Annotated in this window: 357 protein-coding genes and 3 pseudogenes; 181 read left to right on the top strand and 179 right to left on the bottom strand. The window is 45.0% G+C overall.

The window, feature by feature from the left end; genetic code table 11:
* Nucleotides 1-13 precede the first annotated feature (13 nt).
* Both MTBPR1_RS08630 and MTBPR1_RS08625 read right to left on the bottom strand, forming a co-directional pair.
* A complete protein-coding gene (locus MTBPR1_RS08630; protein WP_069188601.1) occupies nucleotides 14-454 on the bottom strand; it encodes a YcgN family cysteine cluster protein in 441 nt (146 codons plus the stop codon).
* Nucleotides 455-533: 79 nt separating this feature from the next.
* Entirely contained in the window at nucleotides 534-1,766 is a 1,233-nt protein-coding gene (locus MTBPR1_RS08625; protein ID WP_069188600.1) for a polyhydroxyalkanoate depolymerase, read from the bottom strand.
* 391 nt (nucleotides 1,767-2,157) lie between these two features.
* Here MTBPR1_RS08625 and rpmH point away from each other — a divergent pair, with 391 nt between their 5' ends.
* The 6 genes from rpmH (at nucleotide 2,158) to argB (ending at nucleotide 6,519) form a co-directional block, all read left to right on the top strand.
* The gene (gene rpmH, locus MTBPR1_RS08620; RefSeq protein WP_069188599.1) at nucleotides 2,158-2,292 is read left to right on the top strand and encodes a 50S ribosomal protein L34; all 135 of its coding nucleotides are present in this window, start codon (nucleotides 2,158-2,160) and stop codon (nucleotides 2,290-2,292) included.
* A gap of 39 nt (nucleotides 2,293-2,331) precedes the next feature.
* Nucleotides 2,332-2,772, top strand: coding sequence for a ribonuclease P protein component (gene rnpA, locus MTBPR1_RS08615; RefSeq protein ID WP_069188598.1), 441 nt, complete (start codon nucleotides 2,332-2,334; stop codon nucleotides 2,770-2,772).
* A complete protein-coding gene (yidD, locus tag MTBPR1_RS17830; RefSeq protein ID WP_083222987.1) occupies nucleotides 2,769-3,038 on the top strand; it encodes a membrane protein insertion efficiency factor YidD in 270 nt (89 codons plus the stop codon). The genes rnpA and yidD overlap by 4 nt, the downstream gene beginning before the upstream one ends.
* 87 nt (nucleotides 3,039-3,125) lie before the next feature.
* A complete protein-coding gene (gene yidC, locus MTBPR1_RS08610; protein WP_069188597.1) occupies nucleotides 3,126-4,862 on the top strand; it encodes a membrane protein insertase YidC in 1,737 nt (578 codons plus the stop codon).
* Nucleotides 4,863-4,915: 53 nt separating this feature from the next.
* The gene (gene yihA / locus MTBPR1_RS08605; RefSeq protein WP_069188596.1) at nucleotides 4,916-5,569 is read left to right on the top strand and encodes a ribosome biogenesis GTP-binding protein YihA/YsxC; all 654 of its coding nucleotides are present in this window, start codon (nucleotides 4,916-4,918) and stop codon (nucleotides 5,567-5,569) included.
* Nucleotides 5,570-5,583: 14 nt separating this feature from the next.
* Nucleotides 5,584-6,519 carry an acetylglutamate kinase gene (argB, locus tag MTBPR1_RS08600; protein WP_069188595.1) on the top strand — a complete coding sequence of 312 codons (936 nt, stop codon included), beginning with the start codon at nucleotides 5,584-5,586 and terminating at the stop codon, nucleotides 6,517-6,519.
* Between the two features lie 41 nt (nucleotides 6,520-6,560).
* On the opposite strand, the gene MTBPR1_RS08595 is transcribed toward argB, so the two are convergent.
* The 6 genes from MTBPR1_RS08595 to MTBPR1_RS08575 form a co-directional block, all read right to left on the bottom strand.
* The gene (locus tag MTBPR1_RS08595; RefSeq protein ID WP_069188594.1) at nucleotides 6,561-8,333 is read right to left on the bottom strand and encodes an aminopeptidase P family protein; all 1,773 of its coding nucleotides are present in this window, start codon (nucleotides 8,331-8,333) and stop codon (nucleotides 6,561-6,563) included.
* 21 nt (nucleotides 8,334-8,354) lie between these two features.
* Nucleotides 8,355-10,766 (bottom strand): DUF4175 domain-containing protein, encoded by a 2,412-nt coding sequence (locus tag MTBPR1_RS08590; protein ID WP_069188593.1) that lies wholly within the window; start codon nucleotides 10,764-10,766, stop codon nucleotides 8,355-8,357.
* 83 nt (nucleotides 10,767-10,849) lie between these two features.
* Nucleotides 10,850-12,112 carry a diaminopimelate decarboxylase gene (lysA, locus tag MTBPR1_RS08585; RefSeq protein ID WP_069188592.1) on the bottom strand — a complete coding sequence of 421 codons (1,263 nt, stop codon included), beginning with the start codon at nucleotides 12,110-12,112 and terminating at the stop codon, nucleotides 10,850-10,852.
* A gap of 11 nt (nucleotides 12,113-12,123) precedes the next feature.
* Nucleotides 12,124-12,282, bottom strand: a complete 159-nt coding sequence (locus MTBPR1_RS18125) for a lipoprotein (RefSeq protein WP_165602645.1) — start codon at nucleotides 12,280-12,282, stop codon at nucleotides 12,124-12,126.
* 12 nt (nucleotides 12,283-12,294) lie between these two features.
* A complete protein-coding gene (argH, locus tag MTBPR1_RS08580; RefSeq protein WP_069188591.1) occupies nucleotides 12,295-13,689 on the bottom strand; it encodes an argininosuccinate lyase in 1,395 nt (464 codons plus the stop codon).
* A 144-nt stretch (nucleotides 13,690-13,833) separates the two neighbouring features.
* Nucleotides 13,834-14,634, bottom strand: coding sequence for a hypothetical protein (locus MTBPR1_RS08575; protein WP_069188590.1), 801 nt, complete (start codon nucleotides 14,632-14,634; stop codon nucleotides 13,834-13,836).
* A 322-nt stretch (nucleotides 14,635-14,956) separates the two neighbouring features.
* Here MTBPR1_RS08575 and arsC point away from each other — a divergent pair, with 322 nt between their 5' ends.
* The gene (gene arsC / locus MTBPR1_RS08570; RefSeq protein WP_069188589.1) at nucleotides 14,957-15,298 is read left to right on the top strand and encodes an arsenate reductase (glutaredoxin); all 342 of its coding nucleotides are present in this window, start codon (nucleotides 14,957-14,959) and stop codon (nucleotides 15,296-15,298) included.
* 55 nt (nucleotides 15,299-15,353) lie between these two features.
* Here arsC and MTBPR1_RS08565 read toward each other — a convergent pair whose 3' ends face one another.
* The 5 genes from MTBPR1_RS08565 to hflK form a co-directional block, all read right to left on the bottom strand.
* On the bottom strand, nucleotides 15,354-16,718 hold the full coding sequence (locus MTBPR1_RS08565) for a TrpB-like pyridoxal phosphate-dependent enzyme (protein ID WP_069188588.1): 1,365 nt from the start codon (nucleotides 16,716-16,718) through the stop codon (nucleotides 15,354-15,356).
* Nucleotides 16,719-16,847: 129 nt separating this feature from the next.
* Complete coding sequence (locus tag MTBPR1_RS08560) at nucleotides 16,848-18,326, bottom strand: DegQ family serine endoprotease (RefSeq protein WP_126465109.1); 1,479 nt, start codon at nucleotides 18,324-18,326, stop codon at nucleotides 16,848-16,850.
* 154 nt (nucleotides 18,327-18,480) lie between these two features.
* Complete coding sequence (locus tag MTBPR1_RS08555; RefSeq protein WP_069188586.1) at nucleotides 18,481-18,672, bottom strand: DUF2065 domain-containing protein; 192 nt, start codon at nucleotides 18,670-18,672, stop codon at nucleotides 18,481-18,483.
* Between the two features lie 103 nt (nucleotides 18,673-18,775).
* Nucleotides 18,776-19,636, bottom strand: a complete 861-nt coding sequence (gene hflC / locus MTBPR1_RS08550; protein WP_069188585.1) for a protease modulator HflC — start codon at nucleotides 19,634-19,636, stop codon at nucleotides 18,776-18,778.
* Nucleotides 19,636-20,751 carry an FtsH protease activity modulator HflK gene (gene hflK, locus MTBPR1_RS08545; RefSeq protein ID WP_069188584.1) on the bottom strand — a complete coding sequence of 372 codons (1,116 nt, stop codon included), beginning with the start codon at nucleotides 20,749-20,751 and terminating at the stop codon, nucleotides 19,636-19,638. The genes hflC and hflK overlap by 1 nt, the downstream gene beginning before the upstream one ends.
* Before the next feature lie 153 nt (nucleotides 20,752-20,904).
* Here hflK and apbC point away from each other — a divergent pair, with 153 nt between their 5' ends.
* Nucleotides 20,905-22,017, top strand: a complete 1,113-nt coding sequence (apbC, locus tag MTBPR1_RS08540; protein ID WP_069188583.1) for an iron-sulfur cluster carrier protein ApbC — start codon at nucleotides 20,905-20,907, stop codon at nucleotides 22,015-22,017.
* Between the two features lie 124 nt (nucleotides 22,018-22,141).
* Nucleotides 22,142-24,769, top strand: a complete 2,628-nt coding sequence (locus MTBPR1_RS08535; protein ID WP_069188582.1) for a cation-translocating P-type ATPase — start codon at nucleotides 22,142-22,144, stop codon at nucleotides 24,767-24,769.
* 61 nt (nucleotides 24,770-24,830) lie between these two features.
* Here MTBPR1_RS08535 and MTBPR1_RS08530 read toward each other — a convergent pair whose 3' ends face one another.
* The 7 genes from MTBPR1_RS08530 to ccrA form a co-directional block, all read right to left on the bottom strand.
* Nucleotides 24,831-25,712 carry a 3-hydroxybutyryl-CoA dehydrogenase gene (locus MTBPR1_RS08530; RefSeq protein WP_069188581.1) on the bottom strand — a complete coding sequence of 294 codons (882 nt, stop codon included), beginning with the start codon at nucleotides 25,710-25,712 and terminating at the stop codon, nucleotides 24,831-24,833.
* 57 nt (nucleotides 25,713-25,769) lie between these two features.
* Complete coding sequence (locus tag MTBPR1_RS08525; protein WP_069188580.1) at nucleotides 25,770-26,699, bottom strand: electron transfer flavoprotein subunit alpha/FixB family protein; 930 nt, start codon at nucleotides 26,697-26,699, stop codon at nucleotides 25,770-25,772.
* A 1-nt stretch (nucleotide 26,700) separates the two neighbouring features.
* Complete coding sequence (locus MTBPR1_RS08520) at nucleotides 26,701-27,450, bottom strand: electron transfer flavoprotein subunit beta/FixA family protein (RefSeq protein ID WP_069188579.1); 750 nt, start codon at nucleotides 27,448-27,450, stop codon at nucleotides 26,701-26,703.
* A gap of 179 nt (nucleotides 27,451-27,629) precedes the next feature.
* Nucleotides 27,630-28,193: a cob(I)yrinic acid a,c-diamide adenosyltransferase gene (locus tag MTBPR1_RS08515; RefSeq protein WP_069188578.1), complete on the bottom strand. Its 564-nt coding sequence runs from the start codon at nucleotides 28,191-28,193 to the stop codon at nucleotides 27,630-27,632.
* Between the two features lie 130 nt (nucleotides 28,194-28,323).
* Entirely contained in the window at nucleotides 28,324-30,471 is a 2,148-nt protein-coding gene (locus MTBPR1_RS08510; RefSeq protein ID WP_069188577.1) for a sensor domain-containing diguanylate cyclase, read from the bottom strand.
* 346 nt (nucleotides 30,472-30,817) lie between these two features.
* Nucleotides 30,818-32,479 carry an acyl-CoA dehydrogenase family protein gene (locus MTBPR1_RS08505; RefSeq protein ID WP_069188576.1) on the bottom strand — a complete coding sequence of 554 codons (1,662 nt, stop codon included), beginning with the start codon at nucleotides 32,477-32,479 and terminating at the stop codon, nucleotides 30,818-30,820.
* A gap of 95 nt (nucleotides 32,480-32,574) precedes the next feature.
* Nucleotides 32,575-33,843: a crotonyl-CoA carboxylase/reductase gene (gene ccrA / locus MTBPR1_RS08500; protein ID WP_069188575.1), complete on the bottom strand. Its 1,269-nt coding sequence runs from the start codon at nucleotides 33,841-33,843 to the stop codon at nucleotides 32,575-32,577.
* A gap of 303 nt (nucleotides 33,844-34,146) precedes the next feature.
* On the opposite strand from ccrA, the gene MTBPR1_RS08495 reads away from it, so the two are divergent.
* Entirely contained in the window at nucleotides 34,147-36,120 is a 1,974-nt protein-coding gene (locus tag MTBPR1_RS08495) for a protein meaA (RefSeq protein ID WP_083222986.1), read from the top strand.
* Nucleotides 36,121-36,191: 71 nt separating this feature from the next.
* Here the strand turns inward: MTBPR1_RS08495 and MTBPR1_RS08490 are convergent, their stop codons facing one another.
* From MTBPR1_RS08490 to MTBPR1_RS08470, 5 genes are all read right to left on the bottom strand, one after another.
* A complete protein-coding gene (locus MTBPR1_RS08490; RefSeq protein ID WP_069188574.1) occupies nucleotides 36,192-36,704 on the bottom strand; it encodes an aminoacyl-tRNA deacylase in 513 nt (170 codons plus the stop codon).
* Between the two features lie 62 nt (nucleotides 36,705-36,766).
* Entirely contained in the window at nucleotides 36,767-37,630 is an 864-nt protein-coding gene (locus MTBPR1_RS08485; RefSeq protein WP_069188573.1) for a TIGR02285 family protein, read from the bottom strand.
* Nucleotides 37,631-37,673: 43 nt separating this feature from the next.
* Nucleotides 37,674-38,306, bottom strand: coding sequence for an endonuclease III (gene nth / locus MTBPR1_RS08480; protein WP_069188572.1), 633 nt, complete (start codon nucleotides 38,304-38,306; stop codon nucleotides 37,674-37,676).
* 46 nt (nucleotides 38,307-38,352) lie between these two features.
* A complete protein-coding gene (gene dapB, locus MTBPR1_RS08475) occupies nucleotides 38,353-39,156 on the bottom strand; it encodes a 4-hydroxy-tetrahydrodipicolinate reductase (RefSeq protein WP_069188571.1) in 804 nt (267 codons plus the stop codon).
* A gap of 163 nt (nucleotides 39,157-39,319) precedes the next feature.
* Nucleotides 39,320-41,407 carry an EAL domain-containing protein gene (locus MTBPR1_RS08470; RefSeq protein WP_069188570.1) on the bottom strand — a complete coding sequence of 696 codons (2,088 nt, stop codon included), beginning with the start codon at nucleotides 41,405-41,407 and terminating at the stop codon, nucleotides 39,320-39,322.
* Nucleotides 41,408-41,569: 162 nt separating this feature from the next.
* On the opposite strand from MTBPR1_RS08470, the gene MTBPR1_RS08465 reads away from it, so the two are divergent.
* The 4 genes from MTBPR1_RS08465 to xth all read left to right on the top strand — a co-directional run bounded on the left by MTBPR1_RS08465 (nucleotide 41,570) and on the right by xth (nucleotide 45,427).
* Nucleotides 41,570-42,790 (top strand): argininosuccinate synthase, encoded by a 1,221-nt coding sequence (locus MTBPR1_RS08465; protein WP_069188569.1) that lies wholly within the window; start codon nucleotides 41,570-41,572, stop codon nucleotides 42,788-42,790.
* A gap of 103 nt (nucleotides 42,791-42,893) precedes the next feature.
* On the top strand, nucleotides 42,894-43,688 hold the full coding sequence (locus MTBPR1_RS08460; RefSeq protein WP_240492873.1) for a formylglycine-generating enzyme family protein: 795 nt from the start codon (nucleotides 42,894-42,896) through the stop codon (nucleotides 43,686-43,688).
* Nucleotides 43,689-43,752: 64 nt separating this feature from the next.
* Nucleotides 43,753-44,370, top strand: a complete 618-nt coding sequence (locus tag MTBPR1_RS08455) for a LolA family protein (RefSeq protein WP_069188568.1) — start codon at nucleotides 43,753-43,755, stop codon at nucleotides 44,368-44,370.
* Nucleotides 44,371-44,635: 265 nt separating this feature from the next.
* Nucleotides 44,636-45,427, top strand: a complete 792-nt coding sequence (xth, locus tag MTBPR1_RS08450; RefSeq protein ID WP_069188567.1) for an exodeoxyribonuclease III — start codon at nucleotides 44,636-44,638, stop codon at nucleotides 45,425-45,427.
* Here xth and MTBPR1_RS08445 read toward each other — a convergent pair.
* From MTBPR1_RS08445 to ccoN, 22 genes are all read right to left on the bottom strand, one after another.
* Entirely contained in the window at nucleotides 45,424-46,296 is an 873-nt protein-coding gene (locus MTBPR1_RS08445; RefSeq protein WP_069188566.1) for a family 1 glycosylhydrolase, read from the bottom strand. The two genes, xth and MTBPR1_RS08445, sit on opposite strands and share 4 nt — an antisense overlap.
* Nucleotides 46,297-46,300: 4 nt before the next feature.
* Complete coding sequence (locus MTBPR1_RS08440) at nucleotides 46,301-47,308, bottom strand: ParA family protein (RefSeq protein WP_069188565.1); 1,008 nt, start codon at nucleotides 47,306-47,308, stop codon at nucleotides 46,301-46,303.
* Nucleotides 47,309-47,550: 242 nt separating this feature from the next.
* Entirely contained in the window at nucleotides 47,551-48,606 is a 1,056-nt protein-coding gene (locus MTBPR1_RS08435) for a MaoC family dehydratase (protein WP_069188564.1), read from the bottom strand.
* A 125-nt stretch (nucleotides 48,607-48,731) separates the two neighbouring features.
* Complete coding sequence (locus MTBPR1_RS08430) at nucleotides 48,732-49,097, bottom strand: response regulator (RefSeq protein ID WP_069188563.1); 366 nt, start codon at nucleotides 49,095-49,097, stop codon at nucleotides 48,732-48,734.
* 151 nt (nucleotides 49,098-49,248) lie between these two features.
* The gene (locus MTBPR1_RS08425) at nucleotides 49,249-50,130 is read right to left on the bottom strand and encodes a DUF1848 domain-containing protein (RefSeq protein ID WP_069188562.1); all 882 of its coding nucleotides are present in this window, start codon (nucleotides 50,128-50,130) and stop codon (nucleotides 49,249-49,251) included.
* Nucleotides 50,131-51,330: an aminotransferase class I/II-fold pyridoxal phosphate-dependent enzyme gene (locus MTBPR1_RS08420; RefSeq protein WP_069188561.1), complete on the bottom strand. Its 1,200-nt coding sequence runs from the start codon at nucleotides 51,328-51,330 to the stop codon at nucleotides 50,131-50,133.
* A gap of 12 nt (nucleotides 51,331-51,342) precedes the next feature.
* A complete protein-coding gene (locus MTBPR1_RS08415) occupies nucleotides 51,343-52,611 on the bottom strand; it encodes an MFS transporter (protein ID WP_069188560.1) in 1,269 nt (422 codons plus the stop codon).
* A 42-nt stretch (nucleotides 52,612-52,653) separates the two neighbouring features.
* Entirely contained in the window at nucleotides 52,654-53,592 is a 939-nt protein-coding gene (ftsY, locus tag MTBPR1_RS08410) for a signal recognition particle-docking protein FtsY (protein ID WP_069188559.1), read from the bottom strand.
* Nucleotides 53,585-54,838: a tRNA (N(6)-L-threonylcarbamoyladenosine(37)-C(2))-methylthiotransferase MtaB gene (gene mtaB, locus MTBPR1_RS08405; RefSeq protein WP_069188558.1), complete on the bottom strand. Its 1,254-nt coding sequence runs from the start codon at nucleotides 54,836-54,838 to the stop codon at nucleotides 53,585-53,587. Before mtaB ends, ftsY begins: the two co-directional genes overlap by 8 nt.
* 7 nt (nucleotides 54,839-54,845) lie before the next feature.
* Entirely contained in the window at nucleotides 54,846-55,682 is an 837-nt protein-coding gene (gene dapF / locus MTBPR1_RS08400) for a diaminopimelate epimerase (protein WP_069188557.1), read from the bottom strand.
* Between the two features lie 40 nt (nucleotides 55,683-55,722).
* Nucleotides 55,723-56,370 carry a hypothetical protein gene (locus MTBPR1_RS08395; RefSeq protein WP_069188556.1) on the bottom strand — a complete coding sequence of 216 codons (648 nt, stop codon included), beginning with the start codon at nucleotides 56,368-56,370 and terminating at the stop codon, nucleotides 55,723-55,725.
* A gap of 22 nt (nucleotides 56,371-56,392) precedes the next feature.
* Nucleotides 56,393-56,683, bottom strand: a complete 291-nt coding sequence (locus MTBPR1_RS08390) for a hypothetical protein (protein ID WP_069188555.1) — start codon at nucleotides 56,681-56,683, stop codon at nucleotides 56,393-56,395.
* Nucleotides 56,684-56,940: 257 nt separating this feature from the next.
* Nucleotides 56,941-57,783: a pantoate--beta-alanine ligase gene (panC, locus tag MTBPR1_RS08385; protein WP_069188554.1), complete on the bottom strand. Its 843-nt coding sequence runs from the start codon at nucleotides 57,781-57,783 to the stop codon at nucleotides 56,941-56,943.
* 1 nt (nucleotide 57,784) lies between these two features.
* Complete coding sequence (gene panB / locus MTBPR1_RS08380) at nucleotides 57,785-58,612, bottom strand: 3-methyl-2-oxobutanoate hydroxymethyltransferase (RefSeq protein ID WP_069188553.1); 828 nt, start codon at nucleotides 58,610-58,612, stop codon at nucleotides 57,785-57,787.
* Entirely contained in the window at nucleotides 58,609-58,782 is a 174-nt protein-coding gene (gene ccoS / locus MTBPR1_RS08375; protein ID WP_069188552.1) for a cbb3-type cytochrome oxidase assembly protein CcoS, read from the bottom strand. Before ccoS ends, panB begins: the two co-directional genes overlap by 4 nt.
* Nucleotides 58,779-61,106: a heavy metal translocating P-type ATPase metal-binding domain-containing protein gene (locus MTBPR1_RS08370; protein ID WP_069188551.1), complete on the bottom strand. Its 2,328-nt coding sequence runs from the start codon at nucleotides 61,104-61,106 to the stop codon at nucleotides 58,779-58,781. The genes ccoS and MTBPR1_RS08370 overlap by 4 nt, the downstream gene beginning before the upstream one ends.
* A 123-nt stretch (nucleotides 61,107-61,229) precedes the next feature.
* Nucleotides 61,230-61,724, bottom strand: a complete 495-nt coding sequence (locus tag MTBPR1_RS08365; protein ID WP_069188550.1) for a FixH family protein — start codon at nucleotides 61,722-61,724, stop codon at nucleotides 61,230-61,232.
* Nucleotides 61,724-63,178: a cytochrome c oxidase accessory protein CcoG gene (gene ccoG / locus MTBPR1_RS08360; RefSeq protein WP_069188549.1), complete on the bottom strand. Its 1,455-nt coding sequence runs from the start codon at nucleotides 63,176-63,178 to the stop codon at nucleotides 61,724-61,726. The genes MTBPR1_RS08365 and ccoG overlap by 1 nt, the downstream gene beginning before the upstream one ends.
* Before the next feature lie 264 nt (nucleotides 63,179-63,442).
* A complete protein-coding gene (gene ccoP, locus MTBPR1_RS08355) occupies nucleotides 63,443-64,297 on the bottom strand; it encodes a cytochrome-c oxidase, cbb3-type subunit III (protein WP_069188548.1) in 855 nt (284 codons plus the stop codon).
* A gap of 10 nt (nucleotides 64,298-64,307) precedes the next feature.
* Nucleotides 64,308-64,460: a cbb3-type cytochrome oxidase subunit 3 gene (locus MTBPR1_RS18370; protein WP_276204535.1), complete on the bottom strand. Its 153-nt coding sequence runs from the start codon at nucleotides 64,458-64,460 to the stop codon at nucleotides 64,308-64,310.
* An 8-nt stretch (nucleotides 64,461-64,468) separates the two neighbouring features.
* A complete protein-coding gene (gene ccoO / locus MTBPR1_RS08350) occupies nucleotides 64,469-65,200 on the bottom strand; it encodes a cytochrome-c oxidase, cbb3-type subunit II (RefSeq protein ID WP_069188547.1) in 732 nt (243 codons plus the stop codon).
* Between the two features lie 11 nt (nucleotides 65,201-65,211).
* Nucleotides 65,212-66,687, bottom strand: coding sequence for a cytochrome-c oxidase, cbb3-type subunit I (ccoN, locus tag MTBPR1_RS08345; protein WP_069188546.1), 1,476 nt, complete (start codon nucleotides 66,685-66,687; stop codon nucleotides 65,212-65,214).
* Between the two features lie 574 nt (nucleotides 66,688-67,261).
* Between ccoN and ggt the strand changes: the two genes are divergently transcribed.
* Nucleotides 67,262-69,040: a gamma-glutamyltransferase gene (gene ggt / locus MTBPR1_RS08340; protein ID WP_069188545.1), complete on the top strand. Its 1,779-nt coding sequence runs from the start codon at nucleotides 67,262-67,264 to the stop codon at nucleotides 69,038-69,040.
* Here ggt and elbB read toward each other — a convergent pair.
* Both elbB and MTBPR1_RS08330 read right to left on the bottom strand, forming a co-directional pair.
* Nucleotides 69,037-69,690 carry an isoprenoid biosynthesis glyoxalase ElbB gene (gene elbB / locus MTBPR1_RS08335; protein WP_069188544.1) on the bottom strand — a complete coding sequence of 218 codons (654 nt, stop codon included), beginning with the start codon at nucleotides 69,688-69,690 and terminating at the stop codon, nucleotides 69,037-69,039. The two genes, ggt and elbB, sit on opposite strands and share 4 nt — an antisense overlap.
* Nucleotides 69,691-69,779: 89 nt before the next feature.
* A complete protein-coding gene (locus MTBPR1_RS08330) occupies nucleotides 69,780-71,687 on the bottom strand; it encodes a transglycosylase domain-containing protein (protein WP_069188543.1) in 1,908 nt (635 codons plus the stop codon).
* Nucleotides 71,688-71,837: 150 nt separating this feature from the next.
* On the opposite strand from MTBPR1_RS08330, the gene MTBPR1_RS08325 reads away from it, so the two are divergent.
* Nucleotides 71,838-73,046: a hypothetical protein gene (locus tag MTBPR1_RS08325; RefSeq protein WP_069188542.1), complete on the top strand. Its 1,209-nt coding sequence runs from the start codon at nucleotides 71,838-71,840 to the stop codon at nucleotides 73,044-73,046.
* A gap of 2 nt (nucleotides 73,047-73,048) precedes the next feature.
* Here MTBPR1_RS08325 and MTBPR1_RS08320 read toward each other — a convergent pair whose 3' ends face one another.
* From MTBPR1_RS08320 to MTBPR1_RS08305, 4 genes are all read right to left on the bottom strand, one after another.
* Entirely contained in the window at nucleotides 73,049-73,801 is a 753-nt protein-coding gene (locus MTBPR1_RS08320) for a methyltransferase domain-containing protein (protein ID WP_069188541.1), read from the bottom strand.
* Nucleotides 73,801-75,192, bottom strand: a complete 1,392-nt coding sequence (locus MTBPR1_RS08315; protein WP_069188540.1) for a sensor histidine kinase — start codon at nucleotides 75,190-75,192, stop codon at nucleotides 73,801-73,803. Before MTBPR1_RS08315 ends, MTBPR1_RS08320 begins: the two co-directional genes overlap by 1 nt.
* 66 nt (nucleotides 75,193-75,258) lie before the next feature.
* Entirely contained in the window at nucleotides 75,259-76,671 is a 1,413-nt protein-coding gene (locus tag MTBPR1_RS08310; protein WP_069188539.1) for a dihydrolipoyl dehydrogenase family protein, read from the bottom strand.
* Nucleotides 76,668-77,411: a TVP38/TMEM64 family protein gene (locus MTBPR1_RS08305; protein WP_205631228.1), complete on the bottom strand. Its 744-nt coding sequence runs from the start codon at nucleotides 77,409-77,411 to the stop codon at nucleotides 76,668-76,670. Before MTBPR1_RS08305 ends, MTBPR1_RS08310 begins: the two co-directional genes overlap by 4 nt.
* Nucleotides 77,412-77,553: 142 nt before the next feature.
* Here MTBPR1_RS08305 and addB point away from each other — a divergent pair, with 142 nt between their 5' ends.
* The 3 genes from addB to trxA all read left to right on the top strand — a co-directional run bounded on the left by addB (nucleotide 77,554) and on the right by trxA (nucleotide 84,396).
* Nucleotides 77,554-80,556 (top strand): double-strand break repair protein AddB, encoded by a 3,003-nt coding sequence (gene addB / locus MTBPR1_RS08300; protein ID WP_069188538.1) that lies wholly within the window; start codon nucleotides 77,554-77,556, stop codon nucleotides 80,554-80,556.
* Nucleotides 80,556-83,987: a double-strand break repair helicase AddA gene (gene addA / locus MTBPR1_RS08295; RefSeq protein ID WP_069188537.1), complete on the top strand. Its 3,432-nt coding sequence runs from the start codon at nucleotides 80,556-80,558 to the stop codon at nucleotides 83,985-83,987. Before addB ends, addA begins: the two co-directional genes overlap by 1 nt.
* Before the next feature lie 91 nt (nucleotides 83,988-84,078).
* Entirely contained in the window at nucleotides 84,079-84,396 is a 318-nt protein-coding gene (trxA, locus tag MTBPR1_RS08290) for a thioredoxin TrxA (RefSeq protein ID WP_069188536.1), read from the top strand.
* A 76-nt stretch (nucleotides 84,397-84,472) separates the two neighbouring features.
* Here the strand turns inward: trxA and MTBPR1_RS08285 are convergent, their stop codons facing one another.
* Entirely contained in the window at nucleotides 84,473-85,264 is a 792-nt protein-coding gene (locus MTBPR1_RS08285; RefSeq protein ID WP_069188535.1) for an ABC transporter permease, read from the bottom strand.
* A 76-nt stretch (nucleotides 85,265-85,340) separates the two neighbouring features.
* On the opposite strand from MTBPR1_RS08285, the gene MTBPR1_RS08280 reads away from it, so the two are divergent.
* Nucleotides 85,341-85,895: a regulatory protein RecX gene (locus tag MTBPR1_RS08280; RefSeq protein ID WP_069188534.1), complete on the top strand. Its 555-nt coding sequence runs from the start codon at nucleotides 85,341-85,343 to the stop codon at nucleotides 85,893-85,895.
* Nucleotides 85,896-85,915: 20 nt separating this feature from the next.
* Here the strand turns inward: MTBPR1_RS08280 and MTBPR1_RS08275 are convergent, their stop codons facing one another.
* Nucleotides 85,916-86,140, bottom strand: a complete 225-nt coding sequence (locus MTBPR1_RS08275) for a hypothetical protein (protein WP_069188533.1) — start codon at nucleotides 86,138-86,140, stop codon at nucleotides 85,916-85,918.
* Between the two features lie 44 nt (nucleotides 86,141-86,184).
* Complete coding sequence (locus MTBPR1_RS08270; RefSeq protein WP_069188621.1) at nucleotides 86,185-86,724, bottom strand: NUDIX hydrolase; 540 nt, start codon at nucleotides 86,722-86,724, stop codon at nucleotides 86,185-86,187.
* 129 nt (nucleotides 86,725-86,853) lie between these two features.
* Here MTBPR1_RS08270 and MTBPR1_RS08265 point away from each other — a divergent pair, with 129 nt between their 5' ends.
* From MTBPR1_RS08265 to MTBPR1_RS08250, 4 genes are all read left to right on the top strand, one after another.
* The gene (locus tag MTBPR1_RS08265) at nucleotides 86,854-87,474 is read left to right on the top strand and encodes a flavin reductase family protein (protein WP_069188532.1); all 621 of its coding nucleotides are present in this window, start codon (nucleotides 86,854-86,856) and stop codon (nucleotides 87,472-87,474) included.
* An 82-nt stretch (nucleotides 87,475-87,556) separates the two neighbouring features.
* A complete protein-coding gene (locus MTBPR1_RS08260) occupies nucleotides 87,557-87,925 on the top strand; it encodes a histidine triad nucleotide-binding protein (RefSeq protein WP_069188531.1) in 369 nt (122 codons plus the stop codon).
* 88 nt (nucleotides 87,926-88,013) lie between these two features.
* On the top strand, nucleotides 88,014-88,895 hold the full coding sequence (locus tag MTBPR1_RS08255; RefSeq protein WP_069188530.1) for a DMT family transporter: 882 nt from the start codon (nucleotides 88,014-88,016) through the stop codon (nucleotides 88,893-88,895).
* Nucleotides 88,892-89,338 carry a GNAT family N-acetyltransferase gene (locus MTBPR1_RS08250; RefSeq protein ID WP_069188529.1) on the top strand — a complete coding sequence of 149 codons (447 nt, stop codon included), beginning with the start codon at nucleotides 88,892-88,894 and terminating at the stop codon, nucleotides 89,336-89,338. Before MTBPR1_RS08255 ends, MTBPR1_RS08250 begins: the two co-directional genes overlap by 4 nt.
* A 22-nt stretch (nucleotides 89,339-89,360) precedes the next feature.
* On the opposite strand, the gene MTBPR1_RS08245 is transcribed toward MTBPR1_RS08250, so the two are convergent.
* Nucleotides 89,361-90,242 carry a prephenate dehydratase gene (locus MTBPR1_RS08245; protein WP_069188528.1) on the bottom strand — a complete coding sequence of 294 codons (882 nt, stop codon included), beginning with the start codon at nucleotides 90,240-90,242 and terminating at the stop codon, nucleotides 89,361-89,363.
* 22 nt (nucleotides 90,243-90,264) lie between these two features.
* The gene (locus MTBPR1_RS08240; RefSeq protein WP_069188527.1) at nucleotides 90,265-91,005 is read right to left on the bottom strand and encodes a 3-deoxy-manno-octulosonate cytidylyltransferase; all 741 of its coding nucleotides are present in this window, start codon (nucleotides 91,003-91,005) and stop codon (nucleotides 90,265-90,267) included.
* 146 nt (nucleotides 91,006-91,151) lie between these two features.
* On the opposite strand from MTBPR1_RS08240, the gene MTBPR1_RS08235 reads away from it, so the two are divergent.
* The 3 genes from MTBPR1_RS08235 to hemW all read left to right on the top strand — a co-directional run bounded on the left by MTBPR1_RS08235 (nucleotide 91,152) and on the right by hemW (nucleotide 93,534).
* Entirely contained in the window at nucleotides 91,152-91,733 is a 582-nt protein-coding gene (locus MTBPR1_RS08235; RefSeq protein WP_069188526.1) for a TetR/AcrR family transcriptional regulator, read from the top strand.
* Nucleotides 91,734-91,785: 52 nt separating this feature from the next.
* Nucleotides 91,786-92,310, top strand: coding sequence for a peroxiredoxin-like family protein (locus MTBPR1_RS08230; RefSeq protein ID WP_069188525.1), 525 nt, complete (start codon nucleotides 91,786-91,788; stop codon nucleotides 92,308-92,310).
* 81 nt (nucleotides 92,311-92,391) lie between these two features.
* On the top strand, nucleotides 92,392-93,534 hold the full coding sequence (hemW, locus tag MTBPR1_RS08225; protein WP_083222982.1) for a radical SAM family heme chaperone HemW: 1,143 nt from the start codon (nucleotides 92,392-92,394) through the stop codon (nucleotides 93,532-93,534).
* A 5-nt stretch (nucleotides 93,535-93,539) separates the two neighbouring features.
* Here the strand turns inward: hemW and MTBPR1_RS08220 are convergent, their stop codons facing one another.
* Nucleotides 93,540-94,856 carry a cyclic nucleotide-binding domain-containing protein gene (locus MTBPR1_RS08220; protein ID WP_069188523.1) on the bottom strand — a complete coding sequence of 439 codons (1,317 nt, stop codon included), beginning with the start codon at nucleotides 94,854-94,856 and terminating at the stop codon, nucleotides 93,540-93,542.
* Between the two features lie 14 nt (nucleotides 94,857-94,870).
* Nucleotides 94,871-96,286 carry a penicillin-binding protein activator gene (locus MTBPR1_RS08215; protein WP_083222981.1) on the bottom strand — a complete coding sequence of 472 codons (1,416 nt, stop codon included), beginning with the start codon at nucleotides 96,284-96,286 and terminating at the stop codon, nucleotides 94,871-94,873.
* On the opposite strand from MTBPR1_RS08215, the gene rsmI reads away from it, so the two are divergent.
* Nucleotides 96,253-97,194: a 16S rRNA (cytidine(1402)-2'-O)-methyltransferase gene (rsmI, locus tag MTBPR1_RS08210; RefSeq protein WP_083222989.1), complete on the top strand. Its 942-nt coding sequence runs from the start codon at nucleotides 96,253-96,255 to the stop codon at nucleotides 97,192-97,194. The two genes, MTBPR1_RS08215 and rsmI, sit on opposite strands and share 34 nt — an antisense overlap.
* On the opposite strand, the gene MTBPR1_RS08205 is transcribed toward rsmI, so the two are convergent.
* Nucleotides 97,191-97,451, bottom strand: coding sequence for a CCDC90 family protein (locus MTBPR1_RS08205; protein WP_069188521.1), 261 nt, complete (start codon nucleotides 97,449-97,451; stop codon nucleotides 97,191-97,193). The two genes, rsmI and MTBPR1_RS08205, sit on opposite strands and share 4 nt — an antisense overlap.
* A 379-nt stretch (nucleotides 97,452-97,830) precedes the next feature.
* Between MTBPR1_RS08205 and MTBPR1_RS08200 the strand changes: the two genes are divergently transcribed.
* The 5 genes from MTBPR1_RS08200 to gshB all read left to right on the top strand — a co-directional run bounded on the left by MTBPR1_RS08200 (nucleotide 97,831) and on the right by gshB (nucleotide 101,073).
* Nucleotides 97,831-98,190: a YraN family protein gene (locus MTBPR1_RS08200; RefSeq protein ID WP_069188619.1), complete on the top strand. Its 360-nt coding sequence runs from the start codon at nucleotides 97,831-97,833 to the stop codon at nucleotides 98,188-98,190.
* 3 nt (nucleotides 98,191-98,193) lie between these two features.
* The gene (locus tag MTBPR1_RS08195) at nucleotides 98,194-98,826 is read left to right on the top strand and encodes a BON domain-containing protein (RefSeq protein WP_069188520.1); all 633 of its coding nucleotides are present in this window, start codon (nucleotides 98,194-98,196) and stop codon (nucleotides 98,824-98,826) included.
* Nucleotides 98,813-99,658: a transglutaminase family protein gene (locus tag MTBPR1_RS08190; RefSeq protein WP_069188519.1), complete on the top strand. Its 846-nt coding sequence runs from the start codon at nucleotides 98,813-98,815 to the stop codon at nucleotides 99,656-99,658. The genes MTBPR1_RS08195 and MTBPR1_RS08190 overlap by 14 nt, the downstream gene beginning before the upstream one ends.
* A gap of 194 nt (nucleotides 99,659-99,852) precedes the next feature.
* Nucleotides 99,853-100,020, top strand: coding sequence for a hypothetical protein (locus tag MTBPR1_RS18120; RefSeq protein ID WP_165602644.1), 168 nt, complete (start codon nucleotides 99,853-99,855; stop codon nucleotides 100,018-100,020).
* 99 nt (nucleotides 100,021-100,119) lie between these two features.
* Nucleotides 100,120-101,073 (top strand): glutathione synthase, encoded by a 954-nt coding sequence (gshB, locus tag MTBPR1_RS08185; RefSeq protein ID WP_069188518.1) that lies wholly within the window; start codon nucleotides 100,120-100,122, stop codon nucleotides 101,071-101,073.
* Nucleotides 101,074-101,078: 5 nt separating this feature from the next.
* On the opposite strand, the gene MTBPR1_RS08180 is transcribed toward gshB, so the two are convergent.
* Nucleotides 101,079-101,843 (bottom strand): enoyl-CoA hydratase, encoded by a 765-nt coding sequence (locus MTBPR1_RS08180; protein ID WP_069188618.1) that lies wholly within the window; start codon nucleotides 101,841-101,843, stop codon nucleotides 101,079-101,081.
* 96 nt (nucleotides 101,844-101,939) lie between these two features.
* On the opposite strand from MTBPR1_RS08180, the gene MTBPR1_RS08175 reads away from it, so the two are divergent.
* The 6 genes from MTBPR1_RS08175 (at nucleotide 101,940) to ppa (ending at nucleotide 106,723) form a co-directional block, all read left to right on the top strand.
* Nucleotides 101,940-102,869, top strand: coding sequence for an alpha/beta hydrolase family protein (locus MTBPR1_RS08175; protein ID WP_069188517.1), 930 nt, complete (start codon nucleotides 101,940-101,942; stop codon nucleotides 102,867-102,869).
* 100 nt (nucleotides 102,870-102,969) lie between these two features.
* Nucleotides 102,970-103,659 carry an EI24 domain-containing protein gene (locus MTBPR1_RS08170; protein ID WP_069188516.1) on the top strand — a complete coding sequence of 230 codons (690 nt, stop codon included), beginning with the start codon at nucleotides 102,970-102,972 and terminating at the stop codon, nucleotides 103,657-103,659.
* A 15-nt stretch (nucleotides 103,660-103,674) separates the two neighbouring features.
* Nucleotides 103,675-104,313, top strand: a complete 639-nt coding sequence (locus MTBPR1_RS08165; RefSeq protein ID WP_069188515.1) for a bactofilin family protein — start codon at nucleotides 103,675-103,677, stop codon at nucleotides 104,311-104,313.
* A gap of 9 nt (nucleotides 104,314-104,322) precedes the next feature.
* Nucleotides 104,323-104,778: a hypothetical protein gene (locus tag MTBPR1_RS08160; RefSeq protein ID WP_069188514.1), complete on the top strand. Its 456-nt coding sequence runs from the start codon at nucleotides 104,323-104,325 to the stop codon at nucleotides 104,776-104,778.
* Nucleotides 104,778-106,109, top strand: a complete 1,332-nt coding sequence (locus tag MTBPR1_RS08155) for an AmpG family muropeptide MFS transporter (protein WP_069188513.1) — start codon at nucleotides 104,778-104,780, stop codon at nucleotides 106,107-106,109. The genes MTBPR1_RS08160 and MTBPR1_RS08155 overlap by 1 nt, the downstream gene beginning before the upstream one ends.
* Nucleotides 106,110-106,195: 86 nt before the next feature.
* Nucleotides 106,196-106,723, top strand: a complete 528-nt coding sequence (ppa, locus tag MTBPR1_RS08150; protein WP_069188512.1) for an inorganic diphosphatase — start codon at nucleotides 106,196-106,198, stop codon at nucleotides 106,721-106,723.
* A gap of 84 nt (nucleotides 106,724-106,807) precedes the next feature.
* On the opposite strand, the gene MTBPR1_RS08145 is transcribed toward ppa, so the two are convergent.
* Nucleotides 106,808-107,791: a flagellar motor protein MotB gene (locus MTBPR1_RS08145; protein WP_069188511.1), complete on the bottom strand. Its 984-nt coding sequence runs from the start codon at nucleotides 107,789-107,791 to the stop codon at nucleotides 106,808-106,810.
* On the bottom strand, nucleotides 107,792-108,601 hold the full coding sequence (locus MTBPR1_RS08140; RefSeq protein WP_069188510.1) for a MotA/TolQ/ExbB proton channel family protein: 810 nt from the start codon (nucleotides 108,599-108,601) through the stop codon (nucleotides 107,792-107,794).
* 150 nt (nucleotides 108,602-108,751) lie between these two features.
* Here MTBPR1_RS08140 and MTBPR1_RS08135 point away from each other — a divergent pair, with 150 nt between their 5' ends.
* The gene (locus MTBPR1_RS08135) at nucleotides 108,752-109,519 is read left to right on the top strand and encodes a substrate-binding periplasmic protein (RefSeq protein WP_165602643.1); all 768 of its coding nucleotides are present in this window, start codon (nucleotides 108,752-108,754) and stop codon (nucleotides 109,517-109,519) included.
* 10 nt (nucleotides 109,520-109,529) lie between these two features.
* On the opposite strand, the gene rlmN is transcribed toward MTBPR1_RS08135, so the two are convergent.
* The 6 genes from rlmN to petA all read right to left on the bottom strand — a co-directional run bounded on the left by rlmN (nucleotide 109,530) and on the right by petA (nucleotide 115,214).
* Nucleotides 109,530-110,669 (bottom strand): dual-specificity RNA methyltransferase RlmN, encoded by a 1,140-nt coding sequence (gene rlmN, locus MTBPR1_RS08130; RefSeq protein WP_069188617.1) that lies wholly within the window; start codon nucleotides 110,667-110,669, stop codon nucleotides 109,530-109,532.
* Nucleotides 110,670-110,765: 96 nt separating this feature from the next.
* Nucleotides 110,766-111,560: a hypothetical protein gene (locus MTBPR1_RS08125; RefSeq protein ID WP_126465107.1), complete on the bottom strand. Its 795-nt coding sequence runs from the start codon at nucleotides 111,558-111,560 to the stop codon at nucleotides 110,766-110,768.
* A 407-nt stretch (nucleotides 111,561-111,967) separates the two neighbouring features.
* Complete coding sequence (locus tag MTBPR1_RS08120; RefSeq protein ID WP_069188507.1) at nucleotides 111,968-112,405, bottom strand: BLUF domain-containing protein; 438 nt, start codon at nucleotides 112,403-112,405, stop codon at nucleotides 111,968-111,970.
* A 193-nt stretch (nucleotides 112,406-112,598) separates the two neighbouring features.
* A complete protein-coding gene (locus MTBPR1_RS08115) occupies nucleotides 112,599-113,405 on the bottom strand; it encodes a cytochrome c1 (protein WP_069188506.1) in 807 nt (268 codons plus the stop codon).
* Between the two features lies 1 nt (nucleotide 113,406).
* Nucleotides 113,407-114,645, bottom strand: coding sequence for a cytochrome b (locus MTBPR1_RS08110; RefSeq protein WP_069188505.1), 1,239 nt, complete (start codon nucleotides 114,643-114,645; stop codon nucleotides 113,407-113,409).
* A gap of 14 nt (nucleotides 114,646-114,659) precedes the next feature.
* Complete coding sequence (gene petA, locus MTBPR1_RS08105; protein ID WP_069188504.1) at nucleotides 114,660-115,214, bottom strand: ubiquinol-cytochrome c reductase iron-sulfur subunit; 555 nt, start codon at nucleotides 115,212-115,214, stop codon at nucleotides 114,660-114,662.
* Nucleotides 115,215-115,501: 287 nt separating this feature from the next.
* Here petA and MTBPR1_RS08100 point away from each other — a divergent pair, with 287 nt between their 5' ends.
* The gene (locus tag MTBPR1_RS08100) at nucleotides 115,502-115,960 is read left to right on the top strand and encodes a tRNA (cytidine(34)-2'-O)-methyltransferase (protein ID WP_083222978.1); all 459 of its coding nucleotides are present in this window, start codon (nucleotides 115,502-115,504) and stop codon (nucleotides 115,958-115,960) included.
* Here the strand turns inward: MTBPR1_RS08100 and MTBPR1_RS08095 are convergent.
* From MTBPR1_RS08095 to MTBPR1_RS08080, 4 genes are all read right to left on the bottom strand, one after another.
* Nucleotides 115,957-116,802: a hypothetical protein gene (locus tag MTBPR1_RS08095; protein WP_069188502.1), complete on the bottom strand. Its 846-nt coding sequence runs from the start codon at nucleotides 116,800-116,802 to the stop codon at nucleotides 115,957-115,959. The two genes, MTBPR1_RS08100 and MTBPR1_RS08095, sit on opposite strands and share 4 nt — an antisense overlap.
* A gap of 112 nt (nucleotides 116,803-116,914) precedes the next feature.
* Nucleotides 116,915-119,059: a globin-coupled sensor protein gene (locus MTBPR1_RS08090; RefSeq protein WP_069188501.1), complete on the bottom strand. Its 2,145-nt coding sequence runs from the start codon at nucleotides 119,057-119,059 to the stop codon at nucleotides 116,915-116,917.
* Between the two features lie 140 nt (nucleotides 119,060-119,199).
* The gene (locus MTBPR1_RS08085; RefSeq protein ID WP_069188500.1) at nucleotides 119,200-119,658 is read right to left on the bottom strand and encodes a hypothetical protein; all 459 of its coding nucleotides are present in this window, start codon (nucleotides 119,656-119,658) and stop codon (nucleotides 119,200-119,202) included.
* Nucleotides 119,659-119,738: 80 nt separating this feature from the next.
* Nucleotides 119,739-120,365: a bacteriohemerythrin gene (locus MTBPR1_RS08080; RefSeq protein WP_069188499.1), complete on the bottom strand. Its 627-nt coding sequence runs from the start codon at nucleotides 120,363-120,365 to the stop codon at nucleotides 119,739-119,741.
* A 330-nt stretch (nucleotides 120,366-120,695) separates the two neighbouring features.
* On the opposite strand from MTBPR1_RS08080, the gene MTBPR1_RS17820 reads away from it, so the two are divergent.
* The 3 genes from MTBPR1_RS17820 (at nucleotide 120,696) to dnaJ (ending at nucleotide 126,072) form a co-directional block, all read left to right on the top strand.
* Nucleotides 120,696-122,699 carry a sensor domain-containing diguanylate cyclase gene (locus tag MTBPR1_RS17820; protein ID WP_083222977.1) on the top strand — a complete coding sequence of 668 codons (2,004 nt, stop codon included), beginning with the start codon at nucleotides 120,696-120,698 and terminating at the stop codon, nucleotides 122,697-122,699.
* A gap of 189 nt (nucleotides 122,700-122,888) precedes the next feature.
* A complete protein-coding gene (dnaK, locus tag MTBPR1_RS08070; RefSeq protein WP_069188498.1) occupies nucleotides 122,889-124,817 on the top strand; it encodes a molecular chaperone DnaK in 1,929 nt (642 codons plus the stop codon).
* Nucleotides 124,818-124,932: 115 nt separating this feature from the next.
* Nucleotides 124,933-126,072 carry a molecular chaperone DnaJ gene (gene dnaJ, locus MTBPR1_RS08065; RefSeq protein WP_069188497.1) on the top strand — a complete coding sequence of 380 codons (1,140 nt, stop codon included), beginning with the start codon at nucleotides 124,933-124,935 and terminating at the stop codon, nucleotides 126,070-126,072.
* A gap of 86 nt (nucleotides 126,073-126,158) precedes the next feature.
* Here the strand turns inward: dnaJ and MTBPR1_RS08060 are convergent, their stop codons facing one another.
* From MTBPR1_RS08060 to MTBPR1_RS08050, 3 genes are read right to left on the bottom strand one after another with little or no spacing between them, the layout of a single operon-like run.
* Complete coding sequence (locus MTBPR1_RS08060) at nucleotides 126,159-126,383, bottom strand: hypothetical protein (RefSeq protein WP_069188496.1); 225 nt, start codon at nucleotides 126,381-126,383, stop codon at nucleotides 126,159-126,161.
* 27 nt (nucleotides 126,384-126,410) lie between these two features.
* Nucleotides 126,411-127,115, bottom strand: coding sequence for a class I SAM-dependent methyltransferase (locus MTBPR1_RS08055; protein WP_069188495.1), 705 nt, complete (start codon nucleotides 127,113-127,115; stop codon nucleotides 126,411-126,413).
* The gene (locus MTBPR1_RS08050; RefSeq protein ID WP_083222976.1) at nucleotides 127,112-127,753 is read right to left on the bottom strand and encodes a methyltransferase family protein; all 642 of its coding nucleotides are present in this window, start codon (nucleotides 127,751-127,753) and stop codon (nucleotides 127,112-127,114) included. Before MTBPR1_RS08050 ends, MTBPR1_RS08055 begins: the two co-directional genes overlap by 4 nt.
* Nucleotides 127,754-127,858: 105 nt before the next feature.
* Between MTBPR1_RS08050 and MTBPR1_RS08045 the strand changes: the two genes are divergently transcribed.
* Nucleotides 127,859-128,605 carry a DUF2336 domain-containing protein gene (locus MTBPR1_RS08045; RefSeq protein WP_069188494.1) on the top strand — a complete coding sequence of 249 codons (747 nt, stop codon included), beginning with the start codon at nucleotides 127,859-127,861 and terminating at the stop codon, nucleotides 128,603-128,605.
* Nucleotides 128,606-128,618: 13 nt separating this feature from the next.
* Here MTBPR1_RS08045 and MTBPR1_RS08040 read toward each other — a convergent pair whose 3' ends face one another.
* The 3 genes from MTBPR1_RS08040 to cobO form a co-directional block, all read right to left on the bottom strand.
* Nucleotides 128,619-130,088: a cobyric acid synthase gene (locus MTBPR1_RS08040; RefSeq protein ID WP_069188493.1), complete on the bottom strand. Its 1,470-nt coding sequence runs from the start codon at nucleotides 130,086-130,088 to the stop codon at nucleotides 128,619-128,621.
* 3 nt (nucleotides 130,089-130,091) lie between these two features.
* Nucleotides 130,092-130,772 (bottom strand): lipid-binding SYLF domain-containing protein, encoded by a 681-nt coding sequence (locus tag MTBPR1_RS08035; protein ID WP_083222974.1) that lies wholly within the window; start codon nucleotides 130,770-130,772, stop codon nucleotides 130,092-130,094.
* Between the two features lie 69 nt (nucleotides 130,773-130,841).
* Nucleotides 130,842-131,447 carry a cob(I)yrinic acid a,c-diamide adenosyltransferase gene (gene cobO / locus MTBPR1_RS08030; protein ID WP_069188492.1) on the bottom strand — a complete coding sequence of 202 codons (606 nt, stop codon included), beginning with the start codon at nucleotides 131,445-131,447 and terminating at the stop codon, nucleotides 130,842-130,844.
* A gap of 131 nt (nucleotides 131,448-131,578) precedes the next feature.
* On the opposite strand from cobO, the gene MTBPR1_RS08025 reads away from it, so the two are divergent.
* Complete coding sequence (locus MTBPR1_RS08025) at nucleotides 131,579-132,484, top strand: MBL fold metallo-hydrolase (protein WP_069188491.1); 906 nt, start codon at nucleotides 131,579-131,581, stop codon at nucleotides 132,482-132,484.
* 10 nt (nucleotides 132,485-132,494) lie between these two features.
* On the opposite strand, the gene cbiB is transcribed toward MTBPR1_RS08025, so the two are convergent.
* Genes cbiB through MTBPR1_RS08005 form a run of 4 tightly spaced genes read right to left on the bottom strand, consistent with a single transcriptional unit; the run spans nucleotide 132,495 to nucleotide 136,520 of the window.
* Nucleotides 132,495-133,487 carry an adenosylcobinamide-phosphate synthase CbiB gene (cbiB, locus tag MTBPR1_RS08020; RefSeq protein WP_069188490.1) on the bottom strand — a complete coding sequence of 331 codons (993 nt, stop codon included), beginning with the start codon at nucleotides 133,485-133,487 and terminating at the stop codon, nucleotides 132,495-132,497.
* On the bottom strand, nucleotides 133,487-133,954 hold the full coding sequence (locus MTBPR1_RS08015; protein ID WP_069188489.1) for a 2-thiouracil desulfurase family protein: 468 nt from the start codon (nucleotides 133,952-133,954) through the stop codon (nucleotides 133,487-133,489). Before MTBPR1_RS08015 ends, cbiB begins: the two co-directional genes overlap by 1 nt.
* A 9-nt stretch (nucleotides 133,955-133,963) precedes the next feature.
* A complete protein-coding gene (locus MTBPR1_RS08010; RefSeq protein WP_069188488.1) occupies nucleotides 133,964-135,262 on the bottom strand; it encodes an EAL domain-containing protein in 1,299 nt (432 codons plus the stop codon).
* Between the two features lie 4 nt (nucleotides 135,263-135,266).
* Nucleotides 135,267-136,520 carry an EAL domain-containing protein gene (locus MTBPR1_RS08005; RefSeq protein ID WP_069187052.1) on the bottom strand — a complete coding sequence of 418 codons (1,254 nt, stop codon included), beginning with the start codon at nucleotides 136,518-136,520 and terminating at the stop codon, nucleotides 135,267-135,269.
* Nucleotides 136,521-136,677: 157 nt separating this feature from the next.
* Between MTBPR1_RS08005 and MTBPR1_RS08000 the strand changes: the two genes are divergently transcribed.
* Complete coding sequence (locus MTBPR1_RS08000) at nucleotides 136,678-137,613, top strand: UDP-glucuronic acid decarboxylase family protein (protein ID WP_069187051.1); 936 nt, start codon at nucleotides 136,678-136,680, stop codon at nucleotides 137,611-137,613.
* Between the two features lie 26 nt (nucleotides 137,614-137,639).
* Here the strand turns inward: MTBPR1_RS08000 and MTBPR1_RS07995 are convergent, their stop codons facing one another.
* Together MTBPR1_RS07995 and MTBPR1_RS07990 are read right to left on the bottom strand one after the other, a co-directional pair.
* Nucleotides 137,640-137,837: a hypothetical protein gene (locus MTBPR1_RS07995; RefSeq protein WP_069187050.1), complete on the bottom strand. Its 198-nt coding sequence runs from the start codon at nucleotides 137,835-137,837 to the stop codon at nucleotides 137,640-137,642.
* Nucleotides 137,838-138,018: 181 nt separating this feature from the next.
* On the bottom strand, nucleotides 138,019-138,207 hold the full coding sequence (locus MTBPR1_RS07990; protein ID WP_069187049.1) for a hypothetical protein: 189 nt from the start codon (nucleotides 138,205-138,207) through the stop codon (nucleotides 138,019-138,021).
* Between the two features lie 192 nt (nucleotides 138,208-138,399).
* On the opposite strand from MTBPR1_RS07990, the gene MTBPR1_RS07985 reads away from it, so the two are divergent.
* Together MTBPR1_RS07985 and hldE are read left to right on the top strand one after the other, a co-directional pair.
* On the top strand, nucleotides 138,400-138,978 hold the full coding sequence (locus tag MTBPR1_RS07985; protein ID WP_069187048.1) for a D-sedoheptulose 7-phosphate isomerase: 579 nt from the start codon (nucleotides 138,400-138,402) through the stop codon (nucleotides 138,976-138,978).
* Nucleotides 138,979-138,981: 3 nt separating this feature from the next.
* Nucleotides 138,982-140,448: a bifunctional D-glycero-beta-D-manno-heptose-7-phosphate kinase/D-glycero-beta-D-manno-heptose 1-phosphate adenylyltransferase HldE gene (hldE, locus tag MTBPR1_RS07980; RefSeq protein ID WP_069187047.1), complete on the top strand. Its 1,467-nt coding sequence runs from the start codon at nucleotides 138,982-138,984 to the stop codon at nucleotides 140,446-140,448.
* A 3-nt stretch (nucleotides 140,449-140,451) separates the two neighbouring features.
* Here hldE and MTBPR1_RS07975 read toward each other — a convergent pair whose 3' ends face one another.
* A complete protein-coding gene (locus tag MTBPR1_RS07975; RefSeq protein ID WP_069187046.1) occupies nucleotides 140,452-141,243 on the bottom strand; it encodes a DUF2189 domain-containing protein in 792 nt (263 codons plus the stop codon).
* Complete coding sequence (locus MTBPR1_RS07970) at nucleotides 141,236-142,036, bottom strand: DUF2189 domain-containing protein (RefSeq protein ID WP_069187045.1); 801 nt, start codon at nucleotides 142,034-142,036, stop codon at nucleotides 141,236-141,238. The genes MTBPR1_RS07975 and MTBPR1_RS07970 overlap by 8 nt, the downstream gene beginning before the upstream one ends.
* A gap of 344 nt (nucleotides 142,037-142,380) precedes the next feature.
* Between MTBPR1_RS07970 and MTBPR1_RS07965 the strand changes: the two genes are divergently transcribed.
* The gene (locus MTBPR1_RS07965) at nucleotides 142,381-142,890 is read left to right on the top strand and encodes an O-acetyl-ADP-ribose deacetylase (protein WP_069187044.1); all 510 of its coding nucleotides are present in this window, start codon (nucleotides 142,381-142,383) and stop codon (nucleotides 142,888-142,890) included.
* 2 nt (nucleotides 142,891-142,892) lie between these two features.
* Here MTBPR1_RS07965 and MTBPR1_RS07960 read toward each other — a convergent pair whose 3' ends face one another.
* Nucleotides 142,893-144,215, bottom strand: a complete 1,323-nt coding sequence (locus MTBPR1_RS07960; RefSeq protein WP_069187043.1) for an adenylate/guanylate cyclase domain-containing protein — start codon at nucleotides 144,213-144,215, stop codon at nucleotides 142,893-142,895.
* Nucleotides 144,216-144,219: 4 nt separating this feature from the next.
* The gene (locus tag MTBPR1_RS07955; RefSeq protein WP_069188613.1) at nucleotides 144,220-144,909 is read right to left on the bottom strand and encodes a response regulator transcription factor; all 690 of its coding nucleotides are present in this window, start codon (nucleotides 144,907-144,909) and stop codon (nucleotides 144,220-144,222) included.
* Nucleotides 144,910-145,068: 159 nt separating this feature from the next.
* Between MTBPR1_RS07955 and ribA the strand changes: the two genes are divergently transcribed.
* From ribA to MTBPR1_RS07940, 3 genes are all read left to right on the top strand, one after another.
* The gene (gene ribA / locus MTBPR1_RS07950; RefSeq protein WP_069187042.1) at nucleotides 145,069-146,214 is read left to right on the top strand and encodes a GTP cyclohydrolase II; all 1,146 of its coding nucleotides are present in this window, start codon (nucleotides 145,069-145,071) and stop codon (nucleotides 146,212-146,214) included.
* 177 nt (nucleotides 146,215-146,391) lie between these two features.
* Nucleotides 146,392-147,423 carry a hypothetical protein gene (locus tag MTBPR1_RS07945; protein WP_069187041.1) on the top strand — a complete coding sequence of 344 codons (1,032 nt, stop codon included), beginning with the start codon at nucleotides 146,392-146,394 and terminating at the stop codon, nucleotides 147,421-147,423.
* A 3-nt stretch (nucleotides 147,424-147,426) separates the two neighbouring features.
* A complete protein-coding gene (locus MTBPR1_RS07940) occupies nucleotides 147,427-147,924 on the top strand; it encodes a L,D-transpeptidase family protein (RefSeq protein WP_069187040.1) in 498 nt (165 codons plus the stop codon).
* 1 nt (nucleotide 147,925) lies between these two features.
* On the opposite strand, the gene MTBPR1_RS07935 is transcribed toward MTBPR1_RS07940, so the two are convergent.
* Nucleotides 147,926-148,594: a YggS family pyridoxal phosphate-dependent enzyme gene (locus MTBPR1_RS07935; RefSeq protein ID WP_069187039.1), complete on the bottom strand. Its 669-nt coding sequence runs from the start codon at nucleotides 148,592-148,594 to the stop codon at nucleotides 147,926-147,928.
* Between the two features lie 32 nt (nucleotides 148,595-148,626).
* Here MTBPR1_RS07935 and MTBPR1_RS07930 point away from each other — a divergent pair, with 32 nt between their 5' ends.
* Nucleotides 148,627-149,241, top strand: a complete 615-nt coding sequence (locus tag MTBPR1_RS07930; protein WP_083222972.1) for a thiamine phosphate synthase — start codon at nucleotides 148,627-148,629, stop codon at nucleotides 149,239-149,241.
* Between the two features lie 17 nt (nucleotides 149,242-149,258).
* Here the strand turns inward: MTBPR1_RS07930 and MTBPR1_RS07925 are convergent, their stop codons facing one another.
* From MTBPR1_RS07925 to MTBPR1_RS07915, 3 genes are all read right to left on the bottom strand, one after another.
* A complete protein-coding gene (locus MTBPR1_RS07925) occupies nucleotides 149,259-150,389 on the bottom strand; it encodes a porin (protein ID WP_126465105.1) in 1,131 nt (376 codons plus the stop codon).
* 148 nt (nucleotides 150,390-150,537) lie between these two features.
* Entirely contained in the window at nucleotides 150,538-151,668 is a 1,131-nt protein-coding gene (locus tag MTBPR1_RS07920; RefSeq protein WP_069187036.1) for a porin, read from the bottom strand.
* Between the two features lie 235 nt (nucleotides 151,669-151,903).
* Nucleotides 151,904-153,043: a porin gene (locus tag MTBPR1_RS07915; protein ID WP_069187035.1), complete on the bottom strand. Its 1,140-nt coding sequence runs from the start codon at nucleotides 153,041-153,043 to the stop codon at nucleotides 151,904-151,906.
* 298 nt (nucleotides 153,044-153,341) lie between these two features.
* On the opposite strand from MTBPR1_RS07915, the gene MTBPR1_RS07910 reads away from it, so the two are divergent.
* From MTBPR1_RS07910 to holA, 4 genes are all read left to right on the top strand, one after another.
* A complete protein-coding gene (locus MTBPR1_RS07910) occupies nucleotides 153,342-153,884 on the top strand; it encodes a DUF3576 domain-containing protein (protein WP_069187034.1) in 543 nt (180 codons plus the stop codon).
* Nucleotides 153,885-154,009: 125 nt separating this feature from the next.
* Complete coding sequence (gene leuS / locus MTBPR1_RS07905; protein WP_069187033.1) at nucleotides 154,010-156,577, top strand: leucine--tRNA ligase; 2,568 nt, start codon at nucleotides 154,010-154,012, stop codon at nucleotides 156,575-156,577.
* Nucleotides 156,564-157,091 carry an LPS assembly lipoprotein LptE gene (gene lptE, locus MTBPR1_RS07900; protein ID WP_069187032.1) on the top strand — a complete coding sequence of 176 codons (528 nt, stop codon included), beginning with the start codon at nucleotides 156,564-156,566 and terminating at the stop codon, nucleotides 157,089-157,091. Before leuS ends, lptE begins: the two co-directional genes overlap by 14 nt.
* A 15-nt stretch (nucleotides 157,092-157,106) precedes the next feature.
* Nucleotides 157,107-158,135, top strand: a complete 1,029-nt coding sequence (gene holA / locus MTBPR1_RS07895) for a DNA polymerase III subunit delta (protein ID WP_069187031.1) — start codon at nucleotides 157,107-157,109, stop codon at nucleotides 158,133-158,135.
* A 32-nt stretch (nucleotides 158,136-158,167) separates the two neighbouring features.
* Here holA and MTBPR1_RS07890 read toward each other — a convergent pair whose 3' ends face one another.
* Nucleotides 158,168-159,058, bottom strand: coding sequence for a LysR family transcriptional regulator (locus tag MTBPR1_RS07890; RefSeq protein ID WP_069187030.1), 891 nt, complete (start codon nucleotides 159,056-159,058; stop codon nucleotides 158,168-158,170).
* 98 nt (nucleotides 159,059-159,156) lie between these two features.
* Here MTBPR1_RS07890 and MTBPR1_RS07885 point away from each other — a divergent pair, with 98 nt between their 5' ends.
* Nucleotides 159,157-159,663: a GNAT family N-acetyltransferase gene (locus tag MTBPR1_RS07885; RefSeq protein ID WP_083222971.1), complete on the top strand. Its 507-nt coding sequence runs from the start codon at nucleotides 159,157-159,159 to the stop codon at nucleotides 159,661-159,663.
* A gap of 62 nt (nucleotides 159,664-159,725) precedes the next feature.
* Here MTBPR1_RS07885 and MTBPR1_RS07880 read toward each other — a convergent pair whose 3' ends face one another.
* The 6 genes from MTBPR1_RS07880 to MTBPR1_RS07855 form a co-directional block, all read right to left on the bottom strand.
* Entirely contained in the window at nucleotides 159,726-160,733 is a 1,008-nt protein-coding gene (locus tag MTBPR1_RS07880) for a ParB/RepB/Spo0J family partition protein (protein WP_069187028.1), read from the bottom strand.
* Between the two features lie 3 nt (nucleotides 160,734-160,736).
* The gene (locus MTBPR1_RS07875; protein WP_069187027.1) at nucleotides 160,737-161,537 is read right to left on the bottom strand and encodes a ParA family protein; all 801 of its coding nucleotides are present in this window, start codon (nucleotides 161,535-161,537) and stop codon (nucleotides 160,737-160,739) included.
* Nucleotides 161,534-162,151: a 16S rRNA (guanine(527)-N(7))-methyltransferase RsmG gene (rsmG, locus tag MTBPR1_RS07870; RefSeq protein ID WP_069188612.1), complete on the bottom strand. Its 618-nt coding sequence runs from the start codon at nucleotides 162,149-162,151 to the stop codon at nucleotides 161,534-161,536. The genes MTBPR1_RS07875 and rsmG overlap by 4 nt, the downstream gene beginning before the upstream one ends.
* A 94-nt stretch (nucleotides 162,152-162,245) precedes the next feature.
* On the bottom strand, nucleotides 162,246-164,117 hold the full coding sequence (gene mnmG / locus MTBPR1_RS07865) for a tRNA uridine-5-carboxymethylaminomethyl(34) synthesis enzyme MnmG (protein ID WP_069187026.1): 1,872 nt from the start codon (nucleotides 164,115-164,117) through the stop codon (nucleotides 162,246-162,248).
* 173 nt (nucleotides 164,118-164,290) lie between these two features.
* Nucleotides 164,291-165,625 (bottom strand): tRNA uridine-5-carboxymethylaminomethyl(34) synthesis GTPase MnmE, encoded by a 1,335-nt coding sequence (mnmE, locus tag MTBPR1_RS07860; RefSeq protein WP_338031278.1) that lies wholly within the window; start codon nucleotides 165,623-165,625, stop codon nucleotides 164,291-164,293.
* 6 nt (nucleotides 165,626-165,631) lie between these two features.
* Complete coding sequence (locus tag MTBPR1_RS07855) at nucleotides 165,632-165,886, bottom strand: DUF6489 family protein (RefSeq protein ID WP_069187025.1); 255 nt, start codon at nucleotides 165,884-165,886, stop codon at nucleotides 165,632-165,634.
* A gap of 156 nt (nucleotides 165,887-166,042) precedes the next feature.
* Between MTBPR1_RS07855 and MTBPR1_RS07850 the strand changes: the two genes are divergently transcribed.
* From MTBPR1_RS07850 to MTBPR1_RS07840, 3 genes are all read left to right on the top strand, one after another.
* Nucleotides 166,043-168,073: a thioredoxin domain-containing protein gene (locus tag MTBPR1_RS07850; protein ID WP_069187024.1), complete on the top strand. Its 2,031-nt coding sequence runs from the start codon at nucleotides 166,043-166,045 to the stop codon at nucleotides 168,071-168,073.
* Nucleotides 168,074-168,206: 133 nt separating this feature from the next.
* Complete coding sequence (locus tag MTBPR1_RS07845) at nucleotides 168,207-168,686, top strand: methylated-DNA--[protein]-cysteine S-methyltransferase (protein WP_069187023.1); 480 nt, start codon at nucleotides 168,207-168,209, stop codon at nucleotides 168,684-168,686.
* A gap of 44 nt (nucleotides 168,687-168,730) precedes the next feature.
* On the top strand, nucleotides 168,731-169,705 hold the full coding sequence (locus MTBPR1_RS07840) for a quinone oxidoreductase family protein (protein ID WP_069187022.1): 975 nt from the start codon (nucleotides 168,731-168,733) through the stop codon (nucleotides 169,703-169,705).
* 46 nt (nucleotides 169,706-169,751) lie between these two features.
* Here MTBPR1_RS07840 and MTBPR1_RS07835 read toward each other — a convergent pair whose 3' ends face one another.
* Nucleotides 169,752-170,582 (bottom strand): pirin family protein, encoded by an 831-nt coding sequence (locus MTBPR1_RS07835; protein ID WP_069187021.1) that lies wholly within the window; start codon nucleotides 170,580-170,582, stop codon nucleotides 169,752-169,754.
* Nucleotides 170,583-170,711: 129 nt separating this feature from the next.
* On the opposite strand from MTBPR1_RS07835, the gene MTBPR1_RS07830 reads away from it, so the two are divergent.
* Nucleotides 170,712-171,458: a DUF4197 domain-containing protein gene (locus MTBPR1_RS07830; RefSeq protein WP_165602642.1), complete on the top strand. Its 747-nt coding sequence runs from the start codon at nucleotides 170,712-170,714 to the stop codon at nucleotides 171,456-171,458.
* On the top strand, nucleotides 171,455-172,012 hold the full coding sequence (locus MTBPR1_RS07825; protein ID WP_069187019.1) for a potassium channel family protein: 558 nt from the start codon (nucleotides 171,455-171,457) through the stop codon (nucleotides 172,010-172,012). Before MTBPR1_RS07830 ends, MTBPR1_RS07825 begins: the two co-directional genes overlap by 4 nt.
* Before the next feature lie 3 nt (nucleotides 172,013-172,015).
* Here the strand turns inward: MTBPR1_RS07825 and MTBPR1_RS07820 are convergent, their stop codons facing one another.
* Entirely contained in the window at nucleotides 172,016-172,987 is a 972-nt protein-coding gene (locus tag MTBPR1_RS07820; RefSeq protein WP_069187018.1) for a glycosyltransferase family 2 protein, read from the bottom strand.
* An 86-nt stretch (nucleotides 172,988-173,073) separates the two neighbouring features.
* On the bottom strand, nucleotides 173,074-174,333 hold the full coding sequence (gene rho / locus MTBPR1_RS07815; protein WP_069187017.1) for a transcription termination factor Rho: 1,260 nt from the start codon (nucleotides 174,331-174,333) through the stop codon (nucleotides 173,074-173,076).
* Nucleotides 174,334-174,658: 325 nt separating this feature from the next.
* Here rho and MTBPR1_RS07810 point away from each other — a divergent pair, with 325 nt between their 5' ends.
* The gene (locus MTBPR1_RS07810; RefSeq protein WP_069187016.1) at nucleotides 174,659-175,276 is read left to right on the top strand and encodes a hypothetical protein; all 618 of its coding nucleotides are present in this window, start codon (nucleotides 174,659-174,661) and stop codon (nucleotides 175,274-175,276) included.
* A 48-nt stretch (nucleotides 175,277-175,324) separates the two neighbouring features.
* On the opposite strand, the gene hemJ is transcribed toward MTBPR1_RS07810, so the two are convergent.
* The 3 genes from hemJ to hemE are packed head-to-tail and all read right to left on the bottom strand — an operon-like array spanning nucleotide 175,325 to nucleotide 177,887.
* Nucleotides 175,325-175,759 carry a protoporphyrinogen oxidase HemJ gene (gene hemJ / locus MTBPR1_RS07805; protein WP_069187015.1) on the bottom strand — a complete coding sequence of 145 codons (435 nt, stop codon included), beginning with the start codon at nucleotides 175,757-175,759 and terminating at the stop codon, nucleotides 175,325-175,327.
* Nucleotides 175,760-175,770: 11 nt separating this feature from the next.
* Nucleotides 175,771-176,811, bottom strand: coding sequence for a ferrochelatase (hemH, locus tag MTBPR1_RS07800; protein WP_069187014.1), 1,041 nt, complete (start codon nucleotides 176,809-176,811; stop codon nucleotides 175,771-175,773).
* 26 nt (nucleotides 176,812-176,837) lie between these two features.
* Nucleotides 176,838-177,887, bottom strand: a complete 1,050-nt coding sequence (gene hemE, locus MTBPR1_RS07795; protein ID WP_069187013.1) for a uroporphyrinogen decarboxylase — start codon at nucleotides 177,885-177,887, stop codon at nucleotides 176,838-176,840.
* Between the two features lie 435 nt (nucleotides 177,888-178,322).
* On the opposite strand from hemE, the gene MTBPR1_RS07790 reads away from it, so the two are divergent.
* The 6 genes from MTBPR1_RS07790 to MTBPR1_RS07765 all read left to right on the top strand — a co-directional run bounded on the left by MTBPR1_RS07790 (nucleotide 178,323) and on the right by MTBPR1_RS07765 (nucleotide 182,870).
* A complete protein-coding gene (locus MTBPR1_RS07790; RefSeq protein ID WP_069187012.1) occupies nucleotides 178,323-179,168 on the top strand; it encodes a pyruvate, water dikinase regulatory protein in 846 nt (281 codons plus the stop codon).
* Nucleotides 179,169-179,215: 47 nt separating this feature from the next.
* Nucleotides 179,216-179,800, top strand: coding sequence for a Maf family protein (locus MTBPR1_RS07785; protein WP_069188610.1), 585 nt, complete (start codon nucleotides 179,216-179,218; stop codon nucleotides 179,798-179,800).
* Between the two features lie 35 nt (nucleotides 179,801-179,835).
* Complete coding sequence (locus MTBPR1_RS07780; RefSeq protein ID WP_069187011.1) at nucleotides 179,836-180,681, top strand: shikimate dehydrogenase; 846 nt, start codon at nucleotides 179,836-179,838, stop codon at nucleotides 180,679-180,681.
* A gap of 24 nt (nucleotides 180,682-180,705) precedes the next feature.
* Nucleotides 180,706-181,296: a dephospho-CoA kinase gene (coaE, locus tag MTBPR1_RS07775; RefSeq protein ID WP_069187010.1), complete on the top strand. Its 591-nt coding sequence runs from the start codon at nucleotides 180,706-180,708 to the stop codon at nucleotides 181,294-181,296.
* Between the two features lie 2 nt (nucleotides 181,297-181,298).
* Nucleotides 181,299-181,979 carry a DNA polymerase III subunit epsilon gene (gene dnaQ, locus MTBPR1_RS07770; RefSeq protein WP_069187009.1) on the top strand — a complete coding sequence of 227 codons (681 nt, stop codon included), beginning with the start codon at nucleotides 181,299-181,301 and terminating at the stop codon, nucleotides 181,977-181,979.
* Between the two features lie 252 nt (nucleotides 181,980-182,231).
* On the top strand, nucleotides 182,232-182,870 hold the full coding sequence (locus tag MTBPR1_RS07765; protein WP_083222970.1) for a FecR family protein: 639 nt from the start codon (nucleotides 182,232-182,234) through the stop codon (nucleotides 182,868-182,870).
* 70 nt (nucleotides 182,871-182,940) lie between these two features.
* Here the strand turns inward: MTBPR1_RS07765 and secB are convergent, their stop codons facing one another.
* Nucleotides 182,941-183,438, bottom strand: coding sequence for a protein-export chaperone SecB (secB, locus tag MTBPR1_RS07760; RefSeq protein ID WP_069187007.1), 498 nt, complete (start codon nucleotides 183,436-183,438; stop codon nucleotides 182,941-182,943).
* A gap of 67 nt (nucleotides 183,439-183,505) precedes the next feature.
* On the bottom strand, nucleotides 183,506-184,024 hold the full coding sequence (locus MTBPR1_RS07755; protein ID WP_069187006.1) for an FxsA family protein: 519 nt from the start codon (nucleotides 184,022-184,024) through the stop codon (nucleotides 183,506-183,508).
* A gap of 118 nt (nucleotides 184,025-184,142) precedes the next feature.
* Between MTBPR1_RS07755 and MTBPR1_RS07750 the strand changes: the two genes are divergently transcribed.
* Entirely contained in the window at nucleotides 184,143-184,844 is a 702-nt protein-coding gene (locus MTBPR1_RS07750; protein WP_069187005.1) for a Tim44/TimA family putative adaptor protein, read from the top strand.
* Between the two features lie 3 nt (nucleotides 184,845-184,847).
* Nucleotides 184,848-186,122: a murein transglycosylase A gene (mltA, locus tag MTBPR1_RS07745; protein ID WP_069187004.1), complete on the top strand. Its 1,275-nt coding sequence runs from the start codon at nucleotides 184,848-184,850 to the stop codon at nucleotides 186,120-186,122.
* Nucleotides 186,123-186,133: 11 nt separating this feature from the next.
* On the opposite strand, the gene MTBPR1_RS07740 is transcribed toward mltA, so the two are convergent.
* On the bottom strand, nucleotides 186,134-186,670 hold the full coding sequence (locus MTBPR1_RS07740; protein WP_205631226.1) for a hypothetical protein: 537 nt from the start codon (nucleotides 186,668-186,670) through the stop codon (nucleotides 186,134-186,136).
* A gap of 163 nt (nucleotides 186,671-186,833) precedes the next feature.
* Between MTBPR1_RS07740 and MTBPR1_RS07735 the strand changes: the two genes are divergently transcribed.
* The 3 genes from MTBPR1_RS07735 to MTBPR1_RS07725 all read left to right on the top strand — a co-directional run bounded on the left by MTBPR1_RS07735 (nucleotide 186,834) and on the right by MTBPR1_RS07725 (nucleotide 192,008).
* Nucleotides 186,834-188,090 (top strand): diguanylate cyclase, encoded by a 1,257-nt coding sequence (locus tag MTBPR1_RS07735; protein WP_069187002.1) that lies wholly within the window; start codon nucleotides 186,834-186,836, stop codon nucleotides 188,088-188,090.
* Nucleotides 188,091-188,159: 69 nt separating this feature from the next.
* Nucleotides 188,160-189,209 carry a polysaccharide deacetylase family protein gene (locus MTBPR1_RS07730; RefSeq protein WP_069187001.1) on the top strand — a complete coding sequence of 350 codons (1,050 nt, stop codon included), beginning with the start codon at nucleotides 188,160-188,162 and terminating at the stop codon, nucleotides 189,207-189,209.
* Nucleotides 189,210-189,227: 18 nt separating this feature from the next.
* Nucleotides 189,228-192,008, top strand: coding sequence for a [protein-PII] uridylyltransferase (locus tag MTBPR1_RS07725; protein WP_069187000.1), 2,781 nt, complete (start codon nucleotides 189,228-189,230; stop codon nucleotides 192,006-192,008).
* Between the two features lie 7 nt (nucleotides 192,009-192,015).
* Here the strand turns inward: MTBPR1_RS07725 and MTBPR1_RS07720 are convergent, their stop codons facing one another.
* Entirely contained in the window at nucleotides 192,016-192,588 is a 573-nt protein-coding gene (locus tag MTBPR1_RS07720) for a uracil-DNA glycosylase family protein (RefSeq protein ID WP_069186999.1), read from the bottom strand.
* Nucleotides 192,588-193,313 carry a Sir2 family NAD+-dependent deacetylase gene (gene cobB, locus MTBPR1_RS07715; RefSeq protein WP_069186998.1) on the bottom strand — a complete coding sequence of 242 codons (726 nt, stop codon included), beginning with the start codon at nucleotides 193,311-193,313 and terminating at the stop codon, nucleotides 192,588-192,590. Before cobB ends, MTBPR1_RS07720 begins: the two co-directional genes overlap by 1 nt.
* A gap of 63 nt (nucleotides 193,314-193,376) precedes the next feature.
* Here cobB and MTBPR1_RS07710 point away from each other — a divergent pair, with 63 nt between their 5' ends.
* A complete protein-coding gene (locus tag MTBPR1_RS07710) occupies nucleotides 193,377-193,850 on the top strand; it encodes a low molecular weight protein-tyrosine-phosphatase (RefSeq protein ID WP_069186997.1) in 474 nt (157 codons plus the stop codon).
* A 6-nt stretch (nucleotides 193,851-193,856) separates the two neighbouring features.
* Here MTBPR1_RS07710 and MTBPR1_RS07705 read toward each other — a convergent pair whose 3' ends face one another.
* Nucleotides 193,857-196,046: a PAS-domain containing protein gene (locus tag MTBPR1_RS07705; protein ID WP_069186996.1), complete on the bottom strand. Its 2,190-nt coding sequence runs from the start codon at nucleotides 196,044-196,046 to the stop codon at nucleotides 193,857-193,859.
* Nucleotides 196,047-196,251: 205 nt separating this feature from the next.
* Here MTBPR1_RS07705 and MTBPR1_RS07700 point away from each other — a divergent pair, with 205 nt between their 5' ends.
* The 3 genes from MTBPR1_RS07700 (at nucleotide 196,252) to typA (ending at nucleotide 199,859) form a co-directional block, all read left to right on the top strand.
* Nucleotides 196,252-197,247, top strand: coding sequence for an adenosine kinase (locus tag MTBPR1_RS07700; RefSeq protein WP_069186995.1), 996 nt, complete (start codon nucleotides 196,252-196,254; stop codon nucleotides 197,245-197,247).
* 114 nt (nucleotides 197,248-197,361) lie between these two features.
* A complete protein-coding gene (locus MTBPR1_RS07695) occupies nucleotides 197,362-197,916 on the top strand; it encodes a hypothetical protein (RefSeq protein WP_069186994.1) in 555 nt (184 codons plus the stop codon).
* A 119-nt stretch (nucleotides 197,917-198,035) separates the two neighbouring features.
* A complete protein-coding gene (gene typA / locus MTBPR1_RS07690; RefSeq protein WP_069186993.1) occupies nucleotides 198,036-199,859 on the top strand; it encodes a translational GTPase TypA in 1,824 nt (607 codons plus the stop codon).
* 57 nt (nucleotides 199,860-199,916) lie between these two features.
* On the opposite strand, the gene MTBPR1_RS07685 is transcribed toward typA, so the two are convergent.
* On the bottom strand, nucleotides 199,917-201,611 hold the full coding sequence (locus tag MTBPR1_RS07685) for a hybrid sensor histidine kinase/response regulator (RefSeq protein WP_069186992.1): 1,695 nt from the start codon (nucleotides 201,609-201,611) through the stop codon (nucleotides 199,917-199,919).
* Between the two features lie 153 nt (nucleotides 201,612-201,764).
* Between MTBPR1_RS07685 and MTBPR1_RS07680 the strand changes: the two genes are divergently transcribed.
* A complete protein-coding gene (locus MTBPR1_RS07680) occupies nucleotides 201,765-202,652 on the top strand; it encodes a DMT family transporter (protein WP_069186991.1) in 888 nt (295 codons plus the stop codon).
* On the opposite strand, the gene MTBPR1_RS07675 is transcribed toward MTBPR1_RS07680, so the two are convergent.
* Nucleotides 202,629-204,320 carry a glycosyltransferase gene (locus tag MTBPR1_RS07675; RefSeq protein WP_069186990.1) on the bottom strand — a complete coding sequence of 564 codons (1,692 nt, stop codon included), beginning with the start codon at nucleotides 204,318-204,320 and terminating at the stop codon, nucleotides 202,629-202,631. The genes MTBPR1_RS07680 and MTBPR1_RS07675 overlap by 24 nt on opposite strands.
* 62 nt (nucleotides 204,321-204,382) lie before the next feature.
* Between MTBPR1_RS07675 and MTBPR1_RS07670 the strand changes: the two genes are divergently transcribed.
* The 8 genes from MTBPR1_RS07670 to MTBPR1_RS07635 all read left to right on the top strand — a co-directional run bounded on the left by MTBPR1_RS07670 (nucleotide 204,383) and on the right by MTBPR1_RS07635 (nucleotide 209,862).
* Entirely contained in the window at nucleotides 204,383-205,153 is a 771-nt protein-coding gene (locus MTBPR1_RS07670) for a (Fe-S)-binding protein (RefSeq protein ID WP_069186989.1), read from the top strand.
* 68 nt (nucleotides 205,154-205,221) lie between these two features.
* Nucleotides 205,222-205,452: a type II toxin-antitoxin system VapB family antitoxin gene (gene vapB, locus MTBPR1_RS07665; protein ID WP_069186988.1), complete on the top strand. Its 231-nt coding sequence runs from the start codon at nucleotides 205,222-205,224 to the stop codon at nucleotides 205,450-205,452.
* The gene (gene vapC, locus MTBPR1_RS07660; protein ID WP_069186987.1) at nucleotides 205,453-205,854 is read left to right on the top strand and encodes a type II toxin-antitoxin system tRNA(fMet)-specific endonuclease VapC; all 402 of its coding nucleotides are present in this window, start codon (nucleotides 205,453-205,455) and stop codon (nucleotides 205,852-205,854) included.
* Complete coding sequence (locus MTBPR1_RS07655; protein ID WP_069186986.1) at nucleotides 205,855-207,276, top strand: LutB/LldF family L-lactate oxidation iron-sulfur protein; 1,422 nt, start codon at nucleotides 205,855-205,857, stop codon at nucleotides 207,274-207,276.
* Nucleotides 207,276-207,962, top strand: coding sequence for a LutC/YkgG family protein (locus tag MTBPR1_RS07650; RefSeq protein WP_069186985.1), 687 nt, complete (start codon nucleotides 207,276-207,278; stop codon nucleotides 207,960-207,962). Before MTBPR1_RS07655 ends, MTBPR1_RS07650 begins: the two co-directional genes overlap by 1 nt.
* Nucleotides 207,946-208,530, top strand: a complete 585-nt coding sequence (locus tag MTBPR1_RS07645; protein ID WP_069186984.1) for a Smr/MutS family protein — start codon at nucleotides 207,946-207,948, stop codon at nucleotides 208,528-208,530. The genes MTBPR1_RS07650 and MTBPR1_RS07645 overlap by 17 nt, the downstream gene beginning before the upstream one ends.
* Before the next feature lie 25 nt (nucleotides 208,531-208,555).
* Nucleotides 208,556-208,918 carry a helix-turn-helix domain-containing protein gene (locus MTBPR1_RS07640; RefSeq protein ID WP_069186983.1) on the top strand — a complete coding sequence of 121 codons (363 nt, stop codon included), beginning with the start codon at nucleotides 208,556-208,558 and terminating at the stop codon, nucleotides 208,916-208,918.
* Nucleotides 208,919-208,923: 5 nt separating this feature from the next.
* Nucleotides 208,924-209,862, top strand: a complete 939-nt coding sequence (locus MTBPR1_RS07635; RefSeq protein ID WP_069186982.1) for a hypothetical protein — start codon at nucleotides 208,924-208,926, stop codon at nucleotides 209,860-209,862.
* Nucleotides 209,863-209,865: 3 nt separating this feature from the next.
* Here the strand turns inward: MTBPR1_RS07635 and MTBPR1_RS07630 are convergent, their stop codons facing one another.
* The gene (locus tag MTBPR1_RS07630; protein WP_069186981.1) at nucleotides 209,866-210,285 is read right to left on the bottom strand and encodes a group III truncated hemoglobin; all 420 of its coding nucleotides are present in this window, start codon (nucleotides 210,283-210,285) and stop codon (nucleotides 209,866-209,868) included.
* A 73-nt stretch (nucleotides 210,286-210,358) separates the two neighbouring features.
* On the opposite strand from MTBPR1_RS07630, the gene MTBPR1_RS07625 reads away from it, so the two are divergent.
* On the top strand, nucleotides 210,359-210,955 hold the full coding sequence (locus MTBPR1_RS07625; RefSeq protein ID WP_069186980.1) for an exonuclease domain-containing protein: 597 nt from the start codon (nucleotides 210,359-210,361) through the stop codon (nucleotides 210,953-210,955).
* A 31-nt stretch (nucleotides 210,956-210,986) separates the two neighbouring features.
* Here the strand turns inward: MTBPR1_RS07625 and hslU are convergent, their stop codons facing one another.
* Both hslU and hslV read right to left on the bottom strand, forming a co-directional pair.
* Nucleotides 210,987-212,297, bottom strand: coding sequence for an ATP-dependent protease ATPase subunit HslU (gene hslU / locus MTBPR1_RS07620; RefSeq protein WP_069186979.1), 1,311 nt, complete (start codon nucleotides 212,295-212,297; stop codon nucleotides 210,987-210,989).
* 4 nt (nucleotides 212,298-212,301) lie between these two features.
* Nucleotides 212,302-212,853: an ATP-dependent protease subunit HslV gene (gene hslV, locus MTBPR1_RS07615; RefSeq protein ID WP_069186978.1), complete on the bottom strand. Its 552-nt coding sequence runs from the start codon at nucleotides 212,851-212,853 to the stop codon at nucleotides 212,302-212,304.
* A gap of 234 nt (nucleotides 212,854-213,087) precedes the next feature.
* Between hslV and MTBPR1_RS07610 the strand changes: the two genes are divergently transcribed.
* Both MTBPR1_RS07610 and MTBPR1_RS07605 read left to right on the top strand, forming a co-directional pair.
* Complete coding sequence (locus tag MTBPR1_RS07610) at nucleotides 213,088-213,834, top strand: hypothetical protein (protein ID WP_069186977.1); 747 nt, start codon at nucleotides 213,088-213,090, stop codon at nucleotides 213,832-213,834.
* Between the two features lie 405 nt (nucleotides 213,835-214,239).
* Entirely contained in the window at nucleotides 214,240-214,428 is a 189-nt protein-coding gene (locus MTBPR1_RS07605) for a hypothetical protein (RefSeq protein ID WP_069186976.1), read from the top strand.
* Here the strand turns inward: MTBPR1_RS07605 and MTBPR1_RS18450 are convergent.
* Nucleotides 214,416-214,969, bottom strand: a pseudogene (locus tag MTBPR1_RS18450) (IS630 family transposase). The gene MTBPR1_RS07605 and the pseudogene MTBPR1_RS18450 sit on opposite strands and share 13 nt — an antisense overlap.
* A complete protein-coding gene (locus MTBPR1_RS18445; RefSeq protein WP_069186975.1) occupies nucleotides 214,927-215,475 on the bottom strand; it encodes a helix-turn-helix domain-containing protein in 549 nt (182 codons plus the stop codon). Before MTBPR1_RS18445 ends, MTBPR1_RS18450 begins: the two are co-directional and overlap by 43 nt.
* A 29-nt stretch (nucleotides 215,476-215,504) precedes the next feature.
* Between MTBPR1_RS18445 and MTBPR1_RS07590 the strand changes: the two genes are divergently transcribed.
* Nucleotides 215,505-215,903 carry an IS30 family transposase gene (locus MTBPR1_RS07590; protein ID WP_338031279.1) on the top strand — a complete coding sequence of 133 codons (399 nt, stop codon included), beginning with the start codon at nucleotides 215,505-215,507 and terminating at the stop codon, nucleotides 215,901-215,903.
* 298 nt (nucleotides 215,904-216,201) lie between these two features.
* Here the strand turns inward: MTBPR1_RS07590 and MTBPR1_RS07585 are convergent, their stop codons facing one another.
* The 21 genes from MTBPR1_RS07585 to MTBPR1_RS07490 form a co-directional block, all read right to left on the bottom strand.
* On the bottom strand, nucleotides 216,202-217,368 hold the full coding sequence (locus tag MTBPR1_RS07585) for an SGNH/GDSL hydrolase family protein (protein ID WP_069186973.1): 1,167 nt from the start codon (nucleotides 217,366-217,368) through the stop codon (nucleotides 216,202-216,204).
* Between the two features lie 16 nt (nucleotides 217,369-217,384).
* A complete protein-coding gene (locus MTBPR1_RS07580) occupies nucleotides 217,385-218,149 on the bottom strand; it encodes a class I SAM-dependent methyltransferase (protein ID WP_083222967.1) in 765 nt (254 codons plus the stop codon).
* Nucleotides 218,150-218,170: 21 nt separating this feature from the next.
* Nucleotides 218,171-219,211 carry a glycoside hydrolase family protein gene (locus tag MTBPR1_RS07575; RefSeq protein ID WP_069186971.1) on the bottom strand — a complete coding sequence of 347 codons (1,041 nt, stop codon included), beginning with the start codon at nucleotides 219,209-219,211 and terminating at the stop codon, nucleotides 218,171-218,173.
* A gap of 15 nt (nucleotides 219,212-219,226) precedes the next feature.
* Complete coding sequence (locus tag MTBPR1_RS07570) at nucleotides 219,227-220,354, bottom strand: hypothetical protein (protein ID WP_069186970.1); 1,128 nt, start codon at nucleotides 220,352-220,354, stop codon at nucleotides 219,227-219,229.
* Between the two features lie 12 nt (nucleotides 220,355-220,366).
* A complete protein-coding gene (locus tag MTBPR1_RS07565) occupies nucleotides 220,367-221,773 on the bottom strand; it encodes a class I SAM-dependent methyltransferase (protein WP_069186969.1) in 1,407 nt (468 codons plus the stop codon).
* A gap of 77 nt (nucleotides 221,774-221,850) precedes the next feature.
* Nucleotides 221,851-222,978 (bottom strand): glycosyltransferase, encoded by a 1,128-nt coding sequence (locus tag MTBPR1_RS07560; protein WP_126465103.1) that lies wholly within the window; start codon nucleotides 222,976-222,978, stop codon nucleotides 221,851-221,853.
* 71 nt (nucleotides 222,979-223,049) lie between these two features.
* A complete protein-coding gene (locus tag MTBPR1_RS07555; RefSeq protein ID WP_069186967.1) occupies nucleotides 223,050-223,964 on the bottom strand; it encodes an SDR family NAD(P)-dependent oxidoreductase in 915 nt (304 codons plus the stop codon).
* The gene (locus MTBPR1_RS07550; protein ID WP_069186966.1) at nucleotides 223,951-224,940 is read right to left on the bottom strand and encodes an NAD(P)-binding domain-containing protein; all 990 of its coding nucleotides are present in this window, start codon (nucleotides 224,938-224,940) and stop codon (nucleotides 223,951-223,953) included. The genes MTBPR1_RS07555 and MTBPR1_RS07550 overlap by 14 nt, the downstream gene beginning before the upstream one ends.
* 2 nt (nucleotides 224,941-224,942) lie before the next feature.
* Nucleotides 224,943-225,620: a WbqC family protein gene (locus MTBPR1_RS07545; protein WP_069186965.1), complete on the bottom strand. Its 678-nt coding sequence runs from the start codon at nucleotides 225,618-225,620 to the stop codon at nucleotides 224,943-224,945.
* A gap of 2 nt (nucleotides 225,621-225,622) precedes the next feature.
* Nucleotides 225,623-226,303: a PIG-L deacetylase family protein gene (locus MTBPR1_RS07540; protein ID WP_069186964.1), complete on the bottom strand. Its 681-nt coding sequence runs from the start codon at nucleotides 226,301-226,303 to the stop codon at nucleotides 225,623-225,625.
* Between the two features lie 67 nt (nucleotides 226,304-226,370).
* On the bottom strand, nucleotides 226,371-228,170 hold the full coding sequence (locus tag MTBPR1_RS07535) for an ABC transporter ATP-binding protein (RefSeq protein WP_069186963.1): 1,800 nt from the start codon (nucleotides 228,168-228,170) through the stop codon (nucleotides 226,371-226,373).
* 14 nt (nucleotides 228,171-228,184) lie between these two features.
* Nucleotides 228,185-229,180, bottom strand: coding sequence for a glycosyltransferase (locus MTBPR1_RS07530; RefSeq protein WP_126465101.1), 996 nt, complete (start codon nucleotides 229,178-229,180; stop codon nucleotides 228,185-228,187).
* A 32-nt stretch (nucleotides 229,181-229,212) separates the two neighbouring features.
* Entirely contained in the window at nucleotides 229,213-230,658 is a 1,446-nt protein-coding gene (locus MTBPR1_RS07525) for a mannose-1-phosphate guanylyltransferase/mannose-6-phosphate isomerase (protein ID WP_083222966.1), read from the bottom strand.
* A gap of 4 nt (nucleotides 230,659-230,662) precedes the next feature.
* Nucleotides 230,663-231,730, bottom strand: coding sequence for a GDP-mannose 4,6-dehydratase (gmd, locus tag MTBPR1_RS07520; RefSeq protein ID WP_069186961.1), 1,068 nt, complete (start codon nucleotides 231,728-231,730; stop codon nucleotides 230,663-230,665).
* A gap of 24 nt (nucleotides 231,731-231,754) precedes the next feature.
* Entirely contained in the window at nucleotides 231,755-232,702 is a 948-nt protein-coding gene (gene fcl, locus MTBPR1_RS07515) for a GDP-L-fucose synthase (protein ID WP_069186960.1), read from the bottom strand.
* A 13-nt stretch (nucleotides 232,703-232,715) separates the two neighbouring features.
* Nucleotides 232,716-233,930 (bottom strand): hypothetical protein, encoded by a 1,215-nt coding sequence (locus MTBPR1_RS07510; protein WP_069186959.1) that lies wholly within the window; start codon nucleotides 233,928-233,930, stop codon nucleotides 232,716-232,718.
* Between the two features lie 6 nt (nucleotides 233,931-233,936).
* A complete protein-coding gene (locus MTBPR1_RS07505) occupies nucleotides 233,937-235,775 on the bottom strand; it encodes a carbamoyltransferase family protein (protein ID WP_069186958.1) in 1,839 nt (612 codons plus the stop codon).
* 12 nt (nucleotides 235,776-235,787) lie between these two features.
* A complete protein-coding gene (locus tag MTBPR1_RS18115; RefSeq protein WP_165602641.1) occupies nucleotides 235,788-235,937 on the bottom strand; it encodes a DUF5989 family protein in 150 nt (49 codons plus the stop codon).
* Nucleotides 235,938-235,951: 14 nt separating this feature from the next.
* Complete coding sequence (locus MTBPR1_RS07500; RefSeq protein ID WP_069186957.1) at nucleotides 235,952-236,377, bottom strand: SxtJ family membrane protein; 426 nt, start codon at nucleotides 236,375-236,377, stop codon at nucleotides 235,952-235,954.
* Between the two features lie 159 nt (nucleotides 236,378-236,536).
* Entirely contained in the window at nucleotides 236,537-236,776 is a 240-nt protein-coding gene (locus MTBPR1_RS07495; protein WP_069186956.1) for an acyl carrier protein, read from the bottom strand.
* 30 nt (nucleotides 236,777-236,806) lie between these two features.
* On the bottom strand, nucleotides 236,807-237,733 hold the full coding sequence (locus tag MTBPR1_RS07490; protein ID WP_069186955.1) for a class I SAM-dependent methyltransferase: 927 nt from the start codon (nucleotides 237,731-237,733) through the stop codon (nucleotides 236,807-236,809).
* A 241-nt stretch (nucleotides 237,734-237,974) separates the two neighbouring features.
* On the opposite strand from MTBPR1_RS07490, the gene MTBPR1_RS07485 reads away from it, so the two are divergent.
* Nucleotides 237,975-239,393, top strand: a complete 1,419-nt coding sequence (locus MTBPR1_RS07485) for an SDR family NAD(P)-dependent oxidoreductase (protein WP_069186954.1) — start codon at nucleotides 237,975-237,977, stop codon at nucleotides 239,391-239,393.
* Between the two features lie 5 nt (nucleotides 239,394-239,398).
* Here the strand turns inward: MTBPR1_RS07485 and MTBPR1_RS07480 are convergent, their stop codons facing one another.
* Together MTBPR1_RS07480 and MTBPR1_RS07475 are read right to left on the bottom strand one after the other, a co-directional pair.
* Nucleotides 239,399-240,355: a hypothetical protein gene (locus MTBPR1_RS07480; RefSeq protein WP_069186953.1), complete on the bottom strand. Its 957-nt coding sequence runs from the start codon at nucleotides 240,353-240,355 to the stop codon at nucleotides 239,399-239,401.
* 8 nt (nucleotides 240,356-240,363) lie between these two features.
* Nucleotides 240,364-241,650 (bottom strand): MBOAT family O-acyltransferase, encoded by a 1,287-nt coding sequence (locus MTBPR1_RS07475; RefSeq protein ID WP_165602640.1) that lies wholly within the window; start codon nucleotides 241,648-241,650, stop codon nucleotides 240,364-240,366.
* A 530-nt stretch (nucleotides 241,651-242,180) separates the two neighbouring features.
* Between MTBPR1_RS07475 and MTBPR1_RS07470 the strand changes: the two genes are divergently transcribed.
* The 18 genes from MTBPR1_RS07470 (at nucleotide 242,181) to MTBPR1_RS07385 (ending at nucleotide 260,588) form a co-directional block, all read left to right on the top strand.
* Nucleotides 242,181-244,079: an HAD-IIIC family phosphatase gene (locus MTBPR1_RS07470; protein WP_083222965.1), complete on the top strand. Its 1,899-nt coding sequence runs from the start codon at nucleotides 242,181-242,183 to the stop codon at nucleotides 244,077-244,079.
* A 60-nt stretch (nucleotides 244,080-244,139) separates the two neighbouring features.
* Nucleotides 244,140-245,414, top strand: coding sequence for an O-antigen ligase family protein (locus MTBPR1_RS07465; RefSeq protein WP_069186951.1), 1,275 nt, complete (start codon nucleotides 244,140-244,142; stop codon nucleotides 245,412-245,414).
* A 623-nt stretch (nucleotides 245,415-246,037) separates the two neighbouring features.
* Complete coding sequence (locus tag MTBPR1_RS18110) at nucleotides 246,038-246,847, top strand: CDP-glycerol glycerophosphotransferase family protein (protein ID WP_165602639.1); 810 nt, start codon at nucleotides 246,038-246,040, stop codon at nucleotides 246,845-246,847.
* Entirely contained in the window at nucleotides 246,840-249,407 is a 2,568-nt protein-coding gene (locus MTBPR1_RS07455; RefSeq protein WP_069186949.1) for a YidC/Oxa1 family membrane protein insertase, read from the top strand. The genes MTBPR1_RS18110 and MTBPR1_RS07455 overlap by 8 nt, the downstream gene beginning before the upstream one ends.
* Nucleotides 249,408-249,515: 108 nt before the next feature.
* Nucleotides 249,516-250,817, top strand: coding sequence for a phosphoenolpyruvate mutase (gene aepX / locus MTBPR1_RS07450; protein WP_069186948.1), 1,302 nt, complete (start codon nucleotides 249,516-249,518; stop codon nucleotides 250,815-250,817).
* Nucleotides 250,817-251,947: a phosphonopyruvate decarboxylase gene (gene aepY / locus MTBPR1_RS07445; RefSeq protein WP_069186947.1), complete on the top strand. Its 1,131-nt coding sequence runs from the start codon at nucleotides 250,817-250,819 to the stop codon at nucleotides 251,945-251,947. The genes aepX and aepY overlap by 1 nt, the downstream gene beginning before the upstream one ends.
* Before the next feature lie 2 nt (nucleotides 251,948-251,949).
* Nucleotides 251,950-253,050, top strand: a complete 1,101-nt coding sequence (locus MTBPR1_RS07440) for a phosphonoacetaldehyde reductase (protein ID WP_069186946.1) — start codon at nucleotides 251,950-251,952, stop codon at nucleotides 253,048-253,050.
* Nucleotides 253,051-253,098: 48 nt separating this feature from the next.
* Nucleotides 253,099-253,908, top strand: coding sequence for a transglutaminase-like domain-containing protein (locus MTBPR1_RS07435; RefSeq protein WP_069186945.1), 810 nt, complete (start codon nucleotides 253,099-253,101; stop codon nucleotides 253,906-253,908).
* Nucleotides 253,909-253,946: 38 nt separating this feature from the next.
* Nucleotides 253,947-255,062: a glycosyltransferase family 4 protein gene (locus tag MTBPR1_RS07430; RefSeq protein WP_069186944.1), complete on the top strand. Its 1,116-nt coding sequence runs from the start codon at nucleotides 253,947-253,949 to the stop codon at nucleotides 255,060-255,062.
* Between the two features lie 30 nt (nucleotides 255,063-255,092).
* Nucleotides 255,093-256,097, top strand: a complete 1,005-nt coding sequence (locus MTBPR1_RS07425) for a glycosyltransferase family 2 protein (RefSeq protein WP_165602638.1) — start codon at nucleotides 255,093-255,095, stop codon at nucleotides 256,095-256,097.
* A gap of 78 nt (nucleotides 256,098-256,175) precedes the next feature.
* Nucleotides 256,176-256,763, top strand: coding sequence for an imidazoleglycerol-phosphate dehydratase HisB (hisB, locus tag MTBPR1_RS07420; protein ID WP_069188607.1), 588 nt, complete (start codon nucleotides 256,176-256,178; stop codon nucleotides 256,761-256,763).
* A gap of 15 nt (nucleotides 256,764-256,778) precedes the next feature.
* Complete coding sequence (locus tag MTBPR1_RS07415; RefSeq protein WP_069186942.1) at nucleotides 256,779-257,384, top strand: glutathione S-transferase family protein; 606 nt, start codon at nucleotides 256,779-256,781, stop codon at nucleotides 257,382-257,384.
* Nucleotides 257,384-257,758, top strand: coding sequence for a DUF2628 domain-containing protein (locus MTBPR1_RS07410; protein ID WP_069186941.1), 375 nt, complete (start codon nucleotides 257,384-257,386; stop codon nucleotides 257,756-257,758). The genes MTBPR1_RS07415 and MTBPR1_RS07410 overlap by 1 nt, the downstream gene beginning before the upstream one ends.
* 19 nt (nucleotides 257,759-257,777) lie before the next feature.
* Complete coding sequence (hisH, locus tag MTBPR1_RS07405; protein WP_069186940.1) at nucleotides 257,778-258,419, top strand: imidazole glycerol phosphate synthase subunit HisH; 642 nt, start codon at nucleotides 257,778-257,780, stop codon at nucleotides 258,417-258,419.
* 2 nt (nucleotides 258,420-258,421) lie between these two features.
* Nucleotides 258,422-259,153, top strand: a complete 732-nt coding sequence (gene hisA / locus MTBPR1_RS07400; protein WP_069186939.1) for a 1-(5-phosphoribosyl)-5-[(5-phosphoribosylamino)methylideneamino]imidazole-4-carboxamide isomerase — start codon at nucleotides 258,422-258,424, stop codon at nucleotides 259,151-259,153.
* Between the two features lie 6 nt (nucleotides 259,154-259,159).
* Entirely contained in the window at nucleotides 259,160-259,921 is a 762-nt protein-coding gene (hisF, locus tag MTBPR1_RS07395; RefSeq protein ID WP_069186938.1) for an imidazole glycerol phosphate synthase subunit HisF, read from the top strand.
* Nucleotides 259,922-259,923: 2 nt separating this feature from the next.
* Nucleotides 259,924-260,247, top strand: coding sequence for a phosphoribosyl-ATP diphosphatase (locus MTBPR1_RS07390; protein ID WP_069186937.1), 324 nt, complete (start codon nucleotides 259,924-259,926; stop codon nucleotides 260,245-260,247).
* Between the two features lie 5 nt (nucleotides 260,248-260,252).
* Complete coding sequence (locus tag MTBPR1_RS07385; protein WP_069186936.1) at nucleotides 260,253-260,588, top strand: 5-carboxymethyl-2-hydroxymuconate Delta-isomerase; 336 nt, start codon at nucleotides 260,253-260,255, stop codon at nucleotides 260,586-260,588.
* 4 nt (nucleotides 260,589-260,592) lie between these two features.
* On the opposite strand, the gene MTBPR1_RS07380 is transcribed toward MTBPR1_RS07385, so the two are convergent.
* The 6 genes from MTBPR1_RS07380 to MTBPR1_RS07355 form a co-directional block, all read right to left on the bottom strand.
* Nucleotides 260,593-261,324, bottom strand: coding sequence for a class I SAM-dependent methyltransferase (locus MTBPR1_RS07380; RefSeq protein ID WP_069186935.1), 732 nt, complete (start codon nucleotides 261,322-261,324; stop codon nucleotides 260,593-260,595).
* A gap of 6 nt (nucleotides 261,325-261,330) precedes the next feature.
* Nucleotides 261,331-263,265, bottom strand: a complete 1,935-nt coding sequence (asnB, locus tag MTBPR1_RS07375) for an asparagine synthase (glutamine-hydrolyzing) (protein WP_069186934.1) — start codon at nucleotides 263,263-263,265, stop codon at nucleotides 261,331-261,333.
* Nucleotide 263,266: 1 nt separating this feature from the next.
* Entirely contained in the window at nucleotides 263,267-264,487 is a 1,221-nt protein-coding gene (locus MTBPR1_RS07370; RefSeq protein ID WP_069186933.1) for a UbiH/UbiF/VisC/COQ6 family ubiquinone biosynthesis hydroxylase, read from the bottom strand.
* An 8-nt stretch (nucleotides 264,488-264,495) separates the two neighbouring features.
* Nucleotides 264,496-265,647, bottom strand: a complete 1,152-nt coding sequence (locus MTBPR1_RS07365; protein WP_069186932.1) for an alginate O-acetyltransferase AlgX-related protein — start codon at nucleotides 265,645-265,647, stop codon at nucleotides 264,496-264,498.
* 84 nt (nucleotides 265,648-265,731) lie between these two features.
* The gene (locus MTBPR1_RS07360; protein WP_069186931.1) at nucleotides 265,732-266,337 is read right to left on the bottom strand and encodes a hypothetical protein; all 606 of its coding nucleotides are present in this window, start codon (nucleotides 266,335-266,337) and stop codon (nucleotides 265,732-265,734) included.
* Between the two features lie 112 nt (nucleotides 266,338-266,449).
* Entirely contained in the window at nucleotides 266,450-267,721 is a 1,272-nt protein-coding gene (locus tag MTBPR1_RS07355; RefSeq protein WP_165602637.1) for a 50S ribosomal protein L11 methyltransferase, read from the bottom strand.
* Between the two features lie 178 nt (nucleotides 267,722-267,899).
* Between MTBPR1_RS07355 and MTBPR1_RS07350 the strand changes: the two genes are divergently transcribed.
* The 43 genes from MTBPR1_RS07350 (at nucleotide 267,900) to MTBPR1_RS07140 (ending at nucleotide 318,171) form a co-directional block, all read left to right on the top strand.
* The gene (locus MTBPR1_RS07350) at nucleotides 267,900-269,405 is read left to right on the top strand and encodes a methyltransferase regulatory domain-containing protein (RefSeq protein ID WP_069186929.1); all 1,506 of its coding nucleotides are present in this window, start codon (nucleotides 267,900-267,902) and stop codon (nucleotides 269,403-269,405) included.
* 219 nt (nucleotides 269,406-269,624) lie between these two features.
* Nucleotides 269,625-269,963, top strand: a complete 339-nt coding sequence (locus MTBPR1_RS07345; RefSeq protein ID WP_069186928.1) for a P-II family nitrogen regulator — start codon at nucleotides 269,625-269,627, stop codon at nucleotides 269,961-269,963.
* 14 nt (nucleotides 269,964-269,977) lie between these two features.
* Complete coding sequence (locus MTBPR1_RS07340) at nucleotides 269,978-271,303, top strand: ammonium transporter family protein (RefSeq protein ID WP_069186927.1); 1,326 nt, start codon at nucleotides 269,978-269,980, stop codon at nucleotides 271,301-271,303.
* A gap of 340 nt (nucleotides 271,304-271,643) precedes the next feature.
* Nucleotides 271,644-272,873, top strand: coding sequence for an ammonium transporter (locus MTBPR1_RS07335; RefSeq protein ID WP_069186926.1), 1,230 nt, complete (start codon nucleotides 271,644-271,646; stop codon nucleotides 272,871-272,873).
* Nucleotides 272,874-273,027: 154 nt separating this feature from the next.
* Entirely contained in the window at nucleotides 273,028-274,026 is a 999-nt protein-coding gene (locus MTBPR1_RS07330) for an NAD-dependent epimerase/dehydratase family protein (RefSeq protein WP_069186925.1), read from the top strand.
* Nucleotide 274,027: 1 nt separating this feature from the next.
* Entirely contained in the window at nucleotides 274,028-275,176 is a 1,149-nt protein-coding gene (locus tag MTBPR1_RS07325) for a DegT/DnrJ/EryC1/StrS family aminotransferase (protein ID WP_069186924.1), read from the top strand.
* A 61-nt stretch (nucleotides 275,177-275,237) separates the two neighbouring features.
* Nucleotides 275,238-276,323, top strand: coding sequence for a class I SAM-dependent methyltransferase (locus MTBPR1_RS07320; protein WP_205631225.1), 1,086 nt, complete (start codon nucleotides 275,238-275,240; stop codon nucleotides 276,321-276,323).
* A 122-nt stretch (nucleotides 276,324-276,445) separates the two neighbouring features.
* Complete coding sequence (gene asnB, locus MTBPR1_RS07315) at nucleotides 276,446-278,332, top strand: asparagine synthase (glutamine-hydrolyzing) (protein ID WP_069186922.1); 1,887 nt, start codon at nucleotides 276,446-276,448, stop codon at nucleotides 278,330-278,332.
* Nucleotides 278,325-279,386, top strand: coding sequence for a GNAT family N-acetyltransferase (locus tag MTBPR1_RS07310; RefSeq protein WP_069186921.1), 1,062 nt, complete (start codon nucleotides 278,325-278,327; stop codon nucleotides 279,384-279,386). The genes asnB (MTBPR1_RS07315) and MTBPR1_RS07310 overlap by 8 nt, the downstream gene beginning before the upstream one ends.
* 19 nt (nucleotides 279,387-279,405) lie before the next feature.
* On the top strand, nucleotides 279,406-281,121 hold the full coding sequence (locus tag MTBPR1_RS07305) for a carbamoyltransferase family protein (RefSeq protein WP_069186920.1): 1,716 nt from the start codon (nucleotides 279,406-279,408) through the stop codon (nucleotides 281,119-281,121).
* A 27-nt stretch (nucleotides 281,122-281,148) separates the two neighbouring features.
* On the top strand, nucleotides 281,149-282,426 hold the full coding sequence (locus MTBPR1_RS07300; protein ID WP_069186919.1) for a B12-binding domain-containing radical SAM protein: 1,278 nt from the start codon (nucleotides 281,149-281,151) through the stop codon (nucleotides 282,424-282,426).
* A 33-nt stretch (nucleotides 282,427-282,459) separates the two neighbouring features.
* The gene (locus tag MTBPR1_RS07295) at nucleotides 282,460-283,380 is read left to right on the top strand and encodes a polysaccharide deacetylase family protein (protein ID WP_126465097.1); all 921 of its coding nucleotides are present in this window, start codon (nucleotides 282,460-282,462) and stop codon (nucleotides 283,378-283,380) included.
* Nucleotides 283,381-283,397: 17 nt separating this feature from the next.
* Nucleotides 283,398-284,333, top strand: coding sequence for a methionyl-tRNA formyltransferase (locus tag MTBPR1_RS07290; RefSeq protein WP_069186917.1), 936 nt, complete (start codon nucleotides 283,398-283,400; stop codon nucleotides 284,331-284,333).
* 27 nt (nucleotides 284,334-284,360) lie between these two features.
* Nucleotides 284,361-285,071: a polysaccharide deacetylase WbmS family protein gene (locus MTBPR1_RS07285; RefSeq protein WP_069186916.1), complete on the top strand. Its 711-nt coding sequence runs from the start codon at nucleotides 284,361-284,363 to the stop codon at nucleotides 285,069-285,071.
* 50 nt (nucleotides 285,072-285,121) lie between these two features.
* Nucleotides 285,122-285,856, top strand: coding sequence for an ABC transporter permease (locus MTBPR1_RS07280; protein WP_069186915.1), 735 nt, complete (start codon nucleotides 285,122-285,124; stop codon nucleotides 285,854-285,856).
* Nucleotides 285,856-287,136, top strand: a complete 1,281-nt coding sequence (locus tag MTBPR1_RS07275; protein WP_069186914.1) for an ABC transporter ATP-binding protein — start codon at nucleotides 285,856-285,858, stop codon at nucleotides 287,134-287,136. The genes MTBPR1_RS07280 and MTBPR1_RS07275 overlap by 1 nt, the downstream gene beginning before the upstream one ends.
* A gap of 30 nt (nucleotides 287,137-287,166) precedes the next feature.
* Nucleotides 287,167-288,015, top strand: a complete 849-nt coding sequence (locus MTBPR1_RS07270; protein ID WP_165602636.1) for a class I SAM-dependent methyltransferase — start codon at nucleotides 287,167-287,169, stop codon at nucleotides 288,013-288,015.
* A gap of 224 nt (nucleotides 288,016-288,239) precedes the next feature.
* Nucleotides 288,240-288,920: a DUF4956 domain-containing protein gene (locus MTBPR1_RS07265; RefSeq protein ID WP_083222961.1), complete on the top strand. Its 681-nt coding sequence runs from the start codon at nucleotides 288,240-288,242 to the stop codon at nucleotides 288,918-288,920.
* An 8-nt stretch (nucleotides 288,921-288,928) separates the two neighbouring features.
* Nucleotides 288,929-291,841, top strand: coding sequence for a CotH kinase family protein (locus MTBPR1_RS07260; protein WP_069186911.1), 2,913 nt, complete (start codon nucleotides 288,929-288,931; stop codon nucleotides 291,839-291,841).
* A gap of 7 nt (nucleotides 291,842-291,848) precedes the next feature.
* Nucleotides 291,849-292,556 (top strand): polyphosphate polymerase domain-containing protein, encoded by a 708-nt coding sequence (locus MTBPR1_RS07255; protein WP_083222960.1) that lies wholly within the window; start codon nucleotides 291,849-291,851, stop codon nucleotides 292,554-292,556.
* A gap of 11 nt (nucleotides 292,557-292,567) precedes the next feature.
* Nucleotides 292,568-294,175, top strand: a complete 1,608-nt coding sequence (locus MTBPR1_RS07250) for a hypothetical protein (protein WP_126465094.1) — start codon at nucleotides 292,568-292,570, stop codon at nucleotides 294,173-294,175.
* A complete protein-coding gene (locus tag MTBPR1_RS07245) occupies nucleotides 294,175-295,359 on the top strand; it encodes a glycosyltransferase family protein (RefSeq protein ID WP_069186908.1) in 1,185 nt (394 codons plus the stop codon). The genes MTBPR1_RS07250 and MTBPR1_RS07245 overlap by 1 nt, the downstream gene beginning before the upstream one ends.
* Entirely contained in the window at nucleotides 295,340-296,518 is a 1,179-nt protein-coding gene (locus MTBPR1_RS07240; protein WP_126465092.1) for a glycosyltransferase family protein, read from the top strand. Before MTBPR1_RS07245 ends, MTBPR1_RS07240 begins: the two co-directional genes overlap by 20 nt.
* A 51-nt stretch (nucleotides 296,519-296,569) precedes the next feature.
* On the top strand, nucleotides 296,570-297,439 hold the full coding sequence (locus tag MTBPR1_RS07235) for an NAD-dependent epimerase/dehydratase family protein (protein ID WP_165602635.1): 870 nt from the start codon (nucleotides 296,570-296,572) through the stop codon (nucleotides 297,437-297,439).
* A gap of 2 nt (nucleotides 297,440-297,441) precedes the next feature.
* Nucleotides 297,442-298,143 (top strand): polysaccharide deacetylase WbmS family protein, encoded by a 702-nt coding sequence (locus MTBPR1_RS07230; RefSeq protein WP_069186905.1) that lies wholly within the window; start codon nucleotides 297,442-297,444, stop codon nucleotides 298,141-298,143.
* Between the two features lie 4 nt (nucleotides 298,144-298,147).
* Nucleotides 298,148-299,020: a class I SAM-dependent methyltransferase gene (locus MTBPR1_RS07225; RefSeq protein ID WP_069186904.1), complete on the top strand. Its 873-nt coding sequence runs from the start codon at nucleotides 298,148-298,150 to the stop codon at nucleotides 299,018-299,020.
* Between the two features lie 24 nt (nucleotides 299,021-299,044).
* Nucleotides 299,045-300,163, top strand: a complete 1,119-nt coding sequence (locus MTBPR1_RS07220; RefSeq protein ID WP_069186903.1) for a glycosyltransferase — start codon at nucleotides 299,045-299,047, stop codon at nucleotides 300,161-300,163.
* Nucleotides 300,164-300,204: 41 nt separating this feature from the next.
* Complete coding sequence (asnB, locus tag MTBPR1_RS07215; RefSeq protein WP_083222959.1) at nucleotides 300,205-302,034, top strand: asparagine synthase (glutamine-hydrolyzing); 1,830 nt, start codon at nucleotides 300,205-300,207, stop codon at nucleotides 302,032-302,034.
* Complete coding sequence (locus tag MTBPR1_RS07210) at nucleotides 302,031-303,194, top strand: N-acetyl sugar amidotransferase (RefSeq protein ID WP_083222958.1); 1,164 nt, start codon at nucleotides 302,031-302,033, stop codon at nucleotides 303,192-303,194. The genes asnB (MTBPR1_RS07215) and MTBPR1_RS07210 overlap by 4 nt, the downstream gene beginning before the upstream one ends.
* Nucleotides 303,181-303,816 (top strand): imidazole glycerol phosphate synthase subunit HisH, encoded by a 636-nt coding sequence (gene hisH / locus MTBPR1_RS07205; protein ID WP_083222957.1) that lies wholly within the window; start codon nucleotides 303,181-303,183, stop codon nucleotides 303,814-303,816. Before MTBPR1_RS07210 ends, hisH (MTBPR1_RS07205) begins: the two co-directional genes overlap by 14 nt.
* Nucleotides 303,809-304,555: a HisA/HisF-related TIM barrel protein gene (locus MTBPR1_RS07200; protein ID WP_069186901.1), complete on the top strand. Its 747-nt coding sequence runs from the start codon at nucleotides 303,809-303,811 to the stop codon at nucleotides 304,553-304,555. Before hisH (MTBPR1_RS07205) ends, MTBPR1_RS07200 begins: the two co-directional genes overlap by 8 nt.
* Nucleotides 304,552-305,199: a PIG-L deacetylase family protein gene (locus MTBPR1_RS07195; protein WP_069186900.1), complete on the top strand. Its 648-nt coding sequence runs from the start codon at nucleotides 304,552-304,554 to the stop codon at nucleotides 305,197-305,199. Before MTBPR1_RS07200 ends, MTBPR1_RS07195 begins: the two co-directional genes overlap by 4 nt.
* An 8-nt stretch (nucleotides 305,200-305,207) precedes the next feature.
* The gene (locus MTBPR1_RS07190; protein WP_165602634.1) at nucleotides 305,208-306,197 is read left to right on the top strand and encodes a sulfotransferase family protein; all 990 of its coding nucleotides are present in this window, start codon (nucleotides 305,208-305,210) and stop codon (nucleotides 306,195-306,197) included.
* Nucleotides 306,198-306,205: 8 nt separating this feature from the next.
* Nucleotides 306,206-307,381 (top strand): glycosyltransferase family 4 protein, encoded by a 1,176-nt coding sequence (locus MTBPR1_RS07185; RefSeq protein WP_069186898.1) that lies wholly within the window; start codon nucleotides 306,206-306,208, stop codon nucleotides 307,379-307,381.
* Between the two features lie 63 nt (nucleotides 307,382-307,444).
* Nucleotides 307,445-308,821, top strand: a complete 1,377-nt coding sequence (locus MTBPR1_RS07180; RefSeq protein WP_126465089.1) for a class I SAM-dependent methyltransferase — start codon at nucleotides 307,445-307,447, stop codon at nucleotides 308,819-308,821.
* Nucleotides 308,822-308,827: 6 nt separating this feature from the next.
* A complete protein-coding gene (locus MTBPR1_RS07175) occupies nucleotides 308,828-309,655 on the top strand; it encodes a hypothetical protein (RefSeq protein ID WP_069186896.1) in 828 nt (275 codons plus the stop codon).
* A gap of 26 nt (nucleotides 309,656-309,681) precedes the next feature.
* The gene (locus MTBPR1_RS07170; protein WP_083222956.1) at nucleotides 309,682-310,791 is read left to right on the top strand and encodes a glycosyltransferase family 4 protein; all 1,110 of its coding nucleotides are present in this window, start codon (nucleotides 309,682-309,684) and stop codon (nucleotides 310,789-310,791) included.
* Nucleotides 310,788-311,741 (top strand): Gfo/Idh/MocA family protein, encoded by a 954-nt coding sequence (locus tag MTBPR1_RS07165; protein WP_069186894.1) that lies wholly within the window; start codon nucleotides 310,788-310,790, stop codon nucleotides 311,739-311,741. The genes MTBPR1_RS07170 and MTBPR1_RS07165 overlap by 4 nt, the downstream gene beginning before the upstream one ends.
* Nucleotides 311,742-311,752: 11 nt before the next feature.
* Nucleotides 311,753-312,304, top strand: coding sequence for an acyltransferase (locus MTBPR1_RS07160; RefSeq protein ID WP_069186893.1), 552 nt, complete (start codon nucleotides 311,753-311,755; stop codon nucleotides 312,302-312,304).
* A 1-nt stretch (nucleotide 312,305) separates the two neighbouring features.
* Nucleotides 312,306-313,424: a DegT/DnrJ/EryC1/StrS family aminotransferase gene (locus tag MTBPR1_RS07155; protein WP_069186892.1), complete on the top strand. Its 1,119-nt coding sequence runs from the start codon at nucleotides 312,306-312,308 to the stop codon at nucleotides 313,422-313,424.
* Nucleotides 313,425-313,544: 120 nt separating this feature from the next.
* Complete coding sequence (gene cysD, locus MTBPR1_RS07150) at nucleotides 313,545-314,453, top strand: sulfate adenylyltransferase subunit CysD (protein WP_069186891.1); 909 nt, start codon at nucleotides 313,545-313,547, stop codon at nucleotides 314,451-314,453.
* Entirely contained in the window at nucleotides 314,453-316,372 is a 1,920-nt protein-coding gene (gene cysN / locus MTBPR1_RS07145; protein ID WP_069186890.1) for a sulfate adenylyltransferase subunit CysN, read from the top strand. The genes cysD and cysN overlap by 1 nt, the downstream gene beginning before the upstream one ends.
* A gap of 146 nt (nucleotides 316,373-316,518) precedes the next feature.
* The gene (locus MTBPR1_RS07140) at nucleotides 316,519-318,171 is read left to right on the top strand and encodes a heparinase II/III family protein (protein WP_069186889.1); all 1,653 of its coding nucleotides are present in this window, start codon (nucleotides 316,519-316,521) and stop codon (nucleotides 318,169-318,171) included.
* Nucleotides 318,172-318,187: 16 nt separating this feature from the next.
* On the opposite strand, the gene MTBPR1_RS07135 is transcribed toward MTBPR1_RS07140, so the two are convergent.
* The 10 genes from MTBPR1_RS07135 to MTBPR1_RS07085 form a co-directional block, all read right to left on the bottom strand.
* A complete protein-coding gene (locus MTBPR1_RS07135) occupies nucleotides 318,188-320,080 on the bottom strand; it encodes a polysaccharide biosynthesis protein (RefSeq protein ID WP_069186888.1) in 1,893 nt (630 codons plus the stop codon).
* A gap of 59 nt (nucleotides 320,081-320,139) precedes the next feature.
* Complete coding sequence (locus MTBPR1_RS07130) at nucleotides 320,140-321,096, bottom strand: UDP-glucose 4-epimerase family protein (protein WP_069186887.1); 957 nt, start codon at nucleotides 321,094-321,096, stop codon at nucleotides 320,140-320,142.
* A complete protein-coding gene (locus MTBPR1_RS07125; protein ID WP_165602633.1) occupies nucleotides 321,093-322,100 on the bottom strand; it encodes an MraY family glycosyltransferase in 1,008 nt (335 codons plus the stop codon). Before MTBPR1_RS07125 ends, MTBPR1_RS07130 begins: the two co-directional genes overlap by 4 nt.
* Nucleotides 322,101-322,156: 56 nt before the next feature.
* Complete coding sequence (locus tag MTBPR1_RS07120) at nucleotides 322,157-323,287, bottom strand: glycosyltransferase family 4 protein (RefSeq protein ID WP_069186885.1); 1,131 nt, start codon at nucleotides 323,285-323,287, stop codon at nucleotides 322,157-322,159.
* A complete protein-coding gene (locus MTBPR1_RS17810; RefSeq protein WP_083222955.1) occupies nucleotides 323,284-324,573 on the bottom strand; it encodes an O-antigen ligase family protein in 1,290 nt (429 codons plus the stop codon). The genes MTBPR1_RS07120 and MTBPR1_RS17810 overlap by 4 nt, the downstream gene beginning before the upstream one ends.
* 9 nt (nucleotides 324,574-324,582) lie before the next feature.
* Nucleotides 324,583-325,863: a nucleotide sugar dehydrogenase gene (locus tag MTBPR1_RS07105; protein WP_069186882.1), complete on the bottom strand. Its 1,281-nt coding sequence runs from the start codon at nucleotides 325,861-325,863 to the stop codon at nucleotides 324,583-324,585.
* A gap of 2 nt (nucleotides 325,864-325,865) precedes the next feature.
* On the bottom strand, nucleotides 325,866-326,882 hold the full coding sequence (locus MTBPR1_RS07100) for an NAD-dependent epimerase (RefSeq protein ID WP_069186881.1): 1,017 nt from the start codon (nucleotides 326,880-326,882) through the stop codon (nucleotides 325,866-325,868).
* An 84-nt stretch (nucleotides 326,883-326,966) separates the two neighbouring features.
* Nucleotides 326,967-328,385 (bottom strand): hypothetical protein, encoded by a 1,419-nt coding sequence (locus tag MTBPR1_RS07095; RefSeq protein ID WP_069186880.1) that lies wholly within the window; start codon nucleotides 328,383-328,385, stop codon nucleotides 326,967-326,969.
* A 72-nt stretch (nucleotides 328,386-328,457) separates the two neighbouring features.
* Nucleotides 328,458-328,853 (bottom strand): thermonuclease family protein, encoded by a 396-nt coding sequence (locus MTBPR1_RS07090; protein WP_069186879.1) that lies wholly within the window; start codon nucleotides 328,851-328,853, stop codon nucleotides 328,458-328,460.
* 137 nt (nucleotides 328,854-328,990) lie between these two features.
* Nucleotides 328,991-329,206 carry a DUF1674 domain-containing protein gene (locus MTBPR1_RS07085; RefSeq protein WP_069186878.1) on the bottom strand — a complete coding sequence of 72 codons (216 nt, stop codon included), beginning with the start codon at nucleotides 329,204-329,206 and terminating at the stop codon, nucleotides 328,991-328,993.
* 84 nt (nucleotides 329,207-329,290) lie between these two features.
* Here MTBPR1_RS07085 and htpX point away from each other — a divergent pair, with 84 nt between their 5' ends.
* Nucleotides 329,291-330,208, top strand: a complete 918-nt coding sequence (gene htpX / locus MTBPR1_RS07080) for a zinc metalloprotease HtpX (RefSeq protein WP_069186877.1) — start codon at nucleotides 329,291-329,293, stop codon at nucleotides 330,206-330,208.
* A gap of 64 nt (nucleotides 330,209-330,272) precedes the next feature.
* On the top strand, nucleotides 330,273-331,490 hold the full coding sequence (locus MTBPR1_RS07075) for an RsmB/NOP family class I SAM-dependent RNA methyltransferase (RefSeq protein ID WP_069186876.1): 1,218 nt from the start codon (nucleotides 330,273-330,275) through the stop codon (nucleotides 331,488-331,490).
* Here the strand turns inward: MTBPR1_RS07075 and MTBPR1_RS07070 are convergent.
* Both MTBPR1_RS07070 and MTBPR1_RS07065 read right to left on the bottom strand, forming a co-directional pair.
* A complete protein-coding gene (locus MTBPR1_RS07070) occupies nucleotides 331,474-332,673 on the bottom strand; it encodes a glycosyltransferase (RefSeq protein ID WP_069186875.1) in 1,200 nt (399 codons plus the stop codon). The two genes, MTBPR1_RS07075 and MTBPR1_RS07070, sit on opposite strands and share 17 nt — an antisense overlap.
* Nucleotides 332,674-332,687: 14 nt before the next feature.
* Nucleotides 332,688-333,008 (bottom strand): heavy metal-binding domain-containing protein, encoded by a 321-nt coding sequence (locus tag MTBPR1_RS07065; protein ID WP_069186874.1) that lies wholly within the window; start codon nucleotides 333,006-333,008, stop codon nucleotides 332,688-332,690.
* Between the two features lie 185 nt (nucleotides 333,009-333,193).
* Here MTBPR1_RS07065 and MTBPR1_RS07060 point away from each other — a divergent pair, with 185 nt between their 5' ends.
* The 4 genes and pseudogenes from MTBPR1_RS07060 to MTBPR1_RS17805 form a co-directional block, all read left to right on the top strand.
* Nucleotides 333,194-334,918 carry a carbamoyltransferase family protein gene (locus MTBPR1_RS07060; protein ID WP_069186873.1) on the top strand — a complete coding sequence of 575 codons (1,725 nt, stop codon included), beginning with the start codon at nucleotides 333,194-333,196 and terminating at the stop codon, nucleotides 334,916-334,918.
* Entirely contained in the window at nucleotides 334,918-335,829 is a 912-nt protein-coding gene (locus tag MTBPR1_RS07055; protein WP_126465083.1) for a glucosamine inositolphosphorylceramide transferase family protein, read from the top strand. Before MTBPR1_RS07060 ends, MTBPR1_RS07055 begins: the two co-directional genes overlap by 1 nt.
* 81 nt (nucleotides 335,830-335,910) lie before the next feature.
* A pseudogene (locus MTBPR1_RS18440) lies at nucleotides 335,911-336,095 on the top strand (IS3 family transposase); the annotation flags it as partial.
* Nucleotides 336,092-336,678, top strand: a pseudogene (locus MTBPR1_RS17805) (IS3 family transposase); the annotation flags it as partial. The pseudogenes MTBPR1_RS18440 and MTBPR1_RS17805, both read left to right, overlap by 4 nt.
* 45 nt (nucleotides 336,679-336,723) lie before the next feature.
* On the opposite strand, the gene purH reads toward MTBPR1_RS17805, so the two are convergent.
* From purH to MTBPR1_RS07015, 7 genes are all read right to left on the bottom strand, one after another.
* Complete coding sequence (purH, locus tag MTBPR1_RS07045; RefSeq protein ID WP_069186870.1) at nucleotides 336,724-338,295, bottom strand: bifunctional phosphoribosylaminoimidazolecarboxamide formyltransferase/IMP cyclohydrolase; 1,572 nt, start codon at nucleotides 338,293-338,295, stop codon at nucleotides 336,724-336,726.
* A 111-nt stretch (nucleotides 338,296-338,406) separates the two neighbouring features.
* Nucleotides 338,407-339,204, bottom strand: a complete 798-nt coding sequence (locus MTBPR1_RS07040) for a M23 family metallopeptidase (RefSeq protein ID WP_069186869.1) — start codon at nucleotides 339,202-339,204, stop codon at nucleotides 338,407-338,409.
* Between the two features lie 131 nt (nucleotides 339,205-339,335).
* Complete coding sequence (gene acs / locus MTBPR1_RS07035; protein WP_069186868.1) at nucleotides 339,336-341,270, bottom strand: acetate--CoA ligase; 1,935 nt, start codon at nucleotides 341,268-341,270, stop codon at nucleotides 339,336-339,338.
* Nucleotides 341,271-341,494: 224 nt separating this feature from the next.
* Nucleotides 341,495-341,836 carry a Rieske (2Fe-2S) protein gene (locus MTBPR1_RS07030; protein WP_205631224.1) on the bottom strand — a complete coding sequence of 114 codons (342 nt, stop codon included), beginning with the start codon at nucleotides 341,834-341,836 and terminating at the stop codon, nucleotides 341,495-341,497.
* A gap of 2 nt (nucleotides 341,837-341,838) precedes the next feature.
* Nucleotides 341,839-342,246 (bottom strand): EVE domain-containing protein, encoded by a 408-nt coding sequence (locus MTBPR1_RS07025; RefSeq protein ID WP_069188604.1) that lies wholly within the window; start codon nucleotides 342,244-342,246, stop codon nucleotides 341,839-341,841.
* Nucleotides 342,247-342,251: 5 nt separating this feature from the next.
* Nucleotides 342,252-342,533, bottom strand: a complete 282-nt coding sequence (locus tag MTBPR1_RS07020) for a YciI family protein (protein WP_069186866.1) — start codon at nucleotides 342,531-342,533, stop codon at nucleotides 342,252-342,254.
* 1 nt (nucleotide 342,534) lies between these two features.
* On the bottom strand, nucleotides 342,535-343,524 hold the full coding sequence (locus tag MTBPR1_RS07015; protein ID WP_069186865.1) for an NAD(P)H-dependent glycerol-3-phosphate dehydrogenase: 990 nt from the start codon (nucleotides 343,522-343,524) through the stop codon (nucleotides 342,535-342,537).
* A gap of 318 nt (nucleotides 343,525-343,842) precedes the next feature.
* Between MTBPR1_RS07015 and MTBPR1_RS07010 the strand changes: the two genes are divergently transcribed.
* Nucleotides 343,843-344,838, top strand: a complete 996-nt coding sequence (locus MTBPR1_RS07010) for an SGNH/GDSL hydrolase family protein (protein ID WP_126465081.1) — start codon at nucleotides 343,843-343,845, stop codon at nucleotides 344,836-344,838.
* Here MTBPR1_RS07010 and tsaD read toward each other — a convergent pair.
* The gene (gene tsaD, locus MTBPR1_RS07005) at nucleotides 344,835-345,914 is read right to left on the bottom strand and encodes a tRNA (adenosine(37)-N6)-threonylcarbamoyltransferase complex transferase subunit TsaD (protein WP_069186863.1); all 1,080 of its coding nucleotides are present in this window, start codon (nucleotides 345,912-345,914) and stop codon (nucleotides 344,835-344,837) included. The genes MTBPR1_RS07010 and tsaD overlap by 4 nt on opposite strands.
* An 81-nt stretch (nucleotides 345,915-345,995) precedes the next feature.
* On the opposite strand from tsaD, the gene hemC reads away from it, so the two are divergent.
* From hemC to MTBPR1_RS06960, 9 genes are all read left to right on the top strand, one after another.
* Nucleotides 345,996-346,940, top strand: coding sequence for a hydroxymethylbilane synthase (gene hemC / locus MTBPR1_RS07000; RefSeq protein ID WP_069186862.1), 945 nt, complete (start codon nucleotides 345,996-345,998; stop codon nucleotides 346,938-346,940).
* A 97-nt stretch (nucleotides 346,941-347,037) separates the two neighbouring features.
* A complete protein-coding gene (locus MTBPR1_RS06995; protein WP_069186861.1) occupies nucleotides 347,038-349,104 on the top strand; it encodes a uroporphyrinogen-III synthase in 2,067 nt (688 codons plus the stop codon).
* Nucleotides 349,104-350,492 (top strand): heme biosynthesis protein HemY, encoded by a 1,389-nt coding sequence (locus MTBPR1_RS06990; RefSeq protein WP_069186860.1) that lies wholly within the window; start codon nucleotides 349,104-349,106, stop codon nucleotides 350,490-350,492. Before MTBPR1_RS06995 ends, MTBPR1_RS06990 begins: the two co-directional genes overlap by 1 nt.
* A gap of 88 nt (nucleotides 350,493-350,580) precedes the next feature.
* Nucleotides 350,581-351,534 (top strand): tRNA dihydrouridine synthase, encoded by a 954-nt coding sequence (locus MTBPR1_RS06985; RefSeq protein WP_069186859.1) that lies wholly within the window; start codon nucleotides 350,581-350,583, stop codon nucleotides 351,532-351,534.
* Entirely contained in the window at nucleotides 351,524-353,074 is a 1,551-nt protein-coding gene (locus tag MTBPR1_RS06980; protein ID WP_069186858.1) for an ABC transporter ATP-binding protein, read from the top strand. Before MTBPR1_RS06985 ends, MTBPR1_RS06980 begins: the two co-directional genes overlap by 11 nt.
* Nucleotides 353,071-354,141, top strand: a complete 1,071-nt coding sequence (locus tag MTBPR1_RS06975) for an ABC transporter permease (RefSeq protein WP_126465079.1) — start codon at nucleotides 353,071-353,073, stop codon at nucleotides 354,139-354,141. Before MTBPR1_RS06980 ends, MTBPR1_RS06975 begins: the two co-directional genes overlap by 4 nt.
* On the top strand, nucleotides 354,138-355,073 hold the full coding sequence (locus tag MTBPR1_RS06970; RefSeq protein ID WP_069186856.1) for an ABC transporter permease: 936 nt from the start codon (nucleotides 354,138-354,140) through the stop codon (nucleotides 355,071-355,073). The genes MTBPR1_RS06975 and MTBPR1_RS06970 overlap by 4 nt, the downstream gene beginning before the upstream one ends.
* A 65-nt stretch (nucleotides 355,074-355,138) precedes the next feature.
* Nucleotides 355,139-356,215 (top strand): BMP family ABC transporter substrate-binding protein, encoded by a 1,077-nt coding sequence (locus tag MTBPR1_RS06965; RefSeq protein ID WP_069186855.1) that lies wholly within the window; start codon nucleotides 355,139-355,141, stop codon nucleotides 356,213-356,215.
* Nucleotides 356,216-356,357: 142 nt separating this feature from the next.
* Nucleotides 356,358-356,543: a hypothetical protein gene (locus MTBPR1_RS06960; protein WP_069186854.1), complete on the top strand. Its 186-nt coding sequence runs from the start codon at nucleotides 356,358-356,360 to the stop codon at nucleotides 356,541-356,543.
* Between the two features lie 9 nt (nucleotides 356,544-356,552).
* Here MTBPR1_RS06960 and MTBPR1_RS06955 read toward each other — a convergent pair whose 3' ends face one another.
* On the bottom strand, nucleotides 356,553-357,206 hold the full coding sequence (locus tag MTBPR1_RS06955) for a DUF2202 domain-containing protein (RefSeq protein ID WP_165602632.1): 654 nt from the start codon (nucleotides 357,204-357,206) through the stop codon (nucleotides 356,553-356,555).
* 477 nt (nucleotides 357,207-357,683) lie between these two features.
* Here MTBPR1_RS06955 and MTBPR1_RS18365 point away from each other — a divergent pair, with 477 nt between their 5' ends.
* The 3 genes from MTBPR1_RS18365 (at nucleotide 357,684) to MTBPR1_RS06940 (ending at nucleotide 359,883) form a co-directional block, all read left to right on the top strand.
* The gene (locus tag MTBPR1_RS18365; protein WP_126465077.1) at nucleotides 357,684-359,111 is read left to right on the top strand and encodes a bacteriohemerythrin; all 1,428 of its coding nucleotides are present in this window, start codon (nucleotides 357,684-357,686) and stop codon (nucleotides 359,109-359,111) included.
* Nucleotides 359,108-359,599, top strand: a complete 492-nt coding sequence (locus tag MTBPR1_RS06945; protein WP_069186851.1) for a response regulator — start codon at nucleotides 359,108-359,110, stop codon at nucleotides 359,597-359,599. Before MTBPR1_RS18365 ends, MTBPR1_RS06945 begins: the two co-directional genes overlap by 4 nt.
* An 80-nt stretch (nucleotides 359,600-359,679) precedes the next feature.
* Entirely contained in the window at nucleotides 359,680-359,883 is a 204-nt protein-coding gene (locus tag MTBPR1_RS06940) for a hypothetical protein (RefSeq protein WP_069186850.1), read from the top strand.
* A gap of 14 nt (nucleotides 359,884-359,897) precedes the next feature.
* On the opposite strand, the gene MTBPR1_RS06935 is transcribed toward MTBPR1_RS06940, so the two are convergent.
* Complete coding sequence (locus MTBPR1_RS06935; protein WP_069186849.1) at nucleotides 359,898-360,692, bottom strand: response regulator; 795 nt, start codon at nucleotides 360,690-360,692, stop codon at nucleotides 359,898-359,900.
* Nucleotides 360,693-360,876: 184 nt separating this feature from the next.
* Between MTBPR1_RS06935 and MTBPR1_RS18105 the strand changes: the two genes are divergently transcribed.
* From MTBPR1_RS18105 to MTBPR1_RS06925, 3 genes are all read left to right on the top strand, one after another.
* Complete coding sequence (locus MTBPR1_RS18105) at nucleotides 360,877-361,047, top strand: hypothetical protein (protein ID WP_165602631.1); 171 nt, start codon at nucleotides 360,877-360,879, stop codon at nucleotides 361,045-361,047.
* A 613-nt stretch (nucleotides 361,048-361,660) separates the two neighbouring features.
* Complete coding sequence (locus MTBPR1_RS06930; protein WP_069188603.1) at nucleotides 361,661-362,383, top strand: J domain-containing protein; 723 nt, start codon at nucleotides 361,661-361,663, stop codon at nucleotides 362,381-362,383.
* Between the two features lie 105 nt (nucleotides 362,384-362,488).
* The gene (locus MTBPR1_RS06925) at nucleotides 362,489-363,442 is read left to right on the top strand and encodes a 2-hydroxyacid dehydrogenase (protein ID WP_069186848.1); all 954 of its coding nucleotides are present in this window, start codon (nucleotides 362,489-362,491) and stop codon (nucleotides 363,440-363,442) included.
* Between the two features lie 62 nt (nucleotides 363,443-363,504).
* On the opposite strand, the gene MTBPR1_RS06920 is transcribed toward MTBPR1_RS06925, so the two are convergent.
* From MTBPR1_RS06920 to MTBPR1_RS06910, 3 genes are all read right to left on the bottom strand, one after another.
* A complete protein-coding gene (locus MTBPR1_RS06920) occupies nucleotides 363,505-364,221 on the bottom strand; it encodes a Bax inhibitor-1/YccA family protein (protein ID WP_069186847.1) in 717 nt (238 codons plus the stop codon).
* A gap of 107 nt (nucleotides 364,222-364,328) precedes the next feature.
* Nucleotides 364,329-366,833: an ABC transporter permease gene (locus tag MTBPR1_RS06915; RefSeq protein WP_069186846.1), complete on the bottom strand. Its 2,505-nt coding sequence runs from the start codon at nucleotides 366,831-366,833 to the stop codon at nucleotides 364,329-364,331.
* A complete protein-coding gene (locus MTBPR1_RS06910) occupies nucleotides 366,830-367,531 on the bottom strand; it encodes an ABC transporter ATP-binding protein (protein WP_069186845.1) in 702 nt (233 codons plus the stop codon). Before MTBPR1_RS06910 ends, MTBPR1_RS06915 begins: the two co-directional genes overlap by 4 nt.
* Here MTBPR1_RS06910 and MTBPR1_RS06905 point away from each other — a divergent pair.
* Genes MTBPR1_RS06905 through thpR form a run of 3 tightly spaced genes read left to right on the top strand, consistent with a single transcriptional unit; the run spans nucleotide 367,530 to nucleotide 369,769 of the window.
* A complete protein-coding gene (locus tag MTBPR1_RS06905; protein WP_069186844.1) occupies nucleotides 367,530-368,171 on the top strand; it encodes an arylesterase in 642 nt (213 codons plus the stop codon). The two genes, MTBPR1_RS06910 and MTBPR1_RS06905, sit on opposite strands and share 2 nt — an antisense overlap.
* Entirely contained in the window at nucleotides 368,171-369,217 is a 1,047-nt protein-coding gene (locus tag MTBPR1_RS06900) for an NADP(H)-dependent aldo-keto reductase (protein WP_069186843.1), read from the top strand. The genes MTBPR1_RS06905 and MTBPR1_RS06900 overlap by 1 nt, the downstream gene beginning before the upstream one ends.
* Nucleotides 369,218-369,226: 9 nt before the next feature.
* The gene (gene thpR, locus MTBPR1_RS06895; protein WP_069186842.1) at nucleotides 369,227-369,769 is read left to right on the top strand and encodes an RNA 2',3'-cyclic phosphodiesterase; all 543 of its coding nucleotides are present in this window, start codon (nucleotides 369,227-369,229) and stop codon (nucleotides 369,767-369,769) included.
* Here the strand turns inward: thpR and MTBPR1_RS06890 are convergent.
* The 5 genes from MTBPR1_RS06890 to MTBPR1_RS06870 all read right to left on the bottom strand — a co-directional run bounded on the left by MTBPR1_RS06890 (nucleotide 369,751) and on the right by MTBPR1_RS06870 (nucleotide 374,267).
* Nucleotides 369,751-370,872 (bottom strand): tetratricopeptide repeat protein, encoded by a 1,122-nt coding sequence (locus tag MTBPR1_RS06890; protein WP_069186841.1) that lies wholly within the window; start codon nucleotides 370,870-370,872, stop codon nucleotides 369,751-369,753. The genes thpR and MTBPR1_RS06890 overlap by 19 nt on opposite strands.
* Complete coding sequence (locus MTBPR1_RS06885) at nucleotides 370,869-371,543, bottom strand: HAD family hydrolase (protein WP_069186840.1); 675 nt, start codon at nucleotides 371,541-371,543, stop codon at nucleotides 370,869-370,871. The genes MTBPR1_RS06890 and MTBPR1_RS06885 overlap by 4 nt, the downstream gene beginning before the upstream one ends.
* A gap of 2 nt (nucleotides 371,544-371,545) precedes the next feature.
* Complete coding sequence (locus MTBPR1_RS06880) at nucleotides 371,546-372,649, bottom strand: ion transporter (protein WP_205631223.1); 1,104 nt, start codon at nucleotides 372,647-372,649, stop codon at nucleotides 371,546-371,548.
* A gap of 69 nt (nucleotides 372,650-372,718) precedes the next feature.
* On the bottom strand, nucleotides 372,719-373,909 hold the full coding sequence (locus tag MTBPR1_RS06875; RefSeq protein ID WP_069186839.1) for a YbfB/YjiJ family MFS transporter: 1,191 nt from the start codon (nucleotides 373,907-373,909) through the stop codon (nucleotides 372,719-372,721).
* Between the two features lie 13 nt (nucleotides 373,910-373,922).
* The gene (locus MTBPR1_RS06870) at nucleotides 373,923-374,267 is read right to left on the bottom strand and encodes an antibiotic biosynthesis monooxygenase family protein (RefSeq protein WP_069186838.1); all 345 of its coding nucleotides are present in this window, start codon (nucleotides 374,265-374,267) and stop codon (nucleotides 373,923-373,925) included.
* A gap of 126 nt (nucleotides 374,268-374,393) precedes the next feature.
* Between MTBPR1_RS06870 and MTBPR1_RS06865 the strand changes: the two genes are divergently transcribed.
* Complete coding sequence (locus MTBPR1_RS06865; RefSeq protein ID WP_069186837.1) at nucleotides 374,394-375,245, top strand: LysR family transcriptional regulator; 852 nt, start codon at nucleotides 374,394-374,396, stop codon at nucleotides 375,243-375,245.
* Nucleotides 375,246-375,254: the final 9 nt, after the last annotated feature.

Below are 375,254 nucleotides of genomic sequence, written 5' to 3'. Positions count from 1 at the left end.
AATCCAAACGGGCCTACTCAGGCCAATGAACGATGTAGTCTTCCAGATCGCCATCCACATTGTCTTCAGAGATAAATTTCCCCACAACGGACTTTCCGGCCTTGACCGCACTTTGTGGGTCACCGCTTAGCAAAGGGTGCCACTCAGGCAGGTCTTTACCATCGCGCAACAGGCGATAGGCACAAGTTGAGGGTAACCAATGGAGATTCTCTAAATTGCGGGGTAAAAGTTCCACACAATCAGGCACCAAGAAGGTGCGCATTTGATATTGCGTGCAGCGACATGTCTCCACATCCATTAAGCGACACGCCACATTGGTGTAGCAAACTTCGCCTGTGTCTTCATCTTCAAGCTTATGCAGGCAGCATTTACCACAGCTGTCACAAAGCGATTCCCATTCTTCAAGGGACATGTCAGACAGTTTTTTACTTTTCCAGAAAGGTTGCTCGCTCATTCTTCTTACTCTTTAACAATGAAAAGGGGCGAAACCGCAAATCGCGGACGCCCCTGTCTCACATTATATCGAAACAAGATTACTTGTTCAATTTTTCGTCATGCTCACGGATAAATTCCGCAATCATCGGCTTGATCTCGGTGCGCCAGCGGCGACCGTTGAAAATACCGTAGTGACCCACATTGGGGTGCAAAACATGCTTTTGTTTATCTTTAGCCAAGTTTGAACAGATATCATGGGCTGCCTGCGTCTGGCCTCTGCCTGTGATATCGTCTTTCTCGCCTTCAATGGTAAAGAGCGCCGTTTTCTTAATGGCAGACGGATGTACTTTGCGATCACGCCATGTCATTTCGTCGCGCGGCAACGCATGTTCCATAAAGACGGTTTCAAGTGTTTGCAGGTAAAACTCTGCAGGTAGATCCATCACTGAGAGATATTCGTCATAAAAATCATGATGTTCTTCAGCCGAATCGCCATCACCTTCAACAAGGTGGTTATAAAGATTCAAGTGAGCCCCAACGTGACGATCCAAGTTCATGGACATAAAGCCCGTGAGCTGCATAAAGCCCGGATATACATGACGCATAAAGCCCGGATAGTTTACAGGGACTTGCGCAATAACGCTTTGGCGGAACCAATCGATATCTTTTTCTTCAGCCAGTTGGTTTACTTCGGTTGGGCTCACACGTGTATCAATGGGGCCACCCATCAAAGTCATGGTCGTTGGTGCGCAATAATCTTCATCTTCAGACATCAAAGACACAGCGGCCAAAACAGGCACGGATGGCTGACATACCGCAATCACGTGGGTGTTTGGACCTAAGTGATGCAGGAAGTACATGATATATTCGATGAAATCATCCAGATTGAAATCACCATGTGACGTACAGACATCACGCGCGTTGATCCAATCGGTAATATAAACGTCATGGTCTGGCAAAAGGGCTTCAACCGTGCCGCGCAACAAAGTGGCATAGTGACCAGACATGGGTGAAACCACCAAGACCTTAGGGTCGTCATGTTTAGTATGGCGTTTAAAGTGGAGCAATTCACAGAACGGTTTGTGCAAAACGACTTCTTCATCAATAGCAACTTCATTGCCGTCAATTTCAGTATAATGCAGACCGAATTCCGGTTTGATATAGCGGCGGGTTACGCGCTCAAACAAATGACAGCTTGCCGCGATGGCGCGGCCCATCGGTGTATAAGACACCGGCATAAACGGAGAACGAAAGACTTCTTCCATTTTTTCCGCAGCATGGCGAAGTGGAGACCACACAGAATGTTGGAATTCATAGAATTGATAAAGCATACGACCTCTGTTCCCTCTCAAGTAGGGGGTTTGTTCAATATAACGGCTGGTTTAGAATTTTACTAAAATCCAACCTTTGTTACAGCGAACATAGGATTAAAATATTTCAAACGTCAACCAATTTACGCACAAATAATACAAAAGTTGGCTGCATATGAAACTGCATACAGTGTCTATTTATAAGATAAAGAGAACATTGCGATGCACAAATTGTTTGTGCACTGCACAATAACATAACCGCGCGGCTAAAATCTAGATTTTTTTACAGGGAAGCTTATTAAATGTACTTTTATTAGGATCAAGCTAATGAGTCCGTTGACTTAAGGTCCCCAAACCCTTATACAGCGGGCTCGTTTACTTATGTTTTCAACTAATTTAACGGAGTTGACCCGTGAAACGCACGTATCAGCCCAGCAAGCTCGTTCGCAAACGCCGCCATGGTTTCCGTAGCCGTATGGCTACTGTTGCAGGCCGCCGCGTTCTTTCTGCTCGCCGCGCCAAAGGCCGCAAGCGCCTGTCTGCGTAAGTCTCTTACGCTTGACTTGCCCGTAAAGGATGGTTGGGTATGTCCCGTATTCCACGTCTCAAAAAACGACGTGAATTTCTTTCAGTCGCTTCGACTCGTAAGAAGTGGGTAACACCCGGCCTGATTTTACAAGTCCGCAAAAGGTCAAAGCCTCTTGTATCTATATATAAGAGTCTAAAACCTAATGCGATTTCGGAAGGGCAACCGGATATTCGGATCGGATTTACGGTCAGCAAAAAAGTCGGAAATGCCCCTGAGCGCAATCGCGCCAGACGGCGACTTCGGGCTGTTGCTGACCTTGTCTTGTTTAAAAAGGCCCGATCTGGTTTTGATCTGGTTTTAATCGGTCGCAAAGAAACGCTTACCCGTCCCTTTGCCCAATTGGAAAAAGATTTAAAAACCGCGCTCTGGAAAACGGGGGTTCATAATGAGGCCCCGCCACCAAAGCAAAAAACAAAGCACGAAAAGAGTCTGAAATGACCTTTTTGGCTTATATAGCAAAGGCAATTGTGCGTATTTACCAATATGGTATTTCGCCGATTCTGCCCGGGGCCTGTCGGTATAGCCCGACCTGTTCGCAATATGCTATCCAAGCCATTGAACGATTCGGTCCCTTTAAAGGGAGTTGGATGGGGGTCAAAAGAATCTTTCGCTGCAATCCGTGGGGGGGATCGGGTTTTGATCCTGTTCCACAAAAAAACGAATCGTCATCCTGTGGATGCGGCTCACATCATAGTTCTAAATAAGAAGCGACTTTTTGCCTAAAGACTAGTCATATATAAAAGGTCGTTTTTTTAATAATCAGGGGTTCCTTCGCGGAAATAAAGGCTGAAATGAACGACCAGAAAAATATGTTTTTAGCGATTGCTCTTTCAATCGTAATTCTTTTTGGCTCCCAACTGTTGTTCCCACCGGCTGAACAGCCGGTTCAACAAGAACAACAAACCGCGCAGGGTGGCTCAACACCACAAGCACCTGCAGCCAACCAAGACGCAGCTGATCAATCCTATGCACCGCAAATTCCAGGTGGCGCAGCCGAGGCAATGAAAAAAGCCATGGCGACGCGCTCACAAAAACTGGATGCTTCTGCGCGCATCAAGATCGAATCGCCACGCCTTGAGGGTTCCATCTCTATTCAAGGCGGTCGCATTGATGACCTGATCTTGAGCGATTACCGTGAAGAGTTAAGCGAAGACAGTGATAAAATCACACTGCTTAATCCAAAAGGTCTGCAATCTGCCTATTATGCAGAATTTGGCTGGTCTGCCCCAAATGTAAAAGTCCCAACGGCTGAGACAGTTTGGTCCACAGACAACACCGTGCTTAAAGCAGGTGGTTCTGTCAGCCTGAACTGGGATAACGGCGAAGGCTTGCTCTTTACCCGTAACATCGCCCTTGATGAAAATTACGCCTTTACCATTAACGATTCTGTTGCCAACGTAAGCAGCGCAGGCGTTGACCTTTACCCATATGGTCTGATCTCGCGCTCTGGTACACCACAAACAAGTGGCTTCTTCATTTTGCATGAAGGTCTGCTGGGTGTGTTTGACCATGTTCTTGAAGAAGTCGATTATGATGACCTTCAGGAAAAAGGCACACAGAAGGTTGACCCGGTTAAAGGTGGCTGGATCGGCATTACCGATAAATACTGGCTGACCGCACTGGTTCCTGACCAAAATGTCATGGTGAACCACCGTTTCAGCCATTACCGCAGCGATAATCTGGATAAATATCAAACAGATTACCTCGGCCCGAAACTCTCAGCGAGCCAAGGCCAGACAATCAATTTCAAAAGCACCTTTTTTGCCGGTGCCAAAGAACTTGATATGCTGACACATTATGAAGAAACAACAGGCGTTCAGGAATTTGATCTGGCGATCGATTTCGGCTGGTTCTTCTTCATCACCAAGCCGTTCTTCATCGCCATGTCTTGGCTCTACGGCATTTTGGGTAACTTTGGTCTGGCTATTTTGGCACTGACTGTTGGGGTGAAGATTTTGTTCTTCCCACTGGCCAACACGTCTTATCGCTCTATGGCGAAAATGAAAACGCTCGGTCCAAAGATCAAGCAACTGCAAAAACAGTTTGCCGATGACAAGCAGCGTATGAACCAGGAAATGATGGCGCTTTATAAACGCGAGAAAGCCAACCCGGCTTCTGGTTGTTTGCCAATTTTGCTGCAAATTCCTGTGTTCTTTGCCCTTTATAAAGTGTTGTTCGTTTCCATTGAAATGCGCCATGCGCCATTTTATGGCTGGATTCAGGATTTGTCCGCACCGGACCCGACCACTATCTTCAACCTGTTTGGTTTGATCCCATGGGACCCACCACAATTGTTGATGATCGGTGTATGGCCGTTGCTTATGGGTCTGTCCATGTTCATCCAGCAGAAACTGAACCCACAACCGACTGATCCGGTTCAGGCCAAGATGATGATGTTCTTACCTGTCGTCTTCACCTTCATGCTGGCAGCCTTCCCAGCCGGTCTTGTGATCTACTGGGTCTGGAACAACCTTCTTTCCATTGCTCAGCAATATGTGATTACAAAACGCATGGAAGCACAGAAGTAAATCAATATCATCCCCGCACTACTCGCGGGGATGATGCTTTTTAGGTTCCTCTCATGACTGATACCCAAGATTTTAGTGACGACGAAATTGAATTTGGTCGTTGGCTTTTCACACAAGAGACAGATTTCATGCTGGGTGCGGCCCATCTTGAACAGTTGCCTGATACAAAAGCCGTCGAGATTTGTTTTGCCGGACGTTCCAACGTGGGTAAATCCAGCCTAATCAATGCGCTTTGTGGGCGTCGTGATCTGGCACGCACCTCCTCCACACCCGGGCGCACGCAACAGCTCAACTTCTTTAACATCATCAATCGTCTGGTCTTTTGTGATCAGCCTGGCTATGGCTATGCCAAAGCCCCTGTGGGTGAAGTTAAAAAATGGCAGGATGTGGTCTTTTCTTATCTTCGTGGTCGCCCCCAGTTGCGCCGCGCCTTTGTTTTGATCGATGGTCGCCACGGTATTAAAAATACCGACCGCCCCGTCATGGAAATGATGGACACGGCGGCGATGTCTTATCAGATCATCGTGACCAAGGCTGATAAAGCCAAAAAGAAAGAGCTCGATAAACATATAAGCGATATTGAGAAAGAATTAGCTAAACATCCGGCTGCACATCCTGATATCCTTGTCACCAGTTCTGAAAAAGGAGCTGGCATTGCCGAAGTCCGTGCCACCATCGGGCGTTTGGTTAAAGAATTTGAAGTGTAGGAAGTAGACTGAACATGACGACCCTTGATAAGTCACCCATGACTGAAGAAGATTATCTTTCCCAAGCTGTTACCTTATCAGAAGCGCTTCCTTATATGCAGCGCTACGCCGGTGAAACCGTCGTGATCAAATATGGCGGGCATGCCATGGGTGACCCTGAGCTTGCGAAACTCTTTGCCAAGGATATCGTCCTGCTTAAACAAGTGGGCATCAATCCGGTTGTTGTCCACGGTGGTGGCCCGCAAATCGGCAATATGCTGAAACGTTTAGAAGTTGAAACCAACTTTATCGATGGTCTGCGCGTCACCGACCAAGCCACCATTGATGTGGCGGAAATGGTGCTTTCCGGTTCCATCAACAAATCCATCGTTGCCAATATCAATGCAGCTGGTGGGTTCGCTGTGGGCTTGAGCGGAAAAGACGGTAGCCTCATTCGCGCTAAAAAACTCCATCGCACCAAAAAAGACCCCGAATCGAATATCGAGAAAGTGCTCGATCTTGGTTTTGTCGGAGAGCCTGAGTTTGTCACACCTCATATTCTCGATACTTTCCTTGAATCCGATATCATTCCGGTTGTTGCCCCCATCGGTATGGGTGCCAATGGCGAGACCTTTAACATCAATGCTGATACAGCCGCAGGCGCAATTGCAGCGGCCATTGATGCCAAGCGTCTCTTGATGCTCACCGATATTGCAGGTGTTATGGATGGCGATAAAAACCTCATTCAGGAAATGAATGCGGTTGAAGCGCGCGCCATGATCGCAGATGGCACCATTTCTGGCGGTATGATCCCCAAGATTGAAACTTGCCTTGGCGCGGTTGAACAAACAGAAGAAACCCCCGGTGTTAATGCCGCTGTCATCATGGACGGGCGCGTGCCCCATGCGGTTTTGCTGGAGATCTTCACGGAACATGGTGCAGGCACCATGATCCGAGGCCTTAACGCATAAAGAATGTTGTCCTCGCTAATGCGGGGACTTCATCTATCTCTTTATATCGCCTGTGTTGCTTCAGCCAACCATGCAGCCTCATCCTCACCTAACATGGGGCTGAGTTCTTCGCGCACACGTGCGTGATACGCATTTAGCCAGTTGACCTCAGCCGAGCTTAACAAGCTGGCCTCAACCCCTTTTAAATCAAACGGGCAGAGGGTCAGGGGCTCAAATTCCAGCATTTCGCGCTCGCCCTTTTGTGAAGGCTGCACACAAATCAGGTTTTCCAAGCGAATGCCATATTCACCCGCCTTGTAATAACCCGGCTCATTTGAAATCACCATGCCCCCAAGCAAGGCTGTTTTGCTTGGCATTTTAGAAATACGCTGCGGGCCTTCATGGACATTTAAAAAACTGCCCACCCCATGGCCTGTGCCATGATCGTAATCCAACCCAGCTTGCCAAAGGGCATGACGGGCCAATACATCAAGTTGTGAGCCCGTGGTGCCTTTGGGAAAACGCGTGGCAGAAACCCCGATATGACCTTTAAGCACACGGGTATAACGGTCTTTCATCTCATCCGTTGGCGTGCCGCGCACAATGGTGCGGGTAATATCGGTGGTGCCATCGCGATATTGCGCCCCGCTATCCACCAGATAGAGGCCGTTTTCAGGCAAAGGGATTGAGCTTTCCTCACTCACGCGATAATGCACAATCGCGCCATTTTCGCCTGCACCGGAAATGGTGTTAAAGCTTAAATCATAAAAAAGCTCATCCTCACTGCGAATCGAATCGACCTTTTGGGAAACCGCCATTTCATGAACACCTTTGGAAAAAGGTTGCTTGGAAAGCCAGTATAAAAACCGAACCATAGCTGCGCCATCACGGCGGTGGGCATTGCGCATACCGTCAACTTCAACCGCGTTTTTGCACGCCTTTGGCAAGACGGTCAGGTCGTCACCTAAAACCACCTCGGCCTTAGCCTTTTTAAGGTGCTCATGTATCCATTTTGGTGCACTGGTACCATCAAGGCGCACCTTATGGCCTTTCAGACGATCAAGATGCTCCGCTAAATCCTGTGGATCATAGGTTTTTATATTATCGCCTAAATGGGTGCGGACCTCTTCCCCCACTTTGCGATGATCCATAAACAGGCACGCCGTTCCTTGTGAATGAACAAGGGCAAAACCAAGCCCGACGGGTGTACAGGGGATGTCACTGCCGCGAATATTAAACAGCCATGCAATGGAATCGGGCAAGCTTAACACCATGGCGTCTTGGCCCTCGCTGCGCAGTTTATCAGCAATGTCAGACAGCTTTTCCCCATGGCTTTGGCCTGCATAATCAAGGGAGTGGGGATAAATGGGATTAAGCGGTGGCTCGGGGCGATCCGCCCAAATGGCATCGATGAAATTATGCGGGGCTGCAACCAGTTTTGCCCCAACCTTTTCACATGCTTTTTTTAAGCGATGCAGGCTCGGGCCTGTATGTAGCCATGGGTCATAAGCAAGCTTCATACCCGCACCAAGCTCGCCTGCCAGCCATTCACTTGCAGGTTCATCTGCAACATGGCGATAGTCAAATGCGGCTTCATCAACTTCTTGGCTGACTTGCAAAGTGTAGCGCCCATCAATGAAAATGGCGGCCTTTTTTGCCAGCACAATGGCAAACCCTGCCGAGCCTGTAAAACCTGTAAGCCAAGCCAGACGCTCAGAACAAGGCGCAACATATTCGCCTTGGTGTTCATCACTGCGCGGTACGATAAAACCATCCATGCCAAAAATATTCATCTCACGGCGTAATGCAGACAGGCGCGCGGCACGTTCTTTCATTCTTATTCTTCCTTAACTCACTTAAAAACGATCCAGCAGACGATCAATATATTGTAATTCTTGCTCAGGGCGACTTTTTTGTCCGGCTCTGCGATATAATTCCTGCAAAATTTCACGAGATTGATGCATTTCACGCTCTGAAGGCACGACATTCTTGCCCCGTGTCTGGATCGGCCCGCTACGCCCGCGCCCAAGCGGGTCATGACCGGGCAGGGTTTGGGGCATGGGTTGCATGCCCATTTTACGCGCTAAGGATTGGGCAGAGTTTTTAAGCCCGTCTTCCAGTTTACTCAGCACCCGCATCTGGGCTTGGATGGATTCTTCATCAAGGCCGCGCTCTAGCGCTTTTTGAGACTGCAGCATATTTTTATCAGCCTCCATTAAGCCTTTGGGCATTTTAACCTCCATCTCGCGCATTTTTTTCATCTGGTCGCGCAAGATTTCAAGCAATCGTTCTTGTTCTAAAGCTTCTTCAATAGCCTGTTTGGTAGATTTTACCGATGGGCTTGCCAGATTACGGCTGCGTTGAAAGGTTTTATCGAGCAATTGCTGCTGGTCTTCTTTAAGTTGACGCAAATCTTCCAGAATTTTACGTGCTTTGGCGGCTTGCTTGGGATCGACCTTTTGCTGCATGGCAAGGCGCGACAGGACAGATTGAAACTGGTCCATCACCGCCTTTGCAGCTTTTACATTGCCTTGGCGCATCAACTCGCGCGCTTTATTAAGCATATCCATTAATTGGTCACGCCCGACCATATCGACTTGTTCATTATGTAGCGCTTCTTCAAAGCCTTTTAATTCCCCCGCTGAGTTCATCATTTGCTGTAAATAATGATCAAGGCTTTGGCGCATCTGTTCAAACAAGGCCTCCATTGCCGCTTTATCTTCTGATGATTGCAACAATTCCTGCATCTGGCGCGACATAAATTCAAGCTGGTTGCGCGCACTGCCGCTTGCCCCTTCTTCCAGATGAACCGCTGTTTCCCATAAAATAGCCTGAACCCGCACAATTTCCTCTGGGGGTGTTTCCTCATGTAAACGGTCTGAGGCAACCTTTAAGGCGATATAAACTGCCACCGAATCGCTAAATTCTTCTGGAGCTTCTAACAAGCGGCCTAACCACAAGCGGCTAAACAGGCGATCTTCTGGGCTTGCCTTATAAAGCTGCTTGCGAATCGAAACCAAACGTATGGCCACCGGATGGGTGAATTTGCGCTCAGGCAAGATCGCTTCAAGGGCTTGTCCGCGTGCAGACTGACCTAAATTATCGCGCACCATGGGGGTCATAATAACAGGCATTCCCGCCCAAGGGTGGCTGGCAAGATTTTCACTAAACAGCCCTTTGGCCTTGGTGCTATCAAGCTGGTTTGTGATCTTAATTTCTTCAGCGTTTTGAGCATTTTTCTGGCGCAAGATTAAACTGGCTTCAGTCAGGCCATAATCATCTCTGGCTTGAAAACCAATTTGCATATGACCGCGAAACCCTGTTTGTGGCTGACCTGTCAGCGCAATTTTTGGGGCTTGATCACCAATTAATTCAAGGGGCCAGTGATGAAGCGCATGGTCATTTCGAAGAACACTTATAACACTACCTTGGCTTAAGGTGGTTTCAAGGCTGAACACCCCTTTGCCAAGATTTTCAAACTCCTGCTCATAAGGGCCAAATTTCAGGCTGATGTTATCGCGCGTGGCCCCTGTTTCAAGGCGCAAGAGAATCTCACTATTTTGCGCAATTTTAATGGGAGAGGTCGTTTTTTTACTATCGCTTTTTGCTTCTAAATAAACAGAACCCAAATTTGTATGGGCAGGTTGGCTCACCCATGCCTGTAACTGCCAGTTTTCACTATCTTGCGCACCAAAGGCCGGAGCAAAGGCGCGTATAAACCGATCAGATGTATCAAAGCGGGCTTCAACCCCACCTAAAAAAAGAAGCAAAATCAAGCCTGCGCGCAAGGAATACGGATCACGCTTATAAAGATAAGACCGTGGCCAAGGCCGTTTGATCTCTTTTAAGGCCGCTGCCATACGGTCTTGGTGATATATCCATACCTGCATGGCAAACTTTGACTGATTGAGCGCTACGGGTTGGTCCAGCAAAGCCATAAGAGGCTGATTTTCAAGAGCATTATCACGCTCAAGGCGCACAAGGGCTTCTTTCTCGCTGGGCCAAACAAGGTCCTTCACGCCCAAAAAGGCCAAGCCCCCACAGCCCAACAGGGCCACGCCCAGAACAAGTACATGAAGTGAGGCATTTAAAAGGGGGAGAAGATCAAACAGGATGACAATCAACAAGCAGCTGATTGCGATCAAAAAAGGCCAGAGACGCGGCCAGAGCGCCTCCCATAACAAGACACAACGGGTCCAGAACACCAAATGCTGAAGTTGTCTCAGCATGGAGGGTTCAAATTCGACCTGTTGTTCCTGTTTGCTCATCAAGGGCCTATCACTGTTTTCTTATGATAAAGAGTAAACCGTGACGCCCTTGATGGCTATACAAGTCTTTGTGAAAAAAGGCCCTACGATTGCCAATCAGGCAGGCTTTCCATATCCATCTGTTCTTCAATCTCAATGCGGCGGCGAATAACGGCGAATTTATCGCCTTTCACCATCACTTCAGGAATAAGTGCGCGTGAGTTATAGGTATTTGACATGGTCGCGCCATAAGCACCCGATGTTCTAAAAGCGATGAGATCACCACTTTCAAGACGGGTGAGCTGACGGTCTTTGGCAAAAGTATCGCCTGTTTCACAAATCGGCCCAACAATATCGTAAGACTGCATATCATCCACATGTTCAGCCTCAACAAGCGGCACGATGGCGTGATAGGCATCATAAAGTGAAGGGCGCATTAGATCGTTCATGGCAGAATCGATAATGGCAAAGGTCTTGCTCGGTGCTTTTTTAACATAGATCACTTCACTGACCAAAAGCCCGGCATTCCCCGCAATCATACGGCCCGGCTCAAACTCGAACTCCACATTCAGATCACCAAGTTCTTCAACAACCAGTTTACCATATTCAATCGGCAGCGGGGTTTCGCGCTCATCATAAGGGATACCCAGACCACCGCCCAGATCAACACGGCTAACATCCAAGCCAAGGCCGCGTAGTTCGCCAACCATTTCTTTCATGCGGCGAAAAGCAGCGCGAAATGGCTCAAGGTCGGTTAATTGTGACCCGATGTGGCACGCCAGACCTTTTGGTGCCACGCCTGCCATATTGCTGGCACGTTGGTAAACTTCAACCGCGCGCGTCCAATCAATGCCGAATTTATTATCGCTTTTGCCTGTAGAAATTTTGGCATGAGTTTTGGCATCCACATCCGGGTTGACCCGCAACACAATGGGCATACGCACATCATGGGCCGCAGCAACCTCGCTTAACAGTTCAAGCTCTTCTTCTGATTCCACATTAATCTGGCGAATACCTGTTTGAACGGCAAATTCCAGCTCGCTTCGGCTTTTACCCACACCGGAATAAACGATCCGATCAGCAGGAACGCCTGCTTTCAGTGCACGTTTTAATTCACCAACAGAAACCACATCTGCACCTGCACCCAAATCCGCCAAGGTCTTGATAACTGCAATGTTGGAGTTGGCTTTCACGGCAAAACAGATGGTCGCATCAATGTCTTTAACCGCCTCGGCAAACACTTCATAGTGACGCTCAAGCGTGGCTTGGGAATAAACATAAAACGGTGTGCCGACTTCTTTGGCAATTTCGCTCAGCGCAACGTCTTCTGCAAAGAGGGCGCCGTTTTTATACTGAAAATGATCCATAATTTTCTTCTTTATTTACTGTTTGGAACAGGCAGAGGAGCTGGATAGCTACGCGGATATTGCGGATCAGCCCCTTCTGGTGCAACGGGCTGGTTTTTACGCCCACATGCACTAAGCGAGGAGGTAAAGGCAATAAACAAAACAAGCAGGAGAAGTTTACGCAGCATCATCTTGAGCCTCTCTTATAAAAAACGTTTGCGCGCATCTGCGGCTTGTTCGCGCACATTTACAGGGGCCGTGCCGCCATATGATGTGCGTGAGCCCACAGAAGCTTCAAGCGTTAGGACATCATAAACCGCATTGGTGATGCCCCCGTCCACGCTTTGCATTTCTGCCAAAGACAGGTCCGCCAGATCACAGCCCTTATCTTCAGCCAGTTTTACAATCGCACCTGTCACATGGTGGGCATTGCGAAACGGCATGCCCAGTTCACGCACCAGCCAGTCTGCCAGATCGGTTGCGGTGGTAAAGCCCCAACCCGCACTTTCGCGCATTGTCTCTTTATTCACCGTCATTTCAGCAATCATACCGGTCATCACCGCAACGCTCAGCTCAATAGTATCTGCTGCATCAAAGACAGGTTCTTTATCTTCTTGCATGTCTTTGGAATAAGCCAGTGGCAGCCCCTTCATAGAGATCATGAGGCTATTAAGATCCCCCACAACGCGCCCGATTTTAGAGCGGATCAGCTCTGCCGCATCGGGGTTTTTCTTTTGTGGCATGATGGAAGAGCCCGTTGAGAAACTATCAGACATACGCACAAAACCAAATTGCGCCGAAGACCAGATCACCAATTCTTCAGACAAGCGCGAAAGATGCACCGCACAGATGGATGCCGCAGACAGATATTCAAGGGCGAAATCACGATCAGACACCCCATCAAGGGAGTTTCGCATTGGCCCATCAAAACCCAATAATTCAGCCGTATGGTGGCGATCAATCGGATAAGGTGTGCCTGCAAGGGCAGCTGAGCCCAATGGCGATTCGTTTAAGCGCGCACGGGCATCGCGCACACGCGAGCGATCCCGCCCAACCATTTCAACATAGGCCAGCAGGTGGTGACCAAGAGAGACAGGCTGGGCTGCTTGGAGATGGGTAAAACCGGGCAGGATGGTATCAACTTGTTCTTCAGCGCGTTCAATCAAGGCTTGTTGTAAAACCTTTAAACCTTCATCAAGGCGGTCCATGGCATCGCGCACCCAAAGGCGAAAATCCGTTGCCACCTGATCATTGCGTGAACGCGCAGTATGAAGACGCCCAGCAGCATCGCCGATAAGTTCACGCAAACGGTTTTCCACATTCATATGGATATCTTCAAGGGCGGCGGAAAATTTAAATTCACCAGCTTCAATTTCGCTTAAGACCTTCTCAAGGCCCTCGGTTATGGCTTTGCCATCTTCTGCATTTAAGATGCCTTGTTTAACCAGCATGGCACAATGGGCTTTTGAGCCCGCAATATCTTGAGCATAAAAGCGTTTGTCAAAATCAATCGAAGCGTTGATTTTTTCCATAATTGCGCTCGGGCCACCGGAGAAGCGACCGCCCCACATTGTGTTTGTGTCTGAAGATTTAGTCATAACTAGCCATCAAAATTCGAAAAGAAAGAGTTGCCCCAATCTATGCGCTTTCGCCAATGGCTGCAAAGAAAAAGGCGAAATCAGAAATAAAAAAACCACTGGCATTTTCGACAGTGGTTTTCTTGGAGTTCTGTTCTGTAAAAATTAGTCAAACAGCGCGTCAATATCGGCCTGTGAAATACCACCGCCATGATCAGCTGGGCCATGGAGTTCTTCACCATGGGGCGAACGATTACCTTCTGCATCAAGAACCGCATCAGGATGATCAACCGTATCAAAGTTATCTTCACCCCAAATTTCCATCATACGCTCAACACGATCTTCAATGAACTTAAGGGTATTGACGACTTTGGTTGTACGCTGACCACATAAATCCTGGAAGTTACAGGCTTCAAACATACCAATGGTATTTTCCAAAATTTCGTCTGTGAGCTGGGTCACAAACTGGTCTGGTGAATGTTGGCGCAATTGTTGGGCCAAATCGTCGATTTTCTCAGCAGAGTTCAAAATTGTTTCTGTCGCACGCTCAGTTGCGCCAACAATTTGGTCCAGCTCATTGGTAACGACAGAGAATTTATCTTCCTCATTCATCCCCAAGGCTTTGATTTCGCGTTTTGTATCGTGAATACTGCGAGACAGGGCGCGCACCTCTGTGCGCAACAGGTTTACTTCATCAAGCTTGCCGTCTAATTCTTCTTGGGCTTCATCAAGCTCTTCACGACGTTCTTTGATTTTATCTCCACTGTGATGAGCTTCATCCAAGGCTTGCGCCGTGCGCATCATCATTTCGGATTTCAAAGCCTTGATTTCAAGCATCAAGTCTTCATTTGAAATACCGGATGGATCAACCGCGGTCGTGGCCACAGCCGCACCCGTTTTCGCTGCGACACGTTGTTTTAATTTACGTTCAGCGCTAAAAAGGCGTTTTGGAGCTCCCGACGTCATACTAATTCTCTCCTGTCTAAACCTTTATAATAGGTTTTTCATTCCCTGCGACCATATCTTGAAAGATACTATAGCGGATTTCTACCTAGCTTGGAAATTTATAAAATATCTGACCAATTGTCCCTATTTATTTGTCATATTTGTAAAAAAAACGTTATTTCGCCTGATATTTAACGCAAAGGGCGATCAAAAGTATAAAAACAGCATATGCAATTCTATTTTAACCCCTTTAAGTTTTGATTGGTTCCAAAACAGAAAAAACGGTGATAAGGTCGCGAGATATGCCAAAGGCATCATTTCATTTACAAAAAATAGGCTGATCATGTCCGTTGTTATCTATCACAACCCACGTTGCAGTAAATCGCGCCAGACCCTTCAACTGATTGAAGAAAAAGGTGTTGAGCCACAAATCGTCCAATATTTAGACACCCCACCAACTGTTGCAGAGCTTAAAGACATTATTTCTAAGCTTGGCATTACACCACGTGAACTTCTGCGCAAGAAAGAAGCCAAGGAATATGGCTTAAGTGACGATTCTCTCGATGATGATGCGGTGGTTGCCGGTATGGTTGCTAATCCACGCGCTATTGAGCGCCCCATTGTTGTCAAAGGCGATCAGGCCGTTTTGGGTCGCCCACCGGAAAATGTTCTGGACCTGCTCTAAGCAAGACAGAAATAGTTTAAGAAAAAAGGGAGCCATGAGAACTCCCTTTTTTTGTTTAGCCAACGTTCGGCAATTTAGATAAAGCTTCTTGTAATAAGGCTTCATCATAAGTCTTGTCTTCAAGCTTACCCTCAAAGAAATCCGTATAGGCCTGCATATCAAAATGACCATGCCCAGACAGGCAGAAGAGAATCGTGCGTTCTTCACCTTTTTCCTTGGCATCCAAGGCTTCCGCAATAGCCGCTTTTACCGCATGGCTGGATTCGGGTGCAGGAACGATGCCTTCAGCTTGTGCAAATTGAACAGCTGCTGAGAAACATTCCACCTGATTGTAAGAAACCGCATCCATAAGGCCGAGCTCTTTACAATGGCTGACCAATGGGGACATGCCGTGATAGCGCAAACCACCCGCATGAAAGCCCGGTGGCATGAAAGAAGCACCCAATGTGTGCATTTTTGTGAGAGGTGTAAGCTGGGCCGTATCACCAAAATCATAGGCAAAGGTGCCGCGTGTTAAGGTTGGACAGGCTGCGGGCTCAACCGCCACAATGCGGGTGTTTTTCCCTTCGCGCAAGTTGCGCCCAATATAAGGAAACGCAATCCCGCCAAAGTTGGAGCCACCACCAGCACAACCAATGACCACATCAGCATCCGCATCAGCCATTTCCATCTGTTCCATGGCTTCAATCCCAATGACGGTTTGATGAAGCAGAACGTGGTTCAGGACTGAGCCCAAAGCATATTTGGTGTCATCACGCTGCGCTGCCAGCTCAACCGCTTCTGAAATGGCAATCCCCAGAGAGCCTCGGTTCTCAGGGTCTTCTTCGAGGATTTTGCGACCCGCATTTGTTTCTGTGGAAGGTGACGCCACACAACGCGCACCATATGTTTCCATCAAGGCGCGACGATATGGTTTTTGTCCGTAAGACACTTTCACCATATAAACATCAACTTCAAGACCAAACAAGGAAGCCGCAAAGGCGAGTGAGCAGCCCCACTGGCCCGCACCTGTCTCGGTTGTCAGCTTCTTAATGCCCGCTTCTTTGTTATAAAACGCTTGGGCAACTGAGGTATTGGGCTTGTGAGAACCAGACGGGCTCACCCCTTCATATTTATAGAAAATCTTGGCTGTGGTGCCTAAGGCCTTTTCAAGGCGACGCGCCCGATAAAGCGGGGCGGGACGCCATTGTTTATATACATCACGCACAGGCTCGGGAATTTCAATGTCGCGCTCTGTGGCGACTTCCTGTTCAATAATCGCCATGGGGAAAAGCGGCTCTAGGTCCGCAGGGCCCACAGGCTGTTTTGTTCCCGGGTGCAATACAGGTTCTGGCATTTGCGGCAGGTCTGCCACGATATTATACCAAGACTTGGGAATACGGTTTTCCGGTAGAAGATATTTTACGGTTTCATCAGACATAAAGGCTTCCTTCTTCACTATTTGCAAAGAACTTAGCAATTGTTCGCCAACCGATCAATAAGGTTTCTTTAGAAACTATCTCGGGAAAGAAAAAGGCCTCTGCCATTCATCAGAGACCTCTCTTTTATTTTATTTTGCCAGTTTTACCGCGACAAAGCGTAAACCTTCTTCCCCATCAATGAGCAAGAGAAGGGATTTTTGTTTTTCCTTCTTGGCTTTTTTAACCGCCTTTTTAACTTCATCGGGCGAGGTGATTTCTTTTTGGCTGACTTCCACAATCAACTCACCTGCGCGAATGCCTTTTTGGGCTGCGGGGCCATCGGCAACCACATTCAAGATCACCACACCGCTGGCTTCTTCAGGCAGTTTAAAACGCTCACGCAATTGATCGTTCAAACTACCGAGCGAGAGGCCAAGCTCTTTTAGGGTCGCAGAGGTTTTCGTCACTTTGGGTTTACCAACAGAGCCGTTCTTTTCAGCCACTTCAAGCTCACCGACTTTTACCGACAGTTTCTTGATCTTGCCTTTGCGCCAAACTTTTACAGGTACGGACTTGCCGACTTCTGTTTCTGCCACAATGCGCGGCAGTTTGCGCATTTCAGAAACACCCTTACCGTTAAAGGTCAGGATTACATCGCCTTTTTGTATCTTGGCTTTTTCAGCAGGGCCACCTTCTGCCACACTTGTAACCAAGGCGCCACGGGCATCTTCAAGGCCAAGGTTCTCTGCAATTTCATCAGAGACTGTCTGGATACGCACACCCAACCAGCCACGACGGGTGCGACCATATTCTTGCAAATCAGCAATGACTGTTTTGGCAATATTGGAGGGTACAGAAAAACCAATACCAACAGAGCCCCCACTTGGCGAATAAATCGCTGTATTAATGCCAATCACATCGCCATTTAGATTAAACAACGGCCCACCGGAGTTACCCTTGTTAATAGAGGCATCGGTCTGGATAAAATCATCATAAGGACCCGCTTGAATGTTGCGCCCACGCGCAGAAACAATCCCGGCTGTAACCGAGCCGCCCAAACCAAACGGGTTACCAATAGCCACAACCCAATCCCCAACGCGGGTTTTATCTGAATTGCCCAGCGAAACTTCAATCAGCTTAACGCCTTTTTTCTTTTCAACTTTTAAAAGGGCGATATCTGTTTTGGGGTCTTTACCCAACAATTCAGCATCAAGAGAGGTGTTATCTTGCAAGATGACCTTAATTTCTTCAGCATCCTGAATAACATGGTTATTGGTGACAATCAGACCCGCTTGGGCATCAATCACAAAGCCGGAGCCCAATGAGGTGGCTTGGCGTTGACGCTGTTGGGGCATTTGACCGCCACGACGTTCAAAAAATTCACGAAAAAAGTCCGGCACACCTTGGGGCAACTGACCATGGGCCGCATCCACCTTCTGGGTTGTGGAGATATTCACCACTGCAGGCAGGAGTTTTTCAGCCAGATCAGCAAAACTTTCTGGGGCTGAACGGGCATGGCTTTGCGCTATAAAGGCAATCATCAAACCAAAAGCCGTTAAGACGGTGATAATCCACAAGGTGGGATTAAGTGTTTTAGCTTGTGCTTGGGCGTGCTGTCTTCTCGTCATCTTATTCATTCTTTTCAACGCTCTTTTTAAAAGTCCTGTTCAAATTAATGTAGCTTGCTGCCTTAATTTCGCAAGCATTGCCTTATCTATCCCTATCATGGATAAAGAATATGAAATGGTTAAGGCAAAATTGTAACTAACTGTTACAAGCGCGCTACATAGCCCCGCGCACCAGCCAAACCAGCGCAACCCCGATCATAGCCGCTGTAATGCCCGCGGTGCGCACCGATGCTGAGGGCATGGCGAGCACCTGCATCATCATTTTCTTCATGCCTTCTGGAAACAGGGCATAGAGCATGCCTTCAATCGCGATAGCTAAACCAACAGCAACAAAAAAATCTGACATGTATTATTGATCCTTTTCGTCATTCTCAAGCGGGTTGAGAGGATGACAAGTCAAAAAAAATCACCCCGCAACATAAATGCGGGGTGATTTTTATAACTTACTTTTACTTACGCATACCGAAATAGCTGAAGAATTCGCTATCTGGGGAAAGGACCATTGAAGTCCCCTCGCCCAAGGCTTCACGATAAGCCTCCATAGAGCGGTAGAAGCGGAAAAACTCAGGGTCTTTCCCGTAAGCTTCACCCAAAACGACGTTTCGCTGGGCATCACCCTGACCGCGCAAGATGTTGGATGTACGACGCGCTTCCGCCAAAATAACGGTTTTTTCACGTTCTGCTTCGGCTTCAATACGTTGCTTGATCTCATCACCTTCTGCGCGCAGCTTATTGGCTTCTTGCACACGGTCTGTGCGCATACGATCAAATACGTTTTCAGAAATCTGTGCAGGTAGATCAGCACGACCGATACGTACGTCCACAATTGTCACACCATAATCCGGTGCTTCTTTGCTCACGCTGTTCACAATCTCGCTCATCACTTCAACGCGTTTTTGTGACAACAGATCAACCATTCCCACTTTTGCAATCGCATCACGAACCGAACGGTTCAAAATACGACCAAACGCATCGTTAAAGGCACGCTCAGAACCCTGAACCGTCTGGAAGAATTTCAACGGGTCCGTGATTTTATAACGGGCATAAGAATCTACGATGATACGCTTTTGGTCAGCCAATGGCAGTTCTGCCGGCTGTGGATCAAGGTTTAAGATTCGTTTATCAAAATATTGAATATCCTGAATGAATGGAATTTTCCAGTTCAGACCGGGTTCCTGAATAACGCGACGTGGGTCACCAAACTGGAAGACCACGGCTTGTACAGGTTCAGCAACTTTAAACAAAGTGCCGGACATAAGGCCCGCAAAACCGACGAGCAAAATGATTAATGCAACTAACTTCTTCGGCATCAGTTTGCTCCTTTGCGTTTTTGCAGTTCAGGTAAAGGCAGGTAAGGGACAACGCCGCTGCCGCCTTTCTCACTATCAATAATCACTTTTTCAGACCCTTTAAGGACTTCCTGCATGGTCTCTAGATAGAGACGCTCACGCGTGACATCTTTATTGGCTGCATAAGATTCGTAAACCGAGATAAAGCGTTTGGCTTCACCTTCTGCATCCTTGATCACACGCTCTTTATAAGCTTCAGCATCTTGCATAAGCTTTTGCGCTTCACCACGTGCGGTTGGCACGATCTTGTTGCGATAAGCTTCGGCTTCGTTTTGTTTACGCTCTTTATCCTGACGCGCTGACTGCACATCGTTAAAGGCTTCGATCACCGCTTGTGGCGGATCGGCTTTCGCCAATTCCACACCAGCGACATTAATGCCGGATTTATAATCATCCAAAATCTGCTGGATCAACTCCTGTGCATCTTGGGCGATTTGACCACGACCTTGTGTGTTGACACGCTCAAGGTTCATCTGACCAATCACTTCACGCATGGCACTTTGGGCTGCTGCGCGAACCGTTGTTTCAGGGTCGCGAATGTTAAACAGGAAGCTTGCCGCATCCTTCACATTCCATAAAACCGCAAATTCAACATCGGCGATATTTTGATCACCTGTGAGCATCAGGCTTTCACCTGTGCCAGAATTGCGCGAACGTGTTGTTGATGTATTTGCCCCAATTTCGATTTTACGAACATTTGTGACACGTGGTGTCAAAACGTCACCGATTGGTGCAGGGAAGTTCCAATGCAGGCCCGGGTTGGTAGAAGACACATATTTACCAAACATGAGCTGTACGCCTTGTTGGTCTGTTTTTACTTTGTAAAAGCCTGAACCGATCCACACCGCAAGAATGACAATCAAGGCAAGGGCAAATAATTTGCCGCCGCCAACGCCGCCGGGAACGAATTTTTTCATATTTTCCTGGCTTTTGCGCAGCATTTCTTCGAGGTCTGGCGGGTTCGGTCCACCGCCGCCATTGCCGCCACCGTTTGGTTTTTTCGGTCCTTGTCCCCATGGGCCTTGGTTATTTCCACCATTGCCCCACGGGCCACCGCCCTGATTGTTCCATGACATATTGGGTATTTCCCTTTAAGAGTCGATAAGTCAAAGGTCTAAGATACTTGCACTTGGCAAACGTCGTGTAACAGTCTTATATGACGCTAACGGCTTTTGCAATGCGCGAGCTATTAAAGATTACATTTATCCTATGTGAAGGAGATTTCAAGGATGTCCGCCCAATTAGAACAAAAAGTTCTCGAGACGCTTAAAACCATTAAAGATCCGGCTAAAGATGTGGACATCGTGACGGGCGAAATGGTCCTTGGCTTACAAAGCCGTGACGGTCATGTAGCCTTCACCATTGATATTGGCGACCCCTCCCGTGCTGCTGATTTTGAACCTGTACGCAAGGCTGCAGAAGAGGCTGTACATGCCTTAGAGGGTGTTTTAAGTGTCACTGCTGTCTTAACGGCAGAGCGCCCCGCCCAACCTCAACAAGCAGCCCCGCAACAACAAGGCGTTGCTGAGGAGGCCGCCCCGCTTATGCCCGGTGTGAAATCCATTGTGGCGGTCTCTTCTGGTAAGGGTGGCGTGGGTAAATCCACCACCTCGGTAAATCTTGCACTGGCACTTGCGGCTAAAGGTTTGCAGGTCGGTCTGCTTGATGCTGACATTTATGGCCCGTCGATTCCCCGCATGTTAGGCATTACAGGCCAGCCCGTTAGCTATGATGGCAAAGTGCTTGAACCTATGGAAAATCACGGCATTAAATGTATGTCTATCGGCTTTTTGGTTGAAGAAGACACCGCCATGATCTGGCGCGGCCCCATGGTCATGGGCGCACTTGAACAATTAATGCGCGATGTAAACTGGGGTGAGCTTGATGTTTTGGTTGTGGATATGCCACCGGGCACAGGCGATGTGCAGTTGACCATGGCGCAAAAAGTGCCGCTCACGGGCTCGGTGATTGTCTCCACCCCACAAGATATCGCCCTGCTTGATACCCGAAAAGGCCTCAATATGTTTCGCAAAGTAGAAATTCCGGTCTTTGGTATTGTGGAAAATATGAGCTATTTCTCTTGCCCACATTGTGGCGAGCGCACGGATATCTTTAGCCATGGCGGCGCACGTGCAACAGCAGAAGCCCAAGGGGCAGATTTCCTTGGTGAAATTCCATTAGATATCAAAATTCGTGAAACCTCAGATGGCGGTCACCCGATTGTCACCTCTGATCCTGACAGCACACATGCCAAGGCCTATGCCGAAATTGCTGATAAAGTCTGGTTTAAGACCATGGAACAGCTGAACGCCAGCCAAGGTCCAAAGATCGTTTTTGATTAAAAGCTGACTGTTGTTGGAGGCTGAGAATCTTATCTCAGCCTCCAACAACAAATATTTGACCTAAGTCTCATCATTTATTGATCTTTTGCGCTATACTAACCCCTCTCAATAACAGGAGGCGGTTATGGAGTTTGATCGTCTTTCACATATCCTATGGCACGGCGTTACCCGCCAAGAGGTCTGGAGTTTACTCAACACCTCCCAACAAGGTTTAAGTGGTGAAGAAGCCCTTAAACGCCAAGACCTCTTTGGCCCAAATGAACTGCCAAAGGCCCAGCGCAAATCCGTTTTAACGGTCTATTTCCATCAATTTATCAGCCCGTTGATCTATCTGCTTTGTGCCGCCGCACTGGTGTCTATCCTCATTGGGGAAGTCACTGATGCGCTGTTTATTTTTGCCGTGCTGCAAATCAACGCCATCATTGGCACCATTCAGGAATGGAAAGCACAAAAAAGCGCAGAAAGCCTGAACGCCATGGTGAAAAACCGCGTGGTGGTATTGCGCGATGGCAAACGCATAGAAATAGACAGCGCCCAGCTTGTACCTGGTGATTATGCTTTTTTAGAAAGTGGCGCCTTGATCCCGGCTGATATCCGCCTCATCCAGTCTTTAGAAGCGCGCGCCGATGAATCTTTACTAACCGGCGAATCGGTAACTGTGAATAAAGGGGCCCTAGAAGCCATTGGCGAAGAAAGTGCCATTGGGGATCGCCATAATATGCTCCATGCCGGAACCACCCTATCGCAAGGGCGTTGTGAAGGTATTGTCACCCAAATTGGATTACATACCGAGCTTGGTCGCATTGCCCAAGCCTTACAAACCACAGAAAATGCTGCCCCGCCTTTGGTACAGCGCCTTGATAAATTCACCCGATCCATTGGTTTTTTGGTGGTTCTAGCTGTGGTGATCTTGGGAGCCACCATGGTCTGGCAGGGCGTGAGTGTGAAAGAAGTCTTCTTCCTTGCCGTGGCCTTGTCTGTTTCAGCCATTCCTGAAGGTTTGCCTGTGGCCATTACCGTGGCTTTATCCATCAGCTCGTTTCATATGTCTAAACGCAATGTGATTGTGCGCGCGCTTCCTGCCGTGGAAGGCTTAGGCGCCTGCACAGTAATTGCCAGTGATAAGACCGGAACGCTAACGGTAAATGAGCTGACCGTGCGCCGCCTATGGCTCGCTGAAGGTCCTGAGCTGGAAGTCAGCGGTGAAGGCTATAGCCCCAAGGGTGAGGTTGATTTTAAAGCCGCCCGTCTGGCTGTGGCGGCAAGCCTGTGTAATGAAGCAACTTTTCGCCTTGAAAAGGAAGGCTATCATCATTTTGGCGATGCGGTAGATGTGGCCTTTTTGGTCATGGCAGCAAAAGCCGGGCTGGACCGCGAATCGTTGCTGGAGCGCCACCCTGAGCATGGCTTCCTACCTTTTGAATCAGAGCGTAAATTTTCCGCCAGTATCAATCACTTTGATGATGAGGCTTTGGTCAGTTTAAAAGGGGCGGCAGAAGTTATTGCGCCGCTTTGTTCAAATATAAAAAGCGAGGATATCTTAAAACGCGCTGAAGAGATGGCCTCACAGGGTTATCGCGTGCTCGCTTTGGCCCAAGGTTCTTGGAGCGAAGATCATGAACTGGATGCGCTTTCAGGGCGAAAAGACCTGACTTTCTTAGGCTTAGCCGGATTAATTGACCCGTTGCGCCCTGAAGCTTTTGACGCCATTAAAAAATGTGCTTGCGCAGGTGTCGGGGTGCGCATGGTCACGGGGGACCACCCCGCAACCGCACTGGCCTTGGCAAAAGAGCTTGGCATCGCCCATGAAAAAAGCGATGTGGTCACAGGGGCTGAGCTTAAAGATTTACAAGATGATCCGATCAATCTGGCAGAAACCATCCATAGTGCGCGGGTTTTTGCCCGTGTGGAGCCTGTGCAAAAGCTCAATATCGTTCAGTCTTTACAAGAAAATAATCATTTCGTCGCCGTCACGGGTGATGGGGTTAATGATGCCCCGGCCTTGCGCTCTGCCAATATTGGGGTGGCTATGGGCAAGGAAGGCACCGATGTGGCCCGTGGGGCCGCTGATTTAATCATTACTGATGATAATTTTGCTTCGATTGTGAACGGCGTGGAAGAAGGCCGCATTGCGTATGCCAATGTGCGCAAGGTGATTTATCTGCTGGTCAGTACTGGTGCATCAGAAATCGTCTTATTCTTCCTCTGCCTGATCAGCGGCATGCCCTTGCCGCTTTTTGCCGTGCAACTTTTATGGCTTAATCTGGTGACCAATGGGGTGCAACATGTGGGGCTGTCTTTAGAAAAAGGCGAAGGTGATGAGTTACACGATCCCCCGCGTAACCCAAAAATGCCGATCTTTAATCGCCGTATGATTGAAGAAGTGGTGATTTCTGGCCTGTTTATTGGGATTGTGGCCTATCTATTTTTCCAATATGCCTTGGCAAACGGCTTTGATGAGGCCAGTGCGCGCAGCAGCCTCTTGCTCTTGATGGTGCTGTTTGAAAATACCCATGTATTTAACTGCCGCTCTGAGCGCAAGTCACTCTTTAAAATGCCCCTGTTGCGCAACCCCATCCTTGTGATGATGGTGATCCTCACCCAAGCCATCCATATTGGGGCAGCGTACGTGCCCGGGCTCAACACCACCTTAAACATTCAGCCGGTCTCCCTTGATCAATGGCTGACCTTATTACCATTGGCTTTGGGGCTGATTGTGGTGATGGAAATTTATAAATGGCTGCGTCGCTAAACAACAAAAAACCCCGCTAGAACATATCTAACGGGGTTTTTCTTAAAGTAATCTGTGAACCTTAGCGCGTCGGCACGGGCTCATCACCACTGTAGTCGTAGAAACCACGGCCCGTCTTGCGACCCAGCCAGCCAGCTTCAACATATTTAACCAGCAATGGACATGGGCGATATTTAGTATCGGCCAGACCTTCATGAAGAACGTTCATGATAGCAAGGCAGGTATCCAGACCAATAAAGTCAGCCAGTTGTAGCGGACCCATTGGGTGGTTAGCACCCAAACGCATGGCTGTATCGATAGAATTAACCGAACCCACACCTTCATAAAGAGTGTATACGGCTTCGTTAATCATCGGCAGCAAGATACGGTTTACGATAAAGGCCGGGAAATCTTCTGCAGAAACAGAGGTTTTGCCCAGACGTGCCGTCATTGTCTTAATCGTTTCATAAGTGCTTTCATCTGTGGCAATACCACGGATCAGCTCAACCAGCTTCATGACCGGAACCGGGTTCATGAAGTGCATACCAATGAAACGCTCTGGGCGGTCTGTAGAGGCCGCCAGACGTGTGATGGAAATAGAAGAGGTGTTTGAAGCGAGCAAGCATTCATCGCTTACTTCAGCGCAAACCTGTTGGAAGATAGCTTTTTTAACTTCTTCATTCTCGGTTGCAGCTTCAATAACCAGATCGGCAGAAGACAGAGCAGACATTTCAGTCGATGTTTCGATATGACCCAAGGCCTTATCTTGATCGGCTTGTGTGATCTTCTCTTTCTTAACTTGGCGAACCAAGTTTTTGGTGATGGTTGCCACTGCGGCGTCTAGTGCATCTGCACTCACGTCGATCAGTTTAACATCATAACCTGCAACAGCAGCGACATGTGCGATACCGTTACCCATTTGACCGGCACCAATAACACCGATTGTTTTAATTTCTGCAGACATGGTCCCTCTTTTTTTCCGTCTGTTAAGGTTTAAGCGGTTTGGCTAAAGAGCCGGGACTTAACCCAGCTCTTTTTCCAATTCCGGAACCGCATCGAAGAGATCCGCAACCAAGCCATAATCAGCAACTTGGAAGATAGGAGCTTCTTCATCTTTGTTGATCGCCACAATCACTTTGGAGTCTTTCATACCCGCCAAGTGTTGAATAGCACCAGAGATCCCTACAGCGATATAGAGGTCAGGCGCAACGATCTTACCTGTTTGACCCACTTGCATGTCGTTTGGAACGAAGCCGGCATCAACAGCCGCGCGTGACGCACCAATCGCCGCACCAAGTTTGTCAGCAACTTTTTCAAGCAAAGCGAAGTTTTCGCCATTTGCCATACCACGACCACCAGAGATGATGACCTTGGCAGACGTCAGTTCTGGACGCTCAGAAACAGAGAGTTCTTCACCGACGAAGCTGGACTTGCCGCTATCGCCTTGTGCACCAACTGTTTCAACAGAAGCAGAACCACCTTCAGCAGGGGCTGCATCAAAAGCCGTACCACGAACAGTAATGACTTTTTTCTCATCACTAGACTGGACTGTTGCCATAGCGTTACCCGCATAGATCGGGCGAACGAATGTATCAGCAGACTCAACCTTTGTGATGTCAGAAATTTGCGCAACATCCAAAAGGGCCGCAACACGTGGCATAAAGTTTTTGCCCGTTGTTGTTGCAGGTGCCAGAATATGTGCGTAATCACCTGCCAAAGACACAACCAATTTGGTCATATTTTCAGCCATCTGGTGGTCATAAGCAGCGTCATCAGCAACCAAAACCTTGGCAACACCATCGATTTTAGCAGCCGCTTCACCCGCAGCGCCACAACCTGTGCCAGCAACCAAAACAGTTACGTCACCAAGTTCTTTAGCAGCGCTAACCGTGTTCAACGTTGCGTCTTTGATGGACGCATTGTCGTGTTCAGCAATAACAAGAACGCTCATCTTATATCACCTTCGCTTCGTTTTTCAGTTTGTCCACCAGCTCAGTAACGGTTTCAACCTTGATCCCGGCTGAACGGGCAGCAGGTTCTTCAACTTTCAAGGTTTTCAAACGTGGCGTCACATCAACACCAAAATCAGCCGGAGAGACAGTCTCCAATGGCTTTTTCTTGGCTTTCATGATGTTTGGCAGGGCGGCATAACGTGGCTCGTTCAAGCGCAAGTCAGTTGTAACGATTGCAGGCAAAGCCAGCTTAACCGTTTGCAGACCGCCGTCTACTTCACGTGTCACGTTGACAGAACCTTCAGCAACTTCCACTTTAGAAGCGAATGTGCCTTGTGGCCAATCAAGCAATGCACCCAACATCTGGCCTGTTTGACCATTGTCGTCGTCAATCGCTTGCTTACCCAGAACAATCATGTCCGGGCTTTCTTTTTCAACGATACCTTTGAGGAGCTTGGCAACGGCCAGTGGCTGCAACTCATCAGTTGTTTCGACCAAAATGCCGCGGTCTGCACCCATCGCCAAGGCGGTACGGATGGTTTCCTGACATTTTTTCTCACCCATAGAAACAACAACAACTTCCGTTGCTGTACCTGCTTCTTTAAGGCGGATAGCTTCTTCAACTGCAATTTCGTCAAATGGATTCATAGACATTTTGACGTTTGCGGTTTCAACACCCGTGTTGTCCGACTTAACGCGGATCTTCACGTTGTAATCAATTACGCGCTTTACTGCGACGAGAACCTTCATGGAATTCCTTTCTCAGAAGTCGTTTAGTTAACGCCTGAGGCTTTGTTTATGAGCATCGGGGAAAACCCCTTTGCCGATCAATTATTTCGCATTGCACAATAAGCCTTGAAAGGTCGAATGTCAACCAATGCAAGCCCATGTGAAATGGATGGTTTTACAGGCGAAAAACCTCCCTAGAACTAGCGATGCGCACCCGGTTTCCACAAAACGTCCGATTTCCCTTTATCGTTGAGGAAACGAGCCATGACAAAAGCATGATCAGACAAGCGGTTGAGGTATTGCACACAGAGCGGATTAATACTGTCTCGCAGAGCCAATTCACTACAGAGCCTTTCTGCGCGCCGACAAACCGTGCGACACAAATGAAGATAGGCCGCAGCAGAACTGCCGCCGGGTAAAACAAAAGAAGTTAAGGGCTCAAGCTGTTCATTCATCACATCAATCTCCGATTCGAGGCGATCAATTTGTTCTTGAACAATGCGCAAGGCGCCTTCACTTTTTCGTCCCTCTTCAGGTGTGCACAAGTCGGCACCTAAATCAAAAAGGTCGTTTTGGATACGTTCCAGCATCTCATCCATATCACCTTCAGTATGAAGGCGGGCAAGCCCGATTGCGGCGTTTGTCTCGTCTACACAGCCATAAGCATCAACCCGAAGGTCATGTTTGGCAATGCGGGTTCCGTCCCCCAAAGAGGTCTCGCCCTTATCACCACCGCGTGTGTAGATTTTGGTTAAAGTAACCATGGTTCAATCAAGCCTTTTTCCATATGCAAAAGTGCGAGGGACGAATCATGAGGTTTTTCACGAAAGCGTCAAGGCTAAAGAGGTAAAAAATTGTGAAGGAAATGTCTTTTTGACCCCATGGACCCGCTTTTTAAGACAGGGCCTTTTGGACATCACAGCTTGGCATGTTGATTAAACGATAACTGCCTTTACCCGCCTGTTTGGCTTTATACATGGCACTATCGGCCAACATAACGATTTTGCGCGTATCGTCTTCTGTGCCAAAGAAACGCACAACCCCGATGGAAAGCCCGATATGGGCAACCTTGTCCTCTTGGACATAAGGTTGGGAAATCGCCTCCTGCATCTTATGAACGACCGCTTCAATAGCGCGAATATCATCCATGCCATGGGCAATCACGCCAAATTCATCCCCACCAAGACGCGCACCAATATCGGTATCGCGCAAAACTGTGCGCAGGCGCAGGCCCACTTGATGAAGCACCCAATCCCCAAATGTATGCCCATGCTGGTCATTCACGGGCTTGAACCCATCCAAATCAAAATAAAACAGAACACCGGGTGCTTCGTTACGCTTTGCAAGGGCAATGGCATTGCGCAAATGTTCATCAAACAAGCGACGATTGGCAAGCCCGGTAAGAGAATCGTGATGGGCCAAATGGGCAAGGGCTTCGCGGGATTTTTTATGATCGGTTATATCAAAGGCCCACCATAAAATGGCTTCGCGTCCGCCATATTCAATTTGACGGGTGGTAATCTGTGCCCAAAAAGGAGTGCCATCTGAGCGCAGACATTCTATTTCCACATTATCAAGGGTTTTGCCGCGTCGTGTCTCCACCCAATGTTGGCGGTGGTATTTTGCATTGCTGTAAAATTTACGTGTATCAAAACCGATAACGTCGTTACGCGTTAGGTGAAACATCTCTGCCAGACGTTTATTGGCAAAGAGAATCTTAAAGGTTTTCACATCGCTAATGCCGATAGAAATCGGACTTGTTCCCAAAATGCGGCGCAGGCGTTCTTCTGAAACACGCATGGTTTCTTCTGCATGATGATGGTCTGAAATATCCAACAACAGACCATTCCAGACCGTATCTCCGTTTGAGCCGCGATGGGTACGCCCGCTTGATCGCACCCATTTGATGGTTGTCCCATCACGGTGTTGAAGGCGCACATCACTGGACCAGCTGGCAAAATCCAAGCCCGCCTTATCTATGGCCTCGCGAAAACGTCCACGGTCTTGACGCAAAACCATCTCTTCAAGCAATTCAGGTTTTGACAACATGCTGGCAGGCCCCCAACCGGTGAGCTCACGCACACCTTGGCTGATATAACTAAGATAATTTTGGCCATCCTTATTGCGGCGCATTTGATAGACCACACCGGGAATATTTGCACTGACATCACTAAAACGACGTTCGCTTTCTTTTAAGGACCAGGCGATCTCATTCTGGGTAAAAGCATTGCCTAAAAGATCACCGACTACCTTAAACGTATCCACATCTTCTTTGTTCCAGTGGCGTGTGGTGCTCATACAATGAATGCCAATAAACCAGATGGTTTTTTTTGACAATAACACAGGCACCATAATGCAGGCCTTTGTGCCGCTTTCACTCAAGGTGGTGCAAAGGTGTAGATCCTCTTTGGGTAAACTCGCCAAATCATTGATCTGGACAACTTCATTTTTCTGGAGCTGTTTAAGAACCCAGTCACAAATGGTTTGTTTTTGTGGGACCTGTTGCGTTTGGGAAGCGGGCTCCATTTTTGTCCAGTGATAGCGAAAATCCATCACTTTGCTGGTCAGGTCCAAACGCGCAGCATAAGCTGCTTCAACATCAAAATATAAACCTGCTGCACGCACCGCTGCACTGGCAGCCTCATCAGCAGGACGTTCAATAAACTTTCGCGCAATATCACTATAAAGCTGTTCACGCCCTTCTGACAGACTTGCCCCACTGGGACGCCCAACCAGCATATAGCAATTGGTTTGACCCGTTTCTTCTTCAGGTAAAGCAGTCAGGCTGACACGAAAAGTCGTGCAGACCTGACAGCCATCACTCACACTTAATAAGGCATGATTGCTAAAATCAGGTTGGCTGAGTTTAATATGACAACCACATTGGGCAACATTTTGCGCACTACAACCAATCTCGCGCCAAAAAGCCGGATTCCCATAGAGTATATTAAGAGCCTCGCATTCCTCGGATTTCTTATCAGCAATAAGAATGATATCCGAACTATACTGTGCGGCCCGCCCGACAAGGGCTTCGAAATCCATAAGCTGCGCCTAACTTACTAAGATAAGTGTTTTTAATTTTAAGGCGAGGTTAACACTGAATAATTGCGCACGATAGTAACATTTTTGTGTGTAATACTTTGTGATGAACACCTTAAAGTACGTGAGATACTATTATTTCAACACATAAAAAATCCCCTCTCCCAATAAAGGGAAAGGGGATCAAGTCGGCTTCGCTGTCTGCCTTTTCCTTTGAGGAAACCCCCATTGGAGGGCGCAAAACTAGATAAGCAGATGGCAGAATCCTAAAATCGCTTATCTTGCGCCAGTTCACGGCCAGCCTTACCCCAAAAAAGGAGAGGGAAGGATAAGGCTTATCGTGAAAACCTTAACGACGTGTCAAAAGACCACGTGCAATCACGCCTGCTTGGATCTCAGCGGCACCTTCAAAGACATTGAGGATACGTGAGTCACACAAAACGCGAGAGATCGGATATTCCGTCGCATAACCGTTACCGCCGTGGATTTGCAATGCGTTATCCGCATTTGACCAAGCCACACGTGCTGCCAACAATTTCGCCATACCGGCTTCGATGTCACAACGTACATCGTGATCTTTTTCCCAACCAGAGAAGTAGGTCAACTGACGCGCGATCATGGTTTCAACCGTCATCCAAGCGATTTTGGCGTGAACACGTGGGAATTCGAAAATCGGCTTACCAAATTGAACACGCTCTGTTGCGTAACGAATGCCCAGTTCCATCGCCGATGTCGCCACACCAGAGGCGCGCGCAGCAGTTTGGATACGTGCAGATTCAAAGGTTTCCATCAGCTGTTTAAAGCCTTGGCCTTCTTCACCGCCGAGCAATTGACCTTCTGGTACTTCAAAACCGTCAAATGCCAATTCATATTCTTTCATGCCACGATAACCGAGAACCTCGATTTCGCCGCCGTCCATACCTTCAGCCGGGAAAGCATCTTCTTCTGTGCCACGTGGTTTTTCAGCCAACAACATAGACAGACCTTTATAGCCTTTTTCATCCGGGTTGGTACGCACGAGCAAGGTCATCAAATCAGAACGCGATGCATGGGTGATCCAGGTTTTATTGCCTGTCACTTTCCATGTACCATTTTCTAAAACCGCACGTGTTTTAAGCGAACCAAGGTCAGAACCTGTGTTTGGCTCTGTGAAAACAGCTGTTGGCAGAATTTCACCAGAAGAGATCATCGGGAGATATTTCTCTTTTTGCTCTTCTGTACCGCCCAAGCGGATCAACTCACCGGCGATTTCGTTACGTGTGCCAAGGGAACCCACACCGATATAGCCGCGTGACAATTCTTCTGTCACAACACACATGGCTGTTTTGCCCATGCCAAGCCCGCCATATTCCTCAGGAATAGTCAGACCAAAGACACCCATTTCAGCAACCGCTTCAACGATCTCAAGGGGAATGAGTTCGTCTTTTTCATGCCATTTATGGGCTTCTTCAATAACTTGCTCGTCAACAAAGCGACGGAACTGATCACGGATCATTTCCAGTTCTTCGTCCAGACCTGTTGTCCCAAAGGACCCTGTTTCCAGACCGTCTTTGGCATATTCAGCAATTTTGCGGCGAACAGCTGGTGTGTTGCCTTCATATTTAAAGCGTTTTACATCGTCTTTCATGTAGGCGTGACAATCCGCAGATGTCAGGCCCATATCATGGGGACGGATAATTTCTACTTGTGAAATGGCAATGCCGTGAGTCAACTGTGTGCAATATTCACCAAAGGCGCATTGCAGGATCAATTGTTCAAACTCACCAAAGCTACCTTCTTCAGTTAGCTTCTCACCCCATTTGTGCATTTGACGCAGGGATTCAACATAGGTTGCCATCCAGGACAAACCGTGAGCGGCTGTTTGCTCTGCTTCAAGTTTGGCAGAATTGACACGGCCATCAACCATGACTTTTTCAGAAACAGCATCTTTGGCTTTTTCCAACAAGACGTCAGCAGCTTCAACAGCGCGACCAGCAGAAGGCAAAAGATCAGAGAGGATAAGATCGCTCATGGATCGGTCCTTTTATTAATTTCAATGACAGGGTGCCCAAAACGTCATCCCGCACTTTACAGAATGCGGGATGACAATTCTTGGGTAAGAACCTCTTAATCGAGGTTTTCTTCCAGTGTTTTAAGGCCAGTTGTTTTAGCATTAACCAAAACAGCCATGTTGCCTGGAAGGTGTTTGTTTGCAAGCATCTTCATGTGTGCTTCTGGAATGTCAGCCCATGGGAAGACTTCAGACATACATGGGTCAATGCGACGCTCAACAACAAGTTTGTTGGCTTGTGAAGCTTGCTTCAAGTTGGCAAAGTGAGAACCCTGAATACGTTTTTGGCGCATCCAGACAAAACGGGCATCCATTGTCAGGTTGAAACCAGATGTACCCGCACAGAAGACAACCATACCGCCACGTTTTACAACGTTACAAGATACAGGGAATGTCATTTCACCCGGGTGTTCAAATACAAAGTCAACATCGTTGCCTTTACCTGTGATTTCCCAGATGGCTTTACCAAATTTACGAGTTTCTTTCATGTAATCGTTGAAACCGTCGCCGTTTACTTCTGGCAATTGGCCCCAGCAATTGAAGTCTTTACGGTTAAGAACGCCCTTAGCGCCCAAGCCCATAACGAAATCACGCTTTGTTTCATCAGAGATCACACCAATTGCATTGGCACCTGCAACAGCACAAAGCTGAACCGCAAAGGAACCAAGACCACCAGATGCACCCCAAACCAATACGTTATGGCCTGGACGCAAGATGTGTGGACGGTGACCAAATAGCATACGATAAGCGGTTGCCAATGTCAGCGTGTAACAAGCTGATTCTTCCCAAGACAAATGCTTAGGACGTTCCATCAATTGTTGTGCTTGAACGCGACAGAATTGTGCAAAAGAACCGTCAGGTGTTTCGTAACCCCAGATACGGTTGGATTTAGAGAACATAGGGTCGCCACCGTTACATTCTTCATCATCGCCATCATCCTGGTTACAGTGAACAACAACTTCGTCACCCACTTTCCACAAGTTCACTTTGTCACCAACAGCCCAGATGATGCCAGACGCATCAGAACCCGCAATGTGGTAATCTTCGTTGTGAACGTCAAATACAGAAATCGGCTTACCCAAAGAAGCCCAAACACCGTTGTAGTTCACACCAGCAGCCATAACGTAAACAAGCGCTTCGTGGCTATCTAGTTTTGGCGTTTCAACGACTTCGCACTGCATCGCTGTATCTGGGTTGCCGTGGCGTTCACGACGGATGGCCCAAGCGTACATTTTTGCAGGTACGTGACCCAGAGGTGGCACTTCACCAATCTCATAAAGGTCTTTCTTTTCTTGATTCGCTGTAACTTCGGCGAGGTAACTCATAATTGGGATACTCCCTTGGCTTTCAAAAAATGTTTCCAACTGTCGATGACCTAATCGACGATTTCTTTGATATCTGGTCTACACCATTTTGACGATGAGACAAGCTTTTTTTGCATCTGCGCACAAAATAAAGGTTACATATGCAACTTGTTGAAAAAAAATCTTAGTTTGAGCGCGATTTCGGGCTTTTTTTGCGATGCACATAGTGGTAGATTATCGCCAATTGATGATTCATTTCTGAAATAATCATACCTTTTGAGAATCATTACATGTAATTTTATTACCGCTTTAGGAGCGTTTGAGATGACTGTACAAAAAGATCGCCCATGGCTGTTTCGGACTTATTCAGGTCACAGTTCAGCAGTTGAAACAAACAAACTGTTTCGTACCAACCTAGGCCGTGGTCAAACGGGTCTGTCTGTTGCTTTTGATTTGCCAACACAGACGGGTTATGACTCTGATCATGTACTCTCGCGCGGTGAAGTTGGTAAAGTAGGCGTTCCTATTTCGCATCTTGGGGATATGGAAACACTGTTTAACGAAATTCCGTTAAACAAGATGAACACCTCCATGACCATTAATGCCCCGGCAGCTTGGCAGCTTGCGCTTTATATTGCGACCGCTGAGCGCCAAGGTGCAGCACGTAACGAGCTTGCCGGGACAACTCAGAACGACATCATTAAAGAATATCTATCGCGCGGGACTTATATCTTCCCGCCTGAGCCGAGCCTGAAGCTGATTACAGACATTGCGGCCTTCACCTATCGTGAAATCCCAAAATGGAACCCGATGAATGTTTGTTCTTATCACTTACAAGAAGCAGGCGCGACGCCAGAACAAGAACTGGCCTATGCCTTGGCAACAGGTATTGCCGTTCTCGATTCCCTAAAAGCCTCTGGTCAAGTCCCTGATGAAGATTTCCCAAGAGTAGTGGGTCGTATTTCCTTCTTCGTGAACGCGGGCATCCGATTCGTAACCGAGATTTGTAAGATGCGTGCCTTCACCGAGCTGTGGGACGAAATTTGCCGTGAGCGCTACGGTGTTGAGGAAGAAAAATACCGTCGTTTCCGCTACGGCGTACAGGTCAACTCTTTGGGCCTGACCGAACAACAGCCAGAAAACAACGTTTATCGTATCTTGCTTGAAATGTTGGCTGTGACCCTGTCTAAAAATGCCCGCGCGCGCGCGGTTCAACTGCCGGCTTGGAACGAAGCCCTTGGCCTGCCGCGCCCATGGGATCAGCAATGGTCACTGCGCCTACAGCAGATCATGGCTTATGAGACAGACCTTTTAGAATATGGCGATCTGTTTGATGGCTCTGCTGAAGTCACGCGCAAAGTTGAAGAACTTAAAGAAGGCGCACGTGATGAGCTTGCACGCATTGATGAAATGGGTGGCTCTATCCCAGCTGTTGAAACAGGCTATATGAAACAGAAGCTTGTAGAATCCAACGCCACACGCTTGGCTGCCATTGAAGCAGGTGAGCAGACCGTTGTGGGTGTAAATAAATTTGCAGAAGGTGAAGACAGCCCACTAACAGCAGGCGATGGTGCCATCCTAACGGTTGATCCAGCCGCTGAAGCTGAGCAAATCGAACGTTTAAAAGCATGGCGAGATCAACGCGATAGTGCCAAGGCCGATGCCGCCCTTGAAGAGCTGAAATCTGCTGCTAAAGAAGGCCGCAATATTATGGAACCTTCCATTGCGGCTGCGCACGCAGGTGTCACAACGGGTGAGTGGGGTACAGCGCTTCGTGAAGTGTTTGGTGAATACCGCGCCCCAACAGGTGTTGGCGGGGCCTCAAGTGCCAAACATGGCGACCAACTCGCAGACGTGCGCACCAAGGTTGATGCCCTGTCTGATAAAATGGGCCGCCGCGTTAAAATGCTTGTGGGTAAACCCGGTCTTGATGGTCACTCAAACGGTGCTGAACAGATTGCCGTTCGTGCCCGTGATGCCGGTATGGAAGTGGTATATGAAGGCATCCGCCTAACCCCTGCACAAATCGTAAATGCAGCCCTAGAAGAAGGTGTGCATGTGATCGGTCTCTCCATCCTGTCGGGTTCTCACATTCCACTGGTGACGGAAGTGCTTGATCGCATGAAAGAAGCCGAGATCAATGATATTCCATTGGTTGTGGGCGGCATCATTCCACCTGAGGACGAAGAAGTTCTGGTCAAGGCTGGTGTGTCGCGTATCTATACGCCAAAAGATTACGAAATCAACGCCATCATGGCTGATATTGCTAATCTGGTTGAAGAGACAGAAGCAGCTTAAAAGCGCTGAACTTCAGACAAGAAAAAACGCCCTACCTGATTTCAAGGTAGGGCGTTTTTTTGTCTCTGATCCTAGCTGTGGGAAAAGCGAAAACCACCGCGTTTTTCAGGATGTTTATCATAGCGTGAGAAATATCCATGGGTGGCCGTGTGAACAAGGCTTTCAAAATCTTCAGCCTGCATGCGCACAAGGGTCTCATGATCGCCTGCTTCAAACATGACATCACCAACATCTGCAATGGTGCTGTCAACGACAACATCCATATCATAGGCCATACCCAGCGCGGGAACGGCCCCTGTTTCGCAGTCTTTAAAGAAGTCTGTAAATTCTTCTTCTTTTGCCAGTGTGACAGGTTCAAGCAAAGTGTCTTTCAACATATCAAGATTGAGATGATGAGACGCAGGCAGCAGCGCCAAGATGAAACGTTCATCAGCTTTCACAACAACAGCTTTAATGAGACGCGCGCCCGGAATATGGGCGGCTTCTGCTGTTTGTGAGGCAGTTGCAGTCAGCTCGTGTGTCAGCGTATCGTAGGAAACGCTGTTGGTATCAAGGAATTGCTCCAATGTGATTGAAATGCCCATAATACACCTCCTGTATATGTAAGTGAGTGTATCTTTACAGGGCTATTATAGCACAGAATGGCTTATTTTTGGAGGACTTCGCGATAATAGAATTCACGAAAACGCATGAGGTTTTCCGTCGCCATCCAGCTTTCTAAAATATCACGAAATTCTTGGCTGTCGCCTTCCCGCTTGAGGATCTCATTAATACGCGCGATAAGCTTTTTGCCTGCGGGTGTTTTTGAACATACCGCATAACCAAACCGATCAAGACGATCTTCTTTTAGCGGGATACGATAGAGCTTTTTCTCACCATGATGTTCGGTGTTGTAAAAAGTCACACTATTTTCGATATCAACAAAATGGTGAATGCGGTTTTTTTCCAACATAACAAACAGCTGTTTGGTTGGATAACTCTCAGTTCGAATACGCCCCTGTTGCACACCTTCTTTAATCACCCGATCCAGAACCGGCCCATAGGAACGCTTAGTCTGCACGATCATGGGATGAGGATCGTTTTTAAGAAATTCTTCTAAAGAGATGCCCTCTTTGGGATAGTCAATCGGATGGCTGCTGACCATGATATGGGCATAAGCAGGCTTGAACGCCTGTGAATAACTCAGAATTTCTTCACGCTCAGCCGTTTTAAGCAGCAAAGGATTACATACCAGTTCGCCCCGTTTAGCCAACGCAAAAAAACGCGGGAAATTCATATGTTCCTGTTTATGGGTATAGTCAGGCAGATGTTTAGAGAAAAACATCGTTAATTTATCTGAAATCCCCTGCCCCTTATGAGGCCCATCCTTGATATAAAATGGAATGAAATCATTCTGCGTCCAAATAATGGTTTCTTTGGCAAAAACCTGAACGCTCACACAAAAAAGCAGTGCAAAGGCTAACGCCCCCACAGCCATGCTTTTCAGTCTATGTAAAATCATATCGGTCATACCAATATCTTACATAAAATTAATGTGTCTGGAAAATAATTATTTAAACGGTTTTCGCTTTATAGGAGCATAAATCATAAATGATACATTTGGCACACTCTGGCTTTCTCGCCTTACAAATATATCTACCATGCAAAATCAACCAATGATGGGCATGCAGCATATATTGTATCGGCACGGCCTTCATGAGTTTTTTCTCGACCTCTAAAACCGTTTTGCCTTTTGCCAATCCGGTGCGATTACCCAGACGGAAAATATGAGTATCCACCGCCATGGTATGTTCCCCCCAGGCAAGGTTGCGCACCACATTGGCTGTTTTGCGCCCCACACCGGGTAAAGCCTCAAGTGCTTTTTGATCATTGGGCACAACACCGTCATGAAGATCAACCAGCATTTGCGCAGCTTTCATCACATTCTTGGCTTTAGAATTATAAAGCCCGATGGTCTTGATATGGTCCTTCAGCTGAGGCTCGCCCAAATCCAGCATATCTTGCGGGGTTGAGACAATCTGAAAAAGCTTTTTCGTCGCTTTATTCACCCCAACATCTGTTGCCTGAGCAGAAAGCGCGACCGCCACCAGCAACGTATAGACATTGGTGTAATCAAGCTCGCCCTCTGGCTCAGGGTTATCTTCTTCAAAGCGGCGAAATAGCTCTTCACGATCAGCTTTTTTCATGTTCACACTCCTGTGTTTTGCCAGACCAAAGCATAGCAAACATGAGTTACTCTTTCAGGCCCAACACATCTTGCATATCAAACAGACCTGCATCGGCTTTCCCTGTCCACAAGGCACCTGTGACCGCACCGCGTGCAAAGATCACTCGGCTGGATGCTTTATGGGTAATTTCAAAACGCTCGCCCTCAATGGCAAAAATGACCGTATGATCACCCACAACGTCACCACCGCGCAAGGTAGCAAAACCGATATCACCTTTTTTGCGCTCCCCGGTATGACCATCGCGCACTTTATCAGCGACCTCATCCAAGTTCACTTTGCGCCCAGCAGCTGCTGCGCGGCCCAAACCAAGGGCTGTACCTGAAGGGGCATCGACTTTATGTTTGTGGTGCATTTCCACAACCTCGATATCCCACTCATCATTAAGCATAGAAGCAACTTTTTCAGTCACCGCAAAAGCAAGGTTCACCCCAAGGCTCATGTTGGGTGCCTGAATGATGGTAACCGACTTTGCCGCCTCAGCAATGATCGCCTGATCATCCGCACTTAAGCCCGTGGTCCCGATGACAAGGTTGGTGTTGTGTTTAGCCGCCAGCTTGGCATGCTCAACCGTGGCTGCGGGAATGGTAAAATCAATCACCGCATCACAATCGGCAAAAAGCTTATCCGCATCAGAGGTAATAGAAGCACCACATGGTACTTCACCAGCCACAACAGCCGGGTCATGCCCAATAAAAGGCGAGCTTTCCATCTCAGTGCCGCCAGCAAGCTCTGCCCCGTCCTGATTAACAACAGCCTGCACCAACATACGACCCATACGACCCGCACAACCAACAATACCGATTTTCATTTTTTGCTCCCAACATAATAGGGTGATTACTTTTGTGGGGAACCTATCATAGCTTTTTAGAAAAGTGGAAAAAAATCAAACCCTGTCCTTCTGAGGAAAGGCAGAATCTAATATGAGTTTGTGTGGATACTGGATCAAGTCCAGTATGACAATTGTGCTCAATTTACGGAATGCGGCGCTCGAAGTTGGATTTATTGAGATAGCGCAGGATATGGGTGTCTTCACTGATCAAATGACGCAAGAGCCAGTATTTGAGATATTGCAGCACTTCATCAAAGTTGGTGCTGTCAGGATTTTTGAGAATCTCGGCTTTGCGTTTGGAAAGGTCAGCGATGAGCCATTTATGCTTATCTTTATGCATTTCATAACGTGGATAGCCCATGTTGCGCATGACATTTTCTTCATGATCAAAATGTTTCAGGGTTTCAGCCCCAATCAAATCAAACGTCTCGCATAAATCCAGTGACTCGGGGTCTTCCTGATAGGTTTGCGCCGCTTTATTGAGCAAATCAATCAAATCGCGGTGTTCATTATCAATAGAAACCACATCCGTTGAGAAACTCTTCTTCCAAGTCACCTTGCGATGTTTGGAATTAACCTTGGTATCTTCGATATATTCATCAGACCAGCTATGTTCATCCAAGTTTTTCTCGTTTTGGCGATAAAAACTGATGAAATCATCCACACTCATGGGTTTACCGGTGAGATAACCTTGGAAATACTCACAGCCGATATTCTTTAAGAAGGAACCTTGAGTATTGGTTTCCACCCCTTCGGCCACAATTTCCAGACCCAACACATGGGCAAGCGAGGCAATGGCGACTGCAATAAGGCGATCTTCTTCATTTTCTGCCAAATTGGTCACAAAAACGCGATCAATCTTGAGACGATCTAACGGGAATTTGCGCAAATATGACAAGCTGGAATAGCCCGTCCCAAAATCATCAATGGCAGCGGGGAAGCCTTTTTCGCGCAGATGGCTCAGGGTTCTCATCACCTCTTTAGGGTTTTCTGCCAACACCCGTTCGGTAATCTCAATTTCCAGATTTTCAAACGGAATATCGTAATTGCTCATGCATTTCACAAGCGGCTGGACAAGCAATTCTTCTGAGAAATAGCTAGAGGCTACATTTAAGGAAATCGGCACAAAATCACCGAGTTCTTCTTTCAGGCGCACGAGAATTTCAGCAGAGCGATTAATCGACCAATTCAGGAAGGTTTTACCAAACTCGCCATGCTCCAAATAATCAACAAACTGGGAAGGCTGGATCATCTCGCCTTTGGGTGGAATCCAGCGAATGAGAAGTTCCCCACCCGCCACATGACGATTTTCCGAACTGATTTGTGGTTGAATGAAGAAATCAAGTTCTCCATCTTCAAGGGCTTTTTCAAGGCTCTGCAAATAAGAATGACGTTTGCCCGGTTCGGTTTTCTTGCCAAAATCATTCACCAGTTTCGGGTCATCTAATTTGCGTAAATGACGATGAAGCGAACTGATAATAGAATCGACACCTTCTTTTGCGCCTGACCATTGCTTATAGGCAATGGAGATATCAATATCAGGTGTCAAATACGGGTCATTGGAAATGCCCCCAATGATTGACTTAAACACCTCTTGGCTGGGTAGATCATCGCTCGTAAAGGTGAAAACCAGTTCATCTGTTGAATAACGATAGACCAAGGCCTGTGCGGCAATCGGCTTAAAATGGGTCGAGACTTGTTTGAGAATCTCGCCATATTTTTGCTCTTCGTTCTCAATGCTTTGTGACAGACCCGTCTTAATAAAGAAACACCCACCAGAAAGATTACTCGTCTGAAGCTTGTCAAATTCAAGGGTACCTTTATGACGGTTCAACAGGCCAGAACCCACATCATAGCTATCAATATAATCCAGATGATCAATAATGCGCCGGATGGTTTCCGGGTCTTGGATTAAGATGGTTTTAAAACTGTTTGTGTGCAGGCCAATGGGAATAACCTTCATCAATACAAGTGAGCTTGTCCCATTGAGCTTGGTCAGCTTCGTTGGAATAAAGGTATCGATGGCATCAGCTTCAAATGTCGTAAAATCAAACTCTTGAAAGAGATCATTGATGTTACATTTAAGCTCATGCTCTTCTTTAAGCCCAAGCAAAAAGAGGAACTGATTATTACAGCCTTTAATATTGCCGTCATAATCAATTGTAATAATCGCTTCGCTGCTGGCTTCCAGAATTGCTGGTGCCGCATCTTGCAGTAGTTTCTCGTCCATTTTCCCGTTTCCCGGCTTTTTATGAGCACGGCGACACTGTAACCTATAGTTCTTCACAAAGCGATACGCAAAACACCGTATCAATAAACCTTGCTCTTATCGGGCATTTGCCCTATTTTCTCGCGCAAATTTAACGGACGCATTTTTCAAGGCGGGTTTGATATGAGTGACATTAAAAAAGTAGTGCTAGCCTATTCTGGCGGTTTAGACACATCCATTATTCTTAAATGGCTACAAGACACATATAACTGCGAAGTTGTGACCTTCACAGCGGACATCGGTCAGGGTGAAGAAGTAGAACCTGCACGCAAAAAAGCCGAACTGCTCGGCATCAAGGAAATCTTCATTGATGACCTGCGCGAAGAATTCGTTCGTGATTATGTCTTCCCAATGTTTCGTGCCAATGCGGTTTATGAAGGTGTTTACCTTCTGGGTACCTCCATTGCCCGCCCATTGATTGCCAAACGTCAAATTGAAATTGCACGTGAAGTTGGCGCTGATGCGGTTTCTCACGGGGCCACTGGTAAAGGTAACGATCAGGTTCGTTTCGAGCTTGGCTATTACGGTCTTCAGCCAGATATCAAGGTGATTGCACCTTGGCGTGAGTGGGATTTGAATTCTCGCACAAAATTAATCGAATATGCCCAGCATCACCAAATTCCGGTTCCAAAAGACAAATTTGGTGAAGCGCCTTATTCCATGGATGCTAACCTGCTTCACATTTCTTATGAAGGTAAGGCACTGGAAGACCCATGGTCTGAGTATGAAGAAAGCATGTTCTTGCGCACCATTGCCCCAGAAGCCGCACCAGACACACCAACATATATCGAGATCGAATATGAAAAAGGTGATCCGGTTAAGCTTGATGGTAAAAAACTTTCACCTGCTGACATGTTGACAGCGCTGAACGATCTGGCTGGCAAGAACGGCATTGGTCGCCTTGATCTGGTTGAGAACCGTTTTGTCGGTATGAAATCACGCGGTGTTTATGAAACACCGGGCGGCACCATTATGTTAACAGCCCACCGCGCAATGGAATCCATCACGCTTGACCGTAACGCAGGCCACCTTAAAGATGAGCTGATGCCACGTTATGCTGAGCTAATCTATAACGGTTTCTGGTGGTCGCCAGAGCGCGCTGCCCTTCAGGCCTTGATCGATTCCACACAGGAAAATGTATCCGGTGTGGTTCGCCTTAAGCTTTATAAAGGCAATGTCATTGTTGTGGGCCGTAAATCAGACGTCTCTTTATATTCTGAAGAACATGTCACCTTTGAAGAAGATGAAGTATACGATCAACGCGATGCTGAAGGCTTCATCAAGCTCAACGCCCTGCGCTTGCGTATGGCTGCGGTTAAGCCAGACATGGGTCATGTCGGCTAAAACAAAGCTTTAAAAAATGGTTTTTGAGGAAAAGGGGTGCTATTGAGCTCCCCTTTTTCTTTACAATCTAGTAGAGTATTTCTTAAGAACTGGAGGGAATGGTTTGCGATTTATCCTTTTTCTGGGAATAGTCCTACTCAATATATCGTCTGCACAGGCAGAACCTGCCTTTGCAACAGGGCAGGAATTTAAAGACTGTGAAGCTTGCCCGCGCATGATCACGCTGGCTCCGGGCAGCTTTATCATGGGGGATGATACCGCTTATAAATATGAGCGCCCTGCCCATGAAGTGCGCATTGATTACCCTTTTGCCCTTGGGAAGTATGAAATTACCTTTGATGAATGGGAAGCTTGCGCCCAAGAGCTAGGCTGTAAGGCCGCACCTGATGATCATGGCTGGGGTAAAGGACGCTATCCTATTATCAATGTGACCTACAAAGATATTGGGGATTACCTTTCGTGGATTTCCAAAAAAACAGGCAAAACCTATCGCCTGCCCAGTGAGGCAGAATGGGAATATGGCGCACGCGCGGGTACAACAACCGCCTATTGGTGGGGCGACAAACCCGGAAAAAACAATGCCAATTGCCGAAAATGTGGGTCCAAATGGTCCGGCCTTGGTTCTGCCCCTGTTGGGTCGTTTAAGCCAAACCCATGGGGCTTTCATGATATGAACGGCAATGCATGGGAATGGGTGGCTGATTGCTGGTCCCCCCACCATGCCATGGCCCCAACCGATGGAAGCCCGCGCATGGATGGCAATTGCCAAACCCCAGTAATGCGCGGCGGGTCATGGTATTATTTCCCTAAACTCTCCCGTTCTGCCTATCGGTATAAAAACCATGAGCAAGTTTTTAGCTATAACATCACCTTTCGGGTGTTGCGCGAGCTGCGTTAAAGGTTGCGTTACAGCTCTAACAGGTTAAATTGAGTCCAGATCATACTTTCAAGAGAGCCTGTCCATGTTGCGCCTAGTTAGCTTTACTTTATTTGCTTTTCTCCTTTTTGCCCCACAAGGACAGGCAGGTACGCTTTCAGCTGAAAAGCAGGCCTTGGCTGAAAAGCTGCGCACCTATTTAAACGAGATGAAGACGCTGACAGGTAATTTTGCCCAGATCAGCTCAAACGGGGCTTATGCGGATGGTAAAGTCTATCTTGCGCGCCCGGGCCAAATGCGCCTGATCTATAATCCACCAAGCCAAACCGAACTGATCGTGCGCAGTGGAACCATTATCTATCATGATAAAGAGTTCAAGCAAGTTACCTATTACCCGCTTAATGCCACGCCCTTAGCTGTGTTGTTACAAGAAGAACTGTCTTTTGATAAAGATGTTGAGATTGTTGATCTCTCCCAAGCTAGTGGTGTGATTGAACTGACCTTGGTGGACCGTGAGGACCCGGGCATGGGTTCTGTCACCTTGATCTTTAGTGATGCCCCCTTAGAGCTGCGCAAATGGTCCGTGATTGATGCCCAAGGGATTATGACGCAAGTCTCTTTACTGAATTCGATTATGGGCCGTAAAATCGATTCGAAATATTTTGATTTTGTTGACCCACAATATGACCAACGAAATAACTAAATAGATTCAACTTATTATAAACTATGCAATAAACACATGCCTGCATTGCATTTATTGCATTAATAATTTGAGGAATCAATCCCCATTTAATAGCTGAACGGCAGTCCTACCCTAGATTATCAGCCGTTCACAAGGTGGTTCCCCTGCCACCGATGATACTCTCAACCATGAGAGACAGCCTTTTGCGCCCGACACCCCCTAGTCGGGCGCATTTCTTTTCTGCTACAAGACGGCATAAGAAATTCACCACCCAAAGGAAAAACCAATGAAAATTGTGACGTGGAACATCAATTCCGTTCGTATTCGTATGGATCATGTGAAAGAACTGGTCGAAAAATATGCACCCGACGTCATTTGTTTTCAGGAAACAAAGGTCCGTGATGAGCAATTTCCTTTAATTGATCTCCAAGCCTTTGGTTTCCCCCATGTGCATTTTTCCGGTGAGAAAAGCTACAATGGTGTTGCTATCCTCTCAAAAATCCCCTTTAGCAACCCACAAGCCCTGTCGTGGTGTGGCCGTGAAGATAAACGCCATACCAGCATTGAGCTTGAAGGCGGTATTGAGATTAATAATTTCTATATTCCCGCAGGTGGGGATGAGCCCAATGCCGAAACCAACCCAAAATTTGCCCATAAACTCCAGTTCCTTGATGAAATGACCGCTTGGTCAGCAGGACGCGTTGATGATGGCAAAAAGCGCATCATGGTGGGTGATTTCAACATTGCCCCGCTGGAAACAGATGTGTGGGACCATAAGAAGCTAAAAAACATCATCACCCATACCCAAACAGAAATTGACCGTCTTGATAAGTTACAGGCCTCTGGCAATTGGGTCGATGCCATGCGCATGCATATCCTGCCTGAGGAAAAATGTTTCACATGGTGGAGCTATCGCGCACGTGATTGGCGTGCCTCAAACAAAGGGCGTCGTTTAGACCATGTCTGGGTGACACCGCCCCTAAAAGACAGTGTGAAATCCTGTGAAGTTTTGCTTGATTTACGCGGGCTTGAAAAACCCAGTGACCATGCCCCAGTGTTAGTGGAGTTTGACCTTTAGTCAATCACGCGCAGCAACTCTTTATCGTTGATAAAATAATCCGTATAGGTCTGGCGAAAATAAGGGTCGTTATCGTTCCATTCCTCATGATAACCAAGGAAAGTGCGCAAAGTTTCCTTGGTCAGGATTTTATTGACCTTCGCAATGACCTCTTTGCCAAAGTCACTATTGTTACAAGCCACATAGACCTTTTTAAACAGGTAATGTTCGCGAATGTTGTAGCTGACATACTCATTTTCGATGCCAAAAACCCGTTGTTGGGTGGTGATGGTGGTGGGATAACCGATCGTGTAATCGGCCCGCCCGCTTTTAAGCAGGCGTAAATCCACATCATTGCGCCCACCGGAAAGTTCAATGAGGTTTTTCTGCCCCATATAGGGTTTTAACCATGGGAAAAGCACGGGATAGCGGGTTTGCTTGGCATCTTCATTAAAATTGATTTTCTGAATGATCAGTTTTAAATCCGACTGCTTTAAAAGCTCTCCGATGGAGACTGTACTTCCCGGACTTCCAATACGCTTTGCATGGCGTTTATGAAAAATAAGCACATGGGGCGGAGTAAAAGAATAAGGCTTAGACTCAACCAATTGCCCCGGAAAGAAACCGCCCCATAAATGGGCTGAACAGCGCTGTGGCTTTAAGACTTCACTGCTCCAACGCGGGATATTGACCCGTTGGATTTTATGATCATAGTCCGGTAAATGCGTCATAAAATATTTCAGGAATTTATCGCCATAACCCTGATTTTTCCATTTACCTGCCTTCACAAACTCAGGGGGTAAATCCCAGATAAACCAAGTAATGCTCTCTTTGGCCTGCGCAGTTGATAAACAACTGAAAAACAAAAAAACAAGCAGGACAAAACGCATCGCATTACATCCCCAAAAAGGCCAAGGCCATACCTGCGGTAAGGGCCAGCGCAAGGATCACCCCATTGCGAATACCGATTCTAAAGGAATTGGGCTCACTCTCCACATGGATGGGATGAGCAGGCGAATGGGAGGGCGCTATGGGTTGATCGTCTAAATGCACAGGTTCATTAGCAGCGGTAATACTATCATCATTGAGCCACTGTTTAAGACCATTTACGATTGCCTGTTGATGGCTTAAACGCTCCCCACCTTCAATCCATTGCATACATTCTGCACACGCACGCACATAAGACTGTGCCCCGCGCACATTTGGGGAATGCACCACAACAGGGCGCCCTAAAAAGGCACTTTCTGCGATTTTAGGCTCAACAGGAATGGAGGTTTCAAAAACCTGTTCTTTAAAATGGGCGCGCACTTCCTGATTAACCAGTTTATGGAGCTTCTGGTTCTGGTCACTCAAGGTCATGAGAATGCGAAAATCAAGATCATGCTCGGCCTCAAGGCGGATATCATTGATGGATTTTTCCATCTGTTGCAATCCGGCAATGGCGAAACTCTCACTTTGCACCGGCACAATCACCTTTTGGGCCGCTACAAGCGCATTCAGACTGAGAATGCCAAAAGACGGCGGGCAATCAATCAGGATATAATCATATTCTGTGGCATCTTCCTGCAAGCTTTCGCGCAACCAAAATTCTGGGTCTTCCTCATCCGGTGACACACTGCTTAAGGCCGCTAATTGGAAAGTCGCGGGGATAAGCGAGACATTGGGAAGATCGGTCTCTAAGGCCACATCTGGAATTTTGGCATCACCCAAAACAAGCTCATAGCTGCCTTTGGAAATGGATTTGGCATCAAGGCCCAAGCCTGTGGCCGCATTGCTTTGCGGGTCCATATCAATAATGAGTACAGACTTCGCCCCAGCGGCAAATGCACTGGCCATATTCAAGGTCGTTGTGGTTTTCCCCACCCCGCCCTTATGGTTCATCACGGCGATTATAGCGCTCATTGATCTACTCTTTTTATCCCTGTTTCTATTTAGAGTAAGGTCTATGGCGCTGAAGTCAAAGTAAGAAATGCGAATTTTTCTTAATTGATTATAATTCGTTTCATAATTACTTGTTTTATTAGGGTAATTTTATATTAGATAAAACTCTACTTTGCGATATTTTAGGGGACACAAAGCCCAATAAAAAACGCCTTTCCCGCGATAACGAGAAAGGCGCTTTAAATCAAATTCTTTGGATATAATTAGCCGCGACGTGGCATCAAAACCCAGTAATCTAGATCAAGAACAACATCTGGGCTGTATTTGCCGTCTTCACCTTTATAAGGGAAGCCCTCAGTTGGCTGATCTTTTGTCGCAACCAGACGCAGACGAAGCGCGCCCATGTCAGAGCGGCCTTTGATTTCCTGCTTATCCAACACTTCAGACCATGCAAAGATTGTATTGCCAGAGAAAGTCGGGTTGGCATGTGCGCCAGCATTGATCGCAGCCACTTTAAAGGCATTGCCCAAACCGTTGAAAGACAGGCCGCGTGCCAATGAGATAATGTGACCGCCATAAATCAGGCGTTTGCCAAAGCGGTTATCTTTTGCGGCAAACTGATCAAAGTGAACTTTTGCTGTGTTTTGATACAAGCGCGTTGCCATCTGGTGTTCAGCTTCCTCAATGGTCATGCCATCAATATGGTCGATTTTCTCGCCCACTTCATAGTCTTCCCACAGGTGAGGAGAGCCAGCCAGTTCACAATCATATTTAGAGAAATCCAGACCTTCAGCAATAACCAGATCATCCACATCCACCACTTTTGGCAGCTCAGGAATAACGGCTTCTGGTGTTGGGGCATCAAGATTTTTCTTCTTCACCATCACCCAGCGTACATAATCCAGAACGACTTCATCTTTCTGGTTCACACCCACTGAATTGACATACACAACGCCTGTTTTGCCGTTGGAGTTTTCTTTCAAACCGATCACGGTTGAGGTGGTGCGCACCGTATCACCGGGATAAACAGGTGCGCCAAAACGACCCGCTGCATAGCCAAGGTTAGCCACTGCGTTTAAGGAGACGTCCGGTACTGTTTTACCAAAAACCATATGGAAGGCGAGCATGTCATCAAGTGGCATGGCTTCAAAGCCCAGTTCCATGGCATAAGGTTCAGCCGAATGCGGCATATGGCGAAAACCATAAAGCGCTGTATATAAAGATACATCGCCTTCGGTTACCGTGCGCGGTGTGGCGTGAACAAGCTCTTGACCAAGGGAGAAATCTTCAAAGAAGTTACCCGGATTTGTTTTTGTCATAACTGGACGTCCTTAAATCTTAAAGAATCAGAATTTGGACGTTTTCTAACACCTTTTGCAGCGCAATAAAAGGTGTTTTCTATAGAGGTATGTTGAAATTTTATTTCCTTAAAGCCAAGCAAAAATCAATTGATCATTTTGCGCACGGCTTGCAGTAAATCCTGCGCATTCACAGGCTTTACCATAGAGACATCAAACAAAAACTCACCCATTTTCAAGGCTTCATAAGGAGAGATCCGATCCCCACCTCCGGTAATGACCAAGAGCTTGGGACGATTTTCCAATTTATGGGCAAAACTCGCCACTGAAAGACCGTCTCCCTCAGGCATCAGCAGATCAGTTAAAACCAAGTCAAAATCTGATTGATTTAAAAAATCCGAGGCCTCTTTGCCATTAGTTGCTGTGGTGACCTCATGCCCCTCCGCACTGAGTATGGTTTCATAAGCAAACCTGATTTCTGCAACATCTTCTGCGACTAATATCTTTGCCATTACACCCTCCCTTATTTTAATAAAATTTTATCTTTTTTAAAGGGTGCCTACGTCACCCAAATAGGGGGGATTGAGAGAAATAAATACTTTAAATAACACTTTATGGTTTAGTGGATGCAAATAACCACCCCGTAAAAAGATTATAGTCTACTTATTCAATCAAAAATGGACTTTCAGGGTCATGCTTTTTTGCATTTGTCAGGGCGCGATTCTGATTATAGGTGGCATAGCAATATTCACAGCCATGAAGGCAGCTATTATAGGCCCCGATATCAACAGATTTCACACAGCCACAATTTTTACGTTGCCCAGAATCTTTTTTAAATCTGACCTTTAGCTCAGTAAATCTACTTATAAGCCCTTCATCAATACATTGACCTGCACTGATCCCAAAACACTCTAAATCGCTTTCTTCCGCGCAGGAATACAGGGTCAATCCATTCCTATCAGCCTCATTTTTAAATTGATTAATAAATTCTTCCAATAGGTTATTATGCAATCTTAAATTATCATAATTTAAGCCCTCAATTTTATCCAGATTACGCTCTGTTTTGGTATAAAAGTCTGCCATGCTGATAACCGCACGTTGACTATGGCCTTTAAGCTTTCCTGCAATTGTACCAAAGACCTTCATATGGTCTTGGGGTTGTACCAAGTTTGACAACAAAATAGGATCATAACGCCAAATAACGCGCTCTGGGCCAATGCGCTCAGATAAGGCCTGAAAGGTCTCAATGGCTTGATCTAGCTTGGGGGTTTTCCTCTCCAGCGCGCGGGGGTATCCGGTAATGGTGTAATGGAAATAATAGGGTATTTTCAGATCATCCAGCTCACCTAAATGATCCATCAAAGGCGCGGGATTGCGGGTCCAAAAAACGATGCAATCCACGTCTTGTGGTAAAAGCGAGACCTTCTTTACCTGATGATAATTAAACGGATTGCGCGTTTGCACAAAGCCTGCACGCAGACGATTGATAAACCATTTGCTATAAAAGGCGGGAATATCGGTGCGTCTGGACGCGCTGATGATCATTTATAAGATCGCAGCAATGCGCCCCATGGCTTCTTCGATGATGGCTTGTTCATGAACAAGGGCAAGCCGGATATAGCGCGTCCCCGGGTTTTCCCCCGTTTCATCTGTCTTGGCAAGATATTCCCCTGGAATGACACGCACTGCGCATTTTTGCCAAATCTCAAGGGCGGCGGCTTCCCCATTTTCCCAACGCTCAGACACATCCAGCCACAAGAAGAACCCCCCTGCTGGGCGATAAAAACCAAGACGCGAGCCCAAATGGCGCTCTGCTGCATCAATCTTCATTTTATAAAGGCGGCGGTTCTCAGCCACATGCTCATCATCGTTCCAAAGCGCAACACTGGCAGCTTGTAACGGCAAAGGCATGGAGGCCCCACCATAATTGCGCAACCCGATGAAAGATTTAATCAGATCAAGATCACCCGCCACAAAGCCAGAGCGCAAGCCCGCTGCGTTTGAGCGTTTAGAAAGAGAATGAAACACCAATAAATTCTTTAAAGACCCGGTTTCTTGGGCAATTCCCAAGGCCCCATGGGGTTTATCTCTATCATAAAGCTCTGCATAACATTCATCCATCAACAAGATAAAATCATGGTGGCGCGCAAGCTCCAGCGCTTTTCGCAAATAATCCAGATCAGCCACCATGCCTTGCGGATTACCCGGTGAGCATAAAAAGAGCAAACTGGTTTTCGCCCAGATTTCCTCACTGACGGCTTCAAGGTCCGGCATAAAGCCATTTTCAGGACCTGCAGGTAAGTAAACAGGTGTGGCTTCATTCATCACAGCCGCGCCCACATAAACCTGGTAAAACGGATTTGGTACCAACACCAGTGGCTTTTCTTCCCCCTTTGCCACGCGTTCAATCAACAGATTGCCCACTAAAAACAAAGCTTCGCGTGTACCACATACGGGCAGGACGTTTTCTGTGCTTAAAAAATCCTCTTTCAAGGCAAAGCGACGATCCAGAAAATCTTTAATGGCTGTGCGCAACTCAGGCGTGCCGGCAATCGGGGGATATTTATTCCACAAGGTCGCATGGTCATTCATGGCCTCTTGCAACAATTTAGGCGGTTGGTGTTGCGGCTCTCCAATCGACATGGCAAGTGGTTGCAAGCCTTCAGGTGTGGCGTGATGATCTAAAAGATCGCGCAAACGCTGGAAAGGGTAATCACTAAGCAGGGAAAGAGAGGAATTCACCATAATCAACAGGCCTTAAATAGAGTCTCGTTGCCCTCTTATATCGGGCAAGTTTCGCATGCACGCAAGCCCGATCACAAAAAAGATCAAAATTGTCGCCATGCCTGCGCGTTGTGAGGCAAAAATCTCAGTCATCACGCCAACCAGCAGCGGGCCGATAAATGCTGTCGCTTTACCTGATAGGGCATAAAGGCCAAACAGCTCTGTTCTGATTTCTTTAGGCGAGATATGGGCCATATAGGTCCGGCTTGCAGCTTGTGCAGGCCCCATAAACAGCCCCAAGCTTAACCCTAAAATTAAAAAATGGGTTTTATCACTGACCAAAAGTGTCCCGCTTGCAATGAGGGAAATAGAGATCAATGCAATGATAATCACCCGCTTTGGCCCTAAACGATCATCTAACCAGCCAAAACCTGCCGCACCAAGGCCTGCGGTAACATTAATGCCAATACCAAAAATAATCAGCTCGCTAAAAGCCATATCAAAGGTGCCGGCTGCATAAATCCCACCAAAGGCAAACAACGTATTAAGCCCATCCGTATAAATCATACGGGTGAGCAAATAGAAAAAGATATCGGGATGATCCCGCCAGCCTTTAAGGGTTGATTTTAACGTTGCCAGCCCTTTGGAAACGGCTTTTGTAACAGGCGTGCGGTTTTGGCGATCCGGTACAAACAAAAATAAGGCACAGGCAAATAAACTGTACCATAGCGCCACAAACGGGCCGGAAATGCGCAAATGTTCTGCCAGCGTCTTATCAAGGCCAAATAAAGGCGTCTCATTTTGTACAAACAGCACCAAAACAAGAGCCAGCGCGAGTAAGCCCCCCAAATAGCCCAGCCCCCACGAAAGGCCTGAAAGCAGCCCCTCCCTGCCCGGTGTGGCAAGGCCGGGCAACATGGCATTGTAAAACACCATGGCCATTTCAAAGCCAAATGTCGCAAGCCCCACACAGGTTAGGGCAAAAACAATGGAGCTTTCCTCAGGTGTGGCAAACCATAAAAGGGCCGACCCACTCACACACAAAAAGGAAAAGAGAAAAATCCACGGCTTGCGCGCCCCGCTTTGATCCGCAATCGCGCCAAACACAGGGGCACATAGAGCAATAAAAAAGGCCGCAATACTGGTGGCATAGCCCCAAAGCGCCGTGCCTGTGACCTCATCAGGGGCAATGCCTTTTGAGAAATAAGCCGCAAACACAAAGGTGGTAATGACCGTGGGAAAAGCAGAATTGGCAAAATCAAACAAGGCCCATGAGGTTTGTTGAAGGCGACTTCCAGCCATTTAAAACTCCATGTCCTTATTTTTTTAACGCCCCACTGGTACTTACTCGCCAGCCTCTTCATTCAATCCCACTAAAGCGCGGGTATAGTCTTTGGCATCAAAGGGTTGTAAGTCTTCAGCCCCCTCGCCCACACCAATGGCAAAGATCGGTTTATTGAATTTCTCAGCCAAGGAGACCGCAATCCCGCCTTTGGCTGTGCCATCCAGTTTGGTCAGGATAATACCTGTCACATTGGTGACTTTATCAAATAGTTCAACTTGGGAATGGGCGTTTTGACCCACGCCTGCATCTAACACCAAAATAGTATCATGCGGCGCGCTTTCATCGACTTTCTTGATGACGCGAACAATTTTTTCAAGCTCGTCCATCAAGTGGGATTTATTTTGTAAACGCCCTGCGGTATCAATCAACAACACATCGATTTCTTGTTTTTGGGCTTCTTTCACCGCATCAAAGGCCAAGGCTGGGGCATCAGCACCTGTTTCTTTGGCAACCACGGGTACGCCTGCGCGCTCCCCCCAGACTTTGAGCTGTTCAACAGCGGCGGCGCGAAACGTATCGCCCGCAGCCAGCATGACTTTTAAGTCTTGTTGTTTAAACAGACCTGCGATTTTACCAATGGAGGTGGTTTTACCAGACCCATTAACTCCACAGACCAACACCACATGGGGTTTATGATGAACGTTGATTTCCCATTCCGTATTTACCGGTTCCAAGATCGGTTCAATCTCTTCGGCAATGGCGGCTTTAAGTTCTTGATCGCTCAAGTCTTTACCAAAACGGGTCTTGGCAATGCCTTTAACGATCTTGGCTGCACTTTCCAGACCCATATCAGACATGATCAATGTATCTTCAAGGTCTTCTAAGGCCTCTTCATCCAGCTTTTTCTTGGTGAAGACACCGCCTGTCAATTTATCAGAAGATTTGCTTAAACCTTCTTTGAGGCGCGACATCCAACCTTTTTGATCTGTTTCAGTCATTTAAAACCCGTTCCCCAATAAGACTACCATCTTGAATTTTCACAATTTTTGCAGCAACGATTTGGCCTGCATCCACATCATCTGTCAATTGAACCGGACAATAATGTTCACAATGGCCTGCGTTGTTTTTTTCTACCAGTACAGAGACAGTTTTACCAACACGTTCTGCCATAAATTCATCTAAAGCCGCCTCGCCCAACGCGCGGATTTTTGCAGCACGCGCTTTTCGCACATCACCCGGGACTTGCGGCATGCGCGCAGCGGGCGTGCCTTCGCGCGATGAATAAGGAAAAACATGGGCAAAGGTGATGTTACAGCGCGCCAAGGTTTCCATGGTTGTGGCAAACATGGCCTCATCTTCAGTGGGAAAACCTGCAATGATATCTGCACCAAATACCGCATCAGGGCGACGTTTTTTGATCTCATCACACAGTGAGATCGCATCTAACACCGTATGGCGGCGTTTCATGCGTTTTAAAATCATATCCTCACCAGATTGCAGGCTGAGATGAAAATGCGGCATCAAACGCGGCTCATTTGAAATAACCTCAAGCAAATCCTCATCAATGGCTGCGGGGTCAAGCGAGCTTAGGCGCAAGCGCGGTAATTGCGGCACATTACTCAGCACACGGCGCACCATCTGACCAAAGCTGGGTTTACCGGGCAGGTCCGGCCCATATGAAGTCACATCCACACCCGTAAGCACCACCTCACGATAGCCACGCTCCACCAGATTTTTAACCCGATCGACAATTTCGCCAATAGGGACAGAGCGATTAGGACCGCGCCCAAAAGGAATAATGCAAAAAGTACAGCGGTGATCACAGCCTTGCTGCACCTCAATAAAGGCGCGCGTATGCCCATCAAACCCATCAATGAGGTGATGAGCCGTTTCGCGCACTTCCATAATATCGGTGACTTCAATCAGCTCTGTGCGCTCTGGCAAAAAGCTTTCAACTTCGAGCTTTTCCTTATTGCCAATGACACGATCAACCTCATCCATTTCAGCAAAGGCTTCTGGATCGATTTGAGCGGCACAACCTGTCACAATGATTTTGGCATTGGGGTCTTTTTTGCGCATTTTACGAATGGTCTGGCGCGCTTGGCGCACGGCTTCACCCGTAACCGCGCAAGTGTTGATGATCACCGCATTATCAAGGCCGGCCTCCTCGGCGTTTTTGCGCATAACCTCAGACTCATAGGTATTGAGCCGGCATCCCAATGTGACAACTTTGGCTTCAGACACCTTGTTTCTATGCCCCCGGATAGACCGATGAATGAAACGTCCCGCTAAAGGCACGGCTTGCCGGACCCGTCATGAGAATCTCACCATTTTCCAGCCATTCAATATTAAGTGTGCCGCCATCCAGCACCACATCAGCGCAGCGTCCTTCAATCACACCACGGCGAACCGCTGCAACCACAGTGGCACATGCCCCTGTGCCACAAGCTTGGGTAATCCCTACACCGCGTTCCCATACCCGCATGCGCAAGGCACCCTCTTTTGTTTTAGAGACCACTTCCACATTAATGCGATCGGGAAAAAACGGATGGGTTTCCACATGCGGGCCTGCAGCTACCAGATCAATACTTTCTGCATCTTCAACAAAATAAACCGCATGGGGGTTTCCCACATTCACCCCAACAGGGGATTCAAGCGGGCCTACCGTCACAGGCATGTTTAAGGTATCGCATTGCGCTGCGGTTGGGATTTCCTCCCAGCCTAGGCGGGCCGGACCCATATTAACCGTCACGCTACCCTCATGGGCTTGTGTGGCATGAAGAAGGCCAACAACGGTTTCCACCACCACATCGGACTTGCCTGTTTCATCCATCATAATGCGCGCAATGCAGCGTGTGGCATTGCCACAGGCCTCAACCTCATTGCCATCGGCGTTGCGAATACGCATGAACACATCGGCCTTTTTATCTTTCGCCGGTTCCATCACGATAAATTGGTCACATCCTGCACCTGTGCGTCGGTCGGCCATCGCCTGCACCTGTGTTACGCTCAGTTCAATCGGAGTCTCGCGGGCATCCAGCACAACAAAATCATTGCCAAGCCCATGCATTTTAATAAACGGTAACATAAAATCTTATATGGGCTTTTTTTACCCTTAAGTCCATAGGTTACTTAGGCGCTAAACGTCTGAAACGTTCCAGATGGAAAAAGGCATGTTCGCGCTCATAGGCATATTGCTTACCCACCGGACAGGCTTGGCGGGCCAGACAGCCATATTTCATGCAGGAACCTTCAAGGTTTTTATTGAGAAAATCGATACATTTTTGAAACTTAAACGGCTTATCTTGTGAAAAAGCCTCAACCGGACAGCTTGAAAGACAGGGCTTTGTAAAACAGCGCTCGCATGGTGAGGCCTCATCAGGAATGTCCGGTACATCCTCAACCGCCTGATCAAACAAAAACACCGCACGATACGCATGCCATAAGCCATATTTAGGATGGATCAACGGACCAATGGGAGAAGGAAACACACAGTCGGCTTTTTCTGCCCAAAACTGAAAAGGTGCATAATTCGGCCCATCAAAGGGATAAATGACCGTGGCGCCAATTTTCTGGGCCAACGCATCCATGGATTTGCGGGTCCAGTTATCCATGGGATTTGGCTCAATCCAGTCTTCATGTTCACGACCGAACTGTTTCCACATTTTTGAGCCGACATTGCCGACCAGCAGATAGGTACTATTCTCAACAAAGCCGCCGCGCAAGCATAGCCCATAGGGTTCCAACTCTTTATCAATGTCGAGATAGGAAACCATCTGCTGTCCTTATTATTATTTTTTAAGAACGCGCCCAACCTTGATGTTGAAAGAACACAACCACCAAAACAGGCACCACTAAAAAGGCAAAGTCACTCACTGCCCGAATAGGGGCCTGAGCCAAAAACATCACATCTGCAATTTCAATAGCCACAGCCAGCAAAACAATCGGGGCCACACAAACCAGACGGGTCATGGGCAAGCGGAAGATTAATCCGCATATTAACCAGACCAATAAACCAATGATAATCAGCTTGGCATCATAGCTAAATGGAAACAGGCTCAGTATTTGTAATTTGATATCGCCATACATGGTTTTCCACCTTTAACAAAAAATAATTTCTCTATCTTTCATTATAAGGTGAAAAACTTAAGAAAATATTTCTGAAACAAAAGGCGAAATAAAACGAAACATTATCAACCTTGAAGAACTACGTAGATATACGTTATCTTCTTAATATTAAGTTATTCTAAATCAAAGGTGTTGCCATGACGTGGGCAGTAGTTGGTTTAATGGGGATGTTTATGGTCGGTATGGCCTGCCTTTACACCCAGTTCAAATAAACCGTTTTATCCAACGTTATCAATCAGGCGTGCTTTTCCAAGAAAAGCCGCAGCAAGGACCCTAATGGGCTCCCCCTTGACCGCTTCTTGCGCGATATCATCTGCCTTGCGGATCAAGATGTAATCCACCTTATGAAAACCTGCATCAATTAATTGCTGGCTTGCCCATTTTGACAAGGCCTCAGCCTTGCCGCCTACTTTAAAACGCTCAGACACTTCTGAGATCGTTCGATAAAGCACAGGCGCAATTTCACGTTCTTCACGGATCAAATAGGCATTGCGCGATGACATGGCCAGACCATCGCTTTCGCGCACGGTTGGCACCCCTTTAATATCAACCGGAATATTTAAATCCGCACTAAAACGCTTAATAACATTGAGCTGCTGATAGTCTTTTTCGCCAAAAAAAGCCTCATCGGGCAGGGCTTGCAACAACAGCTTGGTTACAACGGTTGCCACCCCATCAAAAAAACCGGGGCGAAACTCACCTTCAATAATATCACCAAGGCCAGCCACACTGACTTTGGTGACCCCACCATCTGCGCCATACATTTCTTCAACATTTGGCGCAAACAGCAAATGCCCGCCAACTGAGGCCAGCTTGGCTGCATCTTCAGCTTCTGTGCGTGGATAAGTCTCTAAATCTTCATTGGGGCCAAATTGCTTTGGATTGACAAAAATCGTCGCGATGACACGATCACAAGTCTCAAGCGCTGTTTTCACCAAGGCTAAATGACCTTCATGCAGCGCGCCCATGGTTGGCACCAAACCAACCTTAAGACCATTTTTGCGCCACTCACTGACTTGTGCGCGTAACTCTGCAACCGTGCGGACTGTCGCCAATGCCATGTTATTTATCCCCTTTATAACCAAAGCAATGTTCTGGCGCGGGGAAAGTACGCGCACGCACTTCCTCTTTATATCCTTCAACCGCCGTTGTGATCATTTCATCCATCTGGGCATAACGTTTCACAAATTTCGGCTTAAATTCAGCAAACAGGCCGATCAAATCTTCGGTTACCAAAATTTGCCCATCACATTGTGGCGAAGCCCCAATACCAATGGTTGGCACATCAATTTCCTTAGTGATGCGCACACCTAACGGTTCAACAACCCCTTCAACCACAACAGCTGATGCGCCCGCCTCTGCAACGGCTTTTGCATCTTCCACAATACGCTCAGCCGCATCTTCCGTGCGCCCTTGAGATTTAAAACCGCCAAAGGCATGAACCGATTGCGGGGTCAGCCCCACATGGGCCACAACGGGAATGCCGCGTTTTACAAGGAAGTTAATGGTCTCAGCCATTTCAACGCCGCCTTCAAGCTTTACACCAGAACAGCGCGTTTCTGCCATGACGCGCGAACAGTTGCGAAAGGCCATTTCAGGGGATTCTTCGTAGGAGCCGAAGGGCATATCCACAATCACACAGGCCTTGTCTGAGCCACGCATCACACCTTTACCATGGGCAATCATCATATCAACGGTGACACCAAGGGTGCTGTCCATACCGTAAAGCACCATGCCCAAGCTATCGCCCACCAAGATCAAATCCACATGATCATCAATCAGGCGTGAAATCGAGGTTGTGTAAGCTGTCAGACAGACGATGGGTTCAGCACCTTTGCGTGCGACCAAATCTGTTAAAGAGATACGCTTGGTATTGCTTGCTTTACTCATTTTTCTTTTTCCTCTGGCGGCAAAGGTTTATCGTCATCATCAAACAAAATGCGCGATGCATTGCCTTCCATGTCGTCATATTGTCCTGATTTCAAGGCCCACAAAAAGCCAGCCAGCCCAAGACCACCTAAAAATAACATGGCCGGAATGAGATATAACAAGCTTTTCAAGATACTTTTCCTCTGCTTAAGCGTAACGCATTCGCTATCACTACCAAAGAAGAGGTAGACATGGCAACTGCTGCAATCAAGGGGGTGACATATCCCGCAACCGCTAGGGGTACGGTAATGCTGTTATATAAAAACGCCAAGCCAATATTCTGCTTCACCAGTTTATCTGCTTTTCGCGCCACACCAAGCACTTCTAACACAGGCCGGAGCTTTTCGCCCTGAAAGACCGCATCAGCCGTATTTTGCGACACATCAATAGCAGAAGACGGCGAAAGCGAGACAGAGGCCGCAGCCAAGGCTGGCGCATCATTTAACCCATCACCCACCATGAAAGGTGCCTCCATTTTTTCAAGCGCCTCACATTTATCAGATGGGCTGCACTGGGCTTGCCAATTTTCAATCTTAAGCTCATCTGCTACTTTTTGGGCGGGCTCAAGACGATCACCTGAAAGCAGATGCACGTCATAAGAAAGGCCTTTAAGGCGCTCGATCACCTCTTTGGCATCACCGCGCAAATGATCAGAGAATTTCAAACATTTTGCAGCCTGCCCTTCTATAGCCAACCACAGCTCCGGCCCATCACAAAGCGCAGCTTCTTGATTGCCACACCATTGGCGGCTGCCCAAACGCACGCCCTGTGCCTCAAGCCCACAACCGGGAACCTCTTTTACCCCAGAGCGCACGGCAATATGCGGCACAGCACGGCATAAAGCGCGCGATAAAGGATGTTTGCTCGCCCCTGCAAGGGAGGCGGCAAGCTCCAGCTCTTCTTGGCTGAAACTGTCGGCATTTACAAATTGCGCCCGCCCTAAAGTCAATGTCCCTGTTTTATCAAACACGACATTTTTCACACGGGCCAAACGCTCAAGCGCGGTGCCTGTTTTGACCAAAATACCTTGGCGCATCAAGCGACCTGAGGCAATGACCTGCACCACAGGGACCGCCAAGGCCAAAGCGCACGGACATGTGATGATCAAAACCGCAATGGCATTAAGTAATGCCTCGTTCCAGACAACCCCGCCAAGGAAGAACCAGTAAACAAAGGTCACCAAAGATAAGATATGCACAACCGGGGCGTAATAGCGCGCGACACGATCAGCCAAGGCTACATAGTTTGCCCGCCCGGCTTCAGCCTCTTCCATCAGGCGCACGATCTCTGCCAATAGGGTGCCTTCCCCTGTGGCATTGACGCGGATTTTAAGTGGGGCTGATAAATTAGTCGTGCCTGCAAAAACCTGATCTTCAGTTTTTACCATAACAGGTACCGACTCGCCTGAAATCAAGCTGGTATCAATATCTGACTGACCATCAATCACTTCGCCATCAACTGCGACACGCTCACCCGCAGCACATAGGACAATCATTTTGTCTTTGACCTGATCAGGCGGCAAAAGCGATTTTGTTCCATCCTCATTTAAGACCGTGACGGCCACAGCATTTAAGCCAAGGAGATGTTCTGCCGCGCCGCGCGCACGTCCGCGTGCCCGACGATCAAGATATCGCCCAACGAGGAGGAAGAATAATAAACTGATAGCAGAATCAAAATAGGCATGTTCCGCCCCATTGATCACCTGAAACAGGCTCATACCCGCTGCTAATAAGACCGCAAGTGAGATTGGCACATCCATATTGAGCCGCCCAATGCGCAAGGCCGTGAGGGCAGAGCGAAAAAATGGTCTCCCCGCATAGGCCACAGCCGGCAGGGCCACAAGGGCAGACAGCCAATGCATGAGATCGCGCGTGCTTTCCATCATCCCTTGGGAATAGCCCGCCCAGATCGACACGCTAAAGAGCATCACATTTGCTGCGGCAAACCCGGCAACTGCCATGGCGCGCAAAAGCTCTTTTTCGCCTTTTTCATTTTCTGAATTTAAAAGACAGGGGTCATAAGGCACCAGACGATAGCCCAGCCCCGTGATCATGGCGACAAGCGCGTTGGGATCAATCTCCTCACCTTGCCATTTAAGAACAAGGCGGCGTGTGGACATATTAACCCGGGCTTGGCGCACGCCTTCTTGGCGACCAAGGGCGGTTTCGATCAACCAAACACACGCGGCGCAATGGATTCCTTCCACCATGAGGTAAAGGGTTTTTACATCACCCTCATCTTCAATAATATGGGCGTGATAATCAATGACGACGCCTTCATCTTCAGGGCGCAATGCCTTGGCTTCAGGGTCGATAACCCGGCGCTCGTAGTAGGTTTTGAGCCCCAGACCATTGATGAGTTCATAAGCCCCGTGACAGCCTTTACAGCAGAATCCTTCACCCCCGTCTGAATGGGCTGGAATGGGATCACCACAATGTAAGCAACTGGCTGTCATTTTTCGTCCTTCATCCTTATCACACGATAATGCGCGATCAACACTGGATGTCAGGGTTTTACATCAAAATGCCACCGCACAACAAGTGTAACGGTGACATTGAAACAAGACTCTTTAAGGCTGTTATCGAACGACAACACGCTCAACGAGCTGATATTGACGGCCCAAGCTTTCAGCATGAACGCGCGTATCCCATTGACCGGGTACAGGCAAGACGATCTCGCCTGAGACAACGCCATCACCTGTCATATCGACAGGCTCATCCACATCTAGCCCTTCTGAAGTTGGGCGAATGAAGAAGATATGGGCCTTTAGGCCTTTAACGGGCTTTTTATTGTGATCAAGGAAAGTCACCTGATAGGCTACCTTTCTTTGCAGATCAACCGACTCAAGCGGGGAGACATCGATCTTCACATCCCATCCAAGGGCTGCTTGTGCTTTCGCGCCCGCCACATTGTTGTCATAGGCTAAGCCCTTGAGGTAATGGTCCTTGGTTTCCAATCCTGTCCAGCTATCATATGCAAAAAACATCATGATGCCGTTTACAGTGATGATCACGGCAAAAAAGCCGACGAAAATCCAAGGGTACCACCAGCCCGGTGCGCGTTGTTTACTCATTAATTAGGTCCACGAAATACGGTTGTCTGACTGAGAATGTCGCCAGTTTCCTTGTCCTTGAGGATAAAGTCAATGTCTGTCGACTTCCCATCAAGTACAGCACGCGGTGCTTTGAGGAAAATTTTAAATGCGCCGATGCGATCTGCACCAACAGTGAGGTCCAATTTAGGCTGCTCTTTTGCCTCTTGGCCGATCATGGTCATATTCACCTTATCAAGGCCTTCAATGGAAAGTTCATAGTTTTTCAACTCCGATTCCATATTGAGGATTTTATAGGTATAGCCGTTGCGAATGGTGCCATCAGACAAAGTCACAAACAGTGGGGCACGATCACGAATGATATTGACTTCAAGACGCTCGCGCATACCAAGACTGGTTAACAAAACAGCCAAAACAGCTGTTAAAATAACCGCATAATAGATCGTGCGCGGACGAATCAGGTGAACCTGTTTGCCCAAGCCTTTTTCACGCGCAATCATATTTGTATAGCTATCGTATGAAATCAGGTTTTTCGGCAGGTCGAATTTTTCCATCATGGTGTTACAAGCATCAATACACAGCCCACAGCCGATACATTCCATCTGCTGGCCTTCACGGATATCAATCCCGGTTGGACAAGCCTGCACACACAGTGAACAATCCACACAATGACCACGCTCGGAGAAATCACGGTTCTTACCCGGTTTTGCCCGCGGTTCCCCACGCCAATCTTCATAGGTGACCAGCAATGAGTCTTCATCGGTCATCACCCCTTGGAAACGACCATAAGGGCACATGTAGAAACACACCTGCTCACGGGCAAAACCCGCCATGAGATATGTCATAGAGCTTAAGATACCCAGCGTAATCAACGCCCAGCCGCCAAGCTCACCTGAAAGAATTTCTTTGGTGATAGTTGGGGCATCATTGAAATACCACAGGAAGGAAAGCCCCATAAATAAGGAGATCAAAATCCAAATGACATGTTTGGCAATGCGCTTGGTGATTTTATCAAGTGAGAGAGGCGCTTTATCAAGGCGGATACGCTTGTTGCGATCACCTTCAATAAATTTCTCAACCATCATGAACAGATCAGTCCAGACCGTTTGGAAACAGGCAAAGCCACACCACACACGCCCGGCAATGGCAGAAGCCGCAAACAGACTTACCGCAGCCAAGATTAAAAGCCCGGTCAGGTAATAAACTTCCTGAGGCCAAATCTCAATCCAGAAAATATAGGCACGTCGCCCCGGTAGATCAAACAGGATGGCCTGATCCGGCACACCTTCACCGCGGTCCCAACGTACCCACGCAAAACAATGATATAATGCAAGGAAAACCCACAACAGGCGCGTCTTCCATTGACGAAATGCGCCTTTAAAAATACGTGGATGAACTTTGACACGATCCGCATATAACGGGCCGTCACCACCTTCATTTGGTTTTGGTATTGCGACTGCTTCAGGTTTCGCCATGGTTTTCACTCGATCTCTGGGTCAACAAATGTTGTGGTTTTTTTATACTTGTTCTAGCCATTGTGCAATTGATAACCGTCAATTTCACACAATGAATCCGCAAATATTTTTGAATAATAATGTTTCTTGGTTTTTCATGAACGCCTTGGTTTATATAGGAAAGCAGAATATTAAGATATTCTAACCTATATAAACACCCAACAAAAAACGGTTGCCGAAAGTTTCGACAACCGTTTTTTTGTTCGATAAATCGAAACAGGCTTCTTACTGACCGCCACCCAAAGAGTGAACGTAGATAGAAACTTGTTTGATTTCTGTATCGGACAGACGACCAACCCAAGCTGGCATTACACCATGCTGTGGTTTGTTGATCTGAGCCACAACGCCGTCTTTACCAGCTTTGTACAACCAGATGCCATCGTTCAAACGAGGAGCACCAAGGTCTGCCATGCCAGCGCCGTCTTCAGCGTGACAAGAAGCACAGTTGTCGTTGTACAACATCTGACCAGCATCAGAACCGCCTTGACCACTAAGCTTCATAACATAATCAGCAATTTGGTCAGCTTCAGCTGCTGTGATTGTTTCATCAGAAACAAGCGCAGGCATATCTGAAAGACGTTCTTCATCATGACCTGAACGAATACCGTATTGAACAGTCGTCTGGATCTCTTCCAGAGTCCCGCCCCACAGCCAATCGTCATCAGCCAATACAGGGAAGTTCTTCGCACCAGAACCGCTTGCACCGTGACAAGGTTGACAGTTATCCGCGAAAATTACGCGTCCGCCAGCCATTGCGTAGTTCAACAATTCTGAATCTTTAGCAACTTCACCAATTTCTTTACCATCGAACTTGCTTGTCCATGCTTCGCGTGCTTTCGCAACAGCTTTCATTTCCGCAGCATGTTCGAGGCGGTTTGTAGTTTCGAATACACCTTTGGCGTAACCGTTTAGTGATGGCCATGATGGGTAAACTACCCAATAGCCAATCGCCCAAATGATACAAGCGTAAAAAGTTGTCAACCACCACTTAGGAAGTGGCGTATCCAGCTCTTTAATGCCGTCCCATTCATGGCCGGTGGTATTTGTGCCCGTTACCGGGTCCTTTTCCACGTTTGCCATACTAATCTCCTTAATCATCGTCCTGGAGGGGGATCTGGGAAGCTTCATCAAACTTCTTTTTATTCTTTGGCCGAAGCGCAAAGTATATGATCCCCACGAACAGGAACATCATCCACACGACCCATAACTGGCGTGCGATTGAGACTATGTCGTCCAAGCTCACGCTTGCACCTATCGAGCCATCTCGCCTTCAGGCTTATACGTAGTGAAATCCACCAACGTACCAAGCATCTGAAGATATGCGATCATTGCATCAAGCTCAGTGATTTTAGATGGATCACCATCGAAATCACCCAAAACAGCTTTCGGATAACGAGCCATTAGCTCATCCGTGTCGCCTTCGCCTTCGTCACCCATAGCTTGCGTGATGAAGTCGTTTGCAGCTTGTGCGATTTGCTCATCGGTATACGGATCACCCGCTGCACGCAGTGCAGAAAGGTGAGCCCCAGCATCTTTGAACGAAAGTTCTTTTTCAGCTAGGAAGCCGTACATTGGCATTACAGACTCAGGCACAACATCTTGCGGACGGATAAGGTGCGCAGCATGCCATGCGTTAGAGTATTTGCCACCAACACGTGCCAGGTCAGGACCTGTACGCTTAGAGCCCCACTGGAACGGGTGATCATACATAGATTCCGCAGCCAAGCTGTAGTGACCGTAACGCTCAACCTCGTCACGGAACGGACGAATTTGTTGAGAGTGACAGAGGTAACAACCTTCACGGACGTAAATGTTACGACCAGCCAACTCCAAAGGAGAGTAAGGACGCATACCGTCTACTTTCTCGATTGTAGAATCGATCGTGTAGAGCGGTACGATTTGTACCAGACCACCAACAGAAATGGTGATCACGATTGCGATCGCCAAGAGGATCGTATTTTTCTCGAATATTTCGTGTTTCATAACCGATCCCTTTACTCAGCTGCCGCGCCTTGTGGAGCAACAAATTCGTCTTCTTCACGGATGTCACCACCGATGGTTTTGATAAAGTTCCAAACCATGATCAATGCACCAAGAACGAAGAGAACACCACCACAAGCACGAATTACGTAGTACGGATGCATCGCTTCAACAGACTCGATGAACGAGTACTGAAGGAAACCGAGGTCATCGTACGCACGCCACATCAGGCCTTGCATGATACCGGAAATCCACATCGCAGTGATGTAAAGAACGATACCGATTGTCGCAATCCAGAAGTGATACGTAACCAAACGCAATGAGTACAGACGTGTACGACCCCAAAGCTTAGGAACGAGGTAGTACATTGCACCAAATGATACGAATGCAACCCAACCCAAAGCACCTGAGTGTACGTGGCCAACTGTCCAATCTGTATAGTGAGAAAGACCGTTAACAGCCTTGATAGACATAGCCGGACCTTCGAAAGTCGACATGCCGTAGAAGGCGATAGAAGCGATCAAGAAACGTAGTACAGGATCTGTACGCAGTTTTTCCCATGCACCTGACAAAGTCATCAGACCGTTGATCATACCACCCCAAGATGGCATCCACAGCATGATGGAGAATGTCATACCGAGCGTCTGAGTCCAATCTGGCAAAGACGTGTAGTGCAAGTGGTGAGGACCAGCCCAGATATACAAGAATACCAGTGCCCAAAAGTGGATGATCGACAGACGGTAAGAATATACCGGACGCTCAGCCTGCTTTGGCACGAAGTAGTACATCAGGCCCAAGAAACCCGCAGTAAGGAAGAAACCTACCGCGTTGTGACCATACCACCACTGAGTCATCGCATCTTGAACACCGCTTGCCCAAATGTAGGACTTAACGAAGCTCTCACCACCGAATAGAATAACCGGCAATGTGATGTTGTTACCCAGGTGCAAAACTGCAACGGTAATAATAAATGCAAAGTAGAACCAGTTTGCCACATAAATGTGAGAAACACGGCGTGTCATCAATGTGCCCGCAAAGGCGACAAGATACGCTACCCATACAACAGTTAAAAGAAGGTCAGCATACCATTCTGGTTCTGCGTACTCTTTGCCCTGGGTAACACCCAAAACATAGCCAAGAGCTGCAATAACGATAAATAGTTGATAACCCCAAAAAATAAAGTTTGCCAGTGCTTTACCGCCAAATAGCGGTGCACGACAAGTGCGCTGTACAACATAAAAAGATGTTGCAAACATAATAGAACCACCGAAGGCAAAAATTACTGCCGACGTATGGACCGGACGTACACGACCGAAAGTCGTCCATTCCAGACCGAGGTTCAGCGCCGGAAACGCTAATTGAAAAGCGATGAAAGTCCCGACGATAAAGCCGATGACACCCCAAAAAGTGGCTGCAAGTACAAACTTACGGACTACGTCCTCGTTGTACACCACATCGGAGGCACCAGTAGCTGTGGTCGCTTGGTTCATGCCGAACTCCTGTTCTTCCCGAAATTCGAACGCATTAAAGTCACAGCAAAAGATAAATGAAACACCCCCCAGCGCTCATCACCTTTGTGCATATGACTTTTGCATCCCGCTTCCAAACCCCATGCTTTCAACAAAAAAACATAAGTTGGAAGACTTGAAATATAGCGGCGAATATATGGAGCGCTTTGATATAAGTCAAATAGTGATTCCAAGTAACAGAAAGTTTATATTGATTATAAACTAGAGGTATATGTAAATATTAAATACTTACAATTCCCATAATTATTATGTTGAAATATATAGCGGCTTTTATATCAAACTTAAGTACTATTTTTAGTTCTATAGGCGGTTTTTAGCATTGCTTAAAAAATTGGTAGTTCCATTTTTTACTTTGCAATTACTTATAAATACTTATATCTCTAATAATTTAAGGGTTATTCCTTAGAGTAAATCAAGCATTGCCCAACATAGAATCATCTTTATATCTATTTACTACCCTATTCCCCTTGTTTTTATCTTTCTTTCGTCCCATTCTTAAGCAAGCCTTAACAACATTACTTTGGTTACGCCCTTTATGCTTTTTATCTCTCCAACTCGCTTTAAAGTCGGGTTCATGGCCTCTATGGCTTCTGCCTTTTTACTCATGGCTTGTGCCCCTGCACATCAAAAAGACCATCGCGCCACACCTGAAAGCGCCCATGGCAGGACTCTCAAACCCCTCGTAAAGTCCCAAAAAGCTATGATTTCCGTGGCTAACCCACTGGCGGCACAAGCAGGTTATAAAATCCTGCGCGCAGGCGGTACTGCCATTGATGCTGCAATTACAGCACAAATGGTGTTGAACCTTGTTGAACCGCAATCTTCCGGCATTGGCGGGGGCGGTTTCTTGTTGGTCTATGACCCACACACAAAGAAAATTATTTCCTATGACGGGCGCGAAACCGCACCAAAAAAAGTCACCCCTTCCCTATTTTTAAAAGAAAATGGTGAAAAAATGGCCTTTTTTGAAGCCACAGTAGGCGGCCGCGCAGTGGGAATCCCCGGTCTTTTAAAAATGTTACAGCTTGCCCATCAAGATTATGGCCGTCTTGATTGGTCTTTACTCTTTGAAGATGGCGCCCAACTGGCTGAAAAAGGTTTCCCTGTTTCACCACGCCTGCACCATCTGCTTAAAAAAGACCGTTTCCTCAAAAAAGACCCTATTGCCAAAGCCTACTTCTATAATAAGAGTGCGCAGCCACATCCTGTGGGGCACCTGTTAAAGAATCCGGCCTTTGCCCAATCTTTGCGTCAAATCCAGTCCGGCGGGGTCGATTCGTTTTATTTTGGGCAACTGGCAGATAAAATTGTTGATAAAGTCACAAGCCACCCCACCAACCCCGGGCTCCTCTCCCATGGGGATTTGATGAGTTATAAAGCGATCAAGCGCGCACCTGTCTGCCTTGATTACCGCAGCTACCATATATGCGGTATGGCCCCACCCAGTTCTGGTGGCCTAAGCGTGCTGCAAACCCTCGGTCTTATGGAAAAATATGATCTAAATAACGATCCAAAACCGCTTATTGATCGCACCCATCTTTTCTTGGAAGCTTCAAAACTGGCTTTTTCTGATCGCAATCACTTCATCGCTGATCCTGATTTTGTCAAAGTCCCCACAGATGAACTTCTCGCCAGTAATTATCTTATTGGGCGTCAAACCCTGATCCAACATAACCAAACCCTTAAAACCCCTGTGCCTGCGGGTGGCCCCTTATTATATCGTCAGGCCTTTGCCCCTGATAATACGGAACATGGGCTTTCTACAACACACATGAGCATTGTCGATTCCCAAGGTATGGTCGTGTCCATGACCACCAGTATTGAAAATGCCTTTGGCGCACGCCAGATGGTGGGGGGGTTCTTACTCAATAACCAACTGACCGACTTTTCCTTCCTGCCAGAAAAAAACGGGGTAAAGATCGCCAATCGGGTTGAGCCGTTAAAACGCCCGCGCAGCTCCATGGCCCCCACAATCGTGTTGGATCAAGAGACAAAACGCCCCGTTCTTACCATAGGCTCACCCGGTGGGTCGCGCATTATCGGCTATGTCGCCCAAAGCCTAATCGCGGTTTTAGATGAGAAAAAGCCATTGGATCAAGCCATTGCCCAAGGCCATATGACAAATCGCAATGGCGCGACTGAGTTGGAAAAAGGCACTGAGGCCGCACACAATCGCGCACAACTGGAAGCTTTGGGCCATCAGGTCAAACTTAAAGACATGACCAGTGGCCTCCATGCTATTCAGATTTTACAAGATGGTCGCTTAGCAGGGGCCGCTGACCCAAGGCGCGAAGGTGTGGTGCTGGGTTATTAGGCCTTAGTCAGTTTAATGACCTCATCCACACAAGCCTGCGCACCCTCAGCGATTTGTGCGATATTGGCATCCAGCATATAACAAGGTGTGGTCACAACTTTCGCTGCCTGATCAACTGTGATTTCACCATGATTTGTCGGGGCGTGGGTGCAGCCCAGTTTTTCAATGGCTTGGGCTGTGCCTTCATCCTGACCGATGGTTAGCGTCACATCACCAAAGACTTTTGCTAAAACCGCAGGGGAAATACATAAAGCCCCAATGGGTTTTGCTGCTGTGCGCGTTGCTTTTAAGGCCGTTTCCACATCTCCATTTACTGTGCAATCAGCTCCCTCAAAAGCAAAGCTTGAAAGGTTCTTGGCCGCGCCAAAACCACCGGGCAGCACCAAGGCATCAAATTCATCTGCCTTATACTCTGCAAGGGGCTTGATATCACCGCGCGCAATGCGTGAAGATTCCACCAAAACATTGCGTTTTTCATCCATCTCATCACCCGTCATATGGTTGATAACATGGTGTTGTTCCATATCTGGGGCAAAACACTGATAGCTCGCGCCCGCACGCTCTATCGCCAATAACGTTAAGACCGACTCGTGAATTTCAGCGCCATCAAACACACCACAACCCGAAAGAACAACCGCAACTTTTGTCATTATGAAACCTCCTTAATCTTGATTGATTTTGACAGAAGTATAAGCAGAAATAAGAGGACCTGTCAGGAACAAATTAATAGGTCCTGACCCTAGTTCCCAAACAACTTTTCGAAAAAGCCTTTCACATCCTGCACAGCTTTTGGTGCTTTATCACCGGGCAGTGCTTTTGGCGGGGCATGAACATGGGCCCCTTTCATCACATCGCCCCACAATTGGGCGGGCAAACCTGCGCCGCTGACCTTTTTCATGGGCTTTTCATTATCATTACCCATCCAGACCCCAAGCACCAGATCCGCGCTATAGCCCACAAACCACGCATCACGAAAAGCCTGTGAAGTGCCGCTTTTGCCACCAAGGCTGCGGTTGAAGTTGGCTTTTTTACCCGTGCCGCTGATCATGACTTCTTTCATCATTTTATTGATCTCAGCCACATGGTTTGGCGCCACAATACGCCCGGTGCCCCCGCCTGTGCGTTGATATAAAATACGCCCGCTTGCATCCTTAATTCTCTCAATCCCAAACGGAAACACACCATATCCGCCATTGGCAAAGGGGCCATACGCCGCTGTTAATTCAAGCAAATTAACTTCGCTTGACCCCAAAGCAATAGAAGGGTGAGCCTTTAGGTCTGAGGTAATGCCCAAACGATGCGCGGTTTCCACCACCCGCGTAAAACCAACTTTTTGCGCCACTTTCACCGAGACCGTATTAACCGATTCGGCCAAGGCCTTAGCCAGCGTAATATCACCCAGATATTTGCCCGAATAATTGCGCGGCTTCCATGAACCAATGGCAAAAGGCTCATCCTTCATTTTTGTATCAGCCTTAAGCCCGCGTTCCACACCTGCTAAAAAGACAAAAGGTTTAAAGCTGGAACCGGGTTGGCGACGTGCTTGTGTGGCGCGGTTAAACTGGCTTTTACCATAATTGCGCCCCCCCACCATGGCGCGCACCGCCCCATCCGGGGCAAGGGCGACGATGGCAGCTTGGCTTACCTGTTTTTTCTTGGCATTTTTTGCCAAGATAGCGCGCATTTCTTTTTCTGCTAATTGCTGCAAGCCCATGTCCAAGGTGGTCACAACTGTCAGGTCTTTATTTACAGGGCCTACATAATCGCGCACCTGATCCATCACCCAATCGGCAAAATAACGCCCCGCTTTGTGGGGTTTAGCTGATTTAATCACCCGATTTTTATGACGTTTGGCTTGCTGAGCTTGTGCTTTGGTTAAATAGCCCGCATTCACCATATTCATCAAAACAACAGCTGTGCGCTCTTCTGCCAGTTTGGGGTTCGCACGTGGATTATAACGGCTCGGAGCTTTTAACAGCCCTGCGATTAAAGCAGATTCATATAAAGAGAGATGGCGTGCTGGTTTGGAGAAATATTTACGCGCGGCTGCCTCCACCCCATAGGTGCCTGCACCAAAATAAACCCGATTAAGATACAGCGTAAAAATCTGGTCTTTGGTGAATTTCTTTTCCAGCCACAGGGCCAAGAGCAGTTCTTGAACTTTTCGTTTAATGGAACGCTCTGGCGATAAAAACAGGTTTTTTGCCACTTGCTGGGTCAGGGTTGAGCCGCCTTGTTTCACCCGACCGGACATAACATTGGTCACCAATGCACGCGCAAGCCCAATAATATCCACCCCGAAATGGCTGTAAAAACGCCGATCTTCCGTCGCCATCACCGCTTGGGGGAGGTAATCAGGCAAATTATGAATTTGTACCGCCTCCCCATAAAGGTCTCCACTGGTGGCAATGACTTTACCATCAACAGAAAGCAGGCTTAAACCCGGGCGACGATCAACCGAGGTGGCCTTATCCACATCAGGCAGGTCATAGGCATAATAAGATAAAACCAACGCAAGGGCGATTCCCCCCCAAACCACCAGAGTCGAAAGCCACATGACTATTCGCTTCAGGTTAAGAGGCGTTTTTTCTGCTTTTGGTGCTTTTTTGGCAACTTTCTTGCGCGTATTTTTCTTTTTGGTGCTCATGGCAGAAGCTATGCACTCATTTGAGTTAGAAATCAGTTAATTTGACTCAAATATTAATGATTTTTTATTTCTCTTCTGGGACTATTTCAGTGCATAATGTTAAAAATACTGTGATTGCAACAGGTTCCCACTTATTAAGCGCGACGGCCCATGTCTGACGATGATACAAAACTCGAATTAAAGAAACCGCTGATTGAGGCCATCTCCATTCAGTTGCCACCGACTGTTGCCGTGGATAAATCCATCAAAGCGCAAATCATTCAAGGCACCAAAGACGCAATCGCCACACTGCATGGCAATGAGGCGCTCGATAAAGAAATGGATTTTGATACCATTTTAAACGAGCCCGCCAATCTCAAACATTTCTTTGAGGTCTTTAAAGACAATATCGATTTATTTGCTGAAACCGTTGTTGATAAATCCGGTGACCCCATCACCGATGAAACCACAGAAACCGCCTGTGGCGTTACCCTTCAGCAAGTTAAAAAGCTGCTGATCTCCACAGCCACACGGCGCTTTTTTGTGCGCAATGACGGTAAAGTCATCACCAAAAAGCAGAAGAAAAAAGTCAAAACCATGATGTTCTTCACCAAGGAAGTTACGGTGAAGAAAAAGGTGAAGTTAAAAGAGGGCGCGGCAAAATTTGATGTGATGAAACGCATTATCGGTTTTGACTGGCAATTAGACCTTTTAGAATTTTACCGCGATGAATTACCCGATGCCCATATGCTGGTTTTAGGGGATGACCTGCTTGTGATCCAAGATATAAAAAGAGGCCAAGAAGTCGTCAGCATTCACCATGAAGACTTTAAAAAAGTAAAAGAATCGGTCGGTGTTTATTTTCGCAATGTGGTTGCCCATGGGGCAGCGGCTATTCCCGGCATCCTTTATTGGCGCAAAGACCTTGTCATGGCTTTCATTAAAGCCATGGGCGAAGGCGCTTGGGATTTCTTCAAGCGGGAAAAAGAATTCTTTGATCACTGTACTGAACTCGATAACGCCCGCATTGGCATTTATGGCGATACACTGGCCTATATCGCCCATGAAAACCTGACCGAGCTTAACCGTTTAAATCTAGACAGACTAGAAGCCACATTGGGCGCTTGGAAAGATACCTTTAGCGATAATATCTCAGAAATTCTGTCTGAACCTCTCTTATCTACAGATATCTTACGCCCCATGGTCGATAGCTTCATTCACCTTGAAGCCAAGGATAATGGGCAGTTTAAAGTCGGCTGTCGCACCGCTGTCAGCTCTTTAAAAGAAGAAGTCCTCGCCTTTATTAAAGAGGCAAAAGCCAGACATGCTGAAGAAGCGGCGAATACCGCTGATCTGGATGCGGAAGAAGAAAACTCTTAAATCTACTTCTGTGCTACCAAGAAGAAACGCTGAAAAGCCAATAGGGTTTTACCATCACGGGCCTTTGGATAGGCCTCTAATATTTTGGCACGATAAGCGGTTTCAAACGCTTCTTTCTCTGCCTGAGTGTTCAACCCCTCCAGCACAGGGCGCAAGGCTGCCCCCTTTGTCCAATCTGCTACTGGATTTTCACCTTCTAAAATATGGCGATAGCGCGTCTCCCAGATTTCAAGGCGGCTTGTGCGATCACTTAACCAGTTATAATAGTCTTCAGGTTCCTGCACGGGAAAACCCGGACATAAAACATGATCATGGCCTAACACATCGCCAATCACTTGATGGGTCGGGGCGGCGAAATTATTGGGCATCTGCACGGCTAAAACCCCGCCATCGCACAAATTTTCCAACAAACGGGGAAATAGGCTTTCATGGTCCCCCAGCCAATGAAGACAAGCATTTGAAAAGATCAAATCCACAGGCTCGCTACTTTCCCACTGCGCAATATCACCTTGCTGCCATGTAATCTCTGGATGATTTTCCTTGGCTTGGGCCAACATCTCATTTGAGCTATCTATGCCAAGGACCTCAGCCTTAGGCCAGCGTTGTTGCAACAAGGCGGTGACATTGCCCGGACCACACCCTAAATCCACAATCCGCTTTGGGGTCTCTAATGGGACTTGCGCCATTAAATCAAGGGCCGGGCGCAAACGCTCAGAACCAAATTCCAGATATACAGAGGGATTCCACAGCGTCATTATGCAATCTCCACTCTCGGTAATCTCAGGCGGAAACTGGTGCCCGTCACCCCTGTTTCAAGCAAGATCAAATCCCCGCCATGGCTGCGCATAATATCGCGCGCAATTACCAAACCAAGGCCCGTTCCGCCCCGTCTGGCAGAACCTTCAAACGGTTTAAAGAGGTTGTCTTGCGCTTTTTGCGGCAGGCCGGGGCCGTTATCCGATACATCAATCAAACATCCCCCCTGCTCCTCCGTTGAACAAGCATATTCAAGGCGGCTTGCCCCCATTTGTAAGGCGTTGCGTGACAAATTCACCAACACACGGCGCAACTGGGTCAGATCGCCTTCAGCTTCTGCCATGGCATCAACCTGATTAATCGTCTCGCTTTCTTCATCACACAGGTCTTGAATATGGCTGATCACTTCTTCAATAAGGTCCCCCACATAAAACAGCTCTTTTTCCAAGCGCGGGCTGGAGTTTGAAACGTAATCCATGGTTTGCGAACATAGATCAATGGCCTGATCCACAGTTTGAGACAGTTGCGGAGCAAGTTGACTGACTTTTTTATCTTCACTGCCCGCTAACTGGTCAGACATCAACATGGCTTTTGACAAGCTGTTTCGAAGATCGTGATTGATCTTGGCAACCGCTGTACCAATAGAGGCCAAACGGTCTTTTTGACGCAAAAGTTTGCGCAGCTCACCCTGCATGGATTGCAGCTCACCTTCTGCCTGACCTAACTCATCACGCCGACCTGAAGGCACAATGGTGGAGCTTTCTTCTTCTGGGTTTTCCCGAAATTCCGCCATATTTTTTGCCAAACGGCGAATGGGGCGCACCAACAGCCAATGCAGGCTGACATAAATCAACACCCCGGTGAAAAGCGAAATCATTAAAGAGAGATTGAGGATGCGGCGCGAATAATCCGCCATTTCCATGCGCAAGGGCGCTTCATCAATAATCACTTCAATGCGCACATTCTCATCGCGCGGGCTTGGCCCCACCACCCTGAGCACCCGATTTTCCTGCTGAAACAGGGTCTCAAAAGCCCCCATCACCATGGGCATCCAATCTTCAGTGCTCAGATCAATGGTTAGATTTGTCTTAGGCGGCATGTCTTTGGAAAGAACCAACATGCGCTTCTCACCTTCCACCAACACCACGCCATAGGCCTCGGCATGTTTTAACAGGCGGTTTTCCAACTCCTCATCCACCATCTGGTCCGGTGCGGCCTCAAGGGCAAGGGCGGCGAGATGGGCGGTTTCCATATGTTCTTTAAGGTAAACTTTGCGATAGCGCGCAATGGATGGCACATAGATAAAAGCTTCCGCCAGCAAAATAAAAATCGCTGTGAGAAGAAGCAAACGTGCAGACAGGCTCAGGCCAATATGTGGTTTCTCATCCATATGATCTCATTATCCCATTCGTCATTCTGGGTGTGATCCAGAATCCATGGCTGGATAAGTAACAGCTTACCCGAAACGCAGCAAAAAGCGCACGATCTTCTTGGTCTTCTCACTAAACAGGGACGGGGTATAAAAACTGCCCGCTGCGCGTTTGGACACTTCAGATAAAGTCGGATAAGGCGCAATCATAGAGGCCATGGCCCCAATCTTCATTTTCTGTGAAATGGCGAGAACCCAAACCTGGATCAATTCCCCAGCTGAAGGCCCAACGATGGAGGCACCAAGGATCAGACCTTTTTTATTGGTTACCACCTTGATCAACCCTTCGGTTTTACGCTCAGCACGCGCACGATCATTTTCACTAAAAGGCCAGCGCATGATGCGTATTTCCCCATGGGCTTTGCGCGCCGCCTCTTCATCAAGTCCAACTGTTGCCAGCTCAGGTGCGGTATAGGTCACCCACGGCAAGGCTTTATAATCTGCCTTTGCCGGCATTCTAAACAGCGCATTGCGAATAACGATACCCGCATCATAGCCCGCCTTATGGGTAAACTGAAAACCACCAGCCACATCCCCAATGGCAAAAATCTTTTTATTGGACGTGCGCAAACGGGCATCTACACGAATGCCTTTATCATCATAAGCCACATTAGCCGCTTCTAAATTCAACCCATCCACATTGACTTGACGTCCCGCAGCGACCAAAAGATGCGTGCCTGTCACCTCACCCTGATCGGTTGTCAGGATGATGTTGTCGCCTTCTTTTCTCACCTTCTCAACAGAGATATTTTCTTTAATATCAACGCCTTCTTGGACCAAGTTACGGCGCACGATATCTACAAGCTCAGCATCATCTTTGGGCATAATAGAAGAGCGATCCAATAGCGTAACGTCACAGCCTAACTGACGATGAGCTTGGGCCATTTCCATCCCGATGGGGCCACCGCCCAGCACCAAAAGATGATCAGGCTTTTCCTGCATATCAAACAGGTTTGCATTGGTGAAATAATCAACCTCATCCAAACCATCAACTGCCGGAATGCGCGCGCGCGATCCAGTGGAAATGACAAACCGCTTGGCACAAATACGCTGATCACCCACTTCAATTTCTTGCGGGCCAACAAAACGGGCTGCCTCTTGAATGACTTTTACGCCTAGTCCTTCAAAACGTTCAACCGAATCGTGAGGTTCAATGCCTGCAATAATATCATGCACATGATCATGCACCGCCTTGTGATCAATGCCTTTTAAATCTGCATCAATGCCAAATTTTGCCGCCTCGCGCACATGCTGGGCGGCATGGCCTGCACCAAGTAAAGCTTTGGAAGGCACGCATCCGTAATTGAGACAGTCACCACCCATCTTGCCTTTTTCCACCAAGACAACATCGGCCCCCATCTGTGAAGCGCCAGCAGCCACGGATAACCCGCCTGAACCACCACCAATGACACAGATGTCACAACTGATCACATTACTCATGCTTTCCCCCGGTTTTTAATTTTTTTATAGAGTACAGGAACCATGGCCAAGGCCGCTAGCCCAATAATAGGTGTCAGGATATCCGGGCTGAAAATAATGCCTAAATCCGGTGTTTTACCTTCGTCAAACACAGCGCCAAGGCCACTGCCGACAGAAGCATAGACAAATGCACCCGGAATAATGCCAAAAAAGGTGCCAATTACATAAGTGCGCAAGCTCACCCCTAACAGGGCAGGCACCAGATTAACCAGCCAAAATGGAAATAACGGTACAAGACGCAGCACCAGCATGTAGCTCATGGCATCTTCTTTAAAACCTTTTTCCATGCGGTTGAGGCTTTTGCCCACCTTGGCATGGAAAAAATCATAAAGGGCATAGCGCGCCAGCAGGAAAATCCCCACCGCACCTGCTGTGGCCCCCACCACAATATACGCTGTGGCCTCAACGGTGCCAAAAAGAAATCCGCCTGTAAGCGACAGCCAGACCGCACCGGGCAGGGAAAACATCACCGCCACATGATAGGCAAGAATAAACGCGATAATAGCAATCACGTAATTATTCTGCGTCCAGTCCAAAATGGCCTGACGGTTATCGCGCAAAGTTTCAAAAGACAGATAATCCACCCCGCCCATGGCAAAAAAAGCCGCAATACCACCTGCCACGATGAATAAGGGCAGAAGGTGAGCTTTTTTCTTTTTAGGTTCCACAGGTGTTTGGGTCATTTCGCTTAGGGCCGCCATTTTTATTTTCCTGATCGGTTATCATTTGTCCCCTATTCTATCGTTCTTTGCAAGCTTCACCAGTAACGCTTACGTGAGGTCAATGTGATCTTGCCTATAAAACGCTCTAGACCGTTGTTTCCTTTCCCTTTACAAACAAAGCATGAATACGAAAACGCCACATGTCCTAAGCATTTCACCCAACGTGTCTTTTGCCGATGCGTTGGCCCATGGCGTTATGGAAAAATTTGGCTCAAAGCCGGAAAATCTCTCTCAAGTCACCTTATTGTTACCGACAAGGCGGGCCTGTCGCACCGTGCGCGATGCCTTTTTGCGCTTATCTCAGGGCAAGCCCTTATTACTGCCACGCATGCAGCCCCTTGGGGACTTGGATGAAGATGAGCTCAGCCTGACAGGGTGGAAAGATATCGGCGGGCTTAATGCGGTCAAACCCGCCATTGCGCCTTTGCGCCGTCAAATGCTGCTCACCCGTCTCATCCTCACCTTTGAAGGCGGCAATACCACCGCAGACCAAGCCGCCCAGCTTGCAGGCGAGCTGGCAAACCTGCTTGATCAAGTCCATACCGAGGGACTGTCTTTTCATGAGCTGCAATCCCTCGTGCCAGAAGATTACGCGGATCATTGGAATATCACCCTTGATTTCCTTAAAATCCTCACCGACAGCTGGCCAACAATTTTAGAGGCAGAAGGCACGCTTGACCCAGCAGATCGACGCAATCGTCTGCTTGATGCCCAGCGCACGGTTTGGGAAAACACCCCGCCTCAAGGCCCGATTATTGCAGCTGGTTCAACCGCCTCCATTCCCGCCGTTGCCAAACTGCTGGCTTGTATTGCACGTCTGCCCCAAGGCATGGTCGTGCTGCCCGGCCTGGATCGCCATATGGAAGAGGAAGATTGGGAAAATCTTGATGCCAATCATCCTCAATATGGTCTCAAACAACTGCTGTCTCGCCTACGCATGGCCCCAGAGGAAGTTGAAGACTGGCAGGCAAGTGGGCTGGCTGGTTCCCACCCTTTGCGCGCAAAACTCTTAAGTGAGGCTATGCTACCTGCAGCAAGCACCGATAAATGGCGCACCATGGACCATCCCGCAGGTGGTCTTTTAGATGGGGTTGAGCGCATTGATTGCCCCACCCCGTTTGAAGAAGCCAAAGCCATTGCCCTGTTATTGCGCCGTGAATTAAGTATGGACGGCAACACAGCCGCCCTTGTCACCCCAGATCGTAATCTCGCGCGCCGTGTGGCTTCTGAGCTGCGCCGCTGGAATATTGAAATTGACGATTCGGCTGGTACCCCTTTGCAACATTGCGCCACAGGGACCTACCTGCGCCTGCTGGCCCAATGTGTGGCAGAAGATTTCGCCCCTGTACCTTTTTTGGCGCTATGTAAGCACCCCTTAAGCAGTGCCTCCATGGAAGCCAAAATCTTTCGCCACTTAATCCGCCAGCTTGAACTGCAAGTCTTGCGCGGTCCCCGCCCGGGTTCTGGCATTGAAGGGTTGCATCATGCGCTAGATCGTTGTGAAACAAATTGGCGCAAACGCACCAATCGCCTGAGCGCCCCCCAAAAAAAGCTGCTTGAAAGCTTACGCGGCTTACTCGGCGCGATTGAAAGTGCACTTCACCCTTTTATCAAGGTGATGAAACGCAAAAAGACCGATTTTATCAAACTGGTGGAAAGCCATGTTAAGGCGGCTGAAGCCCTCGCTGAAACACTGGAAGATAAAGGTGTTGAGCGCATCTGGTCGGGTGAGGCGGGGGAAACCAGTGCTGATTTCATCTCTGAACTTTTAGAAGCCACTGCCGATTTTGGTGAGCTCGACCCACAAACCTACCCCGCCCTTTTAGATGCGTTAATGTTGGGCAAGGCCGTGCGCCCACGTTTTGGCGCCCATCCCCGCCTTGCTATCCTCGGTCTTTTTGAAGCGCGCTTGCAAAAGGCTGACTTGATTGTGCTGGCGGGACTGAATGAAGGCACATGGCCGCCGGATGTGACCGCCAGCCCATGGATGAGCCGCCCCATGATGCGCGATTTCGGTCTGCCCCAACCAGAATTTCACATCGGGCAAACCGCCCATGATTTCACCCAAAGTTTTTGCGCAGAACGCGTCATCATTACAAGATCAGAGCGCGTTGATGGCACCCCAACAGTGCGCTCACGCTGGTTGCGCCGTTTGGAAAACCGTCTAAGCGGCACAGAATTAGCTGGTGATTTCAGCGGTCAAAGCGGTTGGCTTTCCATGCAGGCCGCCCTTGATTATGTGGCGAAAATTCAGGCCGTTGCCCCGCCTGCCCCGCGCCCACCGCTTTCTGCACGCCCCAGAAAAATGTATGTCACACGTGTTGAAACTTGGATGCGCGATCCATACGCCATTTATGCCAGAAACATCTTAAATATCAAAGCACTTGACCCTATTGATGCGGACCCCAGTGCGGCAGATTATGGTAATATCATACATGAAATATTAGAAAAATTCATGATTAAACATCCAAAACCACTGCCTGAGAACGCCGCAGACAAGTTGCGCATCATGGGCCAAGAGGTCTTTGGGTCAGAGCTTGATAACCCCGGCATCTGGGCCTTTTGGTGGCCGCGTTTTGAACGCATCGCCAACTGGTTTGTTGAACAAGAAGAAACGCGCCGCGCTCTTATTGCCAAAAGCTATTCAGAGATCGAAGGCTCCCTGACATTTGAAACCTTGGGCGGACCTTTTACCATTTCAGCAAAAGCCGATCGCATGGACCTTTATAAAGATGGGGAACTTGCCATCATCGATTATAAAACAGGCGTTCCACCCAGCCAGCGCGAAGTCGAAGCCGGTTTTGCCCCCCAATTGCCTTTAGAAGGGGCCATTGCCATGGCGGGTGGTTTTGAGGAATTTGGCCCGCGCGATATTAAAGCGCTTGAATTTTGGCGTCTGCGCGGGGCCAATCCGGCAGGTGAAATTAAAGCTGCCAGTGATAACCCTGAACAAACAGCCGCAGAAGCCCTTCATGGCCTGCAACATCTGGTCTCTGCCTTTGACCGGGTCGAATCGGCTTATGGCTCGCGCCCCAATCCAGAGAACGCTCCGAAATTTTCTGATTATGAACATCTCGCACGGGTCAAAGAATGGTCGGTTTCTGGTGGGGAGGCTGAAGAATAATGACCGGTTTCATTGATCCAAACATCGCCCAGCGCCAAGCCTCAGACCCCAAAGCCTCTGTGTGGGTGGCGGCAAATGCGGGTACGGGGAAAACCAAAGTCCTGACGGACCGCGTGCTTTCGCTCATGGTCACAGGCACCAAGCCCCATCATATTTTATGCCTGACCTTCACCAAGGCAGCCGCAGCAGAAATGGCAAACCGTATTGCCGACCAGCTGGGCAAATGGTCGATCATGGGCAATGACGAGCTCACTGCCTCCCTTCAAGACCTGCTCACACGCAGCCCTGAAGAAGATGAATTTACGCTGGCACGCCAACTTTTTGCCCATGTGCTTGATGCACCGGGTGGCTTGCAAATCCAGACCATTCACGCCTTTTGCCAATCGCTCTTGCGCCGCTTTCCCCTTGAAGCAGGCCTTGCGCCACATTTTCAGGTCATGGATGAACGTAATGCGGCTGAGCTGTTAAAAAAAGCCCAAGATGATATCTTGATGGATGCTCGATTAGGCCGCACGCCAGAGCTTTATGAGGCTTTGCGCGCCGTCACCAACCATATCCATGAAACGGCCTTTCCTGAACTCATGGGTGCCTTAGCAGGTGAGCGCGGGCGCTTGCGCCGTGTGCTGGACCATCACGGGGGTGTGCGCAAACTGATCACGCGCCTTGCGGAACTTATGGAGCTTTCCCCCACCGATACACCAGAGCGCATTATTGAGCGTGCCTGTGAGCAAGATAGTTTTGATGCCTTGGGCCTGCGCGTTGCCATGGATGCGCTTTTGGCAGGATCAAAAACCGATCAAGCCCGTGGTGATGTCTTGGCCCAATGGATGGGCGCAACCCAAGCAGAACGGCTTTCCCTGTTTGATGACTATAAAAACGCCTATCTCACCGCAGGTGGCGATATTCGAAAAACCCTGATCACCAAAACCGCTGCCAGCCAAAGCCCCGGCGCGGTTGATGTGCTCAGTGTTGAAGCTGAGCGCATGTTGCGCACCACAACTAAAATCCGCGCTTCTGTGACCTTGCAAACCACAAATGGGCTGTTGCGCATCGGTAAATGTCTACTTGATGCCTATGATAAATATAAACAAGGCACCGCCACCCTTGATTATGATGATCTGATTTTAAAAACCCGTGATTTGCTCACCAAAGAAACCGTGCCATGGGTGCTTTATAAGCTTGATGGCGGGATTGAGCATGTGCTGGTTGATGAAGCCCAAGATACCAACCCGGACCAATGGCGCGTGATTGAAGCCCTCACCCAAGAATTCTTCGTTGGGGAAGGTACCCATGAGGAAGAAAACCCACGCACCATCTTTGCGGTGGGTGATGTCAAACAATCGATCTATTCCTTCCAAGGGGCAGACCCGGCAGAATTTGAGCGCATGAAACATCATTTTGGAGATCATGTGCCCCAATCTCATCAAGACTGGCGCGAAATCCCCATGACCATGTCGTTTCGCTCCACCCGTGCAGTCTTGCAATGTGTTGATGCGATTTTTTCTGATCCCGCCATTGCCCAAGGCGTCGAAATTGATGATGAAATCCATCACGATGCTTGGCGGGCAAAGGATGGCGGCTTAGTTGAGCTTTGGCCGCCCATTATCCCCACCGCCGCAGCCCCTGTCACCCCATGGAAGCCCCCGATTGAGCGCATTCAGGCCGATAGCCCGCGCGCACGTCTTGCCCAGATGATTGCGCGGCGCATCCAGCATATGGTGCTTAGCCAAGAAAAACTCGAAGCTAAAGGCCGCCCCATTGAGCCCGGTGATATTATGGTGCTGGTGCGTCGTCGCAGTGGTTTTGTTGAAGAATTGGTGCGCTCCTTAAAAGAGCTTAATATCGCGGTTGCTGGTGTGGACCGGATGATTTTAAGTGAGCAAATGGCGGTCATGGACCTTGTTGCCTTGGGCCGTTTCTTATTGCAACCCGATGATGACCTGCAATTGGCCTGCGTGTTAAAAGGCCCGCTCCTTGGGCTTAATGATGATGATCTCTTTAACCTGTCTTATCAGCGCAAAGGCAGTCTATGGTCGGCCCTGCGCGATAAGGCCAATGATGATTTACATTACCTAAGTGCCTGTAATTTCTTAAAAGACCTCATGGCACGCACCGATTATGTGCGCCCGTTTGAGCTTTTCACCTATGTGCTTTCAGCCCGCGAAGGGCGCAAAAAAATCATCTCGCGCTTGGGGCTGGAAGCCGATGATCCGATTAATGAATTTCTGGACCTCGCCTTACAATATGAGCGCAGCCACACCCCATCCTTAGAGGGTTTTCTTGCCTGGCTTGATACGGGTGAGACCGAGGTTAAACGGGATTTGGAACAAGCCAGCCAAAATGCCGTGCGCGTGATGACCGTTCATGGCGCAAAAGGCCTGCAAGCGCCCATCGTCTTTATGCCCGATACCTTACAGGCCCCGGCCAAAGGGGAAAAACTGCTCTGGCCCCATGACCCTGAAACAGGCGATGAGCTGTTCATCTGGCCGCCCAAATCTGAATTTTATGAAAATATCTCAAAGGCAGAAAAAGACCGCCTGTCCAGAAAACGCGATGAAGAATATCGCCGCCTGCTGTATGTGGCGCTGACACGCGCTGAAGACCGCCTCTATGTATGTGGCTGGGAGACCAAACGCGCAGCACCTGCGCATTGTTGGTATAATCTGATTAAAAATGGGCTGGCTAAAGTCGGGGAAGAAGTCGATGATATTTTCATCAATCAATCTGATGAAACCGATGAAGTCTCTGTCTTGCGCTTAAAATGCGACCAAGAAATCGAGGCCAAGATTGAGCCCGGTTTTGAAACCCAAGCTTATGAGACCATCCCCCTTCCCGATTGGGCCAAAACCAATCCCGGGCGCGAACCCTCACCACCGCGCCCCTTGGCCCCTTCACGCCCAACTGAGCCCGAGCCTGCCACACGATCGCCCTTGGGCACGGATCATGGCTATCGCTATAAACGCGGGAATATCATTCACGCCTTGTTGCAAACCTTACCCGAGCTTGCAGCAGAGGAGCGCGAGGATGCCGCCATTAGCTATCTTGCACGGCCCAATCATGGGCTAGATGAAAACCAGCAAAGTGATATCTGTGCAGAGACTTTGCGCATCCTAAGTGATGAAGAGTTCAGCGATGTGTTTGGCGAAGGCTCCCAAGCTGAGGTGCCAATTGTTGGGGAAGTCCATGGGCGGGTAATCTCGGCCCAAGTGGACCGCTTGCTTGTACGAAGCGATGAAATCATTGTGGTTGATTATAAAACCAATCGCCCACCACCCAGATCGGTCAAAAAAGTCCCCACCATTTATATCAACCAAATGAAAGCCTATCGTGCTGCCTTGCAACTGATATACCCCGATAAGCCCGTGCGTTGCGTGTTGCTCTGGACTGACACACCCAAACTCATGGAAATCCCGACAAAAATGCTGGAATAGTTTTTTATCTGGGGACGCACCTTGACGCACAGGCTGCATCACCTTAAATTCAACCCACGTAATTTTTCGCCTTCTCCCATAGGACAAGACAATGAGCAAAAAGATCACTGACGACAGCTTTGACGCTGACGTTGTAAATTCCGACAAACCCGTTCTGGTAGATTTCTGGGCAGAATGGTGTGGTCCATGTAAACAAATCGCACCGGCTCTTGATGAGCTGGCTGAAGAGCTTGGTGGTAAACTGACTATCGCAAAACTCAACATCGACGAAAACCCCGGTACGCCTTCCAAGTTTGGTGTACGTGGTATTCCAACATTGATGTTGTTCAAAGACGGTCAGGTTGCAGCGACTAAGATCGGCGCACTGCCAAAGAACAAACTTCAGGAATGGATCGAATCTGTCCTTTAAGGTTTAGGATCGATACTTCAAAAGAAAAACCCCGCCTTGGACTATTCCAGGCGGGGTTTTTCTTTGTTCAATGGGTTTAGGCCTTCAGCTTATAGCCGGTCTTAAACATGCGATAGCTGAGAATCCACAAACCTGTATTCACACCTGCCATCACCAGCATACCTGTCACAATATCGCTATCGGCCTGACCGATAAAGCCAGCGCGAAACCCATCAATCATGTAGAAAAACGGATTGATACTGGCGAGAAACTTGCCCAGTTCAGGTAAACGCTCAATCGAATAAAATGTGCCTGATAAAAACGACAAAGGCGTGACCACAAAGTTTGTCACCGCCGCCATATGGTCAAACTTCTCAGACCAGATGCCCCCCACAACACCAAAAAGTGAAAGCATCAACGCGCCCATAAAGCCGTGATAAAGCACAAGCCCGATATTATCCACACCAAGGGGTACAAACAGGCTCATAACCAAAATAATAATGGTGCCGATCAACAGCCCACGCGTTGTGCCGCCCATGGCAAAAGCAAAGGTCAGCTCATGGGCATTAAGCGGGGGCATGAGGGTATCAACAATATTGCCCTGCACTTTTGAAATCACAAGCGAGCTTGAGGTATTGGCAAAGGCATTTTGCGTAATTGCCATCATCACTAGACCGGGGGCGAGAAATTCAAGAAATGGCACAGAGCCGATCTGTTCCACCGCGCGCCCCAAGGCAAGAGAGAACACCGCAAAGAACAAGAGCGTGGTCACAAGCGGGGCCAACAGGGTCTGGGTATAGACTTTTAAGAAGCGGCGCACTTCGCGTGAATAAAGCGTCCACAGGCCCAACCAGTTGCGCGCATGGGGATTGACTTCAATCGGAGTCATAAGGGTTTCTCTTTTTTGAATTTCAACGTTATGGTTACACCCTATAACAGGCAAAGGCGTATGAGTTAAGTGAGATATGTCACAAGATAAGAAAATTCCAAGACCCGTGACAAAGGAATCTTTGCGCAATGCGGCGCTCAATTACATCGACCGCTTTGCCACATCGCGCCATAACCTGCGCCATGTGCTCGTGCGGCGCGTGCAAAAATCCAATTATTATCATGATACCTCTATCCAAGACGGGATCGACTGGATTGAAGAGCTGTTGGATAAACTGGAACAAGCTAAATTCATTGATGATGCGCGTTATGCAGAAGGACGCGCCGGCGCACTTCATCGAAAAGGTACCTCCCAACGCGTGATCCGCATGAAGCTTATGGAAAAGGGCCTCAGTGAAGATCACATTAATAAAGCTCTTGAGGCCTTGCGCGAAGAAAGCCAAAGCGAGAATTTAGAACGCGACGCTGCCATTGCCTTGGCGCGCAGACGTCGCTTAGGCCCATGGCGCTTGCCTGAAAAACGCGAAGACTTAAAAGAAAAAGACCTTGCCGCCATGGCACGGGCAGGCTTTTCCTATGACCTTGCACGCGAGATCATTGAAGCCGAAACGATTGAAGATTTAGAAGACTAGGGCGTAAACGTTCTAAAGGATCAAACCAGAATATTGAGATAATAGCCACGCGGCACATCATCGCGCAACGGCTGACCAGAGGCCAACAGGCGGCGCAGACGTTCTAAAGCCCCACGGATATCGGGGCCATCACGGCGACCGACTTTGGCAATACGCACGCGTTCTTCACGATCAGCACCATAAGAGCCCCGATCACTAACAACTGGTTGGGTTGTTGAACCCGATATGCGAACATTTGACGACATGGGTGCGATTCTATCACCCAGAGCCCTAATGCACCAGTTCTTTATCAGCTAACCTGGTAATAATCCGATGTTTTGGTCACAGCTGGGATATCACTTTTGCCACGCACTTCCTGAAAGCGGTTCAACGTCCAATGAACCGATGGAAAAGCAAGATCATCCCACGGGATTTCATCCCAGCCAAACAACTCAACTTCAAGGCTTTCTACACCCGCTTTAAAATCAGGCGTGCGCATGGGCGCGCGATGCATAATCATGACATGACCGACTGTTGGGACTTCATAGATACCCAAAATATCCTGAATATCCACATCTACCCCGGCTTCTTCATAGGCTTCGCGCTTGGCCCCTTCAGCAACTGTTTCATCCAGTTCCATAAAGCCTGCGGGAAAGGTCCATTTACCATAAGATGGCGCTATGGCCCTGCGACATAAGAGAAATTTGTCTTCCCATGTGCAGACAGCCCCGACCACAATTTTCGGGTTTTGATAATCAATAAAGCCGCAATCAGGGCAGACAAGACGTTCCTTATCATCGCCTTCAGGGACTTTTTTGATGCTGGGGCCGTTTAATTTCTGTTCAGTCATGCTCATAGTGTGCCTTGAGCCAAAAATATAAGCAAGAGACTTCACATAAACCCTTGCAAATACATATGAAGTTAGGAAAGACTACATTCGAAGTTAGTTTTTAGATTTATACAAAGTGAAATATTTTTTATGTTTTTCAAAACAGATGAATCCAACCCGCTGCCCCATCATCCCTTTAAGGCCTGCATCATCCCGCGCCCCATCGGGTGGGTCAGCACGCTGAGTGAGGGGGGAATCGGTAATGTTGCACCCTTTAGCTTTTTTAATGGTGTTGCGCAAAACCCACCACAGCTAATGATAGCGATCAATGGCCCCACCCCTCATTCAGACACCAAAGATACCCTTCAAAACATTGAAAAAAATAAAGAATTTGCCATTAATATTGCTAATTTTGATTTAAAAGACGAAATGTTCAGAACCGCCGCACCGGAACACCCAGACACGGATGAAGCCGATGTTGCAGGTTTGGAGATGGTACCCTCTACCTTAATAAAACCAAAAAGGATTAAAAAGTCACCGATCCATTTAGAGTGTGTTCTCACCCAAATCGTGCCTCTTTTATGTGACTCTGAGTCAGAGAAGAACACCGCCATCTTTGGAAAGGTGGTTGGCATCCATATTGATGATGACTGTTTGGTCGATGGAAAGGTTGATCCACGCAAGGTGAACCCCATATCAAGGCTTGGATATAAGGACTATGCCACTATTGGCGACCTCTTCCAAATGAACGCAAAGTGGCGCAAAAGCTGAAGTTTTTGCTTGTCAAACACCCCCTTAATCGTCCAGTTTAGTCAAAACAACGATTGCAGTATCACTTAAAAGGCCTCTGTCCATGTCCTATGACTCCAATAATATCTTTGCCAAAATCATTCGTGGTGAAATCCCCTGCGACAAGGTCTATGAAAGTGACCATGCCTTGGCCTTTAAAGATATTGCACCCCAAGCCCCCGTGCATATTTTAGTCATCCCAAAAGGGAGCTATGTGGATTATGACGATTTCAGCCAAAATGCCCCTGAAGGCGAGATTGTGGATTATATCCGCGCCATCGGCGTGGTCGCGCGTGAAGCTGGCGTGAAAGAAAGCGGCTATCGCATTCTTTCCAACCTGGGTGATGAAGGTGGGCAGGAAGTCCCTCACCTTCATGTTCATATCTTTGGCGGTAAACCACTGGGCCGCATGATTAAACCCATCGATAAATAAGACTCTCTTTTTAGTCGGGGGTCTTTCCCCTGAGCTAAGAACTTATAGGTCGTGGGGGACGTCCCGTTTTTTTGAAAGCCCGTTTCCCATGTCCACACTTTCCCCCATATCGCGCGGCCTTTTGATCATGGCCCTTGGCATTGCCTTAATGAGTGTGATGGATGCCATGATCAAACATCTCACCGACCATCTCAGTGCCGCGCAAATTCTTTTCTTTCGCTCCCTGTTTGGTTTTATCCCCTTGCTTTACATCATCGCTAAACAAGGCGGGATTAAATCCGTTCACACCAAGCGCCCCGTCTTACATCTCTTTCGCGCAGTTTTAGGGGCCATTATGTTTGTGGGCTTCACCATAGGTTTGCGCGAAATGTCCTTGGCCAATGCCTTGGCCATTTGTTTTTCAGCACCCTTTTTCATGGTGGGACTATCGGCCCTGCTTATTGGCGAGAAAATCGGATTTCACCGTATATGCGCTGTCATTGCAGGCTTTATCGGTGTCATGATCGTCTTACAGCCCGATGATGGCATCTTTGGGGGTGGGGCAGGCTATATGATGGTTGTGGCTGTGTCTTATGCACTCACTCAGGTACTTGCACGCAAATATAAGGAAAGTGAAACTGCGCTTAGTTACACCTTCTGGACCACCTTGGGGATGAGCTTAATCGGCTTTACTTTTAGCCTGTTTTTCTGGCAAGAGCTGACCTTTTTCAACCTTTTATGGTGCGTCGCCATGGGATTATTTGGCACCGTTGCGCATTATTTTATGACCGAAGCTGCGCGCATTACCTCGCCCATTATCGTTAGCCCCATGGAATATACAGCGCTTATCTGGGCAGCTGTCTTTGATTGGACCTTCTGGCACGTGATACCCGAACAGGCCACTGTTGCAGGTAGCCTTGTGATTGTTGCCAGTGGCATTTATATTTTATGGCGTGAGCGCACCCAATCCCATGAAAGTCTCTCCTTATGAACATTCGCCCCATTGAAATTAATGATTACAGTCGATGGTTTGATCTTTGGCAGGCCTATCTGGCTTTTTATACGGTTGAGCTTAGTGATGAGGTCACCCAAAAAGTCTGGGAACGGCTCATGAATGAAGATGATAAAGATCTTTACGGGCTAGTCTGTGAAGATGAAGACCATGTTATTGGCTTTACCCATTATTTCTTTCATGGCACCACATGGTTTGACAGCTCTTATTGCTATCTTGAAGACTTATTTGTCGAACAATCTGTTCGGGCGCGCGGTGCGGGGCGCGCGCTAATCAATGGGGTAAAAGAACAGGCCCAAACCCATGGTGCTGCAAAACTTTACTGGCATACCGATAAGCAGAATGAAACCGCGCAAGGTCTTTACAATAAAGTCGCTGATCTCACAGACTTCATCCGTTATGACATTGCTTTAAAACCTTAAGCCTCTATCAGGCTTCACTTACTCATTCATCATCAAGTTTTTGCTGTAAGCGATAAGGATGGGGTGGATAAACACCAAGGATTTTCATATTGCTGGTGAAGAAATCAAGCTCTTCCAAGGCAAGGCGCAAATCGCGGTTTTCCGGATGGCCTTCACAATCAACATAAAACTGCGCGGCAATGAAAGAACCATCTACAATATAGCTTTCCAGCTTGGTGATGTTAATCCCGTTGGTGGCAAACCCGCCCATGGCCTTGAATAATGCCGCTGGAACGTTGCGCACACGAAAAATAAATGAAGTGACCGCCATGCCCGCTTTTGCGTGTGGCACAATAGCCTCTTTTGCCATCACGACAAACCGCGTGGTGTTATGTTCTGCATCTTCAATATCAGCCGCCAATGAGGTCAGACCATAAATCTCACCCGCAAGTTCTGAGGCAATTACCGCCTTTGTCGTATCACCGGATTTGGCAATTTCCTTGGCTGAACCTGCCGTATCAACCGCGACCACTGGCTTGATACCATGTTCCTTTAAATAATCACGACATTGGTTAAGCGCATGGACGTGGCTGTAAACTTCCGTAACATCTTCAAGCTTTGTGCCGGGCACCGCCAAAAGGTGATGGTTGATGCGTTGATAATGCTCTCCAATAATATGAAGGCCGGATTCCGGTAAAAGATGATGGATATCTGCCACACGACCCGCCACAGAATTTTCAATGGGGATCATGGCTAAGGCCGCATCACCATCACGCACAGCTGCAAACGCATCTTCAAAGGTATGGCACGGCAATGTATTCATCTCTGGGCGTGACATACGACACGCAAGATCAGAATAAGCCCCCAATTCCCCTTGGAAAGCGATCAATTTTGCCGGATCAACCGGACGCGACAGGTCAGACATTGAATATACTCTTTTTCTTATTTTATTTCAGTGCGGCGCGCGCACGTTCCAAATCAGCAGGAGTATCAACCCCTAAAGGCACCGTGTCAACGAGGGCCACATCAATGCGCATGCCATTTTCAAGCGCGCGCAGTTGCTCTAGTTTTTCACGACGCTCCAACACACTTGGGGCAAGATTGACAAAACGTTTCAACGCCTCACGTCTAAAGCCATAAAGACCGATATGATGATAAAGCGGGCCGTCCCCATAAGGCGCAGTTGCGCGGGTAAAATACAGCCCATGGCCCACATTGGCACCTTCTTCAAAACCAACAATAGCCTTTACCACATTGGGGTTTGTGCGCTCAGACTCTTCGCTGATTTCCACTGCTAATGTGGAAATATCCACAACCTCTTTACCCAAGGGGGCAAAAACCGTCTTCACCACATCAGGGTCAAGGGTTGGTAAATCACCCTGCACATTCACCACCGCATCATAAGCACCCTTGGGATCAAAATTTTCCACCGCTTCAAAAACACGATCTGAGCCAGAAGGGTGATCTGGTCGGGTCAAAACCGCATGACCGCCCGCTTTTGTAACCGCATCTGCAATTTCTTTTTCTGCGCAGGCGACAATCACCGGGCCAATCTCTGCTTCCATGGCGCGGCGCCAAACATGAACGATCATGGGCTCGCCACAAATATCAGCCAGCGGCTTACCCGGTAAACGCTCAGAAGCCATACGGGCAGGGATTACAACAACAGGATTTTTTGGCAAAGACATGGGTTTCACTCAATCTTGATTAACTTGCTCACAGTTTTAGACCATTTCATTCATATGTCAAAGCCCAGAAAAAACCATCAAAAACCCCTTGACGATTTAAAATTATCTCCTATTTTTGAATGAACGTTCATTAATTGGAAATTACCATGGCACGTCCGCGTTCTTTTGATAAAAACACTGTTCTTGATCAGGTCATGATCCTGTTTTGGGAAAAAGGCTATGGCGCGACTTCCATGATAGATATCCAAAAGGCCACGGGCCTTAAACCCGGCTCGCTTTATGATAGTTTTGGCGATAAACATGCCTTGTTTCAAGATGCCCTTAGCCATTATCGCCAAACGATTGTGCGCAAACGCCTTGATAAATTGATGATGCCCGGCCCAGCCAAAGGACGTCTTGAAGAGTTTTTTAATGACCTGATTGAATTCTCCCTTGGCGAAGGTAAAAAACTTGGCTGCCTCATGTCTAATAGCGCCATAGAACTCGCGCCTCATGATGCGGTGATTAAAGCACAGGTCCAAGATAACCTTGTAGAAATTGCTGAGACTTTTTGTGGTGTCATTGAAGAAGGCATTGCCAATGGGGAATTTAAAACAACTGAACCTGCTGAAAACATTGCGCGTTTTCTCACCAGTACCGTTCAGGGCCTGCGCGTTATGGCGAAAAGTTCCACCACAAAAGAAACCCTGACGACCACGGCCCGTTTGGCCTTAAAAATCCTCGACTAAAATTTTTTTCACACTTTTTGAATGAACATTCAAATACTAGGAGTAAACTTACATGATCACGCCTCGCACACAAGTTCCCGATTTCTCTGTCACCTTAATGGACGGTACAAAATGGTCCCTTGGCGATCAAAAGCCTGACAGTTTCACCATGATTGCCTTTTATCGTGGCTATCATTGCCCACTTTGCAAAATGTATCTGGGCAAACTCAACTCGCTGGTTGAGGGATTAAAAGAACGCGGCATTAACCTGCTTGTCGCCAGTTCTGATAGCAAAGAGCGCGCAGAGCTTGCCCAAAAAGATTGGGACATTGAAAATCTGCCACTAGCTTATGGGCTATCCATTGAGGAAGCGCGCGCGCTTGGCCTGTTTGTCTCCCATGGCATTGGCACTACCTCCATCGGTGTTGAAGAGCCGGAAATTTTCTCAGAACCGGGCCTTTTCATGATCCGCCCCGACCAAACGCTCTATTTTGCCGATATCCAAACCATGCCGTTTTTGCGCCCTGACCTTTCTGGCCTGCTGGCAAATCTGGATTTCATTATGGCGAAAGACTATCCCGCCCGTGGTGAAGCTTAAATCTTCTATGAACACAACCGTCATCCCCAACAAGGCGGGGATGACGGCTGAGTTTTTTCGGTATATATAAGGCTGATGATCATGTCATCTCAGCCCAAAACGCCCTTTGGCCTTTATATTCACTGGCCTTATTGTGTCTCAAAATGCCCTTATTGCGATTTCAACTCCCATGTGGCAAAGAGCGTGGATCATGATCAATGGGCGCAAGCCTTTATCAATGAGTTAACCCGCATTCATCAAGAAAGTGCTGAGCAGACCATTTCCAGTATTTTCTTTGGCGGTGGCACCCCCTCTTTAATGGCGCCCCAAACGGTTGAGAGTATTTTACAAACAGCCCAAAAGCTCTGGGGCTTTAGCCCTGATATCGAGATTACGCTTGAAGCCAATCCGACCACGGTTGAAACAGATACATTTGCTAATTTTAAATCCGCTGGCATTAACCGCCTTTCTATTGGCATTCAGTCTTTGCGCGCCAAGGCCTTAACATTTTTAGGGCGCGCCCATTCTTTAGAAGAGGGCTTTCGCGCCCTTGAGCTCGCCCAAAAAACCTTTGATCGCTATAGCTTTGATCTGATTTATGCCCGCCCTGATCAAACCTTACAGGATTGGCAGGATGAGCTCACAGAAGCGTTAAATCTAAGCGCAGGCCATCTCTCGCTTTATCAATTAACCATTGAGCCCGGCACCGCCTTTTATAAAGAAGGCGTACCCAGTGTGGATGAAGATTTAGGCGCGGACCTGTTTGATCTCACCCAAGAGATGATGGAAAAAGCCCACATGCCCGCTTATGAAATTTCCAACCATGCCAAAAGCGCTCAAGAAAGCCGCCATAATCTGATCTATTGGCAAGGTGATGATTATATCGGGATCGGACCGGGTGCCCATAGTCGGCTTAGTAACCAAGCCATTCACCAAATTTACCAACCAGACCTTTGGCTTAACGCTATTGCTGAGAAAAAATCCGGTGAGCAAAAACGCAAATCTATCCCCACAGAAGAACGTATTATCGAGCTCATCATGATGGGCTTGCGTTTAAAAGAGGGGATTGACTGTGCCCATTTTAAAAGCCTGACCCATCAAGGGCTTAAAGACTGTCTTGAGCCTGAAGGTTTAGAAATCCTGATCGAAAATGGTCTTGTTTGCTGGACTGAGACCCATTTACGCGCCAGCCCTGAAGGGCGTAAATGCCTTAATGGGGTGATTGAAAAACTCATCCTTGTTTAAGGAGACTACTTCGGCCCCAACTCATCCTTAAGCTGGGCAACAATGCTGGTAAATTCTTTCCAATCTTGGCCTGCCATATCCGCAGTGCCCGCCTGAAAGTCCGAAACCATAGACAAGATCAACTCACACATGGACACACGCGCACTGTCTTCACGCTTTTCCAACTTGCCCGCCAGTTTATTGGTCACAGAAACCAGCTTTTCCAGAAAATAGGATGGATTTTTATTTTCATCCACCTGACTTGAAACCTTACCGCACAGCCAGAAAACCTGCACCGCATGGCGCTCAATTTTCAAAGATTCCACACGGATTAAGGCTTTTCTCTGATCGGTGAGATATTGCTTTTCATCCTGCTTAGGCAAAGCTTTAAAGGCCACGGGGTTAGGCACCTCAACAAGCGGGATTTCTTCTGTGCCGGGACGGGCATTACTACGGCGGTCCGGCCCGACATATTCCATCGTCACTACAAAGGGTTTGCGCTTTCGAATGCGGCGTTCCACCCGATCAATGATATTGCCCAAGGCAACGGGCTTGACCAACACATCATCTAAGCCAGCTTCAGATAATATTTCCAAAGTCGCAGGGTCTGGCGAATCGATAATGGCAAAAATAACACAAAATGGATTAATCGCTGTTCTGCCATGGCGGATATTATTAATCACTTCGGCAACATGGGCCGTGCCCAAATTATTATCCACAAGGATTAAATCCAGCTCATTGCCTTTCATGCGGTTTCTAAAATCAATAAAGCTGCTCACTTCATCAATTTCGCGAAAGCCCTGCATATGAAGGCCACCCTTGATGCTTTGGCGCGATTGAGAATTTGCATCGGCCAAAATAAAACGAATCGCCCCAAAATCCAGTTTATCACGGTAATCTTCTTTAAAAAGAACACTGGTGTGGTTTGTATTTTCCGTATCAATCTGGCCTTTTTTCGCTGCCTTCATCAAGGAAGCCGGATCAGATAAATCTACCAGAATTTGGTTTTGTTCACGCAAGCGCGTAATCAGCGTGCGCACCAGGTTTTTCGTAAAAATATCTAATGATTCTTGTTTTTGATTAAAGGTCGGCGCATCAACCACGATCAAACTTAGGTCCTCAAGGGCGCGCACACTGGCAGAGCGTGGTTGAAAGTCCACCATCGACATTTCACCAAAAATCTCACCCGGTTTTAAAGTCTGTAAAACCATCTCACCACCATCAGTGCGCCGTTTTACAACCTCTACAGACCCTTTTTGCAAAATATAAGCACAATCAGGTGCATCCCCTTCTTTGAGGATATATTCACCTTTTTTATATTCTTTATTCTTATATTCTGGCATCGTTATTACTTATACTAATTTGTAACTGGCGCAAAACTTTTTGGTGCGGGAGAAATCTCGCGAAAATTCTTTTGTTTGACTTGCATCACCGCCAAGCCCCGCTCAGCCAAACCCCATTGGTGCAAACGGAAAATCCCATTCCTCCCTAAATAGCCCGCCGGGTCAGTCAAGGTCTGGCGACTATAATCAGCCTCACCTTTATCATTTGCCAAAACCGCGCTTAAAGCCACCGCATCATAAGCCAAGGTCGCCAATCGATGGGGATTGGCATCATAAACCGAGCGATATTGACGTACAAATTCCCCGCGATTTTTCGCACTTGGCGCAGCAAACCATCCTCCTAAAAGGGCTGGTTCTGCACGAACCCATTTGGCTTCCCACAGGCTTGTACCTAACATGCGAACTTTTTTTGGGTCCACATCATAATAAGGCAGGTTCGCGGCAATAGATTGCAATGTCTTGCCCCCAGCGGCCACCAACAGTGCATCAAAATCTACATCACCAACTGTTTGTAACAGCTCAAGGCGTTCCAGCGCTTTTTGAGATAAGGCATCTTCCTTGCCTTCAAGTTCTGCTTTTTGCTCCAACAGCTCTTTGCGACGCTCATCATAATCCGCCATATCACGGATCATGGCAGGGAGATCGTCACTGCCTGAAAGGAACTGGACCACTTTTGACAATTCTGCCCCATTGGCAAGAACAGCTGCTTCAAAAGCCGTGCGCACACGAATGCCATATTCATCCGCAGGTGCGAGCAATGCAAAACGTGTTGAGCCTTGCAAGGCTGCGAAATTAATGATGCGCTCAACTTCTTCTTCAGGACGCACGCCTAAAACAAAGACATTTTGGCTCGCCGCTGTCGAATCGTTGGTAAAGGCAAGCGCATTCACGTTGGAGGCTTGCAAATAAGGCGCAATGGCTTGGGCAGATTTAGATAAAAGCGGCCCAACAACAATGGAAACCCCATCGGCAATGGCATATTGCACCGCCTGAACCGCCCCTTCAGGCGTACTTTGCGTATCATATGGCAGCAGCTCATAATTTGGTCCGGCAAAATCAAACAAGGCCAGCTGGGCAGCATTCATAATTTCTTTGCCCACGTTCGCTGCGCGCCCTGATAATGGCACAAGCAAACCAACGCGTGCAGCCCGCACACCGCCGCGCACATCATATTGCGTCATCCATTCTTGAGACTGGGCTTGCGCATCCGCATGGGCGACTGTTGGCTGGCTTGGGTCCCACGGCACAATTTCTTTTCCTTGTCGTGGTGCGGCTGTTGGGTCATAACTGCCCGGTGCAGGACCACGTGCTTGGGGTGTTGTCCCCGGAACTTCCCACCATTTAGGTGCGGTGATAGTCTGACAAGCGCTTAACACCAGAGTGATGAAGAACAGCAATGGCAAAACATAAAAACGCGGATTTAGAAACATCGGGTCCCCAAGACAACCAAGAAAATAATCAATTCGTCCCAGAGAGTACCCCTAGCACGCTTGCGAGTAAAGTGGCGGCTGGACTCTATATTGTCGCCACCCCTATCGGCAATGCCCAAGATATCACCTTGCGCGCCCTAAGTCTGTTAAAACAGGCCGATACGATTTTATGTGAAGACACCCGTGTGACGGCTAAATTATTAATGATACACGGCATCTCAAAGAAAAAATGCCATGCTTATCATGAACATAACGCTGAAAAAATGCGCCCAAAAGTTCTGGATAAACTCAACAGTGGCGAAGTGGTCGTGCTGGTCAGTGATGCCGGCACGCCTTTGATCAATGATCCGGGCTATAAATTGGTGCGTGAATGTAATGAATTGGGCCTGCCTTATACAACGGCACCCGGTGCCAGCTCGGTCATTACCGCCATGGTGCTTTCCGGCCTGCCTAGTGATCGTTTTCTTTATCTTGGTTTTTTACCCAACAAGACCGTTGCGCGCAAAAAAGCCCTTGAAGAAGTAAAATCCGTGCGCGCTACCTTAATTACATTAGAATCACCGCGCCGGGTCGCGGCCTGCCTTAAAGATATGGCAGACGTGCTTGGCAACCGCGAAGCCGCAGTTACGCGCGAGCTCACCAAACGATATGAAGAAGTCCGCCGCGCGCCCTTGCCAGAACTGGCTGAGCTTTATCAAAACGAAGTAGTCCGCGGCGAAGTGGTGCTGGTCGTCGGCCCACCTGATGAAAGCGTGAATGAAACCAGCGCGGAAGACTTAGACAGCTTACTAGAAAACGCCCTTGCCCGCCTGTCTGTTCGTGATGCGGTGGCAGAAGTGGTCGATGCCACAGGGCTTAAAAAACGCGCGGTTTATAATCGTGCGCTTGAGCTGACAAAAGAATCTTAAGCGAAAAATTTAATCGCTGCCATAAAGCCGCCAAGGGCAAATATCATCGCACCTGTGCGGATGGTCATGGATTGCTCAAGCTGCTTGAGGTCGTGCCTCATTGCCATTTCCAATTGCTTAAGGTCATGCTTTGTCGCCAGATTTTCATCAATCAGGCGCGTTTGCTCATTGGCAATGACTTCAGCTTGCGCTTCAGGCATGCCCGCAACGACCAGTTTTTTCACAAATGCATGGGTGTCAAAAATCAACGCACTCATCCTTAAATACTTTGAGCCTGCCCCATAAGTCTTTGTTATATTTCATAGCCTTACATTTGTTCGTCAGTAGGAAGGGTTTGTGCAGTGATGCTGGAAGCATCATCAGCAAACCCTAACGCCCTGACGGGCGAATGTAAGGCTACCCTTCGGGTCAAGATATAAAGGGCAACTATCGCGTTAATTCATTTAACCGATGCGCCGCATCGCTTTGCATGAGTTTCCTAATTTTTGCCCTTTATATCTTGATGAAAAACAACAAAGACTTATGGGGCAGGCTCTTAATAAATATGTGGTAAGCAGACCCAATTGTCCAGCCTTCTGATAAGAGCTATGAATGGATTACGCCGTTTTTTCCTCTAAGCCTTGCATAAAGTTTTGCATGATGGATAAAAAACTCAATGCCGTGCGTTTTGGACAATGGGGAGAAGGGCTCGCCTGTCTCTCTTTGCGCCTTAAAGGCTATAAAATATTAAAACGTAATTTTCGCAGTGCTGTTGGTGAAATTGATATTATCGCCAAGAAAGGCAAAACCCTTTGTTTTATTGAAGTAAAATCCCGCCCGACTGAACGTCTTGCACTTGAATGCCTGTCTGCTCGACAACAAAAACGGATTATTTTGGCAACCCAAGCTTTTCTTTCCTTTCATCCGCGCTATTCTCACCATACAATCCGATTCGATTTCTTCGCCATTACCCCTTATGGCTGGCCCTTACATATTAAAAATGCATGGTGTGAATAAATAATGACTGTCCGCTTAAGCGCCCTCATTCTCAGCTGTTTTATGATGATTTCCTGCACCCCCATTGGCATGTTGACCTCCATTGGCACCACGGCAGGCACCTTTGCGATGGAAGAGCGTGGCCTTCAAGGGGTAACAGACGATCTGGGCCTTAAAGCCGATGTGATTGCCAAATGGGCCAATGAAGACCTGTCTTTTACAACGGACCTCACCGTCATTGTTTATAACGCCAAAGCCTTAATCATTGGCTCGGTTGATAATCAAGACCAGCGCGCCCAAGCGGTCGCAAAAACATGGGAAGTTGCAGGCATCAAGGATGTATTTAACGAAATTATCCTCAAAAAACACTCAAGCTTGCAAGATTTTGCCCATGATACATGGATTGATACGAGCTTGCTTGCCTCTGTGACTTTTGATGCCCAGATCATGGATATTAACTATCGCTTTGAAACAGAGGGCGGCACGGTTTACCTGATCGGTATGGCCCAGAGCCCGGCTGAGCTTAACCGCTTCATTGCCCATGCGAAATCTACGTCATATGTGCGCAAAGTGATCTCTCATGTGGAAATAAAACCACGCAAATCCATGTTCCGCCCCAGCGCGAATAAGCCAAGTTCAACCAATGACCCTGCCTGAGCGACTGAAATCAGCCTTAAAAGAACAGGGACAAGGTGAGGATGAGACTCTTGATCTCATGGAAACGGCCTTTCTCGTTTCAAAGATTCTCAAACCCTCTGGCAATATTGAAAGCTATCGGGCCAAGATTGATGGCTTAACAGCAGATTTACAGCTTCGCTTTGATGAGTTAACAGATCAGCATCCTCCTTTACAAGCCAAGGTGAAAAGCCTGCAAAAGCTCTTGCATGAGGACATGGGGTTTCACGGCGATGAAGATGCCTTTGATGATCTTGACCACCTTAATATGTTCTCAATGCTTGATGAGCGCTGCGGCACGGCCTTGGCCTTAAGCATTCTCTATATCCATTGTGCGCAGGCCTGTGGCTGGTCCGTCCATGGGCTTAATTTCCCCGGCTACAGCCTGATCTGCCTAGATGAAGGCAACCAACGCACCATTTTGGACCCGTTTAATGGCTGTGTTGAAATTGATGCCTATACTTTGCGCCAAATGATTAAGCTCATCGCAGGGGGTGATGCGGAATTACTGCCGGAATTTTACGAAAATCTGTCTGCAAAAACACTGACCTTGCGCCACATCACAAGTATTAAAGCCCATTTCCTGCGCTGCGAGCAAATGCCCCAAGCCCTTGAAATACTGGAAGCCACTTTGTGTCTAGAGCCTCACTCAGCTGCCTTTTGGCGCGAGACAGGCCTGTTACAAGCGCGCATTGGTCAACTTGATGAAGCCATGGTCTCTTTAAAAGAATCGCTTAAATATACCAATGATCCAGATACGGTCCGCCATACCCAGCATATTCTTGATGACTTAGAATCCAAAACGCGCGAATAGGGCTCACAACACAACTCATAATACCTTTGAAATGAAATAACTATACGAAAGTGGTATTTTTTATGGTTTCCCACTCATATGGGTGATGTGTATTTGACCAGTTGGTTTATGTTTGTTGCATGGCAATAAGAAAATAAGGCCAGTAAAACTTGAGAGATTGCATTTAATTTACACAATTTTTGGCGGATTAAATCATGCAGACGCAAATCAATACCCACGCAGCAACGAAGCAAAAAGATATTCCATATTCTGATTTCGAAGTTGCCCTAATTGATAACCCTCGCTCAAAAGAGCGCAAGGAAATCTCTAAAGGACGTTTTATGATCTGGGGTGAAGTCAAAAGCAACGACTGCCCGGCTTAAAAACCACTTCACAACTTTTTTACCATCAGCATCTGGCACGCTCGGCGTTCTTGGTCTATATCTGTGCGCATATCGTTTTCGTGAAATGAAGGAATTTTCATGTCTTTGCGCGTTGCCATTCAAATGGACCCGATCGACTCTATTGATATCAATGGAGACTCCACCTTTGTTCTTGGCCTTGAAGCCCAGATGCGCGGTCATTCGCTCTATCACTATCTGCCCCAAGACCTGACCATGGTTGATGGACGGGTTGTGGCCTATGCCCATCCCATGACTTTACAACGCGAAAACGGCAATCATTTTGACTTTGGCGAGCCTCGCTGGATTGACCTGTTAGATGATGTGGATGTGGTGCTCATGCGCCAAGACCCGCCATTTGACATGGCCTATATTACCGCAACTCACCTGCTTGAGCATATCCATCCACAAACCTTGGTGGTCAATAACCCTGCAGAAGTGCGCAACGCCCCTGAAAAGCTGTTTGTCACAAAATTCCCCGACTTGATGCCGCCTACATTGATCACCTGCAATAAAGAGCAGATCGATAATTTTCGCGAAAAACACCAAGACATTATCGTCAAACCGCTGTTTGGCAATGGTGGGGCGGGTGTCTTCCATATCAAACCCGGTGATGAAAACCTCAATTCCTTAATCGAGATGTTTTCAGAACTCTACCGCGAACCGATCATGGTGCAAGCCTACCTGCCAGATGTGCGCAAAGGCGATAAACGCATCATCCTTGTCGATGGTAAACCCGCCGGTGCAGTGAACCGCATTCCCGCAGAAGGCGAAGCGCGTTCTAACCTGCATGTGGGGGGACAAGCCGCTAAATCTATTCTTACTGAGCGTGAGCTTGAGATTTGTCGCCGCATCGGGCCAGAATTAAAAGCCCGCGGTATGATCTTTGTCGGTATTGATGTGATCGGGGATTATCTCACCGAAATTAACGTCACCTCCCCAACAGGCTTGCAGGAAATCAACCGTTTTGACGGCTCCTGCCTTGAAGGTGAGATTTGGGATGCGATTGAACTACATATTTCCCAAAAAGACTAAGTGAATTAAAAATCTGAATAATCAGGCGCGCGTTTCTCCATAAAGGCCTGGATGGCTTCTTGCAATTCTGGGCTTTTTAAACAGCTGGCAAAAGCGATAAACTCTTCTGCCATGCGCCCCTCTAAATCGCGCGTTTTACTTTTCATCAAGGCCTTGGTGGCAAGCAAAGCTGTGGGTGGTTTTTGAGCGAGTTTCTGTGCGGTTTCAAGTGCGTGCGCTAAAGCTTTGTCTTTTGAAACCAGCTCATTTATCAGACCCAATTCTAAAGCCAAACGGGCTTCAAAACTTTCCCCTAACATTAGTAATTCAGATGCCTTTTGGTGACCTATAAGTCTTTCCAATAATAGTGTTGAGCCTGCTTCTGGCACTAAGGCAATGTTAACAAAGGGAAAAGAAAGGCTTGCCTGCTCACTGGCATAGATAAAATCGCAGTGAAGTAACAGGGTCGCCCCTACCCCCACACACAGGCCTTCTACGGCTGCAATCAATGGCTTTTTCATCTGTGAAATCTGTGTGATGAACCGAGCCGGACCTGCCTTTTCATCTAATTCAGGATGGGCAAGAAAATCCTGCAAATCATTGCCCGTGGTAAAATTCTCATTTGCTGTGGCCAAAATACAAGCGCGAATATCTGCGGCCTGATCGGCTTCAACTAACGCATCAGAAAGTGCCTCATACATGGCAAGGGTGATGGCATTTTTCTTTTCAGCGCGATTAAATTTAATCACCCGCACAGGCCCATGGGTTTCAATTAAAATATCTTGTGTCATCACCATCCTCACCCCAAACCAATAAATACGTCATCACAATCTTTGCAGAGCAAAATTCACTTGTCGAGCTTTGTTGAGAGGATTACATAGGATTGCATGACATATTCAGCTGGTTTTTCCTCTTTTCGCACATCTGATCCTGATGGCACATTAAGTTGCGCACTGTGGTATCCAACCACCGAACCTGCACAAAACTTTCGCCAAGGGGTCTATGATTTCTTTGCTGCCAAAAATGCAGAGATTGCCACGGGGTCTTTTCCTCTTATCATGATGTCCCATGGCTCGGGCGGGACGCGCTTTGGTCATTGCAAAACTGCTGAATTTCTCGCCCAAAACGGCTATATGGTGCTAGCGCCTGAACATCCCAATAATAATTTCTTTGATGATAGCGGGGTAGGCTCTGCCCATACCTATCAATATCGCTCCCACCATCTAAAATCCGCCCTTGATGGCCTTTTATCTGCCCAAAAATGGTATAGCTCTATTAATGCGCAAAAAATTGCTGTTTTTGGTTTTTCACTGGGGGGCTATACGGCGCTGACTTGTGTGGGGGCCAAGCCAAATGTCAAAGGCCTTGCCCAACATATCCGCGCAAATCGTGAGTTTGATCCCATCTTCAGCGGCTATGAAGTCATTGTGCGCGATGGCTTTGAGGAAGAGTTTCTGCCCACAACGCCGGACCCGCGCTATAAAGCCTGCATTGCCCTTGCCCCTGTGAGTGGCGGGCTGTTTCCAGCCTCCTCGCTTAGCAAAGTCACATGCCCAGTGCAGATTTTCAGGGCAGAGCGCGACATGATCTTGCGTCATCCCTTTCACGCAGATGAAATTCGCCAAGGTCTCACCACATCATGTGAGTATCATGTCACTGAAAAAGCAGGACATTTCTCGTATCTTTCACCTGTGCGAGAAGAGGCAAAAGCCGCACTTGGGGAGCTTGCCAATGATGATCATGGTTTTGAGCGTGAGGCCGAACATGAAAAAATTCATCATTTAATCCTAGATTTTCTGCATAAAGCCCTTTCCTAAGTGCCCCCTTCGAGATACATAACCTGTGTTTTCCTGCGTTGCGCAAGGAAACTTTAAAAATAGGTCCCTACCTTTATGTTATGGGAAACACGAGAATAAGATGATTTCAGCTTTTACAAAATCTTTTGCCCAACTGCCTGATCCGACATTTCGAAAAGTCATTCTTTTAGGAATTCTCGGCTCATTCATCACTTTTATCCTGCTCTTTAGTGTCGTCACAGGTTTTCTTTTTGATGCGGTTTTAGTGAATATTCCATGGATTGATGTGGCAATTGATTGGCTGGGTTCCATTGCCACCCTTGCGGTGGTCTGGCTTTTGTTCCCCGCTGTTGCCTCAGTCATCATCGGTTTTTTGCTGGAAGATATCGCACAAGCTGTTGAAAATAAGCACTATTCCAACCTGCCACCCGCCAACCCCATTCCCTGGGGGGAAACATTGGTTGAGGCAATTAAATTTGCCGGTGTGATGATCTTGCTCAATATTTTAGCCTTGCCGATTTATTTACTCTTTCCAGCGGTGAACCTACTGGTGTTTTACCTGCTTAACGGCTATTTAATAAGTCGCGAGTATTTTGAATTGGTAGGTCAACGTCGTGTGGGTGTAAAAAAAGCCAAAGCATTGCGTAAAGTCTATCAGGGGAGATTACTGATCGCAGGGGCATTGACTGCTTTCCTGTTGACGATTCCTCTGGTAAACCTATTAGCACCAGTGGTCGGCACAGCCGTCATGGTACATCTGTTTCATAACTGGCGACAGGAGCCGAAATTCCTGATGCTGGAAAATTCTTAAGGAGTATGTGTGAGTATGTTTGGGCGTAATAAAAACGGCGACAAACCGACCACCGAGGAAAAGAAAGATCAACCTGCTAGCACAACAGATGCAAATGCAGATAAAGTTGAACAACTTCCCCCGTTGAAACCTTTTTCTGCAAAAGGTTCACATACTGCCAGCCCACCGAGCAAACCTGCGGTACCTAATGCGGCCTCTACGGGTTCAGCGCCGGGTTATCGCCCCGATATTGCGGCGCGTCGCCTCATGGATATTCCTGGTGCAACGCCGCGCCGTGGGGATCAACGCAATTTCCAAGACCCACGCACGCTTACAGTGGGCCGTGAAATTTCCCTTCGTGGTGAAATCACCTCCTGTGAAACCTTGATCGTTGAAGGTCAGGTTGATGCAAAAATCACTGATGCGCGTGTTCTTGATGTGCCAAATGGTGGTGTCTACACAGGCACAGCCCATGTGGAAGAAGCTTTCATTTCAGGTGTGTTTGATGGTGAGCTTTATGCCTATAAAACACTGACCGTTAAAAGCGGTGGCCGCGTTAAAGGTGATGTGCGTTATGGTCGCATCGTCATTGAAGAAGGCGGTGAGATTGCGGGTTCTATGTCCACACTCAGCCCGGACGAAATCGCAAAAGCCCGTAACGAAGACGGCAAATAAGCTATTATTATGTCTTTTTATTCTCGCGCCGTTCAAGCCACTGCTTTGTGCGGCGTGTTAGTGCTGGCTGCCTGTTCTAGCCCCAATTCCGATGATATGTATCGCGGCGGGCGAAAAATACCACAAGGCCAAGAACAACAAGCATCACAGGCTCAACCCGTTCTCAGCGCTCAACGCCTTGCCGCCATTAAAGCCTTTGGTCTGGACCATCAGGTCAGACCGGAAAAGCTGGTCGGTATGTCTGCCTTTGATGTAAAACAAACCCTTGGTTTACCAAGCTTTGTGCGCAAAGATAATGGTGTTGAGATTTGGCAATATCGCACGCAGAATTGTATTCTTGATCTGTTTTTATATGAAGACCGCCAAAATGGGCTTTCAGTCGATCATAGCGAGCTGCGCGGCCCAGAGTTAGACAGTCGCGGTCAACTCAGCTGCCTTGAAACCATTATTATGGGACAAAGCTGATGCGCGGATGGATTGAAGCGTCACGTATTTATTTTGATCGACGCATCCTTGCCATCCTGTTTCTCGGTTTTTCAAGCGGCCTGCCCCTGCTTTTAGTCTATGGCACCCTATCTTATTGGTTGGGTGTTGAAGGGGTATCGCTTGCCACTATCGGCTTTTTCTCCCTTGCCCGCCTGCCCTATACCTTTAAATTTCTCTGGGCGCCGCTTATTGACCAAGTGCGCCTGCCCATTGTTCATCGCCTGATCGGTCATCGCAGAAGCTGGGCTTTACTATCCCAAGCCTGCCTAATCGCCTCCATCATCGGACTTGGCTATTCAAACCCGTCTGAGACCCCTGAACTCACTGCCCTTTTTGCTGTTTTGGTCGCCTTCTTTTCTGCCACACAAGATATTTTGATCGATGCCTATCGCATTGAGCTTTTAAAAGATGACGAACAAGGCGCAGGTGCCGCCATGTATGTAAACGGCTATCGCTTAGGCATGCTCATTGCCGGTGCGGTTGCCATTGGCCTCTCAGACTGGGTGTCCTGGCCCGTTGTTTATACCATCATGGGTGGGCTTATTGGGGTCGGCATGATCACCATCTTGCTTAATCGCGAGCCTGAAAATCTAGCTGCGCGCGCCCAATTGGTTGAACGCGATGGGCAATATGACGAGCTGGTCGCCCAAGGTAAAGCGCCTTGGCTTGCCGCCCTTATTGCTAATTTTAACATTGCTGTTATTCAGCCCTTTAAAGATTTCATGACCCGTGCAGGCTGGATTTGGGTATTGGTCTTTATTATCCTTTATAAAATGGGTGAAGCCATGCTTGGGGCTATGGCGAACCCGTTTTATCACCAGATCGGCTTTAGCGGAGCTGAGATTGCCTCAGTGACCAAAGTCTTTGGCCTTGCTGCCACAATCATTGGCGGGATGATCGGTGGCATTGTGGTTTATCGCTACGGCGTCATGCGTGCCCTGCTTTATTGCGGTATCGTACAGATGTTATCCACCCTGCTTTTTGCCATTCAGGCCGAGGTCGGGCATCATATTCCCATGCTTATGGTGGCTATTTCTGGTGAGAATGTCACAGCAGGCATGGCGACCACGGCCTTTGTCGCCTATCTCTCCAGCCAATGTAATACGGCCTATACCGCGACCCAATATGCCTTGCTCAGCTCGTTCATGGCGATCCCGCGCGATATGTTTGCAGCATTTTCCGGTGTCTTAGCAGAACAGGTCGGTTGGGTCGGGTTTTTTGTTGCCTGTTCAGCCATTGCAGCACCTGCATTAGTGCTCTTAATGTGGATGATGAAACGCTTTGATCATCAAGCGAAGAATCCTGCTTGAAAAAAGCGCCCCTTTTCGCTATTGTGCGGCTGCTAAATTCGCGGGTTACACTTTTGTAACCCACAAAATGAGTGTGAGGAAAATCCATGGATATCAAAAAGATTCCTGTTGGCGACGCACCTGAAGCCGTCAACGTAATCATCGAAGTTTCTGCTGGTTCAACACCAGTTAAATACGAATTCGACAAAGACAGCGGCGCGATCTTCGTAGACCGCTTCGTGCATACACCAATGCACTACCCTGCAAACTACGGTTTTGTTCCGCACACTCTGTCTGATGATGGTGACCCAATTGACGTTTTAGTCTTGGCTCCAGAAGCAATCATCCCAGGTGCTGTTATTCCTGCACGTCCAATCGGCGTTTTGATGATGGAAGATGACGGCGGCATGGACGAGAAAGTTCTCGCTGTACCAACGGACAAAATGCACCTGATGTATAAAGACGTTAAAACGGCATCTGACCTGCCAGAAATCGTCCTTCAAGAGATCGCTCACTTCTTTGAGCACTATAAAGATCTTGAAAAAGGCAAATGGGTTAAGATTGCCGGTTGGGAAGGCGTTGAAAAAGCCAAACAACTTATTATGGAAGCTGTGGATCGCGCTAATAAAGCATAAGCGTTCACACGACCCAGATATAAAAAAGCCCGATGGTGAAATTTCCATCGGGCTTTTTTTATTCGTCATGAGAACGAAAGGCCTTTACTGACGACCGATTGACTGTAAGTCCTGTTTAATCACCCTATTGCTTTTTTTATTCAGCTCTTCAGCTAAATCTGCCTCAGACTTTGCTTTGGCACGCGCATCACTGCGGCGTTTTTCCAGATCAATTTGCTCAGCGCCCGGTAAAAGCTGTTTTTCACCTTCCTGCACGGTCCAGACCCGGCGTTTGGGCTGCATTTTTTCAAGGATTTTCTGGGCATCCTTGGTGTCTTCTGGCACCTCGATAGAAATTTCAACCCGGCGGTTTTTTGCGCGCGCAGCTGGTGTTTCAGCCTCAATAAGCGGGCGAGAATCGGCATAGCCTTGTGAGGTCATGCGTTTTTTAGGGATTTGCCCACTGCGCAGGAAATAATGCACCACCGATGTGGCCCGGGCCGATGATAAATCCCAATTAGAGCGATATTGCAAAGTTGATATGGGGATGTCATCTGTATGGCCCCCCACCTTAATTTCACCCGGTGTGCGCGCTAAAATCGGGATAATTTTATCAAGTGAACTATAAGACGCTCCAGACAGCTCTGAGCCACCAGATTCAAAGGCTGTTTCGGAGGGAAAACGAAGGACAACACCCAGTTTTGTCTCTTCCAGCTCCACCAAATGATTGGCAATATCTACTGCGAGTGAGCGGCGCAACTGTGCCACCATCACATCGCGCAAGGCATCTGTTTCAGGCAGGTCCATAGGAACGGACTTCACCCCAGATAAAATACCCCGCCCACCTGAAAGATGAGATTGCTCATCGGTCTTAAAATCCGAGTTTTGATTAAAGGCCTCGCGCATGGGGCCTGCATTTTTCTGGAAACTATTGTCATTCACTGTAGAAAAAGACAGTAACAAGACAAACAATGCAAAAAGAAGGGACATGAGGTCGGCATAAGTCACCATCCAAGCAGGTGCATCATGCCCATGCTTGATAATTTTACCACCATCTATCGTATCAACTTCTTCATCCAACGTATTCATCTAGCCACGCTTTCTTTTGGCATCACGCCCGGCGGTATAGGCTTCATTTGCACCAAGCTGGCGTTGTTTTTCCGGTAAGTGCGGCTCTAGAATTTCCAACATGGCGGTTGGGTTTTGCATTTGCTGAATTTGAAACACACATTCAATAATAAGCGAGCGCAACGCCTTATCTTCCCCTGATTTTGACTCCAGCTTATCGGCAATGGGCAAGGCAATCAAATTGGCAATTAACACCCCATAAAGCGTGGTCAAAAGCGCCACAGCCATGGCGGGGCCAATGGTTGAAGGGTCACTCATATTAGATAACATCTGGATCAGGCCCACAATTGTGCCAAACATACCAAACGCGGGCGCACTATCGCCAATGGCCCTAAAGATTTTACCACCAACTTCTTCTCGTTGGATCGCCATAGCCATTTCTTGGGTGAGAATTTTGCGGATATAGTCCAATTCACGCCCATCTGCGCAAAGCTGTACGCCTTTTTTAAAGAACGGATTCTTTAAATTATTACGCTCTAAGGTTTGAATGCCGTTTTTGCGTGCCTTTTTCACCAGCATGATGGCTTGGCGAATATAATCGCGTGGTTTTTCTTTTTGCACTGTGAAGGCTGCGCGAATCCCGATGGGAATAGAGATGAAAATACCTGCCAGTGGAAATTTAATGAGGCTGGCTGCAAACGTACCGCCCACAACAATCAACAAGCCGGGGAGATTGAAAAAGATCATGATATCTGAACCCGACAGGATCGCGAGTGTCACGACTGTTAGGCCAATAATCAGACCGGCAATTGTTGCAAAATCAAACTGCATGAACTGTATTTCCGTTATTTTATTCTTATTCGTTTCTCTAACGACAAGTGTGCAACCTTCAGCCCGCGATGACAAGGGGCAATCTGTAGGCTTGTTGTTAAACTAAAAAGATGTAAAATGCTGATAAACTAATGTGATTTGGGGTTGGGTTTGTTAAAACTCTTTAAAATTGTTTGTTTGTCTTTTGCTCTCTTGATTGGCTTTTATCAGAAATCACAAGCGCGCGATCTGCGCATTTGTACCCATATAGGGTTTGAGCCTTACGTTATTAAAGACGGCACATCCCTTAAAGGTATTGATATCGATATCGTTCTTGCGATTCTAAAGAAGATGAAACAATCGGCTGAGATTAACGCCTATCCGTGGAAACGCCTGTTAGCTTCCATAAAAAGCGGGCAATGCGATGTGGGTTTTTCGCTGTTTGATACCGAACAACGCCGTGAATATGCAGACTATATCTTTACCGTACCGCTACATTATTCCACTTTCAGTGTATTTGTGCGCAATGATAAAGCCTTTAATTTCAACCGCATTACAGACTTTTTTGGCAAGAAAATCGCCCATAACCGCGGCTTTGCCCTTTCAGTCGGGTTTGAACAAGCCATTGCCGATAAAAAACTTGAGCGCATTACCTTTGACAATGCCAGTAATGCGGTCTTGATGTTAGAGCGCGGGCGCATTGATGCGATCATCGATAACGAAGCGCGTTTTCGCTATTACTTGAAAAAACATAACAAGCTCAAACACATCAAGTCCCTGACCATTCCTTTTATGCCCCATCATCCTGCCTTTCTCGTGGTATCAAGAAATTCTGATATGGACGACATAGAGGCTATCAAACAAAGACTCGAGACCGAGCTTAAAAACCTTCATCTTGATGGCACAATCATGCGCATTACGACGCAATATTTAAATTAGGGCGTAAATTCTATTCAGCTGAAGCTGGTAGAACGTGGCTCTCATCTTCAATACCCGCTTCAATGCGTGCTTTCATGCGCGAACAACGCACACGTTCGCTTTCAGACTTCAGCTGCCCACAGGCTGCTAAAATATCCTGACCACGGGTCACACGGGTTGTGGCGGTATAACCTGCACGATTAAGGATTTCCACAAAACGCTTGATGGTTTTGCGCCCTGAACATTCATAATCACTACCCGGCCATGGGTTAAATGGAATGAGATTAAACTTACAGGGAATATCTTTGACCAAGCGGGTCAAGGCACGCGCGTCAGCCTCACTATCATTAATGCCTTTTAACATGACATATTCAAAAGTGATGCGACGTGCATTAATCGCCGCTGGATAATCACGCACAGCAGCCATCAAGTCTTTCAACGGATATTTTTTATTGATCGGCATAATCTCGTTGCGCACCTCATCAGTGGGTGCGTGAAGAGAGATGGCGAGCTCAACATCAGCAACTTCGCCCAAACGTCTGATCTCTGGCACCACGCCACTGGTTGACAGGGTGATGCGGCGTTTTGAGACGGAAATGCCTTCTTGATCCATTAAAATTTTTAATGCTTTAACTGTATTATCAAAATTATAGAGAGGCTCCCCCATACCCATCAACACGATATTGGTCAGCATACGCTTATCACCGGGGGGGGAGGGCCATTCATCATAACTGTCACGCGCTGCCATAAACTGACCGACAATCTCCCCAGCAGATAGGTTGCGCACCAACAGCTGCGTACCTGTGTGACAGAATTTACACGTCAGCGTACAGCCCACTTGGGAAGAAATACAAACCGCGCCGCGATCTTCTTCAGGGATAAAGACGGTTTCGGCTTCATTGCCATCATCAAATTTATACAGCCACTTGCGCGTGCGATCCACAGAGGTAAGTTCTTCTGCGGTTTCAGGACGTGAAATATAGAAATGTTCAGCCAGCTTGCCATGCAGGTTCTTTGAGATATTTGTCATTTTGGTGAAATCTCTCACACCATAATGATAAATCCACTGCCAGAGTTGCTTCGCACGAAAGGCTTTTTCGCCAATGCGTTCCATCTCTGCCTTCAATTCCTGACGGCTGAGCCCTACCAAGTCAATGCGTTGGTCTGTCATTTCTAAATTTTCCGAATAGCTGAGTTTCACGCTTGGTTTTTCCAAGCCGTGGCAAATCTATACAGGATTCAGAAGAAAAATGCAAATATCGCTGAGTTAAGTACGTACCAGTCTGATCTGGTCAATGATATAGCGACCGACTTTTGTACGCAGGCCACTGACTTCTTCGCGCAGGCTCAATAAAGCCCCTGCAACACCGGCAGTTTCAGACATGTTTGATTCCACCAAATTGCGCATCATTTCCATGTCTTGCTCCAGCTTTAGGGTACGGGCTGAGTATTCATCTGATTTATTTTCAAGAACAGCTGTGCGCGAACGGGTCTCATCAAGGTCGGTTTTAACCACACGGATTTGGCTGGCAAGATCCTTAAGGCCACCTTCGCCTTCTACGATTTCGATCAAGTCTGCCATATCGCCGCGAACAGAATGAAGGGCGCGCTGATAGCCTGCAATTTCTTCATGCATTTCAGAAACTTCTTTATGCACGTCATCGGCTTTCATAGCCGCGCGTTCCATACGTTGGGTACGCGCGCGAATGCCTTTGAGCTCAACTTGCTGGCGCTCCATTGCGTAGGTCGCTTGTTTTAACAACACGCGAATATTCTGAATATCACCAGCTTGAGCTTTTTGCGGATTAGTTGCGACACCTTGGATTTGCTCCACAAGCTGATCTACTTTGCCTTTAAGGGCATGATATTTCACTTTTGAGGCTTCGCGCTGCAAACGGACTTTATCCAATTCCTGCTGTTTTACTTTTTCAAACTGTTCGTGGCGTTTAACTGCATCAGGGTGCAGCCCAAAACGTTTAGCAGCAGAAGCCAGACCCGGCGTCAAAGGCGAACGACGCAAAGGTGTGACGTTATGTGTATCAATTTTCTGTGCTAATGCCATTTCTAGCTCTCCCAAACACTTATTTTGTGTCGATAAAACAATAACTTTCATCCTATCTTGACCCATAAAAATGAGTAGATAGTTAACAAAGTTAATTTTTTTGGGATTTGTAAGAGGTAATATAAAAGGAAACCGACCGAGCCTGGGTGAAGGGGGGGAGGGACAGCTATTGATACGGTGCTGGAGGACAAGAAACTTAATACGTACCCCTCTCGGGCGGGATACTTGGGGTATGGTAAGTAGGTACGATTAACCTCCTTATCCTCCAAACCCGAATTTGCTATCGGCTACAATCGGTTTCCTTTATTCGTTGTCTCATTCATTAACTGTATAATAATTCTTATTCACAATTAAGTCTATCCGCATGACTACCTGAGTACAATTGCGCATTGTATATTTACGGAGTTTTACCCTGTAGATACCGTTTGTCGCCATGCGCCATCGCTAAAGCCTTTTAAAATTTTACGTGCGCGTGTCGCATTCACAGTGAGCGGTTTAAATTCATGCAAATAATCAACAAACCCCTCTAGCTGGGTTGATTGTTTATTGGTATCAACATAACCCATGGACCAATCTTGAAAATCTTTCTGCTTTATATCACCGCGAAAGATCAAACGTAGCTCCGTATGGCGCTTATCCTTCATGATCTTCTTATAAAGCTTTTTTAACTCTGCCTTTGGGCCTTCTAAGACCTGCAAAAATGAACCTGAGCGATAAACCAAGATGCCGCTTATGCCTTTTGATAAATTGGTCTGCCTTGCCTTTTGCAAAAGTGCCTCAAGTTCTTCGGTCTCAAAATCATAACTGGCTGCGCTTGCATATATAACCTGATAGAGTTTTGTCATTGGCCTGATCTCCTCATTTTTTTTTCTTCTGTTTTAAATCATATCAAAGATCAAATAACCAAGTAATACGGTCAACTACTATAGGGATTCTACTATACCCTTATGAATCCATAGAGTTTTTAGGGACAGGCATAAAAAAACCGCCGCTCCCCATCTGGAAAGCGGCGGTTTGATTTGATTAATGATCTTTAGCTTAGTGCTTCACATTAGCCCAAATCTTACGCTTCAATGCATAAAGCATTGCTGTCAGTACCAATAAGAACAGCATAACTTTCAAGCCCATTGACTTACGCTCATCCAACTCAGGCTCTGCAGCCCAGTTGAGGAACGCTGAAATGTCTTTAGCATGTTGCTCAGCTGTCATTGGCGTACCATCTTCATATTCCACCAACTCTTCAGTCATTTGTGGTGGCATAGAGTTATAGTAGCCCGGGAAGTACAGGTTGAACGCTTTATCTTCGTTCACTGAAAACCCTTTTTGGTCTTTTACAACTTGAGGAATTTCTTCAGTGAAACCCATCAAGAAGCTATAGATATATTGAGCACCGCCCATACGTGCTTTTGCCATCAAAGACAGATCCGGTGGCAAAGCACCGTTTGCATCGATCGCAGCCGCATTGTTTGGATATGGTGGTACAAACTTGTCAGACGGTTTGCCTGGACGTGTGTAGAAATCACCATCGTCGTTCAACAAGGAACCATCTTCCCCATGGGGAAGAATAACTTCTTGTTCAGCAGCGATTTCCTTGATCTCGTCTTCATTGAAACCCAAAGCAGACAGGTTACGATAAGCAACCAAACGCAAAGAGTGACAAGAGGCACAGACTTCACTGTAAATCTGGTAGCCACGACGCAGTTGTTTCTGGTCGTAACGTCCAAAGATACCTTCAAAAGACCAAGACGCATCCATCAAAGACGGGTGGTATTCGCCACCAGCAGCTTTCGCTGTACCGGAGCTCAAAGTGAGGGCAGCAACAGCAGCAATAATCAGTTTACGCATGTTATGCATCCTTCTTCAAAACGGCACTAGCAATACTTTGCGGTAACACAACCGACTTCTCAAGCTTCGCCATCAAAGGCAGAACCACGAGGAAGTGTGCAAAGTAATAAACTGTCGCAAGCTGAGCCATGATCACATAAGGCTGTTCAGCAGGCATCTGACCCAACCAACCTAAGAAGATAAAGTCAGCGAACAGAACCCAGAAGAACCATTTGTAAACAGGACGGAACTTGGCAGATTTCACTTTAGAACGATCAAGCCATGGTAGCGCCATCCAAACAAGGATAGAAGCAAACATCGCCAATACACCACCAAGCTTAGCTGGGATGAAGAAGATATCAAAAGTGATCGCACGCAAGATCGCATAGTATGGCAAGAAGTACCATTCAGGAACGATATGAGCAGGCGTTACCATTGGGTTAGCCGGAATATAGTTATCCGGGTGACCCATGTAGTTCGGTGCCCAGAACACAAAGAACATGAAGAACATAAAGAATGCACTCATGCCGAACAGATCTTTAATTGTGTAATATGGGTGGAACGGGATGCTGTCTTCCGGTGCTTTCATCTCAACACCCAGTGGGTTGTTGGATTTAACCTGGTGCAATGCCCATAAGTGTAGACCAACTACACCAAACAGAACGAACGGCAACAGATAGTGCAAAGAGAAGAAACGGTTCAATGTTGGGTTATCAACAGAGAAGCCACCCCAAAGTAGCGTTACGATGAAATCACCAACAATCGGGAATGCCGAGAATAGGTTGGTAATAACAGTTGCGCCCCATAGAGACATCTGACCCCATGGCAGTACGTAACCCATAAAGGCTGTACCCATCATAAGAAGCATGATGACAACACCGATAATCCAAAGGATTTCGCGTGGGCCTTTATAAGAACCGTAATAGATACCGCGGAAGATGTGGATATAAACAACGATGAAGAACATTGATGCGCCGTTCATATGAACATAGCGGATCAACCAACCGTAGTTTACGTCACGCATGATACGCTCAACAGAGTCAAACGCCATGTCTACGTGCGGTGTATAGTTCATCACCAGGAAGATACCGGTAAGAACCATCACGATTAAAACTGTAAGAGCCAGAGAACCGAAGTTCCACCAGTAGCTCAAGTTGCGCGGCGTTGGATAGCCGGCAGTGGAGTGATGCATCATAGAGAAGACTGGCAAACGCGAGTCGACCCATTTCACCACTGGATTATTCCATTCAGGAGAACTCATTGTGTATGGACCCCTTAACCAATTTTGACGTTTTCGTCGTCGAGGAAGGCGTACGGCGGAACTGCGAGGTTCAATGGTGCCGGACCTTTGCGAATACGACCAGACGTATCGTAGTGTGAACCGTGACATGGGCAGAACCAGCCACCGAATTCACCTTTTGGATCGCCAGGCTTCTGACCCAGAGGCACACAACCCAGGTGAGTACAAACACCCAACAGGATTAGCCATTCTGGTTTCTGAACGCGATCAGCGTCTTTTTGTACATCAACAAGTGATGCACTATCGTCTTTGGCAGCTTGTTCAATCTCAGCCGCTGTGCGGTGACGAACAAATACCGGTTTCCCGCGCCATACTACAGTGACGCTTTGCCCTTCTTCGATCTGAGAGATGTCTACTTCAGTGGTAGACAGCGCCAGAACGTCAGCAGATGGGTTCATGCTGTCAACGAAAGGCCAGATCGCGCCTGCAACACCCGCAGCACCGACAGCAGAAGTTGCCAGCAGCAGGAAGTCGCGACGGGATTCACCGCTTTCCGTCTTATTCTCTACGTTGGTAGCCGTATCAGCCATGTTTTACCTCAATTCTTGTCCCCGTTTATCGCCGGGGTCCCCAAGTCGTTGCTTATTACAGATTAATTTCTGCGCACAATCATTGTTTCTTCGAAAAAAGATGAAGACACAATGACAAAACTCAATTAACAACGAGACCCATCATTTAAAGGATGAGTCGCGCACCCGTATAATGCATTTCGCCTTTTATGAAAAGGTATAACCGTTATAAAAATGTGAAATAATATTACAAATTGCTTCATTAGACAGTTTATTAATAACGATTCTTAATTAGGAGGGACAAAACCGTGCGTTTGGCCTTATATCAACCTGATATTCCACAAAATACCGGAACTTTGCTGCGACTCGCTGCTTGTATGGGCATTGGGGTGGATATTATCGAGCCCTGTGGTTTTGTTCTGGATGACAAACGCATGCGTCGCGCCGGCATGGATTACCTCCATCGCGTTGATTTAATCCGGCATAATTCGTGGGAGGCTTTTCTTGAAGATAAAAAAGAAAAAGGCGGCCGGATTATTCTTCTTTCCACAAAAGCCGCCCATCTCTATACCGAATTTACCTATCGCGCTGATGACACCTTATTATTAGGGCGCGAAAGCCAAGGCGTCCCCGCTGAGGTCCATGACCGCGCCGATGAACGCCTGATCATCCCCATGGCTGAAGGCATGCGTTCCATCAATGTGGCAATTTCCGGGGCCATGGTCTTGGGTGAGGGTTTGCGCCAAACAGGTGGTTTCCCCGCTTAAGCGGTCTTGGCATTCTCATAAAGCTGTTGATACTCGACATTATCCACAAGATAACCCAACAGGCTACAGGCACGATCATGGAGGCCACAGATCAGTTTCCCCATGAGAGAGCCCTTGTGTGCCCAATCCAAACGGTAGGTCACTTCTTTGGCCCGCGCCACTGCAAAAGGCAAAATCAATCGGCTGGCTAAAGGGGAGCGGCGCATCACTTTAACATATGCCACGGCCCAAAAATGATAGCCCTTCATGAACTGTGCAGATAAATGGCGTGATGCATAAAGATGACAGGCCTGATAGTGCTTTTTACTCATAAGGCCTTGTCTAAACAATTCTGTGCAGACAACCTTGGCACCGCCTGCACCGCCGCCGCCGCCACTACCAGCGCCAATGCCTTGTCCTCCATTATCGCCATCAGCCGCACCTCCTGCATCGGCTTCTTGTTGTTGCTTTCTTTTTTTCTCTTCTTCCTCTTGTGCCTTTTTCTTACTCTGCGTCGCAGTGGCGACTTTTGCGGCTGTAACAGGGGTTGGAGTCTTGGGTTCTGGCTTGGTGGTTTCTTCTCCCACCAATGGATTATCCCAAGGCGTAAGCTGGACATTATTTTGTCCAGAAGCGGTTAAGCGACTTTGTCCCTGTGGATTTATGGATTGAACGGGCTTATTGTTTATGATTTGTTCTTTATTTTCCTTTGGTTTAGGGCTGGTTTGAGCGCGATTTCTCTCAAATTCTGCAATCGAAATTGTCTGATTAGAATTTTGTCGGTTCTTGTAATATCCTTGGCCTATGCGCCCCATAGAATCGGCGACATAGACCCAATCTTCTGGGCGAAATGTTGATGACATGAAAAGCTCCTCACATAATATGATCAATTTCCTCTATGTAAGGTATATTTTCCTTTTCGCAACCCGCAGCACAGTAACTTCTTTGACTTTCTTCAAAACTCAAATCACTCTTTTAGAGTTTATAGGCGAGTCGCAGGTTGCCCCAGTGACGATCACGCACGTAAATCGGTGCATCAACTTCTTTAAGCAAGACCCGTTGATCCCCCACCACACGATCATAAGCCTGCACCAAAACCTCTAACGTATTGCGTGCTGCGCGCAAACCAGCCGGATCGGCAAAAATACGACGGTTGCGACAATTGGCATCATTCCACACCGGATCATCACTTTGATCTTTGGAATAGACCATATTATGGGTCGGCAGATAAGCTGAGCGGTCCACCGCTGCGCTAAAGACGATATTGGGCAATAAAGTAATGATCTCTTCCTGAATCGGGGGCAGATATTCATCCGTAATGGCTGTAAATTTCGTCAACAATTGACGCGGGTTAGAGCCCTCCACCGGCTGGTAATCGATATCGAAGAAATCTTCAAAAATAATCTTGTTTTTCTGCAAAGCATCTTCAAAGGCGGCTTCAACACGTTTTGCCCCAGAGCGCACCAAATCAATGTATGGCTTATCATTTTCTTTCGTCGCCTTCACTAAAGACAAGACTTTATGACGGCTTTCTTCGGTATGGCGGCCAAAGGCCACGTTAACGATAATACCTGTAACATTACGCACGTCACAGTCAAACTGACCAAGCTGGGACAAGGTCAATTGCGCCGGACCTTGTGACAAGGCCGTATTTTCGTCAGGTAAACGCAAAGACACACCACCTAAGCCCAAATCCGCCATCACAATCGGAATACTCTTGCCATTTTGAACCAAATTCCCTTCCATGCCCATGGGAACACGTTCTGTCCCGCGGCGGTTACCTGCATAAGAGGTCCGTAACAGCAAGGTCATGGCATTACTGAGGCCCGAGACATCGCGCATGACATTTTGTGAGATATTAGACACTTTGCGCGCTACCTGCTGGGCATCTTCATTGCGCTGACTAACATCTTGCATATTTGTTGTCACATCTGCCGTTGTATCTGACGCACTGAGCGCACTGGTACTAATCTCAGACGTGGCATGGGTCTGTTGTTCAACCGACTGGGCAATGGTTGAAACATTTTCCCCCATCTGCTGAATAAGCTGATTGGTCAGTTCAATTTCTTTGGCTGCACGTTCTGTGGCTTGTTGAATTTGCATGGATTGCGCATTGACCTGATCAATGGCTTTTTCCGTTTCTGAAGCGAGATTTTTCACTTCCGAGGCCACAACCGCAAACCCCTTACCCGCTTCACCTGCGCGCGCCGCCTCAATAGTAGCGTTCAAGGCCAAGAGGCGAGTTTGAGAGGCAATATTTTGCACCAGTGAGACCACTGAGGAAATCTCATGCGCCGTGGTTTCCAGTGAAACAACCGTTTCTTGAGAACGCAAAGACTGATTAATCGCATCTTGGGCAATATTCTCAGAAGTTTGCACCTGATCAGCAATGGTCTGAGACGATGCATCAAGCTCTTCTGTGGCGGCTGCCACGGTTTGAATGGCTTGGGAGGTATGGCTTAAAGACGAATCGGCCTGATGAACCTGTGTTTCCAGATCATCTTGTGCAGAAGACAGATTTTCTACATTTTGCTGCATCAGGCGCGTCTGATCGTTCACACTGCTGATGGTTTCACCCGCTTCGCGCAAAACATTATCAGACATTTCAAGAAGCTGATCGCGAATTTTACGCAGCTCACCACTTTCAATATAGGTCATCATTGCCAAATCAATATCAAGACAAACACTACGCAGCATCGCCCCGATTTGATCGGATACTTTAGCCGATTTAACCCCATTTTTCTTTAAAAAAGACCCGATGAGTTTTTCTAAAAAGAGGAAATATCCCCCTAAATACCAACGCGGTTCCAGCCCAATCACATCATGGACCCGACCGATTTGGCGTGCGCGATTTAGATATTCATCATCATATTTGCCAGAAAACATCGATTCCCAGTGAGAAATCTGGGTCTTACTCAGTTCTTCACGCGGCTTATGAGACTTAAGGATGACTTTGGTTTCTTCAAACCCCTCAAGATGATCGTAGAATTCATTCACAATTGAAGGGAGCTCACCTTCAATTTGATTGAAAAAACCCTGCATTGATTTTTTTGCTTGTGAATCAATTCTTAGAAATTCGAGACGTTTCTCAATATCATTCTTATTGTTGCCATCACTCATGACAGACCTTCTCCCTAGACGTTCCCTGTACGAACCATTTTTATATTTTGGGCTATTTTATCCTTATGAAGCACAAAATATAAAGGGTTTTTCTTAATTACAGAGAAAAACGACCTCGGGTAGAAATAAATACAATATCGCTAGCTTACCAATTGAGAGAAAGTTTCTTTGGTATAGCCCGGTGGCAGGACTTTGACATGCTCTTTATTGCGATACATATCGGCTTCAGGGTTGCGCACTTCAGGCTGAAGCACATCTGTTAAAAATGCAAAAACACCGGGAGCCAAATTTTTCGGGAAAGTCTGCCACGTGATAAAAGCCCCGCCGCGCATATCGTGCTCCATGATCTCCGAGCTTTGTTTTGCATCCGTAATATCCATAGCCAGATCATCAGCCAAGCCCACATAGACCCAACCCGGTTTCATACCGCCATGCCAAATCACATAAACAGCACTTACACCAGACACATTTTCCTTAGCCAATTCAAGAAAGGGAAGACGACGGAATTTACCCGCAGCATTTTTTGACCATGCCACTTCAATCACTTCGGATTTATCCGCTTTTTTCTTCCCACCACCTAAAAAACCGAACAGTCCCATTTTTTGACCACCCTCACTTCGTCAAATTATTATTCTTAAGTCTAAATAACCAATTGTCTGCGCCATTGCAATACAGGCTTTTAGCGACCAAACAATTTCTTTGCCTTAGACTCACGACGCGCGAGCTGTTTTATGGTGACGCTTTCAACAGCTACTTCAATGAGAATCCCTTCGCGTGAGCCTTCGCTGATCAAACTGATGAAATGTTTCACATAATCTTCCTTATCTGCCGGACACGACAGTTGAACCGTCTTTGTGGTTTTTTCTTCATATTTCATACGCTGGCGGATTTTGGGATCACCTTGTTTTTCCCCGGTTAAATAAGGCTCATAGGCTTTATCCACCTTGGCAATATGGTCAAGTAACCAGACTTCCAAAAAAGAAACGATCTTATCGGCATCCACATCATCTGGGTATGTCTGGTGAAAATCACGCAAGGATAGAATCGCATCGCGAAATTCATCATGGATTTGTTTATGGGCATCAAAATCAGGATAACCAGCGCGCAGTAAAAAACGTTCTTCACGCTCAAAATGTTCATCGACATAAAGAATCAGAGAAGCAATCGTGGCGGCAATAATATTGCTGTCACGTTGATCCTCGATATTGCGGCCAAGCTGCTGGATTGTGCGAAACAACATACGATGATCATCATCGATAGGCGCAATCCCGAGCTCGAACTCCGTCGGCCATTCCTTAATTTGCATTCTCTGGTACACCTTCTGTGCCTAAGGACCATTATATCAATAATTCTTATTGATGAAATCCTTCCATATAATCCTTAAAACTGTAACACAAAGTTATGCAAAAAAAACCACCCCCTTTGATATACGACTTGATCTTTCGTTTGTATACAAACAGATAGGTTTACCTTTGCACTCTTAAAACACAACTCTTACTCATGGCTTCACGAATATCACTGGCGGTTTTTTTTGTGTATAGTCTATCCTCATACTTGCATTTTTCATCAAAGAGATAGATAGTCCGCACATATAAATAGATACGTTCATAACCTCTTGATTATAGGCAATAAACCTTTGGCATCCCCATCTGATATCAGCCCCTCTCATGCTCTATTTGCATCCATCGTGCAAAATAGTGATGCGTTGATGTGCCTGTGTGATCATGAGGGTAACTTTATTTATACAAACCCGGCCTTTGAAAAAAAACTCTCTCTACCAGAGCAAACACAAACCAGCTTTGATGAGTTTTTTACCTCCACACCTTGGGCAAAAATATGCCAACCGGGCAACTGGCAGGGTGAAGCCACCACAAAAGACGGACTGTGGTTTCGCACAACCCTCTCAATCGCTGCGAATCCAAATACGGATGAAGTGCAATATGTGCTGATCTTACAAGATATTACTGAGCAAAAAGAACAAGAAAAAAGCCACTATTTCGACCAGCAAAAACTCAAAAGCATTTTAGATAATATTCCCGCCTATGTATTTTCCAAAGATAAAGAGGGCAAATATACTTACGTCAATAAAATGCTCTCCATGCTGCTGGCTTTACAAACAGATGATATTCTTGGAAAAACGGACTTTGACCTCTTCACCCAAGAAGCTGCTCAAAATTTTGCTAAAAATGATAAAGCCGTTTTCACCAAAGGCAAAACAATCCGCGCCCTTGAAGATGGCGGCATAGATGAATATGGGATCGAGCGCAGTTATCTGTCAGTCAAATGTCCTTTAGAAAACGAACAGGGCGAAATTGACGAAATGCTCGGTATGTCCGTTGACATTTCGGAGCAGCAACGACTTGAAAAAGCCTTATGGGAAAGTCAGGAAAAGCTCAACAGTATCCTCGATAACCTAAAAGCCCGTGTCTATATCAAAGACCGTGATCTGAAATACACTTACGCCAATGAAGAGCTTTGCCAGACCCTGCAAAAAGACCGCAGTTCTATCATTGGTAAAGACGATTATGACCTGTTTGAGCCTGAAACCGCCATTGGCTTTCGCACAACTGACCAAGAAGTCTTTAAAAACCAGCGCAAAGTCTCGCGCATGGAAACCTCTCTTGAGCCAGAAAGTAAGAAAAAACGCTATTTCCTTTCTGTAAAAGTGCCTTTGCTCAATGCAGAAGGTCATGCCCATTCCCTGCTCGGCATTTCAACCGATATTACCGAGCAAAAGCGCCTTGAAAAACGCCTTCTGCGCAATGAAAAACAGCTCACCACCATTCTGGATAACCTCAAAGCCCACGTCTATATCAAGGATGTCAGCTCGACCTATACATATGTAAATGCCAATATGTGTGAGTATCTGGGTAAAGAAGCCGATGAGATTATCGGCAAAACCGATGTGGAAATTTTTGGCAAAAAAGTCAGTGATCGCTTTAGAAAAAGTGACCGCGATGTGTTTGATTATGGTGAACAATCTTCCAGCATTGAGAAATCACGCCATTTCCAAACAGGCGAGAGATGCTATTTCCTCTCCATCAAAGCGCCTTTGGTCAATGATCTGGGCAATCCATACGCTTTAATCGGTATCTCAACAGACGTTACAGAACAGAAACGACTTGAAAATGAGTTACGCACGCTGGCGTCAACCGATGTGCTGACGGGCATTAACAACAGGCGTTTCTTCCTTGAGCTTTGTGAAAAAGAGATCGAGCGCGCCCAACGCTATAGTAAAAAACTATCCCTCATCATGCTCGATGTGGATCATTTTAAACGTATTAATGACACCTATGGCCATGCGGTTGGTGATGAAGCCATTCGCGCCATGACCGGACTATGTCGCAAATGTTTGCGCAATACCGATATTATGGGGCGCATTGGCGGTGAAGAATTTGCCATTTTACTCCCTGAAACCGATAAAAAAGGCGCCATCCATATTGCGGAGCGCATTCGCCAATCCACCCAAGATTATGCCTTTGATATTGGGGAAGAAAACCCGGTTTCCTTTACCGCCAGTTTTGGGCTGACCAGCCTTGAAGACGGCGATAAAACCCCAGATGATATGCTTAAACGCGCCGATATTGCCCTATATGATGCCAAAACACTGGGTCGAAACCGTGTAAGTGAGAGTACGTAAAAGCGCTAAATTATTCATTTTACACTCTTTCTTAATTTCTTTGATGAATCATGCGCGCCAATGCTTGCGAAATCTCGCAAATAGCCTTATATAACGCCCAGTTTTTCACCCTCAGGGAATTCAGATCGTTTGTGCCTTAAGTCATAAGGGCAGACACAAGTGAATTCGCCGCAACAAATAGAGAGTAAAATGAGTAAAGTAATCGGTATTGACCTTGGTACAACCAACTCCTGTGTATCCATCATGGACGGCGGCGACAGCCGCGTGATTGAAAACGCCGAAGGGACACGTACAACCCCTTCTATGGTTGCCTTTACAGATTCTGGCGAGCGCCTGTCCGGCCAGCCTGCCAAACGCCAAGCGGTCACAAACCCAGAAAGCACCCTGTTTGCAATTAAGCGTCTGATCGGTCGCCGTTTTGACGATCCGCTAACAAAGAAAGATCAGGAACTGGTTCCTTACAAAATCGTCAAAGCAGACAATGGCGATGCGTGGGTAGAAGCCAACGACAAATCTTACAGCCCTTCTGAAATTTCAGCCTTCATCCTGCAAAAAATGAAAGAAACAGCTGAAGCCTTCGCAGGTGAAGAAATCAGCCAAGCAGTTGTAACTGTTCCGGCTTACTTCAACGACAGCCAGCGCCAAGCAACAAAAGATGCCGGTAAAATTGCCGGTCTTGATGTTCTGCGTATCATCAACGAGCCAACAGCTGCCGCCCTTGCTTATGGCATGGACAAAAAAGAAACAGGCACAATCGTCGTTTATGATTTGGGTGGCGGTACGTTTGACGTTTCCATCCTTGAAATCGGCGACGGTGTCTTTGAAGTAAAATCCACGAATGGTGACACATTCCTTGGTGGTGAAGATTTCGATATGGCCATCATCGACTATTTGGCTGACGAATTCAAAAAAGACCAAGGCATTGACCTTCGCGGTGACCGCATGGCCCTGCAACGTCTGAAAGAAGCGGGCGAGAAAGCTAAAATCGAACTTTCTTCAAGCATGGAAACAGAAGTTAACCTGCCGTTTATCACGGCTGACCAATCCGGCCCAAAACACTTAAACGTGAAAATGAGCCGTGCCAAACTGGAAAGCCTTGTTGCTGACTTGATCAAACGCACAGTGAAGCCCTGCCAAGCCGCTCTTAAGGATGCCGGCCTGAAAGCTTCTGAAATCGACGATGTTATTTTGGTGGGTGGTATGACCCGTATGCCAAAAGTTGTTGAGCAAGTTAAAGAAATCTTTGGTCGTGAGCCAAACAAAGGCGTGAACCCGGATGAAGTTGTCGCCATGGGTGCTGCCATCCAAGGTGGCGTACTAAAAGGTGACGTTAAAGACGTTCTGTTGTTGGACGTAACACCACTTTCATTGGGTATTGAAACATTGGGCGGTGTCTTCACACGCTTGATCGATCGCAACACAACAATCCCAACACGCAAAAGCCAAGTCTTCTCAACAGCTGAAGACAACCAGTCTGCTGTGACCATCCGCGTTTTCCAAGGTGAGCGTGAAATGGCAGCAGACAACAAAATGTTGGGTCAATTTGACCTTGTTGGCGTGCCACCCGCACCGCGCGGTGTGCCACAGATCGAAGTAACCTTCGATATTGATGCCAACGGTCTGGTTAATGTATCTGCAAAAGATAAAGCCACAGGTAAAGAGCAGCAAATCTCCATTAAAGCTTCTGGCGGTCTGGATGATTCTGAGATCGACCAAATGGTAAAAGATGCAGAAAGCCATGCTGAAGACGATGCAAAACGCAAAGAAACAGCAGAAGCGCGCAACCAAGCTGAAAGCCTGATCCACACCACAGAGAAAAACCTCACTGAACATGGTGAAGCTTTGGGTGAAGAAGAAAAAGGCGAAATTGAAACGGCCCTTAACGACCTGAAATCAGCTATCGAAGGCGACGACATCGATCCAGAAGATGTAAAAGCCAAAACAGAAACGCTGATGAATGCTTCCATGAAACTGGGCGAAGCCATGTATAAGGCACAGCAAGAAGCCGCTGGTCCTGAAGGTGAAGCTGCTGGTGCGGGCGCTGATGAAGCTCCGGCTGATGACGGCGTTGTGGATGCAGACTTCGAAGAAGTCGATCCTGACAAAAAAGACAAGTAAGCCTCAATCTTAACAAGGAGTCGTCCTCGCTTTACTATGCGAGGACCTCTTTGTTTTAGAGGATAAAGGTCCCCACGTTTGGTGGCGACGACGCTATCTAGAAATAGAGGTTCAAATGGCAAAACAAGATTACTACGAAACGCTTGGCGTTGATCGCGAAGTCGATGATAAAGCGCTTAAAAGTGCGTTCCGTAAACTTGCCATGCAATATCACCCGGATCGCAATCCGGACAATGCCGATGCTGAAAGCAAGTTCAAGGAAATCAATGAGGCCTATGAAATCCTCAAAGATGCCGAAAAACGCGCAGCTTACGATCGTTACGGTCACGCAGCGTTTGAACAAGGCGGTCCTGGTGGCGGTGGCGGCGGCTTTGGCGGCGGTGGCTTCTCCGGCTTTGGTGATATTTTCGAGGAAATGTTTGGCGACATGATGGGTGGCGGGCGAGGCCAGTCTTCCGGTCGCGGTGCAGATTTGCGCTATAACATGGAAATCAGCCTTGAAGATGCCTATAACGGCAAAAAAGCTACCATCGAAGTGCCAACTTCAGTCAATTGTGATTCTTGTGAAGGTACGGGTTCTGAAGGCGGCAAACCGCCAAGCATGTGCCCAAGCTGTCATGGTCGCGGCAAAGTGCGTGCCCAACAAGGTTTCTTCACCATTGAGCGGACCTGCCCAACGTGTCACGGTGCGGGATCAGTCATTTCAGATCCGTGTGGTGTTTGTGGCGGTACAGGGCGTGAGCGTAAATCCAAAAACTTGTCTGTTTCCGTACCTGCAGGTGTGGAAGATGGCACACGCATTCGCCTAACCGGTGAAGGTGAAGCCGGATTGCGCGGTGCGCCAAGTGGTGATCTCTACATCTTCTTATCTGTGGCTCCCCATCGCATTTTCCAACGCGAAGGTGCCAATATTTTCTGTGAAGTGCCCATCCCCATGACCACAGCCGCCCTTGGTGGTGAGATTGAGGTCCCGACCGTTGATGGCGGGCGTGCACGCATTAAAATCCCTGAAGGGACACAAGGCGGTAATCAATTCCGTCTGCGTTCCAAAGGCATGAGCGTCATGCGCTCAGCGGCGCGCGGGGACATGTTTGTAGAAGTCTCGGTTGAAACGCCAGTGAAACTGACCAAGGAACAAAAAGATATCCTGAAACAGTTTGAAGCAGCCGGTGGCGGCAATGTTGAAAAACACAGCCCCGAAACCCAAGGTTTCTTCAGCAAAGTCAAAGACTTCTTTGAAGACCTGACAGAGTAAAAACAAAAACCCCCGCCTCTTAAAATAGAGCGCGGGGATTTTTTTATATTTGATTTTCTTAGAATCTGGCCTGCGCAAGACGCTCTTTAGCGAATGCGAGCGATTTTATTGTTGGAAAATTCAATCTGATCGCAAATATCGTCTAGATCACAACAAACCTCAAAACACATGGGATAATCTCCCCCAGGCTTTTTCGTGCGCAAGAAAACGCGAACCCCGGTGAAAACAGCTGATGCAACAGGTTCGATATAACTGATATCTTCCACATTGATCAGGAATTTCTTTTCTTCTGTTTTAACTTCAATAAACATCACTTGTTTCCTTTCTTCTTTTCTTGATTATTCTTTCCACGCAATCCAGCCGCCAAACAAGAAGGCCCCGTAAAAAGGTTCCACGGTTTTAAAGCCTGCGCTATGGAGCAATTCCATAATACGTTCTTCTGAGACAAACTGGATATCGCGCACCACATGTTCAAAGCCACGATCCACAATATGTTCCGGCATGCCTTTATGAAGCTGCCAATCGCGCCAAATCTGTAAAAACTTTTCTAAACGCTCGCCTTCAACTTCTGCATGGAGGTCTGCTAAAACCAAAGGCGCACCGGGCTTTAAGCGACTGGCGATAGAGCGCAACAAGGCTTCTTTTGAGCCATCATCAGGCACAAAATGCATCACCAAAATCAGGCACGCCACATCAAATTCTACATCCCCATCTAGGTCTTCCACAAAACCTTGATAGACTTCACAACGATCAGAAAGTTGTTCAATCTCCATATTGGCTTGAGCAACTGAGGCCATGGCAGGCGCCGGCTCTACCCCGACAAAGGACCAGTCAGGGAAATCATGGCCCATGGTGATGAGTTCCACACCCGTGCCGCAGCCCACAGACAAGAGTTTTGCATTTGTTTTGGTTACATAACGAGTGAGCAAAACCTTGATCATCTCATGTAAAACATCATAACCGGGCACCACTTGGCGGATCACACGGTCATAGGCTTCAGCCTTTTGGGCATCAAAATGCTGGGTGGTATCAAATTCGCTCATATCTTGGGCTCTTTAAAATCAACTTGGCCCTTAAAAGGGATAAAGGCCGGAACACGCGATTTATACGTGGCATAATGATCGCCGTACAGCCTTATCAAGTGGCGCTCTTCAAAACGGCTGCCAATCCATAGGTAAAGCGAGCCACAAATCGCTGTCATCACATCAAATTCATTATTGATGCGCCCCCATAAAATCAGAAAACCCGCACTATAAAGCGGATGGCGCACCCATTTATGAAAGCCCTTAAAATGAAGCGGTTCTTCATCATGGGCCATAATGCCTTTAAAATGCTCCCGAATTTGGCTAAGCCCACCCAAACGGCCCAGATCATATTCACGCAACGCCCAAAACATTATGATCCAGCCCAAACCATGGGCTACCCCTTGGCACCACCACAGCCAACTTGGGCGCATAAAATCAATCACACCCTCAAAAATAAACAGGCCCACCATATAAACTGCGCCAATATGCAAGACTGCAAAGATATTATAAGCAAGACGATAATACGCCCCAAAGGCAGGCTTAAGCCGTGTTTTTACATTCTCACGCGCCAAAAGCGAATGGACAAGGCCAAAGCTTAACCAGCCAAAGCCGTATATGAGATATTCCTGAACCATAAGATAATTCTGTGCCAACATCTAGGCTATGTCCAGCCCAATATGCCTTGTGTCGCCCATCACAGCCAATCCATAAAATTTTAGATAAGCTAAAAGCCAAGATGCAGTTCATTGATGAGGTTTTCGATGTTTAGCTCAAATAAAACCGCCACCACACTCGCCAATCGCGCCCAAGCCTTGCGCGATCGCATGGATGCCAAAGAAAAATGCGCCCTTGCGCGTGATATGGGTCAGGCGCTTGATCAAGAAAATTTAAACGATACACAACGCACATTGGCTGAAGATATCATCTCCAAACTGGTTGAAGATGAAATGGTTCAGGTGCGCGCCGCCATTGCTGAGGCCGTTGCTGGCTCGCCCCATCTGCCCGGGCGCATTGCGCGCAAATTGGCTGAAGATATTGCTGAAGTCAGTATTCCCGTACTTGCGCTTTCCCCCGCTTTGGAAGAAAAGCTTTTAGATGATGTAATTAACAGCGGTGTGGCTGAAAAAATAACCGCCATTGCCGGGCGGGATAATGTCTCTGCCCATATTTGTTGCCAAATTGTCGCTTCGGGGCGAAAAGGCGCGGTTGTGCGATTGTTAAATAACCCGGGGGCTGATATTAGCGACCATACAATGGTGACAATCGTTCGGGTTTATGGCGATGATAAAAAGATCGAGCAAGCCGTATTTGATCGCGGTGAACTTTCCAATGAGGTGATGGAGACTTTACGCGACTTAAGCGAAGCCCATGTCAGCGCCTTTATCCAGCGCTATTTCAACCTGCCTGAACATATGGTCGATGTGGATCGTGGACGCAACCTTTTAGAACGCAACCAGAATGATCGGCGAAATTCAAATTGGTGGGACAGCAAGCAAGGTGTTCTGTAAAGGTTTAAAGTTCTTAGCCTGCCAAAGCCAGTAAGCCATCCAGATCACAATATTCTTCAAGATGCTCGGCCAGTTGATCCAGCACATCCTCTATTTGCTGGTCATAAGCCACACCTGCGCTGCGCTCAGCCCGAATATCTTTCAAAAAAGCATGGCGAAATTCATCACTATTGAAAATCCCATGCAGATAAGTCCCCATAATCAAGCCATCTTTAGAAAGACGACCCTCTTTTTTACCTTCAAGCTCCAACCAAGGCTCAGTTGGTTCAAGGTCTTTAGAAACACCCATATGCATTTCATAACCAGAAACTTTATGGCTAGTTTCAAGGCAGGTCCCACTGGTTTCGCGCAAGGTTTTCGGCCCCTTCATCACGGTTTTCATGGGCAAAAGACCCAACCCGTCCATAGATTTTATCTTGCCTTCAATCCCGTCTGGATCACAAACTTCTTGGCCCAACATCTGATAGCCACCGCATAACCCCACCACACGGCCCCCGCGGCGCACATGGGCTTTGATATCAATATCCCAACCTTGCTCATACATATAAGCCAAATCTGCCAAGGTGGCTTTAGAACCGGGCAATAAAATCACATCCCCATCAGCGGGTAAGGCAGAGCCTGCCTCAACAATTACCACATCCACGTCATTTTCAGCGCGCAGTGGGTCAAGATCATCAAAATTGGCAATTCTGGAAAAACGCGGCACGATAATTTTAATCGATTTTTCGCCGGCCTGTTTTTTGCGATTATCAAGGCTCATGGCATCTTCATCTGGCAATAAAGACGCCTCTTTAAAATAAGGAACGATACCGAAACAGTCTTGATCGCACTGATCTTTAATAATATCGAGCGCAGATGTAAAGAGGCTCGGGTCCCCGCGAAACTTATTGATCAAATAACCTTTGGTGCGAAGCTTTTCACTCTCACTAATCAGGCAATGTGTCCCCACAATTGAGGCGATTACCCCGCCGCGATCAATATCACCTATTAAGATAACAGGAATGTCAGCGGCCTCGGCAAAGCCCATATTGGCAATGTCGGATTTGCGCAAATTCACTTCTGCCGCACTGCCTGCGCCTTCCACCAAAACCAGATCAGCCGTTTCAGCCAATTTATGAAAGCTTTCCAACACCTTAGGCATCAGGCTGAGCTTAAGCTTGGTATAATCACGCGCTGTGGCATTGCCCACAACTTCGCCTTGGACCACAACTTGAGAGCCCACATCACTTTGTGGTTTTAACAATACCGGGTTCATATGGATGGATAAATCAAGGCCGCAGGCGCGTGCTTGTAAGGCTTGTGCACGCCCAATCTCGCCGCCCTCACGGGTCACTGCCGCATTATTGGACATATTTTGCGGCTTAAACGGAGCAACCTTTAGACCACGGCGCACAAAAGCACGACATAATCCCGCCACCAAAAGCGATTTTCCCACATCAGAGCCCGTGCCCTGAAACATGAGGGCTTTTGGCGATTTTGGCATTTTTTACTGCGTTTCTAGAGCTGACAGGGTGGAGCGCAAGCTATCAGCAGCCGGATTGCTCACCGCACCTTCAATAACGATTTGGCGTGGCTCAACGATTTCAGAATAAAAAGCCTCGTTTAAATCTTTACGTTTAGCAAAAACGGACCCTTCCAAAGCCCCGCCGCCAAACAGGCCGCGATCTAGTGAAAAGGCAATGATATCAGCGCCCATTGCCGTTGTCGCAGCCCCTTCAACAGAGCCACCAAAACTGCCAATGACCACACCGGCTTCTGCACCGGCTTTAAATTGATCCTGCAAAATTGCCTCTAGCCCCACATGGGTGCGAATAACCAAGATCATCTGACTGTCTTTTAGCCCGATTTGAAAGCCCACACTGCCACCGCCCATGGTGTAAAAGGCCGGATAGCTCCATGTGCCGTCTTGTTTTTTTGCCAACAAGACCGCATTACCATATTCACCACCAATGATGAAACCGCCTTTTAAAAGGCGTGGCACAATCACAACACCAACTGCTTTATTAAAAGCTTCATTGAGCTCTGGGTAATGTTTCGAACCCAAAACATGACGGGTCGTTGCTTCTGCTTCCAGCAAAATCTGGATGGCATCTTGTTCAACAGCATGTGCTTTATTAAACGATAACAGCGTGAAAACAGCGCAGACAACAGCCAATAAGCGTTTCATGGGTCCAAATCCTTAAATTAATCGGGCAGAGATCAGCTCATAGAATGTCTTAAATTCCTAAAGAAATCCCTAAAATTCCACACCGGGTTGCGCTTTAATACCGCTTCTAAAGGGATGTTTCACCAAAGTCATTTCCGTTGCCAGTTCTGCCACATCGAGCAGTTTTTCAGAGGCATGACGCCCAGTGAGCACCACATGGACCAGATCGGGGCGGTTTTCAAGGCATTCAAGCACGTCATCTTCACTGATATAGTCATAACGCATAGCCACATTGATCTCATCAAGGATCACCATACGGTATTCCCCGCTTTCAATCATTTCTTTGGCTGCTGCCCATGCTTTTTGTGCCGCGGCAATATCGCGCTCTTTATCTTGGGTCTCCCATGTAAAACCTTCGCCCATGGCCTTAAAAGTCACTTGGTCTGGAAAGCCCTCAAACACACGGCGCTCTGCGGTATCCCATGCCCCTTTAATAAACTGGATCACACCAACCTTAAAACCATGGCCCACACAACGAAGCGCCATACCAAAAGCGGATGAAGATTTGCCCTTACCTTTGCCCGTATGGACAATCACAAGGCCTTTTTCATCAATCTTTTTTTCCATCATTCTGTCGCGGGCCGCTTTCTTTTTCGCCATTTTGCTGGCGTGCTTTTGCAGGTCTTCTTCTGACATGGGCTTTATCCTTATGAAACAATGATCTCCACTCAATATAAGAGCCCCTAAAGAATTCGCAATCAGCAATTCACATCTAAGAGGTTTCTGTATATATTAGGAACATATTATTTAATGGAGCTTTGATCACCATGCGTTTTATACTCCCCCTTCTCAGCCTGATCCTTTTAAGCGGGCAAGCCCTAGGCCTTGAAATTCAAAAAGTCACAGAAGATGTCTACGCTTTAGTGGGGGAGAAAAAGCAGCGCTCCGCCAGTAATCTTGCCAATAATGCCACCTTCGGCGTGGTTGTTACAAAAGAAGGTATTGTGCTGGTTGATCCGGGCGGGAGCTATAAAGGGGCTAAAGTTATCCATGAAACCCTTAAGACCATCAGTGACCAACCTGTTAAAATTGTCATTAATACAGGCGGGCAAGACCATCGCTGGCTGGGCAATAGCTATTGGAAAGAACAAGGCGCGCAAATCATTGCCTCAAACGCCGCTGTTGAAGACCATAAAGAGCGCGAATCCATGCATTTCACAGCCTTGCGCAATTTTTTAGGCTCTGAACTTGATGGGACAGAAGCGGTTTATGCCGATACCACTTTCGATACGACTTACAGCTTTAGCCTTGGCGGGCTCGCTTTTGAAATCCACCATAAAGGCCAAGCCCATACACCGGGCGACAGCTTTGTCTGGCTAAAAGAGAAAAACACACTCTTTAGTGGCGATATCATCTATGTGGAGCGCCTGCTCGGTATTGGCAGTATGTCTCATTCTGGGACATGGATCGACGTTTTTGAGGCCTTAGCTAGCTTTAAGCCCAACCATATCATCCCCGGTCACGGTCATGCCACCAGCCTTAAACAGGCCAAGGCTGATACCTATAATTATTTATTAAATATCCGAAATAAAATGCGCAGCCATATTGATGAGGGCAAGGATATCATCACAGCGCCTAAAATCGATCAATCTGCTTTTTCCCATCTGGAGCAGTTTTCTTCACTGGCCGGGCGCAATGCCCAGCAAGTCTTTAGCGAGATGGAATGGGAGTAAGTTTTTACTCTTATAAAATCGCAATTAAGGCCACAAAGGCTGCATTAACGCAACATGCCGCCACATAAGTCTGTAGCGCACGTTTGATGTCTTTGGGGATCACACGTGCGCGACCCTCCCCGATCCATTCATCATTGACTTGGCCTTCGCGATATTTGCGCGGGCCTGCCAAAGAAATATCCAACGCACCAGCCATGGCCCCTTCAGGCCAACCCGCATTGGGCGAGCGATGTTTGCGCGCATCGCGCACCATGGTTTTTAAGGATTTTAGCGGGCTTGAAGTCGGCACGAAAAAAGACCCTAAGAAAATCCATAAACCCGCCAAGCGCGCCGGGATCAGATTGAGAATGTCATCAAGGCGCGCCGCTGTAAAACCAAAGGATTTATAGCGTTCTGACTTATGACCGATCATGGAATCCATAGTGTTGACCGCTTTGTAAATCAATAAGCCCGGGAAACCAAACAGCACATACCAAAAGACAGGTGCCACCACCGCATCACCGAAATTCTCCGCTAATGACTCAATAGCAGCGCGCGCGACCCCATGGTTATCAAGCTGGTCAGGATCACGCCCGACAATATGGCTCACCGCTTCACGCCCGGCAGAAAGCCCCTCTTTATTTAACGCAATGCCAACACGGCGCACATAAGAAAACAGGCTGCGCTGGGCCACCAAGGAAATGACCAAGAATAGCTCTAACACCCAGCCAAAGGGATAATTCTGCCCAAGCCATGCCACAGCCATACCAATAATCCAGCAAAGCGAAACAATCACAGCCACCACGACAAACCCGCGAATGGCCCGATTTACTTCTGAGCGAGAGGTCCGATTAAGCTTTCCTTCTAAAAGCGAAATCAAATCGCCAATCCAGACAACCGGATGTTTGATCATTTTAAACAAACGGTTCATATCACCCACATACACATCCAGTGCAAGGGCGGCTAAGAGCAGCCATAAAGGGTCGTAAGTATCAAAGGAAATCAAGGAGTCTGTGGCGATCATTATTCAGGCAATGCTTTCAAATCTTCTTTTAAGCGCTCAATATCTTCTTCGCTATATACCTGAACCCCATTTTCTTTCAAGAGGCTCGCACATATTCCGCTGCCTTTTATTTTAGTAGAGGTAAAATGACCATCATAAATCAGGTTCACCCCACAAGACGGGCTGCGCTCTTTTAACAAGGCAAAACCGATATGGTGTTTTTTTACCAGCTTCAAGGCCTCTTGGGCGCCACGCTTAAAGGCTGCTGTAAATTCTTCCCCGTCTTTTGAAAAAATACGCCCTGTTTTTAAATCACGCTCACACGGCTTTCTGGGTACAGATAATCCACCTGCCACTTCAGGACATAATACAATCAAACGATCTTGTGCGCGCCATTGGGCCAAGATGGGATCAGCAATTTTCTGATCCCCCCCATCATACCGCACAGCCTCTCCATAAAGGCAGGCACTTATGAGTATCTTTTCCACGCTGATGAACTATTCACGACGGCTTAATGATTTTTTGCGCGCCGCCGCCGCTTTATCATGGGCAGCAGCACGTTTTTTAAGGGTGCGCATACTTTTGCGGCGGCCCTCTTCAGCGATCAAAGCTTCCACATGGCGGCCTTGGAACAGCTTAATACCGTTATCGCGCCCAAATTCAATGGATTCTTCGGTGTCACATCGGCTCATGATAATACGGTCCGCCCCAGTGAGCATGATCTGGCGAATAACCCGGTCTTTTAAATCATGACCACCATTTACAATATCAGGTGACCAGATCAGCTTGATCATATCGGCTTCAAGGCGTTCACGATCAATGAAAGGCAAGGTCTTATAATTCACCCCATCAATACAAATGCGATAGCCGCGCTCTTTTACATATTCACGCGCAAAGAGATAAGCGTTTAAATCACTGAAAATATCAAGTTGTTGCAACTCCAAAACGATATTGCCGCGCATGGCCGCAATCACATTTTCATCAAACTTCATAAAATCGGTTGAAAGCAAGGTGCCCACATTCAAATTGATGCTGATATCACCGGTAATATCGCGATCTTCCGTGCGGCTTAACAAAGAAAGCACGCGGCGATCCAATGTTTCGGTCAAATGCTGGAAAAGCCAAGGCGAGGAAGTCAAATTCACACCGGGCAATAAGGTTTCGCGCAAATCCGTAATGGAGATAAACAACTCACTAAACTGTTGGGTCGGGATCAGTTGCGGACCTTCAACCGAACAGACATATTGACGGCGCACCATATTGGTCAAATCCGCCACTTTAAGCGATTCCACCACACGGTCCAAAATACGCGGCGTCATGCGCTCACCCGTATCCTGCTTGGCTTTAAGGGCTGCTTTTACATCATGGCCAGCCCCACCGCCAGCGCGGGCATTTTTCTCTGTATCGACCATTTTGCGCGCCATATTAACAATGGCTTCATAGTCGCTTTCAACATCATACCAAGTGCTAAACCCCTTCCCGTCGATTTCTTCTTCCGCCATTAACGGATCATCGCCAAACAGGAATTTCACCTTATCAATGGCCTGTTCCACCTGCCCCATGGCTTCAGTTTTAAAGACAAAGATAATATCGGCATTTTCAAACACAAAGATTTGGCCGAGCAATTCCTTAACCATGGCTTCAAACGCATCAGCCGCCACACGGATGTGATGCTCGCGTCGGTTAAACGGGCGCAGTTTGGACAGGTTGAAATGCACCATTTCACGACCTTGGCGATGATGCTCAAGGCGGCGGATATAATCTAAAAAGAGGCTTTCCTGATTTTGTGCGCTCATTTTCTTATACCCCCTTTACCGAAGCTGCGGTTTTTTGGGTCATGGCCCCGACCAGACGGTCCACAAAGAAGCCTTGAAAGCGTTGAACCCCTAATTGTAGGCCAAAACGCACCGCTTCTTCACTATCCACCAGTGCAATAATGATCTTGTCTGCCCCGATGCTATGGATCAATTCGCGCATTTCACCCAGCCCTTCTTTGGTGGCTGAACCGCCCAAACGATCCCCCCAAGCAATTTTATAAAAATCTGCTTTCAACATAGAGGGATCAAAATAATCCATCACAAGAGGCTGCAAGCTATCAATCAAGACTTTATAGCCGCGCGCTTGAAGCAGGTCGCGCACTTCTTCATAGGCAAAAATATTGGAAAACACATCTGCGGGCTGAAGCTCAATAATCACACGGTGGGCTTGTTCGCCAACAAAATGGTCAAAAAGCTGAAAGTCTTTGGAATGAACGGTCTGGATATTCAGGTTCAAACTGATGTTTTTTGGCAGATCATCCATGGTCTGGCTGCGCAACATATGGAGCACGCGCTGATCAAGAATGGTGGTTAAAAACTGGAATAACCAGCGGTCTGCCAATAAATCAATCTTTGGCGCAACCACTTTGCGCAAATCCGCAATAGAGACAAAATACTCACGAAACAGAAGCTGGCCTTGGCCTGTTGCCCCGATCAATACAGCTGATTGATGACGCATGAGCGGGCGGGCATCTAGTTTTCGAAAACCACGTGCTAAATAATCAAGGTTTTTAGGGGTAAGCTTCTCATCATCCATGGAAGCTGTGCCAAATTCCATGGACTGGCGCTTACCTGCCAAGACACTGCTGACCACGGCTTCTTTGAAATATTCGAAATCTTCTTCTAAATCATACCATGTGGAAAAAGCCTCTTCCCCACTGATATCGCGCCGCTCAATAAGCGGGTCTGCCTTAAACATGGTGCGAATGGAGGCTAACGCGCGATCAATCTCTTCCACTTTGTTGTTTGGGCAGGTCAAAACGATATCGAAATTACCCAAGACAAACAGTTCTGACAGATGGGCCAGGGTGATATTGTCAAAAGTGCGCTCTGCAATGCGGATATAATCCGGTTTTTTGTTGGTTCTTTGCAATTGAGACAGGTGAATATGGATTGCACATTGCCCTGCTGGTTTTTTTTCAAGGATTTGCAGATTTTCCAAGAGCTTATTTTCAGGCCCATTCGTATCCGCCCGAATTGCCCGCATCACCTGTGAATCTGTCAGTTTTTGTGCCATTTTATCCCATTTCCACCCAAAGAACGTCAGCCTTATTTATTGTGAATGTAACATAGAGATAAAACTGTTCATAAAAAATTAAAATCATCTATGTTTTTATTGTGATGAATGCTACATCAATTCACGACTGATCACAGGGGAGAATAAGCTCGTGCATATGCGTAAACGTATTTTGGTAACTGGTGGTGCCGGATTTTTAGGCTCGCACCTTTGCGAACGTCTCCTCAATGAAGGTCATGATGTGATTTGCGCCGATAATTTCTTTACAGGCAGCAAAGATAATATCCGCCATCTGCTCGATAACCCGTATTTCGAGCTCATGCGCCATGATGTCACCTTCCCGCTTTTTGTCGAAGTGGATGAAATTTACAATCTGGCTTGTCCGGCTTCGCCGATCCATTATCAACATGATCCGGTCCAAACCACCAAAACCAGCGTTCATGGTGCGATTAATGTCTTGGGCCTTGCCAAACGTGTTGGGGCCAAGGTGTTCCAAGCCTCCACCAGTGAAGTCTATGGCGATCCTGAAATTCACCCCCAGCCAGAAGAATATCGCGGCAATGTAAACCCCATCGGCCCGCGTGCCTGTTATGACGAAGGTAAACGTTGCGCTGAAACGCTGTTTTTTGATTATCACCGCCAACATGGGGTCAATATCCGTGTGGCGCGTATTTTCAACACCTATGGCCCACGCATGCACCCCAATGATGGGCGTGTGGTTTCAAACTTCATCATGCAGGCCTTGCGCAATGAGCCCATCACTATTTATGGCGATGGTTCACAAACCCGCTCATTCTGTTATTGCAGTGATTTAATTGATGGTTTTGTGCGCTTGATGGCGGCTGATAATGCCGTAACCGGCCCGATTAATTTGGGTAATCCGGGAGAATTCACCATTAAGCAGTTGGCTGAAATGGTAATAGAGCTGACAAATTCAAAATCCACTCTCACTTTTGAAGATTTGCCCGTTGATGACCCGCTGCAACGCAAGCCCATCATTGATAAGGCACAAAAGCATCTTGAATGGGAACCAAAAATCAAACTGGAAGACGGCCTGAAAAAGACCATCGCCTTTTTTGAAAAGATGGTTTGATCATTGCCTAAAAGGCTGACAAACGTTTAATAACGGCGCAAAGACTGACTTTCCATGAAACGGATTGTTTCAGCAACTTTTTCCCAGTGGCTTTGTTCGGCCTGTTCTTTTGCCCCGTCATAACCCAGCGCATTGACCAGCAAATGGGCCAGCTCATCTGTGCGGGTTTCTTGTTTAGGGTGAGTATAGCGGTTTGCCCGTTTGGTTGAGAGTGTTGTAAACATCGCATTCCCTTTCGTTGATTAATCAACTTTTTTCGAATGAGTAAGCAAATTACCTTTGCTTTATGTCTTATTTTTTAAAGATGTATGAACGTTTCGATATAGTTTCAATATAAAGATTATAAAAAAAAGCCCCAACCTGTGGGGTGGGACTTTATTTTAACCTACAACATCCAGATGTCTCTCACGCTAAGCCGCGAAAATCGTCTTGCATAAAACGAAGCTCTTCAGCCACATTAAACAGCTGGAATTCCATAGCTGTACAAATGGCGTCATTATATCCAAGGCTGAGTACGAGTTGCTCGGCATAAGCACGGACTTGGGTTTGATTATGAGTTTCTTGTGTGTTCGTTTCTATCGATGCGGAAATCATGACTTACCTCTTAAAGGGTATCTGGTTTTGTTATGATCACATCTAAACACATGATTATTGCCATAGTTTTTCTGTATTTTTTTCAATTGTTTCGAAATATTTCCCTGATAAATAAGCAAGCCCTCTTTTAACCTGAGAAAAGGCAGGCTATAAAGGAGACCTGTCCTTTATTTTGCAAAAGTATCTAACCTTATGGATTTAAACGCCCTTTTTCTAGATGAGCTGAAACGCCATGAAACGGCGCTTCAACAAACGCGCAAACAACTTGCCACACCATTCACCAAATGGGTGGAATTGGCCATTAACTGTTTGAAACATGAGGGAAAGATTATCTTTCTTGGCAATGGTGGCAGCGCCTCAGATGCCCAGCATTTGGCAACAGAATTAACCGTGCGCTACACCAAAAACCGCCCAGCCATGGCAGCCCTTGCACTGACAACTGACACCTCAGCCCTGACCGCTATTGGCAATGATTTTGGCTTTGAGGATCTTTTTTCTCGCCAAATCGAAGCCCTATGTCGCCCGCAAGACCTTGTCATTGGCATTTCCACATCCGGCACCAGCCCCAATGTGATTAAAGCTTTAAAAGCAGCTCAAAAAATCGGTGCTAAAACCATCGGTATGGGCGGGCGCGATGGTGGCGAGCTGCCAAGCCTGTGTGATGTCGCACTTATTGTGCCCCATGAAGAGACCGCGCGCATTCAGGAAATGCATATCACCTTGGGCCATGCCTTTTGCCAAGCCCTTGAAAATGAATTTGGAAATGAATAAACCATGTCCCAACATGCCCATTTGATTGATCTCGTCAGCTCCGAGAAATCTGTCGAAATCCTCTGTGTCGGCGATATTATGCTTGATCGTTTCGTATACGGTTCTGTTGAGCGCATCTCACCTGAAGCGCCTATTCCGGTGTTAAAGATCGAGCGCGAAGATGCCATGCTTGGTGGGGCAGGCAATGTAGTGCGCAACCTTTTAAGCCTTGGGGCAGAGGCGCGGTTTTGCGGGCTTGTGGGTGAAGATGAAGCCGGACGCACCATTGCCGGGCTTTTAAATGAAGATGACCATTGCTGTGCCAATCTTTTGCTTGATAAAAACCGCCCGACCTCAATGAAAACCCGTTTTATGGCCTCAAACCAACAGATGTTGCGCACAGACCATGAAACCGTTGCCCCGCTTTCACAAAACCTACAAGATGACCTCCTCTTAGATGTGGCAGAAAGTCTGGGTAATGCCAAGGTCATGGTGCTGTCTGATTATGGCAAAGGCGTTTTAGAAAGCGAAACCCCGACCCATTTAATCAATCTGGCAAAAAAAGCGGGCATTCCTGTCATTGTTGATCCCAAAGGCATTGATTATTCCAAATATCGCGGGGCCACCCTTGTTACGCCAAACCGCAAGGAACTTTCTGAAGCCAGCCGTATGAAATGTGGGGATGATGCCTCAATCGTTGCAGCAGCGCGCCATATTATTGAGACTTGCGGCATTGAAAATGTACTGGCAACACGCTCCCAAGACGGTATGACATTGGTCACGCGTGGTGGTGATGTGGTGCATCTACCCACTCAAGCGCGTGAAGTTTTTGATGTTTCTGGTGCGGGTGACACGGTTGTCGCCAGTCTGGCCTTAGCCCTTGCCCATGGCGCTTCCCTAAGTGATGGGGCAAAACTTGCCAATGTGGCAGCAGGCATTGTGGTTGCCAAGATCGGTACCGCCAGCGTTTATAGCGAAGAGCTTATCGAAGCCCTGCATCATCAGGACCTTTCCCAAGCTGAAGCCAAAATTGTGCAAAAAGCCCCTGCCAAAGACCGTATCACGCGCTGGCAGACCCAGGGTAAAACCGTCGGCTTTACCAATGGCTGTTTTGACCTGCTCCATCCCGGACATATTTCGCTTTTGAAACAATCTGCTTCTCAATGTGATAAACTCATTGTTGGGCTCAATAGCGATGCTTCTGTGAAACGCTTAAAAGGCGATGAGCGGCCTTTACAAAATGAAATGGCGCGCGCAACCGTGCTGTCTTCGCTTGCCTGTGTGGATATGGTGGTGATCTTTGATGAAGACACCCCGCTTGAGCTCTTATCCCATCTCTTGCCTGATGTTTTAGTTAAGGGAGCGGATTACACCATTGACCAAGTAGTCGGGGCTGATTTGATCCAGCAAAATGGCGGTCGTGTCTTTCTTGCCAATTTAGAAGATGGTTTTTCCACCACTAATACGGTGAATAAGCTAAAGAAAAGCTGATACTTAACGTTTTTGCCCAATCACATCACAATAAGCGTGCCATGTGGCATGACCGATGAGGGGAAAGGCCAAAATAAGGCCCACCCCGGTGATTAAGCCTAAAAACATGATCAAAACGATCAAGCCAGCCCATAAAACCATCGCTTTAAAATTAATCACCACCGCATAAGCACTGGTGAGCATGGCCGGAATAAGCACGGTTTTGCGATCAATCATCATGGGCAAGGAAAAAGAGCCTGTGAAAAAGATGATACTGGCAAAGACAGCGCCCAAGCCTACAATCATCAAGGCAAAATCAATCCCTTCTTGAGAGAACATACGCTCCATAATCGGCTCAGCCTCGGGCATAACCCCGGGAAAGGCGATGGCAAAAAGCGTAAAAGACAGTCTGATCCAAACCATAAAGAGAAAAACTTGCGCAATCCCGATCGCCATAATGGAATAAGTATTGCGCTGAAAGCCCAATAACGCATGGGTTAAGGCAAAAGGCTCGCCGCGTTGACAGCGCAGACTGCCTTCATAAAACCCCACCGCAATAGCAGGCCCTACCAGTAAAAAACCAGAAAGGGCGGGCAAGATAAGATAGGGCAGCTCCATAACATAAAAGCCAAATGAGATCAGAAGGCCGAGCATTAAAAAAAGGGCAGCATAAAATGTGCTTACCCTTTTCAATTCTTTCACATCGGCCCAGCCTTTTGACAGCCATTCAAACACCCGTGTGGTGTCGATCTTTCTTGGCAAGGCCATCTCATCTACCAAATAGGTTTGAGACGGCGTATCTTTTATATCATTCATCAGGACCCTCCTCTCCCATCACTTGTAAATACGCATGCCATGTGGCGTGTCCAATAAGAGGAAAGGCAAAAATCAGCCCTAAACCCGTAACCAGCGCGGTAAACATGATCGCGGTAATCATCGCTGCCCATAAGATCATCACGTGGAAATTCTTGATCACTGCATATGCGCTCGTCACCATCGCCGGGATCAACATGGTTTTGCGCCCGACCATTAAAGGTAGGGAAAATGCACCAGTGAGGAAAATACCCGCGGCAAAAATGCTGCCTTCTGCCAGTAACATCAGGCCAAAATGCAACCCTTCCATGGAAAAGGTACGCTCAATAATATGGCCCCACTCCGGCATGATCCCGGGAAAGGAAATGGCAAAAACCGTAAAGGCCATTTTAATCCAGATCATAAAGAGGAACACTTGGGCAATACCGATGGCCATAATCGCCAATGTATTGCGCCGAAACCCGCCCAGCGCATGGATCAGCGTAAAAGGTTCGCCATTTTGGCGACGTCGACTGCCTTCATAAAACCCCACCGCAATGGCAGGCCCCACCAGCAAGAATCCGGTCAATGAGGGTAAAATCAGATAGGGCAGCCCCATAAAATAAAAGCCAAATGAGATAAACAGACCGATAAATAAAAACAGCCCCGCATAAGCCATTGAGGTTTTCCTCAATAGTTTCATATCGGTCCAGCCTTTTGACAGCCACATAAAGACATCTTCTGTCTGGACCTTGCGCACATAGGCCATCTCCGGCACAAGAAAGCTCTGGCGCACTTTTGCGGGTTGTTCGGTCATATCCCCTCCCAAGAAATAGCTATTTTGCTATTATTTACTTATAATTATTTAGGGCGCAAACTCATAAAATAGACTTGCTTTGGTTTATCATAAATATAGGCAAGACAAGGAAAAGACTTGCAGGAAGTACCTGTACTTTCAAAAGGCTTTGACGCTGTATTTGCCTATATTTTTGATAAATCCCTAAAGGGACGGGATTACTTTGAGGATGGGCCGCGTTATAAAACCCTTAAAGTGCACGCACTTCTGCGGGTTTCATGCCTCACCCATCCTCAAAGTAATCTCCGCCAAACAAGTCTATTTTATGAGTTTACGCCCTTGATTAAACCATAGAGAGGTGCTTTATGGCAAGTTTACGTGTATTTAAAGGCGATATCACACAATTAGATGTGGATTGTATCGTCAATGCAGCCAATTCTTCCCTGCTTGGTGGAGGTGGTGTGGATGGGGCCATTCACCTTGCTGGCGGACCTGCCCTGTTAGACGAATGTAAAAGCCTTGGCGGTTGTGAAACAGGCCAAGCGAAAATCACCAAAGGCTATCATCTTAAAGCGCGCCATATCATCCATACTGTCGGACCCATCTGGCATGAACATTCCCCAAATGAAGCCGACCAGTTATTACTTAGCTGCTATCTCAATAGCCTTAAGCTTTGCTTGAAGAAAAATTTACAAACCATTGCTTTTCCAGCAATTTCTACTGGTATATATGGCTTTCCACCAAAGCGCGCAGCCCCGCTTGTGGTGAAAAATGTCCGAGATTTTTGCCGAAATCATCCAGAACTTAAAGAGGTGATTTTCTGTTGTTTCGATATCGAAAATAAATCTCTTTATGAAGAAGCTTTAAGACACTAAGCTCATTCCTTCAAGACAATCACATCCATGGCGTGATCCACCCCAACAACCTTGCGATCTTTGCGCAGCTCCCATAACTCTTTTGCATTTTCATAACCTTGGGCCATGGCACATTCTAGCGTCATGGCTGTAGCAATGGCGCGCACGCCTTCAAGCTTGGTTTGTTTTTCCATCTTGGCAGACACATTGGCTGCATCCCCAATCACCCCAAAGACAATGGGCCCAGATGCACAAGAAGCATGGATCACCACCGGATCAAGCCCTTGGCGAACGCGGTCCTCATTCCATTTATCTGAAGCTTTAATAATATCTTCCATGGCTTTTAAGGCCTGTATAGCATGGGTCTTAGAGGCTTGTAACACCCCGAAATAAGCCATAATGCCATCACCGGTAAATTTATCCACATGCCCGCCACAGCCTGAAATCACTGGCACAATGCGCGCGTGATATTCAGTAATTAACGCGATTTGTTCTTGTGGGGTGGAGCGCTGGGTAAGTGGGGTAAAGCCCCGGATATCCACATTTAAGATTGACGCTTCGCGCGACACCACATCCCCGATTGAGGCATCACTTTCTGAATTTTTAATTTGCTCTGCCAGATCATCAGAGAAAAAACGCGATAAGGATTGCGCCGCTTGGCCTTGTGTAACCGCCTGTTTTAATAAAACCCGCGCGCGCAAAGTCGCAATCGCCAAAATCAACGAGACCATGATAATAGAGACAATCTTGTCAAACTCAGCGCCCAGCAACACACTGTTTGAGGTCAAATAATGTACATAATCACGCGTGAGCATGGTGTTCATATCATCCTTGATCACCACATAAGCCACCATACCCCCCCAGCCCACAACAGCGGCCAAACCAGAAAGCAGAATATAGCGCGCTTCAAAACGCAACGCGCGCAAGGCAATGAAAATAAAGATATAAAGAACCGTTGGCGCTTTTAAATAAAAGCTCGGGGGCTGCATATATTGGATATGAAAACTAAAGATCGTGCCAAATAAAAGTAAAATATCAGCCACAATGGACAGGCTGATCATCCACCCGCTTAATCTCATGCGATAGCTTAGATAAAGGCGCAGCAGTGTAAAGGCCAAATAAATCGATAAGACATAAGGCACCGGCGCAAAAGCCGCATCGGGATGAAAGGTCTTGGGCGAAATGGCATAAAGCGTGCCAAAGGTCAGCACCACAAGCAGCTGAATCCAGCCGACCAATTGCTCAGACACATTTTGCTGCTCAACAATTGCGCCTTGCACCCTTTTGGGCACATCGCGCTCATTAGGATCGCCAACAAAACGGCAGATAAGGGTGTGCAGCATCATATTTTTAAGGCACCAGTTTATAGCCGCCGGGCTCTGTTACCAAGATTTGCGCGTTTGAGGGATCTTTCTCAATTTTTTGGCGCAAGCGATAAACATGGGTTTCCAGCGTATGGGTTGTCACCCCGGCATTATAGCCCCAGACTTCATCAAGCAACACATCGCGCCCCACAACCTTGCCACCCGCGCGATAGAGATACTTGATAATATTAGTCTCTTTATCTGTCAGGCGAATTTTTTGCTCGGTGTCATTTTCCACCAATAATTTGGCAGCGGGCTGAAACATATAAGGCCCCACCGTAAAGGTCGCATCTTCGCTTTGTTCATGTTGACGCAGGTGCGCACGAATGCGGGCAAGCAAAATGCCTAAGCGAAATGGCTTGGTGATATAATCATTGGCCCCTGCATCAAGGCCAAGGATAGTATCGGCGTCCGTATCAGCCCCTGTTAGCATGATAATGGGGCATTTCACCCCTTGTTTGCGCATTAAGCGACATACATCACGCCCATCCATATCGGGCAGGCCTACATCAAGGATGACCACATCAAAGGGGCCTTCTTTGGTGATTTCCAACGCGCTTGTGGCCCCATCGGCCTCAGCAACTTCAAAATCTTCATGCAGTTGCAGCTGCTCAGAAAGCATTTGGCGCAATGAGTCATCATCATCAACCAGAAGAACACGCTTAACGTTGGACATAACTTCCCCACAACAATCGGTAAAATTCACAACTAAAAGCACCATACCAAGGAAAAAATATCCCGTATAGAGCCCAAAGTGCCTGATAACACTATTGTGAATTTACCCATATGGGCCTACATATGGAGACCAATTTATAAAAGTTATACGTTTAAAAAAATGCCCCATCGCCTTTCCATCACATTAAGTGACACTGACAGCACTGATTATACCCCTTCCCTTTTGGCCGTAGACCGCGCCTTAAGTGACCTGCGCCGCGGACAAATTGTCGCCATTCAAGGCGATGGTGATGAAGTAACCCTGACATTGGCCGCTGAAGGGGCAACCAAAACGGCGATTGAACGGCTTAAAAGCTTATCTGGTGGCTTTCCCCATCTGATTTTAACAACCGCGCGTGTCCATACCTTGGGCTTAGGCAGTTTTTCAACCAAGGCCGTGCGCGCCGAAATGGGTAAAGCCATGCGCCCCGACCTGATTGAAGGTCTGGTCAATCCTTTAGCCCGCATTTCAAAAAACGATTTCTTTGATATTCCTTTTAGTGAGGTGGCTTTGCAAAGTGGCGAGAGTGCCTCTATTGGTTTGGCTAAACTCTCGCGCCTGATCCCGGCTTCCATCAGCGCCACCATTAAAAATGATGATTTTAAGGGGTTTGTTGAGGCTGAAAATCTCACAGGTCTTAAAAAAGAAGATATCTTTGGCTATGAAGAAGCCGCAGCACGCTCGCTTCGCGCGGTTAGTGACGCACAAGTACCTTTAGCAGATGCGCCAAACACCAAGATTGTCGCCTTTCGTCCCTCAGATGGCGGGATTGAACATTTTGCCATCATCATTGGGGAGCCTAACCCGGCTGATCCGGTCTTGATCCGTATCCATTCAGAATGTTTTACAGGCGATTTGGTCGGCTCGCTTCGCTGTGATTGTGGTGATCAATTGCGTGGTGCCATTCGCTCCATTGCCGATCATGGCAGTGGTATTTTGCTTTATCTTGCCCAAGAAGGCCGCGGTATTGGTCTGGTCAATAAATTGCGCGCCTATAAACTGCAAGATACTGGCGTTGATACGTTTGATGCCAATGAACAACTCGGGTTTGATGCAGATGAGCGGGTTTACCTGCCTGCGGCCCAGATGTTAGACCATCTTGGGGTCAATCAAGTGCGCCTGATGACCAATAACCCTGAAAAAGTCAGCGTGTTAAAAAGCTGTGATGTGGATGTGATTGAACGTGTGGAACATGCTTTTCCCACCAATCAGCATAACGAGCCTTACATTGTCGCCAAGGCCACCAAGGGCGGGCATTACCTTTAAAGATGGAGGGCATAAGGGGAAAAAATCACCCCCCAATTCTGCGGTAAATTTTGCCCTCACCCTCTTAGTATTTATATAAGTAATTGAAAAACCATAATAATTATTTTGGCACGGTCTCTGCATAGTAAAGCTCAAAATATAATTTAGAGCGATACCTAGAGCAATCGGAGCCAAAATATGGTCGATAGCGTACATACACAAATAGCCTATGCTCCTTCGGAAGCAGGCAATGATAAAAAACTCAGTGAAGAAGATGCTGAAAAAGAATTCAGCTTTTTCGGTGATGATGGGTTTTCTTTTTTAGACTTTGTTGATGTGATTAACCCGCTTCAACATATCCCTGTTGTTTCAACAGCTTATCGAAGCTTAACCGGTGATGAGATCGATCCCGGGGCACGCTTGGCAGGCGGCACCCTTTTTGGCGGCCCCATTGGTTTAGCAGCTTCTGCCTTTAACGTACTTTTAGATCATAATACGGGCATGGATGCGGGTGAACATGTGGTGGCCTGGTTTGATGGCGATGAAGCCCCCACAAAAAACCCCACCATGATGGCCCAAAATGGTCAACCAGCCCCAAACCCGGCAATGTCCAGCTTTGCCCCCTTGCCTGTTCCCGATAGTGAAGCTGATGCTTTTGCTGCTGGGGAAGCCAGTTTGCGCATGGCAAAATTGCAAGAATTTATGAACCCGGCCTTGGCAAAAGAAGTCCCTATGGAAAGCCACGCTATGCCTGAAGCACAAGGTGCAGGCTCAGCCGGCACGTGGGAGCCACCGCTTAATCAAGCCCATCCTTTCCCAACAGAGCGCACAAGAGCTGGTTCTGCCATGCCCAAAGATATGACGTCGCTTTTCCAAGCGCGCCAGCCCGTTGCTGAGGTGGCCCAAGCCCAAGCTCAGCCCCAAATTCAGCCCAAACCACAGGTGCAAACTCAAACACAAGCTGTTTCGAATTCGCAACAACCTGTGCAACGCTTTCAATCTAAACAATCTTATGAAGAGTCTTCTCTTGCAGCCTTACAGGCTTTTGCCCGTGATGTAAAAGCGCAAAAACAACAGACTCAAGCTCAAGAGGTTGAAAAACAAGTTGTTGCACCCAAGCCCGTTGCCAGCAATACGGCCCAGTTGAGCCAGACACAGAATAATGCCTGGTTTGCAGAGATGATGAGCCAGAATATGGATCAGTATCGCTCAGGCGAAATTAAGGGATAAGGCATGATCCTTCAGGTTACTGGTGATCAGACACTCACCTTTCAGGGGAAAACATATAAGTGCGCGCTTGGTAAAAGCGGGATGACGCAGGATAAATGTGAGGGTGATGGCGCCACACCTCTCGGGACCTATGCGCTTCGCCGTGTGCTTTATCGTGCAGATCGCCTTGAAAAGCCTGAAACCATCCTGAAAACTCACGCCATTAAGTCTTATGATGGCTGGTGTGATGCACCCAACCATCCGCTTTATAACCGCCCGGTCTGCCTGCCTTTTTCAGCCTCTCATGAAAAGCTGAGCCGCGAGGACCATATTTACGATATTATTGTGGTGCTTGGACATAATGATGACCCGCCCATACCCGGCAAAGGCAGTGCCATTTTCTTTCATCTTGCACGCGAGAATTATGAAGGCACAGAAGGCTGTGTAGCGATCAAACGTGCGGATATGTTGGACATATTAGCCACGGTTGATGACACAGCCGTGATTAAGATAACGAAATAAGTTACGCCTTTACCCGTTCACCAAAAACGGCCGTGCCAACACGCACGGAGGTTGCGTCAAAACGAATGGCGGCTTCATAATCCCCACTCATGCCCATGCTGAGTTTCTCAATCCCGTGGCGTTTGGCAATTTCGCGCAAAAAAGCAAAATGCAGGCTGGGCTCTTCCGCAGCCGGCGGAATGCACATGAGCCCCAAGACATTAAGTTTTAATTCATCGCGACACAATGTGATCAATTCATCAGCTTCAGAAAGCAGACAGCCGCCTTTTTGTTCTTCCTCACCCGTATTGATCTGCACATAAACCCCCAGAGACTTGCCTTGTTTCTCCATCTCTTTTGCCAAAGCGCGCGCCAGTTTTGGGCGATCAACCGTTTCAATCACGTCAAACAGCTCAACGGCGTCTTTCACCTTATTGGTTTGCAAACCCCCAATGAGATGCAGCTCAAGATCTGTAAATTCTTCTTTTAACGCAGGCCATTTGCCTTGGGCTTCTTGCACGCGGTTTTCACCAAAGATGCGATGACCAGCCTCTAAAGCAGGGCGGATGGTTTCAACCACATGGACCTTACTCACCGCCACCAGCTCAACCTCATCTGAGGAACGATTGGCGTCTTGTGCTGCCAATTCAATAGAATGCTTCACTTGTGCAAGATTATCTGCAATACCCATAGTCGGCCCTTGATTTATAAATTAGGTAAAGAATGGTTCAGACCGTATCAGAGCTCGCCCTGCGGCTCAATCGATTGAATGGAAAAAAGGCAAAATTACCCTGCCTCATTTTCATGACGGATATGGAACGACTTTTAGACCCAAGCAGTCTCATCCCCCAGATGCCAGCGCAAAGTGCCTTGATTATTCGCCATAAAATCAAATCAGAAAAAATCAATTTAATTAAAAATAACAAAACCTTATGTAAAAAAAATAAAGTGATACTTCTGGTTTCAGATGATGTTGATTTGGCCTTAAACTATGGGCTTGATGGTGTGCATTTTTCGCAAAAAAAGCTCCAAAAGATTGCCCAATGCGGCACTTTTAAAAAACCAAAAGCTAACTTCCTCATCAGCGCGGCCTGTCATAACCTATCTGCAATAAACTGGGCAAATAAGGTGCGCGCCGATATCGCTCTGCTCTCACCTGTTTTTAAAACAAAAAGCCATCCCAAAGCACGCAGCCTTGGGCGTTGGAAGTTTCAACATATGGCGCGCCAATCAATAGCGGCCTGTTACGGCCTTGGCGGGATCAATAAAAAAACCGCCCATACCTTAGCTGCCACAAAAGCCTGTGGATTTGCCGGTATCGGCGGTCTTTTAGATTAATCTTAGCGCTTGAAAGATTAGAAATGGACTTTCAAGCCCGTAATCAACGCCCAGTTTGAGCCTTCATCCGTTTGATTTGGGGAACTATCAGAAGCATCATCTGTTTCAATAGTCACGATTGAACCTGCCAGGGTTACACCCGGGCCCAAGTTATAAGAGGCTGAAACCAGATACATGTCCGTTGTATCTTCAAGCGCTGTTGAAAGGCCTGAATCTTCTGTCGCGCGGTTGAAATATCCAACAGAAAAACCGTAAGGCCCTGTTTTATACGTCACACCCGCTTCCCAAGCCGTTGAGTCTTTACCTGTTACGGTGCCTTTATTATCTGTTTCCAGATAAGATGCTGAAACAGTCAAACCTTGTTGGGCAACCGTAAAGCCAGCGCGCCAGGACTCTTCATTCTTAACCTGATCGGTCCCATCGGTTTCACTGCCAGCAGTTGTTGAGGCAACACCACCACCTGTCAAGCCGCCATCTTCAATGAGCTCGTAGTTCACATCCACATTAACACTCAAACCGTCATAGTCTGCGCTATAAACGATCCCGGCATTATATTGTAAGTCATTGTTCGTATCTAAGGTATCAACAGAGCCCACATTTGTCTCATTGATCAAACCATATGAAAAACCAGCCTGAACACCACCGAGATTAGGGCTCAGGTAAATGACTTTATGACCATCAGATGTATTATGGGTCGTATCAATTTCATCACCCAATGCATTTACGGCAAAAAGCTGATGCACGCCATCATCCATCAAGGCACCAACGTCCCAATGATGATTAGATAGACCGTAAGAAACCCCCATTGTGGAGCCGACTTTCAGCGTCCCCAATGCATCAGACGTGACACTTACATAAGATTCGTCACTCACCCCGTCAGCGCCGCCTGAGCGTTCAATCTCAAAGTTCACACCAACCGTGAGGCCATTATCCAAGCGGGTAGAACCCTTCATAAACAGTTCTACATCAGAAAAAGTCCCGACTTCTGAATAGTTCGCAGCCCCATTATCGCCTTCATTATCTGAATAACCGACCCACTGTTCCATAAAGCCCGAAAACGATAATTTGATCGGATCAGCTGCATTTGCCCCAACGCTGATCAAACTCATAACCGATAGTGCTGCTGTGCCCAATAATAGCTTTATCACTTAGATTCTCCCCTTAAAACCCCATTAGAAAAAATATTTTTATAAATATTTACAGTTGAAATACCACTAAACTTTACATTATGCAAAAAGAAAGGGCGCTAGCCAAAGCCAGCGCCCAATCTTTTCGAAGTCTTTGTAATCTTTTAGATTAGAAAGAAACCGTCACACCAGCAGCTACGCCCCAGTTTGAACCTTCGTCTGTTTGGTTTGCAGAGTTGTCAGAAGCATCGTCTGTATCAACGTTGAATACAGAAGCAGCAACAGAAACGCCAGCACCAAGATCACGTGAACCAGACAGGATCCAAAGCTCAGATTCGTCTTCTTTCGCAGAAGACAGACCAGAGTCATCATTAGATGCACTCAAGTAACCCAAAGAAACAGCATATGGGCCAGTTGCGTAAGCAACACCAGCTTCCCAAGCTTCAGAATCTTTGTCAGTTACGCCGCCAACATTATCTTTTTCAAGGTAAGCTGCAGTAACAGTGAAACCAGCAACGCCTACAGAAACACCACCACGAAGAGTTTCTTCGTTTTTGATTTGGTCAATAGAAGATGTAGCTGTACCGTCTGTTGCAGATGAAGCAACACCGCCACCAGTCAAACCACCATATTCAACAAATACGTAGCTCAAGTCAGCGCCAACAGTAACACCGTCAAAGTCACCAGAGTATGCGATTGCTGCATCATACTGAATGTCGTTGCCAGAAGTCTGCAAGTTAGCAGAACCAACGTTAGACTCGTTTACAAGACCGTAAGATACACCAGCTTGAACACCACCAAAGTTTGGTGTTAGGTAAACAACTTTGTGACCGTCGCTACCTGAAGTTTCTGTAGAGAGATCGTTGCCCAAAGAGTTTTGTGCAAAAGTTGTCGCATCTGTGCCAGAAAGACCAAGACCTACGTCACCGTGCAGAGTGTTGAAACCGTAAGCAGCACCTTTTGTAGAACCGATCTTAACAGTACCCAAAGCATCAGAAGAAACAGACAAGAATGTATCGTCTGAAACGCCATCAGTACCGCCTGAACGCTCAGCTTCGATTTTAACAGCAACAGTTAAGCCATTGTCAAGTTTAGTTGAACCTGAGAAGTGAACTTCAGCATCAGAGAATGTGCCAACTTCTGAGTAGTTAGCCGCACCGTTGTCGCCTTCGTTATCAGAGTAACCAGCCCACTGGTTCATGAAACCAGAGATAGACAGTTTAATTGGGTCAGCGGCTTGTGCAGAAGAAACTGCAGCAAATGCTACGAGAGCAGTAGAAGCTACGAGAAGCTTTTTCATTTTTAATCCTTTAGTTTAAGTATTTGAGTTGTTCTTACCTTCCTACTCTATACATAATCTTTTTGCAGTGCGGTGTGAAGAAATTGTGACAAATTTTTGACTTAAAACCATCACGATGTTGCAAAATTACAACGTTGATAAATGCTGCTTTATGAGGCCACAAAACAAAAAGAAAGGGCGTTGACTTGAAGCCAACGCCCTAACTTTAAAGCTTTTATTCTAAATCTTTATCAGATTAGAAAGAAACTTTCAAACCAGCAACTACAGCCCAGTTAGAGCCTTCGTCTGTTTGGTTTGCAGCGTTGTCAGATGCATCGTCTTCGTCGAAGTTGATGACAGAACCGATCATAGTTACGCCAGCGCCGAGGTTGTAAGAACCAGAAGCAACCCACAGCTCAGAAGTATCTTCTTGAGCAGCAGCTGTACCATCGTCGTCTTGTTCAACTTTTGTGTAACCCAAAGAAACAGCGTATGGGCCAGTTGCGTATTTAACACCAGCTTCCCAAGCGTCAGAGTCTTTGTCGCTTACAGTACCAACGTTGTCAGTTTTACGGTAACCAGCAGCTACTTTGAAACCAGCTACAGTTACAGCAAGACCTACACGGTGAGATTCTGGGTTAGAAATTGTATCAACAGAGTCTGTAGCAGTGCCGTCAGTTGCAGTAGAAGCAACACCAACACCAGTTAGACCACCGTCTTCGATCATTTCGTAGTTGTAGTCAGCAGAAACAGCTACACCACCGAGGTCGCCACGGTATGCGATACCAGCTTGGTACTGGATGTCGTTGCCAGCAGTCTGCAGGTTAGCAGAACCAACGTTAGACTCGTTTACAAGACCGTAAGATACACCAGCTTGAACACCACCGAGGTTTGGAGTCAGGTATACAACTTTGTGACCATCTGTAGTAGACAGTGCAGTACCCCAACCAAGACCAGAAACGTCTTGAGCAAACTCATCAACAGAGAAAGAACCAGTCATGCCGATACCAGCGTCTGAGTGGAAAGTTGACAGACCGAAAGAAACACCTTTCGTAGAACCAACTTTAACAGAACCCAAAGAGTCAGAAGATACAGAGAGGAAAGTATCATCAGACGCAGCGTCCAAAGCAGTACCACCAGACTTGAATGTGTCGATGTTAACACCAACAGTCAGGCCGTTGTCGAGTTTAGTAGAACCACGGAAATAAACTTCCGCTACAGAGTAAGTACCAACTTCAGAGTAGTTAGCAGCACCGTTGTCGTCTTCGTTGTCAGAGTAACCAACATATTGCTGCATGTAACCGCCGATAGACAGTTTGATTGGATCAGCAGCTTGTGCAGTTGAAACTGCAGCGAAAGCAACGAGAGCAGTAGAAGCTACGAGAAGCTTTTTCATTATTATAAATCCCCATAAAGATTTGGTTTAAGTAAATAGTGCATTTGGATGTACCCATACACCCGATGCGTAAGAGCCATTAAATGCTTTTCAACATGTAGGGTCAAGCAAACCGATGCCTCTCTTGTTGCCTTTTTTCATCACTGTTGCACAAAAAACACACATTTGATTTCCGCCCATTTGCATTATTTTGTGCAAAATTGCTTAAATCCTAAGCTAGAGACTTGCCTAATCCCCTTATATTAAGGCATACATCTATTTAAGATATCTAACCAAATGACCTTGAAGGACAATCTCGATGTGTCGCTTTAACCGATTATTGACCCGCTTTGCCATGATTGGCGCCGTTGCTGTAAGCTTAAGTGCCTGTGAAGGAATGAATATTACCGGACCGGACACATTTGATCGACCTAATGACAAATGGCAACAACGCGATAAACAAGCTTCTGTTTTTGGTGATGGCGGCCTCTCATTTGGGGGGAAAGAAGAAAAACGTCAAGGTCAAGGCGGCACCGGCATTGGCGTAAACGCATATCTTTGGCGCGCAACACTTGATACGGTTTCCTTTATGCCGCTGGCTTCTGCCGACCCATTTGGCGGAGTCGTTCTCACCGATTGGCATAGTGCAAGCGAATCGCCAAATGAACGTTATAAGCTCAATGTTTATATTCTTGGTCAGTCTTTGCGCGCAGATGGTATCCGAGTCGCGGCTTTTCGCCAGGTCAAAAATGCCACCAATGAATGGCAGGCGGTCAGCGTTGACCCCAAAGCCGTCACAGATATTGAAAATGCCATTCTCACACGGGCGCGCCAGTTGCGCACCGAAAGCATGACCCAGTAAAAGACACCTTATATATATACGATACGCCCTCTTATAAGTCTTAAGGGGGCTTTTCCTTTTAACAGACCTGTTTTCTTCAAAGTTTTTCAAAGAAGAAAACAGACATACGATTAAAAAGAACAACCATGGCCCGTTATAACTTTAAAGAAACCGAATCTAAATGGCAGTCCTACTGGGATGAAAACGCCACATTTAAAGTCACTGAAGATACCTCTAAAGAAAAATACTATGTTTTAGAGATGTTCCCCTACCCCAGTGGGCGTATCCATATGGGCCATGTACGCAACTACACCCTTGGTGATGTTGTCGCGCGTTATAAAAAAGCCCAAGGCTTTAACGTACTTCACCCCATGGGTTGGGATGCCTTTGGTCTGCCGGCTGAAAATGCCGCCATGGATGCAGGCGTTCATCCCGGGAAATGGACCCATAAAAATATCGAAGACATGCGCGGCCAGCTCAAAACCATGGGCCTGTCTTATGACTGGGATCGCGAAATTGCCACGTGTGATCCAGAATATTACCAGCATGAACAAAAAATGTTCCTCGATTTTCTCAAAAACGATCTGGTCTATCGCAAAGAAAGCTGGGTGAACTGGGATCCGGTGGAAAATACGGTACTGGCAAATGAGCAAGTTGTTGATGGCTGTGGTTGGCGCTCTGGCGTTCCGGTTGAGCGTCGCAAGCTGAACCAATGGTTCTTAAAAATCACCGATTTCGCCGAAGACCTGCGAGTCGCGCTGAAAGATTTAGACCGCTGGCCGGAAAAAGTCCGCACCATGCAGGAAAACTGGATTGGTAAATCCGAAGGGATGCGCCTGAAATGGCAATTGGTTGATCGCGCCGATTCTCTTGAAGTTTATACGACTCGTCCAGACACGCTTTATGGGGCCTCTTTTTGCGCCATTTCTGCCAACCATCCACTGGCAACTGAATTGGCTGAAAATAATCCTGATCTTCAGACCTTCATTGAAGAATGCAACAAGATGGGGACGTCTGAAGAAGCCATCGAAAAGGCAGAGAAAAAAGGCATTGATACGGGCCTGAAAGTTAAACACCCACTGGACGACAACTGGGAACTCCCCATCTATGTCGCCAACTTTGTCTTGATGGAATATGGCACAGGCGCTGTCTTTGGCTGCCCAAGTGGTGATCAACGCGACCTTGATTTCGCCCGCAAATATGACCTGCCTGTTGTGCCCGTGGTTGCGCCAAAAGAGATGGAAAAGCCAGAAGAATTCACCATTGAAAATGAAGCTTTCACCGATGAGGGCGTCATGATCAATTCTGATTTCATGACGGGTATGACGGTGCCTGAGGCTAAAAAAGCCATTTTTGCCAAATGCGCTGATTTACAGATTGGTGAGAAAGAAACCAACTATCGCCTGCGCGATTGGGGTGTTTCACGCCAACGTTACTGGGGTTGTCCTATTCCTGTGATCCATTGTGAGGATTGCGGCATTGTTGAAGTACCAGCTGAAGATTTGCCCGTAACCCTCCCAGAAGACGTCACTTTTGATAAACCGGGCAACCCGCTGGATCATCATCCAACCTGGAAAAATGTTGATTGCCCCACCTGTGGCAAGGCCGCAACGCGTGAAACAGATACATTTGATACATTCTTTGAGTCTTCTTGGTATTTTGCGCGCTATTGCTCACCAAAATCCGAAAATGGCATTGATAAATCAGCTGCTGATTACTGGATGTCGGTCGATCAATATATCGGTGGCGTGGAACATGCCGTCCTTCATCTGCTTTATTCCCGTTTCTTCACGCGCGCTATGAAGAAATGCGGCTATCTCTCTGCTGAAGAACCCTTTTCTGGTCTTCTCACTCAAGGGATGATCTGCCACGAGACTTATAAAGATGCCGATGGCAACTGGATGTTACCCAGTGATGCGGTTGAAGGTGACGCTGGCAAACTGGTTCATAAAGATGATGGTCGTGACGTTGACGTCGGGGCCTCCATTAAAATGTCTAAATCCAAAAAGAATGTTGTTGATCCTGAATTGATCATTTCATCTTATGGTGCGGATACCGCGCGCCTCTTTATGCTTTCTGACAGCCCGCCTGAGCGTGATTTAGAATGGACAGACAGCGGTGTTGATGGGTCTTGGCGCTATCTTAATCGTCTTTGGCGCCTGATTACCGAGCCAAAAGCCCCATTTGCGCCAAAAGGCTCAGCCCAACCGGCCACACTTTCTGAAAATGCTCAAAAGATTCGCGCACAAGTTCATAAAACAGTGGCTGCTATTACAGAAGATTTAAGCCGTTTCCATTTCAACAAAGCGGTTGCGCGCTTGCGTGAACTCACAAACACACTGGGGAATATGGACGGTGTTGAAGGTGATGATTCATGGGTCTTGCGCGAAGGTTATGAATATCTTGTGCGCTTAATTGCGCCTATGACACCCCATATCGCTGCTGAGCTTTGGGCAGAGTTAGGTCATGACACCATTTTATGTGAAGTTGACTGGCCTGTTGCCGATGAAAGTCTGCTGGTTGAAGATTCAGTTATTCTGCCCATCCAAATCAATGGTAAGCGCCGTGATCAGCTTGAAGTTCCAAAAGATATGGACCCAAAAGAGATTGAAAAACTGGCTTTAGCCTCAGAAAAAGTGCAAGCTGTTTTGGATGGCAAAGCCCCTAAGAAAGTGATTGTGGTACCGAATCGGATTATCAATGTCGTTGCATAAAAATCATCTTATTAAACTGACCTGTTTTCTTGCTATAGCCATTAGCCTTGGGGCTTGTGGCTATCAGCCTTTGCATGGCAAACGCAAAACTGCGCAAAATATTGCTATGTCTCAGGCCTTATCCACTGTCTGGATTGATGAAATTGAAGACCGTGAAGGCCAGTTACTGCATAATGAACTGCTCGCCCTTTTCAACACAAAGGGACGACCCCGTAATCCCAAATATCGTTTAGCAGTATATTATTCAGAGAGCAGTGCAGGTCTAGGCATTGGTAAAGACGAATTTGCCACACGTACTAACCTAATTGTTAATGCAAAATTTAATCTCACCGGAAATAATAAACTTTCCGGAACCAGTCAATCTGTTGTGAGTTACAATATCCTCACCTCTCCTACAGGCACCGAATTTGCCCGCCGTGATGCCCGTCTTCGTGCAATTAAGCAGGTTGCAACGGACATTCATCGCCGTATTGCTGTCCACCTGTTGAATGCAAAACCTGAAGAAGATAAATAACAGGCTGAAATTTCCATGAAAATAAGCGCAGGCAAAGCCGATGGTTTTATTAAAAGCCCACCGCGTGATGTGCGCTGTATTTTGCTTTTTGGGCCAGACCAAGGCCTTGTGTTTGAACGCTCTAAGGCCCTTGCTCATGCAGTCTTAGACGATATTAACGACCCGTTTAACAGCGTTATTTTACAAGCCTCAGACATTAAGAGTGATCCTGCTCTTATCGCGGATGAGGCCGCTGCCATGTCTTTAACAGGTGGACGTCGCTTTATTCGCATTCAAGATGCTGCTGATAGCCTGACTTCTGCTTTTAAATCCTATCTGTCTGATCCCATCGGTGATGCGGTGATCGTGTTAGAAGGTGGGGAGTTAAGTGCACGCTCTTCTTTGCGCAAACTCTTTGAATCTAACAAAACCATTGCTGCAGCGGTGGCCTGTTATGGTGATGAGGGGCGTAATCTTTCAGATGTCATTCGGGAATCTTTGCAAAAACATGGGCTTAATGCTGATCGCGACGCCATGGGCTATCTGCTTAATCATTTAGGCTCTGATCGCCAAGTCAGCCGTGGGGAGCTGGAAAAACTTGCCATTTACATGGGCGATGAAACCAGCGTCACCATGGAACATGCCATGGCCTGTGTGGGTGATAGCGGTGCCTTTTCCCTGGATAATGTGATTATGTCGGCAGGAAATGGTGATCATGCCAGCCTTGAAACCGCGCTTATGCGTTGTTTTGATGAAGGCAACCAACCGATCATGATCTTAAGAATGCTCGCGCGCCATTTCCATCGCCTGCATTTAGCCAAAGGTGCCATGCAAAAAGGCCTTGGTGTAGATGACGCTATGAGAAAACTACGCCCTCCGGTTATTTTCAAACAGGCACCTGCCTTTAAGAAACAGCTTGGTTCCTGGAACCTGCCACGTATTGCCATGGCCTTGGAAGTCATCACCCAGGCCGAAGCGCACTGTAAAGTCACCGGAAACCCACCCGAAACTGTCTGTTCACGGGCCTTAATGCGTATTGCCCAAGCAGCACGCGCACGGCGTTAATCTAAACATTAACCATTTGTTAATAAATTCAATCAACTGAACCAACTCTTACGGTCACGGTCAAATAGATCATTTATATAATCTTTTACGGCCTTGATCCGTGCTGTTTGGCTGGTTTCTTCATGGGTCACCAGATAAATTGGCATCTCAAACAGGTCTGTAGGTAAATCAACGATGATCAAATCACTGACCGTATGGCGATAAAACTGCGGCAACATGCCGATTCCCATGCCACTGCGCAGCGCACTGACAAAACTCATGGCACTATTGGTTTGAAACACCACATTGTCATGATTTTTCACTGTTTCCTGCCATAAAGAAAGCGCCTTACTTTCTTGATAACCCAAATAATCAACCAGCTTATGACCTTTTAAATCAGCCCAACTGCTTGGCATACCAAAACCATCCAAATAAGCAGGAGCCGCAAAAACATGAAACTTCATCATCCCGACTTTGCGTATTTTCAACGCATTTTGTGTTGGTTCACTTAAACGGATAGCAATATCAGCTTCACGTGCAGCAAGATCGACAAAATGACTTTCACTCATCACCTCTAAAGAGATTTGCGGATAGTCTCTTTGAAAATTCGCCAAATTTGGCGTTAACCAAAAAGAGCCTAACCCATCAGTCACGGAAATACGCACCTGACCATTTAACGCTTCATCACTTCCCTTCACCATTGAGTCAAGATCAAGAGCAGATTTTTCCATTTTCTGGACATGATCAAGAAGGTGGCGTCCATCTGGTGTAAGGGTCATGCCATAGCGTTGACGGTCAAACAGCTTACATTTGAGATTAATTTCAAGCTGATCAATGCGACGACCCACTGTTGAGGCGTTTACAGACAGGCTCTCAGCCGCCGCAGAGAAGCTCCCATTACGGGCAACCGTTAGAAAAAACCGTAAATCATCCCAGTTTTGCATTTTTGCATTCCTAAATTGCTATATTTCCTATTTAATGCCATTTTTTTGCATGATAATCTAGATATAACTTCAATTAATTATGCATATTTGCAAGATAGATGATGATAGAGCAAAAAAACGGATTTCAGATCAAAACCGGCTACCAAAAGGGTCTTGTTGGATGGGTCACTCGCCAACATGGAGAAAACTATGCCAAGGAGTGGAATTTCGGAAAGTTTTTCGAATGTAAAGTCGCCACAGAACTTTCCAACTTCATGGAAACTTATCAACCACTCAATTCACAAATCTGGTCCCTTACAAAAGACAGTCAATTCTTTGGCTCTATTACCCTTGATGGCTCTCGCGCAAAAAAAGACGGTGCACATTTAAGATGGTTCATTCTTGATGAAACTGTGCGCGGGCAAGGTTTTGGCCAATTGTTATTAAATTGTGCCCTTGGTTTTGCCAGAGATCGCCAGTTTTCCTCGCTCTATCTTTGGACCCTAAAAGGGTTAGAGCCTGCTGGAACACTCTATCGATCATGCGGATTTGAGCTTGAAGAGTCCCTTTTACAATCTCAATGGGGCCCTCAAGTGCAGGAAGAAAAGCTCAGACTTAAACTTTAAGACCCATAAAAAAAGAGGCTCAAATATATGAGCCTCTTTTTTATTGATAGAATGTTGATAATTCAGAGTTTTTCAAGTTCTGCTTCAATATCAAACTCGCTCACAGGATCAAGGTCGCTATCTTGTTCTTGCTCGGCTTTGCCATGATGACCATGGCTAAGACGATGAAGCAGGTCATCTAACTGTTCCAATGTGGAATAATGAAGCGTCAAAGCCCCACCTTTATTGGACACTTTGATGTCGACTTTAACTCCAAGTAAGTCTGTCAGGTCACGCTCAAGCAAGACCGTGTCTGCATCTTTTTCTTTTTTCACCTTCGGGCGTGCCTGAACACCGGCTGTTTTCACCAGGCTTTCAGTTTGGCGAACATTTAGGCCTTTCTTGATGATCTGTTTGGCAATTTCTGCAGGTTCATCACAGTTTAACAAGGCGCGTGCATGGCCTGTGGAGATCAAGCCATCTTCTAAATAGGTCTTCACATCACTTGGTAGGGCCAAAAGACGCATCATATTAGCCACATGGGAGCGACTTTTACCCAAAGCTTTGGATAAAGCTTCCTGTGTATGGCTAAATTCGTCCATCAAACGGTTATAGCCTTCAGCTTCTTCCAAAGGAGACAGGTCTTGGCGCTGCAGGTTTTCCACCAAAGCGATTTCAGCAGCGTCGCGATCATCCATTTCTTTAACGATGACCGGAACTTCATGCAGCTGGGCTTTTTGAGAAGCCTGCCAGCGACGCTCACCTGCGATAATCTCATATTCACCGCTGCGATCAGGGTGCGGGCGCACCAAAATTGGCTGTAAAATACCCTTCTCACGGATCGAATCGGCCAAACCCTCAATGGCTTCTTCTTCAAAATTGGTCCGTGGCTGATATTTACCCGGTGATAACAAGCTGATAGCGACCGTCTTTTGATTACCACTTGAAAAAGGAACCACAGTAGCTGTTTCTGAAGCTTCACTTTCAGCAACAGGGCTAACATCCTGTTCTTCAACAACACTTGCGGTTTCTTCCCCCAAAAGGGCTGAAAGTCCACGACCCAGATTGCGGCGTTTCTTATCTTTAGCCATTTTTTATGCTGCGCTCCTGTTTTCGCGTTTTAATACTTCACTGGCGAGATGCAAATAAGCCTTTGATCCCGCACAATTATGATCATAAAGAAGAACAGGTTTTCCATGGGATGGCGCTTCAGAAATACGCACATTTCGTGGAATGACCGTCTCATAAACTTTTTCACCAAAGAAATCACGCACATCATTGGCAACCATATCGCTCAAATTATTACGTTTATCAAACATGGTCAGCACGATGCCTTGGATATCGAGCGTGGCGTTGAAGTTTTTCTTCACGCGCTCAATGGTTTTCACCAGTGCTGTGATGCCTTCTAGGGCAAAGAACTCACATTGCAGGGGCACCATCACCGCATTTGACGCCACCAAGGCATTAATGGTCAACATCCCTAAAGCCGGTGGGCAATCAATCAGCACATAATCATAGCCAGAAACATCGCCAATGGCTTCGCGCAGGCAAAATTGCGGGCGATCAAGCTCGGGAATTTCAATTTCAGCCGCAGCCAGGTCAGGACCGGACGGAATAATCGACAAATTCGGGATATTACTATCCTGAATGGCCTGATCCATCTCAATATCACCCATCAACACATGATAGGCATTGCGCTCACGCTGGTCATGACCCACACCCAAACCGGTGCTGGCATTACCTTGCGGGTCCAAATCCAAAACCAATGTCTTTTTACCCACAGCTGCCAAAGCCGTTGCCAGATTGATGGTCGTTGTGGTTTTACCCACCCCACCCTTCTGGTTTGCAACGGCGATAATGCGCGGTATCTCCTGCACAGTCGCTTGATCCGTCATTTTCGTGTCATCCCTTCGATGATAAGAATCTGCCCTTGCGGGTCAGAAAGACTTCTTTTGCTTTCACACTCAAAATCCCACGAATTTTGAGCTTCGATGATTTCTTCATCCGCCTTTTTTCCCTTGAGGAAAATACAGCGTGCGTCTTCTTTTTTCAAAGCACTTGAAAAACCCAAGAGTTTCTCCAGAGTCGCTAAGGCCCGTGAAGTGACCACATCAGCAAAATGCTTTTCTTTTACGTCGTCGATTCGGCAATTATGAATAGTGACAGGCGTTTCTGTAATGCGCGAGACTTCACGCACAAAGGCCATCTTGCGGGCATCGGAATCTACCATATGCACATCAGGGACCCCCATGATCGCTAAAACCATACCCGGGAACCCTGCTCCACAGCCAATATCCACCAGTGTTTTGCAGTCTTTAGGCAAATAAGGATAGATTTGAGCTGAATCTAACAAATGACGGTTCCATAGATCATCCAAGGTACTGTTACTCACCAGATTGATCTTGGCCTGCCATTTCACCAACAGATCAGCATAGGCTTGCAGCTTATCCAATGTTTCACGTGAAACATTGAGTGCATTCCATTGATCTTGTTGTTTAGAAAATCCCATTTTCATCCCTATATAAATCTTATTCTACAAACTTTACCTGAAAATCAGCCCAAGGTCTCCTTGTTTCACGTGAAACAAGCATATTAATTTAACCTTAAGCGACTTTGTTAAAATTTTTTCGTTTAACGTAACTCAACAACGCCGTCAGCGCGGCGGGTGTGATACCCGAGATGCGTGCTGCCGCCCCAAGTGTTGAGGGTTTATGTTCTGCTAATTTACTGCGCACTTCAGTAGACATGCCATCAATGGACATATAATCCAAATCTTCTGGTAAGCTGAGCGACTCATCACGTCTAAAGGCGCGAATATCAGCTTCTTGACGTTCCAGATAACCTGCGTAGCGCCCTTCGATGGCAACTTGTTCAGCCACAACCCCAGTAATGTTATCAAGCTCTGGCCAAATCTCTTTGACTTTATCAAGCGTTACGTCGGGATAGGCCAAAAGCCCCATGGCTGTACGGCGTTGACCGTCCATATTGACCTTAATGTTAAATTTCGCCAGTTCTTGCGGTGTGGCGTTAAGTTCAAACATACGCTGTTTAGCCGCAGCAATCTCTTTGTCCTTGGCTTCAAAAGCAATGGCCCGTTTTGAAGAAATACAGCCCACATCCATTCCCAAACGGGTCAAACGCTGGTCTGCGTTATCTGCGCGCAAAATCAAACGATATTCTGCACGAGACGTGAACATACGATAAGGCTCATTGGTTCCCTTCGTCACCAAATCATCTGCTAACACGCCGATATAGGCGGTTGCGCGATCAAAGATAAAGGTCTCTGCACTGCCAGATGCTTTAAGCGCCGCATTCACCCCTGCCATTAGACCTTGGGCCGCGGCTTCTTCATAACCTGTTGTGCCATTGATTTGGCCTGCAAAATAGAGGTGGGAGACTTTGCGGGTCTCAAACGTCTCATACAATTCGCGCGGATCAACAAAATCATATTCAATGGCATAAGCGGGTTTGAGTGCCTCAACTTTTTCCAATCCGGGAATGGAGCGCATAAAGGCCATCTGTACATCACGCGGCAAAGAAGTGGAAATACCGTTTGGATACACGCTATCTGTATCGAGACCTTCAGGCTCCAAGAAAATCTGGTGGCTGTTTTTTTCAGCAAAACGTACCACTTTATCTTCGATTGAGGGGCAATAACGCGGTCCCCTGCCCTGAATCTGGCCCGAATAAATTGGCGCCTGATCCATGTTAGAGCGAATAATCTCGTGAGTTTCTTCTGTCGTGCGGGTGATATAGCAGGGAATTTGTGGTGTGGTGATCTTGTCTGTTAAGAAAGAAAACGGCTGGGGTGGTGTATCGCCATCTTGGCGTTGCAGACTATCCCAATCAATAGTCTTGCCATCAAGGCGCGCAGGCGTCCCTGTTTTAAGGCGACCCAGATCAAACTTTAAGCGCGCCAAGGTTTCTGCCAAACCGATGGAAGGCTCATCGCCCATGCGCCCGGCAGGCCATGTCTCTTTGCCAATATGGATCAAGCCATGAAGGAATGTGCCTGTGGTTAGAATAACCGAGCCAGCTTGTAAGGACTCACCAGAACCCAGCACAACACCTGTGACCTGTTTATCATCTTTTGACAAGATCAGATCTTCAGCCGTGCCTTCCATTAACTCTAAATTTTCATAAGAAGACAGGATGCCCTGCATGGCTTGCTTATAAAGCTTACGGTCTGCTTGGGCGCGTGGTCCGCGCACAGCTGGACCTTTAGATTGGTTGAGCATGCGAAACTGGATGCCGCCTTCATCAATAACGCGGCCCATGAGCCCGTCTAGCGCATCAACTTCACGTACCAGATGGCCTTTCGCCAATCCGCCAATGGCTGGATTGCACGACATCTCGCCAATGGCGTCTAATCTTTGTGTTAGCAGAAGGGTCTTTGCCCCCATCCGTGCACTTGCCGCCGCTGCTTCGCAGCCAGCATGTCCACCACCGATAACAATCACATCAAATGTATTCATAGACGGGAATGTATGTATCCCTTGGTTTCGAGTCAATTTGGAAAATTAACTAATTTAGCCCCTGTGGATAAAGCAGGGGAAAACCACGTTCATAAGTAAGGGATGGGTAAGGTTTTGATTTTTCAACTGCGCTTATTTGCAAAAAACAGCGTCAATGTTTCACGTGAAACACTCTATTTACCGATACAGAAATCACTAAAGACAATATCGAGCACATCTTCAACATCGATTCGACCCGTGATTCGCCCTAAAGATCGTGTCGCCATGCGCAAATCTTCTGCGGCTAATTCTGCCAGATCAATATGGGAAAAACGCACCAAGGCCTGAACACATTCTTCCAAGGCTTCGCGATGACGCGCCCGGGTCAAAGCCGGCGCCCCTGTCATCATACATCGGCTGGCAACTTCTTCTTCAAGCTTCTTAAAAAAGTCAGCCAAGCCATCTTTGGATTTAGCTGACATATAAATAGGAGTGTGACCTTTAATCTCGGAAATATCCGGCTTGTCGTTCTTATCAATCTTATTGAGAACCACCAGACTATCTTCATCAATCAGCTCTAAGGTCTTATCATCAAGCTCAGGCCAATCGCCACAATCAAACATGACGACTTTTAGATCAGAACTTTCTGCCCGATCTTGCGCGCGTTTGATCCCTTCAATTTCAATCACATCTTCACTATGGCGAATCCCTGCGGTATCTGAGACCACCACAGGATAGCCACCAATATCAAGATGACTTTCAATAATATCACGCGTGGTCCCGGCAATATCAGACACAATAGCAACTTCGCGCTTTGCCAGATGGTTAAGCAGGCTGGATTTCCCCGCATTGGGTGGGCCAACGATGGCCAAACGCACCCCATCGCGCAACAGCTCCCCGCGATGCCCATCTTTAAGGTGATCTTCAATCTCACCCATCAATGTATCGACTTGAGCGCGCACGCCGTCTTCGACTTCTTGAGGCAGGTCTTCGTCAGGGAAATCAATCACCGCTTCAAAATGGGCAAGGATACGCAAAATGCGATCAGCCCAATCATTATAAAGACTACCCAACGCCCCTTCCATTTGACGCAAGGCCTGTTTGGCTTGAGCACGGGTTTCTGAATGGATAAGATCAGCCAGACCTTCGGCTGCTGTGAGGTCCATCTTGTCATTTTCAAAAGCACGCCGAGTAAATTCCCCCGGTTCTGCCAATCGCAAACCATCCATGGCGGCGAGACAATCAAGCAGGCCCTGCACCACAGCACGCCCGCCATGGATTTGCAGCTCAACCACATCCTCACCCGTAAAACTATGAGGGGCTGGAAAATAAAGTGCCAGACCATCATCGATGGGTTCGCCATCACTTGGATCACATAAGTGGACCCGATGGGCATAGCGCGCTTTGAAGCTTTCTTTGCCTGAAAGCTGTTTTAAAACGTCAAAAGCTTGGCTGCCGCTTAAACGCACAACCGCCACGCCGCAGCGCCCTGCACCACTGGCAAGGGCATATATGGTCTGATCCATCATAATGGTTTATTCGCTTGAGCCGCCCGACATGGGATTTTTACCAAACTGGGACCAGAACATTTTCTGCAATTGCTCCATATTTGAAATGCCAGCGGGCATCCATGTTTTAAACAGTGTCTCAGGATCCATGGCATTGAGGTTGGCCTTCATGCGCTCTTCAACCTCTTTCATCATCATTTCCTGCATGGGTTTAACATCGGGTAGCCCCATAAAGGTACGGGCTTCGTCCGGTGTGCAATCGACATTGATGGTGATTTTCATTGATTTATCCCAACTAATAAAACGCGTTCTTGTCTCTAATGTGACAATCTTTTGCCCTCAGGTCCATCCCTCATAGAAAAAAGGGTTGTTATTTTTCTAAAAAAACGAAACTCTTGAAAGTAAATAACTTCATAAAACGGCGGGATATATATTTCAATGGCGCATAACGAACTAAATGAACAGACAAGTCCCTATCTTTTACAACATGCAGATAATCCCGTTCATTGGAAAGCCTGGAGCGATGAGGCCTTTGCCATCGCCCAAGAATTAAACAAGCCCATCCTGCTTTCTGTTGGTTATGCAGCCTGTCATTGGTGCCATGTAATGGCCCATGAATCTTTTGAAGATAGCGAAACCGCCCATGTGATGAATGATAAATTCATCAATATTAAAGTGGACCGTGAAGAACATCCCGATGTGGATGCGCTTTATCAAAAATCCATTTCTGTAATGGGTCAACAAGGTGGCTGGCCCTTGACGGTTTTTCTCACCCCTTTTGGTCAACCTTTTTGGGGCGGGACTTATTTTCCAAAAACAGCCGCTTATGGTCGCCCGTCTTTTAAAGATGTTTTGGGCAGCATTAGCGATGTTTTTCATGAGCAAAAAGAAAATGTGGTCAAAAACGTGCGCGCCATTTCTGAAGCCATTGAAGAAGAAGCCAAGCCCAAAGGCGATGGAAAGCTCACCATCAAATCCCTCACCAACCTTGTCGGTAATATGCATCAGGCCTTAGACCCTGTTCATGGCGGGCTTAGCGGTGCACCCAAATTCCCCCAACCTGTTTTATTTGATTTCCTCTGGCGGGCCAATTGGATCAAACAGGATAAAAAGATGGAAGACCTCATTCATCTTTCCTTAGAAAAAATGTGTCTCGGCGGAATTTATGATCATCTGGGCGGTGGTTTTGCGCGCTATTCAACCGATGAAGAATGGCTCGCCCCGCATTTTGAAAAGATGCTCTATGATAATGCCTTACTTGTTAGCCTGCTCACCATGGTCTGGCGCAAACATCCAAATGCACTGTTTAAACGCTCAATTATTGAGACTATTAACTGGGTCTTTGCTGAAATGAGCCTTCAGACCCCCCATGGCCTTGCACTCGCTGCGGCCCTTGATGCGGATAGCGAAGGGGTGGAAGGTAAGTTTTATGTCTGGGATGAAGCCGAGATTGATGAGATTTTAGGTGATAAAGCAAAATCATTTAAAGAAGCTTATGATATCAGTGGCGATGGAAACTGGGAAGGCAGCACCATTTTGCGCCGAATAACACCTTTTACCAGCCTGTCTGATGAGAAAGATTTAAATACCGCACGCAAAACTCTTTATCAAACCCGCCTTAAACGTATTGCCCCTCAACGTGATGATAAAGTGCTGACAGATTGGAACGCCATGATGATCAAGGCCTTATGTGAGGCCGGACTTGTTTTTGATCGCCCAGACTGGATTGCAAAGGCCCAAGAAATTTACGCCTGTTTGCTAAAACTCATGATTAAGGACAATCAACTGCATCATAGCTGGTGTAAGGGCAAATTAGGATCAAACGCTTATCTGGAAGATTATGCCAATCTATCTATGGCGGGCCTTGCCCTTTATGAAGTCACAGGGGATGTGAGTTATTTTGATCAGGTTAAAAGCTGGGTTGATTATCTTGATCTCGCCTTTTGGGATAAAAATACCAAAGGATATAATTTTGCAGGCGAGCAAACCGTTGAGGATTTCCCCGTTCAACAAAAACCCATTCAAGATAATGCCACCCCGTCTGGCAATGGCTTAATGGCAAATGTATTGTGTGATCTTTATCATCTCAGCGGTAATGATCATTATAAAGAGCGTTTTGAAAACCTCATTCAAACCTTTGGCTCAAGCCATCCAAATGAGATATTTGGAACCCCGGGTCTATGTAGCGCGCTCATTCGTTTTGAAAAAATGGAAACCATCGCCATTTTAGGCCCACTCACAGATAATGATACTAAGTTATTGATAAATAAGGCTTCTCACTATCCTTCCCCCTCTAGAAAACTTCTACTAGGCGGAAATTCACCCCAAATTCAAGGTCCAGAGAGCCTTAAAGGGAAAGAAATGAGTGATCATAAGCCCACAGTCTATATCTGTCAGTTTGGCAGCTGCTCAATGCCCATCACAACGCTTGATGGGTTAGAAGGGACTTTAAGTTCTCTGCCTGAATAGTCATAAGGAGTCTTCATGGAAGTTGCAGAGATAGAAAAATTATCGAATTAACTTCTTTTGCAGTTTGAACTCTGCCTTAACTTTCCGCTATCGTTACAATTAACTACATATGAATCCCTTTTAAAGGACACCCATGGATATTAAATGCACCTCAATCATGAGCCCTGTGGGCACTCTATCGTGTTTTGAAGAAGATGATAAAATCATTGTGCTCGAATGGGGCCAAGTTCCGCAAGGTATTGAAACCCCTTTATTAAAAGAAGCCAAAGCCCAGATTTCTGCCTATTTCAGTGCGAAATTAACCCAATTTGACCTGCCTGTTGATCCCCATGGCACGGACCATCAAAAGAAAGTCTGGCAGAAAATGTGCGAAATCCCCTTTGGGGAAACCCGCAGCTATGGCGATATTGCCAAAGAACTCAATTCAGCAGCTCAAGCCGTGGGCAGTGCCTGTGGTAAAAACCCCATCCCCATTATCATCCCCTGTCATCGCATTATTGGATCAAATGGCAATAAGGGCGGATATTCCGGTGGAGAAGGCCTAGAAACAAAAGAGCAGCTCTTGCGCTTGGAACAAGCCGTTCTTACATCAAGACATCAAACCTCAGCCTGACTTATTCAAGAATTTCATAAAGATTACAAAAATAGGATAATCATATGACCAACGCCATTCGCATCCATACCCCCGGTGGGCCAGACGCTCTTACGTATGACAAGATCGATATTTCTGCCCCTAGTGAAAATCAGGTTCAAATCAGATTTAAAGCAGTGGGTTTAAATTTCATTGATTGTTATCACCGCAGTGGCCTTTACCCAACGCCAAGCCTCCCCCATACCATTGGCATGGAAGGCGCAGGTGTGGTTGAGGCTGTGGGCGCAAATGTCAGTGAATTTAATGTTGGTCAACGGGTCTGCATTGGCGCGGCCTTGGGCTGTTATACCGAACTTGGTAATTTTGATCAAAGCGTTGTCATCGCCTTACCCGATGAGATTGAGTTTGAAACTGCCGCTGCCATGATGCTGAAAGGCATGACCGCACATTATCTTTTGCGCCGGATTTATAAAATTACCAAAGATGACACCATCCTTTTTCATGCCGCTGCCGGCGGGGTAGGTTCAATCGCCACCCAATGGGCAAAATCTATTGGGACAAGAGTGATCGGAACAGTAGGTTCCCCAGAAAAGGCCGAGCTTGCTAAAGCTCAAGGCTGTGATCATCCCATTTTATATCGTGAAGAAAATTTCACTGATAAAGTGCGCGAACTCACCAATGGAGAAGGCGTACCCGTTGTTTATGACTCCATTGGTGGCGCTACTTTTGAAGGCTCCCTTGATAGCCTTGCGCCCTTAGGTATGATGGTCACTTATGGCAATGCCACAGGGCCGGTGCCTGATTTCTCCCCTGCCCTGCTTGCGCAAAAAGGCTCCCTTTTCATCACACGACCAAGCCTGATGCATTATGTGGCCAAACGTGAAGACCTGCTTTGGGCGGCAAATGATCTGTTTGATGTGGTGAAATCCGGCGCGGTTAAAATCCATGTGAACCAGAAATATGATTTAAAAGATGCTGAACAGGCTCACCGTGATTTAGAAGATCGCAAAACCACAGGCTCTACGATCTTAATTCCTTAAAACTCATACTGTCATGGCTGGACTTGATCCACAATGACAAGAATGTTTAAAACCGCCCGGCGCGGAAATCTTCAAAGGCCTGATAGATTTCCTCGCGGGTGTTCATCACAAATGGGCCATGGCGCGCAATGGGCTCGCCAATTGGATTGGCTGACAGTAAAATAAAGCGCCCCCCGTTTGGACCTGCTTTTAGTAAAAGCTGATCCCCATCTTGTAAGGTCACCAAGCGATCGGTTTCAATATCTTCACCATCAAGATGGATACTGCCTTCAAACACATATAAAAAAGCCGCATGACCTTGTGTGATCGGCAGATTGATTTCACTATCTGCCTGCATGTCTAAATCAATGAAAACAGGTTCTGTAATAATCTTGGATACCGGGCCTTTAACGCCTAACATCTCACCAGCAATAACTTTTAAACTGCCGACATTTTCAATCTCTTTATGAGCAATATCTTCAGGGGATATATCCTGATAACGCGGGTCTGTCATTTTATGGCTGGCTGGTAAATTCACCCACAGCTGAAAACCCTTCATCAATCCCTCAGTTTGCTCAGGCATTTCTGAATGGATAATACCGCGCCCTGCCGTCATCCATTGCGCCCCGCCTGTTTCAAGCAGGCCTTCATTTCCACTACTGTCGCGATGACGCATTTTACCATTTAACATATAAGTCACCGTTTCAAATCCACGATGGGGATGATCGGGAAAACCTGCGATATAATCGGCCCCTTCTTCAGAACCAAACACATCCAGCAATAAAAACGGATCAAATGTATTGAGCGTTGGTGTGGCAATGACCCGCTTGATTTTCACCCCTGCCCCATCGCTGACTTCAAGGGGCGAAACTATTTGGTCAATCATACGCTGTGTCATAACATTCTCTCTTTCCTGTTTCTCTATCTTCCCTATAAGATAGAATGAAAGACGGCTTTAGATTAGAGCCTGAAATGGAAACAAATTGTTTCACGTGAAACGCGGCACACAAAAATAACAATGGGGAATATGATGCACTTTATAATTCTAACACTGCTGGCCCTCTTTGCATTTAACCAAAATGCACAGGCCTTGGACCTGCTTAATACCTTAAAGAAAACCGTTGAGGAAAATGTCAATCTGCCAACTTCCACAACATCATTGGCTGGTGGATTAAGCCAGAGCCAAATCATTGAAGGTTTGCAAGAAGCCCTTAAAGTCGGCACACAAAATGTGGTCTCCCAAATCGGTGCGGCAGATGGCTATAACGCGGATCCACAAATCCATATTCCCCTACCTGATGAATTAAAACAGGTCCAAAATCTGTTAAAGAAATTTGGCCTTTCCGCCATGGCTGATGATGTGGAACTCAAACTTAATCGCGCAGCAGAACAAGCCGCCCCACAAGCCAAAGAGATCATCTGGAACGCTATTTCAAATATGAATATGGAAGATGCCCAGGCTATTTATAAAGGGCCAAAAGATGCCGCCACGCAATATTTCAAGAAAGTTGCCTCAAGCGATTTACAAAATATAATCTCGCCCATTGCTGAAAACAGCTTGAAAGATGTGGGTGCATTAAGCGCTTATGACTCACTTATCGGGCAATATAAATCCATGCCCTTTGTGCCGGATGTAAAAGCCAATCTGGTTAATCATACGACCGAGCTGGCGATGGAAGGCATTTTCCATTATCTTGCACAAGAAGAAGCCGCCATTCGTGAGAATCCGGCAAAACGTACAACTGAGATTTTAAAGACCGTCTTTGGAAAATGATCGTAAGCCTCTTTCAAAAATATATCCGTTATTTTTCCATCTCAAAGATGGATTATATCAGCGTCTTTATCACATTGGGTGGGGTCACTTTGTTGGTCATCGCCCTTTGTGCGCCTGTTCTTTATTGGGCAGAAGCAAGCGCTGTTGATGCCAATATCAAATCATTTGAAGATGCCGTCTGGCTTTCATTTATGATTGTCACCACCATTGGCTTTGGTGATTTTTATCCGGTTACGGGCTTGGGGCGTTTTATCGCCATTCCTTTAGCCGCAACAGGCATTGGGGTATTTGGTACCTTAGCGGGTTATATTGGCTCCGTCGTTTTAGATAAGGTCGTGCGCCAAGCCACAACCGATATGCTCCATCAACAAAACAGCCGCATTGAACTGCTGGCAAAACAAAATAATGAGCTCAACGCCCATATCCGCGAAATTGCCTCTGAAAATAAAGAGCTCAATCGCATGATTGTGGAACTGTCAAAAAATAATGAAGCTCTCAACCGTAAAATTGATCACGATACCGATGAAATTTTAAAAGCTTTAAGAGAGAAATAAGGCCTAAAAATCAGCAGGCGCTTTACCCTTTTTGCCCGCGCCCGGTTTCCAGTCTTCTGAGCGTTCGATTTTGCCATCAGGGGTAAAGGCGGCCAGACAGTTCTTAATAGCGCGCACCTTGTCTTTATGGGGTTTTAGGCGCACGCGCATATGGTCCCATAAAAAGCGATTAAACAGTCCACCATAAACTTTGCGATGAAAACGCTCTGCGCGCGAAACTGCCCTTTGATAGGCATAATCAATATGCTCATCAGTTAAAAGCGGCGGCTTTTCCAAAATGGTGAAATACATGGCCAGAACTGATTCATAGCGCGATCGCCCTTTTTGCGCAGAAAGGCGATCAGGGGCCGCATGGGGCAATAAACCCACATCACCAAACACGCGCGCACCTTTTCCATAAGCAAACAGGCGGAAAAAGAGCATTTGATCGGGTGATACCAAACGGGGATCACAGCCACCAATTTCCTGATAATAGCTTTTCTTAAATAACATACAGGTGGAATTGGCTGGATTATTGCGAATGAAAAAACGAAGCCCGTCTTCCATCACTTCCATTGTGGGTTCAACCACCTTGCGGGTAAGTGGGTCTTCTTCGCCTTGCCATTCAAAATAAGAAGAATGGCCCCAAGCGTGATGAACACCAAATTTCTCACAGGCCTTGATCAACCAGATAGAAGAATGCGGTGTGAGCAGGTCATCCCCATCACACAGTTTGATCCATTCATGACTTGCCGCTTCAACGCCCGCATTTGTCCCCCAGGACGCGCCTAAATTTTCCTGCTCGATAATGATGGTTTTAGCCTCAAGATCGCGTGTGCATTCTTTAATCACAGCAACAGAATTATCAGAAGAGCCATCATCCACGAAAATATATTCACGTTCCTCAATATCGACTTGCGCCTCAAGGGAACGGATGACTTCAGAGAGATATTCTTCTTTATTAAAGACGGTAATGACGTAGGAAACAGCAGTCATGATTGTTTTTTCTCCGACAAAGAATGTCGAAAACCTTGGATAACAAAAAGAAAAAGGCCCCTGATTTCACAGGGGCACAAAATCAATTAACGAGAGTTCATCGCATCAAAGAAATCATCGTTATTTTTGGAATATTTCAGCTTTTCAAGCAAGAATTCCAACCCATCGGTTGTGCCCATCGGATCAAGAATACGACGCAGCACCCACATTTTGGAAAGCGTATCTTTAGGTACCAACAGGTCTTCTTTACGCGTACCGGACTTGGTGATGTCAATGGCTGGGAAGGTCCGTTTATCAGCGAGCTTGCGATCCATGATAATTTCAGAGTTACCCGTCCCTTTAAATTCTTCAAAGATCACTTCATCCATACGCGAACCGGTATCAATCAAGGCTGTTGAAATAATCGTGAGGGAGCCACCTTCTTCAATGTTACGCGCGGCCCCAAAGAAACGTTTTGGGCGTTGCAAGGCATTGGCATCTACACCACCTGTCAACACTTTACCAGAGCTTGGCACACAAGTGTTATAGGCCCGTGCAAGACGCGTGATGGAGTCAAGCAAGATGACCACATCTTTTTTATGTTCCACCAGACGCTTGGCCTTAGAGATCACCATTTCAGCAACCTGTACGTGACGCGAAGCTGGCTCATCAAAGGTAGAAGAAATCACTTCACCTTTTACGGAGCGATCCATATCGGTCACTTCTTCCGGGCGCTCATCAATCAAGAGCACAATGAGGTAACATTCAGGATGATTTTCAGCAATGGAATGGGCGATATTTTGCAACATCACCGTCTTACCTGTGCGTGGTGGCGCCACCAAAAGCGCACGTTGGCCTTTACCAATAGGTGAAACAAGATCAATCACGCGTGGTGTCATATCCTTGCGCTCAGGATCTTCAATTTCCATCTTGAGGCGCTCATCTGGATAAAGCGGTGTCAAATTATCAAAATGCACACGATGGCGCGCTTTGCCAGCATCTTCAAAGTTAATATTTTCTACTTTAAGCAGGGCAAAATAACGCTCGCCATCTTTTGGTGAACGAATTTGGCCTTCAACCGTATCCCCAGTGCGTAGTGAGAATTTACGAACCTGATTAGGGCTTACATAAATATCATCCGGACCCGGCAGATAATTGGCTTCTGAATTGCGCAAGAAACCAAAACCATCTTGCAAAACTTCTAAAACGCCACCGCCATAAATGGTTACGTCATTTTCAGCCAGTTGCTTTAAAATCGCAAACATCAGTTCTTGTTTGCGCATATTACCGGCATTTTCGATTTCCAACTCTTCTGCATAGGCAAGAAGGTCAGCTGGTGTTTTTTCTTTAAGGTCCTGAAGATTCATAAGGGATCAACATCTTGATATAGGGGAAAAGGAGAAAACATATAAGAAGGTTCGATAAAGGCGAAATCTTTATATGTTATTGATATATTTGATAAATCCGAAGTTTAAAGCAGGCGAAACAGAACTGTTCGAGGTTTAATTCAGATGAAAAGGAAGGAATATCATTACTGATAATGGGGCTTTTGACGACCCGCTGTTGCTCAAGATGTAGCGTAAAATATCCCTATAAGTCAAGATATCCATATCAACACTTGCCATATTTTCTCTCATTCAGTTTACTATAATAAGACAATGACCTTGGATTAACTGATAAAAGTGCCCTGCCATGATGAAGAATATTGCCATACTTATCGCAATTGTTTTTTGTACCACCCTCTTTATTACACCTGATCTTTCTGCCAATGCGGGCTTTAACCGACTAAAAGCAGCAGGCTCTGGCCTTAATGCCAGTGGCGGGGATAGCGATGATGAAGACGGCGAAGAAGGTGAAGGCGGCAAAGGGGGTAAGGGAAAATCTGGGCGCATGGATGGTAAAAAGGTCAGTGCTGGCGACATCCTTTATATTGGTAGCTTTGAAACTTATGTGCCAAAGAAAAGATTTAACGCCAAAATCACTGTTTTTGGAGAAAGTCGCAAATTCCTGCTGACACACCGCGCCTGTACAAAAATCAGAAAAATCCGCGATAATATCAATCAGTATCTCTTTAAAAATCCACCAGAATTAGACCGTCGCGGTCGGGCAAATACGGAAGGTATGGATACTGAAGTGCGCAAAGTGATTAAAAAAGCACTGAAAACAAAACTAGATTATTTCACCAGTATTTATGTTTACACAGGTCTTTATAATAACCGAAAAATCCCAAAGGATTTAAAAGATCAAACCATTACGGATTGTGATGCTGTTTTTGATACTAAAAAAGAAATGGATCGCGGTAAAAAATAAGGCAATATCAAAGGGTTCCTTCATATTAGAGGAACCCTTTTTTGATATTTAAAATGGTTTTACGATGACCATAATCACCAATACGATCATTAATAAAGTCGGCACTTCATTGATCATGCGATAGAATTTTTCAGATTTGGTATTTTTATCTTCCAGAAAATCCAAGCGATATTTTGCCAGATAAAAATGAAAAACAATCATAGCAAACACGCAAGTCAGTTTTACATGCAGCCAGCCTTGATCCCAGGCATCAATCTCAAATAAAATGATCGTACCAAAAATCGCTGAAGACACCATAGCTGGATACATAATGGCACGCAGCAAACGCCGTTCCATCACTTTTAAGGTTTCAGATAGCTCTGATCCCACTTCTGCATTTGTGTGATAGACATAAAGGCGCGGTAGATAAAAAAGCCCCGCCATCCACGCCATAACCGAGATAACATGTAAGGCTTTGAACCAAAGATAAGCATCTTCAAACATGTGTTGATCCTTTAGCCTTTGCAAATACAACGGGTGTGTTTATGGGGGCAAATTTTCTCATGGCCTTCTGGCAAAACTTCTTTTTCAATTGAAATATGATTGATCACCAGATCGCGCAAACCATCAATAAAAAACGGATGGGTTGCCACTGCCGGACTGCGCAAATAAAGCGGCACGCCTTGGCTTAAGGCCAGTTCTTTATATTCAATATCCAGCTCAACCAAAGTTTCACTATGTTCTGATACAAAAGCGATGGGCACAATAATAAGCGGACGCTTTTCCTGGCCTGCGCGAATAATCTCATCTTCCGTATTTGGCCCAATCCATTCTAAAGGGCCCACCCGGCTTTGATAAGTCACCCACCAATCCAAATTAGGCATATTGAGCTTTTCAACCACCGCAAGGGCTGATTGTTCGACTTGCCATTGATAAGGATCACCTTTTTCAATGATTTTTTTGGGCAAACCATGGGCAGAAAATAAAATTCTCGGCTTGCCCATATAAGTGGCTTCTTCAATTTGACTGCGTAAATTATCAGTTACGGCACTGATAAAACCTTCATTGGTGGGATAACAGCAAACTGTTGTTGTCTTAGCAGAAATTCCTGCCTTTTTAGCCGCATGATGCCATTCATTAATAGAAGATTCAGACGTTGTGGTCGAAAATTGCGGATAAAGCGGTAATAAAACAATGTGATCAGGCTCATACTCTTTAACTTTTGCCGCGCAATCCTCACTCATGGGATACCAATAGCGCATGGAAATAAAGGTTTCGACCTCAACGGCCTCCCCCATTTCTTTTGCAACAGAAGTTTTTAGGGCCTCCCCTTGGTCTTTTGTCAGCTTTAAAAGTGGCGATTTACCACCTAAATGATCATAAATTTCTGCTGCCACTGGCGCTCGTTTTGATGAAATATAGCGCGCCAACATCCATCGAATGGGCTGAGGCGCACCAATAATGGCCTTATCGTTAAACAGATTAAACAGGAAGGGCTCGATCGCCTCAACGGAGTCTGGCCCGCCAAGATTGAACAACACGATGGCAAGTTTCATGTTTTTAAAACCCTTCCTAACTTAGCTTAAATAGCTGTTTTATCGAAGTTTTGGACCATTTCGACCACGCGACCAACATTTTCTGGTGGAGTTTGTGGCACGATGCCGTGGCCTAGATTGAAAATAAACGGACCATTGGTCATTTTATCTAAAATCTTTTGAACTTGCTCTTCCATCTGCTCGCCGCCTGCAACCACACAAAGGTTATCAAGGTTACCTTGAACAGTACAAAGCGGCTGGAGCTCTTCTACCGCCCAATCTAGGGGAACAGTTTGGTCAATACTGACGGCATCGACCCCTGTTTCAATAACAAATTTCTTATAAAGTGGGCCGGCACCACGTGGAAAACCAATAACAGGCATATCAGGATAGGCATCTTTAATGCGCGAGGTAATTTCTTTATTTGGCTCAATCACCCAGCGATCAAATTGATCTTCTGGTAAAACCCCTGCCCAACTATCAAACAGTTGAACGGCCTCAGCGCCTGCCTCTATTTGTTTTAAAAGATATTCTGAAGTTGATTCCACAAGAAGATTGATCAGCTCTTGAAAGAAATCAGGGTCCGTATAAGCAATTGAGCGAATGGTTTCATAAGTTTTTGAACCCTGTCCCTCAACCATATAGGTCGCATTTGTCCAAGGAGCCCCTGCAAAACCAATAAGCGCCGTTGTCTCTGGGATTTCCTTACTTAACCTGCTGACAGTTTCATAGACGGGGGCAAGATGGTCATGAATCCCCTCTAAGCTCAGTTTGGAAAGCCCGTCCATATCACGAATAGGCTCCAACTTTGGCCCTTCACCTTTAATAAATTCGACTTTTTGACCCAATGCATCGGGAATTGTGAGAATATCGGCAAATAAGATGGCGGCATCAAAACCATAACGACGAAGCGGTTGTAAGGTAACTTCAGTTGCCAGATCAGGAGAATAGCAAAAATTGAGGAAGTTTTTCGATTTTGCACGGGTTTCCATATATTCAGGAAGATAGCGACCTGCTTGACGCATAAGCCAGATAGGCGGACGTTCTGTTGTTTCGCCCTTTAATGCACGTAAGAAAAGTTTTTCTGATGATGCCATGTTCTTAAGTCTTCCCTTTGATCTGCCCGAAGTTTGAAGAGTTATTCACAGTTCAATAACAAGTGTAAAGGTTATTTTCTTTAGTTTGTTTTTGATGTTGGTCCTGTGGATAACGGGGATCAAATTTCATCCACAGCCTGTCCCCATATGGAGGAGCTTTCTGTCCAAAATATGGCTATGTTGGAGTCGCCCATGTGGATTAGGCTTTTTTTTCGCTGGAGTCGCTCTCTAAAAATAGCGGAGTCGCTTTGTCAGTGATGAATAATGGGGATAGTGGGGATAAGATTTGATAAAAATCATTTTGTCCCCATAATGAGCTTCTGTAAAAAACAATAATCCATAGCTTGATATCCGGGCATATAGATTTTGTAGGAACTGGGATTAAATATGGCCTTGTGCATGAAGGGCCTAGTTATCCACATATTTAGGTAACTTATGAACAACTATCACATCCATCTTGTCTCCGACTCCACGGGTGAAACCATTGAAACACTGGCAAAGGCCTGTATCGCCCAGTTTGAGGGGATTTCTGTCACCGAAAACGTCTGGACCTTGGTGCGCACCAGCGGTCAGGTGTCAAAAATCCTCAATGCGGTAAAACGCCATCCCGGTGTGGTAATTTTCACGATGGTGGATAAGGGTTTGCGCACCCAGCTTGAAAAAGGCTGTGAAAGTTTGGGGGTGCCTTGTATTGCGGTTCTTGATCCCATCATGTCAGCTTTTAAAGATCATTTCTGTGCGGAGGCCTCTTTTAAACCGGGGCGCCAGCATGAGATGGACCAGAATTATTTTAACCGTATTGAGGCCATGCATTTTGCGCTGGCTCATGATGATGGTCAGTCTACCCATGAAATTCATAAAGCTGATATCGTGCTTTTGGGGGTATCGCGCACTTCAAAAACCCCAACCAGTGTGTATCTGGCCAATAAAGGCTTAAAAGTCGCCAATATTCCCATCGTGCCGCAATGTCCTTTACCGACCAATCTAACGGACCCAAAATTTGCCGGATGTTTGATCATCGGGCTGACAAAAGATCCCCGTCGCTTGGTTCAGGTGCGCAAAAACCGCCTGTCTATGCTTAATGAAACCGCCATGACGGATTATGTGGATTTGGAAACGGTGATTGAAGAAGTCCAGTTTGCGCGCAAACTCTGTAATCGCAACAGCTGGCCCATGGTTGATGTATCGCGCAAATCCATTGAAGAAACCGCCACCGCCATCCTTAATTTAAAAATGAAACGCGATCAGGCCTATGAAGACAGTAATTGGGATGGGGAATAACATGTCACAATATGGATTTTGGCTTGCGCCAGAATGACGTAATGAACATGAGCAGACTTATTTTAGCTTCAGCGTCAAAATCACGCGCAGATTTGTTGCGCGGAAGCGGGCTTGAGATTGAGGTTATTCCCGCTCATCTAGATGAAGAAATCATCAAGGCAGAAAAATTAAGTGTGGTGGAAACCGCCTTAAAACTTTCAAAAGCCAAAGCAGCCTTTATTTCAAAACAATATCCCGATGGCCTTGTTATTGGCGCAGACCAGATGATGGAATGTGAAGGAGTGCGCTTTGATAAGCCTGATAGTCTTGAAAAGGCAAAAGAACAGTTGCAATTTTTGCGCGGAAAAACCCATCGTTTAATCAGTGCGGTTGGTCTTGTAAAAAATGGCGAGACCTTATGGTCCCATCACCAAATGGCTGAATTGGAAATGCGCAATTTCAGTGATGGTTTTTTAGAAGACTATCTAAAACAGGTTGGTGACGATGTCACAACAACGGTGGGCGGCTATCGATTAGAAGAAATCGGCGTACAATTGTTTGATCGCATTGAAGGGGATTACTTCACCATATTAGGATTACCCTTACTGGCTGTCTTGGATTTTTTGCGCAAGCAGGATATGATTGAGATATAATAGATTTCTAAAGAAAACAAAAAGGGGGAAGAGAGATGATTTTAACAGGTAAAGCTGCAGTTGCTGGCGTCATGGGATGGCCGGTGACACATTCAAAATCCCCTCGCCTACATGGATTTTGGCTGGAAAAATACGGCATTGATGGCACTTATATTCCCATGGAAGTCACACCGGATAATTTTGCCAAGGCTGTGCATGGCATGCAGGCTGCAGGCATGCGTGGCTGTAACGTAACGGTTCCCCATAAGGAAAAAGCCTTAAAAATTGCCGATGATGCCAGTGCGCGCGCCCATAAAATTGGCGCAGCCAATACATTGGTGTTTAAAGAAGATGGTTCTATTTATGCCGATAATACCGATGGGTTTGGCTTTATGGAAAATCTTAAAGCTGGCGCGCCGGATTGGGACCTAAAGGCCGGACCTGCCGTTGTGCTCGGTGCTGGCGGGGCAGCGCGTGCGGTTTTGGTTGCTTTGGCAGAAGCGGGCTGTCCTGAAATTCGCTTAACCAATCGCACCAAAGAACGTGCGATTAATCTGGCAGATGAGCTTGATCACACCATTCATGTTGTGGATTGGAATGAGCGCGAAGAATCCTTGGCGGGCTGTAATCTTTTAACCAACACCACAACCCTTGGCATGACAGGTCAGCATCTTTTGGAAATTGATATTTTCGATATGCCAAAAACCGCGCTGGTCAGTGATATTGTCTATGCTCCTTTAATGACGAATTTGCTTGAAAAAGCCCATGTTCATGGTTGTTCAGTAGTGGATGGTCTGGGCATGTTGCTGCATCAGGCCCGACCGGGTTTTAAGGAATGGTTTGGTACGGACCCCGAGGTTGATGCCAAATTGCGCGAGTTTGTCTTGGCTGAAGATGAATAACTAAGTCGGGAACGGTTATTTTTAATGTATATCCTCGGTCTTACAGGCTCCATCGGTATGGGCAAATCGGCAACGGCTGAGATGTTTCGAAAATATGGTGTTCCGGTTCATGATGCCGATGCCACCGTGCATAAGCTTATGGGGCCGTCAGGGCGTGCAACGCTTAGGATCAATGAGGTCTTCCCAGACTGTTTAACTGAGCAAGGCGCTATTGATCGCCAGAAACTTGGCGCGTGCGTGCTGGGCAATGATGGGGAGCTTAAAAAACTTGAAGCCATTCTTCATCCCATGGTGCGCGAAGAAGAACGTAAATTTTTGCGCGTCTGCCAACTTCAAAGAAAGCGTGTTGTTGTGCTGGATATCCCGCTTCTTTTTGAAACCAACGGGGAAAAACGCATGGATGGGGTGGCTGTGGTAAGCGCGACCAAGGCCATTCAACGTCGCCGGGTTCTTGCGCGAGCGGGCATGAGCCCGGAGAAATTTAATGCGATTTTGAAAAAACAAATGCCCGATGTGTTAAAAAGGCGCAAAGCTGATTATATAATATTTAGTGGTGCAGGCTTTCGATATGCACGAAATCAGGTTAAACAGATACTTCAGGAAATTCAGGGCTAACCATGCGTGAAATCGTTCTCGATACGGAAACCACAGGGTTTGAATATAAACAGGGCCATCGTCTTGTTGAAATCGGTTGTGTCGAATTGGTCAATCATATGCCCACGGGCAATACCTATCACCAATATATCAATCCCGAGCGCGATATGCCGGAAGGCGCGTTTCGTGTTCATGGGCTTTCTGAAGAATTTTTGCGCGATTTTCCTTTATTTAAAGAAGTCGCACAGGAATTTCTCGATTTTATCGGGGATTCGACCCTGATCATCCATAATGCGGGTTTTGATGAGCCGTTCTTAAACTGGGAATTAAAACAACATCAATTTCCCCATATGGATAATCATATCATTGATACATTGGTCATGGCGCGCAAGAAATTCCCCGGCTCGCCTGCTAATTTGGATGCGTTATGTCGGCGCTATCAGGTTGATAACTCCAATCGTGAAAAACACGGCGCGCTTTTAGATAGTGAGCTCTTAGCCGAAGTTTATCTGGAACTCATCGGTGGGCGCCAACCCGGTCTTGTCTTGGAAAAAGAAGCTAAGGCTTCTGATGAAATTGCCAGTAAAGAACGCGCCTTTAGAGAACCACGCCCCCATGTGGCCAGTGAAGAAGAACTCGCAGCCCACGCCGCATTTTTAGAAAAAATAAAAGACCCATTATGGCTTGCCACTGAGGATAATTAGGGCGTAAACTCATAAAATACACTTGTTTGGCGGAGATTAATTTGAGGATGGATTAGGCATGAAATCCGCAGAAGTGCATGCACTTTAAGGGTTTTATAACGTAGTCCATCCTCAAAGTAATCCCGTCCCTTTAGGGATTTATCAAAAATATAGGCAAATACAGCGTCAAAGCCTTTTGAAAGTACTGGTACTTCCTGCAAGTCATTTCCTTGTCTTGCCTATATTTTTGATAAACCAAAGCAAGTGTATTTTATGAGTTTACGCCCTAATATGAAACGCACCTTCTTTGCCTTATTTGGATGTTTGATTGTTCTGGCCTTTACAGCCCATGCAGCTTTAAGTCCGAATGTGGCGGGAAAGGTGAAACAGATCAAAGGCTTAGCCCTTGCTGTTCAAGATGCTCAAGTACGTCCACTTCAAATTGGTGATGAAATTCTCATTGGGGATATTTTATCAACAGGGGCAAGCTCGCGCTTGGAAATCACCATGATTGATGAAGGCAGCTTTAAATTGGGTGAGCGTACCTCTTTTGTGGTGATTGATTACACCTTTGGCAAAGGCAATAATAATGCGGTGTTAGAACTGCTTAATGGTGCCATGGACGGGGTGTCTGGCCAAATTGCCAAAGCCAACCCAAAGGGGATGAGCATTGATACCTCTGTTGGCACCATCGGTATTCGTGGTACGAAATTTTTTGTTGGCGAGCTTGATGGCGCACTCAGTGTGGCGCATTGGAAAGGCGGTGGTGTTTTGGTGAAAAACTACGCCGGTGAAGTCATGTTGAGTGAGAATAATGTGGGCACAAAGCTTACTGATGCCCATATCGCGCCCACCCCGCCCAAAGCTTGGGCTAATGAGAAGAAAAAACGCGCATTGGCCTTGGTGAATTAGGGCATAAAGCCTTAAAAAAAGGCCCTTGTTTTTTTAAACAAAGGCCTTTTTCAGTAACTTCTTTTAAGACTTACTGTTTTGTCTCACCAGCAGCTTCTTGTTCTGCAGCCAAGGCTTCAATGCGTTGGCGGTACATGCCAGCAAAATCAACAGGGTTCAACATCATTGGAGGGAAGGAACCGTCGCGTGTTGTGTTGGCGATGATGTGGCGTGCAAACGGGAAGAGCATGCGTGGGCATTCGATCAACAACATAGGCTCAAGATGTTCTTGTGGTACGTTGATTTCGAAAATGCCGCCGTAAGCCAGCTCACAAATGAAAGCCACGTCTTCTTTGGTTTTGCAATCTGCGCGGATTTTTACGATCACTTCAAATTGTGTATCTGTGAGTTTTTGTGCATCAACATCAACATTCACGTTCACATCAGGCTGTTCTTGCATCATGCGACCATAGATGCCCGGAGAGTTTGGCACTTCAAAAGACAAGTCTTTGATATATTGACCGTGGATGGTCAAAGGCTGAAGTTCTTGTTCTTGGTTTTCTGCTGCTTGTTCGTTTTGGTCGGCCATGCGCCTTACTCCTGAAATAGAAAATTATTTTGAAAAACTGGTAGCACGAAAGAATTCTGATCTCAACTTAATCCTTCTTTTCAGACCAAGGACTATCAGGATTTGGCTGAATTTCTTCAAAATCGCCATCAATGACGGTTGAATCGTGAGATTGTTCATGAGGTGATGAAGAGTGCGGTGGATGGGGGCGAAAAGGTTGTCCATCAGGCCCCATCATATGAACATGGGCAGAATTTTTCACAATATCTTTGGCCTTATGGCGCAAAATCGCGCGAAACGGCGGGGTGAAAAGCAAAAAGCCAACCGTATCGGTCACAAAACCCGGTGTGAGCAATAAAGCACCTGCTACGAGCAGGCAGGCCCCGTCAAACAGCTCGGTTGTGGGCATTTTACCTTCATTTAGGGTCGCTTGGGCACGCATCAAGGTGCTGATCCCTTGCTGGCGCAACAATGCGGTGCCGATAATGGCGGTTAAAATCACGATGGCAATTGTGGACCAAAGTCCGATAATATCGCCAACTTGGATAAAAACAGCGATTTCTGTCACCGGAACGGCGATAAACAGTAGAAGAATGATAAAGCCCAACGGGTGAATCCTTGCTCTTTTGATGATTTAAGATTATCTAGTTTTACAACGGCTTATGCGCAAGTTACACTAGGGCATAAATCTATATGTGAAAAGATAACAGGTTTAAAGATTTAATATGGCCAATTTTGATCTCATTTTGCTGGCATTGATTGCCGTCTTTATTTTTCTTCGTCTGCGCAATGTCTTGGGCGGCAAGGATGGTAATGAAGAAAACCGCAATCATCGCGATATGTTTAACCCAAATCCGCAGGATGATCAGCGAGATGAAACTGCAAATGACAATGTGATCCATTTGCCCAATGCTCAACAGGAACCCGCTGAAAACCAGCCTGTTCAGGAAGAGGTTAACGAGATCGAACCAGTTGGTCCGGTTCAACGCGCCTTAGCTGACATTATTGCGGCTGACCCGAACTTTGATCAGCATAGTTTTGTGGATGGTTCCCGCATGGCCTTTGAAATGATCATCACAGCCTTTGCTGAAAATGATCGTGAAACATTGAAAAATCTTCTCACAAGTGAAGTTTATCAAAATTTTGAGGCTGCCCTTGAAGCCCGCGTTGCGGCAGGTGAAACGCTTGAGACCACATTGGTTGGGGTGAATTCTATTGAAATCACCGATGCGGACCTTGAAAATAATATGGCTGAAGTGACCGTTCGTATTGTGAGTGAGCAGGTTAATGTCACCACAGACAGCGAGGGTGAAGTGGTTGATGGCGATAGTAACTATATTGATACCATCACCGATATTTGGACGTTTGAGCGCTCGGTCGCCTCAAACACGCCGAACTGGTTCTTGAAAGCAACACAGACGGAATAGGTGATGAAGATCAGGGGGCAATCATGGGTAAAGCGCCTTAGCGCTATTGGGGTTTTGGGCCTAATGACGGCGTGCGCCCAGCCGCAGGTGGACTCCCATCAAGGGATGATTGCACCTAAAGACCCTTCCGTCGGGTTTAATCCCAAGCTTTTACCGGTTTCCTTTGCCGCCCTTCCCGGTTGGGAAGATGATAATATTGCGGAGTCTCTGCCTGCATTGCGCAGATCGTGCGAGAAATTTGCCCGCATGAAAGAAAGCAAACTCATCGGGCCAAAAGGCATTGGTGGGGCTGCTGGGGACTGGAAACCAATTTGTACGGAAGCTTATTCCCTACCCGATGGGGATAGCGTTAAAGCACGTGCTTTTTATGAATCATTCTTCCAGCCTTATTTGATTTCGGATTTAAAGAAAGACAAGGCCGCCGGTGGGCTCTTTACCGGATATTACGAAGCGGGCCTGCGCGGGGCAAAATCAAAAGGCGGGATTTATCAAACTCCGCTTTATAAACGCCCTAAAGACCTTGTTCTGGTTGGACTTGGGGAATTTAAGCGCGATTGGCGCGGCAAACGTCTGGCAGGTAAGCTGGAAAACGGTCAATTGGTGCCATATGCCACCCGTGCAGAGATTGAAGCGGGTAAATTGCGCGGCAAAAACTTGGAACTTGTCTGGGTGGATGACCCAGTAGATGCTTTTTTCCTTCATATTCAAGGCTCAGGTCGCGTTCTTTTTGCCGATGGCACCACCATGCGTGTGGGATATGACGGGCATAACGGTCATGATTATACCTCCATTGGGCGGATTTTGATTGAGCGCGGTGAAGTTTCCAAAGAAAATATGTCCATGCAGGCAATCCGAAAATGGATGGCGGCGCATCCTAAAAAAGGTCAGGATCTGATGAAAGAAAATGGTTCTTTCATCTTCTTTCGCGAGCTTAAAGATGATGGTCCCATTGGCGCACAAGGTGTTGTGTTGACACCGGGGCGCTCATTAGCGGTGGATAAACGTTTCTTACCCCTTGGCTTGCCGCTTTATCTCCATACCTTTACTGACCCGCTTTCGCCAAGCCCGATCTCAAGATTAGTGGTCGCCCAAGACACAGGCGGGGCGATTAAGGGGGTTGTGCGTGGTGATGTGTTCTGGGGCTTTGGTGAGCTTGCAGCAAATCGTGCAGGTAAAATGAAAGAAGGCGGCAGTTTCTTTGCTTTGCTGCCCAGCAATTCTCTTAGCCGGTGTCAAATTTGTGAAGCCGCTGAAGATAGCCCGGTGATGGCGCAATAAAAATAAGTCTTTTAATTCAAAAGCCTGCGACATTCCCTTAAAGTGGGATATCGCTTTTTTTCCTGGGCGTAATAAGCTTTCAGCAAGGAAGGGTCGAGCCCGAGTTTTTTGCGCACTTTGCCAAGGGGCTGGTCCATATATTTTTTATAATCTACCCGATCAAGGGCTTTGCAATGACATAAGATGCCTAAATGTAGCGCATCTTTAAAAATCTCCAGATCATCGCGTTTAAAACGATAAACATCGGGGTAGATATGGCGCGATATCAGTTGATAGAGTTTCTTTTCAAAACAACCGACTTTTCCGGTTGAGCCCATGGTAAAGCCAATCACAAAAGCCTCGTCTTTGGGCATCATGCCGCGCCCAAGAAGAATATGAATACAATCATGGTCTGTTAAATCCACTGCACCATGGAAAAGCTCAAGCCCGGGCAGGCGAAAACGTGGGTTTTCAACCAGCTGCACAATCAAGGGAATCGCGCTTTGTTCATGGGATAAATTGTGCATGTCCGCTAACGCGTCGCCAAGATGTATCTGTTGTTCGCTCAAGGGGATATGCCAAGTTTTATAACTTCGCCCCCATTTTGATCCATTTAGTGGTGTCATCTACTATATATGGGGTAGGAATTTGCCATTTTCCAGAGGGGTGAAATTAGGTTATGATAAGAACTTGGACTGTAATTTATAAAAATAACAATAAAGTATAATCTTCATGAACATTTTACTGGTCGAAAGCTCACGAACCGTTGCTTTCATGGTTATGGCAGAATTGTCAAAAACTGTGGATGCAGAAATCAACTGGGCGCAAACCACAGAACAGGCTTTGATGTTTATTGAGGAAAATGGCATTGGCTTTTATAAATTTGCCATTTCAGGTTTGACCCTGTCAGATTCCATTAAAGGCGATATCATTGAAAAAGTGACGGAATATCAAATTCCGACGATTATTTTTACCGCCAGTTTTGATCTGATGGTGCGCGAAAAATTGCTAAAAATCCCCGGTGTGGTGGATTATGTGGTCAAAGAAAGCCCATCGGCTTTTCGCTATCTTTCCAATCTGGTTTATCGTTTAACAGAAAATAAAAAACTTAAGGCTTTGGTGGTTGAAGAAGTCAGATCGGTGCGCCTTTATATTACCGAGCTTTTGCGCCAATATGAATTTAGTGTTTTAGAAGCATCAAGTGGCGAAGAAGCCCTTAAAACCATTGAAGAAAATGAAGATATTCATTTAGTTGTAACCGATTATGCCATGTCGCCTATGGATGGGTTTGAGCTCACAAAACGAATTAGAAATACACATAGCAAAGAAGAAATCGCCATTATCGGTCTTTCAGAAAGCAATGAGCAGGCCCTATCTGCACGCTTTATTAAAACCGGGGCCAATGACTTTTTGATCAAACCCTTTCAGCCAGAAGAATTTTTCTGTCGTGTCACACAGAATATTGAGTTGATTGAAAAAACGCAGAAATTGGTTGATGGCGCGATGAAGGACTTTTTAACCGGGGTCTATAATCGACGTTATTTCCTTGATCAAGGGACGGAAAACCTTGAGCGTATGGCCTATGAGGGCAAAAACGTCTGGGTCTCTATTCTTGATATTGACCATTTCAAAAGTGTAAATGATATGTTTGGTCATGATGTGGGGGATGAGGTGCTGCAATCGGTTTCAAAACAGCTGCAAGAAAGCACGAGACAAAGCGATGTACTGGCACGCCTGGGCGGTGAAGAGTTCGGTATTATTTTTGAAGATATTGAGCTTAAGAACTTGGAAAGATTACTAGAACGCATTCGCGCCCGTATTGAAATGCGCCCTTATAAATCGCTTAAAGAGAGAAGAAATATCACCGCAAGTTTCGGCTGTGTCAAATTACGCAAAGGTGAAAATTTGGGTGATGGTTTGAAACGGGCGGATCAGCTTTTGTATCAAGCCAAGGAAACAGGCCGCAATAAGGTGATTATTGGCGAATAATCCCTTGCCCTTTCCCAAAGTTATTGGGATATTAGGGGTTTAGATATCGATCTTGCGGAAAAAAGATAAATGAATACCAGTCGATTTTGGGCGCAACGACTTAATAAAGTTGCTGCGTTTGGCCTTGCCGTTTTGTCGGCTTTTCCCCTTTATGCTCAAGAAACACCAAAAACATCAGCAAGTGTGGTCATGTATCACCGCTTTGGGGAAAGCGATTATCCGGCAACCAATATCACCATGGAACAGTTTGAAACTCATATAAATGAGATTAAAACGGGTGGGTATGAGGTGTTGCCTTTGCCTGAACTGGTTGAAAAACTTAAATTTGGTCAGCCTTTAGCGGATAAAACGCTCAGCATCACCATTGATGATGGCTATGCCAGTATTTATGAGAAAGCCTATCCAAAATTTAAAGAAGCAGGCATTCCCTTTACCATTTTCATTTCAACTGATGCTATTGATCGTGGTTATGCGCGTCATTTAAACTGGAAACAGATTAAGGAGATGGCAGCTGATCCGCTGGTTTATATTGGGGCTCACACCGCAAGCCATATGCATATGGCCGCGGCCTCTCAATCGCGCATTGGTGATGAGATGCAGCGATCCTTGAAACGTTTTGATGAAAAAATCGGCTATCGTCCCGAGATTTTTGCCTATCCTTACGGGGAAGCCAGCTTAAAAGCCATGTCTGTGGTGCGTGGTTTTGGCATGAAAGCCGCCTTTGGCCAGCATAGCGGGGCGGTGGGCTCAGGTGATGATCTTTATTATCTGCCACGTTTTGCCCTGAACGAAAAATACGGTGATATCAAACGCTTTCAGATGGTGTCAAAAGCCAAATCCCTGCATGTGAGTGAGCTTGGGCCAAAAGATATGACCATTGCCAAGCGCAACCCACCCATGATCGGCTTTACCGTGGCTGAAGAAGTTGGCAGCCTTGATCCGCTGGCTTGTTTTGCCGCCCATGAAGGTAAAGTACGTGTGGAACGTTTGTGGGAGCGCCGCGTTGAAGTGCGCATGGAAAAACCCCTGCCTGTTGGGCGCACAAGATTAAACTGTACCATGCCTGCGGGCGATGGGCGCTGGCGTTGGTTTGGGCGTCTTTTCTATGTTGCGCCGTAATTTATTGAAACGAGACCTATGGTTAAAATCGTAAAACAAAAAGACATTATTGATCGCAAGGCCCTTTGGGCAGAATTGGAAGATATGGCGGGTTGGTCCGGTTATTCTTCTAAAATGCAAAAAGATGTGCTCAAGCTCTTTAAAGAGGTTTTGGCGTCGGGGCGAACAGAGATCAAAACCCGTTTTGAGACGAAAAAAGCCAATGGGATTGTGACGTTTCATAATTATGCTTTTTTGATCGATCAGATCGTGCGCACTCTTTATGATTTTACCACCAAATATGTCTATGCCATTCATACACCGACAAAGGCTGAGCAATTTTGTGTGGCTGCTGTTGGGGGCTATGGGCGCTCAGAAATGGCACCGCAATCTGATATCGATCTGTTGTTCTTGCTGCCTTACAAACAAACGCCAAAAGTAGAGCAAGCCGTTGAATATATGCTCTATTTATTGTGGGATTTAGGGCTGAAGGTGGGCCATTCCACGCGCAATATTGATGAATGTATCAAAATGGCGAAAGATGATTTAACCATTCAGACCGCTTTGCTTGATGGGCGCTATTTATGGGGCAATCAGGAGCTATTTGAAGACTTCCAGACCCGCTTTAAAGAAAAAGTAGTGGCAGGTTCCGGTCGCCAGTTTGTGGATGCGAAATTAGATGAGCGCGATGAGCGCCACCAGCGTATGGGCGATACCCGCTATGTGGTGGAACCCAACCTAAAAGAAGGTAAAGGCGGTTTGCGCGATCTTCAAACCCTTTACTGGATTGGTAAATATATCTATGGGGTTGAGCGCTGGCGCGAACTGGTTGATCATGACGTTATTACAGAAGATGATGCCAAAGCCTTTAAAAAATCGGTCAATTTCCTTTTTTCCGTGCGGTGTGCGCTTCATTATCTCACCAATCGCCCACAAGAAAACCTGAGCTTTGATGTACAAGGCCAGCTGGCTGAAACATTGGGCTATCATGACCGTGGTAATACACGCGGCGTTGAGCGTTTCATGAAACACTATTACCTGACGGCAAAAACCGTTGGGGATTTAACGCGAAACTTGTGTGCGGTGCTGGATGAACAGCATAAAAAGCAGCAACAGCGTTTTGCCATGTTGACCAATTTCTTTAAACGTAATGTCGATGGTTTTGGCGTGGATTCCGGTCGTTTAAGGCTGGATAAAGAAGATGCGGTTGTTGAAAACCCGCTTTTGATGTTTAAGCTGTTTCAGGTTGCCCAAGATCATGATCTGGATATCCATCCCTTTGCGTTGAAACAAATCCGCAATAACTTAAAACTGATTAAAGGCAAATGGCGCAAAGACCCTGAAGTTAATCAGATGTTTATGGATATGCTGACATCTGAGAAAAAACCCCAGCGCGTGTTGCGCCTTATGGGGGAAGTCGGGCTTTTGGGCCAGTTTATCCCCGATTTTGCTCGTGTTACCGCCCAGATGCAGTATGACATGTACCATACCTATACGGTGGATGAGCATACCATTAAGGCCATTGGTGAGCTTAACCACATTGAAACCGGCCAAACTAAAGAAGAGCTACCTGTGAGCTGTGGGGCAATTTCTGAAGTCTTATCACGTCGCGCCCTTTATATGGCTGTTTTGCTTCATGATATTGCCAAGGGACGCGGGGGCGATCATAGCGAGCTTGGCGCTGAAGTTGCCATGACACTTTGTCCGCGTTTGGGCCTAAATATCGAAGAAACCGAAACGGTGGCTTGGCTTGTGAAACATCACTTAACCATGTCCCATGTGGCCTTTAAGCGTGATCTTGAAGATCCGAACCTGATTAAGAAATTCTGCGCGATTATTCAATCCCCAGAACGTCTGCGTCTTTTATTGATCCTGACCGTATGTGATATTCGCGCGGTGGGTCCAGATGTGTGGAATGGCTGGAAAGGTAACCTGTTGCGCGTACTTTATGCACGCGCTATGGAGGTTCTTACTGGCGGTGAGGCAGCGGCAGGCGGTGTTCAAGCCCGTGTGGAATATAAGCAAGAGGCTTTCTCTGAGACTATTAAGGGCTGGTCGCAGGATGAAATTGCCGATTATGTGGCCTTGGGCAATGCGGGCTATTGGCTGAGCTTTGAAACCGAGGTGCAGGTGCGCCATGCAGAGCTCACTAAACGCGCGCTTAATGAAGAAGGTGCGGTCCATATCCATGTGGAACATGACACCTTTAACAATGTCTCAGAAATTTCCATTTATGCAGCCGATCACCCGGGGCTGTTTTCGGTGATTGCCGGGGCCATGGCCTTGACCAATGGCTCAATTGTAGATGCTAAGATCGCCACTTTATCAAACGGGATGGCGTTGGATACATTTTCAGTCCAAGACCATAGTGGGGAAGCCTTTGATTCTGAAACAAAAATCAAACGTTTGGCAGACCGTATTGATAAGGCCTTAAAAGGTGAGATTTATCCGGCAAACGAGCTTGAAAAAGTCACGACAAATACCCTGAAATCGCGCCGCGATGTCTTTACCGTGCCACCGCGTGTGTTGATTGATAATAAGGTCTCTAACGCCTTTACGGTAATTGAGGTCAATGGGCGTGATCGTTTGGGCTTTTTATATGATGTAACGCGTACCTTGTCTGATTTGGGCCTGCAAATTAACTCCAGCCATATTTCGACTTATGGGGAGCGCGCAGTTGATGTGTTTTATGTCAAAGACGTCTTTGGCCTGAAGGTCAATACGGAAAGCAAGCTGGACTCGATCAAGTCTAAATTGCTCGATACCATTACTGAAGAGAATTATCATCAACCCAAGAAGCGTAAGAAAAAAGCCGGATAAGGTGTTTTTAGAGCAAGTCTTTCACGATCTTGCGTAAATTTGGCACCAGCTCAGCCTCAAACCAGGGGTTTTTCTTAATCAGATTGGTGACGCGCCAACTGGGGTGTGGTAGGGGCAGATAGCCTTTTTCCAGATAGTCTGACCAGTTTTTCACGGTCTCTGTCATGGTTTTCTTTTTGCTTTTGCCAAGATAATGGTTCTGCGCGTAAGAGCCGACCAATAAGGTCAGCTTGATATTATCAAGTTCTTTTAAGACCTTATCATGCCAAGCCGGCGCGCATTCAGGCCGTGGAGGGAGATCACCGCCTTTTTCCACGCGCCCGGGATAACATAGGCCCATGGGCATGATGGCGATGCGGGACTCATCATAAAATATGTCTTTATCCAGATGGAGCCAGTCGCGCAAACGCTCCCCACTTGCATCATTCCAGGGGATGCCACTTTCATGGACTTTGGTGCCCGGGGCTTGCCCGATGATGAGGATTTTGGCTGATTTTTGCGCCCGAATAATCGGCCTTGGCCCAAGGGGCAGGTCTTTACATAAGGTGCAGGCACGGATGTTATCTAAGAGTTTTTGCATTACCTTTTTAACAACTCATCCACATAACGCGGAACCACTTCACTGGCGGGACCATAGAGGGTCTGGGCAAATTGTGTCGCCCCGTTTGAGGGATCAAGATTAAGCTCAACCGTATGGCAGCCGCCCATCTGGGTGACAGCTTGGACAAAACCTGCGGCGGGATAGACATTGCCGGAGGTCCCGATGGACATAAAGAGGTCGCAATCCTCTAATGCTTCATAAATTTCTTCCATCTGAAGCGGGATTTCACCAAACCAGACCACATGGGGGCGCAATCCCCCTGATTGATCACACTCAGGGCAGGGGGTTTCTATATGAAGCTCTTGTTCCCATTGGTGCATGGACCCACAGTGATTACAGCGAATTTTCAGCAGCTCACCATGCATATGGATGATATTTTGAGAGCCTGCCAGCTCATGCAGATTATCAATATTTTGTGTGACGATGAGGACGCGACCGGGCCAGTCGCGCTCTAGCTTTGCCAAGGCAAGATGGCCGGGATTGGGCTGGGGCTTTTCATCAACCAATTGGCTGCGTCGCGCATTATAAAAATCCTGCACCATTTTGGGGTTGCGCATAAAGGCTTCAGGGGTGGCAACATCTTCTAGGTCAACTTTGGACCAGATGCCGTCTTTACAACGAAATGTCTCAAGACCGGATTCACGCGAAATGCCTGCTCCGGTTAAAATGACAATTGTGCCTTCTTTATCAATCTTCACATTCATGGTTGCCCCTTTGGCTCGTTGACTTCTATAGTATGAGAAAATGACAACAGGGAAAAGTCCAACGTGGTTAAAGTCTTATTTGTATGCCTTGGTAATATCTGTCGCTCTCCAACAGCTGAAGGAGTGTTTCGCGAGCTTGTGTCCCAAAAAGGCCTAAAAAGCCAAATTGTGACCGACTCCGCAGGAACCGGGGATTGGCATGTGGGTAAAGCCCCTGACAGCCGTGCTCAGAAAGCGGCAGAAGCGCGTGGGTATGATCTTTCAGATTTACGTGGGCGTCAGGCCAAATCAAAAGATTTTATGGACTATGATTATGTCTTAGCCATGGACCATAACAATTATGCCGATCTGCAAACAATTTGCCCGTCTGGTTATGAAGAGCGTTTGCATATGTTTTTATCTTTTGACCCGGACAGCCCTGAAGTCGAAGTACCAGACCCCTATTTTGGCGGGCCAGCAGGGTTTGATTATGTGCTTGATCTGGTTGAAGAAGCCTCAGAAGGCCTGTTAAAAGATATTCAAACAAAGCACCTTTAAAAAAGATCAACAAACCTTGTTGCGGCCTTCTCTTTTGGCGCGATGAAGGGCTTTATCTGCGCGTTGCAAGATATCTTCGATACGGTCTTCCATGACACTGTCAAACATGGCAACGCCAATAGATACGGTGAGTTCAATTTTCTCACCATGATCACTAAACTCAATTTGTTCAACGGCCTTGCGGATGCGCTCAGCCAGAACAAAGGCCCCTTCCCTGCTGGTTTCCGGTAGGAAAATAGAAAACTCTTCTCCGCCCAGACGGCCCATGACATCAATATCGCGCAAGAGCTTGCGACAGGAGTGTGAAAAGGCTTTTAGCGCTTTATCGCCAACAGAATGACCAAAACGGTCATTGATGTTTTTGAAATGGTCCAGATCAAGCAACAGTAAGGAAAGTGGATTGCCATTTCGTTGGCAGCGTTTAATTTCGCGCTCAAACAAGGTGGTAAAATGGCGTCGATTGTTAATTTCGGTGAGCGGATCGGTATTTGCCAGTTTGCGCAAACGCGAGGCCATGCGTTTATGTTCGGTAATATCCACATAAGTGGAGATAAAGCCAAACGGTTCCCCATCAATATGAAGCGGTTTGCCCGTGACTTGTAAGGTCTTGCCATCAGGGCGGGTGCGTTCAAACTTATGGGGTTCAAACTTAAGTGAGGCTTGAATGCGCATTTTGATATGTTGTTCAGGATCACCTGGGCCATATTCGCCGCGCTCTGCATTATAGCGGATCAAATCCTCATACTGCATGACGGGCTTTTTGAATTTATCGGGAAATTCCAACAGGTCAAAAAAGGCATTATTCCAAAAGATGATATCTAGGTTTTCATCAATCACCGTAACGCCGTAATCAAGGTTTTGTAACAGGGCGCGCAGGTATCCTGATGTTCTTTTGGCTTCGGCTTCAGCTTTTTTGCGCTCAGTAATATCAGTATAGGTGGTGATGAGCCCTTCTTCGACCCAAACACCACGTATTTCAAGGATGGTGCCGTCAGGGCGGGTGCGCTCAAACACATGATCAATGCGTTTTTGAGTATTTTCAATCAGCTTATTAAGGACTTCATCGGGGTCTTTATCACCATATTCACCGCGCGCAGCATTAAATTTGACCAGTTCATCAAGCTTTGGCATGCCGTTTTTAAAGAGGCTATTTGGAAATTCCAAAATTTTTTTCACCATCTCGTTACAGAGCAAAAGGTTGCGGTTATTGTCAAAAAGGGTCACGCCGCTTGGCAGGTTATCCACAATGGTTTGGAAACGTTGTGTATCTTTTTTGCGGCGATATAAAAGATAAAAAGCCAATAATGCAATTAAAGTGACAAAAGAAAGGGCAGACCCATTAATTAATGCATGGTTTTTAATAGGTGTGAGTTCAGAAAGCAGCCAAATCTGCCAATCATATTCTTTAATATCTATTTTTTGGACAAAATAGTTCACATGATTAATAGAATGGGCTTGGTACTGTCCATAATACTGATCAGAGGATTTGTGGTTAAGGGGTTGGATTTTATTGATGGGATACTGGCGGGTGCGCGAAATATACAGGCGGTCTTTGGCCGAAATAGTGGTCAGTGACTTTAATTGATAAGTCTCGTTTGAGCTGAGGAAAATCACACCGCGTTGATCGCTGATGAGGAAGTCACTTTGTATATTATGGGCAAAAGTGGAAATATTATCTAAATCCACCTTAATCACAAGCACGCCCATAAGTTCCCCTGAGGGGTTGTAAAGTGCATGAGAGATATAAAAGCCAAGCTTGTTTGAGGTCACCCCAATGGCGAGAAATGTCCCGGTTGATTTTGTCACAGCCGCTTTAAAATAGGGGCGAAAAGAATAGTTTTTGCCAATGAAACTGTTGGATTGGTCAAAGTTACTGGCTGCAACGGTCAGGCCATTTTTATTCATCAAATAAACCGCAGAAGTGTTCATCTTTTCATTGGTTTTTTTAAGGATGCTGTTGGACAGTAAAATATCTTTTGGTAAGGCCTTTGTTTTAAGCGCACTCACTAAAATGGGGTTTTGCGATAAAATGCTGCCGACCAGATCAATCTGGTCTAATTCGCTCAGCAAATATTCTTTATAGAAAAGGGCTTGTTTTTTAAGGTCATTATTGACCTTTTCTGCTTCAATAGTTCCGGCTTTTTGCGCACCAAACCAGCCAATGGCAATGACAAAAGCCAAAGTAAATGACGCCAATAATAGATTTCTAATAGAGTTCGCCAATACCAACGTTACCTGTTTCCACTCGTCCCAATTGATTATTAATTATTTTATTAAGATTAGAATAACCTATGGAGACAGAGTTACAACTCAAAAAGGCGGTAATTCCTGCTTGTTGTCTGGCATTAAGCCTCTATACTGAGGCAAATTTTCCAACGATTTTAAAGATAAAGGACACGCTATGTCTGATACAGATTTTGACGTTATCGGGATTGGTAATGCGATTGTGGATGTGTTGAGTCATTCTGATGATGCATTTTTAACCCAGCATGGCCTTACAAAAGGCTCTATGGCGCTGATTGATGCTGCGCAAGCTGATCACCTTTATGGCGAAATGGGCCCGGGTGTTGAATGTTCTGGCGGCTCTGCGGCCAATACCATTGCCTGTTTGGCAAACTTGGGCGCAAAAAGTGCCTTTATCGGTAAAGTAAAAGATGATGGTCTGGGCAAAATCTTTGATCATGATATCAAGGCCGCTGGCGTTGATTTTTCATCCAAGCATGAAACAGATGGGCCAAGCACGGCGCGTTGCCTGATCTTGGTAACAGATGATGCCCAACGCACCATGAATACTTTCTTGGGTGCCTGTGTAAACCTCACTCCAGATGATATTGACCCGGATTATATCGCACGCGGGGCGGTAACGTACCTTGAGGGCTATCTTTGGGACCCAGACCATGCCAAAGAAGCTTTTCTAAAAGCCTCTATGGCGGCTCATAAAGCAGATCGTCAAGTCTCACTGAGCCTATCTGATGCGTTTTGTGTGGATCGTCACCGCAAATCTTTCCAAGACCTTGTGGAACATCATGTTGATATCCTGTTTGCCAATGAAGATGAAATTATGGCGCTTTATGAGGTTGATACCTTTGATGCGGCCCTTCAGTGTGTGCGCGATAAATGTTCTGTTGCAGCCCTCACACGTGGGGATAAAGGCTCAGTCGTGATTGCGGGCAATGAAATCCATGTGGTAGATGCGGAAAAAGTCGATCATGTGGTGGATACCACAGGTGCGGGCGATGCTTATGCAGCGGGTTTCCTCTTTGGCTATACACAAAACTTCGATATGGGCACCTGTGCGCGTTTGGGTTCTGTCTGTTCAGCTGAAATCATCAGCCATTACGGTGCCCGCCCAGAAGCCGATCTGGCTGATCTCGCGGGTGCTGCGCTGGAAAGCTAAATGATACCTTTGTAACAAGGTGTTACAAAATGATAGATCACAGCAATCTTGCTGTTACAGTCTGCTTATAAAGTCTCCCCAATTGAATGTTCACTCTTCTTGGGGAGATTTTTTATGACCAGTACCACAGTTGATCAAACAGCCCTTGGACCAAGGGCGCAAAATATCACGAAAGCTCAGTCTTTTTTACAGCGTTATGCCACTGTTGCGACCATTGCGACCTCATTGGTGGTGGGCACCAGCGGTGTCATGCTGTTTTTCCATCTGGGCGAAAGCGCGGTGAAAGGCTTGCATGAATGGGTCGGCATGGGCTTTGTGCTTGCCGCCCTTCTCCATGGCGTGCGCCATCTTAAAGCGATGGGTAAATTACTCACCAAAACACGCACCAAGCTGGCCTTGGGTCTTATGATGTTGGTGAGCCTTGGTTTTATCATGGGTGCAGTTTTTAATCCCAATGGCGGCAACCCGTTTAAACAATATGTGAAAATCTCACAAAGCGCGCCCATTTCTGCGCTGGCACCTGTTGTGGGGATGAGTTCTGAAACCTTGATGGCAAAATTTAAAGCCGCAGGTGTTGAAAATATTCAGCTTAAGCAGTCTTTGCGCGATGTTGCGCAAAGCTCAGGGGTGGAACTGCATGAACTATTTGGCCTTTTGGTGAAGAAGTAAGGTTGGTTGTGGGTTTTGCAGAGACTTTTTTGTGAGAGAACGCCATAGTTCTTGCTGTTTTCTCAATAAAGCGTATAGTCCGCCCCAAATTTAGGATTCTTCCAGACAGGACTAATTTCATGGAACTTCGCAATATCGCGATTATCGCACACGTTGACCACGGCAAAACGACTTTGGTTGACGAACTTATGAAACAAAGCGGACAATTCCGTGAAAACCAGCATGTTGAAGAACGTGTCATGGACTCCGGCGATATCGAGAAAGAACGCGGTATCACGATTTTGGCGAAATGTACCTCTGTTGAATGGAAAGATGTGCGCATCAATATCGTTGATACACCGGGTCACGCCGATTTCGGCGGTGAGGTTGAGCGTATCCTATCTATGGTAGATGGTGTTGTTTTGTTGGTGGATGCCGCAGAAGGCCCTATGCCACAAACCAAGTTCGTGACAGGTAAAGCCTTGAAACTGGGCCTAAAGCCCATCGTTGTCGTCAATAAGGCAGATCGCCCTGATGCGCGCCCTTATGAAGTACAAGACGAATGTTTCGATTTGTTTACAGCCCTTGATGCCAATGACGAACAGCTTGATTTCCCAACTTTGTTTGCCTCTGGTAAAAACGGTTGGGCTGCGGAAACACCAGATGGTGATCGCACGGACCTGACGCCATTATATGACTTGATCCTTGAACATGTAAAAGAGCCTGTATGTGAATTGGAAAAACCCTTTTCCATGTTGGCAACGACCCTTGAGTCTGACCCATTCTTGGGCCGTATTCTCACAGGCCGTGTGCAAACAGGGACCTTTAAGGTAAACCAAAACCTGAAAGCCATGACAGCTGATGGTGAAGTGATTGAACAAGCCCGTATCACTAAGCTTCTCTCGTTTCGCGGTGTGGACCGTGTGCCAGTTGAAGAAGCTCACGCAGGTGATATTGTTGCCGTTGCCGGTCTGACCAAGGCAAACGTTGCAGATACATTATGCGCGCCGGAACTTGAAGTTCCGCTTAAAGCCCAGCCGATTGATCCACCAACATTGGCCATGACATTCTCTGTCAACAACTCACCACTTGCAGGCCAAGAAGGCTCAAAAGTAACTTCACGTATGATCCGTGATCGCTTGTTGGCTGAAGCTGAAGGTAACGTTGCCATTACGGTTTCTGAAACTGAAAATGCCGATAGCTTTGAAGTTGCTGGTCGTGGTGAATTGCAGTTGGGTGTAATCATTGAAACCATGCGCCGCGAAGGTTTTGAGCTGGGGATTTCACGTCCTCGCGTTCTAATTCAGGAAGACCCTGAAACAGGTGAAAAGCTTGAGCCGTTTGAAGAAGTTCAAATCGATGTGGATGAAGAATTCTCCGGTATCGTTGTGGAAAGCCTTGCCATTCGGAAAGGTAAAATGACGGAAATGCGCCCTTCTGGTGGGGGTAAAACCCGCCTGACTTTCCATGCCCCAGCACGTGGCCTGATCGGTTATCATGGTGAATTTCTCACAGAAACACGCGGTACAGGCATTATGGCGCGTACATTCCACCATTTTGGTGCTTATGCAGGTGCCATTCCGGGTCGTCGCAATGGGGTACTTATTTCCATGGTTGATGGCGCGGCAGTTGGTTATGCATTGGCAAACCTTGAAGGCCGTGGCCCGCTGTTTGTCAGCCCACAAACAAAGATTTATCAAGGCATGATCATTGGCGAACACGCAAAAGGCACTGACCTTGAAGTAAACGCCATGAAAGCCAAGCAACTGACCAACCACCGTGCTTCTGGTAAGGATGATGCCATTCGTTTGACACCACCTCGCCCGATCACGTTAGAAGATGCGATTGCCTATATTCAAGATGATGAGCTGGTAGAGGTTACACCAGAAAGCATTCGCCTGCGTAAATTCCACCTTGACCCACATGTGCGCAAACGCGCAGAACGTGCGGTCAGTGAATTATAAGCGATCAGTTATATCGTTATGGAAAAGGCCCGGTTTTGACCGGGCTTTTTTTTGAGCTTAACTTGTGAGATTTTGAATTTCATCTTGGATCAGTGCCTTAAACTCATCAGGCGCGGGTGGGTCTTGGATGGTTTTACAGTTATGTTTTGCCGCGCTGAGCATCTTATCGGTATTGAGGTCCTGTATGAGGATGAGCGCAGCGCAGTTATGTTTCCACACACTGCGCAAACGCTCAGCGGCTTCACAGCCTGTCATCTCATTGGGGAAACGCTCAGGACAAATGATAAGTTGGGGTCTGATTTGCAGGTTCTGGGCTTCTTCATAAGACTGAAAAGCAAGCACGCGATATTCCCATTGGCGGATTTGCACGGCGGTTTCTTCTAGAACATCCACAAACGGGTTAATCAAAACAACAAGAGGCCGCCTGCGATTGGACTGGGCTGAATTTTTAGGTGTTTGGCTGGGGATATGGGCTTTGTGGAGGGGAACCTCCACACTAAAAACAGAGCCCGCACCGGGCAGGGAGCTGACACTCAGATTATGGCCTAACACACGCGCTAAGCGATCAGCAATGGCAAGCCCTAAGCCTTGACCGCCACTGGATTTTCGCCCGGGATTATCCAGTTGATGAAATTCTTCAAAAATATCGCGAAATTTCTCAGGGGGAATACCAGGGCCGTTATCCAACACAGAAATCACCACGGAGTCGGCGCGCCTACGACAGCCAATAAGGATTTTACCGTCACTCACATGCTGGACCGCGTTGGAAACAAGGTTTGAGACAATGCGCTGGAAGTAAATGGGATCACTGGTCACCCGTAAAGATGATGGCACGATTTGAAATTCCAGCCCTTTTTCTTTGGCACTGTTTTCAAAGGTGCGGCTGAGGTGATCAAAAATATTACTGAGCGAAATGGCCGTGTGATTGGGTTTTACCCCACCGCTTTCAAGCTTTGATACATCCATCAGGGAATTGAGCAAACGGGTGAGGTTTTCAACGCTATGGGTGGCGGTTTCTAAGGACTGATAGGCCGCATCAATATCCTGTTTTGAAGGGGTCTCATCTAATAGGCGCGCTTCAGCAGCAGCTAAAGACATGGTGATGGCATGAAGGGGTTGGCGCAAATCATGGCTGGCGGTGGCAAGAAAGGTTGTTTTGGCGCGAAGAACTGCGTTGGCTTTATAGGTCAGCTGGATTTTATCGCCCATCAACTGATTGAATTTACGCCCAACGGCATAAAGGTAAGCTGCATAAAGTAACCCGATGAGCCCAAGGGCAAGGCCGGGCAGGCCATAAAACATCCATGTAAAACACATGGGCAGCAATAAAATGACCATTGAGGTGAGCCAAAGCCGAAAGACACCGGATATGGATAAAAGCTGCGCAGTGGGTGCGGTGGCAAGAAAAATCGAGATAATAACGCGCGAGATATCATCAAGATGGACAAAGCTGAAAAGCGGAAAAATCCCCCATAAAAGGGAGCCGGGCAGCACACTGATAAAAAGGGCGTTTTTCCAAAATCGATAACTTTGTTGATCAATCCGTTTTGCCCGGTAAAAAGAAAAAGCAATACGCGAGGTTTGCGCAATGAGCATCAAGGCCAGCCACGGCAGCAGATTTGGCAGGGGAATCTTATTCCAAAAGGCATAACTAAACAGACAGGCCGCACAGATGGAAAAGACACCTGTGGGGATAGCCCCTTTATAGGCTTGATCCAGAAGCTCGTTTAATGTTTCGCGGCGCCACTGCATGGTATTGATCTAAAACCCTTTTCATTTTGTTAAAGAGTGTGCCTGACAAAAAGCCAAGAGACAATTATATATTCGTGGCAATGAAATCTTGACCTGTTGGTCCATTTACGCCACATGTAGGGTTCCCTAACAGTTTTAAGGATCGCCTAACTGATGAGCCGCCTGCGCGCCAATATGCTGCTTTTAATCACTGCCGTTATTTGGGGTAGTGCTTTTGTGGCCCAACAGACCTCTATGGAGGCCATTGGCCCGTATTATTTTACAGCGATTCGTTTTCTTTTAGGGGCGCTTGTGGTGCTGCCCTTGGGGTTGCGCGAATTTTCCAAGCGCAAACATTCAGATGAGCTGTCTTTGTCAAAGCGTGATTGGATCGGCATGGTCTTATGCGGGGTCTTTCTCTTTATCGCATCCATTACCCAACAGGTGGGTATCGCACAAACCTCGGTGACCAATGCAGGGTTTTTAACCGGGCTTTATGTGCCGCTTGTGCCTTTTATGTTATTGGTGTTTTGGCGCAAACTGCCCCATTGGTCCATCTGGCCGTCTGCTTTTGGCTGTCTGGTTGGGACTTATTATCTTTCAGGGGGGAATTTCAGCAGTTTTAATAGCGGCGATTTCTGGATGATGATTTCCGCCATTTTCTGGGCTTTACAAATCATCACCGTAGGCTTTGTCGTGCGCGCCTCAAACGCCCCTTTGATGTTGGCAACCGTGCAGTTTTTCTGTTGTTCCGTCTTTGCAATGACCGGTGCATTGGGGCTTGAAACCTTTAGTTTGCAAGATGTTATGGCCGCAGGATTTGAAATCTTCTATGCCGGTGCGCTTTCCATTGGGGTGGCTTTTACTTTGCAAGCTGTCGCCCAGCGTTATACAGGTCAAGCCGATGCAGCTATTATCATGAGTGGGGAAGTCTTGTTTGCGGCCCTTGCTGGGGCTCTGATCTTGGGTGAGCGTCTCACCATGGAAGGCTATATGGGCGCACTCATTATGTTTATGAGTATTTTATCGGTTGAAGTCTTACCGCTTCTTCGAAAAAAATAGGCCTGATTTCTTTTTAAAGGCCACGCTCTCACCATTAAGCCAGCGTTGGCCCAGATACATGGTGCGCAACGGGTGCATAGGGTCTTTTGGGTTTAAGACATAATCCACTGTGGCTTTCTCTGTAGAAATGCCTGTGCCAAAACGGGCTAAAAACCGCCAAACCAGACGATCAGCAGACATGGCTTCTTTATCATCTGGCAAGGGCTTGGTCCATAACGGCAGGGCGAGCAAGCAGGACGCAGCATGGATCATCAGGCAGTTGGGATCAACAAAGCCATTGAATTTATGGGTATAAAAGCCCTTATTAGGACCAACGGATTCCCAACGATCCACACAAACGGGTGTTTCCCCATCAGGATGGATAAATTGGCGCAGGCTATAGGCATAATTTTTTGTACCAATGGCCTTTTTTAGGCGCGAGAGGTGATCTTTATGCCATTGATTGTCATCATCAAGATAAGCCACATGGGGGCTTTGGGCCAGAAAGCTTAAGATGGTGCGCAAGGCCCCGCCATCAAAGGCCGGATGCACCCCGCCATGGCGTTTTGAAGTGGAATAGCCCGGATTAAAAATGATGATTTGAATGTGATCGGGGCAGTCTTTTTCAATCTGTGCCACCCAGTCCTGCACCTCATCGTTTGTCTGATCAATCCCGATAAGAACTTGTAAAGCCCCTTTAATATCTTGGCAAAAGACAGAGCGCAAAGTGGGCAAAAGGCTTTGGCGCAACAGCGTTGGGATGACAATACTGACTTCAAAGGGGCCTGTGACACTGCCTATAACATGTAGGCTGCCTGTTTTTTTCTGTTTTGAAGGTTTATTGAGGGCTTTTGGGGCTGGGCGCGCTATCCAACCTTTGCACCGTTTAAGCCCTGTTTTGAGTTCATGGTCTTTTACATATTGCCAGCGGCTATCTGCATTTAAATCCTCCCCATTTAAACAATAAGACACCGTTGGCTTTAAGGTGTCGCCGGCATTTGGGTGGTGTTTATGAAGATGATCAAAGACACAGCGGTCTTCACCATGTTCTTGATTATTGATGATAAATCGCGGGTCTGTATGGGACCAAAGGGCAAGGCTTGGATAGGCTTGAAGCTTATCAATGAGGTAACAGTTGGTATCGACAAAACCGCCAAAATTAGTTTTAAAAACGCCGTTTTCAGGGCCAACCGACTCCCAAATATCTTCATGAATGGGGCTGGTGCCGTCTTCTGTGACAAACCAGCGACGGCTAAAAGCCCAGGCTTTATCTTTGATGACAGATAACAAGCTGGAAAGATGATCAGGGCTATACCAGTTATCATCATCGAGATAAGCCACATAGCGGGCGTTGGCAAGAAAGCTCAACAGGCTGCGCAAACTCCCCCCACCCCATGGGCGCCACATGCCGCCACGGGCTTGCTTGGTGGAATAACCCGGCCAGAAAAGGGTGACAGCGATATGGGCGGGGCGCTCCTTTTCAAGGAGTTTTTCAAACTGCTCAAGGCTGCCTTGGGGCGCATCTATGCCAATGAGAATTTGGATCGTGCCTTCAAGGTCTTGCTGGAAGATGGAGCGCACAGCATGGGCGAGCTGGTCGCGCAACAGGCTTGGAATAACAACCGCCACATCAAACGGGCGCTGGATATCCAGATCAGGATCGGCATATGTGCATAAAATAGGTTCCATATGAGGTGATTATGGGGACTATTGGGCTTGTCATCCAGCATTAAAAAAGCCATCCTAAGAAGATGGAAGAAAAAGCAAAAAATGTCGGTTTATTTGTAACATGTCTGGTTGATCTCTTTCGCCCGAGTGTCGCATTTGCCGCTGTAAAACTCATGAGTGAGGCGGGCTGTGACATCAGCGTGCCTGAGCGTCAAACCTGTTGTGGGCAACCTGCTTTTAACAGTGGCGATATGGATGACAGCCGCGCCATGGCGCAAATGGTGATCGAAGAGTTTGAAAAGTTTGATTATGTGGTTGCGCCCAGTGGCTCCTGCGCGGCCATGATTGTGAAACATTATCCTGAACTCTTCAGTGATCAGCCCGATTGGCATAAACGCGCACTTGATCTTTCTGCCAAGACCTTTGAGCTTTTAACTTTCCTTAGCGATGTGTTGAAAGTCAAGGAAGTTAAGGCGACTTTGGATCGCACGGTGACCTATCATGATAGCTGTTCGGGCTTGCGCGAACTTGGCATTAAAGACCAGCCGCGTAAACTTTTGCAATCGGTTGAAGGCGTAGAGTTGATTGAGGCCGAACAGGCTGAGCGCTGTTGTGGCTTTGGCGGAACCTTCTGTTTAAAATATTCCGATATTTCTGCGCGCATTAGTGATGATAAATGCGAAGACCTGCTAAAAACTGGGGCCAAGACCGTTTTGGGTGGCGATTTAGGTTGCCTGATGAATATCGCCGGGCGCATGACACGGCGCGGTGAAACCATTGAAGTGCGCCATATCGCGGAAGTTCTTGCTGATATGACAGGTGAGGTCGCGCCGATTTCGCAGAGCAAGGAATAGTATATACAATTGAGATATACAGCGATTTATGCTATGTATATACAAAGAAAATATACAAAGGTGATGTGATGACACAAACCAGCGTTTTTAAAAATAACCAGACACAGGCTGTACGTTTGCCCAAATCAGTGGCCCTGCCGGAAAATGTGAAAAAAGTTGATGTGATCTGCCAAGGCAAAGCGCGCCTGATTGTGCCTTCTGATTGCTTGTGGGACAGTTTTTTTGAAGGGGCTGAGGCAAGTGCTGATTATATGGTTGGGCGCGACCAGCCCGATATGCAGCAGCGTGAGGATTTTTAGATGCTGCGCTATATGTTAGATACAAATATCTGCATTTTTGTCATTAAAAACCGCCCGCAACATATGCGCGCTGTTTTTAATGAACAGGCCCACCATATGTGTGTGTCTTCTATTACCATTGCAGAACTGATGTATGGCGCAGAAAAGTCCCAACAAAAAGAAAAGAATATCCGCGTGGTTGAGGATTTCGCCGCCCGTTTGGATATTGTTGATTTTGATGAAGAAGCCGCAACCCATTATGGTGAAATTCGCAGCACTCTAGAGAAAAAAGGCACGCCTATTGGGCCTTATGATCTCATGCTTGCGGGTCATGCGCGTTCAAAAGGATTGGTCATGGTGACAAATAACATGCGTGAATTTTCCCGTGTTGAGGGATTACGCCTAGAAGATTGGAGCCAATAGATGGAACTCAATGCCCATAATTTTAAGGAAAATGCCAAGAAGGCCCTTGATGATCAGGATTTGCAGAGTTCTTTAAAAAAGCTCGGCACGGGTTTTCCTCTTAAACGTTTGGCTGCTAAAGAACGCTTGCCTGAATTTGAGGAGTTGCGCGATCAGGCGCGCGACATTAAAGACCATACGCTGCGCCATCTTGATTATTATCTGGAGCGTTTTGAAACCCGCGTTGAAGAAACAGGTGGCAAGGTCCATTGGGCACGTGATGTAAAAGACGGGCGCAATATCGTTTATGAGATTTGCAAATCGGTTGGGGCCAAGACGGTCACCAAGGGTAAATCCATGATTGGCGAGGAAATGGCCTTAAATGAGTTCCTTGAAGAAAAAGGCCTTATCCCGGTTGAAACCGATCTGGGGGAATATATCATCCAGCTGCGAGGCGAGCCACCCAGCCATATCATTGCGCCTGCGATACATTTGCGAAAATCACATGTGGAAGAAGCTTTTCGCAAAACCCATACTGAGCTACCTAAAGAGCGCAATCTTGATGCGCCCGAAGACTTGCTAAAAGAAGCGCGCGCCATGTTACGCGAGAAGTTTCTTGCAGCTGATGTGGGGATCACCGGGGCAAACTTTATGGTGGCAGAAACTGGCTCCACGGTGATTGTGACTAATGAGGGTAATGGTGACCTCACCCAGACTTTGCCACGTGTTCATATCGTGTTGTGTTCCATTGAAAAAGTCGTGCCAAACCTTGAAGATTGCACGACGTTGCTTCGGGTTTTGGCACGTTCTGCCACAGGGCAAGAACAATCGGTTTATACAACCTTTTCAACGGGTCCGCGTGGTGAGAATGACCCAGATGGGCCAGATGAATTTCATGTGGTGATTTTAGATAATGGGCGCTCGCGCATGGTGGGCCATGATACCCATGATATGTTGCGTTGTATTCGCTGTTCAGCCTGTATTAATCATTGTCCGGTCTATCAATCGGTTGGCGGTCATGCCTATGGCTCAATCTATCCCGGGCCCATGGGCTCGGTCTTGACCCCTGCCCTTCATGGGCTTGAAAAAGCTTGTGATTTGCCCAATGCCTCGACCATGTGTGGCAAATGTGAAGAAGTATGCCCTGTGCGTATCCCCATCCCGCGTATGTTGCGCTCTTGGCGGCAAAAACAGTGGGAAGATGGACCTGTTCCGTTTAAGCAACGTTTGATGATGAGCTGGTGGGCCTTTTGGGCGTTAAGGCCTAAAGTCTATCATAAAGCCGCAGGGCTCAAGATGCGCCTGATTGGCTGGCTTGGGCGCAAAAACGGTCATTTCAAATCTTTGCCCATGACAAAAGCATGGACGAAATCCAAGGATTTCCCCGCCCCTGAGGGTAAAACCTTCCAGCAACTCTGGTCAGAGCAGGGAGGCAAACGCTAATGGCTGCACGTGATTATATTTTAGGGCGTATTCGCTGGTCTTTAGGGCGCAGTTCCTTTGAGCGCGAAGAAGAAAGCCTGCTTAATGCGCGCATGAGCGAGCCTAAAGCCAATTTGATCCCCAAACGCGCACAACTTGACCATAAGGCGCAAGTCAGCCTGTTTGTAAAAATGGCAAAAGAGGTTAATGCCACGGTTTCGCGCCTGAAATCCGTGGATAATATTCCCCGCGCGGTGGCAAAATATTTAAAAGACCATGAGCTTGAAAATACCGTGCGCTTGGCTGAGCATGAGGCCTTACAAGGTCTTGATTGGTCTAAGCTGGACGCAAGTTTTGGTGTGAGTTATGGGGATGATCTCAGCTCTGTCGTGATGGCCTATGCGGGCGCGGCTGAAACAGGTTCTTTAGCCTTGCTTTCAGGTGCGCAAAATCCAACCACGCTGAATTTCTTGCCAGATAACCATATTGTGGTGATCAGGGCTGAGGATATCGTGGGTGATTATGAGACGGTTTATGCCCGCTTGCGCCGTGAAAGCAAGGAAAAGGATTTCATGCCGCGCACCCTAACCTGGGTGAGTGGCCCCTCACGTACAGCAGATATTGAACAGACGTTGTTGTTAGGTGCCCATGGGCCGCGCAATTTGCATATTTTAGTGGTGGATGAGGACCATGGCGAAGAAGGCTAAATATGTAGAAGCCCCTGAAAAAAGAAAAAGGGGCCTAAGCGTGGGCGAAACCCAGCTGTGGAAAAAGGTCACAGATGAGGTAAACCCCCTTCCCGGGCGCTTTGTGGATTTAGAAGGCGCAGACCCCATGCCTGAACCTGTGGCAACCCGCCCCTATCCAGATCACGCGGTGCCCCTGCCCACTCATCGCAGTGATGATTCGCATAAATCTTTTGACCCGCTTGTCCATGGCAAGGCCGCAGGTGTGGATAAACGCACTATGGAAAAGCTGCGACGTGGTAAAATGCCCATGGAAGGGCGCCTTGATTTACATGGCTTTACACAAGATCAGGCCCATAGTTCGCTCATGCGTTTTATTGATCAGGCCTATGCGCAAGGCAAACGATGTGTCTCTGTCATTACCGGGAAAGGTACCCAGCTTAATGGGAAGGTCGGGGTCTTGCGCGAAAGGGTGCCCCATTGGTTAAACCAGCCCGGTTTGCGCTCAAAAATCATTGCATTTACCTATGCGCCCAAAAATGAAGGTGGCGAAGGCGCGCTATATATATTATTAAAAAGATGGCGTTAACTAAATTAACTATAATCAGGCTAAAATGACCCCCTTTGGTGAAAAAGTCCGTGAGCTGAGAAAAAAGCGCGGCATTACGATGAAAGAAATGGCAAAAGACCTCGAAGTGTCTTCTGCTTATTTGTCTGCGCTAGAACATGGCAAACGCGGCAAGCCCGGACCGGGCTTTGTGATGCAGGTGGCGGGCTATTTCAACCTGATCTGGGATGATGCAGAAGAACTTAAAGAGCTCGCAGGCCTATCCCATCCACGCATTGTGGTGGATACGGTTGATCGTTCTGCAAAAGCAACGTTATTGGCAAACCTGCTTTCACGGCGCATTAATCGCCTTGATGAAGAGACTATCCAAGATTTAATTACACGTATTGAAGAAACCATACCAGGGTGACGAAAATGGCTAAAAACCTAATAAAAACCGCACTTTTTTCCACAGTTTTTGGCCTCTGTATCGCCCAATCTGATGCTCAAGAGCCACGATATTCCACATGGTCTGACCCAAGTAAACCGCAAGCCAGCCACTCTGTTGAACTTGATAAAATGATCAAGGAACTTCAGGGCCTTGTTAGTGAGGCCGAACGCGCACGTGCAGCAGACCCGAAATTTTTAAGTGATTTAAAAAGTTTAGCCGCGCGTTATGGCGGGGTGACAGAGAAGTTGCTGTTTAAAGATGATTTCAGCGACGGTAATTTCACCCAAAACCCCACATGGGCAGTAAGCAGTGGTAAATACTGGATTGAAAAAGGCTATGGTTTGCGCTCGGTTGTTGAAAAAGGTGCCCAAAGCCAGAACAGCTCAAGCTCACAGCAGCAGAAAATCTCTAAAGAAGAGCTCATCATCGGGGTGCTGGGGGCTGTGTTAGGCGGTAAAGTCCAGCAACAACCCCAACAGCAACAAGCGGTCACCCCTAAAGAAACACCGGCGTCTGTGATTTCACTGTCCAAGCCGATCAATAATGCCTTTCGTTTTGAAATAAACCTTTCAAGCTGGCAAAATTCTGGTCATTTGGAATTTGGCCCGTATCAAGGGACAAATCAAAAAACCGGCTATCGCCTAGTTTATCAATCAGGTAGCTCCCCTGCTCTACAACTGGTGCGCCATTATTCCAGCAGCTCAACCGTTGTGGGCAGTTATAAGAGCGTGAAACTGGAAGATCAGAAAAACCACAAACTGGTTTGGACGCGCAGTAAGGCTGGGCGCATGGCGGTTTCTCTGGATGATAAGCTGTTGATGGATATGACAGATCAGGGTTTCCGCGATGATTTTAGCGGTCTTGTTTTATCAAACAAATCCGGTGATTTTACCATCAAGTCGATCAGCGCGTTTGGGTCTTAACGCCTATTGAACAGGTGTTTGGCGTTTTTTGGCACGCTGCATCTGGAAATGATCATATTGTTGATGCAGGTTGCGCATCAATTCTTGCGCTTTGATGGTGATCTCAATGGATTGAGATGTGGCAAAATGTTGCTCAACCGCGCGCATAAAGATTTCCATCCAGCGTCTGAAATGGTCCATTTCCAGTTTTGGCAAGGCGGCATGTTTGATCATAAAGCCACCGCCATATTCCTTACTGTTGAGTAAAACAGAGGTCCAGAATTTGACCACACGTTCCATATGCGGGGCCCAGTCTTCCTCAGTTGTGCCGATCTTTTTGGTGAAAATCGGGCCGATCATCTCGTCTTTTTGCACATCATCGTAAAAAGCGGTGAGCATGACACGCAATGTGTCTTTGTTGATTTCACTAAATTTTTCAGTCATAGAAGATCATTCTTGTAAGAGGAAATTTGGCTTCTTCTAGCATTTCGCCCCTTTAAGTCATAGAAAGTTTTTTGTGTTGTTAGATATTTCACCTGAGTGTCGCACCCTGATTATTCTTGATATTGAATATACTGCTTGGGAAGGCTCACAAGCGCGCGGCTGGTCTGAGCCTTGGGAAGAGCGTGAAACTGTGCAAATGGCGATGTTGGCGCTGGATGCAAAGACGTTGGCGCCGCAAAACCATTTTTCCTGCCTGATTAAGCCGACGATTAATCCCATATTGAGTGATTATTTTATGAAACTAACGGGGATTACACAGGAAAACCTTGATCGCCATGGGCTCAGCCTTGCTCAAGCCTTTGAGCAATCCCAAGACTTTATCAATTCATTTGATCAGCCTGTACAGGTGATTTGTAATGGGCTCGATAGTGTGTTTTTGGCAAATAATGGGGAGCTTGTGGGGGTAACATGCCCAGATTGCCTGAAAGGCGGGCAGAATATCTTTGCGTTCTTACAGGAAAATATCCCAACTTACCGCGCAGGTCATTGCAGTGGCGATCTGGCCCGTTTAGTGGGGCACCCCATTGAAGGCCATATGCATAATGCCCTTTTTGATGTGCATTCCATCGCTGTTGCGTTGCGCTATATAAAAGAAAAACAAGCTGCCTGAGGTTTTTATGGTCTCAGGCAGCTTGTTTTGATTACAAAATGAACTTGGAAAGATCAGCGTTTTTCGCCAGTTCGCCAACATTTTCCTGAACCATTTCTTTGGTGATGGTCAGTGTTTCGCCGCCGCGGTCTGTGGCAGTAAAGCTGATTTCATCAAGCAGGCGCTCTAACACCGTATGAAGGCGGCGCGCACCGATATTTTCAACATTCTGGTTGATCTCAGCAGCTAGATTAGCGATTTCTTCAATGGCATCCTCTTCAAAGTTCAGCGTGACATCTTCGGTACCGATCAAGGCGATATATTGTTTGATCAGGCTAGACTCAGGCTCTGTCAGGATGCGTTTGAAATCTTCACGCGTGAGGGCTGAAAGCTCCACACGGTTGGGCAAACGGCCTTGAAGTTCGGGCAGCAAATCACTTGGTTTTGCCACATGGAAGGCACCAGAGGCGATAAACAGGATATGATCTGTTTTAATGGTGCCATGCTTGGTGGTTACCGTTGTACCTTCCAACATGGGCAGCAGGTCACGTTGCACGCCTTCGCGCGAGACATCACCGCCGGCTTTTTCACCGCGTGCAGTGATTTTATCAATCTCATCAATAAAGACGATACCGTTATTTTCAACGCTATAAAGGGCTTCAGAAACCACTTTGTCGTTATCGAGCAGTTTGTCGGCTTCTTCATCAAGTAACAGTGCATAGCTTTCAGAAACTTTGACTTTGCGCTTTTTCTTGCGCCCACCAAAAGCATCGCCAAACATATCGCCTAAATTCATCATACCCATTTGCGCACCGGGCATACCGGGGATATCCATGGTTGGCATGGACAGGCTTGAATTATCGGCTAAATCAAGCTCAATCTCGCGATCATCAAGCTTGCCTTCGCGCAACATGGCACGAAATTTCTGACGGGTATCACTTGAGGCGCTATCGCCAACCAATGCATCAAGCACGCGCTCTTCTGCGGAGACTTCAGCCTTGGCTTTAACGTCTTTTTTCATACGCTCTGAAACGATATGGATGGCGGATTCTACCAAATCGCGGATCATTTGTTCCACATCGCGCCCGACATAGCCCACTTCGGTAAATTTCGTGGCTTCAACCTTGATAAAAGGCGCTTGGGCCAGTTTGGCAAGGCGACGCGCAATTTCAGTTTTCCCCACACCGGTTGGGCCGATCATGAGGATGTTTTTGGGCAGAACCTCATCGCGCATGGGGTTTTCCAACTGTTGGCGACGCCAGCGTGAACGCAGCGCAATCGCGACAGAGCGTTTGGCATTATCTTGGCCAATAATAAAACGATCCAGTTCCGAAACAATTTCACGTGGGCTAAAATTTGTCATGGTCTTACAGAGTCTCTACAGTCAGATTATTGTTGGTATAAACACAGATATCAGCGGCAATGCCCATGGCCTTGCGCGCCATTTCTTCAACGTTCAGGTCGTCACGATCCACAAGGGCGCGGGCAGCAGACAGGGCATAATTGCCACCAGAACCAATGGCAATGACGCCATCTTCAGGCTCTAAAACATCCCCTGTGCCTGTGAGTACAAGCGAGACGTCTTTATCCACAACCGCCATCATGGCTTCAAGCTTGCGCAGGTAACGGTCCGTGCGCCAGTCTTTTGCCATTTCCACACATGCACGTGTGAGCTGGTTTGGATATTGCTCAAGCTTGCCCTCAAGGCGCTCAAAAAGCGTAAAAGCATCCGCTGTTGCCCCGGCAAAACCGACGATTACTTTACCGCCAGCGAGCTTGCGCACTTTGCGCGCATTCCCCTTAATGACCGTATCACCAAGGCTCACCTGCCCATCACCAGCAATGACCACATCATCACCTTTGCGAATAGAAAGAATGGTTGTGCCACGCCAACCGGGGAATTTACGATCTTCAGACATGAACTTAGGTCCTAAAATTTGAAATGCTTGATGCGGATTTGGGCTACAATTGGGGTGTTTGTCAAGTCAGGAAAACAAATAGAAACGATATTTACTATGAGCGTTGGGAAATGCTAAGTTGTTTTTGATTAAAAATTCTATGATTGTCTCCTCAATATGCTCAGAAAGTCTCTTGCTTTTTTCTGTATAGTCCTGTCATTGCCGTTGTTTTATTGGACAGTGCAGGAACCAGACGTGAGGCCGCATGTTAGATTTGCAGCTCCACAAGGTGAAACCCATAAGAATGGTCTGGTCCGCTTGTCTTATTCAGATATGGAAGAAAGGCTTGAGGGGCTGAGCAAGCAAAACACAGAACAATATTTACGTGATGTTGTCGAAATTTTTGCTGCCCGCTTGGTACATTATTGGCCGGAGGACGGACAGTTTGATCAAGACATTGTGTCAAATGTTAGAGAAAATTGGGTTTTGACGTTTTTGTCTTATTCAGAAAAAACATTGGTTGAGGCGGGGATATTAGACAAATATCGTTTTTCACGCATTGAAAGGCAAAACTGGCAGGATATTACAAAAAAAGGTGTTGGCCTTTGTAGCCAAGTTTCCCTTGCCGCTGCAGACTTTCTTGTTGAGCAAGGGTTTAAGGTAAACATGATCGGATTGGATGGTCATGTAGTTGCGATGGTCAGTGAGGGTGCAGAACAATATTTACTTGATGTAGATATGAATGTGTTACTGCCATTTGGATTAGATTATGCAGAAAATAACCCTGATGGTGTAATAGAAGCATATACACTGGTTGGTCATTCAAAAGAATATTCGAAAAAGATTGCAACAATATACAGTCCAGAAGGAAATTTTTTATCCTCTGCGGATAGTTATTACCCGACAGTAAGTATTTTATTTACATTTTTAAATATTTCAGTATGGTTTTTTCCCTTATCAATATTAATATTTGGTTTTATAGTTTTATACTATAGAAAATAAGATAAGTATGAGTGGAGCCATCTGTATTGTGAATTTAGCGACTTTTGACAATGGCGGAGAGTTTTCTCGGTTCAAAACTATGCTGGATTCACATCTCAAGTGCAATTATGAATATTTATAAGAAATGGCTCAGCAGGTGTCATGAAGCGAGGCAGGTAGTGTCCGATATTCCGTGTAAGTGACCGTTGGGTTCACTTTTCCATCATCAATATATTGATGATGGAAAACGGTCTTCGAAGAGGACAGCAAACTAGTTGAGTGCCTTCTTCCAAGTCCGAGTAGGTAGGGTCCACTTTTTCGAAGTATTTTTCAATGCTAATGGTTGCACTTCGCTCCTGAATCCACCTTCTGCCAAGCAAAAAGAGCAAAAAACGAGGCCGTCGTGCCCGGCGTAAAACCAGATCAATGATTGCAGATCGCTCTTCCATCCATGACCGCCCTGATGAGATTGACAGCAGGGAACAAGCCGGGCATTGGGAGGGCGATTTGATGATCTGCAAACGCACTCGCCCGGTTCTGGTGCTCACTGAACGCAAAAGCCGTTATGTCATTGTCAGCAAACTCATACCAAAGCGCGACTGCTATGACCGATAGAGCCATTCCCGGTTCCCAATGGACATAATTCTCCACGGTTGCTCACTCAAACGGTTCCAAGCATCACAGCAAATATTCACAATGTCCTCATAGGATTTGAATATGCGATTTGAAAGCCAGTTTTGTCGCATGAACTGCCAAATGTTTTCCACAGGGTTAAGCTCTGGTGATTTGGGCGGCAAAGGCACAATCGTAATGTTATCAGGCATTTCAATTTGCTTGATGTATGCCATGCTGCTTGATCCATGATGATAATGGCATGGGCATTTTCATCCACTGCCAAAGAGATTTCTTCAAGATGGACTTCCATGGCAAAAGTATTGCACTTGGGCATAATAATCCCTGCGGCTTTACCGTGTTCGGGGCAAATCGCTCCAAAGATATAGGCTGAACGGGTTCGTAAATCCTGTAATGCTTCGGGCCGTGTCCCTCGTTTGGCCCAACGTCGTGTAATCTTGTTTTTTTGGCCGATGCGAGCTTCGTCCTGAAACCAGACTTCTATGGTTTTTCCTTGAGCTTTTTGCTCTTTGATTTCTGCCATTCTGGTTGTGAAGTTTTTTTGAAACCCTCCATGGCTTCAACATTACGGGTGCGATGACACGGGCGAGCCGAAAGTTTACGATAGCCCATTTTACGCAGTTCTCTCCCCAACACAGTTGTTGATATCGAAATACGAAACTCTTCCCAAATCCATTGAGTTAAGTCGCATAATCGCCAACGTGTAACATTGTGAATAGCAGGGATTGGTCCTTGGTCCACAATATCTTTTAAAGCTTTGCGATGTTCATCATTTAACAAAGAGGGAACACCGCCGCCATGTTTATTGATAAGACCAGCTGGGCCTTCCTCGTTAAAACGAATGACCCAATCCCGAATAATTTGAACTGTCACACCACCAAGATTAGCGGCATCTGTGCGAGAAGAGCCATCATAAATAGACGCTAAACACAACAATCGGCGGGCTTGATCGGCATTTTTACTTTGTTTGGCTAACTGGCGTAAATCATCGGCATTAAAATCAGATCGCAAGGGAAGTGGGGGACGCATAGAAAACTCCTGTTCGTTTTCTATGTTGAATCATAAATCAACCCTTTTGGGAATCCCTTAATGAGTCACAACGAGTACATTTTGGTATCAATGGCAAAACGGTGGCTGAAACAGCTCAAATGATTATTGAGGTGTTCAAGCGATTATCGCCACATATCCGTAAATCCATCACTCTTGATAATGGAGGAGAATTCGCTAAGCACAGCCTGATCAAGAAGGCGTGCAAGGTCTCCACATGGTTCTGCGACGCCTATGCCTCATGGCAAAAGGGAGCCGTGGAAAATACCAATTGCCGGTTGCGACGGGATTTACCGAGAGATTTTGATATTGATAAACTGAGCGAGGACGAGCTACAAGATATCGTCCTCAGCCACAATCTGACGCCCAGAAAATGCCTCGGCTTTAAAACGCCGTTCAAGCCCTGCTGAAAGAGTTAGGAAAAGATGTCAAATTGTCATTTAATCAAACCGTTGCACTTCGCTCCTGAATCCACCCAGGACTATGTTGTTTGGCATATACTGCATATTGGTCATGGTCGGTATCCTTAAAAATGTTTTTGCAATACTTCATTTTAGAGGGTTGTTAGCTGATCATGACCACCTGTTTTACCCGTTCTACTCTACGGGTTTCACGGATAAAACAGGTGGTTAAGTGTTCCTTCCGTATATGCTATGGAACAGAGTTCGCCCATTTTGCTGAAATCGAAGAAAAACTCGGCATTGACACCTACTTTTGTGATAAGGGTCTATAATTAAATAGTCCCATTTTTATTAAAGAAGCTGAAATTATTTTTGAGGTGTAAGTACTACCGAATGTATTGAGGTGTACAGAATCATAAATATATTTACTTTCTTTAGGAATTAATTTATCTAAATCAATATAATAAATATTATTTTTTTGGGCTACTTTAATGGTAATATGATTTATTTTTTTGTATAATTCTATAAAATCTGAATAGTTTATGTTTAATTTGTTTTCAATACGAGTTTTCATCTTTTTCATAAGTAGAGAAGTTGGTTTTTCTTTAAATCTATTAAATTGTGTCATTAATATGGGTTGTATTCCTGACAATTTCGAAATATGAATAAATATCTCTAAATTTCTTTTATAATCTATTAAAATTTTTTCTTTGTTTATATTTATTTTATTACGTGACTTATAAAATTCATCTATTTGTTTGTTTGAGTGTTTAAAACGATGAATAATTTTTTTGATTTCAGTATAAAAATTGGGTATTAAGTAGTCTTTTATTGATTTTAATAGTAGATAACTAATCTTTGGTTCCTCTAAAGTAATTAAAGGTGATCTATTTGAGTTGTTGTTCCAATAACTTCCTTCATGTATCAGTGTCGATAATTCATTTATATTATGCATTAAAACTATTATGTCTGGCTGCATTGGTATAATTTTATTAATAAGAATATCAATTGAATGCAGGCTATTATTTCCTGAAACACCACTATTAAATGAATTTATTTTAAGTTTGAATTCTTCTTCTAAATTTTTCCCAACCAAATAGGGGAATCTTTTAAACTCATCTACATATAGACATTCAGTCGTTGATCCACCAATAAAAACAATAGTTTTGTCTGCTTCATCATGGACTTTTGAAGGTTTAATGAAGCCATTATTATCAACATTAATAATATATGGTTTTCTTACTAAGCTATCGGTAGTTTTCATATATTCTATATCAGGAATAATGGTATTTTGATAATTTATATTTAATTCTTTTAGTCTGATATATCTTTTTTGTCCGTTTTCAATGGTATGATTCTTAGTAATTGATAGGGTCATTTCAATTAATAAAATACAAATAAAAATAAATATTAAAAACAGAGATGATATTGTTTTTTTAGGATTTAATTCAAACCAGTTTTTATCATTATTCATTATTTTAATTTCCTATTCAGGATTCATTTTTAGGTTTCACTACAGCCCAGATTTCTCCCCATTTAACTTCAGATCTATGAATCCGCAAACCACTTTTTGTTATTTCTTCTTTAAATTCTCGAATTGTATGCTCAGTTTCATGTGTTGAATCAAGGCGCCAATCAATATTTAATTCTTTTTTTAATGGAACACGCCAATCACGCTCAAAAATTGGTACACGGATGAGAAATTGTTCGGGGTTATGATAGTTATTGAGGGCTTTTAAAAAAGAGACACGCTCAGAAATATGTTCAAGGACATTAGATAGAATAATAGTTTGATATTGTTGATTCAACGCCATTTGTGTTGCATCGCCTACTATAAAGTCAAGATTATTTTGCTTATAACGCTTTGAAGCAGATTTTACTTTACTCTCAATAATATCAATACCCGTTACTGTTTGTTGTGTTTTTTGAGCAATTGCATGAGATAAAACACCAGAGCCACAGCCAATATCAAGATAGGGCCCATCCATCTTGGTGGCCAAATGGGCAAAGTTATCAATATAGCCAGTTAATCTTTGTTTTGCATGGTTACCGTTGTCGTAAGAAACTGCTAATTGACCACAGATACCATAAAGGGTGTTATCGAGCTTTAGAGCAGTCTTAAGGCCCTCCGTTGAGGGGTTTGCCCTTAAACGCCCATAGAGCAGTGCCTTAATAAGCTTTTCAAAGAGGCTTAAAGGGATAATCTTTAAAATTATACCTAAGAAAGACACTAGTTTTGAGTAGTCTTGAGACATATTGTTTTTCCAAAGAAAATATTAGAAAAAACTGTCAAGCTTGCGCATGACAAATTTTTGTCCACGAATAAGAAATTTTTGTAAATCTATAACTAAACCATATGTATAGAAACCTATTCTTTCAGCATAGCTTGAGCAATAGTTATACTCTTTATCGTCAAAGAGGGCCGGATGGATCGGACCAACTCCAAGTCCTTCTTTTTCCGCCAAAAATTCAATACAAGTGCCTTTATCCCAGATCATGACAGTATCTTCTTGTGGGAAAAGGGGTGAGCTGTAAATAGATGTAAAGTTCTGGAGGTCTGTACTTTTCCATAAGCTGCTAGACCAGCCTTTATTCAGGCTTAGTGCATGAAATGAGAAAATATATTCATCGTTCACTTTGATAACATCATCAGGTGCTAAATATCCATTCCATACATCTCTAGAAAGGGTTTGCTCATAGGTTCCTTCATGAGAGGGGGCTGTTGGTTTAATCCAGCCTTCTACATAAGGGTTGTCTGAGAAGGCGACAGCAATACTTCCCTGATTAAAACGTGTTTTTCCTTCACCACGCGCTTCGTAGATGAGGGCGAATTTATGAGGCTCCGTTTTTAAAAGAATGGGGCTGCTGGTATCTGAGTTCTGCCAACCTTTTTGAGTAGGTTTTAACACCCGAAGATGAACTGGTTTATAGGAAATACCGTCTGTGCTTTTTGCGACACTTGTTGTTAAGTCTGGTATATCTATTTTTTCTTCATAAAGAAGAACAATTTCATCATCTAGTACGAGTGCATAAGGGTCTTCGCATAGGAAATTTCCGATTTTCCCAAGTTTTTTCCATTTGTTATTTTTAAACTCTGCAACACCGCAGAAGACTTGATTATCTCCTTTTGCATTAGCACCTATTTTTCCTGAATAATAGAAAAACTGGCGGCCTTTAAAGTTAATAACATTGCCAATTTCACGGATATTTTCATCCCATTGTCCCGGCGCAACGTAGATTGTGTGGAAAACGTTATAACCATACGCAATGAGAATAAGAGGTGCCGCTACAAGCAGAAGAATAAATTTTTTTAACATTATTTCATTCCTGTTCTAAGGGCGATGGGTTTGCCAGTTTTCAGCTCCCTTAGGTGCATCATTACCCAGTAGTTCAAAAGCTAAGGCCAAACCCCATGTGAACATGGCTGTGCCATGTATATCTGCGACGTTATGGCCTTTAGATGTATATTGGCTATAATAATATTTTTGAGACCCATGGCGTTGGAATGAAAAGCTAGACCCTTCTTTCTTGTTTTTTAAGGCAATTTCTATGGCTTCTTTTGCACGTGTTTTTATTTCATCAGCTCGATAGGGTTTATTAAGACCACGTGAAGCCCGTTGAATAACAAACAGGTTATTTGTAAAACCACAGCCATCTTGTGGTAGAGGTGTTGAGAGGGCAAGATCAATGGCGGCTTTATTTGGGAAAACCTCATCATCTAGCCAACCGAGCCCTGTATAGACTTTCATAGCCCCGTTGATTTTAAGCTGGTTGTCTGTAACGCTTCCTTTGTACCAAGTCCCATCTTCGGGGTGATAGATGCTTTTGAAGAAGTTCAGGATTTCTGGAACCAGTTTGTCATAGAGTTCTGTTTGTTGAAACAGGCTACGGTTTGCAGAGAGCATCATTAGAATATGACTAAGATGACTACCTGCGCCCCAAGGATGGGTCCAATCAAGATCATTGATATATTGTGTTACTTGTTCGGGGGTGGTGACTTCCATTTGTACAGGATAGTTTGGCTTTTCACCAACCATCATTAAGGTGCCAATGGCTTGGCGTGTTTCAGCACGGACATTTAAAATGCGCTGTTTTCTATGTCGTGCAGGTGCCGTGAACAGGTTTGATCGTCCAAGGGCGGCAAAAGCAAAGTCTCGCCAGTTTAGATAGGTGCTTTTTTTTAGCCATGGGTCATAAAAAAAACCGTCTTCGCGCTGGAAACTGCGGATAAAATTAATACAGCCTTTTTTGCGCTCATCACTCCATTTATCCCATTGCCCACATTGCCATGCCGCTTTGACGGCAAAGCATGTCACCATATCGGCTTCTTGGCCCCCAGATGGCGTAATGGAGCCAGTTTTACAATATTTAAAGCGTCCCGGTTCAAGACCTTCGGCCATTTCATCAAGCCAGCTGCCAATATCGTTGGCAATTTCTGCTGCATCAGGGAGGTTTGACACGGTGAGTAAGTCCTATTTTTTAATGAGTTCAATCATGTAACGGTTTCGATCACCTAAACCGACATCGCTATTGGCAATAAATCTGGGGAAGATTTCTTCAAAATAGGATTTTAGCCCTTCGACATTGTCGAAAGACCATCTGGATGTCTCAATCCATTCTTCTCCAACAGGTTTGAGGCCGCGTTCAGTCAAACGACATTCCATAATGATGCGATTGCAATTGTTTGCAACCTTTTTGGCATTGGCCTCCACATTTTGAGTATGATGAAGGACAGAGAATAGAATAATGGTATCAAATGTATTGGGAATATCCCGGTTATCTAGATCAAGGAAATCAAACTGTGCTGTTTTGCCCATAATATTTGCAATAAAGCCATTAAGGGTAATGATATCAGGGTCCATATCGACACCAGTGACACTACATCCTAAGTCTGCAAGGTGAAATGAAAGTAAACCGGCATTACAGCCAATATCGAGAACTCTTTCATTTTTTTGCCATGTGAGTTTACTGAGTAGTTCGACGCGCTCATCAAGGCTTCGTACACCTTCGCTATAAACAAGAGGGTGATTAATAGTGTGATAGACACCGTCACTTGTGCGTGTTGTTTTTTGTTTTTGCAGCAAGCTTGTGTGTAGCAGATTAAAGGAACCTTCTTTAAACATCTTTGAGAACGTTTTGCGGGCTTTAAATGTCGTAAATTGGCGCAGGAAATTATCTTTATCAAATTGTTTACGTTCCTCAGCATCAGCCCATTGCATAAAATCATTCATGGGCATTTGGCTGGTTTTATCATCGAGCATGAGGGCTTGATCATAATCTACGATATAACAGATGCTTTTATCAGCATCGTATCTAAGGTTTCTAGGCTTAAAGTCCCCGCAATAGACACCAAGGCTTTTTTGTTCAATCAAGGACAGAACAGCATCACCAAAAGGAATTTCTTTGGCGCTGGGGAGATAATCTAAAATGAGATAAGGAAACTCGTTGGCTTCTTTTTCTGCAACAAGCTGTTTTGCGTCACCTTCTAAAGCCTGAAGAAGGTCTTCCTTAGTAAGCATGCCATGGTCATGCATTTTTGGGCAGCTGATACAGTTTTGATCATTAAGGTGCTGAATCACTTTAATTTCATCATGCATGGTGATACGGCGAAGCGGGTGCATATCAATGCCGATTTTTATCAGTTTTTTACCGTCTTTGGAAAGGCCAACCATAGCCAGTTTCCAATGGGTTGGTGTGAGGGCATGAAATTCATCACCAGTCTTTACAGTCAGTGACGAAGAATTTTCTTTGCTCGTTGAAAATGCATCATCAATATGAAAATCACAGGGGATTTTTATTTGTTTTGGTAAATGATTACTTTTATCTGAAGGGGCAGCACCGAAAATCTTTTGTTTAAGTGCTGATACGATATTTTTCATAAATAAAACCCGTGTGCTCAATATGACTTTGATTGAAGCACTTATAGCCTTTTCTCAAATAGAAGAAAACGACCTTTTTATTCTGCGAGCTTTTCTATGTCACACAGGACATTTGCAAGTGCAATTGACCAGCTTTTGGTAAATGAAGCTTGAGAGAAATCTTGAGACTTGAGAAGGGTTGCAGAAACTTTTTGTGCATACTCTTTGTCAGATAGTTTGCTGTATTGTCCTACGATTTCAATAATATCATCTGTTAAGGTCATCATGTCGCTCGTTAAGTAGCGGCCTGTTGATGAAATATCCACACCAGATTCATGAGGTACAATTGGTACAAGGCCAGAACACATACAAGTAGTTACAGAAGTACAAACACCTTCAGAGGCGACAGGTGCGATGACATAGGAACATTGTGAAACAAAACGATTATATTTTTCATCACCAATGGTTAAAAAACCTTCATAGGAGATATTATCTGCATTTTGAATGCGTGTACCATATAAGTACCAGAATGTTTTATCACTATGTGGTCCTGCAATGATCAGGTTGCAATCGGGCAGGTTTTCAAAGGCTTCTACAAGTAAGTCCATGCCCTTAGCAATGAAGCCATTGCCTGCAAAAGCTAGAAAAGTATTTCGTTTCCGTTTCCTTATAAAACTCGTTTCATAAAGCGCTTTGGGACTTGATGAGGGACTGACCCAGTATATTGGTAACTTATAAGAAGAATATGTCGAGCTTGAATACCCATTGTCATCTAAAACAATGATGGCATCGCTGATTTTCATGCAGCTATTAATATCTACTTTATCCATGACTCGCATGGCAGACACATCATTTCCAGTTCTTTGACCTGCAAAATCATACCTTTGTAGGGTTCTTTCATTTGCATGTAGGGGTTCTGGCCCTAATGCATAAAACACCTTTGTTGCACGGGGTGTTAGCTTGGCGTAAGTCGGATAAAGCTTGCCAGAATTTCCAGAGGCATTACTAATGAGAAGGTCATAGTCGTCTTTGGGCATCCAGTTTGTGTTGGTGCGATCAACAATATCAACCCTGAAGCCGAATTTATTAAGAATCCTAACTAGCTCGGAGCTTTCCCATAAAAAAGTATGTCTGTAATCTTTTTGTAAATGGGGCTGGAACGTTGAATCGAGTGTATAGTGCAATAGCGCTTTTTTAGTTAGGTGCGCTGGTCCAATATCTTGCATGACAACACGACCTGATGCCCGCATTTGGCGTAACTTTAAACTGGACAGTTTACGTTTGAAGAAATTAAGCATTAAAGGCCCATAAGCTCAGATAGCTCTTGGTCGTCAAAGTAGCTTGCATTTTCAGTAGAGAACATATCTGGTGGTGTATCATTGATTTGGTCTGGACGAATGACATAGAAATCACCATCGTCATGGCAAAAACGAACCTCGTTATCACTGACCAGTTCTTCATGAACTTTTTCACCGGGGAAAAGGCCCATGATTTCAAATTCTGTACGCTTGGTAATCAGGCGCAAAATATCATAGATACGCGCAGCCTTCATTTTCTTGATACGTGTTTCACCGCTTTTGGCATTTTCTAAACCTTCAATCACGGTCAAGGCTGCATCATTCACTGTAAAGAAGAAACGTGCCACATCAGGGTGTGTCAGTTTAACCTCAGTTGTCGGGTTTGCTTTCCATGTACTGATCAAGGAACCCGTTGAGTCGATCATATTGCCAAAGCGTGCACAGCTGAAAATACATTCAGATGTTCTGGCAGCCTCATGAACCAATTGTTCCATGATGTATTTACTACAACCGTAAACATTTGATGGGGAAGCAGCCTTATCCGTACTCACGCCTACAGCTTTTGTTACACTGGGCGTTTCCTTGACTGCTTGAAGGAAATTCATGGTGCCAATGATGTTATTCATCACACATTGTGCTGCTTGGGCCTCGCACATGATCAGGTCTTTCATGGCAGCGGCGTGAATGGCAATATCGCAACCATATAAGGCGCTTTTAAGGGATTGAATATCACGTACATCCCCAATTCTATACTGTATAGGGAGCCCTTTAAGATCTTGGCTCATATCAAACTGGCGTTCTTCATTACGGGAATAGACAATGATTTCATTGTTGTTTTGTGCCAAGACATTTGCAAGTTCACGGCCCAATGAACCTGTGCCACCTGTAATGAGAATTTTGCTATTTGAGATCATATTCTTTCACTTTTTCCCGATATGGACGAGCCTCTCGCTCGTTTAGAATGTCACCTTTGCCATCACATACACCAATAATACGCGAAGGGCTATGAAGATCATCAACTAAAACATCACCTTTTTGACCAATTAGGCCCGGTGAAATAAGCGATACACCATTTTCTAAGGTTTTGCGACCAAGTTTATTTAACATAAGCTGGGCTTGTTCCCAATGTTCAATAAATCCAGCATAACCTGCATTGGGACTTAAACATAAAAGAGTGAGGTTTTTATCATTTGCTTTTTTGATAGCCTCTGTTGTTAAGGTCCCATTACCTACATCAATGAGGGTTGCCTTTGGGTGGAGGTTCTCAACAGATTCAGGGCTAATATAAGCAATGCCCGGTGTGCAACCTAGCAATAATAAGCTGTTTTGAGCCGCTTCTTCTTGTGTTAAGGCACTCTTGATTGAGCCATTACCACGTAAAATCAGGCCAAGGCTTTCAGCAATTTTCTCTGTTTTAGGAAAATCGCGACCAAATAAGGCAACATGCGCACCGCGCTCAGCAAGTTTAAGCGCGATCTTTGCGCCAATATTACCAGCTCCAATGATGGAGACCTTCTGGTCTTCAATCTCTGGAAGAGAAAGTGAAACCCACATATCCAACGCATCTACAGTAATATCATTTGGTTTATAGGATAGGACAGGGCTGTATTTGATGAGTTTTTGGGCCGCTTTTAAAAGGTCATTGATTTCATTTTTATATTCACAATCAATGAGAAAGGCATCAATGAAAGGATCAAAGGTTTCAATGGTTGTAGCTAATTGATCAAGAGAGGCAAAAATGAAATTTGCAGCAAGGGTGGTGGATGTTTCTCTAAATGAGCCGACATAGAAATCGGGGTTATTAACATTTGCTGTTGTTGAGAGGCAGACGAGTTTCTTTTTAGGTGATTTCTTAAGCTGTTCTGCAATATCGTTTATGGCAGGCTGCATATTTAAAGACCGATAATTTCTCTGGAGTCAGGGCCGCAATTCATAATGAGATCAAGTGTTGATAGGCCTGGCTCGAAATTGCGTGCTTCATAAACAGGTGGTTTGAATGAATGAAAAACAATATCGACCTTTACCTGAGCGAATTTTTCAAGCTCCATATAAGAGGCACCATCAGGTCCAGATATGTAGGTATCCGCGTTTAAGGCCTGACAAATGCTCAGCAATAAATCTGTACTATTTCCATGGGTTTCTAGATCAGAAGCAAACACTAGGGGTGTTTCTATGAGCAAGATATTTTTGAAAAACTCGATTAATCGAACATTGAGTTGCCAGATGAAATCATATTCAGTTGTGAGAATATTTTCCAGCTCGGGCCAGTATTCCTTAAAATAGGGGTGTTTTGCATAAGCCCCACGAATACGCCCAATGTATTTTTTTTGCCATTTTTGAGAGTTCTGGATGGTTGTCTCACGGATTGTAGAAGAGATATGTCCCTTCATATTTACAGGCACACTCAGCCAAAGAACGTTACCCGCACGATCAATGATACGATTACGGTTTTGCCAGTTGTTTTTCTTAAACTGGACATTATCAAGCAAAACATATTGGTCTGCTTGAGCCATTTTATGGAAATATCCGCTCCATGGCATATGTTCAGGCTGGTGAATGGTTATTTTCATTTTCAAATAACTCGGATATATGTCTGAAAGGCTTCAGCATAAAGTGAGCGACATTCAATACCTCTATATCGGCCCCAAACAGCAATGCCTTCGCGCGAGAGGTAATTTTTACTTTCGCGGATTTGGCTGGGGAAGAATTTTTGGAACGTATCCAGTTTTCTATTCATTTCTTCTTCACTGAGAGCGCAATAGGTAGAGGGCTTAAAATCAGTTGAAGGGCCAATGGAATGCACATATGTTGGGTTTTCCATAATGAGCATTTCGTTGGGGCAATGGCGTGCTGTTGGGCGTGTGGCCGCAATGACAGCTTCATATACGATCGTATGGTCATGATGGAAAGATGGACCTTGCATGATGAGAATTTCAGGTTCAACTTTTGAGATGACTTTTTCGAACTGAGCAACCACGTCTCGTTTTGGAATGAGGTCCATTTTTGCATCAGCATCAAAAGGAATAATGTCGTTACGATGCCAAATACCGCCTAAATATTGAATGTAGGCTTCATATTCTTTTAGGCGCTCATCTCTGGTCAGGTCACCACAGTGATGCATATGGATATCGGAGACAGTGGCAAGAATGAAATGTAATTCATATTCGTCTTTATATTTTTCAAGATAGCCTAGGCAGCTGATGGCTGAATCATCGCTGTGGGCTTCGATAACCAATAGTTTATTTTTGGACATATGCGATCACTTGTCGTTTCTTTATGAACTGTTGGCAACTTTAATCACCACAGAAGGCTTAGACAACTTAATTTACCGAATTTTCTTCTGTCTTTTTGAAGAAGTCGGGTCGAGCTTTGCTTAACTCTTCATAGGTACCGACTGTATCGATTTTTCCTTTTTTCAGGAAAATGATTTTATCACAATCTTTTAAAGTGTTTAATCGATGAGCAATGACGACAATTGTTTTATCGCCCTTAAGATTATTAATCGCGCCGCTGATTTCACGCTCTGTGGTATTATCAAGCGCAGAGGTGGCCTCATCCAGAATAAGCATGTTGCGGTTTTGATAAAGGGCTCTGGCAATGCCTAGGCGTTGGGCCTGTCCACCAGAAAGGCGTGAACCATGCTCCCCCAATGACGTATTTAGCCCTTCTGGCATATCTTTAAGCACGGGTCCTAAAGCAACTTTTTCCAAAGCCTCTATAACATTTTGATCATCAATATCTTGATCTTCAACACCAAAGGCGACATTGCGTCGAACACTGTCATCAGAAATGAAGACAGCTTGAGGAACATAGGCAAGGTTTAACTGCCAGGCCCGAATTTGGTCTGAAATTGCCTTATCATCAATAAGGATTTCTCCCTGTGAAGGGGTTAATAAACCACATAGAATATTAATTAATGTGGTTTTTCCTGAACCGGTCTCACCTGCAACACCAATAAGTTCACCTTTTTTGATCTCAAAATTCAGATCTTGTAGAATGCTTTCATTTGAGTCAGCAAAAGTAAAAGTAACATCTTGGAATGAGACTTTTTCACTAAATGGCATGGCGTCAGTAATTTGGGCAACATTTTGTGGAGCTTGATTAAGCGGAACCGAGAGGTCTTTGTGGATATTGCCCATACTTGAGCGAAATTCATGCAAGGTATTAACCCCGACAAGAATGCGGTTTAGCATGGGTACTAAGCGCATGAAGGCAGCCCCCATCAAACCTAATGTCGCAAAAATGGATGATGATGTTTCATTGGTTGTCAGCAGATAGAAAAGGGCTGATACCACACAAGTGACCATAACTGATTCTGCAATCAGATAAGGAAGGCGGTTTAGAACCTGACTGACAATCCAGTATTTCGATACACGCTCTTGAATACCGAGGAAGTGCTTAACCAAATAGTTTTCAGAGCCGGATATTTTCGTTTCTTTAATGGATTTAAAGCTCTCTTGTAGACAAAAAAGCAGATCATCACTAGCTTGAAGAGAATGGTTTCCCGCATCGCCCAATTTTTTCGAATAGAGCTTATATTGTAGGAAAAATAACGGGACCAGAATAAAGGCTGATACAAGTACGATGACGGGCTGGGCAACCGTTAAAACAACCACAACCATAAGGGCGACCATACTGTCTGCACTCAAATTGATGATGGCGGATGCAACAAGGCTGTAAACACCACGGGCTTGGCGCGTGATGTTGTTGACCATTTCTGAGCTGTTGCGCTTGATAAACTGATTAAAAGGCAGATAAAGGTAATATTCGTAGATATTACGGCTGATCCGCTCGGCCCCTGCGGCAATAAACTTTAATTGAATATAATGGAAGCTAACCATATAGAGGTTTTTAAAGATAATAACGCCGGCAAAACTTAAACAGACAAAATAGATAAAATGTTTCTCTTCACTAAATCCGAGAAAATTAAAAACCCATTGCAACAGTTTATAGTCATGAATAACGCTGCTATCGGCAACCACACCGATAAGAGGAAGTACTAAGGCAATGCCGATGGCTTCTAAAAAGGAATTAATAACCGTAAGAACAAACAGGCCAGCATATCCCCATTTGCGTTGTTTATTCTCAAGAGTGAGAAGTTCTTTAAAAATGGTCAACATAGCTTTGGCGGCTTTTAAAGGGTTTTAAGGAAGTCTACGAATTGGTAGTTTAATTTTGGGATCGCAAAGCGCTCACAATATTCTTCATGCATAGCTTGAGCAATTCTGTTTCTTTTTTCAGCTGAGGTTGCGAGTTTTTTGAGAGCTTGATACCAAGCTCCGGATGTACTTGCTAGATAGCCAGTATGTTCATCTTTAATGAGCTGACCCGTAGAGGGGAGTGTGCCGGTTACGATGGGAATACCAGTTTGCATGAAGAAAAAGAGACGCCCTGGATTTGCTGTGCATTTATATCGAACAAGCATGTCATTGCTGGCTTCATTAAATTTACCACGGTAAAATTTTGTTTTAATGTTGTTTAATAAGGTAATTTTGGAAGGAATATAATTGGGTACAATTCCAATATCTATCTTTGCAAGAAAATCACATATTTCCTCTTCGTTATATTGAACGGGTGTGAATTTCACATGTGATTCACAAATAGGTTTTGATAGTTTTCCTAGATTTCTTATATTATAGAAAGCACGAATTTCTATTGGTATCTCATGCCCCAATTTGTTTATAGCGTCACTAATCATAGGTTGCATAATTTGCAAATTTACCTTATTTCCATGATAACCAATACATATCTTATTTTTCTTTTGATGGATGCGAGAAAAATTGGGAATTTCTGTATAAATTGGATAAATAAAAATATTAGGTATTACATCAGCGTAATAATCTTTCATTTCCCACCCATTTGCGACAATAAAATCAGCATGTGAAATTATTTTTTTACTGGTTCCTGGTCTAGGGTCTACAATACCTATTTTTGCTTCAGGATTTTGTTTTTTAAGTTTCTTAATTTGCTTTGCATCATATCCCATTATTAGAATGATATTACTAAATGGAACAGGTTCTTTTTGAAAGTAAAAGGAAATTCCCTTTATTCTTGTCAGTTGTTGAAAGTTTGGAAGGTTCAATACTGTTGAGAGCCTGTCGGCCGAAGATGAAATAAACGTAATGTTCACGTTTGAAACTCCGATAAGGATATGACGTCAAATTATGAATTTGCTCGCCCGTAGTGATCATCAATCCGCACGATGTCATCTTCACTTAAATAACTACCGCTTTGGATTTCGATCAATCGCAAAGGTGTGGTCCCTGAGTTGGTGAGCTTATGTATCGCACCAAGGGGAATAAAGATAGACTCGTTTTCATGTACAGTCAGTTCTTCATCACCGCGAAGAACTTCTGCTGTGCCTTCAACAACGACCCAATGTTCAGCACGGTGATGATGATATTGGGTAGAAAGGGCTGACTTTGGTGAAACTTCTATTTCTTTCACCAGATATTGTCCGCCTTTAGCCAAGGTTCGGTAATGACCCCAAGGGCGATAAACCGTTTGATGAAAAAGATGTTCTTCACGTTTGGCTGTTGCAAGCTCATTAACGATTTTCTTGACCTCTTGTGACTTGCCACGCTCAGCAACCAGTACTGCGTCTCCTGTATTGACAATGACCATATTGTCGACACCAAGCACAGAGGTTAAAACGCCTTTCTCACTATGGATGTAGGAACCAGACGTATCTTTCAAAATGACATCGCCAATGGTCACATTCTCGTTTTCATCTTTTGAGTGCCAATCCCATAATGCATTCCATGAACCGATATCACTCCATTCTTTAAATTGGACGGGAAGAGTGACGACTTTGTCGGTTTTTTCCATAATGGCATAATCTATGGAGTCTGAGGGGCAGTTCTCATAAGCGGCTTTATCTAGTCGAAGGAAATCAAGGTCCGGGCAGGCTTTATTTAATGCGTCTTTACAAGAAGACAGTATTTCGGGGGCATGTTTTTCTAATTCAGCAATTAGAGAATTGGCTGAGAAAAGGAAAATACCACTATTCCAGAAGTAGTTACCGTCTTTTACAAAGGCTTTTGCCCGTTCTATATCCGGCTTTTCCGTGAAGCGTTTGACTTTTAGGGTTGAAAGAACTTCTGTCGTCGTATCTGCTTCAATATATCCATAGCCTGTTTCAGGGTGTGTTGGATGGATACCAAAGGTGACAATATGTCCTGACATGGCCGCATCATAGCCATTATGGATTGTTTTTTGGAAATTCTCGATATCAGGAATGACATGGTCAGAAGGGAGCAGTAAAACGCAGGCATCCTCTTTGTCAGTTTTTTTTAAGGCCTGTAGTGCTGCAATAGCTGCGGCTGGGGCGGTATTACGCCCTAAGGGTTCTAAGACCAAATCCTGATAGGAAATTTCAGCTTGTTGGAACATGCTGGCAATAAGAAAACGGTGATCTTCATTACAAATAATGATGGGGTCGCTAAAGCCATTGCCTTGTACACGTTTTGCCGTTCCAATGATGAGCGCATCATCACCACACAAAGTTAAGAGTTGTTTTGGATATTGGGATCGTGAAAGGGGCCATAAACGCTGACCACTTCCTCCACTGAGCAAAACAGTTTGAATCTCTTTTGTGTTATGTGTCATTAAATTAACTGCTGCGATCTTTACGATTGGTTTCAAGCTCGATTTTTTTCATATCTGCTTGAACCATTTCCGTTACCAGGTCTTGGAATTTTGTTGTTGCTTCCCAGCCGAGTTTTTCTTTGGCTTTTGTGGCATCCCCAAGAAGAAGTTCGACTTCTGTTGGGCGGAAATAACGTGGATCAATGGCAATGAGTTCTTTACCCGTTTCAGCATCAAGTCCGATTTCGTCTACCCCGTCGCCTTTCCACTCAATGGTATGGCCGACAGCGTCAAAGGCATGCTCAACAAATGTACGCACACTGTTGGTTTCACCCGTTGCCAGTACAAAATCATCGGCCTCATCATGTTGGAGAATACGCCACATGCCTTCAACATAATCACGGGCATGACCCCAATCACGTTTAGCATCAAGGTTCCCAAGGTAAAGTTTATCCTGCATGCCTTTATGAATGGCACAAACGGCTCTGGAAATTTTACGCGTCACAAAAGTTTCACCACGAATTGGACTTTCATGGTTAAACAGAATGCCGTTTGAGGCAAACATATCATAGGCTTCACGATAGTTTACTGTGATCCAGTAGGCATAGAGCTTAGCCGCTGCATAAGGGGAGCGCGGATAAAAAGGTGTTGTTTCTTTTTGAGGCGTTTCTTGGACCTTACCGTATAGTTCAGACGTGGAGGCCTGATAAAAACGGGTTGTTTTTTCCAAGCCGAGAATACGGATGGCCTCAAGCAGGCGCAAGGTGCCAATGGCATCTGCATTTGCTGTATATTCAGCAGTTTCAAAACTAACCTGTACGTGGCTTTGGGCCGCCAGGTTATAAATTTCAGTGGGTTGAACTTCTTGGACAATGCGAATCAAGTTTGTTGAATCCGTCATATCCCCATAGATCATGCGAAATTTTGGGTCTTTTTCATGAGGGTCTACATAAAGGTGATCAACACGCTCCGTATTAAAGGACGAAGAACGGCGTTTAACACCCCAGACGCTATAGCCCTTTGCCAGCAGGAGTTCTGCCAGATATGCGCCATCTTGGCCTGTGACGCCGGTAATCAGTGCTCTTTTTTCCATTACATATTCCTTTTGATTACGGGCTTATACAGCGCGCAGATGGTCAATATTATCGCAGAACCATTGATAATATATTTCCAAGCCTTGGCGTAGCTCTGTTTTTGCGCTCCAGCCAATTTCTGTCAATTTATCGACATTCATGACTTTGCGCATCATACCATCGGGCTTTGATGTATCAAAAACAAGCTCGCCTTTATAACCCACGGTCTCTTTAATTAACCCTGCAAACTCGCCAATGGAGATATCTTTGCCCGTGCCGACATTGACATGGGCGTGGTCTGAGTAACTTTCAGCTATAAAAACACAGGCATCTGCGAGATCATCGACAAAGAGAAACTCACGCGTTGGCGTTCCTGTACCCCAAACGGTTACATCCGGTAAGTTCGTCTTCTTGGCATCATGAAAGCGAGCCAGCAGCGCAGCAGGTACGTGACTGTTTTGTGGATGGAAATTATCGCCAATGCCATAGAGGTTTGTTGGCATGGCAGAGATGAAATCACAATTATGTTCAAGGCGATAGGCTTGACATAGTTTAATACCAGCTGTTTTTGCCATGGCATACCATTCGTTTGTTGGCTCAAACGGTCCGGTAAGTAAGGCACTTTCTGCCATTGGCTGTGGGGCTTTTGTTGGATAAATGCAAGAAGACCCAAGAAAGACAAGTTTTTCAACACCGACTTGATAAGCACTATGAATGATGTTGCATTCAATCATCAGGTTTTCATAAATAAATGAAGCCGGATACGTGCTGTTTGCATGGATCCCGCCAACTTTTGCAGCCGCAAGAAAGACTAAATCCGGTTTGTTTTTTTCCATCCAGCTATAGACTTGAGCCTGATTGGTTAAATCTACTTCACTGCGTTCAACAGTGAGTATGTCGCACTCTTCTTTCTCAAGGCGCCTGACAAGGGCAGAACCAACCATGCCTTTGTGACCAGCAATCCAGACTTTTTTATTTTTAAGTGAAAACATTTTTAAATCCAGATTATTTGGTCAGCAGGGCTGGTTTGTTCTTACGGAGCCAATTTTCCATTTCTTGGGCAACAAGTTGGTTTCCGCCATCGCGCAAGTGACCATCATGCTTCCAGTAAATATCTTTTAGGGACATTTCTTTTTGGCTGGCAAAAGCACTTGCCATATCAATAAAGGCAATCTGGTTCTGGTTTAAAAACTCTTTTATTTCAGTAAAGTAGTTTTTGTCATCCCAATTTGTTTTTGGTGGAATTAGAATGATAGCAAGGCCGGAGTTAATGGAGTTCACATAGCTTTTAAAAGCTTGAAGGGCTTGTTTATGTTCTAGGGTATTTGGATTACCTTGATAGTTCAGGCGGCCTTCAGCTTCTAAAAATGGGGCTGTATACACAGAAAATTTGACTCTTTTGCCTTGTTTCTTTCTTTTCCAAGCCCGTTTTGCCGCTTTATACATATTGTAGCTCAACATATAGCGGTAATGAGGACCGATCGGTTTGAGCTTAATATAGTCATGTTTTGCCAGCTGGCTTTCACGGCTGGGAAGGCGTGGCGCATATTGAGCTTTTAACTTTTTAAAATCGCGAGGATCACGTGAAAATGTTCCGCTACCATCATCTAAGAGACCAGCATAATCCTTCAACCAGCCTGAAATGACACCCGTATGGGGATAGGCCAGGTCATTTTGGATGTCGTTTGGATAAAAGCCGACAAAAACCATGGATGGCGTGGTTTTTAACTTTGAAGCAATGGCTTTGAGCTTGGAGAGCTGGTGTTTTTGGCCTGTGTGGGTGACACCACATTTAAGCACAGGCACGGATGTTTTTTCTTCAAGGCGCGTGGCAAATTTAAGGCGATAAGGTGTATAGCCCCATGTTTGGCTATCACCGGCTACATAAACGTAAGGTGACGTGGGGCTTTGTTCTTTATCGTAACAACCCAGAGAGTTTGACCAGATTTGATAGGCTTTACCATCAACAGTATGAAGCATATTGCGACGGTTTGGTGCTAAATCAAAGCCGCGCTCATCATGATTTTCAAAATAGTCATATGGGTATCGACCATTACCTTTTACGCCTGTGACTTTTACACAGTCATCACAACGGTAATGTGTGAATTGTTTAACGAGCTTGTCTGGTACAAGGAAAAAGGCTGCGACATCAAACAGAATAATAGTGAGAAGCAGGAGGCCGAAATAAAAACCAAATGTTTTGAATATTTTCTTCAGCATGGAATTTTAATCCAGTTCAAAGGCATTTTTATAATCAAGTGCCAGTTTTTCGTCCTGATCTTCTTTTTTCAAGAAGCAGTTACCGACGACAAGGTTATCAAGCTCCGTTCCCATAAAGCAACGAAATGCATCTTCAGGGGTGCAGACGATCGGCTCGCCACGTACGTTAAAGCTGGTGTTCACTGAAACCGGGCAGCCCGTGCGCTCTTTAAAGGCAGAGACAACCGCATGAAAGCGCGGGTTGGTGTCCGTATGGATGGTTTGGATACGGGCTGAATAATCAACATGGGTAATGGCTGGAATTTCCGATCTGGGCACATTCAGCTTTTCAATGCCAAATAGGGCCTTTTCATCATCGCTCATTTCTTTTTGTTTGTTTTTATGAACGTCTGCCACCATCAACATGTAAGGGCTGTCTTGGTCGTGATCAAACCATTCTCCCACATCTTCGCGCAAGACTGAGGGGGCAAAGGGGCGGAAAGACTCGCGATATTTTACCTTCAGGTTCAAAATCTTCTGCATTTTTGGCGAACGCGGGTCTGCAATGATGGAACGTCCCCCAAGGGCGCGTGGGCCAAATTCCATGCGGCCTTGCATCCAGCCGATCGCGCGCTCAGACGCCATAGCATCCGCGGTTTTCTGGATCGTTTCGTCATCGGAAAGGGTTTCAAACACCGCGCCGGCTTTTTTCAGACGCTCTTCAATATCACTTTGTTCAAACACAGGGCCGAGGTAAGAGCCGCGCATGAAGTCTTTGCCCGTATCAGCAACCCGCTCAGCCCCTTTATGATGATAATGTGCGGCTAAAGCAGCCCCCAAGGCGCCACCTGCATCACCTGCAGCAGGTTGAACCCAGATGTTTTTAAAGGCGCCATCGCGCAGGATTTTACCATTGGCCACACAGTTAAGCGCCACACCACCGGCCAGACAGAGGTTTTCGATACCATATTCTTCGCGCAAAGACCGTGTCAGGCGCAACACCACTTCTTCGGTGACGGCTTGAACGGAAGCGGCAATATCCATATGAAATTGTTCAAGGTCTTCACCGTCGCGACCCCGCACAGGTTTGCCAAACAAATCAGCAAACTTCTGATTGGTCATTGTCAAACCGGTACAATAGTTGAAATAGGACATATCAAGGCGAAAAGATCCATCGTCTTTCACATCGATGATATTATCCATGATCAGGTCTTTATATTTTGGCTCCCCATAAGGGGCGAGACCCATGACCTTATATTCACCGGAATTAACCCGAAAACCCGTATAATAAGTAAAGGCGGAATAGAGTAGACCAAGAGAATGGGGGAAATGGATTTCTTTGACCATCTCCATCTTGTTGCCCCGACCAATGGCAACCGAGGTTGTGGCCCATTCACCAACCCCATCCATGGTGAGGATCACGGCTTCTTCAAAGGGGCTTGGATAAAAAGCGCTGGCAGCATGGCTTTGATGGTGTTCTGCAAAAAGCAGTTTATTCATCCAATCAAAGTCAGGGTCGTATTTTTTAAACTCTTTGCGCAGGAGATCTTTTTGGAAGAGCTTTTCTTTGAGCCAAACCGGAATAGCTGTTTTAAATGAGCGAAAACCGGACGGGGCAAAAGACAGATAGGTTTCAAGCAGGCGCTCGAATTTTAGAAACGGTTTGTCATAGAAAGCCACATAATCGACGTCTTTCATGTCGACACCAGCTTCGCTTAGACAATATTGGACGGCCTCAGCAGGAAAACCGGCATCGTGTTTTTTGCGGGTAAAGCGTTCTTCTTGAGCGGCAGCAATAATGACGCCGTCTTCAATAAGGGCAGCGGCACTATCGTGATAAAAAGCAGAGATACCGAGAATTCTCATCAGTCTGACATCCTAGAATAAGGTATAGATGAACGGGGCAACGGCAGAACCTTGCGCCAGAACAAGAAGGCCACCAAAGAGAACCATCACGAGGATGATTGGCAGAAGCCAGAATTTTTTGCGTTCTTTCATGAACGCCCAAAGTTCGATGATAAATGACATGAGTGTAAAGTCTCTTAGAATTGATTTTTCATAGATTCAGGTTTAGGGCCAGCGGGGTCGCGCTCAATCCAATAGGATGTCGCGGATTTATCCAGCTTAAGGTTAAGCGGGTCTTTACCAACCATTTTCAAGATCAGCCCAATGGGGACAATGGTAATGATATAAACCGCAAACATGATGATCGGGTTGACTATCTTGAACATAACCAAACCCAGTTTCATCCAAGCCCTGTTCAGAGGGGCTAAAACTGAAGGATAGATAAGGCCAAGAACCATTAAAGGGGTTGCGATAGAGAGAAGGACAATACCAATCGTATCAATAGTGCCGCTGGAAAAGAGACGATAGGCTTCAATCAGCGCTAAAATCCCGCCAACCGTCAGACCAAAACTACGGTCTGAGGAGCCTTCAATCTCGTGATGTTCCTGATGTTCGGTTTGCATATGACAGGTCTATATATTTCCAGAGTGAATTTGAATGAAACCTTTACCATTAAAATGTATTTTATGGAAGCAGTTGCTTTGAGTGGAATTCAGTTTTTTATTTGATTCTATGGGACTTTAATGAAGTTGTATTTTATGAACGTCAAAAAATATTAATTACTAGGCTTTTGAAATGATGAGTTCAGCAAGCTGGCCGACATTATCTAGCTCATTGACTTCATTGGTCGTGAATTTAACTTTGAATTCAACTTCGTGAGCAACGATAAGGCGAATATGTGAAAGGCTATCCCATTCTTCAATTTCATCGGCACTTAATTCTGGGGTAAGAATTAGATCATCAATATCCAGAATATCTTGGAAAATTGGTGTCATTTTTTCGATAACTTCTTCAAGTTTCATAGGCTTGGACTCCTTAGGTCATATATTGTTCTATATTTTTTGTGCAACGATTACACAGGTAATTGTTGCATCTGCTTTTTGTGCACGTTTCAAGCTGTATCCTGTCATGGGGAAACCTTCGGATTTCAAAACTTTATATCCACACTCATTAACCAATTCGACAGCTTCTTCGATTGTACGGATGAGATAGATGTGGTCAGGCGCAGGACTATTTAAGGGGACATTTACAAAAAGATGACCGTTGGTTGATAATTGATTATGAAGCTTTTTAAGAGCAGCTTTTGGGTCTTCTAAGTGTTCAAGAATTTCACTTAAGACAAGTGCATCATAGTTACCATCGGTGTTATCAGCAAAAATATCTCTTTGTTGTAACGTGACATTTTCTATTGCATTGAAAACTTCAAGTGAATTACGAGTTTTTTCAATGCTTTTTTCACTTATATCCCAGCCAGTTAGAGATTTTGACTTTGGATCTCGCGCTGCTTGGGTAATGTATAAGCCGTGACCGCAGCCAATTTCCAGATAGTTATAATTATTAGGTAGAAGAGTGATGAAATTCTCAAGAAACCATATATATGCATGTGCATGATTACTCCACATTAATTGGGAGAGCAATAATCCATCCATATACCATTTCATAATTTGATTATTGCTATATGTTTCCTCTATAGCTTGCGCAACCGTTTTACAGCGATAGCTTCCTTCTCTACGGAAATAAAGCTCTTCTGTGGTGAAGCTATCGCACATCCATCGATAACCTTCGATGAGTTCCTTTGGATTGTTTTCACAGAGTAAGGCAATATCTGTCGCTAATTGTGATAATATTTCAATATGCTCGTCGGGATGTGATTTGAAGCTTTTCTCTAAAAAAGCACGATGTTCTGGCCAATCTGCTAAAAGACTCTCGATGAGCATTTGTGTACTGCCCGAAATTTCTTTTGCTTCGTCTAATTCCATTGTGACTGGTGCCTTGTTTAGAGAAAATAAGATAATTTTATATAGAAATAATAAATGTATTAAGCGTTCAAAAATATCATCTCGGTATACATAATTGCCTTGAGCTTCTCAAGTGAAACTTCACGATATGCATGTGCAAGATTGATGCTTAAACTGATGGGCGAATGGGGTGCAAATATTTACAGGATGCTTTTAACGTTTATATTAGGTCGTAAATTTATTAAATGAATTGGGGATTAAAATGAAAGCGGAATATATTTTTACGAGCGAAAAAGTAAGAAAATTCGCGGCTTTAAGTGGGGACTTTAATCCAGTTCATGTGGATAGTGTTGGTGCAAGAAGAACAATTTTTCAACATTCAATTGTTCATGGCATTTATATTCTATTAAGTGGCCTTGATGTGTTAGCCGAACATAGTAACACCTTTAGAAAAGTTTCTCGTACAAAGGCAACGTTTCATAAAGCTGCAAGAGTAGGTGAGACAGTTTATTATGATATTCAGCAACTTAATGAGAGTAAATGTAAAATTATTGCTTTTGATAAATTACAAAATAAAGCAGCTACAATAAATTTATTTTTTGAGTTATCTGCTGAAGAACACAATCAGAATATAGCTGATAAATTATATGAAAAAGATATTCCTGTTGAAGTTCAACCACAGGAATATACCACCCTTAAGGGGGAAGTTGATTTGTTATTGGATGAAAAAACGTTAAGTGAAATTGCGCCAAATGCATGTCAATTTTTTAGTAATCAGTATTTAGCCCAGATATTTGGTACGACCCAAGTCGTTGGTATGCAGTGTCCTGGATTACATTCCATTTATTCAAAGATTGATCTTTTATTTGATGATGAAGAGCCTATAGGGCAGAAACTGGCATTAAAATATGGAGTTAAGGCTTTTTATGATGCGATGAATTTAGTGGAGATTGGTGTTTCATCTGTCGGAATGAAAGGGAATTTAACAACCTTTGTTCGACCTGCTCCCGTTGAGCAGAAGGCTTATATAGATGTTAAGAAAGCAATACCAAATGATCTTTTTGTGAACCAGAAAGCAATGGTGATTGGGGGCTCACGCGGGCTTGGTGAGGTTGTTTCAAAAATGTTGGCGGCAGGTGGCGCTGAAGTTAACTTATCGTATCATATGGGGCAGGATGATGCAGAAAGAGTTCACAGTGATATTTCCAAAAGTGGCAAAGAACATACAGTTTTCTCATGGGATATTATGAATTCTGATCAGAATTTATCTGATTATGGACAAATTACCCATCTCTATTATTTTGCATCACCTCCGGTAATGAATACGTCTGCTCTTGTATTTGATACAGAGTTATTTGAACATTTATGTCGTGCATATATCGATGGATTAATTAATGTGTTGGAACATATTTCTTATGTGGGGGAATTCACGTTAAAGGTAATGAGTCCATCCAGTGTTTTTGTTGAAGACCCACCGCAAAAGCTTGGTGAATACGCATCGGCAAAAGCTGCTATGGAAGTTGCGGTGAAGTCTTTAAAAGATAAGTATCCAAAAGTGGCGTTTTTTACACCGCGATTACCAAAAATGGGAACAGACCTTTCAGCTTCGTTAAGTGGAGAAGACGAAACATATAGCGATCCGCTGGAAGTACTCTTTCCAATTCTATCTGAGATGAAATGATTATTTTAGGTGCATTTATTTAAGAATGGCGTGAGTTTGTGATAGAAACTTTCTAACCATATATTGGCACTGTCTTGGTTTAAGTGTGTTTTATCTTTTGTCTTCAAGCCATTAATTTTGGGGATAATTGTTGGCAGGTTTAATTTTTTGGCCAATTGTTTTCCAAAATCCAGTTCTGTTGCGACATGTGGAATAACAGTAATAATTACACACTCAGGTTTGATCTCTGTTTCTTGTAAGAATGCTTTTGCAAATGGTAATGATTCTTCAACTCGTTTGCTGAGGTTGTTTGTTTTGAGGTAATCAACAGGATACCCTCCATCCTTAGCAAAGAAACGTGTATCCCAAAATCCAGTTGCAATTTCGCGATATAAAACGCGTTGTTCTCCACATAAGTAAGAAGAGAGAATTGTATTTTTCTGAGAATTACAAATATATTCGTGCAAGCCTTGTTGCCATTTTTTCAATTTATATTTTAGAGTTAAGCGAATATCTGTTTTTTCTAGCTCTTTGGAAATAGCCGAAGAGAAATCGGTAAAAAATGGATCAGCATTAATGACGACTAATTTAGGCTTTAGTCCAATATTCTGTATGAGTTTTCGAGCGAATAAACCTTGTTCGCTATATCCGAAACCCGCGACATAGAAGTCTTTCTTTTGTTTATTAAAATAGTTGACCGTCTTAGGTGATGAAAAAGCATATTGGGTACGGCTATTACCTAAAAAGAGGATATCAGCTTTTAGTAAATTTTCCTGAATCCCTAGTTCTGCGTTATTTAAAAAAGCCCAATGTTCGTAATCGCCATAACGTTCTTCTGCACAATAGGCCAGATAAGACCCTTCTTTATAGCCGTTTGGATTACAATTGGCGATACTGGGGAAAAGTGAGTTAGGTGTAAAAACAAGGAACAATATCGTAAGGAAAATAAAAGCTACGATAAGGGTACTAACAAACGTTTTCATCAATTGACCTAAAAATTAAAATACAGAAACTCTGAATTTTTACCAATTTGTAAGAGTGCATAAGATGCGACAGCTGCCATATAAATTGCAGTTATTCGGTTGAAATTCCACTGTAAGAAGCTGAGGGAATGAGCTTGGATTTCTTTTCTTTGTTCAAATTTATGCATGATTTGATATGTATTGGGGAAACCCCACGTAAGCGCAAATAGACCCAATATCAAGAGAGTTGCAATTCTTAAACCGGAGTCAATAAAGCGCTCTTGCACAAATTCAATGCCAAAGTCTTGATTGAGTAAATGAGCAAGAGAGCCATTTGCAGTACTACTGAATGCAGGGAAAGTCAGACCATTTAGTCCAAACATACTGCTTAACATGTTTAATGCAGGGGTAACTTCTTCTGCTCTAAATAAAACCAAGCTAATAAGAACGGCAAAAAATGTCAGCAAACGCGCGGCATAACGCGTAACAAGTGACATACTTTTGGTTAGTTGCATTTTTTTCGGTTTTAATTCACGCCACGCATGATTAATGACGAGATAGAAGCCATGCATGAAACCAAAAATGATGAAGGCCCAGCCCGCGCCATGCCATAACCCGACTGCAACAAAAGCAATGATTGTGGGTAATGCAGTTGAGGTAAGGAAAACCCCTTTTTTGCTGTATCTGTTTATAACTGCATATCTGACTAATGGGATGCTCATAGGAGTGTAAACATAATCTCTGATAAAACGTGACAGTGTCATATGCCAGGTTCTCCAGAAATCGATGATACTTGTTGCTTTTAATGGTGAATTAAAATTCAACGGTAAGCGAATATTGAACATGCGGCCTAAGCCGATTGCCATGTCGGAATAGCCAGAGAAATCGTAATATAACTGAAATGTATATGCGAGGCTTGCAAGCCATGCTTCATAAAAGGTGATGATTTCACCATTAGCAGAAGCTGTGAATACAGGCGTTGAGAATTCTGCAACATTGTCTGCAATGACAACTTTTTTAAATAGGCCGATAAAAAAGATGCTTAAGCCGATAAGAAAGTTCTCTAAATGGAAATGTTTTTTATATTCATCCTCGAATTGCGGCATCATCTCTTTATGGTGGACGATTGGGCCTGCAATTAATTGCGGGAAGAAAGAAACAAATACACAGTAGTTTAGCAGGTTAAGTTTTTTTATTTCGCCATTATAGATATCAATTAGAAAAGCAATTTGTTGAAAGGTGAAAAATGAAATTGCTAAAGGAAGAAAAATATCGGAGTGTGGGATATTTAGGTCGAACGCAAAATTAATATTCATAATTGCGAAGTTAAAATACTTATAATATCCAAGTAATGAGATATTAAATATTATTCCAATTGCCAATATTAGGCTTCGTTTTCTATCGTGTTCAAAGTTACGTAGAATATTTCCAATGATGAAATTTACGAAGATGGATCCCAGAAGAAGGAAAATAAAGGGAGGATTCCACCATGCATAAAAAATGCAAGACGAGAAAAATAGAGAAAAAACAGCCGCCTTATTTGCCTTTATTTTTGTAAGGGCAAAATATGTAATGATTGCGAGAGGCAAAAAAACAAAAATAAATATGTCTGAATTAAAGAGCATTTCTTTATTTGGAAAGGTGTCGGACTGTTCGAAGCCCCATCAATACACGTCTTTAATCAGAAAATAAAGAGTCGAATCAATTCGTTTTTGAGTTGGGAATTATGAGAAAAGCCTTTCTTAAATGTCATTTGACTATGGAAAATTATGATGTACGAAGAATGGAAAAAAAGGATATAAGAGTGACTTAATCGCTAAATTTTCCCTGCATTGGATTGATTATAATGACACAGGATCTATTTCTGGATTTACAATGGTTGCCTCAACCACCTGCAACTTTCAAGAATGATCTAAAAGCTCTTGCTGAAAGTTCTTGTAAGGGCGCAGATTTGCGTTTTTTGGCTTCTCATTGTTTAACATTGATGCAACTGGAAAAATTAGCAAAGACATGCGAGAAATTGAAAGTCTCAGATGCAAAGGCTGATTTGAAGCCTTTAGAAAGCATTACATTGGGTATTGTTTCCAATTCGACAATTTCTTTTTTCAGTCCGGCGATTGTTGCTTCTGGTTTACGTTATGGTTTTGATATTAATGTAGTAGAGGCTCCTTATGGACAGCTAATGCAAACGGCTCTGACAGGGTGTTCAGCATTCGATGAGGTAAAGCCAGATTTTATTTTACTTGCTTTGGATGCAAATGCTCTGCCCTTGAATATGGATGATTTGGAGTTTGGTGTATCTTCGGATCAAATTGAGAAATGTGAGAATTATATTTCTCATTTGATTAATGGCTTTTCAACACGGTATGGCGTGTCGTGTATTGTACAGACTTTGGCACATACACCATTAAATATTTTTGGTAGTTTAGACCGTCTTGTTTTTAATACACATCGTCAGATGACGAATGCTTTAAATGAGTTTATTTGTACTCAAGTTGCGGCGTCTGATCATCATTTATTGGATGTTGCGAGCCTCAGTGAAACGGTTGGCCTTTCAAAATGGTATGATGCGATGATGTATAACATTGCAAAAGTGCCTTTTTCTCAATCATGTCTTCCTTTATATGCAGAACATTTATGTCGTGTCATTGCTGCAAAAAGAGGAAAAACGCGCCGTGCAATCGTTTTGGACCTTGATAACACCATGTGGGGTGGCATTATTGGTGACGATGGTATGTCCGGTATTAAAATTGGGCAGGGGGATCCTGTTGCTGAAGCGCATTGGAATTTGCAAAATTATGTTTTTAATTTACGCAAACGCGGTATTGTTCTAACAGTTTCTTCTAAAAACACTGATGAAATTGCACGCGAACCGTTTCGTGATCATCCCGATATGAAGATCCGTGAGGAGCATATTGCTGTTTTTCAAGCAAATTGGGAAGATAAAGCAACGAACATTCGGGCCATCTCAGAAACATTAGATTTGGGTTTGGAATCATTTGTTTTTCTCGATGATAATCCCATGGAGCGCGGTTTTGTCCGTAAAGCTTTGCCACAGGTCGCAGTACCTGAATTACCAGCGGACGCATCAAACTATGTTCTGACATTGTCTGCAGCTGGTTATTTCGAAGCTATTCATTATTCGACTGAAGATAAAATGCGTGTGGAGGATTATCAAAATAATGCCCGAAGAGCTGAACTGAAAAATAAAGCAGGGGATATTGATGAATACTTGAACTCATTGGAAATGAAAGCACAGTTTAAGGCTTTTGATGAGCACGGGCTTAAGCGTACTGTTCAGCTTATTTCAAAGTCAAATCAGTTTAATTTGACGACGAGACGTCATGGTGAAACTGCTGTGCGTCAGTTTATGGCAAGCCCCGATTATGTAACATTCCAAGTTCGTTTACAGGATTCTTTTGCAGATAATGGTATGATTAGCGTTATTATTGCGAAAGATATGGGCACTTATCTGGAAATTGATACGTGGATTATGAGTTGTCGAGTTTTGGGCAGAAAACTTGAACAATTAGCTTTTGAACAACTTGTTAAAGTTGCTCGTGAGCGTGGTTTAAAGGAAATAAAAGGTGTTTATATTCCAACGCAACGAAATGCTATTGTTTCAGACCATTATTTGAATCTTGGTTTTGTCATGGATAATGAAACAGACGATGGTTTAAGGGAATATTCCTTTAAGGTTGCTGAATATATCCAGCCTGAAATTCCAATTGTGATTGAAAAATAGTTTCAGTCCTTTTAGTACCTATTGTAGCATTCCTTGCGTAAGATATTTACAGGCATATTCGTGAATCAATCCCTTCCTTCTAAGTTTTTTATTGGCATGACAGTTTGTTATGGGTTGGCATTGCCCTCTTTAGTGTTGGGGCCAGTGGCGATTGGGGTGGCGTTATTTTTGTCTTTGCTGTGTTTTATTTTATCCTCAGAACGTAACCTCGTTTGGCATGACTTTGTCAGAATACTGCAAAGAAAAGCGGTGTATGTTGGGGTTGGAATCTGGCTTTTATGGTTACCCAGTGTTGTGTTTTCACTAAAGCCGGGCCTTTCTTTTGAAGCTTGGCTACGTGTGGGTCTTTTTGCTTTTTTATGTGGTTTGCTTGGTTTTGCTTGTTCTTATCGCAAAGAACTCACGCTAAAAACATTTCAGGTTTCCATCACATTTTTTCTCGCCATTGCACTATTTTCAGTCATTTTTGTTCCAGAATTTTTAATGTTTCTCAGACTGAAGGGATGGTATTTTACGAATGTGGCGGATGTTTTAAAGCCTGCTGGTAATGCATTGATTCTCAGTGTGCCTCTTAGTGTCTTGGCAGTTCTTTATTTAAAGACGACTAAATGGCGTTTTTTATGCATCATTAATGTGCTTTTGCCTTTTGCCTTTGCTTTTATGATCCACTCAAGGGCGACTTTAGCCGGTGGTGTGTTGATGGTGCTGGCAGCCTTTTTCATTATTCTTTTACCGATTTTTTGGCGCCGTAAACCTCTCTTTATCTTTGCCAGTCTTGCTCTGATAATCTCCGCATTTCCTATTTATGATTATCTTGAGGAACGCGCAGATCATTATATGCCATTTGAAAAGAAACTGGCATATGCTCCGTTATGGATTGTTGATTTACATCGCCAGTTTATATGGCGTTTTTCTGCAGAAAAAATTATGCAATCGCCTTGGGTTGGATATGGGGTAAATGCATCAAATTACATGCCGGAAGCCAAGAACGGCTTAGCCCATTACTTGCCAGAAGGTGAGGAACCGACATCTTTTACCAAATCACAAATTTTACCGGGGCATCCGCATAACTGGATGGTGGAAATCGCATTAGATACGGGGCTTATTGGGTTTTTGCCGTTATTAGGTGCCCTTTTATATGCATTGTATATTGCAAGTAGAAGATATTGGCGGACAAAAGAGGCACCATATCTGGCTTTTATATCAGTAAATGCAGGGTTTTGGGCAATTGGACTGTTTAATGTTTCTTTTTGGTCAAGTTGGTGGCAGCTTTCATTTTTATGTCTGATTTGCTTTTGTCTGGGGATGGTGGCTTCTCAGAAAGAAAACGCCTGAGGCTTGTCCTTCTTTAACTCTGCAGTGTGGTCTTCACATCCTTTATGGACATGCCATAAAGAGAATGATAGAAACCGCTTAAGAGTCCCTCTTTATCCCTTATAGACGTATCGTTTCAGGTTATCGTGCAACATATGGTCAAAATCGTTTTGGGAGCATTTTGCTCCATCCTGCTTTTTCCGAAAGTTGCATATGCTTATCTTGATCCAGGCACAGGTAGTGTTCTGTTGAGCACAGTTCTGGCTGTTTTTGGGGCCTTAATTTATTCGTTCAAATCACTTTATTTTAAATTGACGCGTCAAGACCGTTCAGACGGATTTGAAGTGAGCGAAGATACATTGGTCGTTTTTAGTGAGGGTAAAAGTTATTGGGGTACATTTCGCCCAATCATCAATGAGTTGATCCGGCGAAAAATACATTTTCGATATATCAGTATGGACCTATATGATCCGGCGTTGCGTATATCGAGCCCTTATATGCATTCAAGACTATATTCAAAGAGCAATTGGTCATTTGCCAAATTAGCGAAAATCAGAACGCCTTTGATGTTGGCGACAACGCCTAATATTGGGTCAGTTGATTACCCAATGAAAAAATCTCCCTTTATTGGCAAGCTTGTCCATATGTTTCATGCCATGAGTGGGACATCAAATTATCGTCTTGGTAGTCTTGATTTTTATGATGGTGTTATTCTTGTCGGGCCTCATCAGGAAGCCGATTTAAAGAAAATCGAAGAAATCCGTAACATCAAAAAGAAAGACTATGTTGCGCTCGGTCTGCCCTATCTTGATGATATGTTGCATCATATGCCAAGTGAGGGTCCAGCCCAGAAAAAGAAAGATAAAACGACTGTTCTCATTGCGCCCTCATGGGGAAACAAGGGATGTTTTTCAGAATATGGTGTTGGTTTTGTCAAAGAATTAGCCAAAGCGGAATATGAAATCATCATCCGCCTTCATCCACAGTCTCATATTAGCGAGGCTGAGAAAGTGGCTTTGTGGAAGGAAGAGTTATCAGGTTTTCATAATGTGGCATGGGACCAGGAATTGTTTGCCCATCAGGCGATGGCTTCATCAGATGTATTGATATCAGACACCTCATCAATTCGTTTTGATTACGCTTTTTTATATTTAAAACCGGTGATTACGCTGGATATCCCAAAAGAAAATAGGGATGAGTTTGAAAGTAAATATTTCGACATAACCTGGTCAGAAACATCTTCTGCTCTTATTGGTGAAGTGTTGGATAAAGACACAATCGATATTTTGTCGTCAAAAGTGAAAGAGATTTTGCAGCAAAACCAACAAGAACAAATAGAAAAATTCAGACAAGAAACGGTTGTTAATTTCGGTGATTCTGCTTCTCATATTGTTGAGTATATAAGGACTCAAGCCAATGAGATAAATACCAAGAAGGGGTCGCCAGATGCTTAATTATATTGTGTCGCTTTATGCCGATTTTTTCCTTCTGATTGTTTCTCTTGTTGATTCATATGGCGGGGCGATTATTTGTTTGTCCTTTTTAAGTGCGCTGGTAATGTCGCCCTTAACAAAAAGAGCTGCAAAAGTCTCTCATACAGAACGTGCATATCAGGATGTGCTAGTTTCTCAAATCGAAGATATGAAAGAGAAACTACATGGCGAGGCATTTCATAAAGAGCTCAGGTTATTATATAAACGATATAGTTATCATCCTATTTATGCGGTGCGTTTGGTGCTGCCGCTGTTTGTTCAGTTACCGTTTTTAATTGCGACCTATTTTATGCTGACAGGTTTGTCGCAATTGGAAGGTCAGTCGTTTTTATTTATCAGGGATTTAGGCCAAGCAGATCAATTACTTGCAGGTATGAATATTTTACCTGTCGTAATGACTGTGGTGAATATTCTGGCAGCTCTGACCTTAGCCAATGCGCAAAAGAAAGAAATTTATCAATCCATCGTGATTTCGCTTCTTTTCCTGATTGCGCTTTATGAGGCAAATGCGGGCATCTTGCTTTATTGGACATTTAATAATTTGATCTTACTGGGGCGTAATATTTTTGCTTTACAGCACAAGCACCAGAAAATGAACATTGCTTTTAATGATTTGGTTGATATGGAAAAGATTAAGAAGAATATTCCCAATATAAGCCTTTTCATGGCTTTTGTTTTTTGTTTCCTAACGGTTCAGGCCTTTGCTGAGTTAGCCTCAATTGAAGATACGCCGAATATCCTTGTCAGGATTATTCTGTTTTTTGCCGTTGCGACTTTTTCATTCAGTTTCATATCGGTTTTTGTCAGTCGTTTTCGCTTAAATATATATGTTATTGGTGCTGCTGTAGTCTTTGTCTCCGCCATTGCTGTTATCTTCGTTTTCTTTTTTAAAGAACTGCGTCACTATTTATCGGGTCTGATTGACTTGATCTTCTATTACAATATGGTGCCGCTTTATATTATCCCGCTTGTGGTTTTGTTGGTCTCAGCATTGGGTTGTTTCTTCTTGATCAAAAAACAGGAAGATTTTTCCCAAAAGAAATATATTTTCTTTTCAATCGCTGCTGTCTTGGCTGCATTGGCGTTTCATTGGTTAAATAACAGTGCCTTTATTTTTGCTTCAACGGCACCATTGTATTTTGGAATCGGCATTTTATTTGCCCTGTGTTTCAGTGTCTTCTCTATGCCATATGTTAGAGGCTTATCGGGCTGGGTTGCTTGGGAAATCGTGGGCAGTGTCGTACTGTTTTCATTTGTGATGTTACCAACGGTTCATGGCATTTTGATTTGGTCTTCTTATTATGCAGAATACGCGCTGGTCCTAAGCATTACATATGTGTTTTTCACGTTTTTATACCGACAAGGCACTAAGGTTCTTTATAGTTTCTTTATTCTGTTTTTTTTGATCAATATTTCCATTTTGGGCATTCAGACATTAACGACTCATAAAGATAAAGTCGTGGGCAGTGATTTTGCCGGGCGTTCTGGTGTAGAAGAAATCCAGTCTTTGATTAAAAAGACACAGACTGGGTTAACGGCGACACCGCAAACCCCAAATATTTATTATATTGTCTCGGAATCTATGCCGGATTTACGCACATTGCAAAAGCTTGGCATTGACCACAAGCCCTTACAGGATTTGTTTGAGAAATATAATTTTACCACATATGACGATACCTACAGTGTGGGTCCATTCTCTTTATCTAGTATGTCAAAAACCATGGGGTTAAAAGATGGCATTACCGATGGGAATGAGATGCGTAAAATTGTTGGCGGTCAATCCATTGCCAATCTCTGGCTTAAAGATATGGGCTATGAGACAGCCATTGTAACAAAGACGTTTATGACGGGTATTTACAATTGGTATAACAATCGCCTGCCACCAGTTTCTGTTGAAGCAGGTCAAATGGACTTTTTGTTTATGTTGCTTAAAGGTATCAGTTTGCGTGAGTTTAAGTTTGATATCAAAGGGTTAACAAAATATGGGGCGAAATTTGATTATGAACGCGTTAAGCATGACTTAATTCGCCAAGATAAACAGTCCCCTCTCTTTATGCTGTATCATGGTGAATATCCCGGGCATTCACAAAATTCCGGTCAATGTTTACCCGATGAAAAAGAACAGTTTATTGAACGCTATAAGATTGCCATCGACTATCTAGAAGAAGATTTTCGTTTAATCAAAGAGCATGACCCAGCTGCTATTATTATTGTGATTGGAGATCATGGACCGTATCTGACGTTGAATTGTCATACTTTAAATTATATGGACCCGAAAAAAGTAACTGAGCTTCACATGCGTGACCGGGTTGGGACAATCTTTGCGGTTCATTGGCCTGACCAGGAAAAAGCGCAAAAGTATGACCAAGATGTGTTGATTAATCAGGATATCTTCCCGGTCGTTTTCTCGTATCTTTATGATTCTGAGGTGCCCCTTTCTCTGAGAATGGACCCAACAGTGGAATTGGGTGGACGAATGATAAAGGGTGGTAAGTTTATTCCATTAAATCATGCAAAATGAGAAAAGATAGACTTCGCTTTTATTTATCCTTACGTTTGGGCGTATCTTTTATTTAAAGAGCTGTAAAGCCAGAACGGTCGTGACATGTAAGTCGAAAATGGAAAAAAAATGACTAAAAATATATATATGGGTATGAGTGCGGATTTGGTCCATCCAGGTCATATTAATATGATTAATAACGCCTCCTCTCTTGGTGACTTAACGATTGGCTTATTAACTGATCGTGCCATTGCGAGTTACAAGCGGCTTCCCATGATGTCTTATGAGCAGCGAAAGCAGGTGATTGAATGTATCAAGGGTGTTGCACGTGTTGTTCCTCAAGAATCATTGGATTATGAAGATAACTTGAGAGCCTACAAACCGGATGTGGTGGTGCATGGTGATGACTGGAAAACAGGCGTGCAGCAAAAGACACGCGAAAAAGTTATTTCTATCTTGTCTGAATGGGGAGGAGAGCTTGTAGAGTTTCCCTATACGCAAGGGATTTCCTCAACAAAGCTTCATGCAGCTCAAAAAGAAATCGGGATCACACCGGATATTCGTTTGAACACATTAAAACGGCTTCTGGATAACAAGCCTTTGGTCAAGGTTATGGAAGCCCATAATGGTTTGTCTGGTCTTGTGGTCGAACATGCAGAAGTTAAAAAAGACGGGGCGTCGCTTCAGTTTGACGCCATGTGGGGCAGCAGTCTGACGGAGTCTACTGTTAAAGGTAAGCCAGATATTGAACTGGTTGATATTTCAAGTCGTATTAATACTATCAATGAGATTTTTGAAGTTACAACAAAGCCGTTTATTTTTGATGGGGATACAGGCGGTAAGATTGAGCATTTTGTCTATACGGTACGTTCATTAGAACGCCATGGTGTCTCGGCTGTTGTGATTGAAGATAAAGTCGGCTTAAAAAAGAATTCGCTGTTTGGAAATGAAGTTAAACAGGAACAGGCTGATCCGGATGATTTTGCTGATAAAATCCGCGCTGGAAAACGAGCCCAAGTGACTGAAAACTTTATGGTGGTTGCGCGTATCGAAAGTCTGATTCTTGAGAAAGGCGTCGATGATGCGATCATGCGGGCTAAAAAATATTTGGAAGCTGGCGCTGATGGTATTTTAATCCATAGTCGATTAAAACAACCGGATGAAGTTTTTGAATTCTGCCGTCAATATAATGCACTGCCTATGACAAAACCGTTGTTTGCCGTTCCTTCGAGTTATAATCAGACTCATGAAGATGAGCTGAGAGACAATGGCGTGCGTGTGGTGATTTATGCAAACCATTTGTTGCGTGCTGCGTATCCAAGCATGATGGGGGTTGCGGAAACCATCCTTGATAATGGTCGCAGTTATGAGGTTGATAAGGATTGTATGCCGATTAAAGCGGTGCTCGATTTAATCCCAGGGACAAGATAATGTTAAGCCCAAGCCAGTTTTATAAGCAGCTAGAAACTTCAAAGATTACTTTCTTTTCCGGTGTGCCGGATTCATTGCTGAAGAATTTTTGTGCGTATCTTTCTGATAATCTATCCACGGATAAACATTTGATTGCGGCAAATGAAGGTGGCGCCGTTGGCTTGGCGATTGGATACCATCTGGCGACAGGTGAAATTCCCTGTGTTTATATGCAGAATTCAGGCTTGGGCAATGTGGTCAATCCGATCCTGTCTATGGTTGATCCAGAAGTCTGTAATATCCCCATGCTTTTGTTGATTGGCTGGCGTGGTGAACCCGGTGTGAAAGATGAGCCCCAGCATGTAAAGCAGGGTCGCGTTATGCTGGAGATGCTTGAGGCTATGGAAATTCCTTACTTATGTCTTGATGAAGACCCTGAGCAAACGCAAGGCCAGATTGATCAGGCCGTTTCGCATTTAAAGACAAAAGGCGGCCCTTTTGCCTTGGTGGTGCGCAAAAATACGTTTGAGAAATACACATTGGCGACTTCTCCTGCTCAAGAGGGGTTGCTCAGTCGTGAAGAAGTGATTGCTTCTGTGTCGGCACGTTTTTCTAACAAGGCTGTTTTTGTTTCAACAACAGGCATGACATCACGTGAGCTTTTTGAAACAAGAGAGCGACGCAGTGAGAGCCATGATAAAGATTTTCTGGTTATTGGCGGTATGGGTCATGCATCCCAAATTGCTTTGGGTGCTGCTTTAAATAAGCCGGACAAGACAGTTGTTTGTTTAGATGGTGATGGTGCCATGCTTATGCATATGGGAGCGTTAGCGATGAACGGTACATATGCACCAGAGAACCTCATCCATATTGTGATTAATAACGGGGCTCATGAATCTGTTGGTGGACAAGAAACCATCGCACAACGGATTTCCATTCAAAAGATTGCACATGGCTGTGGTTATGCCCATGTCCAACGGGTAGAGACGCAAGAAAGTCTACATGACGCCTTGAAGACTGTTGATGGTAAGTCCGGTCCACATTTTATTGAGATTATAACGGCTTGTGGCCATCGCGATGATCTTGGCCGCCCCACACAAACGCCGATGCAAAATACATCTAATGTGCGCGCTTTTATGGAAAGTGACTAAGGATGGCTTTATCCCAGAAACAATTTACTTGGGACGGTTTGGGTGAGCATATTGGGGAAAAAGACGGGACTGTTTTTGTCGTCACAGGACGCCATTCATTTTATGCTTCAGGTGCAGCAGAAAAGCTTGAAAAGGTATTGGCGGGAAAGTCTGTCGTTTATTTCAACGAATTTAATCCCAACCCACAGCTTGCTGAGATACAAAGTGGTGTTGAGAAATACCGGATCTGTAAGCCATCCACACTTATTGCCATTGGCGGCGGTAGTGCGATTGATGTGGCAAAAGGTATTAAATTGCTGGCAGAAGTCCCTGATGCGCACTTTGAAAAGGCGCTTAGTGACGCTTCAGCCTATGATTTGCATAATCATGACGTTGAGTTTTTTGCCATTCCCACAACATTTGGAACAGGTAGTGAAAGCACAAGCTTTGCAACGGTTTATGTAAAAGAGAAAAAATATTCCCTATTATCACCAGCATGTTTGCCAACGGGGTATCTTCTTGATGGTTATTTAGGGGTATCGGCTTCGCAATATATTAAGGCCTCATGCGGGATTGATGCGTTATGTCAGGCAATTGAGTCTTTTTGGGCAAAAGGCGCAAATGAGGAAAGTCGTAGGTATGCCTTGGAAGCTATTAGCCTGATCATGCCATCATTGCCCATTTTTGTATGTGAAGAAAGTGATGTTGCTGTTTTAGATAAGATGGCGTTAGGCTCAAATTACGCGGGGCGGGCAATTAATATCTCAAAAACAACGGCCCCACATGCCATTTCATATGCTATTACGCAAAAATATGGCATTGAGCACGGGCAAGCGGTCTTTCTTACGTTACCTTATTTTTTGCGAAAAAATTATATTCTGGATCAATCTGGAATAATGAGGCAATTGTTAGGTGTTTTGAACTGTAGGTCTATTCAAGAGGCAGATGAAAAACTCATTTCCTTGTCATCTACAATTGGTTTAAAATCAAAACTCAGTGAAATACAAACAATCAATGAGCATGATGTACGCAGTATAGCTAGTCAGGTGAATTTAGAACGGCTTGGAAATCACCCATTTGATGTGACAATGAGTGATATTGAAGAAGCTTTACTGTTTGGGTGAGGCTGTTTATAACGAGCCTGTATTGTACACAGAATCAGGTGAAATTTAATGCGGGTTGGAATTAGATTTTTGTCTCTTTTTATTGGGATATTTCTTCTTATTATAAACTTTGCGGGTTACTTTATTTCAATTGATGATCGAATTTATTTCGATGAGGAAGTTATTTCATATAATGAATCTGTTTCTTTAATCGAAGAGGCGTATAGCAAGTATGGAAAGTCAGAGCGTTTTTTGAAAGAAACAGTGAAAATTGTTGATGATGCGACAATTTATAATTGGATCCATCAAAAAACAATGATTAAAGGAGTGCAAGGTTATGTCCAATTTTACGAAAATTGGATTTTATGGATTGCACGATTTTTTGATGATTTCCTTTTTAGTGTAGCTCTAACTAAAGATAATGATATTTTTTCAAAATATGAATATATGCATTATGAAGCGGCATTAAGGCGTGGGTATGGAATCTGTAGCCAATTATCTGTTCTCTTAGCAGATATGCTCACAAATAAGTATGGAATTAATACATATGTGGTGGGGCTCTCAGGTCATGTGGTTGCACAAAGCCAGATAAATAAAGAAGACTATATATTGGATGCTTCAATGAGCCTTGTAATGCCTTTTGGACTTTCCTTTGCCGAGAAAAACTTAGAAAGCGTGAAATCTTATTATAAAGGGGATTTGATAGCTGAAACTTATGATGCCAGAGGTAATAGTATTATGTCTAGCCCAGGTGCCAAAGGTTATCGCCCTTTAGCTTACTTAATAGAGCAGTTAGCATATGCTTTTAAATGGATTGTACCAATTTTTTTATTAGTTGTAGGTAGCTCGTTATATTGGAAAAAATTTGGTAGGTGTTAATGAATTTATCAAGTGAATCCATATCGATAGGCCTATTTATGACTTTTGGTGGTTCTTTGAAAACATGGAAAGAAGCATCAATAATTGATCGTGAGTTAGCATTATACAAAGAACATGCAAAAAATGGTGTGAGGACGACTATTATAAGTTATGGCGGTCCCGAAGAAGTAGAGATAGCTGCAGAGTATGATTTTATTGAAGTTTTATTTAACCAAACAGGGTTACATTATAGGTTGTACGCCTTATTACTTCCATTAATTCATAGAAACAAACTTTCACAATTGGATTTTTTTAAAACTAATCAGTTATATGGTGCACATATAGCATCAAGGTGTGCTTTTTTCTTTTCAAAACCTTTGGGTATTCGACAAGGCTACAGCCATTTTGAGAATCGGACACGTGAATCGGGAGAAGGAAGTTCTACATCAATTGCCGCTTTGAAGTATGAGAAGAAATATTTATCATGTAGTCATTGTAACATTTTTACGACACAAGAAATGGTGAATAATGTTTATCAAAGACATGGGTCAAATTTAGGTGAGAACTTTATTGTTCCTAATTTTATAGATCCGTTAATATGGTCGCTTCCTTATTGTCAGAATACAGTAAGCGATTTGTTTCATTTTGTTTATTTTGGGCGTTTGTCTCCTGAAAAAAATTTAAAGAACTTATTTTATGCCTGCCAGGATTTATCTGTTAAAATTACAATTATTGGAGATGGACCACAAAAAAGTGAATTAGAAGAATTATCTAGGAACTTAAGATTAGATATTTCTTTTAAAGGAAAGTGTTCACAGCCGGAAATTGTTCAATTTTTGACAAAGGCGGATGGTTTTGTTTTTCCGTCATTATATGAAGGGCATCCAAAAGCATTGATAGAAGCAATGGCTTTTGGAATACCAATTTTGACTACTAATTCACCAGGAATAATGAATGAAGTAAGTGATGGTGTTTCTGCAATTGTTGTTGGTCAGTCAATTGAGGCTTTGCGTCAGGGAGTTCAGAAAATGATATCAATGTCTACAGATGAGCGTATGATGCTAGGCATAAATGCACGGAATAAATCCTTAAAGAAATATGCAGTATCTGAAGTTGCTGCACGTGAGAGAGAGATTATTTATCAGACAGTTCGTCATTATCGAAAGCAGGGGTGATTTATGACAGCTCCTCTGATTTCAGTTATTATGGCTGTTTATAATGATGAGCGATTTATTCAAGAATCTATTGATAGTGTTTTATCGCAAACGTTACAGGACTTTGAATTTATCATTGTAAATGATGCTTCTACGGATAAATCTGCTGAAATTATTAAAAATAATGGTATCAAGGATTCACGGATTTTTCTCATTGAGAATGCCGAAAACCTCGGTCTCGCCGCAAGCCTCAATAAGGGGTTAGATAAAGCGCAAGGGAAATATATTGCGCGTATGGATGGCGATGATATTTGCGAGCCATACAGGTTTGAGCAACAGCTCCGTTTCTTTGAGAAAGATCATACCCTTGTCTTGGTTGGCAGTAACGTGCGTCAGATTAATCAAGAAGGTTATAAAATGATGCAGACCTCCTTGCCATTAACCGATTCTGCCATTCGCAGTCATTGCATTTTGCTTAACCCCTTTGCACACCCAAGTGTGATGATGAGCGCCCATCCTTTTCAAGAAAATGGGCTGCGTTATAATGAAGAGTTTGATACCACACAGGATTGGGAACTGTGGGGGCGTTTGTTAGAATATGGCAAAGGTCTTAATATTGCGGAACCTCTGGTTAGACAACGCTTTCATAGTCATTCGATCTCTGCGGTGAAGCAGGACCGCCAGCTTCAAAATACGCTTAAAATTCAGGAAAGTTATATATCGCGACATTTCCATCATGATTTATGGGATGAAGAATTATTTACAAATATTCGTTTTTCTATTTTTGGGAATAAGTCTTTAGTTCAGCAACATAATGTCGATGTGAAAAAGGTATGTACTTCCCTGTTGGGTTTAGTCGATAATTTAAAAAAGAACTATCCTCATTATGAGTTGGAAGTCTTTGAACGTTTAGTGGTCTGGCGGGTTTTTCGCACCATGATGCGTTTCCCAAATCTCTTTCTTTCTATTGCAGGACGACTTTTACAGAACCATGCAATGGCATCCTTATCTATTCCTTTGCAGGGCGTCAAAGCCCTCTTTCAACGGCTGCTATAGAGTTTATTGAAATTATAGCTTTCTTAGGAAATCTGCTGTAAATCTATGAGCAGTATTATTCTATTGGAGACATTGACCATGCGCACTGCATCCGTCGCGCGAAAGACATCTGAGACCGATATTTCTGTTGAGATTAATCTGGATGGAACCGGCGAATATGACATTAAGACAGGCATTGGTTTTCTTGATCATATGTTGGAACAGCTTTCTCGTCATGGGTTGATGGATATTAAAGTGCGCTGTAGTGGGGATCTCCATATTGATTGTCACCACACGGTTGAAGATGTGGCCTTGGCGATGGGGGAGGCTTTTTCCCAAGCTTTGGGTGATAAAAAAGGCATTAACCGTTATGCCCATGCCTATATCCCCATGGATGAAACTTTGGTGCGTGTGGCGCTGGATTGTTCAAATCGTCCCTATCTTGTGTGGAAAGTGGCCTTTTCTCAGGCGCAATTGGGCGATATGGATACGGAAATGTTCCAGCATTGGTTCCAGTCTTTTGGCTTAAAAGCCGGACTTTCCTTGCATGTTGAATGTTTGGATGGGGAAAATAACCACCATATTGCAGAAGCTTGCTATAAAGGTTTAGCACGCTCGTTGCGCCAAGCTGTTGAGATTGATCCGCGAAAATCTGATGCGATTCCAAGCACAAAGGGTGCGCTTTAAAGTTTAGAGGCAAAGATGCTCACGCTTTATTCTAATCAAGGCTCCGGCAATTGCTATAAGGTGCGTTTGCTCTTGCACCAGCTTGGCTATGAGTTTGAAACCCGCGAAATGGATGTGGTGGCGGGTGCTTGTCAAAGTGATGAATTTAAAGCGATAAATCCGGCAGGCCAGGTGCCAGCACTTGTTTTGGATGAAGGTATGGTCTTGTGCCAGTCCAATGCCATCTTGCTGCATTTTGCCGATGAAACCCAATATATGGCGATGGATTATTTTGATAAGTCTTTGACCTATCAATGGCTGTTTTGGGAACAATATAGCCATGAACCCGCCTTGGCTGTGGCGCGTTATTCCATGCATTATCTGGGGCAAAGCGAGGCTGAAGACCCACGTCTGCCAATGCTTTGGCAAAAAGGCTATCAAGCCTTGGATGTGATGGAAAAGCATTTATGTGATCAGGATTTCTTTGTGGGCAATCGCTATTCCATCGTGGATATCGCGCTGTTTGCCTATAGCCATGTGGCAGACCAAGGCGGGTTTGATCTGGCCGCCTACCCAAAGGTGAGCGCGTGGATTGATCGGGTAAAATCCCAGCCGCGCTGGAAATCTATGGATGAGATTTAATGAAACTCTATACCGTCCATACCTTAAAATTTGGCTTTGAGCCACAGCCTGATGTGCGTTTGGTTAAAGAGGGATTTAACTGGGCGGCTTTTATCTTTTCCGCATTTTGGGCCTTGATGAAAGGCTATTGGTGGGTGGCAGGCGGTATTTTTGCAGCCTCACTTGCAATTAGTTTGCTTTTGGGTGTGTTTGGGCTTGATCTCTTTGGGCAAGCTGTGGTCAATATCACCTTCAATATGTTATTGGGTATCTATGCCAATGATTTGGCGCGCTGGACCTTGGAACGGCGCGGATATGTGGAAGAAGATGTGATCTCTGCGCAATCTGTTGATCATGGGTTGCAGCGGGTGGTGAGCAAGCTTCAAACTGACTAGAAAGTGGGCTTGAGACAGTATGTCTGTTGTCATCATTGATTATGGGTCGGGCAATTTACGTTCGGCTGAAAAATCCTTTGAACGCGCAGCGCGCGAGGCTGATCTTGGCCTTGACGTGCTGGTTTCTAACAAACCCGAAGATGTGGCAAATGCCGATCGTGTGGTTCTGCCCGGTGTGGGTGCTTTTGGCGATTGTGCCCAAGGCTTGCGCGCCCTTGATGGTATGTATGAGGCTTTGGATGAAGCCGTGCATCAAAAAGGTAAACCTTTCATGGGTATTTGTGTGGGCATGCAGCTTATGGCTGATCGCGGTCTGGAACATGGCAGTCATGAGGGTCTGGGCTGGATTGGCGGGGAAGTTGTCGCCATTAAGCCTGAGGATAAAGCACTTAAAATCCCGCATATGGGTTGGAATGAGCTGTCCTTTGATGAGGGGGCTCACCCGCTTTTGGCTGATATCCCAAAAGCCAATGTTTATTTTGTGCATTCTTATCAGTTTAAAACCGCTGATCCGGCCCATCAGTTGGCAACGGTAAGCTATGGCGGGGATGTCACCGCGGTGATTGGGCGTGACAATATGGTCGGTACCCAGTTCCATCCGGAAAAAAGTCAGGCCATTGGCCTGAAAGTCATTACCAATTTCTTGAAGTGGAAGCCTTAAAAATGAATCTCTATCCAGCAATTGATCTAAAAGACGGTAACTGCGTGCGTTTGTTGCGTGGTGATATGGATGCTTCCACAGTGTTTAATGATAACCCGGGTGCACAAGCCAAGCAGTTTGTGGATGATGGTTGTGAGTGGGTCCATATTGTAGACTTAAACGGCGCTTTTGAAGGCAAGCCTGCCAATGCAGAGGCCGTACAATCCATCCTCAAAGGCATTGATGGTAAAGCCCAAACCCAGCTTGGCGGTGGTATTCGCACCTATGAGACCATTCAATATTGGTTGGATGCGGGGATTTCACGGGTGATTTTAGGCACCATTGCCTTGCGTGACCCTGATTTTGTGATTGAGGCGTGTAAACGTTTTCCAGGCCGGGTCGCGGTGGGCATTGATGCGCGCGATGGCTATGTTGCGGTTGAAGGCTGGGCAGAAGTTTCTGACATGAAAGTTCATGATCTTGCCTTGAAATTTGAAGATGCGGGTGTGGCTGCCATCATCTTTACCGATATTTCAAAAGATGGCGCCATGGAAGGGCCAAACTTGCAGGCCACGGTTGATCTGGCAAATGCGGTTTCAACGCCTGTGATTTTATCCGGCGGTGTGTCCAGCATGGCAGATATTGAAGCGGTAAAAGCCGCTGAGGTCCCCGGTCTGGACGGGGCCATTTCCGGTCGGGCCATTTATGACGGCAAGCTTAATGTGGCAGAGGCCATGAAGGTGTTAAAAGGGTAATTCAATATGTTGAAAGTAAGAATTATCCCCTGTTTGGATGTGGCTGATGGCCGTGTGGTTAAAGGCGTTAATTTCGTTGACCTGATCGATGCGGGTGACCCAGTTGAACAGGCCAAAGTCTATGATGCTGCTGGCGCCGATGAGCTAACTTTTTTGGATATCACCGCAACCCATGAAAACCGCGATACCATTTATGATGTGGTGCGTCGCACGGCAGAACAATGTTTTATGCCGCTGACTGTTGGCGGGGGTGTGCGCGAAGTAGAAGATATCCGCAAGCTTTTGCTCGCAGGGGCCGATAAAGTCTCGATCAATTCAGCCGCGGTGAAACGCCCTGAGTTTGTGCGCGAGGCTGCAGAAAAATTTGGCAGCCAATGTATTGTGGTGGCAATTGATGCCAAATCGGTCGGGCCGGATAAGTTTGAAATTTTCACCCATGGTGGGCGCAAAGAAACCGGCATTGATGCGGTGGAATGGGCAAAAAAGATGGCGGATTATGGGGCAGGGGAAATCTTGCTGACCTCTATGGACCGTGATGGCACCAAGATCGGTTTTAATCTGGAGCTTACCCGCGCGATTGCCGATGCGGTTTCCATTCCGGTGATTGCTTCTGGTGGGGTGGGGAATTTGGACCATATGGTCGAAGGGGTAACCAAAGGTCATGCTTCTGCCGTGCTTGCGGCCTCGATCTTCCATTTTGGCACTTACACCATTAAAGAGACCAAAGAACATATGGCAAAAGCCGGTATTGCGGTGAGATTGGATTGATCATGGACGCAACTGTACTTGATACACTGTTTAAAACCATCGCTTCTAGAAAAGGCGCGGATCCGTCTCAGTCTTATACCGCCAAGCTCTTTTCCAAGGGGCGCGGTAAAATCGCCCAGAAAGTGGGTGAAGAAGGCGTTGAATGCGTGATTGCCGCATTGAGTGAAGGTAATGAGGAATTGGTGGGCGAAAGTGCTGACCTTTTCTATCACTTAATGGTGCTTTGGGCCGAAATGGGGGTCAAACCTGAAGATGTTTGGGCTGAGCTTGCAAAGCGTGAAGGAATTTCGGGTATTGTTGAAAAAGCATCCCGTCCAAAGGAGTAAAAATTATGCCACATATGGTTATTTCATATGCTAAAGCTGTTGAAAAACAGCTTGATATCCAAAAATTGGTACAAGAAGTCTGGAACGGGGCTGAAGAGTCCGGCCTGTTTAACCCCGGTGCGATCAAAGCCCGCGCATTGCCTGTAGAACATTATGTAACGGCCAACACAGACCAGCTTTTCGTCCATGTGGATGCAAAACTGTTTGTCGGGCGCACGGATGAGCAAAAACAGGACATGATCCAGCGTGTCTTTGATAAGATTGACGGATTAGTTTCAAGCGATGTGTCTATTTCGGTTGAAGCCATTGATATAGACAAGCCGAATTATGTGAAACGTTAGGCGCTTATTTTTTTAAGACAAACAGATGACAGGATGAGCCGAGGAACTTTGCTAGTTTCTCTCGTCTTGAAATGCTGATTTTTTTGTTAAATAGCATGTGCCCTGTATAGAAAAGTCCCATCTGTTCGCTTTTACTGATTAAAAATGCATGTTTTTCAAAGTATTTTTGCCAACGCTTGGGGCGAAATGACCATATTTCGCTAAAACAATTCCCAAATTCACCATGGCGTGGTGGAATGAGATGGTTATAGATATTAACCAATAGCTGTTTTCCCCAGTGCTTCGGATTTTTTAATTTTGCGGGGCTAAAGGAAAGCAGCAAGATTTGCAGGAATTCGAAATAATTTGCCACAATGGTCCAAAAACGCCATGAGCCTGTTGGCATAACATGTAAGTTAAAACCGGATGGTTTTACAACGCGGCTGAATTCTTCCATCAATGGGTCTAGATCGTGAATATGCTCCAAGACATTGGACGATAGAACTACATCAAAACTTTGATCTGCAAAGGGAAGTTTTTTGCCATCATATGTTTGAACGGGAAAGACCTGTTCATCGGCATAAATTGAATCGGCAACATCAATAGAGGTAATATCAAAGCCACGGTCTTTTAAAAGCTTTGCCTGATGTCCGCTACCGCCACCAATTTCCAGAACCTTTGCTTCTTGAGGTAAAAGTTGGATGATCTTTTCCACCTCATGGCTGCGGATCATATGCAAGAAATCGATATTGAACATGTAGGGTTAACCGTTTTCCATCCATTTTCGATACCAGCTTTGGAACATTAAAATATCCCAGAGGTGATATTGAAGATTGCGTTGTCCGCTTTGATGTTCATTCCATTTTTCTTGAATGGGTGCAGAATTAAAGATGCCTGTTTCTTCAAGAGCTTGCGGATTTAACAGGTCTTCAGCCCAGTCGCGAAGTGGTCCGCGCAACCATTGATCAATGGGAACGGCAAAACCCATTTTTGGACGTTCGATTAAGTCTTTTGGGATATGGCGGTAAAGAACTTGGCGCAATGCCCATTTTCCCTGTCCGTCCTTAATCTTCATGGATTGAGGTAGGCTCCATGCATATTCAATAAGGCGATGGTCCAATAAAGGAACGCGTGCTTCAAGGGAAACAGCCATTGAGGCGCGATCAACTTTGGTTAAAATATCATCTGGAAGATAGGTTAACGTATCCAGATATTGCATCTGATCGATGAAATCCGGTGTTATCCCTTTTAAATCCTTATTCCAGATTAGGTCTGTTTCTTCTTTACCATTGAGAACGATATTTTCAGGTTGATCCCAATGGCTGACAAGGCGGCGATAAAAGTCATTTTTGGTCCCATCCATAACTTTTGCCAGCTTATAGAGTTTATCACCGGGAAGGCTGGGGCGTTTTCTTTCAGGAATGATCTTGAAGATTTTATCCCACGTATTGGGCGACATGGAGTGAATGAGTTTCACGCCTAACTGTCTGAAGCTTTTTGGTGTTGAATATAGGTGTTTTCCTAGTTTTTGCCCCACAAAGTAGCGTGTATAGCCTGCAAAAAGCTCATCGCCGCCATCACCGGACAAGGCAACTGTGACATGGTCTTTTGTCATTTTTGAAACCAGATAGGTTGGGATCTGAGAAGAGTCTGAAAATGGCTCATCATAATAATCTGCGATCTTCGGGATCACATCACGTGCTTCAGAGGGGGTGACATAGAGCTCGGTATGGTCCGTGCCAATATGTTTTGCTACCTCTTTGGCATGGATGGCTTCATTATAGCCAGCTTCTTCAAAACCGATGGAAAATGTACGTATGGCTTTATCAGATTGTTGCTGCATAAGGGCAGCCACGGTTGAGCTATCAATACCACCAGATAAAAAGGCCCCTAAGGGCACATCAGAAATCATACGCCGCCCAACAGCATCTTTAAGCAGGTCTTCTAATTGGTCGATGGCTTCGGTTTCACTACCTGCAAATTTCTGATTTTGCGTGATGACATTGTCCAAAGACCAGAAAGATTCAATTTTTTGTTCCCCTTGATGGTTGCGCACCAAAAAATGACCGGGCATGAGTTTTTGGATGTTTTGAAAGACACTTAAAGGCGCGGGGATATAATTATGCCTTAGGTAAGATGCAATTGCGTTGCGGTTAAACTCTTTGGGGCAATCTGGGTGTTGATAAAGGGCCTTCAGCTCTGAGCCGAAAAGAAAGCTATTTGTCGTTTCGGCCCAATAAAGCGGTTTAATACCCACACGGTCACGCACCAGATAAAAGGTTTTTTCTTTTTTATCCCAAGCGGCAATTGCAAACATGCCGATAAGTTTCTCAATAGTGGCCTTGACCCCCCAATGGGCAAATCCATTAACGATCACTTCGGTGTCGCTGTGACCATTAAATTGATAACCTGCGGCTTCAAGTTCGGGGCGTAAGTCATTGGCATTATAGACTTCCCCATTATAAACAATCACAAAACGCCCATCATAGGAGGTCATGGGCTGATGACCCGCTTGTGAGAGATCAATAATGGCAAGGCGGCGATGACCTAGCCCAATACCGTTTTCTCCATCTACCCAAACATCACCACCATCTGGACCGCGGTGATAGAGGGTATCGGTCATGCGTTTGGTGAGTTGGGAAAGTTCTTCTGTTGAGGTCTGTGCTTTAAGATCAATGAGCCCTGCAATACCGCACATTTTAAGACGCCTCACGCTCTTTCATGATCTCGGGTAACTCTCCGACAAGGCCCATGGCTGATTTTGTGAAGAATTTCTTGGCAAAGGGGAGCTGTTCCACAATGGCAAGGCCCGCATCACGGGCAAAACGGATAGGTGAGCTGTTGTTAGAAAAAAGTTTCACGATGGCATCTGTGGAGGCCAGCATGAGATGGTTATCAAAATGGCGCCAGCGATCATAATCTTCTAAAACGCGCCCCGCGCCCACATCAAGGCCCAGTTGCTTGGTCTGGATGATCAGCTCAGCAATGGCGCAGGCATCGCGCGCACCCATGTTAAAACCTTGGCCAGCCACCGGATGCATCCCGTGGGAGGCATCGCCCACAAGAACAAGGCGCTGATCAATGGAACGTTTGGCAAATTGTAAGGTGAGCGGATAAGACCAACGCGGGCCTTCGACTTTTACCTCGCCTAAATAATTGCCAAAACGTTCCGTTAGCTCTGCTTGAAAATCTTCATCACTGAGTTTCATCATGACAGGGGCGTTGCGTGTGCTTTCTGTCCAGACAATGGAGCTGCGTTTATCTTGCATGGGCAGGATGGCAAAGGGGCCACTGGGCAGAAAATGTTCTTGGGCCACATTAAGATGCGGCTTTTCGCTTTCAACCGTGCAGACAATGGCGGTTTGTTCATAAGACCATTTGGTAATATCAATATTGGCTGAGCGGCGCACCCAAGAGCCGCGACCATCGGCCCCAATCACCAGCTTTGCGTTAATCTCAGTCCCATCATCAAGCGTGGCGTTTACTTCAGAGGCGTTGCGCTCTATATGTTGCACGCGTTTTGGGGCTAAATATGTGGCGTGGTCCATTTCCGGCACGACTTTAAGGATGGCTTTGCGCACCGTGCGGTTTTCCAGCATATAGCCAAAAGGCACACCAACCAGATCAAGGCTGTCAAAATGTAAAAACAGGGGCGATGCCCCATCGGTTACACGGATATCTTCAATGATACCGGCTTCAGGTGCCATATGTTCCCACAGGCCAAGGGCAACAAAGGCATTATGGACAGAGCGTGCAATGGCTGAACAACGCCCATCATACTCGGCCTTGAGCAAGGTTTCTGGATCATCGGCATCAACCACAATAACATCAACACCACCGCGCGCTAAGGCACAAGCCGTCATACCACCAACAAGTCCACCGCCGATGATGAGAACATCTGTTTTGATTTTTTGAGGCATGATTATATTCATTTATCCGTAAAGAAAGTGGATTGGATGAGCGGGTGTTGTTTCACTGCAGTTGCAATGACCCCATGGGCATGATCGTTCCAATGGGCGTCAAATGGCAAGAAATCAAATTGCGTCTTATTTTTTTGATAATCAAGCCTAAAATAAGGGTCCGTATCAATAACATTAAAGCCTTTGGCCTGAGCTTGCTGTTTGAAATAGGCAAACATGGAGGCCGCATAGCCCTTATTGGATTGAGGCTGGTTTTGATAAATCCGTGCTCTAAGAGCATCGATGATGAAGACGATCTTTTCTGCTGGCAGGCCGGAATATTCAACAACATTACCCAGAAAGAGATCAATGGCCCGTTGCGCATCTGTTGATTTTTCTGCACTTACAGTGACAGGGACATTATTTTCAAAAATACGGCTTAAGGTATCACTGGGCGATTTTTCCTCTTTAGAGATAAAGAGTGATTTTAAGCTTTGATAGAAATCAGTTGGGAGTAATCTTAAGCCCGCAGCAATGGTTTTATGAATATGCATGTTATAGACGAGATATCTGAAAACGGCTGAACTATTAACGATCGTTCTTAAAAAACCCGGTGTATAATCAATACGTCTAAGCTTATTTTGGTCAAAATAATGAAAGCCGGGTGCTTTTTTATATTTGAGTAGGCTTTCATCAAAATCATTTGAAATGATGACAAAGGACATGATATCCGGCTTGAACTTTGCCTGTGCATATTGTGCCCAAATAAGATACTGGCTTAACGGCGCGCCAGAAAATGCAAATGAATAAACACGCCCTGTATTTTTAACTGATTGTGCCAAGCGCCCTTGAATGGTTTTGTCATAAGGCACCATGAGGGATTCAATAAAGGAATCCCCGATCACGGCCATAAGCGGTGTTGTGGCAGAGGCATCATAATCCTGATCATTCACAAACCCGTCAGAATTCACATGTCCTGTGTTGGGTATTTTAAAGGACCAGCCGTTTGAGTAGGTATAATCAATATTTGGCGTTGCATGAAAGACCGGGTCGTTTTCATTTACGGCTTGGATTTGTAAACCAGTTTTGACAGGCAAAAAACGCAACCCGATTTCCAGAAGAAGAAAACAGAAAGTCAGGCTGGCTAAAACAAGCAAAAAATTATGGAAAAATTTTTTCATTGAAAACGATCATGATTATAAAATACCGCGCTTCTTTTTAGGCGATTTTTTATAAGAGATAAAGGCCTGTCGTGCTTTATCTTATTAAAGCAGTTTGAGTTCCTGCAGGATCGTTTTTAACTCTGCTTCTGTATGGGGCTTGTTTTTATAGACAAGGCAGCGTTTTTTAAGAAAATTCACCATCCAGTTAACACGCTCTTTGGGGTTTTCTTTGATTTGCCCAGAAAGTGTCTCAACAAAGTCAGTGAGGATTATTTTGCTGGTGGGGTGGTTATAAAACTGTTGAACGCTTAAAGACTGCCCATTATCGGCATGGAGGTTTTTGACCAGTTTTAAACATTCTTCATTGGCGTTAATGATGTTTTGCCTCCCGTAAAGTGTTGTGAATAGGTCAAAATAGGCAGCCAAGTTATTTCGGCTGATGGTGGCATTGCTTAAGAGATGTTCAAACTGTGCTGTGATCAAACGCCAGAAAAACCCGCGGCGTTTTGATTTGAAATACCGCACGCTATAGGGCACTGGGCGAGTGAGCCGTTCAACATCTTGTGCGCTGAGTTTGCTCAGGCAGGTATTTTCGCGCAGGTGTTGGAGCTCTTGTGGATCGTTTGGCTCATCAAAGAGCTGATGGAAATGGGTGAAAGCTTTTGTTGTGTTTTTTTGTTCAAACCTGCCAGTTTCACGTATGCCCATTTTCCCATATCTCCTCGTTTTTATGAAGAGAGAGTATAAGCTAAAATTGGCTTGTTTAATATTGTGCAGAAGAATATCCGTATATTCCCGTAAAACCTACTACCAAAGGGTATTATTTTACCTTCTTTAGAGTTTTCTTGGTTTCTTTGCCCAATTCAAAATCAAAATAGTTCCGATAATAGGTTTTAAGCATCAAGGGCTTAGAAATTTCGCAAGGCTGGGGCTTGAGCAAAATCTGGGCGGCTTGGCGCCAATGGTTGCGCGGTTTGGGTTTTTGGGTTGAAAAGGTCAAGTCATGGGTAAGATGTAGGTCAAACCACATTAAAATCGCATCACCCGTGCCATCCTGTTTAAAATTCACCGGGCATTTTTCGCGAAAGTTCAAAGGCGGGGGATAGCGAAAATCAAATTTTCGAATGATGAAAGGCTCGCTTAAGATACGATGATCCTCGCTTTCTTGCAGGTCAATCATACCATCTTTATAAGCCAGTGGATGGGCCAGCACATTCATTTCACTTAAGTCAAAACCATTTACGGTTTCAAGATGGTGAAAACGTTGCAGGTGCGGGCATTCAATCACCACGCCATAAAGGGTGGCCCCTTGGGGGATAATGCGCGCGCCGTCATTAAGCAGGTTTTTCCAGGCATGATTTAAGGTCGGTAAAATACCTTCACCAACAAGGGCACGATCAAAAATTTCAGTCAGTACAATATCGACTTTTTGCGGCAGATCTTCCCCAACCACAAGGTCGTTGGAGCGTTTGTTAATGACAGTAATTTTATCGCTTAGGCCATTTTTTTCAACAATCTGGCGCGCAAGCTCAGCCACAAAAGGCTCAGACTCACAGGCATAAACATGGGCAGCCCCTGCGCGCACCGCCATCATGGCGAGTAAGCCGGAGCCCGTGCCGATATCAAGGGCAATGTCGCCTGTGCGCACGGTGGCGTTGATGGCTTTTTCATAAAGGTCATTGCGTTCTTGGTCAGCCAGCATAGGTAAATGCCAACCGGGCAAGCACTGCATGGCGACCTGACCGCGCAAATATAAGATATCTTTATCTTTTGGAAACTGGTGTCTTGCGGTCTCTAAAATGCCAAGAGCGCTTTGTTTTTTATCTTGTGTGTAAAAGATATTAGACAGTTGGATATAGGCTTGGCGCACGGTTGCATCGAGCTTAATGACTTTAAGGTAGGTTTCAACTGCGAGATCAGTCTCATCAAGCTCTTCAAGGGTTGCAGCTAAAAAGTAATTGGCGCTGATATTATCGTTTTCAATTTCAAGGGCTGTCTCAAAGGTTTTGCGCGCAGCTTCATATTTGGCACCAGCAAGTTCGCTGGCTCCTTGTGAAAGCAACCTTTTGATTGTATCGGATGGCTTGGCCATTAATTTGAAGGCTTCCATTTTAGAGCGCAAAATATCCTAATCCAAACAGATAAGAGAAGAATATGGGATTATGAGCAATTTGTCATGGGTTTATGCCTTATAATTAAGGATAGTAATTTCTTCTCTTTGAGGTGATGATCACATTGCAAGGTAATGTTTTTTTGATCTAGGGCAAAAAATGACCAGTTATGACGAAGCTGTGTATCTCAGTTATTTCTACCAACAGTCAAATCCTGAACAATTCAATGGGTTAGCCCATATTCATGGATTAAAGCCGGCTGATCTTTCTAGGGCGCGCATTCTTGAGTTGGGCTGTGCGACAGGCAGTAATATTTTGCCCCTTGCTGTGCGCTATCCAGAGGCCAGTTTTTTAGGAATTGATTTATCTCCTGTTCAGATTGAGATTGCACAAAATCATTGTGAGGGCCTTGGGTTAAAGAATATCGACTTTGTCGCACAATCCTTTGCTGAGTATGACTTTGGCGACCAGAAGTTTGATTATATCATTGCCCATGGGCTCTATTCCTGGATCCCTAAAAATCTGCAAGACGATGTCATGCGGGTTTGTGCTCATTGTCTAAGTGACCAAGGTGTGACTTATATTAATTATAATACCTATCCGGGTTGGCAGGCGGCAAAAACTGTGCGTGATATGTTGCTCTTTCATACCAAAGAGGCTGTAGAGCCTGCGCAAAAAGCCAAACAGGCCAAACAGGTAGCGGGCTTTGTTAAAGACCATATTAAGCCCGAACATGCGCCTTATCGTCAGGCCTTAGAACCTGACCTTAATGGTGTTTTAAAAGCCGAGGATAATTATCTGCTGCATGATTATATGGAAGAAGATAATAACCCCTGTTATTTCCATGAATTTGCCACCAAGGCCGAAGAGAATGGCTTACAGTATTTATGTGATACGGAATTTGCCTCTTCGGTTTCCCAAGAGGTGCAAAATCAAATAACACAGGTTTTGGGCAACCAAGGCGATAGGGTCAATTATGAGCAATATGGCGATTATCTGAACAACCGGAAATTCAGAAGCAGTTTAATGGTCAAGGCGGGTGTGGAGCCCGTACAGGCTCTTAAGATTGAGCATTTAAAAAATGTGCGTTTTATAATGAACTGTAAAATCACCACGCCAATCCATCCCGATCAGATTGGTAAAATGACGCAGATTTCCATTGAGGGTTTTAAAAGATACAATATTAAGGCCAGTCCCCAAGGGCTGGTGATTTGTACAGCCCTCATCGAAATGGTGCGCGCTTTTCCTTTGCGTCTTAATTATGAGGAACTTGTGGAGCGCACACATGGCTTACTTGGGACAATAGCTGTGGAAGCTATAAAGGCTGAGCTGGATGGTATTTTGATTGAAATGGTTAAAATGGGCATTGTTTCTGTGATGGCAAATGAGGATCAATCCCAGAGCGTGCTTACCATTAAGCCCAAAGCCTATGATTTTGTACGCTATTGGGCGCAACACTCAGATATTGTTTGTAATATCCATCATGAAGCCGTCAAACTGAGTGAGCATGAGGATAAATTGCTCGCGCTTATGGATGGGTCTTTTAGTGTTGATGAGCTTGGTGAGAAAATGAAGCCCTACCTTGGTCAGCCCGATGAAATGGTCCAGCAGTGGGTTGGGGCAAAACTTCAACGTTTCCTTTTGTGCGCGCTCATTTCTGCCTAAGATTTAATCATTAATATATAATTGCCTAAATAATAGGCGCTAAAATTTGTGCAATGCAGTGAAGCGCGAATCGGGCGCTCATTTCTAAGTCATTGTTATTAAGTATTTATTTTAATTTTTTTGATTCTGGCACGGTCCTTGAAATAGAGAGGCCAAGAGCATTTGAGCTTTTGTTTAAATCTATTTTTTGAATATCTCGATATTTTAGGAGAGTGCGAAATGAAAATGGTAATGGCCGTCCTCAAGCCCTTTAAGCTTGACGATGTTCGCGAAGCCCTCACCCAGCTGGGTGTACATGGCTTGACCGTTTCTGAAGTTAAAGGCTTTGGCCGTCAGAAAGGGCAAACGGAAATTTACCGTGGCGCTGAATATGTTGTGAACTTCTTGCCGAAGGTCAAAATCGAAATCGTTACATCTGATGACATGGTTGAAAGCGTTGTGGAGACAATCCGCACCTCTGCTGAAACAGGTCGCATCGGTGACGGTAAGATCTTTGTATATGACGTGTCTAAGGCTGTACGTATTCGTACGGGCGAATCAGACGACGAAGCGCTTTAAGGAGTTCTAAGACAATGACTGCGTTGAAAAAACTTTCAAAAATCTCGCTGGTTGCCATGCTTGGGCTGGTTGCTGCGATTGATCCCGCCCTGGCTGAAGGCCCGGACGCTGAAGTACAATATATTCTAAATACATTTCTTTTCTTGGTTTGTGGTTTCTTGGTGATGTTTATGGCGGCTGGTTTCGCCATGTTGGAATCAGGTTTGGTTCGTTCCAAGAACACAGCAACAATTTGTTTGAAAAACATCGTTTTATACGCTGTTTCAGGCTTCATGTTCTACCTTGTGGGTTACAACGTGCTTTATGGTGGCGTTGAAGGTGGTTTCATCGGTTCCTTCTCTTTGTGGGGTCCAGATGATGCAGCTGCACTTGGCGGTGATTTCTCTGGTGGCTATGCAGCTTCTTCTGACTGGTTCTTCCAGATGGTATTTGTTGCAACAGCAGCTTCAGTGGTTTCCGGTACGGTAGCGGAACGTATTAAACTATGGCCTTTCCTTGGCTTTGTAGTTGTTCTTTCTGGTTTCATCTACCCAACTATTGCCATGTGGCAGTGGGGCGGCGGCTGGTTGGCTGAAATGGGCTTTGCTGATTTTGCCGGCTCGACACTCGTACACTCAACTGGTGGCTGGTGTGCATTGACTGGTGCAATCATCCTTGGTGCACGTAAAGGCAAATATGATGCTGATGGCCGTGTAATGCCAATCCCGGGTGCAAACCTGCCAATGGCGACATTGGGTACGTTCATCCTGTGGCTCGGTTGGTTCGGCTTTAATGGCGGCTCACAATTGGCGCTGGGTACAGCTGCTGATGCGGTTGCGATTTCAAACATCTTTATCAATACAAATATGGCAGCTGTTGGCGGTACAATCGCAGCGGCAGTCCTGACACAACTTGTTTATAAGAAAGTTGACCTTTCTATGACATTAAACGGCGCGATCGGTGGTCTTGTTTCCATCACAGCTGGTCCTGACACACCAACGTTGGCGTCTGCCTTCCTGATCGGTGCTGTTGGCGGTGTGATCGTTGTGTTTGTTGTACCGCTTCTCGATAAATTTAAAATCGATGACGTTGTTGGTGCAATCTCTGCTCACTTGGCGTGTGGTATCTGGGGCACAATGATTGTTCCTGCAACTAACGCTGACACTTCATTTGCTACTCAAGCTATCGGTGTTGTTTCCATCGGCGCATTTGTAATCGTTACTTCTGCGATCGTCTGGTTCATCCTGAAGGCTACAGTTGGCATCCGTTGCTCCGAAGAAGATGAGGAGCTTGGTTTGGATCGTGCTGAATTGGGGATGGAAGCCTATCCTGAGTTCGGTCGCGGCTCACAAACTGTGTAATCGTTTTTCGATTACTTCATCTCTACCTTCCCAAAGGTCGGTCCCGGTACTCTTTACGAGTGCCGGGACTTCCTTTTTGGGGCCTGTGTTAAAAATTAAGCATAAAAATTAATGCACAAAAAATAATCAGCAAACTGCCTATATGATTAGCAATTGTGCAAAAAAGCTCATGCCTGAATTTTGGGCATTTTTATATGCGACTCCGCAGTATTCTGCGCTATGAATAGTTTGCCTAATTAATTGGCATGTTTCTTGATAATAGGGTGGCAATGTTTAATTCCTAGGCAGACCCATGATTTGGGAGTGGGTTTGCTGTTTGGCAAATTAAGGTAGAGAGAATATGGAAACCGTTAAAATTGGTGCAGATGTCTTTTTCGTGTTGATGGGGGCCATTATGGTTCTTGCCATGCACGCAGGCTTCGCATTTTTAGAAGTTGGGACTGTTCGTCGTAAAAATCAGGTGAACGCCCTTGTTAAAATCATTGTGGATTTCGCAGTATCCACCGTTGCTTATTTCTTTGTGGGCTACATGGTGGCGTATGGGGTAAGTTTTTTGGCCCCGGCCAGTGTGATTTCGGGCGCAAGCGGTGACTTATTTGCCAAAAGCGGTTTTGATCTGGTCAAATTCTTCTTCCTTTTGACTTTTGCAGCGGCTATTCCGGCGATTATTTCTGGCGGTATTGCTGAGCGCGCACGTTTCTTCCCGCAATTGATCGCAACGGCTATTCTAACCGGTCTGGTGTATCCTTTCTTTGAAGGGATCGTTTGGAACGGCAATTTTGGCCTTCAAGCGTGGATTGAAGAAAGCTTCGGCGCTGGTTTTCATGATTTTGCCGGCTCAATCGTTGTGCATGGTGTTGGTGGCTGGTTAGCCCTTGGCGCAGTTGTGATGCTTGGTGCACGTATGGGACGTTATAAAAAAGACGGCTCTGTTATTGGTATTCCACCAAGCAACATCCCGTTCCTTGCATTAGGCTCTTGGATCCTTTGTGTGGGTTGGTTCGGCTTTAACGTCATGTCTGCACAATCTGTTGAAGGTGTAACTGGTCTTGTGGCCGTGAACTCTTTAATGGCGATGATCGGTGGTATCTTAACAGCGGTTGTTGTGGGTAAAAACGATCCGGGCTTCATCCATAACGGCGCGCTTGCGGGCTTGGTTGCGGTTTGTGCAGGCTCTGACGTGATGCACCCTATCGGCGCGCTTGTAACAGGTGGTTTAGCTGGTGCGTTGTTTGTTTGGGGCTTTGAGAAGTGTCAGAACAAATGGAAAATCGATGACGTGCTCGGTGTGTGGCCATTGCACGGTATGTGCGGCCTGCTTGGTGGCTTGGCTTGTGGTGTCTTTGGCCTAGAAGCCCTTGGCGGCATGGGCGGTGTCACTTTCATGGCACAACTGGTCGGCTCCCTCATCGGTATCGCGTTTGCTACCATCTCAGGCTTTGTGGTCTATGGCGTGTTGGCAAAAACAATTGGTATCCGCTTGGATCAAGAAGAAGAATTCCGCGGTGCTGACCTCTCCATCCACCATATCGGTGCATACCCTGAAGAGGACTTAACGCAAGGTCGTTAATATAGATTGAGAATGAATGTAAAATCCCTGTTCATTTTAGCAGGGATTTTTTTGTGTCTGAGGATTGAAAGAACCATTATCTTTTGACTTAAAATTGCTGAACGTGTAACTCATTATAATGAGTTTATAAAGGTCTGGAAAATAGGATTTTAACATGGATGTTCGAGGCAAGAAGTTTGTTTCAATTGGAGGTGCAGGGCTAATCGGTTCTCATGCGATGGAAGAGCTTCTTAAGGAAGATATTAAAGAGCTAACAATCTATGATAATTTTTCCAGAGGCTCTAAAGAGAACCTAGAGAATGTTCTGAGTGACCCGCGGGTAAAAATTTTTGAAGCGGGTGGTGATATTTGTCAGTCGGATATTTTGAATGCTGCCTTAAAAGATGTTGATGGTGTTTTTCAATTTGCTGCCCTTTGGTTATTACAATGTCATGAATTTCCTCGTTCAGCCTTTAAAGTGAATGTTGAGGGCATGTTTAATGTGCTTGAAGCCTGTGTTCACAACAAAGTAGAGCGTTTAGTCTGGTCGTCTTCAGCCTCTGTTTACGGGGATGCGGTCGAAGACCCCATGACGGAAGATCATCCGTTTTTGAATAAAAACTTTTACGGTGCAACAAAAATTGCTGGTGAAGCCATGGCAACGGCTTTTGCTAATCGTTATGGATTACAGCAGGTTGGTATGCGCTATATGAATGTGTATGGGCCACGCCAAGATTATCATGGAGCTTATATTGCGGTGATCATGAAAATGTTAGATGCCATTGACCGTGGTGAAAGCCCAACTATTTTTGGTGATGGTTCTGAAGCGTTTGATTTTGTTTATGTCGGTGATTGTGGTCGTGCAAATATTTGCGCAATGAAAGCGGATACGACAGACCGTTATTATAATGTAGGAACAGGTACACGGACTTCTTTAAAGGAGTTGGCTGAGAAACTCGTTGAAATTACGGGTTGTTCGCAACCGATTAAATATCAAGAGCGTTCTCAAGCAACTTTGGTTACGAACCGCGTAGGTTGCCCTAAACGTGCAGCTGAAGAAATTTCTTTTGATGCAATTACTAACTTGGATGAAGGGCTTGAAAATTTGATTGAATGGCGCAATTCCCATAAGGCTGCTGTGGAAGCCCGCCGTAAAGCAGTAGGTGTTGAATAAAATGGGAACAGAGTATTCTATACAGATATCTCTTCCCAGTGTAGGCGATGAAGAGTGGCATGCTCTACGTGATCCATTAGAAAATGGTTGGTTGACACAAGGCCCAAAGGTCGCTGAATTTGAACGAGTTTTTGCCGAAAAGCACCAGGTTGAATATAGTTTAGCAACAACATCTTGTACAACGGCTTTGCACTTAGCATTGGTAGCACTAGGTATTGGCCCCGGAGATGAAGTTATTATACCAGCCTTTACATGGGTAGCTACTGCAAATGTTGTTGCGTATTGCGGTGCTACGCCGATTTTTGCAGATGTTAATCCTGAAACATATAATATTGATGTTCAAGATGCATTAAGACGGGTCTCATCAAAAACTAAAGTAGTTATTCCAGTTCACTTGTTTGGTTTGTGTGCAGATGTTGATCTTTTACGTGAAGGATTGCCGGGTCATGTATTTATACTTGAAGATGCAGCCTGTGCTGCAGGCGCCAAATATGGAAATAAGTTTGCAGGCTCTTTAGGTGATGCTGCAGCATTTAGTTTTCATCCAAGGAAAATAATTACGACAGGTGAGGGCGGGATGTTATTGACCCATAAAGGTTCAATAGCTGAACAAGCTAATATCTTAAGAAATCATGGTGCTTCAATCTCTGAAGAACAACGGCATAATGGCCCTCATCCATATTTGATGCCTGATTTTAACCTTTTAGGTTTTAATTATCGAATGACAGACCTTCAAGGTGCAGTTGGTTTAGTGCAGTTGGAGAAGCTTGAAAGGTTTATTCAAGAAAGGTCTCAATGGGCAAAGTGGTATCGAGAGGCACTTAAACATATACCATGGCTCAAATGCCCTGAAGAGCCAAAGAATGGGCGTCATGCATGGCAGGCATTTGTAATGTTTGTACATCCAGATCTAGCCCCAATGCCAAGAAATGACATTATGGATATTTTGCAATCTAAGGGGATTTCTACGCGTCCAGGAACTCATGCGGTTCACATGTTAAAGTATTATAAAGAAAAATATGATTTCGATGCAGTGGATTATCCAAATGCATATGATTGTGATCGAAATACTATGGCTATTCCTTTACATAACTGTATGACAGATAGGGACTATCAATATATCGTTGAGACGCTGGAGTCTTTGTCATAGAAATTATAATAAAGAAACAATAGTAATATTAATTTGGTTGATTTGATTGAAAGTCAGATGGATGGCTTTTAATCATTACCATGCATATTTGCAGACTCAAGAGGAATATCTTATGTCGTCACAATACGTAAACCCATCTCTTGATTGGTTTGAAAATATAATAGGTCTAAATATTCCGCAAGAAGGTGAAAAGGTGGAATTAGATGGTTGTGAATATATTTTTAAAAATGGTATTTTACGATCATCGGCATTACTTTCAGCAGCTCAGGAACAAACAAGCGATACGTTTGGTTTTAAATGGTCAAAGCGAGATACATTTGAAGGCGAAGCAATGCAAGATGTTCTGAGGAACTGGTTGTTGGAAAAATATGGTGATGTAACGAGTTCTTCTTGGTTTAAAGGTCTAGGTGAAAACCCGGTTGTTTTGGATGCGGGTTGCGGTGCATCAAATTCAGCATTGGTAATGTTTGATCAAGTATTGGAAAAGATTCGATATATTGGTGTGGATGTATCTGAAGCAGTTGATGTTGCTAAATTACGATTTCATGAAAAGGGAATTCAAATTGGTGCATTGCAAAGTGATTTAATGCAGTTACCCCTTCCTGATCAAAGTGTTGATTTGATTTTTTCTGAAGGTGTTTTGCATCATACAGATGATACAAAAAAAGCATTGAAAGCAGTAAACCGTCATTTGAAAGTTGGTGGTTATTTTTTATTTTACGTTTACCGTAAAAAAGGGCCGATTCGTGAGTTTACGGATGATTATATTCGAGAAAAACTTCAAAATATGTCTCCTCAGGAAAGTTGGCAAGAAATTAAAGCATTGACTGCTTTAGGTGAAACGCTAGGGGATTTGGATATTGAGATTGATATTAAAGAAAATATTGATCTTTTGGATATCCCAGCGGGAACAATCAACCTCCAAAGATTATTTTATTGGCATATTTTTAAAGCATTTTATCGCCCTGAAATGACTTTTGATGAAATGAATCATATTAATTTTGATTGGTATGCACCCAAGAATGCACACCGCCAGACTTTGGATGAGGTTAGAGAGTGGTGTTCGGAAATTGGTTTAAGCATTGAACATGAAACTGAAGAATTAGCTGGATTGACAATTATTGCGAAAAAAACTGACCAATTATGATGAATTATCGCACCTGACGACCAGGTTACGAAAGATTAAGGCATATAGGATTTGATTTGCATGTTTTTGTCCAAGAGTGTATCTGGTAAGGGAAAAAATCACTTTTAAAAGGGCGAAATGAGATGTGTGGTATTGCTGGTATAGTTCACTTTAATAATCGCCCAGCAGAGTCACGTTATATTCAGGCTATGTGTGAAGCAATTGCACATAGAGGCCCAGACGATGATGGGATTTTTGTTGAAAACAGTGTTGGGTTTGGGCATCGCCGTCTTTCTATTATTGATTTAAGTATGGCAGGCCATCAACCGATGTTTTCATCAGATGGTCGCTATATTCTTATTTTTAATGGCGAAATATATAACTTTAATGAACTTCGTTTAGAGCTTGAGAGCCGTGGATATCAATTTCGTTCTAAGACAGATAGTGAAGTTGTGTTGTATGCGTATTGTGAATGGGGGCCTGAAGTTGTTAAACGATTTAATGGTATGTTTGCGTTTGCGATATATGATCGGCAGGATCAAAGTGTTTTCTTCGCGCGCGATAGGTATGGCATTAAACCCCTATATATGACCTTTATTGGCGATACATTGTTATTTGCCTCGGAGGTTAAGGCTTTTCTTACATTTCCTGAGTTTAAAAACTCGTTAGACCAAGAAGCTCTCATTGAGTATTTCACATTTCAGAATTTTTTCACGAATAAAACATTATTTAAGAATGTTGAGCTTCTTAATCCAGCTACATATGTTCAAATAGATTTATCATCCAAAGACTCACGGAAAGACACGCGGTATTGGGATTATGATTTTCAAGAAGTTGAGTCAGAAAAAGATGAAAGAGTATATACAGAAGAATTAGATTACTTATTACGCCAAGCTGTTAATAGACAACTAGTTGGGGATGTCCCTGTCGGCTCATATCTATCAGGGGGTATGGATTCAGGTGCCATTACTGCAATTTCAGCACCTCAAATTCATGATATGCACACTTTTACAGTTGGGTTTGATAAACATTCAGCAAGTGGACTTGAAATGGCCTTTGATGAGCGCCCAAAGGCAGAATTTATGTCATATCAGTTTAAGACCAGACATTATGAAATGGTTTTGAAGGCTGGAGATATGGAAAGGTGTATGAGTGATTTAGTCTGGCACCTTGAAGAACCTCGTGTGGGACAGAGCTATCCAAATTATTATGCGGCCCATTTGGCTAGCAAATTTAATAAAATTGTTCTTGCTGGCACTGGTGGAGATGAATTATTTGGGGGGTATCCTTGGCGGTATTACCGGGCTGTTAATAATAGTAATTTTGATGAATATGTTGATAAATATTACCAATTTTGGCAGCGTTTAATTCCTAATAAGGATATTTGGAAAGTCTTTGCACCTATTAAGCAGGATGTTGGGCATGTATGGACAAAAGACATTTTCCGCAATGTATTTAAGACCCATGCAGAAAAAATGACGAGACCGGAAGATTACATTAATCATTCATTATATTTTGAAGCTCGTACATTTTTACATGGTCTCCTTGTCGTAGAAGATAAACTTTCTATGGCCCATGGCATTGAAAGCCGGGTTCCTTTTTTGGACAATGATTTAATTGATTTTGCAATGAAATTACCGGTTAAATATAAATTGGGAAATTTATCGAATGTTATCCGGATTAATGAAAATGATTCAAAGAAAGCTCAGAAATATTTTCAGAAAACAAAAGATGGAAAACTGTTATTAAGAAAAGCAATTTCTAATATTATTCCAGATGAAATTAGTGGTGGGATTAAACAGGGTTTTTCAGCGCCAGATGAGAATTGGTTTAAAGGGGAGAGTATTGATTTTGTTAAAGACCGCTTATTGAGTAGAAATTCATCAATATATAATTGGATGGATTTTAAAGAAGTGACCTCTTTACTTGATCAACATTTCTCAGGACAATGTAATAGAAGGCTTCTTGTATGGTCTTTGTTGTATTTCGATGAATGGTGTAAGCAGTTTCTGAGCGGGAAGCATGTCTGATATTAGCATTGAAATAATTAATGAACCAACCTCAGAATATATTGAATTTTTGGGACAAGCTGATGAAGCAATGTTGTTTCAAGAGGCAAATTACCTCAAATTAATTTCTAATATTGCACAAAGTCAGATTTTTATTTTCTTGGCACGAAATGCGAGAAAGCAAGTTGTGGGTGTTTTACCTGCAATAATGATTGATGGTAAGTATGGCTCTATATTAAATGCATTGCCCTTTTATGGTAGCCATGCTGGACCTGTTGTAACTGTACAAGGCGATGCTTTGGTTAAGTTATCGCAAAAATTTTTTTCTTTTTCTAAGGAGAAAAATTGTGCCACATCTACATTGATTTGCTCTCCATTTATGTTTTTAGAAAAACAGAAAGCCCTGTCAGAAGATTGTGTTGTTTCTTATGTGGACTCTCGAATTGGTCAAATGACCTATTTACCACAAGTCTTTTTGCCAGATGAAAGCCTTGAAGATCGATTAATGTCGATATTTCATTCTAAGACTCGAAATATGGTTAGAAAATCACAGAAAGAAGGGCTGGTACATCAAAAAGGTTGCAACGAAAAAGCACTGGCTTTTTTAGAGAGCACACATAATGATAATATGTCAGTTATTGGTGGAACGCCTAAACCACGTGAGTTTTTTTCTGGTTTGAAGGATACTTACATAGAAGGTGAACAATATCAGATCTATACGGCTTTTGATCAGGGTGAACCTGTTGCGGCTTTACTTTTGTTTTATTTTAATGGCATCGTTGAATATTTTACGCCTGTTATTAAGAAAGAAGCACGTTCTAAACAACCACTGAGTTATCTTATTTTTGAGGCAATGATAGACGCTGTGAAAGATGGACATAACATCTGGAATTGGGGTGGGACCCATATTAATCAGGAAAGTGTCTATCGATTTAAGAAAAGGTGGGGGGCTGTGGATAAAGAATATTTATATTTGAATAAGATTAATGATCAAAATATTCTTAAAATTGATCCAGCAGAATTATGTTATGAATATCCATTCTTTTATGTCTATCCATTTGGAAAAGATAATTAACACTTGGGACCCTTAAAATATGGTCAAAAATATATTGGGCTTGCATGTTTCCGGGAGTCAGTCGGGGGCTGCAATATTGCAAGATGGTAAGCTTATTGCTGCTGTTAGTGAAGAACGTTTTAATCGGCAAAAAAGAAGTAGGGCTTTTCCGCATCAAGCAATAAAATATTGTTTGGAGTCCATAGGTTTGTCAGATTTACGTGATGTTGATCATGTGGTCATGCCGTGGAATCCAGCTATTCATATGAAAAATATGAATATGTCTGGTTTTACACAATGGAGAAGGTATGAACCTGAGTGGTTGTATATTTTACCTAATAACATGATGCCTTATTTAGAGGGCGAGAATATCCAGTATATGCAACAAGGCATGGCAGAAAGGGGAGGCCTATTTTACTATTTGTCTCATCATATGGCTCATATGGGGTGGGCATATGCATCTTCTTTTGAGGAATGTGCAATTGCAGTTATTGATGAGCATGCTGAATCAGATGCTATTAGCTATGGTACCTTAAAAGGAAATAAGGTTGATGTGTTAAAATCTGTTCCTTTCCCCCATTCTATGGGCATTTATTATGCTACTTTTACAGAATATTTGGGCTTTCAAGCGAACGGCGAAGAATGGAAAGTAATGGGAGCTGCCGCTTTTGGTTCTCCTGAGCGTTTTCAAGATATTATTCGTGGGCTCGTCCGTTATGAGGAAGGTAATGTTGTAATTGACCAATATTGCTTTACTTTTTCAAATATGCGTGTTGGTGGTTATTTTGGCGAAGAATTGATTAAGTATCTTGGAGTTCCACCACGTAAGCCTAATGAACCATTAGAGCAAATACACTATGATTTTGCGGCAGCCGTACAATATATCTATGAAGAGATTCTCTTTAGTTCTCTTGATTGGTTGGCAGAAGAAACGGGTATGTCGAATTTGGTATTAGCTGGTGGTTGTGCCATGAATTCATTGGCGAATGGAAAAATTATTGGAAATACCAACTTCAAAAAATTATTTGTAGGCCCAGCTGCAGGCGATAATGGTTGTGCTATTAGTGCAGCTTTATGGTTACACGCTCAAGAGAAACAAGATGTACCTGATCCATTTCGAGCGTCTGTTTCAGCTTATACTGGTCCCTCATGGAATGATGATGAAATAGAGAAGACGTTACAGCGATATAAGTTACATTATAAAAAATCATCGAATATTGTTAGTGATACTGTTGAATGCCTTATTAATGGAAAAATTGTAGGTTGGTTCCATGGGGCTTTGGAATTTGGTGAAAGAGCATTGGGTGCTCGTTCAATTCTAGCGGACCCAAGAGATGAAACTATGAAAGATAAGATTAATCTTTCGGTGAAATATCGAGAGGCATTTAGACCATTTGCACCGAGCATATTATGGGAGAAGGTATCTCAATACTTTGATATACCAGATGGTGCATCTGCAGATTATATGGAACAAGTATACTCCATTAAAGAAGATAAAAGGTCTATTGTGCCTGCTGTTGTTCACAATGATGGTACGGGACGCTTGCAAACTGTGAAAAAAGAGACAAATCTTAAATATTGGCAATTGATATCAGAATTTGAAAAGAAAACAGGTGTTCCATTAGTCCTAAACACGTCATTTAATGTTGCTGGAGAGCCAATGGTTTGCTCTCCCGATGATGCAATTCGTACTTTTTTTACTTCGGGACTTGATATTTTAGCAATTGGTACATTTATTGTTCAAAAAGATAATTAGAATGGTCAGCAAGAGCTGGATAACATAATGAAGATTTTACTATTTAAGGTCCGTGAATATATAACAGAAGAAAATCGTTTTGGTTATCGAACATGGAAAGAGCTTCCCTCTCATATACTGTTAACATGCAGGTACTTGCGAGATCTTGGGTATGATGTTGATTTGAAAGTACAAGATACGTATTTAGATCATGATTTTGCAGGGTATGATGTTGTTGCCCAATGGTTGTCTATTGCAGATGGTCTATATGAGGGCTTAGATTATTTCCGAGTTGCAAAGAAGTATGGTGCAAAGACAGCAATGTTGTTGTTTGATGATTGGGAAGGACTGCAAAAACAAATATTACATGATTATTCATTCGTTGATTATGGTGTACGAGGTTGGGACTCTGAGGTAAACCTAGGACAGCTTCTAGCTTTTTTAGATGGAAAGAATGATGTTATACCGTTAACGGGGATTGTTTATAGAACGCCGGAAACTGGTAAGATATTTGATGGTGGCAGGGTTATACATCATTCAGATTCGTTGTCTCATTTGAAAAGTAGCCGCGAATTGATTGAGGAACTCGGTATTGAGAATTACGATTCACATACTGTGCGTCTGTCTTCAGGTTGTCCATTTAAGTGTACTTTTTGTCATATTCGAACTCAAAATAACAGATACCGTGTTACGGATGATTTTTTAGATGAATTAAGTGCGTTCCCTAATGGGAGCACTCTCAAATTTATGACGGCCGATATTATGGCTGATGCTGATTGGGTTAGACGTTTTTGCAATGATGTGATTGCAAAAGGTATCAGAGTTGAATGGAGTGCCGATTGTCGCTTTAATTGGTTGAAAGACACTGAGTTACTCGCTTTAATGCGTAAAGCAGGTTGTTATAAATTAGATTTTGGAGTTGAAAGTTTTCACCCAAAAATGATGAAGAAATATAGAAAAGGTTATACCACAGAGGTCGTTGATGCAGGAATACAGAGTCTGTTAAATGCAGGTATTATACCCAGTATTAATATGATGATTGGGCATCCAGAAGATGATGCAGAGACATTAGCAAGTACCTGTGATTTTATTGCATCAATGGGTAAAAGAAATGTTGAAATGGTGGGGATTCAATATTTGCGTCCTTTGCCAGGAACGCCAATTCATAATGAGGCTGTGGAGAAAGGCTTAATTCCTGAGGAATATAGTTATAAGGAATTTACAGTTGCGCGGCACTCGCCTATGTTGCCCACGTGTCATTTGAGTATGGAACAGTTGATTTCTTGGAAGAGCAAAATGGACCATGCATATTATAATGGTATGTGAGTATTGTTCTTTTATTGGTTCCCAAGGTGTTAAATGCATTCATTTATAGCGAGTAATAACGGCCAGAAGTTAGTTAGATTGCTTGACGTAATGGGACTTAAGGAACCCCTTCGTCGCGCATATTATAAAATTTTGGCCCGTAAGGAAAAAGTTCTTCCATCAAAAGAGATTATTTCAATTTCGCCCCATAATATCAAATTATATGAATATTTTATAAGGTTCCATATTTCGAAAGGTGCGAAATTTATTACTTCTGCGGATTTGTATCCAAGGTTTGATAAGAAGAATGATGAATATTATATCCATCTCCGTCATGATATCGATTATGCACCTGAATCCTTGCACCTTTTTCTGGATATAGAGAAAAAGTACAATATAAGATCAGATATATATTTAATCTTATCCAATGATTATTATGATGTTGATCCATATGTAAAAGCATTTCAAAGTTATGCAAAAGAAGGTTTTGTCTTTGGTTTGCATACTTTAGCACCAGCATATGAGGACTTTTACTCAGTCTTGCGAGATGAGTTAGATATTTTTCAGTTAAAAATGGGTTTCTCTGCAAAATATTTTACTATTCATGGGCCATCTGCATATCCTGAGAGGCCGGAAGATTGGCCTGTGCGAAGACAAAAGTTTTTGGATAAAGTTTCACAACGCTTGCCTTCATTTGGTTTTGAGGGGTCTTCAAATTATTCTTTGGATTTTTCATGGGTAGAAGATGCAGGTCAGGGCGGTTTTTTTTCGTATCTGACTGAAGATTGGATTACAGAGTCTTTACCAATGGGGCATGTTCATGCAGTTTTAACTCATCCTTGTCATTGGGTTGATTGGCCAATTAAATGGAAAATACATCATTCAACATATAATGAAGCTGATAAATTAAAGAGTTTTATTGAATCTGCGAGGGATATGAATACGTTACCTTCAATGAAAGATATTGAAAAATAAGATTTTAGAGTGGTTGTATGAAATTTGTTGCTTTGGGTCGTACACATCTATTGTTTGATGCCATTAAACTTGCTGTACAAAATGGATATGAATGTTGTGCCATCATCACTAATGAAGCTGCGCCTGAGTATAAGGTTGGTGTTGAGGATTTTAAGCATTTGGCAGAGGAAATTGGTGCAAGTTTTTTCAATGTGAGTAATTTAAATTCTGAGCTTTTAAGGCAAGAAATTGCGAAATCAGGTGCACAGGTTGGGATTAGTGTGAACTGGCCTGTACTGATAAAAAAAGATTTTCGCTCATTGTTGCCTTATGGCGTGTTAAATGCGCACGCGGGGGATGTTCCTCGATATAAGGGGAATGCTTGTCCAAACTGGGCTCTGCTTAATGGTGAAGAGGAAGTTTGCCTTAGTCTCATGCAAATGGATGATGGATTAGATAGTGGACCCGTTTTCAAGAAAATTTATTTACCCATAGATGAAGGGACATATATTTCAAAGATATATGATGATCTTGAAAAACATACACCATTGTTGTTTTTAGATGCACTGCATTCAATTTCTGAAGGGAACTTTTCAACTGAGCCACAGCCAATAGACCCTGATACATTTTTACGGGTTTATCCAAGGCGACCAGAGGATGGAAAAATAGACTGGAATACATCTTTTATACAAGTTGATCGTTTAATTCGTGCAAGTGCGGAACCTTTTGCAGGCGCATTTTCTTTTTTGGACGATGGGCGTAAAATAACGATTTGGCGTGCAAGAAAAGAAGAGCATGTCGGTTCTTTTCTTGCCGTGCCTGGTCAAGTTGCAGGTATTAATAGAAAGTCTGGTGAAATTAGAGTTTTATGTCGGGACGGTGTAATTTGTATTGAAGAAGTTCAGCTTGAAGATGAGGAAAAGCGATGCTTGCCTTCGGATGTGATACGTTCAATGCGTGAGAGATTGCATTAAAGATATTGAAGACTTGTGGAGAATTTAATGCTTACTCAGCCTGTTATTACTCTTGATATTGATTGGGCACCCGATTTTATCATTAATAATGTTGCTGATATTTTGATTGAGCATCGGGTGAATGCAACTTGGTTTGCCACGCATCTTAGTTCCGCAGTAAGGCGTCTTCAGGAATATAATGACTTATTTGAAATAGGTATCCATCCTAACTTTATGGAAGGTTCAACTCATGGGAAGACTTCTATAGATGTATTGAAACATATGATGGACCTGTTTCCTGAAGCGAAATCAATGCGTAGTCATGGACTTGTGCAATCATCATCAATCTTAGCAGAAGTTTGTGAATATACCTCAATCGTTACAGATGTTTCACTCTTTTTGCCTTCAATTCCATATTCTATTTATAGTGAATATTGGACACCTCATAGGAAATTGGACCGTTATACATATGTATGGGAAGATAATTATGAGATGTTCAAGCCAACTGCGTATTGGAGATATGAGAATACAGGGCGTGATGATTTGAAACTGGGAATTATTAATTTTCATCCGGTGCATTTGGTATTAAATGGTGCGGATTTATCAAATTATAAACGGTTAAAAGATCGAAAACCAAGAATTGACCAAGTGGAGCCTATTGATTTGCAAGGTTTGACATCAACTGGAGAAGGCCCTAGAACAATGTTTGATTCACTTCTTCATTTCCCTTCCTGTAAAATTTCAGATATATCGCCATAATGTTTAGCTATTTTCATTCATTCATTAAATATCGAAGATTGATATGGGAAATGGCGTTGCGCGATTTACAGGTAAGAACAAAAGGTTCTTTGCTGGGCTTGCTCTGGATTGCACTCATCCCTTTGATACAAACAGCCGTATACGTTTTTATTATACTTTTTATTTTTAAAAGCAAGCTACCTGGTTTTGATACTTCTATTGATTATATCGCTTATGTTTTATGCGGGCAGGTTGCCTGGTCTTTTATTAGTAAAACAATGAATGATGCACCGATGTTGATACGTTCGAGGATGGAACTTGTTAAACAAGTAATTTATCCTGTTGAAACATTGCCTGCAAATTCGATTATTCTGGGGGCAATAAGTGTCATAATAACGTTTGTTATTGCTATTGGTGTTGGATTATATGCTGGTAATATATCATTAACTATTTTCCTAATGCCTCTCCCTATTATTTTGCTAACGTTATTTGCATTAGGAAGCAGTTGGTTATTAATGATTATTGGTGTGATATTTAAAGATATATCAGAGGTTATTACACTATTCTTTGGACTCCTTGTCTATTTATCACCTGTTTTGCTATTCGAAGGGCTGGTGAGCGAGACATTGTGGACACTCATTTTATTAAATCCATTTTCCCATATTATTATTGTTTTTCGAGATGTGATATTTGGTGAATTCCATATGATGAGCTGGTTTGTTTTCTCAATTATGTCAGTTGTAAGCAGTATTGTTGGGTATTATTTATTGAGTCGTTTTCGTTTGATTATCAATGAGCATATCTGATGTCTAATGGATGGAAAAATTTGGAAAATACGCAGGGTCTAGATGACATTGCAATTCGGGTTCAAAATGTTACGAAAAAATTCAAATTGTATGAAAACCCGATTACAGGTCCCATTCGAGCTTTTCTTGGTTTAAAGAGTGGTGAAAAATGTAAAGAGTTTCATGCTATCAATGATGTTTCTTTTGATATCAAAAAAGGAGAAGTTGTTGGTATTATCGGTTTAAATGGCAGTGGTAAAACGACGCTCCTTAAGATGATTGCAGGCTTGTTACCTGTTGATGAAGGACAGATTGAAGTTAATGGACATATTACCGCGTTATTAGCGTTAGGGGTCGGTGTTCACCCAGAGTTTTCTGGTCGGGAAAATATTTATTATAGTGGTCTGTTGATGGGAATTTCGCGAGAGGAAATTCTTGATAAAATGGATTCTATTATTGAGTTTTCAGAAATTGGTCATTTCATTGATCAACCGTTTAGGACTTACTCATCAGGTATGCGTGCGCGTTTGCTTTTTTCAATTGCAATGAGTGTCGAGCCTGAAATTATTATTATTGATGAAGCCTTGGCAACAGGGGATAGTCACTTTGTCCAGAAATCTGCGGAACGTGTAAAGCAAATTTGTCAAAGTGGCGCAACAGTCTTGTTTGTGTCTCACAATACAGCGCAAATTCAACAGTTATGCCAACGCGCAATCGTATTAAGTAGTGGTGAAATTCATAGTATTGGGGATGTGAATTCTCAAATTAAATCATATTATCAGTTGGTGCATAAGAAAGAGGGTGAGTTAGCTCATTTGAATTCAATAGATATTGATTCGGCGCAAATAACGACTGGGAATGTGAAAATTAAGAACGTTGGTATTAAGAGGCCAGATGAACAATATGGGACATCTTTTTATACGGGCGAGGCAGTTGAAATAGATGTGGAATATGAATCCTCTTATGTGGACGGGAAAGAGGTTTGCATTTTTATAGGCTTCGATTTACAGAGTAACGGAAGTTATGTCGCTGAAGTAAATTCCATTGCATTAATAAATCCTTACACACATGATATATCAATACAGAAAATTTTATTGAAGAAAAAAGGCACTATTACACTATCTATTCCGAGCTTATTGCTTTTGAATAATCATTTTTCTCTGTGGGTGATGTTTTATGAACCTGAAGGTGAAATATTATGTGAAGTAAGAGGTGTTTCCGGCTTTTTTGTTTCAAGAAGGGCCTATTCTGATCAAGTTGATGCTATTGCAGTTTTGCCGGCACAGATGGCTCAGAATTAATTTATTTTAATCATGATAATGGAATTAAAAATGGCTTTTGGTTATTTTCCAAGAAGAAGCTGGTTAAGAATATTGAAATATCCAATTCGAGAGTTTCTGGATTGGAAAAGAGGCCAGGATAATCTTATTAAGAGAATGCATGTTGAAGAGACATTTCGTCTGTTAGATTTGTCAAAAACAGACGATGTACTTGAATTAGGTGCCGGCGGTATGCATTACACGGGTGAAATTGCAAAATGTGTTAATCATATTACAGCCTTAGATCATGTAGAGGGCTTTGGTGGAAACCTAAGAATTTTCCGTTTTCCAGATAATATTAAATGTATTAAAGGTGATGTTCATGATTTACCTTTTGAAGATAATAGCTTCGATAAATGTTTTATTTCTGAAGTCTTTTCAGTCATTCCCCACCCAGAACAGTGCCTTGCGGAAGTGTATAGAGTTTTGAAACCAGGCGGTATGCTCTTAAAAGTTCACGGTGATGCATATCCAAATCTCGAAAAAGCAGCGCAAACAGAAAAGGGAAAAGCTATTTTGGCTCAAGCCAAGGAGAGATGGGGGATAAAGGTTGATCCAAAATCGTTACGCCAAAACCTTTTTGCAACGCACAGTACAAATCCGGATTTTTTTGAAGATTTAGAGGGGACAATTCTATCTCTTTTTAAAAATGCTGGTTTTACAGTAGATGAAGTTTCTTGGAAAATAGGAGAGAAAGCGCAAATCGAGTATTGTTATCTTATGTTTGAAGCCCTTGTGCAGACAGGAAAGCCCATACTTGAAGCAGGGCAGGTTGAACATCTTAATCAATTAAAAGAGATTGATCAGTCAGATATGCCATATAAAAGAGGTTTTACAATGTTTTGCAAAGGCCATAAGTAACTTTAGATTCTTTTCGTAGCAACAATTCCTCCATATGCAAATAAATCTGTATCCAAATCTATGTTCTTTGACTGTTCTGTATCAAATGAAGTGAAAACTAAAGGGGTATATTTGTTATTTGTATATCAAGAAACCTCTATGAGAAACTAGATAAATTTCACTAGTTTTTGTGTGCAAGTTTGATTAAGAATGGAACTAATCTTAAATATTGACTCAGGTTTAAAATGCTACCATCAACTGTAATGAATACACAAAGTATTGCGATATCGCTTGTAGACTTACTGATTAGTTTGAGTGTTTCAGTCGGATTGGGTGTTTTCTCTGCTGGCATTTATCGTTGGACCCACCGGGGTTTGACATATGAGAGAACTTTTCTTGTTACGCTTGTATTGATTCCGGCGATTGTTGGGTTGGTCATGATGTTGATTGGGAGTAACCTTGCGTTATCTCTTGGCTTGGTTGGTGCTTTATCAATTATCCGCTTCAGAACAGTCATTAAAGATTCCCGTGATATGATTTTTCTATTTTGGGGAATTGCAGTTGGTTTAGGTTGTGGGACTTATAATTGGACTGTTGTGGTTGTCAGCAGTATCTTTTTTGCGATTGTCGTTATCGTTCTGCATTACTTAGAATATGGCAAACAACGTTTCTGCGATTGTGTTCTGGTACTTGAAGGTGTGGGTGAGCTGCCTGAAGATGCAATTAATGAGATAGCAAAGAAATATGTGTTGAAGAGAGAAATACGTAATTTTGATATGCAAAAAGATGAGTTTGAAGCAGTGATGGAACTGAGACTTAAGAATACGGATATCAAAACACAACAAGAATTGTTGAGTTCATTGAAAGAGCTTGAGGGTATTAATAAAGCATCATTACTTGCTCCTCGTGTTTCCCTTCCATTGTAAATTGAATAATGCAAATATCTCATACGACATTAAAACGGCTCGTTCTATTAAATACTGCGCTTGTTATTCTTGGAATTGTTACATTAGTGGCGCTTGCTATTATGTTTCGCCCTCAAGTGAAGGAAGTTTTAAGAGACGTTAAAAATGATGTGGTTCAAAATTTAAAGAAATCGACGCTTTATACTGAGCGAGCGCAAACGGCGGATTTACCTGTTTATCAGTTGTCGATTAAGTCTGATGATTTAAGAAGAATTGAAGTTATTACGAGGAACGCAGCCTCTGAAGGGGTTTTGTTGAAGCCAAATAAGATTTGGGTGCCTGCTCAATTTGTGTATGACAATAAACGCTATAAAGCGAAAGTCAGAGTACGTGGCGATTTGGCAAATCATTGGAATTCTTCAGTAAAATCATGGCGGGTAAAATTTAACAGAGATAATTTGTTTCAAGGCAAACGTGAAATTAATCTGATTATACCTGCGGATAAAGCATATGAAACAGAAGCTGTTGCCTATAAAATTGCCCGAAAATTAGGTCTTTTGGTTCCTGATGCTGGTTTTGCACGATTAAAAATTAACAACATCGATATGGGCCTGTATTTCTGGAGTGAACAACCAGGTAAGGAAATGCTTGAAAAGCTTCAATATCCAAATGGCGAAATTTTTAATGCAGATAATGTATGGGTTGATACTCGTTATAATGCATTTGGTATTGAAAGTGGGTTTGATTCATATCCGGCATATTACAGTGGCAATATTCAGGAAGGCCCCATTCAAGGGAGAATTGTAAAACGCTGGCAGGAATTGTTAGAACTAGTTCGTGATGCAGATCCATTGATATATGCTCAGAAAATTCCTCTATATATAAATATAGATAAATTTGTAAAATGGAGTGCTCTGAGTTGGGTTTTTGGCAGTGCTCATGCACAACAAATTGACAATGTGCGTTGGTATTACGATACGACGACAGGACGATTCGAACCAATCTTATATGATGTCAATGTGTATAGCCTGGGTCAGTGGGATGGATCTAAACGTGTTGATCAATCACATCAAATTGTGGGTCCTAAAACAACATTTGATACGTTGATTGGTGGGCATAAAATAATAAATAAAACTTTACAGGTTCCGGATGTGCAATTTCGACGGAATCAAGAGCTATGGAAGCTGCTCAATAGTGAAGATTTAGATTTTGTTAAAATGATGAGAAATGAGTATCAGTCTATTCGTTCATTTCTGGACATTGGTTTAGAGGCAAAAAATAAACCGAGTGAGGATTATTACCAGAGCCTCCGTATTCAAAAAATTGTGAATAATCAGAAACTTCTAAAAAAATGGTTGGGCTTTTCTAGATCATTTTCAGACATTAAAATGAATGAAAATGATCATAGTTTGTCTATGTCGATATCACCTGATGGTTTGGCAGGTTTATATTTGGATGGAGTTGAGTTCTTTGGAATAAAGGGCTTTAACGAGAAAGGTCTAGAGATCACACTTCAGAACCCATATGGAGAAACAAAAGAAGTAAATATTGATTATGTGAAAAAAAATAATACCTCAGTAGTTTTGGCATTTGATACACAGTTTTTATACACTGTAAGAAGTGAAAATTTGATGCCGATACCTTCTGATTGGAGACTAACAATTAGGGGCGTTGTTTATAACGAAAAGGATGCATTTCAAGTGGATGATTTCTTACCATTGCTAAGAAATGCAATCACTAAACATGCAGTTGAAGGTTATAGAAACAGACGGACAGCTTCTTTATATGAAAATAAAAAAGAAGCGCCTGTGACAACGCCTTTTATGCCAGTTGATCAATTTATAGCACGAAGTGGGTTGCCATTTAAAAAAGTGGGACAAACTCTCAAATTGGAAAAAGGTGAGTATGAGCTTCATGAAAGTTTGAATTTCCCTAAAGACTATGGGTTAAGCTTGTTACCTGGCGTTAAGATAAAAATGGGTGTCGGCGCAAATATATTGCTACATCAACCATTAATAGCCTTGGGTACAGCTGAAGAAAATGTGATTATTGAACCCGCAGATGCTTCCCAGCCTCCTTGGGGTACAGTTTCAGTCATAGCTGCGAACGGAGTATCTCAAATTAAGCATACTCAGATTTCTGGTGGGAGCGAGGCTTGGTTAAATGGTAAATATTTATCTGGTCAGCTAAATTTCTATCATTCGGATGTGACTTTGTCAGATGTACGTATCAGCCATGCTCATGCTGATGATGGTTTGAATGTAAAACGAGCAAAAGTGAGAATTGAAAATAGTTATTTCTCAGAAAATGCATCTGATGCTTTTGATGGTGACTGGGTAGAGGCAATAATTGAAAATACAATATTTTTGAATAATAAGGGCGATGGGGTTGATTTCTCAGGTTCAAATGTGGTGATTAAGGATAGTTGGTTATCCCATATGGGAGATAAAGGCATTAGTGCAGGAGAGAAAAGCGAGATATGGGTATATCATACTACACTTGATGGTTCGTCGATTGGGGTTGCCTCTAAAGATCAATCACATGTGTCAATTTACGCCTCGTTGTTAACGCAAAATAAAACCGGAATTTCTTTATATCAAAAGAAGGATATTTTTGGACCAGCAGATGTAACTGTATATGGTTCTTTGATCGCTATGAATAATAAAGACTTTACTGTACAAGATGCGTCGGTTTTAGAATTAAAGGGTACTACTCTAGTTAATCAGTTAGAGAATCAGAAAATAAAATCGGAAGAATTACATTTTATTAGTCCTGAGAACCAAATTTCAGTAAGGAATAAGAGGGGTTTACCTGTTGTTAAGCCTGCAGTCCTAGGAGAAATTCCGACTGAATTAAAAACTAAACCTGTTTCAGTTAATGGTCTGGTAATTCCTGATTTATCTACAGTCGCCCCTCTCCCTGAGCATGTAAGTTTGAGATAATTGGTTAATGGATTCACTTTTACGATTTGAAAGCAAATACCTGATTAGTCAGGTCGATTACTATAGGATTAGGGCAGATATCCGTACTTTATGTACACTAGATAAACATTCTAAAGGAATGGAAAATAATCGTTATTTTGTGCGTTCTTTATATTACGATTCATATGACTTGAACGCATATGTTCAAAAGGTTACCGGCGAGAATATTAGAAACAAATTAAGGATTAGAACTTATTCATCAATAGAAAACGAATGTGAATTCCTTAAAATTGAGCAGAAGATGAGAATCGGAAGGTTGATTAATAAAATTAAAACAACAATTCCATTAGATGATTACCAAGTGTTTGTTAAGACAGGCTCTTGGCCTGAAAAGTCTAATGAAATGTTGCGTGATTTTGAGCGTATTGTAAGAGCTGAACAGTTAAGACCAGTTGTTCTTGTGGATTACGATAGGGAGGCTTGGTTCTCAAGGTTTGGAGATGGTGTCCGCATATCGTTTGATCATGATGTCCGTTATGCTTCCTCAAGCTCACTTTTTGGATTAACGCATAATTTTAAAAAAGATTTAAGCAAAAACGTTGTGATGGAAATTAAATGTGAACAAGATGATGTTGCATGGGTTTCTGAATTGGTACGGCTGCATGGTTTAAAAGCAGAACCAAATAGTAAATATGTAAATGCCATTGATAATGCATATCAACAGGTTTGGCATTAATGCAAATTATTATGATTGATATTATCTTTTCATTTTCTCTCTTTATTATAGCTTTTCTATCAAGATTGTACTTAAGGTATAAAATCCAACCCGGTTTTTTAAAATTAGATTTTCCAATGAGAGGTTATCCGGGTGATGTATTAGTCCATTTGGTTATGATAAAGCTAATACGGGAGAATAATAATGCGATCCCACGACAGGCCCCGCAGTTTCTCGTCGGTGGTGATTTTAATTATCCTGCGTTCTATCATTGGCTGTGTTCTTTTTTGCCTACTCGGTTATTGGAGCGATATGAATTCTTAATTAGTCCTTTATTAGAGGGCATTCATGCAGTGGTGTTTTATTTTGGCTTGTCCATGGTTTTACAAGAGGTTGCAATATTACCCAGTGAGGACATGAGTACGGCTGCTGCTATAGGAAGTGTAGCATTTATTTTCACGCCTTTGCTTTATTCAGAGCCATGGCATGCTTGTTTAATTAGCCCTCGGGTTCTTGGTATGCTTTTTGGAAATATTGCGCTTTTTGCACAAGTGGTTGTTCTGTCAAGTGGTGCAGGCTTTGAGTGGTGGGCTTGTATAGCTGTAACTATGACGGCACTTGTTATTATAACGAGTAAATTTTCAACTCAAGCTGTAGTATTTATCTCTTCATTATTGTCTCTTTTATCTATGAGTTATTGGCCCATATTATTAACGTTTTTGGGTATATTATTATCTATTATTTGTACAGGTGGTTATGCGTGGCTTTTAATTAAGGGGCATATTAATCACTCAAGGCATTATTGTTATAGTCAAAGCTGGACATCCAATACGGCTTTTTCATCTTCTATTTTTATAGATTCCGCTAAGTTACTTATTAAGGGGCAAATAAGAAGTGCAATACATACGTTAAAAAAGCACCCAGCCCATAGAATATTAATGAACTTCCCTTGGATATTGGTTTTCTTCATTCTTTTATTTGGATTTCAAATAATTGTTATAGACCAATGGCATCAAAAATTTTTGCTTTGGGCTTTTAGCGGTATATTGGTAGCCTTTATTGTAATATCTGATAGGCTAAAATTCATAGGTGAAAGTTACAGGTACTTTGATTATTGTATTTTTCCATTTATTATTACAATTTTTTCTTATGATATATTACTGGCTTATTTAGTTTTTGCAGTAACTATATTATATTCTGTCATTTCATATATTAAAATTTCAAATATTTATATAAATTACGTGAAATCAGATGAAGCCTATCAAGAACTATTAGGCCATATGCAAAGGCTTTCAGAGTCAACAATCCTTTGTTTACCTGGAAGGTTAGTATATCCTTTATTGTATGAAGCACAGCATAAGGCAGTTTGGTGGTTGGTACATGCACCGAAATTTGGCGGTGCACAGTTCAATTGGTGGGCTGAGTGGCAGAAAGAAAATGAAACAGTTCTTCCTTTTGTATCTTTGAAGGCTACTGTACGCTCATATAATTCATATGGTGCAGAACTTTTAGTTTTTGATTCAAGTTGTGATGGGAATAGTCCGGAATTAGAGAGTGTTTTAAAACGAATTAAACCAAGTTTTGATAATGGCAGATACCAAGTGTATGAGATTAAGAATATTGTTGATGAGCAGGTCTGATGAAACTAAAGAAATATATTGTAGATTTTTATAATTATATATTTTTTAAATTATACGACCCTATATTCAATTTATTTTTATTTCTATTTTTTAATTATTATAAGCTTGTAAAGCCTAGAATTTCCTTGTCTGGATTTGTTCTTCATATCGGAAACCCTTTACATGTTATATACCATTTATCAAAAAACCTAAAATCATGTGGGGTTGATGTAGGTTTTCTTGCTATTGGTAAGTCTGTGGTTTGGGATCAGGCTGATTATCATTATGTCCCACCATTTCATCCAGTTCTGAGAGCTCGTTCTGAAGCTTATCTTTTTTGGTCAGTTATAGCTAATTATGATGTTCTCCATTTACACAATGCGTCTCAATTTTCTTATCAAGGTTGGGCTTTAAGGGTCTTTAAAGAAAAAATGAACCGCACAGTTGTGATCCATTGGAGAGGTTGTGATATTCGTGAGTATGAAGTGAATACCCGCCTACATCCTGATTTTAATATTTGTCAGAACTGTGATTATGATCGAATATGTGAAACAAAACAGCATAAGACAGTTAAAAAGCAGGCAATGCGGTATGGTGATACTCATATCGTGACGACACCGGATATGAGGGATTTTATGGCTAATGCTGTGTATGTTCCATTTGCTTTACCAGATCTAACATTTTTTGATGCTCTAAATGGGCATACAATACATAAAGTTGGTCGGCCTGGTATCGAAAGGCCATTGCAGATTGTTCATGTGACAAACCATCCCGGTATTGAAGGGACTGATATTATTGAGTCAATAATCAATGATATAAGAAATAAGGGTTATCAAATCGATTTTATACATTTACGGGGTAAGACCTTTAAAGAGATCCTGCTTGCATATAAAACAGCAGATGTATCTATAGGTAAGATGAAAATGGGGCACTATGCGAATGCACAAATAGAGTCTCTAATGGCTCATGTTCCGGCCATAACTTACGTTAGGGAAGAGTTTGTTACAGAGGAAATGAGGGAGTCTGGACTTATCTTAACAAGTCTGGAAAAATTAAGTGAAACTATATTTGATATAATCGAAAAACCGGAAATTATTAAGAATAAAAAAATAATATCAAGAAAATCTATTATGAATATGCACGATATAGAAAAAGTGACAAAGTCAATAATTGAGATATATGATAATGTTAAAAAAAATAATTGATATATTCAGTATCTTCTTAACATATTTACTGTGCTTTCTTTCGATACCAATTATAGAAGTTTTATGCAGACTATCAAAACGGTTTGATAAGCGATTTGACGTTGGACTTGGTCCTAAAGGTATAATTAGTAATATATATCATAAGAAATCTTTGGAACTTTATAATTATTCAGCAGAGACATTTTGTGACAATGGTACGTTTATAACTCGCGAATTTGATTGTGTTTTTCATGAAAACTCTCAGTTACCTGTTGTTATAAAGGATATTTTATTATTTATTCGTTGTATTTTCAAATATCGTTGTCTTTATATGACATTTGAGGGTGGGCCGCTTCGCAACTTACCTTTCTTGAGTGCTTTAGAACCGCATTATTTAAGGGCATCAAATGTACGCACTGTTATACTGCCTTTTGGAAGTGATATTCAGGTCATGACACGTTCACCTGAACTATGCTTTCGTCATGCACTTGCCATGGACTACCCACAAACAAGAAGATATTGGTCCCAGGTGGATAAAACAGTAAAGCGTTGGTTTAAAAATGCTGACTTTATTATAGGTGGTTTAGAGTGGGTGGATTATATGCCGGGATGGGATGAATTAATGCTAAATCATTTTTCTATTGATATGGAAAAATGGAGCCCTATTAATGTGAAAAAAATTCGGGATGTTGGAGATCCTCTTGTAATATTTCATGCCCCAAATCATAAAGAAATAAAAGGTTCAAACTTTTTAATAAGAGCAGTTGATGAGCTTAAAAGTGAAGGCTTGGATATTCAATTAGATTTAGTACAAGGTGTGGCTAATAAAGAATTAAAAGCCCGGATGGAGAACGCTGATATCGTTTTTGAACAGATGGTTCTTGGCTGGTATGCGATGTTTGCGTTAGAAGGGTTATGCCTTGGAAAACCTGTTATATGTGGTATTCGGACTGATTTAGAAGATTTGTATCTATTTGCAGGGAAACTTGCGGAAAATGAATTGCCTTTTATTCGTGCGGATTTTAAAAATTTGAAAGAAGTTTTGAAGGGGATATATTATATGCCGCAATCTGAATTGAATGAAATTGCACAAAAAGGACCTGCTTTTGTGTCTAAGCACCATTCCCCAAAAGTTATTGGAAAGCATTTTGATCATATCAATAAAAAACTCGGGGTTTGACATTTTTTCATTCTATAACCAAATTTTAATTATTTTAAAGTGGCGGGTAATGTGAAACGCATATGTATAACTGGTGCTGATGGTTTACTTGGGCGACAATTAGTTCGTCAATTATGCATTGACCACAAGGTTTGGGCTGTTTCCAGACAGAAGGAAGACAATTTTTTTCCAAATAGGGCGACAAAGGTACTCACTGATTTATCAAAGCCAAATTGGACAAGCAAACTACCGGAAGAAATTGACACGTTTTTTTACTTAGCCCAATCAAGAAGGTTTCGTGATTTTCCTGAGGGCGCACTAGATATGTTCTCTGTAAATCTTAATGCTCTTGCTGAGTGTCTTGATTGGTCTGTTCAAAATGGTGTTAAGCAGTTCGTTTACACTTCTTCTGGCGGGATTTATGGGTCTGGTGGAAATGCTTTTTTCGAGGATGATCTGCTGACAGTGGAAGGGCCTTTAGGTTACTATCTCGCTTCAAAGCGTTGTGGAGAATTACTTGTTGAGAATTACAGTAAATTAATGAATGTGATTATTTTGCGACCATTCTTTATATATGGCAAGGAACAGCGCGCTGATATGTTGATTCCTCGTTTAATCAATAAAGTGCGCCATCATGAACCAATTAATTTAAGTGGTGAAAATGGTCTCAAAATTAATCCAATTCATGTTAGCGATGCTGTGCGTGCTATGAAATCTTGTTTGGACTTAGAGACTAGCGAGAAGATTAATCTTGCTGGTGAAGAGATTATGTCTTTACGTGAAATAGGTAATAAAATTGGACAAGTATTACATAAAGAACCTGTTTTTGAATTGGATGAGCAAACAGCAAATAATGATTTGATTGCAGATATTACAAAAATGAAAACAATGCTTGTAAAACCAGAAATTATTTTTAAATCAGCTATAGAAGAATTTAAATAATAATGATTTGTCTAAGTTTTGATACTGATTATATGTCAGAAAGCAGGATGAAAGAGTTCTTTGATCTGATCCCCATCCCAGGGAAAGGGACATTTTTCTGTACACAGTTTTATGATGTTTTAAATAACTCAAAACATGAGTCTGGTCCTCATCCATTTTTACCAGCAGAACAAGGTGGATGGGATAAGGAATTAAATAAGATGAGAGAAATGTTGCCCAAAGCAGTGGGCTGGCGATCTCATTCTTGTGTTATTTCACATCCATTGACTGTTTGGTTGAAGGATAATGGTTATGTATATACGAGTACATATGACCAGTTTCTGGAAGATGATATAAGGCCACATCGTCATGCTTGGGGGGTTTGGCAAGTTCCAATATATTATATGGATAATATGGATTTTTCTTATGGTGAAATGCATAATCAATTAGACTATCAAGCTTTTAATATATCAATATTAGAAAAAAGCGTATCTAATGATAGCTTATACGTATTTGATTTTCATCCAATACACCTTATGTTGAATACACCAAATTCCACATATTATTCAGATAATAAAGATTTATTTCAGAAAAATATAAATATAGAAGAGCTAGTATATCGAGGGCGTGGAGTGCGTACTTTTTATTTAGAACTTCTTGACCTTATGAATGGAAAATCTATGAAATCTTATTCAATTCGCGAAATGCTTAATTTTAAAAGTTAATTAAATGAATACGAAAATTAGTTTTAAAGATAAATGGCATAAAAATCCTGATTTGGCTTTTTCTCAAACTCTTGATCCAAAATCAGAAATTCATCAATGGATTATGCAACGTAATGGATGGTTCAATGTACAAGGCATGCGTGAGTGCTTGAAAAATCGTTCTCGAGTATTGGATGCAGGTTGTGGAAATGGGCGGGTAACCGCATTATTCAGAGAGAATAGTGAAGTTGATAGTACGGAAATCATAGGTATAGACCTTGTTGCTGCAAAAGTTGCTGAAGCTAATTTAGAAGGTGCTCGTAATACACAGTTCTACCAAAAAGATTTATTGGATGATTTAACGGACCTTGGTCAATTTGATTACATTTATAGCCAAGAAGTTCTCCATCATACAGCTGATCCACAGCAAGCATTTAGGAATTTGGTGGAAATATTGGCCAAAAATGGTGATATTTCAATTTATGTCTATAAAGTTAAGTCACCTATCCGTGAATATACTGATGATTATTTAAGAAATATTATATCAGAAATGAATTATGAAGATGCTATGTTGACAAGTACTAATATAGCTAAATTAGGAAAAGTATTAAGTGATCTTGATCTTGAGATCGAAGTCCCCGCGATCCCGGAATTAGGAATTGAGTCCGGAAAGCAGAATTTACAACGTTTCATTTATAACCATTTCTTCAAGTGTTTCTGGAATAATGACTTAAGTGTAGAAGATAATGCAGTCGTAAATTACGATTGGTACCATCCGCAATTAGCTAGCAGACATACCCTTGAGGAGATTGAAGGTTGGTTCCGCACTGAAGAATTAGAAATAACACGTGCATATGAAGACCCTTATGGAATTACAGTATCAGGTAGACGCACTTAACGGTGTTGTTATATAGTTACAGCAATGAAACAGGTGAACTTGAAAGTCGCACATGTTCCGAAAAACGTTGCAGGCTTACCTGCAAATTTAGCGCATGTAGAAAAATCATTAGGTCTTGACAGCAAATGCTCAGTTCTGGTTGATGATCCATTTGTGAAAAACCATGATGCTTATTTTTCAAGTGGAGCTGGTTTTTTATCTGGAGTTATTGATCGTTTTCGATTGTTTCTTTCAATCCTTGATGTGGATATTATCCATTATAATTTTGGTCGATGTATTTTTGATTGGGGTCATATTACTTACGATGATGCTCAAGAGAATTTTAATGTCGTAGTTAAAGTTAAAAGAACAATCTCTGAAATTATTATACGAATATTAAGTGGTATTGATGTGCGCATTTTTCATCTTTTAGGTAAAAAGCTTTGTGTCACTTACCAGGGGGATGATGCACGAGTTAGTACGAAAATAGCCAATAAGCGTGCCTATTATCCTGAGATAAGTATTAACCCGGCAAGAGATGAGATAAATCGATCATCTATTGAATATATGTCACGCTATATGACACATATTTTTTATGTAAACCCTGATTTAGGGAACTACTTGCCAGAGAACAGTACATTTGTGCCTTATGCTCATATTTCTTTGGACGAATGGGAGCCAAAATATCAGCAAAATAAAATACCTAAGATATTACATGCACCAAGTAATAGGTCAATAAAAGGTACTGAAGCTGTTTTGAAAGCTTTGACGAAGTTAAAAGATGAAGGGGCCGTATTCGAATTAGTCTTAGTAGAGAAGATGAATAGAGAGCAGGCTCGAAAACATTATGAAGCGTGTGATTTATTAATTGATCAGCTTATTATAGGTTGGTACGGAGGCCTTGCTGTTGAATTGATGGCATTGGGGAAGCCAGTTATTTGTTACCTTCACCAAGATGATTTGTCTTTCATACCGAAAGGTATGCAAAATGATATACCGATTATTTCTGCAGATGTATTTTCTATTTATGATCAAATAAAATTATTCTTGAATATGAGCCTTGATGAGCGACATAGGCTTGGAATTAGATCAAGAAAATATGTAGAACAGTGGCATAATCAAGAAAAAATTGTTTCACAGTTGATTGAAGTTTATAAACAGTGATTATGTTTATATTTTTATAATTACTAAGATTGCATTGTAGAATGTGTGGTATTTGGTTTTCTATTGGCATTAATTGTAATACAGATGTAATTAATAGTATCACCCATAGGGGTCCAGATGGGGACGGTTGGAGGACATTTAAACATGACCAGCATCTTATTCATTTAGGTCATAGGCGTTTATCAATCCAGGATTTGTCTGATGCAGGACAGCAGCCTATGTCTGATGTCTCTGGGCGCTATTGCATGGTATTCAATGGTGAAATTTATAATCACCTAGAGATCCGAAAGGATCTGGAAAAGAGAAATATTAAATTTCTCAGTCATTCAGATACTGAAACACTTTTATATGCGTTTATAGAATGGGGTGAACAGTGTTTGTCGCGTCTTAATGGTATGTTTGCTTTTGTCATTTGGGATAATGTTGACAAGAAACTTTTTGCTGCTCGTGATCGTTTTGGAGTTAAGCCTCTATTTTGTGGTATAGATGATAGAGGAAATTTTGCCTTTGCTTCAGAAGTTAAGCAGTTTTTTTCTACACAGGCTTTTCAACCAAGATTAAACAGTGTTAACGCTCAGAATAAGTTTTTTTCTGGTGATAGAGTTGATCGAAACCATTCCTTATTTAAAGGAATAGATATGGTCAAGCCCGGCCATTATGTTTCTTGGACTGTTGGAGATAATCATGTAGGGCAATCTCAATGGTATGATATCGCCAATGTGCCCATGATCAATCTATGTTTTTCCGAGGCTTCTGAAAGATTAGGTTCTTTATTGGAAGACTCAGTGGATAAAAGATTACTATCTGATGCACCGATTGGTGCGATGTTATCGGGTGGACTAGATAGCTCTTCAATTGTGGGTATAGCAGCTCACAACATTGGCCAAGGTCAAAGAGGTTCTGATTTTTTGACATTTACAAGCTGGGCGCCTGATAAGAATGTGGATGAGCGGGAATTCAGTCGGGCGGTAGTTGAAAAGTGGAAGGTCAGTAATTTAGAAGCTGAGATTAAGCCTATAGATTTGCTGGGGGATCGGGAGAAAATCATTTGGCATCATGAAGCGCCATTTTCTGGTTTTTCAATTTTTGCTGAATGGAACTTGTATAAGGCAATTTCAGAAAATACCGATTTAAAGGTAGTCCTTGATGGTCAAGGAGCTGATGAAATGCTTTATGGGTATTTGAGAATGTTACCCCAGTTTATTGCGAATTTGATTTCTCGAGGAAAGTTAGCAAAAGCCTTTCGCGAACTTCAACATATTATACAACGCCATCCGCATGCATATTCAGCCACGGTTTTTGCTCTGGATGTTATGAATGTTTTCAGCCCTTCATTGTTAGACTCTATACAAAGAATAAGGGGGCGGTCCATAACCCCAAGGGAAAAAATTGAAATAAATGCGCAGGCATATCGGAGGGCATTACTCTCATATAATATTTATCCGCAATTACAATGGCAGGATAGAACATCAATGGCCTTTGGAATTGAAAGTCGCCAGCCATTTTTGGATTATAAAGTAGTTGAATTTTTGATGTCCCTCCAGCCGGAATTATTAGTAAAGCAAGGGCGCACGAAAATGATTCTTCGACATGCGATGAAGAAGTTTTTGCCTCAAAATGTATATGAGCGAGATAATAAGTTTGGTTTTCCAAGTCCGGGTCAGCGTTTGTTAACCCAAGATATCCGCCAACAGATTATCAGTGATATTAAGGCAAATATGGATTTCTTAAATGAGGTTGGCTTTAAGGAGGAGACTGATAACCCTTTGAAGGGAAAAATATCAAGTTTTGAGAAAGATGGATCATTTTCTGATGAAATGTGGCAACTTTCAAATATTGTGACGTGGAAGAATTTGTATAAAGTTTCATGAAACCATTTTTTAAAGAGTATGAAACCTGTCCGCGTTGTGTGATGGATTCAACAGCTGTAGCTATTACGTTTTTTGATGATGGCTGTTCCTATTGCCGTGCTTATGATCGGGAAATGAAGAGTTTACCGAAGTTTCAGGTTGATGCTCAACAGCGCCTTGAAATTGAGGTGGATAAAATTCGTCAAGCAGGAAAAGGAAAAAAGTACGATTGTGTGATCGGCCTTAGTGGTGGGGTGGATAGCACCTATGTGGCTTGGTTGGTCAAAAAACAGTTTAACCTTCGTGTGTTAGCTGTTCATCTTGATAATGGCTGGAATGATGAGCTCGCAGTTCACAATATTGAAAAAATTATCAGGGCCCTTGACCTCGACCTCGTAACCAGTGTGCTGAAATGGCGTGAATTTAAATCAATCCAATTGGCTTTTCTTAAAGCGGGTGTACCAGATTGTGAAGTGCCAACAGACCATGCCATTCAGGCTACTTTAATGCAGGTTGCACGCAAATATGATGTACCAACGATTATTAAAGGCAGTAACCGTGAAACAGAAGGGATCATGGCCCATAACTGGTCTCAAGGTCATACGGATTGGAAGTATATTGGTAATATTGCACGGCGCTATGGTCAGGAAGCGGTGCGCACATACCCGCATACGACTTATTTTGAATATGTACGTAACAAATTCTTTCCCTCAGTCTCAATGTTCAAAATACTTTCCTATGTTCCTTTCAATAAAAAAGAGATTGAAGCTTTTATTGAGCAAGAAATGGGCTGGGAAGCTTATGGCGGTAAACATTATGAATCGGTCTATACCAAGTTTTTCCAAGGTTATTGGCTGCCGCATAAATTTGGATTTGATAAACGCAAAGGCCATCTATCTAGTTTAATTTGTGCCGGTCAAATAAGCCGTACAGAGGCTTTGGAGGTTTTAAAAACACCACCGATTGCACAAGATGAAGTCGAAGAATTGTTTGAATATGTGGCCGAAAAACTGGGGGTAAGCATTGAAGGATTGCGAGAAATAGAACAGCAAGCACCAAAGACATTTGCAGATTTTCCATCGCGATATAATTGTTGGGAATATCACATGCTTCGCGCTATACATCGTGTAACCTTAAAACCGCTCTTAAAGATTTTTGGAAAGACGATTGACCCAGTCTAAAGCGCATACTGTTATTCTTGATTATGGCATTGGCAATCGAGGCTCAATGGCCAATATGATCAAATATGCCAATAGTCATGTGACATTATCGTCAGACCCGGGCGTGATTTTTCAGGCAGATCGTTTGGTTTTACCCGGTGTAGGTTCTTTTGATGCCTGTATGAAGGCATTTCGTGAAACGGGCTTGGAAAAAACCCTTAAACAGGCAGTTTTTGACAAGAATATCCCTTTATTGGCAATTTGTGTCGGCTCCCAGATGCTTTTTGAAAAAAGCCAAGAGGGTACTGAAGAGGGCTTGGGATGGCTCAACGGTGAAGTTAAAGGGCTTGCCGGATTAGATTTATCAGCAGGCAGTAAAATTCCACATATGGGATGGAATATAGTGAAGCTAAGGCAGCATATGTATCATTGCGATGAGTTAATGAAAAAAAATAGATTTTATTTTGCTCATTCTTATTATTGTGACTGTCTTGATGAAGAAAATGTCATTGCAACGACCCACTATGGTGGCCAGATCATCCCTGTTGGTTTTTCCTCAGGTAATATTACGGCCTATCAATTTCATCCGGAAAAGAGCCACAAATTTGGTCAAAAACTGATGTGGAATTTTATACATGGATAATAATATTCCACCGCGTTTTATTCCCGTTCTGTTTCTTCATGATGATGAGTTATATAAGACCAGACAGTTTAAACCTGACCTTTATGTAGGGGAGCCGCTAAATGCTGTGCGGGTCTTTAATTTAAAGGCTGTGGATGAGTTACTGGTCTGTGATATTGATGCGACACAAAGTGGACGGATCAATTTTAAGCTGATTGAAAAAATGGCAGCTCAATGTTTTACACCTCTTTCATATGGGGGTGGGGTGGCAAGTTTTGAACAGGTTGATCAACTTTTTCAGATTGGTGTTGATAAAATCGTCCTGTCATCAAGTGCAATTGAAAAGCCGGATCTGATCACACAAATATCGGCTAAATATGGGCAACAAGCGGTAATTGTGTCTGTTGATTTGAAGGTACAGGGGCAACTTTCCTATCGGGGAAACCGCCAGAAATATCAAAAAGAGACCCCTTTAGAGTTTGCCCAAAGAATGGTTAGGCTTGGGGCTGGAGAAATTCTTTTAAAGAACGTGGCGCAAGATGGTACATATTTGGGAATGGACCATGAGGCGATCACACTATTTGCAAATGCACTGGATGTGCCTTTAATTGCATGTTCAGGTGCAAAAAACTGGGATGATTTAGAACAAGCTGTTAAAAATGGTGCCTCTGCGGTTGCTTCTGGTAGCCAGTTTACTTTTTATGGGCCTCATCAGGCGGTATTACAAACATATCCAGATCATTGGAATGACAGGTCATGACATTTAATTTGCCACAGCGTGTTTTAATTCTTTCTCCCCATCCAGATGATGCGGAATTGGGCATGGGCGGTACCATTGCGAAGTTTATTGAAAATGGCGTGGATGTTCATATCGCGGTTTTTTCAGATTGTAAGCAATCTTTGCCAACAGGTGTTTCATCACAGAAGTTGATTGAAGAAGCGCGTTCATCCATAGAGAAAATGGGATTGCCTGTAGATAATCACCATCTTTTTGATTATCCGGTTCGGCGTTTTAGTGAAAACCGTCAGGATATCTTGGAAGATTTAGTCGCTTTAAAGAAAAAAATAAATCCTGACCTTGTGTTCTGTCCTTCAAAAGATGACCGCCATCAGGATCATTTGGTTCTTCATGAAGAAACAAAACGAGCCTTTGGCTTTACTTTAGGGGTTTATGGATATGAATTGCCGTGGAATATGACAGAATTTTCAGGGCGTTTCTTTGTTGAGCTGACGGGCCATCATTTGAAAAATAAATGTGAGTATATTTTCCAGTATCAAAGCCAGCTTGATCTAGAACGAACTTATTTCAAATCCGAAACAATTGAGAGTTTATCAAGAGTTCGTGGTTTGCAGGCAGGATGTCTCTTTGCAGAAGCTTTTGAAGTGATACGCTCACGATGGTAGCAAATCAGATGACTGAAAAAGGTATTATACTGGTGGGGGGCAGCGGACGTTCCGGTACAACTGTGTTAAATAAGGTGCTTGAGCAGCATCCTATGACGACTGTGTCACCGCCTTTGCGCTATATGATTGACCCAGATGGTGTTTTGGAGTTTATGCGGGGCTTGGATAGGGGCTGGTCACCTTATGGGGCTGATATCCGCCTAAAAAGGTTGAAAAAGCTGTTGGGTGATGTTGCTAAGCCTGCCTTATTGAGCCGTTTCATTGATCAGATTGGCTTGCGCAAAAAACTCTCACATTCATCGCGTTATCATTTATTGCCTAAATACGGGCATTTAAATGCACAAGGCTATTGTCCAGAGTTTGCAAGATTTGCCGATGATTTAATCAAGGAATTAACGGCCTTTTCCTATCGGGCTTCTTGGGTGGGAACAAAGTTTCTTGAACCTCATGAAATGGGCTATTTCAAACCAACGGATCAGGACAAAGCCTTAGAGGCGGTACGACGTTTCTTTTTAGGCATTGTTGAGACCAGCCTTGAGCGCCATCAGGCGCGTATTTATGTGGATCGCAATACTTGGAACCATATTTGGCTGGAAGAGTTCCTGAAAATTGATCCTACTATTAAGCTGCTTCATATTTATCGTGACCCACGCGATGTGGTGGCTTCTTACATGGCACAAAACTGGATGCCGCGCACTTGCCAACAAGCTGCACAGATTTATCAGGATTTGATGACAAAATGGTGGGAGGTGCGCAAACGTGTTCCTAAAGAGAGTTATTTTGAAGTCTCTTTAGAGGAATTATCGGGTGAGCCAGAAGGCACACTTCATAAAATTTGTGAGTTTATGAATGTGGAGTTTCACCCTGATCTTTTAAATATTTCTCTAAATGGGGCCAATGCAGGACGTTGGCAAAAGGATATTGACATCGCCGAGCATGGCGAGATGAATAAAATCTTGCAGCCTTCGCTCGAGGCTTATGGTTATGAAGGCGCATAGATAAAGAAATGCGGGTCATTTATATTTCAAATTTTGTTCTTTCTGGCAAGATGAGCCCGTCTGTGAATGAACGTCAGTTTGTTCATAGTTTGGAAAAGAACTTGCCGGGAGAGGTGTTTTATTTCATCAAAGACGGGCCTGTGGAAATAGACTTGCCACAAGACAGAGTACGTTTTTTTAAAGAAACACCTTCTTTTTCAAAGCCTTGGCAATGTTTGAAACATGCTTATCAATGGGCAAAAGAAGTCAAAGAACTTTATAAAACTCATAAAGCAGATGTTGTTGTCATTCGTTTTGGGGATAATCCACTTAAAGAATACTTTTTGACAAAAATGTTGCCGCAGCGGGTTTTTGTCAAAAGTCTGGGGCTTTATCAGCTTCAAGGAGAGCCGATTAATCTGATGGATCGCGTGCTGCGTTATTACCATAACTGGATCAGCGAAGCCTTTTTTCGCAATTGTGCAGGGGTTGAAGCGGTAACGGCTGGCTATGCAGAGCGGGTTGAAAAAGGTGGCGTTAAGAAAGAGCGAATTTTTGTGGTTTCCAATAGTGTACCGACAGATGTTTTTTTTCCGAAACAAGCTTTGTCCTGTCCGGTTTATGTGCCAGAAAACGCCTTTCCGGTTATTGGTTATGCAGGTGGACTGCCTGAGGAAAAAGGCGGTATGGAAATCATCGGTTTGCTTAAAAGGCTGAAGGATGAATACCCCCATGCGCATGGGGTGATTGTAGGGCGAAGCGAGAAGTTGAATGTTTTAAAAGCGTATGCTGAAGAGTGTGGTGTTTCACAACAGTGTACAATTCATGAATGGTTAGCCTTGTCGCAAATGCCAGCTTTGTTGGAACGTTTTGACCTTGGTGTAAGTTTTGCACCGTCTTATTTTTTGGTCGGGGGCAATGCTTCCATGAAAATTCGTCAATATCTGGCCATGGGCATTCCTGTTATTTCACAACCACAATCAAATGACTTTCTGCTAGAAAATGATCTTGGACTTGTTGTAGAACAAGATAACTTTCTTTCTATTGAGGGAGAAGTTCGTGATTGGATTGTGCGTTTGAGTAAAAACAAGGGTGAGATTAGGCAACGCCTGCATCAATATGCTCAAGAAAATCTTTCAAGCGATTTTGCCTTGAATGAACGTATCAAAAACTGGTCACGTTTAACAAAAGAAATGGATAGGTAAGCTTTGCCTTTAAAAGAGACATTAAGACAGATTGCGCCGGGGCCTTTTTATTTTTTAAGGGATGTGAAAGACGGTCTTAAAAATGAAATCCGCACGGTTCGAACGCTGGGTTTGCGCAAGATCGTGTCTAATGCTTTTTCTCAACAAAAGGCAACCTTGGACCAATTGCCATTCCAAAAGATTTTGACGAAGAAATTTCCCTCTCTTGAATTTGGCAATATTGAAGAACTCATGGATGGTTTAGGGTGTGATCAAGATCAGATCGCAACAGGGGGGCATACTGTTTATTTATCCCCACAAGAATGGTCCAATTCTGTTTTATCTGAGCTTAAAGAGTCTTATCCAGCTCATTGTGGAATGAAGATTTTCCGCCAGCTTGGTGATGAAACTGCCTCGGTTCTTTGTGATGATATTCCAAGTAGTTATCTTTTGAAAAAGAATTTTACTTCTCATTCAGAGCAGGTTTTGATTTTTGCTTATTTGCATGCACAACAAATTGCTCCACGCCTGATTGATATTTTCCTTCTGGAAGGAAAAACACAGACTGCTGTGTGTTATGTGGTGCAGCATATCGAGCGGATCGAGCCCTCTGTTGAACAATATGACAGGGTCGTGGGGAAACTGAAATCCTTGGCAAAGCAAGGTGATATTTCTCTTAATAATGTGGCGGGTTTTCAAGATCACGATTTCAGCCTACCTAATTGTAATCGTAACTTATATGCAGATGAGAGAACCGGGCAGGCTTATTATATTGATCCCCATAATTTTGAAATTTCAAATTATGAAAAGTTTTTGAAAGAGACGGCTTTAACAGCCCAGAATATTAGCCATTTTGGTGATAAAAGCGTGCTGTTGGGCGGGGATTATCTCTATCAAGCTATTCCAGGCCTTAATATGATGGCAAAAAGAGAGCCGGTAAAACGCATGGCGATTTTTAATGAATTGCTGGAACAAGCTGGTGAGAGTTTGGAAAACCGCAATGTCATTGATATCGGCTGTAATATGGGATTAGCAGGGGCACATTATTTGCGTGCTGGTGCCCATTGGGTGCACGGTTTGGATTTTGAAAAAGTTGCCGATCAGGCTGAGAAAGTGATGTCCGCAATTGGTTGTACACGTTTTTCAACTACAAAAGGCGAAATGTCTGCGCAAACTTCATTACGGCAGGTGATTGAGCAAAACCTCCATCTTGATAAACAGGATAATGTGATTTCCTATTTGTCTATTCGGGGGCATATTGATTGGATTGAGGAATTAAAGGATATTCCTTGGGCCACGATGCTCTATGAAGGCCATCAGGCAGAAGGGATTGAAGAAAATCATGCTTTTATCTCTCACTTAAATGATATCGTCCCTGTGACGATTAAGGCTGAGACGGTGGCACAAGATGGCTCCTCAGAAGAGCGCTATTTGGCTGTTTTGCATCGAACAATCGGGTAGATCAAAATGCCACTTTTTACGATAAAACAGGCCTTATTGGAACAAAGTGAACCAGTCCCCTCGATTGACCGTGAGTTTTTCCAGCATTTACGTTTATCAAACGGTTCTTTTAAGACAACATGTGATAACCGCTTAAATGATGTGAATTCATATGTTGATGAGTTTCTGGACTTTGATTGTGAGCTAAAAATTCTTGATGTGGCGGCGAGTTCTGCAATTAGCAGTGTTGAATGGTTTGCTCATCTGCAAAAAAAATCTTTGAAAATGGATTATACTGCCTCTGATTTAACCATGGTTGGGCGTTATTATCAGACGGGTTTTACTGATCTTTTGTTTGAGAAACAGACGGGGCATTTATTACAGGCTGATATTTTAGGCCAAGCATTCCCAAGTTCTTCAGGTGTGCGTTGGAAAAATCAGATTTATCGATTGCTTAAAGCCTCTACAAGTCCCTATAGAAATAAGGGAAAAGAGATCAAGCTGGTTAATCGTTTAGCAGCACGGTGCGAGCAGGAAAACTCAAACTTTTCTCTATGTGAGCTGGATATGTTTCAGGCGTCTAAGCAATTGAACTCAAAGAGTTTCAATGTTATCAGGGCTGCAAATATTCTTAATCGATCTTATTTTACTGAAGCTCAGATATTCCAAGCTATTAAGCAGTTATTTTCCTTACTAGATGATGGCGGATTCTTGATTGTTGTGAAGAGTGAAGATGATGGCATGAATAATGGGGCTGTCTATTGCAAAAAAGAGAAGACTTTTGAGCATTTGGGAACAATTAATGGTGGTTCTGATATCAATGAATTGGTAAGGTCGGCTGGGCGTAAAAACTAAAGTAATTGGATTGCACTGAACGAATAATGAAAATAGCTTTTGTCATATCCACATTCAGTGCCGGTGGTGCAGAAAGGGTGGCTTCCCTATTGTGTAATCAGTGGGTGGCTGCAGGGCATGATGTGCATTTATGTCTGTTCCAGGGTAAAGATATAGAGCTCTTTTATCCTGTAGATGAAAAAATCCATCTTCATCAATTAGATGTAATGTCTGTGGCGTCAAATAAAATCAATATGGCAAAACAGTTTTTAAACCGTGTTTTGAGCTTAAAAGAGACGCTTGAAGAGATTAAGCCTGACATTGTTTTTTCATTTTTGACCGAAACAAACGTTGCTGCCATTTTAGCGGCAAGAATGGCACATACACCTATTATTGTTTCAGAGCGCGTCCATCCCCAATATCATAAAGTGGGGTCTTTGAAAAATCTTGCGCGCAAATTATCCTATAATTTTGCAGATCAGGTTACTGTCCAGTCAGAAGATATCAAAGCGTGGTTTTCACAAAAGTTGAAATTGGAAACAAAGATTATTCCCAACCCGATTGCTAGTGTGACTTCGTTTTCGCGCAAGACAGTTTTATCGGAACGTAAGAAACTGGTTGCGATGGGTCGGCTTGAGAAACAAAAGGGATTTGATCATCTCATTTCCACTTTTATATCGTTGCAAAATGAGTTCCCTGATTGGGATTTAAAAATATATGGCACGGGTAGCTTGCGCGATGACTTTCAACGCAAGATTAATGAAGCTCATATAAGTGACCGTATCACCCTTGAAGGGGTGACTACCCAAGTAAATGATGTTTTTGCTCATGCTGATGTATTTGTTCACACCGCCCAATATGAAGGCTTTCCAAATGTGATTGTGGAAGCTCTAGCAAATGGGTGTTGCGTGGTTGCTACAAAAAGCCCGGGTGCCTTGCGCGATATTCTAAATGATGGAAAATTTGGCATTCTGTGCGAGCATCAGGAATTGGAAAATGCGTTAAGTAAAACCATGAGTAATCCGAATTTACGGGTTGAGATGCGCGCAAAAGCACAAGAGGCTGTGAAAAGATATGATCTTGCTCTTGTTGCAGATATGTGGTTGGAAGAAGCATCAAAAGTGATTGAAAAATCAAAGGAAAAGAATAAGTCATGAAGACTTTTGCATTGATCGGGGCGGCAGGTTACATCGCACCGCGTCATATGAAGGCAATCAAGGAAACAGATAACGAACTGATTGCAGCGATGGATACGAATGATAGTGTCGGGATTATTGATAGTTATTTCCCTGATGCGGATTTTTTTACAGAATTTGAGCGTTTTGATCGCCATATTGATAAGGTACGGCGCAAAGGCTCTGGTATTGATTTTATGTCGATTTGTTCGCCTAATTACCTACATGATGCCCATATCCGTTTTGCGCTTCGCAATCAGGCGGATGCGATTTGCGAAAAGCCATTGGTTCTTAATCCGTGGAATATTAATGCCCTTGGGGAGATTGAAAAAGAAACAGGCCAGCAGGTCTATAATATTTTGCAATTGCGTTTGCATCCTTCTATCCAAGAACTGAAAAAGAAAGTTGAAGCCGCGCCAAAAGATAAAGTTTTTGATGTGGACCTCACGTATCTGACTTCTCGCGGTCATTGGTATGGTGTGAGCTGGAAAGGTGATCTTAAAAAGTCTGGCGGTGTTGCAACAAATATCGGTGTGCATTTTTATGATATGTTGCAGTGGGTGTTTGGTGGGTTAAAACGCAATGTAATTCATATTCATAATGATGATGTTGCAGCTGGTTATCTTGAGTTTGAACGCGCCCGTGTGCGTTGGTTCTTGTCAATTAACGCAACATATCTGCCTCAAGAGGCAATAGAAAAGAACAAAAGAACATATCGTTCTATTTTGATTGAAGGCGATGAGCTGGAATTTTCAGATGGATTTACGGATCTTCATACCTTGAGCTATGAGGAGATTCTGGCAGGTCGTGGGTTTAGTTTAAAAGAAGCTCGCGAAAGTATCGAAATCGTAAGCGAGATTCGCAAAGGCGAGGTGCAAGGTTTACAGGGTGATTTCCATCCGTTTTGCAGAAGTGTCATAAAAAATAATTAAGGAAGAGCAAGATGGTGCATCACCCAACAGCAATCATTGATGATGGCGCACAAATTGGTGAAGGTACGCGTGTATGGCATTGGGCCCATGTGTGCGCTGGGGCTAAAATTGGCAAAGATTGTTCTTTTGGGCAAAATGTCTTTGTTGGAAATAAGGTTGTTATTGGCAATCAGGTGAAGGTTCAGAACAACGTATCGATCTATGACAATGTAACTTTGGAAGATGATGTTTTTTGTGGGCCCAGTATGGTCTTTACAAATGTCTATAACCCACGCGCCCATGTTTCTCGCAAAGACCAATACCGTGATACGCTTGTGCGCAAAGGTGCCACCTTAGGGGCAAATTGCACCATTGTTTGCGGGGTGACGATCCACCCCTATGCTTTTATTGGTGCGGGAAGCGTTGTGACAAAAGACGTGCCTGCTCATGCCTTAATGGTTGGGGTGCCAGCAAAACAAATTGGTTGGGTCAGCCATGCTGGTGAGATTTTGGATGAAGATATGACTTGTCCATTGGATGGGCGTAAATATCAAGTTTCTGATGGGCAGCTAGTGGAGATTTAAAATGGGTCATGACCCCATTGCATTTATTGATTTAGCTGCTCAACAAAAGGTGTTACAGCCGGAAATAGATCAAGCCATTAAAACCGTGCTGGAACATGGTCAGTATATCATGGGGCCAGAAGTCCATATGCTGGAAGAGAAGTTGGCGCAATATTGTGGCGCACATCACGCTATTTCCTGTGCAAATGGCACAGATGCGTTGGTTTTATCTCTGAAAGCCCTGAATATTGGTCCCGGTGATGCGGTCTTTGTCCCTGCATTTACGTTTATTGCAACTGCTGAGGCGGTTGTGAATGCTGGGGCGACGCCTGTATTTGTTGATGTTGATGAAAATACATTCAATATGAGTGTGACAAGCCTTCACAATGCGATTGAAAGTATTGCGAAAACGAAGCTTAAGCCACGTTGTATTATCCCTGTGGATTTATTTGGGCAACCCGCTGATTATGATGCAATCAATAAGATTGCAAGTGAGTTTGACCTTTATGTCCTTGCTGATGGTGCGCAGTCCTTTGGTGCATCTATTGGTGATAAGAAAGTCGGCCAATTGGCCCCCATAACAACAACAAGTTTCTTTCCGGCAAAACCATTGGGCTGTTATGGTGATGGCGGTGCGATTTTTACCAATGATGAGGTTTTAGCCAACAAACTGCGCTCGCTCCGTGTGCATGGCAAAGGCCTTCATAAGTATGATAATGTCTCTGTCGGATTTAATTCACGCTTAGACACAATCCAAGCTGCCATTTTATTGGTGAAGTTAAAAGCTTTCCCCAAAGAAATCGCAGAGCGTCAATCTATTGCGAAGATATATTCTTCTGCTTTAGCTGAAAAATTTGAAGTTCCTAACAGTCTAGCTGAGTATCAATCAGCATGGGCACAGTATACTTTGAAAACTGATCAAAGGGCGGGGCTAATTGAGAGAGCTAAAGCAGCAGGGATTCCGCTTCAGGTCTACTATCCAATCGCTTTGCATCAACAGAAAGGCTATGACGCTTATCCAATAGCGCCCAGTGGCTGTGGTGTTGCACAAAAGCTATCTCAATGTGTTGTGAGTTTACCGATGCATCCATATTTATCGTCTGTAGATCAGGAACGGGTAATTGCATTCTTATCTCATTAATCACACATAAATTTTGTATTTAATATTTATTTCACACAAAAAATGTACTTTTTATTTGACTCTTTAGTTTGATGTGACTAGGTTGCATCGAAATTAAAGTATGTCCGAGGTAGAGATTCCATGAAATCTTCTGAACTTACCCATCTAAAACAGCTCGAAGCCGAGAGCATTCATATTATCCGCGAAGTTGCGGCTGAATTTGAAAATCCGGTGATGATGTATTCTGTTGGTAAAGATTCTGCTGTCATGTTGCATTTGGCACGTAAGGCTTTTTACCCAAGCAAAATTCCTTTTCCCTTAATGCATGTGGATACCACGTGGAAGTTTAAGGAAATGATCGCGTTTCGCGATCAGATGGCTAAAGAATATGGCTTTGAGCTTATCATTCATGTCAATGAAGATGGTGTAAAGCAGGGGATTGGTCCTTTTTCTCACGGCTCCTCCATGCATACCGATGTAATGAAGACGGAAGCGCTCAAGCAGGCCCTAAATAAATATAAGTTTGATGCGGCCTTTGGTGGGGCGCGTCGTGATGAAGAAAAATCCCGTGCAAAAGAGCGTGTTTTTTCGTTTCGATCTGAAAATCACCGTTGGGACCCAAAGAACCAACGCCCAGAATTGTGGAATGTCTATAACGCCCGTGTGAAGCCCGGTGAAAGCATTCGTGCCTTTCCGCTGTCTAACTGGACGGAGCTGGATATCTGGCAATATATCTATAAAGAAAATATCCCCATTGTACCGCTTTACTATGCCAAAAAACGCCCGGTTGTGGAGCGCGACGGTATGTTAATCATGGTCGATGATGAGCGTATGCCTTTGGATGCTGGTGAAAAACCCATGATGAAGTCCGTGCGTTTTAGAACGCTTGGCTGTTACCCACTCACAGGGGCGGTGGAGTCAGAAGCTGATACATTACCGGCTATCATTCAGGAAATGTTGCTCACCCGCACATCTGAGCGCCAAGGTCGCATGATTGACCATGACCAAGCCGGTTCTATGGAAAAGAAAAAACAAGAAGGGTATTTCTAATGGCCCACCAAGATAAACTGATTTCAGAAGATATTCTGGCTTACCTGCAAGCCCAAGAAGATAAAAGCCTGCTGCGCTTTATCACCTGTGGCTCAGTAGATGATGGTAAATCGACCTTGATTGGGCGCCTGCTATGGGATTCAAAATTGATTTTTGAAGACCAACTGGCCGCCCTTGAAACCGACTCTAAAAAAGTTGGTACTCAAGGCGGTGATATTGATTACGCTTTGTTAATGGATGGCCTTCAAGCAGAACGTGAACAAGGCATCACCATTGATGTGGCTTATCGTTTCTTCTCAACAGATAAACGCAAATTCATCGTGGCCGATACGCCTGGTCATGAGCAATATACGCGCAACATGGCGACCGGTGCGTCTAATGCGGATGTGGCTGTGATCTTGGTTGATGGGCGCAAAGGTATTCTAACGCAGACGAAACGACATAGCTATATCGTGTCTTTGGTCGGTATTCGCAAGATTGTTGTGGCCGTTAATAAAATGGATCTGGTGGATTATGCCAAGGACCGTTTTGTCGCTATTGAAGAAGAATATCGCGAATTTGCCAAAGACCTTGGTTTTGATGATATTACTTTTGTGCCGATCTCGGCGCTTAAAGGCGATAATATCATTCAGCCCAGTGAAAATACCCACTGGTATCATGGCCCGACTTTGATGAGCTATTTGGAAACTGTTCCGGTGGCGTCAGATATCAAAGAAAAGCCGTTCCGCTTACCTGTTCAATGGGTGAACCGTCCGAACCTCGATTTCCGTGGCTTTAGTGGCACGATTGAAGCTGGTTCTATTAAGCCGGGTGATGAAATTGCTGTTCCGGCTTCTGGTCAAACCTCCATTGTGGATAAAATCGTCACCATGGATGGGGACTTAGATGAGGCAGTGGCAGGCCAAGCCGTAACCGTGACCTTAAAAGACGAGATCGATATTTCACGCGGTGATATGTTGGTGGATGCCAAAGCACGCCCTGATTATGCCGACCAGTTTGAAGGTGAAGTCATCTGGATGCATGATGAAGCGCTTTTGCCCGGTCGCTCATACCTGATTAAATTTGGTACTCAATCAGCAGCTGCGCAAATCAGTGAGCTGAAATATAAAGTCAACGTCAATACGTTGGAGCATGCAGCAGCGAAAACACTGGATTTAAACGAAGTTGGTATCTGTAACATTGTGCTTGATCGCAATGTGGCTTTTGACCCGTATGCCGACAGTCAAGGCACAGGCCGCTTTATTCTAATCGATCGTTACTCAAATGCAACGGTTGGTGTGGGCATGATTTCCCATGCGTTGCGCCGCGCAACCAATGTGCATTGGCAGTCATTGGATATTAATAAAAACCAACGTGCGGAGCGCAAAGGCCAAAAGGCTTGTGCACTGTGGTTTACGGGGCTTTCAGGCTCGGGTAAATCCACCATTGCCAATTTGGTAGAAAAGAAGCTGCATTCGCTTCATAAACATACCTATACGCTGGATGGGGATAATGTGCGCCATGGTTTAAACAAGGACTTGGGCTTTAGTGATGTTGATCGCGTAGAAAATATTCGCCGCATTGGGGAAACAGCAAAATTGTTTGTTGATGCGGGCATGATTACCCTAACGTCCTTTATCTCACCATTTAAATCAGAGCGTAAAATGGCCCGTGATTTATTGGAAGACGGTGAATTTATTGAAGTCTTTGTGGATACACCGCTTGAGATTTGTGAAAAACGTGATGTGAAAGGGCTATATGCCAAGGCACGCGCAGGCGATTTGCCCAATTTCACCGGAATTTCATCACCTTATGAAAAACCGGAAAATCCCGAAATTCATATTGATGGCTCACAAATGAATGCGGAAGAAGCTGCTGAATATGTTGTCAGCCGTCTAGAAGAATTCGGCATTCTAGATGTTTGGTTCCCAGAAATTTAAAAGAGTTACCCCCTACTGATAAGCGGTCTTTGAGTTGTTCAAAGGCCGCTTTTTTTTGCCATCACCTTGCCTCGATTCTTTGAACCTGATAGGTATGGTGCAAGAAATAAAAATCACCGCAGAGTCACCTATGTCGAGAATGGTTTATGTCATTGGATAATAACGAAAATATTCATGAGCCGCCGTTTTTACAAAAATGGGTGAATAGACTGCGCGCACTGACTTATCGCTCTCCGCTTTACCTCATTACACTTAAAAAACGCAAGCAGCTGGAAATAGAGCCTATTCCAAAGGCGCTCTTTAACCTGCGTGTGGGCCATGGGCGCTCTTTAAAATCCGGCAGCTTTCCTTTTGCTGGACGTATTTATAAAAGTGGTGACCAGCCTTGGACTACAGCCCAAGATGATCAAGCCTGGCAAAACTGGATTCATGGGTTTTACTGGTTGGGCGACCTGTGTGAATATGAAGATGCTGAGGCAATTCTCAAAGCCCGTGCATATGTAAAAAACTGGCTTGACCTACATGGGGTCTGGTCGCCTTTGGCCTGGCGCGCTGATGTGATTGGGGATCGTTTGGTCTCATGGATGTATAATGCGCCCAAACTGGTGGCGAATGCGGATAAGGATTTTATTGAGTCCTTTTACACCAGCTTGTCGTTGCAAGGTTCCCACTTATCGCGCTCCTATTTTAATGATTTAAGCGGCTATAACCTTTTAAAAGCCTTGCGCGGGCAACTGTATGTTTGCCTTTTTATCAAAGATCGTCAAAAACGCTTTAATAAGACCTTAGCCCGCCTTGGCGGTGAGTTTGATAAACAGATTTTGGCTGATGGCGGTCATATTTCGCGCTGTCCCATCACCTTATTCCACACCATGCGTATGGCGTTGGAACTGGTTGATGTGTTTGAAGAAATGCAAATTGAATGTCCCAAGGCCATTCGCCTATGCATTGACCGTATGGCCCCAATGATCAGAACCCTGCGCCATAGTGATGGGGCGCTTGCCCTTTTCCATGGCGGGCAAGAAGGTAATGCGCAGGACATTGAAGAACTTCTTGATCGCACAGGCAATCAAGGTACTCCCTTAAGCGATGCGCGCCATAGCGGCTTTCAACGTGTCGAGGCGGGACGCAGCGTTTTGTTAATGGATGTGGCGGCCCCACCAGATATCAATAGCCATTCTTTTGGTCATGCAGCGCCGCTAAGCCTTGAAATCAGTCATGGGGAAGAACGACTGCTGGTCAATTGTGGTTCTGTCTTAGGGGGTGATCCGAGCTGGCAAGAAGCGTTAGCCGCCACAGCAGCGCATAATACACTAACCGTTGATGATAAAAACTGCCTGTCCTTGCTCCATGGTGGCGGGATCAAGCCGCAACATGTCAATGTGACCTATCAGCGTTATGAAGATAACGGGCAGATCTTGATCGACACCAGCCATGATGCTTATAAAAACACCATGGGGCTGATCCATGGACGCAGTGTCTATATCAATAAAACCGGGGATGACATTCGGGTTGAAGATAAGCTCACTGGCATGGGGGGAAGCTCATACGCCATTAGCTTACATCTACACCCTGATATCCATGCCTCTCTTGTGCAAGATGGGCAAGCGGCTCTTTTAAAAATGCAAAATGGTATCGGTTGGCATTTGCGCGTACAAGGCGGCAAGCTTGATATGCGCGAAAGCATCTATGTGGGCCAACCCGGCGAAATGCGCCATACCGATCAAATCATCATCCAAGGCCCGTTGCGTGGCGAAGGGGCTTTGATCAAGTGGCGCCTGAGCCGTGTGGGTGGCTAAGCCCTTACGTATTTCTTTAATCCAGCTTATTGTGGGCCAGTTCAGGCACCATGACTTGAATTTTATCTAACGCACACTGTGTTTCTTTTTGCAGGGATAGGTTTTCAAGCTCTTTGAGGTCGGCTTGTAAACGCTCACAATCACGCACCCGTGGTGTGGCAATCATAACCCCTGTCAGCTCAGATGGTGTTGGTGGTTCGTCCCCATGGAAGATTTCTTCAAAGAGTTTTTCACCCGGGCGCAAGCCTGTAAATTGAATATCGATGTCTTTATAAGGCTCAAAACCAGAAAGCCGGATCATCTGTTCAGCAAGATGTAGGATTTTAACGGGCTCACCCATATCCAGAACACAGATTTTACCATCAAGGGCGTGATCTTTCTGGGTGAGAACAGCGGCTTGGAGGACCAGTTCAACGGCTTCGCGCACAGTCATGAAATAACGGGTCATGTCTTCATGGGTCACCGTTAAAGGGCCGCCTTGGCTCATTTGTTTTTGAAATAAAGGCACAACTGAACCTGTTGAGCCTAAAACATTACCAAAGCGCACCGTGGTGAAACGACACGGCAGTTGTTGTAAATCCAATGCTTGGGCATAGCTTTCGGCTATACGTTTGGTCGCACCCATAATATTGGTGGGGTTAACTGCTTTATCGGTAGAAATCTGCACCATGGACTGAACATTATGGGCCACACAGGCATCTGCTACATTACGTGTGCCAATGGCGTTGGTGAGGATACCTTCAAGGGGGTTTTCTTCAACCAAAGGCACATGTTTAAGGGCCGCAGCATGAAAGACCAGCTCAGGCTGAGTGGTCTCGAAAATGTGATTAAGGCGACTGGCCTCACGGATGTTACAGATCAGTGCTTGGCGTTTGAGTTCTGGATAGCTTCGCGAAACTTCCATATCAATGGAGTAAAGCGCATATTCTGAAGCTTCAAGCAGCAGAATTTCACTGGGACCAAAACTTGAGATCTGGCGCACAAGCTCACTCCCGATGGAGCCGCCTGCACCCGTAATCAAGACGCGTTTGCCTTTAACAAGGGATTGGGGCAGAGATTTATCGAGTGCCTTTTGCGGACGCCCAAGCAAATCTTCTACATCGATGGGACGGACCTCGATTTTTTCTTCAGCGCCAGATTTTAAATCGGTCAGTTTTGGCAGGCGCGATAGGGGAATTCCATATTTTTCAGAAAGGTCATAAAGTTCTCGTACCTTTTCACCCGGCCAGTCTTCTTTAGTAAGGATCAGACGTTGGGGTTTTTTATGGACTTTGGCCAGTTTCTCAAGAACATCGGACAAATTATCAACCATTCCAAGAACAGAGACACCATGAATATCTAGACCAAGACGTGATTTTTTCTCAGCAACGAGGCCAACTGGTTTGTATGGGATAGAAGGATTTCGCTCAATCGCTCTTAGGAAGAGTTCTGCACCATCTCCTGCACCAATGAGTAAGGAAGGAATGGATTTTGAGGTCGTGGAGGCATCTGCGACATTAAAACGCTTGTCTTTAAGGAGGCGATATATAAAGCGTGGCCCTCCCAAAAGGGCCATAAGGACAAACCAGTTAATGAGTGGGGCTGAGCGGGGGTAATCTTCTAGACGGGTCGCAAAAAACATTAAAAGGGCAAAGACCATAATCAACAGGCTGGTTGATTTGGTGATAGCAACAAGATCACGAATAGAGGCGTAACGCCAAATCCCTTTATAAAGGCCCATTACGTAGAATGTAATGGCTGCCAATATAGCGATTAAAGGAGTGCCGATTTTTATCATGGTCATTTGTGATGTGAAATCACTACCAAGACGTAAGTATAGGGCAATATTAAACGACAAAGCTGCCATGATGAGATCATGACTAAAAGCGATTAAGCCTCGATTTGAAATTTTGCCAAAGGATACAGACATATGCGCCCTATTTTCTAACGGGATTCACATTAAGGGAGTAACGCGTTTTGGGCGATACTTCAACTATTTGCTTGAGATTTATACCATTTAACTGTCTGTGAAAAAGCTTCTTTCACATTCAATGGGGCTTTCCAGTGAAGCTCCGTGATCACAGGGCCTAGGTCAATTTGCAATGAGGATGTTAATCGTTGGATCATGGCTTGCTTGCCAAGGAGTTTTCCAAGAGCTTTGAGTACTATTTTGGGGAAAGGTAGAATAAGGGTTTTTTTCCCGGCTTCTTGGCCCATCAATTGATACATCTCTTTAACAGAAATGTCTTTTGGGTCACGAATAAGGTAGGTATTACCTGCAACTTTGGGATGAGAGGCACAAAGAATAATAAAATCACATAGGTTTTGAACGTGAATAAGACTTCTTTTGTTATCAAGGCAGCCAAAAGGAACAGGTAGCCCTTTTGAAGAGAGCTTTAATAAACTGCGAAAATTTGCTTTAACGCCTTCTCCATAAACCAAAGGAGGGCGGATGATAGAAACTTCAAGGGAACTTGTGCTCTCAAGTTCTCGTAACATATTTTCGGCTTCCATTTTTGAAACCCCATAAGGATCTTGAGGGTTTGGGGTGTCTGTATTGGTAAAAGGTTTATCGTTAGCTGTTTCTTCTCCATTTACCTTGATGCTGCTTAAAAAGACAAAGCGCTTTACACCTTGCTGAATCGCTGCTTGTGCAAGTTGGCGCGTTCCTGCAACGTTGGTTTTGCGAAATTCATTAAGCGGATCATCACAAGTATCATTCATTATATGGACGCGTGCTGCCAGATGGATGATGCAATCCACATCTTCTAGCTTCTTGTCCCAATTGGTATGGGCATCAATTGAGGGAATTTTGATCCAGTTAACATCAAGGTCTGATTTTTCGCTTCGATAAGGGGCAATAACGTTATGCCCGGCCTTTATGAGGAGCTTGCATAAACAATGACCAACAAATCCGGTTGCACCCGTAACAAGGATTTTACTCATAATGATGTTTTATACCTTTTATCAAAGCTGAAAAGAACAAGACCAACAGCGAGCATTGCGATGAGAAGCCCTAATAAAAGAGAGACTTTTAAACTGACCCATATGGTGAAAATCAAAACAAGATTAGTCAGTAAAATTCGTTTTGAAATAACATTATGAGCGAGACCTGCTTTATTTGCCCGTTGATAGTAATGATCCCTGTGAGCCTGCCAGACCTTTTCTTTTCTAAAAGCTCTTTTGATCAGTGTAATCGTTGCATCTGAGAGATAGTAAAGTGGAGGAAGTACTGCCAGAAGAAGATAGCCTTCACCGCCAATTAAAATAAGCAGCCAGCCGAGAATAAATCCAATGGGAACACTACCCACATCCCCCATGAAAACCTGTGCGGGGTGCCAGTTCCATCTAAGAAAACCAATAGCTGCGGCAAAGAGGATAAGGCCAGTTTGAATAAACTCGTTGGGTAGAGAGACGAGAAGGGCAATTAAGATTATGCCAAGAGCAATGGAGGAAATCTCGATGCCCGAAATACCATCAATCCCATCCATAAAATTAAATAGGTTAATGAACCAGACCCAGCCTAATGTCAGAATAATTTTTTCACCCCATAAGGGGAGAAAGTTCCCCAAATAACCTTGTTCTGTCGCAGGCAGTAAATAAATACAAAGCGAAACACAGGCAAACTGAGTGAGAAAACGCACGCTTGGGCTGAGGTTGTGGAGATCGTCAAACCATGAAAGCAGGGCAAGTGCGCTGGCACAGAATAAGACAGGATAGACCAGCGCTAAGGAGCTGTCTGAGAGGAAATTGACTAAGAATAAGCTTGGGACAATGGCAATAAGAAGTCCTAGCCCACCGCCTCTTGGAACGGGGATGCTATGTGAGCTTCTTTCATTTGGATGATCAAGAATAGCTTTTTTCTTTAAATATCCAAGGACAAGCTGTGTAGCGAGTAAGCTCACAATACAGACGGAGATAAATAAGGAAATATTATAGAAAATTGTCAAGATCATACACCGTTTAAATCATCACGCTATGTGGATAGTGATATCCAGACAAGAAGTCAATTTTTGAGGATGTTTTTAATCAGTAGAGCTGTTTTTTCAAGAATTGCCTGATCATTTAATTCTGCGTCAATATCACGTCGTGCGGCTTGACCAAACTTTTGGCATAGTTCGGGGTTTTCCATCAGTTTTTCAATCGCATTGGCAAGATCAATGGGGTTTTTAAGGCCAACGAGATAGCCGTTTTCATTATGTTTCACAATTTCACGACAACCGGGAACGTCTGTTGCAATCATCGGTATGCCACATGCAGCTGCTTCAAGCAGGCTTTTGGGTAAGCCTTCGCGCCAAGACGGTAAAAGAGCTATTGTAGATTTTTGATAAATCTCAGTGATGTTGCTTTGAGCGCCCCAAAACTCAACAATGCCTTCTTTTTTCCAGTTATTAAGGTGTTCTTGCGTGGCACTTTGCGGGTTGCCGGGGTCAATATCACCAACAAGGACGATTTTATAATCTCTGCCTTTGTCTTTTAATAAACGGGCGGCTTTAACAATTTCATCAACTCCTTTTGCCCATAATAAGCGTCCGACAAATGTAGCAACGGGACGCTTTGGGAACTGTGGGGCTGGATGAAATTTCTCGGCATCAACGCCAGAGCCTTTAATAAGGTGTAATGTTTTCCCCACTTTAAAACCCAGTGCGGCCATGATTTTTTGATCATCTTGATTTTGAACGATGATGTGGGTGTTGGAGGAAAGTGAGAAAAGTCTGAAGAAGGTTTTGATAATATTTCTAATGACACGGACTTTGGAAGATTGGGAAATGAAGAGAAACCCAAACCCGGTAATCATATTAAGAATTTTTGTTGATTTACAAAACCAGCTGGCAAATGTCCCCAAAAAGGAGGTCAGTAAAGCCACATGGATAATCAGGTCGGCTTGTTCTTTTTGATAAATATTTCTTAAAGAAAGAACTGTTTTAAGGGCTTTTAGAGGCGTGAAGTTTTCGCGGTCCAACTCCAAAGGAATCAGTGAGAACCCTTCACCTTCAATCTTTTTACGATCATGTGTGATTTTACAAATAACACGGACATCAAAGCCATTACTCTTTAATTTTTGCGCAAGAGGCAGGCGGTGGGAGAGGAAATACCAGTCTTCAGAAACGACGATGAGCGCTTTGGGCTGGGTCATGTCAGCTCCTTTTCGGACGACTGATCATCAAAATATAAGGCTAAACAGAAGAAGAAGCTCACATAATAGCTGGTTTGCCACCAAGCGCTCCAATAGGAGAAATTGAAAAGTCCTGAGCCCCAATAAGCCGCATTAATCGCTATTGCGCACATGAGTGCGAGATGGCCTGTGCGTACATATCTGGAAGTTAAGAAAACAAACATTGAAACAATGGCAATAATAAAGGGGATACTACCTACAAGGCCAGTATCAAGTGCGATTTCAATAATCCAGTTGTGCGTATGGCTGGGCAGGATTGGAACAGACTGGGCTGTTGGGTCTGTAAAGCTAACCCCTTTTGTTTGCAGGTATTGTGAAACGCTTTGAGAGCTGCCTTCAAGGTAATTTGAGGCGTTGATACCATAGCCAAATAAGGGAGATAGTTGGATGTTTTCCCATGAGAATTGCCAGATTAATTGTCTGTGCAAATCAATAAGCCAGACAGGAAGATAGCCGAGTTTTTCACCAGCTTGGCTTAGAGTGTAGATATGCTCTTTTAACCAGATTAAAGCGGCAGAAAAGCTAATGCCAAACAGACAGAGAGAAGACAGTATAATTTTTTTATTTTGTAATCTGATGAGATAAACCAACCCACATGTTGCTGTCATAATCAGAAAACCTGACAATGTGGATTTTGCGAGCGAAAACAAGATAAGCACGCCAAAAAAGAGGAACGTACCAATACTATAAACGGGGTTGAGACGCATGTTTTTATGCAGGTATAACAGTGCGATAGGCAGGCTTAACAAGGAAACAGTGAGCAAGGGTTTTAATGTTAAATTAAAGTCACGGCTTGTTTCTTTCCCTATAAGTAAAAGAAGGAAATGGTTATTAAAATACAGCCCGAGTACAGAGTAGATTAGGCAGATAAAAAGGCTAACGGTTAATACCCGATGAATTAAAGCTATTTTTGATATTAAGAGATAGCATAAAAAAGCGATGGAAACCGGTAAAGAGGCCAATCTTAACCATGTGGAAAAAGAGGTATCCGGTTTTAAAGATGTGAAAATACTCGCACCCAGCCCCATTAAGATGATGCCTAGGAATATCCAAAGCTGGGTTGGAATGGCTTGTTTGAAATCTCTAATTTTATATGTGGGGCTTGCGATTAGAGCGCAGATTAGACTAAGGCCGAGTGTAATCGCGATTGTAGAGCGGCTGATATATAAAGAGGAAAGGGATATTCCAAATAAAAACGCACTTATGGTCATCAGCCAAGATGCGAACTGTTTATTCTGAATATCCATTGCTTGAAATTATAAACGCCACAGGCTGATTTGATCAGGAACGTTCGTGCGATCTAATGCAGCTTTGATATCAATCACGCTACCTTCAGCATCTTTTAAGTTTTCTTGAATGAGGGACCAGCCTTCGTTGATGTATTCACGATGATTAACAGCTAAAATTACCACGTCAGCAGGTTTTAGTTCTGCTTGTGGGGTCAATGTTACGCCATATTCATGCATGGCCTCATCAGCATCGGCCCAAGGATCAGAAATTTGGGTTTTGATGCCCATATCTTCAAGTTCGGTGATGATATCAACGACTTTTGAGTTACGTAAGTCTGGTACGTTTTCTTTAAAGGTCAGGCCCAAAATGGTGACGACAGGTTCATCCTTGCGCCCGCGCTTCATTAGCATTTTAATTGCTTGCATGGCCACATGATAACCCATGCGGTCATTGACGCGGCGCCCTGCTAGAATAACTTGCGGATGATGGCCTAATTGTTCGGCCTTATGGGTGAGGTAGTAGGGGTCCACACCAATACAGTGACCACCCACCAAACCCGGTGTAAACTTAAGGAAATTCCATTTTGTGCCCGCAGCTTCCAAAACATCATGGGTATCAATACCCACACGCTCAAAAATCTGTGAAAGTTCATTTACAAAAGCGATATTGAGGTCGCGTTGTGTATTTTCAATTACTTTTGCTGCTTCCGCCGTTTTAATGTTGGCTGCGCGATAAACACCAGCGGTGACAACAGCTTCATAAACTTGGGCAACGGTTTCCAGTGTTTTTTCGTCCTGACCAGAAACTACCTTTAAAATGGTTTCAAAACGGTGTTCTTTATCGCCCGGGTTAATGCGCTCAGGTGAATAGCCTACCGCAAAGTCACCCTTATTGGACAGGCCTGAAATTTCTTCTAGAACAGGCACGCATTCTTCTTCTGTAGCACCGGGATAAACCGTGGATTCATAAACCACGATATCGCCTTTTTTCAAAACCGAACCCACTGTGCGCGATGCGGCAATTACAGCACCTAAATCTGGGCGATGTGCATCATCAATTGGGGTTGGAACCGTTACGATAAAGAAATCAGCACGGCGTAATTCTTCTAAATCACATGTGTAGCTTAGGCTATCGTGGAGCACATCGCCTTCTTCGACTTCTTCGGTGCGATCAATGCCTTTTTTAAGCTCTTCAATACGCCCCTGATCGATATCAAAGCCAATGGTTTCATAACCTGCGCGCCCATAAGAAACAGCAACAGGAAGGCCAACATATCCAAGCCCGATAACAGCGATTTTACGATTCATAATCAAAGGTCCACGTTATAAAAGTCTACGTACCAATCAACGAATTTGCCAACACCTTCTTCAATGGAAGTGTTTGGTGAATAGCCGGTGATTTTATTAAGCTCAGATGTATCAGCCCATGTGGCAGGCACATCACCGTCCTGCATAGGGAGCATATTCTTTTCAGCCTTACGGCCCAGTTTTTCTTCCAGCACTTCAATATAGCGCATGAGTTTTTCACAGCGTGAATTGCCGATATTAACAATGCGATAAGGCCCGATGCCGCTTGAACAAGGATCAGGGTTTTTGGCATCCCATGCATCATCTTTTTTCGGTGGCACACCAAGTAAGCGGAAAATTCCCTCAACGATATCTTCAACATAGGTGAAATCGCGTTCCATCTGACCGTTGTTAAAGACATTAATCGGTTTGCCTTCCATAATGGCTTTGGTAAAGAGGAAAAGCGCCATGTCCGGGCGACCCCAGGGGCCATAGACGGTGAAAAAACGCATGCCAGTAGCTGGAATGTCAAACAGATGAGCATAGTTATGGGCCATTAGCTCATTGGCTTTTTTAGTTGCCGCATAAAGCGTCATGGGATGCTCAGTGCTGTTATGTTCGCTAAACGGCATATTTTGATTACCGCCATAAACAGAACTGGTTGAAGCAAAGACCAGATGCTTAACCGGATGATGGCGACACGCCTCAAGAATGCTCAAAAACCCGTCAATATTGGAGTGGGTATAGGCCGCTGGATTTTCCAAAGAATAGCGCACACCCGCTTGGGCGGCTAAATTCACACAATGGGTCGGCTTATGGGTGGCAAAGACTTGCATGATGGCATCTGCATTAGCAAGGTCTTCACGAATTTCTGTAAAGGCTGCATGTTTGTTTAAACGCGCAAGGCGAGCCTCTTTTAAAGAAACATCATAATAGTCAGAGACACAGTCAATTCCCACGACCTCATGCCCGTTGGCAATCAGTTTTTCAGCCAAGTGATATCCAACGAATCCAGCTGTACCTGTAACGAGAACTTTCATGATTTTTCATTTCCTTTAAAAGGGCTGATTTTGCGCGGCATCATAGCTTTATGAAAGCCTTGGGTAAACAGGAGATTTATACTTCTAAGTCAATAAATCGCTATTGAGTTCTTCTTCAATTTCATCTTTGAGCTCTTGTGCTTTGATGATGTTTTTATCAATCACATGTACGAGCTTGGGCTTACCTGTTTCTAGATAATAGGTCCGGGCATTTTCAAAACAAAGTAACGCATGGTCCAGCCAAGCTGCTGTGGAAGGATCACGTTTGGCTAAAGCAAACAGGGTTGCGCCAAGGTTATTTTGTGTATTGGCCCATTGGGCGGGATATTTATCTTGATCATAAACCTGTAAAATTGCCTGAAAGGCCACGCCCGCCTGTTCTAAAGATTGCGCCCCTTTAACCAATTGCCCATGGAGCATCATGGTTTTTGCCATTTTTGCCATGGTATCGGCCCAATTGAGCGGATAGTTAGCTTGATTATAGACCGTGAGTGATTTTTTATAATAACGTGCGGCTTTTTGCAGATATTCCGGCTCGCTTTGTTTGCGCCCGATTTTTGCACAAGTTGTCGCCATGCGCAGTTGAACAGCGGCCCACTCTAAAGGGTGGGTTCTAACTTCAAGCACCTGACAAACTGATTCAAACAATTTGATGGCTTTTTCAATATGTTCAATGGCATGGTCATCATCGCCATGGGTTGCCATTTCTTCATAAAGCCAGCCATGGTGATTGGTAACCATAGCCCAATCAAGCGGGGTTTTATTTTTATCAACCAGCTCAGACCATGTGTTAAAGGCTTTAATGGCGGGGTCAAACCAGCCTAATTCTTCGCTTCGCCTTGCAATATTGGCAAGCACAACCGCGCACATGCCCATGGTGGAAATTTTGGCAGGCAGGGGAGTTTTGCGATTGCTTAAACCAGCTGGAAGTTTGGTTAAAGGGTCAACTGCACCTAATAAATATTCAGCAATTTTTAGGGCGTGAGAGGTATGGCTTGGTGTGCAGGCAGCGAAAATAGCGGCATAAAGTACATCTAGCGTGCCTTTTTCCGGTGCAAAAGGCACCAGTATATTTTCAGCAATCCCGGGCACACCAAGAGCGGCTTCACCTTCTTTGGCAGATAGAAAATGCCAACGCACGGCTTGGTCTTCTAATTCAACTTTCCCCCAAAGCAGCAGATCGCATTTTTCTTCTTCAAGGGTTTTGCGCCCCTCTTCAATGACAGTTTCAAACTGCTCACTTAAGCTGCCTTTTAGGCTGCGCTGGAAGGTTTTATTGATCAGGCGGATGGAAAGGCCGGGTTTTTCATTAAGCGGGTTAATGATGCTTTGTAATAAGGCGGCCTTGGCTTCATCGCTGGCAAAATTGCCGGCAGGCTCAGAGATTAACACATTTACATCACTGAGATTTTGCATGATTTGCGCCGGGTTTTGCGCCATGGCACCCGCGGCTTCTTCACGCATCATAAACCAGTCCATAAAACGGTTAAAAATCGATAACATCTACGTCCTAAGTACCCTTATCCCAACATTAAGGATAGGGATAACCTAAAGCCTGTTAAGATGGAATTAAAATCAGCGGCACCATTGCGTTCGTTTTTGCCCAAGGTATGGCCTGGCGAGCCCGTTTTGGAGGAGAAGCTCAGCTAAATTCTCACCTTTTGCAGTTTCAACCTCAGCTAAAATACGCCCGCCATATTTTCCAAGCTGGATATTTTTTAAGATAACTGTGGGGTTTTCCAATCGCTGTGCAAGATAGTGATGGGCGCGCTGTGCCAGTTTCTTTTCTTTAGCACAACGCCCGCGCAGTTCAGGCGCATCAATTTTTGCAAGGCGCACACGGGTTTGTAGGCTTTGCCCAATCCAGATTTGGGCGCGCACATCTATGGTGTCGCCATCAATAATGCGCAAGACTTCTGCATGTACAGGACCTTTGAGCATTTCATTGGCAAAGATGGGCTTCATGGGCATGGTGCAGCATATAAAAAAACATATCAGAGAATATCTGATCGGCATCTTCAACCTCTACAACTTAAGAGAGGTTTAGTATACTTTAGGGTGCATATATTAATCTACGCACCAATAGGTGTATTTATAATCAGCTTGGATCAAAAATCCACGCAACGCCCGCCTTTTTCCCAATCACCAAAGCGGGTGGGGTCTGTGCCATCTTTGCGTCCACCCACTTCTTTGTCTTCTTCTTCTTTTTGCTCAGCCATGGTGTCAAATTTACGTGCAGGCTGTGGGGCAATGGGGCGTCCGGCTTCGTTGCGCACCACATCTGTGCTGGTAAATTTTGGCTTATTTTCAGTTTCACTGGACATGATCGGCCTCAAAGGGGTTGCGCAAGAGATAGGTTTATCCCTAAATAATCTGTGAACAACAGTTTTGCAATGGATTTCACGCTTATGAGTTACGCACGCACTGCTTTACTTCTTGCCGGGATGACCGGGCTTTTCCTTGTGATTGGATTTATGCTGGGCGGTGAGTCCGGTATGATGATCGCTCTTGTTATTGCATTAGGCATGAATGCTTTTTCTTATTGGAATTCCGATAAGATGATCCTGCGCATGCATGGTGCGCGTGAAGTTGATGGGCAAAGCGCGCCTGTTTATTATCAAATGGTGGCAGAGCTTGCCCGACGTGCTGAGTTGCCCATGCCCAAAGTTTATATCATGGAAAATGCCCAGCCCAATGCCTTTGCCACCGGGCGTAATCCTGAAAATGCAGCTGTGGCGGCCACAACGGGCCTGTTAAATATGTTAAGCGAGGAAGAACTTGCGGGTGTGATGGCCCATGAGCTTGCCCATGTGAAAAATCGCGATACCTTGATTATGACGATTACGGCAACCATTGCAGGGGCTATTTCCATGTTGGCAAATTTCGCCTTTTTCTTTGGCGGGTCTAATGATGAGGAAAATAACAATCCTTTGGGCATGTTTGGCACCATCTTGATTATGATCTTTGCGCCCATGGCGGCCATGCTTGTGCAAATGCTGATTTCCAGAACCCGTGAATATGAAGCTGACCGCATTGGTGCAGAGATTTGTGGGCAGCCCCTGTGGCTTGCCAGTGCCTTGAATAAGCTCGATAAAGGCGCCTCGCTCATTGATAATCACGCAGCAGAAAATAATCCGGCAAGCGCGCATTTATTTATCGTCAATCCGCTTCATATGCGCAAAACCGATAGTCTCTTTTCCACCCATCCTAATATGGATAACCGTATTGATGAGCTGAAAAAAATGGCAAATTCTCAGCCCGTGAAGCGATCGAGTCGTTCTAAAATCCCTGAAACTAATGGCAAGACAAAAGGGCCTTGGGGCTAGCCCTTTTTTCCTTTCTCGTTTATAAGGCGGGGATCTTGTTTCTCCCTTTTGAAAGTGTGCGCCCATGCCCCGTCGTATTGCCTATGATGTCCTTTGTCAGGTTCTTGGGAAAAAACGCCCGTTAGATGAAGCTTTTAACAGCCATCCTCATTTGGAAAAGCTCTCACCCAAAGCAAAGGCCTTTTCACGCGCGCTGGTGACCGCCACGATCCGCAATAAAGGGTTTATTGATCATCTGATTGATGGGTGTCTGGATAAAAGACCAAAAGGCCATGCGCGCAATATCCTCAACATCATGCGCTTGGGTGTGGCACAGCTCTATTTTATGCATGTTCCGGCCCACGCCGCGGTTAATGAATCGTTGCATCTGACCAATTATGCCAAGCTGGTGCAGTATAAAAAGCTGACAAATGCGGTGTTGCGCCGTATTGATCGCGAGAAAGAAGAATATCCAGCGGAAGTGATTGCACGCAAAAACATGCCTGACTGGCTTTATGAAAGTTGGGAAAATGCCTATGGGGCAGAGGTGGCGATAGAAATCGCCAAAGCCCACCTAACAGAAGCAGCCCTTGATATTACGCCAAAATATGCAGATGAGGCAGAGATTTGGGCCAAACGTTTAAACGGTGAAATCTTAGATAACGGCAGTGTGCGCCTTAGCACAGGTGGGCGTATTGAAGAATTGGACGGCTATAGCAATGGCTCATGGTGGGTGCAGGATGCGGCTGCCACACAAGCTGTTAAAATGCTCGGGAATGTGACGGGTAAAACCGTGCTTGACCTATGTGCTGCACCGGGGGGTAAAACCATGCAATTGGCCGCCGCTGGGGCGGACGTGATTGCGGTTGATAAAAATAAAAACCGCTTAAAACGCCTTGAAGAAAATATGGAACGCACCCGGGTCACAGCTGAAGTTGTAGAAGCTGACTTGATGGAGTGGGAACCCGCTGATTTTGTTGATGCGATTTTGCTTGATGCGCCATGTACGGCCACAGGTACCTTGCGCCGCCACCCAGATGGGCTTTGGACCAAAAAGTCAGAAGACATCCGCGCCATGGCCGATATCCAAGGCACCCTTTGGCACCGCGCGTCCCATTGGGTGAAACCGGGTGGAAAAATCGTTTATTGCACCTGTTCGCTACAGCCAGAAGAAGGCGAGCTTATGCTCAAAGCCTTCCTTAAAGGCCATAAGAATTTTGAACAGGAAGGCGAGGTTTATCGCTCGCTTCCTTCACAAGGTAAAGACGGTTTCTTTGCAGCTGTGGTTAAGAAGGTCGATTAATTTTAATTGGGGCTGGAATGGTTTTGTCGGTGAGTAAGCGTTGATAGAGCTGGTCATATTGATCAACGCAATGCTCAAGGGTAAAGTCCTTTTCAATGACACTGCGTGCATAAGCCCCCATCTCTTTTAACCTTTGTGGGTCATGGGAGATTTTAACAAGAGCTTTGCCAAGCTTTTCAGGGTTGTGGGCAGGGACAATAAAGCCGCTTTTGCCTTCTTCCACCACATCACCATTGCCACCAACATCTGTCACCACCATCGCCAGAGCGCTTGCCATGGCTTCTAAAATGGCATTGGAAAAGCCTTCTTCGTGAGAGCATAAAAGCCCAACATCACTGGCTTGGAGCAGGTCTGGGATATCTTGGCGCTGGCCTAAAAAATGAATTTTCTCATTAAGCCCAAGCTCGGTGCTGCGCATCTTTAGCTTAGATAAATAACCGCTGTCATATCCTGCGCATACTAAATGCCAATCCTCAGGTAGTTGGTCATCTACAAGGCCTAAGGCATTGATTAAATCCATATGGCCTTTATAGGGAATGAGGTTGGCAACAAGGATGAAAACAAGCGCGTTTTCATTGAGTTTGAGTTCATCGCGAAGCGTCGTCTTACTTGGCGTATGTTGATAAAGCCCGGTTTCAATGCCGTTATAAATCAAGCCTAATTTTGCCGGATGAACCTGTTCATCATCTTTTAAATTAGAGATAACCGCACGCGAATTTCCAAGAATAACATCCATTTTTTTATGGAGCCAATGTTCAAGCTTGGCAAGCTTGGGGTGTTTTTCTTGATAAAGGTTGAGGCTACGTCGGCTCATCAGCTTTATTTTACTGCCTGCTAAAATAGCAAGCGGGGCCCCAACCAAATAGGCAGCAGGCAGGAAAAAATGTACGATGCTGGGGCGCGAAAAAAGCAGATGTAGAAAAATCCGCAAGGTTTGCAGCAGGATTTGCACCAAACGAAACACTTTGCGCAAAGGCCCAGAAGCAGTAAGGCTCGGCGGATGAACAACTGTGGCACCAGTTTGTGCAAAAGCCTCTGCCAGTTTCCCTGCATTGGCGAGGGAAAAGATAGTCACATTCCAGCCTTTGGGGATTAATCCTGTGCAGATGCGTAGTAGATGCATTTCGGCACCACCGATATCAGTGGTGCCGATAACATAGGTAATCGTTTTTGATTGGGCCATTAAATGGGTGCAGCTTAAAACTTAACTGCTGTACCGTTGGCAGAAACCATCAGCATGGTTTTCTGGTCGCCACCGATGACTTCATAATCAAGGTCAACTGCAACAACGGCATCTGCGCCAAGTTCTTGGGCTTCGGCCTTCATGTCTTCAAGGGCGGCTTCTTTGGCTTTGCGAAATTCTTTTTCATAGGCACCTGAGCGCCCACCCACAACATCGCGGATGCCGGCAAAGAAATCTTTAAACAGGTTGGCCCCTAAAATGGCTTCACCAGAAACAATACCGCAGTATTCAGTGACTGTTTTACCTTCGACATTGTCTGTAGTTGTGACGATCATGCTGTGCTCTCCTGTTTATAAAATCATTTATTGAAAAGATATCATGTCGAACAAGAGATGGAAGCTTAAAGATTGCGATTGTTGTATATTTTTTTTTATTGAATTCCAATTTCTGATAGGAGAGTATCAGGTGCTTCATCAGGTTTCCCAAAATGAGTTTTAAATTAAAGTAGAGATTGAAGAATATGCCCCTAACGAATCACATTAATAAAAAAGAAGTTATCCTGGGTATCGGTGGATATACTTGTGATTCTGGTGCGTGTTTGATGATTGATGGAGAAATAATCTCAGCTGTGGAAGAAGAACGTTTTACGAGGGTAAAACATCAGGGTGGGTGGCCTACGTTTTCAATTGCTTCAGTATTGAAAGAGGCAGGTATTTCAAAGCATGATATTGATCATGTATCATTTTGTTATGATCCTAAATTACGGCTAAAAAATCGTTTGCCGGATTATCTGAGCAATATGTTTTCAGCACCTAAAGCCTCCTTGGCAATGATTAAGCATGAATTAATGTTTGTTGCCCGTTTCAAGCGGCAACTGATGAAATTTCAAAAGGAGACAGGCTGTCAAGTCCATTACCTGCGTCACCATTTAGTGCATGCTGCATCATCCTTTTTTGGTAGTCCGTTTGAGAAAGCAGCTTTTTATACAATTGATATGCGCGGTGAGTGGGATACAAACCTTTGGGGCATGGGAACGGATAATAAAATGAAGGTCCTTGGCTCAACGTCTTGGCCTCACTCTCTTGGCATGTTTTATGCAGGTATTACGCAACATTTGGGTTTTGGAAATGGTGACGAGTTCAAGGTTATGGGATTGGCTTCTTATGGTAAGCCACGTTTTGTAGAGGATATGCGTAAGGTTATTTATCCTGTTGGGGATGGACATTTTGAAATTAATGAAAAACTATTCCTCCAGCATAAAACTTATGGTCGTGGGACGAGTAGTTATTTCTCAAAAGGTTTTTTTGACCTCTTTGGGCCTGCACGTAAGAAAGAAGAAACGGTGACACAGGAACATATGGATTTGGCTGCATCGGCACAATTGGCTATGGAAGAATGTGTCTATCATCAACTGGATTATATACAACCCAGGGTAGACGTAGAGAGCCTTTGTATTTCTGGTGGTGTTGGGTTGAATGGTGTGTTGAACAATGGTATTTATGAAAATACACCTTTTAAGCATTTGTATATTCCATCAGTTTCTGGCGATAATGGTTTGTCTTTAGGGGGGTGTCTTTATGTTCGTCATCAAATTTTGGGACATAAACGCGGAAAGCCCATTATGCGGGCTGATTATGGGACCCATTGGTCAACTGAAGATGTTCTGAAACTTGTCGAGCCTGTTAAATTACCATTTGAAATCTTGGATGATCGTGTTGGGACAGCCGCACAGCTTATTCTGGATGGAAATATTGTTGGCTGGTTTCAGGGACGGATGGAATATGGTGCACGGGCTCTAGGTCACCGTTCAATTTTGGCAAATCCAACATTGTCTACAATGAAAGCGGAGATTAATAAATGTGTAAAATTCAGAGAGGAATTTAGACCCTTTGCTCCAGCGGTAATTGAAGAACAAGCTGATAAATATTTTCATATTCATGATCCGCTTCCCTTCATGACAACAGTTTGTAGAGTAAAGGATAAAGGGCGAGAAAAACTGCCTGCGACGACACATATTGATAATACGTCCCGAGTACAGACTGTTAATCGTGACTGTCATCCACTTTATTGGGATCTTATTAATAAGTTTGGCGAAAAATCTGGGGTTCCTGTTGTCCTTAATACATCTTTCAATGTGATGGGAGAACCCGTTGTTGAGAATCCTGCACAAGCAATAAAGTGTTTCCTATCAAGCGGTATGGACGCATTGGTTATTGAGAATGTTTTGTTGCAGAAAAAATGGTAATGAAAATTAAAAATATGTTGAAGTTCCTTCTTCCAAAAACAACGAAGAGGAAATTGATTTATATATATAATTTTATAGTAAATGGTTATCGTCGAATATTGCATAGAATAAAGCATGGGACTCCCGCACAAGTTTGGACTTTAGGTATTCGTCGCCATGGTGAAAAAAAGTATAAGTTTATTAAACCACCTAAAGGGAGAATTTATGCCGATCCATTTCTGATAGAAGATGATGGAAAGCATTATGTTTTTTTTGAAGATTGTGAAACTGGAAAAATGGAGGGAATAATCTCAGTTGCTCAGGTAAATGAAGATTGTACCCTATCGGCAGTGAGAACAGTATTATCTAGAGATTACCATTTATCGTTCCCATGTGTTTTTAAGTATGACGATGATTTTTTTATGATACCTGAAACAGCTCAAAACAGAACGATTGAGCTGTATAGAGCTGTATCATTTCCCGACATATGGGAGATACATTGTATAATTAATGAAGATATACATGCGCTAGATAATGTACTTTACCATAACGATGAAGGTTTTTGGCTATTTTCAAATGTTGTTTCAAAAGGGAATGTTTCAGGTGTTGAGTTGAATATTTTTTATTCTGACAGCTTAAATGGACCTTGGTACGGGCATCCTAAAAATCCTGTTCTATGTGATATTAAGTCGGCGCGACCAGCAGGGAAAGTTTTTCGCGAGGGCGGGCGGCTTTTACGACCCGGGCAGGATTGTGAGAGATGTTATGGATATGCTGTAACTTTAAAGGAAATTACTCACCTTTCTCGTGAAGACTATAGTGAAAAAAACTACCGAACAATCTTGCCAGAAGAAGTTAGCCCTAAAGCATTCTGTACTCATACACTGAATAAAAACAGTCAATTCGAGATAGTTGATATACTAAAAAAATAAAAGGCCCCGTGATTTATCATCGAGGCTCTTTATTTAAAGTTTGACCTGTCATGAAATAAGTTGACAGATTGAGGACTTATTATGAGACATCAAGAGAATAAGCGGCTCAGACGTAGCCAGAGAGATTATCCGTTAGCCTTTAAATTGTCTGTTGTTGAACAGATAGAAAAAGGCGAAATGACATATAAGTAGGCGCAAAAGCGTTATGGCATCAAGGTTTCAGGACGGCATTAACTTGGCTGCGCAAGCATGGTAAGCTGAATTGGCTAAATCACGTAAGAGTTATACAAAGACGACCTATGGCAAACATTGGCTTCGTAAATACCGAAATTTATTGAAATAACAATTAGTTACAGAGGTTGAACAAGCTTTTGTCAGCGATATTACCTATGTGCAAATAGATCAGGGAACGCATTCCCTGTCTTTGGTGACAGATGTCTGCGCACGCAAGATTATGGGCTATGAAGTGAGTGCTGAAATGAAAGCAAGTGATGTGGTCAAAGCATTGAAAATGGCAATTTCATAACGTGCAAAAAAAGAAACGCTGCATCATTTGGACAGAGGCTTACAATATTGCTCGGCAGAATATCAGAAAGCCCTAAGCGATAATCACATTTTCCTTTCTATGGTAGATGGTTATGACTGTTATCAAAATGCTATGGCTGAAAGAATTAATGGAATATTGAAGCAGGATTTTCTGCTTCATCAGTGCAAAACATTACAGATATTAAAGGTTCTTGTTGCTCAATGAGTTCAGTTTTACAATGAGCCAGGCCGCACTTGAGCTTAGGTATGAAAACACCGGATCAAGTACATAGAAAAGCCCGCTGTATAAAACAACGGGCCTAACTAAAACCGTCAACATAATCTAGGACGGGTCATTTATTAATGAGTTTAGTGGCGGAAGTGACGCATGCCAGTAAAGACCATGGCAAGGCCACGTTCGTTTGCAGCAGCAATGACTTCTTCATCACGAATGGAACCACCTGGCTGGATCACGCAAGTCGCCCCTGCTTCAGCAGCTTCAATCAAGCCATCTGCAAAGGGGAAGAAGGCATCAGAGGCCACAACTGAGCCCTTGGCCCATGATGTGTCATCGCCCGCCGTTGTGGCAGCTTGTTCAGCGCGAAATGCTGCGATACGACAAGAGTTTACACGGCTCATTTGACCCGCACCCACACCAACAGTCATGTTGTTTTTGCAATAGATGATGGCGTTTGATTTCACGTGCTTACAAACGGTGAAGGCAAAACGGAGGTCTTTCATCTCTTCTTCAGTTGGTTGACGCTCCGTCACTACCTTGAAGTCATCAGAGAAAATCTCATTGTCTTTAGATTGAACCAGCAAGCTGCCGGACAATGTTTTAACCATAGCTGCATTATCAGCCGGATCAGCCACACCGCCTGTTTTAAGAACGCGTACGTTCTTTTTGGCTTTAAGCACTTCCAAAGCATCATCATCAAAGTCTGGTGCGATAACCACTTCAAGGAAGATTTTCGCCAGCTCTTCAGCCGTTTCTTTATTGAGCTTTTGGTTAAAGGCCACAATCCCGCCAAAGGCACTTTCTGTATCGCAAGAATAAGCGCGCAAGTAAGCGTCTTTCATATTATCGCCAATAGCCACACCGCAAGGGTTGGCGTGTTTAACGATTACACAAGCCACATCGTCTTTAAATTCAGACACCAGCTCAAACGCTGCGTCCGTATCGTTGGCATTGTTGTAAGACAGCTCTTTACCGTTTAGCTGTTCAGCCGTTGCTACACCCGGGCGGTTTTCACCCGTTGTGTAAAAGGCAGCTGATTGGTGAGAGTTTTCACCATAGCGCATGGTTTGTTTAAGCTCACCTGCAACAACTTTGCGTTTTGGATATTCAATATCCAACTGCGCGGCATACCAGTTTGAAATGGCGGCATCATAAGCGCCTGTGCGCGCATATGCCGTTGCCGACATTTTTTTGCGAAATGCTTCAGTTGTGCCGTTGTTGGCTTCCAGTTCTTCAAGAACGAGCGCGTAATCTTCAACATCAACGACTGTGCAGACACCTTGCCAGTTTTTAGCCGCTGCGCGGATCATGGCTGGGCCACCGATATCAACATTTTCAATACAAGTGTCAAAATCAGCACCGGCTGCAACGGTTGATTCAAACGGGTAAAGGTTTACAGCCAAGAGATCGATCGGCGCAATCTCATGGGCTTCCATAGCCTTAACATGCTCGTCATTATCGCGCAGGGCCAAGAGGCCACCGTGGATTTTTGGGTGTAAGGTTTTAACACGACCGTCCATAATTTCAGGAAAGCCCGTGTGAGAAGAAACTTCAATCACAGGGATGCCCGCATCAGCCAGTGCCTTGTACGTACCGCCTGTAGAAAGCAGTTCAACACCTTTGTCAGCCAAAGCTTTAGCAAAATCGACAAGTCCGGTTTTATCGGAAACAGAAAGTAATGCACGACGGATGGGAGTAGCCATGATGAGACCCGAAGCTCCTAAAATAGATGGGGTATGAAATACTGCGCGCTCTATACCAGATGATGGGGCTGTGTGCAATGCAGCACTTTAAAAAGCTTAAGGATTACTCACTCATTCAGGGCAGGTGACAGGCCATATAATTTTTGCCTCTTTGGGAAGGAATTGAAATTGGGTCTTTACTGCAATTGCGACATTTTTCTGCTCTGTAGGGAGTTGGCGAAGTTGATGGTTATCTAAACTCTTGAGTGGTGTGTTCACAAACAGGCCGATAGGGTCAAGATAATGCATTGATTTTGGCCCCAACATTGCCCCTTTGGTCTGATATTTACCATCTTGGCTCACCAAAAGGTTAAGATGAAGATGCGGATAGCCGTGTGAACCAAAATATCCTCCTATGGTCCCAGTTTTCCCAGAACGACCAATAATGTCGCCTTTTTTGACCCGTTGGCCGATTTCTAAAGGGCTAGCTCTTTGTAGGTGTTGATAACGGGCAAAAATAGTTTGTGACATGCCACTATCGTTTGGTGAAAATTTGAGCCAGATATAATTCCCCACAAGTTTTCCGGCTGAACCTTTATGGACGACTTCACCATCACTCATGGCAAGTAAATGATGCCCCTGCTGAAGAGAGATATCCATTCCGTTATGGTAACCATGGTGAGAATTGTTACGTTTTGAGCCATCATATCGAGTTTTTGACCCAAAATAAGAAGCAACTCTTGCGCAGGTGACTTCTTTAGGAAAGATGGGTTTGAGCCCGGTTTCAAAGAGGCCTCTTTCTTCGTAATACTCATAAGGGGCCTTGGCCTGCATCATCTTCTTGCCCTTTTTCTTGTGATGCATGGCATTTGTTGGGAGACACCATAGCGTGAACAGGCAACCCCATAAAAGCAGCGTGAGAAATTTCATGCTTTTTTCCTCCCTTAATACACCTTATTTGAGTGTCTCATATCTTAGTTAAAAGACAAAAGAAAACACCCCCGACCACTAAAGGCCGGGGGTGTTTCTTTGACTTAAAAACGTCTGAGCGTCGAACTGGATTAGTCCTGACGGTTTTGACGGTTTTCGATCAGTTCGTCTACAACGCCTGGATCAGCAAGTGTGGACGTATCACCCAAAGCGTCAAAATCATCTTCAGCGATTTTACGCAGGATACGACGCATGATCTTACCAGAACGTGTTTTAGGCAGGCCTGGTGACCATTGTAGCCAATCTGGAGAAGCGATTGGGCCGATTTCTTGGCGAACCCATTTAACCAGCTCTTTCTTCAGCTCGTCAGATGGTTCTTCACCAGCGTTTAGTGTGACGTAAACGTAGATACCTTGGCCTTTAAGGTCGTGCGGTGCACCCACAACAGCAGCTTCAGCCACTTTTGCGTGAGCCACAAGTGCAGACTCAACTTCAGCTGTACCCATACGGTGACCAGATACGTTGATCACGTCATCTACGCGACCTGTAATCCAGTAGTAGCCATCTTCGTCACGACGTGCGCCGTCACCAGTGAAGTACTTACCAGCATATGTAGAGAAGTAAGTTTGTTTGAAACGCTCGTGATCGCCATAACATGTACGCATCATGCCAGGCCAAGAGGTTGTCATACAGAGGTTACCGTCTGTGGCACCTTCAAGTACGTTACCGTCGTTATCAACCAATTGTGGTTCAACACCAAAGAATGGACGTGTTGCAGAACCCGGCTTCAGTGCTGTTGCACCTGGAAGAGGTGAAATCAGGATGCCGCCAGTTTCAGTCTGCCACCATGTATCCACGATTGGGCAGTTCCCTTTACCAACAACTTCGTTGTACCAGTTCCAAGCTTCAGGGTTGATTGGCTCACCAACAGAACCCAGTACGCGAAGCGTATCAAGTGAACATTTCTCAACAGGCTCTTTACCTTCACGCATCAATGAGCGAATGGCAGTTGGCGCTGTGTAGAAGATGTTGACTTTGTGCTTGTCACAAACTTCCCAGAAACGAGAAACTGTTGGATAGTTAGGAACACCTTCAAACATCAATGTTGTCGCACCGTTCGCCAGTGGACCATATACGATGTAAGAGTGACCAGTTACCCAACCCACATCGGCTGTACACCAGTAAACGTCACCTTCATGGTAATCAAAGATATACTCGTGCGTCATTGCTGCATAGACAAGGTAACCACCTGTACAGTGCTGAACGCCTTTTGGCATACCCGTTGAACCAGAAGTGTAAAGAATGAACAGTGGGTCTTCCGCGTTCATTTCTTCAGCTGGGCAATCCGCAGAGGCAGCAGCTGTTACTTCATCGTACCAAACGTCACGACCGTCTTTCATGTCGATGTCGCCGCCTGTACGTTTCACAACGATACAAGACTCAACGCCTTCACGGTCCATCGCAAGGTCAGCATTGGCTTTCAATGGAACTTTACGACCGCCACGCAGGCCTTCGTCAGCTGTGATAACCATTTTAGAGCCAGAGCCCTTGATACGGTCAGCCAAAGCGTCAGGTGAGAAACCACCAAATACAATTGCGTGGATCGCACCGATGCGCGCACATGCAAGCATGGCAACAGCAGCTTCAGGGATCATTGGCATATAAAGAGTAACACGGTCACCTTTGCCAACGCCTTGTGCTTTCATTGCGTTTGCAAGTTTGTTCACACGCTGGTGAAGGTCTTTATATGTGATGTTTTCAGACTCAGAAGGATCGTCACCTTCCCAGATGATTGCGACTTGGTCACCACGTTTTTCGAGGTGGCGGTCCAAACAGTTGTAAGCAACGTTTGTTGTACCATCTTCGAACCAACGAATGTCTACGTCACCGTCAAAAGAAGAGTTTTTAACTTTAGTGTATGGTTTGAACCAATCGATTCGCTTGCCGTGCTCGCCCCAGAACTCTTCTGGGTTATCTACGGACTGCTTATACATTTCCAAATATTTTTCGTTATCAGCATGTGCTTTAGCGGCGATATCTGGATTGACTGGATAAATGTCGGACATTTCTTGCGAATCTCCCTAGGATGTGTCGAGTTGTGAGCACGTATTTTCGTGCTTCGGTTAAACTTGGGTGCAATGCGTTATGCGTGCACTGTGGCGTGATTATGTCAGAAACTTCGCGCGAAACAAGTGAATAAATTACTCTTCGCACACGCAACAAAATTTTAAAATTGGTCATACCGAATACTACGTAACCATACGACCCTTATCTTTTTGGGGGAAAGGACCTACAAGTCCTTGTCTATAAAGAGTTCTTCTCCGCGTATTTCATGCGGTATCTGGGTAAGATTTTGTCCCATACAGGGGCCATGGACGCACTCGCCATCGTCAATTTTAAAAAGTGCACCATGGGTTGAACACATAATAAAGTTCTTTTCCACGTCCAAGAATCGGTTTGGTTCCAAATTCATCGGCACCCCCAAATGAGGGCAGTTATTTAAAAAGACCGAAATCATTCCATCTTTTTTCACCGCCAGAATGGAAACCTCTTTTTCATCTTTTGGAATGAAAAATTCTTTGCTGTCTTCTTCTTCAATATCTGAAACGTTACACAGATGATGGTTGCTCACGGTTAAACTCCTCCCATGGCAGAAATAAGCTCCCATGCCTGAGCAGGGATGGGCATAACGGATAGGCGTGATTGTTTAATCAAGGCCAGCTCTTGTAAACGCGGGTCATCTTTAATCTCTTTTAAAGTGACGGGGCGCTTTAAAGGGTGGCAGGCTTTAAAATCCACACAGACAAAACGCGCACTTTCATCTGTGGGATCAGGATAGGCTGTGCGCACCACTTCAAGGATGCCCACAATCGCCTTTTCTTTTTGGGAATGATAGAAAAAGGCCAAATCCCCTTGCCCCATTTCTTTCATGAATTTGGCGGCCTGAAAATTGCGCACGCCATCCCAAGGCTCAATACCTGCTTTGACATGGTCCTCCCATGACCAGCAGCCGGGTTCGGATTTAACTAGCCAGTGTTTCATGAGATTTAAGCAGGCAGGACTTTTTTCCATTTAGAAATGGTCACAGAGTCAAACAAGCCGGCTTTTGCATAAGGGTCGTTATCGCAAAACTCTTGTGCTTCAGCCTTATTTTCCAGATCAAGGATAACAACCGAGCCATTCATAGCTTCGTCTTCCTCAGTCAGGGTTGGGCCAGCGGCAAACAGTTTTTCGCCATAGGATTTAAGGTATTCCACATGGGCTGCGCGGTTATCAAGGCGCACTTGCAGGTGATCGGCTTTATCAACACATTTAATAACGTAGAGCATTTTATATTTCTTCCTTGAATGGACGGGCAAGAAGGCCATCAACCACTTTGGTAATGTCAGCGCCTTCATTTAGAATTTTATTTACAGCTGCGCAGATGGGCATATCCACCTGTAAGCTATCGGCCAGTTTACACACAGAACGCGCGGTAAAGACCCCTTCGGTCACGGCTTTTCTGACCTTTAAGATATCTTCCAGTGCTTCCCCTTGTCCCAAGGCCACACCAAGGGAGAAGTTGCGCGATTGCATGGAATTACAAGTCAGGGTCAAATCGCCCATGCCCGATAGCCCCATGAGGGTTTCTGTCTTGGCCCCTTTGGCAACGCCAAGGCGGGCAAGCTCGGCAATACCGCGGGTGATGAGGGCCGCGCGCGCATTATCGCCAAAACCTTTACCGGAAACCATACCACTGGCGATGGCGAGTACGTTTTTCACCGCCCCGCCAATTTGCGCACCAATGACATCATCACTGGCATAAATGCGAAAACGGTTGGACCCGATGATATTGGCAACCTCCATGGCGCGTTGCATATCACCCATGGCGAGTGTGCAGGCAGACGGTAGTGCATTGGCAACCTCAATGGCAAAGGTTGGGCCTGAGAGAATACCGATTTCAGCCTCGGGTAATTCTTGGGCAATGACCTCACTCATGATCTGCCCGCTGTCAAGCTCAATCCCTTTGGCACAGACCAAAAGCGGTGTGCCTTTTTTATAGGAAGCTTTCAGGCTTTGGCAGGTGGCGCGCACATATTGCGCCGGAGCCACCATTAAGATCACATCACAATCTGCCACATCACAAAGTTCTTGCGTGGCGGTGATGTTGGGGTCCAGATTTGTATTGGGTAAAAAGGTCGGGTTGGCATGGGTGCGGTTGATGTTTTCCGCCACTTCTGCCTCATGGGCTTGCAGCAAAACCTCATTTCCTGCCCTGCGCGCAGCACAAGCTAATGCTGTTCCCCACGCACCTGCACCAATAACGCCAACTCTAGCCATGTGAACCTTCCCAAATTTTCTTTGTCCTCTTTATGCGACGAAAAGCTATTTGGGGTCAATTCTTAGTCGAGCTCAAACGCATTTTTATAATTTGCATTTGGTATATTTAGGGATTTAAAGCTTTTAAAAGAATATGGTCTATTCTAATACTCTTTGTCGATTTATGACATAAGTCACCCTGCAGAAATGGTAGCGAAATTCATGAGAATTTTTAAAGTCACAATTTTAAATATATTCTTCCTCCTGCTTATGTTGGAGGGGTTTTCGTTTGTTTATTTTCAGCTTGGACTATCCATTTCAAATTATAAGCCGTCTTATATGTCTAAAGCCCATGATACAGAATCACAATGGATGACGGAATATAACGACTGGGGGGCTTGGCATAAGATCAATGGGCGTGCCAATAAGGAACGTCGTTGTTTTGGGGTTGATTTAATCGCCAATAGTTATGGAGCACGTGATAAGGAACGGCAAAAGAGTTCAAAGGACAACCGAGTTGTTGTTTTGGGTGATTCTTTTGTTGAAGGCTATGGGGTTGATCAAGCAAAGCGTTTTACGGACCTTTTAGAAGCTCAAAGCGGGGTTGAATATTTAAATTTTGGGGCGTCAGGCAATTTTGGGCCTTTGCAATATTCAATCCTTTATCGCGATTTGGCGCGTCAATTTGACCATGAACAGGTCGTCGTTGCCATTTTACCGGATAATGATTTCACCGATAATGATGAAGTTTACTGGCAGAAAAATGATCCAAAGAGTTATAATCTACGCTATCGGCCTTACTGGAAAAAAACCTCTGATGGTTTTGAAACACTTTATTCTGTAGCCAAACCAACACAGGAAGTGACCTTTGCCCACTATCGCAAAAAGGCAACCCAAGGGCCGTCCTTAAAGTCAAAAATACAGCGCTATTTCTGGTCATATGGGGTCTATCGTGAAGTGAGATATATTTCGCGCGGGGCAACGTTAAAAGCGGGGACATATTCGGGTTATTTTGATGCGACGCAAGAGCAAATTGAGTCTGCGAAGTTCTATATAAAAGAAATTCAGTCTTTGGCAAAAGGAAAGCGGGTTTCTTTCTTTACCATTCCGCGGCTTGCAGATTTGAAACGTTTACCATCTGAAAAAAGCGATATGGTGGATCAGTTCAAAGCTTTCGCAATAGAAAATGACATTAACTATATAGATCTCGCCCCCTATATGAGTGCAGCAGTCAAAGATGTATTTTCACTGTTTCTACCTTGTGATGGGCATTGGAGCCCTTTGGGGCACAAGGTTGCTGCCGATATTTTGAAAAAGCAGTTGGCTTTACCTTAAGCCTTCTTTCCCCCTGCAAAGGCCGCTTTTGGGGCATCAGGGTCTAAGGGCCACCTTGGGCGTGGGGCGAAGGTGAGGTCGTCTATCTTGCCAGCTTTGAAAGCTTCAAGTCCGGCCCAGGCGATCATGGCGCCGTTATCGGTGCAAAGCTTTAAGGGCGGGGCGACCATGCGCATGTTTTGTTTTTCGCACATGCCTGTCAGTTGTGTGCGAATGGTTTGGTTTGCTGCAACGCCGCCTGCCACAACCAGTGTGTTACCTTCGGGATAATCTGCTTTGAACATTTTAATGGCGTTTTTACAGCGGTTGATCAAACTGTCCGCAGCCGCCATTTGAAAAGACGCACAGAGATCGTTTAAGTCTTCTTCTTTAAAGGGGCCGGGCGGTAAAGCCTCTGCTGCTTGGCGCACAGCGGTTTTTAAGCCGGAAAAAGAAAAATCACAGCCCGGCTTGCCCTTCATGGGGCTTGGCAGTTTAAAGCGCGCTGGATTGGTTGCTTTGGCAGCGGCTTTTTCCACATGGGGGCCACCGGGATAACCAAGGCCCAAAAGCTTTGCTGATTTATCAAAAGCCTCACCCAAGGCATCATCAATGGTGGTGCCCAGACGTTTATATTTACCGACACCTTCCACAGCTAAAATCTGGCAATGCCCACCTGAAACCAGCAATAAAAGGTAGGGAAAGGCCACTTGGTCTGTGAGGCGCACGGTGAGCGCATGGCCTTCAAGATGGTTTACCGCAATAAAGGGTAGCTTATGGGTGAGCGCAATGGCCTTAGCCGTCATCACCCCGACAATCACCCCACCGATGAGGCCCGGCCCACCTGTTGCAGCAATGCCATCAAGCTCAGCAAAAGAAACACCTGCTTCATCCATGGCTTCATCAACAATGCGATCAATATGGTCAAGGTGGCTTCTGGCAGCAATTTCTGGGACAACCCCGCCGTAGGGGCGGTGTTCATCCAGTTGGGAAAGCACCACATTTGAGAGGATGCGCGCCTCGCCTTCACCCTCATCGGTGATGACGGAAGCTGCGGTTTCATCGCAACTGGTTTCAATGCCCAGAATCTTTACCATCGATTAGCCCTAATGCTGTCACAATTCTCAGGCAGAGATACACGAAATACACGCAAACTTCAAAGATAGAGATTAAAAATCATGTCCGATCAGCCCAAAGTCGTTATTGGTACCCGTGGAAGCCCGCTTGCGTTGGCACAAGCTTACGAAACGCGTGAGCGTTTGCAGGCTGCTCATGAAGACTTGCGCGCTGAAGGGTTGATCGAGATTGAAGTGATTAAAACCACCGGCGATATGATTTTGGATCGCCCGTTGGCTGAAATTGGCGGCAAGGGGCTGTTTACCAAAGAGATTGATGATGCCCAGTTGGAAAATCGCGTCGATATCGCGGTTCATTCCATGAAAGATGTGCCCACTTGGTTGCCGGATGGCCTGTGCTTGCCGTGTATTTTACCGCGCGAAGATGTGCGCGATGTGTTTATCTCCAACAAAGCCAAATCATTGGCAGACCTGCCAGAAGGTGCGGTAATCGGTACGGCTTCGCTGCGTCGCCAAGCCCAGATTAAAGCAAAATACCCTCATCTAAAGGTGGAAACCTTCCGCGGTAATGTGCAAAGCCGTTTGCGCAAGCTTGAAGAAGGTGTGGTTGATGCCACATTGCTTGCCAATGCGGGCTTGCGTCGCCTTAAAAATGAAGAGGCCATTACCTCAGTGATTGATGAAGATGTTATGCTTCCCGCTGTGGCCCAAGGCGCCATTGGCATTACATGTCGTGAAAATGACGAAAAAATGCTCGCCTATTTGGCCCCACTTAATTGCGAGACTTCTAAAATCCGTATTGAGGCGGAGCGGGCGTTGTTGCGTGTTCTGGATGGCTCGTGTCGCACACCCATTGCGGCCTTGGCAACTGTTGAAGGTGATGAGATCACTTTGCGGGGTCTTTTGGCAAAACCAGATGGTTCTGAAGTGCTGAGCAACGAGATGAAAGGCCCCATTAGTGACCCGGACAGTTTGGGCACTAAAGCAGGCCAAGAGTTAAAAGAACGCGCAGGTGCAGATTTTCTAGCCGAGGCGACCCAAGCCTAGTAGTATATTTTAGTTCATTTGCTATCCTGTCTTGATATGGGATAATTCTGAAACCACCTTCTTAATAAGGTGGAGCTAAAAACTAGGGAGAACAATTATGCGTATTCTGGTCACACGGCCCAAGGAAGATGCGGCTCCCTTAGTTGATCTTCTTAAAAAAGCAGGTCATAAACCGACCCTCTTTCCTTTACTCAGCATTGTTCATGAAGAGGGGAGCGCAAAAGCGCTCTCTGCCTATAAAGTTAAGGATATTCAAGCCCTTTTGGTCACCAGTGCCAATGGGGTGCGCGCCTTTGCAGCAGCGGATAAACGGCGTTCTTTTAAGGTGATGGCGGTGGGTGATGCTACGGCTAAAATGGCACGCCAAGCAGGCTTTAAAAATGTTGAAATTGCTAATGGTCATGTTCAATCATTAGCAAAATTAATTAAAGAAAAGGCTGATCCAGCAAAAGGAAAGTTTCTCCATATCGCAGGATCGCGCCTTGCCGGGGATTTAAAAAGCCTGATTGAGGCCGATGGATTCGACTATGAACGGGTCGTTTTATATCACGCTGATAAAACCACTGAGCTCAGTACAGCGATAAAGAATAAAATTTCCAAAGGGGAAATTGATGCGGTGATGCTCTATTCACCGCGTACTGCTGCGGCTTTTGGCCAATTGATTGAAAAGGCTGATCTGGTAAATTCCCTAAAATGCATACAGGCCTATGGACTCAGCGAAGCTGTTGCTGCAAAAATTAAACATCTGCCGTTCCAAGACATAAAGACGGCACCAACGCCGGACCAAGAGGCGCTGCTTGGTATACTATCTGACCCTGAGGATGACTCGATGACGACTGATCAAAAAGACGACAATAAAAAAACTGATCCCAAGCCAGAGGCTGAAAAACAAAAAGAAGAAAAAGCCACAGAGACTGTAAAGCCACAAGAAAAGAAAGAAGAGGCTAAAAGCTCAGATGTGAAAAAAGAGGACACAAAAGCCTCAAACACAGCAAGCAAGCCAACAGAGAAAAAGAAAACGCAAATACCGAATTCAAAATTTGATGACCCTGTGCAAAAAGCCTTAAAGACTAAGCCCGCACAGCCTAAAAAGAAAGGTTCTTTCAAGCTGAAAGCACTGGCTGCATCGGTCGTGATCTTGGCAGGGGCCGGGGTTGGGGCCTATTACACGCAAGATATGTGGGTGCCAAAAGTTAAGGCTGAGATTGCGCGGGTGTTAAAGATTGAAGGCACAGGCTCAAATGCGGGTGTGCCAGACCAGATGGTGGTGAATATGATGAACCGCCTTGTCGCCCTTGAAGCTGCTCATGGCAATATGAGTGCAACAGGTGAGGCGGGTGCGAGTGTGGATGTGCAGCCTCTGCTAGATCGCATCGCCCAGTTAGAAGCCGCTCTTGGGGACGTAAAAACAGGGCTGTCATCTATAGAAATTGCTAATGGTAGCGAAGAGAAATTAGCTGAATTTAAAGAATTGGCGGCAAAGATTGAAAGGGCAGGAACGCCTGACCCCGTTGATCTATCAGGCCTTGAGGCGGAAAATGAACGTCTGGTTCAAGCGATTGAGACTTTGAATGAGCGTCTTGCCGGTGTGGAAGCTGCAAGCCTGCAGGCACGCAGCAGTTCAGACAGTGCCCATGCGTTGCTGGCAGGCTTTAGTGCCTTGCGCGAAGCCATGCGCACGTCTTCTTCTTATGCGGCTGAACTTCAGACCTTAGGGGTCTTGGCCCAAGGCTATCCACAGTTAGAACGCAGTGTGGCCTTGCTTGAGCCTTCTGCGCGTGCAGGTCTTGTCTCATTAAGCTCGCTTCATACTTCGTTTGAAACAACGGCAAAAGATATCGTGCGCGCTATTGCGGTGCCAGAAGGTGCAAGCTGGATGGAACAGACGGTGAGAAATCTGACCTCTTATGTGAGTATCCGCCGCGCACCGGGTAATCTGGATGGGGCTGGCCCGCTTGGGGTGGTTGCACGCGCTGAACATAATGTGCGCGCAGGTGATTTTGTCGGCGCACTTGGCGAGCTGCAAAATCTCTATGGTAAGCCATTGGAAGTTGCCACACCTTGGATGGAGGCGACAAAGGCGCGCTTAACCGCCAATGCGGCCTTGGCACAATTACAGGCTAACATTCTTGCGCTTCTCAGTGCGAATGGGGAGCAAGGATAATGTTTGGACGGATTGTTAAATATATTGTTCTGCTGCTGGTTTTTGTTGCCATCGGCGTTTGGTTTGCTGAAAATCCCGGTATTGTTGCGGTAGAATGGCAAGGCCTTATTGTGGAAGTGCCCATCGGTCTGGCTTTGATTGCAGGCTTGGTTGTGGTTGCCATTTGCGCCTTTTTATATCGCATGTGGGTTTTCCTGCGCAAAAGCCCGCAAACCTTTGGTCATTTCCGCTCTGAGAGACGCAACCACAAAGGCTATGATGCCCTTACTAAAGGCATGGTTGCTGTGGCAGCAGGAGAAACGACTGAGGCACGCAAACATGCCAAAAAAGCCCATGACCTGTTGGATGATCCAAGCCTGACCATGTTATTGTCGGCCCAAGCTGCCCAACTTGATGGGGATGAGCAGGCGGCTACGCGTTTCTTTGAAGACATGTCAAAAACCAAGGGTATGGAATTTTTAGGTCTTCGTGGTTTGTTAAATCAAGCCAGTGCGCGCGGGGATATGGATGAAGCCCTAGAACTTGCCCAGCAAGCCTATCGTTTAAAGCCAAAAACCCAATGGTTGGCGCAAAGCCTTTTAGAGCTTCAACTTAAAAAAGGCCAATGGGCTGAAGCGGAAGCGACCTTGAGCAGCTCGATCAAACATAAGCTTGTGGATGCCAAAGAAGGCGCGCGCCAAAAAGCCGCCTTGATGGTGGAACGCGCAGGTCTGGCCTCAGCTGAAGGTTTGAACGACCAAGCTATTAAATTGTTGGGCCAAGCCTTAAAACAAGATGGGGGCCTTGTGCCTGCTGCGCTTGAACAAGCCAAATTGTTAGGTAAAGCCAATAAACGGCGCAAAGCGATTTCTTTGATTGAAGAAGTCTGGCGCAAAAACCCGCATCCTGATCTATATGCCCTTTATCAAGAAATGCAAAGTGAGCCTGATGCGTTAAAACGGGTGAATTTGGCTGAAAAACTGGCCGGTCAAAACCGCAAACATATTGAAAGCCGCATTATCATTGCACGCGCTGCCCTTGAAGCCCAGCTGTGGGGGGAAGCGCGCGATGAGCTGAAGGTCTTGTTGGTTGAAGCGCCAAGCTCACGTGTTTTTGCCTTGATGGCAGAGTTGGTGGAAACGGAAAATAACGACTTAAGCGGGGCGCGTGAATGGTTGCGCAAAGCCACACAAGCTCAAGCTGATCCAGCATGGGTGTGTCATACATGTGGTGATGTAAGTGCAGACTGGTCGGCTGTTTGTCCAAAATGTCACGGTTTTGATACCAAAGCTTGGCAGACCCCATCACAAGCAAATGTGGAAACTGCTGGCGCTTTAGAAGAAGAAAAAAGTACCATCGTGGAAGCTGAACTGGTAGAGCCAGCAGCCAAATCAACGGCGGCGCAGTAAAAACAGCGTGTTTTTTTAACTAAAGACAAAAGCAGTCACTTTTGCTAAAAGGTTTTTTTACCAATTGGTCAAGGATTGAAGCGGCACCATGACGATCACGCTGGCCCCGATGGAAGGGGTTGTTGATGTTCATATGCGCGATATGCTGACACGGATCACAGGGTTTGATCTGTGTGTGACCGAATTTGTGCGCGTTTCTCAAGTGGTGGCCCCGCGTGAATGGTTCTTGAAATATTGTCCCGAGCTGGAAAATAACAGCCTGACCAAAAGCGGCATTCCCGTTCATGTGCAATTGATGGGTGGGGAAGCCGACGTGATGGCAGATAATGCTGCCTTTGCTGCCCATGAGCTGGGTGCCATCGGGATTGATCTGAACTTTGGCTGTCCGGCAAAGACGGTCAACCGCCATATGGCAGGTGCAGCCCTTTTGCAATGGCCTGAAAAACTTTATGAAATCACCCATGGGGTTAAACAGGCCATAAATGGCGCGAGCCCACTAAGTGCCAAGATGCGCTTGGGTTTTGAAGATAAGTCCCTTGCCCTTGAAAATGCCCAAAGCCTTGAAGAAGCAGGGGCTGAAAAGCTCACCGTTCATGCACGCACCAAGCTGGAAGGCTATAAAGCACCGGCCCATTGGGAATGGATTGCCCGCATTATAGAAGTGGTTGATATCCCCGTTGTGGCAAATGGCGAGATATGGACCCCTGAAGATGCGCAAAAATGTCGTGAGATCAGTGGCTGTAATGACATTATGATCGGGCGTGGCGCTATTGCACGGCCCAGCTTAGCCCGCGAGATTAAAGGCGGTGAGTTCGCCCAATGGCCGGAAATGCTTGGCTGGTTGAAAATCTATTGTGAAATAATGATTGGTGCGAAACGCCCAAAATGGGGCGAAGGCCGCATGAAGCAATGGATAAAATTACTAGGTCGCACATACCCAGAAGCAAAGCTAATGTTTGACAAGATCAAAAAGCAGCGCGACCCGGTTGTCATTTTACAGATGGTCAGTGAAGAATTGGGCGAGGTTCAAAATGTCGCCTAAGGCCATGGCGCATCGCCTGAAGCTGGAAGGGATCACCAAGGTCTTTCCAGCATGTATTGCCAATGATCATGTGAATTTTGATGTGGAGCCCGGTGAAATCCATGCGCTTTTAGGCGAAAATGGCGCGGGTAAATCCACATTGGTGAAAATGATTTACGGGGTGATGCATCCTGATGCGGGCGAGATCATCTGGGAAGGCCAGCCCGTTTTAATTGAAAATCCGGGCCATGCGCGAAAATTGGGTATCGGCATGGTTTTTCAGCATTTTTCTTTGTTTGAATCCATGACCGTGTTGGAAAATGTCGCCCTTGGCATCAATGAAAAAGGTCCCCTAAAGGATTTAGCCAAGCGCATTATTGAAATTTCAGAACATTATGGCCTACCGCTTGATCCGGCACGCTCCATCCATACGCTCTCAGTGGGAGAGCGCCAGCGTGTGGAAATTGTGCGCTGTCTTTTACAAGACCCAAGCCTGATCATTATGGATGAGCCGACCTCGGTTTTGACCCCGCAAGAAGTGGATAAGCTTTTTGTCACCCTTCGCCGCTTGCGCGAAGAAGGACGATCGATTCTTTATATTTCCCATAAGCTGGATGAAATTAAAGCACTGTGTGATCGTGCAACGATTTTGCGCGCAGGCAAAGTGGTGGGCGATTGTGATCCGGCAAAAGAAAGTGCGCGTTCCATGGCGCAATTGATGGTGGGCGAAGAGATTAAAACGCCTGCTAAAAAAGACAGCGCTTTAGATGGGGCGGACTGTCTGGTGGTGAATAACCTGTCTATGTCTTCTGATGATGTGTTTGTCGCCGACCTTGCTGACGTGACCTTTAAAGTAAAATCCGGTGAGATTTTCGGCATTGCCGGTGTGGCGGGTAATGGGCAAAACAATTTGCTCTCTGCCTTATCTGGGGAGCGACTATGCCCTAATGATGATTCCATTTTGATGGAGGGGCTGTCGGTTTCTCATTTAGGGCCGCAAAAACGCCGCAAGCTCGGCCTTGCTTTTGTACCTGAAGAACGCCTTGGTCATGGCACGGTGCCGGAAATGTCACTGGCCGATAACACGGTGCTATCTGGGCATGGGGTGTCTGATCTTGTGCAGATGGGCTGGTTGCGCTTTTCAAAAACCCATGCTTTGGCGCGCAAAATTATTGAGGCCTTTGATGTGCGCACGGGCGGCTCAAAATCAGAGGCCAAATCGCTTTCTGGTGGAAATTTGCAAAAATTCATCATCGGGCGTGAGCTCTTGAAAAAGCCCAAACTTTTGGTCGTTGCTCAACCCACTTGGGGGGTGGATGCAGGTGCGGCTGCTGCCATTCATCAGGCCTTGATGGATTTGCGCGATGAGGGCTGCGCCATTTTAGTGGTCTCACAAGATTTAGATGAACTTTTTGCCATTACCGATCGCATTGCCGTGATCTCACACGGGCGGCTTTCTCCACCAACCCATACCCATGAGACCTCGGTTGATCAAGTTGGCCTGTTGATGGGCGGCTTGTTTGGTCAGTCTGATGAATGGGAGGGGGAGGCGCATTTATGATCCGTATTGAGCCAAGACTTCATCCTTCAAAAACAATGGTTTATGGCGCGCCAATTTTGGCAGTTGGCTTAACGCTGATTGCAGGGGCCCTGCTTTTTGGCTTTTTGGGTTACGATCCATTAAAGTCTTTATACTTATTTTTCATTGTACCTATAAGTGATAATTATGGGTTGACCGAGCTTCTGCTCAAGGCCACGCCCTTAACTTTATGTGCGGTCGGGCTGGCTGTGGGCTTTCGTGGCAATGTGTGGAATATTGGCGCAGAAGGTCAATTAACCATGGGCGCTATTGCCGCAGGCGCTGTGGCGGTGAGTAATCATGAAAGCACCAGTTCATGGCTTTTGGTGGTGATGATCTTTGCGGGCATTTTGGGTGGTATGGCTTGGGCGGCGATCCCGGCTTTTTTGAAAACTCGCTTTCATGCCAATGAGATTTTGACCAGTTTGATGCTGACTTATGTGGCAGCCTTGTTTTTAGGCTATGTGGTCAATGGGCCGCTGCGCAACCCAGAAGGTTTTAACTTCCCCGAATCGCGCATGTTCCCCGATGTGGGACTATTGCCGTTATTGGTGGATGAATCACGCCTTCATATTGGCGCGTTGATCGCTTTGTTCGTGGTGGTTTTAGGCTGGGTGATCATGACGCGCACCTTAATTGGTTTTCAGGTCAAAGTGGTCGGCCTCACGCCTTTGGCTGCCCATTATGCGGGCTTTAGTCCCAAAAAAGTGGTCTGGATGAGCTTGTTGATTGGCGGTGGTTTAGCTGGTCTTGCCGGAATGTTTGAAGTGGCAGGCCCCATTGGGCAACTGCAACCGGTTATCTCACCGGGATATGGCTTTACGGCTATTATTGTTGCCTTTTTAGGGCGCTTACACCCCATCGGCATTTTATGTGCAGCCCTTTTGGTGGCTTTATCTTATCTGGGTGGGGAAACCGTGCAGATGGAATTAAGCCTGCCCTTGGCGGTGACAGGTGTGTTTCAGGGTATGTTACTGTTTTTCTTGCTGGCTTGTGATGTGTTGATCAATTATCGCTTTGTTTTGGGCTTAAAAAGGAAAGTGGCATGACCGGCTTTGAGCTTGAAACCATCATTGCCATCCTTTTAGGTGTGGCACGTGGGGCAACGCCCTTGGTTTTTGCCGCCATTGGGGAATTGATTACCGAAAAAGCTGGCGTGCTTAACCTTGGTGTTGAAGGCATGATGCTGGTGGGGGCTGTAGCGGGTTTTGTTTGCGTGGTGGCAACGGGTAGCACCAGCCTTGGTTTTCTCGCTGCGATTTTAGCCGGTGCGCTCCTTTCCAGCCTGTTTGCCATTCTTGTTCTTTTTCTTCATACCAATCAGGTTGCCAGCGGTCTGGCCTTAACGATTTTCGGTATTGGGCTTTCGGCCTTTTTCGGGTTGGAATATGTCGGCACACCCATTAAAGGCTTAAGCGCAATCCATATTGCGGGACTAAGCGATATTCCGGTGATTGGGCCGTTGTTATTTGGTCATGACATTATGGTCTATCTTGCCTTTGTGTTGGTTGGGCTTTGTATCTGGTTTTTAAATAAGTCACGCTGGGGCTTGATCTTGCGCGCGGTTGGGGAATCTCATCATGCTGCGCACGCCATTGGCTATCCGGTCATTGCCATTCGTTTTGCCGCCATCTTGTTTGGCGGGGGCATGTGTGGTCTGGCGGGGGCTTATATTTCTTTGATTTACACACCCATGTGGGCGGAAAATATGACAGCAGGGCGGGGCTGGATTGCCTTGGCACTGGTTGTTTTTGCCACATGGAAGCCCGGACGTGCCTTGATCGGGGCGTATCTCTTTGGCGGTGTGACGATTTTACAATTAAATGTGCAGTCAATGGGGGTGGATATCTCCGCACATTTGATGAATATGCTACCCTATATCGCAACTATTCTGGTTTTGGTGCTTATCTCGCGCGATGAAAGCAAGATCAGGCATAATGCGCCAGCGTGTTTGGGCAAACCCTTTCGCGCAGATGGGTAATTGACTTGGTAATGAGACTAGCTAACATAAGAAACAGTTTTGCATTTGGCGAAAGGAACGATTGAATGTCAAAAAAACTTCTAGCAGGCGTATTGGGCGCTGCTGCGATGGCTTTTGGTGCAGTAACAGCACAGGCTGAAGAAACAAAGATCGGTTTTGTATATGTCTCTCCCATTGGGGATGCGGGCTATACCTATCAACATGATCTGGGCCGCAAAGCCATTGAAGAAAAATTCGGCGATAAAATCAAAGTCAGCTTTGTTGAAAGCGTTGCTGAAGGACCGGATGCAGAACGTGTGATCATGAATTTTGCAAAAAATGGTTATAAGGCCGTTTTTGCAACGTCTTTTGGTTATATGAATCCCACATTGAAAGTGGCAAAACGCTTTCCAAAAATGGCCTTTGAACATGCAACGGGCTATAAACGTTCCAAGAATATGAACACTTATCTGGCACGTTTTTATGAAAGCCGCTACCTCACTGGTTTGGTGGCAGGTGCCATGACAAAATCAAACGTTATTGGCTATGTGGCAGCCTTCCCAATTCCAGAAGTGGTGCGTGGCATTAACGCCTTTACCCGTGGTATTCGTGCGGTAAATGATAAAGCAGAGGTCCGCGTGATCTGGACAAACTCTTGGTTTGATCCGGGTAAAGAGCGCGAAGCAGCTGATACATTGATCGGTCAAAAATCTGACGTGCTAACCATGCATGCAGATAGCCCGGCAACCATTCAGGCAGCTGAAGATGCAGGTGTTTACGCGATTGGTTATAACTCTGATTTCTCAAAATTTGGTCCAAAATCTCACCTAACAGCCTCCATCACAAACTGGGCACCTTATTATGTGAAGCGTGTTGAAGAAGTTTTGGCAGGCAACTGGAAAGGCAACCAAGATACGTGGGATGGCCTTAATGTTGATATGGTTCAGGTTGGTCCTTTCCACGCAGATGTGCCAAAAGATGTCCAAGAACGTGTGATGAAAGCCAAGGCTGACATTATTGCAGGTAAATTGCACCCGTTTGGTGGCCCTGTAAAAGATAATGAAGGCAAGGAACGCATCGCTGCGGGCAAGACTATGTCTGATGGCGAAATGCTTGGCTTTAACTGGTATGTAGAAGGTGTGGTCGGTAAATTACCGAACTAATCCATCTATTAATCAGATGTAGAATATAAGAGGGTCGCTTGCCAAAAGGTAGCGGCCCTTTTTCTTGTTACATTGTGTTACATAACAGACATGATGAGGACATAACTGCCCTGTAGAATGTGAAAATCAAAAGAGGGTTTTCATGTCGACAAAAGCACATCTTGGTCATCAAATTAAAGCGGTTCGCAAAACCGCCTTTTTGGTGTTGATGCTAAGCTTGCTGCCTGCCTTAGGCCATGTGGAGAAACCGACAGGTTCAAGCAAGATCAGTGTATTGACCCGTGCTTTAGATTGGTTTTTCTGGAATGCCTTGCCTGCTTTATTTTAGGTCCTGACCCTAGTACATCTCAAAAATCATATCGATCAGGTCTGGCTTTTTGGCAGAGGGCTCTTTTGTGTGCATTTTGCGCTCTGGTGCAGCTCTTTCCAGTGGGCTTGTGATGATGAAATCCACTTTATTAAAGGGCATATGTTGCGCACTATAGCTGGTGCCGAGTTCCTGTAAGGCTTTGGAAAAACGGCGCAAATGGTTGCGCGAGCCGAGCTGAAGGTTTTTATAAGTAAGGATAATATTGCTTTGGGCCGAACGGGTCAGCGAGCGATCCAAATCAGAAATATCAATCTCTTCAATCATGCCAGCTGCCAGATAGGCGTCTTCAAGGGATTGCTCACCTTTGGCAACAAGGTCTTTATACATCAGGTTTAATTTTGGGGAATTAAACTCACCAACAGCTGTGCCTTTTGTGGGGTCGGGGATGTTATAGCTGTGTAAAAGAGTATTTATAGCTTCGATATGGCGAACTTCAGCTTCCACAACGGTTTTAAAAAGAGGTACCTGCCATTTAGTCGCAAAATGGTGGTAGAGATCATGGGCAAGTTTTTCTTCTTCGCGCTTATAGCGTAGATCATTTACTTCATGTTGGCTTAAGCCCATGATGGGTTTGATCAATGCTCCACCCGGTTGTGTCGGGGCTGCTGTTTCGGCGGGCATATTTGCATAATGTTTTGTTCCAAAAAGCATGTCATAGAGAAGGACGCTCGTGCCTATGAACATAAGGAATAAAATAAACCAAAGAAAAGCGCTGAATGGATTTAAAGGTGCATTCTGCATAACAGGGCCTGATCAACTATATAATGAATAGCTATGTATGTAGCTTATCTAAAGCAAAAATACTATTGTTTTAGGAAGTTGATTTTTAGCCGAATCCGTTATTATGAGGTGAGGTTTTAAATTTAAAGTTTAATAATTTAAACTCTTAGAGCCTTGTATTGCCTCAGGGGAATAACTTTATAGATAATTCAATTAAATGATTATAAAATAATACCATTGATGATATGGAAAATTTTCTTACACACCATGAAATTGTATTTAATATTAGCACCTTGCTTTGAATATCAATATTTGCAAAAATCCCGCTTACATTAAAAAGTAAGAATAAAATAATAAACGCCGAGTTGGAGATAGTCTGTGTTCATAATCGCAATGGTGAAGCAATCCGGAAATACGTCCTTTGAAGGTTTCTGGGAACAACAGGAAGCCTCCTCTTTTTGGTCAGAACTCTGCACGAAAATGGATTCCAAACTTAAAGGGGATCGGGTTTCTGAAATCCATCTTTATAAGACGGAAGCCTCTTCTATTGCAGATGGCATCAAACAGGCGAAAAAAGGCCAGTTGGATGTTTTGAAATCCCATAAACCTGCAAATACAAAACCTCTAAGAGAGGTTGTGCGCCTAACAGGTGAAGGTCTGGTTGATGATAAGGTTCTGGATGCAGCCAATAAGGCACTTTATGCACAGGCTGACCAGTTTTTAGGCTTGGTTGGTGAGCTTATCAAAGAATTTGCAGGTCTCGTTGACGGCTTTGCCTCAGGTAGCGCAGCCAATGATGAGCAAAAAGGCCGTTTAAACGAGATTACATATGAAGTGAAAATTCAAGGCGGGACCTTTAATTACCCGCTGTTTTCACTTATTGGTGCGCATCTTGAAAAGTTTTTGGCCAAACATGCCAAAGACGGTTTGAACAGCGCTTATTGTGTTCGGGTTTTACAGGCCTATGTCAGTACACTTGAATTTGTTATTGAGAAGAAAATCAGTGGCACAGGCGGTGAGCTCGGCAAGAAACTTCTGGCGCGCTTGCAAGCGGTTATTAAAGGGGAAACAGAGAGTTTTGAAGTGCCAAAAGTTGCGCCGAAAAAACCTGTTGAAGCCAAGCCTGCTGAGAAAAAAGCACCAGCGGCGAAACCGACTGAAGCAAAACCAGTTGAGCAAAAGCCAGCTGCAAAAGCACCTGCTGCGCAAGCCGCACCTGCACCTAAGAAGCCAGCTGCACCTGAGCCGGGGGTTCAATCTCAAGAAAGCCTCAATGCATTGTTTGCAAGTGCATCACGCGAAGAGGTTGATGACAATATAGACCCAAATAAAGTGACTGAAGAAGATTTCGAATTTAAGGATGCTTATCGCACCGGATGTACAGCAATTGATGAGGATCATCGTTATCTGCTTCATTTGGTGAAACATTTATATCTCAGCAATAAAGGCCATGCGGGTGTATTTGAAACCGACATGATCTTTTTAATGCTGGAAGGCTATAGCCGTATCCATTTCGGTCGTGAAGAACTGGTGATGGAGAAATTCGGTCATGGTGATCTGGAAGATCACAAAGCAGGCCATGAAAAAATGTTGGAACAGTTGCTTGATGTTCGAGAGCAGCAAATCACATCGGTTGAGAAGAACCGCCATATCAAGGGTGTGCTGGAATATAAGCAGATTTATCTAGAACATATTATTTTGAGCGATTTTGGCTATAAGAAGCTCCTAAAAAATAAAGATGCAGAAGTAACAGCCTTGCTTAAAGATTATGATGTGCCCAAATCATGGTTGGGAGATGAGCAATGAGTGATCTCCAGAATTTCGGCCTTGAAGATTTAAGTGTTCTGATCGTTGAAAAAGATCGTTGGGGCTCAAACCTTGTCGAAACTTTGCTCAAAGCCATGGGTGTCACAAACATTCGTGTGGCTTTTACCGAAGTTGATGCGGTGGGCATTATTAAACATGACAATCCTGACATCGTCATCATGGAATATTTGCTAAATCAAGGTTCAACCATTGATTTGGTTAAACGTATTCGCGCTGCTGCTTTTGAACCTTATCAATATTCAAATATCATTATGCTCACCGGGCGTGCAGATATGAGCACGGTGGCAGCCGCGCGTGATTCCGGTGTGAATGAGTTTTTAGCCAAGCCTTTTAATGCTCATACGCTTTATTCACGCATTTGTTCCATGATTGTGGCCCCGCGCCCCTTTGTAGATTGTAAAAACTATAAAGGGCCAGAGCGGCGCCGTCGCAACTATCGTGTGGAGAATGAACGTCGCAAAGGCTGATGTTTTTTTCCCTACTGTGTCGGTGATCACAGCGCTCCTATCTTTATGTAGTACTATATAGAGGTAAGGGAGACAAAGTGATGAACAATATGCAATGTGAAACCACCTCATTAAAGCTGATTAGCCAAATCGGGCATGAGCTGATTAAAATGGCTCAAGACCATGAAGGTCTGGAAAACTGGCAAGAGCGTCATACTCATATTCGTCTTTTTGCCGAAGATCTATATGGCGATTGTGATGAGGCAACAATGTTAAGCACAGCAATGGCTTTGCAGGTGAAATAATTACTCTTAATTATTCAGCAGCTTTTCATCCAATGGTGCACCCTTTCTGCCAAAACATCTGGGGGCAGGGATTTATTGACATAATCATTACCACCGATCTCACGAATATTGCGAATGGTCTCGCTCGAGGCTTGGGACGTGAAAAACAAAATCGGGCAGTTGAGTTGCTCCCATTCCAAGCGAATTTTCTTACAGGTATCCAGACCATTTAGTTTAGGCATTTCCATATCCAAGACGATCACTTTAGGCTCTTTACCCTCAAGATTGCAGATTAGATCAAATCCATCTTCATAGGCCTCAACGTGAAAGCCAGCATTTTGTAAGATAAGGCTCACCATCTTGCGAAAATGTTCACTATCATCAGCAATCATGATCAGGGGATTATCACCCTTTTGATTTTCATTTTCATTTAAGGCCCAATGGGTATCTTCTTTGGCCCAGTAATCAATGCGCTCGATCAGTGAATTGGGCTGAAACGGCTTGACGATAAACTCATCAGCGCCAGCTTCCATGGCACTGTCTTCAGTATTGGCCATGGAGGTGAAAAAGATAATCGGTGCTTTTAGGCGCGCCATATTGCTCTTGATCTGATAGCAGGCCTGAAACCCGTCCACGTTGGGCATATTATAATCAAGGATGATGACAGAGGGTAAAGCATCATCTTGCAGGCCATAAAGGTCATCAAGCAACTCTTGGCCATCATTAAAGCATTTGACCTGATAGCCGACTTTTCCAAGTACATAAGAAACCATCTTGCGTACAGTTTCACTGTCATCGGCAAGATAGATAAGATGATCTGATCTATTCATAATTTATTACAAGATTTTATTAATTCTAATTACGCCTAGTTCTATAGGTATATAAAGGATTTGTGATTGTCAACCAATAGGGTCTAGTGCTTAAGTCCCTATATATCACCCATATGGAGGATGTCGCAAAATTAAGAATTTATTAATATATGTTTATAAAAGGGAAGGGTGATTCGCGATGAATATGAGTAATATCCAAGTGGAACAAGAATTGATTGAGGCGATAAAGCTTCATTGTGATGAATGTCCTAAAACGGACCCGAATGATTTACTTCATGCCTGCAGACATCAATGCACAGAAATTGATGAAGTTGTTTCAAATGTGATGTTACTGGCCCGCAAAAACGTCGCCTAAGACCTGTTTAAGTTTGAAAAGAGTAGCCAAGCCTAGAGCATTAATGTTCTGGGCTTTTTTATTTTTGTTAAGCTGCTTTTTAGAATAGATAAAATTTTATCTAAGTTTCGGGTGCGGTACGTTCTGAAATATGTATATTCTGTGATATAGATGTATAATATTAATCATTTATTTCAATGCATTATATATATTATTCACAGATTTACACACAAGACTAGGATGGCTGTTTATTGGTGTCATCCCACCAAAAGCACCTTATTTCTTAGAGCAAAAACCTGCTGTTCATATTTATAACTGCATGTGAATCCAGAGAGTTAAAAAGGGGCTAAAAATTGTCTGCACATGTAGGTAACACTTTTTTTACCAAGATACTGTAGGATGTAACAAGCTCCTAAAATGGCAGAAAACCAAGGGTTTTCCTTGTTCTAAGCCGTAATAGGATTTATAACAACATTCGTAGTTGATCTGTTAGGGGTAATCCCTGCATAATAATAAATAGGCAAGAAACGTGTTAGACAGTTCTATGCATGCCCAGCAAGCGGCATCAAATTCGTCAGTCTCATCAGCATCAGTTAGTGAGGGGACTGATAAAGAACAAAATGGTGATGTGAAAATGGCGAAAGCGAAACCAAAGTCATCCAACTTAAAACACTCATATACCATTCCCTGCTCCAGTGAGTTCCGTGATCAGGTCAGTGCATTGGCTGATCAGAAGAAAGTCAATGTTGCTGACCTAGCTCGTTCCGTCTTGTTGATGGTCAGTGATGCTGACATATATAATTTTACAGATCCGGGTGATCCAGAGCCACAAGACCGCGAAACAGTCATTCTTAAATCGGGCCCCAGTAAAGGGCGGCCTTGGCGACGCAAACCCCGTTTGCAAGTGCGCATGGCCCCGGGGTTTGAAGTGTTACATATCCGCAAGGCACTCAATCTTTCCTTGTATATGGAGCGTGGTGAGGCCTGTGTGCGTATCGACACGCAAGAGAGCTTGGCCCAGCAGCAGCTTGAGGCAGAACGCCTGCGAAAAGAAGCTATCGAGGCCGCTGAACAGGAAAAGAAAAATCATCAACTACCCGAAACAACTGAGGAATTGGAACGCTTAAAGGCAATTGTTTCGGTTCTGTCATTTGAACCGCTGAGCAACGGCGTTCAAGACCGTGGGGATGCGCTTCATATCCTTGGCTTTCCGCCAAAGACCTATCCCGATCGCTCAGAACTGCGGGCGCGCTTTCGTATGTTAGCCACCATTCACCACCCAGACGGGAAGTATGGTAGCCATGAACGCATGAGCCAATTGAACCAAGCCATGGAAATTCTACGCTATGCAAGCTAGGTTATCCACAGCCTGTGGATAAATATTTAACGCCGTTCTGTTTTCGGAACGGCGTTTTTTTATGTTAGTCTTCACAAAAGTAAGGATGAAGACAGGGGAGTTAAAATGCCAAAACAGCGCATTCTCGTGACACGTAAATTACCCGATGAAGTAGAGAAACGTCTCATAGATACATTTGCAACTAATTTGCAAGGAGGCGACTTTCCGGACAATTCAGAAAGGTTAATTCAACAATCACATGATGTAGATGGTATTTTATGTAGCCCGTGCGATCAAATCGGTGCCGATTTGATTGAAAAATTACCAGAACGTATTCGCATCATTTCTACATTCTCGGTTGGCTATGAACATATTGATATTAAAGCCGCAATGGCGCGCGGCATCACCGTGACCAACACACCGGGTGTTTTAACCGATGCCACAGCCGATATCGCCCTGCTTTTAATATTGGGGGCGACACGCAGGGCCTTTGAAGGCGAAAGACTGATTAGGGAAAATAAATGGCAAGGCTGGAACCCGACCCAATTAATGGGGACAGGCCTGCAAGGAAAGCGCCTTGGCATTTTAGGCATGGGCCGTATCGGTCAAGCTGTGGCCAATCGGGCCAAAGCCTTTGGTATGGAGGTGCATTATCACAACCGCCGCCCTGTTGAGTTTGACGCGACATATCATGAAACGGCTGAAAGTCTGCTGTCTAATAGTGATGTCTTAAGCCTGCATTGCCCACTTACGCCTGAGACAAAGGGCTTTCTTAGTAAAGAGCGCATCGAGCTTTTACCCCAAGGCGCCGTGGTGATTAATACCGCACGCGGTGGTGTGATTGAGGATGAGGCATTGATTGAGGCTTTAAAATCAAAGAGGCTGTTTGCCGCAGGCCTTGATGTGTTCGAAGGGGAGCCCAACCTCCATGCAGGTTATCGAGCCCTTGATAATACATTCTTGTTGCCTCACCTGGGCAGCGCGACCATTGAGACGCGCAACGCCATGGGCTTTATGGCAATTGATAATCTGGAAAGTTTCTTTAAAGGGGAAAGCCCACCCAATGTGGTGAAGCCATAAAAAAAGCCCGGCTCTTGTAAAATATCAGAACCGGGCTTTTTTATATTTTAAGGGGCGTATTTCTAGTCGCGCTCACCCATGAAGGCCAGCAAGAACTGGAACATGTTGATGAAATCGAGATAGAGCATCAAGGCACCCATGATGGCTTTTTTGCCAGCTACATCAGAGCTATCAAGCTCATGATATGTGTCTTTGATCTGCTGTGTGTCATACGCTGTCAGACCGGCAAACAACAACACACCAACGCCGGAAATGATGAAGTGCATCATTGTGCTTTGCAGGAAGATATTGACGATCCCGCCAATGATCAGGCCAACAACACCCATGATCAAGAAAGAACCCATGCCAGAAAGGTCACGTTTTGTTGTATAGCCATAAAGGCTGAGTGAACCAAAGGCGATGGCTGTTACAAAGAAAGTACGGGCCACGCTTGTGCCAGTATAAGCCAGCAGGATGTAAGATAGGGACAAGCCCATCAGGCCGGAAAATGCCCAAAAGCAAATTTGCGCGGCAGATGTAGACATTTTATGAATACGTGCACTGAAGTAGAAAACAAAACCCAGTGGCGCCAGCATGACAACCCATTTCAAGGGTGTGCCATGAATGGTCTGCATCACAGTGGCAGAGCTTGAAGCCAACATGGCGACGATGCCTGTAAGCGCCAAGGCAGCAGCCATATAGTTGTAAACACCCAGCATATATTTGCGAAGGCCCACATCATACTGTGCAACGCGTGCCTCAGAATGTGACATGGTTTGACGGTTATTACCGAATTGCATTTCTATCCTCTTAGGAGCTGTTAAAACTCAATGAAATTGTTTGACTCTTAATATGTCATGAAATTCGCAGTTTGCAAGGGAAACTGGAATGACAATATTGTGAGAAGTTATTCATTGCGCAAATGCGGGGCTGCTTTTTGGCCTAATGCCCGCCATGTACCGATAAATCCGGCTCCAATGGTGAGGATAAGACATAATATAAGTGTCAGCGCGATTGTGTTTGGATAAAAGGCCCAATCCATTTTCATCAAGAATGTAATCACCCCCCACGAGGCAATGGTGCCAACGCCTGCACTAATCAGCCCGGTGACAAGGCCAAGAACGCCATATTCTATAAGGTAGGCTTGCAACATGCGCGAACGCGTTGCCCCTAAAACCTTAAAAACAATAGCTTCGTAAGTGCGTTGTTCGCGGCCCGAGGCCATGGCCCCTGCCAAAACAAACCCGCCTGCCATAACTGTCAGGCTGGCTGCTAACCCAATGGCGGTGGAAATGCCATCCATTAAATTGCGCGCAGACTGCAAAGCCTCTTTCACACGGATGATGGACACATTGGGAAAATCTAGAGCAAGGGATTTCTCAATAGACTCAACAGCGCCATCATCAGCATGAATGGCCCCGATATGGGAATGGGGCGCATGTTCTAACAGGCCCGGGCTCATGATAATGGCAAAATCAAACCGCATGGAGCGCCAGTTTATCTCGCGCAAAGAAGTAATCGTGGCTGTAACATTGCGCCCAAGCACATTAACGGTGAGCGTATTACCGATATCCACGCCAAAACCTTTTGCCAGCCCGGCATCAAGGGAAATTAACGGTTTGCCGCGATAATCAGCCGCCCACCATTGGCCTTTGATGATTTTTGAGCCTTCTGAGGGTTGGCTGGCGTAAGTCAGTGCGCGATCACCGCGAACAGCCCATTGCGATTGTGGTGCAACCTCCACCTTATCCACATCAACCCCATTGATTTTTGTAATGCGTCCGCGCAAAGACGGCACACGTTTATAATTTCCCGTACCTTTAAGAGAGGTCAAGGTGCGGTCGAACTGTTCTGTTTGCTCATTTTGGATATCAATAAAGAAAAAAGCCGGGGCTTCTTTAGGGAGGTTGTCATTAATCTGTCCGCGCAAATTCTGATCAATCAGGGTGACTGCCACCAAAACCGATAAGCCAAGCCCAAGGGACAGGATAACAGATGGGGCCGTTGTACCCGGGCGATGAAGTGCCGTAATAGCAAGGCGAAGACCCGTCTGTTTAAAATGCGGGGCCTTCTTGGCAAGACGCATGGTCAATATGCCCGCACCTTTTAGGGTGGCAAGAACGAGTGCAGCGACAACAACAAAGATAACAGCAAAATCAAGGCGATGTGCGGTGCTTAGGGTAAGAATAATTAATAAGAATGAAAAAAGGTAAGATAAATTGCGATAAACAGGGGCTGGTGGGGCCGTAATCGGTGTGCTTTTATCGCGAAACAACGCACTGGCAGAAACGCTTTGTGTACGCCCTAAAGGCCAAAAGGCAAAGGTAAGGACGATGAGGAAACCAAAGGCAGCTGCGGTAAGAAGTTGTGGTAAATAAAGTGCGGCCTCTGGCTGTACAGGGAAGAAGCTGGAGCCCACAATTGAGGAAACATAAGGGATAGAGGCCCCAAGAATAAGACCAACTGCAATGCCGATCAGGCTGAGAAGCAGGATCTGGATTAGATAAGTTTGAAAGACAATCTTGTTGGTTGCCCCTAAACTTTTAAAGGTGGCAATGGTGGCGATCTTGCCATCGAGATAATCGCGCACGCCCGAGCTCACCCCGACCCCGCCGATCAATAAGGTGGTGAATCCAACGAAGCTGAGAAAGAGGGATAGGCGGTCAATGAAGTTCTCCACACCGGGGGCGGCATTGTCTGGTGTGCGCACGCGCCATCCAGCTTGTGGAAATTTTTCCTTAAGATTATCAATAAAATTATTAGAATTGCTTATGTCATTATACTGCAGGCGATAGTGATGGCGCACCACACTTCCCGGTTTTAACAGCTGCGTATTTTCCAAAGTTTTTTGGGAAATCATCATGCGCGGGCCGAAATTTATCACCGAGGCAATGCGATCTGGCTCTTTGGTAATCAGGCCCGAAATTGTAACACGTGCTTGTCCAAGGGTGATTTCATCACCGACTTTAACCCCTAAACGATCCAGTGCGAGTTTTTCAACAAGGGCTGAATTTTCGCTCAAAGACTGTTTGATAGAAAGAGGTGGCTGGCTTGTGAGGTTGCCCACAAGGGGGTAAAAATCATCAACGGATTTTAATTCAACAAGCAGGCGCTGCTCACCATTTTGGGCCATGGCGCGCATTTCACTGACATGGGAAAGCTGCCCATGGGCCTGTAAGTATTTTTGTTGCTCATCCGTTATGGTGCGACCAGACAGGCGTAAATCCAGATCACCGCCGAGCAAGGCCCGACCATCACGGGCCAAGCCATGAGAGATGGATTCATTAAGGGATGAAACCGCCGCAATGGTGGTAACCCCTAAAATCAGGCAGGCAAGAAAGATGCGAAAGCCTTTGGTGCCGCCTCTTAATTCACGGCGTGCCAAACGCCAGCTTTGTGACCATCCACTCATGAGGCTGCGACCTCTTTAAGGTTATGATCGCTAATGCGCCCATCTTGCACATGGATGGTGCGGTCACATTTTTCAGCGAGCTTCGGGTCATGGGTAATGAGCAAAAGTGTGTTGTTTTGGGCTTTATGTCGGTTAAATAACAAATCCATAACCTTCTCACCCGTCTCCCCATCCAGGTTACCTGTGGGCTCATCTGCCAGTAATAAATCCGGCTGAGCGGCAAAAGCACGCGCTAAGGCAACGCGCTGTTGTTCGCCTCCTGAGAGTTGGGAGGGGTAATGTTCAAGGCGATGACCAAGGCCAACGGCCTCTAGCTGTTCTTTGGCTTTTACATAGGCATTGGGCGTATTTGCAAATTCTAACGGTATCGAAACATTTTCAAGCGCCGTCATGGTCGGCACCAGATGGAAGTCTTGAAAAACAATGCCAATATGGTCACGGCGAAAGAGGGCCAGCTCATCTTCACTAAAATTGGTGACATCCTTGCCAGAAATCATCACACGGCCCGATGTTGAACGTTCCAACCCCGCAATGACCATCATCATAGAGGACTTGCCCGACCCACTTGGGCCGACAATGGCAATGGTCTCCCCACGGTGAATTTCTAAATTAATTCCTTTTAGGATATTGACGTCACCAGCCTGACTTGCCAGCTTAAGGTGAATGTCTTGTAATTGCAGCGCGGGAGTATCGCTCATGGGCTTTGGCCTTTTAAATCCGATAATAACTTTTTCCAGATTTGTGCTGTTTCTCTGTCTTGTCAACACAGCGAGTGCAAATGTTGAGACCAAGGATTTCACCATCCTTGTTTTAGGGGACAGTCTAAGTGCTGGCTATGGTCTTCCCAAAGGCGATGCCTTTCCTGAACAGCTTTCAAATAAAATTAATAATAATCAAAATAATATAAATATTATTAATGCAGGTGTTTCTGGCGATACGACCCAAGGCGGGCTGGCGCGCCTTGGCTGGGCGCTTAGCGATAATCCCGATATGGTGATTGTGGAACTGGGCGCGAATGATGGTTTGCGCGGCCTTGAACCCAGCCTCATGGAAAAGAACCTTGATGCGATTATAACCGAGCTTAAAAAACGCGAGATCAAGGTGCTGTTAACAGGTATGTATGCACCGCCCAATTATGGCGAGGACTATTTAAAAGAATATAATTCTGTCTTTCCTCGCCTTGCCAAGCGTCATAACATCACCCTATATCCATTTTTCCTAGAGGGTGTTGCAGGTGAGCCTACACTTAACCAGCCTGACGGCATCCATCCCACCAAAGAAGGTATTGCGATTATGGTTGATCGCATTTTGCCTTACGTCAAAGAGGTAATGAAATAATGCACTATAAAAAACTCGGGCGCACAGATATTGACGTATCACTGGTTTGTCTTGGCACCATGACATGGGGTGAGCAAAATAGTGAGGCAGAAGGCCATGAGCAGATGGATTATGCCACAGCCCAAGGCGTTAACTTCTTTGACGTGGCAGAAATGTATCCGGTGACCCCGCGCAAAGAAACATATGCCGATACCGAACGGGTGATCGGCACATGGTTTGAAAAACGCGGCAAGCGTGATGATATCGTTCTGGCAAGCAAGGTAATTGGGCCGGGTAATTTCTTTGATTATATCCGCGATGGCGCAGCCCGCCTGACAGAAAAAGATATTATGGCAGCGGTGGAGGATAGCCTTGCGCGTCTTAAAACTGATTATATCGATATCTACCAAATCCATTGGCCCTCGCGCCCAACCAATTATTTTGGGCAGCTGAACTATCCTGATGGGGCGGATTATTCAAGTGCTGTACCCATTGAAGAAACCTTGGGCGCGATGGTGAAGCTGGTGGAACAAGGTAAAATCCGCCATATCGGTGTCTCAAACGAAAGTGCATGGGGGGTGATGGAATATCTGCGCCTGTCAGAAAAAAACAACTGGCCGCGCATTGTCTCCATCCAAAATCCTTATAATTTGATGACGCGTCAATATGAAGTGGGCCTTTCAGAAGTCTCTGTGCGCGAAGATGTCGGGCTTTTGGCCTATTCACCACTGGGTGGAGGCACATTGTCGGGTAAATATATTGGCGGTCAACAGCCCGAAGGCGCGCGTATGACCCTTTGGCCTGAGCGCTACAGCCGCTTTACCAAGCCACGCGCAAAAGAAGCCACACAAGCTTATTATGAGATTGCAAAAAAACATGGGCTGGATATGAGCCAGATGGCTTTGGCCTATTTAAAGACCAAAAGCTTTATGACCGCTTCTATCATTGGCGCGACAAATCTGGAGCAACTTAAAAGCAATATTTTGGCCTATGAGCTTGATCTGAGCGAAGAGGTTTTGGCTGATATTGAAGCGGCCCATGTTGATAACCCTAATCCCGCACCTTAAATATAGAAGATGATGCGCCTTTTTATGGGGGTGGAATTGCCAGATGGGGTGAAAGACAGGCTTGTACCCTTATGTTCAGGCCTGAAGGAGGCGCGTTGGGTTCCCCCTCATAATATGCATATCACACTGGCCTTTGTGGGCGAGGTTGATCACGGTGCAGCCTTTGATCTACATGAGGCTTTATGTAATGTGCAGTTTGACCCGTTTGATCTCTCATTACACGAGGTCGATTGTTTTGAAAGCCGTGGCAAGGCCAAGGTCATTTGGGCCGGGGTGAAAGGCGAGATTGAGGCTTTAACCCATCTTCATCAAAAGATTTTAACTGCGGTGGAACAAGCAGGGCTGGTGCCTGAACGACGCAAATATAAACCCCATGTCACATTGGCACGTCTTAAAAATACCCCGCTTGAAAAAGCGCAAGATTATATGAGTGCCAATAACGGCTTGAAAACCCATAGTTTTAAGGTGGCCCATTTCAGCCTGTTTCGCTCCCACCTCACCCGTCATGGGGCTGATTATGAGGTTTTGGAGAGCTATCCTGAAAAGGGCTGACCCACATATTTCCCATTTGGCAGGGCTGTCTTTTTGGGAAAAGCTGTAATGCTCTCAAGGTCATGGCAGCTGTCATGGATCAGGCAGCTTTGTTTAATGGTGGGCCAAAGGTTTTGTTCACAAAAAAGCTCATCCATTTTTGCCTGTGGGCGTGTGTGGGTGAGGAATTTATAAAGCAATGTCCCCATATTGGCTAACGCGCCTTGCACGCCCCCCCATAACCCCGCAGGCACAAGGGCGCATTGGCTGACATGGTCGCGCATAATATGGAAATGTTTATCTGAATTGATCCATTGGTCAACCGCTGCGACTTCGCGCGGTGTAATGGCGTTCATATGATCGCGAATAAGATATCGATCAATATGTTCATCCATACAGACGTGTAATTTCCACAGGCTGGTGCGTAAATCCGCCTCATCCGTATCCATCATAATCAATTCAGCGCCTTTGGCTTGCAGGGCTTTTTGGATGCGTGCAGGTACGGTCTGATCAAGGTAAAAACGACAGGTCCATTGCCCATAAAGCCGCTTTGCACTGTCTGCAGCCTGTAGTGCGCCGCGCAATGTGTTTTTTTCTTCCCCGCTGATGGAAAAAGCGATGACATTTTTCATTTTTTGCAGGGAGTTAAAGGCGGGAATGCGACAGGTCTCAAGTGTGGTGAGAACCGGAGCTTGAGATTGGGCGTCTTTTAAGGTCAGGCTGCACGCCCCGTGATAGCGGCTGTTGTCATTATCGCTAAGATGGAAATAACATTGCGCCAGACAGTCATGCATAAGCGCATCATCGGATTTTATGTCTATATATTTGCTTAAAAACGGCAACGCCAATGCATGTTGGCCTGAACGGGTATAACACAGGCCAAAATTGCGGATGGTCTCAGGGTCTTCATAGCCTTTTGGGGAACGTTGCAACAACGCCAGCATATCAAGTGCGCCCTTATAGTCCTGATTGGCAATGATAAAGCTGACAAAGGCTTTCAGGTCACTGATTTTCTGGGTTTGGTTAAAGACTTCAAGCTGAAGCGCAATGGCATCTTTGAGTTGGCCTGAGTCAAAGAGTGTTTGTGCAAGCGCACGTTTATCATCTAAATCTGTCGTGATCATCTTTGATAAAACTTAATAAGGTTGGGAAGGGCAAACATTTCTCTAAAGGTGATATTGGCACCAGAAAGATCAAGCATTTCTGCATAACCCGGTCCAGCGTGGGAACCACCGGCAAAACCAAAGACGGTCATTCCGGCTTTTTTCGCCCCTTTCACACCAACGGGGCTATCTTCAATCACCAAACAACGCTCCGGTTTTACATTCATTTTCTCAGCTGCATATAAAAACAGGTCCGGTGCGGGTTTACCGCGCGCCACCATTTCAGCAGAAAAGAGGTGCGGGGCAAATTTATCATAAATTTGGGCGAGCTTGAGCGAATGGGTTACTTTATCTAGCGATCCGCTGGAGGCCACACAAACAGGCATGTGTAAAAGTTCCATGGTTTCTTCAATACCAGAGACCGGGCGCAGGCGATCTTCAAACACATGGCGGTCTTGTTCGCGAATACGTTCTTCAAAATTATCGGGCAGTTCAATGGCTGTGGCTTGAAAGACGAGCTCTTTTACCCGTTTCAGGCTGGAGCCTGTAAAACGGTCGCGACATTCGCGCGGCGGGATATCCACATTATGCAGGGCGAGCTGTTCTGAAAGCACGTGGGAGGCCAAAAGCTCACTATCCACAAGGACGCCGTCGCAATCAAAAATGATCAGGTCAAAAGGTTCTGGGGCCATGGTTATTTATCAACGTCCTGCAAGCTTTCGCCACAATGGGGGCAATGGGTGTAAAAATGTAGGCCCCCTTTGACGCTATGATGCAAAATATTGCGCGCTTCATCTACAGAAATACCCAGATCTTCCTGAATTTTTCTTAATTTTTCCGCTTCACCTGCGGTCAGCACCCCATCTGAAAGTGCATCAACCACCTTGTCACGGTAGCGTTCGCGCCGGATATGAAGCTGTTCTGAAAAGGCCGAGGCTAAAATACCTGCTGGCAGGGCAACCATGCCAATACCAACAATGGAAATGGCCGCTCCAAAGAATTTCCCCATGGGGGTGATGGGATAGGCATCACCGAATCCAACCGTGGTGAGGGTAATCACTGCCCACCACATGGCGTTGGGGATGTTGGAAAAGACCTCAGGCTGGGCTTCATGTTCAAACAGAAAGATCATACTGGCAGAAAATGTCATGAGCAGTAGGAGCACAAAAAGCGCAGCCCCAAAGGCCTTGGCTTCTTGGCGCAGTACATTAAGCAAGATCGTCATGGCAGAGGAATAGCGCGTCAGCTTAAAGACCCGCAAGAGCCTAAGCACCCGCATGAAACGCAGATCAAGCGCAATAAGGAAACTGAGATAAAATGGCAAGATGGCGATGATATCAATCAGGGCGGTTGGCGTGAACAGATACCTTAAGCGCCCCCAAAAGGGGTGATGAAACTTATCTTGGGGCTTTTCAGTTGTGGTCCAGATACGACAGGCAAGCTCAACACTGAAAATTGCCACACTGAAGACTTCAAAATAATAAAACTGGGTGGCCCATTGGGCATGAAGGCTGGCAACGGATTCTAAAATTACCGCCAGCACGTTGAGGGAGATGAGGCTGACGATGAAAATATCAAAGGCTTTTGCCGCCCCGTCGTCTTTATTGCCCGCATCCATTATCTCATAGAGACGGTTGCGTCGGCTTTGCTGGGTGCTGTCTTGGCGCTCAAACTCTGGGCTTAAAGGGGCAATGGCATTGAGAATATCATCTTCGCGCCGCCCGACAGATTGCTCACTCTCAAGCTTTCTGCCTTTGCGACGATCTATGTCTGAACGTTCTTTATAGTCTTCAGCCATGTCTCTACCCACCTCATGCCATCTTAGCATAGAGTTTGGGGTAAAAAAATGAAGGAAGGGTTTATAGGCTTAACTGAGACAAGGGCAATCTTCTTTAACAGGGACATTGCTTGGGCAACGCGCCCCCCATAAAAAGGCGATGGAAATAAGGCTACAGGCCGCAGCACTCCATAGACCAAGCTCGCTAAAGCCAGTTTGTTCCATGGCGATGCCGGCAAGGACAGGCCCAACGATTTGTCCCACACCGTATGAGACCACCAAAATACCGATGAGCGCAGAGGGGTTATGGGGCGAGAGTTTCCCACCTAAAGCCAGAACAACCGTAACAATCCCCATAAAGCAGGCGCCAAACATAAAGCCACCGATCAAGGCGCTGGCGGTTGAGGGCCACAGCACAGGTAAGGCACAGCCAATAGCTTGCACGATATAGGCATAAGTCAGGGCTTTAAAATCCCCCACTTTAATGGCACTGCGCATCCAGAAATAACAAGACGGGGCCAAGGCTACACCGAGTAAAACCCAGGCAAGGTTACGGCTATCCGCCAGTGAGGGGCTTTGCGCCATAATGGTGATGATAAAGGTTGTACCAATAGAAAAAGTCGCCCCGGCAAAACCGTAAGATAACAACAGCATGATAATTGGGCGCGCACGCATGTTGATCCCTTCGCCATGGGCGATGTTGGGGGCCTTGAGCCCATGGATATTCATCCATAATAAGGCAGGCAGGGCGAGCAAAAGACCGATCGCGCCCACAACCAGCCAGCCTTGATCCCAGCTCATGACAGGCTCAATCAGGGTCAAGACTGTGCCGCTCAGCACCACACCAAGGCCCACACCACTGAAATGGATGCCGATATAATCTGGGCGGTGGCGCTGTTTGAGATGGTCCAGCACAATGGCGGTGCCCACAACCATGCCTGCAGCACTGGTTAGCCCCCCAAAATAGCGCATGATGGACCAGATCACCACATGATCACTCAACGCCATGGCAGCGGTGGTTAGAACCGCAAATATAATGCCCAGGCGATAAAAACGCAGCTTGGTTAAAGGGTTGCGCAAACGGCTTGCAAGTAAGGCCCCGCTTAGATACCCGGCATAATTAGACGCTGCTAAAAAACCAGCGCCATCATCACCCAGACCCGTTGCTGCCTGCATGGCGGGCAATAAAGGGGTAAGGGCAAAACGCGCAATTCCCATCACTAAAATAAGCGATGAAATACCGGCGCAGATGAGTTTCCAAGTGGCAATAGGCTGGGACATGGGGGTGAAAACCTTATTGATGAATGGACTGGCTGTCTGTTGGGGCTTGCTCGCGCTCGCTCATTGAATAATCGCGCATCACATGGGCGACACGCAGGCGATAGCCATCAAAGGCGCGGCTACGTCCCACTTTTTGAGCGTTGCGATGGGCTTCAAGGGTGCGCCATTTTTGAACGGCTTCTTCATTTTCAAAGAAAGACAGCGAGAGAATTTTATTTTCATCGCTTAAGCTTTGAAACCGCTCAACCGAGATGAAGCCGTCGATTTGTTCCAGCACAGGGCGCAGCTCTGCGGCAATATCAAGATATTCCTGCTTATGCTCTGCATTGGGGAGAACTTCAAAAATAACGGCAATCATCGGGGAGGCTCACATATTGTTCATTGATCGAACAGTATACTATCCGATCTTAAAAATCATTACAAATGATTAGTTTTGATGCTATCATTCATAAAAAGTGATATCACTAAAGTCATTAGGTCCAAAATGGAAATCTCAACCCTAAAAGTCTTCATCGCGGTGGCAGAAAATGCCAGCGTTTCATGTGCCTCCCAGCAGCTTAATTGTGTGCAATCCAATGTGACCGCGCGCATTAAAAAACTGGAAGAAGAATTGGGCGTGAGCCTGTTTGTGCGCAAAAGCCGCGGGATGGAGCTTAGTGCGCAGGGGCGCGTCTTGTTAGATCATGCCTATCAGATTATTGATCAGGAACGCCAAGCCCGTCATGCGGTGATGTCGAGCATGGAAGATGGCGGGACTTTATCATTGGGCTCCATGGAAACGGCTATGTCGGTTCGTTTGCCAAGATTGCTTAAAAGCTTTCATCAACTTCACCCCAAAACCGAATTGTCCGTGCGCACTGGCACAACCGATGAAATGATCGCACAAGTGCTGAAACATCAATTAGATTGCGCCATTGTGGGCAGTGCGGTTCAAAGTGAGGAGATCATCCAATATCCGTTTTTTCGCGAACGCCTCGTGCTGGTAAGTTCACCGGGTAATGAGCTGTCCAATACTTTGCTGGTTTATCGCAAAGGCTGTGCCTATCGCGCCCGTGCTGAAGAATGGCTGCGCCGTGAAGGCCGCCTGCCTTATACCATTATGGAATTTGGCACACAGGAAGGCATCATTGGCTGTGTTTCTGCCGGATTGGGCATCACCTTATTACCCATGGAAGTGGCCAAAAGCTTGAGTGGTGAGCTGCAAATTAGCGAGCTGCCCGATGAGATCGCCGATGTGGATACCTACCTTATCTGCAATAAAAGCACTATTCAGACAAAGCCCATGAAGACCTTAATGGAATTGGCCTCACATTACGGTGAAACACAAGCCGCTTAAACATGGACT

The organism is Candidatus Terasakiella magnetica (assembly GCF_900093605.1).
Taxonomy (GTDB): Bacteria; Pseudomonadota; Alphaproteobacteria; order Rhodospirillales; family Terasakiellaceae; genus Terasakiella; species Terasakiella magnetica.
Note: the sequence above shows the minus strand (reverse complement) of the source record. Positions and strands in the feature narration are given on the sequence as shown.

What these genes read in the sequence shown, in the direction of transcription:
- MTBPR1_RS08630 (WP_069188601.1), bottom strand. Translation starts at nt 454, where the DNA reads ATGAGCGAGCAACCTTTCTGGAAAAGTAAAAAACTGTCTGACATGTCC.
- MTBPR1_RS08625 (WP_069188600.1), bottom strand. Translation starts at nt 1,766, where the DNA reads ATGCTTTATCAATTCTATGAATTCCAACATTCTGTGTGGTCTCCACTT.
- rnpA (WP_069188598.1), top strand. Translation starts at nt 2,332, where the DNA reads ATGTCCCGTATTCCACGTCTCAAAAAACGACGTGAATTTCTTTCAGTC.
- yidD (WP_083222987.1), top strand. Translation starts at nt 2,769, where the DNA reads ATGACCTTTTTGGCTTATATAGCAAAGGCAATTGTGCGTATTTACCAA.
- yidC (WP_069188597.1), top strand. Translation starts at nt 3,126, where the DNA reads ATGAACGACCAGAAAAATATGTTTTTAGCGATTGCTCTTTCAATCGTA.
- yihA (WP_069188596.1), top strand. Translation starts at nt 4,916, where the DNA reads ATGACTGATACCCAAGATTTTAGTGACGACGAAATTGAATTTGGTCGT.
- argB (WP_069188595.1), top strand. Translation starts at nt 5,584, where the DNA reads ATGACGACCCTTGATAAGTCACCCATGACTGAAGAAGATTATCTTTCC.
- MTBPR1_RS08595 (WP_069188594.1), bottom strand. Translation starts at nt 8,333, where the DNA reads ATGAAAGAACGTGCCGCGCGCCTGTCTGCATTACGCCGTGAGATGAAT.
- MTBPR1_RS08590 (WP_069188593.1), bottom strand. Translation starts at nt 10,766, where the DNA reads ATGAGCAAACAGGAACAACAGGTCGAATTTGAACCCTCCATGCTGAGA.
- lysA (WP_069188592.1), bottom strand. Translation starts at nt 12,112, where the DNA reads ATGGATCATTTTCAGTATAAAAACGGCGCCCTCTTTGCAGAAGACGTT.
- MTBPR1_RS18125 (WP_165602645.1), bottom strand. Translation starts at nt 12,282, where the DNA reads ATGATGCTGCGTAAACTTCTCCTGCTTGTTTTGTTTATTGCCTTTACC.
- argH (WP_069188591.1), bottom strand. Translation starts at nt 13,689, where the DNA reads ATGACTAAATCTTCAGACACAAACACAATGTGGGGCGGTCGCTTCTCC.
- MTBPR1_RS08575 (WP_069188590.1), bottom strand. Translation starts at nt 14,634, where the DNA reads ATGACGTCGGGAGCTCCAAAACGCCTTTTTAGCGCTGAACGTAAATTA.
- arsC (WP_069188589.1), top strand. Translation starts at nt 14,957, where the DNA reads ATGTCCGTTGTTATCTATCACAACCCACGTTGCAGTAAATCGCGCCAG.
- MTBPR1_RS08565 (WP_069188588.1), bottom strand. Translation starts at nt 16,718, where the DNA reads ATGTCTGATGAAACCGTAAAATATCTTCTACCGGAAAACCGTATTCCC.
- MTBPR1_RS08560 (WP_126465109.1), bottom strand. Translation starts at nt 18,326, where the DNA reads ATGACGAGAAGACAGCACGCCCAAGCACAAGCTAAAACACTTAATCCC.
- MTBPR1_RS08555 (WP_069188586.1), bottom strand. Translation starts at nt 18,672, where the DNA reads ATGTCAGATTTTTTTGTTGCTGTTGGTTTAGCTATCGCGATTGAAGGC.
- hflC (WP_069188585.1), bottom strand. Translation starts at nt 19,636, where the DNA reads ATGCCGAAGAAGTTAGTTGCATTAATCATTTTGCTCGTCGGTTTTGCG.
- hflK (WP_069188584.1), bottom strand. Translation starts at nt 20,751, where the DNA reads ATGTCATGGAACAATCAGGGCGGTGGCCCGTGGGGCAATGGTGGAAAT.
- apbC (WP_069188583.1), top strand. Translation starts at nt 20,905, where the DNA reads ATGTCCGCCCAATTAGAACAAAAAGTTCTCGAGACGCTTAAAACCATT.
- MTBPR1_RS08535 (WP_069188582.1), top strand. Translation starts at nt 22,142, where the DNA reads ATGGAGTTTGATCGTCTTTCACATATCCTATGGCACGGCGTTACCCGC.
- MTBPR1_RS08530 (WP_069188581.1), bottom strand. Translation starts at nt 25,712, where the DNA reads ATGTCTGCAGAAATTAAAACAATCGGTGTTATTGGTGCCGGTCAAATG.
- MTBPR1_RS08525 (WP_069188580.1), bottom strand. Translation starts at nt 26,699, where the DNA reads ATGAGCGTTCTTGTTATTGCTGAACACGACAATGCGTCCATCAAAGAC.
- MTBPR1_RS08520 (WP_069188579.1), bottom strand. Translation starts at nt 27,450, where the DNA reads ATGAAGGTTCTCGTCGCAGTAAAGCGCGTAATTGATTACAACGTGAAG.
- MTBPR1_RS08515 (WP_069188578.1), bottom strand. Translation starts at nt 28,193, where the DNA reads ATGGTTACTTTAACCAAAATCTACACACGCGGTGGTGATAAGGGCGAG.
- MTBPR1_RS08510 (WP_069188577.1), bottom strand. Translation starts at nt 30,471, where the DNA reads ATGGATTTCGAAGCCCTTGTCGGGCGGGCCGCACAGTATAGTTCGGAT.
- MTBPR1_RS08505 (WP_069188576.1), bottom strand. Translation starts at nt 32,479, where the DNA reads ATGAGCGATCTTATCCTCTCTGATCTTTTGCCTTCTGCTGGTCGCGCT.
- ccrA (WP_069188575.1), bottom strand. Translation starts at nt 33,843, where the DNA reads ATGAGTTACCTCGCCGAAGTTACAGCGAATCAAGAAAAGAAAGACCTT.
- MTBPR1_RS08495 (WP_083222986.1), top strand. Translation starts at nt 34,147, where the DNA reads ATGACTGTACAAAAAGATCGCCCATGGCTGTTTCGGACTTATTCAGGT.
- MTBPR1_RS08490 (WP_069188574.1), bottom strand. Translation starts at nt 36,704, where the DNA reads ATGGGCATTTCAATCACATTGGAGCAATTCCTTGATACCAACAGCGTT.
- MTBPR1_RS08485 (WP_069188573.1), bottom strand. Translation starts at nt 37,630, where the DNA reads ATGACCGATATGATTTTACATAGACTGAAAAGCATGGCTGTGGGGGCG.
- nth (WP_069188572.1), bottom strand. Translation starts at nt 38,306, where the DNA reads ATGAAAAAAGCTGATCGTGAAGAGCTATTTCGCCGCTTTGAAGAAGAT.
- dapB (WP_069188571.1), bottom strand. Translation starts at nt 39,156, where the DNA reads ATGAAAATCGGTATTGTTGGTTGTGCGGGTCGTATGGGTCGTATGTTG.
- MTBPR1_RS08470 (WP_069188570.1), bottom strand. Translation starts at nt 41,407, where the DNA reads ATGGACGAGAAACTACTGCAAGATGCGGCACCAGCAATTCTGGAAGCC.
- MTBPR1_RS08465 (WP_069188569.1), top strand. Translation starts at nt 41,570, where the DNA reads ATGAGTGACATTAAAAAAGTAGTGCTAGCCTATTCTGGCGGTTTAGAC.
- MTBPR1_RS08455 (WP_069188568.1), top strand. Translation starts at nt 43,753, where the DNA reads ATGTTGCGCCTAGTTAGCTTTACTTTATTTGCTTTTCTCCTTTTTGCC.
- xth (WP_069188567.1), top strand. Translation starts at nt 44,636, where the DNA reads ATGAAAATTGTGACGTGGAACATCAATTCCGTTCGTATTCGTATGGAT.
- MTBPR1_RS08445 (WP_069188566.1), bottom strand. Translation starts at nt 46,296, where the DNA reads ATGCGTTTTGTCCTGCTTGTTTTTTTGTTTTTCAGTTGTTTATCAACT.
- MTBPR1_RS08440 (WP_069188565.1), bottom strand. Translation starts at nt 47,308, where the DNA reads ATGAGCGCTATAATCGCCGTGATGAACCATAAGGGCGGGGTGGGGAAA.
- MTBPR1_RS08435 (WP_069188564.1), bottom strand. Translation starts at nt 48,606, where the DNA reads ATGACAAAAACAAATCCGGGTAACTTCTTTGAAGATTTCTCCCTTGGT.
- MTBPR1_RS08430 (WP_069188563.1), bottom strand. Translation starts at nt 49,097, where the DNA reads ATGGCAAAGATATTAGTCGCAGAAGATGTTGCAGAAATCAGGTTTGCT.
- MTBPR1_RS08425 (WP_069188562.1), bottom strand. Translation starts at nt 50,130, where the DNA reads ATGATCATCAGCGCGTCCAGACGCACCGATATTCCCGCCTTTTATAGC.
- MTBPR1_RS08420 (WP_069188561.1), bottom strand. Translation starts at nt 51,330, where the DNA reads ATGGTGAATTCCTCTCTTTCCCTGCTTAGTGATTACCCTTTCCAGCGT.
- MTBPR1_RS08415 (WP_069188560.1), bottom strand. Translation starts at nt 52,611, where the DNA reads ATGGCTGGAAGTCGCCTTCAACAAACCTCATGGGCCTTGTTTGATTTT.
- ftsY (WP_069188559.1), bottom strand. Translation starts at nt 53,592, where the DNA reads ATGACTGAAACAGATCAAAAAGGTTGGATGTCGCGCCTCAAAGAAGGT.
- dapF (WP_069188557.1), bottom strand. Translation starts at nt 55,682, where the DNA reads ATGTTACCGTTTATTAAAATGCATGGGCTTGGCAATGATTTTGTTGTG.
- MTBPR1_RS08395 (WP_069188556.1), bottom strand. Translation starts at nt 56,370, where the DNA reads ATGGTTTCCTATCTCGACATTGATAAAGAGTTGGAACCCTATGGGCTA.
- MTBPR1_RS08390 (WP_069188555.1), bottom strand. Translation starts at nt 56,683, where the DNA reads ATGTATGGCGATATCAAATTACAAATACTGAGCCTGTTTCCATTTAGC.
- panC (WP_069188554.1), bottom strand. Translation starts at nt 57,783, where the DNA reads ATGGCATTGGCGACAGTCCGCACGGTTGCAGAGTTACGCGCACAAGTC.
- panB (WP_069188553.1), bottom strand. Translation starts at nt 58,612, where the DNA reads ATGAGTAAAGCAAGCAATACCAAGCGTATCTCTTTAACAGATTTGGTC.
- MTBPR1_RS08370 (WP_069188551.1), bottom strand. Translation starts at nt 61,106, where the DNA reads ATGACAGCCAGTTGCTTACATTGTGGTGATCCCATTCCAGCCCATTCA.
- MTBPR1_RS08365 (WP_069188550.1), bottom strand. Translation starts at nt 61,724, where the DNA reads ATGAGTAAACAACGCGCACCGGGCTGGTGGTACCCTTGGATTTTCGTC.
- ccoG (WP_069188549.1), bottom strand. Translation starts at nt 63,178, where the DNA reads ATGGCGAAACCTGAAGCAGTCGCAATACCAAAACCAAATGAAGGTGGT.
- ccoP (WP_069188548.1), bottom strand. Translation starts at nt 64,297, where the DNA reads ATGGCAAACGTGGAAAAGGACCCGGTAACGGGCACAAATACCACCGGC.
- ccoO (WP_069188547.1), bottom strand. Translation starts at nt 65,200, where the DNA reads ATGAAACACGAAATATTCGAGAAAAATACGATCCTCTTGGCGATCGCA.
- ccoN (WP_069188546.1), bottom strand. Translation starts at nt 66,687, where the DNA reads ATGAACCAAGCGACCACAGCTACTGGTGCCTCCGATGTGGTGTACAAC.
- ggt (WP_069188545.1), top strand. Translation starts at nt 67,262, where the DNA reads ATGCTTTTTATCTCTCCAACTCGCTTTAAAGTCGGGTTCATGGCCTCT.
- elbB (WP_069188544.1), bottom strand. Translation starts at nt 69,690, where the DNA reads ATGACAAAAGTTGCGGTTGTTCTTTCGGGTTGTGGTGTGTTTGATGGC.
- MTBPR1_RS08330 (WP_069188543.1), bottom strand. Translation starts at nt 71,687, where the DNA reads ATGAGCACCAAAAAGAAAAATACGCGCAAGAAAGTTGCCAAAAAAGCA.
- MTBPR1_RS08325 (WP_069188542.1), top strand. Translation starts at nt 71,838, where the DNA reads ATGTCTGACGATGATACAAAACTCGAATTAAAGAAACCGCTGATTGAG.
- MTBPR1_RS08320 (WP_069188541.1), bottom strand. Translation starts at nt 73,801, where the DNA reads ATGACGCTGTGGAATCCCTCTGTATATCTGGAATTTGGTTCTGAGCGT.
- MTBPR1_RS08315 (WP_069188540.1), bottom strand. Translation starts at nt 75,192, where the DNA reads ATGGATGAGAAACCACATATTGGCCTGAGCCTGTCTGCACGTTTGCTT.
- MTBPR1_RS08310 (WP_069188539.1), bottom strand. Translation starts at nt 76,671, where the DNA reads ATGAGTAATGTGATCAGTTGTGACATCTGTGTCATTGGTGGTGGTTCA.
- MTBPR1_RS08305 (WP_205631228.1), bottom strand. Translation starts at nt 77,411, where the DNA reads ATGGCGGCCCTAAGCGAAATGACCCAAACACCTGTGGAACCTAAAAAG.
- addB (WP_069188538.1), top strand. Translation starts at nt 77,554, where the DNA reads ATGAATACGAAAACGCCACATGTCCTAAGCATTTCACCCAACGTGTCT.
- addA (WP_069188537.1), top strand. Translation starts at nt 80,556, where the DNA reads ATGACCGGTTTCATTGATCCAAACATCGCCCAGCGCCAAGCCTCAGAC.
- trxA (WP_069188536.1), top strand. Translation starts at nt 84,079, where the DNA reads ATGAGCAAAAAGATCACTGACGACAGCTTTGACGCTGACGTTGTAAAT.
- MTBPR1_RS08285 (WP_069188535.1), bottom strand. Translation starts at nt 85,264, where the DNA reads ATGACTCCGATTGAAGTCAATCCCCATGCGCGCAACTGGTTGGGCCTG.
- MTBPR1_RS08280 (WP_069188534.1), top strand. Translation starts at nt 85,341, where the DNA reads ATGTCACAAGATAAGAAAATTCCAAGACCCGTGACAAAGGAATCTTTG.
- MTBPR1_RS08275 (WP_069188533.1), bottom strand. Translation starts at nt 86,140, where the DNA reads ATGTCGTCAAATGTTCGCATATCGGGTTCAACAACCCAACCAGTTGTT.
- MTBPR1_RS08270 (WP_069188621.1), bottom strand. Translation starts at nt 86,724, where the DNA reads ATGACTGAACAGAAATTAAACGGCCCCAGCATCAAAAAAGTCCCTGAA.
- MTBPR1_RS08265 (WP_069188532.1), top strand. Translation starts at nt 86,854, where the DNA reads ATGTTTTTCAAAACAGATGAATCCAACCCGCTGCCCCATCATCCCTTT.
- MTBPR1_RS08260 (WP_069188531.1), top strand. Translation starts at nt 87,557, where the DNA reads ATGTCCTATGACTCCAATAATATCTTTGCCAAAATCATTCGTGGTGAA.
- MTBPR1_RS08255 (WP_069188530.1), top strand. Translation starts at nt 88,014, where the DNA reads ATGTCCACACTTTCCCCCATATCGCGCGGCCTTTTGATCATGGCCCTT.
- MTBPR1_RS08250 (WP_069188529.1), top strand. Translation starts at nt 88,892, where the DNA reads ATGAACATTCGCCCCATTGAAATTAATGATTACAGTCGATGGTTTGAT.
- MTBPR1_RS08245 (WP_069188528.1), bottom strand. Translation starts at nt 90,242, where the DNA reads ATGTCTGACCTGTCGCGTCCGGTTGATCCGGCAAAATTGATCGCTTTC.
- MTBPR1_RS08240 (WP_069188527.1), bottom strand. Translation starts at nt 91,005, where the DNA reads ATGTCTTTGCCAAAAAATCCTGTTGTTGTAATCCCTGCCCGTATGGCT.
- MTBPR1_RS08235 (WP_069188526.1), top strand. Translation starts at nt 91,152, where the DNA reads ATGGCACGTCCGCGTTCTTTTGATAAAAACACTGTTCTTGATCAGGTC.
- MTBPR1_RS08230 (WP_069188525.1), top strand. Translation starts at nt 91,786, where the DNA reads ATGATCACGCCTCGCACACAAGTTCCCGATTTCTCTGTCACCTTAATG.
- hemW (WP_083222982.1), top strand. Translation starts at nt 92,392, where the DNA reads ATGTCATCTCAGCCCAAAACGCCCTTTGGCCTTTATATTCACTGGCCT.
- MTBPR1_RS08220 (WP_069188523.1), bottom strand. Translation starts at nt 94,856, where the DNA reads ATGCCAGAATATAAGAATAAAGAATATAAAAAAGGTGAATATATCCTC.
- rsmI (WP_083222989.1), top strand. Translation starts at nt 96,253, where the DNA reads ATGGCAAAACATAAAAACGCGGATTTAGAAACATCGGGTCCCCAAGAC.
- MTBPR1_RS08215 (WP_083222981.1), bottom strand. Translation starts at nt 96,286, where the DNA reads ATGTTTCTAAATCCGCGTTTTTATGTTTTGCCATTGCTGTTCTTCATC.
- MTBPR1_RS08205 (WP_069188521.1), bottom strand. Translation starts at nt 97,451, where the DNA reads ATGAGTGCGTTGATTTTTGACACCCATGCATTTGTGAAAAAACTGGTC.
- MTBPR1_RS08200 (WP_069188619.1), top strand. Translation starts at nt 97,831, where the DNA reads ATGATGGATAAAAAACTCAATGCCGTGCGTTTTGGACAATGGGGAGAA.
- MTBPR1_RS08195 (WP_069188520.1), top strand. Translation starts at nt 98,194, where the DNA reads ATGACTGTCCGCTTAAGCGCCCTCATTCTCAGCTGTTTTATGATGATT.
- MTBPR1_RS08190 (WP_069188519.1), top strand. Translation starts at nt 98,813, where the DNA reads ATGACCCTGCCTGAGCGACTGAAATCAGCCTTAAAAGAACAGGGACAA.
- MTBPR1_RS18120 (WP_165602644.1), top strand. Translation starts at nt 99,853, where the DNA reads ATGCAGACGCAAATCAATACCCACGCAGCAACGAAGCAAAAAGATATT.
- gshB (WP_069188518.1), top strand. Translation starts at nt 100,120, where the DNA reads ATGTCTTTGCGCGTTGCCATTCAAATGGACCCGATCGACTCTATTGAT.
- MTBPR1_RS08180 (WP_069188618.1), bottom strand. Translation starts at nt 101,843, where the DNA reads ATGACACAAGATATTTTAATTGAAACCCATGGGCCTGTGCGGGTGATT.
- MTBPR1_RS08175 (WP_069188517.1), top strand. Translation starts at nt 101,940, where the DNA reads ATGACATATTCAGCTGGTTTTTCCTCTTTTCGCACATCTGATCCTGAT.
- MTBPR1_RS08170 (WP_069188516.1), top strand. Translation starts at nt 102,970, where the DNA reads ATGATTTCAGCTTTTACAAAATCTTTTGCCCAACTGCCTGATCCGACA.
- MTBPR1_RS08165 (WP_069188515.1), top strand. Translation starts at nt 103,675, where the DNA reads ATGTTTGGGCGTAATAAAAACGGCGACAAACCGACCACCGAGGAAAAG.
- MTBPR1_RS08160 (WP_069188514.1), top strand. Translation starts at nt 104,323, where the DNA reads ATGTCTTTTTATTCTCGCGCCGTTCAAGCCACTGCTTTGTGCGGCGTG.
- MTBPR1_RS08155 (WP_069188513.1), top strand. Translation starts at nt 104,778, where the DNA reads ATGCGCGGATGGATTGAAGCGTCACGTATTTATTTTGATCGACGCATC.
- ppa (WP_069188512.1), top strand. Translation starts at nt 106,196, where the DNA reads ATGGATATCAAAAAGATTCCTGTTGGCGACGCACCTGAAGCCGTCAAC.
- MTBPR1_RS08145 (WP_069188511.1), bottom strand. Translation starts at nt 107,791, where the DNA reads ATGAATACGTTGGATGAAGAAGTTGATACGATAGATGGTGGTAAAATT.
- MTBPR1_RS08140 (WP_069188510.1), bottom strand. Translation starts at nt 108,601, where the DNA reads ATGCAGTTTGATTTTGCAACAATTGCCGGTCTGATTATTGGCCTAACA.
- rlmN (WP_069188617.1), bottom strand. Translation starts at nt 110,669, where the DNA reads ATGACAGACCAACGCATTGACTTGGTAGGGCTCAGCCGTCAGGAATTG.
- MTBPR1_RS08125 (WP_126465107.1), bottom strand. Translation starts at nt 111,560, where the DNA reads ATGGCATTAGCACAGAAAATTGATACACATAACGTCACACCTTTGCGT.
- MTBPR1_RS08120 (WP_069188507.1), bottom strand. Translation starts at nt 112,405, where the DNA reads ATGACAAAACTCTATCAGGTTATATATGCAAGCGCAGCCAGTTATGAT.
- MTBPR1_RS08115 (WP_069188506.1), bottom strand. Translation starts at nt 113,405, where the DNA reads ATGCGTAAACTGATTATTGCTGCTGTTGCTGCCCTCACTTTGAGCTCC.
- MTBPR1_RS08110 (WP_069188505.1), bottom strand. Translation starts at nt 114,645, where the DNA reads ATGAGTTCTCCTGAATGGAATAATCCAGTGGTGAAATGGGTCGACTCG.
- petA (WP_069188504.1), bottom strand. Translation starts at nt 115,214, where the DNA reads ATGGCTGATACGGCTACCAACGTAGAGAATAAGACGGAAAGCGGTGAA.
- MTBPR1_RS08095 (WP_069188502.1), bottom strand. Translation starts at nt 116,802, where the DNA reads ATGTCATCAACATTTCGCCCAGAAGATTGGGTCTATGTCGCCGATTCT.
- MTBPR1_RS08090 (WP_069188501.1), bottom strand. Translation starts at nt 119,059, where the DNA reads ATGAGTGATGGCAACAATAAGAATGATATTGAGAAACGTCTCGAATTT.
- MTBPR1_RS08085 (WP_069188500.1), bottom strand. Translation starts at nt 119,658, where the DNA reads ATGGGACTGTTCGGTTTTTTAGGTGGTGGGAAGAAAAAAGCGGATAAA.
- MTBPR1_RS08080 (WP_069188499.1), bottom strand. Translation starts at nt 120,365, where the DNA reads ATGCAAATTAAGGAATGGCCGACGGAGTTCGAGCTCGGGATTGCGCCT.
- dnaK (WP_069188498.1), top strand. Translation starts at nt 122,889, where the DNA reads ATGAGTAAAGTAATCGGTATTGACCTTGGTACAACCAACTCCTGTGTA.
- dnaJ (WP_069188497.1), top strand. Translation starts at nt 124,933, where the DNA reads ATGGCAAAACAAGATTACTACGAAACGCTTGGCGTTGATCGCGAAGTC.
- MTBPR1_RS08060 (WP_069188496.1), bottom strand. Translation starts at nt 126,383, where the DNA reads ATGTTTATTGAAGTTAAAACAGAAGAAAAGAAATTCCTGATCAATGTG.
- MTBPR1_RS08055 (WP_069188495.1), bottom strand. Translation starts at nt 127,115, where the DNA reads ATGAGCGAATTTGATACCACCCAGCATTTTGATGCCCAAAAGGCTGAA.
- MTBPR1_RS08050 (WP_083222976.1), bottom strand. Translation starts at nt 127,753, where the DNA reads ATGTTGGCACAGAATTATCTTATGGTTCAGGAATATCTCATATACGGC.
- MTBPR1_RS08045 (WP_069188494.1), top strand. Translation starts at nt 127,859, where the DNA reads ATGTTTAGCTCAAATAAAACCGCCACCACACTCGCCAATCGCGCCCAA.
- MTBPR1_RS08040 (WP_069188493.1), bottom strand. Translation starts at nt 130,088, where the DNA reads ATGCCAAAATCGCCAAAAGCCCTCATGTTTCAGGGCACGGGCTCTGAT.
- MTBPR1_RS08035 (WP_083222974.1), bottom strand. Translation starts at nt 130,772, where the DNA reads ATGAAACGCTTATTGGCTGTTGTCTGCGCTGTTTTCACGCTGTTATCG.
- cobO (WP_069188492.1), bottom strand. Translation starts at nt 131,447, where the DNA reads ATGTCAGAAGAAGACCTGCAAAAGCACGCCAGCAAAATGGCGAAAAAG.
- MTBPR1_RS08025 (WP_069188491.1), top strand. Translation starts at nt 131,579, where the DNA reads ATGCGTTTTATACTCCCCCTTCTCAGCCTGATCCTTTTAAGCGGGCAA.
- cbiB (WP_069188490.1), bottom strand. Translation starts at nt 133,487, where the DNA reads ATGATCGCCACAGACTCCTTGATTTCCTTTGATACTTACGACCCTTTA.
- MTBPR1_RS08010 (WP_069188488.1), bottom strand. Translation starts at nt 135,262, where the DNA reads ATGAGCGCACAAAATCAGGAAAGCCTCTTTTTAGATTATATCCGCCGC.
- MTBPR1_RS08005 (WP_069187052.1), bottom strand. Translation starts at nt 136,520, where the DNA reads ATGGCACAAAAACTGACAGATTCACAGGTGATGCGGGCAATTCGGGCG.
- MTBPR1_RS08000 (WP_069187051.1), top strand. Translation starts at nt 136,678, where the DNA reads ATGCGTAAACGTATTTTGGTAACTGGTGGTGCCGGATTTTTAGGCTCG.
- MTBPR1_RS07995 (WP_069187050.1), bottom strand. Translation starts at nt 137,837, where the DNA reads ATGTTTACAACACTCTCAACCAAACGGGCAAACCGCTATACTCACCCT.
- MTBPR1_RS07990 (WP_069187049.1), bottom strand. Translation starts at nt 138,207, where the DNA reads ATGATTTCCGCATCGATAGAAACGAACACACAAGAAACTCATAATCAA.
- MTBPR1_RS07985 (WP_069187048.1), top strand. Translation starts at nt 138,400, where the DNA reads ATGGATTTAAACGCCCTTTTTCTAGATGAGCTGAAACGCCATGAAACG.
- hldE (WP_069187047.1), top strand. Translation starts at nt 138,982, where the DNA reads ATGTCCCAACATGCCCATTTGATTGATCTCGTCAGCTCCGAGAAATCT.
- MTBPR1_RS07975 (WP_069187046.1), bottom strand. Translation starts at nt 141,243, where the DNA reads ATGAATGATATAAAAGATACGCCGTCTCAAACCTATTTGGTAGATGAG.
- MTBPR1_RS07970 (WP_069187045.1), bottom strand. Translation starts at nt 142,036, where the DNA reads ATGACCGAACAACCCGCAAAAGTGCGCCAGAGCTTTCTTGTGCCGGAG.
- MTBPR1_RS07965 (WP_069187044.1), top strand. Translation starts at nt 142,381, where the DNA reads ATGGCAAGTTTACGTGTATTTAAAGGCGATATCACACAATTAGATGTG.
- MTBPR1_RS07960 (WP_069187043.1), bottom strand. Translation starts at nt 144,215, where the DNA reads ATGATGCTGCACACCCTTATCTGCCGTTTTGTTGGCGATCCTAATGAG.
- MTBPR1_RS07955 (WP_069188613.1), bottom strand. Translation starts at nt 144,909, where the DNA reads ATGTCCAACGTTAAGCGTGTTCTTCTGGTTGATGATGATGACTCATTG.
- ribA (WP_069187042.1), top strand. Translation starts at nt 145,069, where the DNA reads ATGCCCCATCGCCTTTCCATCACATTAAGTGACACTGACAGCACTGAT.
- MTBPR1_RS07945 (WP_069187041.1), top strand. Translation starts at nt 146,392, where the DNA reads ATGGTCGATAGCGTACATACACAAATAGCCTATGCTCCTTCGGAAGCA.
- MTBPR1_RS07940 (WP_069187040.1), top strand. Translation starts at nt 147,427, where the DNA reads ATGATCCTTCAGGTTACTGGTGATCAGACACTCACCTTTCAGGGGAAA.
- MTBPR1_RS07935 (WP_069187039.1), bottom strand. Translation starts at nt 148,594, where the DNA reads ATGGGTATTGCAGATAATCTTGCACAAGTGAAGCATTCTATTGAATTG.
- MTBPR1_RS07930 (WP_083222972.1), top strand. Translation starts at nt 148,627, where the DNA reads ATGGTTCAGACCGTATCAGAGCTCGCCCTGCGGCTCAATCGATTGAAT.
- MTBPR1_RS07920 (WP_069187036.1), bottom strand. Translation starts at nt 151,668, where the DNA reads ATGAAAAAGCTTCTCGTAGCTTCTACTGCTCTCGTAGCATTTGCTGCA.
- MTBPR1_RS07915 (WP_069187035.1), bottom strand. Translation starts at nt 153,043, where the DNA reads ATGAAAAAGCTTCTCGTAGCTTCTACTGCTCTCGTTGCTTTCGCTGCA.
- MTBPR1_RS07910 (WP_069187034.1), top strand. Translation starts at nt 153,342, where the DNA reads ATGTGTCGCTTTAACCGATTATTGACCCGCTTTGCCATGATTGGCGCC.
- leuS (WP_069187033.1), top strand. Translation starts at nt 154,010, where the DNA reads ATGGCCCGTTATAACTTTAAAGAAACCGAATCTAAATGGCAGTCCTAC.
- lptE (WP_069187032.1), top strand. Translation starts at nt 156,564, where the DNA reads ATGTCGTTGCATAAAAATCATCTTATTAAACTGACCTGTTTTCTTGCT.
- holA (WP_069187031.1), top strand. Translation starts at nt 157,107, where the DNA reads ATGAAAATAAGCGCAGGCAAAGCCGATGGTTTTATTAAAAGCCCACCG.
- MTBPR1_RS07890 (WP_069187030.1), bottom strand. Translation starts at nt 159,058, where the DNA reads ATGCAAAACTGGGATGATTTACGGTTTTTTCTAACGGTTGCCCGTAAT.
- MTBPR1_RS07885 (WP_083222971.1), top strand. Translation starts at nt 159,157, where the DNA reads ATGATGATAGAGCAAAAAAACGGATTTCAGATCAAAACCGGCTACCAA.
- MTBPR1_RS07880 (WP_069187028.1), bottom strand. Translation starts at nt 160,733, where the DNA reads ATGGCTAAAGATAAGAAACGCCGCAATCTGGGTCGTGGACTTTCAGCC.
- MTBPR1_RS07875 (WP_069187027.1), bottom strand. Translation starts at nt 161,537, where the DNA reads ATGACGGATCAAGCGACTGTGCAGGAGATACCGCGCATTATCGCCGTT.
- rsmG (WP_069188612.1), bottom strand. Translation starts at nt 162,151, where the DNA reads ATGGGATTTTCTAAACAACAAGATCAATGGAATGCACTCAATGTTTCA.
- mnmG (WP_069187026.1), bottom strand. Translation starts at nt 164,117, where the DNA reads ATGAATACATTTGATGTGATTGTTATCGGTGGTGGACATGCTGGCTGC.
- mnmE (WP_338031278.1), bottom strand. Translation starts at nt 165,625, where the DNA reads ATGATGGATCAGACCATATATGCCCTTGCCAGTGGTGCAGGGCGCTGC.
- MTBPR1_RS07855 (WP_069187025.1), bottom strand. Translation starts at nt 165,886, where the DNA reads ATGAAAATCACCATCAATGTCGATTGCACACCGGACGAAGCCCGTACC.
- MTBPR1_RS07850 (WP_069187024.1), top strand. Translation starts at nt 166,043, where the DNA reads ATGGCGCATAACGAACTAAATGAACAGACAAGTCCCTATCTTTTACAA.
- MTBPR1_RS07845 (WP_069187023.1), top strand. Translation starts at nt 168,207, where the DNA reads ATGGATATTAAATGCACCTCAATCATGAGCCCTGTGGGCACTCTATCG.
- MTBPR1_RS07840 (WP_069187022.1), top strand. Translation starts at nt 168,731, where the DNA reads ATGACCAACGCCATTCGCATCCATACCCCCGGTGGGCCAGACGCTCTT.
- MTBPR1_RS07835 (WP_069187021.1), bottom strand. Translation starts at nt 170,582, where the DNA reads ATGACACAGCGTATGATTGACCAAATAGTTTCGCCCCTTGAAGTCAGC.
- MTBPR1_RS07830 (WP_165602642.1), top strand. Translation starts at nt 170,712, where the DNA reads ATGATGCACTTTATAATTCTAACACTGCTGGCCCTCTTTGCATTTAAC.
- MTBPR1_RS07825 (WP_069187019.1), top strand. Translation starts at nt 171,455, where the DNA reads ATGATCGTAAGCCTCTTTCAAAAATATATCCGTTATTTTTCCATCTCA.
- MTBPR1_RS07820 (WP_069187018.1), bottom strand. Translation starts at nt 172,987, where the DNA reads ATGACTGCTGTTTCCTACGTCATTACCGTCTTTAATAAAGAAGAATAT.
- rho (WP_069187017.1), bottom strand. Translation starts at nt 174,333, where the DNA reads ATGAATCTTCAGGACCTTAAAGAAAAAACACCAGCTGACCTTCTTGCC.
- MTBPR1_RS07810 (WP_069187016.1), top strand. Translation starts at nt 174,659, where the DNA reads ATGATGAAGAATATTGCCATACTTATCGCAATTGTTTTTTGTACCACC.
- hemJ (WP_069187015.1), bottom strand. Translation starts at nt 175,759, where the DNA reads ATGTTTGAAGATGCTTATCTTTGGTTCAAAGCCTTACATGTTATCTCG.
- hemH (WP_069187014.1), bottom strand. Translation starts at nt 176,811, where the DNA reads ATGAAACTTGCCATCGTGTTGTTCAATCTTGGCGGGCCAGACTCCGTT.
- hemE (WP_069187013.1), bottom strand. Translation starts at nt 177,887, where the DNA reads ATGGCATCATCAGAAAAACTTTTCTTACGTGCATTAAAGGGCGAAACA.
- MTBPR1_RS07790 (WP_069187012.1), top strand. Translation starts at nt 178,323, where the DNA reads ATGAACAACTATCACATCCATCTTGTCTCCGACTCCACGGGTGAAACC.
- MTBPR1_RS07785 (WP_069188610.1), top strand. Translation starts at nt 179,216, where the DNA reads ATGAGCAGACTTATTTTAGCTTCAGCGTCAAAATCACGCGCAGATTTG.
- MTBPR1_RS07780 (WP_069187011.1), top strand. Translation starts at nt 179,836, where the DNA reads ATGATTTTAACAGGTAAAGCTGCAGTTGCTGGCGTCATGGGATGGCCG.
- coaE (WP_069187010.1), top strand. Translation starts at nt 180,706, where the DNA reads ATGTATATCCTCGGTCTTACAGGCTCCATCGGTATGGGCAAATCGGCA.
- dnaQ (WP_069187009.1), top strand. Translation starts at nt 181,299, where the DNA reads ATGCGTGAAATCGTTCTCGATACGGAAACCACAGGGTTTGAATATAAA.
- MTBPR1_RS07765 (WP_083222970.1), top strand. Translation starts at nt 182,232, where the DNA reads ATGAGTTTACGCCCTAATATGAAACGCACCTTCTTTGCCTTATTTGGA.
- secB (WP_069187007.1), bottom strand. Translation starts at nt 183,438, where the DNA reads ATGGCCGACCAAAACGAACAAGCAGCAGAAAACCAAGAACAAGAACTT.
- MTBPR1_RS07750 (WP_069187005.1), top strand. Translation starts at nt 184,143, where the DNA reads ATGGCCAATTTTGATCTCATTTTGCTGGCATTGATTGCCGTCTTTATT.
- mltA (WP_069187004.1), top strand. Translation starts at nt 184,848, where the DNA reads ATGAAGATCAGGGGGCAATCATGGGTAAAGCGCCTTAGCGCTATTGGG.
- MTBPR1_RS07735 (WP_069187002.1), top strand. Translation starts at nt 186,834, where the DNA reads ATGAACATTTTACTGGTCGAAAGCTCACGAACCGTTGCTTTCATGGTT.
- MTBPR1_RS07730 (WP_069187001.1), top strand. Translation starts at nt 188,160, where the DNA reads ATGAATACCAGTCGATTTTGGGCGCAACGACTTAATAAAGTTGCTGCG.
- MTBPR1_RS07725 (WP_069187000.1), top strand. Translation starts at nt 189,228, where the DNA reads ATGGTTAAAATCGTAAAACAAAAAGACATTATTGATCGCAAGGCCCTT.
- MTBPR1_RS07720 (WP_069186999.1), bottom strand. Translation starts at nt 192,588, where the DNA reads ATGCAAAAACTCTTAGATAACATCCGTGCCTGCACCTTATGTAAAGAC.
- cobB (WP_069186998.1), bottom strand. Translation starts at nt 193,313, where the DNA reads ATGAATGTGAAGATTGATAAAGAAGGCACAATTGTCATTTTAACCGGA.
- MTBPR1_RS07700 (WP_069186995.1), top strand. Translation starts at nt 196,252, where the DNA reads ATGTCTGATACAGATTTTGACGTTATCGGGATTGGTAATGCGATTGTG.
- MTBPR1_RS07695 (WP_069186994.1), top strand. Translation starts at nt 197,362, where the DNA reads ATGACCAGTACCACAGTTGATCAAACAGCCCTTGGACCAAGGGCGCAA.
- typA (WP_069186993.1), top strand. Translation starts at nt 198,036, where the DNA reads ATGGAACTTCGCAATATCGCGATTATCGCACACGTTGACCACGGCAAA.
- MTBPR1_RS07685 (WP_069186992.1), bottom strand. Translation starts at nt 201,611, where the DNA reads ATGCAGTGGCGCCGCGAAACATTAAACGAGCTTCTGGATCAAGCCTAT.
- MTBPR1_RS07680 (WP_069186991.1), top strand. Translation starts at nt 201,765, where the DNA reads ATGAGCCGCCTGCGCGCCAATATGCTGCTTTTAATCACTGCCGTTATT.
- MTBPR1_RS07675 (WP_069186990.1), bottom strand. Translation starts at nt 204,320, where the DNA reads ATGGAACCTATTTTATGCACATATGCCGATCCTGATCTGGATATCCAG.
- MTBPR1_RS07670 (WP_069186989.1), top strand. Translation starts at nt 204,383, where the DNA reads ATGGAAGAAAAAGCAAAAAATGTCGGTTTATTTGTAACATGTCTGGTT.
- vapB (WP_069186988.1), top strand. Translation starts at nt 205,222, where the DNA reads ATGACACAAACCAGCGTTTTTAAAAATAACCAGACACAGGCTGTACGT.
- vapC (WP_069186987.1), top strand. Translation starts at nt 205,453, where the DNA reads ATGCTGCGCTATATGTTAGATACAAATATCTGCATTTTTGTCATTAAA.
- MTBPR1_RS07655 (WP_069186986.1), top strand. Translation starts at nt 205,855, where the DNA reads ATGGAACTCAATGCCCATAATTTTAAGGAAAATGCCAAGAAGGCCCTT.
- MTBPR1_RS07650 (WP_069186985.1), top strand. Translation starts at nt 207,276, where the DNA reads ATGGCTGCACGTGATTATATTTTAGGGCGTATTCGCTGGTCTTTAGGG.
- MTBPR1_RS07645 (WP_069186984.1), top strand. Translation starts at nt 207,946, where the DNA reads ATGGCGAAGAAGGCTAAATATGTAGAAGCCCCTGAAAAAAGAAAAAGG.
- MTBPR1_RS07640 (WP_069186983.1), top strand. Translation starts at nt 208,556, where the DNA reads ATGACCCCCTTTGGTGAAAAAGTCCGTGAGCTGAGAAAAAAGCGCGGC.
- MTBPR1_RS07635 (WP_069186982.1), top strand. Translation starts at nt 208,924, where the DNA reads ATGGCTAAAAACCTAATAAAAACCGCACTTTTTTCCACAGTTTTTGGC.
- MTBPR1_RS07630 (WP_069186981.1), bottom strand. Translation starts at nt 210,285, where the DNA reads ATGACTGAAAAATTTAGTGAAATCAACAAAGACACATTGCGTGTCATG.
- hslU (WP_069186979.1), bottom strand. Translation starts at nt 212,297, where the DNA reads ATGACAAATTTTAGCCCACGTGAAATTGTTTCGGAACTGGATCGTTTT.
- hslV (WP_069186978.1), bottom strand. Translation starts at nt 212,853, where the DNA reads ATGTCTGAAGATCGTAAATTCCCCGGTTGGCGTGGCACAACCATTCTT.
- MTBPR1_RS07605 (WP_069186976.1), top strand. Translation starts at nt 214,240, where the DNA reads ATGATTGCAGATCGCTCTTCCATCCATGACCGCCCTGATGAGATTGAC.
- MTBPR1_RS18445 (WP_069186975.1), bottom strand. Translation starts at nt 215,475, where the DNA reads ATGCGTCCCCCACTTCCCTTGCGATCTGATTTTAATGCCGATGATTTA.
- MTBPR1_RS07585 (WP_069186973.1), bottom strand. Translation starts at nt 217,368, where the DNA reads ATGAATAATGATAAAAACTGGTTTGAATTAAATCCTAAAAAAACAATA.
- MTBPR1_RS07580 (WP_083222967.1), bottom strand. Translation starts at nt 218,149, where the DNA reads ATGTCTCAAGACTACTCAAAACTAGTGTCTTTCTTAGGTATAATTTTA.
- MTBPR1_RS07575 (WP_069186971.1), bottom strand. Translation starts at nt 219,211, where the DNA reads ATGTTAAAAAAATTTATTCTTCTGCTTGTAGCGGCACCTCTTATTCTC.
- MTBPR1_RS07565 (WP_069186969.1), bottom strand. Translation starts at nt 221,773, where the DNA reads ATGAAAAATATCGTATCAGCACTTAAACAAAAGATTTTCGGTGCTGCC.
- MTBPR1_RS07560 (WP_126465103.1), bottom strand. Translation starts at nt 222,978, where the DNA reads ATGCAAGATATTGGACCAGCGCACCTAACTAAAAAAGCGCTATTGCAC.
- MTBPR1_RS07555 (WP_069186967.1), bottom strand. Translation starts at nt 223,964, where the DNA reads ATGATCTCAAATAGCAAAATTCTCATTACAGGTGGCACAGGTTCATTG.
- MTBPR1_RS07550 (WP_069186966.1), bottom strand. Translation starts at nt 224,940, where the DNA reads ATGCAGCCTGCCATAAACGATATTGCAGAACAGCTTAAGAAATCACCT.
- MTBPR1_RS07545 (WP_069186965.1), bottom strand. Translation starts at nt 225,620, where the DNA reads ATGAAAATAACCATTCACCAGCCTGAACATATGCCATGGAGCGGATAT.
- MTBPR1_RS07540 (WP_069186964.1), bottom strand. Translation starts at nt 226,303, where the DNA reads ATGTCCAAAAATAAACTATTGGTTATCGAAGCCCACAGCGATGATTCA.
- MTBPR1_RS07535 (WP_069186963.1), bottom strand. Translation starts at nt 228,170, where the DNA reads ATGTTGACCATTTTTAAAGAACTTCTCACTCTTGAGAATAAACAACGC.
- MTBPR1_RS07525 (WP_083222966.1), bottom strand. Translation starts at nt 230,658, where the DNA reads ATGACACATAACACAAAAGAGATTCAAACTGTTTTGCTCAGTGGAGGA.
- gmd (WP_069186961.1), bottom strand. Translation starts at nt 231,730, where the DNA reads ATGGAAAAAAGAGCACTGATTACCGGCGTCACAGGCCAAGATGGCGCA.
- fcl (WP_069186960.1), bottom strand. Translation starts at nt 232,702, where the DNA reads ATGTTTTCACTTAAAAATAAAAAAGTCTGGATTGCTGGTCACAAAGGC.
- MTBPR1_RS07510 (WP_069186959.1), bottom strand. Translation starts at nt 233,930, where the DNA reads ATGCTGAAGAAAATATTCAAAACATTTGGTTTTTATTTCGGCCTCCTG.
- MTBPR1_RS07505 (WP_069186958.1), bottom strand. Translation starts at nt 235,775, where the DNA reads ATGAGAATTCTCGGTATCTCTGCTTTTTATCACGATAGTGCCGCTGCC.
- MTBPR1_RS18115 (WP_165602641.1), bottom strand. Translation starts at nt 235,937, where the DNA reads ATGTCATTTATCATCGAACTTTGGGCGTTCATGAAAGAACGCAAAAAA.
- MTBPR1_RS07500 (WP_069186957.1), bottom strand. Translation starts at nt 236,377, where the DNA reads ATGCAAACCGAACATCAGGAACATCACGAGATTGAAGGCTCCTCAGAC.
- MTBPR1_RS07495 (WP_069186956.1), bottom strand. Translation starts at nt 236,776, where the DNA reads ATGAAACTTGAAGAAGTTATCGAAAAAATGACACCAATTTTCCAAGAT.
- MTBPR1_RS07490 (WP_069186955.1), bottom strand. Translation starts at nt 237,733, where the DNA reads ATGGAATTAGACGAAGCAAAAGAAATTTCGGGCAGTACACAAATGCTC.
- MTBPR1_RS07485 (WP_069186954.1), top strand. Translation starts at nt 237,975, where the DNA reads ATGAAAGCGGAATATATTTTTACGAGCGAAAAAGTAAGAAAATTCGCG.
- MTBPR1_RS07480 (WP_069186953.1), bottom strand. Translation starts at nt 240,355, where the DNA reads ATGAAAACGTTTGTTAGTACCCTTATCGTAGCTTTTATTTTCCTTACG.
- MTBPR1_RS07475 (WP_165602640.1), bottom strand. Translation starts at nt 241,650, where the DNA reads ATGAATATTAATTTTGCGTTCGACCTAAATATCCCACACTCCGATATT.
- MTBPR1_RS07470 (WP_083222965.1), top strand. Translation starts at nt 242,181, where the DNA reads ATGACACAGGATCTATTTCTGGATTTACAATGGTTGCCTCAACCACCT.
- MTBPR1_RS18110 (WP_165602639.1), top strand. Translation starts at nt 246,038, where the DNA reads ATGTTTCATGCCATGAGTGGGACATCAAATTATCGTCTTGGTAGTCTT.
- MTBPR1_RS07455 (WP_069186949.1), top strand. Translation starts at nt 246,840, where the DNA reads ATGCTTAATTATATTGTGTCGCTTTATGCCGATTTTTTCCTTCTGATT.
- aepX (WP_069186948.1), top strand. Translation starts at nt 249,516, where the DNA reads ATGACTAAAAATATATATATGGGTATGAGTGCGGATTTGGTCCATCCA.
- aepY (WP_069186947.1), top strand. Translation starts at nt 250,817, where the DNA reads ATGTTAAGCCCAAGCCAGTTTTATAAGCAGCTAGAAACTTCAAAGATT.
- MTBPR1_RS07440 (WP_069186946.1), top strand. Translation starts at nt 251,950, where the DNA reads ATGGCTTTATCCCAGAAACAATTTACTTGGGACGGTTTGGGTGAGCAT.
- MTBPR1_RS07435 (WP_069186945.1), top strand. Translation starts at nt 253,099, where the DNA reads ATGCGGGTTGGAATTAGATTTTTGTCTCTTTTTATTGGGATATTTCTT.
- MTBPR1_RS07430 (WP_069186944.1), top strand. Translation starts at nt 253,947, where the DNA reads ATGACTTTTGGTGGTTCTTTGAAAACATGGAAAGAAGCATCAATAATT.
- MTBPR1_RS07425 (WP_165602638.1), top strand. Translation starts at nt 255,093, where the DNA reads ATGGCTGTTTATAATGATGAGCGATTTATTCAAGAATCTATTGATAGT.
- hisB (WP_069188607.1), top strand. Translation starts at nt 256,176, where the DNA reads ATGCGCACTGCATCCGTCGCGCGAAAGACATCTGAGACCGATATTTCT.
- MTBPR1_RS07415 (WP_069186942.1), top strand. Translation starts at nt 256,779, where the DNA reads ATGCTCACGCTTTATTCTAATCAAGGCTCCGGCAATTGCTATAAGGTG.
- MTBPR1_RS07410 (WP_069186941.1), top strand. Translation starts at nt 257,384, where the DNA reads ATGAAACTCTATACCGTCCATACCTTAAAATTTGGCTTTGAGCCACAG.
- hisH (WP_069186940.1), top strand. Translation starts at nt 257,778, where the DNA reads ATGTCTGTTGTCATCATTGATTATGGGTCGGGCAATTTACGTTCGGCT.
- hisA (WP_069186939.1), top strand. Translation starts at nt 258,422, where the DNA reads ATGAATCTCTATCCAGCAATTGATCTAAAAGACGGTAACTGCGTGCGT.
- hisF (WP_069186938.1), top strand. Translation starts at nt 259,160, where the DNA reads ATGTTGAAAGTAAGAATTATCCCCTGTTTGGATGTGGCTGATGGCCGT.
- MTBPR1_RS07390 (WP_069186937.1), top strand. Translation starts at nt 259,924, where the DNA reads ATGGACGCAACTGTACTTGATACACTGTTTAAAACCATCGCTTCTAGA.
- MTBPR1_RS07385 (WP_069186936.1), top strand. Translation starts at nt 260,253, where the DNA reads ATGCCACATATGGTTATTTCATATGCTAAAGCTGTTGAAAAACAGCTT.
- MTBPR1_RS07380 (WP_069186935.1), bottom strand. Translation starts at nt 261,324, where the DNA reads ATGTTCAATATCGATTTCTTGCATATGATCCGCAGCCATGAGGTGGAA.
- asnB (WP_069186934.1), bottom strand. Translation starts at nt 263,265, where the DNA reads ATGTGCGGTATTGCAGGGCTCATTGATCTTAAAGCACAGACCTCAACA.
- MTBPR1_RS07370 (WP_069186933.1), bottom strand. Translation starts at nt 264,487, where the DNA reads ATGCCTCAAAAAATCAAAACAGATGTTCTCATCATCGGCGGTGGACTT.
- MTBPR1_RS07365 (WP_069186932.1), bottom strand. Translation starts at nt 265,647, where the DNA reads ATGAAAAAATTTTTCCATAATTTTTTGCTTGTTTTAGCCAGCCTGACT.
- MTBPR1_RS07360 (WP_069186931.1), bottom strand. Translation starts at nt 266,337, where the DNA reads ATGGGCATACGTGAAACTGGCAGGTTTGAACAAAAAAACACAACAAAA.
- MTBPR1_RS07355 (WP_165602637.1), bottom strand. Translation starts at nt 267,721, where the DNA reads ATGGCCAAGCCATCCGATACAATCAAAAGGTTGCTTTCACAAGGAGCC.
- MTBPR1_RS07350 (WP_069186929.1), top strand. Translation starts at nt 267,900, where the DNA reads ATGACCAGTTATGACGAAGCTGTGTATCTCAGTTATTTCTACCAACAG.
- MTBPR1_RS07345 (WP_069186928.1), top strand. Translation starts at nt 269,625, where the DNA reads ATGAAAATGGTAATGGCCGTCCTCAAGCCCTTTAAGCTTGACGATGTT.
- MTBPR1_RS07340 (WP_069186927.1), top strand. Translation starts at nt 269,978, where the DNA reads ATGACTGCGTTGAAAAAACTTTCAAAAATCTCGCTGGTTGCCATGCTT.
- MTBPR1_RS07335 (WP_069186926.1), top strand. Translation starts at nt 271,644, where the DNA reads ATGGAAACCGTTAAAATTGGTGCAGATGTCTTTTTCGTGTTGATGGGG.
- MTBPR1_RS07330 (WP_069186925.1), top strand. Translation starts at nt 273,028, where the DNA reads ATGGATGTTCGAGGCAAGAAGTTTGTTTCAATTGGAGGTGCAGGGCTA.
- MTBPR1_RS07325 (WP_069186924.1), top strand. Translation starts at nt 274,028, where the DNA reads ATGGGAACAGAGTATTCTATACAGATATCTCTTCCCAGTGTAGGCGAT.
- MTBPR1_RS07320 (WP_205631225.1), top strand. Translation starts at nt 275,238, where the DNA reads ATGGCTTTTAATCATTACCATGCATATTTGCAGACTCAAGAGGAATAT.
- asnB (WP_069186922.1), top strand. Translation starts at nt 276,446, where the DNA reads ATGTGTGGTATTGCTGGTATAGTTCACTTTAATAATCGCCCAGCAGAG.
- MTBPR1_RS07310 (WP_069186921.1), top strand. Translation starts at nt 278,325, where the DNA reads ATGTCTGATATTAGCATTGAAATAATTAATGAACCAACCTCAGAATAT.
- MTBPR1_RS07305 (WP_069186920.1), top strand. Translation starts at nt 279,406, where the DNA reads ATGGTCAAAAATATATTGGGCTTGCATGTTTCCGGGAGTCAGTCGGGG.
- MTBPR1_RS07300 (WP_069186919.1), top strand. Translation starts at nt 281,149, where the DNA reads ATGAAGATTTTACTATTTAAGGTCCGTGAATATATAACAGAAGAAAAT.
- MTBPR1_RS07295 (WP_126465097.1), top strand. Translation starts at nt 282,460, where the DNA reads ATGCATTCATTTATAGCGAGTAATAACGGCCAGAAGTTAGTTAGATTG.
- MTBPR1_RS07290 (WP_069186917.1), top strand. Translation starts at nt 283,398, where the DNA reads ATGAAATTTGTTGCTTTGGGTCGTACACATCTATTGTTTGATGCCATT.
- MTBPR1_RS07285 (WP_069186916.1), top strand. Translation starts at nt 284,361, where the DNA reads ATGCTTACTCAGCCTGTTATTACTCTTGATATTGATTGGGCACCCGAT.
- MTBPR1_RS07280 (WP_069186915.1), top strand. Translation starts at nt 285,122, where the DNA reads ATGGCGTTGCGCGATTTACAGGTAAGAACAAAAGGTTCTTTGCTGGGC.
- MTBPR1_RS07275 (WP_069186914.1), top strand. Translation starts at nt 285,856, where the DNA reads ATGTCTAATGGATGGAAAAATTTGGAAAATACGCAGGGTCTAGATGAC.
- MTBPR1_RS07270 (WP_165602636.1), top strand. Translation starts at nt 287,167, where the DNA reads ATGGCTTTTGGTTATTTTCCAAGAAGAAGCTGGTTAAGAATATTGAAA.
- MTBPR1_RS07265 (WP_083222961.1), top strand. Translation starts at nt 288,240, where the DNA reads ATGCTACCATCAACTGTAATGAATACACAAAGTATTGCGATATCGCTT.
- MTBPR1_RS07260 (WP_069186911.1), top strand. Translation starts at nt 288,929, where the DNA reads ATGCAAATATCTCATACGACATTAAAACGGCTCGTTCTATTAAATACT.
- MTBPR1_RS07255 (WP_083222960.1), top strand. Translation starts at nt 291,849, where the DNA reads ATGGATTCACTTTTACGATTTGAAAGCAAATACCTGATTAGTCAGGTC.
- MTBPR1_RS07250 (WP_126465094.1), top strand. Translation starts at nt 292,568, where the DNA reads ATGATTGATATTATCTTTTCATTTTCTCTCTTTATTATAGCTTTTCTA.
- MTBPR1_RS07245 (WP_069186908.1), top strand. Translation starts at nt 294,175, where the DNA reads ATGAAACTAAAGAAATATATTGTAGATTTTTATAATTATATATTTTTT.
- MTBPR1_RS07240 (WP_126465092.1), top strand. Translation starts at nt 295,340, where the DNA reads ATGTTAAAAAAAATAATTGATATATTCAGTATCTTCTTAACATATTTA.
- MTBPR1_RS07230 (WP_069186905.1), top strand. Translation starts at nt 297,442, where the DNA reads ATGATTTGTCTAAGTTTTGATACTGATTATATGTCAGAAAGCAGGATG.
- MTBPR1_RS07225 (WP_069186904.1), top strand. Translation starts at nt 298,148, where the DNA reads ATGAATACGAAAATTAGTTTTAAAGATAAATGGCATAAAAATCCTGAT.
- MTBPR1_RS07220 (WP_069186903.1), top strand. Translation starts at nt 299,045, where the DNA reads ATGAAACAGGTGAACTTGAAAGTCGCACATGTTCCGAAAAACGTTGCA.
- asnB (WP_083222959.1), top strand. Translation starts at nt 300,205, where the DNA reads ATGTGTGGTATTTGGTTTTCTATTGGCATTAATTGTAATACAGATGTA.
- MTBPR1_RS07210 (WP_083222958.1), top strand. Translation starts at nt 302,031, where the DNA reads ATGAAACCATTTTTTAAAGAGTATGAAACCTGTCCGCGTTGTGTGATG.
- MTBPR1_RS07200 (WP_069186901.1), top strand. Translation starts at nt 303,809, where the DNA reads ATGGATAATAATATTCCACCGCGTTTTATTCCCGTTCTGTTTCTTCAT.
- MTBPR1_RS07195 (WP_069186900.1), top strand. Translation starts at nt 304,552, where the DNA reads ATGACATTTAATTTGCCACAGCGTGTTTTAATTCTTTCTCCCCATCCA.
- MTBPR1_RS07190 (WP_165602634.1), top strand. Translation starts at nt 305,208, where the DNA reads ATGACTGAAAAAGGTATTATACTGGTGGGGGGCAGCGGACGTTCCGGT.
- MTBPR1_RS07185 (WP_069186898.1), top strand. Translation starts at nt 306,206, where the DNA reads ATGCGGGTCATTTATATTTCAAATTTTGTTCTTTCTGGCAAGATGAGC.
- MTBPR1_RS07175 (WP_069186896.1), top strand. Translation starts at nt 308,828, where the DNA reads ATGCCACTTTTTACGATAAAACAGGCCTTATTGGAACAAAGTGAACCA.
- MTBPR1_RS07170 (WP_083222956.1), top strand. Translation starts at nt 309,682, where the DNA reads ATGAAAATAGCTTTTGTCATATCCACATTCAGTGCCGGTGGTGCAGAA.
- MTBPR1_RS07165 (WP_069186894.1), top strand. Translation starts at nt 310,788, where the DNA reads ATGAAGACTTTTGCATTGATCGGGGCGGCAGGTTACATCGCACCGCGT.
- MTBPR1_RS07160 (WP_069186893.1), top strand. Translation starts at nt 311,753, where the DNA reads ATGGTGCATCACCCAACAGCAATCATTGATGATGGCGCACAAATTGGT.
- MTBPR1_RS07155 (WP_069186892.1), top strand. Translation starts at nt 312,306, where the DNA reads ATGGGTCATGACCCCATTGCATTTATTGATTTAGCTGCTCAACAAAAG.
- cysD (WP_069186891.1), top strand. Translation starts at nt 313,545, where the DNA reads ATGAAATCTTCTGAACTTACCCATCTAAAACAGCTCGAAGCCGAGAGC.
- cysN (WP_069186890.1), top strand. Translation starts at nt 314,453, where the DNA reads ATGGCCCACCAAGATAAACTGATTTCAGAAGATATTCTGGCTTACCTG.
- MTBPR1_RS07140 (WP_069186889.1), top strand. Translation starts at nt 316,519, where the DNA reads ATGTCATTGGATAATAACGAAAATATTCATGAGCCGCCGTTTTTACAA.
- MTBPR1_RS07135 (WP_069186888.1), bottom strand. Translation starts at nt 320,080, where the DNA reads ATGTCTGTATCCTTTGGCAAAATTTCAAATCGAGGCTTAATCGCTTTT.
- MTBPR1_RS07130 (WP_069186887.1), bottom strand. Translation starts at nt 321,096, where the DNA reads ATGAGTAAAATCCTTGTTACGGGTGCAACCGGATTTGTTGGTCATTGT.
- MTBPR1_RS07120 (WP_069186885.1), bottom strand. Translation starts at nt 323,287, where the DNA reads ATGACCCAGCCCAAAGCGCTCATCGTCGTTTCTGAAGACTGGTATTTC.
- MTBPR1_RS17810 (WP_083222955.1), bottom strand. Translation starts at nt 324,573, where the DNA reads ATGGATATTCAGAATAAACAGTTCGCATCTTGGCTGATGACCATAAGT.
- MTBPR1_RS07105 (WP_069186882.1), bottom strand. Translation starts at nt 325,863, where the DNA reads ATGAATCGTAAAATCGCTGTTATCGGGCTTGGATATGTTGGCCTTCCT.
- MTBPR1_RS07100 (WP_069186881.1), bottom strand. Translation starts at nt 326,882, where the DNA reads ATGAAAGTTCTCGTTACAGGTACAGCTGGATTCGTTGGATATCACTTG.
- MTBPR1_RS07095 (WP_069186880.1), bottom strand. Translation starts at nt 328,385, where the DNA reads ATGTTATCGATTTTTAACCGTTTTATGGACTGGTTTATGATGCGTGAA.
- MTBPR1_RS07090 (WP_069186879.1), bottom strand. Translation starts at nt 328,853, where the DNA reads ATGCCCATGAAGCCCATCTTTGCCAATGAAATGCTCAAAGGTCCTGTA.
- MTBPR1_RS07085 (WP_069186878.1), bottom strand. Translation starts at nt 329,206, where the DNA reads ATGTCCAGTGAAACTGAAAATAAGCCAAAATTTACCAGCACAGATGTG.
- htpX (WP_069186877.1), top strand. Translation starts at nt 329,291, where the DNA reads ATGAGTTACGCACGCACTGCTTTACTTCTTGCCGGGATGACCGGGCTT.
- MTBPR1_RS07075 (WP_069186876.1), top strand. Translation starts at nt 330,273, where the DNA reads ATGCCCCGTCGTATTGCCTATGATGTCCTTTGTCAGGTTCTTGGGAAA.
- MTBPR1_RS07070 (WP_069186875.1), bottom strand. Translation starts at nt 332,673, where the DNA reads ATGGCCCAATCAAAAACGATTACCTATGTTATCGGCACCACTGATATC.
- MTBPR1_RS07065 (WP_069186874.1), bottom strand. Translation starts at nt 333,008, where the DNA reads ATGATCGTCACAACTACAGACAATGTCGAAGGTAAAACAGTCACTGAA.
- MTBPR1_RS07060 (WP_069186873.1), top strand. Translation starts at nt 333,194, where the DNA reads ATGCCCCTAACGAATCACATTAATAAAAAAGAAGTTATCCTGGGTATC.
- MTBPR1_RS07055 (WP_126465083.1), top strand. Translation starts at nt 334,918, where the DNA reads ATGAAAATTAAAAATATGTTGAAGTTCCTTCTTCCAAAAACAACGAAG.
- purH (WP_069186870.1), bottom strand. Translation starts at nt 338,295, where the DNA reads ATGGCTACTCCCATCCGTCGTGCATTACTTTCTGTTTCCGATAAAACC.
- MTBPR1_RS07040 (WP_069186869.1), bottom strand. Translation starts at nt 339,204, where the DNA reads ATGAAATTTCTCACGCTGCTTTTATGGGGTTGCCTGTTCACGCTATGG.
- acs (WP_069186868.1), bottom strand. Translation starts at nt 341,270, where the DNA reads ATGTCCGACATTTATCCAGTCAATCCAGATATCGCCGCTAAAGCACAT.
- MTBPR1_RS07025 (WP_069188604.1), bottom strand. Translation starts at nt 342,246, where the DNA reads ATGAAACACTGGCTAGTTAAATCCGAACCCGGCTGCTGGTCATGGGAG.
- MTBPR1_RS07020 (WP_069186866.1), bottom strand. Translation starts at nt 342,533, where the DNA reads ATGCTCTACGTTATTAAATGTGTTGATAAAGCCGATCACCTGCAAGTG.
- MTBPR1_RS07015 (WP_069186865.1), bottom strand. Translation starts at nt 343,524, where the DNA reads ATGGCTAGAGTTGGCGTTATTGGTGCAGGTGCGTGGGGAACAGCATTA.
- MTBPR1_RS07010 (WP_126465081.1), top strand. Translation starts at nt 343,843, where the DNA reads ATGTCTAAAGCCCATGATACAGAATCACAATGGATGACGGAATATAAC.
- tsaD (WP_069186863.1), bottom strand. Translation starts at nt 345,914, where the DNA reads ATGGTAAAGATTCTGGGCATTGAAACCAGTTGCGATGAAACCGCAGCT.
- hemC (WP_069186862.1), top strand. Translation starts at nt 345,996, where the DNA reads ATGTCCGATCAGCCCAAAGTCGTTATTGGTACCCGTGGAAGCCCGCTT.
- MTBPR1_RS06995 (WP_069186861.1), top strand. Translation starts at nt 347,038, where the DNA reads ATGCGTATTCTGGTCACACGGCCCAAGGAAGATGCGGCTCCCTTAGTT.
- MTBPR1_RS06990 (WP_069186860.1), top strand. Translation starts at nt 349,104, where the DNA reads ATGTTTGGACGGATTGTTAAATATATTGTTCTGCTGCTGGTTTTTGTT.
- MTBPR1_RS06985 (WP_069186859.1), top strand. Translation starts at nt 350,581, where the DNA reads ATGACGATCACGCTGGCCCCGATGGAAGGGGTTGTTGATGTTCATATG.
- MTBPR1_RS06980 (WP_069186858.1), top strand. Translation starts at nt 351,524, where the DNA reads ATGTCGCCTAAGGCCATGGCGCATCGCCTGAAGCTGGAAGGGATCACC.
- MTBPR1_RS06975 (WP_126465079.1), top strand. Translation starts at nt 353,071, where the DNA reads ATGATCCGTATTGAGCCAAGACTTCATCCTTCAAAAACAATGGTTTAT.
- MTBPR1_RS06970 (WP_069186856.1), top strand. Translation starts at nt 354,138, where the DNA reads ATGACCGGCTTTGAGCTTGAAACCATCATTGCCATCCTTTTAGGTGTG.
- MTBPR1_RS06965 (WP_069186855.1), top strand. Translation starts at nt 355,139, where the DNA reads ATGTCAAAAAAACTTCTAGCAGGCGTATTGGGCGCTGCTGCGATGGCT.
- MTBPR1_RS06960 (WP_069186854.1), top strand. Translation starts at nt 356,358, where the DNA reads ATGTCGACAAAAGCACATCTTGGTCATCAAATTAAAGCGGTTCGCAAA.
- MTBPR1_RS06955 (WP_165602632.1), bottom strand. Translation starts at nt 357,206, where the DNA reads ATGCCCGCCGAAACAGCAGCCCCGACACAACCGGGTGGAGCATTGATC.
- MTBPR1_RS06945 (WP_069186851.1), top strand. Translation starts at nt 359,108, where the DNA reads ATGAGTGATCTCCAGAATTTCGGCCTTGAAGATTTAAGTGTTCTGATC.
- MTBPR1_RS06940 (WP_069186850.1), top strand. Translation starts at nt 359,680, where the DNA reads ATGAACAATATGCAATGTGAAACCACCTCATTAAAGCTGATTAGCCAA.
- MTBPR1_RS06935 (WP_069186849.1), bottom strand. Translation starts at nt 360,692, where the DNA reads ATGAATAGATCAGATCATCTTATCTATCTTGCCGATGACAGTGAAACT.
- MTBPR1_RS18105 (WP_165602631.1), top strand. Translation starts at nt 360,877, where the DNA reads ATGAGTAATATCCAAGTGGAACAAGAATTGATTGAGGCGATAAAGCTT.
- MTBPR1_RS06930 (WP_069188603.1), top strand. Translation starts at nt 361,661, where the DNA reads ATGGCGAAAGCGAAACCAAAGTCATCCAACTTAAAACACTCATATACC.
- MTBPR1_RS06925 (WP_069186848.1), top strand. Translation starts at nt 362,489, where the DNA reads ATGCCAAAACAGCGCATTCTCGTGACACGTAAATTACCCGATGAAGTA.
- MTBPR1_RS06920 (WP_069186847.1), bottom strand. Translation starts at nt 364,221, where the DNA reads ATGCAATTCGGTAATAACCGTCAAACCATGTCACATTCTGAGGCACGC.
- MTBPR1_RS06915 (WP_069186846.1), bottom strand. Translation starts at nt 366,833, where the DNA reads ATGAGTGGATGGTCACAAAGCTGGCGTTTGGCACGCCGTGAATTAAGA.
- MTBPR1_RS06905 (WP_069186844.1), top strand. Translation starts at nt 367,530, where the DNA reads ATGGGCTTTGGCCTTTTAAATCCGATAATAACTTTTTCCAGATTTGTG.
- MTBPR1_RS06910 (WP_069186845.1), bottom strand. Translation starts at nt 367,531, where the DNA reads ATGAGCGATACTCCCGCGCTGCAATTACAAGACATTCACCTTAAGCTG.
- MTBPR1_RS06900 (WP_069186843.1), top strand. Translation starts at nt 368,171, where the DNA reads ATGCACTATAAAAAACTCGGGCGCACAGATATTGACGTATCACTGGTT.
- thpR (WP_069186842.1), top strand. Translation starts at nt 369,227, where the DNA reads ATGATGCGCCTTTTTATGGGGGTGGAATTGCCAGATGGGGTGAAAGAC.
- MTBPR1_RS06890 (WP_069186841.1), bottom strand. Translation starts at nt 370,872, where the DNA reads ATGATCACGACAGATTTAGATGATAAACGTGCGCTTGCACAAACACTC.
- MTBPR1_RS06885 (WP_069186840.1), bottom strand. Translation starts at nt 371,543, where the DNA reads ATGGCCCCAGAACCTTTTGACCTGATCATTTTTGATTGCGACGGCGTC.
- MTBPR1_RS06880 (WP_205631223.1), bottom strand. Translation starts at nt 372,649, where the DNA reads ATGGCTGAAGACTATAAAGAACGTTCAGACATAGATCGTCGCAAAGGC.
- MTBPR1_RS06875 (WP_069186839.1), bottom strand. Translation starts at nt 373,909, where the DNA reads ATGTCCCAGCCTATTGCCACTTGGAAACTCATCTGCGCCGGTATTTCA.
- MTBPR1_RS06870 (WP_069186838.1), bottom strand. Translation starts at nt 374,267, where the DNA reads ATGATTGCCGTTATTTTTGAAGTTCTCCCCAATGCAGAGCATAAGCAG.
- MTBPR1_RS06865 (WP_069186837.1), top strand. Translation starts at nt 374,394, where the DNA reads ATGGAAATCTCAACCCTAAAAGTCTTCATCGCGGTGGCAGAAAATGCC.